We start from the raw sequence: 454210 nt of genomic DNA on the forward strand, positions 1-454210 counted from the left end.
GGCTGGCACCGGGCCTGGGTGGCCATGTCCATGCCGTGGCCTGCTGGCACTTCCCGGAAATGTATGCCGGATACATCCCCCCGGATTTCGAGGCGTTCGAGGCCTTGACCGCCAAGATCCTGGCCCAGTCCATCGAGAAGGCATTCGGACCGGACGTCCCGGAGACCCTGACCAGTGAGCTGGTGCGGGGGCCAGCCCCGGCCACGCTGGTGGAGGCGGCCGCCGGAGCGGCGTTGCTGGTGGTGGGGCGCAGGGGCCACGGCGGATTCATGGGCCTGCACCTCGGCTCGGTGAGCACCGCCTGCGTTGCGCACGCCGACTGCCCGGTCCTGGTGGTGCACAGCAAGGATGACCACGAGCGCACCCGCCATTTCCGCAGGGGCGCCGCATCGAAGGACGCACACAGGGACGTATCCGTGGACGCAGCGAAGCGCTGACCATCCCGCGTAACGCAACACACCTGCAACCCCGTGCCGGCGCGTCATCGCCTATGCTCGGCTGAGCAGCTCAGAACTGGCTCAACGTCGAACCACGGGAGACAACCTCATGACCAACTGGCGGATCAGGGACTTCCACTCCGCGGACCTGGACGGCATCCTGCACCTTTGGGAGTCGTTGAAGGCCACCAACGTCGAGCCCGTCTACGCGCTTTCCGAGGTGCTGGCGTCCTGCGAGAAGGATCATGCCGTGGTGGCAGTCCTCGGCGATCAGGTGGTGGGCGCCGCCGTCGGACGTGCCGCGCACGACCAGGGCTGGATCGTCTTCCTGGCCACGCTGCCCGAATTCCGCGGCCGCGGCATCGGCACCTCCCTGCTGGCCGCCGTCGAAAACCGGATGGCGCCCCACGGACTGAATAAGCTCTCAGCCCTGATGCCCGAGTCGGAGACCCGGGTGGAGGCCTTCCTGAGCCGCGGCTTCGTGCTCAAGAAAAACCTGCGCTACTTCGAGCGCACCATCCCCGTGCAGCGGCAGGAACTCGAGCCCCTGGGCCTGCTGGGCGGACGCATCCTGGCCCGGGACCTGTGGGAGAACGTGGCCGGCATGCGCCGGGAGAAAGAGCTCCTGGAGCGCCGCCTGGTCCTGCCGCTGGCCGAGGCGGACCTCGCCGACGAATTCGGCGTGGTGCCGCCGCGGGCAGTGGTGCTGTTCGGGCCCCCCGGGACCGGCAAGACCACCTTCGCCAAGGCCATCGCCTCCCGGCTGGAGTGGCCCTTTGTTGAAGTCTTTCCCTCCCGGCTGGCCTCCGACCCCAAGGGCCTGGCCGGCGCTCTGCGGGAGACGTTCCTGGAGATCTCGGAACTGGAGCACGCCGTCGTGTTCATCGACGAGGTGGAGGAGATCGCCTCCCAGCGCGCCGGGGACCCGCCGTCTCCGCTGCAGGGCGTCACCAACGAACTGCTCAAGATCATCCCGGCCTTCCGCGAACAGCCCGGCCGCATCCTGGTCTGCGCCACCAACTTTATCCGCGCCCTCGACTCCGCCTTCCTGCGGCACGGCCGGTTCGACTACGTGATCCCCATCGGCCTGCCGGACCGGCAGGCCCGCGAAGCCATGTGGCAGCGCTTCATCCCCGCCGCCGTCGTGGACGACGTGGACGTGGAGCAGCTCGTGGACCGGACCAAGGGCTTCTCCCCCGCGGACATCGAGTACGCCGCCCGAAGCGCCTCCCAGCGTGCGCTGGAAAAGGCGGTGTACGACGACGGCGGACTGGCTTCCGGGGGCGGCGTGGCCGTCCGCGAGGCGGTCCGGAAGGGTCCCGCCACCCAGGACTACCTCGACGCCATCGCGGACACCCGCACCACCGTCAGCGATGAGGTGCACCAGGAGTTCCTGGAGGACATCGACGCCCTCGGCCGCGTGTAGCGCCGTTTAGACGCTTCCCCGCCGAATCGACGGGGGCGAACGTCAAGCGTGCAGGGAACGTCGAAATGGCCACTGGGAGAGGAGAGGCGTGATCCTGTTTCTCACGATCGTCAGCGGAGTGGCCTGGACCGTCGTCTATGTCGGGGCGATCAGGCTGGGCTTCCGGCAGCGCACCTACGCCATCCCGGCGGCGGCCCTGGCGCTCAACTTCGCCTGGGAAGCCATCTACGCCGCGCGGTCCGTGGCCACGGGAATATCGGCGCAGGGTGTCTTCAACATCGTGTGGGGCCTGGCAGACGTCCTCATCCTCTACACCTTCCTCAGGTTCGGGCGGGGTGAGCTGCCGCCGTGGGTCACGCGGCCGCTCTTCCTGGCCTGGGCCGTTCTGCTGGGCATCACGTCGTTCGCAGTGCAGCTGCTCTTCGTGGCTGAATTCGGCTGGGACGACGCCACCAAGTACGCCGCGTTCCTGCAGAACCTGCTGATGTCCGGTTTGTTCATCGCGATGTTCGTCTCGCGCGGCAGCGGCCGGGGCCAGTCGCTCGTCATCGCCTTGGCCAAGTGGATCGGCACGCTTGCTCCCACCATTGTTTACGGCGGGTACGGAAACTCGCCCCTGATCCTTGGGCTCGGAGCGCTGTGCAGCGTTTTCGACCTGGCGTACATCGCCCTACTCTGGCGGGCACGTGGACGCGCTACTGTTTGATTCATGCCCTCTAATCCGCTTCGGCACGCCGTGGCCCGCATGGGCGGCCGGGATCCGCACCAGCCGCACCGGACAGCCACCCCTCTGGAGCTCTTCTTCGACCTGACCTTCGTGATCGCCTTCGGAGTGGCCGGCAGCCAGTTCGCCCACGAGATCGCGGAGGGACACTTCGGCGCCGGGCTGCTCGGCTTTTCCTTCGCGATGTTTGCCGTGATCTGGGCGTGGATCAATTTCACGTGGTTCGCCAGCGCCTACGACACCGACGACTGGGTGTTCCGGGTGGTCACCATGGTTCAGCTGCTCGGCGTCCTGATCCTGGCGATGGGCATCGAACCCATGTTCCACTCCCTGGTGGAGGGGAAGCACGTGGAGAACACGGCCATCGTCGGCGGCTACGTCATCATGCGGCTGGCCCTGGTCTCCCAGTGGCTGCGCGCTGCCCGGCAGGACCCTGCCCGCCGGCAGACGTGCCTGCGCTACGCGGGATACCTGGCGGTGGTCCAGCTTGGGTGGATCGCGGTGCTGTTCATCCAGGCGGACGTGGCCACCACCTTCCTGATGATTGCTCCGCTGTACGTGCTGGAGCTGGCCACCCCGTACGCCGCCGAGCGGAACGCCACCACGCCCTGGCACGCGCACCACATCGCCGAACGCTACGGCTTGCTGGCCATCATCGCGCTCGGCGAATGCCTGATCGGCGCCGTCGAGACGCTCCGGGCCATCGTAGCCAACCATGGCTGGTCGGTTGATGCCGCCTTGGTGGGTTTCGGCGGCACCGCGCTGGCCTTCAGCATGTGGTGGATCTACTTCATCCTGCCCGCCGGCCGGGCCCTGCACCTGCAGCGGCACCGTTCCTACTTCTTCGGCTACGGCCACATCCCTGTCTTCGCCGCGATCGCCGCCACGGGAGCTGGCCTGCATGTCGCCGCCTACTACATCGACGATGCCGCCCACATCAGCGCCGCCGTCGCAGTCGCCAGCATCGCCGTGCCCGTGGCGCTGTTCAAGGTCTCGCTCACGGCACTCTTCAGCCTCATGACGTGCCTCGACCGCACCCTCATCGCCGTCACCACCGGAGTAGTATGCGTACTCGCCGGAACCGTGGTCCTGGCGGCGGTGGGCATGTCCGTTCCCGTCTGCCTGCTCATCATCGTTGCCGCGCTCGGGGCCTCGATCATTATCGATGAACGCCGGAGCACGGACCTGCTCCACGCTGCGCTGGAGAAGCTGGAGCAGCGGTCCAAGACCGCCTGACGCGCTCCGCTACGCCCCCGGCCAGACCCATGGCTCACGAGGGAGGCTGGCAGGCGAAAAGCGCTCGAGGGCGGTCTGGAGCGATGCACCAGGCAAACCAAGTGACTCCAGGATCTTGCGCTGCACAGCTTCCGCGGGGATTCCGACGGCGGCCAGGTCACCCAGGGTGACCGCGCCGTCTCGTTTGGCCAGCCGGACGCCATCGGCGTTCACCACCAGCGGCACATGGGCATATTCCGGAATGGGCATATTCAAGAGCGACGCGAGATATGCCTGCCGGGGCGTGGACGGCAGAAGGTCATCGCCGCGGACCACCTGGTCGATGCCCTGCTCGGCATCATCCACGACGACGGCCAGGTTGTAGGCAGTCACGCCGTCGTTTCGGCGCAAGACAAGGTCGTCCACCATGCCCGTGAACGTCCCGTGCAGCACGTCCTCCACCGTCCACTCGGGCACAGAGGAACGCAGACGGATCGCGGCCGGACGGGTGGACCGCTTGAACTCGAGCTCGGCCGCCGGCAGTCTTCTGCATGTGCCGGGGTAGGCTCCCTGCGGCGCGTGCGGCGCGGAGGGTGCCTCCTGGATCTCGCGGCGCGTGCAGAAGCATTCGTATGTCAGGCCGGCCGCGGCCAGCCGTCCGATGGCCGCCGTGTACAGCGGTCGGCGGTCCGTCTGGCGCACCACTGCACCGTCCCAGGTCACTCCGACGGCCGCCAGGTCCCGCAATTGCACCGCTTCAGCCCCTGCCCGCGCGCGGTCGAGGTCCTCGACGCGCAGCAGAAACCGACGGCCGGTGGAACGGGCAAAGAGCCAGGCGAGGATTGCCGTCCGGAGGTTTCCCACATGCAGCTCACCGGACGGGCTGGGGGCGAAGCGGCCAGCGCGAGTCATGCCCTCCACCCTATGCCGAACACCACAAGAGCCCCTCAGCTACCGCGCGCTCCGGGCGTTGGCCGGGAATCGGTGGCTCAGGGGCTCTTGCCGCGCCTGTCCCTGACGGAACTCCGTTCCGGAAATCGAGGCACTTCCTGCGGAGAGACGAATGCGTGAACAAGTGTCAATCAGCGGCTGCCTCCTTGCGGGAAGCGAGATCCAGGGGGCCGGGTGGTGTGCCGGGAGCCTGTAGCCTGCTGGCTGCGGGGGTAACCGTCGCCTGCGTTGCCACTATCTGAGCAGAAGACTTACAGTAGGCGCAACGGGCACCGCACCGGATGGTCAATCTGACCAGTTGCGCGCCACAAAGCAGGACAGGAAATGATCAGATTGCAGCAGCTCGACGCCACCGACCGGAGGATCCTTTCCGCCCTGGACGAGGATCCGCGGCTGCCCATCATGGTCCTGTCCCAGCGGCTGGGCCTGGCCCGCGGTACTGTACAGTCGCGCCTGGAGCGGATGACGGCGTCGGGCGCCCTCCGGCCCAACAGCAGCCGTGTACTGCCTGCAGCGCTGGGCCGCGGCGTTGCCGCCGCGGTCAGCGCCGAACTGGACCAGAGCCACCTCAACGAGGCCATCGCTGCGCTGCGCGAAATCCCGGAAGTACTGGAGTGCCACGCCCCAGCCGGCGACACGGACCTGCTGATCCGGGTGGTGGCCACCAGTCCTGATGACCTGTACCGGGTTTCTGAGGAGATCCGGCTGTGCCCGGGAATTGTGCGGACGTCCACGAGCATGTTCCTGCGCGAGGTGATTCCCTACCGCACCACGGGCCTCTTAGAGCACTGACTTGGGTCCGTCGGAGGGCCGCTCCGATACTGCGCAAATCATTGGGGGAAACTGCGGATATTCTGGCGGCTGTCCTGCGGTGGCGACTGTAACCTGATTCAGCATCTGCAGCAGCACTGGGCACGCAGCGGGTGCATTGTTCACTCAGGGTCTCCGCCGGGGGTCGGTCTCAATAAGGAACTCAATGCGCTCTTTTTCCCGTTCAATCGCGTCGGTCACCGGCTTGCTGGTTCTCGCCGCGGGCCTCGTCTCGCTTCCCGCCACCGCAATGGCAGCCACGGATCCTGCCTTGAACGGCACGTCGCTGCCGGTGCAGTCCCCGACGGAACAGGAGCACCACGGATACGAATCCGCGCCGGGCGTGCCGATGGACGGGCCGCCAGGGGGGCTGGCCCTGGAGACTGAGGCCGGGGTGACCGCTCCCGTTCCAATCACGGTCAAACTAGTCGTGGCCACCCTCGTCGATAACAAGACCGTCGTTCCGATGGCCCAGGCCGAAACGGCCGTGACGGCCTCCAGCAACTACTGGAAGGCGATGTCCGCCGGCCGCATCTCCATGACCGTGACCGAGCGGGCCAATTGGGCCTCCACGACGGCGAGGTCGACGGACTCGTACTACGACATGATCAACAAGATCACGAGCGAGCTGAAGTGGACCTACGCGGCCAACAAAGCGCTGGTGATCTTCGTGCCCAGTGCCACGCTCTCCGGCGGCGCCCTGGGTGCCGGCTACAGCAGCAACGGCAACAGCGGGCGGGTGCTGATGCCGAAGATCAGCGGCTTCACCAGCAGCGTGATCGCGCACGAGTTCGGGCACGTCTTGGGTTCGATGCACGCCGACGCCCTGCAGTGCAGCAGCGGAATCTCGGATGTCGGCGTCACCAGCACCGGGCAGTTCAGCGACTCCTCCTGCTATATCCGGGAATATGGCGACAGCACCGACCTGATGGGACTGTCCAGCTACAGCATGCCCGTGATTAGCGCGCCGTTCTGGGAAGCCAGGGGCCTGGGCAATGGCACTGACATCCGCGACCTCGGCGTGGCTTCCAGCGTGAAGAGCTACACGCTGAAACCCTGGGGCGACACGAAGCTCTCCTACCGCGCGGTGAAGTTCACCGATCCGGCCAGCAAGGAGGTCTACTACCTGGAGCTCCGGCAGCCTGCCGGCTACGACACGTACCTGGCTAGCGGGCCGGCGGGTAACCGGGGCGTGAAGGTGGTCCAGCGGGGCGGCGCCACCCCCTCGTCCTCGCTGGCGCTGATGCCGTCCACCGTTCCGTTCAGCGGGTACTACGCCACCAATCACACCTGGCAGGCCGGCAGCACGTTCATCACGCATGCGGGAACCAGGGTCACCATCAATGCCGTCACCGCCACCTCGGCCACCGTCACCATCGACGCCGACCTCGCCCTGCACACCAAGATCCAGTTCTCGGCCGGCGACTTCAACGGGGACGGACGGGCCGATGTCATGTCCCGCGAAACCGACGGTTCGCTTCTGCTGCTGCCCGGCCTGGCCGGAAACAAGATCGGCCCGGCAGCAAGGCTGGGCGGCGGCTGGAACATCTTCAACACTGTAATCGGGGACGCTGACTACACAGGAGACGGACACGCGGACGTACTCGGGCGCACCTCCGAAGGTGTCCTGTGGCTATACCCAGGCAACGGACAGCGTGGCTTCCTTCCCCGCATCCGGATTGGTGCTGGCTGGCAGATATTTGAGCGCATCGTGGCACCCGGGGACCTGACGGGCGATGGGAAAAGCGACCTGACGGGCATCAAGCCTGACGGCACGCTCTGGCTGTACCCCGGCACGGGAGCTGGCGGCTTTCCCACAACAAAGCAGGCGGGATCCGGTTGGAACACCTTCACGGCAGTGGCATCAGCCAGTGGATTTGGCGGCAAACGGGGAGGGCTGATGGCCCGCACCAAGGACGGGACGCTTTACTTCTATCCCGGCAACGCAATCGGAGGATTCCTCGCGCCCACGCGGCTCGGGGGCGGATGGGCCTCATTCAAGGACTTCATCGGAGGCCACGACTTCAACGGGGACGCGAAGACGGACTTTCTGGTTACGACTTCAGCGGGCTCCATGACCGTGTATCCGGGCAATGAAACCGGCCGTTTTGCCACCCGAATTTCTGTGGGTACCGGCTGGGATAGGTTCCGGCAGGTGTGGGAGGCCGGCGACGCCACTGGTGACGGCATTCCCGATGTCTTCGCCCTGACAACGCAAGGCACCTTGTGGCTTCACCCCGGCAACGGTTCCGGGAGCTTCCAGCCGGCCAGGCAGCTGAATTCCGGGTGGCAGACTTACGACCAGATTTTTACTGCCGGAAACTTTGACGGAGCAGGCGGTCCTGACCTGATTGCCAGGGCGGCCGACGGGGTGCTCTGGACCTACCCCACCGATGGGAAAGGCAAACTCTTTCCGAGAAAACTACTGGCGACGTCCTTGAAGGGATTCACCCGGTTTCTTTCGCCCGGTGATTTCACCGGCGACGGCCGGAGCGATTTGCTCGCGCAGTCGGCCGACGGCAAGCTTTGGCTCTACCCGGGCAACGGGGTTGGAGGCCTCCAGGCTGCCCGGTCACTCGGGTTAGGGTGGAACGCCTTCAACCAGATCGCTGCCGCCGGCGACTTCACCGGGGATGGGAAGAACGACATCATGGCCCGAACCACTGACGGCGTCCTGTGGCTCTATCCAGGTAATGGCACCGGCGGATTCGTTCCGCGCACGCAGCTCGGCAGTGCCTGGAACATGTACAAAGCGATAGCTAATGTTGGCGGCCTGGCAGGAACCAGCAGCCCCGGCATGATTGCCGTTGCACCGGACGGACTTCTGTGGCTTTACTCGGGCAACAACCGGGGGAACTTCCAGGCATCCATACTGAATCCCCGCTGAGCACGGGAGACAGTTAGGCGCGAACGGACACTTGGGGCCCCTGATCCACTCGGATTCGGGGCCTCAAGTGTTCGTTCGCGCTAGTGAATGTTCGCGCTCGGGGACGACGGCGGGCGGGGCCTCCTCAGACGGGCGGGCCTACGTTGGATTTCAGGTTCTTCATCACCAGGGTTGAGGTCATCCGCTCCACCCCCGGCAGCACCGTCAGCTCGCTGTCGTAGAAGCGCTGGTAAGAGGGCAGGTCTGCCGCGATAACCTTCAGCAGGTAGTCCGGGGAGCCGAACAGCCGCTGCGCCTCCACGATGTTCGGGTTCTCAGCCACCCGGTTCTCGAAGATCTCCATAGTGGGGCGGTCCACCTGCCGGAGCGTCACGAACACAATTGCCTCAAAGCCAAGCCCGACGGCGGCCGGGTCAATGTCCGCTTTGTAGCCGCGGATCACGCCGGACTGCTCGAGGTCCCGGAGCCGGCGATGGCACGGGGCAACGGTGAGCCCCACCTTCGCGGCCAGCGCCGTGGCAGTCATTCTGCCGTCCTCTTTGAGGTGGCGCAAAATGCTTCTGTCGATATGGTCAATCACGCAAAAATCTTACTTGAAGGGCCGCGATCCGGGCGAAATTGGAAAGCACTTCTGGCCGCGTTTTGCCTAGGCTTTTCTTACAGCCCAACACGCAGGAGCCCGTCATGAATCCCCAGCTTTTCCTCGCCTTTATCGTGGTCGCAGCGGCCCTCGCCTGCACCCCCGGGGTGGACTGGGCCTACTCCATCACTGCAGGCCTGGGCCGCCGCAGTTTCGTGCCCGCCGTGGCGGGGCTGTGCAGCGGGTACGTGCTGCACACCGTCCTCATGGTGGCCGGGCTCGCCGCAGTACTGGCCAGCATGCCGGGCCTGCTGGGGTGGATCACGGTGGCCGGTGCCGTCTACCTGCTGTGGCTGGGGACCGTCACCATCAGGTCATGGCGCGGTGCGAGCTTCACGGCAGCGGCCGCCGTCGGGAATCCGGGGCAGAACCAGCTCCGGTCCTTCCTCCAGGGCATGGGGACCAGCGGCATCAATCCCAAGGGCCTGTTGTTCTTCCTGGCCCTCGTGCCGCAGTTCGTCAGCGCCGACGCGCCGCTGCCCGTGCCGGTACAGTCCGGCCTGCTGGGGCTGACCTTCGTGCTGCTCGCGGCCCTCGTGTACACCTGCGTGGCACTGCTGTCGCGGAAACTGCTGCAGTCCCGGCCGAACGCGGCCCGCCGCGTGACGCTGAGCAGCGGCATCATCATGGTGCTCCTGGGCACCGCGCTGCTCTCGGAGCAGCTGCTTCCGGCCCTGTGCAGGTTCGTATAGTGGCAGGTTCGTCCGGAAGCCCGTCCGTCGCGAGACCGGGCCATCGGCAGGCTCAGACCTTTTGCTCCATGAACCACTCCGTGAAGCCCGAGGCACGCCCGTCGGCATCGAGCCGAATTACCCACAGGTTCTCGTAGTTCGGGCGGTCATCAAGGTACGAGGTGCGGCCCTGCACGAACGCGAGGTCACCGTCGGACCCCAGCAGCGACCATTCGAACGTCCAGTCCTCCGGCTGGTCCGCCGACGCGATCCAGCGCTCCACGATCTGTTCGCGGCCGCGCCACGGGTCGGGGTCGTAGGGCCGCGTGGCGTACACGGCCTCCTCCGTGAAGAGCGCCCCTATATCCGCGGGGTCGTTCGTGGTCCACGCCGCGATGTACTTGTCCATCCACTGCCTGATTGCGTCAGTCATGGGTCCGTTGTATCGCGGCCCTGTACTACCCACAAGAGCCCGCCTCAGTCCCCGCCGAACTGCTTCCACTTCTGTTCCCACGCCCGGCGCGCCTCAATGTCCTTCCGAATGACCTCGAAGGTTTCGAGCTCCGCCTGCTTGCCGCGCTGCCAGTCCCGCGGATTGAGGGACTTCCGCCCGTTGTCCAGCAGTATTAGGGCACGGTCGGTCAGGGCGTCATTGCGCAGAGACATGCTGGTCTTCTGCCGGCGCAAAACTTCCTTGAGTGCCTGCTGCGCATAACTGTGGGCGCCGAGCCGGCGGAGGGAGCGCGCCCGCACCAGGAGCAGGGCCGCGGAGAGGTCGTCGGCGTTCATCAGGCCATCGGTCCAGACCACCACCTCCTGGTCCCGGCCCAGGGCTGCGGCGAGTGCGCATCTCGCTAGCGCCGTGGGCAACGATGGCGGCAGCCTGACCAGCGTTTCAAGGGCCGCCTCGGTCTGTCCCGTTTCCCGGAGAGAATGGGAGAGCGCCAAAAATACCGACTCCTCGCTGAACAGCACCGGCACCACGACGCGTTCGGCGACTTCCACCCGGGTGACCACGCGCGTGAGGTAACTGGCGGCGAACTGGTTGGCTTCGTCGTCGTTCCTGATCGAAAGCCCGCGCTGCAGGAGCTCCGCTGCCCGCAGGTAGCCGCCCTGCTTGTAGGCGAGGAGGCCGGCCATCACGCAGCAGAGCCCGGCCCAGCCGGGATAGGCGCGGCCGGCGGCGATAAGCCTGTTGGGGTCGGTGTTGGAAAAAATGGCGTCGTACACGGTCCTGGCAGCTTTGCCGGGCAGCAGCTTGAGCCGCGGCACGCTGCCGTCCACGCTGATCCGGGAGTCCCCTCCCCCGAGGACGCCGTGGATCAGCCCGCCCATGCCCTCAGCTATTTCGCGGACCGGCGTGCGGACCTTGCCGCAGCCGAAGGGGGTGAGGTCGCGCGTGTCGCGGTAGATCGGTCCTGGAAATTGCCCCGCGCTCATTCCTCCATGCTAGTGGCCGGCCCGAACTAGGCCGAAGCTGCGCCCACCCACACGCCCACCACCCAGGTGCTGGCGGCGAGGCAGGCCAGGCCGAACTCCGCAAGCATGCCCAGCCCGGTCGCTTTCAGGGCAGCCCAGCTGGAGGTCAGCGCCGCCCGCAAGTTCCGCGTGCGCAGGACTTCGCTGAGCAGCAGCCCGGCGGCAAAGCCCACGAACAGGCCCACCACGGGAATGACGAACATGCCGGCAATGCCCAGCACAACCCCGACGGCGACGCTCCGGTTGGGAATCTTGTGCTCCTTCAGTTTGCGGCCGGCAAGGACGGCGCTGGCCGCCATACCGGCCAGCACAAACACCATGCCCACGGCGAAAACCACCCAGCCGGTCACGCCCTCGCCGCCCCAGATTGCCCACGCCAACAGGCTCAGGCCGATCAGGAAACTGCCGGGCAAAACAGGGATGACGGTGCCGGCAACACCAACCAGGATGGCCAGGCCGCACAGGACGGTCACGAGGGTTTGGGCGTTCATGCCCCCAGTCTAGGGCGGGGCAGCCTGGGGTCGGGCCAGTACGGCAGCACGCCGCGGCGCGCGGACTTTGCCGGGAACGACGACGGCGGTGCCTCCCCACACGGGAGGCACCGCCGTCGGATCTTCAGTAAAGCTTAGTTGGCTTCGGCTTCGACTGCCGCAGCTACCGCGGCCGTGACGGCCGGCGCAACGCGCGGGTCCAGCGGGCTGGGCACGATGTACGACGCGGAAAGCTCGTCATCGGCCAGTTCTGCAATGGCGCGGGCCGCGGCAACCTTCATTGCCGGCGTGATGCGGCGCGCGCCGGCGTCCAGCGCGCCGCGGAAGATGCCGGGGAACGCCAGGACGTTGTTGATCTGGTTGGGGAAGTCGCTCCGGCCTGTGGCCACCACCGCGGCGTACTTGGACGCGACCTCGGGCAGGACTTCGGGGTCCGGGTTGGACAGTGCGAACACGATGGAGCTGTGGTTCATCAGTTTCAGGTGCTCCTCGTCCAGCTTGGAGGAGGAAACGCCGACGAAGACGTCCGCGCCCAGCAGGGCTTCCCCGGGGCCGCCTGAGATGCCACGCGGATTGCTGCGCTGCGCTATCTGGGCCTTCTTGCTGGCGGGGTCGGCGGCGATGTCGGCACGCTCGGAGTTGATCAGGCCCTGGGAATCCAGCAGCACCACGTCGTCGATGCCCGCGGTGAGCAGGATTTCGGCGATGGCGATGCCTGCGGCGCCGGCACCGGAGATCACCACGCGGAGTTCCTCGAGCCCGCGGCCGGTGACCTTGGCGGCACCGGCCAGCGCCGCGAGGACCACGACGGCGGTGCCGTGCTGGTCATCGTGCATGACGGGGCAATCCAGGGCTTCGATGAGCTTTTCTTCCAGCTCGAAGCAGCGCGGAGCGGCGATGTCCTCGAGGTTGACGGCACCGAAGCTTGGGCGCAGCCGGACGAGGGTTTCCACGATCTCGTCCACATCGGTGGTGTTGAGGACCAGCGGGATGGAGTCCAGCTCGCCGAAGGCCTTGAAGAGGGCAGACTTGCCTTCCATGACGGGCAGCGAGGCGCTGGGGCCGATGTTTCCCAGGCCGAGGACGGCCGTGCCATCGCTGACAACGGCCACGAGGCGCTGGGCCCAAGTGTGGCTCTTGGCGAGTTCCGGGTCAGCGTGGATGGCGCGGCTGACCTGGGCGACGCCCGGCGTGTAGGCGATGGAGAGGTCGCGCTTGTTGCTGAGGGGGACGGTGCTCGCGATGGAAAGCTTGCCGCCCTCGTGGGCAGCGAAAATCTCCTGGTCAGTCAGCTCTGCGGCTGCGCTGGTGTCATTGGTAGCGATAGTTTCAGTGGACACGTCGTTGTCTCCTGTGGCTAGCCGTGGGCGCACGGCACAGTATGGTTCAAGCCATCGAGGCTCAAGATGGTCAGATACGCGCTTCCGCTGACGGGCCCAGGATGGCGGGTCCCGTCAGAAAGCCAGTGGAGCTGGGGTGCTGGCCACTCCGGTACTGCCATGTTAGACAGGACAAAGGCCCACTTTTGCCATTTCGGACCTATTGGACCGAACGGGACGCATTTAAAGCTGATTTGTGGCTCATTTCACGGCTTTTCGCACCTTTTATGACCCGGTGGTCTAGACCGGTTACGCGGAATTCCGCGCTAGCCGGGGTGCCGGCATCAGCAGGGTGCACGCCTTCTTCAGGTCTTCCTCCGCCTCAAAGAGGGATAGCCTACGGCAGCGCACCGACTGGACTAGACCGGTGAGCGTTAGCAGCAGGACCCGGGCGACAGCAGGGTCGCCACACACGGTGGCGACGGCGCGCTCCGCCAGGGAATCGATCTCGCGCAGCAGACCGGTGGTGTCCCGGTCCTTGAGGTACACGCCTTGGCTGAGGCATTGTTCGACGGCGGGCTGCATGACGCGCATGTGGAAGATTTCCATGGCCACACCGGAGAGCGCATGGATGCGGACAGCGCCCGGCCCGGTCCCCGTCTTGAGCTCGCCGAGCTGATGCCGGTACAAGGCCAGCATCAGGTGGGTGGCGGAGGGGAAGTAGCGGTACAGGGTGCCGAGGGGGACGTTGGCCTGGGCGGCAACCTCGGACAGGGTCACGGACTGGAGGCCCTTACGCGCGAACCCGGCGGCCACCTCCAGAATCCGGTTATAGCGGCGCTGCTGCCGGGGAAGGGAGGGCGGGGCGGCCATGGGCGGAAGATCAGGCATAGAGTCAAGCATCATCAGTCCGGAGGTTGAGATTCCTGGTGCAGTCAGGGAGAGCCCCATTCCCGGTCCTGCCGCGATTCGCACACCACTATACGGCACAGGCCTCCGCGCTCCCTCGGAGCCGGACACGTCGCCGACGCTAGGCAACTCCCTTAATCTTCACCACGAACACGGCACCCAGCAGACCGATGACGGCGGCGGCTACATAGAGGGATACGTAGCCGCCCCACAGGGTGACGAACGGCCACGCAAGTGCCGGAGCGATGACCTGAGGCAGGGAATTGGCGATATTGATGACGCCAAGGTCCTTGCCGCGCTCGGCAGCATTGGGGAGCACCTGGGTGATCAGCGCGAAGTCCACGGCGAGGTAGGCGCCGAACCCGATCCCCAGAACGCTGGCACCCACGATGCCGCCCACCCACGTGGGGGCGAAGGCCAGGATCAGTGATGCCAGCGCAATGATTACGGACGATGCGATCACCAGCGGCTTGCGCTTGCCCATCCTGTCACTGAGCCTGCCGCCTACCACACTGGTGATGATCACGAATACGGCGTACAGCCCGGTCAGCACCAGCACGCCGAAGGCTGGTTCGAGCCCCGTGGTCTCCTTCAGGTGCACGGCGTCCGCCAGGAAGAACAGCAGGTAGAGGGTGACCATGTGGTTGCCGATGTTGACCAGCAGCCGGGTGATCCAGGCCCAGGCGAAGTCGGGGTGCCCCAAGGGCCGGATGAACCCAAGCAGGAAGCCGCCCCAGGCTATTGGCTGGCCAGCCCCTGCCGGGAGCGGGGCGTCGTCGCTCTTGACCAGGTACATCACGACGCCCACCACGAGGGCCGCCGCACAGACGATGTAGCCGAGCACGAAGTTTCCGCTGACCACGGCGGCAATCACCGCGCCGACGAGGATCCCGGCCGTCTGCCCCATCGCCGACAGGCCGCCAACGGTAGCGCGTTGCGGCACGGGGACACGGTCGGGAACGGCGGCGGTGATTGCGGCGTAAGCGCCGTTGCAGCCCGCCTGCACCAGGCACCAGAGCAACGTCATCACCGCCACGTTCGGCGCCCCGGCCAGCCCCACCAGCGCAGCCGCGCCAAGGACAGCGCCGGCCAGGACCCACGGCACGCGCCGGCCGAACCGGGACACCGTGCGGTCGCTGAAGGCACCAAAGAGCGGGTTGGCCACCAGCGACACCGCTGCCCCGGCACCTGTCACCAGCGCGAGGATGGCTTCCTTCTGCCCGGGATCGAAATGTTCCGCCTGCTGTCCGAGGAGTACCTGGATGGGGCCGAAAAATGCCGCGTTGATGCCGAGGTTGACCAGCACCACGCCCGTGATCCACAGGGACCTGACCCGCTCCGTCGGTTCAGCGAGCGCGGCGGATTGCCGCGTGCCCACCAGGCCGGGGTCGGGTACCGCGCCGGGTATGTCGGACAGGCTCATGGCGGTCTCCCCCTGGAACATCGTGATGATGTAATCAGACTATCCGCAGGACGTTTAGATCAGCGTTCTTTGCGGCGATAGAATGCGGTGCCTGCACACCTCCTGCCACCGGGGTACCGCCCGCAGAGACACCAATTGCTCATTCCATGGGGGAACGCAACTTGTCATCACACATCCCCGGCCATCGCGCCCTACTCAAATCCGCCGCTGTTGCGATCGCCGCCGCTCTGGCGCTCACGGCTTGTACTACCAACAGCTCCCAACAGGCCTCCAGCTCCAGCCAGAGCCCTGTAAATGACGAGGCCACAGTCAGCCGCGTCATCGACGGAGACACCTTCGTGGCAACGACCCGTGAAGGCGAGAAGACCATTCGCTTGCTCAACGTCGATACGCCGGAAACCAAGGATCCGAACGCTCCCGTAGAGTGCCTCGGCCCCGAAGCTACTACCGCGCTGGAGCAGCTCCTTCCAGTCGGGTCGGTGGTCCGTCTGGAGCTCGATGTAGAGCCAACCGACAAGTACGGACGCACACTCGCCGGCGTTTTTGATTCGTCAGGAACCCTTATCAACGCGGAGGTCGCGCGCCAAGGCTTGGGTGTTCCGATGCTTATAGAGCCGAACCGCAAGTTTTACCCGGCGGTTGAGGAAGCCTTCGAAAAGGCCCGGACCCGGGCTGTGGGACTCAACTCTACGGATCTCGCGTGTCTGCCTGCGCAGCAGGTTGAGAAGGCGGTCGCAGCGGTTGAGACGATCACGGCTGTTCCGCTCTCAGAATCGACGTCAGCACTCGACAAATCAAATGCGGGGCTTGTAACCGCCCTGGCGACCATCGCAGCGCTGAAGGCGGCCTCGGAAGCTAAGGGCAAGGTCCATTGGGCTGCCTACCAGCCAGCCAAGCTGGCTCAGCTCGTTTCACGACTGGACACTTCAGCCTCAGTGGCGACGGCACGGCAGGCAGCAATCAAGGGTAAGAAGAAAAGCCTCGCCGATGCGGCAGCAGCAGCGAAGGTGGCCCGGGTGAAGGCTGAAGCCGCAGCAAAGGCGGCAGCTGCGAAAGTGGCGGCTGCGGCGGCCGCAGCAGCCAAGGCCAGGGCTGCAGCTGAGGCCGCCGCCGAGGCCGAACGCATGAGAAACCTTCCTCCTGCCTATGTTCCGCCGGCCCCCCCTGTCTACGTTCCGCCCGTATATGAACCGCCGGCAGCTCCGGCACCAGTCACCGACCCATACCCGGGCTACACCGGGCCGCGCTGCTACGCACCCGGCGGTAAGACGTGGAGGCCCTGCGGATAGCTAGGCTTTGATAGCTGCACCACGATCCCGAGGAGAACCAATGACCGCTTCGCCTGCCAATGCCGCCATCAACACCGCCGACCTCTATGACGAACGGGGCGAGGAACTCGCTTCCATAGCGCTCCAGTTCCAGTCGGTGGGCGGGCTGTCCCACTTCAGCGGCCCCGTCCGGACTGTCCGCTGCCTTGAGGACAATGGCCTGGTCAAGAGCACCCTGGCAACTTCGGGCAACGGCGCCGTGCTGGTGGTGGACGGCGCAGGTTCGCTGCGGACCGCTCTAATGGGGGACCTGATCGCGGCGAGCGCCGTGGCGAACGGCTGGGCCGGCGTCGTAATCAACGGTGCCATCCGCGACCGCGAGGCCATCGCGGAACTGCCCCTCGGAGTCAAGGCCCTGGGCAGCAATCCGCGTAAGAGTGCCAAGGCCGGGGCGGGAGAGACTGACGTGGACCTGCTGATCGACGGCGTGACCATCCGAACCGGCGCCACGATCTGGTGCGACCCGGACGGCATTCTCATCGAACGCTGAGACACGTAGAGCAGACCGCGGGAAATTCCCTGGCTCCGGGGAACAAAGCAGCAAGTAACATAGTTACTGAAAGCAACTATCAAATGCGATCCCCCTTTCTCTTGACCCTGGAGCAGCCATGTCCAAATCCACTGTCGGACCCGCGCCCGGAGAGGCCCTGACGCAGCGGCAGACCATCACCGTCATGGTGGGGCTGATGCTCGGCATGTTCCTGTCCTCGCTGGACCAGACCATCGTGTCCACCTCCATCTACACCATTGCCAACGACCTCGACGGGCTCTCCCTCCAGGCGTGGGCCACCACGGCATACCTGATCACGTCCACGGTCACCACCCCGCTGTACGGCAAGCTCAGCGACATCTTCGGCCGCCGCCCGCTCTACCTCGCGGCCATCATCATCTTCCTGGCCGGCTCGCTGTATGCCGGCTCGGTGCACTCGATGACCGAGCTGGCCATCGCCCGCGGCATCCAGGGCATGGGCGCCGGAGGCCTCCTGGCCCTGGCACTGACCATCATCGGCGACATCGTCCCGCTCAAGGACCGGGCCAAGTTCCAGGGCTACTTCATGTCCGTATTCGGCATCTCCTCAGTCCTCGGCCCCGTCGTGGGCGGCGCCTTCGCCGGTTCGGAGAGCATCCTGGGCTTCGACGGCTGGCGCTGGGTCTTTTTCATCAACCTGCCCATCGGCCTGGCCGCCCTGGCCGTGGTGTTCCTCTACCTGCACCTGCCCGCCAAGCACGTCAAACAGCGGATCGACTACTGGGGCGCCGCAGCCATCACCCTTGCCATCGTCCCGCTGCTGCTCGTCGCCGAACAGGGCCGCAGCTGGGGCTGGACCTCCGCCAATTCCTTCATCTGCTACGGCCTGGGCGTCCTCGGCATCATCACATTCCTGCTGGCCGAGCGTCGCGCCGGGGACTACGCGCTCATCCCGCTGCGCCTTTTCCGGAACGTCACTTTCGGGCTGTCCTCGCTGCTGAACTTCATCATCGGCATCGGCATGTTCGGTGCCATCGCCATGCTGCCCATGTACCTTCAGCTGGTCAAGGGCCTCACGCCCACCGAGGCCGGCCTGATGATGATCACCTTCACGATCGGCATCCTGACCGGCTCCATCACCGCCGGACGGACCATCTCGGCCTCGGGCACCTTCCGGATCTTCCCCATCCTGGGCACCGCCATCCTGACCTCCTCAGCCATCGTCATGGGCCTGTCCCTAGGCGCTGACACGCAGCTCTGGGTCCCCGGGCTGATCGCGGTCTTCTTCGGCCTGGGCCTGGGCTTCTGCATGCAGCCGCTCACCCTCGCGATGCAGGTCTCGGTGCCCGCAAAGGACATGGGCGTTGGCACCTCCACCGCCGCGTTTTTCCGCTCCATGGGCGGCGCGGTGGGCACGGCAGTGTTCATCTCCATGCTGTTCAGCCTGGCCGCGGACAAGATCGCCAGCGGCATGAAGGACGCCATGCAGAATGCCGCTTACGTGAAGGTCCTGAAGGACCCCGCTGTCGCCGCGGATCCCGCGAACGCCAAGCTCTACGACTTCTTCAAGAACGGCGCCAGCAACGACTCCCTCAACGACACCAGCTGGCTGCACTCCGCGAACCCGGTGCTCACCCGGCCCATCACCGAGGGCTTTGCCCAGTCGATCGACGCCGTCATGCTCACCGCTGCCGTCCTCACCGGCATCGCCTTCCTCATCAGCTTCGCGCTGCCGAAGAAGAAGCTCACGGACCCGAAGGCCGTCATGAAAGAACCCGCGGCGGCCCACTAGGCACCGCTCACCACTCGTTGTCGGCGGGACTTCCGCGCTGCGTTACGGCAGGCACCTTCCGGGGTGCCTGCCGTTTCGTTTTCCGCGGAAATCCGCCGGATGCGGCACCAAACGGACGACGACGGCGGGACCTCCCGCCGTCGTCGTCATTCGTCCCGGAGTGGATCAGGGCCCGGTGACGTGGCACACTGTTAGGCGCGTGTGCGCCGGCCGACAGTGCCGGTTTCCGCAGCCGACGACGTTTGCACCGCATCCACCCACCCCCGAACCAAGGGAGAACCATGTCCACCGACAAGCAGACAACCGCCAAGATCCCCAAGCGGGTGATCTGGCTGGCGCTTGCCGGCGCCGTGGGCGGCTTCCTGTTCGGCTTTGACTCCTCCGTGGTCAACGGCGCCGTGGATGCCATGAAGGACGAATTCGCGCTCAGCGAGGCCGTCACAGGTTTCGCCGTGGCCGTAGCCCTGTTGGGCTGCGCAGCCGGCGCGTACATGGCCGGCAAGGTGGCGGACCGCTACGGCCGCATCCCCGCGATGAAGCTGGGGGCACTGCTGTTCCTCATCAGCGCCATCGGCACCGGCTTCTGCTTCAGCGTCTGGGACCTCATTTTCTGGCGCCTGGTGGGCGGGCTGGGCATCGGCCTGGCCTCGGTGATCGCCCCGGCATACATCTCCGAAATTTCGCCCCGGCACGTCCGCGGCCGGCTCGCGTCGCTGCAGCAGCTGGCCATCACCACGGGTATCTTCGCCGCCCTGCTGTCCGACGCCCTGTTCGCCACGTCTGCCGGAGGTGCGCACCAGGCATTCTGGCTGGGCATCGAGGCCTGGCGCTGGATGTTCCTGGCCGCCGCTGTTCCGGCCGTGCTGTACGGCGTGGTCGCCTACACGCTCCCCGAGTCCCCGCGCTTCCTGGTGGTCCAGGGCAAGGAGGACCTGGCCCGGAAGGTCTTCGACTCCATCGCCCCGGATGAGGACACCGACCGCCACCTGCGGGAAATCCGCGAGGCGATCGAGGAGGACCAGCTCGCGGGCAGGAAGGGCTCGCTGCGCGGCAAGGCGTTCGGCCTGCAGGCCGTGGTCTGGATCGGCATCACCCTGTCCGTCCTGCAGCAGTTCGTGGGCATCAACGTGATCTTCTACTACTCCACCACGCTCTGGAAGGCCGTGGGCTTCCAGGAGAAGGACTCGCTGACCATCTCGGTGGCCACGTCCATCACCAACATCCTGGTCACGCTCGTGGCCATCGCCCTCGTGGACAGGATCGGCCGCCGCCCCATCCTGCTGGCCGGCTCCATCGGCATGGCCGTTTCCCTCGGCGCCATGGCCTTGGCCTTCGCGTCGGCCACGGGCTCCGGTTCCGACATCACGCTCCCCGGCGCTTGGGGCCCCCTTGCCCTCGTGGCCGCGAACGTGTTCGTGATCAGCTTCGGCGCATCCTGGGGACCGCTGGTCTGGGTGCTGCTGGGCGAGATCTTCCCCGCCCGGATCCGCGCCCGCGCCCTGGGCCTGGCCGCCGCCGCCCAGTGGATCGCCAACTTTGCCATCACGCTGAGCTTCCCCGTGATGGCCGCAGGCTCGCTGCCGCTGACGTACGCCATGTACGCACTCTTCGCGGCACTTTCATTCTTCTTCGTCATGTACAAGGTGCCGGAGACGAACGGCATGTCACTGGAACAGGCTGAGACCCTGTTTGTTCCGAAGGGGTCCGTCAAGGTCTGACCGGCTCTTGGCTCCTCCGGCATGAAACGGAAGACGCCCATGTTCTCTGCGGACTGTGTCCCGGGACGTGGGCGTCTTTTGCCTTTTCGGATGGTCCGAGTCAGCGAACGCCGCTCATGTGCCGCGCATTACCCGTAGGCGGGACTCCACAGCCTAGGATTCGGATCGGTTCACGATCGCGTCGGCGTGCTCGGCCACCCATGCGACCAGGGGCAGCAGCAGGGCGGCCAGTTCCTCTCCGCGGCCGGTCAGGCTGTAATCCACCCGGGGTGGGATGACCGGCTGGGCGTCGCGGCGGACGAACCCGTCGGCCTCGAGGGTCTTCAGTGTCTGGGCGAGCATCTTCTCGCTGATGCCTTGGGCACGACGTCGTAGTTCGCTCCAGCGCTGGGGACCCTCGGACAGCGCCACCAGGAGCAGAACGCCCCACTTGCTGGTGACGTGGTCCAGGACGGTCCGGCTGGGGCATCCCGCGGGGAAGATCCCGTCGGCGAAGGAAAATGCGGGCACAGCGGCTGGGGTACTTACCTTCATGACAGTACCTTACCTCAAAGTGCGTACTCTCTTTTGGGAAGTAATCGAAGTGAAGCCCGGTTGGCACCACTGACAGTCACCTCTGAAAGGAACATCATGACCATCGTGATCACCGGAGCCACCGGCCAGCTCGGCCGCCTCGTCGTCGAAGCACTGCTCGAAAACGGCCTGCCCGCGGGGCAGATCGTTGCCGCAGGCCGGACCGTGGACAGGATCGCCGACCTCGGCGAGCGCGGCGTCCAGGTCCGCAGCATCGACTACAGCCAGCCCGAGTCGCTACGGACGGCGTTCGCTGGCGCGGACAAGGTCCTGCTGATCTCCGGCAGCGAGGTGGGCCAGCGCATTGAGCAGCACCGGAACGCCATCGACGCGGCCAAGGAAGTCGGCGTCGGCCTTATTGCCTACACCAGCGTTGCCAACGCGGATACCACGGCCATGAAGCTGGCCGCCGAGCACCTGGCCACCGAAGAGATCCTGCGTGACTCCGGGGTCCCGTTCGTCCTGCTCCGCAACGGCTGGTACCTGGAGAACTACACCGGCCAGCTCCCGGTTCAGGTCCAGCACGGCGCCGTACTCGGCAGCGCCGGCGAAGGCCGCGTAAGCGCCGCCGCCCGGGCAGACTACGCGGCAGCGGCAGCGGCTGTGCTACTCCGGGAAGACCAGGGCGGCAAGGTCTACGAGCTGGGCGGCGACAACGCCTTCACCCTCAGTGAGCTGGCCGGAGAAGTCAGTGCGGCGTCCGGCAAGCCCGTGGCGTACAAGGACCTGCCTGCAGAACAGTACACCGAGGTCCTGGTGGACGCCGGACTACCGGAGCCCTACGCGGCCATCCTGGCGGACAGCGACCTCGGCATCGCCCGCGGCGACCTCCTGGTCACCAGCGGAGACCTCAGCGCCCTGCTCGGCCGACCCACCACGCCGCTGCGCGAGGCGGTAAAGGCCGCAGCCGAGAGCCTCCAGGCGAGCTAACCCTAGCCAAACGCTCGATCACATCCTGCAGGTTTCTTCAAACCCTTCCTCACATCCTGCAGGTTTCTTCAAACCCTTCCTCACGTCCTGCAGGCTTTCACTAAAGGCTCCCGCACTTGGCGCAAGCAGGGTTGGCCCGACCCGGTTTGAGGTGAGGAAGCGTCCGGAAAAAGGCGGCAGGATCTGCGGAAGCGTCGGGAGAAAAGCTGCAGGATCTGAGGAAGCGTCCTGAATGCACGTATAAATGCCCGACGCCGGAACTCACCTTGAGTTTCGGCGTCGGGCGTTTCGTTGTGTGCAGCAGAACCGTGCGGCAGGGCCGCGGCTGCGGACGGCATGGCTAGGCCGGGGCTGCCACGTCCTCCGCCTTGCGCTCCTCAACGAGTCCGCAGACCGCCGAGAAGAGCGGGTGGTCCTGCGCCAGTCCGGTAATACGCTCCGTGGCGGCGGCAGGTTCGGAGGCCGCCAGGATCTGGCCGAGCTCAACGGCCTCGGCATCGGCGGGGTCGTTGAACCGCAGGGCGGCCGCGATCGCGCCCAGCAGCGCCTCCGGCACGATGCCCCGTTCGGCCAGTTCCGCCGCCGGGCCGATGAACCGCTCGTGCCTGCTGAGCTTGCGCAGCGGCGCGCGCCCCACGCGGTGCACGGTGTCCGGCAGGTGCGGGTTGGTGAAGCGGCCCAGGATCTTCTGGACGTAGGCTTCCTGCTCGTCGTAGCTGAAGCCGTGCTTGGACACGAGCAGCTGCTTGGTCTCCTCGAGCACAGCGCGCACGTCCGCAGCAACGTCCTCGTCCGCCATGGCGTCGGAGATCTTCTCCAGCCCGGCTTCGAAGCCGAAGTAGGCCGCGGAGGCGTGCCCCGTATTCACGGTGAACAGCTTGCGCTCGATGTAGGGCCCCAGTTCGTCCACGAAGGTGGCGCCCGGAATCACCGGGGCAGCCCCGCCGAACGGCGTGCGGTCGATGACCCATTCGTAGAACGTCTCCACCGTGACGTCCAGGCCCTGCCCTGGTTCCTGGTTGGGCACGATCCGGTCCACGGCCGTGTTGGCGAACACGGCCGAGTCCTGCAGTGATCCGGCGGCCTCGTCCCAGCACTGAACGATCGACTCGCGCAGGAGGTCCGTGGCGTTGATGGCGTTCTCACACGCCATCACCTGCAGCGGGGGCAGCCCGGTGGCCCGGGCGGCAATTCCCTTGGCGATCGCGGGCGCCACGAACTTGAGGATGTGCGGGCCCACCGCGGTGGTGACAATGTCCGCCGTCGCGATTTCCTCGATGAGCTGCGCCTCCTGGGTGCCGGAGTTCACCGCCCGGAAGTTGTCCACCGTGCGCACGGCGGGGTTCTCCCCCACCTCGTGCACGCTGTAGCTGTCCGCCCCGGCGAGCTGGGTGATCAGGGCGTCCGCGACGTCAGCGAACACCACCTCGTACCCGGCCTCGTGCAGCAGCAGCCCTACGAACCCCCGGCCGATGTTGCCGGCTCCAAAATGTACTGCCTTCACTATGCGTTGACCTTTCCGAACAGCTCCAGGACTTCGTCCACGGATGTTGCGGCCTCAAGCTGCGCCACCTGCGCCTTGTTCGTGAAGACCTTCGCGATGGAGGACAGGATGTGGAGGTGTTCATTGTTGATGCCGGCCACGCCCACCACGAACTTGACCTGCTTGCCGTTCCAGTCGATGCCCTCGGGGTAGCGGACCACGGACACGGCGGACTTCATGATGTGGTCCTTGGCGGCGTTGGTACCGTGCGGGATCGCCAGGAAGCTGCCCATGTACGTGGAGACGGATTCCTCCCGCTCGTGCATGGCCAGGATGTAGTCGTTGTCCACGGCTCCGCGCGCCAGCAGCAGCTGGCCCGCCTCGTCGATCGCGGCGTCGCGGGTTGCCGCGGTGCCGGTCAGGATCACACTGTCGGCCACCAGGATGTCCGACGGCGGGGCGCCGGCTTCCGCGGTCGCCTCGGCATCGGGGGCGGCACCCGCAGCAGCGGCGGGTGCAGCGGTTGCCGCAGCACCGCCGTGGGCGGTTTCCGGCGCGTTGCTGCTCTTGACCAGTTCCACGATTTCGTCATAGCGCGGGCTGTTCATGAAGTTATCCACCGAGTAGTGGACGGCGCTGGACGTGGCCGGTGCGGCCCGCTCGGTGAGGTCCTGGTGGGTGACCACCACGTCGTAGGTGTCGGTGAGGTTGGCGATGGACGCGTTGGTGACCTTGACGTCCGGGAAGCCGGCCGCCTTGATCTTGTTTCGCAGTACGGAGGCGCCCATGGCACTGGAGCCCATGCCGGCGTCGCACGCGAACACGATGTTCTCGACGGGACGGGTCAGGACCGCGGTGCCACCGGCTCCGGCGCCAGTGAGGGCGGAAGAGACGGAACTCTTCTTGCCTTTCATGTCCTCCATACGGCTGGTGGCGGCGCTGAGGTCGCCCTCGTCGTCCCGGTTCTTGGACGTCCGCAGGATCACCGAGGCGACGAGGAAGGAAACCGTCGTTGCGAGCAGGACTGAGAGGGCCACGCCGAGGTAGCTGTCACGGGCGGTCTGGGCGAACACCGCGAAAATGGAACCAGGGGCGGCCGGCGCCACAAGGCCGGAGTTGGTGATGGCCAGGGTCGCGATGCCTGTCATGCCGCCAGCGATAGAGGCGAGAATCAGGATCGGCTTCATCAGCACATACGGGAAGTAGATTTCGTGGATGCCGCCAAAGAAGTGGATGAGGGCGGCGCCCGGCGCTGAGGCCTTGGCAGCGCCACGGCCAAAGAACATGTAGGCAAGCAGGATGCCCAGGCCCGGGCCGGGGTTGGCCTCTAGCAGGAAGAGGATGGACTTGCCCTGCTCCAGCGACTGCTGGATGCCCAGCGGGGTCAGCACGCCGTGGTTGATGGCGTTGTTCAGGAAGAGCACCTTGGCGGGCTCGATGAAGATGGAGGTCAGCGGCAGCAGTCCGTTGTTCACCAGGAACTGGACCACGTTGCCGGCTCCGGCGCTGAAGGCCTGGACCAGCGGGGCAATCCCGTAGAAGCCCAGCAGGGCCAGCAGGGCGCCCCAGATGCCGGCGGAGAAGTTGTTCACCAGCATCTCGAAGCCGGGACGGATCTTGCCGTGCCAGATCGCATCGAGCTTCTTGATGGTCCAGCCGCCCAGCGGACCCATGATCATGGCTCCAATGAACATGGGGATACCGGCGCCGACAATCACGCCCATAGTGCCGATGGCACCCACCACGCCGCCGCGGACGTCATAGACCATCCTGCCGCCGGTGTAGGCAATCAGGAGGGGAAGCAGGTACTTGATCATGGGACCGACGAGGCCCAAATTGGCGACACCCTCGGCATTGGTGCCAAATCCGCCAAGCTCGGGTACGGGGATCCAGCCCTTTTCAATGAAGAGGGCGGTGATGAGGCCCCAGGCGATGAAGGCGCCGATGTTGGGCATGATCATGCCGGACAGGAACGTCCCGAACCTCTGGACGTGCACCCGTGCGCTGGTTTTCGGTTTTGCAACTGTCTCTGTTGCCATGTGATTTCCTAACGTGGTCCCTGCTGCACCGCAGGATGGTCCGATAGTTTCGTCTAGCCGGTGGAACTGTTGGAGATCCGGTGGAGCCATTCGAGAAAGAGCTTGAGTTCCGAGCTGGACAGCTGGTCCGAGTGCGATGCCTGCAGCGCCGCGTTCAGCGCGATGGCAGCCACCACCACGGATGATTTCCCGGAATCCTCCGGTCCGGCATTCCTGCCCTGATCACTGGACACCGCGAAGATCATGGCGTCCCGCGTCATGGTGGACAGCTCGAGGTTCCGCTCGGCCACCGGTTCGGCGATCAGCATGAGCGTCACGCCCACGTTGGCTGCCAGGATGCTTCTGGCAGCCTCCCGCGGCTGGACGTTCAGCTGCCCGGCAGCGGCTGCCTTGTTCAGCATCTCCTCCATGAGAGCCTCGGCATCGGCAACGATGGCGGGACGGCTCTCGGGGCGGATGTTACCGAACATGACCAGATAAAGTTCCGGCTGATTGAGCCCGAACTGCACGTGGTTGTCCCACATCCGCCGGATGTCAACCAGCGGCTGTCCGGACGGGGCGAAGTCCCGTTCGCCGGCCACATATTCTTCAAAGCCCGCGGCGACAACTGCGTCAAACAGGCCCTCCTTGTCACCGAAGTGGTGATAGAGGGTGGGCGCCGTGACGCCCGCCAGCTGCGTGATCTGGCGGGTGGAGACAGCGGCCCCCGCGGAGTTGGCCAGCAATTCGGCTGCCGCACGCAACAGCCTCATTTTGGGCGGAAGCTGGCCATCGAAACTCATAACCGCTACCCTAGCACCTATAGCAACGCTATATGAACTGAATCACATACAATTTTTCCCAGGCACCGCAACGCAGCATCGGACGTAGCCGTTCCGAGCTTCCGGGCTCCCGCCCGAGCAAATACCGGCGGGCCTGGCTACCGGCAGAGAACGAGGACCTTCAGTGCAGAACTTCCCAGGAGTAGGCGTCAGCCCCGGCCGCATCATCGGAACGATCCGGCAGATGCCCAAGCCCATCAGCGAACCTCCGGCCGGCGAACAGCTGCCCGCCGGCACTACCCCGGAGGATGCAACCGCGGCACTGAAGGCGGCGGCTACCGCTGTCCACGATGAGCTGAAGGCGCGCGCGGACCACGCCGCCGGTGATGGCAAGGCCGTCCTGGAAGCCACGGCCCTGATGGCCAAGGACACCATGCTGATCAAGGGCGCAGCTAAGCTGATCGCCCGCGGCACCTCGCCTCAGCGGGCCATCTGGGAATCGGGCTCCTCGGTTTCGGAAATGCTGCACAACCTCGGCGGTTACATGGCGGAACGCGCCACCGACATCCTGGACGTCCGCGCCCGCATCGTGGCCGAACTCCGTGGCGTATCCGCCCCGGGCATCCCGTCGTCAAACGAACCGTTCATCCTGGTGGCCGAGGATCTGGCCCCCGCCGACACCGCCACCCTGGACCCGAACAAGGTCCTCGCACTGGTCACCGCCGGCGGCGGTCCGCAGTCCCACACCGCGATCATCGCCCGCTCACTCGGTCTGCCCGCCGTCGTGGCCGCCGTCGGCGTGGACGAGCTCCCGGACGGCACCGAGGTTTACGTCGACGGCGCCGCCGGTTCCATCACGGCCAGCCCGGACGACACACTGCGCGCAGCCGCCGAGGCCTGGGCCGCCACGGCCTCCCTGCTGGCCGAGTTCAGCGGTACGGGCTCGACGGCGGACGGCCACCTCGTGCCTCTCCTCGCCAACGTGGGCGGGGCCAAGGACGCCCAGGCCGCGGCCAAGCTCGGCGCCCAGGGCGTGGGCCTGTTCCGCACCGAGTTCTGCTTCCTCGAACGTGACACCGAGCCCACCGTCGAGGAACAGGCCGCCGCATACAAGGGCGTGTTCGACGCCTTCCCCGGCAAGAAGGTGGTGCTCCGCACCCTGGACGCAGGCGCGGACAAGCCGCTCCCGTTCCTCACGGACGCCACCGAACCCAACCCGGCCCTGGGGGTGCGCGGCTACCGCACCGACTTCACCACCCCGGGTGTCCTTGACCGGCAGCTGGAGGCGATTGCGAAGGCCGAAAAGGAGTCGGAGGCTGACGTTTGGGTCATGGCCCCAATGATTTCGACGGCGGAGGAAGCCGCCCGTTTCGCCACCATGTGCGCCGAGGCCGGCATCAAGACGCCGGGCGTGATGGTGGAGGTTCCCTCCGCCGCTCTCACGGCCGACACCATCCTGCGCGAAGTGCAGTTCGCCAGCCTGGGAACCAACGACCTCACCCAGTACGCCATGGCCGCCGACCGCCAACTCGGTCCGCTCGCCGGGCTGAACACGCCGTGGCAGCCTGCCGTGCTGCGGCTCGTGGGCCTGACCGTTGAGGGTTCCAGGGCTGAGGGACACAACAAGCCGGTGGGCGTCTGCGGCGAGGCCGCGGCGGACCCGGCCCTCGCCGTTGTGCTGACCGGGCTGGGCGTCACCACGCTCTCCATGACCGCCCGCTCGCTGGCTGCCGTGGCCGCCGTGCTGAAGACCGTCACGCTGGCGGAGGCCCAGGAGCTGGCCAAGCTGGCGCTGTCCGCGCCTAGCGCTGTGGAAGCCCGGGCATGGGTCCGGGAAAAGCTGCCCGTGTTGGAAGAGCTCGGACTGTAGCTCGACTGCAGGTCTGACGGCCCGGCAGCAGGCAAGCTCCAAGGCAGGAAAGCGACAGAAACAGGCAAACGGCCAAAGCAGGCAGGCGCCCGGAATTCCGGGCGCCTGCCTGCTTTGGCCGCTAACCCATTATGAATTTCAGGCCGTCGAGCCCTCCGCTGCCGCGGAGCCCTCGGCCGCGGTACCGGCCCAGTGCCGGATGGTCCGGGCAACCCTTTCGGTAGCGGTGTCCTGAACGACGTGCCCACGCCCGGGGACCTCGGCAAACGCGCCATCCGGGGCCTGCGCGGCGAGATATTCGCACCACGGCCTGCGGGCGATCGGATCCCTTCCGCCACGGAGGACGAGCACCGGCTGCGCCACGCCGGACACCCGGGAATCCAGCGGATACTCCATCATCACGGGCAGTTCGGTCAGGTACCATCGAACACCGGTTCGGAAGTAGTCGGTAAACACCACGACGTTCGTCAGCGGGGGCTCGCTGAAGAGGGAATCCCTCGTCAGTGCAAGCGCATGCCAGGCGGCGCTCCTGCGGGCGGGATCCACCACCGGACCCATGAGCACTATCCGGCTCACCAGCCCGGGTGCCTGGAGCGCCAATTCCACCGCGAACTGGACCCCCATGGAATGGCCCACCACGATGCAGGACTCCACGGCATACTCAGCCAGGACCGCCGCGACGAAAGCCGCGTACTCACCGACCGTCACCTGCCGGCCTGGACGCGGCGTGCCGCCGAAGCCCGGCAGGTCGAAGGAGTAGACGGCAGCACCCCGTTCGGCACCCTCCGCCTGCTGCCCCTGTCCTTCCGGGCCTTGGGCCAGTTCGACGTGCAGCCGGGCGAAGTAGCGGTGCGAGACGCCGATGCCGTGGAGCAGTACATAGGCCGGCTGCTCCGCGGCCGACGCCTCGTTCGACGTGTACAGGCGGCCCGTCAGGCCGTTCGCCGTCACTACTACTCCACCACTAAGTCTCATCCGCCGAGCATATCCAACTCACCGTTCCGCAGCGGTTAGGCTTCTGCCATGGCTCTGATTGCTCCCAGGGTGGCGCCCGCCCTTCCTGCCGAAGACGCGCTGGCGCTGCAGCGCGCGCTCGACGGCGGCACTGACATCACCGTGTTCGTGGACGGCACTGTCCACCGCCTCCCGCCCCAGGCGAGAGACGCCGTCGTCGACCTCCTGGCAAGGTTCAGCCGCGGCGAAGCGGTGACTGTAAGCAGCGTGGAGGAAATGCTCACCACCTCAAAGGCGGCCGAACTGGCCGGCATCTCCCACACCTACCTGCGGAACATGACGGACCGGGGCGAGATCCCGGTGGAATACCGCGGCACACACCGACGCATCCGGCTGGCCGCCATCATGGCATGGCTGGAGGGGCAGAAAAAGAAGCAGGCGGCAGCGGCCGGAGAAGCCTCCGACGCCGGGACTTCCGACGGCGAGAGCGGACAGTAGCGCCTCACTCGGCTCGGCGGTGACCGGAAACCTTAAACGTTAAACGTGCAAAGATTGAAGGTAATCGGAAAAGCCCCGGCGACATCGGAGCCACGACTGCGGGAGGCCTGGGAATGGGAAGTGCGGCAATTTCCACCTCGGCGCTTGACCTGCTGTTGCTGCTCCGCGGAAGCGAGCCCGAGGGGCTGGGCCGGGCCGACCAGGTTTCCTACCAGATTGAGACCGCCATCCTGATGGGCATCCTCACCGAAGGCGACAGGTTGCCCACGGAGTCCGTGCTTGCCGCGGAACTCGGCATCTCCCCGATCACCCTGCGGCAGTCCCTTGCCGCCCTGCGGACCAAGGGCCTGATCGAAACCAGCCGGGGACGCAGCGGCGGCAGTGTCATTCGCCGGCAGCTCGATTTCACAGACTCACAGTTGCAGGACAAGCTTCGGGAAACGAGCACGGAGGCGCTCAGGGACCTGGGCGACCTGGGTGCGGCCATCGCTTCAATGTCAGCGCGGCTTGCGGCCGGGCGGGCGGACCCCAAGAATGTGGAGCACCTTGAAGATCTGGCGAGGCGCCACCGGGACTCGGCCGATGACCGGGCCCGGCGCCGCATGGACAGCCGGTTCCACGTTGCCGTCAGCATTGCCGCGCAGTCCAGCAGGCTGACCTCGGCCGCCCTTCAGCTTGAAGCCGAGGTGATGACCCTGTGGTGGGGGCGCTCCGGCCAGGCCGGCAGCGACGGCAAGTCGGTGGAAGAACACGCCGCAATCGTTGATGCAATCAGGGCCCGGGACTCGGACGCGGCCGCCAGCGCGGCAGAACGACACAGCCGCAACGAGACCGAACACTTGATAGAGCAGCATCTCAGGTTGACGATGAGGCCCGAAGAAGGTGCGTGACGTGGAGACCGTAGAAGAGGCCCTTGAGCGGACGGCCGCCGTGCTCTCCTCCAGCATCAGCCGCGTTTTCGTTGACCTGGAGAAGATTGCGGGCACCGTTTCGGCGGCGGCGGCGGCAGCCGCGTCAGGCGTACCCCGCCGCAGCGAATTCCTGTTCCTGAAACAGGAACTGGCCAACTTCATCAAGCTGCACTCGGACATCATCGTCGGGGCCGGCATCGCCTACGCCCCGGGGAGCCTCCGGGAAGCAACCCACTGGCTGGAATGGTGGCGGACGCAACGGACGGGTGAACCCCGTTTCGTCACCCATGACCTCAACCCGGACTCGCTGAACTACTACGACTACACAACCCGCGACTGGTTCACTATCCCGTCCGCCAGCGGGCAGCCCGTGGCGGTTGGACCCTACGTTGATTTCGGCGGCATCAACGTCAACATCATCACGCTCTGCGTTCCGGCGCCCACCGCGCAGGGGATTCAGATCCTGGGGTGCGACCTTACCCTGGCGAACCTTGAAGGAATCTTCCTGCGGGCCCTTCAGCTCCGCGAGCCCCTGGTGGTCCTGCTTGGACCCAACGGCCGCGTCATCGCGTCCAACAACGCACGCATCGCCACAGGAACTTTGTTCCTGGAAGAGGACATGGCGCGGGCCGACATCTCAATGGACGTTTCGCCCGCCAACCCCGCGCGTCTGCCGTGGAAGCTGATCACCCTCCGGGATTAGGCTCCTTCGTGGGGCAGTAGATGTCCCGGCCTGCACGCAAAAATGACGGGGTGATAAGGATCAAGCAACGATCCCCCGCAACCAGGGTTTCCGGCTGGCGCACGGGGTTACTCTTTATTCGTGGTGAGATTCAGGGGGTTGCACATCGTGGCGGGCATCGTCGCTATGGGTGTGGCTGCTGCCTTGGGAATCATCATGGGCCTGAACAACACCGCCGTTTTTACCTCTAGCTGCGTGGTCTTCGTGGCAGTATCCCTGTGGGTCCAGAGCCGCGTCGCCAAGTTCCGCACCCAGCTCCGGGGACTCCCGCAACATCTTCCCGACGCCGTCACGCTGGAACGGACCGCAGAGCGGACCACGGAGCGTCCTGCCGAGCAGCTGCCCAGCGGTGAAGGCAACGCCGCCTAGTTGGTTCCCCTGTGCTCGGGTCCTGTTCTCAGATCCTTGGCCTGGACGCCCAGCGCCGCGCCTTCAGGGCAGCGTGCAACTCCAGCCGGACCATCCCCTTGAGCGGATCCACGCCCAGCAACTGCCGGATGCGGCCCAGCCGGTTGTAGATACTGCTGCGGTGCAGATGGAGTTTTTCGGCAACGTCCTGGACGGACCCGTCATTGTCGTAGAGCAGTTCCAGTACGGGTAGCAGCTCCCCGTTCCGGTCGTGGTCCTCGAGGGCCTGGAAATTCACCGAACCGGCGTCGCTCCAGACCCCGGCCCCGCCGCCGGCCGAGGCCAGGAGCTGATACACCCCGGCGGCCCGGCAGTCCACCAGCTCGCCGAGCCGCGGATCGACGGCGGCGGCCAGGGCGGCAACCTTGGACTGCCGGTAAGCCTCGGCCAGGTCTTTAACGCGGCTGAATCCCTCGCTGGTTCCCAGAATGATCCGCTCGACGGACCTGCCGGAGCGCTTGGCGAGCTCCAACTGGTAGTGCACCAGAACCTGAGCCTGGCTGGCGCGCCCGGTGGACTCCCGGAAGAGGACAACTGAGTGGGTCTCCGCGCCTGCACTGAACAGGACAGCATCCACGCCGATGGTGGCCTGCAGTGCCGCGGCGCGGTGGATGAGCGTGGAGGCGATGGGATCCGGACCGGCCATCCAGCCGTCCGCGTCCAGAACCGTCACCAGCTGCCAGGGTCCCCGGTCCTGCACTTCCTTCCAGCCCGCCACCGCAGCAACGGCATTGGCTTCCCCGGCACAGGCGGCCAGGAACTCGCGTTCACGGCTGCGCCGGTACTCTGATTCCGCAGTGTTGGAGTCCAGCAGCAGTCCGGACAGCAGGTCCAGCTCGTCCCGGACGTCTGGCAGCTCGGCAAGGATCGCCGTCGCGCTTTGATCTTCCAGGTCCAGCTGCACCCACAGGTAACCCACCCGGAACCCGCGGACCAGAAGCGGGACGCAGACGCGCCCCAGCATTCCCAGCTCCTCGTTGGCGGGCACCACCACGGGACGCACCGCGGTGGCGATCCCATGCGAGAGCTGCCAGTTTTTGACGTCCAGCGGCACGCGCTTGCTCAACAGGAAGTTCACCCGCACCCGGTCCGCATGCGACTGGTTGGAGCTGTAGGCGAGCAAAAGGCCGTCGAGGTCCTCGAGGGAAAGCCCGCGGCCCAGTTTGAGGGCCACGCGTTCGACGAGCTGTTCCACATCCTGCTGCATGCTGACAGACTACGTCCCGCGGGGCGCAGTGGGCGAACGGACATGAGGCGACACCTGACGCCCCGGCGGTCGACAATAGTCGACCGTGCGTCTTCTAAAACCCCGGAAACACGCGGTTTAGCTCGGGCGGTGCCGCCGTTTTCCTGTAGTGCGCCTCACAGCCGGATCTATTCTGGAATCACAACATTCCCCACACATTCCGGCCTTGCAGCCATCGAATCTGGAGCCCAAAAAATGATCATCGGTGTCCCCAAAGAGATCAAGAACAACGAATTCCGCGTCGCCATCACGGCTGCCGGTGTTCACGAATTCCGCACCCACGGCCACACGGTCCTGGTGGAGCGCGGTGCGGGCCTGGGTTCCGGCATCACTGACGAGGAGTACGCCATCGCTGGCGCAGAAATCGTCGCCGATGCCGACGAGGTCTGGTCCCGTGCGGACATGGTGATGAAGGTCAAGGAGCCCATCAAGGCCGAGTACCACCGCTTCCGCAAGGGCCTGGTCCTCTTCACCTACCTGCACCTGGCCGCCGAGCCCGAGCTGACACAGGAGCTCATCAACTCCGGCGTCACCGCCATCGCCTATGAGACCGTCCAGGAAGGCCGCACCCTGCCCCTGCTCGCACCCATGTCCGAGGTAGCCGGCCGGCTCTCCGTCCAGGTCGGCGCGACCTCCCTGATGGCGCCCGCCGGCGGCAAGGGCGTGCTGCTCGGCGGCGTCCCGGGCGTCCGCCCCGCCAAGGTCGTAGTCCTCGGCGCAGGCGTCGCGGGCACCAACGCAGCCGCCATGGCTCTGGGCCTCGGCGCCGACGTCACCATCCTGGACATCAACATCAACCGGCTACGCGAACTCGACGCCCAGTACCAGGGCAGGCTCAAGACCGTCGCCTCCAACAAGTACGAGATTGAGAAGTCCGTGGTGGACGCCGACCTCGTGATCGGCTCCGTGCTCATCCCCGGCGCGAAGGCCCCCAAGCTGGTGACCAACGAACTCGTGGCGCGCATGAAGCCCGGCTCGGTTCTCGTGGACATCGCCGTGGACCAGGGCGGCTGCTTCGAGGACACGCACCCCACCACGCACCAGGAACCCACGTACAAGGTCCACAACACGATCTTCTACTGCGTCGCCAACATGCCCGGCGCCGTCCCGAACACCTCCACCTACGCGCTGACCAACGTCACGCTCCGCTACGGCGTGGCCCTGGCAAACCTCGGCGTCAAGGCCGCCTTCGAGAAGGACCCCGCACTCGCCGCCGGCCTGAACATCGCCGCAGGCCACGTTGCGCACCACTCCGTCTCCGAGGCACACAACCTGCCCCTCGTGGCGGACTGGCACGAGCTTGTCTCCGCGTAACGCCGGGGAGACCGCCGCCAGTTGAGTCCCGCTGGTTGAGCTTGCCGAAACCCGAGGTTTCGACAAGCTCAACCAGCGGTTCTCTTTAACAGGCTCAACCAGCGGTTTCTGTTTAAGCCAGGCTCCGGGCCTGTTCGATCAGCTTGAGGACTTCGACGGGGCCGGCCGGGTCTACTGGTACTGGCAATGGCGAGGCGGTCCCGCCGTCGGAGATCTTGGCCGCGAGGATGCGGTAGAACTCCGGGTAGGCACCGCGCTCCGTGGACAGCCGGTCGAGGTGGCCGTCCCGGCCCAGCTTCCCGGCCCACTCGGGTGCTTCCACACCGTACTCTTCGTCCAGCGGTCCCCCGCCAGCCACGATGTACGGTTCCTGCGGGTCCACGCCGTGCTTGGTAAACGCGCCTTCCGAGCCGAGCACCCGGTAGCGCGGTCCCTGCTGGGCGCACAGCATATTCATCCAGAGGTGGCTAAGCACGCCGGACCCGTGCCGCAGGACCACGAAACAGTCGTCATCAGCCTTTTCCCCCGGCCGCCGGGCCTGGAGCTCGGCATGGACCACCGTTGCAGGGCCGAAGAGCTGCAGTGCCTGGTCCAGCAGATGGGTGCCGAGGTCGAACAGGACACCGCCGCCGTCGGCCGCCGTGGCCTCCGCCTTCCAGGCCTTGGCAACCTCGGGCGACCACCGTTCGAAGCGTGATTCGAACCGGGTCACCTGCCCCAGCGACCCTTCAGCCAGCAGTTCCTTGACGGTGAGGTAGTCCCCGTCCCAGCGGCGGTTCTGGAACACCGTCAGCACCCGCCCGAGCCGCTCAGCGAGCGCGATCAGCTCGTGCCCCTGGGCGCTCGTCACGGCAAAGGGCTTGTCGACGACGACGTCGAGCCCGGCCTCGAGCGCGGCCTTCGCCAGCGGGTAATGGGTGGTCGGCGGCGTTCCCAGCACCACGAGGTCAAGGTCAGCGGCCAGCGCAAGGGCCGCATCGCCGCCGGGCACTGTTTTCACACCTGGGTACTGTCCGACGGCGGCAGCCTGCCGGCCGGGGTCAGAGGTGGCGATGACGTCCAGCGAGTAGCTCGGGTCCGCCGCGACCAGCGGCGCATGGAATACCCGACCGGACAGGCCGAAGCCCACCACGGCGGTCCGGATGGGAGTGGAGGGGGTGGAGGAATCGGTGCTCATGGTGCCACGCTACCCCCTGGACCGGTCCCGGTTCAGCCGCGTTCAGCTGTGAGGCATCCGGCCTTCAGCCCTCCGCACCCCCGACGACGCGGGTGACCAACTGGCGCCAGGACTCCTCCAGCCGCTCCGGCGAAAGGTGCTGCACGCGGACTGCGTGCAGCAGCCGCTCGGGTTCGAGGGTTGCGCTGAGGGACATGGCCATAAGCCACGGGTCCGCGTCGAAGCCCGCCGAGCCCAGCAAATGCTCGATGTGGCGGTGCCACAGCACCGCAGCGGGGGCGTCAAACCTGTTGTGCAGTGACGCTTCGGCGGCCCTCGCGAGCTCGCCGTACTCCATGACATAGCGGATACGTTCGGCGCCGAAGGCGATCAGCCGTTCCAGTGGCGGCGCCCCGGGGCCAAGCGGCGGCGGCCCGAACATGAAGCGGGCCTGAAACTCGGCCTCGGCGTCGCTGAGCAGGGTCATCATCAGGCCGGCCCTGCTGCCGAAGCGACGGAACACAGTTCCCTTGCCCACGCCTGCGCGCTCCGCCAGCTTGTCCATGGTCACGCCGTCAGCGCCGCATTCCTCCACGAGCTGCCGGGCAGCGCACAGGAGCAACTCCCGGTTCCGGGCAGCATCGCTGCGTTCCGCTCCGGAGCCGGACGAGGATCCGGAACGAATTGGGATGAGGCTCACACCAAGCATTCTAGACCCGGGAATAATATCCGGACCGCAGTCCGTTTAGTCTGGATGAAGGCACCAAACGCCTTAAGAACCAATCGCCACGGAGCGTTCCGCGGCAAAACCTAAGGAGTTCACATGTCCAAGAGCACCGTACTCGCCCTGGTGGGAAGCCTGCGCGCCGACTCCCACAACCGCAAGCTTGCCGAAGCCATCCAGCTGAACGCTCCGGAAGGCGTCGAGATCGTGATCCACGAGAGCCTGGGCAACATCCCCTTCTACAACGAGGACACCGACGTCGAAGGCCAGGTCCCGGCCGCCGCTACCGCCCTGCGCGAGGCAGCCGGCCAGGCTGATGCCCTGCTGCTGGTCACCCCCGAGCACAACGGCACCATGCCCGCCTCGCTGAAGAACGCCATCGACTGGCTGTCCCGGCCGTACGGCGCCGGCGCCCTCGCCGGAAAGCCCACCGCCGTCGTCGGCACCGCCTTTGGCCAGTTCGGTGGCGTCTGGGCCCAGGACGAGGCCCGCAAGGCTGTTGGCATCGCCGGCGCCCGTGTTCTGGAGGATGCCAAGCTCGCCGTCCCCGGCTCCATGGTCCGCTTCGCGGAAACCCACCCGAAGGACGACGCCGAAGTCGTTGAGCAGATCAAGGAACTCTTCGTTGCCCTTGCCGCCGTCGAGCCCGCGGGCGCAGCCGCCTAGGCAACTCCGCCCCTTCACACGCCCCCGGCCCTCCAGCGGCCGGGGGCGTGCGCCATTCCCGGCCTCGGCGCGCTGGAAGGCGGGGGCCTGCTGCAACCAATCCGTGACTGAGCTGCGGCCAAACTGACACCCGGGCACCGTTCCCCGGCCCGCCGCCCCGCCGTAACGTTGATGTACGGGACGTGCCGGAGCAGGGAGTGCGGTGCAGTCATGAAGTCAAGCTGGGGAGTCAGACCGCTAACGACGGCGGTTGCCGCCTTCTGCCTGACCCTTCCCTTGTGGGTCGGCTCCTGCGCCCCGCTCCAGCAAAATGCTTACGACGCCGGACCCGCCCCCGCCGCGGCACCCGAACCCCGCCCGGCGCCTCCGGTGATTCCACCTGAGGAAGCCGGCGCGCCCAGCGCACCCGGCCCGGGAGCATCCGGCCAGGGCGCTACTGGTCAGGGTGCTGCCGGCCCTGGCATGGGAACAGCGGCCGGGGTTTCCGGGCCCGTTCCTGCTACCGGTTCAGCTCCTCCGTCCGCAGGCTCGAACCCCGGCGGCCAAACTGCCGGCGGATCAGGGCCGGGCCTTCCGTCCGGCGGCCTCGGCGCGGGCTTCGCCGGTCCGGACACCCAGGCACAACTGCCGGGCGGCGCCGGACAGCAGCCCGCGCCTGCTTCAGGGGTCCCTGCTTCGGGCGTCGCGGCCGGCCCCGGTTCCCCTGGCCCCACAACGGGCTCCACGGCACCGGCTTCCACGTTGCCAGGGACCGGGACCGGCGGAGCTGGCGCCGGCACTGCGGTTTACTACGTCGCACTCGACGACGGCGGCACGTCCGGCGTGCGCTTCGGCTGCAACGACAGCCTGGTGGCCGTGCACCATGCCGACTCATCCATCAGCGAGCCACTGCAGGCCGCCATGAGCAGGCTGCTGTCCGGCCCGGGCGCGCCGCCCGCAAGCGGCTTGTACAACGCATTGTCCGCTTCCTCGCTCCAGTACGTGTCCGGCTACCTCGATGGCACCACCGTGGTGGTGAACCTGACCGGCGCAGTACAACCGGGCGGCGTCTGCGATCTTCCGCGGATCGAAGCACAGCTCACCCATACAGCGGTCACGGCCGTGGGTGCCGTCCGGGCGGAAATCTACGTCAGCGGCGTGCCCCTGGCCGAAGTTCTCAGCCTCCGCTAGCCCTCGCCTTCCGGTGAGAACAGCGCGTCCATGTCACTATGGCTCGGCGAACCGGCGAGTTCTGACCAGTTGCCGTCGCCCAGGATTTCGGCGGCCACTCGGGAAACAGTCGCATAGGCCGCCTTCGCAGCATTGCCGCCGATGCTGACCCGCCGCACACCGGCGTCGTGCAGTTCGCCCACCGACGCCGATCCGACGCCGGCAAGGGCATTCAGCGGCGCCGATATCCGCCTGCTGAGCTCATGCAGAATGTGGAGGTCCGTCACGCCGGGAACGAAGATTCCGTCGGCACCCGCGGCCAGACAGCGTTCGGCCCGCTCCAGCGTTTCCTCGAACGCTGAGTCCCCAAACTGCCCGGAAAGGTACGTGTCCGTCCGGGCATTGATGAAGAGGTTCACGCCGGACTCTGCTGCGATGCTGCGGACCAGACTGATCCGGCGGCCCTGCTCGTCGGCGTCTGTGAGACGCATCCCGCCCGAGTCTTCGATGTTCACGCCCACTGCGCCGGCCTCCAGCACCGCCGTGACGGTCTTCCGGAGCAGCCCGTCATCGAAAGCGCCGTCCGCACCCGCATACCCGGCTTCGATGTCCGCCGTGACCGGGAGCCTCGTCGCCGCGGTGATCCTGCGGAGCGCGTCGAATGCCAGGCCCGGAGGCACGTGGCTGCCATCGGGGTACCCCAAGCTCCAGGAGATGGCCGAACTCGAGGTGGCAATGGCCCGTGCCCCGGCCTTCTCCACAAGCCGGGCCGACGCGGCATCCCACACGTTTACGAGCACCAGCGGAACAGCACCGCCCGCGTGCATTTGACGGAAGGCGTCGGCCTTGGCGGGCTGGGGCGATGCGTGTTGGGGCTCGAGTGACGTCATGGCTCCATTCCATGCCTTGGTCTGCCAGAGGTAAAGGCACCCCAAGGCCCCAGTTTCGAATCCTCCAGAATCAGGTCAACAGCTGTTGCCTAATCAGCAACCTATGGCTGTACTCTGGGATTGTGACCCACGAGACACTCGACGCCGCCGCAGCCGTCCTCCCCGCCGAAGCCATCGACGCCATCGAGCGGGCCGCGACATCAGCCCACCGCCACGACGGACTCTTCTCCGAGCGCGCCGCGAACATCAAGCAGTCGGCGGTGCGGGATGTTTTCGACATCTCCATGCGGCCCGGCCTGGTCTCGCTGGCCGGCGGCAGCCCCTACCTGCAGTCCCTGCCCCTCGAAAAGCTTGCCCAGACGGCCGCGCGGATCATCGCCGAGGACGGCCTCACTGCGCTTCAATACGGCGGGGGCCAGGGCACTGAGGAACTGCGCACGCAGATCTGCGAAGTCATGGCCGCCGAAGGCATCCTGGACGCCCGGCCGGAGAACGTGGTGATCACCGCGGGCTCGCAGTCCGCCCAGGACGTGGCCACCAAGGTGTTCTGCGACCCTGGCGACGTGGCCCTGGTGGAGGAACCCACCTATGTGGGGGCGCTGAACACGTTCGAGGCGTACCAGGTTCAGGTGGAGGCCGTGCCCATGGACGACGACGGCCTGGTGCCTGATCTTCTCGAGACCAGGATCGCGGCGCTCCAGACCGCCGGGAAAAACATTAAGTTCCTCTACACCATCCCCAACTTCAACAACCCGTCGGGCATCACGCTGGCGCAGGAGCGCCGGCAGCAGATCGTGGACATCTGCCGCCGCGCCAACATCCTGGTGCTGGAGGACAACCCTTACGGGCTGTTGAGGTTCGACGGCGAGCCGCTGGCCCCGCTGCGCGCAGGCAACCCCGACGACGTCATCTACATGGGATCGTTCTCGAAGATCTTTGCCCCGGGTTTGCGCATCGGCTGGGCCCTGGTACCGGCCCACCTGCAGCGCCGCTACTACCTGGCCTCCGAGGCAGTGACGCTGTGCCCGCCCACTCTGAACCAGATGCTGGTCTCGGCCTACCTCCGAGACTACGACTGGAAGGGCCAGATTGAGACGTACCGCGGGCTGTATGCCGAGCGGTGCCACGCGATGCTGGCGGCACTGGAGAAGCACATGCCCGAAGGGCTCAGCTGGACCCGGCCGCAGGGCGGATTCTTCGTCTGGGTGACGCTGCCGGAGGGCGTGGACACGTACCCCCTGCTCCATAAGGCGATTGATGCCGGCGTCGTCTTCATTCCCGGCGCAGCCTTCACGCACTCGGACGCCCCGTCGAACAAACTCCGCCTTGCTTTCAGCGCCGTTCCGCCGGAGGCCATTGCCGAGGGCGTGCGGCGCCTGGCTCCGGTGCTGCAGGAAGCCATTGACGCGCTGGCCTGAGCTGCGGGCGGCGGGGACATCAGATCATTCGGCATATTCAAAGGAGATAAGGCCATGGCGGAAACCATTGTTGTGGGTGTGGACGGAAGCGGTACCGCGCGCAAGGCAGCGGAGGTGGCGCGGGATTTGGCCGGCGCGCTGGGCGCCCGGCTCCATGTCGTGTCCGCGTTCGATACCGACCGGACCGAAGTCTTCGGCAGCGGCAGTGACCGGTGGATCGTGTCGGACGCCGGGGAAGCCGAAAAGGTGGCCCGGGAGGTGGCGGCTGCCTTGGCCGGCGGCGAACTCAAGATCACCTATTCCGCCGCACGGGGCAGGCCGGCCGAGGCCCTGGTCAGGGAGGCGGACCGCCTTGAGGCGAGGATGATCGTGGTGGGAAACCGCCGGATGCAGGGCCTCGGACGCGTGCTGGGCAGCGTGGCGAACAGCGTGGCCCACAGTGCGTCCTGCGACGTCTACATCGCAAATACCTACGGAGCGGACTAGCGCGCCGCAGGCCTGACTTGACGCGGATCACCCCGGCTGGTGGGCAGCCTCACCACGTTTTCCGGCAATCCGGCATGGCCCGAAAGATAAAATTGGAGGTGCCCCCGATGGTGCGGACAAACCCAAATCTACCTCTCAGGGGAACACTGTGCTTACACTCCAGCGGCGCCACCTCGTCGGCCACGACATCCTCCTTGCCCGCCACGGCAACCACATCAGCGCCATGCGCGTGGACCGCTCCGCGGGCCGCGTGATCGCACTCCTTGACGACGGCTCCGTGGACAGCGCTCCGAACCTTATCTCCCCCGACCTGCAGCTGCCGGACACGCTGAACAGCGTCCTCCGCGAGGACTGGAAGTTCCTCACGCTCGTGAGCTGCGGCATCGCGGCCGTGTGCGGCGTCATGCTGGCCGCCGCGGTGGGCATGGCAGGACTGTCCTCCGACCCGGCCATGGCGCAGCTGCTGGCCAACTCCTACGCCGCCTACTGAGCCAGACCCCGGCGTCAGGCCATCCGGACCAGTACCTCGCGGAGTAGCCACCACAGCCCGGCGGTGACGCCGCCGCCCACCAGGGCGCCCGCAACAACCTGCGCCACCGTATGGGCACGCAGCACCACCCTGGACCAGCCGACAGCGGGAATCAGCAGCAGCAGCGGAAGCCACTGAACGCCCAGGATCAGCACCGTGATGACCGTTGTCAGCGCGATCGCCCCGGCGTGGCCGCTGATTTTCCAGAACAGACTGATGACGGCGAGCACCACCACGCCGCCCACTATGGCCAGCACCACCACAATGACGCTGTACGGCGCATTGATGGCCAGGAGCACTGCCAGCCCCGCGAGCAGTGACACCACCGTCATGGCAAGCACTGGTGCTCGTTGCTTGCGGTCGCTGACGTGGTGGTCCGTCACTTTGCCCAGACGGACCAGAAGGACGACGGCGGCCAGGGGCAGCACGCACACAAACAGCACCGCCACGGCGCCGAACCAGACCGTGCCCGGAAAGCCGGGTTCCACTGCCGGGCTGAGGAGCAGCAGCAGAGCCACGGTGATCGGCGGCTGAAGGGCCTCCGTGATGACCCGGGCCACGCGGTTCTTCACCCGGATGCTCATGATCCCGCGATCCTCACCCATGGGAACCCCGTCCCTGCCTGTCCGGTCCTTCCCCCTTTCCCGGAGGGTACCGCGCCGGGGACCGTCAGTCGAGCAGCAGGGCAGGGTCAGTCGAGCAGCAGGGCGGGCTCTTCCAGGATGGCGGCGACGTCAGCCATGAAGCGGGCTGAAAGGTCGCCGTCCACCACTCGGTGGTCAAAGGATCCGCCGAGTGTGGTGATCCAGCGCGGAATGACCTCGCCGTCCAGTACCCACGGCTTTTGCTTGATGGTGCCAAACGCCACGATGGCCACTTCACCGGGGTTGATGATGGGGGTTCCGGTGTCGATCCCGAGGGCCCCGATGTTGGTGACTGTCAACGTACCGCCCTGCATCTGCGCCGGCTGGGTCTTGCCGGCACGCGCGGTGGTGGCGAGCTCGTTAAGGGCCAGTGCCAGTTCCTTGAGGGACAGGTCCTGGGCGTTCTTGACGTTCGGGACCATGAGCCCGCGCGGTGTGGCCGCGGCGATGCCGAGGTTCATGTAGTGCTTGATGTGGATTTCAGCGGCGTCGCTGCCGTCCGGGTTGTCCACCCAAGTGGCGTTCACGCTCGGGTTCCGCGCTGCAGCCCAGATGACAGCCTTCGCGAGGATCAGCAGCGGGGAGACCTTGATGCCCTCGAAGTCGCGCGAAGCCTTGAGCCGCTTGACGAATTCCATGGTGCGGCTGGCGTCCACGTCCACGAAGATGCTCACGTGCGGCGCGGAGAACGCCGACTCCACCATGGCCTTCGCGGTGGCCTTGCGGACGCCCTTGACCGGGATCCGTTCGATCCGCTGCTCCTGGGGACGGCCTGACGTGCCCCAAAAGGTGTCCGCCTTGTCCAGTTCCGCATCCCGCTGTGCCTGGTAGCTGACCAGGTCCTCGCGCGTCACCTCGCCGCGTGCGCCCGTGGCCACGACGTCGGCGAGGTCAATGCCCAGGTCGCGGGCGATCTTCCGCACGGGCGGCTTGGCCAGGACCCTGTTCATGAGCCCGGAAATGGCCCCGCCGAGCGTCGGCTTGTCAGTCTCGATAGCGGGCGTCCACTCAGGCCGCCTCGTCACGACAGGTCCGGCCACCGGGCCGGCGCTGGCCGGGCCGTCCAAAAGCGCATCCTCCACGGACCGCGGCTGGACAGGCTCGACTTCCGGAGCGCCATGGACTGCATCTTCCGGAATCGCCGGTTTGGTCTTGCGCGGGCGCCGCTTCACGGCGTCGGCCTTTGGGCCTGATCCCACCAGCGGACCGGCGGCCAGGCCGCCGGCGGCAGCTTCGCCGTCGGCCGGGAGCTTTCCGTACATCAGCGCAGGCTCAGTAACCTCGACGGCGGGCACCGGCGCGTCGGCCGGCGTTGGATCGCCGGACATGGTGTCTGAGACGCTGATGATGGCGGTCCCGACGTCGACCGTCGCCCCTTCCGGGACCAGCAGTTCGGTGACGGTGCCGGCGAACGGCGACGGAAGCTCAACAAGGGACTTGGCCGTCTCGATCTCGCACAGGACGTCGTTGATGGCCACCTCGTCGCCGGGCTTGACCTTCCACGAAACGATCTCTGCCTCGGTCAGGCCCTCACCGACGTCGGGGAGGTTGAACTTGTTAAGCGTCATGGGATCCTCGGGTTCGAAAGCTGGGGCGCTCCGGGAGGTGCGGAGGCGGTAGGCGAAAGAGTCAGCAGGTGCTGGTGCGCGACGGCGTCAGTACGCGTACGTGCGGTCCAGCGCCTCAAGGATGCGGTCGATGTCCGGGAGGTAGTCCTCTTCGACCTTGGCCACGGGGTACGGCATGTGGAAGCCGCCCACCCGGATGACCGGCGCCTCCAGCGAGTGGAAGGCCCGTTCGCTGATCCGCGCGGCGATTTCACCGCCGATGCCGCCGAAGGTGGGAGCCTCGTGCGCCACCACGAGCCGGCCCGTCTTCTTGACAGAGGCTTCGATGGCGTCGAAATCGATCGGCGAGATGGAACGCAGGTCGATCACTTCGATGCTGCGGCCGTCCTCCGCCGCGGCGTTGGCGGCAGCGAGGGCCACGGGGACGAGCGGGCCGTAAACCACAACCGTGGCGTCGGTCCCCTCGCGGACCACGTGGGCCTTGAACGGATCCTCAGCCGGGCCGGCCGACTCGGTGTCCACCTCGCCCTTGAGCCAGTAGCGGCGCTTCGGTTCGAAGACGATCACCGGGTCCTGGCAGGCCACGGCCTGCTGGATCATCCAGTAGGCGTCGTGAGGGTTGGACGGCGTGATGATGCGCAGCCCAGGGGTGTGCGCGAACAGTGCCTCCGGCGACTCGGAGTGGTGCTCGATGGAGCCGATGCCGCCGCCGTAGGGGATGCGGATGACCACGGGCACAGTGAGGTTGCCGTTGCTGCGCGAGTGCATTTTGGCCAGCTGGGTGGTGATCTGGTTGAAGCCGGGGAAGACGAATCCGTCGAACTGGATCTCGGCAACGGGGAGGTAGCCGCGCAGCGCCAGGCCGATCGCGGTGCCGATGATGCCGGATTCCGCGAGCGGGGTGTCCACCACGCGGTCCGCCCCGAATTCGCCGATCAGTCCGTCGGTGACGCGGTAGACGCCGCCGAGCGGGCCGATGTCCTCGCCCATGAGGAGGGACTTGGGGTTGTTGCTGAGCGTGGCGCGCAGGCCTTCATTGATGGCCTTGGCAATGGTCATGGTGGTCATCAGCGGCCTGCCCCTTCTCCCTCGTCCTCGCCGGCAAAGCCCGCGCTGTACTCTTCGAACCACGCCAGTTCCTCGGCCACGAGCGGGTGCGCCTCGACGTAGGTGTTGGCAAAGGCGGTCCTGATATCCGGTGCGTCCGATTCGTAGGTGGACTTCCGGATGTAGGCGGCGAGTTCGTCGCCGTCGGCGGCAACCTGGGCGAAGAAGGCTTCGTCGGCCATGCCTTCGGCGCGGAGGTACTTTTCCAGGCGGTCGAGCGGGTCCTTTTCGCGCCACAGGGCCTCTTCGGAGGACTCGCGGTACTTGGTGGGATCGTCGGCCGTGGTGTGGGCTCCCACGCGGTAGGTGAAGGCTTCAATCAGCACCGGGCCGTTGCCCTGGCGTGCGTGCTCGAGCGCCCATTCGGTGACGGCATGGACTGCCACGACGTCGTTGCCGTCCACGCGGATGCCCGGGAAGCCGTAGCCCTTGGCGCGGTTGGAGAGGGGGATGCGGGTCTGCACAGCGGTGGGCACGGAGATGGCCCAGTGGTTGTTCTGGCAGAAGAAGACCACCGGGGCGTTGTACGAGGACGCGAACACCATGGACTCGTGAACGTCACCCTCGGAGCTCGCGCCGTCGCCGAAGTAGACCATGACGGCGGCCTTCGGCTCGGCCGAGCCTTCCACGTCTTGAGCCTCTGCCAGCCGCTGGTCCCGCTGGATGCCCATGGCGTACCCGACGGCGTGCGGCGTCTGCGCTGCCAGCACCAGCGTGTACAGGTGGAAGTTGGTGTCTTTCGGGTTCCAGCCGCCGTTGGAGACGCCGCGGAACTGCTTCAGCAGTTCGGCCAGATCCACGTTGCGGGTCAGGGCGACGCCGTGCTCGCGGTAGGTGGGGAAGATGTAGTCCTGCGGCTGGCTGGCACGCCCGGATCCGATCTGGGCCGCTTCCTGGCCCGTCAGCGGAACCCACAGCGCCAGCTGGCCCTGCCGCTGCAGGGCCGTAGCTTCCTGGTCAAAGCGACGGATGGCCGCCATGTCCGCGTAGAAACCGCGGAGCTTTTCGGCGTCGAGACGCTCGGCATACTCGGAGAACACGGAGTCCGTGCCCATCCTGCCATCGGGGCCCAGAAGCTGGACCATTTCAGTCGGAGGCACGCCCAAGGTAGCCTCGGCCTGCGCCTCGAGCTGGTCGTCCAGTTCCGTTCCATCGAACTCGGTGGAGGGCAGATGTGTTGCGCCCATACCGTCTCCTTGCCTGCCGCATCCGGATGCGTTGCAATCTCGCTGGGATATATGCCGCACGAGGAATGCATTACCGATGAGGCATATATTTTTGGCTTACTGTTCCTTACTTTATCCGGCGTAGGTAGCGCCGGCTGTTTGTTAAGCGCTAGGAACGGCGTGGCGGTTTTGTGTAAACCTTACAGAGTTCCAGGAATCGCGTATTGGCTTCCACTTCGCCGATACTGACCCGGACACCTTCGTTTCCGAAGGCGCGGACGGACAGTGCCCGTTCCCCGGCGAGCTGGGCAAACTCCGCGCAATTATCGCCAAGATCAAGCCAGACAAAGTTCCCCTGCGCGTCCGGAACAAACCAGCCGAGGTCCCGGAGACCTGCCGTCACGCGGTCCCGCTCCGCCACCAGGCTTTGTACCCTTTCTACAACCTGGCCAAAATTCTGCAGGGACACAACGGCGGCCTGTTCGGCGATCTGCGAGACCGCGAACGGGGTGGCGGCGACGCGCAGGTGCTGGGTGAGCTGGGGCTGGGAAACGCTGTAGCCGACCCGGAGGCCGGCGAGGCCGTGCGCCTTGGAGAACGTCCTGAGCACCACCACATTGGGGTACTTGCGGTACATACGGATGCCGTCCACCGCGTCTTCTGCCCTGACGAACTCCTGGTAGGCCTCATCGATGACCACCACAACGTCCGACGGCACCGCCTTGATGAAGCGCTCAGTTTCCTTGGCGGTCAGGATGGGGCCGGTGGGGTTGTTGGGGGTGCAGAGCAGGATCACCCTGGTTCGCGCGGTCACGGCTGCGGCCATGGCGTCAAGGTCATGGCGCCCGTCAGACGTCACGGGGATCCGGACGCTCTCTGCCCCGGCCAGCCCGACGCAGATGGGGTAGGCCTCGAAGGACCGCCAGGCGTAGATCACTTCGTCGGGCTTGCCGTCGTCGTTCTGGCCGGCGAACGTGGTCAGCAGCTGGGTGAGGGCGCCGAGGCTGCCGGCACCGGTGACGATGTCCTCGGCCGGGACGTCGAGGAACCCGGCGAGCGCGGTGCGGAGCTTGGTGCTGAGCGGGTCGGGGTAGCGGTTGAAGTCCGTCTGGGCGGCAATGGCCTCCACCACGGCCGGGATGGGCGGCAGCGGGTTCTCGTTGGACGACAGTTTGTAGCTTGCAAGGCCGTCGACGGCCACCGGGGGCTTTCCGGCGGCGTAGCGGGGCAGCCGGTCAACCACGGGTCGTGGCCTCAGGCCCCCCGCCACAGTCTCTGATGAAGTCATGCCACCTAGCCTATGCCCCTGACTGCCTGCCCGGCCGTGCCGTGTGACAGCATGGGCGCATGCGGTCTTTCATCATGCGCGTGATCATTAACGGACTGGCGCTGTGGATTGCCAGCTGGCTTCTGCCCGGCCTGGATATCTCCACCACAGCCACCACGGAAGCTGTAGCGAAGACCGGGGTGAACCAGGGAACTGACGCCGCCGGCATTGTCCTCGCGTACCTGTTCATCGGGCTGATTTTCGGCGTGGTCAATGCCTTCGTGCGGCCGATCGTCAGCTTCCTCTCCCTGCCCATCACCATCCTGACGCTGGGTCTGTTCACCGTTGTGATCAACGCCGCGATGCTCTACCTCACCTCCTGGATTAGCGGCTACACGCCCGTGCACTTCACCATCGATTCGTTCTTCTGGACCGCCGTGCTGGCCGCCATCATCATCACCGTCATTTCCCTGGTGGCAGACCGGGTCCCCGGCGCCCGCCACCGCTGACACCCCCGCCGACGCTGATACCTCCGCCACCGCCGACGCCACCGCCGACGGGAAGGATTACCCTGCCCGGACCGGGGAGTGACGGTTGCAGCGCGGGCGCAGGCGGCTTTGGCGCGCGGACCAGCTGAAACCGGGTGGCCCTGGCTGTTCCCCCCGCACCCACCACCCCGGCAAGCGCAGCAGTGGACGCCACCAGTGAAGGATCCGGACTCGCCGAGACTGCCCGGGCCCCCGCCTCGTAGTTGGTGAGCCTGTGCCCGGGGCCGAGCCCGGAGTCCTCACCAGGAGGCGTTCCGACCAGACCGTTGAGCGTCACTGTCACCCTGTCCCTGGTGTCCGGATTGGGAAGGCCGTCGCCGCCCGGAACCCAGTCCTGCCGGTGCTCCAGATGCAGGCTGCTGACGCCCGGCTCCGGAGTTATCGCACCGACCGGCGAGCCCGCGGTTAGCACGTACTTGAGGTTGTACTCGGCAAGGAAGGCCTTGTCCTGGCTCAGGTTCATCGCATGGATTCCGCCCTGGCTGTAGCCCACGGCGACCACCTGGTCCCCGGCCTCTGCCCCGGCCTGGTGCAGGGCAGCCCGGATGGCTGCGGCCGTGTACTCGGACCCGTACCCCAGCGCTTCGCCGATGCCGGCCTCGTCGAAGGGGTTGGGTCCGCCGGTGTTGCCGGGTTGGGTTCCGGGAATGATGACGATGAATGCGTCCCGTCCCCCGCTGCTTGTCTGGATGACCTCGATCTGGCCCGGGCCGGCGTCTTCCATCTCCCCTGCCCGGGCAAGGAGACCTGCCGGCGAGGCGTCCAGATCAATGTCCGCGGCGCCCGCCTTCAGGGCCCTGACCGGCCGCGGCCTGAGTTCCGGCAGGACGCGGTCCAGCAGCAGCCGCGCGAGGGCCGGGATACTCGAGCCCGTCGTGCCGGAGGCGAGTGCCATCTTCACGGCGGCATCCAGAGGACTTAGCCGCACTCCGAGGAGGGCCGCAAGGATAGTGCCGGCCACCAGGGGGTCGCTCGAGGCGATCGCTTCAGTGCTGGCCGTGTTCGGGCGCCAGTCCCGCGTCAGGCCAAGGTCAACCACCTGCCGTCCCCACAACCATGATGCGTCCAGGTGGAGCTGCATCAGGAGCTGGTTTGCCGTCTCGGCGGCGCTGTATCCGAGCTGGCAGGCGCGCACCCCGCCGGCCAGGCGCTCCAGTTCCTCCCGCGCCGCCGCCACCGAACGCCGCCCCTCCCAGACGGCGGTCAGGGCCTCGGCGCCGCTGACCGGATCATCCCGCTGGAAGCTTCCCATCGCCTCCCACACCCTGTAGATGCCCAGTTCCACCGCCACCAAATCCCGGGCGAGCACATCCAACTCCCGGGCCCCCGAATCCAGTTCCTCGAGCTGGAAGGAGATCCCGCCTACTCCGCCGCGCACGGAAAGGACACCGTTGGAGGCCGGTTCGACGGGACGGAGCTGGCCGCCGCTTCCGCCCCGCGCGGCCTCGGACATCAGTAGCCCCCGGCGGCGGGAAGGGCGGACTCGGCGACATGTACGGAGTGCCGCCGCAGGGCGAGGGAGGCGGCAAGCACTCCTTCCCGGGCCCGGCAAAGGGCAATGGCCTGTACCCGGAGGCTGGACCGGTAAGCCAGCCCGGCTGGCGACTGCCAGTCCATCAGCTGGAGCTGCGCAAGCTTCGCCTGTACGGCATCGACCTGTTCCGCGCAGGCCTCCACCCGCCCGGCCAACAGCTGGACTTCAAAGCTGCGCGACGAACATGCCGCGGCGTCGGCCGCCGTGACACTGGCGCTCGTCGCCGTAACGCTGGCGCTCATTTGGATACCCCAATCTCCGGCGGGCCGGCGCTCCGGCGTCAGCCCTTTCCTCGCTTCCTGCCCACGACGGTAAGGTGCCGTCCGCCGCCGACGGAACGGCCGGCGTCGTCCATGTGGAGAAGTGCGCGAAGGCGGGGCTGTGGAGGAGAGGTCACACGGAATCCCGTGCTTCAGCCGGCACAGAACTTCATGAAAGAATCAGGTCATGCCTGAAACTGCCGCCACAGCTGACACCCGTACGCCCTCCGGACGCCTCGCCCTCGCCGCGTCAGGGGAACAGATCGCGCTCGGCCCGCTGGACGGCCGTTACAAGTCCGCCGTCGCCCCCCTCGTTGACTACCTGTCCGAGGCCGCCCTCAACCGCGACAGGGTGGCCGTCGAGGTGGAGTGGCTTATCCACCTGACCGGGGACAACGTCCTCCCCGGCGCGGGCCCCCTGACCGAAGACCAGCAGCAGCAGCTGCGGGCCATCGTCACCGAATTCGACGCCTCCTCCGTCACCGAGCTGGCCGAAATCGAAGCCGTCACCGTCCACGACGTGAAGGCCGTGGAGTACTACATCGGCCGCCGCCTGCCCGCCATCGGCATCGAGAACCTGACCGCCATGGTGCACTTCGGCTGCACCTCCGAGGACATCAACAACCTGTCCTACGCCCTGGGGGTGAAGGGTGCTGTGGAGGACGTGTGGCTGCCCGCCGCCCGGGCCCTCGTTGCCCAGATCAGCAAGATGGCCGAAGATAACCGCGCCGTTCCAATGCTGTCCCGCACGCACGGCCAGCCCGCCACGCCCACCACGCTGGGCAAGGAGCTCGCCGTCATCGCGCACCGCTTGAACCGGCAGCTGGAGCGCGTCGCCAGGACTGAATACCTCGGCAAGATCAACGGTGCCACCGGCACGTACGCCGCCCACGTGGCCTCTGTCCCCGGCGCTGACTGGCAGCAGGTCGCGAAGTCATTCGTCGAGAAGCTGGGCCTGACCTGGAACCCGCTGACCACGCAGATCGAAAGCCACGACTGGCAGGCAGAGCTGTACGCCGACGTCGCCCGCTTCAACCGGATCCTGCACAACGTCTGCACGGACATCTGGAGCTACATCTCGATCGGCTACTTCGCGCAGATCCCTGTGGCAGGCGCCACCGGCTCCTCCACCATGCCGCACAAGGTCAACCCGATCCGTTTCGAAAACGCCGAGGCCAACCTGGAGATCTCCTCCGGGCTACTGGACGTTCTGGGCTCCACCCTGGTCACTTCCCGCTGGCAGCGCGACCTCACGGACTCCTCCAGCCAGCGCAACATCGGCGTCGCATTCGGCCACTCCCTGCTGGCCATTTCCAATGTGGCCAAGGGCCTGGAGCGACTCGACGTCGCGGAGAGCGTGCTCGCCGCGGACCTTGACACCAACTGGGAAGTCCTGGGCGAGGCCATCCAGATGGTGATGCGCGCGGAGGCGATCGCCGGCGTCGAAGGGATGGAGAACCCGTACGAGCGGCTCAAGGACCTCACTCGCGGCCAGCGCGTGGACGGCGCCCGGATGCAGGAGTTCGTCCAGGGCCTGGGCCTCTCCGCGGAGGCTGAGGCACGGCTGCTCGCGCTGACGCCAGGCAAGTACACCGGCATCGCGGACCAACTGGTGGACCACCTGAAATAGGTACGACGGCGGTGCCGGGCCTTTGCTGCCCGGCCGCGCTTCCGTTTCCGGCGGCTTCCGCACGCTGCCGGTCCCGTTTTGCGGCGGTCTGTGCCGCCTACCTTCCCGACGACGACAAGGAACGGAAACCATGAGGCTGCTGCTCATCCGCCACGGTGAAACCCCCGGGAACGTGCTGGGGCAGCTGGACACCGCGCACCCTGGCCCCGGACTGACCGAGCTGGGCGAGCGCCAGGCCGAGGCCCTGCCCCGGGCGCTGGTGAACGAGCCGATCAGCGCCCTGTACGCCTCCACCCTGGTCCGCACCCAGATCACCGCCAAACCGCTGAGCCGGGAGCTCGGCCTCGATGTGACGGTCCTGGACGGGATCCACGAGATCGAGGCGGGCGCCCTGGAAAAGCTGACGGACCACGAGTCCCACCGGCGGTACATGAGCACCGTGTTCGCCTGGACTGACGGCGACTTCGACCGCCGGATGCCCGCCGGGCCCAACGGGCACGAGTTTTTCGAACGCTATGACGCCGCCATCGCCAAGGCGGCCGCGGAAGCCGCCGGCACCGGCGCCGTCGCCGTGGTGAGCCACGGCGCCGCGATCCGCGTCTGGGCAGGCCACCGGGCCGACAATATCGACATGGAATTTGCCGCCCGGCACGTGCTCGCCAACACCGGCATCGTGGCGCTGGAAGGCGGCCCCGACGCCGGCTGGAACCTGATCCACTGGGACGCCAGCCCCGTCGGCGGCCTTGCCCTGGCCGACCCCACCGCCGAGGACCCGATGGGAAAGACCACGGGCTAGGCCCGGCGCCAAGTGTTCCCACGGCGCTTACCGGCAGGAAACACCGCGGTAACGGTGCGCCTCTAGCCTTGATTCGCATAACCCTTCGGCGAATCGAGGCACAGATGCAGACCAATCCCAGGCTCAACATCCGGAAAGTCAGCTGGTCGAATCCTGTGGGAGCTGATCTGCGCGCTGCACAGCAGGCGGAACTGGACGCCCGCTTCGGGTGCCCTGACCATGAGCCGGGACCCAAGCCCTCGGAAGTGGACACGGCCGTGTTCCTCGTAGCCTATGACAAGGGGTCAGGCCAGCCGGTGGGCTGCGGGGGCTTGCGGCTGCTCGACTCCGAGACGGCGGAAATCAAACGCCTCTATGTTCTCCCCTACACCCGCGGTTCAGGCGTGGCCAGCTCCATCCTGGCCGCCCTCGAGGCCGAGGCCTTTGCCCAGGGCATCACCCGGATCACTGCGGAGGCGGGCTCGGTGCAGACTGACGGCCGCAACTTCTACGCGAACTCCGGCTTCGATCCGGTTCCCAACTTCGGCCCCTACATCGGCGTCGAGCACTCGTACTGCTTCGAAAAGAGGATCGATTGCCACAGCGCGGCGCACACCGCCATGGCTTGAGCGGGCCCACAACCGGCCGGTGCCCGGCTGAGCGGCCTTGGGCAGGGCCGGTCTAGTGGGGCAGGGCCGGTTGCGTGTGGAATCACGACGGCGGCCGTCACACTCCGGTGGAGCAGGCCGCCGTCGGCTAATCTCGCGCTATGGAAACCAAAGACATTACGTTTCGCACCCGCAAGTGGGTGCGGCCCGAGGACCTCAACGCCAACGGCACCCTGTTCGGTGGCAGCCTGCTGAAATGGATCGATGAGGAAGCCGCGATCTACGCCATCCTCCAGCTGGGCAACGGCCGCGCGGTCACCAAGTACATCTCGGAAATCAACTTCGTCAGCTCCGCGGTCCAGGGCGACCTGATTGAGATGGGCCTGACCGCCACCCGCTTTGGGCGCACGTCGCTGACCATGCGCGCGGAAGTGCGCAACATGATCACCCGGCAAAGCATCCTCACCATTGAGGAAATCGTGTTCGTGAACCTCAGCTCCACCGGCAAGCCGGAACCGCACGGCTACACGGAAATCACCTACGACCGCGACCGCATCCCTACACACCACCTCACCGAAACGCTGCAGCAGGACTAGCGCAGCGCCGTCGTCCGGGTTTGGGCGCGCCTTCGGCGTTACCGGGAAGCCAGCCTCAGCAGTCCGTCGCGCAGCGGCTGGGCCCGTTTGGTCAGGGCCACACCCGCCATGGCGGAGGAAGCCAGCCGCAGCAGCTGGGTCCGGAGGGCGCGCTGCCGGTTGTAGGCCTTGAGTGCGTCTTCCAGCGGACGGGCGTTGAGGAGTTCGGCCAGCGTGACGGCGTCCACGAGCGCCTCGCAGGCGCCGCGGCCCAGGTTGGGCGTCATGCCGTGGGCGGCGTCGCCCGCCAGGACGGCGCCCGGCCGAACGAAGCTGCCTAGGTTTGGCGTGGTCCAGATCCGCTGCGCCAGCGTGGCGTCCGGCGTGGCCTGCTCCAGCACTGTCCGGACGGCTGGCGCACTTCCGGCGAAGCGCTCCTTTGCCTGCCTCAGTGCTTCGGCTGCACCGACGCCCGCCGGCCCGAGGTTTGAGCGGAACGAGGCATACCAGTAGGTCCTGTCGCCGGACGCGGGCGTGATGCCGAACAGCTGCCCGCGTCCCCAGTATTCCCCGCCGGCGTCGGCCTGGACGGGAACGGGAAGTACGCCCCGCAAGGCCAGGTACGGCGTCAGCCTCGCCTGCGACCTGGCGCCCCAGAAGGAGCGGCGCACCACACTGTGCACGCCGTCGGCCCCCACCAGCAGGCCTGACGACAGCGGGCCGGTAACGGGGATGTCGTCCACCCTGCCCTCGATGCGCTGCACGGAGGCGGGCACGGCGGCTTCGAGGATCCGGATGAGATCCGCCCGTGAGACGCCCAGGACCCCGCGCACCTCAGGTGCCACCAGGGCTGTGCCCGTGGCGTCGCGCAGGGCCATCCCGCCGAACGCCGTGCCCGCCTCCCTGATCTGCGGCAGCACCCCCAGGACCGCCAGCGCCGCCTGCGCCTCCGGCCACATGGCCAGCGACGTCTCCACCGCCGGCACTCCGGGCCGCTGTTCGTGGACGGCGACGTCGAAGCGCCGCGGGTCCAGGCCGGCCGCGAGCGCGAGGCCGGCAATGCCGCCGCCGATGATTGTTATGGCTTCCATGGACCCGATCTTAAGCCCGACGGCGGAACGCTGGGGTGGGCGGGCCGCCCTCGCGTGACCGGCCGTCGCCCGCATGAGCGGCCGGGGCCCGGGCCGGTCATGAGGGCCAAGGCCGGTCGTGCGGCAGCGCGGAGGGAGCCGAGGAAGACTAGGCGGACGGCCAGCCGGTGTAGGCCTCGGCAAGGTAGGCCTGCCCGTGCCGCGAGGACACCACGGAGTTCAGCTCGCCCAGCTGGCGGGCCCGGGCGAAGTCGCCGGCATCGGCAGGGGTGTGCAGCATGGTGGTCATCCAGTAGGAGAACTGCTGGGCCTTCCACACGCGGTCCAGGGCGCGGTCGCTGTACGAATCCAGGAGCGCCGTGGAGCCGCTGTTGTAGTAGCTGTCGAGCCCTTCGAACAGCACCTTCACGTCGTGGATCGCGAGGTTCAGGCCCTTGGCCCCGGTCGGCGGCACGGTGTGCGCGGCGTCGCCGGCCAGGAACAGCTTGCCGTGCCGCATGGGCGTGTGCACGAAGCTGCGGAACGGCAGGACCATCTTGTCGATGACCGGGCCTTCCTTCAGCTCGAAGCCGTTGCCGTTGACCCGGCTGCGGAACTCCGCCCAGATCCGGTCGTCGTCCCAGTCAGCCACGTTTTCCTTGGGGTCGCACTGGAAGTACATGCGCTGCACGGTTTCGGTGCGCTGGCTGATGAGGGCAAAGCCGTTCTCGGAGTTGGCGTAGATCAGCTCGTCGGAACTGCGGGGCGCCTCGGCGAGGATGCCGAACCACGCGAACGGGTATTCGTGGAAGTACCACTTGCGGTGCGCCTCGGGGATCTGGAAACGGCAGTGGCTGCGTGAGCCGTCCGCCCCGGTGATGAAGTCTGCCTGGAGCTCGTATTCGACGCCGTCGGCATCGGTGAACCAGACCTTGGGCTTGTCCTCGATGTCGTGGATCGTCGTATCGGTGACGCTGTAGCGCACGTCGCCGCCGTGGGCTTCGCGGCGGGCGGCCAGGTCCATGAAGACGTCGGTCTGCGGGTAGAGCCAGACGGATTCCCCCACGAGCTCCTTGAAGTCGATGCGGTGACTTTCGCCGTTGAACCGCAGCTCGATGCCGTCGTGACGGTCTCCTTCGCGCAGCACACGGTCGGACACGCCGCCGTCGACGAGCATGTTCACCGTGCCGTGCTCCAGGATGCCGGCGCGGACTGTTTCCGAAATTTCCTGCCGGCTGCGGATTTCGATCACGGTGGATTCGATTCCGGCCTTGGCCAGCAGGTGGGACAGCATGAGTCCCGCAGGGCCTGCGCCCAGGATGGCCACCTGGGTGGTGATGATCTGTCGTGCCATGATGTTCCTCGCTCCGTTGCGTGGCCCGGCGATCCGGGCGGAAGGTGGTTGCTGGCTAACAGTGTGCTCCGGACTGTGTGGTAGGCGTTACAGCAATTCCGCTGAACGGAATCGGATGCCGACCGGAACTTAGCCGGCGCCCTCGGTCAGGCGCCGTGCGATGCCTCGCGCCGCCGTCTGAAGCGCGGGTACCAGCGCCTGCATGCGCATCTCCCGCAGGGGAACCACAACGCCGATCGCCGCCACCGCGCGCTTCTGGCCGTCCAGCACGGGGACAGCGATTCCCCACGTGTCAGGATCGATCACTCCCGCCAGTTCGGCATACCCCTGGTTTGCTGCCTCAGCCAGCAGGGCGCGCACCCCGTCACTTCCTACCTTCCCGGCGGGATCGGCAAACTGGTCCAGGTATTCGGCTTGGACAGGCTTCGGCTGGTGCGACATCAGGGCCAGGCCGGCCGACGACACGTGGACCGCCATCCGGCCGGCGATCTGCGCCCGGTTTGCCACGGAACCGCGGCGGGACAGCCGCTCCACGAACAGGGCTTCCCAACCGTCCAGCACCGCGAGGTTCACATTCTGGTTCAGGACGTGCTGGATGTCCTCCATGAAGGGCATGGCTGCCTGGCGCAAGGCCAGTGTTGGCGAATTGCGGTTCACCAGCTCCCATAGCCGCAGCCCCAGCCGCACCGAGCCGCCGGGGCTGGTTTCCAGAAGCCCGTGCGTGGCGAGCTGACGCACCAGGCGGTGCGCTGTGGTGAGGGGCAGATCCGCGCGCTCCGCCAGTTCGGACAGCTGCAGGACCGTGACGCCGGCCGGGAAGGCCGCGATGACGCGCACCACTCTGTCCACCACCGAATCCCCGGAAACTGAATTGGCCACCGCATTCCCGCTTCCATTGAATGGTTTTTGTTGTCCCAGATTACACCCGTCGGTGATACAACTCTCATGTCGAATGGAACGGCGGCAACGCGGCAGGCTCCAGCAACGGCCCCGGCAGAGCGTCCTCCGGCAGGCCTTTCCGGCGATTTGCAGCGGCGGCCCCGCATCACCTTCGATCCCATAAAAAGCTCCTACCCGGACGATGAGGTTCCCATGTCAACGCTCTCTGTTGCCCGCCGCTCCCAGTGGCCTGTCTGGCTTTGCTGGCTGGCCATGGTGCTGGACGGATTCGACCTGGTGGTGCTGGGCACCGTCATACCTACCCTGATTAAGACCCACGAGCTGGGCTTCGATGCCATCGGGGCCACCTACGCAGCCACCATCTCGCTGGTGGGCGTGGGCATCGGGGCACTTTTCATCGCACCGCTTTCCGACCGGCTGGGACGGCGCCGCCTCCTCGTGGCCTGCGTGGCGTGGTTTTCCCTCTTCACGATCGCGGTCGTCTTTGCGCCGAACGTCGCCGTTTTCGGCATCTTCCGCCTCCTCGCCGGGCTGGGCCTGGGCGCCTGCCTTCCCGCCGCACTGGCGTACATGAACGACTACGCCCCGGCCGGCACCGCCGGCAAGTCCACGACCAGGACCATGACCGGGTACCACGTGGGTGCCGTCGCCACCGCGTTCCTGGCCCTTCTGGTGGTGCCGGACTGGCGCATCATGTTCATCGTCGGCGGCGTGGCCGGTTTCGCCCTGGTCCCGCTCCTGTGGTTCCGGCTGCCGGAGACCCTCCCGCCGTCGCACGCGGCGGAGCAAGAAACAGCTGCAGCAGGAGCAGTAACCCGGAGCCGCGAGGCCCGGCCCGCCGCCACGCCGCGGGCCGAAGCACCCCAGGCCAGCATCCGCGACCTCATCCGCAAGCCCTACCCCTTCGTCGCCCTCGGCATCGCGGTGGCCTCATTCATGGGACTCCTGCTGGTCTACGGCCTGAACACCTGGCTCCCGCAGCTCATGGCCTCCGCCGGGTACACGGTGAGCGCAGGCCTCGTGCTGCTGCTGGTGCTGAATGTCGGCGCCGTCGCGGGCCTCGTGGTGGCCGGCATCCTGGCGGACAAGCACGGAACTAAGAAGATTGTCCTGTTGTGGTTCGGGCTTTCCGCCGTCTTCCTTGCCGTCCTCAGCATCAAGGTCCAAAGCGAGCTGCTGCTCAACGCGGCCGTGTTCGTGACCGGCGTCTTCGTTTTCAGCTCCCAGGTCCTGGTCTACGCCTGGGTCAGCCAGCTGTTCCCGGCCCGGCTCCGCGGCACCGCCCTCGGCTTCGCGGCCGGCGTGGGCAGGTTCGGCGCGATCATGGGGCCGGCCGTCACCGGAACGCTGGTGGCCGCCGGCATCGCGTACCCGTGGGGCTTCTACGTGTTCGCGGCCGCCGCCGTCCTTGCGGTCGTTGCACTGGTGACGGTCCCCCATGCGATCGCCGCGGCACCCGGCCGGGAGGCCGCCGTCGAACACTCATGAGCTAGCCCCTTCCGCGGACGACGGCGGCGGGTAACCTAAGGGCAGTAAGTTCACTTACGATCCTTGGAGGCTGACCCATGACCGATCGGATCGCAGACATCTGGGGCGAACGGACGCCCCACGGTAGCGGCCAGGCCTGGCCAGAGCGCGTGGACCAGGTCCTGGCCGAGGGGTTGACCGACGGCGACGTGGACCGCTGGGTGCAGTCGGCCTGCGTCCTGTGCAGCAATGGGTGCGGCTGCGACATCGCCGTCAAGGACGGGAAACTGGTGGGCATTCGCGGCCGCGCGCAGGACCGGGTGAACCGCGGCCGGCTGGGGCCCAAAGGCCTCTACGGCAGCTGGCAGGGCGAGGAGCACCCAGACCGCCTGACCCGGCCGCTGATCCGGGTGGACGGCCGGCTGGTGGAAACCGACTGGGACACCGCCATGGGCCGGATCGTGGAGCGGAGCAAGGAACTCCTGGCCAGCAAGGGCCCGCTCAGCCACGGCTTCTACACCAGCGGTCAGCTTTTCCTGGAGGAATATTACGCGCTGGGGATGCTCGGCAAGGCCGGGATCGGGACGCCGCACATGGACGGCAACACGCGGCTGTGCACCGCCACGGCCGCGGCCGCGCTGAAGGAGTCCTTCGGCGCCGACGGCCAGCCGGGAAGCTATACGGACATCGATGAATGCAGCGCCATCTTCCTCTACGGCCACAACATGGCCGAGACGCAGACGGTCCTGTGGTCGCGCGTGCTGGACCGGCTGGACGGGCCCAACCCGCCACGGCTCGTATGTATCGATCCGCGCGACACCGAGGTGGCCCGGCGTGCCGACGTGCACCTGCCGGTTCATCCGGGCACCAACCTGGCGCTGATGAATGGCTTGGTCCGCGAGCTTTTCGCCAACGGCTGGATCGATGAGGACTATATCGCCGAACACACCGCCAACGTGGACCAGCTGCGCAGCGTGGTGGAGCCGTGGACTCCGGAGAAAGTGGCGGAAACCTGCGGCGTGCAGGCTGCCGACGTGCGGCGCGCGGCGGAGATCTTCGGCACCGAAGACAGGGTGCTTTCCACGGTCCTGCAGGGCTTCTACCAGTCGGCCCACGCGACGGCGTCCGCGTGCCAGGTCGACAACCTGCACCTGCTCCGCGGCATGTTGGGCAGGCCCGGCTGCGGCCTGCTGCAGATGAACGGCCAGCCCACTGCCCAGAACAACAGGGAATGCGGGGCCGACGGCGACCTGCCGGGCTTCCGTAACTGGGAGAACCCGCAGCACGTGCAGGACCTGGCCCGGCTGTGGAACGTGGACCCGGGAATCATCCCGGACTGGGCTCCGCCGACGCACGCCCTGCAGATCTTCCGCTACGTTGAACAGGGTTCCATCGAGCTGCTGTGGATTTCCGCCACGAACCCGGCCGTGTCCATGCCGCAGCTCGAACGCATCCGGCACATCCTGGACCAGGACAGCCTATTCCTGGTGGTGCAGGACATCTACCTCACCGAAACGGCGCAGTATGCCGACGTCGTCCTCCCCTGCGCTGCCTGGGGCGAGAAGACCGGCACCTTTACCAACGCTGACCGGACCGTCCACCTGTCCGAGAAGGCCGTCGACCCGCCAGGCGAGGCCCGGAGCGACCTCGACGTGTTCCTCGAGTATGCCCGCTGGATGGGGTTCACGGACAAGGACGGGCGGCCGCTGCTGGACTGGTCCGGCCCGGAGGACGGCTTCGAGGCGTGGAAGGAATGCTCGCGCGGCCGGCCGTGCGACTACACAGGCCTTAGCTACAACAAACTCAGGGGCGGCAGCGGCATCCAGTGGCCGTGCACCGAGGGGCTGCCAGACGGCACCGAACGGCTGTACACCGACGGCGGGTTTCCCACCGCGCCGGAGTACTGCGAGTCCTTCGGCCACGACCTCCTCACCGGCGCCACCACGGGCGAAACCGAGTACAAGGCAACGGTGCAGCCCGGGAAGGCCTGGCTCAAGGCCCTCGACTACACCCCGCCGCACGAGGAACCGGACGCCGACTACCCGCTGCGCTACACCACCGGCCGGACCGCATACCACTTCCACACACGGACCAAGACCGGCCGCAGCCGCCGGCTCAACGACGCCGCGCCGGAGCCATGGATCGAGATGTCCGTCGAGGACGCCGCGCGCGCCGGCTGCCAGGAAGGGGACATCGCCCGGGTGACGTCCCGCCGCGGCAGTCTAGAAGTTCCGGTGCGTGTCGGCGACATCCGGCCCGGCACCGTCTTCGCGCCCTTCCACTACGGGTACTGGGACACGTCCGACGGCGACACGTCCGACGGCGGGCCGCACCGGGCGGCGAACGAACTCACCATCACCGAATGGGACCCGGTGTCCAAGCAGCCGCTCTTCAAGAACGCCGCCGTCCGGGTGGAAAAGCTGCGAAGCGGCGACGGCCCCTCGAAGGCCCCGGACACCACCGCATCCCGCCGCGCAACAGGAGCCCAGCGATGAAACTCCCCGTCTACATCGGCCTGCTGGACGAGGCGGAGGCCACGCTCGCGTCGTCGTTCCGTGTGGTGGCGGACGGCCACGGCGACGAACCCGACGTGCACTTCATCCTGCAGACGTTCGCCAAGAAGTGCGACGCGCACCGGGAGGCGCTGAAGCCGGTTATCGACCGGTACGGCGAGGACATCGAGGGCGAGGAGGAGCACCGGCTGACGGCCAATGGCGTAAAGGAGGTCCGTTCCGGGCCGCTGGCTTTGATGCTGGACCTGCAGGACCTGTACGTGCTGGTCAATCACATCGATGTCACGTGGATGATGGTGGGGCAGGCCGCGAAGGGGGCGCGCGACACGGAGCTCCAGGGCGTTGTGGAGCAGTGTGAGGGTGACTCCGAGCTGGAGATCAGGTGGCTGCAGACCAGGATGAAACAAGCCGCGCCCCAGGCGCTTCTGGTGGCTGAGTAAACCGTGGCCGAATTGCGCCCTACCGCGCCCGCACTTCCGCAGAGGTCCGCCGCGAAATCCGGGACCACACGGCGGGGGCCAGCACCACGGCGATTCCAACGGTGGCGCCGATCACCGTTTCCACGATCCGGTCCCGGAGCAGGATGCCGGGTGCGGCCGGGGAGACGAGCAGCGTGGAGATCAGCGCCAGCGGCGTAACGAAGACCTGGGCCAGCACGTAGTTCCGGGCGATGAAGAGCTCTGCGCCGAACTGGCAGATGGCGATCACCAGGACCGTCTGCCACGGCACGGGCTGCAGCAGCAGGATGCCCGCGAGGAGAATGAGGCCCAGCACCGTGCCGATGATCCTCTGGATGCCGCGGGCGATGCGGTGCCGCGTGGTGCGTCCCACCAGCGGAACCACGGCCGCCACCATGGCCCAGTAGTTGTGCCCGAAGCCAAGCAGCTGGCCTACGAGGGTGGCGGTGGCGCCTGCGAGCCCCGCTGCCACGAGGTAGCCCAGCGCCTCGAGCCCGGCCGCCCGCTTCTCTTCCGCGGTAAGGCGGACGGGCGAGGGCATCTCCCACGGCGTCCGGTGGCTCCGCAGCACCCGGGAGGACAGCCCGACGGCCAGGCAAAAGAGCGTGGTCAGGGCGGATACCAGCATGCACTGCCACAACGGCGGCTGGTTGGGGATGGACGCGATCGCCGCGAAGGCGAAGATGTGGAACAGCGAGCCCGCCGGCCGGTGCCGCCACCGGGCGATCACCAGTGAGCAGCCGCCGGCCACGAGGGTGGTAGCCAGCACCTGCAGCCAGATGCTCGCGGCCGGGGACAGGCCGCCGGCATGCACGGTGCGGGCCGTCAGCGTGGCCAGCAGGATCACCAGCAGCATGAGCGCACCCGCCCGGACCTGGATGAAGAACCGCTTGCGGTGCAGCTCCCCGCGGCCGTAAATGCCGGTGAATGCGCCGAAGGAGGCAAAGATCGCCAGGTCCAAGCGGCCCAGGAGCACCAGGGTGATCAGCGGCACGAAGACGCCCACGGCGCACCGCACGGCGACGTGATGATCCTTGTTCGCCGGGGCAAGGGTGAACATCTCGGCCAGCAGCTTCACGGGGGATTCGCGCCTTTCGTTGCAGTTTGGAACTGACGACGGCGGCACTGGCGTCCGCTTACCAGCTTAACGGGGGCGGCCCCCGCCTTTCCCGTGGAGGCCGCCCGCTGTCCTGTTGTGTTCGTCTCCCCAGCCGGGCCAATTGGGTGGGCCTACTTGGTGGCGTTGGTGCGTGCGTCCACGGTGACCACTTCGAAGGTCTTGGCGTTCGGCACTCCAAACTTGGCGTTGACGGCGGCGAGGGTGTCATCGAAGAGGGCGGCCGTCGTCGGGATGTTGAAGTGCGGGCTCTTGATGACTTCCCGCAGCTTGGCGGTTGATTCGTGGAAGTTCACCCGGAGCCTGCTGATCTGGTTGGACATGTTCTGCACGGCCCAGACAGTGTCGCCCGTGACCAGGATGCCGTCGACGTTGGGTACTTTCACGCCCTTGATCGCGGTGCTGGCTCCGGTCCGCGGGCTGACCGTGTACAGCGCCTGGTTGCCCGTGTGCGCCACCACCAGACGGCCGGCGTCGCGTGAGTAGGCGATGCCGTTGAGGTTGAACTGCTTGCTGGTATCCGCCGCGGGGCCCTTCAGCGTCAGCGTGCGGACGCTGCCGAGGTCACCGTCGTCGTCCACCGGAATGAAGTACAGCTCACCCCGCCGCGAGTTGGTGAACCAGGCTCCGTGGTCCGTGAGCGCCACGTCGTTGATGAAGGCTTCCTTCTTGGTCAGCTGGTAGGTCCTGACCGTCTTTCCTGTGTCGGTGTCATACACGTAGGCCTGGCCGGTGGGGCCACCGGCCACGAACAGCAGGTCGTTGTGCCGGTCCGCCTTCATGCCCACGGCCATCCTGCCCGCGGGCGCGTCGATGAACTTGGTGGCCTTGTCCTTGCGGATGTCGCCCCGGTAGATGTCCCCAGTGACGAGGTCACCAGCGAAGAATTTGGTGCTGCCGGCGGCCGCGATGCCTTCGGCACCCTTGGCCCCGTCCAGCAGGATGACCGGGGCGACGTTGTCCGATCGGGCCTCTCCGGCGGAGGCGACGGGTGCGGGGACCAGGAGCGCGGCGAGGGCGAGGAACCCTGCGGCTGCACGGCGGCTGGTACGGCCTGAACTGATGCTGATGTGCATGACGGTGCTCTCCACGAGTCGACTTTTCCGTGCGAGCAGGCCGCTGTACGGGAGCTCCGCACGCTGGTCTTTTCAGTGTAGGGACCGGGCCGGGGGCTGGCCATAGCCCGGAAATGGGGAAGCCACGCCCCAAACCAGGGCGCGAGTTTTTGTACAGATATTGGCCGCAAAAGCCCCCTCAGAGGCCATTATCTGTACACAAACTACAAGCATTCGGGGATGATTCGCGGGATCGGAACGCGGGGGCAATCCCCCTGTAACAGCGGCCGGGCAGGCTGGGAGCATGAAGCGTCCCAAACCCAACCTCGCCGCGCCGAAGCCACGTCTGCGGAACCAACGCAAGCCGAACCACCAAATGCCGGACACCCCAGCGGCGGAACTGAGCTGCGAGGTCTGCGGGCAGATGCCTGAACCCACCAAGACGCGCCTCACGGTGGCCAATGTCGCTGTCATGCTCCCGATCGAACTGCTGGTGCACGCGCTGGTGGTGCAGACGCATCTGCCTTATCTGGCCAAGGTGCTGGTCCTGACGCTGACGGCCACCGTCCTGGTCATCTGGGTGGCAGAGCCGTCCGCCGCGCGGATCCTGCGGCGGTGGCTCCACGCACCGGCGCTGCGTCACCGGCGGCGCCTGGGCACGGCACCTGCGCTGTGGCGAGCCCGGACCGTGCTACGCGACGAGCCCGGCTCCCTCAAGCGGATAACCAGGTCCCTGGCGCTGCTGGACACCAACATACTGGGCATCCACGTCCATCCGGTTCGAGGCGGCGTGATGGACGAATTCGTGATCTCCGCCCCCGGCGAGGTCAGCGAGCGCCAGCTGCTGGAGGCCCTGACGGACGGCGGCGGACGGAGCTCGCAGGTCTGGCCCACCACCGCCTTGGCCATGGCCGACGGACAGACCAGGGCCCTGAGCCTGGCCGCCCGGATCGCCGCCACTCCCGGGGAGCTGCCGCTGGCCGTGGCGGAACTGCTGTCCGCCCGAATCCTCGACCCCGGCAGCGAGTCAGCCCGCCACGCCCTAGCGAACGGCACGGAAACGAACGACGCCGGCACCATCCTGAAGATTCCCACCGCCTGGCACGGACCCATCACCTTTTTCCGTCCCGGCGAGCCGTTCACGCCAGCCGAGTCGGCCCGCGCCCACCGGCTCGCGGAGCTCGCCGAAATCCTGGCGCACCGGGAGCCCCTGCGGGTCGGTCAGAACCCGGAGGGGTTGCGGGGCGTGTAGCTCTCTTCGAGGCGCCGGATCTCCGACTCGGTCAGTGAAAGCCCGACGGCGGCAGCGGCGTCGTCGATATGGCGTTCCTTCGTCGCCCCAATGATGGGGGCGGTGACGGCGGACTTGCCCGCGCTCCAGGCCAAAGCGATTTGCGCCATTGGCACGCCACGATCGTCCGCCACAGCGGCGACTGCATCAACGATGGCCCTGTTCGCGTCCTCGTCCTGCTTGTACAGCCCCTTGCCGAACTCGTCCGTGTCCTGCCGGGTCCCGGACCCGGCAGCACCCCACGGCCGGGTCAGGTTTCCGCGCGCCAACGGGCTCCAGGGGATGACGCCCACACCCGTGACCAGGCAGAACGGGTGCATCTCGCGTTCCTCCTCCCGCTCGAGGAGGTTGTACTGGTCCTGCATGGACACGAACCTGGTCCAGCCATGCAGCTCCGCCGCATGCTGCATCCGGGCGAATTGCCAGGCCCACATGCTTGACGCTCCGATGTACCGCGCCTTTCCCGCCTTCACGACGTCGTGCAGGGCCTCCATTGTCTCCTCGACCGGGGTCACCGGGTCATAGCGGTGGATCTGATAGAGGTCGACGTAGTCGGTGCCAAGCCGGGTGAGGGACGCATCGATCTCATGCATGATCGCGGCCCGGCTGAGGCCTGCCCCGTTGCGGGCCTGGCGCATTCGGCCGTGGACCTTGGTGGCGATCTGGACCTCCTCACGGGGGGCCAGTTCCTTGAGCAGGGTGCCGGTGATTTCCTCGCTCGAGCCGGCAGAGTACACATTTGCTGTATCGAAGGTGGTGATCCCCGCCTCGTAGGCGCGCCGTACGAAGGGCCTGGCTTCATCGAGTCCCACGCTCCACCCGTGCGACCCCTTCTCCGGATCGCCGTAGCTCATCATGCCCAGGACAACGGCGCTGATTTCCAGCCCGGAGTTTCCAAGTCGGACCGTTTTCATTCGGCTCTCCCTTTCCCTGCCTCAGTCACAATTCGTTTTTTCGCGGGCCACGGCCATCTTCTCCGAAAACCCTTGACAGTGTCCCACGCCACTCCTTACCTTGAATTTGGGATCCCAAATCGGGATCCCAAATGGCAGGACCATTCCGCCGACGCAAACGCAACAGCGCCGGCCCAAAGATTCCAGCCGAACCGCGGCCGCACCGCCCACTTCATCCCCCCATTCCATGTCCGCACCCTTCCCCCAAAGGAGAAGCTGTGTCTCTCCCAGATACTGAAGCAGTGACAACCCAGGCCCAATCCCCAGAATCCCGCGACACCAACCCCGGCAAGGACGGCGTGCAACGGCGCACCAACGTCCGCTGGAAGCTGTTCCTGCTGCTGCTCGTCCTGGTCGCCGTCAACTACATCGACCGCGGCTCCATCTCCGTGGCGCTGCCCATCATTCAAAAGGAGTTCAACCTCGCCCCGGAACTCGTGGGCCTCCTGCTCTCCGCGTTCTTCTGGACCTACGCCCTGATGCAGATCCCGGTCGGTTTGCTGATCGACAAGTTCGGCCCGCGCAAGGTCATGACCGCCTCCTGCGTGGGCTGGGGCGCCGCCACCGCCGCTTCCGGCATGGCCGGCGGCTTCCTCAGCATGTTCATCGCCCGGCTGGGCATCGGCATCACTGAGGCCGGCGTCATGCCGGCAGGCGGCAAGCTGAACGCCATCTGGATGCACAAGTCGGAGCGTGGCCGCGGCGCCACCATCCTGGACGCCGGCGCTCCCCTCGGAGCCGGCCTGGGCGGCCTCCTCATCGCCGGGCTCATTGCCTCCACCGGCAGCTGGCGCACGTCGTTCGTCATCGCCGGCGCTGCCACCGTCCTGATGGGCCTGGCCGTCTGGTGGTATGTCCGCGACAATCCCCGCCAGCACCGCGGCGTCAACACGGCCGAGGCCGAGTACATCGAAGCCTCCCACGCCGCCGAGGACGCCGAAGCCGAACTCGACGGCAGCAAGGGCAAGCGCGCCCTGCTCCCATACCTGAAGTACCGCTCCTTCTGGGCCATGTGCTTCGGCTGGCTGGGCTTCAACGGCGTGTTCTACGGCCTGCTCACCTGGGGCCCGCTGTACCTCGCCCAGGCCAAGGGCTTCGATCTCAAAACCATCGGCTGGTCCACCTTCGTCATCTTCGGGGCCGGGTTCGTCGGCGAGATCCTGGGCGGCACGATTGCCGACAAGTGGCGGGCGTCCGGCGCCTCCGCCAACCGCGTCATGCGGACGCTGCTGGGCATCTCCAGCGTCGTGGTGGTGGGCGGCCTCATCGGGGTGACTGTCGTCGCGGACCCGACCACCGCCGTCGTCCTCCTCTCCGTGGTGATGTTCTTCCTCCGCTGGGTAGGCCTGTTCTGGAGCATCCCGTCCATCCTGGGCGGCCGCACCAACGCCGGTGTCCTCGGCGGGGCCATGAATTTCAGCGGCAACATCTCCGGGTTCGTCACCCCGATCGCCGTCGGCCTGATCGTTGGCGCCACCGGCTCCTACACCTGGGCGCTGCTCTACTTCGTGGGATCCGCCATCATCATGGGAATCTCCGTGCTCACGCTCAACTACAACAAGCGCCTGCCCGTCTAGGCCGCCCAAGCCAAGCCTTCAGAAGTTTTCCCGGTTTGGGATCCCAAAACCGTTGACATGAAAGTCGCCGCGACTTACCGTCGTATTTGGGATCCCAAACCGGCACTCCGAGGACTACGTCCTCACCTCAACGCCTAAACCCGGTCCTGTACCCCGTCGCATCGCCCAGGAGGGCCAAATGTCGATTAATTCCCAAACCCGAGGTTCCGTCTCCGACGCCAAGCCGAAGGGCGGCGAAAACTCAATGAAGAGGGTCGTCGCCGCGAGCTTCGTCGGCACCACGCTTGAGTACTACGACTTCTTTGCCTACAGCACAGCCGCCTCCATCGTATTCCCCATCCTGTTTTTCCCTGGTTCAGAGCCCGCCACGGGCCTCCTCCTGGCCTTGGCCACCTACGCTGTGGGCTACGTTGTCCGTCCCCTGGGCGCCGCCATCTTCGGCCACTTCGGTGACAAAATCGGCCGCAAAAACGTCCTTGTCACGACGCTGCTCCTGATGGGCCTGGCCAGCGCCGCCGTCGGGCTCCTGCCCACCTACGAAAACATCGGCGTCTGGGCTCCGGTCCTTCTGGTCAGCCTGCGCTTCCTGCAGGGCATCGGCATCGGCGGCGAGTGGGGCGGCGCGGCCCTCATGGTCACCGAGTCGGACAAGAGCGGCCGGCGCGGGCTCTTCGGCAGCCTCGTCCAAACCGCTGCCCCTACCGGCCTGCTCCTGGCCACCGGCATCTTCACGCTCATGTCTTCGGCTTTCTCCAAGGAAGCCTTCCTCGCCTGGGGCTGGCGGATCCCCTTCCTGATCAGCTTCGTTCTGGTAGCCATCGGCCTCTACATCCGGATGAAGCTCGCGGAATCGCCGATCTTCGAAGCGACGGAAAAGAAGGCCGCGGAGAAGAAGCACGAAGAGGTCAAGGCCCCGCTCCTGTACGTCTTCAAGCACTACAAGAAGCAGCTGGCCCTTGCAGTCGGTGCCCGCATCGGCAGCGACATCGCGTTCTACATCTTTGCGCTGTTCGTCCTCGTCTACGGAACCGAGCACCTGGGCCTGCCCAAGAGCCTGGCCCTGGCCGCCTCGACCATTTCCGCTGTTGCGCAGATGATCAGCATCCCGCTGTTCGGCGCGCTCTCGGACCGGGTGGGCCGCAGGCCCGTCATGATCGGCGGCGCCATCGGGGGCATCATCTACAGCTTCGTATTCATTGCGATGCTCGACTCCAGGGACCCGTTCCTGGTGCTCATCGCCCCTGCCATCGGCCTGGTGATCGTTGCAGCCATGTACGCCCCGGTCGCCTCGTTCATCCCCGAACTGTTCGCAACCAAGGTCCGGTACACCGGCTCCGCCGTCGGTTTCCAGCTCGCCGGCGTTTTCGGCGGTGGTTTCGCCCCGCTGATCGCCATCCAACTGATCGTCCTGACCAGCTCCGGATTCGCCGTGGCAGGTTACCTGTCCGCCGCGCTTCTGCTCATGGTGTTCTGCGTCTACGTCGCCAAAGAAACGTCCAAGATCACCATGAACGAGGCCGGCAAGACGGCCAGCACCACACGATAAGGATCAGGGACATGAACAACACCGCGCCGCCTTCAACGCGGGCCGCCCTCGACAGGGAACAGCTGACCCGGCTTTCCATGACCGAATGGGCAACCGCCCTGCGGGAGGGCCGCCTGACAGCGACTGAATGCCTGGAACTGCATCTCGAACGGATCGCCCAGGAAAACCCCCGCCTGAACGCCATCGTCACCCTCAATCCGATGGCAGCTGACGACGCGGCCGCCGCGGACAGGGCTGCCGCCGCCGGCGGGCCGCTGGGCCCCTTGCACGGCGTGCCGTTCACGGTGAAGGACACCTTGGCCACGAAGGGCCTGCGTACCACCGCGGGAAGCCCCCTTCTGGGGGATTACGTTCCGGAGCAGTCCGCGACGGCGGTCCGCCGCCTGCAGGAGGCAGGAGCGGTGTTGTTGGGCAAGACGAACTGTTCGGAGTTCGCGGTGGCGACACACACCAGCAACCCGCTCTTCGGAGACACCTGGAATCCGTGGGACACCGGCCTGACATCAGGCGGTTCCACCGGCGGCGACAGCGCCGCCGTGGCGTCCGGCATGAGCGCCTTCGGGCTCGGCACCGACTTTGGCGGATCCATCCGCTGGCCCGCCCACTGCACGGGCCTGGCGAGCCTGCGGCCCACCGTCGGACTGGTGCCGGAGACGGGACTCCTGCCGTACGTACCGCCGGCGGTCGGAGAAAGCCTCCCCGCGCCCAACTCGATGTCTGCCTTGCACCGGCTCGGCACCGTCGCCTGGCTGGCCCGGAGCGTGGACGATCTGGGCGTACTGCTTGGCGTTCTCGCCGGGACGGACGGCGTGGATCCTTCCACCCGTGCCGGTACCGGTGGGCGGCCCAATCGAGTCCCTGGCCGGGATCAGCTGTGCCTGGTTCGAGGACGAGGGCACCCACCCCGTCCGGGACGATCTGGTGACTGCCGTCCGGAAGGCAGCAGAAGCCCTGGATAGCCTTGGTGTTCCGACAACGCACGGCAGGCCGCCAGGCCTCGAGCGGGCAGCGGCAGCCTTTGTGGCCCTCCGCACGGCCGAGGGAATGCCCGAGGTGGTGGAGCTTGCCACAGGGCGTGAGGACTGGCTGGGCGGCAACCTCCGCGACTCCTTGCTGGGTGCAGAACCCGGCACAGTGGCGGACTACCGCAAAGCTGCCGCTGAGCGGGATGCGATCCGTGCACAGGTGCTGGGGTTCATGGAAGAGCACAATATCCTGCTGCTGCCGGTGGCCAGCGTACCGGCGTCGGATCCCCTGACCGGTTACTTCAACGTCAGCGGCAAGGACATTCCCTGGACGGAGCTGGGGTCGTGCTGCCGGGCCATCAGCATCCTCGGATTCCCGGTGGCGGTTGTGCCGTGCGGGCTTTCCAGTGAAGGACTGCCCGTCGGCCTCCAAGTGGTGGGCCGGCCGTACCGCGACCGTGAAGTACTCGCCGTCGCCGCGGCCCTTGAACGGGAGTTTGGCCGCTTCAGCCCTCCGCCCTTCATCTCCCGGCCAGATTCAGTGGAGTGAGCAGAGATGGATGACGGCGAGGACATAGAGTCACTACAAAACCATGAATGGAGCACCATGCTTGCCGCAGAAGAAACCCAGCACAAGGAGCGTCCCCTCCGCGAGACTGTCCGGGACACTCTCCGCAGCAGGATTTTCGAAGGGCATTACGCTCCCGGCACGCGGCTGGTGGAACGCGACCTGGCAGCCGAGTTCAATGTCTCCCGGCTGCCGGTCCGCGAGGCGCTGCGGATGCTGCGTCAGGAGGGCCTCCTCAGTGACCGGGGAGCCCGCGGCGCCGAGGTCAGCTCACTCAGCCCCAAGGATGTTGAGGATCTCTTCGACGTCCGCCAGTCGCTGGAGGTGCTGGCCTGCCGCCTTGCCGCCGTCCGCGCAACCACCGAGGACCTTGAGTATCTTGACGGTCTCCTGGACGAGGCCGAACGCTGCCTCGCCAAGGGCGCCGTCATGGAGGCCCACCGGGCCAACAGCGAATTCCACGACGCGATCACCCGGATCGCGGACAACGGCTTCCTCAGGTCCGCCCTGGAACCGCTGCAGGGCCGCATGCACTGGCTGTTCCGGCACGTCAGCGACCTGCCCGAACTGATCCAGGAACACCGGGAGCTCTACGGCGCCATCGCCAGCGGCGATCCCGACCTCGCCGCAGCCCAGTCGGCGTCGCACATCGGCAAATACCGCGAACAGTTCCCCGACGACTTCCAGAAAACAGAACCCGCTCTTCACCGGAAGAAAAAATGAAACTCCTTGTCATCAACCCAAACATCAGCGACGACGTCACCGCGCTGATCGAATCCGAAGCCCTGCGCTCGGCCTCGCCGGACACCGAGCTGGTGGTCCGCACTGCCGGGTACGGCGTGGAATACATCGAAACCCGCTTTGAGTCCCTGATCGCCGCGGGCGCAGTGGCCGAAATCATTGCTGAGCACACGCGGGACGACGGCGTCGGCCGTGTCGACGCCGTCGTGGTTGCGGCCTTCGGGGACCCGGGAATGCCCGCCCTGAAGGAACTTGCCGACGTGCCCGTCGTCGGCATTACTGAGGCAGCCCTCTGCGCCGCGGCGCTGCAGGGGCACCGGTTCTCCGTCATCGCCATCTCGGACCGGATCCGTCCGTGGTACCTGGACTGCGTGGAGCGGTTCGGCCTTGGCGGCCGGCTGGCCTCCATCCGCTCCATCAACGAGACCCTGAACGCCATCGGCTCGGTGCAGCAGGATTTCAGGGAAACCCTTCTGGCACTCAGCCGGCAGGCCGTCGCGGAGGACGGGGCCGACGTCGTCATCCTCGCCGGAGCGCCCTTGGCGGGGCTGGCCCGCGAACTCCGGGGGCAGATCCCCGTCCCCGTGGTGGACGGCATATCCGCCGGCATCCGGATGGCCGAGGCTCTGGCGGGGCTCCAGTGCGGCCCTCATCGCGCCGGGGCGTTCGCCCCGCCGCCGGTCAAGGCCCGCAAGGGCCTGTCCGAAAATCTCGACGCCGCCCTGGCCGCCGCCCAGACGGCGGCGAACGCCGCAGCGCCGGCCAAGTAGTCCCGCCGACTTCTGTCAACTAACCCCAGCAAACTTCCCCATCAGCTTCCCAGTCAGGAGGACGACGATGTCCCAGATTCCCGAACTCGTCATCGCCAACGGCACCGTGGTCAACAGTTTTGGCCGCCAGCACGCCCACGTCGTAGTGGTGGACGGCAAGATCAGCCAGCTCGTTGACGCCGCAGAACCAGCGCCCGGCGCGCTCCGCACCATCGATGCCACCGGCCAGTTGGTGATCCCCGGCGGCGTGGACGGGCACTGCCACGTGGCCCAGGTGACCGGCAGGTTCCGCACCCTGGACGATTACCGCACTACCTCAACCGCTGCCCTGTGGGGCGGCACCACCACCATCATCGACTTCGGCATCCCCCGCGACGCCCGCGAAACCCCGCTGGCGGCCGTGCTCAACAAGAAGGAACTGGCGCAGGAGTCCCGCTGCGACGTGGCTCTCCACGGGTCCGTGGTCAGCTGGGACGAGACCGTGCCGTGGCAGCTCGAACAGCTCGCCGCCGAGGGCGTCCGCTCCGTGAAGATGTACACCACCAACCGCGGCACCACCATGGCGGACGGGGACACCATCCTGAAGGTGATGCGCGAAATGGTGCGGCTGGACGGGCTCACCTACATCCACGCCGAGCACGACCCCATCATCGCGGACTGCACGGCGCAGCACGCCGACGACGGCAGGATCGGCATCGAACACCTGCACCGCACGCGCCCCGAGCTGGCCGAGGAAATCTCGGTCCGCGAAACCCTGGCCATGGCCCAGTACACGAAGGCCCCGGTGTACTTCGTCCACCAGTCCACGGCCGGCGCAGTCGACCTGGTCACCGAGGCCCGGGCTCACGGCCAGGAAGCCTATTCCGAGACGTGCCCGCACTACCTCACACTTGATGACACCGTATACGGCTCGGCCTTTCCGGAGTGGTACGCCTGCTGCCCGCCGATGCGCAGCCCGGAGACAGTGGCAGCCCTCAAGGAGCGTCTGGCCGGCGGCGCCATCCACACCGTGGCCTCGGACCATTCCTGCTACGACCTGACCCAGAAGCGCGAACGCACCGACGACGTCCGCGCCATGCCGCACGGCCTTCCGGGCGTGGAGACGCGCATGCCCGTCACGTTCACGGCGATGGCTGAGTCCGGCAGCGGCGTGGAGGACTTCGTGGAGGTCTTCTCCGCCGGACCGGCGCGCATCAATGCCCTGCCCGGCAAGGGCTCCATCGCCGAGGGCTTCGACGCCGACCTGGTGCTCTTCGATCCCGCAGAACAGCGGACGGTGGACGGCGGCGCGCTGCACATGGGCACCGACTTCTCGCCGTTCGACGGCCGCACTCTGGCCGGCTGGCCCGCCATCGTGGTTTCCGCCGGCCGCGTGGTGCTGGACCGGGAGGGCTTCCACGACCCCGGCGCCGTGGGCCGCTTCGTGGCCCGGAACGGGTTCCGGGAACACCTTGCCGCCGCTGCCGGCCTGTCCGCCGCGACCCTCTAGGAGCACGCCATGACTTCTTCAAACCGCCCAACCCGGATCGGCATGATCGTGCCGTCCTCCAACACCTGCCTGGAACCGCAGAGCTACCGTATCCTGGGCGACCGCACGGACGTCACCATCCACTTCACCCGGATCCCGGTCACCCGGATTGCGCTGGACAACTCATCCGACAGGCAGTTCGACCCCGCCGTCATGCGGGAGGCCGCCGGGCTGCTGGCGACCGCGGACGTGGACGTGATCGCCTGGAACGGCACCTCGGGATCGTGGCTGGGATCCGGGCACGACCGCGACCCTCGTCCTTGAAATCACCGACGCCACCGGCATCCCCGCCACGACATCCACCCTTGCGTACCTCGAGGCGTTCCGGGCCTTCGGCACCGAGCGAATCGGGCTGTTCACGCCGTACACGGAGGACGTCAACGAGGCCATCATCAGGTCCTATGAGCGGGACGGCATCAAGACCGTCAGCCACCGCTGCCTGGGCCTGAGCGACAACGAGTCCTTCGGCCGGGTCAGCGACGATGAAATGCGTCCCGGCTCTCTGGAGCTCGCGGCCGACGCTCCGGATGCGCTGATCTACCTCTGCACCAACCTGTACGGCGCCAACATAGCGGCCGGAATCGAGGGGGGCACGGGCGTTCCGGTGCTGGATTCGGTGGCCGTGACGCTGTGGCACTGCCTGAAACTTGCCGGCTCCCCCTTGCTCGCACCAAGGTGGGGCAGGCTCCTCGGGGACTGAGGGTAGCTACATCCGGATTTTGAGCGCCCCGGGATCCACCCAGATGGACAGGCGCTTGACGGTACCCACGTGGTCGCCGTCGAGCTGGAACTCCTCCTCCTGCTCGAGGGTGACCTCGATTTTCTTGCCCTGGAAGTACTCGGCGGATTCCTTCTGGTTCTTCTTGCGGCCGAAGATGCCCGCCGCGACGCCCAGCCAGCCGAAGTGCCCGCGGGGTGCCAGGATCAGCAGGTCCAGGATGCCGTCGTCGACCTTCGCTTCGGGGAAAATTTCGATGCCGCCCATGATCCTGCCGCAGTTGCCGGCCATGACACTGCGGATCCGCCGCTTGACGGGGTGCTTGCCGTCCACCTTGACTGTGGCCCTGACGGGCTTGCCCGGCAGCTTGCGGATGCCGGCTTCAACGTAAGCGAGCCAGCCCATGCGGTCCTTCAGTGCGTCCACCGTGTCCGCCATGATCGCGGCGTCGTAGCCCACGCCAGCCATGACCAGGAAGACGTTCTCGTCGTCGGACCCGTCAAAGGTGCTCCTGGCGACGTCAATCGTGCGGTCGGTGCCGTTCAGGACGTCGTACGCGGCGGAGACGGGATCGGAGATATCCACGCCCATATTGCGGGCCAGCAGGTTGCCCGTGCCCAGCGGCACCATCCCCATCGGCGTATCCGTCCCGGCCAGCGCCTCGGCCACGCACCGCACGGTACCGTCGCCGCCGGCGGCAATAACGACGTCGACCCCCGCCTCCAGCGCCTCGCGGGCCTGGCCCACTCCCGGGTCCTCAACGGTGGTTTCCAGCCACAGCGGCTCGGCCCAGCCCTGCGTGTCGCACAGCCGGACCAGCGAGGCGCGGAGGTCGGCGCCAACAGCCTTGGCGGGGTTTACGACCACGGCGGCCCGTGGCGGCGAGGAAGCATTCTGGGCTGTCATGGTGTCCTTCGGCTGCTGCGGGCGGGCCCGAAAGCCCCGGAACTCAAATCGTAGCCGCGTTCCCGGGATATGGCATGAACCTAAGTTCATCGACGCGCAGCCGGCGGCCCTCAGCGCGCGGTTTCCAGCCCGCCGGTGCTGCTGTGGCGGTCCAGGAGCGACGCCCCGGCAGCGGCCAGGATGAGTGCGGCGGCAAGGAACAGGGGAAGCTGCGGCTCCCCTGTTATGGCAACGCCGGCCGCCGCTGTTCCGGCGGACCCGGCGACGATCTTGAGGGCACCCACCCAAACAAATACCTGCCCCCGGACCTGCGGTGGGGCAAACTCACTGCGGGCGGCCAGGGTCGCCGCGAAGAAGTACGAGTTCATGGCTCCCGCGGCTGCGTACGCCGCGACGGCAGACGCAAAGTACCCGGACAAGGCGGCCACCGCGAGCGCCACGGCCACCAGTCCCGCGAGCCGCGTCACCAGACGATCCGCGTCACCCCGCAGCGGACGGCACATGACCCCGGCCGAACCGGCCAGGCCGCCCAGTCCGTAGGCAGCCGTCAGGACGCCCGCGGCGGCCGGCTGTACCTGGAACACGGCGGTGAAGGCGACGGCCGCGATGGGAAGCGCCGCTACGGAGAACGCCACGGTGCTGGTCAGGTACAGCATCCTGCGCAGGCGGTCCGTGACAGCCATCAGCCGAAGAGTCTGAACCGCCGTCGGAGCATCGGCTGCCCGCGCTGCGGGAGGCGCGTAAGGCAGCAACCGCACGACGGCGGCGGCAACGAATGTGGCCGCCGCCAGGATGAGCGCGGCTACTGTGGGTCCGGCCCAGGCAGAGACAGCGGCCACGACGCTCGGGCCGATGGTCCCGCCGATTCCGTAGGTGGCCACATCCCAGCCCTGGGCCCGGCGCTGGCTGACCTGGTCCGGGCCGGCGATTGCCGGTAGGCGGCTGCTGATGCCGCCGGTCAGCAGGGGTCCGACCAGCCCCGAAGCCACCAGCAGAACACCCGTCACCGCTGGCCAGGTCATCGCGTACAGCAGCACGGCAGCCGCCAGGGTGGCGCCATGGACCACGCACGCCCATGCAATCAGGACGCGGCCGTCGCTGCAAGAGTCCAGGCTCCGGGCCACCAGCGGCCCCAGCAGGTGCGGGGCGGTAATGCAGGCGCCGAGCAGGCCGGCAAGCCAACCCGGCGCCCCGCTGGTTGTGACCATGAGTACGATCGCGACGACGGCCCCGCCGTCCGCAGTGCGCGCCAGCGTCGCGGCCGCCACGTAGCGCGCCAATCCGCCACTTTTCCGGGCCAGGTCCGGTGCCGGCTGACCTCGCTGGGCCGTCCGCTCCCCCGGCGCTTCTTGCTCCACCAGTGATTTTTGCTCCGCCGCGCCGCGGTCCAGGCTACCCATGCCGCACCTGCTCATGCGTCCAGTCCGCTGAGGCGCAGGGCTTCCTCGACCTTGATACGGCCGTTGGTGTCCAGGCTTTGCAGTGGGCGGGGCAGGCACGGCGCCTCCACGAAGCCCAGCACCTCGGCCATGGTGGCAGCGACGCGCAGGCTCCCGTATGTGCGGAAGAGCGCCCACACGGGCTCCAGCGCGGCAGATGCCTCCAGCGCCAGGTCGCCCTGCCCGGTCTTGGCAAGGTCGACGATCACCCTGGCGGTCTTGGGAAACAGACCGGCGACGACCGAATACCAAACGTCGCACCCGGCCAGCAGTGCCTCCGCAGCGGCCCAGTCGCCGCTGACGCCTAGGGACACACCGTCCGGAACCGCTGCCCGGAGCCGTGCGATGCGGCCGGCAGCCTGCCCCGGTGCAGGGGGCGGGAACTTGATCGAAGCGATCCCCGGAAGTTCGGCGATGCGGCCGTGGAGTTCATCAGAGAAGGTGAACCCCGTGGTGGCCGGGTTGTCGTAGACGGCAATCGGCAGATCGGACGCAGACGAGACTTCGCGGTACAGGCCGTAGACCTCTTCGTCGCCTAGCCGCTGATACGAGACAGGTGCCAGCAGCAGGCCCGAGGCGCCCGCAATCTGGGCATCTTCGACGCATCCCAGCACGTCACGGGTGCGCATGGCACCGACACCTGCCACCACGGGAGTCCCCGGCGCGGCTTCGACGGCTGCCTTCACCACTTTGCGGCGTTCCTCGCGCAGCAGATAGGTGTAGATGCCTGTGGAACCCAGCACACCGATGGAGTCCACCCCGGCTTCGGCGCACCGCCTGACCAGCCGAGCCAGTGCGGCTTCGTCGGCGTTGTCCCCGGTAAGCGGCGTCAGGGGAAATGCACAAAGGCCGGTAAACACGAGGGTGTCCTCTCTTCAGTCAGCTTTGGTTACTCCCTTCATGCTCACAGCCGGATTGGTCCTAGCATAGATCCAAGAATCCACGATCCAGGAGGACCAAGATCGAAGCTGAACTGCCGCTGGTTCTGGACCACCAGAGCCGCGTTCCGCTTGCCGCCCAGTTGGTCGGCCGGCTGCGGGACGCCATCCTGGACGGGACGCTGAGGCCGGAGCACACGCTCCCGGCATCGCGGCGCCTTGCGGCCGGGCTGGGCGTCTCCCGCGGAGTGGTGGTCCGCGCCTTTGAGCAGTTGGCCGGCGAGGGGTACTTGGAAGGCCGGGGCTCGGGCGGTACCCGGGTGACGGTGCGCTCCGACGGCCGGGGCATGGCGTCGGAAGGCACCCAGGCGGCATCCGGCATGGAGCAAACCGCAACGATCGACCTCACGCCAGGACGGCCGTCGGGCGCCCCGTTCCGTGACCGCGACTGGCGGGCCGCCTGGCGGAAGGCCGTTGCCGAGCCGGTGGAGGTTGAGCTTCCGGCCGCCTTGGGTACGCCGGCCCTTCGCACTGCCGTGGCCGATCACCTCGCCGTGTCCCGCGGACTTACGGTGAGTGCTGACGACGTCGTCATTACGGCGGGCACCAGTGACGCCCTGCAACTGATCGTCGCAGCACTCCGCGGCCAGGCGGACCCGCCCCGAGTGCTGATGGAGGACCCAGGCTATCCCACGGCCAGGCGGGTGCTTTCCGCGGCGGGCGCCGCCGTGGACGTTCTCCCGGTTGCCGACGACGGGCTGGAGGCGGCCCAGCTTGCGGCCCTTGATCCCCGGCCTGACGCCGTCCTGGTCACCCCCAGCCATCAGTACCCTCTGGGCGGCCGGATGCCGGTAAAGGAAAGACTGGCCCTGCTGGCCTGGGCCGAAGCCAACCGCGTGATCATCCTCGAGGACGACTACGACAGCGAATTCCGGCACCGGCGGATGCCACTGCCTGCCCTTGCCTCCTTGCCCTCCTCCGCAGAGGTCGTCCTGGTGGGCACCTTCTCAAAGTCACTGAGCCCGTGGCTGCGGTGTGGCTATCTCGTGGTTCGCGGTGGCTCAGGGCAGCGCCTCAAGAACGCACGGCTTGACCTCGGCACGCCGGTTGCCGGAGTGATGCAGTCTGCGTTGTCCAATTACATCGCCGGCGGCGGCCTCGCACGACACATCGCCCGGGCAAGGCGCGAGTACGCGCATCGCCGCACACTGCTGCTCGACCGACTTGGCGGACGGGCAGACGTAAAGCTGGCGGCCTTGGATGGCGGTCTGCACGCCGTCATCCGGCTTCAGCCGAACGTTCCGGCCGAGCGATTGGCCAAGGAAGCACTGGGGCTGGGGGTGCGGGTTGTGACCTTGGCCAGCTACTTTGCGGAACGGACGCCGGAAAGCGGCCTGGTCATCGGGTACGGCGCCCCGACCGATCTCCAACTTGCGCGTGCGCTGGACATCATCGCCGGCCTACTCGACCGAATGGCTGGCGGCCCGCCGTAGCAACACGGCTCTAGACCGCCGGCCACACCCTTAGTGTGCCGGCGGTCATCAGTGCCCGGTCGCGAGGACGATAGCCAGGGTAAGCATGAGCACGGCGACGCCGCCGTCGAGGAAGCGCCACGACGCCGGCCGCGCGAAGAAGCCGCTGAGTCCGCGAGCGCCGTAGCCGATGAGGGGAAACCACAGGGCGCTGCCGGCGGCGGCCCCTGCCCCGAAGAGCCATTTGCACGAACCACCGTGGGTGCTGGCCAGCGAGCCCAGCAGCACAAGCGTGTCGAGGTAAACGTGGGGGTTGAGCCAGGTGATGGCGGCGGCGGTGAGTACGGCAGACCAGACGGTCCCCCTGACCGGGGAATCAGCTGCCTTGAGAATCCCGGGCCGCAGGGCGCGCCGGGCGGCGAAGACCGCGTAGGCGAGGAGGAACGCGATGCCGACCCACCGCACCACGGCCAGGAGCACCGGCGCGCCCTGGATGAGCGCGCCGATCCCGGCGACCCCGGCCAGGATCAGGACCGCGTCACTGACGAGGCATACCAGAACAACCGGCAGGACGGCCTCCCGTTTGAGGCCCTGCCGAAGGACAAACGCGTTCTGGGCTCCGATGGCGACAATGAGGCTGAGGCCGGCTCCGAGCCCGGTCAGGAAGGGAAGCATTCTTCGAAGGTACGGGCGGATAACCTTAAAGACAATTCAGTTTTTCTGTAGTTTCATTAGGATGTCTTCATGGAACTTGACCAACTCAGGGCACTTGCCGCCGTCGTCGACCACGAGACCTTCGACGCCGCGGCGGGGGAACTCAGGCTCACTCCCTCAGCCGTGAGCCAACGGATCAAGGCACTCGAGCGCTCCGTGGGTAGTGTGCTGGTGCGGCGCCTCAAGCCGGTCCGGACGACGCCGGCGGGCGAGCAGCTCCTCCGTTCAGCGCGCCAGCTGCTGCTCCTCGCCGACGAGGCGGTCCTTGGCCTGCGCGGGCCAGAACCTACGGAGAGGAACGACGGCAGGCGGCCGAGCGCCGAGCGGCTGAGGGTTCCCATCGTGGCTAATGCGGACTCGATAGCGACGTGGCTGCCGGCGGCCTACCGGGAGATCGCGCTCGGCGGCCGGGTGGCCCTTGAGCTGCTGCGCGACGACGAGCATGCCACAGCCGACCTCCTGCGGTCCGGCGACGCAGTAGGCGCGATCACCGCTGATCCCCGACCGGTGCAGGGGTGCACGATTCGCGCTCTCGGCACCATGGTGTACAGGGCCAAGGCGTCGCGCGAGTTTGCAGCGCGCTGGTTCCCCGACGGCCCCACCCCGGAAGCCCTCGCCGTCGCCCCGGTCATGCAGTACGACAGGAAGGACACCCACCAGCTCGCTGTCCTCGCGCGCATCGCGCCCGATGCCACTCCCCCACAGCACTTCATTCCCGATTCAGTCCAGTACGTCGAATCGATTCATGCCGGCCTGGGCTGGGGCATGGTGCCGGACCAGCAGGACCAGGAGAACTCACTCGTGGAACTCGACCCGGCGTGGAGCGAGGACCTACGCCTCTACTGGCAGGTGTGGACACTGGACTCGCCGGGCCTCGCGGAGGTGACGAACGCCGTCGTCCGCGCCGCCCAAGACCTGCCACCACACCAAAACTAGCCACCAAACACAGCAGCGGCGGGTGCTGATGCACCCGCCGCTGCTGTGTGTTTCGTACCGCCCTCAGGCGTTCACCCGCTGTTAGACGTTCACCCGCACGTAGGTGGAGCCGGTGAGCCAGGAGGCCGGGTGCACGATGGTTTCGTTGACGCCGTTCATGCCGCTGCTGATGGCCTGCCCGTTGCCGATGTAGACGCCGACGTGTCCGGCGCTGATCATCAGGTCACCGGGCTGCGGGGCGGAGACCGGGGTGCCGTACTGGTGGAACTGCGTGGGCGCGAGGTCACCGACCGACTTGCCGACCGAGCGCAGTGCCTGTTCCACCAAGATGGTGCAGTCCTGGGTGGCGCCGAGCTGCGCCCGGGCAGAGGCCACAATGGCTGCGCCCACGCCGCTGGCTGACTGGGTTGCAGCCGCTGTCGGAGCGGTTGCTGCTGCCGGCGTTATCGACGCGGAGGCGTTGTAGATTCCCATGCCGGCGGGCGCGGGGGCAGCCGGGGCTGCCGGAGCCGCAGGTACGGCCGGTGCTGCCGGAGCCGCGGGAGCTGCAGCTGCACCTGGTCCCGGGATGAGGATCTGGTCACCGGGGTAAATGACAGACGCCAGGGACAGGCCGTTCTCTGCGAGAAGAGTATCGAGGCTGACTCCGTGGCGTGCTGCGATGGCACCAAGGGTGTCACCGGGCACAACGGTGTGCGACGCGCCGGCAACAGCAGATCCTCCGCTTGCCGGGGCGGGGGCCGCCGGTGCGGCCGGGGCTGCCAGCGCCTGGCCAGCGGCGGACTGCACAGCAGCAGCGGCCGGGGCGGTCGCCGACTGTGCAGCGGCAGCGTCCGGCGTCTCCGGAGCGTAGGCACCAGCGTGTGCGGGTGCTCCGGCGCCGAAAAGAAGTCCGGAAGCGACGGCGGCGGCGGCCGCCGGCTTGGCAACCGAGGCCGCGTTGGACTTAAGGGAATACGACAGGCCCTGCAGGGCGATGGACGTCGTTGGGGTGGCGCGATGGCGTGCGGATATGGACTTACGTGACATGGTTGATTTGCCTCTCCCATGCCTGCGGGGTGAGCTGTCGGGTTCGGATGGGAGTCACCCGGTCCTGCCCGCCTCTAGGCGAAGCGTCTGGACTTAACCCCTAGGCCTTGGCGCGCAAGGCCGGTACTAAGGTGGTTCCCCCGTCCCTGCCTGTTGGTCATAGCGAACGGATCCCGGTCAGCGGCAGGGCTCGGCATTCTGCCCGGGAATGCCCTGAGCGGAACCAGGGCACCGGCCGAGGCTATCGCACTTGTGCACCAAAAGTCACATTTCAGTAACGAGGGTGTGTCGGAGAGCGTGTGGACAAACCCCGGATGCTGCACCCTAGAGGGCCTTCACCGCGCCCAGCACCTTCGTCAGGGACTCCTTTGCGTCGCCGAACAGCAGGGTGGTCTGCGGCTCGAACATGAGGTCGTTCTCGATCCCGGCGAACCCGGGGCGCATGGAGCGCTTAAGGAACACCACCTGCCGTGCGTCCGCCACCTCAAGGATCGGCATCCCGTAGATCGGTGAGCCGGCGGTGGTCTTGGCCGCGGGGTTCACGACGTCGTTCGCGCCCACCACCAGCGCGACGTCGGCGGTGCGGAACTCGGCGTTGATCTCACCCATTTCCTTGAGCGACTCGTAAGGCACGTTGGCCTCGGCGAGCAGCACGTTCATGTGCCCGGGCATGCGCCCCGCCACCGGGTGGATGGCGAAGTCCACGCGGGTACCCCGGGACTCCAGGGCCAGCGCCAGCTCTGCCGCGGTGTGCTGTCCCTGCGCGACGGCCAGCCCGTAACCGGGGACAATGATCACGCGCTGGGCGTAGCCCAGCAGCACGGCCACGTCCTCCGGGCTGGACGAGCGGACCGGACGGTCGCTCACGGCAGTGGATCCCGCCGTCGAACCTCCCCGGAACGCGCCGAACAGGATGCCGGCCACGCTGCGGCCCATGGCCGCGGCCATCGCCCGGGTGAGGATGGTGCCCGACGCCCCCACCAGCGTGCCGGCCACCACCAGGAGCACGTTGCCCAGCACCAGGCCCGAGGCCGCAACCGCCAGGCCGGTGAAGGCGTTGAGCAGCGAAATGACGATCGGCACGTCGGCGCCGCCCACCGGCAGCACCAGCAGCACGCCGGCCGCCAGGCCCAGCAGCAGAAGCAGCAACGCAAGAATCAGCGAGCCGCCCAGTACGACGGCCGACGCGGCACCGACGGCGGCAAGCAGCACCGCGCCCATGATCACCGGCAGGCCGGGGAACACCACGGGGCGCGTGGTCATGAGCTCCTGCAGCTTCGCGAACGTCACGGCGGAACCCGCGAAGGACACCGCCCCCACCAGCAGGGTGAAGACGACGGCGACGCGCACCCAGGCGTCCTCCGCATGCGGCAGTTCCAGCAGCGCCACGAGGGCGGCGGCGCCGCCGCCCACCCCGTTGAAGAGGGCGACGAGCTGCGGCATCTGGGTCATCTTGACGCGTCTGGCCACGGGGGCTGCCACGCCGGACCCCACCGCTATGGCGCCGAGGATCAGGGGGACGTTGTCCAGCCGAGTCGAGAAAAAGACGGTGATGACGGCGACCAGCGCACCAAAGGCGCCGATGAGGTTGCCGCGGCGGGCGGTGCGCGGGGAGTTAAGGCCCTTCAGCGCCAGGATGAAGAAGACGGCCGCCGCGAGGTAGAGCAGCGCGGTGACATTGGGATCCAGGAGGGTCAACGCTTGGCCTCCGTGCTCTCCTTGGTCTTACCTCGCGTGGCACCGGGTGGGGCCGGTTTGTCCGGCTTGCGGCCGCGGAACATCTCCAGCATGCGGTCCGTCACCACAAAGCCGCCCACCAGGTTGGCCGTGGCAAGCACCACCGCCAGCAGCGCCACCGCGAGGACCCACGGGTGCGTGGCCTGGCCGGCGACGATGATGGCACCCACCAGGATGATCCCGTGAATCGCGTTCGCACCGGACATCAGGGGCGTATGCAGCGTGCTGGAAACCTTCGACACCACTTCGAAGCCGACAAACACCGCAAGCACGGTGATGGTCAGCAGGCTGATGCCGTCCATCAGACCACCCCTTCGTTTTCTGACGCCTTCACTGGGTCATTCGCCAACTCGTCTGCGAGTTCGCTGTCCGTTTCGTCGGCGATGTCCTCTGACGCGTCCCGTGGCGCCTCGCCTGACGCGCCGTCCGGCGTGTTCTCCCCGGCGAGAGCCGCGAGAGCCTCCGCCGTTGGCGGGTGCCGCACCACGCCGTCGTGTGTCAGGCACGCACCTGATATCACGTCGTCGTCGAAATCCGGGGCCACAACCCCGTCCCTCGTCATAAGCGCCAGCAGGTTGGCCACGTTCTTCGCGTAGAGCCGGGAGGCGTCCGTGGGCATGGCCGACGGCGCGTCCTTGAGGCCGACGACGGCGACGGTCCCCATTCCGTCTGCGGTGGGGACGTGGATGTCCCGGCCCGCTACGGACCCCTCGACGTTGCCGCCGGACTCCGCGGCGAGGTCGACGACGACCGATCCGGGGCGCATGCCCTGCACCATTTCACGGGTCACCAGGAGCGGGGCGTGCCTGCCGGGAACGGCCGCCGTGGTGATCAGCACGTCGGCATCGGCAACGTGCGGTGCCAGCAGCTGGCGCTGCAGGGCACCACGGTCGGCGCTGAGCTCACGGGCGTACCCGCCGGACGCCTCTGCGGTTTCCAGGTCCAGCTTGATGAAGGTGCCGCCCATGGACGTGACCTCTTCCGCGGAGGAGGGCCGGATGTCGTTGGCGGAGACGCGTGCGCCGAGCCGCTTCGCCGTCCCGATCGCCTGCAGCCCGGCCACGCCGACGCCGAGCACCAGCACCCGCGCGGGCGGGACGGTTCCGGCGGCGGTCATGTACAGCGGGAAGAAGCGGGGCAGGCGGATGGCGGCTTCGAGGACGCAGCGGTAGCCGGCCACAAGGGCCTGCGAGGACAGGGCGTCCATGGATTGGGCCCTGGAAATGCGCGGCACGAGTTCCAGCGCGAAGGACGTGACCCCGCCTTCGGCGAGCGCCCTGACAGTGGCGAGTTCGGACGACGGCGACGCCAGACCAACCGTGACTGCACCGCGTCTCAGGGCTGTCGCCGTCGGAAGTTCCAACGGGCGGACGTGTGCCAGGATGTCCAGCCCGGCGGGATCGAGGTCGGAAACGATGTGGCCGGCCTGCTTGGCGGTATTCGTCGTCTGCATGCCCGGCGGAAACACCCGCCCGGGATTCGATCAGCACCTCCAAGCCCAGTCCGGCCAGCTGCTTTACGGTTTCCGGCGTCGCGGCCACCCGCCGTTCACCTTCCCGGCGCTCCCGCGCTATGCCCAGCTTCACCCGCCACTTCCCTTCCAACGGGTGCAGCGGCTTCTGCTCTGGTGGCTCCCGCCCGGGGCGGGATTAACGGAGCGGCGCTGCTGCACGTAGTTGGCTAGAGTCTATGGCCCAAGGGCGCGTGGCGGGAGGGTGACCCGCAACAACTACTTCCGCTCACGACCCCAACGGGAATGAACCCGCTTGTGGGTGGCGCCGGCGTTCCTTACCGCCCGCTGGAGAAGTCCGACGAAATCCGCTCTGCCGTGGCCACGATTTCCTTGCGCACGGACTCGAGGTAGGCCTCGCGATCGGGCTTGGCGGCCACGGACTGTGCCTGCAGAGATACGTTGACGGCCGCCACCACCTTCGGGCCGTGGTAAACCGGAGCGGCCACGGACATCAGCCCCAGCTCTAACTCCTGGTCCAGAAGGCACCAGCCCTGAGCCCGGACTTTGTCCAGGACGGCCAGCAGGTCCTTCACCGTGCCGACGGCGCGGGGGGTGAGCGGCTTGATCTCCGCCGCGGCCAGGTATTCCTTCAGCTGCTCCGGCGGGAGCCCGGCGAGCAGCACCCTGCCCATCGACGTCGCATAGGCGGGGAACCTGGTGCCCACGGTGATGCCGATCGTCATGATCCGGCGCGTGGTAACCCTGGCGATGTAGGCGATATCGGTCCCGTCCAGCACCGCTGCGGACGTCGACTCCCCCAACTTCAGCGACAACTCTTCAAGGTGCGGCTGGGCCAGCTGCGGCAGGGAGAGACCTGAAAGGTAGGCGTAGCCGAGCTGCAGCACCTGGGCCGTAAGCGCAAAAGTCTTGCCGTCGGTCCGGACGTAGCCAAGCTCCACCAGCGTGTGCAGGAAACGCCGGGCCGTGGCGCGCGTGAGATCCGTGCGGGCAGCCACCTCGGTGAGCGTCATGTCGGCATGCTCGGTGTCGAACGCGCGGATCACCGCGAGACCGCGCGCGAGCGACTGCACATACTGGTCACTGGCCGCCGGCGCCGCGCCGTCCTTCGGCGGGCGGCCCGCGCGAGGCGTGGTCCCTGCTGCTGCGTCGGTCATGGTTACCAATCCTAATCGGCGCGAACGGACACTTCCGGCCCCCACCAAAGCGCGAGCGGACACTTCCGGCCCCGCCCGAGCGCGGGCCAGGGGTGCCAAGTGCCCGTTCGCGCTAGCAGGCGAAAGGAAGCGAGGCGGAACGGAAGCGGGTTAGTGCTCGACGGCGGGGGCTGCCGTGAGCGGAACCGGCACCAGGGCCTGGAGTTCCTCGAGCGTGCAGCCGAAGGTTTCGCGGACGCGGACGCCGTCGGGTCCGGTGAGGAAGACTGCCTTGTCGGTGTAGACGCGGGTTACGCAGCCCACGCCGGTGAGCGGGTAGGTGCAGGTTTCCACGATCTTGGAGGCACCTTCCCTGGTCAGCAGGGTCATCATCACGAACACGTCCTTGGCGCCGGTGGCCAGGTCCATCGCACCGCCCACCGCGGGGATGGCGTCAGGTGCGCCGGTGTGCCAGTTGGCGAGGTCACCGGTCGCGGATACCTGGAACGCGCCGAGGACGCAGATGTCCAGGTGCCCGCCGCGCATGATCGCGAACGAGTCGGCGTGGTGGAAGTAGGACGCGCCCGGGAGCTCGGTGACGGGGATCTTGCCCGCGTTGATGAGGTCCCCGTCGATCTGGTCCCCGGTGGCCACCGGTCCCATGCCCAGCATGCCGTTCTCGGTGTGGAGCGTGATGTTCTGCTCCGGCTTGAGGTAGTTAGACACCAGGGTGGGCTGGCCGATCCCCAGGTTCACGAACGACCCCGGTGCGATGTCGCGGGCCACCATCCGGGCGAGGTCGTCGCGGCCCAGCGGCGTTTCGGACGTCTGGATGCTCGTTTCTACAAGGCTCATCTCAGGCCACCTGTTCTGCGGTGCCGGCGGCGGCAGCACCGCTGGAATCGATACGGACAATGCTGTTGACGTAAATGCCGGGGGTCACGATGTTCTCCGGGTCCAGCGCGCCGGTGGGCACGATCTCGGAGACCTGGACCACGGTGTGCCTGGCCGCGGCGGCCATGATCGGGCCGAAGTTCCTGGCCGTCTTGCGGTAGATCAGGTTCCCGACGCCGTCGGCCTTCAGCGCTTTGATCAGCGCGACGTCGGCGTGGATCGGGGTCTCGAAGACCTGGCCGCGGCCATCGATGATCCGGGTTTCCTTGCCCTCGGCCAGCATGGTGCCGTACCCGGTGGGCGTGAAGAACCCGCCGATGCCGGCGCCGGCGGCGCGGATGCGTTCGGCCAGGTTGCCCTGCGGGACCAGTTCCAGCTCAATCTGACCGGCCTTGTACTTCGCGTCGAAGTGCCAGGAGTCGGACTGCCGCGGGAAGGAGCAGATCATTTTCTTCACCCGGCCTTCCTTGATCAGCAGGGCCAGGCCCTGGTCGCCCTGGCCGGCGTTGTTGTTCACCACGGTCAGGTCCGTGGCGCCGCTGTCCAGCAGCGCGTCGATCAGTTCGAACGGCTGGCCCGCGTTGCCGAACCCGCCGATCATCACGGTGGAGCCGTCCTTGACGGCTGCGACGGCCTCGCCGACGGTGTCAACGAAATTCAGCATCGCCTATGCCTTTCCTGTAGAAGCGGTCACGTTTTCGAGCACGACGGCGAGGCCCTGGCCGACGCCGATGCAGATCGCCGCCACACCCCAGCGCTCACCGGAGGCCTGCAGACTCCGCGCCAGCGTGCCCAGGATGCGGGTGCCGGAGGCGCCCAGCGGGTGGCCCATCGCGATCGCCCCGCCGTGGCGGTTCACGATCGACGGGTCGATGCCCCAGGCGTTGATGCAGGCCAGGGACTGCGCGGCGAACGCCTCATTAAGTTCGACGGCGCCCACCTGGTCCCAGCCGATGCCCGCCTTCGCGAGGGCCTTGTTTGCCGCCTCCACGGGGGCGAAGCCGAAGAACTGGGGGTCGTTGCCGTGCGCGCCGCGGCCCGCGAGCCGGGCCAGCGGCTCCAGCCCAAGCAGCCCGGCGGCGTTCTCGGACCCGATCCAGGCCGCGGAAGCGCCGTCGGACAGCGGGGAGGCGTTGCCGGCGGTGACGGTGCCGTTCTCGGTGCGGAACACCGTCTTCAGGCCGGCCAGCTTCTCGGTGGAGGATCCGGCGCGGATGCCTTCGTCCCGGACCAGGTCCGTGCCGGGAACCGGGGCCACGAGGTTGTCGTAGAAACCCTCGTCCCACGCCGCGGCGGACAGGTTGTGCGAGTTGGCGGAGAATTCGTCCTGCTGTTCGCGGGTCACGCCGTACTTTTCGCGCAGCCGTTCGGTGGCCTCGCCCAGGGAGATGGTCCATTCCTTGGGCATGGCCTTGTTCACCAGGCGCCAACCCAGCGTGGTGGACGCCAGGGTCATGTCCCCGGCCGGGTAGGGCTTCTCCGTCTTGGGCAGCACCCACGGCGCCCGCGACATCGACTCGGCACCGCCCACCAACAGCAGATCCGCGTCGCCGGCGTTGATCTGCCGGGACGCGATGATCGCCGCATCCAGCGACGAGCCGCACAGCCGGTTCACCGTGGTGCCCGGGATCGAGACCGGAAGACCGGCCAGCAGCGTGCCCATGCGGGCGATGTTGCGGTTCTCCTCGCCGGCGCCGTTGGCGTTGCCGAAGACCACCTCGTCGATCCGCTCCACGTCCAAACCGGGCGCGCGCTTCACGGACTCGCCGATCACATGCGCGGCAAGGTCATCCGGACGGACCCCGGCGAGGCCGGAGCCGAACTTTCCGAACGGCGTGCGTACGGCGTCGTATACAAATGCCTGGTTCATGAAATCCTCAAATTCTCTGGCCCAACTGGGTAGCACATCAGGGCGTTCTGAGGGCTCAGAACGCCCTCTGCTGCTACCTAGTTGGGTGGGGTGGGGGTGTTGCCGAGCCCGGCGCTGTCCATTGCGGTGCTGTCCATGTCATGGAAGACCTGCTGGGCTGTCTTGAAGGCGGTGTTGGCGGAGGGAACTCCGCAGTAGATGGCGGTCTGCAGCAGGATCTCCTTGATCTCGTCCCTGCTCAATCCGTTGGTTATGGCCGCGCGGATGTGCATGGCCAGTTCTTCCCAGTGCCCGTGCGCCACCATGGCGGTGATGGTGACGGCGGAGCGCATCTGGCGGGGCAGGCCCGGGCGGGTCCAGATGCCGCCCCACGCGATGCGGGTGATCATGTCCTGGAAGTCCTCGGTGAAGGCGTCCTTCTTGGCGTTGGCCCGGTCGACGTGGGCGTCGCCGAGCACTTCGCGCCGGACCACCATACCGCCGTCGTAAATCTCCTGGCTGGTGGCGTCCGGCTGGACCACCCCGTGGCGTTCGGCGCCGCTCATTTCGCTGCTCCGCGCGTTTCGGCCCAGGAAATGAGGCTCCGCATCAGCTCGGCCACGTGGCCAGGTGCCTCGGCGGGCGCCAGGTGCGCCACGCCCTCAAGGGTGGCCGCAGAAGCGGTGCCGCCTCCGGCGGTGATTCCGGCCGCCACTTCTTCGGCCATCGCCGGCGGCGCAACGCCGTCGTGCGCGCCCGCCACAACCTGGGTGGGGACGGTGATGCTGCCGAGCTGGTCGCGGACATCGAAGGCGGCCAGGGCCTCGCAGCAGAAGGCGTAGCTGAAGCGGTCGGCGTCGCGCAGGGAGTGCAGGAGCCGGCTGCTGAGTTCGGGTTCGCGGTCCATGAACCCGGGCGCGAACCAGCGTTCGGCCGAGCCCTGGATCATCACGGCGGTGCCCTGGCTGCGTACGGTCTCGGCGCGTTCCAGCCAGCCCTCGGGGGTGCCCAGCTTGGCGCCGGAGCACTGCACGGAGAGGCTCTTGAGCCGGTCGGCGTGCTTGATGCCCAGCTGCAGGCCGGTGGCCCCGCCCAGGGACACGCCAGCGTAGTGAAACCTCTCACCGGGGGCGATCGAGTCGACAAGCTCGACGACAGCGTCCGCCAGGTCCGCGACGCTGAAGGTTTCGCTGGCGGCGGCAGAGACGCCGTGGCCGGGCAGGTCCCAGGCGACGACGTCGAAGTCGTTGCCCAGGAGTGAGCCTGCTTGGGACCACAGCACCGAGGAGGTGCCGAGCGACGGCCCGACGATCAGGAGGGGTTTGTCCCCCAGCGCACGCTGGGGGGAAAGCAGCACTGCCTTCACTGCTGGTTTAGCCACGGGAAGCTCCGTTTCCGTCTGGTTCGGTTGAAGTAAGCGCAAAATCCGGGAAAGCCGCCAGGATCCGCCGCGAGATCTCGGCTGCCTGCCCCAGGTAGCTGGCGGGGTCGAGCAGTTCCTCCAGCTGTGCGTCGGAGAGTCTGTCCGAGGGGACGGCCTCGCGCAGCAGCCGGCGGTAGGTGGCAGCCTGTTCGGGCCGCCGGCGCCTGCAGCGTTTTGTCGACGACGGCCTGCAGCTGCTGCTTCCCGTCACCGCCAGGTCCGTTAGCGCCCGGTTCGTCAGCAGAAAGTAGCGGCGCCACCGCGGCGGACACGCCTTCGCTGAGCAGCAGCGGGCCGGACAGGTCCAGATTCTTCCGCATGCCGTCGGGGAAGACCTGCAATCCCTCCGCGAGTTCCCGCATGTGGCCGGCGGCGCCGAGAGCCAGGGCGAGCAGCTGGCGCAGGGCCGGCCATTCGGTGTGCCAGGCACCGTCGGGGCGTTCGTCGTTGAAGGTGGCGGCGGCAAGGTGCAGCTGTGCAGCCAGGCCCGGGGCCTGCAGGGCGGCGCTGCGGACCAGCACGGACAGCACCGGGTTCTGCTTCTGCGGCATCGCCGAGGAAACTCCCCGGCCGGGCGCGCGGGGTTCGGCAACCTCGGCCACTTCAGGACGGCTCAGGAACAGGACATCCGCGGCGATCTTGCCGAGCGCGTCCACCACGGAGGCGATTGCGTCACCCAGCGACGTCACGGCCAGCCGGTTGGTGTGCCACGGTGCCGGCGGGGCGGCGAGGCCCAGCTGCGCGGCCAAAGCGTCAGAGAGTGCAAAGGGGTCCGTGGCTGAGCTGGAGGTAAGCACAGTGCCGGCGGCCAGCGTGCCCGCCGCGCCGCCGAACTGCACCGGCAGCTCCAGCGCCTCGAGCCGGCGCCCCGCCGCTGCCAGCCCATGGAACCACTGCGCCGCCCGAAGCCCGAACGTGAACGGCAGCGAGTGCTGGGTCAGGCTCCTGCCGACGCACAGCGTGTCCGCATGCTGCTCGGCCAAGCGGGCAAGCACCGCCGCCGTACCTTTCACGTCGGCGAGCAGCGCCGCAAGGGTGTTGCGGGCCACCAGCATCAGCGCCGTGTCCATTACGTCCTGGCTGGTCAGCGAGGTGTGCACGGCTTTTGCTGCACTGACGCCGGCTGTGTCCAGCGCCTTGACCTGGGCCCGGAGGTCGGCCAGCAGCGGGATCACTGGGTTTCCGCCGCCCTGAGCACGGCGGGAAATATCGGCAAGATCGTACCGGGAGGCGTCGGCAGCGTGGGCCACCACGCCAGCGGAACCGGCGGGAGCGAGGTCATGCTGCTCCAGCACCGCGGCCCAGCCGGCCTCGACGGCGAGAATCGCCGCGAGGACGGCCCGGTCACCGGTCAGTGCTGCCACGAGGGGCGACGCCGACACAGGACTGAGTAGCCCGACGTCGCCGTAAAGCCCGCCGCCGGTGCCCACTGCCTGGAACCCGGTCACTTTGTGGCGCCCCCGGTTCCGGTTCCCTCGAAGTCGAGGAAGACGGTTTCGCCTTCACCCTGCAGGCGGATGTCCCAGGTGAGGCCGCCGTCGGCATCGCGGCGCGCGATCAGCGTCCTGCGGCGCTCGGGATCCAGGGAGGACAGCAGCGGATCCTTGGCCAGCGCCTCCTCGTTCTCCGGCAGGTAAACGCGGGTGAAGAGGCGGTTCATCAGGCCGCGGGCAAAAATGACGACGGAGATGAAGGGTGCCGCGCCGGGTTCGGTGGGTCCCGGGTTCACCGTGGTGAACGTGTAGACGCCGCTGTTGCCCACGGAGCTGCGGCCGAAACCCGTGAAGGTGTAGCCGTCGCGTACCAGCGAGCCGGTCCGGTGAACGATGTTGCCCTCCGCATCCGGCTGCCAGATTTCGAGAATGGCGTCCGGAATCGGGTGCCCTGCGCCGTCGTACACGGTGCCCTGGAGGCGGATGGAGCCCGCGGATCCGGGGGCCAGCAGTTCGCGGTCCTTTTCATAGGGCAGGGCGTAGCCGTAGAACGGGCCCACGGTCTGGCCCGGGGTGGGAACAAGCTTGGTGGAGTTACTCATGGTCATCGCCTTCCGCGCCCAGCGCCTCGTTCTCGGTCCAGGTCCGCTTGGAACCCGTCAGGACGATGTCCCAGTTGTAGCCCAGCGCCCATTCCGGCTGGGTCAGGTCGTGGTCGTAGTTGGCCACAAGACGGTCGCGCGCATCCTGGTCCACGATCGACTGGTAGATCGGGTCCAGCGGGAAGAGCTGGTCGCCTGGGAAGTACATCTGCGTCACGATCCGCTGGGTAAATTCCTGGCCGAACAGCGAGAAGTGGATGTGCGCGGGACGCCAGGCGTTGAGGTGGTTCTTCCACGGGTAGGCGCCCGGCTTGATGGTGGTGAAGCGGTAGGAGCCGTCCGGGCCGGTGATGCACCGGCCAACACCGGTGAAGTTGGGGTCCAGCGGTGCCGGGTGCTGGTCGCGCTTGTGGATGTAGCGGCCGGAGGAGTTGGCCTGCCAGATCTCTACCAACTGGCCTGCGACCGGGCGGCCGTCGCCGTCGAGCACGCGGCCAGCGACGATAATCCGTTCGCCCTGCGGTTCGCCGTTGTGCTGGATGGTCAGGTCCGATTCCAGGGCGTGCACGTCCTGGTGGCCGAACGCCGGGGAGTACAGCTCGATCGTTTCCGGGTCCGCATGGTGCAGGCTCTTGGTGGGGTGGCGCAGGATGCTGCTGCGGTACGGCGCGAAGTCCAGGCGCGGCTGCGTTTCCGGCGCCGCGCCGTCCTTCAGCACATTGGCGTAGGCGTCTCCGAGGGCCTTGATCTCCGCGCTGAGATCCTGCTGGGTTTCCACGCGCTGCGCTGCAGCGGGGACGTCCGTCGGGGCGGCGGCCGGGGTTGCGGGTACTGCGTCCGACAGGTCCTCGGTCAGCGCGTCGGCGTTGTACGTTGCGAGATTAACGTCTTCAGGCACAGCAGCCTCCTTTCAATCTGTGGTTGGGCAATTAGTGGTTGGTTTGGGTCAGGTCATGCAGGTGGTCGTACTGGACGGCGTGGCGCACCGGCGCGTTGGGGGCTCCGTAGCCGTCGTAGTTGCCGCGGCGTTCCACCATTTCGAAGAACACGCTTCCCACCGTGGCGGTGTAGAAGTGCAGGAACTCGCCGTCGGCGTCGCGGTCGTACAGCAGGTTGAGGTCCCGGAGCGTGTCCAGGAAACCGGGGTCGAGGTCGAAGCGGGCGTCCAGGTCCTCGTAGTAATTCTCCGGAATCTGCAGGAAGGCCAGTCCCCGGTCGCGGGCGGCGCGGGCGGTTGCCACCAGGTCATCCACCGCGAAGGCGATGTGCTCCTGGTAGGTCTTCCGTGAGGCCGTTCCCGAGTCCGCGCCCTCCTGCTGGATGACGGGGGCCAGGTTCAGCACGAGGCGCACGTCCCGGTCCGAGGTCTGCATGACCTGGGAGCGGACCAGCCCGCTGGGGCTGGCGACCTCGGCATACGGCTGCGGCTCGAGCGCCAGGGCGCTCGTGTAGAAGAGGACGGCCTCATCGAAGTGCTGCCAGGGCTGCGCGAGGTTCACGTGGTCGATCACAGCGTTCCGGGCACCGGACGGGACTTCAAGACCCTGCCCGAATTCAGCAGTCCAGGCCGCGGTGCCGTCTGGGCTGCCCTGGCACAGGAAGATCTCGGTGGAGTCGGGGGCGGCGAAGCCCTGGAACACTTCCTCGTTGGCCTGGCTCTTCCGGGGAACCACGGGGGCCTTGAGCTGCTGGGCGCGGGCGGAGGCAATCACCGGGGAGTCGACGTCGAATCCCAGGGCGGCGATGGCGGGTTCGGCCGCGGCGGGGGCCTGTTCGTTGATGATCACCCGGGCGTGGCCCATGGTCCAGAGCTGGACGTCCTTGGTGCGGTGGCGTCCGTTAAACTCGAAGCCGAGCTGGCCGAGCACCTTTTCCAGCACCCCGGTGTCCGCGGCCTTGACCTCGGCGAAGTTGAAGCCGGCGGGCTCTGCCACCTGCGGGAGCGTTGCCAGTTCCATCGGATAACGACGGCGGGCAGTGCCAGCGGCGCCCGCTGCGGTTCCGTTGGCCACCGGCGCGTTCGCGTCCAGCCACTTGGCACTCTGCTCCTCCAGCCAGATCAGCGAGCGCATCGCGTCGACGGCCGTGCGTTCGACGTCGGACTGGCGGAAGACGTCGTTGAAGACCTCCAGCGACACCGGCCCGGTATAGCCGGCGCGGACCACGTGGCCCATGAACTTGGCGAGCTCGAACTGGCCCTCACCCGGGAAAACACGGTAGTGCCGGCTCCAGGAGAGCACGTCCATGGAGAGCTTGGGGGCGTCGGCCACCTGCACGAAGAAGATCTTGTCCGCGTTGATGTTTTCGATCGACGCGGTGTCCCAGTCCCGGGACAGGATGTGGAAGGAGTCCAGGCAGGTGCCGAGGTTGGGGTGGTCCACCATCTCGACGAGGCGGTGGGCGTGTTCGTAGTCGTTGACGTACTTGCCCCAGGCGAGGGCCTCGTAGGCGACCTTGACGCCGTGCTCGCCCGCGAGGTCCGCCAGGGCGGCGAGCTGTGTGGCCCGGAGGTCGTCGTCGTCGATCGTGGCGGTAGCGACGTTGGTGCAGACCAGGATGGTGTCCATGCCCAGCCGGGACATGAGCCGGAACTTGGCCTCGGCCCGGCGGAGGTTGGCTGCCAGCAGGTCCTCGGTCACGCTGTCGAAGTCCCGGAACGGCTGGTAAAGGTCCAGCGTGAGGCCCAGGTCCGCGGCCATCTTGCGGACGTCCTCGGGGCTGAGCGATGAGGTAACGAGGTCCTGCTCGAAGATTTCGATGCCGTCGAAGCCTGCGATGGCGCAGGCCTGCATCTTTTCCTTCAGCGTGCCGGAGAGGCAGACGGTGGCGATTCCGGTGCGCATCAGACGGCCACCTCTTCAGCGGCGATGAGTTCCAGGAAGTGGGCGCGCATCCGCTCGGCGTCGGGCTCGATTCCGGTGAAGATCCGGAAGGAGTCAGCTGCCTGGCCCACGGCCATGCGTCCGCCGTCCAGCACCTGGCAGCCCTTTGCCCGCGCTTCGCGGACGAGTTCCGTTTCGATGGGGCGGTAGACGATGTCCGCCACCCAGTGCCGGGGTTCCACGAGCGCCATGTCCAGCGGCGTGCCCGGGTGGGCGGCCATGCCCACGGGGGTGCAGTGCACCAGGCCGTCGGCGGCGGGCATCAGTTGCGGCAGCTCCGCCGTCGTGCGCGCGGTGACGGTGCGGTCGGGGAAGAAGCCGGCCAGTTCGGCGGCACGTTCGGCGCAGCGCGCCGGATCCATGTCCACGAGTTCCAGCGTCTGCACGCCGGCCGTGAGCAGGGCATAGGCGACGGCGGATCCGGCGCCGCCCGCCCCCAGCTGCACCACGCGGTCCAACTTGGCGTCCGGAAGTCCGGAGGCCAGGGCGGCGGCAAAGCCGGAGAAGTCTGTGTTGTGGCCGATGAACCGGCCGTCCTGGATCACCACCGTGTTGACGGCGCCCAGCCGTTCGGCATCGGGGGCAATCTCGTCGAGGTGCTCGAGGACCAGCTGCTTGCAAGGGTGCGTGATGTTCAGGCCGTTGAAGCCCATCCGGTAGGCGCTTTGCAGCAGGTCGCCGACGGCGGTGGCCGGCAGGTCGAGCTCGTGCAGGTCGATGGGCCGGTAGAGGTAGCGGACGCCCTGGACGTCGCCTTCGCGCTCGTGCATATGGGGCGAGAGCGACGGCATCACGCCATCCCCGACAAGTCCTATGAGGTAGGACTCGGTTCGATTGCTCATGCGTGCGGCTCCTTTGACAACGGCACTCGGCCGGCTTGGGCGCTTGCTGCGCCCCGTGCTGGCCGGGTGATACGGATAACAGTACAGGAAAAGTTCATATGATGCACTCATGTTCTAGATGCGAACAATGGACATTTAGCGCTGGGGCAACCGGGCGGAAAGCTCGACGGCGGCCGCCTGCAGCAGGGGAACCAGCGCCACAAGCTGCTCCATACTGAGCCGGAATACCGGCACGGCGGTGGCCAGGGAGGCGAAGGCGATGCCTTGCGAATTGAAGACCGGCACCGCCACTGCCCGCATCCCCAGCTCGTTCTCCTCATCCATCACGGCATACCCCTGGCGCCGGACCTGCTCGATCTCGGCACGGAAAGCGTCCCGGCCGGTGATGGACAGGCTGGTCAGCGGCTCCAGCGGGAGCTCCTCGAGCAGCCGTTCGCGGTCCTCGTCCTCGGCAAAGGCCACGAGCGCCTTGCCGACGGACGTTGTGTGGAGGGCGCCGAGGTGCCCGGGGTCGCTGGTCACACGGAAGGTCTGCGGGCCGTCCACCTTGTTCACGGTCAGGTGGTGGATGCCGTCGCGGACGGACAGGATGGTGGCCTCCCCCGTCTCTTCGGTGACCCGGCGCAGGATGGGCAGTGCCGTACCGGCAAAGCCGTGGTGGTTGGAGACCCGCTGGCCCAGCTGGAAGATGCGCAGGCCGAGGTGGTACCGGCGGCCGTCCGGCTCGTAGTCCACAAACCCGTCGCGGGTGAGCGAGCCCAGAAGCCGGTAGGTGGTGCTGAAGGGAAGGTCGGCGCGCCGGGAAAGCTCCGCCGCGCTGGCCCCGCGGGGCTCGTCCCCCAGCAGGACCAGCAGGCCCAGCGCCTTGCCCACCATGTCGGTGCGGGATTCGCCCTTTGCGGGTTTTATTTCTTCGGCGGGGGTATCTGCGGCCGCAGTGCCGCCTATGGCTTCGTTCACACTCATACCTCGATGTTGCCACAATGTGAGAGCTATTTCTAGATCGTGGGCAAGCTTCTTGACAGGTGACTGCCCTCACAGTCATAGTTGCTGTATCGCACAAGTAGCTCTCACCATGCGGATACTTAGTCCGGGTCTTTCCAAGGACCTCCAGCCGCCCCTTTCCCCCAACAAGGACGGCGGCTGCGATCCTCCCGATACATCCGCGACAATGTCGTCACACTGAAGGAACACCATGAGCCAGACAATCCCGTCCACGACGCCGGGCACTGTTGCCCCGGCCGGGACACCGAAGAAGGCAGCTCTTGCCAGCTTCCTCGGCAGCGCCGTCGAGTACTACGACTTCTTTATCTTCGGCTCGGCAGCCGCACTGATTTTCCCCCACGTGTTTTTCCCGAACGCTGACGCCAATGCCGCCATCATGTCCTTCGCGACGTTTGGCTTCGCTTACATCGCACGGCCCATCGGTGCCGTCATCCTGGGCCATTTCGGTGACCGGGTGGGCCGCCAGAAGGTCCTCATGTTCACCCTGGTGCTGATGGGCGCCTCCACCTTCGTCATCGGCTGCCTGCCGGACTTCAACACCGTCGGCTGGTGGGCCCCCGCGCTGCTGGTGCTGGCTCGCCTCTGCCAGGGCCTGTCCGCAGCGGGCGAGCAGGCCGGCGCCTCCTCCATGACCCTGGAACACGCACCGGACAACCAACGCTCCTTCTTTACCTCCTGGACCCTCACCGGTACCCAGGGCGGCCAGATCCTCGCCGCCCTCGCCTTCATCCCCGTGCTTGCCCTGCCTGATGAAGTCAAGTACGGCATCGGCTGGCGCATCCCGTTCTGGCTCAGCGCCGCGATTGTCGTGGTGGCATTCTTCATCCGGCGCACGCTGCACGAGCCGCCCGCATTCGCCGAAGCCCAGAAGTCCGCCCAGATCGCCAAGCTGCCTGTAGCCGATCTGCTGAAGCACCACTGGCGCGACGTCCTCCGCGTTGTCGCCTGCGCCTTCATCGCCGCCGTTTCCACTGTCTTCGGCACCCTGGCCATCAGCTACGCCAAGACCGTTGCCGGCGTGGACGGCACCACCACCCTGTGGCTCGTGGTCGGAGCGAACCTCGTGGCCCTCGGCACCCAGCCCCTGTTCGGCAGGCTGTCGGACCGGATCGGCCGCAAGCCCGTCTTCATCTACGGCGCCGTGGCCAGCGCCATCCTCACGCCGGTGTTCCTGCTGAGCCTCGAGTCCGGCAACGTCCCGCTGATGTTCCTGGCAGCCATCGGATTCTTCTCCTGCGGCTACGCGGCCTCAAACGCCGTCTGGCCTTCCTTCTACGCCGAGATGTTCAGCACCAAGGTCCGCTTCTCCGGCCTGGCCATCGGCACGCAGCTCGGCTTCCTCATGGCCGGCTTCGCCCCGGCCATCGTCGCGGCCATGGGCGGCATCAAGCCCGGCGGCTGGGTGCAGATCAGCATCTTCACCGCGATCATTTGCGGCATCGCCGCCATCTCGGCCCTGACGGCCAAGGAAACCTTCAAGGTGCCCACCAAGGAGCTCGGGCTAAAGTAGCCCAACTCAAGGAGTCCGCCTGATCAAGGTGCGTCCCGCCGTCGTGACCCCGTTTGCCCCCAAAACCGGGTCACGACCGGCGGGTCGCCGCGTTTTGGGCCGTTTTGGGTTGAAAGAAGGTCACGACGGCGGGCCGACGTCGGGGTCTTAACAGTCCCTCAGGTGGCGAGCACCTCGGCGAGGTCGAACTTCACCGGTTCCTCGAGCTGTTCAAAGTTGCAGGACTCCGGGTCCCGGTCCGGGCGCCAGCGCACGAACTGCGCCGTGTGGCGGAACCGCTCGCCTTCCATGTGGTCGTATTTCACTTCCAGCACCCGTTCGGGCCTCAAGGGCGTGAAGGACAGGTCCTTGCCAGCGCTCCACCTGCTGCCCTCGGCATTGCGGGGTGTCCGGGCACCCTCCTCCTGCTTGGCCCAGGCCCACGGGTGCTCGTCGAAACTGGTGACCAGGGGCTGGAGTTCCTCAAAAAGCTCCTTGCGCCGCTTCATCGGAAACGCCCCCACCACGCCCACGCTGGCGAGTTCGCCGTCGGGCTTGTACAGGCCCAGCAGCAGCGACCCGATCGTGTCCGGACCGCTCTTGTGCACGCGGTAGCCAGCCAGGACGCAGTCGGCGGTCCGTTCGTGCTTGATCTTGAACATCACACGCTTGTCCGGTTGGTACGGCCCGTCCAGCGGCTTGGCGATGATCCCGTCCAGGCCGGCGCCCTCGAACTGGTGGAACCACTTCCCGGCCAGCTCCGGATCCTGCGTGGCGGCGGTCAGGTGGACCGGGGCGCTGGCGGAGGCGAAGGCCTGTTCCAGGGCCGCCCGCCGCTCGGCGAACGGACGGCCGCTGAAGTCCTCGTCGCCGAGGGCCAGCAGGTCAAACGCCACGAACTTCGCCGGCGTCTGCTCGGAGAGCATCTTGACCCTGCTGGCGGCAGGGTGGATCCGCTGCTGCAGGGCGTCGAAGTCCAGCCGGTCCCCGGAGGCACCCACCAGGACGATCTCGCCATCAAGCACGCATTTGGGCGGCAGGTTGGCCTTCAGCGCCTCCACGAGCTCGGGGAAGTAGCGCGTCATCGGCTTCTCGTTGCGGCTGCCGATCTCCACGTCATCGCCGTCGCGGAAAATGATGGAGCGGAATCCGTCCCACTTCGGCTCGTAGCTCAGGCGGCCTTCGGGGATGGCACCGACCGATTTGGCCAGCATCGGGGCGACAGGGGGCATGACCGGCAGCTGCATAGGCCCCATTCTTGCCCGGCACCCGCCCGGGCGCCACCCCCCGACCGCCGCCCCAGTCCCCCCACCTCGAGTAGCCCCACCCTCGACATGGCCACCGCCCGCCGGTAGACATTAACGATGGCAGCTATCGGTTTCCACGCTTCGCACGAACAGATCAGCCCCGGCCAGCTCCTGAAGGACGTCCAACGTGCCGAGGAGGCCGGCTTCGACGCCGCCATGTGCTCGGACCACATCGAACCGTGGTCGGCGCGGCAGGGGCATTCGGGTTTCGCGTGGTCCTGGCTGGGGGCTGCCCTGGCCACGACCGGCCTGCGCTTCGGCGTGGTAACCGCGCCGGGGCAGCGGTACCACCCGGCCATCATTGCCCACGCCTCGGCCACACTGGCATCCATGTTTCCCGGCCGGTTCTGGATGGCTCCGGGCAGCGGCGAGAACATGAACGAGCACGTCACGGGTGACCCCTGGCCGCTGAAGGAAACCCGCCAGCAAAGGCTGGAGGAGTGCGTGGACGTCATCCGCCGGCTACACGCCGGCGAGGAGGTGACACACCACGGCCTGGTCACCGTGGAGCAGGCGCGGATCTGGGATGTGCCCTCGCCCCCGCCGCCCCTGATCGCGCCGGCCATCAGCGTGGAGACCGCCCGCCGTGCCGCCGGCTGGGCAGACGGCCTGGTGACGGTGAACCAGCCGGCCGAAAAGCTCACTGAAATGCTGGCGGCGTACCGGGCCGAAGGCGGCAAAGGGAAGGCCGTGCTGCAGATCCACCTGTCCTGGGCTCCCCGCGAGGAGGACGCCGTCGCCATTGCCCTGGACCAGTGGCGTTCGAATGTCTTCGCCCCGCCCATCCCCTGGGACCTGCCGACGGCGGCGCACTTCGACGGCGTCAGCGCCGACGTCGGGGAGGCCCAGATCCGGAAATCGGTGAACGTGTCCGCCAGCCTGGACCGCCACGTGCAGTGGCTGGGCGAGTATCTGGACCTCGGCTTCGACGAGCTGTACCTCCACTTCGTGGGGCAGGAGCAGGCGCCGTTCATCGACGCCTTCGCAGACAGCGTCCTGCCGCAGCTGCGCAAGGTGCCGGTGGCATGAACATCGCGGAGACATCGGACCTGTGGTGGAAAACCGCCGTCGTCTACTGCCTGGACGTGGAAACCTTCTTTGACCACGACGGCGACGGCACCGGCGATTTAAGCGGCCTGACCCAGCGCGTGGACTACCTGGCGGCGCTGGGCGTGAACTGCATCTGGCTCATGCCCTTCTACCCTTCCCCCGACCGGGACGACGGCTACGACGTCACGGACTTCTTCGACGTCGACCGCCGGCTCGGCACGCTGGGCGACTTCGTGGAGTTCATCCGCACCGCGAAGGACCGGGGCATCCGGGTGATCGCCGACTTCGTGGTCAACCACACCTCCAACCAGCACCCCTGGTTCGTCGAGGCCTGCAAGTCGGTGGACAACCCGTACAGGGACTACTACGTCTGGCGGAGCGATCCGCCGCCGGACACGTCCTCCGAAGTGGTGTTCCCGGGCGAACAGACCTCCATCTGGACGCAGGACGATGCCACCGGCGAGTGGTACCTGCACATGTTCATGGAGCACCAGCCGGACCTGAACGTCACCAACCCCAAGGTGCGCAACGAGATCGCCAAGGCCATGGGCCTCTGGCTGGAGCTCGGGCTCGACGGTTTCCGGCTGGATGCGGTGCCGTTCTTCCTGGAGACCCGCGGCGCGCCCAAGGACGAGGCGGCCAACATCGATCCGCATGATTACCTCAGCGCCCTGCGCAGCTTCGTCAACCGGCGCAACGGCGGCGCGGTGCTGCTGGGGGAGGTGAACCTTCCGTACAAGGACCAGCTGGAGTATTTCGGCGGCGCCGAAGGCAACGAGCTGAACATGCAGTTCGACTTCATGTCCATGCAGCACATTTACCTCTCGCTCGCCCGGCAGGACGCCCGGCCGCTGGCCGAGACGCTGAAGACACGCCCCCGGCTGCACCCGGACAACCACTGGGCAATGTTCGTGCGCAACCATGACGAGCTCACGCTGGACAAGCTCAGGGACGGCGAGCGGGAGGAGGTTTTCGCCGCGTTCGGACCGGACAAGAACATGCAGCTCTACGGCCGGGGTCTGCGGCGCCGGCTGCCGCCGATGCTGGACGGCGACGCCGACCGGATCCGGATGGTCTACTCCCTGATGTTCTCCCTGCCCGGCACACCGGTGCTCTTCTACGGCGAGGAGATCGGCATGGGCGAGGACCTGCGGCAGAAGGGCCGCGCCGCCGTCCGCACGCCCATGCAGTGGAACGACGAAAAGAACGGCGGCTTCTCAAGTGCCAAGGTGTCCGAGCTGGTGGTCCCGCTGCCCCGCGGGGAGTATGGCCCGGAAAAGGTCAACGCGGCCAGCGCCAAACGGGACCCCGAGTCGCTGTGGAACTTCATGGTCACGCTCATCCAGCGGTACCGCGAATCGCCGGAGCTGGGCTGGGGCGAGTTCGCCGTCCTCGAACAGCCGGAGCCGGCCGTGTTTGCGCACCGCTGCAGCTCGGCGGAGGCCACGGTGGTGCTGCTGCACAACTTCCGTGAGGCGCCGGTCAAGGTCGCCGCGAACGTCGGGTCCGGGGACAGTCCGCCGCGGGCTTTCAGGGACGCCATCCTGCTGGACCTGTTCGACGGCGGGAACGTTCCGTTGGAGGCCGACGGCGGGTTCACCGTTGAGCTGGGACGGTACGGCCACCGCTGGTTCCGGGTCCACCGGCCCGGCGACCGTCTGGCGCCCTGACCTGGGGCCGGCGGGCCCCGCGCCCCTGCTAAAGGTTCCGGCGGAAGACCTTCACCTCCCAGGGACGCAGACCCAACGGCTGCAGTTCGCCGGGGTCCGCCGGATAGTTGCCCAGCACCAGTTCCGCCGTTCCCCGGCCGCCATCAACCCGGGTGCCGTCGTCGACCTCCGCCGTCCGGCCGGTCCCCGAAAAGTTGCCCAGCACCAGCAGTTCCGCTTCCGGAAGCGAGCGTTTGAACGCGTAGACGTGTTCGTCGTCGAGAAGCAGCATGCTGAAATCCCCGTAGGCCACGACGGGGTCCGCGTGCCGGAGGGCGATCACCTTGCGGTAGAAGCTGAAGACGGAGTCGGGGTCGTCAACCTGTGCGGCGGCGTTGATCGTGTTCGCGTTCGGGTTCACGGCTATCCAGGGTGCCCCGGTGGTGAAGCCGCCATGCCGGCTGGCGTCCCACTGCACGGGTGTCCGGGCGTTGTCCCGGTTCAGCGGCGCCAGGGCAGCGAGAACCTCCGCGTCGGTGTGGCCCAGGTGCGTGGTGGCTTCGCGGTGGTGGTTGAGGACTTCGATGTCGCGGTAGTCGCTGATGGCGCCGAACGCCATGTTGGTCATGCCCAGCTCTTCACCCTGGTAGACGTACGGCGTGCCGCGGTGCAGGTGCAGGACTGCGGCGAGCATCTTCGCCGACAGCTCCCGGTGCTGGCCGTCGTCGCCGAACCGGGACACGGCACGGGCCTGGTCGTGGTTGCCCCAGTAGAGGCTGTTCCAGCCGCGCTCCGCGAGGCCTTCCTGCCAGCGGCCCAGGGACTTCTTCAGGTTGGTGAGCAGCAGCTTCTTGGGCCGCCATTTGTTGCCGCCCTCCTGGTCCAGGGCCACGTGTTCGAATTGGAAGACCATGTCCACTTCCTGGCGTCCGGGATCGGTGAAGAGGGCGGCGTCCTCCACCGTCACCCCGGGCATCTCGCCCACCGTGAGCAATTCCTTGTCCCGCCCGGCGAAGACTTCCTGGTGCATCTCCTGCAGGAACTCGTGGATGCGGGGCCCGCAGATGAAGTACCGGCCGCCGTCGCCGTACAGCATGCCTTCGGCCATTGGCCCGTCCGGCAGCGACTGCTCCTTGGAAATGAAGTTGATGACATCCATCCGGAAGCCGTCCACACCCCGGTCCAGCCACCAGTTCATCATGTCGTAGATGGCGGCCCGCACGTCCGGGTTTTCCCAGTTGAGGTCCGGCTGCTTCCTGGAGAACAGGTGTAGGTAGTACTCCCCCGTCTGCGCGTCGTACTCCCAGGCGGGGCCGGAGAAAGCAGAGCCCCAGTTGTTTGGCTCCGCACCGGGCATTCCGGGACCGGGCGCACCCGGCTCGGCGCCCTCGCGCGGCGGCCGCCACCAGTACCAGTCCCGCTTCGGGTTGTCCTTGCTGGAACGGGACTCCACGAACCACGGATGCTCGTCCGAGGTGTGGTTCACCACGAGGTCCATCACCAGCTTCATGTCCCGCGAGTGCAGGCCGTCCAGCAGTTCGTCGAGCGTTTCCAGGTCGCCGAACACGGGATCGATGTCGCGGTAGTCGCTGATGTCGTAGCCGTTGTCATCCTGCGGCGAGCGGTACACCGGGGACAGCCAGACGACGTCGACCCCCAGCTTTTTCAGGTAGTCGAGCTTGCCGATGATCCCGCGGAGGTCGCCGATGCCGTCGCCATCGGAATCCGCGAAGCTGCGTGGGTAGATCTGGTACACCACCGCGCTCTTGAACCATTCCCTGCCGGCCCGGTAGGCCGCTTCTGCCTCGGTTTCCTGGGTGGTCATCGCTGGCTCCTCCTGGTCGACGGTGGCGGGCTGCTGGCCCACTGAAAGTCTTGTTCCAGAAGAATCGGCGGTCAATGGCTTACGTCAGGGGAAGATCTGTGCCATCAACGGCGAACAGGTCCAGAAGGGCAACACCTCGGACATGGTCTTCCCGGTCCCCGAGATCATCGACGTCATCTTCACGGGCACGCCTCCCGGAGCCGGAGTCGGCCGGATACCCCAGCGTTCCTCGCCCCGGGAGACGAACTCGTCACGTACATGCGCGGTGTCGGCGAAATGCGCCACCGGATGCAGGCGTTCTCTTAGGGCTGGAGCCGCAGCATCGGCACTACAACAGGCGATCCTGCCCGCCAGTCGAGCACGGCTGACTGCGTCTGGCCCTCTCCAACGAGAACGTCCAGGGCGTTGGGGTCGCTCGTGTCCGTGTCCCTGGACGGGATGCTGCCGTCAAAGACTCCTGCTCCGCCGCCGAAGCGCCATTCCTTGATCCAGGACGGGTCGCCGGCTTCCCAGTACGCGCCGTCATACACGGGCCGCACGTTGCCGACACCCTCGCTGGCCTCCGCGTTGCCGAACATGGCGACTGACATCCGGGCCGTCGCGGGATCCAGCCCGCCGAGGGCCGCCTTGGGGACCCGGGTAACGATCTGCCGTGCCTCCGGAACAGCCAGCAGCGACACCGGTGAGGTGCGGGTGCCGTCCGGGGCGTAGACTCCGGCGCCGTCGAACCGGCCGTCGGTGACGATCACCGAATCCCAGGCGTGCTCCACATTGATGTTGGTGCCGGGCAGGCCCGGTGTTGCTCCGCCCTCGCCCGTGCCCAGGTAAATGTTGACGCGCTGGTGCGAAATGGCCTGCCCGCCCCACGGGTTGGTCACCTCGCCGGCGATGGTGGACACGAAGGCATAGTCGTCCCCAGCGTCGTAAACCTCCACACCGGTCAGGTCAAAGGCGCCCGGCACATACGCGCTGTTGGTCGGGTACTTGTAGGTGCCCGGGCCGTTGTCGTCGCCCACGGGGTCCGCAAGCGCGCCGATGCGGCTGCCGTAGTAAAGGACGGTGCGGTCCTCGACGGCGGTGCCGCCATCTTCGGCGACCGCTGCGACGACGATCTTGTTCTTGGCACCGCTGAGGGGGACCTCCAGCGAGAAGGTTCCCTTTCCGTCGGTGCCCTGGGTGACGGGGGCCTCCGTGACGGTTCCGTTCACGGAAACATGCACCTTCGCTGCGCTCGTCGTTCCGCGGACGACGGCGGCCGCCGAGTCCGCCGTCGACAGCGCCTCCGGTGCGGTGAGCGCGAGTTCGGGGTTCGAAAGCGGAACTCCGCTTGCATAGCGGGCGGCGACGTTTTGGGGTGTCTCCACGGGAGCGCCCCCCTTCACACCGGCGGCCAGCCGGACGTACTGGGCCATGGCCCAGGAGAGCGGCGACGCCGATCCGGTGCTTCGCCCCGGTTCGTGGCCGTACGAGGTGGGCTCGTCCCGGTCCCAGACCTGCTCGGGGATCATGTAGCCTGCGTTGGCCGCAGAATGCATGGTCTGCAGGTGCGGCAGCGCATCCTGTCCGTTGGCGAGGGCGTATTCGCCGCGTTCACCGCTCAGGAGGGGCCAGAGGCGGCCGATGCCGGTGCCGTCCCACGGCGAGCCGTCGGCCTTTTCGCCGTAGCCGTCATAGGTGTAACGGTGCCACATCCGCCCGCCCGGCGTTTCCTGCGAGATCGAGGCGTCGGTTTCCGCCAGGGAGTCGGCGACGTAGGGGTCGGCCGGTGCCTTCACGCCGAGCCGGACGAACTCCAGGAACCCGCCGTCCAGGACGGCATTCTCGGGGTGCACCCCGGCGCCGTTGCCCCAGTCGCGGGTGGCGCCGTCGTTGGGGTTGCCGGTGGCGCTGATGCGCAGGTAATACTTGCCGTCGCCCACCGGGCCGTTGGTGGTGAACATCCATGTCTCGGTGTTGCGCTGCCATTCGTCCGCCGTGGCGCGGTAAATGGCCGCGGAACCGGCGTCGCCGTTCTTCGCCGCGATGTCGCCCGCGGCGGCGAGCGCCGCAATCTGGGAGGCAAGGGTGGAGGTCGAGTATCCGCCGGTCTCTTCCCAGCGCTCCTGCGGCGTCCTGGGACCCGCCGCAACGAGGTAATCGGCGGCGGGCTTGAGCTCGTCGCGGTAGAACGAGGCGTCAGTACGGCCGATCTGGTTCGCCAGCAGGATGGGGAATGCCGTCTCGTCCAGCTGGATGCCGTTCTGGCCGGTCGTCCCGTCCACGCGTGAGGTCTGCGGGAAGTGCCCGTCCGGCTGCTGCTGGTACTTGAACAGCCATTCGACGCCCCGGGCAGCGGCATCCTCGTCACCGGCTGCCAGCAGAGCGGTTACGGACTGGTACATGTCCCGTGCCCAGACGGCGTGGTAGCCTTCGCGGTGGGTTTCGGCGCTGGCCGCCTGGCCCCACGGAATAGTCAGCGAGGCGATGAAGGCGCCGGGGAAGGTCTTGTCCTCGTGGGATTTCACCGTCATGAGGGATACGTCGTACTGGGTGCGGAGGTCACCCTGCAGTGAATCGGCGGGCTTGTCCAGCGACTTCAGGTACTTCTTCCACTCCCCGGTGTAGCTCTTGCTGACCTTCTTGTACCCGGCCTTGAGGCTCGCCTTGGCGGTGGCGAGTGCCTCGGACGTCCCGGCACCGAAGCCCAGGGCCATCGAAAATTCGGTTTTCCCGCCTGCCGCCAGCGGAATCTGCCCGGTCTGCGAAATGTTCCCGGGGCCTGCCGTTGCGGACGCGTTGTCCAGCCGGCCATCGGCAGCGAGGTCGGTCCAGCCGTCGCTGGTTCCCACGTAGCCGTTGGTGGCAGCACTGAATCCCACCGATGAAACGAGCGCGGTGGCCACGGGAGTGGCTGCGTCTGCGAGGTCGGAGGCCAGGAGAGCACCGTCCGACACACTGCCGGAGTCTCCCCCGGAGGTTCCCGCCAGAGACGGGTCGGAGAGAACGAACAGCTGGTAGTCACCGCCGTCGAGCACTTCGAACGTGACGCCCAGCATCACGGTGGAGCGCTGGGGGTCAGTGACATAAGTCTTGGTGAGCCGCCAGCGGCCAGCGTTGTCCGTGGTGGTCTGGCGGTAGCTGAGGGCCTTCGGATCGGCAAGGTCCACCGTGCGGGTGGTCTGTTCACTCTCGCGCTGGGCAGTGGTGCCGTCACTGACGGCGAACTGCAGCTCCCGGGTGTTGGGGGTGTCGGCCCGCGGGTAGTACACCTCGCTCATGGTGCCTTCAGTAAGCGTGTACCAGACCTTCGAGGCCGGGTTGAGGGAGGTGCCTACGCCCTCCTTGTCCCCCTTGGTCCAGGTGGCGGCGGCGCCCGGCGAGCCGGGCGCATCGCTTGCCTCCGCCATGGCGGGGATCAGGCCCAGCGACGAAACCACCACCGCGAGGGCGGTTGCGGTACAGGCGGATTTAAGGCGTTGCTTCATTGCTCTCCTCAAAAGTGGGTGCGAAAGTGTCCGCCCGGAAGGCCGTGAAGTAACCCCCAGACTGAACGCAGCAGGTTTATTAATAGCTTTAATAAACCTCTGCCAGCTAGTATGGGAGAGCATTTGTCCGGGCGTCAAGGGGTGGGGAAAATATGTCGGCGAAGCGTACAGCCGCCACCGCCCCGGTCCTGCGCCGGATCACCGCGGAGGCCGTCCTCCGAGCGTTCGTGGCCGGAGACGAGCTGACGGCCGGCGACCTCATTGCGGCAACGGGGCTCTCCCGCCCCACGGTCCACTCCGTATGCGATGAACTCATCGGCCTGGGATGGGTGCGGGAAACGGACGCCGCCTCTGCGCCGGCGGCGTCCCTGCCTGCCACTTCGGGGGGACAGCCGGCAGGCAGCGGATCCAACGCGGGAGGGCGTCCATCGCGCCGGTATTCCCTCAACGCCGCCGCCGGCTTCGTGGCGGGAATCGACCTCGGTGCCACCAAGATCTCGTGCTGCCTGGCTGACCTCCGCGGTCAGATCCTGGTGGAAGCCACCGAACCGTGGCGGGATGAACACGTGGGCGCTCCCGAGCGCGTCATGACCGCTCGCCGCATCATGCGGGCACTGCTCGATGAGGCGGGCTTGAAGGCCGGAACCGTGCTGGCGGCAGGCATGGCTGTGCCGGCTCCGGTCACTGATGACGGCCATGCCGTCGCGCTGGAGTCCTACCTTCCGGGGATGGCTTCCCTGGACCTGCGCGACGCCCTTCAGCCGGACTTTGAGTGGCCCCTGCTGGTGGACAACGACGCTAACCTTGCAGTGTTGGCGGAACGCTGGTGCGGGTCCGCCCAAGGCGTGGACAACGTCGTCGTCCTCCTGGCCGGTGAGCGTCTCGGGGCTGGCATCTGCCTCGGCGGAAGGCTGATCCGCGGCAGCGGAGCAGCGGGCGAAATGCGCTTCCTGGAGTTGGTCGAGGGCGTGGGCAACACGGATGCGGTCGGGGGCATGTGCCGGGAGCTTGGCGCCATCGCCGCTGCGGAGATCCTTGCCGGCGACCGTCCCGAGACCCCCGTCGGGAGCGTCCTTGTGGAACTCTGCGGGCACCGCCCCGAGGACGTCACGGCCGAGATGGTGGTTGAGGCCGCCCGCCGCGGCGAGCCGGCCGCCGTCGAAGTGGTGGCAGTGGTGATGGAGCGCACGGCGCGGGCGGCAGCGGTAGTGAGCACACTCCTTGACCCCGAACTGCTGGTCCTGGCGGGTGGTCCCGCCGGCAGCGGGGACGTGCTGCTTCCCGTCTTCGAGCAGAAGCTGAGCCAGCTTAACTCGGCCCGGCCCCGGCTGGCCGCCTCCACACTCGGGGAGCACTCCGCACTCGTGGGGGCCGTCCGCACGGCGCTGGACCACGCATTAGAGCGCCTCCTCGCCTAGCCGCCGGCCGTTCCGCGGCAGTTCGGGACGCCCATTTCCGACCCGAAACCGCCAGGGCGCCGGAAACTAACCGGGCGCTAACGGGCAGGAAACGCGGGCGCAACAATGTCACGCCACACTTGGTTGTGCCGGCAATTGCAGGCACCAGCTCCAGCTCAGGAGGCCACGCCATGTTGAAGGAAGCCAAACCCCACATCACCCGGGTCCGTGCCCTGGACCAGCTGCATCGCGGCGACGAGATCGAGGCCCGCCTGTCGGTGGGCCCCTGCTATGACGACGTCATCGTCCGCCGCGGCAGCGTCCAGGAGACGGCCCCGGGCATCGGTGTCGTGTGGATCATGGATCATCACTCGGGCATGCGCAAGGCCATCAATACGGACGAATGCAGCGTTTGGCGCGTCGCCTGAGCCGTCTAACCGCCAGCCACGGACTGAATAATCAGCACTTCCTGGCCGGCAGAAACTTCCGTTTCCAGACCGCGGAGACGCCGGACCTCCTCGCCGTTCACGTAAATATTCACGTAACGGCGGAGCGCACCCGTCTCGTCCCGCAGCCGCCTGGCGAGCACCGGGTACGTCCCGGTCACGGAATCCAGCAACCAACCCACACTCACCGCCCCGTCGGCGGGTGTAGTCAGTATGGACTGCCCGCCGGCGAGCGGCTGGAGGACGCCGGGAAGGACCACGCTGATCTCAGCCACCGCACATCCTCATGCGGGAGTCCCCGCTGCAACCGGGGCTCCGGCCACTACGGCAGCGCGAACGCACAGCACATCCGGAAGATGGGACGCCACTTCCGCAAAGGTTTCACCTTCGTCGGCGCTGGCATACACCGCGCCGCCGCGGGTTCCGAAGTACACCCCGGCGGGTTCTGCGGAATCCACGGAGGCCGCGTCACGGAGCACCGCGTTGAATTCTGACTGCGGCAGCCCGGAATCCAGGCGCTTCCACGTCGAACCGGCATCGTCGGTACGGTGCACGGCGAGCTTTCCGTCCGGCGGGATGCGTTCGCCGTCGGCTTTCAGGGGAACAACCCAGGCCGTGCCTGCCCGCCTGGGGTGCGTCAGCATGACGAACCCGAAATCGGCCGGCAGGCCTTCCGCTATCGATTCCCAGTTCTCGGCATTGTCGTCGGTGCGGTACACGCCGTGGTGGTTCTGCGCGTAAAGGCGGCCTTCGACGGCGGCATCCGCCGCAATCTTGTGCACGCACTGGCCGAATTCCGGGTTGGGATCGGGCATGAAGTAGGCGGAAATGCCTTTGTTCCGCGGCTCCCAGGACGTCCCGCCGTCGAGCGAGCGGTAGACGCCTCCCGTGCTCATGGCCACGTGCACGTCGTCCCCGGAGGGGTTGACCACGATCGAGTGGGCGGCCGCGCCGCCATATCCTGCGCCCCATTCGCTGCGGTGCGGGTGGTCCCACAGTCCGCGGTTCAGCTCGAAGTGCTCGCCGCCGTCGGTCGATTTCCACACCGAGATCGGCTCCGCACCGGCCCAGACCACCCCCGGGCGGGATTCGGCATCGGGGTAGATTTGCCAGATGCGTTCCACGGCGGCGTCGGTGCCTTCGGGGAACTTGATGGCGCCCTGCTCGGGCTCGGTCCAGCTGGCGCCGAGGTCATCCGAGTGGGCAACGTACGGACCCCAATGCTCAGACCGCACCCCCACCATAATGCGTGTACGGCCGTCCCCGCGTGTCGATTCCGATGCTCGGTATCTCGCTCATCAGGAAGTGCGGGCCGGAAAAGGACCATTGCTTCCGGTCCTGGCTGGTGGCCAGCCAGAGGCCTTTTTTGGTCCCGATCGCTAAAACGAAACTCTCTGAGGCATTCATGCACCCCATGCAACCACTCCGGCAGAGGGGCTGCAATGGTTTGGGCCCCCACGGATTTTCCCGGGCTCGTTGCCCGGCCGGGACCTAGGACCCGATCCTCGCACCGGCTTTGGCGGTGCCGGCTTTCGCGCCACGGCGGTTTCGCCACCAGCGGCGGATCAGGTCAGCGGCGGCCAGGATTCCGGCCAGGGGCGTGAGGACGGCGGCAGCGTAAACGAACAGCAACCATGTCAGCGTGGCGATCGGGGGCTGGCTCCGGCTCAGCAGAGACAGGCCGCCCAACAGGCCCGCCACCCAAAAGAGCACCACCAGCATGAGCACGGCCGCTGCCGGAAAGTACTCGTTCCGCACCACCCTCTTCAAGGTTTCCACCACTGATCCTCCTGTGCCTTGCATCCCCATGAGACCAGTATGCGACGCAGACCCGCTATGACAGAGACGGCACGGCCAACGTGTGATGAAGACAACCGCTGCCTGGCCGGAATACACTCTGTCAGCCCCGGGGACTACACTGAGTTATCGAACATATATTCGAAAAAGGGTGTGTTGTGGGTGTGATCATTGGACCCCGCGTGATAGAGGCGGGACTTTCCCTTCGGCTGGTGCTGATCTCGCCTGTGGCCGTGGCGGCGGGCTTCCCGTCCCCCGCCCAGGACTACTTTGACGGGCGGATCGACCTCAACGAGCACCTGATCAAGGACATCACCAGCACCTACATCGTGCGGGTATCCGGGGACTCGATGGAACAGGCCGGCATCAGCGACGGCGACGAACTGATCGTCAACCGGGCACTGGAACCTCGCGACGGGTCCGTGGTCGTCGCAGTGCTGGACGGGGAACTCACCATTAAGCGGCTGAAGATCACCGCGGCGGGTGTGGTCCTCCAGGCCGCCAACCCTCTGTATCCGGACATCAACGTCCCGGCGCTGGCCGACCTCACCATCTGGGGCGTGGCCACGAGGTGCCTCCACCATGTCTAGCACTCGGCAGCAAATAGCGCTGGTGGACGTGAACTGCTTTTATGCCAGTGCGGAGCGGGCCTTCGACCCCTCTCTGGAAGGCAAGCCGCTCGTGGTGCTCTCCAACAACGACGGCTGCGCCGTGACCCGCAGTCCGGAGGCCAAGGCCCTGGGGATCAGCACGGGCGAACCGTGGTTCAAGCTCGCCCCCCGGGCCAAGGAATGGGGCCTCATTGCCCGGTCCAGCAACTATGAACTGTACGGCGACATCAGCGCCCGCGTCATGGAGCTGCTGGGGCGCTACTCGGCCTGGCTTGAGGTGTACAGCATCGATGAGGCCTTCCTGGGCGTCAAGGGCAGCCCCGAACAGGTGGTGGGCCTCGGCCGGACCATCAAGGCCGCGGTCCAGCGCAACGTCGGGGTGCCCGTGTGCGTAGGCATCGCCGCCACCAAGACGCTCGCCAAGCTCGCCAACCGGTGGGCAAAGAACAACCCCGCGCTCGGCGGGGTGTGCCGCTGGGAGTCGATGGACCCGGAAGCACGTGAACTGCTCATGGCCCGGCTGCCGGTATCGGAGGTCTGGGGCGTGGCGGGGCGGCTGGAGAAGCGGCTGAACGCCGTGGGGATCTGCTCCATCCTGGAGCTCAGCCGGGCCGATCCGGTGATGGTGCGCGACCGCTTTTCGGTAGTGCTCATGCGCACCGTGCTGGAGATGCGTGGAACACCCTGCATACCGCTGGAGGAGGAACGCTTGGGGCGGGATCAGTTGATCTTCTCGCGCTCGTTTTCCACTCCCCTGACGTCGGTCCCCGAATTTCGCCAGGTCCTGAGCGTTTACGCGCAGCAGGCCAGTGCCCGGCTGGCCCGGCACCACCTTCAGGCCAAGGTCCTCACCGCGTTCGCCGGCACGTCCCATTACAACCCGAAGGACAAGTCGTTTCCCTCGGTGTGCGTTCCGCTGCCCATGCCCACCTCAGACCCGGTACTGCTCACCAGGGCTGCCCACGCCCTGCTTCCCGCGATCCAGGATGGCGTCAAATACGCCCGCGCCGGCATCATGGTGACCGACCTGCGGCCCTCCGACAGCCAGCAGCCCCTTGAGCCCTTCACCAACCCGCACGAGGAACGCGGGATCGGCCCGTTGCTTGAACAGATCAGCCGGAAGTACGGCAGGGGCACCATTGGACTCGGGTTCGCAGGCTTGAGGAGCGACCTGGACTGGAGCATGAAACGCGGAATGCGTTCGCCGCGCTACACGACGCACTGGGACGAGCTGCCGGTGGTGCGCGCGGCATGACCGGCAGCGGCGAACCGGTCCGCGATCAGTCAGTCCACAAATTCAGACTGCGTCTCGATGAAATCCCACTCGGCTTCGGTCAGGATTGCCTGCGGCGTGTCCGGGTGCGGACCTCCCGCCTCGGCAATCCCCTGCATCACGAACACCGGAACGTCGCCGGCCCGCAGGTTCTCGCGAAGCCACTCCTTGCTTTTCAAGTCCAGATCAAGCCACCACATGTAAATCTGCATGGGACGCCGCCTTTCTACGTCTCCACGCTAGGCTCGCCGCGGCCGGGATTCAAGGGAAGATCAGCACTCTTCTCCACGGGGCAGCAGCCGTACCGCAGGGCTGAAAACCGCCGCTGAGCTGGGGCGCAGGCGGCAGGGGCTCTGGTCTTTCCTGATGCTGCAGGCACACAATTGATTATGGATGCAGAGCATTTCAGCGGCCCGCCTCCCCTCCTAGTGGGTATGGTTCCCGGCCAGCATCCGGAGGTCCTCAAGACCGCCGTCACCCTGGCCCAAAAGCTGTCCGCCCCGCTGCTGTGCGCCTACGTGGACGAGGCAAGCTACCTGGTTGAGTGGGATCCCGCGCGCTCTGCGCACCGGCTTTCCCTGCATCCCGACAGGGACGACGACGACATCCGTTCAGTAACGACGGATCTGAAGTCGGCCATCGGCTCGGCCATGCAGGACGGAGGGCCGGCGTGGACCTTGCGCACGCTGGCCGGGGATCCCGCCCGGGCCCTCGGCAGGCTGGCATCGGAAGTCGATGCTCCGATGATCATCGTGGGCACGCCGGAGCGCGGCTTCGGGCACCGGATCACGGAACTCCTGAACGGCTCCGTGGCTGCCTGGCTCACCCACCATCAAAGCCGTCCCGTGCTGGTGGTCCCGTTCCGGATGGCCGCACACCAGGACCGGGCCGAATAGTCAGTCGCGCCACAAGGCAGCCGCAGAAAAGTAAAGCGAAAGTAGTTATTCGAGGTGGTGGCCAACTTGGCTACCCGGCAAGTAAGCTGATCAGGCAGGCCGATGAGGCCCGCCCAAAGACTGCTCCGGAGTGCGTATCCCCCAATAACGCGCTCCGGAGCTTTTTTGTTGCCCGAAAACCTCCGGCACCGGACCATTCCTTTCCGCACCATCACCTTTCGCATCCACTTCGGCTTGCCCCCATCCTTGACTAATACCCCCTAGGGGTATAACTTGAGGTCATGGAAACTTCCGAAGGACGGACGCCGACGGCGCCTAACGAAGAAGCGATTGCTGAAGCCCCGCAGCACGGCTACACGGCCGACAAGGATGCGTACCTGCGCCGTCTCCGACGGATCGAGGGACAGGTCCGTGGAATTGCCCGGATGGTTGAGGAAGACAAGTACTGCATCGACATCCTGACGCAGGTGGCGGCCGTGACCAAGGCCCTGCACGCCGTCAGCTTGGGCCTTGTGGAAGAACACATTGGCCATTGCGTTGTCGGGGCGGCCTCCGAACCTGATCCTGACCTGCGGGCTGAAGCCATCGACCTCAAGGTCAAGGAGGCGGCGGGTGCCATCGGACGCCTGCTGCGCTAGCCGCAAACCACCAACCACCAGCCGACCACCCCGTCGTCGCACCAACAAGGAGTCAGCAATGAGCACCATCTCCACCAAAGTCCACGTCTCCGGCATGACCTGCGGGCACTGCGTATCGGCCGTCAGCGAGGAGCTCGAGGCGCTGGCCGGCGTCGAGGAGATCGACATCGACCTCAATGCCGGCGGCGTTTCGACTGTCACCATCACCTCCACGCAGAAACTCTCCCCCTCCGAAATCGGCGAGGCTGTGGCCGAGGCGGGCTACCTGGTGGTGGCCAACGAGGCCTGACCCGCCTCCCATTCGCACCGAGCACGACCAAAAGCGGGCACGACCAAGAAGGACCAGTCATGGGCACCGAACATCTTTCCGCAGGCCCCGCCAGCCGGGTGATCGAACTCGACGTCGAGGGCATGACCTGCGCGTCGTGCGTGAACCGTGTGGAAAAGAAGCTGGCCAAGCTCGAAGGCGTCCAGGCCACCGTCAACCTCCCCTTGGAAACAGCCCACGTGACCGTCCCGGCCGGCATCACGGACCAACAGATCACAGACCAGGTAGCCTCAGCCGGTTACAAGGCAAGGATCAAACGACCTGCGCACGGAAGCCAAGAAGAAGAGAGCGCCCGGCACGAGGCCATAGCGACTTCGGCGGAGGTCGACCCGCACCACGAAGACCACATGTCGCACGGCGGCAAGGCATCAGAGCTGAAGCCGCGCCTGCTCGTCGCTGCGGGTCTGGCCGTGCCGGTGTTCCTCATCTCGATGTTCCCGGCTTTCCAGTTCTCCAACTGGGGCTGGGTGGTGGGCGCGCTGGCACTGCCGGTGGTCAGCTGGGCGGCGTGGCCGTTCCACAAGGCGGCGGCCGTCAACGCCCGCCACTTCGCGTCCACCATGGACACCCTGGTATCGCTCGGTGTCATCGCCGCCTACCTGTTCTCCGCCTGGCAGCTCCTCGCCGACCCCCGCCTCACCGAACACCCCGGCATGGAGCAGATGGGCGCTGGCTCGGGCGGCCTGTACTTCGAGGTGGCCAGCGTGGTCACCACGTTCCTTCTGCTGGGCCGGTTCCTGGAGGCGAACGCCAAGTCGAAGGCCGGTGACGCCCTGCGCGCCCTCCTGGACCTGGGCGCCAAGGACGCTACCATCCTGCAAGACGGCGCCGAGGTAAAGATCCCGGCAAGCCGGCTGGCGGTCGGGGACCTGATCGTGGTCCGCCCGGGCGAAAAGATCGCCACCGACGGCGTGGTGGTGGACGGCGCCTCGGCGGTGGACGCCTCGCTGGTCACCGGCGAATCCGTTCCCGTGGACGTCGGTCCGGGCAGCCTTGTCACCGGTGCCACCATCAACGCGTCCGGCCGGATGCTGGTCCGGGCCACGCGCGTCGGCGCGGAAACCACCTTGGCCCAGATGGGGCGGCTCGTTTCCCAGGCGCAGACAGGAAAGGCGCCCATCGCCCGGCTTGCTGACCGCATCAGCGCAACATTCGTGCCGGTGGTCCTGGCCATTGCCCTTCTCACGTTCGCCGGCTGGCTGCTGGCAGCTGGGCCTGACATCACCGGCCCGGAGCTCCGCTCGGCCTTCACGGCCGCAGTGGCCGTGCTGGTCATCGCCTGCCCCTGCGCCCTTGGCCTGGCTACCCCCGTGGGTCTCCTGACCGGCACCGGCCGCGGCGCGCAACTGGGCATCCTCATCAAGGGCCCGCAGGTCCTGGAGGACACCCGCACGGTGGACACCATCCTGCTGGACAAGACCGGAACCGTCACCAGCGGCCAGCTCTCCGTCGAGGCCACCGTGGCATTCGCTTCGTTCAGCGAGGCGGAAGTCCTGCGGCTGGCCGGTGCGGTCGAGTCGGCGTCGGAGCATCCGATCGCCGCCGCGATCGCCGCCGCCGCACGGTCAGCCGTGCCCGCCACGGGCCAGCGGTCGCACACCAGCCGCAGCGGCAGTGAAGCGGACGACGGCGCCGCCCTGCCCGCCGTCGTCGGCTTCCATTCCGCGCCGGGCGGCGGAGTGGTGGGAACCGTGGAAGGCCGGCTCGTGATTGCCGGGCGCAGCGGGTGGCTGCGGGACAACGGCGTGGAGCCCCCGCCGGCACAGGATCAGGCGCTCCGCGCCGCGGAACAGTCCGGTGCCACGGCCATCTGGGTGGCAGTCGACGGCGAGACGGCCGGCATCGTCGAGTTGCGGGACACGGTCAAAGCGGGCTCGCAGGCCGCTGTCGCACGGCTTAAGGCCCTCGGGCTGCGGCCCATGCTGCTCACGGGCGACAACGCCGCGGTCGCAGCCCAGGTGGCCGCCGCCGTCGGTATTGCCGCGGAGGATGTTTTCGCTGGCGTCCTGCCCGAGGGCAAGGTGGAAGCGGTCCGTCGGCTGCAGGCTGGCGGCGCGACCGTGGCCATGGCAGGAGACGGCGTGAACGACGCCGCGGCCCTGGCGCAGGCCGATCTGGGCATCGCGATGGGCTCCGGCACGGACGTGGCGATCGAAGCCGCCGACCTGACCGTGATGGGCAACGACCTGGGGCAGGTGGCCACCGCGATCGAACTGTCCCGCCGCACCCTGGCCACCATCAAGACCAACCTTTTCTGGGCCTTCTTCTACAACGCGATGGGCATTCCACTGGCGGCCCTCGGCCTGCTCAATCCGATGATCGCAGGCGTGGCCATGGCAGCGAGCTCGGTGCTGGTGGTGGCTAACTCGCTGAGGCTCCGCCGCTTCGGCAGATAGCACCCAACTGAGTAGCAGCTGAGGGCGTTCCCAGCGCTGGGAACGCCCTCAGCTGCGACTTACTTGGGTGGCGGGGCCACGTAGGCGGCGGACTGTCAGGCAGTACCGAAGCGGACGGCCGAGCGGGCCTTCGCCTTGGCCGCCTCCTCGTCGCGGTCCTTGGCGGGAGCGTGGCTAACGAGGGAGTCGAGCAGGTGCTGGGTCACGTGTGCTATCTCGTGCACGGCGTGCTCGAACGCCTCCTCATTCGCCTTCGACGGCTTGGTACTGCCGCTCACTTTGCGTACGTACTGCAGCGCTGCGGCGTGTATCTCCTCGGACGTAGCGTGCGGTTCGTAGTTGTGGAGGGTACGGATATTCCGGCACATACCCCCATGCTAGGCTCTGGAGCGCCGAGGATCGACCCTTTCGCGCCACTCGGGAGGGCACCGCCCATGGGGAGGACTGCATGGGGAGCGCTGCCCATCGACACCGTTTCGGGCCAAAGGATAGTTTTGAGGCAATGGATCTTCCGGACGAGCCGGAGGCCGCTGGGGATGCCGACTGGATCGGGTCCGTTTAATTAGAGGAGATAGCTGATGGCAACTTGGGGTGCAGATGTTGAACAGCTGAGGAACTTGAGCAGGCAGCTCAATGCTGGTTCGACTGAAATCCAGAGGCAGAAGAACGTGCTGTCAAACTTGCTCACGAACACGGAATGGACGGGCCCGGACGCGGTGCAGTTCCGCGGCAAGTGGGAGAGCGAGCACGTTCCAGCCCTCGCCAGGGTGGCACAGGCACTGGAAGAGGCGGGCCAGCAGGCAACCCGCAACGCCCAGCAGCAGTACGACGCTTCCCAGGGCTAGACCGGGAACGCAGCGGAGGGCCGGACGCAGCCTGCGTCCGGCCCTCCGGCATTTAAGCGGTGCAATATTGAAGACTCAGGGGACGGGTTCGACGTCGTTCGCGAGGTCAAGCGGTCCAGTCACCGCTGCCTGGTCTTCCGCTTTGGCTCCCCGGAGCTCATCCAGCCGGACGAACAGTACCCCGCCTACAATCAGCACGCCGCCGAGGAGCTGGATGGGGCCGGGCAGTTCGCCAAGCAACAGCCAGGCCCAGATCACGGCGAACAGGACCTCAGTGAGGGATACGAACGAGGCCACCTTGGAGCCGAGTGCGCGTGCAGCCATGATCCCCGAGACGTAGGCCAGAACGGTGGCCAGCAGCACGAGGCCGCCCAGCGGAACCCACCATGGGGTGGTCCACGGGCCGAGTTTGGTGTCGGCCGTGCTGATGGCCATGGGGAGGAGTCCGGTGGCTGCCGTCAGCCACATCACCGCGGCACCTACCAGAAGCCCGCCCGACGCGAGAACGATGGGCGGCAGGGTGTCATTCTGCTTGGCCGTGATGAAGAAGTACATGGCCAAGCAGACGGCAGCGGCGAGACCCCAGAACACACCGACGGCGTCGATTTTCACTGCACCGGTGAGGTCCAGGACGAGGACGAGACCGCCCAGGGACAGCAGCGTCCCCGCTACTGTCAGGGGGCGGGGCCGCTTCCGGCTGGCCACCCAGAGCCACAGGACGATCAACACCGGGGCGAGGTATTCGAGCAGGAGCGCCACACCAACGGATAGCCGGTCCACGGCGTTGAAGTAGAACAGCTGGCATGCAGCCACACCGATCAGGCCAAACAGCACGATCGTGACCCAGTTGGACCGCAGCTGGGTCCAGCGCCCGCGAAGCGCCGGAACAGCGGGAATGGCGAGGATGAGTGCGGCCGCTGTCAGCCGGGCAGTCACGGCGGCCCCGGGTGTCCAGCCGGTCTCCAGCAGTGACTTGGCAAAGGAGCCGGAAAGCCCGAAGACGGCAGACGAAAAGAGGGCGATGCCCAGTCCTGACGCAACGAAGCCGGAGGCCTTTGCCGAGGCCGGGGCCGTGACGGCTGCCGGAGTGCCTGCCATCGCTGCAGCGTGCATCCCGGAGCCGGCGTTGCGCGTTGAAGCCGACCGGAGGGAGGACGTCTGCGTCATGTGGGCGCGGTTGTTCAATGCGGGCACGGATGCCTCCCGTCAGGAGTAAAGTGGGGTATTGGTCCTGACACTACGCCCCGGCACTGTAAGGAGTCAAGGTGGTTTTTGCCCCTGACACGGAACTCTCACTGCGCTTCGTGGTGAACCTCATCAACTCTGCCGCTAATGGCGAGGAAAGCCTGGCTACGGTGGAGGACCTCGACGCGTTCCTGCGGCAGGAGGGCTTCACCGGCTCCCGCACCCACGACGCCGCCGAACTGGCCAGCATCCACGCACTGCGCGCAGAACTGGCAACACTGTGGACCGCCAACGAGGATGCGGCCGTGGCCACTGTGAACCGCCTCCTGCGGGAAGCCCGCGCACTCCCCCAACTCCTCAAGCACGACCAGTGGGACTGGCACCTGCACGCCACCACGCACGATGCCCCGCTGGTGGACAGGATGGGCACCGAAGCCGCCATGGCGCTGGTGGACGTGATCCGCAGCAAGGAGATGGACCGCATGCTGGTGTGCGCGGCCGATGACTGCAACGCGGCGGTCCTCGACCTCAGCCGCAACCGGTCCAAGCGGTACTGCGACACCGGAAACTGCGCCAACCGCGCGCATGTCGCGGCCTACCGTGCGCGCCGCGCCAGCGGGGAGTAAGCGGCGCCAGCGGCGAGTTGGCATGCGGCGCGCATAAAAACGCCCGCTGCGACTGGCTGTCGGGCGTTAGGAAGCTCCGCCGTCGGGCCCGGACTCACCGGTTCCAGCCGTACCCGGGGCATCCGGACGGCGCTGGGTTCCCTTATTTTGGGTTCCCTGAGTCCCGTGGCCGCCGTGCCCTTGCGAGGACTTCTTGGCCGAGCTCAGGTTCACGCCGGAGCCTTTACCCAGGTGGGAGGCGTTGTCCTTGTAGCTCATGGACAGCATCGCGGCGATGACGAGGGTGACTATGAAGGCGATGCCGGCGGCGGTGAAGGCCAGGTCGAACCGCGGCGAACGGGCACTTCCGCCGGAGGCGAAGATCAGCACCGCGAAGAACGCCACGACAGCCCAGAAGGCGGAGAACATCAGGGGTCCCTTGACCGAGGTCCGCAGATTGCGCGGTTCTCCTGGTTTCTGGTGTGCCAAGGTGATTCCTCCCGTGCGGGCGGCGCGATGCGGCGTGCCCGCTGTGCTGTGTGCTGGTCCTGAAGGGTGCTGGCAGCCAAAGGCTGTTCTACAAGGAGTAGAACCCTTGGTACTAGTTTACGGCCTTTGACGCGCCGGCCCGCGCATCGTGCCGGAGCGAGAGGCCTGCCAGGATCCAGAGCACGCCCGAAATGATGGCGCCGCCGCCGGCAACGCCCAATAGCGCATGCGGGCCAAGCCCCACGAAGAACGGCAGGGTGCCGGCCGTGCCCAGCCCGATGATTCCGGAGGCCAGCCAGTCGCGGGCCAGGACATGCCGCCCGCGGAACCTGATGCCCAGATACAGCTCGGCGGCCGACGCCACGGCCAGCCCCACAGCGCCAATCACTGTGAATACCAGGCTGCCCTGGAGGAACAGCAGGGCCACGCCGGCACCGGTCAGGGCAGCTCCCGCGGCGGAAAGAATGCGGCCGGCAGGCGCCTCGCGGCGGAAACCGGTCTGCGGAATGCCCCAGAGCAGGATCAGGCCGGTGGCCAGCAGGTACACCCCGCCCGCCAGCGACATTCCGGTCACGGAAGGAGCCGCCCAGAACACGGTCAAGGCACCGAAGACCAGTGCGGCGGCGGCCCGCAGCAGGGCGGGCTTCCACAGCTCCCCCGAGGGGGCAGGCACGTCAGATTCAGCAGGGTTAGCGGGGGAAGTCACCGCTCCAGTTTAGTGCGCCAGGCTGTGCCGGCGAATCCAGGCCGCAAGCTATGAGCCGAGCACCATCCAGCGGTCTGTCCTGGCCCGCAGCCCCAGCGTCAGGCCGCGGGCGCACATGTAGCCCAGCGAAAAGGCCACCCACACCCACACCAGCGCCGCCGCGCCGTCGGCCCCGGCCAGCGGCACCGCAAGCAGCAGCGGAAGGTACACCGCAAGATTCACGACGCCGGCAATCGCCAGATACTTCGCGTCGCCGGCCCCGATCAGCACCCCGTCCAGGACGAACACGTACCCGGCCAGGGGCTGGCCCGCGGCCAGTACCCACAGTGCCGCGGTCAGGACCGACTGGACGCCGGCGTCGGGCGTGAAGAGGGCCCCTGCGAACGGGGCCGCCACGGCGAGCAGCACGCCGGTGGCCACACCAAAGCCGGTACCCCAGCGGGTCATGGTCCGGGTCAGGGTCCGCGCCTTGGCGGGGTTGGAGGCTCCCAGCTCCTTGCCGATCAGCGCCTGCGCGGCGATGGCCAGGGCGTCCAGTGCGAAGGCGAGGAAGGTGAAGACTGTCATGGCCAGCTGGTGCGCAGCCAGGTTCACGGCACCCTGGGCCGTGACCACGAGCACGGTGGCGAGGATGGCGATGCGGAGGCTCAGGGTGCGCAGCATGAGCCAGGAGCCCACCTTGGTCATGGCCCGGATCCCATGCCAGTCGGGCAGCAGGCTGACGCCGTGGTGCCGGGCGTTGCGCTGCACCATTACCAGATACACCGCGGCCATGGCCCACTGCGCGATGCTGGTTCCCACAGCAGACCCGACGACGGACAGTCCGAGTCCGTAAACCAGCACCAGGTTCAGCACGATGTTCAGCGTGAATCCCGCCGTGGCCACCACCAATGGTGTCCGGGTGTCCTGCAGCCCCCTCAGCACGCCCGTGCCGGCGAAGATCAGCAGCATCGCGACCAGCCCGGGCATGGACCAGCGCAGGTAGTCCACGGCGAAGGTGCGGATCTCCGGGCTCGGGCCCATGAGCCCGATCAGCGGCTCCGCGGCGAGGAAGCCAGCCAGCGCCAGAGCAGTCCCGAGCAACAAGGCAAGCCAGACGCCGTCGCGCCCGGCAGCAAGTGCCCTTCCGATTTGGCCATCCCCCACCGCGCGCGCCACGGCAGGGGTGGTGGAGTACGCCAGGAAAACCATCAGCCCCACCGCGGTGTGCAGCACCGCCGAGGCCAGCCCCACACCGGCCAACTGGGCAACGCCCAGATGTCCCACAATGGCCGAGTCGGCCAGCAGAAAGAGCGGTTCCGCGATCAGCGCGCCGAAGGCGGGAACGGCAAGCCGGAGGATTTCACGGCCGTGACTGTCGGGCTTGGGAGTGGAAACGGCGGCGGAAGGCGATGGGGGCACGGAGTCAGCCTAGCCGCCGCCGAAAAGATAACCACGACACATTAGTTGACACTTCAACGAAAGTTCGGGACAGTGGAAGGGAAGCTTCACCCAACGCGCTCCGGACCGCGTGCCCAAAAGAGACAACCCCAATCGAACCGAACGGTGAGAATCTCCATGAACCAGTCCACCCAGACCACCACAGCCCTGACGATCCTGCGAGTGATCGCGGGATTCCTCTTCGCCGCGCACGGCTGGCAGAAGTTCAGCGAATTCACCATCGCCGGGACGCAGGCATCCTTCGCCAAGATGGGGGTTCCGGCCGCTGAGGTCGCCGCCCCAGTCGTCGCCACCCTGGAGTTGGTGGGCGGCATTGCCCTCATCCTCGGCGTGCTGACCCGCGTCTTCGCCGCCCTGCTCGCCCTGGACATGCTTGGCGCCCTCTTCCTGGTCCATGCCTCGGCCGGAGTCTTCGTCGCCACCGGCGGCTACGAGCTGGTTCTCCTGCTTGCAGCCGGGGCAGCGGCCATCGCCCTTGCCGGAGCCGGCCGCTTCTCGGCTGACGCAGCTCTGTTCGGCCGCAGCAACTCGAAGCTCAAGGTTCTCGCGTAACCTTCCCAGGCTGCAGCACTGCTCCAGAGCGGTGACTGTCCAGGATACGACGACGACGGCGGCTGCTCGCCCGGCACTTCAGTGCCCGGTGGGCGGCCGCCGTCGTTTTGTTTTATTGTTTTTGGCCGGTTGTTGTTCGTTCAGCCGGTCAGTTAATCAGCCGGTGACACCCGTCAGCTCATCCGGCGTGTGAACCAGCATTGCCGTGCGGACGGTCTTGCCCGTCTTCAGGTCAACGGCGTGGAGTTCCCGCGTTGCCGGCTCGGTTACATAGGCGGTAGATCCCTGGACGTACAGGGTTGGCCGGGGGTCCTGCCACGCCTCAGGCTCCTGCCAGGCGGCAATGACGGGGATCGTAGACACGGTGGCGCCTGTCACCGGGTTGAGGACGTGCAGCGCGCCGTCCGTACCGAGGACCAGCGCTTCCCCGGCCGGCCCGCGCCCCAGCGACCGGAACGAATAGCTCGTACCGAGTTCCACCAGCTTCAGGGCCTTCGTATCCGTGTTCACCAGCGAAATCCTGGTAGGCCGCTCCAGGACCGCGTCTTTGTCCACCTTGTAGTCCCCGAGCACCACGGGCGACGCCGGTGAACCGGCCTGGTTGCCCATCCGGCCGTAGGCATCAGGACTGGACACCTTGGAGAACTTGCCGTCCCTGAACACCAGCATCCCGTCCTCACATCCGAAAATCACGGTGTTTTCGCCAGCCACTGCCTCGCCATGGACCCCGGGGCAGTTCTGGCTGCGGACGATCTCCTTGCGGTCCCAGCCCGTCTCCCCGGACGAACCCGCACTCCCGGAAGAACCCGTGGCCGGCCCCAGGAGGGCCACGGCGTTGCGGGCCTCCTCGTCCCCCACCGTCACCAGCAGCTTGCCGTCCTCCAGCTCCACCGCCACGCCGTGGTGGGCCTCGGGCGCCGTGTAGGTCGTCGTCTCCGGAAGGCCGTCCCCCGACAGCTCTCCGAGGGCTGCCGACTCAAAGGACTCCACCTTGCCGGACCCGTCGCTGAACAGGACGGTCCTTCCGGCGTGCCGTACCACGTGGCCAGGCTTGCTCGCCTCGAATGCTTGATCCGTCAGTGTGGGCCGGGCAGCGTAGGAGTGGCCGTGGTCGCCGTGCCGCTCGGTCCAGACGCCGGCGTCGAGGACGCGGAACGAGTCGCCCGCCGCCACCAGGACGTGACGGCCGTCCCCTGCAGGGCTGATGCGGTTGTAGCCCTCCAGCTCAACGCCCGCCGCTACGGGCTCAAGGGTTGCGGCGTCCAGCACTCCGACGCCGCCAGCGTAGGTGTAGACCAGGCGCGGCTTAGGGGCGCGAAGCTCCGTGGGTTCTGCGTTCGCGACGTTCTGGGAAGTGCTGGCAGAACTTTCGGCCGTCTCCTGTCCCGGGCTTCCTGCGCAGCCGGACAGGAGGAGAGCAGCTCCGCAGGCTGCCACCACCCGGACTGCGTGCGGCCTTGTGAACGGTTGAGTGAAGGGCCCGGTGACAGGCGCGCTGGTGCGGCCGCGCCAGCGCGTCGTAGGTCGGGCAGCAAGAAGTCGGGCAGGAATGACTGGTCGTCTTGATAACATGACACTAATGATAATCATTATTAATAGTGGCCGCGCCACTTCTTCCCGTTCATGACGCCGGATGCAGAGACCACCCGGGCTTGTGGCGCGCGGGAGCGCGTTTGTGAAGGCCCGGATCTGCCTGCAGGACAGCGGTCAGTAAACTGCGACCATGAGCGAGACTGCCGCCAACTCCGTAACCCTCCGCTTCCTTGCCGCCCCCATGGACGTGGGCCACAGCGGATCCGTTGACGCGGGAACGGTGCTCGAGTGGGTGGACAAGGCGGCATATGCGGCCGCAGTGGGCTGGGCCAAGTCCTACTGCGTCACCGCCTACGTGGGAAACATCCACTTCGCAGACCCGGTGAACATCGGCGACATGGTGGAGGTGACGGCCACCATCGTCTATACGGGCCGCTCCTCCATGCATATCCGTACAGTGGTCTCGTCCGGGGACCCCAAGGGTGGGCCGGCCACCATGCGGAGCCAGTGCATGGTGATCTTTGTGGCGGTTGGCGAGGACGGGAAACCCATCCCGGTAAAGCAGTTCGAGCCGATAACGGCGGAAGAACTGGAACAGCGGGACCACGCCCTGGCACGGATCGGTATCCGTGAGCAGATCGTCGAAGCCATGAGCGGCCAGGAATATACCGACGCCGGCACCGCCGAGCGCGTCGTCCTGCGGTTCATGGCGGCGCCCACCGACGTGAACTGGGGCGGAAAAGTCCACGGCGGCATCGTGATGAAGTGGATCGATGAGGCGGCATATGTCTGCGCCTCTCGCTACTGCGGCCGGGATACGGTTGCTGTCTTCTCCGGTGGAGTCCGCTTTTACCGGCCGCTGCTGATTGGCCACGTGGTGGAGGTGGAGGCCCGGCTGGTCTATACGGGCACCAAGGGCATGCACGTTGCCGTACATGTCCGCTCCGGGGACCCCAAGGGCCGTGAACTGAACCTAACCACTTACTGCCTCACCGTGATGGTTGCCCGCGACGCCGAGGGCACCTCGATCCCCATCCCTGCATGGACCCCCGTGTCCGAGGAGGACAAGCGGCTCCACGCCCATGCGCGGGAGCTCCTGGAGATCAGGGCAGCAGCCCCGGGGAACAGGCTGCCCAACCACCTGCTGCAGTCGCAACCGCACTAGCAGCGGCGGCCTGCGCTGTTTCTCAAGGAAGCCGTTCCTCACGGAAACCTGTTCCCACGGAACGCCGGGCCGGAACCAGCGCAGCCTAGAAGCCGCCACCGCCTCCGGCATCCCCCGCCATGTTGGCGAACCGCGAGTAGTGGCCCTGGAAGGCCACAACAATGTCCTTGGTGGGGCCGTTACGGTGCTTGGCGATGAGGATGTCCGCCTCGCCGGCACGCGGCGACTCTTTGTCATAGACGTCTTCACGGTGCAGCAGGATCACCATGTCGGCGTCCTGCTCGATGGACCCCGATTCACGCAGGTCGGAGACCATGGGGCGCTTGTCCTGGCGCTGCTCAGAACCACGGTTCAGCTGCGACAGAGCAATGACGGGGACCTGAAGTTCCTTGGCCAGCAGCTTCAGCGCACGGGAGAACTCGGAGACTTCCTGCTGGCGGGATTCCACCTTCTTGCCCGAGCTCATGAGCTGCAGGTAGTCGAGGATCACGAGCTTGAGATCGTGCTGCTGCTTGAGTCGGCGGCACTTGGCCCGGATCTCCATGAGGGACATGTTGGGGCTGTCGTCAATGAACAGCGGGGCATCATTCATGCGCCCCATGGTGGTGGCGATCTTGGACCACTGCTCATCCTTGATGGTGCCCTTGCGGAGGTCCTGCAGGCCTATGGTGGCCTCGGCCGAGAGGAGGCGCATGGCGATCTCGTTGCGCCCCATTTCGAGGGAAAACATCACGGTGGCGAGGTTGTTCTTGATCGCGGCCGAGCGGGCAAAGTCCAGCACAAAGGTTGACTTACCCACGGCCGGCCGGGCGGCAATGACGATCATCTGGCCAGGATGCAGCCCGTGCGTCAGTTCGTCCAGCTCGTAGAAACCGGTGGGAACGCCCACCATGCCCTCGCCCCGGTGGCCGGAGGCCTCGATCTCATCCACCGTGGACTCCATGACATCCTTCAGGACGACGTAGTCCTCGGCTGTCCGGCGTTCGGCGACAGCGTAGACCTCCGCCTGGGCCTGGTTCACCAGGTCTTCCACTTCGCCGTCCTGGCCGTAGCCGAGCTGCACGATCTTGGTGCCGGCGTTGACCAGCCGCCGAAGCACGGCACGCTCGGCCACGATCTCGGCATAGTAGCCGGCGTTCGCGGCCGTGGGTACCGTCTGAATGAGTTCATGGAGGTAGGCCGGACCGCCGATCCGGTTGATCTCGCCGCGCTTCGTCAGCTCGTCGGACACCGTGACGGCATCCGCGGGTTCTCCGCGGCCGTAGAGGTCGATGACGGCCTCATAGATGGTTTCGTGGGCCGGGGGCGGTAGAAGTCCTGGCCGCGCAGGATCTCCACCACGTCCGCAATGGCGTCCTTGGAGAGCATCATGCCGCCCAGGACTGACTGTTCGGCGGGGATGTCCTGGGGAGGTTTACGGCTGCCTTCGGATCCGCGGGTACCTTCGATTGAGTCCAGGTGCGTAACTGACAAAGCTGCCGTCCTCCATTGTGTCCGCAGTCCGTGCAGGAGAACTGCGGCGCATGTGCCGTGTGCCGTGTGTGGGCCGCACAGCAAAGTCTGCTGCCCGGGCTAATGCAACTACACCAGCAGGCCCTGACATTTTTTGGTCCGGGCCATTGAACCCCAGCGACGCCTCATCCACAGGTTTTCCACAGGGCAGCACAAATCTTTCGGAGTCCAGCTGTCCGCCGGCTCCGGTGTTCAGGCCGGAAGGGAAAACTCACCCGAATGGGGTGTCTCCGCTACGTTAGCGCCCGGCTGCCCACTCACAAAGCCGACGGTTTCGCACCTCTGTGGATAACGTGTGCACAAGACACGGCTGCTTGTGCACAGCCTGTGGGCGAAGCTGTGGATAGAAATTTTCTTTTGGGCATATACGCGGTCTGACCTGCGGAAACGTCTGAATGCTCCTGTGGATGAAACTTATTTTTCTGCCAACCTTCATCCACAGCCTTAACCGTCCGCTGGGGATACCGGCCGGTAATTACAGCGCCGGAGGGCGTTTTCGCCCCCTGTATTCCCATCTTGTGATACGGATCACCGGCATATGTCTGGGACCGTCCCCGTATGCATGCCGCACGGACGAATCGTTGCGCTCAGGGTCATGGCCGGCATAACGGGCGAACCGCACCATGCGCAGCCGCGCATATGCTGTGGATAACGCGGATCTGGCGTTAAGCTCTAGGTATGGGCGACGTTCTGACAGTCTTGATTCCTGCCCTTATCCTCGCCGCAGCCCTCTGGGCCCTCGCTACGGCACTGAAGCCGCGTGATGGGGGCATGTCCGACGCGGACCGCTACCAGCTGGATCTGGCAAGGCGTTCCCAAGCCCACTACGCAGCCCAGGTTCAGGCAGCTATGGCGGCCCGGGCACGCATGGAGGCGGCAACCCTGCCAAGCCAGAACCGGCAACAGCAGATCCAGCAGCATGACCATCGCCAGGCACTTCCGCCTGGCCACCCCGGCCACGATCCGGGCCACCGTGCTGACTACCCGCTCGGCTCGTACCCTGCGGCACTTGCGGCCGGGACCACATTGGACCCGCAGCTTGCGCTGCAGCTGCAGACATTGGTGCGCAACGGGCAGAAGCTCCAGGCCATAAGGCTTCTGCGCCAGGCCACCCATTCCAACCTCTTGACCGCCAAGCAATATGTAGATCGGCTGTAACCATGGAATCGCTCCTGATCCCTGTCCTGATCCTCGTGGCCGTGGCTGTGGCCGTGGCCCTCACAGCACGCGCGTTGGGCCGCCGCCGGCGCACGGTCAGGGAGCCGGCCAAACCGCCGACGGAGTCCGCAGAGCTGGCAAGGGAAGCCGCAGCCAAGCTGTCCGAGGATGAACACCGGCGGCTGTACGCGCTCATCGCCCAAGGCCAGGCCATGGCCGCGATCAAGCTGTACTACGAGGCGTCAGGGCAGGGCTTGCGCGCGTCGCGGGACGCAGTTGCCGCGCTGGCAGCCCACCCGCAGCCTTTCCGCCCACCGGCCCAGGAAGCCAGCGAACCCGAGGACGACGACGAGCCCCCGCAGCGGTTTCCGTACCGGTACCGGGCCATTGCCAGCAAAGGCGATGTTACCCGGGAGGTCAGCAGCAACATGCTCAATGACGAGATCTACGGCCGCATCCGCACACTCGCTAAGAGCGGCAACATCGAAGCCGCCGCCACCGCGCTGACCCGGCACTCGGACATCACCATGAAACAGGCCCGCGAATTCATCGCCCTGCTGGACGACTAATACCGTCGGCTGCCCGGAGCAACTCAGAAGTCGAACAGATCCCCCAGCCAGCCTTCCTTCTTCTTGGGGCGGCGGCGGTCATAGTCGCGGTCGTATCCCTTGCCGTAGTTCCGGTCGTCGTAGCGCTGCTGTTCACGCCGCGGTTCGTCACCCCGCGGTTCGAAGTTGCGGTACAGCGGCGGAGGTGCGCTGCCAGGCGCGGGTAACGCCGGAGCAGGGGGAACGGGCGCCGCAGGTGCCGCCGGCGCCCCGGCGTCGACGCGGTCGATGATTTTGTCCAGTTCGCCGCGGTCCAGCCACACACCCCGGCACTGGGGGCAGTAGTCGATTTCCACGCCGCTGCGTTCGCTCATGACCAGGTCTGAAGAATCAATGGGACATTTCATGCCCGGCACAACGAGCGGGTGCTGCGATTAGTTCGCGTTACCGCCCACCTGAGATCCCGGCCAGCAGCTGTTCGAAGGGCAGTGACTCTAGCAGGGCCGGTTTGCGGCCCGGCTGGCCCCCTTCCAAAAGCTGGCCGAACTCGGCCGCCGCCCGTTCGATCCGTACCGAAAGGGGGGTTCCGCCGTCGTCCGTGTTTCCCCAGTCCTGGGGGCCGGCGAAGACGGCCGTGGCGGCGGTCCGCGTGCGGAGGTAGCTGAAGAGCGGGCGCATGGCGTGGTCGAGCACCATCTGGTGACGGTCCGTGCCGCCGGTGGCTCCCAGGAGGGCCGCTTTGCCGTCCAGGGACTTGGGGTCGAGGACGTCAATGAAGGACTTGAACAACCCGCTGTACGACGCGCTGAACACCGGTGAAACCGCAATGATGCCGTCAGAGGCCTCGACGCCGGCGATCACCTCTGCCAGCCGGGGCGGGGCAAAACCCGTGACGAAGTTGTTGGCGATGTCCACGGCCAGGTCGCGGAGCTCCACGACGTCGGTGGTCACCTCGTAGCCGGCGGCAGCCAGCTCCCGCGCGGCGGCGGCGGCCAGCTGATCGGCCAGCAGGCGGGTCGACGACGGCACTCCCAGTCCGGCGGACAGAACGGTAATGCGGCGGGTCTCCATGACGGTCTCCTCTGATTGGCCCTGTATATGCATTTGCATCTAACCGGTCAACCGGGCAGGTCCGCCCTTTATTCCGCCACCCCGTAAACCGCCCAGTACACTGCGTCCATGGCGGATAACAAGACACAGGGGACAGGGCTTTCGGCGCACGACTTCATCGCGGCTGTTGAGCACCCGGTCCGCCGGCAGGACGCCCTGCGCCTACGTACCCTCATGGCGGAACTGACGGGCCAGGAACCTGCGATGTGGGGTCCCACCATCGTCGGATTGGGCAGGGTGCACTACAAATACACCACCGGGCGCGAAGGGGACACTGCAGCGGTGGGGTATTCTCCCCGCAAAGCCAGTCTCTCGCTGTACGGCCAGACGAATGCGCCGGAGTCGGCCGCGCTCCTCGACCTTCTGGGAAAGCGCAAGACCGGCGCCAGCTGCCTCTACATCGACAAGCTGGCCGACGTCGAGGAAGCCGTGCTCGCCGAGCTGATCGGCTACCGCTACTTCACCACGGTCCTGAACAGCCGGTAGGCGGCCGGCCGCAAACCGCCGTAACAACGACGAAGCCCCCGCCGTCGGCTTCCCGGAGGAGTCCGACGGCGGGGGCCGTCAGCAGTTCAGGACTGCAGAGTGATCCGGCGAACGCCGGGATCTACTACTTGCCTGCGACTACGTCGAGTTCGATCACAGCGGCAACGTCGTCGTGCAGACGGACGTTGGCCTGGTAGGAACCAACCGACTTGATGTGAGCCGGCAGTTCAACCTTGCGCTTGTCGATTTTGCCGAGGCCAGCGGCCTCAACAGCGTCGGCGACGTCGGCCTGCTTGACGGTGCCGAACAGGCGTCCGCTTTCGCCAGCCTTGACGACCAGCTTGACCGGCTTGGCGGAGAGTGCAGCGGCCTGCTTCTGAGCATCTTCCAGGGAAGCGTGCGCGCGGGCGGCACGGGCAGTCTTGATGGACTCAACCTGCTTCTCGCCACCCTTCGACCAGGTCAGGGCGAAACCGCGGGGCAGCAGGAAGTTACGTGCGTAACCGTCCTTGACCTCGACAACGTCGCCAGCAGCACCGAGACCGGTTACTTCGTGGGTCAGAATGAGCTTTGCCATGTTAGTTAATCCCTTTCCTTAGCCCCGGCCAGCGCCGGAGTAGGGCAGCAGGGCAACTTCGCGGGCGTTCTTGATTGCCTGGGCGATCTTGCGCTGCTCCTGCACCGTAACGCCGGTGACGCGACGGGCGCGGATCTTTCCGCGGTCGGAGATGAACTTGCGCAGCAATGCTACGTCCTTGTAGTCGATGACAGTGATGTCAGCGGCCTTCAAGGGGTTGGACTTTGGTTTGGGCTTACGGAGTTCAGCCTTAGCCATCGTGGAGCTCCTATTCTAGGGAGCCCGTGAATCATGATCCACGGGATGGTGGTGGTCCGATCGCGGCGTGCACAGAACGTGCCAGATGGCACGCTTTGGCGCATGCTGCGCCGGACCTTTGTTTTGTTGTTTAGAAGGGAGGTTCGGAATCCGGGCCGTTGCCCCAGCCGCCGCCCGCATTGCTGACTCCGGGCGTGGCCCAGGGGTCTTCCTGCGCTGCGGGCTGGTTGCCGCCCCAGTTTCCTCCGGTGTTGCCGCCCTGGTTTCCACCCTGGCCGCCACCGAATCCACCGCCACCGAAACCGCCGCTGTTGCCGCCGCCAAAACCGCCCTGGCCGCCGGAGCGCTGGGTGCGGTTGACTTTGGCGTTGGCGTAACGCAGGCTCGGGCCGATTTCGTCGACTTCGAGCTCGATAACGGTGCGCTTCTCGCCCTCTTTTGTTTCGTAGGAACGGCTCTTCAGGCGGCCGGAAACAATCACGCGGGTGCCCTTGGTGAGGGACTCGGCGACGTTCTCTGCTGCCTCGCGCCAGACCGAAGCGCGGAGGAACAGGGTTTCCCCGTCCTTCCACTCATTGGACTGGCGGTCGAAGGTGCGAGGCGTGGACGCGATGGTGAAGTTCGCTACTGCCGAACCTGACGGTGTGAACCTCAGTTCGGGGTCATTGGTGAGATTACCGATGACCGTAATAGTGGTTTCGCCTGCCATCTACTGCCTCCTTGTTCGTTCCTGCGGGGTAAAGAATGAAAGTTGCGAGCTGAAATTACTCAGCAACAACTTTCTGCTCTTCGGGGCGGATGATCTTGGTGCGCATGATGGTCTCGTTGAGACCCAGCTGGCGGTCAAGTTCCTTGGCGGTAGCCGGCGTCGCGGTGAAGTTCACCACGGCGTAGATACCCTCGGACTTCTTCTTGATGTCGTAAGCCAGACGGCGACGGCCCCAGATGTCAACCTTTTCGATGGTTCCACCATCGTTGGTGATGACGTTCAGGAACTTCTGAAGCGACGGCTCTACGGTACGCTCTTCGACCTCGGGGTCGATGATTACCATCAATTCGTAAGGACGCATATGTGAACCCACCTCCTTTGGGCTAAGCGGCTACGGTATTTCCGTAACAGGAGGTTCATTTGCGATGCCGTGCACGCCTTTTTCCAAAAAATGGATCAGGGCGCAGCACAGACTTCACTATCTTAGTGCATCGGGGAGGAATACCGCGATTCGGACAACCTCCACGCTACTGGCCCCTGATGGCGCGCCGGAAGTGGCAGCCCGGCTATGTGGAAAACCGTGGCGTCAGAAGCGCGAAAGGCTTGGGGTTCGTCTTGCTGAAAGAGGCATTCGCTGTGGACAACTCCCGGCGCGGAATACTGGAGCAATGACGATGCTGAAATCCGTACTCCTTTTCACCCTGGCTGCCGTAGCGGAGATCGGCGGAGCCTGGCTGATCTGGCAGGCCGTGCGGGAGGACAAGGCGTGGTGGTGGGCCGGACTCGGAATCGTGGCGCTGGGGCTCTACGGCTTTGTTGCCGCCTTCCAGCCGGATGCCCATTTCGGCCGGGTCCTGGCAGCGTACGGCGGGGTCTTCATCGTCGGCTCCCTGGTATGGGGCATGCTTCTGGACGGCTTCCGGCCCGACCGCTGGGACCTCATCGGTGCTGCCGTCTGCCTCGTTGGCGTTGCCGTCATCATGTTCGCCCCCAGGCAGGGCTGACCCCCAAACAAAGACACCCGCCCGGTCAGGCCGTACACGGCCAACCGGGCGGATGGTTCTCTTCTGAGTGCGCAGGGTGTGGAGGCGTGATTACGACGCCGGGCCGGACCCCACGCCCGCGTCCGCGGTTTCGGGGGACGTTTCGGAGGCTGCCGGCACCCCGGCCCGGCCCGGACCGCCCTTGCGGTAGCGCCAGACGCCGATGCCGACCACCACGCCGGCCAGGGCCACGGAGAGCAGCAGGGACTCGCGGGTGGAATCCAGGATCACCATGCCGATGATCAGCGCCACGATGCTGCCGATCGCCAGCCAAGTGAGGTAGGGGAAGAACCACATCTTCAGCGACAGGTCCTTGGCCGCGGCCCCCATCCGGCGGCGCAGCACCAGCTGGGACGCGGCAATGACCAGCCAGACAAACAGCGCGATGGCGCCGGAGGTGTTCACCAGGAACAGGAAGACCGTGTCCGGGGCGATGTAGTTCAGTCCCACCGTGATGAAGCCGACCACGGTGGAGGCCAGCACCGCTGCGGCGGGCACGCCGCGCTTGGAGATGCGGGTCCAGGACTTCGGGGCATCGCCGCGCTGCGAGAGCGAGAACAGCATGCGGCTGGCCGTGTAGAGGCCCGAGTTCAGGCAGGACAGCACCGAGGTCAGCACCACGACGTCCATGATGGTTCCCGCGCCGGGGATGCCGAACAGCTCGATGACGGCGACATATGGGCTCTTGGCCACGTTGGCGGAGTTCCAGGGGAGCAGCGTGACAACAATCGCGATGGAGCCGATGTAGAAGACAAGGATGCGCCAGACGGTGGACTTCACGGCCTTCTTGACCGCTTCAACCGGGTTTTCGGATTCACCGGCGGCGATGGTGGCGATCTCCGCCCCGAAGAACGCGAAGACCACCACGAGGATTCCGGCCAGGACGGCTCCCGGGCCGTTAGGCAGGAAACCTCCGTTGCCCGTGAGGTTGCTCAGGCCGGGCGCCGGAACGCCCGGAACCAGGCCGAGGATTGCCGCCACGCCGAAAAGGAGGAACAGGATGATGGCCGTGACCTTGATGGAGGCGAACCAGAACTCGAACTCCCCGTAGGACTTCACCGAGCCCAGGTTGGTCAGCGTGAGCAGGATCATTAGCGCCAGGGCCCAGACCCACTGGTCGATGCCGGGTACCCAGCGGTGCATGATCGCGGCACCGGCTGTGGCTTCGATGCCCAGCACGATGATCCAGAACCACGCGTAGAGCCAGCCGATGCTGAAGCCAGCCCAGCGGCCGAGTGCCTTGTCGGCGTACGTGGAGAAGGATCCGGTTTCAGGGTTCGCGGCCGCCATCTCGCCAAGCATCCGCATGACGAGGATGACCACGATGCCTGCGGCCATGTAGGCCAGCAGGATGCCGGGACCGGCCTGCTGGATGGCCGCGCCGGAGCCGACGAACAGGCCGGCGCCAATGACGCCCGCAATGGCGATCATGGACAGGTGCCGGGGCTTTAGGGATTTCGACAGTTGTTGGTCAGCGTGCATGGCTGCGCCATCCTCGTTTTGATTGCAGGTTTTGGGTGGTGGCCGGGCGGCAAAGGCTGGAGACTGTGCCGGGGACCACACTGTGCGTTTCACACTAAGGGAGCCGGGGGCTGGTCCGGGCTGTGCAAAGGTACAGTTTACGGCCACCGAAAACAGGCACCTTTCCAACCGCGCACCCAATAGGGCGACAAGGGTTGCCTAGGAGGCACTTCTGTAACCGCGCGGAAACTTGTCACGTTCGCACTAGCCGTGCGCAGCGGCTCCGAAGAACAGCTCAGTTACCCGGGCAAGGCGGTGTGGATCCTCGACGCCGCAGAGCTCCCTGGCCGAGTGCATCGACAGCAGGGGAACACCCACGTCCACGGTCCTGATCCCCAGCCGGGTAGCCGTCAGCGGGCCAATGGTGGAGCCGCACGGCATCACGTTGTTGGAGACAAACTCCTGGAACGGAACCCCGGCCTCGCCGCACAGCCGTGCCCAGACTGCAGCCCCGGCGGCGTCGGTGGCGTACCGCTGGTTGGCGTTGATCTTAAGCAGCGGCCCGCCGTTGAGGACAGGGCGGTTGACGGGGTCGTGCCGTTCGGCATAGTTGGGGTGGACGGCGTGGCCGGCATCCGCGGATACGCAGAACGACGCCGCGAAGGCCTGCCGCCGTTGGCTCGCCGAGGCGCCCAGCCCGTCCGAGATCCGGACCAGAATGTCTTCAAGCACCGGCCCGCAGGCACCGGACCGGGACGCCGAACCGATTTCCTCGTGGTCGAAGGCGGCGAGCACCGCAATCGGTGCGGTTTGGCCGGGAGCGTCCGGGCCGCGGTCGGAAGCGTCAGCGTGCGCGATCAGCGCCGTGATCCCTGCGTGCGTCGCGGAGAGGTTGTCCAGGCGTCCTGACGCGAAGAACTCACTCCTGACCCCGAAAACCGAAGGCGGCTGCGTGTCCGCGATGACGACGTCGTACCCGCCGATCTGGGCCGGATCGACCGGCGAGCCCTCGCCGGACACCCGCCCGGCCAGTACCGCCAGCAGGTCCTCTCCGCCAGGATCGCCGAGCCCGAACACCGGGTTCATGTGCTGCTGCTTGTCGAGGGTGAGGCCTTCATTCACGGCCCGGTCCAGGTGGATGGCCAGCTGGGGAAAGCGCAGCAGCGGGCCGGTGGCGGTCAGGTGCTGCGTGCCGTCGAGCATCACGAGGCGCCCGGCCAGCTGCAGTTCCCGGTCCAGCCACGAGTTCAGCAGCGGTCCCCCGTAGACTTCGACGCCGGCCTGGAGCCAGCCGAAGCGGCCAGTGGTCGGCTTGGGCTTGAGCTTGAACGACGGCGAATCCGTATGGGCGCCCAGGATGTTGAAGCCGGTGGTGGGCCCGGCATCCCCGGGCGTGACCCAGGCGATGAGCGCACCGTCCCGGATGACGTAGAACTTCCCTGCCGTGGCATCCCAGGGCAGCAGCTCGTCCAGGCCGGTGAAGCCCGCCTCCGCCAGGCGCCGGGCGCCTTCGTGCGCGGCATGAAAGCTCGACGGCGAGGCGCTGACGTAGTCGCCCAGGTCCCGGATGTGCTCTGCGGCGGAGGAATGGAGAGGCATGGCTCCGAGTCTAGCGTTGCCCTAGATGGTGACGGTGAGCCCTGCCGTGTAGCCGCCGGAGACGGCACCGGACATGGTAGCCAGCTGGTAGATGCCGCCGTCCCCGCCGAACACGTTGTCCGACTGCAGCGTGGTGTTGGGGAAATTTCGGGCGCTGGTTTGGTAGCCCGCGGAGGCGTAGACCTCCCGGCAGGCGGCGTCGGTCAGGGCGATCTGCGAGACAGCAAGCACCTGCCCGGCTGATGTGGCGTTGTTCATGGACTCGAACACCTCGAAGTGGATGTGCGGCCAGCGGCCGTTGTAGGCGCCGGGATAGATGGTCTTGAAGGTGACCTGGCCGTTGGCGTCCGCCTCCTGCACGCCTCGCAGGAAGTTCTCGTTCTCCAGAGCCGAATCGTAGAGCGAGTACCGCCCCTCCTTGTCGCAGTGCCAGGCATAAACGGCGGCACCGGCCAGCGGGACGCAGCCGTTGGCGTTGTCGAGCAGGGTCAGGGTGACGGTCAGCGGCACGCCGTCCGCTTTCGTGGTGGACGTTCCGAAGCTTGAGGTGATGTCCTGCCGCACCACACCGGAGGCTTCCAGGACGTTCGGTCCGTTGGATCCGTCGCCTGGGTACGGCCCGGCCGTCTCCGGCGGGATCTCCACGCCGCACTCGGCGATCGCCCGGGTCACGGTGGGGGAAGCCGAAGCCGAGGCGGTAGCGGAAGCTGCCGGCGCCGTCGTCGTTGTGGTGGCGGAAGCGGTGGCAGTTGCGCTGGCGGAAGCCGACGCCGGCGATCCCGACGGCCCGCCGGGCGTGCAGGCGGCCAGCGCGGCCGCCGTGCCGGCGCCGAGGAATATGCCCAGCGAACGTCGCGACATCAAGGTGGAAAGATCGAATTCGAGCCCGCGGTCATGGTTGGGATGCGGCTCGTGCTGTGGCTGCTGTCCGCCGGGGATGCGGGGTGCGGTTGTCATGGCACCATCCAACTCCAGCGGGCTATGGCCTGCATAGGGGCTCCCTGTGCGGAAGCTGTGCCTGTTTCCCGGATAGCCAGTTCAGTAGTCGGGGTTGCTCGGGGTCACCAGGCCTGTTTCGTACGCGTACACCACGGCCTGGACGCGGTCGCGGAGGTGCAGCTTGTTCAGGATCCGCCGCACGTGGGTCTTCACGGTGGCCTCGGACAGGAAATAGCGGTGCGCGATCTCCGCATTGGACAGCCCCTCGGACATCGCTTCCAGCATCTCGGTTTCCCGGGGCGTCAGGTCCTCCAGCAGCGGGTCGCGCGGAGCAGATGCGGCGGCCGGCGGTGCCGCCATTCCCGGACCATCCGACGCGGCGGCGGGGCCGGCCCCGCGGACATAGGTTTCAAGTAGCCGCTGCGTGACCCGGGGCGCCACGACGGCGTCCCCGCTGGCCACCACCCGCACGGCCTGGACGAGTTCGGCGGGTGCCACATCCTTGAGCAGAAAGGCCGAGGCGCCGGCCTGGAGACCGGCGAAGGCGTACTCGTCCAGGTCGAAGGTGGTCAGGATGATGATCCTGGCACGCGAGCCGGAACCGGTGATGGCGCGGGTGGCCTCGATCCCGTCGAGCGTGGGCATCCGGACGTCCATGAGCACGACGTCGGGATCGAGGTGGCCCACCTGGCGGACGGCGTCGGCCCCGTCGGAGGCCTCGCCCACCACCTCGAGGCCATCCTCACCCTCCAGGATGAGCCGGAAACCCATCCGCAGCAGCGGCTGGTCGTCCGCCAGCAGGACCCGGAGGTGTCCGGACTCGTTCATTTGTTCCCCCATTTGCAGTTCTCCAAGTTGCCGTCCCGCATCCTGCCGGTCAGCGTCCTGCCGGCGTGGTACGGGTCCGCATATTGCCGTTCAGCGTGCCGCCGTTTAGTGCCAGGACAGCCCGCACGCGCCAGCCGCCGCCGGCGGCCGGGCCTGCCTCCACCGTACCGCCGTAGATTCCGGCGCGTTCTTTCATCCCCGTCAGGCCCTGTCCCGTTCCGAGCGGCGCGGCAGCAAGGGCGCCGCCGGGGCTGCCCCCGCCGAGCGGGCCGGCGTCAACGGTGCCCCGGCCGTCGTCGAGCACTTCAATAGTGACCGTGGAATCCTCGCGCGCCACCAGCACGTCCACCCGGCTCAGCGCCCGGCCATAGCGCAGCACGTTGGTCAGCGATTCCTGCACGATCCGGTACACGGTCAGCTGCAAGGCCACGTCCTCCGGCAGCGCCGGGCCAGCGTGCGAGTACTGGACCGGAAGTCCCGCGGTCCGGAAGCCGTCCAGCAGCTTCCCAAGGCTGGCGCCGTCCGCGAGCGGCTCACGGGGCGCCTGTCCGGCGGACGCGTCATCCCGCAGGACCACCGAGCACCCGGCGCATGTCCGCCAGGGCGGTGCGGCCGGTCCGGGACAGCTCCGCCAGGACCTCCGCTGCGCGTTCCGGATCCCTGCGAACCACGACGGCCGCACCATCGGACAGGGCCACCATGACAGTCAGCGAGTGGGCCACGACGTCGTGCATCTCCCGGGCAATCCTGTTGCGTTCGTTGACCGACCCCAGGCGCGCGGCCTGGGCCGCCCACGCTGCAGTTTCCTGCTCGTGCTCACGCCGCTGCCGGACGGAAATGCCGATTCCGGTGGCGATGATGTTGGAGAATGCGATGCTGGTGCCCGCCGCAATGCTGGTCACGAGCCGGAACTCCTCGGGTGAGGCGGGAGTTCTGGGCAGTTCCCGCTCGAGCGGGCCCACCGCGGCGAGGAAGTACAACAATGCCAGCGGCGCTGAGGCCACGGCCATCGTGACGAGGGCAAAACGGCGGGTGTGCACTACGGCCACGGCGTACAGCGAGAACCACAGCCCTGCCGACACGTTGGATCCCCACGGATGAAGCAGGGTCACGCCAACCTCGGCCGCCGCAATGAACACCACCACGGCCACCGGGCGCCGGCGGCGCAGGAACAGGGACAGCGCAACGGTGGCAAGCAGCCCGACCGCGGCCCACCTGCCCGCATTCACGGCGTCGATCACCGTGGGCACCACCAGCACCGCATAGCAGGCGACCACCACGGCATCCATGACCCGCGGATGCCGGTACAGGTAGCGCCGGACCCGGCCCCGCCGTCGGGCAGCAAGCTCGGCGAAGGACGCGTCAGCCGGGGTGGCTGGCGCGTCCTTTCCGGAAACAGCATCAATCATGGGCAGAACCTGGGTGCGGCTAGACGTCCCGTTTCTTCAGCAGGATCATGGCCAGGACCATCGGCACCACCACCCAGGCGCCCAGCACGAGGGCCGCGTGCCAGACCTCGAGCGTGTCCGGGACGTGCTCCACGGCGGTCAGCGGGGTGATCGTGTTTCCGGGGAGGTACTTTCGGGCCTCCTCGAAGAAGTCGCCCGGAATGAGCTGGAACGCGATCGGTGCTACGAAGAACAGGCCCACGAGGGCCATGATGCCGCCGGCAGAATTCCGCAGCAGCGTGCCGAGTGCCATGCCGATTGCGGCCACCGCGGCCACATAGGCGCTGGTGACGAGCAGCAGCTTGACCGACTGCGGGCTTGCAAGATCCAGCTTGAGACCGAAGTTGTGCAGGATCGGCACCGACACCAGGCCGGCAATGTAGGTGGACACCGCCGTCAGGACAAAGGCGCTGACCACGACCACCACAAGCTTCGCGATGAACGCAGGGAGCCGCTTGGGCACCGCCGCGAAGGTCGAGCGGGCCATGCCGGTGGTGAACTCCGAGCTCATGAGCAGGACGCCCAGTGAGCCCAGGATCAGCTGCGCGAATGCCGCGCCGGAGGTGGGGACCGTGACGGCGAGGTCGCCGCCCTGTGCCGCAATGGCTTCTGCTGCCCCGGGGTCGGAGCTGGCCTGGTCCGCGAACTGTCCTGTTCCCCAGGCAGACAGGGCACCGAAACCAACCATGACGACGGCCGTCGAGGCGAGCAGGATCACCGTGGACAGGAGCGTACGGAACTTGATGAATTCCGAATTGAGGACCCGGAAGAAGCTTGGGCCAGGCCCCGGGCTTGCTGCATTGCGGGTGGCGGCGCGGCCAGGACCGGCGGCAGGCTGAATGGAAGTGGATGTGCTCATGGCGTCAGTTGCCTCCGGACTGGGCGGAAACCGGGGCTCCCGTGGTGATGAGCGAGTGGTATTCGACCTCGTCCTTGGTCAGCTCCATGTAGGCCTCTTCGAGGCTCGCCTGGAGCGGGGTGAGTTCGTAGATCAGAACCTGGTTATCCAGGGCGCTGCGGGCGATCTGGCGGGGATCAAGGCCTGTGACCTCAAGGAGTTCGTGGTCCTGCAGCTCCACTGAGACGCCTGTTCCGGCGAGTACGTGCATGAGCCGGTCCGGCTGGTCCGAGCGCACACGCGTCCGGCTCTGCCCCTTGCCCGTGATGATGTCCTTGATAGGTGCGTCCGCAATAATCTTTCCGCGGCCGATCACGATCAGGTGGTCGGCGGTCAGGGCCATCTCGCTCATAAGGTGGCTGGACAGGAACACCGTGCGCCCCTCGGAGGCCAGGAACTTCACAAGGTTCCGCACCCAGACCACGCCTTCCGGATCGAGACCGTTGACGGGTTCGTCCAAAATGATGGTCTGCGGGTCGCCCAGGAGGGCGGCGGCGATACCCAGCCGCTGGCCCATGCCAAGGGAGAAGCCCTTAACCTTTTTCCGGGCCACGTCCGCGAGGCCTGTCATATCAATGACCTCGTGCACCCGCTTCCGCGGGATGCTGTGCGTGGCGGCCATGGCCAGCAGGTGGTTGTACGCTGAGCGGCTGGTGTGGACCGCCTTGGCGTCGAGCAGCGCCCCGATTTCCCGCAGCGGTGCCGCGTGCCGGGCGAACGGGACACCGTTGACGGTGACCGTTCCCGCCGTCGGGGTGTCCAGGCCCATGATCATGCGCATGGTGGTTGACTTGCCGGCCCCATTGGGTCCCAGGAAGCCGGTGACCTGGCCGGCTTGAACGGTGAAACTGACGCCGCCGACGGCGGTTTTATCGCCGTAGACCTTTGTCAGGCCTTCTGCCTCAATCATGGAAGCTTTCCTTTGCATAGCTGCTGGCGTGCTGTCTGGTGTGCACGTTCCACGCTACCTACGCCGCCTGCCGAATTCGCCGGTCTCAGGGATGATTCAGGGGCTAATCAGGGTTTCCGGGCGTCATCCGGTGGGATGAGGCCCTCAACTGTCTTCCCTGGGTGAGTAGTAGCGCAGGGCCGCCCGCTTCAGGCTGAACTCGACGGCCCGGACGCCGGGCATGGCTTCGCCGTCCACCGCAAGCACCATGGGGGCCGTGCCGCACTCCACGCGCACACGGGTGGCTTCGGCGAGGTGGGTAATCCGGGACGTCGCCACCGTGCCGGTCAGCACGGACCACAGCATGCGCAGCCGCGCAAACGACTCGTCGGCGGTCATCATCCTGATGTCAAGCACGCCGTCGTCCAGCACCGGCCGGACGAGCGGGGCGTGGTCCCTCGGGTAGTAGCGGCCGCGGCCCAGGTACATGATCCAGAGCCGGTGCCGGACGCCATTGACGATCAGCGTGATCGGTTTCTCCACGGCGAAGGTGCGGAACATCGCCACGACGCCGGCGAGCGGCTTTCCCAGGGTGGGCTGCAGCTGTTCACGGCGCCGCACCAGGTTCGGGTACAGTCCGATGCTCGCGGTGTTGAGCATGATGAGCTCCACCTTTTCCGGATCGTCCGCGAGCCCGCGTTCAACAGCGACGGCGCCCACGTCGGCCAGCGCCGCCTCGCCGCTTTCGGCTGCGGCTGCCGCCTCCACCAGGGAGGGCGTGCCGACGTCCCGGGCGAAGTGGTTGAGGGTTCCGCCGGCCAGTACCAGCAACGGAAGTTCATGCTCGACGGCGGCTGCGGCGGCAGTGCCCACAGTTCCGTCTCCGCCCCACACCCCGAGTGCGCGGATGCCCGGAATGGTGGCTGCCTCCGCCATCCGCTGGGCTACATCGTCCTCGGGTGCCATGAGTGTTATGTGCGCAAGCGGGAATACTTCCTTCAGGGCTGCTGCAGTTTCCTCGGTAAAGGAGCCGCCCAGGGTGTTCACGGCGATACTCAGGCCCTCGCCTTGAGGAACTTTGGCCGCTTCCACTCGCCGCCTGGAGGTAGCCGGCATGGGTGGCCGGACAGGCCACCACGTTCTCGTCACGAGGGCCGCGCCGGCCCCGATCGCGGAACCGAACAGCACATCCGAGGGCCAGTGGGCGCCTGTATGCACTCTGGAGTATGCAACGGCCGCGGCCACGGGGGCCACGATTGCTCCCAGTGCCGGCTGCACCATTCCGGTGCCCAAGGCGAATGCCACTGCTGAGGCCGAGTGGCCCGACGGCATGGACGAACTGGTGGGCTGGGGATGGACGAAGCGGAAGACCGGCAGATGCTCAGGCAGTGGCCGGGCGCGGGGAAGCAGGGTTTTGAAAACGAGGTTCGTCACGGCGGAGGCCACACCCTGTGCCAGCAACCCATGGACCGCGGCGCGCCTGGTGCGTCCCGGAATGGCAGCAGCCACGGCCGCTACGCCAAACCACAGCTTTCCTTTGTTGGCCGAAGCCGAGAGCCGCCGGAAGAATGTGTCATGGTGTCCGCCCGGAAAGCCTGAGACGGCCCGCATCAGCGTGCGGTCGAGGGCGGCGACCCAGCCGGGTCCGCGGCGCAGCATTCGTCGCATTTCCCCACCCTACCGCCCGGTACAAGGGTGTGTTCGCGCCACGGCAGATTTCTTCCCGGAAGATCATTCCCTGACGGGAAGGGGTTTGGCGGCGCCGGCGAGCAGCAGGGCAACCAGGATGGGCACACCAATGGCCAGCAGTGCCAGGTGGATTCCGGTCAGGTCCCCCAGGTAGCCCAGCAGCGGGGGACCGGCCAGGAAGGCGATGTAGCCGATGGTAGAAACCACCGACACCCTGGCCGCCGCGTGCCGCGGATCATCCGCCGCTGCCGACATTCCCATCGGAAACGCCAAGGCAGCCCCCACTCCCCACAGCGCTGCGCCAACAGCAGCCAGCCAGAGATTCCCGGCGAACACGAACAGGCTCAGGCCGGCCGCGGCGGCGGCCATGCTTCCCCGGAGCACTGCCACCCGGCCGTACTTGTCGATGACGGTGCCGCCGAAGAAGCGCATGGCGGTCATGGCCAGCACGAAGAGTGCGAAAAGGAGGGCGCCGGCCGACTCGGAGGTGCCCAGACCGTCCACGGCCGCCTTCGCGATCCAGTCGTTGCCCGCACCCTCGGTCAGGGTGGCACCGAGGACTACCACGCCTATCAGCAGGGTGCGGCCGTCCCGCCACGCCGAGGGTCCGCGGGCCGCCTTGGCTTCGCCGTCGGCGGGTTGTTCGGGAGCGGTGTGGGGGAGGAAGTAGCGGGGCACCACGAACGTCAGCACCGCCACCGAGGCGGCGATGACCAGCAGGTGCTGGGGAAGGCCAACACCCAGACCGGACAGGCCTGCCCCGATCAGGGCGCCCACGAAGGCGCCGCCGCTGAAGGCCGCATGGAACTTGGGCATCACGGTCTTGCGGAGCCGGTGTTCGACGTCGGCCCCCTCAACGTTCTGGGACACATCCCACAGCCCGATCCCGATGCCGAAGAAGAAGAGCGAGGCGGCGGTGCCGGGCACCGACTCGGCGAGCAGCGACGCAGCGATTCCCACCCCCGCCAGCGCGGCAAGGAAGCCGCTGGCCCGGACGGTGTTGGCGGTGCCGATGCGGGTGATGACGTGTCCGGCGGTGGGAAGCGCGATCAGCGAGCCGACGGCGGTGCACAGCAACAGCGTTCCCATCTGCCCGGACGAGATACCCAGGATCTCCGTGACAGCCGGAATGCGGGCTGCCCAGCTCGCAAAGACCAGGCCGTTTGCACCGAAAATTATGAACGTGGCCAAGGCGGCGGCGGAGACCTGCCGGCCGGCGAGTTGCTGGGTTGAGGTCATTCGACAACTCTAATGCCGCCGCCGGATAGGCCCTGCCCCGCCGGATTCGCCCTCCCCGCTGGTTGTGCCCTCCCCGCCGGTTGAGCTTGTCGAAACCACTGATCTCGACAAGCTCGATCAGCGACCAGCTCAATCAGCGGGCGCGCTCCACCCGCTTCTCGTCCCAGACGGGTTCGGCGGACTCGTACACCTTGCCGTCGGAGCCGAAGACCAGGAAGCGGTCAAACGTCCGTGCGAACCAGCGGTCGTGGGTGACGGCCAGGACTGTGCCCTCGAAGTGGTCGATGGCCCGCTCCAGCGCCTCGGCCGAGTGCAGGTCGAGGTTGTCGGTGGGCTCATCCAGCAGGAGCAGCGTGGCACCGGAAAGCTGCAGCAGCAGGATCTGGAACCGTGCCTGCTGACCGCCGGAGAGCGACTCGTACTTTTGCTCCGACTGTCCCGCAAGGCCATAGCCGTCCAGGGCGCCGGCAGCGGCTTCGCGGCCGAGCCCGGAGCGGTGCTCGTCCCCGCGGTGCAGGATCTCCAGCAGGGTCTTGCCCAGAAGGTCGGGCCGGACGTGGGTCTGTGCGAAGAACCCGGGGCGGATGCGGGCGCCGAGTTTCACGGTGCCTTCGTGGGGCACTTCGGCGATTTCGACGTCGGACACCGGGAGGTGTTCCCGTTCCGGGTCGGTGCCGCCGGTGGCGAGCAGCCGCAGGAAGTGCGACTTGCCGGAGCCGTTGGAGCCCAGCACGCCCACCCTGTCTCCGAACCAGACCTCGGTAGAGAAGGCCTTCATGAGGCCGGTCAGCTCCAGCTTTTCGGCCACGATGGCGCGCTTGGCGGTGCGGCCGCCCTTGAGCCTCATCTGGACGTTCTGCTCGATCGGCAGGGCTTCCGGCGGCCCTGCCTCAAGGAACTTGGCCAGGCGGGTCTGGGCTGCGTGGTAGCGGTTGGCCATGTCCGAGCGGAAGGCCGCCTTGTTCTTGTACATGTTGACGAGTTCCTTGAGCTTTGCGTGCTCCTCGTCCCAGCGCTTGCGCAGCTCCTCAAAGCGCGCGTTACGGTCCGCCCGCGCCTCGACGTAAGACCCGAAGCCGCCGCCGTGGATCCACGCTCCGGCCCCGTTGATGCCCGGCTCGAGCGTGATGATGCGGCCGGCGGCATTGTTCAGCAGCTCCCGGTCGTGGCTGATGAAGAAGACGGTTTTCTTCGATTCGTTGAGCTTGTCCTCGAGCCAGCGCTTGCCCGGGACGTCGAGGTAGTTGTCCGGTTCGTCGAGGAGCAGGAGTTCGTCGGGACCGGCGAAGAGTGCCTCCAGCACCAGCCGCTTCTGCTCGCCGCCGGACAGCGTGGAAGCGCGGCGGTGCTGGGCGCGGTCAAAGGGAAGGCCCAGAGCGGCCATGCACACCTCGTCCCAGACCGTCTCGACGTCGTACCCGCCGGCGTCTCCCCAGTCCACGATCGCCTGGGCGTACCGCATCTGGGTGGGCTCGTCGTCGTGCTCCAGCATGGCGAGCTCGGCCTCATCCACGGCGCGGGCCGCGTCCGCCAGCGCCGGAGGTGCGGCAGATACGAGGAGGTCGCGGACCGTGGAGTCGTCCCGGACCTGCCCCACGAACTGCCGCATGATGCCCATGTTTCCGGAGCGGCCGATCACGCCTTCGTCCGGGGTCAGGTCACCGGCGATGATGCGGAACAGGGTGGTTTTGCCCGTTCCGTTGGGTCCGATGAGCGCCGTCTTGGTGCCGTCCGGGACCTTGAAGGTCACCCCGTTGAGCAGCTGGGTGCCGTCGGAGAGGAAGTAGTCAATGCCGGAAACGTCAATATGGGCCACCGGGCAATTCTCCCACGCCATGCCCGCCGGAGTTTTTGTACAGCGAAGCGTTAGCCGGCGGCCGTCAGGAACTTCTTCAGCAGCGGGCCGGAGGTGGTGGCGCCGAGCCCGCCGTCCTCAACGAACACGGCAACGGCCAGGTCCCCGTGCACGGCGATGATCCAGGCGTGTGTCTTGGGCGGGTTGGCGTTGCCGAACTCGGCGGTTCCCGTTTTGGCACCCACGGGTTCGCCGGGCACGTCGGCCAGGAATCCGGCGTGGCCGGACGTCACCACTGCACGCATCATGTCTGAGAGGGCCGCGGCCTCCGCTTTGGTGACGGGTGTCTGGGCCGTCTTGGCTGGGGCTTCCGCTGTGACGGTCGACGACGGGGCGGAACCTTCCGCGGTCGGCGCCGGGCTGGCCGGTGACGTTGCGGGAGCCGTCTCCTCCACCAGGATCGGGGACACGGGCGAGCCTTTCGCCACCGAGCCTGCCATCACGGCTGCTGACAGCGGGGACATCAGCACCCGGCCCTGGCCGATCATGGCTGCCGCATGTTCAGTCCCTTCGGCCTCCCCGGGAACGGAGCCAAGGAACGCCTCGGCGCCCAGCTTCGGCGCCTCCACTGCCACCCCGAGGGAGGTGGCGGCCGACTCCAGCTGGGCCTGGGTGACCTTGTCCCGGGCGGCAATGAAGGCGGTGTTGCAGGAGTGGGCAAAGGCGTCACGCAGGGTCACGGATCCGAGGAAGTCCTTGGGATAACCCTCGGCGTTCTTGAATTTCCTGCCGTCGACGGTGAGCGTGGGCGTGCATTCGACAGTGGAATCGGGGGTGGCTCCGTTTCGCATCATGGCGAGGGAGTCCACCACCTTAAAGGTGGATCCCGGCGCGTACTGGCCGAGCATGGCGGTGTTGTAGCCGTTGCTTCCGGGTCCGGACGCGGCGGCCAGAACCGCTCCACTGGACGGCCGGAGCGCCACGATGGCGGACGCCGGCTTGATGTCGGCAAGGGTGTCCTCGGCGAGCTGCTGCAGCTTCGTGTCGAGGGTTGTGTGCAACGGCGTGCCGGGAACACCCTGCACCTCAAAGACGGTGCGCCGCGGGTCCGTGGGGGCGGCCTGGATTTCTTCCCGGGTCAGATCGGCGCGCTGCACACGGACGACAGTGCCGTCCGTGCCGCGGAGCTGGGCATCGTACTGCTGCTGGAGTCCGCCGGTGCCGATGACGTCACCGGCGGTCAGGGTGCCGTTGGACTTTTCAATCTGCTCTGCGCTGGCTTCGCCCACTGTGCCAAGGACAGCCCGGGCGAAGTTCCGCGTCGGTGCCAGCGGCAGTTCGTCCGGGATGGCCCGGCCACCGGGGATGGCCTCGATCTCGGCGTCGGTCACGGCGCGGTCGCTGGTGTTGCGCAGGGTGATGGCGGGAACGAACGCTTCCGCACCGGATGCCGCCACCTGCTGCACGTAGCCCCCGGGATCCACGCCCACCAGCCTGGCGAGCTTGGTGGCTGAATCTGCGGCATCGGCGCCGCCCAGCTGGGGCTTGTCGATGCCAACTTTAATCACAGGGCGCAACGTAACGAGCTTCTGGTTGCCGGCACCGAGAATGTCGGCGCGCGGGGACGATTGGGTGGCCTTGCTGAGAATCTCCCCTTCGGCCAGGTTCGGGACCAGTAGCCCGGGCGACCAGACAGTAAGCCACTTGTCGCCGGATTTCCGCAGGTTGGCCGAGACGGTGTACTTCCACTCGCCGGTGGAAATCTTCCAGCTGTAGTTCAGCGGGATCCGGGCGGTGTCCCCGTCGAGCGTCGGCTCGCCCGCTTCGACGGAGGGCTTGGCCGGCGCCAGCGCCTTGAAGACCTGGTTGAGCTGGTCGTTGGCCACTGCCGAGTCGCGGCCGTCGAAGGCCACCGGGCGGAGGTCGAGGCCGGCGACGGCGGAGGCCAGTTGCTTCGCCGCGGCTTCCGCGCCGCCGCGGCCGTCGTCGCAGGCCACCAGTGAGCCGCTGAGTATGAGACCGGCTAGGACAAGTGAAAGTTTTTTAGTGTTCCCCACTGCGTTATTATCCCCCGGCGGCTGCCCCGCGCCAGCCACGCCACAGCTGCGCCGCAACCCCGCCCCGCTTCAGCGCACGAACACGGTCACTTTCGGCCCCGTGCGCCCGCTGTCAGCGGGGCTCAAGTCTCCCTTCGCGATCGTGGGAGGAGCGCCGGCTACACGCCGAGGACCGGGACGTCCAATCCAAATATGTCCTTGAGAGCGTGTTTCGCCGCGTGGAACCCGGACATGCCGGTGACGCCGGGTCCGGGCGGCGTCGAGGAGGAGCACAGATATACACCGCGCGCGGGAGTTCGCCATGGAACGGGCGAGACGACCGGCCGCTGGATCAGGCCGCGGGGGTCCAGGAGGCCGGCGCTGAAGTCGCCGCCGACGTAGTTCTCGTTGTAGGCGGCCAGTTCGGCCGCCGTCGTGACCTTGTGCCGCACCACCAGGTCACGGAACCCGGGTGCGAAGCGCTCCAGCTGGTCCATGACTGCCTGGCCCATGTCCACTGTGGACCCCGCTGGCACATGGCAGTAGGTCCAGAGGATGTGCCTGCCCTCCGGCGCGCGGCCGGAGTCAACCACGGATGGCTGCGAGACCAGGACGTAGGGCCGCTCCGGGTGCCGGCCGTGGGACACGGCGTTCTCCGCTTCGGTCATCTCCGCCCGTGTGCCGCCCACGTGCACCGTTCCGGCCCCTGCCAGTCCTGCAGCTGTCCACGGCACGGGCCCGGACAGGATGAAGTCCACCTTGCACGCGCCGTTGCCGAACCGGAAGGACCCCAGCGCGCGCCGATAGGCAGGGGGCAGGCGGCTGCCCGCGATGCGTGAGAGGGCGGGAGGCGCAACGTCCAGCAGCACCGCCTTCGCCGGCTCGAGCTCCGCCAGCGACGTGACGCGGAAATCCGTCTGCAGCACGCCGCCATGGGCTTCGACGTCCGTGGCCATCGCATCGGCGATCGCAGACGATCCGCCCACCGGAATGGGCCAGCCCCCGCTGTGCGCCAAAGCGTTCAGCAATAGGCCGGCCCCCGCCCCGGACAGTGACGGCAGGCGCCCCACGACGTGGGCGGCCACGCCACTGACCAGGGCAGGTGCCCTATCCTCCCGGAACCGTAAATTCCACGTCGGCGATCCCTGTTCAAGGGTCCGCAGTCCCAGGACGGCGGCGGCCAGTGGGTGGCCGGGAACCCTCAGCAACTGGTCAGACGTGGTTTGCACAATGCCGTCGATGTGCCGTACCAGCGGAGCGATGAGCCTGCGGTAGGCGCGGCCGTCCCGGCCCAGTTCGTCGGCGGTCCGGTCGAGCGACCGGTACGCCAGGGCCGACCGGCCACCGTCCAGCGGGGACCCGAACTGCACCGGCGGAAGCTGCAGGTCCACCCGCCGCGCCAGTTCGAAGGCCCGGAAAAAGGGCGAGGCCAGCGCCATGGGGTGAACGGCCGAGCAGACATCGTGCCAGTGCCCTTCCTCTATGACTTGGGACGTCCGGGATCCCCCGCCGAGCTGGTCCGCGGCCTCATAGACGTGCACCTTGAGTCCCGCCCGCGCCATGACGACGGCGGCCGCGAGTCCGTTAGGTCCGGAACCAACGACGGCGACGTCAAGCATCTCGGGCGACCGTCCGCCACGGGACCAGGGACGCTGAGGGCCGGAACAGGTCGATCCGCAGCCTGTCCGGAGCGTTGTCGAAGGGACCGCCGTGTGGGTCGTCCATTGCGTGCCGCCGGATGGGGTCGTAGCGGGGGTCCCAGATGTCCCAGGCGACCCGGAGCATGAGATATGCAGTTGCAAGCATATGAGCGGCGACGGCCAGTACGTAGTACGGCATGTCGATGTTGTGCTGTGAGACGCCGCCGCTGGTCACTTGGCCAAGATACATCCAGATGGCCGCCCAGTGCAGCCCCTCGATGCCTTGCCAGATCAGGAAATCACGCCACTTCGGCCGGGCGAGGGCCAGCAGCGGCACCAGCCAAAGGACGAACTGGGGCGAGTAGACCTTGTTGGTGAGGATGAATGCCGCCACGATCAGGAAGGTCAGCTGCGCAAGCCGTGGCCGCTGCGGGGCGGTGAGCGCCAGGACCGCGATGAGGACGCAAGCCAGCACGAACACGTTGAGGGCCAGCGAGTTGATGGCCTCCGGAGTGAGGAGTGTCCAGCGCACCCGCCCGGCGACCAGGTTGTACGCAAACCAAGGGGAGCTGTAGCCGGCGGGACGGTCCTGCGTGAACTCGAAGAAGTACTTCCAGCCGGCGGGGTCCCGCGCGGCAATGGGCAGGTTGACCGCGAGCCAGGCCGCGGCGGCGGATGCTGCCGGGACCAGGAAGGAACGCATCTTGCCTGTGCGCAAGGCCAGCAGGAAGATGGCGCCGAAAACCAGAACAGGATAGAGCTTGGTGGCAGTCCCCAGGCCGATCAGAAGGCCGGCCAGGACCAGCTTCTCCCGGGATAGGAAGTACATGCCGAGGGCCAGCATGGCCACGGCCCACATGTCCCAGTTGATCACTCCGGCCAGGACGATGCCCGGTGCGAGGGCCACCATGGCTGCGTCCCAGGGCCGTCGGCGGGCCATGCGGGGCCGTGGCCAGCACGGTGACCATCCAGACGGCGGCAATCAGGGTCGCGTTGACATCGAAGTAACCGAGAATCCGGGAGTCGGTGGCTCCTTCGCCCGGCACCAGGCGGGCCGTGATGCCGGCAATCAGGCCCATCAGGACCGGATACTCAAAAAGGACATCCGGAGTGAAAAACGGAAAGGCCCCGTCGCCCAGGCCTCGGTTGCGGAACAGCTCCGGGAAGTCGGAATAGCAGGTCGCGTAGAACTGCGACGGCGTCTCCCAGCCGTTCACCCGGCAGTAGTCCTTGACGGCGATGGCAGCGAGGGCTGCGAGCACGGTCAGGATGATCAGCACGCGTTCCACTGTGAAGAAGCCGGGCGCGATCACCCCCGGAGCAGACCGCTGGCCCAGGGGCCCGCCGATTAGCTCGGTGAAATTGCGCAGGAGCCGGTCGCTGCGGCTCGGCACCACCAGGCGCGCGAGCTTTCGATCGGGCGGCGGCTGTGTCTCCTGCATGGTCTCGAGCTTACCCACGTTAAAAGGCGAGAGCCCGCGCGTAGCCGCGCGGGCTCCCTGCGGAAACTGCTGACCGATGTGGCCCACTGGATCCTCCTCATTGAATGGAAGGCGCGGATCGAGAACTGCGAAGGGCCTGCGGTTCAGCGCATGCCGCTCATCTGCTGATGCATGAGCACGTAGACGTCCTCGCGTTTCTGGTCCAGCAGCTGGCCGTCGAACTGTGACTGCTGGACCATTGTGGCCTCGGGGCCAAAAAGGCCGGCATCACCGCTGGAATCACGGTCGGAGAAAACCTCCTGGAGCTTGCGGAGCATGGTTTTTTCACCTCCCTTCACAAAGCGATGAAAAGAATCCGGGCGCGGCAATTAGAGCCATTCGAGGATGCAAAGAAATGGCCGTAAAAGGCAAAAAATGCCCGGTAAGGAAATGGAATCCGAAAAAGCGGCGATTGGCCCACGAAACGGCAGCGCGGCAAGCCCAACAGGAAGCATGGTTCCGAACTATGGGGGAGCTGCGCAACCGCGTGGTTCCGCTACGGCGGACCACCGGGGTCAGAGTTTCTGAGAAAGCGGCAGAATGGTCTGCCACTGGCCCGCCTGCACTCCCATCACATGTGGGAGACGGGCAGGGCCGTCAGAATTACGCTCGGGCGAGTCCGTGAAGAGGGCGCGGGTCAGCAACGAAGGCCGGGAACGCGGTGATGGTCATCTTCCATCCGCTAGTCAAAGTAATCATTTTCCCAACCTCCTTTTCTGCTCTGCCGGTGCCGGCTGACTGGCCGGACGCCGTGCGCCATGACCCTGGCAGATCGCTCTGGGGTCAGGAATAAAAGTACACCAAGAATGATCTGGTTGACTACTTATTTTCCGGAAATTCGAAAAATAGATTCAAAGGTATTTTTTACAGGCCCCAGCGGACAATGGCAGGCGTCCTTTTGTCCCAGCCCAGGGTGCAGACTTTTGCTGTCCCCAGAATGAAGTGCCGGCCCTCTTCAGGCTCCAGTTCCAGCCAGCGGGCGGTGAGGATGCGGGAAAAGTGGCCGTGGGCCACAATCAGGACATTGTCCAGCCCTGACTCCAGGACCCGGGCCACGATCTTGTCGGCCCGGGCAGCCACGTCATGCAGCTTTTCGCCGTTGGGAACCCCGTGCGTCCAGATCAGGTAGTCGGGGTTGTCCTTGCGGATCAGGTCCGAGCTGATGCCCTCATAGTCGCCGTAGTCCCATTCCACGGCCAGCGGTTCGTGGACGGCATCCGGAAAACCGGCCAGTTCCGCGGTGCGCCGGGCGCGGCGCAACGGAGAGGTCAGGACCAGGTCGAAATCAACGCTGTCCAGAATCCTGCGCGCCTCGACCGCCTGCTGCTCGCCCTCCACCGTCAGGGGCAGGTCCGTCAGCCCGGTGTATTGGCCGCTCTTGGACCACTCGGTTTCGCCGTGCCGCAGGATCCAGAGCTGGGGTCGGGCGATGTTGGCGGCGTTCACTTGGACTCCTCGGTTAGGGAAGATTCGACGTCGGCGGGAGAGCCGGGAGGCACAGAAGTAGCGGGATCGTCGGGAGACTCAGATGTAGCAGGAGCATCGGCTTCGGGCTGCTGACCCCACCAGGCCCTGAGCCGGGACTCGGCGTCGGCCGGGTCGAGCGGGCCGTTTTCCATCCGTTCCTCCAGTAGGAACTTGTACGCCCTGCCCACGACGGGCCCGGGCTTGAGGTCCAACAGGGCCATGATCTCGGCGCCGTTCAGGTCCGGACGGACCGCGTCCAGGGACTCCTGCTCGCGGAGGGCCGCAATCCGGGATTCAAGGTCATCGTAGGCAAAGGACAGCCGCTCGGCTTTCCGCTGGTTGCGCGTGGTGACGTCGGAGCGGGTGAGGCGGTGCAGGCGCTCCAGCAGGGGCCCGGCGTCGGTCACGTAGCGGCGCACAGCCGAGTCGGTCCAGCCGGCGTCGCCGTAGCCGTAGAAGCGCATGTGCAGTTCCACGAGGCGGGCCACCGCCTTGATGGTGTCGTTGTCGAAGCGCAGCGTCTTCATCCGCTTCGTCGTCAGTTTGGATCCCACCATGTCGTGGTGGCGGAAGCTGACCGCGCCGCCCGGTTCGAACCGGCGCGTAGCCGGCTTCCCGACGTCGTGCATCAGTGCCGCAAACCGCAGGACAAAGTCCGGGCCGGGGACCGCGCCGTCGGAATCAGTTTCCAAGGCGGCCGCCTGCTCCAGGACCTGGAGGGAGTGCTGGTAGACGTCCTTGTGGCGGTGGTGTTCGTCTGCTTCGAGCCGGAGCGCGGACACCTCGGGCAGCACGAACTCGGCGAGGCCGGTATCGACCAGCAGGTCGATGCCCACGCGCGGGTGGCGCCCGCAGACGAGTTTGACCAGCTCATCGCGGACGCGCTCGGCCGAGATAATGCTTATGCGCTCGGCCATCCGGGTCATGGCAACGCGGACGTCGTCCCGCACGGACACTCCGAGCTGGGAGGCAAACCGCGCGGCCCGCATCATCCGCAGGGGATCGTCGGAGAAGGATGCCTCGGGAGCGCCCGGGGTGGCCAGCACGGAGGCGTGCAGGTCGCGGACTCCGCCGAAGGGATCGACCAGTTCCAGCACGGGCAGCCGCAGGGCCATGGCGTTGATGGTGAAGTCACGGCGCAGCAGGTCGTCCGTGAGGGAAGAACCGAAAGCCACCACCGGCTTCCGGGACTCGGGGTCGTAGGCCTCGGCGCGGTAGGTGGTGATTTCGATCTGGAAGCCGGCCTTGCGCATACCGATCGTTCCGAAGGCGCGGCCGATCTCCCAGAAGTTGTCCGCCCACTTCTTTATCAGCGCCACGGTCTGGTCCGGCGTCGCATCCGTCGTGAAATCGAGGTCGGGGGAGGTGCGGCCCAGGAAGAGGTCCCGGACGGGGCCACCGACGAGCGACAGCTCATGACCGGCGTCCACGAACCGCTGACCCAGCTCCAGGACCACCGGGTCCACCTGGAAGTCAACGGTGTGAAGATCAGTCTTTTGATGTGCGTGCGCCATAGTTACTTAAGCTTGTCAGAAAACCAAGCCCCACCGCACCAAATCCCGTCATTGTGCGACGGCGCCGGCAAAGCCCGTCACATGCAGTCCACCTGGAAGCCATGTCCCGGTCATCACGGCGGGGCAAGAGTCGTTAGAGTGGACTTCATGGCCCATCCAGTACCGAGCGCTCCCGGCAGGAGGACGAACCCACCGTTGCCGTCGGCAATTGGTGCCCATGTCGCGCCTGCACCGCACTCGGCCCCGGCCTCGCTCCCCACCGTTGAGGAGGTCTCCGCCGGAGGCGTCGTGGTGGACACGTCCGACGACGAACTGAGGGTAGCGATTATTGCCCGCCTTAACAGGGGCGGACGGCTGGAGTGGTGCCTGCCCAAGGGCCACCCCGAGGGCCGGGAAAACAATGAGGAAGCCGCGGTCCGTGAGATTGCCGAGGAAACCGGCATCGACGGTCATATTCTGGCCCCGCTGGGCAGCATCGATTACTGGTTCACCGTCAGCGGGCACCGCGTGCATAAGACAGTGCACCACTACCTGCTGCGCGCCACCGGCGGCGAACTCACCATCGAAAACGATCCTGACAAGGAAGCGGTTGATGTTGCTTGGGTTCCCATCCACGAACTTGCCCGCAAGCTTTCGTTCCCCAATGAACGCCGCATCGCCGACCTGGCACGCGAAGTCCTTCCCGAGCACCTCTGACCGTCCGGCAATGCCTGCCGGGTATCCCCGTGCGTGCCGCAATATCAGCGCCCGGGTGAGACGATGAAGACGATGTCAGCAGCCAATCCGTCCTCCGATCAGCCCACGCAGCCGGGCGAAACACCGCCCGGTGTAGCCCCCGCCAGTGAGGCAGCCTCCAGTGCCGCGCAGCCCGGCGAGGCGCGTTCCAGCGCCATCATGGCTGCCGGGACGCTGGTGTCCCGTGTGCTGGGATTCGGCAAGACCTGGATGCTGGGCGCGGCGCTGGGCCTGGGCTCGACTGTTAATGACACGTTCATCAACGCCAACAACCTGCCCAACCTGATTTTCCTGCTCGTGGCCGGGGGCGTGTTCAATGCCGTGCTGGTCCCGCAGATCATCAAAGCCAGCAAGGCTCCGGACAGGGGAGCGGACTACATCAGCAGGCTGCTCACGCTGGCAGTTCTCGTGCTTCTGTCCCTGACGCTGCTGGTCACGCTGCTTGCGCCTGCCGTAATCGAACTCACCACGCAGGGCTACTCGCCGCAGCAAAAGGCACTGGCTGTTACCTTCGCCTTCTGGTGCCTGCCGCAGATCTTCTTCTATGGCCTCTACGCGCTGCTGACGCAGGTCCTCAATGCCAACGGGGCCTTCGGCCCGGCTATGTGGGCACCCATCCTAAACAACATCGTGGCCATTGCCGGCCTTGGCATGTTCATCTGGATCTTCGGTGCCAACAATGTCAACCCGCATTCCCTGGACAACTGGGGTGCGTCCCAGACGTTCTTCGTCGCCGGGTTCTCCACCATCGGCGTCCTCTCCCAGACTGCCATCCTCCTGATCCCGGTATTCCGGCTGAAGCTGGGGCTGCGCCCGCGCTTTGGCTGGCGCGGAGTGGGGCTGGGCCATGCCGCGAGACTGAGCGTTTGGACGCTCCTGACCGCAGCTGCCGGGCAGCTCGCGTTCCTGTACGTCATGCGCATCGCAACCATCCCCGGAGCCGAGCGGCTCCGGCTGCAGGAGGCCGGCGACCCCGCCGGTGACATGCTTCCGGGTAATGCGGTCCTGGAAGTGGCCAGCCAGCTGTACCTGCTCCCGCACTCGATCATCGCGCTCTCCCTGGCCACGGTGCTGTTCAACCGGATGACCCGCGCCTCGCAGGACGGCAACCGTGCGGAGCTCCGTGAAGCCCTGTCGCAGGGGCTGCGGACCATGGCGGTGGCAACGGTGTTCGGTGCGCTGGCGCTGTTCGCCCTCGCCGGGCCGCTGGGCATGTTCTTCTCCGGCGGTGCCCGCACGGACGGCGTGATGCTGGCGCAGACGCTCACCATCCTGGCGCTGAGCACCCCGTTCATGAGCGCCAACTTCATGATGTCCCGGGTCTTTTACGCCAACGAGGACGCCCGCACGCCCTTCTACATCCAGCTGGTGCTGGCCCTGGTGAATGTGGTGGCCGCGTTCTTCATTCAGTTCCTGCCGTTCGACCAGATCATTTTCGCCATCGCCGTCCTTTACACCGCAGGGAACATCCTCTCGGTAATCGTCTCCGCCATCTTCCTGCGCCGCCTGCTGGGGCACCTGGACGGTCCGCGGATCATCAACTCATACATTCGCATGGGCTATGCCGCCCTCGGCTCGGCCATTGCCGGTGTGGGCGCGCTGTGGCTTATGGGCAGCTACAGCCCGGTGGGCTTCGCCTGGAGCAGCCGGCCCGCCGCACTGGCGACAATCGTCGTCGTCGGGCCTGTCATGCTGGCCGTGTACCTGCTGCTGCTGAAGCTGTTCCGGGTCACCGAGCTGCGCGACCTGCTGCGGCCGCTGGTGGGGCGGCTGGGCCGTCGTTCTGGCGGCGGTTCCGACGCACCCGCTGCAGCTCCCGCTGGCGCGGCTACCGCCGGGGTTTCGGCTGCCGGAGCGTCCACTGGCACTGCTGCACGGCGGCGTCCGACGCCGGAACGCGCCACGTTCTCTTCGGACACCGGCCTGATTCCCCGGATTTCCGGCGAGTTCGATTCGGCCTCCTTCCGCGCCGGGCCCGCGCCCCAGCGGGAACCGGAAGATTACGACGCAGCGACTTACCTGCCTGAGGAGGACGTCCCCGGGACGGCCCGTGGGAACGCCCTGCGCGGGGAGATCCCGCTTCCGGGCCGCCGGACCTACCAGGGAAGCCCCGGCCAGAACCCCCACTTCCCGTCACGGCGGAGGAAGAAAAAGTAACCCGGGAGGGAGTCGGCCAGCCCCGTCTTCCGCGTCCGTTGCACAGCATCGGCTAGGATCGAGGGGAACTCAGGTAGTTGCAGACCACGGGTCCGCCGGCGCGCCGGAGGCCTTTCACGGCGATGCATCGCCAGGGCCAGAAGCATTTCCCGGACAGGCTAGGAGGAACACGTGTCCCACCCGATCGATGTCGGATCAGTACTTGGCGGCCGCTACAAGGTCACGGCCACAGTGCTGAGCTCGCATGACCAGGATCTGGTGCTGGACGGTGTGGACCAGGTGCTGAACCGTTCGGTCAGCATCCTGGTGGCCGGCCCGTACAACGCCGACCAGGTGGCCCAGAGTGCCCGCGAAGTGGCCACGGGGGAGCGCCCCGGGAACGTGCAGATTTTGGACCTTGGTGTCAGCGACGCCACGACCTACCTGATCACCAACCACACCTCCGCCGCTGACCTGCTGGACCTAGTGGTTGCTTCGAACCCGCCCTACGTGGAGCCCTTCTTTACGGACACCCTGGGCAGTGAGATCTTCGGGCAGGCGCGCTCCTACGAACCCGAAACCTACGACGAAGACGACGAGGTCGAAGCCGGGTACATCAACTACAGCGAAGGCCAGTCAAAGCCGGACGGGCATTATCCTGTCACCGCCCCGGCCCCTGCCGCCGGCCGGTCCACCCACGGGGCAGCGGCTCCGCAGGGACTGGGCCAGCACCCTCCTGCGCAGCAGGCACCCACAGCGCCGGTCCGGAAGGCTCCCGTCGTGCCGCCGCTTCCGGCAGCCCGTCCCGTCGCGGGTCCGGCAGCAGGTGCCGCAAGTGCAGCCGCAGGTGCGGCTGGTTCGCGGGGAAACCGGCGGGAGGTCCCGGAAACCACTGCACCGCACCCGATTCAGCCGGATAAGGGCTATGAGCAGGACGCCGTCCAGGAGTCCGTCCAGCGCGACAATGTTGAGCAGGCACTCCTGCAGCGCGAGAACAACCGCCCCCGAAACGCCGCACGTGGGGCCGCGGGTGCAGGTGCGGCAGCCGCAGCTTCCGCGGGGGCTTCCGGTGACGGCCGCAGCCCATCCAAGGTGTCGCTGTGGTCCGAGAAACGACTATGACTACGTCCCCGAAGACGAGTATGACGACGAGGGCAGCGAAGCGCACGAGCCGGACCGCCGTGCAGGCAATTTCCCTCCGGTCGCCCGCACCGGCGCTGCTCCCGCAGCCGACTATTACGATCATGAAGACGACGAGCCACAGAAGGAGCCGCGTTCCATGCGTTGGCTCGTTGGTGGCCTTCTCGCGGCCGTCCTGATCGTCGGACTCATCTTTGCCGTGACCAACCTCGGCAGCCTCTTCAAGAGTGCACCGCAAACGGAAGCAACCCCCGGAGCCACCGCACCGCCGTCGGCGGCTGCCCAGCCGAGTACCGGTACGCCGACCCAAAGCACCGCTCCGGCGGCAGGGCCGCCGGCCATCGAGGGGATCACCCGCCAGGGTAACTTTGATTTCGCTTCGACGTACGACGGCGACCTCGGCAAGGCGTCCGACGGAAACGCGGCGAGCTACTGGTCAGACATGGAATTTGCCACCGAGGACTGGGGCGGCCTTGCTCCCGAGGGTGTCCCGCTGGTGGTCAAGCTCAAGAGCCCTTCCAAGGTCTCCTCGATCACCCTGAACCAGTTGGGTGCGTCCGGCGGAAGCATCACGGTCTACACCAACGACCGCCCCTCGCTGGACGGTGCAAAGCAGGTGGGCACCAATAGCTTCACCTCGCCTGACCTCACCATGCCACTGGCCGAACCGGTGACTGCCCAGTACGTCATCGTCTCGATCAAGAACCTGCCCAAGCTCGCAGCCCCTAAGACCCGCTTTGGCTACGGCCTGCGGCTCGCGGAGATCAAGGTCCAGTAGGGGACCCTGCCCACCCAATAGGCGACACTGCCTTTCAACGGTGACGTTCCTCCGGACGTAACCGGCATGCCCTGGGTGGCCGGAGGCGGTACCCTTGTGGAAAGTCCCGTGGCGGTGTCTCGTGCAGACACGGGCGTTTCCGCCTGCCTCCACACACGTTTGGAATATTCCACACTGCCAATCAGTTGTGCCATGTGGCCGGCCGGAAGGCAGGCGCATCGACAAAGGAAGAGGTTCACCGTTCAGTGAGCACCGCAGAAAACAGCGCGTCAGAAGTACGTGATGTCATCATCGTCGGCTCCGGCCCCGCAGGCTACACAGCCGCGGTGTATACGGCCCGCGCCAACCTGAGGCCGCTGCTTCTGGCTGGCTCCGTCACCGCGGGCGGTGAGCTCATGAACACCACCGACGTCGAGAACTACCCTGGCTTCCCCGAGGGCATCATGGGACCGGATCTCATGGAAAACTTTGAAAAGCAGGCCGCGCGCTTCGGCACCGAAATCCAGTTCGAGGACGTCACCGCCTTGGATCTCGACGGTGACATCAAGACTGTCACCATCGCCACAGGGGAGATCTTCCGCGCCCGCGCCATCATTCTGTCCACCGGCTCGGCGTACCGCGAGCTAGGCCTCGCCAATGAAAAGCGGCTCTCCGGCCACGGTGTGAGCTGGTGTGCAACCTGCGACGGTTTCTTCTTCAAGAACCAGGACATCGCAGTGATCGGCGGCGGCGACTCGGCCATGGAAGAAGCGCTCTTCCTCACCAAGTTCGCCAAGTCCGTAACAGTGGTCCACCGCCGCGACACCCTGAAGGCCTCCAAGATCATGGGTGACCGCGCACAGGCCCACGAGAAGATCAATTTCGTGTGGAACACCGCCGTCGAGGACGTCCTCGGCGAAGACAAGGTCACCGGCCTGAAGCTGAAGAACCTGGTCGACGGCACCGAGTCCGAACTTGCCGTGACCGGCGTCTTCGTCGCTATCGGCAACGATCCGCGCACCGAGCTCGTCAAGGAAAGCCTGCAGATCACGGACGCCGGGACAATTGCCGTGGAGGGCCGCAGCTCCCGCACCAGCATCAAGGGCGTCTTCGCCGCCGGCGACGTCGTGGACCCAACCTACCGCCAGGCGATCACCGCGTCCGGCTCCGGCTGTGTCGCAGCGATCGACGTCGAGCACTACCTCGCAGACCTTCACGCCTGACCGGCGCTGAAAAGCATCGAAGAGAGAGACAAGGGTTATGAGCAACGCAAAAGACGTAACAGACGCAAGTTTCAGCAGTGACGTACTCGCCGCTGACAAGCCGGTAATCGTTGACTTCTGGGCCGAATGGTGCGGTCCGTGCCGGAAGCTGGGTCCCATCCTGGATGAGATCTCGGTGGAGTACGGCGAGAAGGTCAACGTCGTCAAGGTGAATGTTGATGACAACCCTGCCATCGCCGCCGAATACGGCATCACCTCCATTCCTGCCGTGTACCTGTTCCAGGGCGGCGAAGTGAAGAGCACGGTCATCGGTGCCAAGCCGAAGCAGTTCTTCGAGAAGGAATTCGCGGACGTTCTGTCCTAGTCCCGACATGCCTGGACGGGAATCCTGACAGGCAAAGCCGGCAACAGGCGCCCAAAAGGTGGTCATCACTCCTAGGGGAGTGGCGGCCACCTTTTGTTTTGCAGGTGAACCTCAGCGACCACGGGTCGCCGGTTCGGGTCTTCTCCATCTACCGAACACAGCGCCCCATCGTTCGGTCGGCCCCTGCGATCCTCTCGTGGCAAGAACTTCACAGCCCGGACGACATCCGCTGGGTCCGATGCACACAGGCTCGATGTGGGCGAGCGGCAGCTGGGATGAACCGTGACTCAAATACTGCGCGGAATGCCAAATCGTCCTTCATCTCTGTCATTTCAGTGTTTCTCCACCTGGCCCCATACCCACGCACCAAACCCGAGGCGCCCCCTGTCTCGAAGGAAACTAGATTAGGATGCACATGGTCGGTCTGCTCTCCCAGAATCGTCCAGTCTCACACTGATGGGTGGCGTGGGGCCTAATGCTCCGAGCACCAGCGGCAAGCGTGACGCATCGCGGCCTTGGGCCTTCGGATTGAGGACACGCAGGTTGCCCGGGGCATGACTTGGGAAATCTGGCCCGGACTCATTTGGCTGCGCTTAGGAAGCTGTGGACCGTAGACAAGGATGTTTCACGTGAAACAATCAATGGACCGCGGCCATCGGGCAACGCGGCACCAAGTTCGGAAGCTGGTGAACATGGCTCTGCGCCAGTCGCACCCTAGCGCTTGGACGAGCGGGGCATTGCTATTCCGCCTTAGTGCACCATCAGCTACGGACTCTGGGCCGACTCGCCACCACGCGCAACATCGTGTGCCAATTGGCAACCAGCGGGAAAGTAGCGGACCCACCGATCAAGCGGGAACTGCCACTTTCGCCCACATGGTGATGTGTGCCTGCAACCCCATCTGGCCACGCAGTCTCCGCAGCGCCAAGTTCAATCCTCAAGGTCATACTCGATCGCTCACCTGGTCGCTGCGTGTTGTCCGCGCCAGGAAAGTACTGTACAACGTCGTGTAGTTCCCTCAAGCGCGCAGCTCCTTAGGCAGCGAATTCGAGTGCCCATTATTCCCATGGGTTGGTGGTCGCCCGTACAGGAATAGTCGAGGGGACCGATATATCAAGTGGAACAAGGAGTCCGCTGGTATGCCATTGGACACATCCGCAAAACCGGCGCCTGCGGGCAGGGCGGAATGGGGGGCGCCGAGCCGGATACGTTTCACGTGAAACATGAACGACCCCAAATCTGTCGAGGCCCCTTGCACGCCCCGAACCGAGGGCATCGACAAACAAGATAGCTTGCGACGGCAACTTTCTCCCTCAACTAGCTCAATCGCGGCACCAACGGCCATCCCGATCCACGGCTCACGCGCCGTCAGGCGTTAGCGCTGCAGCAGCCCACGGCGACCTGCTGGCCGAGTCGGCCGCCGGCCCTACACCACAACCTCGCACAATTGATACAAGCACCCTCTAGAGCTCCGGCGAGCCAGCCATGTGCACACCGAGATCACAACCTCACTAGCTTTGCGCAGCAACATTCGCAGTAGCCTAAAGAGTACTGTTTCAGTTGCAAGCCTGCTTCCCTCCGACCATTCAGATTTGCCAGTCAACCCCGAATCCGCACACCAGCTCTAAGGTTCCCGCGAACGGACTCAACGCGGGGGCGGCCGCCGGTCGGTCGCCGGTCGCCGACACCTACGCCGGGCAAGCACCGCCCCACACTGAAGATGAGAAGGTTGGTCTTGTCGATTCAAGCAGCAAAGGGCTAAAACCTAGTTCAGAGGTATTTGGTCGGAGTTTTCCGTGTTCTCATCCACTGCGGAACAGATGGGAATCCACATCACAAGCCGGGTTCCCTGCTGGTGGCCAGGCGCGGCCCCCGTAGCCGCAGGACTTCGTTAGAAACGGAAAGGATCGGCTCGGGACCCCATCGGAGGAGTCGCCTCCGTGGGGGGATAAGCCCACGGTCTCGAGAATCCCCGCCGTCAGTTCCATCACCACGTTGCTCTACATCAGCGCCCGAAGTAGCTGATGGACGCCTTCCGCCTGCCCCGTGTATGGCGCAGTGCCATAGGAGGTCGCGCGAACAAGGCGTCAGCCAGCGACTGAAGCCACTGTTTCACGTGAAACGAAGCGTGGTAGCGCCAGCCCCGGCAGGTGAGCAGCCGTCAAAGTTTCATGTGAAACACGGCCACGCTAGGTCAGGCTGACCAAGGGAAACGCCACTGCCCGGCAACAATCTTTGACTAGGGTGACGCATCATGGTCCATTGGTCCGATTGAGCCGGGGGGATTGCCGGCACCCGGATCGCGAGACGACAAAAGGGGCCCGCTTCGAGTACCGACCACATGACAGGAAGTCTGACGCCCCGTAACGTGAGTCGCCTTAGGCACGTCACGGACGGCCGCTCCGACGAAGCCACGACAGCCAGTCCGAGTGCCAGAACGCCAATGCTGCGGGCCACGGGCGCCAGGGGCTTCATGCGACCAAGGCTCCGCCGCGCCACATTAGGGCATAGTCCAAGCCCGGCTACCAAGATACCGCCAGGCACAGGCCGCTCCTCGGAGTAGACCCAACGCAAGACGGGACCGCGCCTTTGTCCCAACGGCCTTCGTTTACTGATCAGTGGGGGAATAGAGGGGACGACCAGTGCGGAATACGTCACTAGACTGGGCGGTGTCTCTATACGAGACGAGGCTTTCTCGGGTACGCCGCTCGAGCTAGTCGCTTCGGTACCCTCCCGATCTCGTCGCAACTTCCGTTGCCGCTTCTGGTCCACTGCTGCTGGTCGACCGACAACTGCCTCGCGAACCCTGGGTAATCCTCAGTTCCTTCCGGTCCTCGGCCTTCCCCCTAAAAAGGGAAACGCAGTAACGGAGTGGACGCTGTGCTCAGCCCGACGTAGGTCGAAGGTTGAAACGTCGGGTCATTACCCGCTGACGAAACACCTTAAGAAGCGGACAAATACGGCCCACAACCCCGCAGAAATGTAAGGTCCGCACCAGCTTCCCACGCGGTCGAAGGGATTCAGCCGCGCGGCACCAGCTTCGCCGAGGGCCCGTCTCATGATCCGGCCCTATCCATCATCACGACAAACCGGCCCGCCTAGAACCACAAAACCCTCGGCGGGGCACGCAGCACCACCGTCCACGGAGTGCGAACAAAACCTGCAGGCGCGGTCTCCGTGGAGACGCGCATTGAACGCCGCCGCAATCACGCGCTGGTCCTCTCGGCATCACGTGCTGTATGGACCTCCATGCGTCGAGCGCCTCAGGCCACCATCTGGCGCGCGCAGATCGAGACGCGTCAGTTATGAGGGCCAATTCCTCCTCTCTGATTCGGGAGTGACTTTTCGTTCGTTCCCTCCCAAGTGATGGGTCAGGTCTGACGCACCCTGGTGTCAGCCGGGCACAGTCGCGGGCCCAGGGTCGCCCACTCGAGCCGTTGCCCAACTTCTCTGTCCATTCGGATCCCTGTCCCGATAAGGGAGACTGACCCGCGGCGAAGGGATCCGGGGTCCGTCATGTGTGGATTTACTGGGCATCAGGGTGACTTTATTCACAGTCTTATCCACAGGTGAATCCACATGCTTATCCACAGGCATCGCCGTCGCCCTGTGGGCAAGCGGCCAGCTCCGTGATTGATTTCACACCTTACCCTGGAGGCCCCCAGCGGGCGGGCCGGCGTTGCCTCGCCCGCGCGACGTGATGCGAGCTTCAAAATTCCCTAGTGCTTGTGCCGAGAATCACCTTTCAGGAAACCTTTTTAATGTTCCAAGGCACGCCGTTTCTGCGGCGCTTGGTCGAATCGTGACAGCCGGCGTCTGGCAGTGCAGTGTTTCACGTGAAACACAAATGGTAGGCCTGACCGCTCAGTAGACTCACCCCATCACTGGGCCGCAGAACGGGTGGTCACTCGCCACTTCCACACCCCTATATCCCCAGCGTTACCCACAGAGTTATCCACAGGGTTATCCACCGCCCTATCAACACCCCGCACACAGGATGTGCAGCGCCAATACTGCGTCTTCGGTCGGTCGTCGTGCCCGGTTCGCGTGTGGACGTGGACCAGCTGATTGCTTGTTTGTGGCGCCCGGCTTCGTCTTGCCTGCTGCATAAGAGGCCGCGGCGCCTGCGCGCGTTGCATGCCGGATCATCCCCTGCGTGATCTCGCGGAGTTCTACCGAGTGGAGTGTGACGTCCCGTGCAGCGCAGCCGTCCTCTGAGCTTGGAGATCGCGGCGAGGACGCCCGGACCAACCGCACCGGTGCCACTTCGGCACCAGCATAGTTTCCGCCCGGGCAGCTCGTAATGCGGCTTTCGGAAGGACCATCGGCACGTTGAAATGAGTTCCTACACTTGAACCCGGGGCAAGAAGCGTTGGACCACCTCACACCGAGTTCAGAAGGGGTCATGTTTCACGTGAAACGCCGCCATCGCTGAGCATGCCCAACACCAGGGTTCGAGGTACCACCGTGCGCCATGGCCCCGAGAGCCTCGCTCTTCCAGCATCAAGGCCGTCGGGAGCGCAACTTGACCGTACGTTGACCGTACGGCCCCGTCTACATTCGGACTCAGTGAACCAGTCCGGACGTGCCACCGCACGCCAATCCCAGCCATGGGGAGTCAGAACCGACCATATCGGACTGTCCAACCGTTGGGCCGCGACGTGATCGCTCGTGCCTGCGGTGCCCCTACCGTCACCTGCGCCTTGGTCCCGAGATCATAGGATGACGGTCCACGCTGGTAGAGGCTTGCTCGCACCCAGCCCGTGGCCCCGCCACTTTCTTGCATCTAGTCCTCCGCGCACCATACGGCCATGAATACGTGGCCTCCATGCATACGTGGGCTCGACATAGTTCGCTCGCTTGCTCCTACCTCGCACATGCCTGACTCGGCCATAAGAGCGCGCGTCAGCGCCAGCGGAAAGCATGCGGTGGTGTCATTCTGAGGTGAAGACGGAGGCCTACCGGGTGCTTACCCTGGCGTGCAGTGCCTACGCTTCCGCCGCAGTAAGAGACCGCACCAGAGCAGAAGGCGGTAGAACGTCCGGACTTTGGATGGAGCAACCGCCAGCTTCGCTACAGCGCAGGCGACAGAGCGAATCATTCGCGTCCAACATCTTCTCACGTGAGATAAGACCGGCCAGCGCTAGGTTTCACGTGAAACGTACGGAAGTCCAAGCTGCTGACAGCCTCAAGTCACGTGCCTTGGGGGACTTCATTCTATGCAGGTCGTCAAGAATTGTACGCCGAAGAGCATGCTGCTGACGGCCGGATCTGCCCACTGGTCAGAACACCGCCGGTGCAACCTGCCGCCTAGGCTGCGGCGAATCGGCGGTAGCAGTTACCGTTCCGCCGAACGAAGCGCGAGACGAGGAAACAAAAGAACGCCAGCCAACTTGGCCTTCTTTGTGGGCGTCGCGGGAAGCACCACAGTATGGAGGAAGACAACAGCATCTTGCCGGTTTCACGTGAAACAGTCCAAGATCTCGAGGCGACGCTGGTCCGATCGCGGCCGTGATGGTCCCGAGCTTGGGCTCAGCCATGGCGGGTCGGGGGCGCACGCGATCTGCACGTCTACTTACGCGCTGCAGGTCTACATACGTGAGGCATCAAAAACGTCCGTCGCTGCCGGGAAGGGCCGCTGACTGTCGAACCAGCTTCAGTTGCCCTGGCATGGCCCGCGTCGGTCCACCGGCTAGGGGAGACCCTGGGGTCAGCTGCCAGGAAAGACTTCGCTACTTCAGTCCGTGTTGCTGCCCAAGGACAAAACTCACCTAAGCTGCTCAAGATTTCCCAGGATGGAGCGAAGGGCCATACGGAGTCAAAAGTATCCAATCAAGTACGGCTTGCAGCGTCCTCAGTAGCGCCCGCGCCGTGCTTACCAGCGATCCTTACTGTGCACTCATCACAGCAACTGCATGACCCACTTCGAAGCCGTAAACGACTGTCGGCATCCATCGCGCGCAGGAACAGAAAAGGGCCCGTTCATGAGAACGGGCCCTGATCGTTGACTGATTCTTTAGCTTTCGGCACCCGGCGCGAGGACATCCATGATGCGGTTCAGGTCCTCAACGCTCGCAAACTCGATACTCACACGTCCCTTACGAGCGCCGAGCGAGATCTTCACGTTGGTGTCGAGCCTGTCCGAGAGCGAGGAGGCCAAGTAATCCAGCCGCTCGTGACGTGCGCCCGGGCGAGGGATGTTGTTCTTGGCTGGCGTCGCGGGTTCACGGTGCAGCGTGACTGCTTCCTCGGTGGCGCGGACCGACATGCCCTCAGCCACAATCTTCTGCGCAAGGCGTTCCATGGACGCTGCGTCGGGAAGCGAGAGGAGAGCCCTTGCGTGGCCGGCTGAGAGCACATTAGCTGCGACACGACGCTGAACCAGCGGCGGAAGCTTCAGGAGCCGCAGGGTGTTGGAGACCTGAGGGCGTGACCGACCGATACGGTCAGCCAGCTGCTCGTGTGTCGTGCCAAAGTCTTCGAGCAGCTGCTGGTACGCGGCAGCTTCTTCGAGCGGATTGAGCTGGCTGCGGTGCAGGTTCTCCAGCAGTGCGTCACGGAGCAGGTCATCATCCGTCGTGTCCCGGACAATCGCGGGGATCGTGGAGAGACCGGCAGCCTGTACGGCACGCCACCGACGTTCACCCATCACCAGCTCGTACGGTTCTCCACCCTTTTCGGTTGAAGTACGCACCACAATTGGCTGGAGGACGCCTATTTCACGAACTGAATGAACGAGCTCCGCCATGTCGTCCTCATCGAAGACGGAACGGGGCTGTTTGCGGTTTGGATGGATGTCCGTGACAGGAATCTCGGCAAAACGCACGCCTGGAACCTCAAGGAGGTCAACGCCGTTGTCCGCGACAGTAGCGGATTCTGCCTTGCCCCCGCCAGCGGCAGCCTGGGCAGAAGCGGAACCGTTCTTCGACTCATCCGCCACGGACGTGTCCTGGCGATCGGCTTCGGACTTCCCAGCACTTTTGGCGGAACCCGTGCCGGCTTCCGAAGCACCCTCGGTGCTGGCGGCAGTATCCGCTTCAGCCGAAGAGTCTGCCGAGGCCTTCGGACCGGAGCGGCGTGCAGGCGTTTCGTCGAGGTCAGACTTGTCCGGCTCAACGGCGGGGACGGTTTCAGCCGTCTTGCGCGCCTCCGGGAAGAAGAGATCCACAGGGCGCGACGGAGCTGCTCCGTTACCCGAAGCGCTTGCGGACGCGGAACTTGGAATGAGTGCGCCAAGACCGCGACCGAGCCCGCGTCGCTTATCGCTCATGGATGATTCCCTCCATCGGAAGAGCCCGGCTATGCCGGGCTCCGGCTGTTGCTGTGTTTGAAAAATTCTAACGCTCAGCGATTTCCGCTGCGGCTTCCAGGTAGGACAACGCGCCGCTGGAGGATGGATCGTAGGTCATGACGGTCTGCTGGTAACTCGGCGCTTCGGAGATCCGCACAGAGCGCGGAACGACGGCGCCAAGGACCTGCTCCGGAAAGTGCTGCCTGACTTCAGCTGCCACTTGGGCGGCCAGGTTGGTGCGCCCGTCGTACATGGTGAGGAGAATCGTGGAAACTTCCAGTTCTGCATTCAGGTGCTTCTGGATCATCTCGATGTTCTTCAGCAGCTGGCTCAGTCCCTCGAGCGCGTAGTATTCGCACTGGATGGGGATGAGCACCTCGCCGGCCGCACAGAAGGCATTGACCGTCAGCAGGCCCAGGCTGGGCGGGCAGTCGATGAAGATGTAGTCGAGCCGCTGCTCGCCCTTCTTTTGCCGGGACTTGGCATAGACGTCGATGGCGCGGCGGAGGCGCTGCTCCCGTGCCACGAGGGAAACGAGTTCGATCTCGGCGCCGGCCAAGTGGATAGTGGCCGGGGCGCAGATGAGGTTGCTGATGTCCGGGCACTGTGCGACTACGTCTTCGAGGGGCAGATCATTGATCAGGACATCGTAGATGCTGTCGACGTCGGCATGGTGCTCAATGCCCAGTGCCGTGGACGCGTTGCCCTGCGGGTCGATGTCGATGACCAGGACGTTCAAGCCCGCAGCCGCCAGCGCTGCAGCGATGTTGACAGTGGTTGTGGTCTTTCCCACTCCACCCTTTTGGTTTGAAACCGTGAAGATCCGTGTCTTTTCCGGCTTCGGCAGGTTGCGGCCGAGGAGGCGTTCCCGCCTCCTGTTCTCGTGGGCGAGTTCCCGGGCGATGGGGCTCGAATCATCCAGCGTGTCCAAGACGTTGCCCCGGGCTGCAGTTTCACGTGAAACCTTGGCCGCGCTCGTGCCTGCAACCGGATTGGACTGATTTACTGTCGTAGCGACCGGTGATACGCCAAAGGCACGCGCCGACCCCAGAGACACGAACGGGGGAATCCGCTGCGTGGAGGTTTCGCTACTGGTCACTGGGACACACTCACTCTCGTTCGGCTTTCACTGCCGTTCTCTAGCCTAACCGCTACACCCTAAGGACCCGCGGCACCTTGCGGGGCTAGGCCCTCTTTTGGGTCTTCTTAACTACGATGCGCACCACCGTGGTGGGCTCCTCGAGCAGGTCTTGGCCTACAGTGACCACAGACGTCTCCACGCCACCAAGCTTACGGATGGCCTTAGCCGCCTTGTCGATCTCATCGGCGGCGCTGCGACCCTTTATGGCCACGACTTCACCCTCGCCGCCGAGCAGCGGAATGGTGAGGCCTGCAAGATTGCTCAGTGCGGACACTGCCCGGGCGGTCACGACGTCGGCCGTCACCATCCCAACGGCCAGTTCGGCACGCGTGCGCATGACGGTGACATTACTCAAGCCGAGGTCGTCTACCACTTCCTGAAGCCAGATCACCCGGCGCTCCAGGGGTTCGATGAGGGTCAGTTCGAGGTCAGGGCGGGCGATAGCCAGGCAAAGGCCCGGGAGTCCAGCGCCACTCCCGACGTCGGCCACGTGGCTGCCCCGGGGAATTTCACTCTCGATCACTGCGCAGTTCAGGACGTGCCGTCCCCAGAGCCGCGGGATTTCCCGCGGTCCGATAAGACCGCGCTCGGTGCCTGACGTCGCCAGATGTTCGACATACCGTTCAGCCAAGCCGAAGCGGTCGCCAAAGATTTTCTCCGCCGCCTGGCGCTCGGCTGCCGTAATTTCAACCATCAGTAAGTCAGCCAACGATTCAGTCGGCGGAAACGACGATGTGCCGGCCTGCACCCTCGCCCTCGGACTCGCTGATGAATCCAAGGTCGGCGACGGCGTCGTGGACGATCTTCCGCTCGTAGGCGCTCATGGGCTCCAGCGCTACGGACTCGCCTGTCTCCTTGACGCTGGCAACGGCGTCCTCAGCAATCTTCTGCAGGTGACCCGCGCGTTCCTTCCGGTAGCCGTTGATGTCAAGCACCAGGCGTGAGCGGTTTTCCGTCGCAGAAAGAACGGACAGACGGGTCAGTTCCTGAAGGGCTTCCAGGACCTCGCCGTCCTGACCAACGAGGCTTTCCAGCCCGGCGGACTCTTCCTCGGCCACGATCGAGATGTAGGTGCGTCCGTTGCGGACCTCGATGTCAATGTCGCCGTCGATGTCGGCGATGTCGAGCAGTTCTTCAAGGTAGTCGGCGGCTACATCACCCTCTTCTTCCAGGCGGCTTGCCGTCGTGCCCTTGCCCGCGTTTACGGTAGAGGCAACGGAGTCCTGGTCTTCGCCGGATTCAGCGGAAAGTGCGTGTTCAGAGCTCTCAACAGACATTACTTCTTCTTCCTGTTCTTACGTTGTGGCTGAATGCGCTGCGCCCGGGCCTGCGCAACCGCGGCGGCGGCAGCTGCTTCACCCTCGGCGTCGGCCTTCTTGCCGCCCAGGATGGGAAGGGCCGGAAGGCCCTTGGCGGCACGGCGCTCGGCGAGAGCCTTGGCGGCCGGGGATCCCGGCGTCGGCATGCGGCGGATGACAAAGAACTGCTGGCCCATCGTCCACAGGTTGGTGGTGGTCCAGTAGATGAGGACACCGATGGGGAAGTTGATGCCGCCCACACCGAACACGATCGGCAGGATGTAGAGCATCATTTTCTGCTGGCGCATGAACGGGCTGGCCATGGCCTCTTCGGACATGTTCTTAGCCATGATCTGCTTCTGCGTGATGAACTGCGAGGCCGTCATGGCCAGGATCATGATGATCGAGAGGATCCACACAGCGACCTCGTTGCCGCCCGGGGGCGTGCCGTGGAGCAGGGTCGCGGACAGCGGAGCGCCGAAGATGCTGGACTTGTCGAACTGCTGGACCTGGTTCGCGCTCATGGCGCCAATGCCCTGGCCGCTGGAGCTGGCGTTCGCGACGCCGGACAGCACCTGGAACAGCGCGAAGAAGAACGGCATCTGGATCAGCATGGGGAGGCAGGCCGAGAACGGGTTGGTGCCGTGCTTCTTGTACATGGCCATCTGCTCCTGCGCCATGGCCTGGCGGGAGAGCTGGTCGGTCTTGCCCTTGTACTTTTCCTGCAGCTTCTTCAGGTCCGGCTGCAGCAGCTGCATGCCGCGCTGAGCCTTGATCTGCTTCACGAACACGGGAATCAGTGCGGCACGGATCACCAGCACCAGCCCGATGATGGACAGTGTCCAGGTCCAGCCGGAGGCCGCAGGCAGCCCGATAGCAGTCAGGCCCTCGTGGAAGCCCCACCATGATGATGGACACAAGCCACTTGAACGGAAACATGATTGTTTCAAAGAAGTCCATACGATATCCCTATTCGTCAGGCCGCAGCGCGGCCTTCTTCATCAGTCTGAGCAGCCAGGTACTTGTCCGGGTTATTCAGCACAACAATTGTGGGGGTCTGGTTTTCAGGCCATTCCCGGTGGCCGGCGGGGACATGGTCCACGCCACCGGCGTTCCACGGGTGGCAGCGTGCCAGACGCCTGGCCCCGAGCCAACTGCCCTTGACGGCACCGTGGACGGTGACTGCTTCGAGCGCATAAGCCGAGCAGGAGGGAAAAAAGCGGCAAACCTGGCCGTACAAGGGAGAAATCACCTTGCGGTAGGCCAGGAGCAGAAGAATGAGGATATTGCGGGGCAGGTTCCAGATGAAGCTGCCCGCAGCCGCTACTGCGGACTTGGGGGAACGGACGACGGCGGCACTCGGGTCAAGCACGCTGTGTCCCCTCCTGTGTTGTTCCGTCCGGTCGCGTTCCGGCCGGCCTCGTTCCGGTCACCCCCGGGTGGCGGCCAGCCAGCCGCCTCATGGTGTTAGCCAAGGCAGCGTTGTAATCCGCCAGGAGTTCATCCCAGCTGGCTGTTGCGGAGGCGGGCAAAGCACGCACCACAATAGCGAAACCGGTGCCGTACTCGTGCAGCGAGACAGCGCCGGCTTCTCTAAGTCTCCTCTTAACGAGGTTCCTGGCAACAGCGTTCCCGACAGCCTTGGAAACGATGAAGCCGATGCGGCTTGGTTCGTCGGCTCCAATAGTTGCCGTATATAACACTACGTTCCGGCGTCCATTGCGGACGCCGGAACGTACAGTTGTTGAAAAATCGGTTGAAGTCCTCAGGCGGTTCCTGGTGGCAAGCACCGCTAATCTCGCAGAAGGAAGAAGACCGACAAGTCAGTATTTAGGCCGACAGTTCGGTGCGGCCCTTGCCACGGCGGGCGGCCAGAATGGCACGGCCGGCACGGGTGCGCATACGAAGGCGGAAGCCGTGCTTCTTGGCCCGACGGCGGTTATTCGGCTGAAAAGTCCGCTTGCTCACGTTAGTTACTCCAGTGGATCAAAGGTGCGCCCACCCGATCAGTAAGGGGAAGAACTGGCCGACGCTAAGTTTTGTATGTGTCTGCTTCCCCTGGATTTCCCGCAACACGCGAAGCGTCCGGAAGTCCAAAATGGGGTCAGAAAGCAGGCACAAAGGACTCCACAACGTTAGGTCAAAGCGCCGCCGAGAGTCAAACCAGCGGGCCATCCAGCGTGTTTCCCCAGCTGTGGCTAACAGTGTGCCGAACCTGTGGATGAAGCAGCCCACAATCGCCATTTTCGAACCACAACGGTGTAATTATCCACAAGGCACTTCCCAGCTATCTTCTAGGCTTTTCATCCCCTAGAGTGTCCCAGTAGCCGATTATCCACGGACTGTGCATAACCCTGTGGATTAAGCCGGGCCAGCACCCTGGCTTCGGGCTTGCGGCTGCATGTAATGCAGACAGCAAGCTTTGAGGAACCAAATTTGATGACAGTAGACGAAGCCAACCACGCCAACACTGTCGGAAGTTCCTGGCGGCGCGTGGTGAATCTTCTCGAACAGGACGACCGCGTCTCGCCCCGGCAACGCGGCTTTGTCATCCTCGCGCAGGCCCAGGGCCTCATCGGTTCCACTCTTCTCGTTGCCGTGCCCAACGAGCTGACCAGGGAAGTGCTCCAGACCCAGGTCAAGGACGCCCTCGATGACGCGCTCCGCAACGTCTTCTCTGACGACATCCGCTGCGCGATCGATGTCGACACCGATCTGGTGCCCATCCACAAGGAGCCCGAACCCGCCGTCGAGCTTTCCCTCGCAAACGATCCCTCGGTGGAGCAGAAGCCGCAGCCCATGCTGCCGAGCACTTCACACGAGTTCGGCCGGCTCAACCCCAAGTACGTTTTCGACACCTTCGTCATCGGTTCCTCCAACAGGTTTGCCCATGCTGCGGCCGTCGCCGTGGCCGAAGCCCCGGCCAAGGCATACAACCCGCTGTTCATCTACGGCGACTCGGGCCTGGGCAAGACCCACCTGCTGCATGCCATCGGCCACTACGCCCGGCGCCTCTACAGCGGCATCCGCGTCCGGTACGTCAACTCCGAGGAATTCACCAACGACTTCATCAACTCGATCCGTGACGACGAAGGCGCCAGCTTCAAGACGACGTACCGCAATGTCGACGTCCTGTTGATCGACGACATCCAGTTCCTGGCCGGCAAGGACCGGACGCTGGAGGAGTTCTTCCACACGTTCAACTCGCTGCACAACAACAACAAGCAGGTGGTCATCACCTCGGACCAGCCACCCAAGCTGCTTGCAGGCTTCGAGGACCGGATGAAGTCCCGCTTCGAGTGGGGCTTGCTGACGGACATCCAGCCGCCCGAACTGGAAACCCGCATCGCCATCCTCCGGAAGAAGGCCCTCAGCGAAGGCCTTTCCGCCCCGGACGACGCCCTGGAGTACATCGCTTCGAAGATCGCCAGCAACATCCGCGAACTCGAAGGAGCCCTCATCCGTGTGACGGCATTCGCCAGCCTCAACCGCCAGCCGGTGGACGTGGCTCTCGCGGAGATGGTGCTCAAGGACCTCATCACCGACGACGGCGCCCAGGAAATCACGTCGGGCCAGATCCTGCAGCAGACGGCTGACTACTTCAAGCTCAGCATGGAGGAGCTCTGCAGCAAGTCGCGGACCCGGACCCTGGTGACCGCACGCCAGATCGCCATGTACCTGTGCCGCGAGCTGACTGACATGTCGCTGCCCAAGATCGGCCAAGAGCTCGGCGGCCGGGACCACACCACCGTGATCCACGCAGACCGCAAAATCCGTGAACTCATGGCCGAGCGGCGTGTGATTTACAACCAGGTCACCGAGCTCACCAACCGGATCAAGCAGCAGCAGCGCGACTCCTGATCCGAGGTTCTTAACCTTATTAACAGGGGCGTGTGGATAACCCTGTGGACAGTTAAGGGGACAACCACGGTTAATGGGCTTAAAACCCTTAAGGCGCCTGTGGATCACCGCAACAGGCGAAAAATGTTGTCCCCATCCACACCCTGTTTAAAACGTGCTGAACCCACAGTCCATGAACAGGGCTTAACCGCGGATCCGCACCGCGAAACCGGGTTATCCACAGTTTCCACAGCAGTTATTAACACTACTAATCCCAAAAAATTGAAATCCCTCAAATAACAATCTCGTTCCGGGACCTCCACCGCATCGGGCAAGGCATCGGCCACTGGCAGCCGGCTGAGCCGGCATCACTGGCAGGGATGGGGAAATCCCTGTTATTCCGGCTAAGCTGTCTGCAGCGCTCCCATCCCTGGGTCTGTCTGCGGTCGGCCATGCGCGGACCATGCAGGTTCGGGGACTTTGGGGGCAATGGTCTTGTGGGCTCCTTGCGAGTTCCCGTTCAGAAAATGGCAGCAGCAATGAAAGGCGGCACCCTTCCGTGAAGTTCAGAGTCGAACGGGACGTCCTGGCAGAAGCCGTCACATGGACAGCCCGGTCGTTGTCTCCGCGGCCGCCAGTACCCGTGCTCTCCGGCCTCCTGCTCAAGGCTGAATCCGGGACCGTCAGCCTGTCGAGCTTCGATTATGAGACCTCAGCCAGGCTTGAGATTCCTGCCGACATCAGGGACGAAGGCACCATCCTGGTTTCCGGGCGCCTACTCGCGGACATCTGCCGCAGCCTTCCGTCGGCACCGGTAGACATCGAAACCGACGGCAACAAAGTCACACTTACCTGCCGGCGAAGCAGCTTCCATCTGGCCACCATGCCCGAGGCCGAATACCCGCCACTGCCTGCGCTACCCACCATCACCGGCACTGTTGCCGGTGACGCCTTCGCCCAGGCTGTGTCCCAGGTGATCATCGCGGCCAGCAAGGACGACACTCTTCCCATCCTCACCGGCGTGCGGATGGAGATCGAGGACGACCTCATCACTCTTTTGGCCACGGACCGCTACCGGCTCGCCATGCGCGAGGTTCCCTGGAAACCCGTCACACCTGGCATCTCCACCAGCGCCTTGGTCAAGGCCAAGACCCTGAACGAGGTTGCCAAGACTTTGGGTGGCAGCGGTGACATCAACCTGGCCATCGCCGAGGACGACAGCCGGCTAATCGGTTTTGAAAGCGGCGGGCGCACCACCACGTCCCTGCTGGTCGACGGCGATTACCCCAAAATCCGCTCGCTGTTCCCTGATTCCACGCCGATTCACGCCACCGTGCAGACACAGGAGCTTGTGGAGGCCGTCCGCCGCGTCTCCCTCGTCGCGGAACGCAACACTCCGGTCCGGCTCGCGTTTACGCAGGGCCAACTGCACCTCGACGCCGGCACCGGCGAGGACGCGCAGGCATCCGAAGAGCTTGAAGCACAGCTGTCCGGCGAGGACATCACGGTGGCGTTCAACCCGCACTACCTGGTTGAAGGCCTCAGCGTGATCGAAACCAAGTTTGTGCGCTTTTCCTTCACCACGGCGCCGAAGCCTGCCATGATCACCGCGCAGAACGACATCGACGGTGAGGACCAGGACGACTACCGCTACCTCGTGATGCCGGTGCGCCTGCCCAACTAGCCGTCTGCCCAACTAGGTAGCAGCTGAGCGGCTTCTGCGCCCTCAGAACGCCCCGAGCTGCTACCTAGTTGGGTGATCCTGAACCCCTACCCATCCGCGCAGAAAAGAGTTCACACGGTGCATATCGGACTGATCGGCCTTGGAAAAATGGGTTTCAACATGCGCGAACGGCTGCGCAAAGGCGGGATCGATGTCACTGGCTTCGACCGCAACCCCGAGGTTACCGATGTGGCCTCCACGGACGAGCTCATCGCCGCACTTCCTGCGCCGCGCCTGATCTGGGTCATGGTTCCGGCCGGTGAAATCACGGATGCTGTCATCACCGAGCTCGGTGCGAAGCTGCAGCCCGGCGACATGGTGATCGACGGCGGCAACTCCCGCTTCACCGAGGACCAGAAGCACGCCGCGGCCCTGGCCGAAAAGGGAATCCGCTTCGCCGACTGCGGCGTCTCCGGCGGAGTCTGGGGCCTGCAGAACGGTTACGGGCTTATGGTGGGCGGCGACGCCGAGGACATCGAACGTGCCCTTCCCGTCTTTGACGCGCTCCGCCCGGAAGGCGACCGCGCGGACAGCTTTGTCCATGTGGGCGGCGTCGGCGCGGGCCACTACGCGAAGATGGTGCACAACGGCATCGAATACGGCCTGATGCAGGCCTACGCCGAAGGCTATGAACTCCTCGCGGCCAAGGACATCGTCACTGATCTACCCGGAACGTTCCGCGCGTGGCAAAAGGGAACGGTGGTCCGGTCCTGGCTGCTGGACCTCATGGTGAAGGCGCTGGACGAGGATCCCGGACTCACCTCCATCGACGACTACGTCGAGGACTCCGGTGAGGGCCGTTGGACCGTGGAAGAGGCCATTGCCAATGCGGTTCCGGCCCCCGCCATTACCGCCGCGCTGTTTGCCCGCTTCGCCTCGCGCGAGGACAACTCGCCGGCCATGAAGATGGTGTCCGCGCTGCGCCACCAGTTCGGCGGGCATGCCACCCGTCCGGCCAAGTAACTCCGTGTCCGGGATCCGTTCGGCTTCCGGACCGACGGTTCCCGAGAATTTGAAGATCGCGTGTACCTAGAACACCTGTCCCTGACCGATTTCCGCAGTTACGCCCAAGTGGATCTACGGTTTGACCCGGGCGTCACGGTCCTTGTCGGCTCCAACGGAATCGGCAAGACCAACCTGATGGAGGCCATCGGCTACCTGGCCACCCTCAGTTCGCACCGGGTCAGTGCCGACGGCCCCTTACTCCGTTTCGGAACCGACCGCGCCCTGATCCGAGCCAAGCTGGTACGGGGGGAACAGTCCACCGTCCTTGAGCTGGAAATCAACGGCGGTCGGGCCAACCGGGGACGCATCAACCGCAGCAACCCCGTCCGTGCGCGCGACCTGCTGGGCATCTGCCAGACCGTCCTGTTCGCTCCGGAGGACCTGGCGCTCGTGAAGGGCGACCCGTCGAACCGGCGCCGCTTCCTCGACGAGCTCCTCGTGAGCCTGATCCCACGGCACGCCGCCACCCGCAGCGATTACGACCGCGTGCTCAAACAGCGCAACGCACTGCTGAAGTCGGCACGGGCCGGAAAATTCACAGCCGGCCACGAAGCCACCCTCGATGTCTGGGACCAGCACATGGCACGCGCCGGGGCGGAACTGCTCCACGCCAGGCTGGAACTCGTCGAGCGGCTCCGGCCCCACCTTAACAGCGCCTACGCCCAGCTCACCGACGGTTCCAAGGCCGCGGATGCGGTCTACCGCTCGACACTCCAGACCATGATGGACGACGACGGCGAACCGGCCAGCGCTTCGACGGCACCACCCGGGCCGGGAAACCCGGCCGAGGACCTGCGCATGCTGTCCGTGGATGAGCTTGAGGAACGCTACGTGCAGGCCTTCGCGGCCTCCCGCCGCAAAGAACGCGAACGGGGCATCTCACTGGTGGGTCCGCACCGGGACGAGCTGGAACTCGTGCTCGGGCAGGCCCCCGCCAAGGGTTACGCCTCACACGGTGAAACATGGTCCATGTGCCTTTCCCTGCGGCTGGCGTCCTACTACGTCATGCTCGACGACGCCCGCACCGGGGGCTCGGCGCCGATCCTCATCCTGGACGACGTCTTCGCCGAACTTGATGTCCAGCGGCGGCGTAAACTGGCCGCAATAGTTGCCGGCGCCGAGCAGGTGCTGGTGACCGCCGCCGTCGACGCCGATATTCCAGACGAGCTTGCGGGCCGGCGGGTGAAGGTAATCCCGGGAGGAATCGATGAACAGGGATAAGGACGGCGGCCTGCAGCCCGGCCGCGATCCCGATGAAATCGATGCCGCCCAGGCGGCGCTGAACAGGATGCGTGAGGCAGCGGCCGCACGGGGCGAGGTCCGCAGGAAGGCGCCGCGGGCCGGCGCCAGTCAAAAACCGCGAACCGCGCCGGGGGGAACGCGGGGCTTCAGCCAGTTCCACTCCACCGGACGCGATCCCCTGGGGCTGGGAAAAGTCGTGGGCCGGCTGGTCGCCGAGCGCGGCTGGACCTCGCCGGTAGCCGTGGGCTCGGTCATGGCCGAGTGGCCGACGCTTGTGGGCCCGGAAATCGCTGCCCACTGCACCCCGGAAAGCTTCACAGACACCACCCTCCATGTCCGATGCGACTCCACGGCCTGGGCGACGCAGCTCCGGCTGCTGAGCATGAGCCTGCTCGAAAAGTTCCGCACCGAACTCGGCGACGGCGTTGTCACCAGCATCCAGGTGCTGGGCCCGGCGGCACCGAGCTGGCGCAAGGGCGGACGTACCGTCAACGGCCGCGGACCGCGGGACACCTACGGGTAGCCGGGAGGCCAAACCAGCCGGGGCGGCAACGGACAGCACTGGGCGAACCGGCGGGTGCAGCTCCCGCCGATTGTGCCTTCCGTGAACAAACCGAAAATGGCGTACAGGGCGCTCAAACCGCCGTCCGCCGTATAGGAGCCCAAAACGTGGCCTGCTGGAGCCTTGCAGGCGGAGCCAATGGCCAGCGAGGGGCACATTGGGCCGGGTCCGCGCCCCGCCAATGCGGGAAACAGCGGCGTTTCACGATAGAATTCCCCTAGATAACTGGGCGCGGGTGAAACGTTGACTGAGTCCGTTTTCCCGCGCTTTTCCATGAGCGGGAGCGGTTCCGCAGGTCGACCAAGTAGCTGGCGCTACAGTGACGTGCCTTTTGGCGGCCGCCCTTTGCTTCGGCGGACGGCGGAGGCCGGCCATCATCGAACGTAGAGGAGTCGAAAGCGCCTGTGGCTAACGACAATGCAGATATCGAGGCAGTGGAGCCCGTGACGGAGGATGCCCCAACCACCGGTGACCCGGCTGAGACCGCCACACCGCGGGAGTACGGCGCCAGCGACATCACCGTTCTTGAGGGCCTCGAGGCCGTACGCAAACGGCCTGGCATGTACATCGGCTCCACCGGTCTGCGCGGCCTGCACCACCTGGTGTACGAAGTGGTGGACAACTCGGTGGATGAGGCCCTCGCAGGTTACTGCACGCACATCGAGATTGTTCTGCAGGCGGACGGCGGCGTCAAGGTAACCGACGACGGCCGCGGCATCCCGGTGGACATTCACCCGACCGAGGGCAAACCCACCGTTGAGGTGGTCATGACCATCCTGCACGCCGGCGGAAAGTTCGGCGGCGGCGGCTACGCTGTGTCCGGCGGCCTGCATGGTGTGGGTATCTCCGTGGTGAATGCCCTCTCCTCCCGCGTTCTCACCGAGGTCCGCCGGCAGGGCCACGTCTGGCGGATGGCCTTTGCCGACGGTGGGAAGCCCCAGGGCGCCCTGGTCAAGGGCGAGGAGACCAACGAGACCGGAACCACCCAGACCTTCTACCCGGATTCGGGCATTTTTGAATCCGTGGAATTCGACTTCGAAACACTCCGCGCCCGGTTCCAGCAGATGGCTTTCCTCAACAAGGGGCTGCGCATCACGCTCACGGATGAGCGCCAGGCAGCAACCGGCACGGACGAAGCCGGAGACCTGGACCTGGACGGCGTCCTCACCGAGGGTGAGGTCCTCGCCGAGCACCGCACGGTGGTTTACCAGTACAACGACGGTCTCCTTGACTACGTTAAGCACCTGAACTCGAGCAAGAAGGTGGATGTTGTCCACGAGGACGTCATTGCCTTCGAGACCGAGGACGGCGAGCGGCACATCGCCGTCGAAATGGCGATGCAGTGGACCACTGCGTACTCGGAAAGCGTGCACACGTACGCCAACACCATCAACACGCATGAAGGCGGTACCCACGAAGAAGGGTTCCGCGCCGCGATGACTTCACTTATCAACCGCTACGCGCGGGAGAAGAGCATCATCAAGGAAAAAGAAGAAAACCTCACCGGCGACGACATCCGCGAAGGCCTGACGGCCGTCATCTCCGTGAAGCTGTCCGAGCCCCAGTTCGAGGGCCAGACCAAAACCAAGCTGGGCAACTCCGAGGTCAAGGGCTTTGTACAGCGCGTGGTCACCGATCAGCTCGGCGACTGGCTGGAGCGCAACCCCGGCCCGGCGCGCGACGTGATCCGCAAGGCCATTTCCGCGGCGCAAGCCCGCATGGCTGCGCGCAAAGCCCGCGACAATGCGCGCCGGAAGAGCCCGCTGGAGTCCTTCGGCATGCCGGGTAAGCTCTCCGACTGCTCCTCGAAGGATCCATCGAAGTGCGAGGTCTATCTCGTGGAGGGTGACTCGGCTGGAGGTTCGGCCAAGCGCGGGCGCAACCCCGAAACACAGGCCATCCTTCCGCTGCGCGGCAAGATCCTGAACGTGGAACGGGCACGCCTGGACAAGGCGCTGGGCAACAACGAGGTCCAGTCCATGATTACCGCGTTCGGCACGGGCATCGGTGAGGACTTCGACCTGAGCAAGCTGCGCTACCACAAGATCGTGCTGATGGCTGATGCCGACGTTGACGGCCAGCACATCACTACGCTGCTGATGACCCTTCTGTTCCGCTATATGCGGCCGCTGATCGAGAACGGCTACGTCTACCTCGCGCAGCCGCCGCTATATCGGATTAAGTGGTCGAATGCTCCGCACGACTACGTCTACAGCGACCGTGAGCGCGACGCCGTCCTGGTCTCCGGCCAAGCCGCAGGCCGCCGCATTCCGAAGGAAAACGGCATCCAGCGCTACAAGGGTCTGGGCGAGATGGACTACACCGAACTCTGGGATACCACCATGGACCCGGACCGGCGCACCCTCCTGCAGGTGACCATGGAGGACGCAGCTGCCGCCGACCAGATTTTCGCCGTGCTGATGGGCGAGGACGTAGAGTCCCGCCGTAATTTCATCCAGCAGAACGCCAAGGACGTCAGGTTCCTCGATATCTAGCGGCTGCTCCGCCTGATATTTCAGAACCGACATATACCTGAAACGGAAAATACAGACTATGAGTGACGAAACACCTGAGGTCCCGGCCGAGTCTCCGGACGCCACGGAGCCGGTGCTGGAGGGCGACGTGCTGGTCGACCGCGTGGAGCAGGTGGACCTCCAGACGGAGATGCAGCGCTCCTACCTCGACTACGCCATGGCCGTCATCGTCGGCCGCGCTCTGCCCGATGTGCGGGACGGCCTGAAGCCCGTTCACCGCCGCGTGCTGTACGCGATGTTCGACGGCGGGTACCGCCCGGACCGTGCTTTCAACAAGTGTGCCCGTGTGGTGGGCGAGGTTATGGGCCAGTACCACCCCCACGGCGACACGGCGATTTACGATGCCCTGGTGCGCCTGATCCAGGACTGGACCATGCGCTACCCGCTGGCGCTGGGCCAGGGCAACTTCGGCTCACCCGGCAACGACGGCGCCGCGGCCCCGCGGTACACGGAAACGAAGATGGCGCCGCTCGCCATGGAGATGGTCCGTGACATCGACGAGGAGACCGTCGACTTCCAGGACAACTACGACGGCAAGAACCAGGAACCCACCATCCTCCCGGCGCGGTTCCCCAACCTGCTGGTCAACGGGTCCTCGGGCATCGCCGTCGGCATGGCCACGAACATCCCGCCGCACAACCTCCGCGAGGTGGCCGACGGCGTCCAGTGGTACCTGGCCAACCCGACCGCCAGCCGCGAGCAGCTGCTGGAAGAACTGCTGAAGCGGATCAAGGGACCGGATTTCCCCACTGGCGCCACCATCCTGGGCCACAAGGGCATCGAGGACGCCTACCGCACCGGCCGCGGCTCCATCACCATGCGTGCTGTGGTCAACGTTGAGGAGCTGCAGGGGCGGACCTGCCTCGTCGTCACCGAGCTGCCCTATCAGGCCAACCCGGACAACCTGGCCATCAAGATCGCGGAACTGGTCAAGGACGGCAAGGTCCAGGGCATCGCCGACCTCCGCGACGAGACGTCCGGCCGCACCGGTCAGCGCCTGGTCATCGTGCTGAAGCGCGACGCCGTCGCCAAGGTGGTGCTGAACAACCTCTACAAGCACACCCAGCTGCAGGAAAACTTCGGCGCGAACATGCTGGCCATCGTGGACGGGGTGCCGCGCACTCTCAGCCTCGATGCCTTCATCCGCCACTGGGTCACCCACCAGTTGGATGTCATCGCCCGGCGCACGCGCTACCGCCTGCGCAAGGCTGAGGAAGAAGCACACATCCTGCGTGCCCTCCTCAAGGCATTGGACATGCTGGATGAGGTCATCGCCCTGATCCGCGCGTCCAGCACCACGGAAGCAGCGCGCGACGGACTGATGCAGCTGCTGGACATCGACGAGGTCCAGGCCCGCGCCATCCTCGACATGCAGCTCCGCCGGCTCGCTGCCCTGGAACGCCAGAAGATCCAGGACCGCCACACCGAACTCGAAGCAATGATCACCGAATTCAACGCGATTCTCGCCTCCGAGGAACGCCAGCGCTCGATCATCAGCGAGGAACTCGCCGAGATCGTGGCCAAGCACGGCGACGACCGCCGCACCCAGATCCTGATGGGCTACGACGGCGACATGTCCATGGAAGACCTCATTCCCGAAGAGGAAGTGGTGGTCACCATCACCCGCGGCGGCTACGTCAAGCGCACGCGGAGCGACAACTACCGTTCACAGCAGCGCGGCGGCAAGGGCATCAAGGGTGCCCAGCTGCGCGGCGATGACGTGGTGGAACACTTCTTCGTCACCACGACCCACCACTGGCTGCTCTTCTTCACGAACTTCGGCCGTGTCTACCGGGCCAAGGCCTACGAACTTGCCGAGGGCGGCCGCGATACCAAGGGCCAGCACGTGGCGAACCTGCTGGCCTTTCAGCCGGACGAGCACATCGCCCAGGTGCTGGACCTGAAGGACTACCAGCACGCGCCGTACCTGGTGCTCGCCACCAAGCGCGGCCTGGTCAAGAAGACCCGGCTGGAGGACTACGACACCAACCGGTCCGCCGGTGTCATCGCCATCAACCTCCGGGATGAGGACGAACTGGTCTCCGCGCAGCTGGTCTCCGAGACGGACGACCTCATGCTGGTCTCGCGGAAGGGCCAGTCCATCCGCTTCACGGCGACCGATGACGCACTCCGCCCCATGGGCCGTGCCACCTCCGGCGTGACAGGCATGAAGTTCCGGGAGGACGACGAACTGCTCGCTATGAACGTGGTGGCTGAGGGCTCCTACGTTTTCGTGGTGACCGAAGGCGGCTACGCCAAGCGCACCGCCGTCGAGGAATACCGCCTGCAGGGCCGCGGCGGCCTCGGCATCAAGGTGGCCAAGCTCGCCGAAGAACGCGGGGATCTGGTGGGCGCCCTGGTGGTCCAGGAGGAAGACGAGGTTCTCGTGGTCATGGGCGGCGGCAAGGTTGTCCGTTCATCCGTGACCGGCGTCCCCGCAAAGGGCCGCGACACGATGGGCGTCATCTTCGCAAAGCCGGACAAGAACGACCGCATCATCGAGGTGGCCCGCAACACCGAACGCGGCCTCGAAGCGGAAGTTGAAGCCAGCGCGGAGCGGGAGTCCGAAGCCGACCACACAGATGAACCGAGTGCGTCAGAAATCTTGGCTATCGCCGCTGATGACGTAACGTTGGCTGAAGATGCCGGCCCAGACGAGGAATCCGCAGAGGCGGGCTCAGCCCTGGCCGATGAAGCAGAAGGAACGTCCGGCGATGCTGAGGCGAACGAAGATAACACCGGAGGTAACGAGTGAGCAATTCCGACTCATTTCCCAAGCCGAGCAGTAATGGTCCCGGCGGGATGCGTCAGCCGGCGTCCGCTCCCCGAGTGAATGCCCCAGTGCGTCCCCAGCAGAGCCCGGCCACGCCGTCGGGTCTTCCGGGGCAGCGTCCTGCAGGTGCGGGACAGCGCCCGGCACCCGCAGGACAGGGCCAGAGGCCGGCCGCGCCGGCTCAGCGCCCGGCAGCCCCAGGACAGCGGCCGCAGGCCCCGCAGGGCGCACCCGGACTGGTGAAGCCGGCCCCGAAGGCCAAGGCTCGCCGCGCCCGGCTGCTGGTCAGCAAGGTTGACCCCTGGTCCGTCCTGAAAATGGCGTTCCTGCTGTCCGTCGCCCTCGGCATCGTCACAGTCGTGGCCGCCATCGTGCTGTGGACCGTGCTGGACCTGACCGGCATCTTCGACCAGGTGGACAGCCTGCTGGGAACCCTCGCCGGTTCCGAGGGCGGCGGCTTCGAACTGAAGAAGGTCGCGTCGCTCGGCCAAGTGGCGTCCTTCGCGACGATCATCGCCGTCGTGAATGTGGTGCTGCTGACCGCTCTGTCCATGCTGTCGGCTGTGTTGTACAACATCTCGGCAACGCTTGTCGGCGGCATCGGTGTGACCCTCACCGACGACTGAAAAACCCCGTATTTCCGCGGAAAAACCCCGCAGGAATGCCTCGATTTGAGATCGGGCCGGGATGTGCTGTAGAGTCATGTCTCGGCCCGATGAGGCATCGGGGCGTATAGCTCAGGCGGTTAGAGCGCTTCGCTGATAACGAAGAGGTCCCAGGTTCAAGTCCTGGTACGCCCACGGAACCTGCACAGGTTCAAGTCGAGGTTTAGGCCGGATTCCATAGGAATCAAGCCGGAACGGGGTGCACGTGAAGAAGTTGCTGGTCATTGCAGCTGCAGTCGCAGGCGCCCTCCTCTACAAGAAAAAGGTGCAGGAATCTGAAGCCCGGAAAACAGTCTGGAGCGAATCAACCGACAAGGTTGAATAGCCCGGATCCCGGTGCGGAGGCTGGTCAGCCAGGCTCCGGAACTAGGGTATGATTGACGGGTTGCTTCTTATGGGGGCATGGCGCAATTGGTAGCGCACCTGCTTTGCAAGCAGGGGGTTCGGGGTTCGAGTCCCCGTGCCTCCACCATAAGAAAAGGTCCCGGTCGGAAACGGCCGGGACCTTTTGCTTTGCCCGGCTAGAGGTCTGTCCCGGGTTTCGACGGGCTCAACCAGCGGGGCCACTACTGTGGAACAGTGAATCTTTTCCTTGCGGCCTTGGGCGTCCTGGGCGTGGCTTCGTCAGGTCCGCTAATCGCCGCCACGCTCGGCGCCACCACCGTCACGGCCCTGGCCATCGCCTTCTGGCGCAACGCCATCGCGGCAGCCGTCATGGCCGCTCCTACGCTGGTCCGGGAACCGCGCCAGTTCGGCCGCATCGCGGGACATGAGTTCCGCTGGTCGCTCCTTGCGGCGGTGGCCCTGGCCCTGCACTTCGCCTGCTTCATTACGTCCCTGCAGCTGACCTCGGTGGCTGCCGCTACGGCGCTCGTCTGCCTGCAGTCCGCCTGGATAGCCATCATTCAGCTTTTCCGCGGCGTGCGGCACCGCTGGCAGGTCCTGGTTGGCCTGGGCATCTCCTTCGGCGGCGTAGTGGCCATCACCGGTTTCGACATGGGTACCTCCCCCGACGCCCTGCTGGGCGACCTCCTGGCCATGGCCGGCGGACTCCTCGCAGGAATCTACACGCTAGCCGGAGGCCGGGCACGCCAGAGCATGACGACCGGAACGTACACAGCCCTCTGCTACGGCATGTGCGCAGTGCTGGTGGCGGTGCTGGCGATCTTCACCAACCAGCCCCTCTCCGGGTTCGACGCCGGCGGCTGGCTGGGCATTTTGGCGATCACGGTGTGTGCCCAGCTGGTGGGGCATACGGCATTCAACCACCTGCTGGCCACCATGAGCCCGCTCCTGGTGTCCATGATCATCCTGCTTGAAATACCGGGCGCGGCCCTGCTGGCCGCTGTGTTCCTGGATGAGACGCTGCCAGCGGGAACCTATGCCGGACTGGCGCTCATCCTTGTGGGCCTCGCCGTCGTGGTGGCCGGACAGTGGAACGGGAAAGGCGGGTGCGGCAAACCGCCGGAGGGACGGCCGCTGGCCCAACTAGGGGCTGACTAAGGACGGCCCTTCCCGGCTGGTTTTCAGCGGCCCTACTGCCCCCCGCGGCGGACAGGCTGGCTGGTGTTGACGGTGTGGATGGCGCGCAGGAGCTTTGCGGGGAAATACACCGAGAAGAACACCACCATGGGCGCCTTGAGGGCCATCTTCTTCACGTTATGGGCCTTGTAGGTGCGGTCGAAGCGCGTCACGTAATACCGGTAGTCGCGGGGTGAATCCTCGAGCCGGCGGGCCGACATCCCGGAGACCATCTGCGGCCAGTACTGGACCTTGAGATCGTGGTCAGCCAGATGCAGGGACAGGTCGATGTCCTCGTGCATCTCGTCCCTTTCGTCCCGGCAAGCTTCGTCGCGGATGGTCTCCCACGCAGAACGGCGGAGGGCCATGTTGGACCCGAACAGGAAGTGGTACTGGTGCTTGGCCAGCTTCAGCATTAGCTGGCGCATCTTGTCATCGGCCTTGAGGCCGAAGCGGCGCATCGGCATGTCGTAGTAGACCACGGGTCCGGTGGCGGCCGATGTGGACAGGTCCTCGAAGGCCTTCTGCACCTGCTCCACCCAGTCAGGCTCCACCACCGAGTCGGCGTCGATCCGGCCCAAGATGTCACCGGTGGCGTTGTCCAGCCCGAAATTGCGGGTAGGGATAAGTCCCTGCTCCCTGTCCTGGCGGAGCAGGATGATGGGACTCTCCGGGTACTCCTGCTGCATCTGCGTGACGATCGACGCCGTGCGGTCCTTGGACATGTTGTCCACCACAATGATCTCGTGCGCCGGAACCGACTGGTATACCGCCGCGATGAGGCACTGCCGGATGACACTTTCCTCGTTGTAGGCCGGGATAACAATCGATACGCGCGGCTCAGTGTCGGTCAAGGCATCCTCTGCGGATCTATCGGGTGACATCCCCTCCAACTTAGCACCGATGCTTTCCATCACAGCGGCACCTGTCTTTTAGGCACGACGAGGCGGACACATAATCCCGCAGACGGCAGGAGGGGCCCCGCGGCTGCGGAACCCCTCCTGTCACTGCCCTCTTAGGGGCAATGGCTAAGCCTTCTTGTCTGCACCGTTCTCGATGTTGGATGCGATGTTCTTCACCGCGGCCTTGGCATCGGTGGCAACGTCACCGGCGTCGGAATCCGCGTCCTCGGCAACGTGCTTTGCCTTGTCAGCAGAAGCGTCGGCTTCGTCCTCGGCGGCCAGTGCAAAGGCAGCATCGAGCGGTGTATCGGCGGGCGCTGAAGCAGAGCTGCCAGCCGGGGCGGCCGGAACCGGTGCCGGCGTCTCCGCGGCCGAGCCAACACCGGCAGCCGATCCAACACCGGTGGCGGACGCCGCGGGGGTGGTGACCTCTGAGGTCGACGATGCGGGCGTTACGGGCGCGGGGGTCTTCCACGGGTCCTCGACCGGCTTCGAAGCCTTCCACGCCGCAACGCCGGCGGCCACGGCCGCGGCGATTACACCTACAATCAGGAGGCCGCGCTTCTTCGGCTTCTCCGGCTCCACCACCAGCGCCTTGCCGGTCACCGCCCGGCCTGCCTCGGAGGCGGCCGACTTCAGGTGCCCGCCAGCCAGATTCGCCTGTTCCTGGATGGTGTGGATGATGCCGACGTCGCCGAGTCGCTGGGCCACCGCATCGATGCGTGCCGGCGTGCCCTCAAGGGTCCGGTGGACGGCCTCGGAGGCGGTTCCGATCTGATCGGAGAACCGGGGAAGGTATTCCACCACCACGCGGTCGCGGGCCTGGGTGATGACGGGCGTTGCCCGGTCCAGGGCCTCGTGCATGCGCGGCGTGGCACCCTCCACGACGTCGTGGATCTTGGGTGCAAGTGTCGCCAGGCCGTCCTGGATGCGGGGCGTCACCGTGGCGACGCCGTCGGCAAGGTTGTGGGCCGCCACCTTGAGCCCCTCCTGGATCTTGGGGGAAGCGGTATCGAGGCCTTGCTGCAAGCGGGGAACTGCCCAGTCCACCGCTGCCTCCACGCGGTCCTTGGCGTTCTCAACTGCAGAACTGACCGACAACTCCAGTTCGCGGGCAATACGATCCGATTTCTTCACAACTACCTCCCGATTAATGTGACGGTTCTGTTGTTAGCCTACGTGCACGAATAGCCGGGCTGCTATCGTTCCGGCGGATTCACGGTGGATTTCACCCAGCGCGGAACTGTCTTTTCCGCCCGCGTTCGCGTTGACCCGCCGTCATAGAATGACCCTATGACTGCCTCAGCAACTGCAAAAGCAACCATCCACACCAGCCTCGGCGACATCGTTGTGAACCTCTTCGGCAACCACGCGCCCAAGACCGTTAAGAACTTCGTTGGACTGGCCACCGGCGAACAGGCCTGGACCCACCCTGAGACCGGCGAGGACAAGACCGGCACGCCGCTCTACAACGGCACCATCTTCCACCGCATTATTAAGGACTTCATGATCCAGGCCGGCGACCCGCTGGGCCGCGGCACCGGTGGACCGGGCTACCGCTTCGACGACGAGATCCACCCCGAGCTGAGCTTCAGCGCACCGTACAAGCTGGCCATGGCCAACGCCGGCATCCAGATGGGCCAGGGAACCAACGGTTCACAGTTCTTCATCACCACCATCCCCACCGACTGGCTGCAGGGCAAGCACAGCATCTTCGGCGAAGTTGCCGATGAGGAATCCAAGAAGGTTGTGGACGCCATTGAAGGTGTCCGCACCGGCATGGGCGACCGCCCGGTTGAAGATGTGACCATCAACAGCATCGACATCGAGCAGCTCTAGCCACATGAGCTACGGAACTCCGGCGGCGGAGCCGTCAGCGCAGGCACCGGTGTGCCCCCGGCACCCGGACCGCCCCTCGTATGTCAGCTGCCAGCGTTGCGGGCGGCCGGCATGCCCCGAGTGCCAGCGCGCGGCCGCCGTCGGATTCCAATGCGTTGACTGCGTCAACGAAGCAAAGCGTACGACGCCGACAGCACGGACCGTCTACGGCGGCGCCGTTGCGTCCGGCAAGCCTGTAGTGACGTTCGCGATCATCGCGGCGTGCGCCCTCCTGTTTGTACTGCAGTGGGTGCTTCCCGAAAACGCGGTGTTCCGGACCCTCGCCTACGCGTCGGTCTACGCAACGCCTGAGTACGGGGTGTTCCAACCATGGCGCATGCTCACCTCCGCTTTTCTGCACTCCCAGGGCTTCCTGCTCCACATCGTCCTGAACATGTACACGCTGTGGATTTTCGGCCAGGCGCTGGAACCGCTGCTGGGGCGCATCCGCTTTCTTGCTGTGTACCTGCTGTCCGCCATCGGCGGGTCGGTCGGATACCTGCTTATGACACCGATCCTGCCCGAGGGTGGGCCCGTGGGCCTGGTTGGTGCTTCCGGCGCGATCTTCGGGTTGTTCGGCGCCATGCTCGTGGTGCAGCGCCATCGGGGCGGTGAGACGAGACAGCTTTGGATACTCATCGCCATCAACGGCGTTATCGGCTTCATGGTGCCGCAGATCGCCTGGCAGGCCCATCTGGGCGGCTTTATCACCGGCGCCCTGTGCGCAGCCGCCATTGCCTACGCCCCCCGCGGCCCGCGGCGCAACATCCTGCAGGCCGGAGGGCTGGCGCTCGTTCTGGTCCTGCTGGCCGTGGCTTCCTGGTACCGCGTGCTCGTGGTGTCCTGACGGCTTCTAACGGCCTCCTGATACGGCCCCTCCCCGCAATGCCCCTGCTTTCCGAAGCGGGGGCATTTTTGTGTCCACTGGCCGCGGCTTGGTACATGCACAGCCGGTGAGTTTTCCACAGGGGTTATCCACACTGTTAATAACTTACACAGATGTAAGTCATCGGCCTGCCCCCGAGATCCGGGCCTTCCGGCCCGTTTCTGGTCCGCGTGTACGTTTCCTTCCACAGTTGTGGATAACTATGACGCCTACTGCTGTGGTTAAGTGGACAACTTCACCGAAATCTCGCCGCAGTGGGGCCTCCTGGGCATAAGCAGGTACCTGAACGTCCGTGAAGGGAAATAACAAACGTCCTATCAACAGGGTTATTCACACTGTTAATAACGCGCAGAGGTGTAACTGAAGGGTTCAGAAGCTCCAAAACGCCTACATGCTGGCGATCCCGCCGACGATGCCCACAGTTTTCCCCAACTGTGGATAACTTGTGGGTAGTCGCCTGTTGCTATGTGGATAACCTTCCGCCTGCCCGCAGCACGCCACGTGTAATCTCTGACTGACAGCCACGGGGTGAACCCGTCCGACCCCAAGGAGCACTGACTTGAGTACCCACAGCCACATCTTTCTGGACAAGCACCACCCCGCGGCGTGGCGGGCGCTTAACGGCTTGGGGCTAAAGGCCAAGGAAGCAATGCTGGAAGCTGGCCTGAACTCGAAGCTCATCGAACTGCTCAACGTCCGCATATCGCAGATCAACGGCTGCGCGTATTGCCTCGACATGCACGTCGCTGATGCCGTCAAGGGAGGTGAATCCACGCAGCGCCTGGCCGTCTTGCCAGCCTGGCCGGACACCGGGGTGTTTGAGGACCACGAGCGTGCGGCGCTGGCCCTGGCCGAGAGCATCACCGTTCTCCCGGACGCCCGCACGCGCGAGCTGAAGGACGCCTACGCGCGGGAGCACCTCACCGACGAGCAGTACTCAGCCGTGAGCTGGCTGGCCATCGCGATGAACGCCTTCAACCGCGTGTCTATCACCAGCCAGCATCCTGTCCGGCCTCAAAAGGGCTGAGGGCCAGGGTTTTCCACAGTCATTTCCACAACTGTTAATAACTTGGAAAATGCAAGTTTGGCCATCCGGCGCCGCCAGCCCGGCGCGCAGTGCCTTTTCCGCGGCCTGCGATCTACGAAGTTATCAACACTGTGGATATCTTTACCAACATGTGTGGACCGGCGGCTGCACGGCGACGGTGCGGCGCCCCGCAGCGGTCCTGAGCCGGCAGCGGTCAGACCCAGACGCCGGAGGTTCCCCTGCGGTGGCTGTTCACCAGGTGCGTGTCCACCATGCCGATGGCTTCCATCAGGGCGAACATGGTGGTGGGTCCCACGAAGGCGAAGCCCTTCTTCCGCAGCGCCTTGGAGAGGGCAATGGACTCGGGGGACGTGGTGGGCACATCGGCGTATGTGGCGGGGGCAGGGGTCGAAGTTGGCTGGAACGTCCAGACAAAGTCAACGAGGCCGCCTTCGTCCCGCAGTGCGATGGTGGCCCGGGCATTGGTGATCGCGGCACGGATCTTGAGACGGTTGCGCACGATGCCGGGGTCCTGAAGGAGGCGCTCGACGTCGGCCTCGGTGAAGGCGGCCACGGTTTCGGGATGGAAGTTGTCGAAGGCCGCACGGAAGGCGGGGCGTTTGCGCAGGATCGTGGCCCAGGACAGGCCCGCCTGGAAAGCTTCGAGGCTGATGCGCTCGTAAAGGCCCTGCTCGTCCCGGACGGGCAGGCCCCACTCAGTGTCGTAATACTCGCGCAGAAGTGGATCCGTGGAGGCCCACAGCGGACGTGCCAGGCCATCCTCGCCGATGATGATGCCTTCTGCGGTCATGGTCGTCGGTTCAGGAGCGCCAGCGCGTGGTCATCAGGAAGCCGACGATCGCAATGCCGAACCCGGCCAGGATGTTCCAGGACTCCCATGCCTGCACCGGCAGCTGGCCCTCGCTGATGTAGAAGGTGATGATCCAGAGCAGCCCGATGATCATCAGGCCGAACATGACCGGCTTGAACCAGACGGGGTTCGGCTTGTAGGCCGCGGTGGAAACGGGCTCGGCCGGGCGGGCAGTCTTCTTACGTGGCTTTGACTCGGGCACATGTCCTCCTTGGCGGCTGAATCAAGAGGAGGGACCGGGGCTTGATATCCTGCTGGAAGGGGATTGCCCGCGGTCTGCACACTCTTGGTCAGGTCTGAAGTCTTACTAGCAGCCAATTCTAGCTGTAGTTCAGTCCGCGCCGGTGCCCCGCAACCGCCTTGGAGGAGATCACGTGGTATTGCAGGAGAAGGTGACGGCAACCGCCAAGCCGGCAACCGGCGTCGTAATCCTGCGGAAGGCCGTCCAGATCTTCGGCGAGCTGCTCATCACCGCCGGCATAGTGCTGCTCCTGTTTGTCGCGTGGCAGCTTTGGTGGACCAACGTGGAGTCCGATGCCAAGCAAACCGCTGCGGTCAATGACTTTGCTAGGGACCTGGGTGGTCCGGTGGCCCCCGCGCCCACACCGGCCGCGACGGGCGGCACGGCAGCTTCCGGCCCGAAGGACTACGGAGCGCCAGTGGTGGGAGACGCCCCCGGGCACGGCGGAACCATCGGCATTATGTACATCCCCCGATTTGGGGAGAACTACACCCGGCCCATTGTCGAGGGCACCAGCGCCGACGTCCTGGACACCCTGGGCCTGGGCCACTACGGCAACACCTCCATGCCCGGCGCCGTGGGTAACTTCGCCGTGGCAGGCCACCGGCAGACGCACGGCGCCGTGCTGGACAATATCCACACGCTGGTTCCGGGGGACAAGATCTATGTCCAGACGCGGGACGGTTACTACGTCTATGTCTTCCGCAACAACCGCATTGTTCTGCCGAGCGAAGCCGATGTCCTCCTCCCGGTGCCCAACCAGCCCGGAGTGCGCCCCACCGAAAGGCTTCTCACCATGACAAGCTGCAATCCTCGTTTCGGCTCCGAGGAACGGATCATCGCTTACTCGGTGCTGGACCGCTGGCAGCCGGCGTCGGCGGGGCCGCCGGCCGAGATCGCAGCCCAGGTGGCACGCGCACGGGGGGGAAACTAGGCATGTACGGCTGGATTTTCCGTCATCTCCCCGGCCCGCTCTGGCTCCGCGTCCTCACGTCGGTGCTGCTGGCTGCCGGTGCCGTGTTCCTGATGGTCGAATTCCTTTTCCCCTGGATGTCCCAGTTCACCCAATTCACCGACTCAACGATTGGTGCGCCAAGAAACCCATGAGCACAGCAAAGATTCTCGTCGTGGACAACTACGACAGCTTCGTCTACACCCTGGTGGGCTACCTTCAGGAGCTGGGCGCCGAGACAACCGTGGTCCGCAATGATGATGTGACCCTCGCCGAGGCGATCGAAATGGCGGAAACGCGCGACGGCATACTCATCTCTCCCGGCCCGGGCTCGCCGTCCGAAGCGGGGGTCTGCATCGAGCTGATCCGTTGGTGCGGGGAGAAAACGAAGCCGATGTTCGGCGTCTGCCTCGGGCACCAGGCCCTTGCAGAGGCGTACGGCGGAACGGTGACCCATGCCCCGGAGCTCATGCACGGCAAGACCTCCCTGGTCCAGCACGGCGGGGCCAGTGTTTTTGCTGGCCTGCCGTCCCCCGTGACGGCCACGCGCTACCACTCCCTGGCCGCCGTCCGGGACACGATTCCGGAAATCCTGGAGATCACGGCGGAAACCGCCAGCGGCGTCATCATGGGGCTGCAGCACCGCACCGCGCCGCTGTGCGGTGTCCAGTTCCACCCGGAGTCCGTGCTGACCGAGGGCGGCTACCAGATGCTGGGCAACTGGCTCGAGTCGCTTGGCATGAAGGGTGCGGCCGAACGGGCAGCCAAGCTCAGCCCCCTTATCCAGCACTAGCCGGGGTCGGCGCCAGGCCAGCACCAGAGCAAAGTAAAGGACCAGACAGCTTGCGGCTGTCTGGTCCTTTTCTGATTCACTCGGAGGGCTCTACTTGCCCTTGGTGGGGCTCGGCGTCGGCGTCGGCGTCGGCGTCGGGGTGGGCGCGGGCGCCGGAGCCGGGGCCCTGGCCACCGTCACGGTGATGGCCTTGCCCTGCTCCACGAGCGAGTTGATCGGATCGCTCTGGCCGGTCACCTTGCCCGGCTGGACCTGAGAGTTCTCCGCCTCACTGATGACGGCAACCAGGCCGAGCTCCTTGAGCGCTGCCTCGGCCTCGGCACGGGTCATGCCGCGAAGCTCCGGCATGACCACCTTGCCTGTGGACACCAGGATCTCAACGGTGCTCCCCACCGCCACCTGCTGGCCAGGGGCCGGTTTGGTGGTGATCACCAGGCCCGCCGGAACCGTGGCGCTGTTGGCCATGGTGGTGGACGGCGCGCCCACCAGTCCCGCCTGACGCAGGATGTCCCGGGCTGCCGCTTCCGTCCGTCCCGGCAGCGTCTCCGGGATCTGGACGGCACTGGGGCCTGACGAGATGTTCAGGACTATTTCCGAGTCCGGTTCCAGCGACGATCCCGCCGGCGGCGCGGTGCCAATGGCGGTGCCCTTGGCGATCGCGTCGTGCTGCACCCGCTTGATCTGTGGCCGCAGCTTCGCGTCGTAGAGCGCCTGCAGTGCCTCTGATTCGGAAAGCTTCTCGACCGAGGGAATCGCGACGCGTGCCGGTTCGGCAGGCGGCTGGTTGAGGAAGTTGTAGAACCACAGGCCGCCGCCGGCCAGCACCAGGAGCGTGAAGAGCACGAATGTCGTGATCCAGGCCCGACGGCGGGACTTCTGTAAGCCCGATCGCTCCCGTTCGCGGGGCAGGCCCAGCGGAAGTTGATCGTGCTCGGCCGTCTCGTAGACCGCCGCGGCATCGGCCGGCAGCACGGACGCATCATCGTCCATGTCCCGGGTGCGGCGCAGGCGGCCCACGGGAGCGTCGTCGAGGAAGCTGGCTCCCGTCATGGAAAACGCTTCGGTGGGCGGCGTGCGGTGCGGCTCAGGAATGTCATTAGGGTCCGTCGGCGCTTCGCTTGGCGACAATGCCGGAACAGCGATCCCGTTGTTGGCGGCCCGCAGCGCACGGCGGAAGGCCGCCGCGTCCTGGAAACGGTCCGCACGGTTCTTCTGCAGCGCCTTTTCCAGCACGCTGTCCAGTGCTCCGGAGATCTCATGATTGAAGTTGCTGGGTGGTTCCGGCTTCTCGCGGACATGCTGGTACGCCACAGATACGGGGCTTTCACCCACGAAGGGCGGGCGGCCGGTCAGAGTTTCGTACAGCAGGCAGCCTGCCGAATACAGGTCGCTGCGGGCGTCCACTGCTTCGCCGCGCGCTTGCTCCGGCGACAGGTACTGGGCGGTGCCCACCACCGCCTGGGTCTGGGTCATGGTCGCGGAGGAATCGGCCACCGCGCGGGCAATGCCGAAGTCCATGACCTTGACCATGTCCGAGTTCGCGCAGTACATCACATTCGCCGGTTTAATGTCCCGGTGCACGATTCCGGCCTTGTGGCTGTATTCCAGTGCAGACAGGACACCCAGGGTGTACTCCACGGCTTGGTCAATGGTGATGTCACCGGCCCTGATCAGGTCCCGGAGGGTCTTGCCCGCCACGAACTCCATGACGATATAGGGAACGCGGACCTGGTCATGCGCGTCGCCCGGCACGGTGTGTTCGCCCGTGTCGTAGATGGCCACGATCGACGGATGGTTCAGGGCTGCGACGGCCTGGGCCTCGCGCTTGAACCTGGCCTGGAACTGGGGGTCCCGGGCCAGGTCCGGGCGGAGCAGCTTGATGGCGACCGTCCGGCCCAGACGGGTGTCCAGGCCACGGTGCACATCGGCCATGCCCCCGCGGCCGATGAGTTCCCCGAGTTCATAGCGTCCGTTCAGGACGCGCTGACTGGTCACCGGGATGTTGTCTTCCCGGTGTGACGGAGTTCGCGGCGTGGTCACGGCTTAGGGTCCGGTCGGCGAGCCGCTTGGAGTCGGCGTGGACGAGGGGGTGGGGATCAGCGCCTCGGACAGGTGGTAAGTCACGACAGTGCCGGCGTCGACCTCCCGGCCGCTTTGGGGCTCGGAACGGACGAAGGTTCCGGCATCCTGGCCGGGATCGCCGGGTTCGTCGGCACCCTTTTGCCAGCGCAGACCGGCTTTCTCGATGGCTGACTGGACTTCGGACTCGCTGCTGCCTGTGCTGATGTCGGGGACGGCGATCTGCTTCGGCCCCTTGGAATAGGTGACCTTTACGGTGTCGCCGGCCTGCAGGGGGCCGGACGGGTTGAGGTCCGTCACCGTGCCGGGTGTGGCGGCGTTGAAGACTTCATCGCCGTTGACCTTGAGCCCGAGCGCGATCAGTTCGGCGCGGACATCGCTGTACTGCTTGCCGAGGTACGCGTCCGGAATGACGTTGATGGCCGCGGGAGTGGACTGCGTCGGTGTGGGCGTCGGTGTGGGCGTCGGCGTCGGAGTCTCCGACGTCTGGGTAGGCGTGGGCGTGGAACTGGTGCTCACGCTGCGGCTGGGTGTGCTCGACGTGGTGGCGGCAGGGCTCTGGCCCGGGAACAGGAAGCCGCCCTGGCTCAGAAGGATACCGGCGACGGCGAACAGCACCAGCAGGATCAGGGCGATCAGCGGCCAGGTCCACGGGCTGCGCTTCCGCCGCTCGGGCTCATCGGCGGGTTCGCCGTCGTACGGGGCCGCGTACTGGTCCTCTTCTTGGTCCCAACTGCGCTCGGCGGCCAGGGCATCGGCACGCGACAGCGTGCTCCCCGCCCGCGTGGGGGCGGCATCGGCGGGGTTCCCGGCGGCCGCAGCCGCGGCTCCGCCAGCTGCAGCTCCCGCGGCTGCCGCGCCGAGCACGGGCAGCGCGGAGGTAGCCGCCGTCGGGCTCTTTTCCGACCCGATCACGCCGGTTGGTGCCGTGGCGATATTCACCGGGGCCGTCATGGCGCCGGTGCCCCCTTCGTACAGGAGCATGCCGGGAACGGCGGCGTGGGCTGCCGAGATGTCACCGTTGCGGATGGCCTCGGCTGCCTCGGCCAGTTTGATGGCGTTGGCCGGGCGGTTCTTCGGATCCTTGGCCAGCATAGACATGAGGAGCGCCCGGACCGGCTTGGGCAGCGACTCCGGCAGGGGTGGCGGCGCATCGTTGACCTGGGCCAGGGCGATGGCAATCTGGGATTCGCCGGAGAACGGCCGGTGCCCGCTGAGGCACTCGTAGCCGATGACGCCGAGCGAGTAGATGTCCGAGGCGCCGGTGGCGGTCTGACCGGTGGCCTGTTCGGGGGCGAGGTACTGGGCGGTGCCCATGACCTGGCCGGTCTGGGTCAGCGGCACCTGGTCCGCCAGGCGCGCGATGCCGAAGTCGGTGACCTTGACCCGCCCGTCCGGGGTGATGAGCAGGTTTCCGGGCTTGATGTCACGGTGCACCAGGCCCTGGGCGTGGGCCACGGACAGTGCCCGCGCCGTCTGCGCCATGATGGACAGCGTCCGGTCCGGTGAGAGCACCTGCTCGTGCTCGATGATGCTGCTCAGCGGCTGGCCGGGGACCAGCTCCATCACCAGGTAGGCGGAGCCTTCCTCCTCGCCGTAGTCGAAGACGTTGGCGATGCCAACGTGGTTGAGGAGCGCGGTGTGGCGGGCTTCGGCGCGGAACCGCTGGAGGAATCCGGGGTCGCCCGTGTACTCCTCTTTGAGCACCTTGATGGCCACGATCCGGCCCAGGATCTGGTCCTTGGCCTTCCAGACTTCACCCATGCCGCCGATCGCAATACGCGTGGTCAACTGGAATCTGCCGCCGAGGGTGATTCCCGATGTAGGCCTCACTTATTCAACACCGCCTCAAAAATCTTCTTTGCGTTCGGACTGGTTAACTGTGCTCCGGTGGTGATGTCCACACCCTGCATGACGACGGTGACGGACACTTGCGGATCGTTAGCCGGGGCGAACCCCGTAAACCAAGAGTTGTTCAGGCCGTTCCCGAGCTCGGCGGTGCCGGTCTTGCCGGCGACCTCGACGCCGGGGACGGCGGCGCCGGAGCCGATGCCCTCGCTGACCACGCTGGTCATCCAGTCGGTGATCTGTCCGGCGATCTCCGGCGTCGTCGAGGTTCGCAAAGCCGCCGGCTTCGGTTCGTCGATGACACGGAGGTCCGGGGAACGTACGGCCTTGATCAGGTTCGGAGCCATCTGCACTCCGCTGTTGGCAATGGCCGACGTCATCAGCGCGATCTGGAGCGGCGTCGCACGGACGTCGCGCTGGCCGATGGCGGACTGTGCCAGTCCGGCGGCGTCGAGGTCCGAGGGGAAAATGCTCTTGGCGTAGTCCAGCTTGAGCTGGTCGCCAAGCTCCTGGCCGAAGCCGAACTTGCTGGCCTGCTGGGCTATCGCGTTTTCCCCGAGATCGCGGGCAATACTGGCGAAGGGCGTGTTGCAGGACTGCTGCAGCGCGAACGCGAAGCTCGCTGTGTTCCGCGTGTAGCAGTTGCCGCCGGCGTAGTTGGGCAGCTGGTACTGGATGCCCGGGAAGCTCATCTGGGCCGGGTTGGGCAGCACGCTGTCGGCGTTGTACTTGCCGGAGTTCAGGGCTGCTGCCGTGTCCACCAGCTTGAAAACCGAGCCCGGTGCCAGCAGGGCGCCCGTGGGGCCGCTGACCGAGGGGTTCAGATTGACGCCCGGGACCTTGATGGCCTCGTTGTAAGCAGCCTGCTCCTTGGCGACGTCCTGGGTGGCGATGAGGTTGGGATCGTAGGACGGTTTGCTGACCATGGCCAGGACGTTGCCCGTTTTGGGATCGGTCACGACGATCGACCCCCGCTGGCCGTCCGGGATGAGGTCGTACGCCAGCTTCTGGATCTTGGGGTCAATGGTCAGCTCAACGGACGCGCCCTTGGGCTGGTTGCCCAGGAAGAGCTGCCCGATCCGGTCAAAGAACAGCTGGTCCGAACTTCCGGCCAGCTGGGCATCCATGGCGCCTTCGAGGCCGGTGACCCCGTAGCTCCGGGAGAAGTATCCCGTCAGCCCCGCATACAGTTCAGGCTGGTTGTACCGGCGCTGGAACTTGCAGGATTCATTGCCCGGGACGGATTCGGCGATGGCGGAGCCACCCACGAGGATCGCCCCCCGGTCATTGCAGTAGTTCTGCAGTATGGCTCGCCTGTTCCACGGATTGGCCTTGAGCTCGTCCGCGCCCACCACCTGGACGTAGCTGATCGCACCGAAGATCAGGGCGAACATGGCGATCGCGGCGATCCATGAATGTCGAATGGCCTGGTTCACAGGTGTTTCACCGCCTCGGTGGGAGCGTCTGGGAGAGTCTGTGTGGTGTTCCGGTCCTGCCGGCTTCCTGCGGCTGTCACCGGCGCCGGCTTCTGCGCCTCAGGTGTGCGGCCGGGCTGCATCGGTGAGGTGTCCACCGGGCCGCGGGCCGTGTGCGAGATCATCAGCAGCAGGCCAACGATGATCCAGTTGGCCAGCAACGAGGAGCCACCAGCGGCCAAGAACGGCGTGGTGAGGCCGGTCAGCGGAATCAGCCGCGTGACGCCGCCGATCACCACGAAGCACTGCAGGGCCACCGCGAAGGACAGGCCGCAGGCGAGGAGCTTGCCGAAGGCGTCGCGGGTGCCGAGGGCCGCGCGGAAACCGCGGGTGAAGAGCAGCAGGTACATCATCACGATGGCGAAGAGGCCGATCAGGCCCAGCTCCTCGCCGAAGGAGGCGATGATCATGTCGCTGTTGGCGAACGGCACCAGATTAGGCCGGCCCTGTCCGAGGCCGGTGCCCACGAGTCCGCCGCTGGCCATGCCGAACAGGCCTTCCACAATCTGGCCGCTGCCGCCGGGGGAACGGCCGAAAACTTCCTCCGTGAAGGCATTGAGCCAGCTGTCGATGCGCAGGCCAACGTGTGAGAAGACCTTGGACGCCACGAAGCCGCCGCCGAGGATCAGGGTGAGGCCGATGACCACCCAGCTGATGCGGCTGGTGGCCACGTAGATCATCACGATGAACAGGCCGAAGAACAGCACGGACGATCCGAGGTCGCGCTGGAAGATCAGCACGCCGATGCTCACGAGCCAGGCCGTGATCATGGGTCCCATGTCCTTGAACCGGGGGAACTGCATGGGGCCGATCTTGCGGCCGGCCAGCATGATGAGGTCGCGGTTCGAGGAAAGATACCCGGCAAAGAATATGGCGAGGGTGATCTTGGCGACCTCACCAGGCTGGAATGTCATCGAACCGAGGCGAATCCAGACCCGGGCGCCGAGGATTTCGCCGGCGGAGATCCCGGGGACCAGCGGAAGTATCAGGAGCAGGGCGCTGACGGCCAGGGAAATGTAGGTGAAGCGGCGCAGGACACGGTGGTCCTTGAGGAACCAGATCACGGCGATGGCAACGGCCATGGCGATGACGGTCCAGCGCAGCTGATTGTTGCCGGTATCCTCCCCCGGAGCGTCGAGCCGGTGGATCATCGCCAAGCCGAGGCCGTTCAGGGCAACGACCAGCGGAAGTATTACCGGATCGGCATACTTAGCCCGGAGCCGGAGGACCACATGGAACACCAAGGACGCGACAGCGAGCAGGCTGGACTGGAACCAGAAGTCCGTGTCCAGTGAGATCTGTTCGTCGATGCTGATCAGTGCATTGGCGCCGATGCTGACCGACAGGGCGAGCACGAGCAACAGCAGTTCCACGTTGCGCCGGGGTTTGGGCATGGTGTCGGCGTGGCTCATTGGCCCCCCTCACAGGTTGCGGTTGGGGTGGGTACGGCCGAGGCTCCGGCTGTTGCAGTTGGCGAGGCCGTCGGCTTGGCGGTTGTGCTCGCCTTCGGGGGCGTGGCTGTCGGCTTCGGGGTGGCGGAGGCCTTGGCCGTGGCTGAGGCCGTAGGCTTCGGCGAGGGGCGGAGGCGCTGGCAGTCGGAGATGGAGTCAGGCACTCGTCTGTTGGTGCGGTGCTTCCCGTGCGCTCAAGGTTCTTGACGATCCGCTGGGCATCGTACAGGTCCCGTGCAGGGACCGTCTGGCGGACCCGCTGCTGTGAGAACTGGGGCAGCGAATCCATCCGGATGTCCGTGACCGCTTCCAGGTTAGAGAGCTGGATGGGGCCGAGGCGCTGGGACACGCCGTTGAAGATGGCCACCCGCTGGTCGAACTCACCGATGTAGTAGCGCGTCTGGGTCCAGGCGTAACCGAGCCAGAGCCCGACGGCGAGGACCAGGAGTGCGGCGCCCGCAATTCCCAGGGTGAGCCAGCGGCGCGGACGCCGCATGGGCATGAATTCCTCGGCCTCTTCGCGGGCATGGTCTGACTTGTGCGTCAGGACGGTTGCCGCGCGGCGCGCGACGGTGCGGCCGGCAATGGTGGGGATGGAACCGGTCTCGGCAGCAGCGACGGCTGCGCCGACGAGGATGTGGGGCCGGGAGGACAACTCCTCGCGCAGCACTTCTGCGGACAGGTGTTCACCCAGGTGGGGATCGGTGCTGGTGGACGGTTCGTTCGACGGCGGGTTGCCGGCGCCGTCGCCCGTGGCGTCGGGCTTGGGTGTGCGCTCAGGCCCGGAGCTGGCGGACGCGGGATGTGCGGCAGGATCTGCGGCCGGCGGGGCGGGTGGAAGTGTGGATCCAGGCTTCGCATCAGTTGGCAACGAATCGGCGGGTACGGAACCCGGGGCAGCGGATGGCTCAGCTGGGGTCGCAGCCTTCGTCCCGGTAATCGCTTCCGGTTGTCCGGCGTCAGGGACGATTTCGACGGCGGCCGTGCTGACGTCGTCGGGCGTTTCCTCCACAATTTCCACCATGACAACGGTGACGTTGTCCGGCGCGCCCGCCTCGAGGGTGAGGTCAACGAGCGTCTCGACGCATTCGCTCAGATCCGGCGTTTCCCGCACGGTGCGCTCCACGACGTGGCCCGCGACGTAATTCAAACCGTCGGAGCAGAGCAGCCAGCGCTCTCCGGGCTGCACATCGATGGTGGCGAGGTCCAGTTCGGGGCTCGCATCGACGTCACCGAGGACGCGCATCAGGACGTTCTTGTGCGGATGGGTTTCCGCTTCTTCGGGCCGCAGCCGACCCTCGTCGATGAGTCGCTGGACGAACGTGTGGTCGATGCTGATCTGTTCGAACTCGCCGTCGCGCAGGCGGTAGGCGCGGGAATCGCCGATGTGGGCGAAATGGAGCTTGCCCTCGGCCAGCAGCAGGGCAGTCACGGTGGTGCCCATGCCCGCCAGCTTGGGATTGATGTGAACGAGTTCAGAGAGCAGCGAGTTGGCGGTCTGGATCTCGTCGGCCAGCACGGTGCCGGCGTCGTCATCGTAGTCGTCGGTGTCCAGATGGAGCATGTCCAGGACAGTGGCGGCGGAAGCAACATCGCCGCCGGCGTGGCCGCCCATGCCGTCCGCCACGACGGCCAGGTGCCGTCCCACGTAGGCGGAGTCGTCGTTCTTCGCGCGGATGCGGCCGACGTCAGAACGCGCCGCATAGCGCAGGATAAGGGGCCGAGGCGAGGCTGGCACCTCGCCGGCGGGCATGTCCGGAGCGGCCATGGCTACGGCCTCAATTCAATGACCGTCTTGCCGATTCTCACGGGTACACCAAGGTCCACGGGCAGGGCCCTGGTGAGCTGCTGGTCGGCCAGATAGGTGCCGTTGGTGGAGCCGAGGTCCTCGATGAACCAGCGGCTTCCCTGTGGAAAGAGCCGGGCGTGCCTGCCGGAAGCGTAGTCATCCTCGAGTACCAGTGTGGCCTCCTGCGCGCGTCCCAGCAGGATGGGGCTGGCAGCCAGCGGGACCGTGCGGCCCTTGAGCGGACCTTCGGTGACGAGCAACTGGCGGGCCTGCTGCTTGGGCGGAGCCGCTGCCGGTTCGGCGAGTTCCGGGTTCTTCCGCACCTGCCGGGCCGTGGGGGCCCCGGTGGCGGCCTTGCGGCCGATCATGAGGTCGCGCCGCATAGCGGAAACGATGCTGAAGATGAGGACCCAGAGAAGAAGCAGGAATCCGAAGCGCAGGGCTGTGATGGTCAGTTCGCTCATTGGCGGCCGCCAGCGTTGGCAGGCAGGAGGCGGAAGATGATTTTGGTCCGTCCCATCGTGATGGTGGAGCCGTCGGTGAGCTCCATGCTGCCGGCCACTTTATGTCCGTTGACGTAGCTGCCGTTGGTGGAGCCCAGGTCGACGGCGGTGGTGGTGCCGCCGTGGGTCTGGATTTCCAGATGCCGGCGGGAGACTCCGGTGTCGTCCACCAGGATGTCAGCCTCTGATGAACGGCCCAAAACGACTGAGGGCGCATTGAGTGAATAGCGCTGTCCGTCGATGTCCAGGACAGGCTGCAGGCGGACTGGCTGGCGGCTTGGCGCTGCCGGCACGTTAGCCCGCGGAGCAGCCGGCGCTGAACCGGAGGACTTCTCGGTTTTGGAGGTTATCTCGAAGTCGCCGGCCCGGTGGGATTCGTCGCGGCGGAAAGAAATGCGGACAGGCCCCTGGAGGATGTAGCCCTGGCTGCGGACATGGTTGATCACAACGTCGCAGAGTTCCTCGGCCAGGGGAGTTCCCCATTCCTGGGCGCGCAGAAAATCCTCGTCACTCAAGAGAACGTCGAAGACATTGGGCACCAGGGTGCGTCCGGCGGCGATGGTGATGGCCTTGTGGTCCACTTCGCGGCGGAGGCGGCTCGCGATTTCCACGGGCTCAACCTGGGCTTTGGAACCGGTGGAGAAGACACCGCGGACGGCCTTTTCAATGCCGCGTTCGACCTTGTCCAGCAAACCCATGGTCCTCTCCTTTCCTTGCTGCTGAGGGACAGCACGTCCCGTGGAAGTCATTGTGGCGATGAGGTCACAACAAAACATCGTGCCCGCCGGAAGCGGGCCCCTATGTATCCGATACTACTTGCCACGTCTGCGAAAGACCTTAATCCACAACGCGCCGGGAGCCCGATTCGTTCACGTTTCCCCAGCGGATGTGGGAGCGATCACAGGCTGGAACCTTGCCTCCGTGGTGGCGTTGGGGGCCTTCGCAACCGTGGCACTGCCGGGGAAAATCCTCCTGCAAGGTGGCCGCGATGGCCCGATTAGGAATTTGCCGGGAATGTCCGTTATGCTTGATCTCGCTGCTTTCACGAGGTGCAAAACCGGATTCCGGTTGGGCTGAGTGGAAGAAGTTGCGCGCGAGTGGCGGAACGGCAGACGCGCTGGCTTCAGGTGCCAGTGTCCGAAAGGGCGTGGGGGTTCAAATCCCCCCTCGCGCACGCATCAGAACCCCGGGAAATCAGTGATTTCCCGGGGTTCTTTCTTGTTTCAGCGGCTGTTAACCGGCAGCCAGCGCGGCGTTGACGAGCTTGGCGAGTTCCAACGTGCCTTTAACACCCGTAACGGTGAGCGCGGCTTGCCTCTGGCCGGTGGCGCGTCTTCGAGTGCAGCTTCCTCTTAATACGCCTCGGGGCGGGTGCCGGACACCCGCCCCGAGGGCTCAGGACATTGACTGTTAACGCAGGACGGCCTACTTCGCTGTTGACGGCTCCAGCCCTGCTGCGCCCGGCGCCGATGCCTTCTCAGCAACGTCTGAGGCTGGTTTCCGCTCCTTGAGGAAGTACACCAGAATTGCTGCCACCGTCGATGCCGCCGCCAGGGCGAACAGGCCAGGCACAACGCTTCCGGTCTGCTCCTTGATGATGCCGAACCCAAACGGTGCCACGAACCCGCCGAGGTTGCCCAGGGAGTTGATGATGGCAATGGCGGGGGCCAGGACCAGCGGGTGCAGGGTCGACTGTGGGATGGTCCAGAACAGCGGTGATGCGCTCTTGAAGCCCATGGCTGCGACGGCGAGGAACACCAGGGCGAGGACCGGGGAGGCGACCGCTGCTGCGAGCGTGCCGACGGCGGCCACGAGGAGTGCGGCGACCAGCAGCGGGCGCTTGGATTTTGCCTTGTCCTGCAACTTGGCCGCGAAGTACATGGCGAAGACGGCGCACACCCAGGGGATGGAGGAGAGGAAGCCGACGCTCAGGTCCGTGGTGCCGGGGATCTGCTTGACGATGGTCGGCAGCCAGAACGTGTTCGCGTAGATGGAAAGCTGCACCGAGAAGTAGATGCCGCACAGCAGGAGAATCTGCGGGTTCAGGAACATCTTCCAGCGGTTGACCTTGCCGCCGTCGGCCTTGGCGTGCTGGGCGTCCTCCTGGACGATCGTTGCGGTCAGAGCCGACTTCTCGCCGGCCGTGAGCCACTTGGCGTCCTGGATCTTTGCGTCGAGGAAGAAGAACACGGCGATGCCGACGACGACGGAGAGCACTCCCTCGAACCCGAACAGCCACTGCCAGCCGCGCAGGCCCAGGACGTCGTGCAGGCTCAGGAGAAGACCGGCGATGGGGCCGGACAAGGCAGCTGCCACCGAGGATCCGGCGATGAAGACGGCGGTCGCCTTGCCGCGTTGGCCGGCGGGGACCCAGCGGGCGAAGTAGAAGATGACGGCCGGGAAGAAGCCGGCTTCCGCAGCACCCAGCAGGAACCGCAGAACGTAGAACATTGTCTCGTTCTGAACGAACGCCATCAGGAAGGACACAATGCCCCAGCTGATCATGATCCGGGTCAGCCAGATCTTGGCACCGTACTTCTCCATCATCACGTTGCTCGGAAGCTCGAAAATGGCATAGGCGATGAAGAACAGCCCGGCGCCGAAGCCGTAGGCCGCGGCACCGATGCCGACGTCAGCCTGCAGATGGTCCTGGGCGTAGCCGATGTTGGACCTGTTCAGCTGGTTGCACACGAGCATGACCAGCATGATGGGCAGCACGCGCCGGAAAAACTTCTTCATGGCCGAAGCCAGATCCGTGACAGCGGTGTCTGCAGACTGCATGGGGGAATCCTCTTTGATAGAGCAGCAAGATCACGCTGTGGGGACTACGGGGCAGGCCGTTGTGGTCCTCGCCACAGCACGTATTAACTGTAAGCAGTAGGGTTCATGCCCGTCCAACACACATATTGCATGGCGCGATACCCGCAGGGAACTACTGCCTGAGCTTTTCCACCGGGAGCGGCGCCGGACCCCGATCACAATCGGCTCGATGTCGGCGCTGCCCGAAGGCAGTTCTCTGCTGGGCAACATGACGGGGCGCAACGGTGAGCCGCTGCCGCTTGGATACTTGGACAGGCTGCCGCTGCTCATGTACTCCACCAAGGAGGCCCCCTACTTCCACGACCTTGTGCTCCGGCTGGTCGAGCGCGGGCGCGCACGCCAACGTTATTCGCGTCCGGCCCGGAGCCTGCGCCGCGAGTTGGCCAGGTGATTGCGCATCGCTGCGGAGGCCCCTGCTCCGTCGCTGTCCGCTATGGCGGCAAAGATGGACCCGTGTTCATGCACAACCTGTTCGAAGTGGTCCCGTGCGTAATGCTCGACGCCGGTCATCAGCCGCGTGCGCGGCATGGCGATCATGGTCTGGCCCAAGGAGGCAAGACAGTCCGTATAGAAGGGGTTTCCCGACGCTGCAGCAACGGCCTTGTGAAACTCAAAGTCGGCCTTCATCGCGTGGGCAGGGTGCTCGCCGCTGTCCGTGAACTCGGACAGTGCCTGCCGCATGGCGTTCAGCTGCCGCTCTGTGCGGTTTCCGGCCGCTAGCGCAGCCGCTTCGGTTTCGACCCCGATTCGGAATTCCAGCAGGTGCAGCCGGTCCTCGGCGGTGACCACAGCCCTGGCGGGCTGGCCCGACGTCGGACCCGCCGGGGGCGGGGTCAGCGCAAAGCTGCCCCGCCCACGTTCGGTTTCCACGAGACCCTCTGCCTGCAGCCGCGTGAGCGCGGACCGGACGACGGTCCGGCTGACGCCGAACTCGCCGATGAGGGTGTTCTCGCTCGGAAGCTTTTCACCGGGCTGGATGACGCCGTCGACAATGCGGGTGCGAAGATCGGCGGCGAGGTCCGCGGTCAGGTTCCGGCTCATGGATTCTAGGTTACGCGCCGAATTCCACGGTCTCGGTGGTCCACGCGCGGGCCTGATCGCTGAGGCTGACGCCGAGGCCTGGGCGGTCCGGAACGATCATGCGGCCGTCCTTCGTTTCGAGGCGCTCGTTGAACAGCGGGTCCAGCCAGTCGAAGTGCTCCACCCACGGTTCGCGCGGGTAGGCGGCGGCCAGGTGCAGGTGGATTTCCATCGCGAAGTGCGGTGCCAGGCCCAGGCCGCGTTCGTCCGCGAGGGCTGCCAGGCGGAGGAACTGGGTGATGCCGCCGACGCGCGGGGCGTCGGGCTGGATGATGTCGCAGCCGTTGGCGGCGATGAGGCCCTTGTGCTCGGCCACGGAGGCGAGCATTTCCCCGGTGGCGATGGGGGTGTCCAGGACCTGGGCGAGGTGGGCGTGGCCCTCGAAGTCGTAGGCGTCCAGCGGCTCTTCGATCCAGATGAGGTTGAATTCTTCGAGCTGGCGGCCTATACGGAGTGCGGTGGCGCGGTCCCACTGCTGGTTGGCGTCAACCATAAGGGGCACGTCCCAGCCGATGTGTTCGCGGATGCCTGCAACGCGGCGCAGGTCTTCCTTGGCGTCCGGAAGTCCGACCTTGATCTTGATGCCGCCGATGCCCTCTTCGACGGACTGCGTGGCGCGGGCCTTCACCTCGTCCAGGGTGGCGTTCAGGAAGCCGCCGGAGGTGTTGTAGGTCTGGACGGAGTCGCGGTAGGAGCCAAGAAGCTTGGCCAGGGGCAGGCCGGCGCGCTTGGCCTTGAGGTCGTACAGGGCGATGTCGATGGCGGCGAGGGCCTGGGTGGCGACACCTGAGCGGCCCACGGAGGCACCCGCCCAGAGCAGCTTGGTGTAGAGCTTGCCGATGTCGTTGGGGTCCTCGCCGATGATCCCTTCGGCAACTTCCTTCGCGTGGGCGTACTGGGCGGGGCCGCCGGCTCGCTTGGAATAGCTGAAGCCGAGGCCAGAGTGGCCCTGTTCCGTGGTGATCTCAGCGAACAGGAAAACGACCTCAGTCATGGGCTTCTGACGGCCCGTGAACACCTTGGCATCGCTGATCGGGACGGCCAGCGGAAGGCGTGCAGTAGACAGTTTGACGTGCCGGATGAGATCGACGGTACTCATAAGTTCTCCTTGGGAAATGGGGCAACATCGCCCGCACATTCAGGATACAAGTAGTGTACTTGTATTACAAGTAGTGGCCTTCCATGAGCCTCAGAAAAGGTCTTGGGACGGCGTCCACCTGCCTTCGTAGCACATGGAAATACGGCGCACTGTACGGCCGCCGGCCGTAGTCTGTTTACATGCCTCGTTTTGCGCTCGATATAGACTCCGTCCCCCGCCCCGTTCGCTCCCAATCGCTTCTGGATGCAGTGAACCAGCGGGTCGTCATTGCCGATGGGGCGATGGGCACCATGCTGCAGGACCGGGAACTGTCGCTCGACGTCGATTTCCAAGGGCTGGAAGGCTGTAACGAGATTCTCAACGTCACGCGTCCGGACGTCATCGCGGACATTCATGACGCGTACTATGCGGTGGGAATCGATGCCGTCGAAACCAACACCTTCGGTGCGAACTGGTCAAATCTCTCCGACTACGGCATCGACGACCGCATTGAAGAGCTCGCCCGGAAGGGCGCAGAGATCGCCCGCGAGCGTGCGGAGGCCGCGGAAGCCGCAGACGGACGGATGCGGTGGGTCCTGGGCTCGATGGGGCCTGGCACCAAGCTCCCCAGCCTCGGGCACACCAGCTACGACTACCTCAAACAGACCTTCGCCCTGCAGGCCGAGGGCCTCATCGCCGGCGGAGCGGACGCATTCCTCATCGAGACGAGCCAGGACCTCCTGCAGACCAAAGCCGCGGTCAACGGTTGCAAGCAGGCGATCGTGGCCCGCGGCGTCCGGCTTCCCATCTTCGTCGAGGTGACTGTCGAGACCACCGGAACCATGCTGATGGGATCCGAGATCGGCGCGGCGCTCACCGCGCTTGAGCCGCTCGGCGTCGACGCCATCGGCCTGAACTGTGCCACCGGGCCGGATGAGATGAGCGAGCACCTGCGCCACCTGTCCAAGCAGTCCTCCGTGGCGATCGCCTGCATGCCCAATGCAGGCCTGCCGGTCCTCACCGCCGACGGTGCGCACTATCCGCTGTCGCCTTCCGAACTCGCCACCTCGCACGAGCAGTTTGTGCGGGAATTCGGCCTGGGCCTCGTGGGCGGATGTTGCGGTACGACGCCGGAACACATGGCCGCCGTCGTCGAACGCCTTGCGCCCTTCCGCAGCAGTGCCGCCGTCACCAGCGGCGGGCGTGGAAAAGACGGTGGCCGCGTTCCCACCGAGCGGGAAGCCGGCATCGCCTCCCTCTACCAGCACGTGAATTTCGACCAGGAATCCTCGTACCTCGCCATCGGTGAGCGCACCAACGCCAACGGTTCCAAGGCCTTCCGCCAGGCGATGCTCGAAGAGCGCTGGGATGACTGTGTCGATATTGCCCGTGAGCAAATCCGTGTTGGCGCGCACCTGCTCGATGTGTGCATTGACTACGTGGGGCGTGACGGCGTCGCGGACATCAAGGAGGTCGTCTCACGTTTCGCTTCGGCCTCCACGCTCCCGCTCGTCATCGACTCTACCGAACCGCCCGTGCTGCAGGCCGGGCTCGAACACATCGGCGGGCGCCCGGTCATCAACTCCGTCAACTATGAGGACGGCGACGGCCCCGAGAGCCGTTTCGCGCGCATCATGCCGCTCGTGAAGGAGCACGGTACCGCCGTGATCGCCCTGACCATCGACGAGCACGGCCAGGCACGCACCACCGAGGGCAAGGTGGCGATTGCCTCGCGCCTCGTCGAAGCCCTGGTGGGTGAATGGGGGATGCGGGTAGAAGACATCATCGTCGACTGCCTGACCTTCCCCATCGCCACCGGCCAGGAAGAGACCCGCCGGGACGGCATCGAAACGATCGAGGCCATCCGCCAGATCACCACTAAGTACCCCGGCATCCACACCACGCTCGGCGTCTCGAACGTGTCCTTTGGCCTGAACCCGGCAGCGCGCATCGCCCTGAACTCGGTGTTCCTGCACGAGGCCGTGCAGGCAGGCCTGTCCAGCGGCATCATCGACGCCGCCAAGATCGTGCCGCTCGCGTCACTGCCCGAAGAGCAGCGCCAGGTGGCGCTGGACCTCGTCTGGGATCGCCGCGAATACGACGCCGACGGCAATGTCACGTACGACCCGCTGGCGAGCATGCTGGACATGTTCGCCGGCGTCGACACCGCGGCGCTGCGAGACCAGCGCGCGGCGGAACTCGCGGCGCTGCCCACCGGGGAACGCCTGCAGCGGCGCATCATCGACGGCGAGGGCAAGGGCCTCGAAGAGGACCTCGACCTTGCCCGCAGCGAAGGCATGACCCCGCTCGGCATCATCAACGACTATCTGCTCGAGGGCATGAAGGTTGTCGGCGAACGCTTCGGGGCCGGCGAGATGCAGCTGCCGTTCGTGCTGCAGTCCGCCGAGGTGATGAAAAACGCCGTCGCGCTGCTCGAGCCGCACATGGAGAAGTCGGATGCTTCGGGCAAGGGCACCATGGTGATCGCCACCGTGCGCGGCGATGTTCACGACATCGGCAAGAACCTGGTGGACATCATCCTCACCAACAACGGCTACAAGGTGATCAACCTCGGCATCAAGCAGCCGATCGCCGACATCATCGCCGCGGCGGAGGAACACGACGCCGATGTGATCGGCATGTCGGGCCTGCTTGTGAAGTCCACGGTCGTGATGAAGGAGAACCTTGCGGAGCTGCAGTCCCGGGGCCTTGGGAAGAAGTGGCCGGTGATCCTCGGTGGCGCAGCCCTGACCCGCGCCTACGTCGAGCAGGACCTGGCGGGCCAGTTCGACGGCGAGGTCCGGTACGCGAAGGACGCCTTCGAGGGCCTTTCGCTGATGGAGCCGCTGGTGCGCGTTGCGCGCGGCGAGGCGCCGGACGCCGTCGGACTCCCCGCTTTGAAGAAGCGCCTCCACCGGACGGGTGCGAAGGTCACATTGACCGAGCCGGAGGCCATGCCCGGCCGTTCCGACGTCGCCGCCGACAATCACGTGCCTTCGCCGCCGTTCTGGGGCACGCGCATCGTGCGCGGCGTGGCACTCCACGACTTCGCGGCTTTCCTCGATGAGCGCGCCACCTTCATGGGGCAGTGGGGGCTCAAGCCCGGCCGCGGCGAGGACGGCGCCTCCTATGAGGAACTGGTGGAACGCGAGGGCCGGCCGCGCCTGCGGTACTGGATGGACCGCATCCTCGCCGAGGGAATGCTCGACGCGTCCGTCGCGTATGGCTATTTCCCGGCGGTCTCCGAGGGGGAACAGGTGGTGGTGCTGCACCACGGAGAGGATCGCGACGGCGTCCTCGGCACCGCGGGGCTGCTCGCCCCAGATGGCGGCTCAGGCGGTCCGCTCGGCACCGAGCGGCTGCGTTTCGACTTCCCGCGCCAGCGCCGCGACCGGCACCTGTGCCTCGCCGACTTCGTGCGCTCGCGCGAGGCGGGGCAGGTGGACGTGCTGCCAGTGCAGCTGGTCACCGCCGGCGGCAATGTCGATGAGGTGACCGCGGAGCTGTTCAAGGGCAATCACTACCGTGATTACTACGAGCTCAACGGTTTGGTCATGCAGCTCACCGAGGCGCTTGCGGAGTTCTGGCATGCGCGAATCCGCTCGGAGCTCGGTTTCGCAGCCGAGGAGCCGAAGGACAAGGCTGGCCTGTTCAAGCTCGACTACCGCGGTGCGCGGTTCTCGCTCGGATACCCCGCGTGCCCGGACATGGAGGACCGCCGCAAGGTGGTGGAACTGCTGCACCCCGAGCGGATGGGCGTGATCCTGAGCGATGAGCTGATGTTGCACCCCGAACAGTCCACCGACGCGTTCGTGTTCCACCACCCAGAGGCGAAGTACTTCAAGGTGTGAGTTGACGCCGGTCCCTGGCCCGGGAGGATCGAGTGCGCGCGGCTTGACCGCCCGCGCTTCCGCCCGGGCTGGAGACCGGCTTCACCCGCCGGAGCGCGGCGAGGATGGCCCGCCCCACCACAGTGATTCCGACGATCGTGGTGACGGCACGCAGGGTGTCCCAGCCCGCCGTCGACGTCAAAAGCGAGTAGAGCAGGAAGCTGCTCAGGTTGGTGGCCAGCGGTGCTCCGGGCACATAGGAGATGCCGGTGCCGGCCCCTACCGCAAAGGGCCAGAACCACAGATTGGTCAGCAGGCCGAACACGTAGGACGCCACGACGCCGTAGCCGCACAGCATCCATAATTCAGCCCGCCCGCGCACCCGGCGGGGGAGCAGGCCTGCCCCGGCCCCCACCCACGCACAGGCGAAAATTTGGAACGGTGACCACGGGCCGATGCCACTCCACAGGGCGCTTGAGACAGCGATGGTGGCTGCGCCGAGGAGCATGCCGAAACGCGCACCAAAGGCCCGGCCGGCCAGGATCAGCAGGATAAAGACTGCCTCCACACCCCCGACGCCGGTGCTGGCCACCCGCACCGCCGAGCCGACGGCTGCCAGGACGCCGAGCAACGCCACCGTATGTGCGGAGCGGACCGAGCCGTCCAGGGACACGATGATGGCAACGACGGCTAGGGGTGCAATGGCCAGCGCCGCGTAGGGAACGGCCGCGGCGGCATCCTCCGGGAGGGCTGCGGCAAGCAAGGGCCAGCAGAATGCGGCGAGGGCGAGAAGGTTTGCAGCTCCGAGAACTGTGAGCTCCGCAGCCCGTGGCATCCGGACGCGGCGGGCCTTCTCGGCAGCTGGCATGTCCGGCCGCCGGTCCATGAACGGTGGGGCTTTAGCAGGTAGCGCTGTTTCGATGGGCTGCGCTGCGGGGGCAGTGGCAGGGGCGGCGGCTTCTGTCCCCGTATAGGGCGCGACACCGTCGCGCATCGGGAGGATCCGGGTGCCGAGGCCATGCGCAAAGTCCAGGTCGTGGGTGGCAAACAGGACAGCGGCGCCGTCGTCCGCCGCAGCCTGCAGCGCCGCTGCGACTGCCGTGCGCGCCGCCGGATCGAGTCCGCGGGTGGGCTCATCGATGAGGAGTACCTGAGGGTGGTCCATTGTCTGCAGCGCTATGGCAAGGATCCTGCGCTCCCCTGCAGAGAGGTCCCGGGGGTGTTCGTGTCCAATGGGAATCCGGGCGTCGCCCCGCAAACGGGCAAGGCGTGAAACCGCGGGCACTGAATCCGCAGCTCGTGAGTCAGTGCGACGCCGCGCGCGCCGATCGGCCGCGCGGAGTTCTGCCGCGACGGTATCCCTGGTGAAAAGATCGTCCGAGGCGTCCGGCACAAGGGCCACACGGCCGCCGTCGACAGTACTTTCACCGAGTATGCCTTCACCGAGGGCGAGTGCCACAAGGAGGGAGGACTTCCCGGCACCGTTCGGGCCCACCAGGGCGACCACTTCACCGCGGTGCAGGGTCAGGGACGCGCTGCGCACGAGCGGCTTGCCCTCGCGGCGCACCGCGAGCTTTGTCGCAGTCAGCACGGGCACGTGCTCCGCCGGCTGTGGCGGCGTCGGGCGGGCAACGACCGGGCGCGAAGGCGCGGATGGCGCAACACCCGGCACCAGGGCGCCGTCGTCGATGGTCCACCACGAGTCGGCAACGGGTACGAGCGATTCCGCCCGGTGCTCTGCCACGATGACGCAGACACCCGCTTCGCGGGCGAGGGCGTTGAGCACGGCGATGACGCGTCCGCGTGCTGCGGTGTCGAGGTCGGCAAGCGGCTCGTCAACCAGGAGCAGGGCCGGATGCTCCACCACTGCGGCGGCGATGGCTACGAGCGTTGCCTCACCCGCCGAGAGGGTGCTGAGATTCCGGTCCAGCAGCGCCGACACCCCGATACGCTCGGCAACCTCCAGCACCCAGGCCTTGGCGGTACCGGCCGCCATGCCGCGCAGCTCAAGTGCGAGGGAGATTTCGTCCCGGACCCGGCTGGTGGCAAATGCGGCGCGGGGATTCTGCAATACGACGCCGATGAGGCGGGCGGTATCGCGCGGCGGCGTGGTGGCACGGTCGGCTCCGGCAACGCGCAGCGTGCCGGAAACTTCTCCACCGTCAATGTGTGAGAGGAGGCCCGCGATACCTCGCAGGATCGTGGACTTTCCGGAGCCCGTGGGCCCGGTAATGACCGTAATTGACCCACTCGTCGGTGCGAACCCGGCGACGCGCACCTGGGCGTCACCAATGCGGAATTGCGCGTCCCGGACCAGAACCGGTGCTTCGATACCGCGGCCGCGCTGGTGTGCTGCCCGGCTCCCGAATCCGCGCAGCTCCAGGGCCGCGGCAACCCGGCCGGCGTGCTCGAGAGTGCGCTCAAGCACGGGAACAAGGGCACGGGGTCCGAAGCGTTCGCCCCGCAGTCGAAAAGCCAGGCGCACGGAGTTCACGGCGTCCGAGAGCGCCGGGAGCGCCGCCCAAGCCACCACAAGCATCCGGGCAATGCCCTGCATGGGGCCGCCGCGGGCCAGGCGCACGAAGACGCGGGCCACATCCACCCAGGCGTTGAGCATGCCGAAACCGAGGATCATCCCGGCAATCGGCAGGGCAGACAGGACCGCCTCCCACAGGCCAAGTGCCGTTACCGGACCGAGGAGGACCACGTGGGCGTACGGAGCAGGCAGCAGCACCGGCGGCATGTTGAGCAGGACCGGGCCACCGGTGCCCGCCCCGTTGAAAAGGATGCGGTAGATGACCCGCGCCGCGATGAATACGACGGCGAGAGCCGCCGCTGCGCGTAACGGCGCGGGTCGAAAGGTCACGCCGCGGGTGTGGCCGGTGCGCCGTCGACCGTGTAGAGCAGTTCCAGGCTCTGGCCCGGGCTCACCTTCAGGGTGGCGAGGCCTTCCTGCGCGTATGCCCAGGCGCCGGTGGCCGGCTTAACCCAGAGCGACCAGTAGGCAAAGGCGGCGGGCATCTTCTTGCATTCTTCCCGGTACGTGCCGCCCTTGTGCGCAATGTCGAAGTCTGCGGCGGGCACACCGTTCACACGGCACACCAGTTCCTTGGGATAAGCGTCAGTGCCCTCGGTTTTCACCTGTGCCTCGTCGAGCACCTTGGAAGCGAGAGTCGGCCCATCCACAGGGACGCAAACGGAAGCATCAGCGGCAGCCTGCTTCAGGGCGCCCGAATCGACGACGACCTTCACACCGGCGCAGGGCTCGGAGGCGGCGCTGGATGAAGCCGTTGCCGGGGAAGCCGGCGCAGAGGTGGATGGCTGGGTGGCGGCCGGTGTGGAACAGGCGGCGAGAGCAAACAGGAGGCCTGCGGCGGCGAGGGAGCTCGCGGCGGCGGTGCGGATCTTAGTCAAAGTCACCAGTCAAGGGTAGGTCGTTGCTTATCCGGATCCGGATGCCGCCGCGTTGTGTGACGTTAGATGGGGGCAAATAAGAATGCCACTCCCTACCCGGCGGCCCAGGCAACAACCAGCAGCGCCCCCATGCACAGGATGGTGGTGCAGAGAATCACGTCGCGGGCCACAGTCATGCCCCGGCCATAGGGTGAGGCGAAGAGGAAGACGTTCTGCGCCGTGGGCAGTGCCGCCATGATCACGCTGGCCAGCAGATGCTGCCCCTCCAGGCCAAAGACAAAACGCCCCAACAGCCAGACGATCGCGGGCATGCCGGCGATCTTTAGGAACGTTGCCACGAGGGTCTCTGTCCGGCCGTCGTCCTTCTGCAGGGGCGCCCTTCCGGCCAGCGACAGGCCGAAGGCAAGAAGCACCATGGGGACGGCCCCGCCCGCCAGCATGTCGATGGGTTTCTGCAGCAGGTCCGGTTCCTGCCAGCCCGTGAGCGCAACCGCGGCGCCGAGCGCCGAGGCAATGATCATGGGGTTGGACAGCGGCTGGAGCAGCATTTTCTTCCACGAAATCCGGGCACCGGAGAAGAGTCCCAGGAGTGTGAGGTAGAACGGGGCTAAAACCAGGAGCTGCACCAGCAGCACCGGTGCCACATGCTGGGCTGTGCCGACGGCGTACAGCGAGACCGGAATGCCGATGTTGTTGGCGTTCGCGTAACTGCTGGCCATTGCGCCGACGGCGGTCTCCGCAGCGGGGCGGCGGAAGAACAGGAAGCTGAGCAGCCAGTAAAGAAGCCCCACTGCCGCTGCCGAAAGCAGCGCCAGCGGGGCATCAGTGCCGAGGGCGGCCCGGATGTCCGAGCCGGCCACCACGTTGTAAAGCAGGGCGGGGTTTGTGATGTAGAAGGCTGTGCGGGTCAGCGTACCCTGGACCTCGGGACCCAGAATGCGGAACCTTGCTGCGAGGTAACCGACGGCGATGACTGCCGAAACGATGAGTATTCCGGAGACAACGCCGCCCACTCTTGACCCTTCTATTTATCTGTATGTGCGGAAATCTACTAGCGTTGCCGGAAGGCAGCCGGAAACGGCCTACCGGACCAGGCAGGGACGCTTCGGGTCGAAGGACCAGCCGTCGATGTAGTACTGCATGCCGATGCTGTCGTCACGGGCGTCCAGGCCGTGCTGCAGGTACAGCTGGTGCGCCTTGTCCAGTGCCTCACGGTCCAGTTCGATGCCGAGCCCGGGTGCGGCCGGAACCTCGATGGCGCCGCCCTTGATCTGCAGCGGGTTCTTGGTGAGGCCCTGCCCGTCCTGCCAGATCCAGTGCGTGTCCAGCGCGGTGATCTCGCCGGGCGCGGCTGCGCCGGTCTGCGTGAACAAGGCCAGTGAGATGTCGAAGTGGTTGTTCGAGTGTGAGCCCCAGGTCAGGCCGAACTCGTTGCACAGCTGCGCCACCCGGACAGAACCGTGCATGGTCCAGAAGTGCGGGTCCGCCAGCGGGATATCCACGGCGTTGCTGCGGATGGCGTGCGCCATTTCGCGCCAGTCCGTGGCGATCATGTTGGTGGCCGTCTTCAGGCCGGTGGCACGGCGGAACTCGGCCATGACCTCGCGCCCGGAGAAGCGGCCCTCGGCGCCGCAGGGGTCCTCGGCGTAGGCCACGACGCCCTGCATCCGCTTGCCCAGCCGGATGGCTTCCTCGAGCAGCCACCCGCCGTTCGGGTCCAGCGTGACGCGGGCATCGGGGAAGCGCTTGGCCAGTGCGGTGACCACGTCCACTTCGTCGTCGCCGGACAGCACGCCGCCCTTGAGCTTGAAGTCGCTGAAGCCGTAGCGCTCCTGCGCGGCCTCGGCCAGGGCAACAACGGCCTCGGGGGTCATTGCCTCCTGACGGCGCAGTTCCTCCCAGTGGTCCGACGGCGCGTCCTCCACGAGGTACGGAAGATTCGTCCGCTTGTGGTCACCGACGAAGAACAGGTAGCCGAGCATCGGCACGGACGCGCGCTGCTGGCCGTCGCCCAGCAGTTCGGCCACCGGGACGCCAAGGAACTGGCCGTGCAGGTCCAGCAGTGCGGACTCGACGGCGGTGACAGCGTGGACAGTGGTGCGCAGGTCGAAGGTCTGCAGGCCGCGGCCGCCGGCGTCGCGGTCCGCGAACTCCGCGGCGATCTCGCGCAGCAGCGAGCGGTAGCGGGCCACTGGCCTGCCGGCGATCAGCGCACCGGCTTCCTCGATGGTGGTGCGGATCTTTTCGCCGCCCGGGACCTCGCCGAGGCCGGTTCGGCCGTCGGAGTCGGTCACGATGACCACGTTCCGGGTGAAGAACGGCCCGTGGGCGCCGCTGAGATTCATCAGCATGCTGTCGTAGCCCGCAACCGGGACTACCTCCACGCGGGCAATTGTCGGCTGGGCGGTCATGCGTTGACCCCCTCTTTCTCTGTTTGAGCGGCCTCGGCAGCGATAACTGTGCCGTCGATCCGGCGGTTGAGGTGCCACGGGTTGGCGTCCTGCAGCGGTGCGGGCAGCAGTTCCTGGGGCAGGTTCTGGTAGGCGACCGGCCGAAGGAACCGGTTAATGGCCAGCGTACCCACCGAGGTGGTGCGCGCATCAGAGGTGGCGGGGAAGGGTCCGCCGTGGACCATGGCGTGCCCAACTTCGACGCCGGTGGGCCAGCCGTTCACAATGATGCGGCCCACCTTCTGTTCCAGTGCGGGGATCAGGCGCGCCGCCGTCGGGTAGTCCTCTTCGGTGAGCTGCAGGGAAGCGGTGAGCTGCCCCTCGATCCCGTTGGTGGCCTCCACCAGTTCCTCGGCGGAGGAGTAGCGGATCACCAGGCTGGCTGCGCCGAAGATTTCCGCGTGCAGCACCTCGTTGCTGATGAAGTCGCGGATTTCCGTGCCGTAGATGGCCGGTGCCGGCGCGTTCTCGGTGGGGCCGGGGGTTCCGGTCCCCACGACCGTCACGTTCTCGGCGGCGCCCAGCGCCTCCGTGCCGGAGTTCCAGGAGCCGGCGATGCCTGCCGTGAGCATCGTCTGGCCGGCGCACGCGGAGACAGCGCGTCCGACGGCGGCAGCCAGTTTGTCGCCCGCCTCACCGGCGGGGGCGAACAGCAGGCCGGGGGAGGTGCAGAGCTGGCCGGAGCTGCCGGTGACGGCGGTGACGTACTGCTGCGCCAGGGCGCCAATCTGTTCGGCCGAGCCGCTCAGGGCGCCAGGGAAGACGAAAACCGGGTTCAGGGAGGACATCTCCGCGTACACGGGGATGGGCTCAGGGCGCGCGGCGGCGGTGCGCATCAGGGCGATGCCGGCGCTCTGCGACCCGGTGAAGCCCACGGCCTTGATGGCCGGGTCCGCCACGAGGGCCTGACCGATGCTGCTGCCCGGGCCGTAGATCAAGGAGAAGACGCCCGGGTGGAGACCGAGGTCAGCAACGGCCTTGGCGATGGCCTGGCCCACCAGTTCGCTGGTGCCGGGGTGGGCGTTGTGTGCCTTGAAGACGACGGGGCAGCCTGCGGCGAGGGCTGAGGCGGTGTCGCCGCCCGCCGTCGAGAAGGCCAACGGGAAGTTGCTGGCGCCGAAGACGGCGACAGGACCGAGCGGGATCTGGCGCTGGCGGATGTCGGCGCGGGGCAGCGGCGTCCGGTCCGGGAGGGCCGGATCGATGCGCACGCCGCGGAAGTCACCCTGGCGGACCACGTTGGCGAAGAGCCGCAGCTGTCCGGTGGTGCGGGCGCGTTCGCCCTGCAGACGCGCGGCCGGAAGGCCGGTCTCCTGGCCGGCACGGACGATCAGTTCGTCGCCGATGGCTTCGATGTTGTCGGCGATGGCTTCCAGGAAGCCGGCGTGCGTCTCGGGGTCGAGCGTGCTGAAGGACGCGTAGGCATCAGCTGCGGCGGCGGTGGCTGCCTTCAACTGCTCTTCGGTGAGCAGGGTGTAGGTGGGCTCAAGCTGTTCGTTCGTTGCGGGGTTGAATCCGAAGGCGGTCTTGCCTTCGCCTGTGACTGCCTGCCCTGCGATCAGGGAATGTCCGGTGAGGGTCACGGTGGTTACTCCTAGGAGAGGGTGGATCAGGAGACGGTGGCGATGAGTGCTTTGAGGTCTGCGAGGTCCTGCGGCGCAAGGTTCTGCAGCGGCGGACGGACCCCGCCGGCCGAGCGGCCGATGGCGTCCAGGCCGCCCTTGACGATGGACACGGAGTAGCCCTTGACCCGGTCGCGGATGTCCAGGTACGGGATCACGAAGTCGTTGAGCTTCTGGTTGACGGCGACGCGGTCCTGGTTGCGCACGTCCTGGTAGAAGTCCAGGGCGAACTGCGGAACGAAGTTGTACATGGCGCTGGAGTAGGTGCTCATGCCCAGCTGCAGGAGCGGCAGCGCGAAGGTCTCTGCCGTGGGGAGGCCGCCCAGGTAGAACAGGCGGTCGCCGAGCTTGGCGTAGACGCGCGCATCGTGCTCGAGATCCCCCACGCCGTCTTTGAACCCGATGAGGTTCTCGTGGCGGTCGGCCAGGGTGGCCACGGTGGTGTCCTTGTAGATGGCGTTGGCGCGGTTGTAGATGATGACGCCGAGGGACGTGGAGCTGCAGACCGCGCTGACGTGCTCGATCAGGCCGCCCTGGTCCGCTTCGGTCAGGTAAGGCGGCAGCAGCAGGATGCCCTCGGCTCCGGCGGCCTCGGCGGCCTGGGCGTTTTCGATGGCCTGGGCGGTGGAACCGCCGGCGGAAGCAAGAACGGGGACGGTGCTGCCGACTTCCTCGACGGCGGCGCGGACCACGCGGGCCGACTCGGCCGGGGTGAGGGAGAAGCCCTCACCCGTGCCACCGGCAGCAAACAGGCCGGCAACGGGGTAGCTGGCCTGCCATGCCAGGTGCTTGCGGTAGTTTTCCTCATCGAACTGCAGCTCTGCATCGAAGGAGGTCACGGGGAAGGACAGCAGCCCGTCCTTGAGGGTGTTAGCGAGTTCCTGGGGTGAAAGTTTAGCCACGGGATTGTCCTTGAGTCGGCGCCGGGGACGGCGGGGTGGTGTGGTTCCTTTTCAGATTAGAAGGCCATTCGATGCCTGTCTAAGCTTATTTATGTATCAGCTGATTCCTTTTGGGAATGGCTGGGCGTCCGCGGCGAGACGGACGGTCTGCGCAGTTTCACCGCCGAGGGGACCGGCGTTTTCAGCGATCCCTATCCCTCATATGCGTGACGGTGCGGCTTATGCACGAAGCCGCACCGTCAGCTCAAGGCGTCGGCGGAAAGCGGTGCCGGACAGTCGAAGTGAGCCCGTCAATCACCACCGCGGGGTTATCAGTTCGTAGTCGGGCTGGACGCTCTGCATGTAGCCGGTGTCGTCGCGGTTGAGCATGCCGGACTGCAGGTACTGCTCGTGGAGGCGGGCCAGGGCTTCGCGGTTCAGTTCCACGCCCAGTCCGGGGGTGGTTGGAACACCGACAGCACCGTTTCGGAAAACGAGGGGGCCGGGAACGATGACGTCTTCCTCGGGGTCTTTCCAGGGCCAGTGGGTGTCGCAGGCGTAGTCCAGGTTCGGCGTGGCGGCGGCCAGGTGAACCATGGCTGCCAGGCTGATGCCCAGATGGGAGTTGGAGTGCATGGACAGCCCAAGGCCGAAGGTTTCCGAGATGCCGGCCAGGGTCTGCGACCGCCGGAGGCCGCCCCAGAAGTGATGGTCTGAGAGGACGACGTCCACTGAGCCGGCCTCGACAGAGGGAGGCACGTCGCCGAAGCTGACCACGCACATGTTGGTGGCGAGGGGCATGGACACGTTGCGGCGCACCTCAGCCATGCCGGCCAGGCCCGGGGTGGGGTCCTCAAGATATTCCAGGACCCCGTCGAGTTCCTTGCCCACCCGGATGGACGTGTCGACGGTCCAGGCGGCATTGGGGTCGATGCGCAGTGGCAGGTCCGGAAATTCGGCCCGGAGGGCCTTGATTGCTGCCACTTCTTCCTCGGGAGGGAAGACGCCTGCCTTGAGCTTCAGGGCGGTGAATCCATACTCATCCACCATGCGCCGCGCCTGCCGGACGATTCCTTCCGGATCCATTGCCGCCCCCCAGGAGTCCTCCTCGTGGCCAGGGTGCCCTGCCCACTTGTAGAAGAGGTAGCCACTGAAGGCGATTTCGTCCCGGACAGCGCCTCCCAGTAAGTCGCTCACAGGGCGTCCCAGGACCCTTCCCTGGATATCCAGGGAAGCCACATCGAAAGGGGACAGCACTCGATCCGGCGTGCTGGAGCCGGTCACCATTCCAGACATACCGTGGCCACCGACGGTGGAATCTGCCGTGAGGGCCCGGGTGACCCGCTGGCGTATCTCGTTGATGTTGAAAACATCGGTCCCAGCCAGGGCCTCCGCGGCGAGCTTTAGCCGGCTCAGGTGCGGGGCATCCCCATAGGTCTCTCCGAGGCCCGAGAAGCCTGTGTCGGTGGTGATCTCCACGATGGCCCGCAGCGCAAACGGCTCGTGCACGCCCACCGCGTTAAGGAGAGGCGGATCCTTGAATGCCACCGGGGTGATGGCGATGTCCTTGATGCGGTGTGGTCCGGTCGGGCTGAGAGGGTGGTTCACGGCTCTGGTAACTCCTGGCTTCGAGCCCGGTGGATGAGGTTCGCTGCCGGGCGTGGACTGCAATGGGATGGGGTTAGGATTTTTCCCGGACTTTGACGGCCAGCACTGGCCGGTCGGCCTGCAACAGGATCCGCTGGGAGTGGCTCCCGAGGATGAACTTTCCTACCTGAGACCTCCTGCGCAGGCCAATGACAATCAGGGAAGCGTCGATTTCGTCGGCGATGTCAATAAACTCGTCGGTCAGGTCGTCGGTGTGGCCCGGCTGCCGGATTGTGGCCTCGACGCCGGCCACTCCGGCGCGCCGCAGCAGCTCGGCGACTTGCTCCACGGAGGCGAGGGCAGGGTCCACGGGCGCTCCCTTGCGCGGTGAGTTGAGGATGACGATGCTCTCGCGTCGTAGCTGGCCTTCGGCGATGCCTGCCTCAAGGGCCGCCTCGCCTTCGGGCGTGGGCAAGTAGCCGATCAGAATGGTCATACTTTTTCCTTTTCATCGTGTGTGGCCTCGACGGCGGGTGCGGGGGTCCGGGTCCTCTTGAGGGCCTTCTGCAGCAGAGGCAAGAGCATCACCACGACGAACACGAGCAGCAGAATTCCGGAGATTGGCCGGCTAACGAATCCGGCGGCGTCGCCTCCAAAGACGAGGAGGGAGCGCCTGAGGTTTTCCTCAAGGAGGGAACCGAGGACGAAGGCCAGCACCAACGGGCCGGGCTCGAAACCGAACTTCTTCATGAGGTAGCCGAGAATGCCGAAGGCAATGACCAGCCAAATATCAAAGATGCTGTTGTTGATGGTGTAGACACCGATCAGCGTGATGAGCACGGTGATCGGGGCGAGGATGGCAGCCCGGACGCGCAGGATCTTCACGAAGACGCCGACCAGGGGGATGCTCATGATCAGCAACAGGATGTTGCCTATGTACATCGAGTTGACCACGCCCCAGAAGAGTTCCGGATCGTTCTGGACGAGCTGCGGTCCCGGGGTGACGCCTTGGATCAGCAGGGCGCCGAAGATGATGGCCATGGTGGCGTTTGCGGGAATGCCCAGGGTGAGCAGCGGAATGAAGGAGGACGTTGCTGCGGCGTTGTTGGCGCTTTCCGGCGCAGCGACGCCTTCCACGGCGCCACGGCCAAAGCGTTCGGGGTTCTTGGCCCGCTTCTTTTCCATGGCGTAGGCAGCGAGTGAGGCAATAGTTGCACCGCCACCGGGCAGGATCCCGAGGAAGAAGCCCAGCAGGGAGCCCCTGCCGATTGCCCCGGATGATTCCTTCAGGTCCTTGCGGGAAGGCCAGACATTCGCCACTTTGGCCGGCGCTTGGACCTTATTGTGGCGCTCCTCCAGGTTGTACAGGATTTCGCCCAGACCGAAGATGCCCATGGCGATGGGCACGAAGTCGAGGCCGTCGGCGAGGGAAAGGTTGTCGAACGTGAAGCGTGCCTCGCCGGTGAAGGTGTCACGGCCTACTGTTGCCAGCAGCAGCCCGAGGGATGCAGCGATAATGGATTTGAGCTTGCTGCCGTTGCTGACTGTTGCCACCAGCAGGATGCCCAACATGGCCAAGGCGGTGTACTCGGGAGGCCCGAAGTCAAGGGCGAAGCCGGCGACGATGGGCGCCAAAAGGGTGAGTCCAATGATCGCGACCGTGCCGCCGAAGAAGGATCCGATGGCCGCGATGCCGAGGGCCGTGCCGGCCCGTCCCTGGCGGGCAAGGGCGAAGCCGTCAAAGACGGTGACTACGGAGGATGCTTCGCCGGGCAGTCGGAGAAGCACGGACGTGATGGTTCCGCCGTATTGGGCGCCGTAGAAGATGCCGGAGAGCATGATGATGGCTGTCACGGGCTCGACGCCGTACGTAAGCGGAAGGAGTATGGCGATGGTGGCTGCCGGGCCAAGGCCAGGCAGGACGCCGATGAGCATTCCGATGACGACGCCGATGAGGCAGTAGAGGAGGTTCATCGGTTCCAGCACGACGCCGAAACCATTGATGACCGGTGCAAGAAAGTCCATGAGATTCCCTAGAACAGGTGTGGGATGGGCACGCTAAGCGCCACGACGAAAATCAGGTAGAAGGCCGCTGTGACGGCGAAGCTGAGCACGATGGACATCCTCCAGGTTTCCTTGCCCAGGAATCTCAACCAGACGAAGGTCAGCAGCAGGGTGGGGATTTCAAAGCCGGCCACTCCGACCACTAGGACGAACCCGACCAGGGTCGCCACTCCGGCGGCAACCTGCCAGCTTGATGAAGAGAACGCCTCGGCGTCCAGCTTCTTCCGTCCGAAAACGAGGAGGGATACGGACATGGCGATCATGACGATGCTGATAATGAACGGCCACAGCCCTGGTTCGGGCTTTTCGGGGCTGCCGAGCCCCATACCCACTGACATTGCCAGGCCTGCGGCGCCAAGCGTGGCTCCGGCGACGGCTGCGGCCACGTTGGCAAGCGGACCGGCGCGCGGGGGGCGTTCCTCGTCCCACTCCGCGGCCAGCTGTTCGGGTGTCAGCGGCTCGACGAGCTCTTCGAGGGCTTCGGGGGAAGTGCCGTTCCCGGCGGCAGCGTGGTGAACGCTGCCGCCGGGGACTGCTTCATGTGATGCGGAAATCACTTGCCGCCGCCAAGATCGACGTCGTACTTCACGGTCAGTTCCTTGTACTTGGCTGCGTTGTCTGACCAGTCTTTGGCGACCTGATCGCCGTCGATCTCTGCCGCGGTGAAGAGGTTCTGCTTGTTGAATGCCTTGTAGGCGTCGGATTCGAACGCCTTCTTGAAGGACTCACGCAGCTTCGTTACGACAGCTTCCGGGGTCCCCTTGGGTGCTGCTACCGCGCGGAACTGGGACACCGGGACGTCATAGCCGGCCTCGACGGCCGTGGGCGTGTCCGGCAGGTACTGGTTGCGTTCCTTCGAGAAGACCACGATCGGGTTAAGCTTGCCGGCCTTGATCTGCGGCATGGCCTCGGCGAGCTGGATGGTGGCGAGGTCAACCTGGTTGCCAAGGACCGCCGTCATGGCGGGGGAACCGCCATCGAAAGGAACATCAGTACCATCGATCTTGGCCTGCTTGAACAGCAGGGCCTGTGCCAGCTGGCTTCCTGTTCCAACGCCGGTTGTGGCGAAGTTGAACTTCTTGCCTGCCTTCGTCAGGTCGTCCATGGTCTTCATGCCCGAGCTGGCATTGGAGACCAGGACATAGTCGTCCTGGGAAATCCCGGTGATGACCTCATAGTCCTCGATCTTCACCGTCTCGCCCGCGGAGACAGCCAGCGGGGTGATGGCGAAGAGGGAGGCGTTCAGGATAACTAGAGTTTGCCCGTCAGCCTTTGCTGCGCCGACTTCCTTCGTGGCCAAGGCGCCATTCGCACCCGGCTTGTTGACGACGGGGATGGGAGCCCCGAGGGGACCGCTGGCATTCTCAGCCAGTGCGCGGCCAATCAGGTCCGTGCTTCCGCCGGGATCGGCGCCGATGGTGAGGGTGACCGGGCCCGAAGGGAACTTGCTGGCGTCCGCCGCCGAACTGGTACCCGCAACGTTGCCGCCGCACGCTGTCAATGCCAGCGCCAGGGCAAGGCCTGACCCCGTGGCCAGGATGGACCTACGGGTGAATGCCGACTTGATCATGAATTCTCCTTTGAATATTCGCCGCTGCTTGAGCGGAAATCGTTGGCCCGTGAGCTCCGTCACTTCATGGGCCGCTTATGCAGACTAGAGTCGTCGAGTTATGCATGTCCAAGTGCATCTCTGCATTGCGTGATACCCTGCAGGTATTATGTATTCGTTGGACCAGTTGCGGGGCTTCGTGGCCGTCGCGGAAGAATTGCACTTCGGCCGCGCCGCGGCCCGCCTGAACATGACGCAGCCGCCCTTGAGCCGGCAGATCCAGAAACTGGAAAAGGCCATCGGGGTGCAGCTGTTTGACCGCGACAACCGCGGGGTAGCGCTGACCACCGCCGGCACGGCCTTCCTGGCGGACGCGCTCAAGTTGCTCGAGCTCGCGGAGGCCGCCCCCAGCCTGGCACGTCGGATATCCGCCGGCTCCGCAGGCGCCGTTCGCATCGGATTCACCGCCGCCTCCACTTTCGGCCTGCTCGGAGCCCTCCTGAATGAAATTTCCGGGGCGCTGCCCGATGTGGAGATTGATCTTAAGGAGATGGTGACCAAGGACCAGACGGCAGCGCTCATCAACGGTGACATCGACCTTGGGCTGGCACGTCCGCCGTTTGACGACGAGCTGTTCGATTCCCGCTTGCTGTTTCGCGAACCGATCATGGTGGCAGTTCCGGCAGGTCACCACCTGACGGAACTTCACAGGCAGTTGACTGCTGAAGACCTGCATGGTGAGGACCTCATCATGCACTCACCCACGCAAGCGCGGTATTTCTACGATCTCGTGGTCAGCGTCGTGTCCTCGCACCGTACGTTCGTTCACACTGTCAGTCAGATTCTGACCATGATATTCCTCGTCGCCGCCGGTCGCGGGGTGGCGCTGGTACCCCAATCGGCAACGGTCCTGGGCATTGAAGGCGTTGAATACCTCGAGCTGGGGGGCTTCGATGTTGATCCGGTGGAGTTGCACGCCATCTGGGTGCGCAACTCCCGCAATCCCGCTCTGCACCGCGTTCTGGAAGCTATCAGCGATGCGGCGGACTAGCGGCTAGCCGGCAGACCGGTCCGTGAAGTACAGCACCGCAGACCGCTGCGGCTAGCTTCCGATTGGCAATATCAGGTCTGCATCATGCAATGCAAAAGGGATCTTGGACGCGCATCGCGGCGCCATATAAACGTCCCACCTGGCCCCGGCCTGCCGATCAGGCTGGCGCCGGGCGTGACGTCGGACTCTTTAACCGACCTCAAGGAATAGCCGCGACCGAAAAGACCTTCCTTTAAGCGGGCTCCGACAATCGGCTGCCTCGTGAAAGGACATCTTTGCCTACTGCCTTCATCCCGTTCACCATGTGCGCCACGGTCCGCGACGACCACAGTCGCTCCTTCCGCACCGACTTGGAGCGCCTCACTTCCACTCACCGTGGCTGGGCGCCGTTGGACATGGTCAAGTCGACCAATTCCAAGGCTCTCCTCCGCGGTGCGATCCCGCAGAGCGCTCATACTGCCACCGACGCGAGTCTTGCCCACTACCTCCAGACCCGGCTTGCCGCCGACACGGACATCCACCTGGACCTCACGGTGAGCATCCAGCGGTAAGGGACTTTCGCGCAGCCCCGGACCTTTGGGTCCGGGGCTTTTCTGTGCAGCGACACGAACGTTCCGGCAGGCATAAGCTAATACCAGAAGGTCGCTTCCAGCACCGGGGAGCTCATCGTGGACACTGAAACCGCCGACGTGATCGGTCATGACGTCACCACCATCACCTGCGTGTGCGGCAACACCGTCAGCAAGGACGGACTGATACAGGCCAACTCACAAGGCGTTCCCGTTTACGTCGGAGGAAACACCTCCATACCCGTGGGATTGGCGCAATGGCCCGTTGATGAGGATCTTTACACGCTCTGTCCCTCATGCGGCCGCGTGTACCGTGACACGACAATCGAAGAGACAGGGACCGCGCCCGTTGCTTTCCGGGTGGACGTCACCGTTAGTCCGATTGCAGAGGCAATCCGAGCCCACTGGGACCTCAGCACCTAGGCCCGACTGGCCCTGCTCAAAGAACCGCTGACGGCAATAGTCGATATTCCTGCGGCCGTCGGCATAGGGTGGGCGAAGCGGACAAGCGTGAATACTCTCGAAATGCCGGGGTACGGAAATACTTGAGAACACCCCGGGGGTGCCACGCAGCAACCACCGATAAAGGAGCAGTCTGTGCGGGAAGCAAGCTTCAACCAGAGCGTTTCAGCAGCCGACGAGTTTGACGGCGAGAGCATCGGATTCGGACCCGAGGCAGGAGCGGTCCCAGCCGACGAAGCGGCTCCGGCTGACTCAGCAGCCGAGGCGGCCGAAGCGCCGGAATTGGCCGAGGCGGCCGAAGCGCTGGAGGTCACCGAGGCGGCCGACATCACCTATGACGAGCAGTTCTATCCCGCCCGTCCCAAGGCGCTGAGGCCGATTGCCCGCCGCCGGCAGTTCTTCGCCGACCGCCCCTCGCTGGAATTCGATGGGCGCAACGCGGCCTATGTTGAGTGGCTGCGCAACCAGGCGATGCTGGGCGACGCGAACGTCATGGCGCGGCAGCTCTCAGGGCAGGCCAGCATGTGGCAGAACTCGTATGCCCATCCCAACCCGCGGGCGGCCGTGGAACGCGCCCCCGTCTGGTTTACCGCCTACCCCCTGTCCTTCATCACCCGTCCGGGCCAGTCCTTCCTCTCGGCTTTGGGAGATCCTGAGTTGTGGGATGCTTTCCGCGAGATCGGGATCAGGGGCCTGCACACCGGTCCGGTCAAGCTCGCCGGCGGCATCAGCGGCTGGTCCCAGACGCCGAGCGTAGACGGGCACTTCGACCGCATCAGCATGGCGATCGACCCGGTATTCGGCACCGAGGACGAATTCCGCAAGATGTGCGAGGTCGCGGCCGACCATGACGGCACGGTGATCGATGACATCGTTCCCGGCCACACGGGCAAGGGGGCCGACTTCCGCCTGGCCGAGATGAACTTCCGGGACTACCCCGGCATTTACCACATGATCGACATTCCGGAAGAGGACTGGCACCTGCTGCCGGACGTTCCCGAAGGCGAAGACTCGGTCAACATCAGCCCCGATGCGGAGCAGGCACTGCAGAAGGCCGGGTACATCATCGGCCGGCTGCAGCGCGTGATCTTCTATGAGCCCGGGGTCAAGGAGACCAACTGGAGCGCCACCCGCCCGATCGTGGACACGGCAGGGAAAACCAGGCGCTGGGTCTACCTCCACTACTTCAAGGCCGGCCAGCCGTCCATCAACTGGCTGGACCCGACCTTCGCAGGCATGCGCCTCGTGGTCGGTGACGCGCTGCACTCGCTGCTCGATCTGGGCACGGGTGCGCTGCGGCTGGACGCGAACGGGTTCCTGGGCGTGGAGAAGAGCGCAGAGGAGCAGCCGGGCTGGTCCGAGGGGCACCCGCTGTCCGAGGCGGCAAACCAGCTGATCGGGTCCATGATCCGCAAGGTGGGCGGGTTCTCCTTCCAGGAACTCAACCTGACCATCGACGACATCAAAGCCACCTCGGAGGCGGGCCCCGACCTTTCCTACGACTTCGTCACCAGGCCGGCCTACCACTACGCGCTGGTGACTGCCGATACGGAATTCCTGCGCCTGACCCTGCGGCTCGCCATGGAAATCGGCGTGGACCAGGCATCACTGGTCCATGCCCTGCAGAACCACGACGAACTGACCTACGAACTGGTCCATTTTGCCGCCGGCCACAGGGATGACGTCTTCGAACTTAACGGCCAGGAGCTCACCGGCGCCGAACTGGCAGAGCACGTCCAGCAAACCCTCCGGGAACGGCTGACTGGCCCGAACGCTCCGTATAATGCGTTGTTCACCACCAACGGCATCGCCTGCACGACGGCAAGCGTCATCATGGCCGCCCTGGGCATCCAGGACCCGGAAAACCTCACCGACGAACAACGGGCCCAGATCCTTGACGTCCACATCCTGCTGTCCATGTACAACGCGCTGCAGCCTGGCGTCTTTGCCCTGTCCGGCTGGGACCTCACCGGCATAGTCACCCTTGACCGTCAGAAAGTGCGGGAGCTTACCGCGCAGGGAGACACCCGCTGGATTAACCGGGGCGCACACGACATCATGGGCACCAGCCCCGAGGCGGAGGCCTCCTCCGCCGGGATGCCGCGTGCCCGCAGCCTCTACGGCCCGGTGCCCGAACAGCTCAAGGATCCGGCTTCCTTCGCCCGGCGCCTGCAGAAGATCCTCGCCGTGCGGGAACAGGCCGGAATTTCCACCAGCACCCTGCTGGATGTGCCGGAAGTTTCCCACCGCGGGCTGCTTGTTCTGGTCAACCGGCTGGGGGGCGGGGACCTGCAGGCCACCGTGCTCAACTTCTCCGGCCAGGACATCGCGGGCAGCATCCAGTCCACCCACCTTGTCCCCGGCAGCAGCGTCCACGACCTCTTCAGCGGCGAGGCCGTGGGGCAGGTCGATGACCTGCATAGCTTTTTCCTGGAATTGCCTGCTTATCAGGGCACCGCACTGGTCCTGAAGGAAGGCGAGAAGGACGACGACGCCGAGTGAGCCGGCTCTGAGCCCGGAAGCGGACCCACCGAGCCCCGGCGGACCAGGGTCGCACTGAACTCCGGCGCCGGGACCAGAGGCGGGCGTCCCTCGATCTGCCTGATCAGGGCGCTCGCCGCCGCGGCCCCCATGTCGTAGACGGGTTGCGCCACCACCGTCAGGGGTGGTGTGGTCAGGCGGGTCCAGGCGAAGTCGTCGTACATCAGGAACGACACGTCGTCCGGGATTCGTAGTCCCAACTCCTGGATGGCTTCCACCACGCTGAGGGCAATCAGGCCGTCGGAAGCCACGACGGCGGTGGCCGGGTCAGCACCCAGCAGCACCTCGCGAGTGAGGTTACGGACGGAGCCGGCATCGCCGGCGTTGAGCCGCACGAGGTCCTCCGGGAACTTGGACCCCGCGTCAGCAAAGGCCCGCCGCATCCCTTCCAGGCGGTCCGAGATCTGCGATGAATCCAGCCGCATTTCCGGCGAATACCCGGCGCCGGTGCGCAGCGTCGAGATGAAGGCGACCCTCCGGTGCCCGGCATCGAGAAGATAGCGGGTGGATTCGTACGAGATGGCAGCCATGTCGACCGCGACCGTCTCCACCGCCAGGCCGTCAGCCGAGCGGTCCAGCAGCACCAGCGGGCGGCCTGATTCCTGTACGCGCCGCAGGTGCTGCGTTTCCACCGACGACGCCGGCGCGACGATCAGGCCGTCAACCCGCTTGTCGAGCAGCACGCCTACAGCATCCACTTCGGCCGCGGTGTTCTCGTCCGTATTGACCAGGATGACGTTGAACCCGCACTTCTTGGCGGTGTCCGTGATGCCCCTGGTGGCCAGGCCGAAATGCGGGTTCTCGATGTCGCCCACCACCACGCCGATGGTGTGGGATTTCCCCGTGTTCATGCTGCGGGCCAGCTCGTTGGGCCGGTACTCCAGCTCTTCCGCCGCGGCGAGAACCCGCTCACGGACGTCGTCGCTGACGGCCCCATAGTTGCCCAAGGCACGGGCGGCCTGGGCCTTGGACACTTGGGCAGCTTTTGCGACGTCGGCAACTGTTACGTCCCGCCGTCTTGCTCCGTCACTGCTCATGTTCACCTTTCAGAGGGGCTGTTGACGCGGCCTGTGAGTTCCGCTACATTTCTAGCAATCGATGTGAGTCCGGTCTCAATCGTAGGGACTGAGACCGGACTCAGCAAGAGCTTCATCGACCAAATCCTTTGGCGGCCCCTGACAGCACCGCTTTCCCTCCCACGATTGGACAACGCTGTGATCAAACTGAACTTCCGCCCGGCAGCGGTGGCTGCGGCAACCCTGGCGGCCCTCCTTGCCCTTTCGGGCTGCGGCGGGTCATCCTCCGCAACCTCCAGCCCGGCCGAGAATCCGTACGGACTGATTGAACCGGGCACCATCCGGGTGGCAAGCCTGGGTGACTCAAAGCCGTACACCTTCACCGACGCGCAGGGTAACTTCACCGGCTTCGACGTCGAACTGTTCAAGGACGTGGCACACCGCGCCGGCGTAGACAAAGTGGTCTTCACCGGTCAGGACTTCTCCGGTCTGCTCTCCGCCGTGGCCAACGGCCAGTTCGACGTCGGCGTCGCCGCGATCGGCATCACGGACAAGCGCAAGGAAACCGTGGACTTCTCCAGCGGCTACCTCGCGGGCTACCTGACCGTTATCACCACCAAGAACTCGGGCATCAAGGACGTCGACGGCCTCAACGGAAAGCGCCTGGGCGTGGTCCAGGGAACGCTGCAGGAAGCGTACGCCGTCAAGAACTTCACCTCGGCCAACCTGGTGCGCTTCCCGGACAACAACACCGCCATCGCTGCCGTCAACAGCGGTTCCGTGGACGCCCACTTCCTCGACTACGAGGCTGCCAAGGCCTACCAGGAGCAGTACGGCCTGATCAGCGCGGCTGACATCCCGTCCTTCGACGCCCCCGCAGGCTTCGCCATCGCCAAGGACAAGCCGGCCTTCAAGGAAGCGTTGGACAAGGGCCTCGCCGCAGCGATGGAAGACGGCACCTGGAAGAAGCTGTACCAGAAGTGGTTCCCGGGCTCCCCGATGCCGGAGCAGTACCTGCCCAAGGCCGAGCAGGCCGCCACCCCGGCGCCGACCGCAAGCAAGTAAGCGGCAGCCGGACCGGCACAGCGCCGTTCCCGCCGGGCGGGCTGCTCCCGCAGCCCGCCCGGCACCCGAATCAAACAACTAACGTCTGAGAGCAATCAATGGACTGGCTCAACATCATCGGCCGTACCTTCTTCGACTTTGAAGCAATGCTCGAGGTGCTGCCCCAACTCCTCGGGGTTGGCCTTCTGAACACGCTGATCATCTCTGTCGCCGCGACCATCCTCGGCGTGGTGCTGGGCATGGTGGTGGCGGTCATGGGCATCTCGCGGTCCCGCTGGCTGCGCATTCCTGCCCGGATCTACACCGACCTCTTCCGCGGCCTGCCGGCCATCCTCACTATCCTGCTGATCGGCCAGGGCTTCGCCCGGTTCAGCCAGTCGATCTTCGGCCCCTCGCCGTACCCGCTGGGAATCATCGCGCTGAGCCTCATCGCCAGCGCCTACATCGGCGAAATCTTCCGCGCCGGCATCCTCAGCGTGGACAAGGGCCAGGGCGAGGCGTGCCGCGCGCTGGGCATGAGCTACGCCAAGTCGATGGCCCTGGTGGTGGTCCCGCAGGGCGTCCGCCGCGTTCTGCCGGCCCTGGTGAACCAGTTCATCGCCATCGTCAAGGATTCCTCCCTGGTCTACTTCCTTGGCCTGCTGGTCAGCGAACGCGAACTGTTCCGCGTGGGCCAGGACGCCGCCGTGCTCTCCGGTAACCTCTCACCCCTGGTCATGGCCGGCATCTTCTACCTGGTGATTACCGTGCCCCTGACCCACCTGGTCAACTACTTCGACAACAGGTTCCGCACCGGCCGCCGCCGGCCCGCCCCGCCCACGTCCGGCCTGAAGGAAGTCACCGAACTCGACGCGGCCTCGCCGCTCACCACCGGGAGCAACACATGAACCTCACAAGCGCCAACACCAGCACCAGCGCCGGCAAGGCCGCCCCGGACATCGAGACGTTCCACGGCTCCAGCCTGGAGCTGCGAAACCTGACCATGGCCTACGGCGACATCGAGGTGCTCCGCAACGTCAGCCTCAGTGTCGCACCAGGCACCACCACCTGCATCATCGGGCCCTCGGGCTCGGGCAAGTCCACGCTGCTGCGCGGCGTCAACCGGCTGCACGAACCCAAGAGCGGCGACGTGCTGCTGGCCGGTGAAAGCGCCCTGCAGGTCAAGCCGGACACCCTCCGCCGCCGGATCGGCATGGTGTTCCAGCACTTCAACCTCTTTCCGGACCACACCGCACTGGAAAATGTGGCGCTGGCCCTCTGGAGCGTCAAGGGCATGCCCAAGGCCGACGCCATGGAGCGCGCACGCCGCCGGCTGGCTGAGGTGGGCCTGGCCGAGCGGGCCGACCACCGGCCCCGCGACCTGTCCGGCGGCCAGCAGCAGCGCGTGGCCATCGCCCGTGCGCTGGCCATGGAACCCGAGGTAATGCTGTTCGACGAAGCCACCAGCGCCCTGGACCCGGAACTGGTCAAAGGCGTCCTGAACCTGATGGCCGGGCTCGGCCGGCGCGGCATGACCATGCTGGTAGTCACCCACGAGATGGGCTTCGCCCGCAAGGTCGCTGACCAGGTGGTCTTCATGGACGAAGGCGAAGTCGTGGAAGCCGGAACCCCGGCCGAACTGTTCGACAACCCGCGCAGCGAACGCCTGCAGCGTTTCCTCTCGGAGGTGCTGTGATGGGGAACGGTACAGCGGCACCCGTCCGGACCGCCGTCGTCGGTTTTGGAATCTCCGGCAAGGTTTTCCACGCCCCGCTGCTCGCGGCGGATCCGCATTACTCGCTGGACGTGATCGTGACGGCGGATCCGGCGCGTGCCGCCGAGGCGGCCCGGCTTTACCCGCAGGCGCGGATCGTTCCGACGCCGGAGGCGATGTTCGCCCAGGCCGGCGACCTGGATCTGGTGGTCCTGGGCACTCCACCGCACACCCATTTCGACCTGGCGGCCACAGCCATTGCCCACGGCCTCCACGTGGTGGTGGACAAGCCCTTCGTGCCCACCTCCGCTCAGGGGGTGGAACTGATCGCCTTGGCGTCCGACGGCGGGGTGCAGCTCACGGTGTTCCAGAACCGACGGTGGGACGCCGACTTCCTGACCCTGCAGAAGCTGCTTCGATCGGGGGCTGTGGGCGAGGTGCGCACCTTCGAATCACGGTTCGAATGGTGGCGGCCGGAGGGCTTTGGAAACTGGCGCGACAGCGTCTCGCTTGCCCAGGGCGGCGGAATCCTCCACGACCTCGGCGCGCACCTGATCGACCAGGCCATCCAGCTGTTCGGGCCGGTTGAAAAGAGCTACGGCGAGACTGCCAGCCGCGGATCCGATCCAGGAGCCGCCGACACGGAAGCGTTTGTCTCCCTGCTTCACGGATCCGGCGTCCGCACCAGGCTGTGGATGAACGGGATGGCAGCACAGGTGGGCCCGCGCTTCCACGTCCTCGGCTCCGAAGCCGGCTACACGAAGTGGGGCCTGGACGGCCAGGAGCCAGCGCTCGCGGCCGGCGTGACGCCGTCGGATCCCGCCTACGGCATCGATCCCCAGGAGTCTTGGGGACTTTTGGGCGTGGATGGTGCCGCCGATCCCGTTCCCTCAGAGCGGGGCGCGTACCCCGAGTTCTACGTTCAGCTCGCCGCCGCCCTCCAAGGGGAGGGGCCGGTGCCCGTCAATCCGTCAGAGCCGCTCGAAGTCCTCAAAGTTATCGAGGGCATCCACGCGCTGGCCTGAGCCTTAGCGCCAGCCATCACTCCTGCCGTGACTCGCCGCCCCATCCTTTCCGGACGCGGCTTCGCGTCCCTATCAACCGTGTCCAAAATGCATAGAAAGGGAGAACTCATGTCCTCCACCGCCACCAAGCACGTCGCCATCATCGGCGGCGGCATCCTGGGCGTCTCCACGGCTGTCCACCTGCTCCGGGAAGGCGCATCCGTGACGCTGCTGACCGAGCGCGGCCTGGCCAGCGAAGCCACCGGCCGTTCGCTCTCCTGGCTCAACTCCGCCGGTGAACGGTCCACGCCCTACCACCAGCTCCGCCTCGCCGGCGTGGACCGGTACCGCACGCTCTTCGCTTCCGATCCCAGCCGGGAGTGGCTGCAGTTCGGCGGCGGGCTGATGTGGAACGCCGCCGGGCAGCGGGAGATCACCGAGGCCCGGCACGCCTACGAGAAATCCATCGGCTACGACTCGAAGCTGCTGGCGCCGGAAGGCATTGCGGCGTTCACGCCCGGCATCGATGCGGGTGCTGTTCCTGAAAACGCCATCTTCAACCCGGGTGAGGGCTGGGTCAGCCTGCCGGACCTGGTGGACTTCCTGATGGAGGAGTTCCACGAGCGCGGCGGCCGGCTGGTGTTGAACGCCGGCAGGTCCTCCGTGGTGGTCGACGGCGGCCGGGCCGTGGGCGTTGAAACAGCGCCTGGCGAGACGTACGACGCCGACGCGGTACTGGTGGCGTGCGGTGCGGCGACACCCGCCGTCGTCGCGCCCCTCGGCGTTGACATCCCCAATGGTTCCCCGGTGTCCATGCTGGTGCTGACCAAGCCGGTGGAGCACGACGTGCGGGCCGTGATGAACACGCTGCGGGCGGCCGTGCGCCCCAACCCGGGCGGCACCTTTGCCTTGGACCACGACTGGTACGAGGAACACATCACGGAGCACGGGGACGGTTCGTTCAGCATCCCGGACGACGTGGTCCAGGAACTCGCCGACGAGGCCTCCAGGCTCATTGCCGGCAACCCTGAGCTGAAGCCCGCGAGCTGGAAGATCGGCTACAAGCCCATTCCGGGCGACGGCGAGCCGGTGCTGGGCGAACTTGGCCAGGTGCCCGGCTGCTTCGTGGCGTTCACCCACTCCGGAGCCACCTTGGGGCTCGTTGTGGGCGAACTCCTTGCCGGCGAAATCCTGAGCGGCGGCAGGCACCCCATGTTGTCCACGTTCCGTCCGGCCCGGTTTTCCTGACAGGCCTGTTTCCCTGAAATGGGGAAGCGGAAGCCCCGCACCGTCCGTGAAAGGGCGGTGCGGGGCTTCTTTGGCGAATCCCCCGGGTATCTGGGGTCCCGGGGTGCTTCCCTAAAGCTACCGGCCGGTAACCAGAAGTCAAGAGGCGGTCACAATCACGAGACGGCTACCGGATGAACCCTGCCCGTGCCGTACGATACGAGTCACATGCGGTTGCTTTGTACACGCTGGGGGGCGGATGAAAACAGGCGTGATTCCAAACGGCCATCCACTGGGCCACGGGAAGGGTACGCGGCGCACCCTGTTGTGGCTCATGTGGGTGTTGCTGGGCCTGTATCTGGGTGGCTTGCTGCTGGACCGCGACGGGTTCAGCCCGCTTGTGAACGTCTGGATCGGCGTGCCAGCGGCGTGGGCGCCCGCGGCTGTGGCCTGGCTGGCGGCCTACCGCGCCAAGGACCACTGGGCACTCGCCCTGGTAGCGATGGCGTTGTCTGCGTTTGCGGCGGGGAGCACCTACTACGTGGCCGCGCTCGCGGGGGCCAGATCGCTGCCCTTCCCGTCGCCTGCGGATACTGGCTACCTGCTGTTCTACCCGCTCGCCCTTGGCGGATTGTTCGTCTATTTGCTCCCGCTGCGCCAGCGGCTGGCGCGCTCCGTGCTGCTGGACGCCGTCGTCGGCTCACTCGGCGCCGCCTCCGTCCTGGTGGTTCTGCTCAGCCCGCTGCTGTCGGCCGCCGGCGGGTTTTCCTCACTGGCTACGGCCGTGGCGGTGGCCTACCCTCTCCTGGATCTCATCGTTCTGGCCGTGACCGCCGGAATGGCGGCAGTACCGGGCCTTGCCACGGGCCGTAGCGGGGCAACTCTGATGCTGGGGCTCATGGTGTTCGCCGCCGCTGACGTTGTCTACGCCTCCAGGCTGGCCACCGACACCTACGTCCTCGGCACGCCCCTGGATGCCGGCTGGACAGCGGGTTTGTGTCTAATTGCAGCCTGGGCGGACGGGTTCGGCCGGCAGGAGGAAAAAGCCCAGGGTGCCAGTGAAGGCTCATGGACCCCGGCCGTTCCGATGGTTGCCACCGCCGCCGGGATCGGCGTCCTGATCGTGGGCACCGGGATCCCGGTGCCGGAACTCGCCGTGGGGCTTGCTGCGGCCACCTTGGTGTCAGCGGGCATCCGGACCCAGTTGGCCTTCCGCCAGCTGGTTACCCTCGCCGAGGTGCGCCGGCAGTCCAGGACGGATGAACTAACGGGGCTGCCGAACCGGCGGGCGCTGTACACCGACGCTCCTGCCGTGCTCGAGGCGCGGCAGGGTGCACCGTGCGCCTTCCTCTTGCTGGACGCGGACAGATTCAAGGAAATCAACGACAGCCTGGGCCACGACGTCGGGGACCGGCTGCTGGTCCAGGTCAGCGAACGGCTCCGCCGGTGCCTGGGCCCCGATGACCTGATAGCCCGGCTGGGCGGGGACGAATTCGCCATCCTCCTCCTTGATGCCGGCGAGCATGAGGCCCTGCAGCTCGCCGACCGGCTACGGGCTGCCCTGAGTGAGCCCCTCACGCTGAGGGGCATTGCCCTTCAGGTCGGTGTCAGCGTCGGCATCGCCCTGTTCCCGGAACAGGGGGAGGACCTGAAGACGCTGCTGCGCAAGGCGGACACGGCCATGTACCGGGCCAAAACCTCGCGCAGCGGCAGGCACGTGTACGCCAGCGAGGACCACAGTCCGGGGGAAGAGCGGCTGAGGATGCTCCAGGAGCTTCGCGCCGCTCTCATCGAGGACCAGCTCGTGCTGCATTACCAGCCCAAGGTGGACGCGCTCACCGGGGAACCTAAGGGCGTGGAGGCACTGGTCCGCTGGAACCATCCCCGGCACGGACTGCTGGCCCCCGGTTCGTTTCTTCTGCTGGCGGAGGAGGGCGGACTCATGAACGCCCTGAATGACCGCGTGCTCACCCTGGCCCTGGACCAGGCAGTCATCTGGCATTCGCAGGGCAGGCCAATGACCGTGGCTGCAAACCTCTCGGCCAGCTCACTCATCGACGCAGAGCTGCCGAACCGGATTGCCGCCATGATCAAGGAGCGGGGCCTCGCGGAGTCGGCGCTGATGGTCGAGATCACCGAGGATTTCATGATGCCAGACCGGGCCCGCGCCAGGGATATCCTGTCCGGATTGCAGTCCCGCGGCATACGGGTGGCCATTGACGACTTCGGCACGGGCTACAGCTCACTGGCCTACCTCCGGGACCTGCCCATCAATGAGCTGAAGCTTGACCGCTCCTTCATCGTTTCGATGACCGAGGACCCGCGGGCTGCGGCCCTGGTGGCCTCAACCATCAACCTCGCGCACAGCCTTGGCCTGACGGTGGTCGCCGAAGGTGTGGAGGACGGAGGTGCATTGGACCAGCTGGGCAGTTACGGCTGCGACCAGGCGCAGGGGTTCCATATCCTTCGCCCGGTACCTGCCGCCGAGCTGGACGACTGGTTCACCGTGTCCGCGCTGAACAGCGGGCTGCCCGCGGCGTGACGCGCTCAGCCGCCCGTTGGCGGGTGCGGTGGTGGGCGCGCCGCAGCACGTGTTGTCAGGCCAGGATTCTCTTATGGAAGAACACGAGGTAGTCGCCCGCGGCGTCCTCGAACCCGAAGTCCTTCCAGTACGCCCGCAGCGCCGCTTTGGCCTCCTCGTATTCCGGGGAGTCCGCCGGCGGGGACCCCTCGCCGTGCGCCGGCGCGGCATGGACCACCACCAGGTTCACGGACCGGCCCACGGTTTCGACGATGGCGTTCAGCACCGAGTAGCCGGTCCTCCCACCGCGATACTCCGGGAAGATCTCGAGCGAGGAGACGATCATCAGGTCCCCGCCGTCCTGCAGGTACTCCCTGATCAGGTCCGGACGGTCCGTGGTGAGCATTTCAGCGGCCTTGGCCATCTCCTGGTCCGCTTTGCCGGTGGTGAGGAAGAGGTTGATCATGCCGGCTTTGGGAACAACTTGGACGACGGCGCTCCCGAGCTGCCGCTTCTCGTCACCGGCGGGCGTGGGCAGCGGGCAGCTCACCGCGACTTCCCAGCGCAGCGGATAGTCCGAGGGTTCATGCTCCAGCCCGGGCGTGCCGCGGTACCGGAGCTTGTACTCAAAGAACAGCGATTCCGGGTCGATTACGGTCATGGCGCCGTCCTTGAGCTCGCAACGTTGCGTATTAAGGAATTTTAGTCGCCTTGGACGGTGTGAGAAATGGGATCAGCCCCGCAGGGCGCCCAGCCCGCCGATCAGTGCCTCGAGGCCAAGGCTGAAGGCGACGTCGGCCGTCCGTTCATGCCCCTGCTCGGCCAGGCTCCGGACGGCACCCGTGAAGCTGGGTGTCGCCTCCGCCATGGTTCCGGGATCAAAGATGTCCGCCGGCGCCGTGACGTCGTAGGCCGATCCGAAAATGAAGGATTCCAGCGCGACGATGGAGGATACGATCCGCTCCTCGGGAAAACCTGCATCGCGGAAGCCGGCGCTGACCGTTTCATACATGGCCAGGGTCTGCGGTGCGTCGGTCACGGGCAGTACGGCAATGACCGGTATCAGCGGGGTGTGCTGGGAGAACACGTCGCGGTAGCTCCAGGCCCACGTCCGGACGGCATCCTCCCATGGGCCGGCACCGAAGGCCGAGACGTCCACGAGGGAGGCGAGATGGTCCTCCAGCAGCAGGAGCACGTCCCGCTTGGATTTCACATGGTTGTAAAGGGCCGACGGCGCGACGTTCAGCGAGCGGGCCAGTGCGGCCATGGTCAGGCCGTCGTAACCCTTCTTCTCGATCAGCCGCAGCGCGGCTTCCGTGATGCCCGCCTTGTCCAGCACGCCTCCCACAGGGCGTCCGGCGCGGCGCCGGCTGCCCTGCCCGGCTGCCGCTGAACCGGCTGGTGCTACGGCTGGTGATGCCGGCATGGCTGACCTTTCTGCGGGTGAACGTCCTTCGCATTATTCCATCAGCCTCTTCCGCTCCCTCGCCAAAGGCTCTATAGTTCTTATAAATGAATGGGATTCATTTAGTGGTTCGCATCACTTACGCGGCCACCGAGAAAGGACATCATGCTGAATCTTGACCGCGATGTAGTGATCGTAGGCGCCGGCCCCTCCGGCCTCACCGCCGCCCGCGAATTGAAAAAGGCGGGCCTGACCGTCGCCGTGCTGGAAGCCCGTGACCGCGTGGGTGGCCGGACCTGGACCGACACCGTGGACGGAGCCATGCTTGAGATCGGCGGCCAGTGGGTATCGCCGGACCAGACCGCACTGCTGGCCCTGCTGGACGAACTCGGCCTGAAAACGTACTCCCGCTACCGGGAAGGGGAGTCCGTCTACATCGGGGCGGACGGCACGCCGGTCCGGTACGCCGGCGACATGTTCCCGGTCAGCGCCACCACGGCTGCCGAGATGGACAAGCTCATCGCACTGCTGGACGAGCTGGCGGCCGAGATCGGCCCCACCGAACCCTGGGCGCACCCCAAGGCGCGGGAGCTGGACACCATCTCCTTCCACCACTGGCTCCGCCTGAACTCCCCGGACGAGGAAGCCTGCAACAACATCGGGCTCTTCATCGCCGGCGGCATGCTCACCAAGCCGGCCCACTCCTTCTCCGCCCTGCAGGCCGTACTGATGGCCGCCTCTGCGGGCTCCTTCACCCACCTCACGGATGAGGACTTCATCCTGGACAAGCGGGTTATCGGCGGGATGCAGCAGGTCTCCCTGCTGCAGGCAGCGGAACTGGGGGCCGACGTCGTCCTTAACAGCCCGGTGCGCGCCATCCGTTGGGAGGCCGACGGCGGCAGCGGCCACAGCGTCACTGTTGTGTCAGACCGGGCCGCGGTGAACGCGCGCTTCGTGATCATGGCCGTGCCGCCCAACCTCTACTCCCGCGTCTCCTTCAACCCGCCGCTGCCCCGCCGCCAGCACCAGATGCACCAGCACCAGTCGCTGGGCCTGGTCATCAAGGTGCACGCCGTCTACAGCACGCCCTTCTGGCGCGAGGACGGGCTCTCCGGCACCGGGTTCGGCGCAGGCTCGCTGGTCCAGGAGGTCTACGACAACACCAACCACGGCGACACCCGCGGAACGCTCGTAGGCTTCATCTCCGACGAGAAGGCCGACGCCGTCTTCGAGTTGAGTGCCGACGAGCGCCGCCGCGCCGTCCTGGAGTCGATCGCCGGCTTCCTGGGGGACAAGGCCCTCGAGCCTGAGGTGTACTACGAATCCGACTGGGGCTCGGAGGAGTGGACGCGCGGCGCCTACGCCTCCAGCTACGACCTCGGCGGGCTGCACCGCTACGGCAAGGACCAGCACGCAGCCGTTGGCCCCATCTACTGGTGCTCCTCTGACCTCGCCGCCGAAGGCTACCAGCACGTGGACGGGGCGGTCCGCATGGGCCAGTCCACCGCAGCCCGAATCGCACAGGCTGCACGCCCAGCCGAAGCACAAAGCCACCCTGAACTGGCCGGTGCACCTGAACTTGCGAACGCAACGGCCGCCGTCGGCTGACCGGCACAGCGGTTCCCATCCCCATTCGACGATGAATGACAAGAGGCAATTACATGAGTACAGAAGCCGCCGTTAGCCAGGGCACGCAGAAAAGCCTGAGTGAAAAGGGCCTGAAGGCCGGATCCGTCGGGCTGATCGGGGCCGTGGTGATCGGAGTGTCCTGCATCGCGCCGGCGTACACACTCACCGCGGCCCTCGGCCCCACTGTGTCCGAGGTGGGCGTGCACCTGCCGGCGGTCTTCCTGGTGGGATTCATTCCCATGCTGCTGGTGGCGCTGGGCTACCGGGAGCTGAACAACGCAATGCCCGACGCCGGAACCTCCTTCACGTGGGCAACGCGCGCCTTTGGCCCGTGGATCGGCTGGATGGGAGGGTGGGGGCTGATCGCCGCCACCATCATCGTGCTGTCCAACCTGGCGGCGGTCGCCGTCGACTTCTTCTACCTGATGCTCGCCCAGCTGCTCGGCAATCCCGGGATCGCTGAGCTGACCACGGACCTGCCGCTGAACATCGCCACCACCCTGGTGTTCATCGCGGCGGCGTGCTGGATCTCCTACCGCGGCATGGAAGCCACCAAGGGCGTCCAGTACGTCCTGGTGGGGTTCCAGCTGCTGGTGCTGGGGTGGTTCGCCGTCTCCGCGTTCGTGCACGTGGCCAACGGAACCGCCTTCGACGCGACGGCCATCTCGCCGGACTGGTTCAACCCCTTTGCCGTGGACTCCTTCTCCGCCTTCGCGGCCGGGGTGTCACTGTCGATCTTCATCTACTGGGGCTGGGACGTGACCCTGACCATGAACGAGGAGACGCGGAACCCGGAGAAGACCCCCGGGCGGGCGGCGACCGTGACCGTCGTCGTGATCATGGCCATCTACATGACGGCCGCGCTGGCCACCCTGTCCTTCGCGGGCGTGGGGGAGACGGGCCTGGGCACCGGCAATCCGGACAACCAGTCCAGTATCTTTGCGGTCCTGTCCGGGCCGGTCATGGGGCCGTTCGCCATCCTGATGTCTTTGGCCATCCTGAGCAGTTCCGCGGCGTCGCTGCAGTCCACGTTCGTCTCCCCGGCCCGGACGCTGCTGGCCATGGGCCACTACAAAGCCCTGCCCGGGAAGTTCGGCAAGGTCAGCCCCACCTTCAAGTCACCGAGCTACGCCACGATTGCGGCGGCTGTTGCCGCGGCGGCGTTCTACGTCATCACCCGGACCACGTCCGAGAATGCCCTGTGGGACACCATCACGGCGCTGGGCATGATGATCTGCTTCTACTACGGGATCACGGCGCTCGCGTGTGTCTGGTTTTTTCCGGGCCGTGGCGTTCAGCAGCGCCCGGGCATTCCTCTTCAAGTTCCTGGCTCCCCTGCTGGGCGGGGTGATCCTGCTGGTGATGTTCGTCAAGACGGCGTACGACTCCATGGACCCGGAGTACGGTTCCGGTTCGTCGGTGGGCGGCGTGGGCATGGTGTTCATCCTGGGCATGGGCGTCATCCTGCTCGGCGTGGTCACGATGCTGGTGATGGCCCGCATCCGGCCGGAGTTCTTCAAGGGCAAGGTGCTGGCGCAGGGGGCTCTGACTGGAAACTAAGTACGCTTACCAATAGGGTGGCTGTTAGGGCATGGACCCGGTCTAAGAGAACGTACTCGAGCAGAACGAGGTGACAGCATGACGGGCACGGAAAGCATCAGCAAGGTCACGGACATCATCAACGATTCCCACATCGGAATGTTCACCACCATCAATGAAGAAGGCGCCCTGGTCAGCCGGCCGCTGGCCGTCCAGGATGTGAAGGACGACGGCGACATGTGGTTCTTCACCGGGGAGGGAACCTCCCAGGTGGCCCACGTGACTGCCGATGCCAGGGTCAACGTGTCCTTCGGCAAGCGGACCGAGTGGGTGTCGGTGGCGGGCACCGCTGAAGTGGTGCGCGATCGGGCCAAGATCCGCGAGCTGTGGAACCAGTCCGTTGAGGCCTGGTTCCCGGACGGGCCGGACACCCCTGAGGTGGTCCTGCTGCGCGTGGACTCCGACTCCGCTGAGTACTGGACCAGCCCCGGCGGCACCGCGGCGACGGTCCTGCAGTGGGTCAAGTCGAGGGTCACCCACAGCCGCATGAGCGTGGGCGAGAGCGGAACCGTGGAACTGTAGATGACGGTGGAGCTGTAGTTCCCGCTGTTTCCGGGCTGCTCGGTCGGCGGGCACTGGAGCAGTTGCGGGTGGCCGGGGTCCAGATGTAGCCGGACGGGTCAAGGGGTTGTCCAGCTGACGGGCAGCTCCTTGACTCCGTAAACGATCGTGCTGTCCATCCGTTCGAGGTGGGTTCCCGGCGTGAGGGCAAGTCCGGGAAGCCGGTCCAGAACGGCCCGCAGCGCAATCCTGGCCTCAAGTCTGGCTAGCCGGGCACCGAGGCAGAAGTGAATGCCGTGGCCGAAGGCGAGATGCCGGTTCGGTCCGCGGTCAATGTCGAACTGTTCGGGATCACGGAACTGCCGCTCGTCGCGGTTGGCCGAACCGATCCACGCCACCAGCGGGGCGGCGGCCGGGACCTGGACGTCGCCCAACCTGGTGCCACCGGCTGTCACCCGGTACATCGACTGGACGGGAGAGCGGTAGCGCAGCACTTCTTCTATTGCCTGGGGGAGCAGGGACAGCTCGGCGCGGAGCCGTTCCGTCGTTCCCGGCGCTTCGGTGAAACAAAGGACCGCGTTGCCAATGAGGTTGGTGGTTGTCTCATTTCCGGCCACGAGCAGCAGACTGCAGAAGCCAAGCAGCTCGGGCACGCTCAGCTTCTGTCCTTCGATCTCGGCCACGAGCAGGTTGCTGATCAGATCACTTCCGGGCTCGCGTCTGCGGCGTTCGATGAGGGCCAGGAAGTACTCTGTCATTTCCCGGTTGGTGGAGCTGTGGTCGGCAGTCTGCGCTCCGGTCTGCGTCTGGCTGACGATCACATCGGACCAGTGCTTGAAGCGGTCGCGGTCCTCGGCGGGGATGCCCATGAGCTCCGCGATCACGATCACCGGCAGCGGGTAGGCCAGCTCGTTGATGAGGTCGGCCGAACCCTTTGGAGCAATCCCGTCCAGCAGTTCCTCCGTCAGTGCCGAGATGCGCGGTGCAAGCCCGTCCACAGCCTTCGGGGTAAACGCCTGGGTCACCAGGGAGCGCAATTGACGGTGCCGGGGAGGATCTGCGGTGATCAAGCTCGCCGCGAACAGCTGGCCCGTCTCTGATGGATCATCGCCTCCCATCCTTGAGGAAAAGGTCCCGTGTTCAGACAGAACCCGCTGGACGTCGTCGTACCGGAAGACATGCCAGCTCCCGGACTGCTCGTCGTGGAAGACGGGAGCGGATTCCCGCATCCGTTCGTACTGCGGGAAGGGATCCAGCGGAGGCCCATCACTGTTCACGAAGTCCATGGCAGAGTTTATTCCGGGAAGGCATCCGCCGTCAGTAGTGTGGCAGGGCTCAACCAAACAGCCAGGCAGCCCCCAGCAGCAGTGGGACTGCCAAGGCCGATGTAATCACCGCGGTGGATTGCGCAAGGTTCCGGCCCACGCCGTACCGGACTGCGTAGAGGACCACGTTCTGGCCGGTGGGAAGGATCGCGCAGGCCGTGACAACGAAGGTGCTGAAGGTATCGAGGTGGAACACAAACACGGCCAGCAGCCAGGCGAGGGCCGGCTGGACGGCCGACTTGAGAATGACGGCGAACAGCGTGGGGACGCGGTCAACTGTGCCTTGGCGCGGTGAGAGGCCGTGGAGCGACATGCCGAAGATGATCAGCATTAGGGGAACCGTCAGCTGGGCCACTAGCTTCAGAGGATCCAGCACCAGGGCAGGAAGTTCAATTCCGGCAGCGCTGACGATGACGCCGAGGATGGCTGCCACCGTGACGGGGTTGCGCAGGGGAGTGGACAGGATGCTCCAAACGGATGTCCTTTTCCCCTCAGGATCGGTCAGGTCCAGGATGGTCAGTGCTACCGGGGTCACGAGTGCCAATTGAAACAGCATGATCGGAGTGACGAACGTGGCACTGCCGAGAATGTACAGGGATAGCGGAACGCCGAGGTTTGTGGAATTGACGATTCCGGTGGCCAGCGCGCCGACTGTGGTGCGCCGGACACCCCACCGGCCGATCGCCCCGCTGAGCGCGAACAGCGCCATGCAGCAAAGTGCCGTGACGACGGAGATGAGGCCTGTCTGGCTGAGGACTTCGGAGATATGCCGCGAAGCGATCGTGGAGAACATCAGGCTTGGCAGCCCGACCATGAAGGTCAGGGTGGACAGCACCTTCGTCCCGTGCGGTCCAAGGGCGTTTGTCCTGGCCAAAATGTAGCCGACGAGCAGGACCATGCCCACCACAAAGAATCCCTTTAAAACTCCGTCCAAGCCGCTGTCCTCAATCTGTTTTCGCCATCACGACGCCAGGCGGAAACCGACTGTTCGGCACGCTGTCTAAGACTATATTTCTTGCGGCAGATCGCCGGACAAGCGTGCGTTATCGGGCCTGACAGAGAAGACGGGCCTCGCCTAAGCGGGAACCCCTCTTCTCTTTTTTGCGGTCAGGACAGATGCCGTCCAGCTACAGCCCGAGGCCCCCAAGCTTGTCGCCCAACCCGCCGGGAAGCTTACCCAGCAGGTCTGCAGGATTGATGCCGAACTGGGAGAGCAGCCCGGCGTGCTGGTCGGTGTCTACCTGGTCCGGCAGCTCATTTTCGGCCTGTGCGGCCTTGTCGTTGTCGCCTCGGGACCTCAGGAATTCGAGGATCTGGGACTTGTCGATCTGCATGGTGTCTCCTTTGCGATTTCCGGAACTGCTAAGGGTGCTTACTACCTTTCCGGAAAAAGGCCCTTCGAACAAGTGCCGGGCAAGAACCCGTGGCCGAGGAACCGCAGACTAAGCCTGCCGGCTCCCGACGACGGAAGCCAGCGACGCCAGGCCCTTCTCGAAGTCGCCTCCCACCATCTTGTCCATGTTCATGAACAGCGCAAAAAGTTTGCCGATGCCCTTGTGCTCACCGACCATGGTCCAGGTGACGCGGGTGCCTCCACCCTCCGGAACGAAAGTAAAGGCAGTGGGGTTGACCGCGCGGAAAGGCTTAGTGAACTCAAGCCGGATCCGAACGACGTCAGCATCCTTCGATTCGACGATCTCCATGGTGCCGGCACCTGCCTTGCGGTTGCCGCTCCAGGCATACTTGGCGCCGACGCCGGATTCCGCGCCGGAGTAGGTCCTCTTCATGTCCGGGTCCACGGACTCCCAAGGCGACCACTTGGGCCACTCGCGAAAGCTGTTGACCAGCGGAAACACGTCCTTGGCCGAGGCGGGGATGACAGTGCTGCGCGTGACTGAGTACGTTGACATGGCCCCATCCTACGGCCGGCTCCTCCAACCGGCCCGCTGCAACCCGAGGGATGCAGCGGGCCTTTGGCCGGGAAAATAGTCCGATTCGGGTGTGTGATGCGGCTTCACCGCCGCCGCATTGTGCCTGTGAAAGGTGCCGGCCGCAGGCTGGCCGGGACTCCCGCTGCGGTTTCCGCGCGGTCCAGCGCCTGGCCGAGGCGATCCACGGCATGCGGATACCCGGAATCCCAGCCAGTTTTCAGCGTCTCCGCCTCCCTCAAGGCCTTCACAAAAGCAGCGGTCTCAGGCCGACCGACGTCCGCAAGGTCCGGATAGCTGACGGCGAGCCCGGGGTCGAGTTCGTAGCGCGCCCAGCGTCCCAGGATCTCTTCATGCACGACGGCGGCCGCCCGGCACAGCGGACCGTCCACCCGCCGGCGCCGTCGGGTTTCGTACCAGGTGAGCAGCGCAGGGCTGCTGCGGTAGGCGGCCATGCCGCTCACCCCCGCCACGGCGGCCAGCGCCAGGCCAGCCAGCGGTGAGGCCACCGCGGGAATGAGCAGGGCCGGTGTGATCACCACCGCTCCGCCGAAAAGGTCCCAGAACAGCAGGTCTGCACTGTCGCCGTTGGACGTCTTTAAGTGGTGGCGCACGACGATAACCGTGCAGGCGACGGCGGCCGCGAGCACTGCGCTCCAGAGGACCAGTTGCAGCAGCCCCAACGGGGCGGCTTCGGAAACTGCGGGCACCACTGCACCTCCCAAGGACGGGCGCTGCCCGGCGATTCGGGCCGCACTTAAATTGCAGCCCCTATCGCGGCGCTGGTCAACGGCTGGTTTGCAGCGACGGCCCTGCGGCGTAGCGTAGGCGCCATGCGACTCAAAATGTGCAGCATCCACGTCCAGGACCCTGCCGCGGCGCACTCCTTCTACACGGAGACCCTCGGCTTCGAGACGCTCATGGCCATGCCCGAGCACAACCTCTTCATCGTCAAGGACCCCGGAGCGGCCTCCGGTGCTGGCCTGCTGCTGGAGCCCAGCGACAACCCCATCGCCTCGGCCTACCGCAATGGACTGTACGACGCCGGGATCCCCGCCATCGTCTTTGGCTCACCGGACGTCCAGGCCGAGTACGAGCGGCTGTCCGCCGCCGGCGTCCAGTTCCGGGGCGAGCCTGCCGAGGACCCCTCCGGAATCTCCGCAGTGTTCGACGACGGCTGCGGCAACTACATCCAGCTGCACCAGGACTAGTACTGAATGGACGCCGCTGACGCCCTCAACGAGATCGCCTTCTGGCTCGAGCGCTCCGCCGCGCCGACGTTCAAGGTCCAGGCCTTCCGGAAGGCGGCCGGAGTCATCAGCGCCCTGACTCCGGACGAGGTGGCGGAGCGCGCCCGTGACGGCAGGCTCAAGCGGACGAAGGGGATCGGGGACACCACCTTCAACGTCATCCGGCAGGCGGTGGACGGCGATGTGCCCGACTATCTGGACAAGCTGCGGCAGGGCGGCGCCAAGCCTCTCGCGGCCGGGGGAGACGGGCTGCGCCCGCTGCTCCGCGGCGACCTGCACAGCCACAGTGACTGGTCCGACGGCGGTTCCCCGCCGGAGCTGATGGCCGACGCCGCCCGGCATTTGGGCCGGGAATACCTTGCCCTGACGGACCACTCGCCGAACCTCAAGATTGCGAACGGGCTGAGTGCCGAGCGGCTCAGCGAGCAGCTGGACGTGGTGGCCGGGCTGAACGGCGAGGCCGACGGCGGCTTCCGGCTGCTGTCCGGCATCGAGGTGGACATCCTGGAAAACGGCGAGCTGGACCAGACGCCGGAGATGCTGGACCGGCTGGACGTGGTGGTGGCCAGCGTGCACTCCAAGCTCCGCTCGGACCGGCGCACCATGACGGAGCGAATGCTCGGTGGCATCGGCGATCCGCACACCAACGTACTGGGCCACTGCACCGGCCGCCTGCTGCAGGGGTCCCGCGGGACCCGTCCCGAGTCCGAATTCGATGCCGAGCGGGTCTTTGCGGCCTGCGCGGAAGCCAATGTCGCCGTCGAAATCAACTCCCGGCCGGAACGGCAGGACCCGCCGGACAACCTGATGCAGCTGGCACTCGAGGCCGGCTGCCTGTTCAGCATCGACAGCGACGCCCACGCGCCGGGGCAGCTCGACTTCCTGCAGTACGGCGCCGAGCGGGCCGAACGCAACAAGGTTCCGGCTGAACGCATCATCACCACGTGGCCGCTGGACCGGCTGCTGGAGTGGCTGAGCAGCAGGAATTAGCGGCGGTCATTAGAGGGGGTGCGCTCGCTCAAGAATTTAGTAAGCATAATGACTATCCGTGGACGGAGTGGTACACCTTAATTGTTCCGTCGAGGAACCGGCGGACCCGTCTCTTCCTGCGAGGTGCACCATGACCGCTATGAATCCGGCGAACCATCTGGGCGAACTGGGCCACCGAACCCTTAGAAAGGTGCGCGGCCGCCTCATGCCGCTCATCGTGCTGCTTTACTTCGTGGCGTACCTGGACCGGAACAACGTGGGTTTTGCCAAGCTGACCATGAGCGAGGACATTGGCCTCAGTGCTGCAGCCTACGGCCTCGGTGCGGGCATGTTCTTCATCGGCTACGCACTGCTGGAAATCCCCAGCAACGCCGGCATGTACCGGTTCGGCGCCCGGAAGTGGATCGCCCGCATCCTGATCTCGTGGGGCATCTTCGCCACGGCCATGGCGCTGGTGAACGGGGAGACCACCTTCTACGTCATCCGCTTCCTGCTCGGCGCGGCCGAGGCCGGCTTCTTCCCGGCCATCCTCTTCTACCTGACGCTGTGGTTCCCCGCCGCGCAGCGCGTGCTCGTGCTGGGCATCTTCATCCTCGCCCAGCCCGTCTCCAACGCGCTCGGTGCCCCGGTGTCCGGCCTTCTGCTCCAGATGGAAGGCGTCGCCGGCCTGCACGGGTGGCAGTGGCTGTACATCATCGAAGGCATCCCGGCCATCCTCCTCGGCCTGCTCACTCCGCTCCTCATGACGGACAAGCCAAGCCACGCCCACTGGCTCGCCGCGGACGAACGGGAATGGCTCACCCGGACTATGGACGAGGAGCTCGCTCACAAGCAAAAAGGCCAGCCGCACCATTTCCTCGCCGGCCTGAAGGATTCCCGGACCATCGCCTACTCCGCTCTGTACTTCGGCCTGGTCTGCGGCATCTACGGCCTGGGCCTGTGGATGCCCACGATCGTCGCCGCGCTCGGCAAGTTCAACACCACGGAGGTGGGCTTCATCGTCGCCATCCCGTACACGATCGCCGCGGTGTTCGTTTACTACTGGGGCAGGCGGTCCGACCGCACCGGCAACCGCGTGCTGCACGCCAGCATCAGCATGGTGATGGCCGCCGTCGGCCTGGTGGCTGCTGGCAGCCTGGTCCAGGTCAACGCCATCCTGGCCCTGATCGCCCTGACCCTCGCGGCCATGGGCATCTACTCCGCCATCGCCCCGTTCCTGGCGATGCCGTCGACCGCGCTGGTGGGAGCGGCGGCCGCCGCCGGCCTCGCCATGGTCAACTCGCTCGGCAACCTGGGTGGCTTCGTGGCTCCGTACATCGTGGGCTTGCTCAATGATGCCACCGGGAACAACCGTTCCGGCCTGATGTTCCTGGCCGCCTGCCTCGCTGTTACCGCCGTCGCCACCTTCCTGTACGCCCGCAAACGTCCCGAAGGGCACGTGAAGCCGGGCACGCACGCTGCTGTCGGTGAAGAGGCGGTGGCCGCCGACGAGTTCGACGACACCAAGTACTGACACCGCAGCAACGACGAGGGGATCACAGACATGACGCACCACGACACGTTCCCGGCCGAACGCACCGCGGTGCTGACCGGGGCCGCTTCCGCACGGGGCATTGGGCGGGCAACGGCGGAAATGCTCGCCAGCCAGGGCTGGTCCGTGGCCATCCTCGATATCGACGGTGACGCTGCACGGCGCGCGGCGGAGGACATCTCCTCGGTGTACGGCGTGGCGGCCAGGGGCGTTGGCGCCGACGTCTCCGACCAGGCCACCGTGAACGCCGCCATCGACGAGGTGGAGGCCAACATGCCGCACATCGTGGCGCTCGCGAACCTCGCCGGCATCAGCTCGCCCACGGAGTTTATGGACGAGACGCTCGAGACCTGGGAGCGGGTGTTCCGGATCAACATGACCGGCACATTCCTGGTCACGCAGCGCGTGCTCCGCGGCATGATCGAACGCAGGCTTGGCCGCGTTGTCAGCGTGTCCTCCATCTCCGCCCAGCGCGGTGGCGGCACCTATTCCAAGGTGGCGTACAGCTCGTCGAAGGCAGCCATCATCGGGTTCACCCGGGCGCTCGCACGGGAGATGGGCCAGCACAACATCACCGTCAACTGCATCGCTCCCGGCCCCGTGGACACTGACATCATGGGCGGCACCCTGACCGACGAACGCAAGGCGGACATGTCCAGGGACATCCTTGTGGGCAGGGTGGGCACGGTCCGCGACATCGCCGCCCTCATGGCGTTCCTGATGGGGGAGGACGCCGGCTACATCACCGCCGCGACCTACGACATCAACGGCGGCCTGCAGATTTCCTAATGCTCAGGCGGCTGCTGGGCTGGGCGACATCTCCCGCCGCCTGGCGCAGCGCCTCGATCATGCTGCGCACGTCCACGATGTCCTTGCCCGCAATGTCGAAGGCCGTGCCGTGGTCAACGGACGTGCGGATGACGGGCAGGCCCACCGTGATGTTGACGCCTGGTCCCGCGGATGCCCGACGGCGGCCGGGTGCTGCTGATCGGGAGCCGGACCTCCACGGGCGCGGCGGGCAAGAGCCAGTACGCGGCCACCAAGGCGGCACTGATGGGCATGGGCCGGACGTGGGCCCAGGAGCTTGCCCCGCGCGGCATCACGGTGAATGTGCTCTCGCCGGGGCCCACGGACACGCCCATGCTGGCCGACCCCGGCCGGGCGGCCACCCCGCCGAAGCTGCCGGCACTCGGCCAGCTGGTGGATCCCGAGGACGTTGCGGCGCTCGCCGGCTTCCTGCTCGGGCCGCACGGAAAGTCCATCACCGAACAGAACTACGTGATCTGCGGTGGCGCCTCGCTGTGAGGCGTGTGCTGTGAGGCGCGTGTTTTGAGGCGCGCAGCCGCCGGACCCCTACGATGGTGACAGCAAAGGAGAGCGACAGATGACCACCGCCAAAACCAGGCGCGAAGAGATCTACCACCTTGCCGTCACCACGGGGCTGGCGTCTGTGGAGGAACTGTCACGGCATTTCCGGGTTACCGCCTCCACCATCCGACGGGACCTGGCGCACCTGAACGAGCAGGGGAAGCTGGCCCGGACCTACGGCGGGGCGGTGGCGCTGGGCGCACACCCCGAACCGTCCCTGCGGCAGCGGACCGGCGAGGCGTACGAGCAGAAGCACGCCATCGCGGCCTGGGCGGCCGCCGAGGTGAAGGACGGCGAGAGCGTCCTACTCGACGGCGGCTCCACTGTCGGTGCCCTGGCGCACGCCCTGCGCGGCCGGGAGAACCTGTCCGTCACCACGCCGGGCATCAACACGCTGCAGGAGCTTGCCGACTCGCCGGGCATCCAGGTGGACTGCCTTGGCGGCCGGTTGCGGGGCGTGAGCCAGACGTTCGTGGGTCCCCTCGCCGAGGCTGCCTTGGAGCGCATGAGCTTTGACCGGGTGTTCCTCGGTGCGGACGCTGTCACCGCCGACGACGGGCTCTGCGAGGCGGACCATGCGCAGACCAGGCTCAAGGAACTCATGGCCCGGCGGGGCGAGGCGGTTTATGTCCTGGCCGACTCCGGCAAGCTGGGGAAGCGCCCATTTCACGCTTGGGCAAAGCTCGCCCTGCCGTGGACCCTGGTGACGGACTCCGGCGCCGATCCGGGCCAGGTGGAGCTGTTCCGGGAGGCCGGCGTGCAGGTGCAGCTGGTGCAGACAAGCCAGCAGGCGTCGGCTTAAGGGAACACCCGCGTGCGGGAATTTGTTATTAACAGTGACCCAAAATGAGCACTGCACATACCGCCTTGATAGTCCCGCCCCGCCTGGGCGAACCCCTCCGGGTCGTACCCGTGGAAGGTCCGGACAGCCTGAAGGACCTGCTCGGGGGAGATTTCGAGTCCGTCGCGCGGGGCGACTGGCACCTTTACCTCAACGCCGAGGGCACCACGGGCGATCTGCCGGCCAATCTCCGCGCAGCGCAACTGATGCATGATTGCGGCCTTGACCTGGCAGGCGCTGCCCGCGGTCCGGCAGTCATCCTCGGCCGCGACGCCAAAGGCAAAGACACCAACATCCCGGAGCACCTGCTCCGCCGAGCAGAAGAACTCTTCGGAACGCCACAGGCAGCCTGAGATCACGGGTACATATTGGCCGATTGGCGTCTAGCATTGTGGAATGACGGAAGCGCACGAAGACACAGCCGTACTTCAGCTGCAGGACATCCTCATCGGGGCCGGTAATGTTGACGGCTTCCTCGACGGGTTGGCTGGCTTCGCCGCATCCACCCTCAGCGGGATGGCGGGAACGGGCGTTGAATGTGCCATCACCTTGAAGCGGCGCAGGCACACTTCCACCGTTGCCGGCAGCAGTGCCCGAGCCATAGAGCTGGACCAGATCGAGCAGCGCGTCGGTGACGGGCCCTGCATCCGGGCGCTCCGAACCATGGCCCCGGAACTGCTTAATGATGTCCAAGCGGATGACCGCTGGCCTGAATACCAGAAGCGGCTCGCAGAGAACGGCGTGTACTCCACGGTGGGTGTTCCCTTGGACATCGGGGAGGGTGCCAGTGCGGCGCTGAACTTCTTCGGCCCCGCGCCGGGTCTTTTCACGGCGGAGCTCTTCGGCAGGGCCGTTGAGTTCGGTGAGATGGCCAGCCGCACGCTCCATCTGTCGGTCAGGATCGGGGCCGCCCAGGCGCGGGCGCAGAACCTTGAGGCTGCCATGCAGAGCCGGACTGCGATCGACGTCGCCTGCGGAGTAATCATGGCCCAGAACAGGTGCTCGCAGAAGGAAGCCATGGACATCCTGGCCAAAGTCTCCAGCAACCGGAACCAGAAGCTGCGCGACGTGGCCGCGGAACTGCTGGGAAGGCTCTCGGGATCAGGTGTGGAGACGCACTTCGAGTAGGTACTTTTCAGCGCGCATCGCGGCGCTACTTGGCCCCTGTGCCGATCATCGACGCCGGGGGCTTGGGGAACGGTTTGGCCGGATACATTTTGGCCACCTTCAGCATATAGTTGGCCCACTGCGGTCCCGCGATCATGTAGCCGTCAATCCGGTCGTAGTGCTTGCCGTTGATGGTGATGTTCCTGCCTGGCCGTTTCTGGCCGTTCAGGGCGTCTCCGAAGAAGGATGCGGTGGTAAGGCCGCTGGTGTAGCCCAGTACCCAGGTGGCACCGTTGCTGTTGTTGGTGCCGGTCTTGGCCGCCACGGGGACCTTGCTCTGGACCTTCGGGTTGATGTAGACGCCTGAACCCTTCTTGAGCACGTCCTGCAGGACCGAGTTCACGCCGCGGGCAATCTGCGGCTCGACGGCGGCGCGGCAAGCCGGCTGCTGGCTGGCCAGCGCCCGACCGGTGAAGTCGGTGACGCGTTGGATGGCAATCGGCGCGCAGTAGCGGCCGTCGGCAGCGAAGGTGGCGAAGGCGGTGGCCATGCTGAGCGGTGACACGGCAGTGCCGCCGAGAATATTGCCCAGCTGATGCATGTTAATCTCTGAGCCGTCCAGCCCGCTTCGCAGGCCCACAGCAGCAACCATTTTATCGATGCCACAGATGTCCAGCTGTGCCACCTCGGCAAACGTGGCCGTGTTGATGGAGTTGTACAGCCCGTAGTTCGCTGGCATTCTGCGGTAGTAGCCCGCTGAAGCGTTCTGCAGATCGTCGGCTGTTTCAAGGCCTGCCGCACGCTGCCTGCTGCTGTAGCCGCCCACCACCTTGGCGCACGAATCCCGCCAGCCGAACCCCAGTGGGTACTCCCGCCGTGTGGCGTCCACCTCCTCGGTGATCTTTCGCCCCTGATGCAGCCACTCGGCAAACGTGAACGGTTTCATGGTGGATCCTGGCTGGAACCCGCCCGCACCGTTAAGGTCATTGCCGTTGCCATCCTTGGCGTCCACGTTGAAGTTCAGCTGGGTATCGAACTTGCCGGGCTGCGGGAGGAACTCCGTGTTCTGCGCCATCGCCAGGATTTTGCCGGTGCCCGGCTGGACCGTCAGCAGGGAAGCTCCCCACTTGCCCGGGTTGGCTCCAGCGGTGGAGTTCACCTGTGACTGCGCCGCCGTCTGCAGCCGGCTGTCCAGCGTGGTGGTGATGGTCAGCCCGCCCCTGAACAGCTTCTGCTCCCGGGCTTCCGTGTCTGCCCCGTAGGCCCGGTTGTTGAGGATCAGGTGGGATACATAGTCGCAGAAATAGGGAGCAATGGCGGCTGCGGCGCAGCCTTGCTTCGAGCTACGGATTTTCAAATCCACGCCCGTGGCCGCGGCGGTGTCATGCTGCTTCTTGTTGATCTTGCCTTGCGCCAGCATGGCGTCCAGGACCAGGTTGCGCCGCTTGAGCGAGTTCTCCGGGTTGCTGACCGGGTCGTAGAGGCTGGGGCTGTTGACGAGCCCTGCCAGCATTGCAGCCTGGGCGAGGCTGAGCTTGCTGGCCGAAACGCTGTAAAATTGCTGCGCGGCCGCCTCGATGCCGTAGGCGCTGCGGTTGAAGAACACGATGTTGAGGTAGCCCTCGAGGATCTGGTCCTTGGTGAATCTCTTTTCCAGCTCGATGGCGAGCTTCATTTCCCGGACCTTGTCGCCAACGGTCTTCTCCCCGCTGAGGACCACCTCGTCCTCACGGCCGGAGGTAATTTTTGCTTCATTGGCTACGTTGGTGACGTACTGCTGGGTGAGGGTGGATGCCCCCTGCCGGTCCCCGCCGGAGACGTTGCTCACCAGGGCCCGCAGGACACCCACGGGGTCGACGCCGCTGTGCTCATAGAACCGGCTGTCCTCGATCGCCACCACGGCGTCCTTGACGTACGGCGACATCTGCTTCAGCGGAACCCGTACCCGGTTTTCCTCGTAGAACGAGGCAATCAGTTTCCCGTCCGACGTCAGGATTCTTGTGGTTTGCGCCGGCGGAAGCACCGCAAGCTCGGAGGGGAGGCCGTTGTAGAAGTTCATCGAGCTGCTAACGGCCGCGCCGGCTGCAGCAATCTGGGGAACGAAGTAGGCGGCAACAAGGGCGCCACAGATGCAACTGAGGACCACGAACCCGAGCAACCTTCCCAAGGCCGTGTGGGATCGCGAAACCAGGCTTTTGCGTACCATCATTGCGGTTCACACCCCAAAAAAGCGTGTCTCCAGAATACGCTTCAGGTGCCGGCCGATCCAGAGCACGACCGAGCCGAAAAGAACGGCCGGCTCGCGTAAAGCGGGCCGGCCGTCGTCGTACTTGGACTCTTTAGAGCGTTATCGCCGTTACGTGTTTTGGACGTGGTCCCTGGCGTCTGTGGCGGTTGCTTTGACGTCGGAGGCGCCGGTTTGGCCTTCTTCCTTGACATGCTGGGCAGCGTCGGTGGCGGTGGCCTTGACGTTTTCCATGGCGTCCTGGGCGGGTTCCTTCCAGCCTTCGGCCATGTCCTTGGCCGCTTCGGTCAGCTGGCTGGTCATCGGTTCGGCCGCGGTCTTGAGGGCGTCGGCGGCTTCGCGTTCCTTCTGGCTGGGCGGGATCAGCGAGGAGACCAGCAGCCCGGCGCCGAAGGCGATCAGCCCGGCGGCGAGGGGGTTGCCCTGGGTTTTGGCGGCGACCTGGTGGGGTGCGTCGGCGATTGCTTCGCCGGCGGTGCTGATGGCGTTCCCGGCGGCGTCGGTGGCCTGGTGGACCCCGCCGCTGGTCGTGTGTGCGGCGTGGTGGAGGCTGCGGGAGGTGCTGTGGGTGGCGTGTTCGGCGGTGCCCATGACTTTTTCCTTTACTCCGAAGACGGCGTCCTTCACCTTGTCCGTTTGGCGGTGGACGATGTTGGAGGGGGTGACCTTGTCGGCGACGGCGTCCACGTTGGTGCCGAGGCGGGTGCGGGTTGCTTCGATGTCGGCGCGGATGGCGTCCGGGTTCTCACTCATCGGTGGTCTCCGTTTGGTTTGAGGGTGGGCGGGATTTCCTTGGCTGTCTCCCTGGTCTGGGGCATGCCCTTGATGGCTTTGAGTTCCTTGCGTCCGATGGAGGCGAGGATCGCGGCGATGATGCCCCAGATGACGGCGACGACGACGGCGGACCAGCCCAGGCCCATCAGCTCGCCGAGGGCGTACCAGAGGGCGATGGAGAGGAACAGGAGCGCGAAGTGCCCGGCGACGCCGGCGCCGGCGACCATGCCGCCGCCCTTGCCCGCGCGGGTGCCGGACTGTTTGAGTTCGGCTTTGGCGAGTTCGATTTCCTGCCCGATAAGGGTGGACAGGTCCCGGGTGACCTCACCGAGGAGGTCACCGAGGGAGGTGGTGTCGGCCTTGGCGTGGGCTTGGGTGGGAGTTGTATCGGGTATCTGGCTGCTCACAGGGGACGACCTCCACCCTCAACATAGGGATCGTCAATGTCCCGCAGCGCTCCTGCCGAGGAACCAGTGGGGAGCGACTGCGTGGAAGCGGGTCCCGTTCCCGAGATGCTCGGCTCGCCAAAGGCGGGTTCGCCGAGGCTGGCCTGGTCGTAGAAGGGCTCGCCCACGCCAGCCGTGATGGTGTTCTCCGTTGCGGCGAGCCGGGCCGGTCGTGGCGAAGCAGTGCCGGTTGCGGTCGGGGTGTCCGGGGCGCCGGCCTGCAGGCTGCGGCCCAGGCGACCGGCAAGGAGGCCCGCGCCGGCCGCGAAGAGCAGGAAGGTGCCGGGGCGCTGGCGGGCAAAGGACTTCACTTCGCCCAGCAGTGAGCCCGGGTCCCGGTTGTCCAGCCAGGAGGCGACCGACTCGGAGCGGTCGGCGGCCTGCCGGATCAGGTCCGAGGCCACACCCTGCTGGTCCGGCGCGTCGGCCATGGTGCGCAGCTGCGAGGAGATGGTGCGGATGCCTTCGGCGGCCTTGGTCTGCTGGGTGCCGGCCTGGCTGGTGAGATCCGATTTTGCCTGGTGCAGCAGATCCTTGGCGCTGTTCTTCGCCTCGTAGGCGACGTTCTTCGCCTCGGACGCGGCCGTCCCCGCCACGTTCTGGGCAGCGCCGGCAGCCTGGCCCGCAACATTCTCGGCCTCATCCTTGGCCACGTCCTTCTTCGAGGTGTCATCGCCCCGGTAGCCGGTGGCGCCTGTGTAGTCGGTGGTGCCCGCGCCGGTGGTGCCCAGGCCGGGAGCGGGCACGCCGGTGCCGTCTGCGTTCTCGGTCATCGTTGCTCTCTTTCCTTGAGGATGAAGAACCAGCGGTGCTGGATCGGCAGCAATCCTGATTACCCGGAAATAGTAAGCACACTTGGTATTTCTTCCGCAAGGGCCGGGAGTCATAATGCAGAAAATTAGTAAGCATGCTTGGCAACAGGTTGCTAAGCATGCTTATCGTGTTCGTGTGCAGCGTCCTGCAGGAGGCGCTGCGAACCTCAAGCACCTGAGATCTAAGAAGACGACGCCATGCTCACTCCGAAAACATTGATGACCTGCTGCAGCGCAACGGAAACGTCTTTCTGAAGACGGAGACAAGATCGGGCCAGTCGGCCAGGTCTACGCCGACGACGACGATGGCCACACGACCTGAGTGACGGTCAAGACCGGACTGTTCGGCACCTCCGAATCCTTTGTCCCGCTCGCGAGCCCATCACAGAACGTTGCTTCCTTACGGCAGGTCGATATTCGTGAGTTCTGACCGCTTGCCGCTTGGTTCCTCGACCAGGACCAGCGAGCTCACCTCGGGGCAGTAGTACTTGTGCTCCCGCGAGTTGAACTCCAGCGGCGTCCAGTCGTCCACCTTCACACAGTCCGTGTAGGTGCCCATGCTCGTTGTAACGGTCTGGCCTGTGGCGATGGTGTCCCGCATATCTTCCGCATGCCCCAGGTAGTACTCCTGCCGGTAGGTGTCGCCCACGCGCTGTTCGGCCTTCATCCATATGCCGGCCTTTGCCCCATCCTGCCCGTGGATAAAGCTGCCGGAATGATCCTGCAGTTTGCCGTCCTTGTAGTTATCAACGTCCTCGCCGAAATACCACACATCGCCGTTCTTGTGCTGTGCCAAGTAGTCCTTGGTCTCCTCGACGAGCTGCCCGTTCTTGAATTCCCTGTCCAGGTAGATGATCGTTTCGACGCCCTCAATGACCCGCTTCTCCGGCACGATCTCAATTTCGATCCTGTCGCCGCCGGTCCCATAGGTCATTTTCTTGCCGACCGGAAGGGCGAAGTACTTATTGGTTATTTTCGTCGTGAAATCCGCCGGCGTGATCTGCGGATTGTAGTCGGCAGCCCTGCTTCTCAAATTATTGAAGTACAAAAATGCCGCCCCGCCAGCGACCAGCAGCAGCACGATGATCCCTAGAATTATGGTTCGTGGCTTCATATCCGGCCCCACTCCTCGTTGAGTAGAAACTCCTTGCCGGTCCGGAGAGCCTGTGCTTGCCCGGGCCATAGGAAAAAGGTAGTCCTGTCGGGCCCCCGGGGACAGAGACAGCAGCAATTTTCCTAGCTGCGGGCGGCCTCCACTACCCGTTCGCCGTTGAAGTATTCGAGCTCCCAGCCGTCGACGGCGTGGTGGTGGGCAAGGTTGAGCACGGCGTTGTCGATGCTTGCGAGGGTGCTGCCGATGGCACGGCCCAGGGACAGGCGGAGGAGCGTGCCGTGGGCGACGACCAAAACGCGCCGTCCGCGGAACTCCTCGGCCAGCGCCTCCAGGGCGGCCAGGCCCCGGGAGCCCGCTTCGTCGTCGCTTTCCGCCCCGCGGAAGCCGCCGGGGATGCGCAGTGCCTCCAGTTCCGGGCCAGCCTGCAGGCCCTCCGCGGGCCCGAAACTGCGCTCGGTGAGCTCCGGCACATGCCGGGCCACTGTGAGTCCGAGGCCGGCGGCGATCAGGTCTGCGGTTTCCGCCGCACGGCTCAGCGGCGAGGATACGACCGTGTCCCACGCCTGCCCGGACAAGACGGCGACGGCGTCGCGCGCCTGGCCGCGGCCGACGTCGTTCAGCGGAATATCGCTGGATCCCTGCAGCCGGCGCTGCGCATTCCAGTCTGTCTGGCCATGGCGGATGAGGGCGAAAGTCGTGAGGGTCATGCCTTCCATTGTGCCCGAGAGGCTCAGGACCTTTCTTCCCGGCGACGCGTTGCCGGCGCGGAGCGCTTCGGCGATGACCTGGCCCGGCACCTGTAGGGAATTGCGAAGAGGGCTCTGGCCGCGCCACCCGATCATGGTCAAATAGGAGGGTTAGACCGGCTGCCCGAGTCCGACCGCGGCCTCGGCCATATGGAAGGAAGCACATGACCGATCGCCAGGACCATCCTCCGGTTCCCACGCCGGGAAGTGCCCAGGGTCTGGACAGCAAGGTTGAGGGCGGCTGCCCGGTTGCCCATGACAGCGCGACCTCGCACGGCAGCGAGAGCGAGAACCCGGCGATCGACTCGCCGCAGCCGAAGGCGCACCGGCCCCGGACGAACGCGGACTGGTGGCCGAACCAACTTGATCTCTCGGTGCTCCATGCGAACCACCCGGCAGGCAACCCGCTCGCCCCCGGCTTCAGTTACCGGGAGGAGTTCCAGAAACTCGATGTCGAGGCGCTGAAGCAGGACATCATTCAGGTCCTGACCACCTCGCAGGACTGGTGGCCGGCGGATTTCGGCCACTACGGCGGCCTGATGATCAGGCTGAGCTGGCACGCTGCCGGCACCTACCGGGTCCACGATGGCCGCGGCGGTGCGGGTGAGGGCAGCCAGCGCTTCGCTCCGCTGAACAGCTGGCCGGATAACGCGAACCTGGACAAGGCCCGGCGGCTGCTGTGGCCCGTGAAGCAGAAGCATGGCCAGAAGATCTCATGGGCCGACCTGCTGGTCCTTGCGGGCAACGTCGCCTTGGAGTCAATGGGCTTCAAGACCTTCGGGTTCGCCTTCGGCCGCGAGGACGTGTGGGAACCCGAGCAGATCTTCTGGGGACCCGAGGACGCCTGGCTGGGCGACGAGCGCTACATCGGCGAAGGTGCCATGGCGGAGGAGGTAGGTTCCACGGAGATGGGCCTGATCTACGTCAACCCCGAGGGCCCGATGGGCAACCCGGATCCCAAGCTCGCTGCGGCGTTTATCCGCGAGACCTTCAAACGGATGGCGATGAACGACGAGGAGACCTTCGCACTGATCGCCGGCGGGCACACGTTCGGCAAGACCCACGGCGCCGGTGATGCCGACGCGCACGTGGGCCCCGAGCCGGAGGCCGCGAACCTGGAGGAACAGGGTCTGGGCTGGATCAGCACGCACGGCAGCGGCAGGGGAGGCGACACGATCACCTCCGGGCTCGAGGTCACCTGGACCGACCGGCCGACGGAGTGGAGCAACCGCTTCCTGGAGATCCTGTTCGAATACGAGTGGGAACTCACCAAGAGCCCGGCCGGCGCCCACCAGTGGGTTGCCAAAGATGCCCCGCAGATCATTCCGGACGCGCACAATCCCGAGAAGAAGCACCGGCCGACCATGCTGACCACGGACCTGTCACTGCGCTTCGACCCGGCCTACGAGGAAATCGGGCGGCGCTTCCTGGGAAACCCGGACGAGTTCGCGCTGGCGTTCGCCAAGGCCTGGTACAAACTGCTGCACCGCGACATGGGTCCGGTGGGCCCGCACCTGCTCGGACCCTGGGTCCCGGAGCCGCAGCTCTGGCAGGACCCGATCCCGGCGGCGGACCACGAGCTGATCAGCGAACAGGACATCGCGTCCCTCAAGGCCCAGCTCTTGGACTCGGGCCTCTCCGTTTCCCAGCTCGTCACCACGGCGTGGGCCGCGGCGTCCACCTACCGCAAGACCGACAAGCGCGGCGGCGTCAACGGCGCCCGCATCCGCCTGGAGCCCCAGCGCGGCTGGGAGGTCAACCAGCCCGGGCAGCTGGAGGCCGCGCTGCAGGCGATCGAGGCCGTGCAGCAGCAGTTCAACAGCGGCCAGAGCGGTGGCAGGAAGGTCTCGCTGGCGGACCTGATCGTCCTCGGCGGCTGCGCGGCCGTGGAGAAAGCCTCGAGCGACGCGGGCTTCAACATTACTGTGCCGTTCCGGCCAGGCCGGACGGACGCCTCCCAGGACCAGACCGACGTCGAGTCATTCCAGTACCTGCAGCCGCGGGCGGACGGGTTCCGCAACTACGTGCGCCCCGGTGAGAAGCTTCCCCCGGAAACCCTCCTGCTCGATAAGGCTTACCTGCTGGATCTCTCCGCACCGGAGATGACCGCGCTCATCGGTGGCATGCGTGCCCTCGGCGGCAACGTGGGCGGCTCCGCGCATGGTGTGCTTACCGACCGGCCCCAGGTCCTGACGAACGACTTCTTCGTCAACCTGCTCGCACCGGGCACCCGGTGGAAGGCTTCGGAGGCGGAGGAGAACGTCTACGAGATCAGCGATGTGGCTACGGGCGAGCTGAAGTGGACCGCTACACCGGTCGACCTGGTCTTCGGCTCCAACTCCCAGCTTCGGGCGGTGGCCGAGGTCTACGCGAGCGACGACGCCAGGGAGAAGTTCGTCAACGACTTCGTCGCGGCGTGGGTGAAGGTCATGGAGCTCGACCGCTTCGACCTGCGCTGACGCAGTCATCCGGGGCCGGCCGCGGATGCGGCCGGCCCTGAAGATCTACAACCAGGCGCTAACCGCCGTCGCTGGTTGTTGATCCTGAGGTAAAACTATGCCGGCAAATGTTTGGGCCGGTGGTCGGCAATTAGTCCGCTGGCCATATGCCGGGCGCGGCGGGCGGACAGCTTGTCACCTTCGGCGGCGGCAATGATCGAGCCCTTCATGAGGATGTGCCAGGAGAGGGCGAATGCCTCGGAGTCATCCAGGCCCGCTTCCTCGGCCAGGAGCCGCACCTGTTGGCGGATCCTGCCCAGGTACCCGATGCTCGCCTGCCCCAGGGGATGCTCGGGCCCCATCTCCAGCAGCACTTTTACGAAGGAACACGCTTCGAAGTCATCGTCCTGGAACCACTGGTCGTAAACGTCGAAGATGGCCAGCAACTGGTCCTCAGGGTTATCGGCCCTGCTCCGGGCTTCCGGTACCACCGATCCGAGCATCCACAGCTCGTCGCGGCGCTTCAGAAAGGCCAGCGCCACATCGTCCTTCGACGGGAAATGCCGGTAGAACGTCGCCTTGGCGACGCCCGAGGCGCGGATCAGCTCGTCGACCCCGACGTCGCGGATCCCGCGGTGGGCAAACAGTCTGTAGGCGGTGACCACAATACGGGTGCGGACGTCATCAGGATTTTCAAGGTTATCTGCGACTGTCCTCATGCCAACAAATTCTACCTTTCGGAGGCAATTTTCTTCCGGGCACCGCCGTCGGACTCTGACTGAGAGATTTTTTATACAGGTACCGCAGGTTTGGTCCCGTGCGCGTGGCGATCATCTGGTCCGCTCTGACCGCGGCCGCCGTCTACTCCTTTGGGGCACACCTGCCGCTGATCGCCACGTACGTTCTGGTCTTCGCTGCCGGTGTGTTCCTCGTCAGCGCGCAGACCATGGTGTACGCCGCCGTCGCCCACGTGTATCCCACGGCGAGCCGGGCCACAGCTATCGGCCGGACCACGGGCATCGGCCGGTTCGGCGCGGTTTTCGGCCCGCGGATGGGCGGCCAGCTGCTCCGGCAACCAGAGTTGGGGTTTCGGCATCTTTGCCGTGGCCGCGCTGGTGGCCACCGCGACGCCGCTGGTGTTGAAGCTGGTCCTGGCGCGCACCGCGCCGCCGGTGCAGGCGAAGGACGACGACGGTGCGAGCCGGCTGGACGTCGTCGACGCCGGCTAAGTGTGGATTATTGAGCAACGCCGACTAGCCGGAGCCACCTTACGGCGGCGTCCGACCGGCGTCGTCAAAAGGGACCGGGCAGGTGGGGTGACCCATCTGCCCCGTCATTCACAACGGCTTGTTCACGTCGCTTTCCGCCTCCGGGTCCTCGGCCTCCCCGTAGTGGGTGGCAGCAGCGAGCCCGGCCACTTGCTGGTCCGCGTTGGTCTGGCCCGGAGGCAGCCTCTTCCCCTCGCCGTCTTGTGCCTGCTGGTCAGCGCCGGGCACTACGTCTTCCCTCAGGTGTGGATCGCGGGGCAAGTCGGAGCTGTCTTCCTTGTCCATCATGGACTCAGGGAAGCAGGTACGTCGCGCTGCCACAGGGCAGGGCTGGGCCGTGGACCCAGTCCTAACGATCCGGCACCAGGCGCCATTCCCCTAAAAGGGCGGAGGTTCTGGTGCGGTGGCGTGATCCGGTGGTTTCAGTGTTGGTTCCGGTGGCTCGACTGGGTGGCCGCGCATGCCGAAAGGTGCTGGTTCGGTAACGTAGGCCCGTCCCAGCGGTGAATGCCAGCTGAGGTTGCCCGCGCCGGCGTGCGTGTAGGTCCAAGCGCCGATGGACTTCAGTGCATGGTGTCTTCGGCAGAGCATTGCCAGGTTGCCGGCGTCGGTGGTGCCACCGTCCTGCCATTCGATGGTGTGGTCAGGTTCGCAGGCGGTGGCCCGGCGGGTGCATCCCGGGAAGCGGCAGGTCCCGTCCCGGCAGTTCAGGTACCGGCGAAGCGCCTGCGGTGGACGGTAGGCCGTGCGGCCCACGCCCAGGGCCTGGCCGGTGGTGCAGTCTGTGAAGAGCCGCTGCCATGTGGGCGCCAAGACAGCCATGCGCCGGGCCGTGGCAGCATCGATTGGGCCGTAGCCCTGGAGCTCAGCCAGTTCGAGCTCAGCTGTTCCAAGTGACCCTGCTTGGAGCCCAGCCGTTTCCAGTTCACCTGTGGAGAGCGCCTCGGACCAATGGACGCCGTCACCGAGGACCTGTCCGACGGGAATGGTCACCACAACCTCGGCACGGAATGCCCCGGACTCTGGTTCATCAGATGCGCCCAGAAAACGGTAGGTGAATGCATCAGCGCGCAACTCGGACAGCGTGTGGTGGTCGGGAGCAGTGCCGGCCCCAGGAACGTCTCTGGGGTCTGCAGCCCGTGTGCTGGCCTGCCGTGCATCGTGGTCGAGCCCATTGAAAAGCGCCAGCCCGATTTCCGCTGTCAGGCGTGCGGTGAGGGTGCACATGCCGTCGGGTTCGGCCGAGAACCAGACGCCGCGCTCACGCTGGGCAGACTCTCTGCGGGCCTCGAGGCTTTCGGGGTGAAGGCGCTCGCGCAGCCGCCGCAGGCATGTCCGCAATTCGGCTGGGGTGCGGAGGCGGCCTTGCCGGGTCCGTGTGCGTCGCAGGGCAAGCCGCGAGAATTTTTCGGCCTGTTCGGCGGGGAGGGATCGGGCCTGGTCGAGGATGATCCGGGCGTGCGCCTCGGAGATTTCCCCGTCTTGGACCGCCTCGAGGACCTCCCATTGGGACGCCGTCAGGTCCGCGGCATCGTTCAGCCAGCGTGCGGCGGTGCTTTCCGAGAGGGCAGAGGCGGTGGACACTTCACTGACGGCCAGCGCATGGGCTTCCTCCCCGCCGAACCGTACCGGCTGGTTTTCTTGGCGCCGGGGAGATTCTTCGCCGATCGCTTCTTCGACCCGTGCAAGGGCGCTCAATTTCATGGCTGTTGCCCACGCGATGAGCCGGTCGGACGACCCCACCAGACCGAGGGCCTCGTCGGCTGTGAGGAACGACGGCAGCGGAACGCTCAGGGTGCCGGCTAGCAGTGAATCCTCCAGGTCCGTGAAGGCGACAGCTGGAACCCACGTCTCGTCATCGGTGACGAACGCCTGGACCTCCATGCCGCGCCTCCTTCCGGAAATCCTTGCCCTCTGAACTCTTTGCCCGGCATCCCCTAACCCGACACTCCCAGACTAGGCGGAGGGTGCGACATTTTGAGGAGGCCATGGTCCGGGGCCGCAAGTGCCCGTTCGCGCCGAGGCAGTTTCGCGCTTGGCGGCGGTAACTAGGCCGTTGCTTCGTCTTCCACGTTGGGGTCAGCCTGGAGCGTGTGATCGATCTGCGCGGATTCGATGAGCTGCGTCATGGCAACGTGGATGTCCTCCGCCTGGGCACGGGTGAGGCCTAGTTTGGCGAGCATGGTGCCGGGCACGCCCATTGCTTTGTCGCGGAGCGCGGCTCCTTCGGGGGTCAGGCCGACGGCAAGGGAACGTTCATCGCCGGGAACGCGGCGGCGGGTGACATATCCCAAGGCTTCGAGCCGCTTGAGCAAGGGGGACAGGGTGGCCGGGACCAGGAGGAGTGCGTCGCTGATTTCCTTGACGGAACGCGGACTCTTCTCCCACAGTGCGAGCATCACCAGGTACTGCGGGTGGGTCAGGTTCAGCTCCTGCAGCACGGGCCGGTAGGCGCCGATGACGGTGCGCGAGGCGACAGCCAGAGCGAAGCAGAGCTGCCGCTCGAGCAGGAGGTCTTCGTCGCTTCCTGAAGGGGAAGTCATGAAGCCATGATATCGAAGTGCCTACGGGAACTGGCGAGGAAGAGGAACGCCGCGAACAGGACCAGGTGGATGGCTCCCTGCAGTCGGGTGGCGCGGCCCTGCACAACGGTGATTCGTCAGGCCGATGCTGTGTAGGTGGCCTTTTTGGTGGGCGTGGGGCCATGCAGGTCGTCCTCGCCGTCCCTTGGCGACAGGACAGGAAGGAAAAAGTGGCGGTGGCGGACAGTGGGTCAACACAAACACGCCGTAAAGCGACAACGAAGCCACGGCCGCGAAGCCCAGCTGAAGGGGAGAAAACTCAGGTCCGGGCCGCGACGACGTGAAGGTCGGCAGGACCAGCGTCAGGGTAGCCAGCGTGGTGACCACGGCCAGGGCGGCACCCGCTCCCTCCGGGTTGAACCGTGGGATGCCATACCTGCGGGCGCCCACGAGCAGGGCAATCCCGACGATGCCGTTGGCCGTGATCATGACGGCGGCGAAGACGGTGTCCCGCGCCAGCGAATGGCTCCCCTCGCCACCGGATGCGATCAAGGTGACAATGAGGGCCACCTCGATGACGGTAACGGCAACCGCAAGCACGAGCGAACCGAAGGGCTCGCCGATGCGCTCGGCCACCACTTCGGCGTGATGCACCGCCGCCAGGACGGCTCCCACTAGAACCGCCCCGCGATGGCGCCAGCCAACACCGGCCCGGGAGAAACTCCCCACGTCACGGCCAGCACGATCAGGCCGACGACGGGAACAACGGCGGTCCAGGACGATCGGAGCCGGGCCAGCACAGCGATATCTTCTCAGTGCTGGCCCTGTAGGACTAGCCCTCCAGTACTAGCCCTCACACTCCGAGCAGTATTTCTTGCCGTCCTTTTCCCGCGCGAGCTGGCTGCGGTGGTGGACCAGGAAGCAGGACATACAGGTGAACTCGTCCTCCTGCACCGGAACAACCTGGATCAGCAGCTCTTCGTGCGACAGGTCGGCACCGGGAAGGTCGATGCCTTCGGCGGTGTCGGCCTCTTCGACATCAAGCAGGGCAGTTTGGGATCCGCCCTGCCGGGACTGGATGGCCTCCAGGGATTCGTTGGCCGGCTGGTCCTCTTGGGCCACGCGAGGGGCGTCGTAGTCAGTTGCCATGGTTTTTACTCCTTCGGCTGAGCGCCGGTCGGCGCACATTCGCAGGGGTCAACGAGCGGGCGCCGTCAGGTATTCCCGGATACCGGGGACGGTTAAGGTCCCCACAGTTTAGAGGATGATTTCGCGGGTCGTGCCGAACGGAACCTGGTCGGAAAGCGTGGCGGTGTAGCTTCCGGGCCTGTTGCGCGTGACGATGATGCCGTGGGTCCCGGTGAGCATGGCCTCTTCCTGCAGGTTCTTGACGGCGGCATCGAGCCTCTCGTCCAGGATCTGGCGGTCATTTACATGGATATCGATGGTCTTGGTGGTGCTGGGCATAGTCGTCCTTTGGGCTGTTCAAAGTTCCGGGATGTTCAGATTCTTGGACCGCTCACTAGGCGGCAGGGCGCTCCGGGATCTCTGCGCACGCAGTGCCTGCCGGATGCCATATATGCGGGCCTGTAGGCCGCTGGTGCACCGCCCCCACGGGCTCTGATGGAAGCCTGTCCACGCGTACGGTGTCGCGTGCATCATGTTCGGTGCTCTGCGTAAAAGTAGACCGCGAGGCCAAAAGTTTGTCAATACATTTGTGCAGCGCAAGCGTGCTGTTGGAGTCTTCCAGGAGAGTCATTAGTCCTGCACTCAGTATCAGCGCAACAGGCGTGTGACGCCGTTGTGTGCCGGGTGGGCAAATCGCGGGCGTCCGCCGGGTTAGGCTGTTCCGTGCTTCGTCTGAAACGCCTCGCGGTCCTCAGCCTTTTCGCGTTCTGCGCCATCACCGCGGGCGCCTTCTGGCTCCTGGGCAACGGAACGCCTGCGGCCCAACCGGCTCCGCCGCAGGCGGCGGGGAAGTTCGTGCCGCTGGCAAGTGGCAGTAAGCATGCCGTGAACATCACGAGGACCGTTGAGCCGGGCTGGTTGGCCCGGACCGCTGCGCAGACTGGAATTCCTGCACGGGCTCTTCGGGCGTACGTTGCCGCGGCCGGCATGGCGAATGCCGACGCGCCGGCGTGCGGGATCGGCTGGAACACGCTAGCCGCCGTCGGGTTTGTCGAATCCGCGCACGGCGCCCTCGGCGGAGGCCGCCTCACGGCTTCGGGAGACGTGAGCGGTCCGATCGTCGGCCCCGGCCTCAACGGCGACGGCTTCGCCGCCATTGCCGACACGGACGCCGGCGCGCTCGACGGCGACACCCGCTGGGACCGCGCCGTCGGACCCATGCAGTTCATTCCGTCCACGTGGAAGTTGGCGGGGCGGGACGCCAACGGCGACGGGGTGGCCGATCCGCACAATATCGACGACGCCGCCCTGAGTGCGGCGGGCTACCTGTGCGCCGGCGGCCGGGACCTCACCACCGATCAGGGCTGGACCGATGCCATCTGGTCCTACAACCAGTCCGAGGCCTACCTGGGGCAAGTGGGCGGGCAGGCTGCTGAGTACGCGGAGCAGGCGGGGTAGCCCGGCACGGAGCCGGCGCACACGGAGGGCCTGACACTGTCCGTGCCAGACCCTGCGTGGGCGTTGGACCCGGTACTTCTCAGACCCGCTGCGGGGAGCCGAGTTCCACGGGTTCCTCATCCATCAGGTAGGCGGATTCGGAGTGAGCTGCAATGTCGATGCCGCGGAGTTCGGCTGCTTCGTCAACGCGAAGTAGGTTCCCTCGGTCAGGCCTCCTCGAGCTGCAGATGTGGCGTTGGGCGGCGGAACCCGCGGGTGAGGCAGGCCAGGTAGACGAGACCCAGTGCTGCCCACGAGAGGCCAAGCGAGAACGAGAGCCCGCTTAGGCTGGTCCAGAGCCACAGTGTCAGCACGAAGCCGACTCCCGGGAGCAGGAGGTTGTGCAGCAGGCCCTTGGCTCCGCGGTTCTTCTGGTCGATGAAGTAGTGCTTGATGACGGACAGGTTGACCACCGAGAAGGCGACGAGGGCCCCGAAACTGATCAGCGAGGACACGGTCGTCAGGTCGAGGATCAGGGCGCCAGTAGCGATATTCCCGACGTGACGATGATCGGAACCACAGGCGTGCCCCACCGCGGATGAAGGCGGCCGAAGACCGCGGGCAGTACGCGGCCGCGGCCCATCGAGTAGATGATTCGCGAAACCGAGGCCTGCGAAGTCAGCGCCGACCCGAGGCTTCCGGCAATGTACGCGGCGGTGAAAAACGCGACCAGGATGTTACCGCCGGCGGCGCCTACCACTTCGATAGCCGCGGCGTCCGTGTTGGCAAAGGTGCCGACGGGAAGCAGGTGGTGACTGATATAGGCCAGCCCCAGGAAGATGAGCCCCGCGAGGACGGTGGTCAGCATGATGGCCCGCGGAATGCTCCGCCGCGGGTTCTTTGCCTCCTCCGCAAACGTTGAGACGGCATCAAATCCCAGGTAGGACAGGCACAGGACGGCGGACCCCGCCAAGATCGGTGAGAAGCCTTCGGCGCCGTCGACTCCGGCGAAGGGGGCAAGGAGGTCCAGCTTTCCCGCTCCCGAGACGGAGGCCCAGGCGAGTCCGACGAACAGCACAATGAAGAGAGCCTGGAGCCCCACCACCACGAAGTTTGCCCTGGCCACCGCCGTGATACCGAGGATGTTCAGTGCGGTCACGGCTGCGATGGATATGACCATGAACAGCCATGCCGGGACGGCCGGGAAGGCGGCATTGAGGTAGATGCCGATGAGCAGGTAGTTGATCATCGGCAGGAGCAGATAGTCCAGCAGCAGGGACCAGCCGGACATGAAGCCCAGACCGGCGCCGAATGACCTTGTGGCGTAGGTGTAGGCGGATCCTGCGAACGGAAAGGCCTGGGCCATCCGGCCGTAGGACCGGGCGGTGAAGAGCATGACCACCAGGGCGGCGGCGTAGGCCGCGGAGAGGCGCCCGCCCGTCAGTTCGACGACGATGCCGTAGGTGCTGAATATGGTGAGGGGCACCATGTAGACCAGGCCCAGTAGAACCAGGGAGGGCACGCCAAGCACCCGGCGTCAGCCGTTGCCCGTCCTTCCGGTCTCGCTGGCCGGCCGGCTCCCGTCGGTGGGGGTCTGCGTGTCAGAGGCTGAGCTCATGGGATTCCTAAGCGTTGAGGCCGCCGGCACCGGCGGCGGGAATGGCATGAGAACAAGCAGAAGCCCGCTCATGGACACCACAGGTGCAGGGAAGCGGTGGCAACGCCGTCAGTGCCACACCCCCGCCCGGGACGTCGGGGCTTACCCAATCCCGGTCCGTGGTGCCGGATATAAATGAATGAAGTTCATTTAGTAAAGCAGTGACGGGAATCACGGTCAAGGGGTGTGGGTGGATTAGGCCCGGCTGGCCGCCCTTGCCGTTTCCGCGATTCGCTCGGTCGCGGCCCACGACGCGAGCAGCCGGAGTGCTTCGTCGGACGGGCTGCCGGGGACTGCGGGGTAGACCGTGAGCGTGTGGCCGGGGTCGTCTTCGAGTTCCATGGCCGCGTACGTCAGTTCCAGGAGGCCGACGACGGGGTGGCGGAAGGTCTTGGTTCCGGAGTAGTGGCGGCGGACGTTGTGGGCTGCCCAGCGCGTGCGGAATTCGTTGCTGCGCATGGAGAGTTCACCCACGAGTTCGGCGATGCGCTTGTCATGCGGGTTGCGGCCGGCCTCGCGGCGGAGGATCGCGACGTTGACGTTCGCTGCCCGGTCCCAGTCGGGGTAGAAATTGTGGGAGAGCGGGTCCAGGAAGATGAATCTCGAGTGGTTCGCGGGGCGCGCTGTGCCGCGGTACATGTCGGAGTACATGGCGTAACCAAGGTCATTCGCGGCCACGATGTCCATCCGGTTGTTGGCGATGAACGCCGGGGCTCCGGTTATCGCATCGAGCAGGTACTGCATTGCTGGCTGCACGGTGGCGGGGGTGCTCTTGGTCCGGCTCCGGGATGTGGTGTTCGCTGCGCGGGCGAGGTCGTAGAGGTGGTCGTGCTCGGCCCGGTCCAGCTGCAGGGCCTGCGATATCGCGTCAAGGATGCTGTCGGAGGCGCCGCTGAGATTTCCGCGTTCGAGGCGGGTGTAGTACTCAACGCTGACGCCGGCGAGGCGTGCCACTTCTTCCCGGCGAAGGCCGGGAACACGCCGTCGGCCGCCAATCGGTTCCAGTCCTGCCTGCTCCGGAGTGATCCGGGAACGGCGGGAGACCAGGAACTCGCGTGCCTCGGTTCGGTTGTCCATCCTGTCAGGCTACGTCCATTCCAAAAGTGGAGGGAGGTCCGGCCATAACCCGTCTTGGCAGGGTACTCGGGGCCGACGATCTGAGTGAACCGGCTGCCATGGGCCACGTTAGGCCTCGCCGCGCCGGCTCACCATCTCATTGATCCAGATCGGCGCGAAAGGCGAGGTGCAGTTCGGCGGGGTCGGGTAATCCTTCACGACTTCCAGCCGTTCACCGATGTCAATGGCCCGGGCCCGGTGGTGTCCGTGCTCGATGCCGATCTGCGCCAGGGTGTGGTTCATGGCCCACTGCAACCGGTCCGGGGCGTCTTTCATTTCCGCCTCGATGGTGTCCAGCAGCCCTGGCAGGTCCAGGCCCTCGGGCTTCTTCGCGACCCGCTCCGTGGTCAGGGCCCAGCCAGCACTCGCGACCACCTGGTCCGGGTCGTCAGTCCAGGCGACGCGCAGATCTTCGGCATGCGGGCTTTTCTTCACCACGTAGTTCACCAGCCAGTCATGCACCTTGGGTGCGCGGGCCTGGCGCAGCATGGCGTCCAGTTCTTCAAGGTCGAAGGCCTTAGGCCGGCAGATCAGCAGCGCCAGCAACCGGGCGGCGGTGTCATCCGTGGCCCACAAGTCACGGGCCAGCTCGTGCTGCGTCTTCAGCCGCTTCGCGACCGCGCGCAACGCAGACAGGTTCACACCGTGGTCGTCGCCGCGCCTCTGGTTCGCCTCGCGCATTTTTGGATCGTCGAGCGCGGCCAGTTCGGTCATCACCGCGTCAATTGTTGCCTCGGCCATCATGCTCCTGCTCGCTGTGCCTTCGCTCGTATTGTACGGGCCATCGCGATAGCGCCCCGATCTGTTGGCGAAGGGTACTGAGCTGCGAAAGCGAGGGCTGGAATCACGCGGCGCACCGGCGTAGCGTCATTGAACGAGGGCCGGCCGTCGCAGCCGAGAGATTCCACGCGCGGGCAGCCCTCGGAGGTGGCGTTCAGGTCAATTCTGAAGGAGCCCGGATGGCTGGATGGAATGCTGACACTGCTGCAGGGTCGCCGGGGCCGGGCTCGGTCACTCTTGTGGAGGGCTCATCATTTTGCATCTCTGCGGCAAACGGCGATATCCACACCGAGTATCCCCACGGCGTTTTTGTCGAGGACACCCGAATACTGTCCTGCTGGCTGGTACTCATTAATGGCGCCCCACTGGAGCCGCTGGGGGCGAAGACGAAGGAACCCTACCGTGCCCTGTTTGTCGGCCGTGTCCCGCGCCCGGACGGACACGCGGACAGCCCATTGATCGTCGAACGCCTCCGTGAGGTGGGCGCCGGCATCCTGGAGCGGATCACTGTCCAAAATTACTCGGCGGCCATTGCCGAGTGCGTCCTTACCCTCCGGGTCGAGGTGGACTTCGCGGACCTCTTCGAGGTGAAAGAGGCCCGCATCCAGCGCCGCTGGAAAGAGTCCCGTGAAGCGCAAGACGACTCGCTAACCATCCGGGCCGCCTGGCAGGACGTCCGGAAAGGTGTAGTGGTAACGGCCGAGGGCGCAGACGTCGCCCCCGAGGGGTTGGCCTACCACTTCGCTATCCCACCGCACGCACAGTGGAGTACCACCATCAGCGTCGTCCCTTTCGACGGCGGAAGCGGCTCCGCCGCACGTTTCGTCCGGCCGAATGAAGGCGAGATATCGCCTCGCGACAGGCGCCACCAGGAGTGGGTGGCCAAGATTCCCGTGCTGAAAATGGGCAACCCTTCGATCGAGCGGACCCTCCGGCGCAGCTACGACGACCTTGGTGCGCTTCGGATTGAGGACCCCGACCATCCGGACCGGATCGTGGTGGCGGCTGGTGCCCCATGGTTCATGGCTTTGTTTGGCCGGGATTCGCTGTGGGCGTCCCTCATGGCTCTGCCTGTTGACCCGTCCCTGGCTTTCGGCACCATTCAGACTCTGGCGGATCGTCAGGGGCAGGTGGTGGATGTAATGAGCGAGGAGGAGCCGGGGAAGATCCTCCACGAGGTCAGGTTCGATCTCTCCAGCGGGCTGGCCTTGGGCGGAAAACAAGCCTACTTCGGCAGCGTCGATGCCACCCCGTTGTTTGTGGCCTTGTTCGGCGAAGTTAGCCGCTGGGGATTCGCCGCAGAAACCATCTCCAACCTGCTGCCCCATGTTGACCGGGCGCTGGACTGGATCCGCCACTATGGGGACAAGGACGGCGACGGGTTTGTCGAGTATGAGCGGCTCAACGACCAAGGGCTGATCAACCAAGGCTGGAAGGACTCCTGGGACGGCATCAATTTTGCCGATGGCAGGATGGCCGAGCCACCAATCGCTTTGTGCGAGGTGCAGGCCTACGTCTACAGCGCGTATATGGCGCGGTCGTGGTTAGCCCACGACGCCGGCGACTTGGCCTTGGCGGCTGAGTACCGGGAGCTGGGGGCGCAATTGAAGAAACAGTTCAACGAACGGTTCTGGCTGCCGGACCGCGGTTACTACGCCGTCGCCTTGGACGGCGACAAGCGCCCGGTCGACGCGTGCGCATCCAATATGGGGCAATGCCTCTTGTTTGGCATCGTTGACAAGGACAAGGCTGCATCGGTGGCCGACCGGCTGATGTCCCCTGAGATGTTCAGCGGTTGGGGCGTGCGGACGTTGGCCAGCGACATGGGCGCCTACAACCCAGCCAGCTACCACAATGGATCTGTTTGGCCCCACGACAACGCGATCATCGCGGCCGGGCTCCTCCGTTACGGCCTCGTCGAGCAGGCGCAGCGCATCTCCACCGCTCTGTTTGAGGCCGCGGAGTACTCCGAGGGTCGGTTGCCCGAGTTGTTCTGCGGATTCAGCCGGGAGCAATTCGACGAACCCATCCCCTACCCCACGGCATGCTCCCCGCAAGCATGGGCCGCAACCACCCCCATTCAACTGGTGAAAAGCCTGATGGGCTACTATGCCGACGTTGCCCGCGGCGGCCTGTGGCTGGATCCCGTGCTCCCAAAATCCTTTGGCGACCTGCATATCATCAACGCCCCCATGGCAAACTCCAAGATCACCATAGACATCTCCGATTCCATTGTGAGCGTTCAGGGATTACCCGAGGGCATGCTGTTCCACCACGGCATCCGGCCATGGGCTGCCGACCTGGCGCAACAGGCCAGAACCAATGGAAAGCTCTAGCCTCGCACTCGACCTGGGAAAGGAGCGAGCACAACTTCCGGGTTGCCCTTGTACCCGGGCGTGATTAGATCCCTACTTGTTGGAGGAGGCCACGCCACTTGGGAGCAGGAGCCAGCCGTGACGAGCAGTCTCCGTCGCGCCGAATCGGGGTAACAAGATGTTCGCAAGAGTCAGCACGTACCGTCCTGGGCCGGAAAGTACCGGTGCGCCCACCGACGACACCATCAGGCAGGTGCTTGATCTGCCGGGATGCCGCGGCCTCTATTATCTGTACGGGGCCGATAGCAAGTCACTATCCATCTCGCTTTGGGACGACGAGAAGGTCCTCGCGGACAGCCGGCAGGTAGCAGACAGGATCCGCTCTGAGACGAGCGCCGAACAGCATCTGCAGGTCCTTGGGGTCGAGGAGTTCGAAGTGCTTACGAGCGAGTTCAAGGATTAATGCCCGGCTTTTCGTCAGAGCAGCAGGAACACACCCGCCGCAACCAGCCACAGTGACCACGCCATGTAGGTAGCCGGCGTCAACGCCGCGGCCTCAGCAGCCCGCCGATCATGGACTATGGTCGAAGCAACACATCCCAGAAAGGCGGTCCCTGCCGGTCCATGAGTGCGCCCGGATACCTTGCGGCTTCGATACCCCCGAGAATGGCCATGGCCGGTTCCGCCGTGGCGATCCCCATCCTCGCTGTGCAGCAGATGAACGATGTGGGGATCGGGGGTGCGCTGGTGGCCGTGTCCCTCGGCCCGAGCGTCTTCGCTGCGCCGCTCGTCGGCGCCGCCCTCGACCGCGCCCGGCGCCCCGCCCTGCTCGTGGCCGCTTCCGGGGCGGCCTCGCCCTTCTACATGGGCGGGCTTTCCAGCTTCGTCGCCGACGTGATCCCCGACTGAAGTCGCATTCAGCACCCAGGATTTCACCGTGGCAGGCGGTCGCGGCCGGGCTGCACCGGATCTTCAGCCACCGCCCATTGGCCGTAGTCACCGCCGCCTCCACGCTGAGCCAGCTTGGCCAGGGCTGGCTGGCGATCGCCGCCATCGCCCTCTCGATTGGATGGATCGGATCACCCAGCGACGGCGCACTCGTGGTGACCTCCTTCGCCGTCGGCAGCCTGCTGGGTGCGCTGTGCGAGACAGTCCGTCCCACGCGTGCGCGGCCGTACGCCGTCATGATGGCCGGCTTCTTCGCACCGGCCTGCTGACAGTCGGCGCCGCCGTCGACATAGGAACGGCCTGGACGGTCGTCGCCATTGGCCTGTCCGGCGTCTTCACGGCGTCCACCGCCGCCGCGATGCTCTTTCTGCGCAACCATCTGAGCCCGCCGCACCTCAGGTCCCAAGTCTTTACCGTGGTCGGGATTGTCTGGTTCCCGTCCGCCGCGCTGATGGCCGCTTACCCCAGAAGCATCCAGGCGGCAGCGTAAGCGTCCCCGCCGGACGGGAAAGCGGTCGAAACAGGCCGCCAAGAAACACCCGATATAGTAGGGGGCACTATGGACGACCCTCCTTCACATATGCCCTGGCCCCTCACCCATTTGATCGGCACGCCGGTCAGCACGGGAGAGGGGCGCCCCCAATGAATGAATGGATCATGATCGGGATCGGCCTGATCCTGACAGTCGGCACCGGATTCTTCGTCGCATCCGAGTTTGCCCTGGTCAATCTTGACCGCAACGACCTGGAAGCGCGCCAGGCCCGGGGTGAGAAACGCCTCGCCCCCACCATCAAGGCCCTGAAGATCACCTCGACGCACCTTTCCGGTGCGCAGCTGGGCATCACCCTCACCACCCTCCTGACCGGATACACCTTTGAACCTGCCATCAGCAAGCTGCTGAGCGGTCCGCTGACTGCGGCCGGGTTCCTGGAAGGTCTCGTGCCCGGGGTGGGCGCCGTCGTCGCGATTTTCATCGCCACCATCTTCTCGATGGTGATCGGCGAGCTGGTTCCCAAGAACTTTGCCCTGGCCCTGCCGCTTGCCACCGCCAGGGTGGTGGTCCCGTTTCAAACCCTGTTCACCACGGTGTTCAAGCCCGTCATCCTGCTGTTCAACAACACGGCGAACGCCATCATCAGGTCCTTTGGCATCGAGCCCAAAGAGGAATTGTCCGGTGCCCGCAGCGCCGAGGAACTGAGTTCGCTAGTCCGCCGCTCCGCGCTCGAAGGTGTCCTTGACCTGGACCACGCCGCCCTGCTGCACCGGACGCTGCGCTTCTCCGAGCACAGTGCGGCGGATGTCATGACCCCGCGCGTGCGGATGACCGCCGTGAACACCGATGACACGGCCGAGCAGATTATCGCGCTGGCCACCGCCACCGGCTATTCGCGGTTCCCGGTCATCGGCCGGGACCGCGACGACGTGCTCGGCGTGCTCCACGTCAAGCAGGCCTTTGCCGTGCCCCTCGAGGAGCGCGCCCGCGTCCTCGCGGCGGATCTCATGATCGAACCGCTCATGGTCCCCGAGTCCATGGGCGTCGACTCCCTCCTGGTGCTGCTTCGCAAGCAGGGCCTCCAGGTGGCCATTGTCTCCGACGAGCACGGCGGAACGGCCGGCATCGTCACCCTGGAGGACCTGGTGGAGGAGATCGTCGGCGAGCTGGAGGATGAGCACGACCGTGCCCGCGTGGGCGTGGTCCGGACCGGACGGTCCATCACCTTCGATGCCTCGCTGCGCCCCGATGAGCTCCTGGACCGGACCGGCATTGCCGTGCCCGACGGCGAGGATTACGACACGGTGGCCGGTTACGTCGCGGACCGGCTCGACCGCATCCCGGAACTCGGCGACGAGGTGGCCATCGACGGCGGCATGCTCCGCGTGGAGCGGGTGGCCGGCACCCACGTTGGGCGCCTGAAATTCACGCCGGAGGAATGGGCAGAGCCACCCAAGAGCGCGCATGACAGGATTATCGACAGCCTCACACAGGAGCTGACCCATGAGTGAGTACCTTCCGGGCATCATCTGGCTCGCCGTCCTGCTGGTGGTCAACGGCTTCTTTGTCGGCGCCGAGTTCGCCGTCATCTCCGCCCGCCGGTCACAGATCGAGCCGATGGCGGAGGCGGGCAGCAAGGCCGCGAGAACCACCCTGTGGGCGATGGAGCATGCCACGCTCATGCTGGCCACCAGCCAGCTGGGCATCACGGTCTGCTCGCTGGTGATCCTGAACGTCTCCGAGCCGGCGATCCACCACCTGCTGGAGATCCCGCTGGGCTTGACCTCCCTGTCCGGGGAAGCGATCGGAGTCATCGCCTTCGTGGCGGCGCTGCTGCTGGTGACCTTTCTGCACGTGGTCCTCGGCGAGATGGTCCCCAAGAACATCTCGTTCTCGGTCCCCACCCGCGCAGCGCTGATCCTGGCCCCGCCGCTGGTGATGGTGGCACGCCTGTTCAAGCCGGTGATCTGGACCCTGAACGGCATCGCCAACTCCATCCTCCGCCTGTTCCGGGTGGAGCCCAAGGACGAGGCCACCAGCGCCTACACCCTGGACGAGGTGGCAAACATCGTGGAGCAGTCCACCAGGGAAGGCGTCCTGACCGATAACACCGGTGCCCTCACTGCGGCCTTCGAGTTCACCGAAAAGACCGTGGCCGACGTCGAGGTGCCCATCGCCGAGATGGTGCTGCTGCCGGCGTCTGCGACACCGGCAGACATCCAGCGGGCGGTGGCCGAGCACGGTTACTCCCGGTACATCCTGACCGACCACGACGGCGACCCCTCCGGTTACCTGCACCTGAAGGACGTCATGGACCTCACCACTGCGGAGAAGTTCAGCCGGCCCGTCCCGGAGAAGCGGATCCGCCGGCTGGCCTCGACCTTCCGCGGCAGTGACCTGGAGGATGCCCTGGCAACCATGCGCCGCACCGGCGCCCACGTGGCCAGGGTCTTCGACGAGCGGGGGAACACCACCGGTGTGCTGTTCCTCGAGGACATCATCGAGGAACTGGTGGGCGAGGTGCAGGACGCCACCAGCAGCTCCTAGGCCACACGGAAAACAAGCGAACCCCGAACACAACGAAGACCGAACACAACGAAGACCGGTGGCTGGCGGCTGATGCCGCCGGCCACCGGACTTCGGTGGTTTAGGACTTACTTGCTGGTTACCGCCTTCGGGCCTGCCGTGCCGCCGAGGGTTGATTCAACCCACACGGTGCCCGGGTTGGTGGTGCCGGCTGCTGCGTTGCGGAGCCGCAGGCTGTAGACGCCGCCCGTTTCCGGTGCCGCTGCCGCGGTGACGGCTGCCTGGCCCAGGAGCCTGCCCGTCGGCCCGCCGACCCGGAGGGTGATGGTTCCGCCGACCACCGAGCTGGTGCCGTCAATCCTGAGGTCGCCTGTCCTCCACTGGGCGACGCCGACGGTTACCCGGTCCGTCACGGGCACTACCTTGACGTCATCCGTCCGGGTGGTCGTGCCGACCTTGACCGTGAGCCGGAACGTGAGCGCGTTGTTCGTCATCGGGGTCCTGAAGACCGGGAGGCTGAACGTCGGCTTGAGCGTGGTGGCACCGGTGAGCGTGACCTTGTCCGGATCGGTTGGCCCGGTCAGGACCTGTGCCCACTGGTAGGTGGCGCCGGCGGTGGTGGAGCCTGTGCCGTCCAGGGTGACCGTGGTGGCCGTGGTGCGCCGGACAACGTTCTGGTCCGGTCCGGCGACCGCCACGACGGCGCCCTGCGCGGTGGCGGCGGCGGTCTTGGCTGATTCCGGTCCGGTGCCGTTGGCGTTGCTGGCCCTGATCGTGAACTGGTAAGCCGTGTCGCCCGCGAGTCCGTCATAGACGAGGGACGTTGCGGTGCCGGCTGCCGTCTTCGGAGCGCCGAACGCTGCGCCGTCAGCGGTGTAGGCCTGGAGGGTGTAGCCGGTGATCGTCAGGCCGGCAGCGCCCGGGTCCGGGGCCGTCCATGTCAGTGTTGCCGTGCCCTGGCCCACCACGGGTGCCCCTGAGAAGGTTGGAGCGGCGGGTACAGGATCGTTGGTGATCGTGAAGAGGGCCTCGCCGGGAGCCGAGACATTGCCGGAGGGGTCGAACGCCACGAACTTCAGGGTGGCCGTGGACGCAATCTCCATCGGAGCGGTGTACCGGATCGCTTTGTTAGAAAGCACGCCTCCAGCCAAAAGGGGGTCGGAACCATCGGTGGTGTAGTAGATGTCGCTGCCCGTCTCGCTGGCGGTCAGTGTGACCGTCTTGGCCACAGGCGAGGTAGCGCCGTTGGGGGTAGCGGAGACCGTTGGGGGTGTGGTGTCCGTCAGCGGGATGGCGTGCGCCGCGGGGAAAGACTCTCCGACGCCGCTGATGCCGACCACATAGACGTCGTATTCCTCGCTGGCCGAAAGGCCGGTGATGGTGGTGCCGGTTGCCGCCTGTCCGGAGAGGCGCTTGCCGATCTCCACCTGCTCGTTCGTGGTCACGGTTTTGCCGACTGCGACGGCGCGGTAGCCGGTGATGGCGGGGGTGCCGGGAATGGCTTCGGCCGGGGTCCAGTTCAGCTTCAGTCCGCCGGAAACCTTGGCGGCCGTGATGCCGGACGGAGCTGGAGGACCGGACTGCAGCGGGCCGTTGGGGCAGCCGCCCATGCCGGGGCCGCCCGGCTCGCCGTACTCGGCGATGGTCAGGCCCTGCCTATTGGCGTCGGCGTCTTCGAACTCCCAAGCCATGGCGCGTTCGCCGAGCCCGGCGTTCGCAGCAATTTCGGCGTTGGCGGCGTCGTCGAAGTTGTAGGTGGCGGTGAAGGTATCGCCGGTCACCACCAGGCTCGAGGAGTACCCGCCCTTGGGGGCCGGTGTGAGCGGGCCGGGGACGGCGCGGATGTCACGGCGTGCCACCGTGGTGTCCCGCAGCGCCGGCTCAATGATGCGCTGTTCCAGCTGGGCGGGGTTGACGCCCGCTCCGATGTGTCCCTTGACGGTGACGGTACTGCCGCTGAGTTCGGCGTCGCCCGTTGCATAGGTGTCCTGGACCGTCGTTTCGCCGCCGGCGGTTGCGCCGAACCTCATGGAGACGACGTCGCCGGGACGGATATCGGGGGTGACGGCAAGGCCGGTGCCGGCGCCCCAGCAGACACCGCCGGGGTGGTTGACCTCAAAGGCGACGCCACCGGCATCGACCGTTGACTCGGCGGAGCCAATGATCTTCCCGGCGCGCTTGACCTCGAGGGTGGCAGTCTCGCCGGCATGCCCCTCGTAGCCCTCAATGGAGACGAAGTCGCGGTCGGGGAAGACAACGATGTTGTCCGGGAAAGCAGGTACGGCCGCATTGGCGGCGGGAATGGCGAACATGGAGGTTGAGCAGATAACGGCCGAGACGGTGGCGAAGACTCCGGCCCTGCGGGCACCGGGAAGGCGAGAAGTGTGCGCTCCCGGCTCGCTGTGTGCTGATTTCATGATGACCTCATCGATCCGAGGTGCGCGACCTTCACGCACAATCACAGAATCAATAAGTCCCCTTGGGGAAACGCTGTGTGTTTTGGCTTGTCTAGACGGCCTGCGGCACCAGCCTGGCCGCACCTTTTGGGCCCCCACATGGAGGGGCGCGTGAGGGGAAGCGGGTGATTTGCCCGTGTCAGGGCTGGCATTCCCGGCGTCCAGCCATTTACGGGATGTGTACCCCGCAGAGGGGTGGAGACCCCCACCTGCCCCCACAGCAGGGGGCTCAGAATTCCGGTTTTCCCCAAGCGTGCGGCCGGAAATCTGGCCCCAGGCGGCGTTGGCAGGGGGACAGGGCAGGCAGGTTCAGCCCTGGCGGGCCTTCTTTGCTGCCTTGTTGGCGGCCTCTTCCTTGACCCGCTGCGCCTCGGTGCGGACGGCGGCCTGTGTGGCGCGCTCGGCGACCAGCCACGCGGGGGGAGCCTGCAGCAATGCGGTGATTTCCGCCGTCGTCAGCGCCTCTTCAACGCCGCCGCGGGCAAGGCCGCTGATGGAGATGTTGAGTTTCTGTGCGACCACCGGACGGGGGTGCGGGCCGTTGCGGCGCAGTTCGGCCAGCCACTCCGGCGGGTTGGAATGCAGCTCGGCGAACTCCGCGCGCGTGATGGTTGAATCCTGGAACTCCTGGGGCGTCGCAGGCAGGTAGATGCCAAGCTTCTTGGCAGCAGTGGCCGGCTTCATGGACTGGGAGTTAGCGGAGGTCATGTATTAAGGGTATCCGGCTGCGCCGCCTCCCCTGACCAAGAATGCCTGCAGTCAAGGATGTCCGCAGTACTGTGAAGGTGTGCCCGCTGAAGATGAACCCACACCTGACCAGGCCCTGCCTGAGTCCCCGCCGCGCGAGCTCCGCTTTGCCTACGTCGCCGGCGTGACGCCGGGGAAGTGGATCCGGCGCTGGGAGGAACGGATGCCGCACGTTCCCTTGCGTTCGTTCATGTCCGACGGCGGATCGCAGGTTTCGGTACTGAGCGACGGTTCGGCGGACCTGAGTTTTGTCCGCCTCCCGGTGGACCGCGAAGGCCTGAACGTCATCCCGCTGTACGAGGAACAGCCCGTGGTGGTGGCACCCAAGGGCCACGAAATCACCGTGTTCGAGGACGTGGCACTCGAGGATCTGGTGGAGGAAACCTTTCTCGACGCCGACGAACTGGGCGGGCCGGAAATGGCCCTCCAGGTGGTGGCTTCCGGCGCTGGCCTGCTGATTCTTCCCATGTCCGTGGCGCGGCATTTCAACACCAAGGACACCGTGGCCCGCCGCCTTACGGGGGCGCCGGGGACACAGATCGCGCTGGCCTGGCCCAGCGATGCCACGGACGAGGTCATTGAGGAGTTCATCGGAATTGTCCGCGGCCGCACCGCCCAGAGCTCCCGGCAGCCGTCCGCCCGGCAGGAGGAACCCAAAAAGGCACCCAAGCCGGACCGCCGTGGCACAGGAGCCGGCGCCAAGAAGCCGAAAGTCGCCCAGCGTTACGCACCCAACCCGGACAAGGGGCGGGGCCGCGGCTCGCGGAAAAAGGGCAAGAGGTAACTGCTGTTGCCAGCCGCTTGAACTGCGGCGTTCCTGCTGCCGTGCGTGTTCACCGTGATCCTTGATCAGCTCCCGTGCCCGGTCGCCTGCAGTCACGGAGGTGTGCCAGCAGGGCCCGTTCCGGGCTTCCGGGATTCTCGCCAAGATGCCGCAGCAGCGCCATACGGACGTCCATGTCCGTGCCCTCGTCACTGAGGACGTGGCTGATCACGCCCATGATCTGGCGCCGAAGACCTTCCTCCTGCATGGGACCACGCTCCTTTACTTCTGGTGGCAGTCTGCCGCCGGGCCGTTGGAAATAGCCGGGGGCCGGCCGGAGCTGCGGCGCCTGCGGCGGCCATACTTAGGGGGTCCCGCCCCCGCGGTTGGCTGCGGGAACCGATTTGAGGGTGGGGCCACCGGGTAGCCCGTGCTTTCCACAGGGACCCCTTGGCAAAGTGATGGGGTACCGACGGCGGCCCTCCCACCAATTCAGGTGGGACAGAACCCCGCGGACGCTGCTTCCCAAGGTTTTCTGGAGTCCCGCGGCGCACCATGACTGTGTTTCCACATGTGGCCAGCGCCAACGCCGTCGCTGAGGCCATCACAACCAGCTGGGAGGACGTCATGGCAACAACACGGAGGGACGTGTTGAAATTAAGCCTGTTGGGCGGCGCTGTCGCCGTCACTGCATCAACCGGAGGCCCGGCCCTCGCAGGTGTTCCGGGAAGTGTCTCCGGCCGCCGAGGTGCAGACGACAATGAGACAACGGTTGTCACGCCAAGCAAGCTCGCCCCGGCGAACATGCCGGTCCCGTTCACCACCGTCTTCCGGCGGCCGCCGGAACTGCTTCCCTACGCCACGGGCCGGGACCGCGACGGCACGCCGTTTGCGAAATATGCCCTGAATCAAAAACTGGGCAAGGCCCAGATCGCACGGGGGCTCAGCACTACCCTTGCGGGGTATAACGGCATTTTCCCGGGCCCCACCATCCGGGTGCAGCAGGGCACCCGGACGGAGCTGAGGATCAGCAACCGTCTGCCCGCGACGGGCCTGCTATATTCGAACACCTTCAACACGGTCACCCACCTGCATGGCTCGGCATCGCTGCCCCAGTACGACGGGTACGCGAATGACCGCACCGCGCCGGGCAGGGTGAAGAACTACCAATATCCAAACTGGCAGGCGGCGCGGACACTCTGGTACCACGACCACAACCACATGCTGACGGCGCAGGGCGTGTACTCGGGGCTCGCTTCCACCTACGCCATCACCAACGCGCTTGAGCGGGCGCAGTTGCCGCAGGGCGAGTTCGACGTGCCCATCCTGGTCTCGGACGTGATGCTGAACGCCGACGGGTCCCTTGGCTACAACGACAACGGCCACTCCGGGCTGTGGGGCGACATCATCATGGTCAACGGGGTGCCGTGGCCCACCATGAAGGTTAAGCCGCGGATTTACCGGTTCCGGTTCCTGGTTGGCTCGATCACCCGCTCCTACCGCTTTGCCCTGTCCAACGGCGACCCGTTCCACGTAGTTGGCACCGACGCCGGGATGACCCCGAAAGTGCAGGCGGTGTCGTCCTGGCGGCAGGGGACTGCCGAACGCTACGAGGTGCTGATCGACTTCCGGAAGTACAAGCCAGGCCAGTCAGTGGAGCTGCGGAACCTGAGCAACAAGAACAACGTGAACTTCGCCAACACCGGCAAGGTCATGAAGTTCCAGGTGGTGGCCGATTCCCCCGCCCAGCCCGGGTCCCGCACGATCAGCTCAATCCCCACCACGCTGGATCCCGGCCCGCACCCCACCAAGGCCCTCGGCGGCCTCGACACCATGGCACTGACCCCGGACATGGCCGTCGCCAAGAGGATCCTCCGGGTCCAGCGGAAGGGCGGGGAATGGACCATCAACGGTGAAACCTGGGACGACGTGGAAAAATCCAACTTCACCCGGTGCTTCGCCAACCCGCAGCGCAACCAGGTGGAGCAGTGGACCATCGTCAACGAGTCGGGCGGCTGGTTCCATCCCGTCCACATCCATTTGATCGACGGCAAGATCATTGGCCGCAACACCAACGGCGGCAAGCCGTTCGCCTGGGAAGGCGGGCCGAAGGACGTCTTCTACGCGGGCGAGAGCGAGTCGGTCACTGTCCTCATGCAGTTCGACACCGGCAAGCACCTTGGCGGCCGGTACATGGTCCACTGCCACAACCTCGTCCATGAGGACCACGACATGATGGTCCAGTTCTCCGTGGGCGACCTGCGGAACAACGACCCCATCAACGCCGACAAGCCCGTGCTGGAAACCCGGCCTGAGGGGTACTACGCCTCGAAGTACCAGCTGGCCTACCCGGCAGGGACGTGACATGAAACGGACGCTACTGATCGCACCCGCGGTGCTGCTGGCCTTCTCCCTGGCCGGCTGCACCGGCGGTGTCCAGGTGAGTCCGGCGGCCAGCCCCGCCGCCAACCCGGCACCCGCCCCGCCCGCAAGCAGCCCCGACGCCGCCGCGAATACCGCGGACCGGGTCCTCGCGCAGGCGGAGGAAGGGCAGGACCTGGGCAACGGGCGGCCCATCGTCAGCTACGACGGCCTCATGGTCCGGCGCAGGGTGGTGATCGCTGTGCATACTGGGCTGGACGCCGACGTCGCCGGCATCCGCAAGCGGCTGGACACGGCCGCCGCAGCACGGGGGACCGCCCTCTCCGCCATTTCGCCCGATGTGCTTGAACCGACTGTGCTGCAGCAGATGGTCCCCGAGGTCATCGTGGCTCTTCCGTCAACTGCCACTCCCGACGACGGACGCACCATTGTGCGGGCAGTTACCGAGGAGGACACCGGCAAACTTGGTGTGAAGAACTTCTATGTCCTGCCGGTCCTGGTGCATGACCTGCGCTTCAGCGTTGCCGCGGCGGACCCCGCCGCAACGTCGGCCGCTGTGGACCGGGAGGGCATCGTGTCCGACGCGCTTGGTAACTACAGCACCGTAGCGAGGGGCGGGCAGCTCAGCATCAGCTACACAGGCCCGCTCCTCGGCGATGACATCGTCGGGAGCGTCCGCGCGGGCATCAGCAGGCAGGCGCACGTTCCCACCGCCGACGTGGGCGTCGGACCCAGGTCCGCGTCCGGAACCGGCGTCAACATGGCCACCGAACCGCCCTGGGAGGCGGAACAGCTCGAAGGCCAGGCAATACATCCACACACGGAGTGATGCGCCACTTCCAAACCAGAAACTGCGCGGCGAGGAACGATAGGAGAAACAGTGAGGAGCATGTCCAGCCCCACCATCCGGGACGTCGCCGAACGGGCCGGGGTCTCACTGACGACGGTGTCCTACGTGCTGTCCGGCAGGAGCGGAGGCACCACCCGGATCAGCCCATCCACGCAGGAACGCGTGATGGCCGCCGCCGATGACCTTGGCTACGTACCCAACCAGGCGGCGCGGGGAATGCGCCGCGGCAGGACGGATCTGGTGGCCATCGCCATTGAGGACCTGGAATGGCCGGCGGACCGGGCGCTCGCCACGGCCGCCGCCGCAATACTTCCGCGTCACGGCTACCAGCCGGTGATCCTGCTCGGCCAGTCGTGGCGCAAGTTCATGCTGGCCGGCGGGGCCGACGGCGTCATCGTGGGCGTCCTCCCCACCTCTGAGGAGGAGCACCACGCCATCGCCGAGCTGGCCAGGCGGGGCATCGCGCAGGTGGTCATCGACGAATCGGTGCACGCCGAGCAGGCCGTCGCGCTGCTCATGGACCGAATGGCCGGGTACGCCCAGGCCGCCGGGCAAACGGCACCGTGGAAGCGTCTCAGCGCAAATGCCCTGTTTGGTGGCGGTGCTCTGCACCTGCTGAACGAGGTGATGTCCGCCGCCGGTGTTTTTGCGGAACAGATTCCGATCTTCTAGGAACCAAGTGAACCAGAACCGGGTGCCGGCAGCCGCGTAACAATCGAGCCTGGCCCCTGCCGTGTTCCGCGCAGCTCCTTGCAGCCGATGGACGGCGCCCGCACGTCATGGTCCGTAGCCCAGCCGCAACATCAGCCGCCGCCGCGGTCCGTTTCTGCAGCCATGCGTCATCCGATGTCCCCAGAAGACGCCCGCCATTACGGCCTGTTACCCCTCGAGTCGCTGCGCGTCCCGGAGCCGCCATCGGCGGCCCCGGCCGGCAGGTTACGCCCCGTTTCCCCTCGTGACCGTGCCCTTCAGGCGGTGGTCCATCTCTGCTCTCATGGTGGACACCGAACGCCTTGGACGACCTGCTGAAGGGAAGCACACCATGACCTCCGGAACCGGGCCGATACCGAAAATCAGCCTTCAAAACATCACCAAGAAGTTCACGGTGCGGCCCAGCAAGGACAATCCGGAAGGAGCGGTCCTGACCGCCCTGGACGGCATCTCCCTTGACGTCTCCGCAGGCGAATTCATCACCCTGGTGGGCCCCAGCGGCTCCGGCAAGACCACCCTGCTGGACCTCCTGGCCGGCCTAACCAAGCCGGACACCGGCCAGGTGCTGGTGGACGGCCGGGAAGTGGCGGGACCGGGCCGGGACCGCGCCGTCGTTTTCCAGCAGTATGCGCTGTTCCCCTGGCGCACGGCCGCTGCCAACGTGTCCTTCGGACTGGAAGGCGTGGGCAGCGACGGGAAGCGCTATAGCCGCAAGGAACGGGCCGAGAAGGCGCGCGAATACCTTGAGCTCGTAGGCCTCGGCGGCTTTGAAGACCGTTACCCCCACGAGCTGTCCGGCGGCATGAAGCAGCGGGTGGCCATCGCCCGCAGCCTCGCGTACGAGCCGGACATCCTGCTGATGGACGAACCGTTCGCCGCATTGGACGCCCAAACGCGCGAGCAGCTTCAGACCGAACTGCTCCGCATCTGGGCCACCACGGGCAAGACCATCATCTTCATCACCCACGGCATCGACGAGGCCGTGTACCTCGGCCAGCGCGTGGCCGTGCTCAGCTCCCGGCCGGGACGGCTGAAGGAAATCGTGGACATCGACCTCGGAGACCGCTCCGGTGACGAGGACGTCCGCTCCAGCCCGGCCTTCGTGGAACACCGGCACAAGGTTTGGTCGCTGCTGCATGACGAGGTACGCCGTGCCCAGGAAGCCGGCCACGCGAAGATCCAGCCCGACGGAACGGCGCCGGACGAAACCAGGACCATCACCACGGGAAAGGCAGCCTGATGAGCACGCCAACACTGACCAAGGAAACGGAACGGCAGACCGGTCCCGCGGCGGCCCGGGAGGCAACGACGGAGCGAAATCCGGCGCTGCGTCCGGGTCCCGGCACGCCACCGGCGGCCAGGCTGCGCCGGTACGCCGTGCAGGGCGGCAAAGCTGTGTGGGGCGCCGGTGCCATCATCCTGTTCCTGTTGCTCTGGGAACTGGGACCCACCTACCTTGCTCCGGCATCGACGAGAGTTTTCCTTCCACCCCTTCACGAAGTGCTCGAGGCGCTGGGCACACTCATCGGAAACGGCCAGCTGCAAAACCACCTCGCAGCCAGCCTGAGCCGGTCCGCCAGCGGCTTCGGCATCGCCGTCGTGACGGCCGTGGCCCTAGGCCTGCTCGTGGCCTGGTACGGCGCCCTTGACCGCTTCCTCAATCCGCTGCTGGAAGTCTTCAGGAACACGGCCGCGCTGGCCCTGCTCCCCGTGTTCACGCTGCTGCTCGGCATCGGGGAGACCTCAAAGATCAGCATCGTGGCCTACGCGGCATTCTTCCCGGTGCTGCTGAACACCATCGCCGGCGTCCGGACCGTTGACCCGCTGCTGATCCGGGCAGCCCGCTCACTGGGACTGTCCAACTTCCAGCTGTTCCAAAAAGTGATCCTTCCGTCCGCCGTGCCCACCATCTTCACGGGCATCCGGATGGCCGGCACGTCCTCCATCCTCGTCCTGATCGCCGCCGAGATGGTCGGTGCCAAGGCCGGACTGGGCTACCTGATCGTCAATTCCCAGATGAGCTTCCTCATCCCGGACATGTACGCGGGCATCCTGACCGTGTCCCTGCTCGGCCTGCTGGTCAACTACCTCCTGGTTGCCGTCGAACGCCACTTCTCCCGCTGGCGGACCGGCGTCGGATCCCGGACCGCCTGAACCGCCCGCTCCCAACCCAAGGAACCAGATCATGCCTGAACGCACCACTGCCAAAGCCGGCGGCGCACGCCAGCTCCACCTGAATGCCTTCCTGATGAGCACCGGACACCACGAGGCGTCCTGGCGGCTGCCCGAAAGCGACAGCTTCGCCGGAACGCAGGTGGCACACTTCCAGCAGCTCGCCCGTACCGCCGAACGCGGCACCTTCGACTCGATCTTCTTCGCCGACTCGCCCGTGCTGCACGGCGACGTGCGCCAGCGCCCCTATGGGACGCTCGAGCCCACGGTCCTGCTCAGTGCCATCGCTGCCGTGACCAAACGGATCGGGCTGATCGGCACCGCCTCCACCACCTACAACGATCCCTACAACCTGGCACGCAGGTTCGCCTCGCTGGACCACATCAGCGGCGGCCGGGCCGGCTGGAACGTGGTGACAACGGCCGGCGAGGCCGCGGCGCGGAACTTCTCGCTGGAGGACCAGCCCGCACACTGGCGCCGTTACGAGCGCGCCGCCGAGTTCCTGGACGCCGCCAGGAAGCTCTGGGACAGCTGGGAAGACGACGCCGCGGTGGGGGACAAGGCGGCCGGGGTCTGGGGGGACAGCTCACGCGTCCACGCCGTCAACCACACCGGCCGCTACTTCCGGATCCAGGGTCCCCTGGACGTGCCGCGTTCACCCCAGGGCCACCCGGTGATCGTGCAGGCCGGCTCTTCCGAAGACGGTAAGGACTTCGCCGCCCGCTACGCCGAGGCGGTGTTCACCGCGCAGCAGACACTGGCCGAGGCACAGCGCTTCTATGCCGAACTGAAGCGGAAGACGGCCGCCGTGGGCCGCAACCCGGAACACATCAAGATCCTGCCCGGCATTGTTCCGGTTATCGGCTCCACCGAGCACGAGGCGCGGCGGCTGGAGAAGCAGCTTGATGAGCTCATCCATCCTGAGCACGCACGGAAGCAGCTGGCCGGAGTCCTCCGGGTCTCGCCCGAATCCCTACCGCTTGATGCGCAACTGCCCGAGGACCTCCCCTCGGAGGATGCGATCGAAGGGGCCAAGAGCCGGTACACCTTGATCGTGGAGCTCGCCCGGCGCGAGCGGCTCACCGTCCGGCAGCTCATCGGCAGGCTCGGGGGCGGCCGCGGGCACCGCACCTTCTCCGGAACGCCCGAGCAGGTGGCGGATGCCATTCAGGAGTGGTTCGAGAAGGGCGCGGCCGACGGCTTCAACATCATGCCGCCGGTGCTGCCTTCGGGCCTGGACGCCTTCGTGGACCACGTCATCCCGATCTTGCGGTCCCGCGGACTGTTCCGCCAGCAGTACACGGGGCGCACGCTGCGTGAGCACTACGGGCTGCCGCGGCCCGCGAGCGGTTTTGCCCCTGCAGAGTCCGCTGAGCCGGCTGCTTAGGCTTCCCGCTGCTCCTGGAGGGGCTTCTGCTCCTGAAGCGGCCTCCGGGCCAGCCAGGCAGCGACGATTGCGCCTGAGATGTTGTGCCAGAGGGAAAACACGGCGGACGGCAGCGCGGCCAGCGGGGTGAAGTGGGCCGTGGCCAGCGTTGCCGCCAGGCCGGAGTTCTGCATGCCGACCTCGAACGCGAGTGCCCTGCGAGCCTTGTCGTCCAGGCGGCCGAGCTTGCCGGCCAGGTAGCCGAGCCCCAGGCCGAAGCCGTTGTGCAGCACCACGGCCAGGAACACAATGCCGCCTGCGGCCACGATCTTGCTGGCGCTTCCCGCCACTACGACCGCCACGATGAGGGAAATCACGACGGCGGAGGCCCAGGGGAGTGCCGGCAGCGCCTTCGCGACGAGCTTCTTGAGGAACAGCCGGGCCAGCAGGCCAGCGATCACCGGCAGCAGCACGGTCTTGACGATGTCCAGCACCATGGCGCCGGCATCGATGGTCAGGAAGGAACCGGCCAGGAACAACACCAGGACGGGCGTGACCACCGGGGCGATGAGCGTGGATACGCTGGCGACGGCGACGGAAAGGGCCACATCGCCCTTGGCCAGGAACGCCATCACGTTGGAGGCGGTGCCGGAGGGCGCGCAGCCCACGAGGATCAGACCAACTGCCAGCGAGGGCTCCAGATGTAGGAGGGTGGCGATCGCCCAGCCGGCCCCGGGCATGATCACGTAGTGGGCCACGATGCCCAGCACCACGGCCCAGGGCCTGCGGGCCACGGCCGCGAAGTCGGGCGGCGTCAGCGTCAGCCCCATGCAGAACATGATGATTCCCAGCAAGTACGGGACCGCCGGGCCGAGGGGTTTGAAGGCGCCGGGAAGCAGGAATCCGGCAACGCCGGCCGCGAGCACCAGGAGCGGGAAGACGGTCACTGCGACGCGGGCAATCCTGGCTTCCGCGGCGAGGGCCGGGTTCAGGGGTGCAGCGTCGGCCTCCGTGGCCGAGGGAGGGGTTACGGGGTCTTTTGTTGCCTCAAGCATTCAATAATGCTGGCACCGCCGGGGAGCGGTGGCCAGTTCGTGAACTGATGTCTGACAAATGTGTCGCGCCTCAGAAAGTTCCTCAGCGAAAGACCCGGTCCGGCTCGCCGTCGATGCGATACTGGATTGCACCGGATCGGGACTCAAGGGGACGGAATGATCCTAGACACGGCAACACTGCGGATCGCCTTTGCCGCGATGGCCCTGGTCCTGGCCCTGCTGTTCTACTTTTCCACGTTCCGCAGTACCCGCTCGCCGTACAGCGCGTGGTGGTGTGCCGCCCTGCTCCTGTTTCTCTCGGGATCGGCGTCGTTACTTCTCAACGGCACGCCCCAGCAGATCTGGGCCAACCCGCTGGGCAACGTCCTGCTGGTGTGCGGCGCGGCGAGCGTCTGGGCAGGGGCGCGCTCGCTGCGGAACCTGAAGCACAACTTGTGGCTCTCGGTTGCGCTGCCGGTCATTGCCGGCGCCGCCGCGGCACTGGACGCGCCGGCGTCCAACGTCTGGGCCGGGGGCGCGGTGTTCCTGGCGTCCATGGCCGTGCTGATTGGCTTGGCTTCGCACGAGCTGTGGCGGCTGGAGCCTGGCTATTCCCGGGTCCGGATCCCCATGGCCATAGCAGCGGGCGGGGTGGCGGTTTTCTATTTCTGCCGGCTGGTTGTATTCCTCATTCAGGGGCAGGATGGTCCCGTTTTTGTCACATATTTTGGATCGGCCGTGACCACCATGGTCACCATGGTGCTGCTGGTGGTGGTTTCCTTCAGCATGGCGGGGCTGAGCACCGAGCAGCAAACGCGGGCGCTGCGCACGGTCGCCACCCAGGACGGGCTCACTGGCCTGCTTAACCGCGGCGCCTTCCTGGAGGCGGCAGCCGAAGAACTGGAACGCAGCAAGGCCGCCAGCAGCGGCGGCTCGCTGATCCTCGCAGACCTGGACCACTTCAAGTCAGTAAACGACACCTTCGGCCACGCGGCGGGCGACCTTGCACTGCGGGCCTTTGCCCAGGCGTGCAGCGCGTCGGTTCGGTCCACGGACGTTGCCGGGCGCTACGGCGGCGAGGAGTTCATCCTCCTGCTTCCCGGTGCGGGCCCAAAGAGCGCGGAAATCATTGCGGGTGAAATCAGCAGGAGGCTGGCAGAGCAGCACATCCCTGAAGTGTTGCGGATGCCGACCGTCAGCTACGGCATTTCCACCTACAACGCGAAAACCGCTGACCTCGACGAGGTGATCGCGGCTGCCGACGTCGCTCTTTATGAAGCCAAATCACAGGGGCGGAACCGCACGGTCAGGGGCTGAAGCGGAGATGCGCGGAGCTTCTGCCTCTTAAGGCAGGCACCGGATCCGGAATGCATGGGGGACAATCCGGACCCGGCGATCCTGACTCGCAGCCGGAGTCTGCGGTCTTTCATCAGGCATAGCCAGTGTGTTCCCCCCTCCTTGTAGAAAAGTGGGAGCACCTTGGGGGTGGCCGTGTTCCGCCGCCCCCAAGGCAGCGGAACACGGCGGTTTCTCAGCTCTGTTAGGCCGCGCGCACGAATGTGACAGGACCAGTGGCCGTGAGCCAGGACAGCGGGTGGGCCATGGTGGCGTTGATGCCGTTCATGCCGCCGCTGATCACCTTGCCGCCGCCGGCGTAGATGGCCACGTGGCCGGACTGCACAATCATGTCACCGGGCTGCGGGGTGGAGACGACCCTGCCGTGGCTCAGGAACTGCATCGGCGCGAGGTCACCCACGCGGATGCCGGCGGCGCCGAGGGCCTTCTCCACCATGGCGGTGCAGTCCTGCGTGATGCCGATCTGGGCATAGGCGGACGCCAGCATCGTGGCATTGACGCCTGCAGCGGCCTTGACGGGCGCCTTAGGTGCGGGAGCCGCAGCCTTGATGGTGACCTTCGGTGCGGGTGCGGCTGGCGCGGCTGCAGCCTTGGCGGGCGCAGCAGCCGGGGCGGCAGTGACGGAGGCGGCAGGTGCCGTAGCCGTCTTGACCGCAGGCTTCGCGGCCGGCTTTTCGACGACGACGGGGGCCGCCACCACGGGAGCCGGGGCCGACTTGACGGCGGGGCGTTCAAACTCGATCTTGACGCTGGAAGCGGCACTGAGGGGAGTCTGAGTCTGGCCAGCCGTCGCGGGGGCGGCGGCGGGAGCCTGGGCCTGCTGGGCCGGAGCGTTAGCGGCATTGGCCGCGACGCTGCCGGTGAAGGCCAGGCCGGATGCTGCAAGGATGGCCGCAGCACGGCGGCCAGAAATAAAGCGGAACGACATGAAGAAGCCTCTCCCGATGCCTGCGAGGTGAGCTGTCGGATTCGGATGGGAGGCACCCGGCCGCGGTCCTGAGCGTGGTCAGGAACTGCGCGGCTTCACCCCAAGGCCCGCTTCAAGCAGGCCGAAAGTGGTTTCCCCGTCTCTGCCGGACATGGGTTTTCGATTGGTTCCTCGGGCTGCGGCAGAGTTAGGCAATCAGCGCGGGAGTGCCTCATCGGTGAAAAAGGCACGTTTTCCACCGTACGGGAGGCCTTCCTCAATGTCACATTAAGGTAACGGGGCCGTGTCGTTTATTTCCACTTGCCCCGCTTGAGGTAGGGGGCCGAGGGCTGATTAGTGTGTTGAAAGTCACTCGGTTGCGTTGAGTTTCCCGGCGAGCCGTTCCCGCATCTGGATGCTGGCCGAGTTAAGGCCGATCAATTCCACCTCACGGCCGTGCCGGCGGTACTTCTCGGTGACCGCGTCCAGCACGGCGATGGTGGAGGCATCCCACAGGTGCGAGGCGTGCAGGTCGATCACTACGCCGTGGATGTCCGGCTCGGCGTCGCGGGCGTAGTCGAACTGCGTGTAGAGATCGTTGGAAGAGGCGAAGAACAGTTCGCCGTCCACCGTGTAGGTGGCCATCGTCAGGCCGTTGAGCTCCACTTCCGTCCGCTCCACGGTGGCGAAATGGGCCACCCGGCGCGCGAACATCGCCATCGCCGCCAGCACCCCGACGCCGACGCCGATCGCCAGGTTGTGAGTGACCACCACCGTGCCCACGGTGATCAGCATGACGGCGGTTTCCGACTTGGGCATCCGCTTTAGGGTGGCGGGTGCAATCGAGTGCCAGTCAAAGGTGATGGCCGAGATGAAGATCATCACGGCCACGAGGGCGGCCATGGGGATGAGGCCCACGATGTCGCCCAAGGTGACTACCAGCACCAGCAGGAAGACGCCCGCGAGGAATGTGGAAACCCGGCTCCGGGCGCCGGAGCCCTTGACGTTGATCATTGTCTGCCCGATCACCGCGCAGCCGCCCATGCCGCCCAGGAACCCGGTGACGATGTTGGCCACGCCTTGGCCCCAGGATTCGCGGGTCTTGTTGGAGCGGGTATCGGTGATGTCGTCCACCAGCTTGGCAGTCATCAGGGATTCCAGCAGCCCCACGAGCGCCATGGACAGCGAGAACGGTGCGATGGTTTGGAAGGTTTCCCACGTCACAGGCACATTCGGGATGAACAGCGTGGGCAGGCTTTCCGGCAGTTGGCCCTTGTCCTGGACGGTGGGGACGTCGATCCCGGCGACCACGGCGAGGACCGTCAGGAGGACGATGGCCACCAAAGGTGACGGCACCGCCGTCGTAATCCGGCGGAAGCCGATGACGATCAGCAGGCCCACGGCGGCCAGTGGATAGACGGGCCAGGGAACCCCGATCAGTTCCGGCAGTTGGGCCATGAACACGAGGATGGCCAGCGCGTTCACGAAGCCCACCATCACCGAGCGCGGGATGAATCGCATGAGCCGTGTGACGCCCAGGACTGCGAGCAGGATCTGGAAGACCCCGGCGAGGATTACCGCGGCGATCAGGTGGTCCAGTCCGTGGCTGCGCATCAGCGGCGCGATCACCAGCGCGACGGCGCCGGTTGCGGCCGAGATCATGGCGGGCCTGCCGCCCATAAAGGAGATGGTCACCGCCATGGTGAAGGAGGCGAACAGCCCAATTCTCGGGTCCACTCCGGCGATCACGGAGAATGCGATGGCTTCCGGAATGAGGGCGAGGGCCACCACCAGTCCGGCGAGGGCCTCGGTCTTGAGGCGCCGCGGGGAACGGAGTGTGGCCCGGACGGACTGGAGCTGTTCGGGCTTCATAAACTCTATTTCTTGGTCTGGCGGTAGCGCTCGATCTGCTTCAGCCGCCGCAGGAGGCTGTCGCGCCGCGGGTGGGGGACGGCGTCGGGCGCCTCGGCGGTGAGGTCGATGTGTTTGGTGCCGTACTGCCACAGCAGGAGGTCATCCAGCAGGCGGTCCGGGCCGGGGGAGTAGCGGTGGTCCAGGGCCCTGCGGACCTCGGTGATCCGGTTGGCGCTGAGCAGTCCGGCAAGCTGGACGGTCTGCTTGAGTCCGTGGGCCGCCAGGAGTTCGGCTGCCCATCCCCAGTCGTCATCTACTTTACGGTCTACGTGGGGGAGCAGGGTGCGCCAGACGTCGCGGATGCGGTTGGGGGTGAGCTGCGCCGCGCCCTCTCCGTCTACGTCCCAGTAGCTGCGGACCTCCTCGTAGCGTTCATGCAGGTCGGCGAAGGCGGTCTCCACTGTCTCCAGCATTGCAGCGGTGGCGGTGAACTGGCGGTCGAAGTGCGGCGTCCAGGCCCGCGGGTCCTCGGCCTTGAACCGGATGTCGTGCTCGATCTCGCTCCACGCGTGCGCGAACACGGTGCGGATCTGGCATTCGAAGAAGTAGCTGCCGTTGGGCTGGACTTCGGGGTTGAAGACCTGCTGGTAGTTCTTGACGACGTCGTTTTGGATGGTGCGCAGGATCAGGTGCCGGCTGGAGTAGCCGTACGTTCCGGACTCGATCGAGCCAATGTCCTTTTCGCGGTCGCCGCGGCAGTCGAAGAGGTGCCGCTGGCGCTTGATCAGGTTGGCCACCAGTGCGTTCTCCGCCGGCAGCTTGGTGATGACGCGCACGCCCACCATGTCGTTGAGGGTGCGGAACGGGTCCGGGAACTTCAGGAGCCTTGGGCCGCCGGGCTCCAGCGGCTCCTCGGTGCGGGAGATCTTCTCGCGGAAGGAATCGACTGACTTGGTCCGGCCGGTGACGAAGAGCGGCGTGACCTCGGTGTCCTTGAGCATGGTCCGCAGTATCTGCAGGACTTCCCGGGTGACAAGCTTTAGGGCAGGCCGGACGCGCTCATAGAGCTCCACGTTTTCCTGCACGGAGTCGCGCTGAGTGACGTCCAGGCGATCCCAGTTGCTTGCCATGGTTCCAAACTATCAAGGCGGTGCGACAGCGGGGCCGGTGACACCCTTGCCACTGCAGCCCCTTCCGCCCCACGGAAGCGGCGTCCATGTAGGCTCGGAGCATGGCTGTTGTGCGCCGCTGTGCCCTCAACCCCGGACCCCGGGCGCGCGGGAGCCGGCAAGGAGGGGCCCGGCGCCCCGTTCGAAGGATCCTAGGAGGATGCAGTGAAGCGGCAGAAGTACCACTACGGTGACCACCCCAGCCAGTGGGGTGAGCTCTTCCTGCCGGAAACACCTGCGTCACGCAACGGCAAGCCGCCATCGCCGCGCGGCATCGTTGTGGTGATCCACGGCGGCTACTGGCGCTCGCAGTACGGGGCTGAACTGGGCGAACCGCTGGCGAAGGACCTCGCGGCGCACGGCATCGTGGCCTGGAACCTGGAGTACCGCCGGGCGGGCAACGGCGGCGGGTGGCCGCGGACGTTCGAGGATGTCCTCGCCGGGATCGACAAGCTCCGTGAGGTGGCCGGCGAGCACGACCTCGACCTGAATCGCGTGGTGGCGCTGGGGCACTCCGCCGGCGGGCACCTGGCCGTCTGGGCGGCCGGCCGGGACCGGCTTGCAGGACTCGGCGCGCCCGACGCCGACCGGCAGGTCGCCAGGAACCTCAACGGCGAGGCCGTCCACCTGACCGGCGTCGTCAGCCAGTCCGGGCTGCTCAATCTCGCGCAGGCGGAGTGGCACGACCTCAGCAACGGTGCCGTCAGTAACTTTCTGGGCGGGTCCGCCGAGAGGTACCCCAAGCGCCACAAGTACGCCGATCCGATGAGCGCCGTGCCGCTCACCATCCCGGTCTATGCGGTCCACGGGCTTGAGGACGACACCGTGCCGGTGAGCCAGTCCGAGGCCTACGCCACGGCCGCCCGCGCAGCCGGAGCCCCAGTCCAGGTGGTCAGGGTTCCGGGCGACCACTTCGCGCTGATCGACCCGAAGGCCCCGTCGTACCGAAAGTGCCGCGAGCTGGTGCAGGAGCTGCTGCTGCTTTAGAGGCGGGAACTACACTGACGTCCGTTCGTTGCATTGACGTGGGCTCAGGAAGTGAATGCATTCCGGCGGTAAGTATGCTTATCATCTATCGCAAAAGCCCGCACACGTCACAACGGAGGAATATTGAACATGGCCCGCAACGCGCCACGCCTGTCCCGCGTGGTCCAGCGCCCCGCGATGCGGACGCCGGTTGCTAGTGGCACCGGCATGGGGGACTCTTGTAGTTGGGGGAAAATCAGCATATTTCGATCATGGGTTTCACTAGGAGATACACATGGGTGAGCCCGGCAGGAAGCGGACAGCATGATCCGGCTCCGCAAATTGGCGCGCGCGGCGTCTGTCCTGACAACTCCTCTAGCCCCGGAGGACATCCTCGCGCTCTTTGATCCGGTGTTCTCCGCCCGGCAGCTGCGCGGCGTGGTCACCAAGGTTGTGCCCGAAACGGCGGATTCAGCCACCATCCATTTCCGGCCCGGCCGCGGCTGGAAGGCCCATAAAGCAGGCCAGTGGGCGCGGATCGGCGTGGAGCTCGACGGCGTCCGGCACTGGCGCTCCTATTCGCTCAGCGCCCCGGCGGGCGAGGATCCCGCCATCACTGTGAGTGACATGGGCGCAGTGTCCGGTGTCCTGGTCCGGAACACACGGCCAGGGGACATCCTGTTCCTGGCGCCCCCGCAGGGCGACTTCGTTCTCCCCGAACATCCGCGGCCGCTCCTGATGCTCACCGCGGGCAGCGGCATCACCCCCGTGATGTCCATGGTGCGCACGCTGGTGCCGCACCGCCCCGACGCCGATGTGGTCCTGGTCCATTCCGCCCGCAGGCCGGAGGATAGTATTTTCCGTGAGGAACTGTCCGAGCTCGCGGACCAGTTCCCCAACTTCCGCGTCACCCACTGGTTTACCGGGGAGCGTGGCCGGATGGACTTCGGCTCGGCCGCCGGACTCGACAGCCTGTGCCCCGACTGGCGCCGCCGCGCTGCCTACGCCTGCGGCCCGGAAGGGTTCCTCGATGACGCAGAAGCCCTGTGGGCCGCCGAAGCGGCCGCCCATCCCAAGGACTCCAAGTCCGCCCGCGCAGAAGGGGCCACCGGCCCGTTCGCGGCGGACCCCGTCAACCTCATTATCGAGCGCTTCAACACCAGCCTGCTCGGCGGCGAAGGGCATGACGGCGGACTGGTCACCTTTGAGGCCTCCGACCGTGAGGTGGAGGCCGACGGCGACACCCCCCTGCTCGACGTCGGCGAAGACGCCGGCGTCCTCATGCCCAGCGGCTGCCGCATGGGCATCTGCCACAGCTGCCTGCTGCCCCTGCGTGCAGGGCAGGTCCGGGACCTCCGCACCGGCGAAGTCCACGGTGAACCGGGCCAACTAATCCAGACGTGCGTTTCGGCAGCTGCCGGGCCCGTTAACCTCGAGATCTGAGGAGCATCACAAGCATGACTGCAATATCCGATCGCACAGCCGCGAGCACGAAGTCCACCGACAGCGTCTCCACGGACAAGCCGGTTACGAAGCCGAGGCCGGGGGCACTGGCCGCCTCCGGCCGGCCCACCGTGCGCCCGCCCGCCGCGGCGCACCTGTCCGACGAGCAGGTGGCAGAGCTCGGCCGCGAACTGGACGCCATCAAGGATGACATCCTCGCCAAGCGCGGAGCCTCCGACGCCGCCTACATCCGGCGGGTGATCAAGATCCAGCGCGGGTTGGAGATCGCGGGACGCGCCGCGCTGCTGGGCAGCCGGAACAAGGCCGCATGGGTCACGGGAACCAGCCTGCTCAGCCTCGCCAAGATCCTGGAAAACATGGAGATCGGCCACAACATCCTCCACGGCCAGTGGGACTGGATGCGCGATCCGGACATCCACTCCACCACGTGGGAATGGGACTTCGTGACCCCGGCGCGTTCGTGGCAGCACACCCACAACGACCTGCACCACCGCTGGACCAACGTGGTGGGCAAGGACAACGACGTCGGATACAACCTGCTGCGCATGGACGAGGACCAGCCCTGGACCCCCCGGGCCCTGGGCAACCCGCTCTACAACGCGATCCTGGCCCCAATTTTCGAATGGGGCATCGCGGTCTACGACCTGGAGCTCGTCGACTACAAGGAGGGCAGGAAGAGCAAGGAGGCCATGACCCGCGACCTCAAGGCCCTCGGCGTCAAGGCCCTAAAGCAGTTCACCAAGGACTACGCCGCCACCCCGGCCGTGGCCATGCTGACCGGCTCCGGCAAGCAGGCCCTGTTGGGAACACTCACGGCCAATGCGGTCCGCAATGTGTGGGCGCACGCGGTGATCTTCTGCGGCCACTTCCCCGAAGGGACGGACACGTTCACCGAGGAAATGGTCGAGGGCGAGACCCGTGGCGACTGGTACGTCCGGCAGATGATCGGCTCGGCCAACATCTCCGGCTCCAAGTTCATGCACATCATGACCGGGAACCTGTCCCACCAGATCGAACACCACCTGTTCCCGGACCTGCCGTCCAACCGGTACGGGGAAGTGGCCCCGAAGGTGCAGGAAATCTGCCGGCGCTACGGCCTGCCGTACACCACCGGGCCGCTGCTGAAGCAGGTGGGATCCTCGTGGGCGAAGGTCTTCAAGCTCGCCCTGCCGGGGAAGAAGGCCTAGCAGCCTTCTTCGGACAACTTCCTGTGGAAGGACCCGGGCGCCGGGCGGCGTTCTCTGGCAGAGTATGACCATGCTCACTGTTATCGGCGAGGGCCTCGTTGACGTGGTCCAGCGCAGCTCCGGAATCGAAGCCCATGTGGGCGGCAGCCCGCTCAACGTCGCCGTCGGGCTCGCCCGCCTGGGGCACCCGGTGCAGTTCGTTGGCCGGTACGGCCGGGACGCCTACGGTGAGTCGGTGGCCGCCCATCTGAGGGCGAGTTCCGTCATGCTCCCGCAGGCCCCGGACGGGCTGCCCACCAGCGTGGCCACCGCGCTGGTGGACGACGACGGCGCCGCCACCTACACGTTCGACCTCGCCTGGGAGCTCCCCGGCCTGGCGGAACGGCTGCCGTTCATGCTGCAGGGGACCACCCTGCTGCACACCGGCTCCATCGCCACCATGCTGGCGCCGGGCGCCGCGGAGGTGCTGGCTGCCGTCGAACATGCCCACCCGGCGTCGACGATCAGTTTTGACCCCAACTGCCGCCCCAGCATCATCACCGACGCGGATTACGCCCGCCGGCAGGCGGAAAAGTTCGTGACCCTCGCGGACATCGTCAAGGCCTCCGACGAGGACCTCGCCTGGCTCTACCCCGGCGTGGACCCGCTGGAGTCCGCACGCCGCTGGCTGCAGCTGGGCGGCTCTCAGGGGCCGGCCGTGGTGGTGGTGACGCGCGGCGCTGCCGGGCCGTGGGGGATCACCGCCGCGGGCGAGGCCGAGTTTGCCGCACCCCGCGTGGCGGTGGCGGACACCGTTGGCGCAGGGGATTCCTTCATGGCCGCGCTGCTTTCCTGGGTGGTGGACCGCGGTCTGGACGGCGCCCAGAACCGGGCTGACCTGCGGGCGCTCCCGGCCGAGGGGCTCACCGCCCTCCTGGCCCACGCCTCCCGCGCGGCAGCAGTGACCGTGTCCCGTGCCGGTGCCAACCCACCCACACGGGCGGAGCTCAACCACATTGAAGCAGCAGCAGAGGAAGCCGAAGTTCCCACCACCTGAGAGGCAGCCATGACATCGTCGGGCCCGTTTTCGAACCTGCCGGACGTCCCCGCGTTCGGGCTCACCAGCCGGTCCTTTGAGGATGGCGGGATCCTGCCGCCGCCGCAGCGCAGCGGCAGGATGCATGCCGGCGGCGCCGACGAGTCCCCGCAGCTGAGCTGGAGCGGGGCGCCTGACGGGGCCAGGAGCTACGCGGTGACCGTGTTTGATCCGGATGCCCCGGGTGCTGGCGGGTTCTGGCACTGGGCGGTTCTCAACATCCCGGCAGATGTCACATCGTTGGCGGAGGGCGCCGGGGCTGAGGGCGGCCCGCAGCTCCCGCCGGGCGCGGTGCAGCTGAAGAACGACGCCGGCTTCCGCGGCTATCTGGGGGCGGCCCCGCCGCCCGGGCACGGCCGGCACCGTTACATCGTCACCGTCTACGCGCTGGATGTCGAGGAGTTGCCGGGCGGGGCCGGGACGAAGCCTGCGGGCCTGGGTTCCGAACTCGCCCGTCACCTGCTGGGTTCGGCCACGCTCACCGGGGTTTACCAGCGGTAAGGGCGGTAGCCGGCTGCCGGCAACGGCCCGCGGCTAATAGAACTATTGACAGGACAAAAGTCTGCTCCTATTCTCGATTTGTGGAGCGCTCCAAGTGCGCTGGATCACATCCCGCTTCTCCGGCCGGGAAAACACGATCGAAGGAGATCACCAGTGAAGAAGTTTGTTTGGCGCCGTGCAGCGGTAGCCGCGGTTGCAATCCCGATGCTGGCCCTGACGGCCTGCTCCAGCCAGGGCGGACGGGCGCCGGAAGCCAACAGCGGGGGCGGCGGGGGGCAGGCTGCCTCGACTCCGCGCATGAAGATTGCCCTGATCACGCACGCTCCGGCGGGCGACACCTTCTGGGACACCGTCCGGAAGGGCGCCGAGGAGGCTGCGGACAAGGACAACATCGAGCTTCTCTACACGAACGATCCCGAAGCGGGCCGGCAGGCGCAGCTGATCCAGCAGGCAGTGGACCAGAAGGTAGGCGGTATCGCCGTCACCCTGGCCACGCCCGGTGCGCTGAAGGATTCCCTCAAGAAGGCCTCTGATGCCGGCATCCCCATCGTGAGCCTGAACGCCGGTGAGGACGTCTCCAAGGAGCTCGGGGCCTTCACGCACTTCGGCTCCAACGAGCAACTCGCTGGCCAGGCCGTGGGCGAGAAGCTGGCGCAGCAGAACTTCAAGCACCCCATCTGCGTGATCCAGGCGCAGGGGCATGTGGGCTTGGAAGCGCGCTGCGAAGGCGTGAAGTCCAAGGTTCCGGGAACCGAGATCCTGTACGTGAACGGCGCCGACATGACGTCCGTCGAATCAACGGCAACGGCCAAGCTGCAGGCAGCCAAGGACGCGGATGTCATCATCGGCCTGGGCGCCCCCATCACGCTGACCCTGCTGAAGTCCGTGGCCAGCGCGGGCAGCTCTGCAAAGGTCGCCTCCTTTGATCTGAACAAGGAGCTCGCCCAGAAGATCGCCGACGGTTCCGTGCTGTTCACGGTGGACCAGCAGCCCTGGCTCCAGGGCTACGGTTCCGTGGACGCCCTGTGGCAGGTCAAGCGGGGCGGCTTCAAGCTCGGCGGCGGGCAGCCGGTGCTCACCGGGCCCACCGTCGTCGACAAGTCCAACGCGGCGGACGTCGTAAAGTTCTCCGACCAGGGCATCCGCTAGCCCCCGCTGGTTGAGCGTGGTCACCGCCGGTTGAGCTGGCCGGCCCGGTTTGAGCCTGGCCGTCGCTGGTTGAGCTTGTCGAAACCCCGGCCTGCTCAACCGGCGGACCGGACGATCAGTTGCCGCGACGAGGTGCCACGGGGGAGCGGCGAGGCACGCCACCGGCACGGAAACTGACGAGGGGCCGCTTCGCGGGCCCTCGAAGCGCATGCCGGGCGCGAACCCGGGCACTGTTGGAAGCCACTACCTTGCCGGTTTCCGTGATCAGGGCGACGTGTTCGTCCCGGCGCCCCAGGTTGAGCAGGAAGGTGCGCTCGATGAACTCCATCGAGAGGTCCGCCCCGGCCACGGCCACGGTGCGCTGTTCGTGCAGCACCGGCCGCGACGCGGTGACGATTTTCATGTCGGCACCGCCGAAATCTATGTACGGGCCGATGAGTTCAGGCTGGCCGGACGCGAGGGGCCGTTCATACCAGGTCATTTCCGTGTAGTCGTAGTAGTTGATCGACGCGGGGTTGAGATTGTGGGGAATGAAGACCAGTTTCCCCCCCGACGAGGCTCCACCACTGGTGCCACGCGTCAGCGGCGCTGAACAGGCCCCGGGCAACGGAGACGCCGGCGCTGTCGACGAGGCCGCCCTGCTTGAGTACGATGTCTTCGACGAGGGCTTCAAGGATTCGAGTTTGGTTCTGGACGTGCCCGGCCCCCCTAGGATTTGCGCGGTTGCCTCGGCCAGGCGTTCAAGGTCGGCGAAAACGCTCGAGAGGCTCTGGCCCAAGGCCTGGGCTGTCGACTGCAGGACCTCGTTGATGGGATTCACTGCTGGTCCGCCAGGTCCGAGGTGAGGATGGCCAGGCGCTGGTTGATGATGAGGGCACCTTCCCGTTCGAAGTGTGCGATGGCGATGTTCTCTGCTTCGTGTGCCCGTCCGCCCACGCCTTGCCCCACGCAGCGGGGACAGCTCGGCATGGATCTGGATCAGCAGGGCGGTAAGGCGGCGGGGCTGGGCCGCCACCCCCAACCCAATGTGCAGGCGGGCATCCGCCTGGCGCAGCATGTGCGGTTCCGAGCTTGCGGCGAAGCGCTGGGCGAGCTTCCGGAGGCGTCGCACGTCCTGCTCGTCGGAGCGTTTGGATGCCAGGCGGGCCGCTGAGCCGGCCGTGGCGGCCGCCAAGTCGATGAGGTCGCGCAGGTCGTCGCTCTTATGCCGGCGGAGTTGCTGGGCGATTTCCGCTTCCCGCACCGGGAGCACCCCCGCAACATAGCTTCCGCCCCCGCGCCCGCGGCGGGTGCCAAGGAGTCCTTTGCTCCGCAGCACGGCCAGCGACTGGCGAAGGGTGAGCGGAGAGACGCCCAGATGTTCGGCCATGACCGATTCCGGCGGGAGCCGCTCGCCGGGGTTGAGCAGGCCCATTCCTATGGCGCTCTCGAGCTGAAGGGTCACCTGCTCGGCGCGGCCGGAGACGTCCTGTCCCTGGGTCCGGACCTGGGCTGCCATTTCCAGGGCGCGGAGGGACACGGAACCGCCATCATCCCGCAGTTCTTTCGGCATGTGTCTGGCCCGCTCCTCGTCGTGCGAATTCAACAGATAACAACAAGTTTTAGATTATCTACTTCTGGCCGCAGCCTCGACCGGCCTCCGCCTGCCGGGAAAACGAAGGCGTGCCGCCCAGTCGAGAACTCACACTGAACTCACACTGAACGGCACGCCTGTGTTGCGGTCATCGCCCCTTCGCATGAAGCGTGGCGGTGGCGGCTAGTTAGCGCCGGCTATTTTGCTTGCAGCGCCGCGCAACAGCGGCAACAAGCATGGTGGGACCGATCCCCCAGTATGCGAGGCCGAACGGCAGCGCGAATGTTCCCAGAGCCGCTCCAATGCGCTCACAGCGGTGGTGATGGCCGCAGCGCTGGCCCATTCCAGGATGCTGGGCCCGCCGGAGACTGGCTCCGGACAATAAAGGAAGCCTGCCGGCTGATTGCCGGCAGGCTTCCTGTCTGTGCGGGTCGCGCAGGGGCTAGGGGCTGACCAGCGAGGCAGCCAGGGCTGCGTCCGCATCCTTCAGGACCGTGGCGGCGACTTCGAGGCCTTCGATGCGGCCCAGTTCGACGTCTTCGTGTTCGATGTTGACGAGCATGTCGGGGTCCACTTCGTGGAGGGCACGCAGGAACTCCGTCCAGTAGGCGGTGTCATGGCCCTTGCCGAGGGCGACGAAGTCCCATGCTGCGGGCTTGGGCCATTCGTTGGCCCATTCGTCGCCGCCCAGGTTGGTGCGGTTCTCCTCGGGGGACAGCCGGCGGAAGCGGTTGTCCAGGACGCCGTAGACGGCGGCGGTGTCCTTGTTGACGCGCACGTCCTTGGCGGCCGCGTGGAAGACCAGCGGGCCGAGTTCGCGGACCACTGCCACCGGGTCCATCTGCTGCCAGAACAGGTGGGAAGCGTCGAGTTCCACGCCCACGTGGGTGGCGCCCGTCAGTTCCACCAGCTTGTACATGTCCGCGGGGTTGAAGACGAGGTTCTGCGGGTGCAGTTCCAAGGCGACCTTGACGTCGAGATCGGCGGCGAGCCGGTCAGTTTCCTTCCAGAACGTGGCGGCGACGCCCCACTGGTAGTCCAGGACGTCCAGTGCCGCGGAGTTCCAGGCATTGACGATCCAGTTCGGCACGGTGGCGCCTGGTTCCCCGCCGGGGAGTCCGGACATCGTGACCACGCGGTTCTGTCCGAGGCGGCGGGCAAGTCGGATGGAGCGGCGGATGTCCTCGGCGTGCTTGTCGCCGATCACGCGGTTGGGATGCAGCGGGTTGCCGTTGCAGTTCAGCCCCGCGATGGAGACGCCGGTGTCTTCGAAGATCGCCAGGTAATCGTCGCGGGCCGCGTCGCTTTCGAGGATGTCATCGAACGTGGGGACGTGCACGGCCGGCAGGAACCCGCCCGAGTTAATTTCGATGCCCGTCAGGCCAAGGTCGGCGACGACCTTCAGGGCTTCGGGAAGGGGACGGTCGTGCAGGATTGCGTTGTAGACGCCGAGCTTCATAGCGTGATCTTCTTTCCGTTGTTCAACGCGGATTCGGTGACTGCGGCGAGCAGTTCCATGTTGCGCACGCCTTCATCGAAGGTGGCGCAGCGCGGCAGTGATTCCTCCTCGCTGAGGCCTGCGACCTCCTCGAGGAAGGCGCGCGACTGGTAGGCGAAGGCGTCGTTCTGGCCGAAGCCGACCTCGGGGGCGTCCATGGCAAGGCCGCCGGCGATGTAGGGGTGGCCGGGGCCGAGGATGACCTGGCGGTAGCCGTTCTCGTGGCCGGAGCCGTCGTTGAGGAACAGCTGGATCTCCGCGGGTCGGCGCTGATTGAACTTTGCGGAGCCGTTCTCGCAGAAGACCTCGAAGTTGAGGCTGTTCGCGTGTCCGGCTGCGACGCGGGAGACTTCGAAGCTGCCGGCGCCGTTTTCGAACTCGGCGGAGAAGGCTGCGTAGTCATCGTTCTCCACAGCCTCGAAGGTGTCGCTGACGGCAGCGTGGTCGTGTCCGATGACGGCGCCCAGCGGCAGGGGCCGCTTGTCGATTGCCGTGCTGAGGTGGCCGCCACTGATGGACTTGATGTCGCCGCAGAGGAACTCGGAAACATAGGCCAGGTGGCTTCCGACGTCGGCCAGCGCGCCGGAACCGGGGCCGCCCTTGTAGCGCCAGCTCATGGGGGCCTCCGGGCTGAAGCCGTAGTCCGTCCAGTAGCGGCCGCTGAAGTGGAGCACCTTGCCCAGGGTCCCGTTCCGGATGAGGTCGCGGATGTATGCGATGCCCGGGGTGCGGCGGAAGGTGAATCCAATGCGGGCGATCGAGGAGGCGTTACGGGCGGCGTCGGCCATGGCCCGCGCGTCTTCCAGGGTGTCGCTCAGCGGCTTCTCGCAGAGCACGTGCTTGCCGGCGGCCAGGAGGCCCTCCACCACTTCCCGGTGCAGCGAGTTGGCGATGACTACGCTGACGACGTCGATGTCATCGGCCTCGGCGATTGCCCGCCACGAGGTGTCGTTGCGCTCGTAGCCGAAGCGCCGTGCGGCGAGGGAGCCGAACTCCGGGTTCACGTCGCCGATGGAAACCAGCCGGATCGGCGGCAGGACCGGGTTGTACAGGGCGGAGGCGGTGCGGAAGGCGGCGGCGTGAGCCTTGCCGGCCATGCCCGCCCCGATGACGGCTATGCCGAGATCTTTGGGCATTGGTTTTCTCCTTTGAAACGAGGCTTTGCGGGAATCAGCCGCTGTGACGTGGGACCTAAAATGGAGCGCTCCACAAACACGATAGGGGTGGAACTTTGTCCTGTCAATATCCCAAAAAGGTCGGCGCATGGGCGACAATGGCAGAGTGACCCAGGAGACCGGAAAACGCCCGAACATTTACGACGTTGCCTCCGCGGCCGGGGTATCGAAATCCCTGGTCTCGTTGGTCCTGCGCGGCGCACCCGGCGTCTCCGCCGCCCGCCGTGCCGCCGTCGAGGAAGCCATCAAGCGGTTGAACTACCGGCCCAGCCGGGCGGCAGCGACCCTGGCCGGTAACCGGTCCCGGACCATCGGCGTCGTCCTGGACGACTACCGGAATCTCTGGTTCGTCAGCCTGCTGGGCGGGCTGCACGATGAACTCGCACCCCTCGGCTTCCGCGTGGCCGTCGCTGACCCATCATTCAACGCCCACCTGGACCGCACGCCGGTGGACGGCCTCATGTCATTGCGGGTGGACGGCATCGTGATCGCGACCGAGCCCACGGAGGAGATGTTCTCCGCCGTCGACGTTCCTGCGGTGGTGGCGGGCAACCGGGACGTCGTGGTCCCGGGGGCGGATATTGTGGCCAACGACGACGAGGCCGGCGGCCGCCTGGCCACCGGGCACCTGATCGGGCTCGGGCACAGGGAAATCGGACATGTGACAGGCGGGGGCGGCGCCGCCCGTCTGCGGGCGCGGGGGTTTGAGGCCGCGATGCGCGAACACGGGCTGCAGCCGTACACCGTGCAGGGTCACGGGCAGACGATGGAGCCGGACGGCTACGACGGTGCGCTGAAGCTGCTAGACCAGAACCCCGCGATCACGGCGATTTTCGCGGCCAATGACGTGATGGCTATGGGTGTGGCGGCCGCGGCACGGGACCGGGGGCGGCGGATTCCGGAGGATCTTTCCCTGATCGGCTATGACAATTCGCCCCTCGCGTCGGCGAATCTGCTGCGCCTGACCACCATCGACGGGCGCAACGGCGAGGTGGGAGCGGGAGCTGCGAAGGCGCTGCTGGACCGCATGAAGGATCCGGAACTGCCGGTCCAAACGATGCTCGTGGACCCGGAACTGGTGGTCAGGGGCTCGACGGCGTCCCCCGCCTGAATACACGGGGCGGGGGCGCCGTCGTTCTTCAGGTCAGAGTGCGCCCTGCGCGCTGGTGCCAGCGGGGATCGCGGCCAGCCGGGTGACCTCCACTGGTTCCTCCAGGAGCCCCTCAAGCGAAGCGTTGAGGCGCTTCACGGCGTCGCCGGCGCCGTGGGCATCGAGGAGCTCGGCGCTTTCCCACTTTTCGATCATGACGATCTGGCCGTTTGGGGCTTCGTGGATGGCGTACAGTTCGCAGCCCGGCTCCTCGTGGACCTCCGCGATGGCGGGGGAGAGGGCGGCCACGACGTCGTCGAAGGCCCCTTCCTTGGGCGTGAACATGGCGGTGACAACTACGGTCATGGGGTTTCCTTTTCCTTATCTGGTTGCGGACTTGCTGGTGGCGGAGCGGGCCGGTGCAGCGCAGCTGCTGCGCGGCACAAAATCCGCCATGACCTCGATGGTCCTGGCGCCGGCGGGAAGCCGGCCCTGCATTCGTCCGAGGACGAGTTCAAGGGAGTGTAGCGCGAGCATGCCGATTGGCTGTCGGATCGCGCTGAGCGGGGGACTTGTCAGTTCGGTCCACGGGTTGTCGTCAAAGACGATAACCGACAGGTCGTCGGGTATCCGGACGCCCATCTGAACGAGGCGCCGGACCGAGCTTTGCACCTGGGCGGTGTTTGCCACGATCAGTCCGGTGGGGGCGTTCGGGGACCCAAGGAGGGACCCGACGGCGTCGCCCCCGCCGTCTCCGCGGAAGGGAACGTGCCGGACCAGCATGGGATCGAGGCTTATCGAAGCGCTTTCGAGGGCGGCCCGGTAACCGCCGATCCGCGAACGCCCGGTGGACGTGCTTGCGGGGCCGGTGATGAGGGCGATCCGCTCGTGGCCTAGGGCGATGAGGTGATCAGTTGCGCGCCGGGCCGAGTCGGAGTTTTCGATGCTGACGACGTCGACGTCGACGAGTTCCGCAATGGCGCGGTCCACGAAAACCACGTTCACGCCGAGGTCCCGCAGGCGGTCCCATTTCTCGACATTTCCGCCAGTTGGCGTGGCGATGACGCCACCCACCGAACGGTCCAGGAGCGTGTCCAGGGATTCGGCCTCAAGGTGCGGGTCCTCCTGCGTGGTCATCACCACCACCTGCACGCCGTGGCTGCGGGCCTCCCACACCACGCGGTCCGCCAGTTGGGCGAAGAACGGGTTGGCGAGGTCCGTGACCACCAGGCCGACGGTGAGGGCGTGGCCCGCGCTGAGTTCACGTGCCGCGGCGCGGGGGCGGTACCCGAGTTCACTGATGACATTCAGGACCTGTTCGCGCTTGGCCGGCGCGACCGGGCCGGAGTCCGGGTTCAGCACGCGCGACACCACGGACACCGAGACTCCCGCCGCTGCCGCCACGTCGCGGATAGTGGGCGCCTTCTTCAATGCTCCTCCTTGCGGCCGGCGCATTTCACCGACATCTGTTGACACAGCTTAACACTGACTGGTACAAAAGTGGAACCGGTTCCACTCGGTAACCCAGATCACAGCAGCAACGACGACGAGGTGCTCCACCGCCCCCGCGGTGGAGGTTGTTCCCTCTTCGGTCAGACATCAATCAGAGAGATCCCCATGAACCTTCACAAGCTTCTTAGCGACCGCGAGAACCAGGGCCGTCCCATTCGTGTGGGCCTCATCGGTGCCGGACGGTACGGAACCATGTACCTTGCCCAGGCAAACAACATCCCGGGCATCCACGTTGTGGCCATCGCTGACATCAATGTGAAGCGGGCTGAGGGCGCCTTCGAGCTGGTCGGCTGGCCCCAGAGCCAGATCGCCCCGGACATCGCCACCGCGCTGGAGAACCGCTCCACCGCCATCGTGGCAAACGCCGATGAGCTGTTCGACGTCGACATCGACGTCATCGTTGAAGCCACCGGAAACCCGATCGTCGGCGTAAAGCACGCGCTGCGGGCGATCGAAACCAAGAAGCACATCATCATGGTCACCGTCGAGGCCGACGCGCTGGCCGGTCCGGCCCTCGCCAAGCGCGCGGAGGAGGCCGGCGTCGTCTATTCCATGGCGTACGGCGACCAGCCCGCCCTCATCATGGAACTGGTTGACTGGGCCCGGACCAGCGGCTTCGACGTGGTCTGTGCGGGCAAGGGCGCCAAGTACCTCGAGCACTACCACGAGATGAACCCGGACAACGTCTGGGAAAACTGGGAGTTCTCGAAGGAGCTCACCGACTCCGGGCAGCTCAATCCGTACATGCACACCTCCTTCCGTGACGGCACCAAGGCATCCATCGAGATGGCCGCCGTCGCCAACGGCGCCGGCCTCACCCCTTCTGACAACGGCCTGAGCTTCACGCCGGGCGACGTGGAGGAGATCGCCACGATCTGCCGCCCGGCCGACGTCGGGGGTGCCCTGGCGCACGAGGGAAGCGTGGACGTCATGTCCAGCGTCAACCGGGACGGCAGCTGGATCAGCCACAACACCCAGGAAGGCGTCTTCGTCGTCGTCAAGGCAACGAACGGCTACGTCTCCGGCTGCTTCAACGAATACCCGTGGCACCCGGACCCCACCGGCCAGTACGCAGCCCTGTACCGCCCGTACCACTACGTGGGTCTCGAATTGAACATGTCCATCGCCAATGCAGCCCTCCGCGGCATTGCAACCGGCTCGCCGATCGGCTTCTTCGGTGACGTCGTTGCCACCGCCAAGAAGGACCTGAAGGCAGGCGAATTCCTCGACGGCGAGGGCGGCTTCACGGTCTGGGGCAAACTCGTCTCGGCCAAGCACTCTGTCGAAATCGGCGCCCTGCCGGTAGCCCTGGCGCACCACGTCGAGCTGCGCGCCGACGTCGCCAAGGGTGCCACCGTCCGCTGGGAAGACGTCATCATGGACGAGTCGCTCTCGCAGGCCCTCGAGCTGCGCCGCGAAACTGAGGCGCTGGTCGCCGAAGCCGCACTGACCTCCTAACTCATCCCGCGACTCACAAGACTCCTTCCAACGAAGAAAGGCATCACATGAAATCGAAGACCCGCGCCCTCACTGGAGTGCTGGCATGCACCCTCGCCGCCTCCGTCCTCGCCGGCTGCGCCTCCGGAGCCCCCGGTAGCGGCGCGCCGGTGGCCAAGGTCCAGCTGTCCATCCCGGACCCGCTGACCTCCTCGGTGGGTGTCTCCGCCCAGCACTTCGCCGACCAGGTGAAGAAGACCTCCAACGGCTCGGTGGTTGTCACGGTGGTGCCGAACGGTACGAGCTTCAGCGGCGACCAGAACGCCGCCGTCACGAGGCTGCAGGGCGGGTCGCTGGACGCGCTGATCCTGTCGACATCGGTGTACGCGTCGGTGGTGCCCGAAATGAACGCGATCAGTATTCCCTACCTTTTCGATGACACGAAGGAAGAGGCTGCGTTCCTGGCGGGCAAGCCGGGCGAGGTCCTCAAGGAAAAGCTCAAGGAGAAGAACACCGTCGCCCTGTCCTTCCTCACCCGGACCGGACGCCAGATCACCAACTCCGAGCGTCCCATCGAAAAGCCGGCGGACCTGAAGGGCCTGAAGATCCGTGTACCGGGCAACCCGCTGTGGACGGACTTCTTCGGCAAGCTGGGCGCAAGCCCCACCACCATGGCGTTCTCCGAAGTTTTCACCGGCCTGCAGACCGGCACGATCGATGGCCAGGAAAACCCGATCGAGGTGCCCTGGACCAACAAGTTCTCGGAAGTCCAGAAATACGTCTCGATGACGCACCACATCAATGACGCCTGGGTCCTGGCCCTGTCCTCCAAGAAGTGGGACTCGCTGAATGAGGACCAGAAGAAGATCCTGACGGACGCCTCGGTTGAGACCGCCACCTTCAAGACCGAATACGACACGGAGCAGTCGGAGAAGCAGTTGGCCGAGCTCACCGCCAAGGGCATGAAGGCCAACGAGCCCACCGCCGCCGGCCTCGAGCAGTTCAAGGCCGTTTCCAAGAGCCTCTACCCGGACTTCTCGAAGCTGATCGGCAAGGAATTCTTCGACCAGGCAATCGCCGCCGCCAAGTAACTCCTTTCGAGGGCCGGAGCGCCGTCAGGCGCCCCGGCCCTCGAACAACATCCCCGCACTCAGCATCCCGCTTTCAACGATGACAGTCTGGAAAAACATGGAACATACACTCGCCCCCAAGGAACTCGAAGAGGTCCTTCCGTCCGATGCGGAAGAGATCCTTCACCACGGGCACTTCGCGCCGCGCTGGAGCGGAGCGGTCTGGCTGGACAAGACCTTGGAATGGACCGTAGGCGCGGCCATCCTCGCCGAGCTCGTGGTTATCCTGCTGAACATCATGGTCCGGGTGGTTACGGGTGATTCCGTGCTGTGGACGCAGGAAGTCTCCGAGATTGCACTGCTCACCATCGCCTTCATCGGCGGTGCCATCGCCTACCCCAAGGGCGCCCACATGTCCGTCCAGGCACTGGTCATGCGCCTGCCGGCGAGCTGGAAGCCGTACCTCGCCGCGCTCGTCGACTGCCTGGTCTTCGTCATGAGCGCCGGCTCCCTCGCCCTGTTCATTCCCACCCTGGTCCAGCAGCTCGAGGAAAAGACGCCGATCCTCCAGCTGCCGGTCTTCTGGGTCTCGCTGCCCTTCGCGCTGGGCATGGTGCTCATCGCCTGGTTCGCCGTCCTCAAGCTCTGGCGGCAGCCACGCCGCGCGGTCCTGATCGCCACCGGCATCACGGCGGTTATGGCCGCGGCGGTTCTCTTCGCCCAGCCGCTCTTCTACTACGCCTCGCCCAACCTGATCCTCGGCGTCGTTCTCGTTGGCCTGTTCGCCCTGCTGTTCCTCGGCCTGCCGATCGCCTTCGTGCTGGCACTGGCCTCGGGCATCTACCTCTACCTGGGCGGCATTTCGGAGGTCAGCGCCATCCCGATCGGCATGGCATCAGGCGCCAAGGGCTTCGTGCTGCTGGCCATCCCGTTCTTCATCCTCGCCGGAACCGTCATGAACTCCGCCGGCCTGACGCTGCCGCTCGCCAAGCTGGTGGACGCGCTCATCGGGCACCTGCGGGGGGGCCTGCTCCAGGTGGTCGTCGTGACGATGTACATCTTCTCCGGCATTTCCGGCTCCAAGGTTGCGGACGTCGCCGCCGTGGGCACCACCATGCGCGGCATGCTCGAGGAACGCAAATACCCGCGCGGCGAGGTGGTGGCGGTGCTGTCCGCCTCGGCCATCATGGGTGAAACCATCCCGCCGAGCATCGTCCTGCTCATCCTCGGCTCCATCACCACCATCTCCACCACCACGCTGTTCCTGGCAGGATTCGTTCCCGCCGCCTTCCTGGCGCTCGTGGTCATGGCCATGGTCTTCCTCCGCGCCCGCAAGCAGGGCGGCGTGTCCAGCCCGAAGGCCACCTGGCGTGCACGCGGCTCCGCCACCTTCTTCGCCATCCCGACGCTCCTGCTTCCTGTCGGCATGGTGGTGGGCATCCTCAGCGGCTTCGCCACCCCCACCGAGGTGTCCTCGGTCGCCGTCGCCTACGCCTTCGTGCTGGCCGCCGCCTACCGGCGCGGCAGCAAGAAGCTGCTGGGCGATACCCTCCGGGAAACCACGACGACGGCGGGCATGGTCCTGTTCATCATCGCGGCAGCCTCACCGCTCGCCCAGACGCTTGCACTCGCCGGGGTGTCCCAGCAGATCCACGACCTCATGTCGGGCCTGGGCGACTCGCCAGTGCTCTTCATGCTGTTCACCGTCGTGCTGCTGATCATCATGGGCCAGCTCCTGGAAGGCCTGCCCGCCGTGCTGATCTTCGCACCCCTGCTGCTGCCGATCGCCACGGATTTCGGCGTGAACCCGGTGCAGTACGCCATGGTCCTGATCATCGCCATGGGCATCGGTTCATTCGCCCCGCCAGCCGGCGTTGGCTTCTACGTGGCCTGCGCAACGGGCCACGAAACCGTGGAAAAAAGCCTCAAGCACTTCTGGCCGTACCTCATCGCCGTGTTCATCGGGCTGCTGGTGCTTGCCGCAGTTCCGTGGTTCAGCACCTTCCTGCCCGCCATGGCCGGCCTGATCCCCTTCTAACGACGTGAGCACAGTGACCGACACGCAGAATGAGTTGAAGTCCGGGACTCCAATGTCCGTCGCCCTGCTGGGCACCGGCCCGATGGGTGCCCCGATTGCCCGAAATATCCTGGCCGCCGGTGTTTCCCTCACGCTCTGGAACCGCACCGCGGAAAAGGCGAGGGCCATCGGCGGGGGACAGGTGGCCGGCACACCGGCGGAGGCTGCGGCCGACGTCGTCCTGACCGTCCTGCCGGACCTGCCTCAGGTCGCCGACCTTCTGCCCGGCAGGGACGGACTGCTGGCCGGGTGGAAGGCAGCCGGCATCGAGGAACCTGTCCTGGTCATTCACGGAACAGTGTCCCCGGTGGCCGTGGCCCGGTTCGCCGAGGACTGCCGGAGCCGGCACGGGGTGACGGTGGTGGACGCGCCGCTCAGCGGCGGAACCATCGGAGCCGAGGAGGGCCGGCTGAGCACCATGGCCGGCGGGCCGCGCGACACCGTGCAGCGCCTCCTGCCGCTCTTCGAGCTCTACAGTTCCACGGTCGTCTGGTTCGGTGAAGCGGGTGCGGGGTCCACGGTCAAGGCGTGCAACCAAATCGTCGTGTCCGCCACTGTCACGGCGCTGGCCGAGGCAATGGCCGTGGCGACCGCCACCGGGCTGGACCTTGAGAAGGTGCAGTCCATTCTGGCCGGCGGGCTGGCCAATTCGGAGGTACTCCGGCAGAAGGGGCAGCGCTGGATCGACGGGGATTTCGACGGCGGCGGCTCCGCGAAAAACCAGCTGAAGGACCTGAACTTCATCGCCGAGATCGCCAAGGACAGCAGGCTGAAACTCCCGCTCTCCGCCAGCGTCCGCGGCGCCTTTGAGCGCATGGTGGACGCAGGCGAGGGCGACCTGGACCACACCGGGATCTACCGGACAGTCCTGGGCCAGCCGGGATAGGCCGGCCGGGTTAGCGGCAGGCTAGTCGCCGGCGAGGCGCCGTGCGTGCTCGGCCTCGGAAGGGTCGAGTTCGCCCGGGCCGCCGCCCAGGAACGCCCAATAACTGGCGCGGCCATCCGGGCCGGTGAGGCTTCGGCGGAGGGCACCGTCGATGCGGCTGCGGACCAGGGCCTCATTCGCCGGTTCGGTGGCGAAGATGATCCGCAGCGTGACGGTGTCTCCGTTTTGCTCAGGCCGGGTATGGTGCGGCGCGAGCGGGCAAGGCGGCGGGTGGTCCCAGCTTCCGCACAGCTCGCGCGTAACCGCGGCGCCGGGCGCTGCAAGATCAGGCGCCTGCACGTCCCCGGCGGATTCCATTGCGACCGTGGCCAGATGCAGGTATGCCGATCGCATCGGCGTCATGCCCCGACGTGCTCGAGCAGCGCGTCGAGGATTGGCAGTTGGCCCTTGACGAGCTTGATGCGGGCTTCGGATTCACCGATCCACTCGGCGTGGTCGATCTCGGGGAAGTGCTGGACCGTTCCTGAGCCCTTGGGCCACTCCAGCGGAAACGTGTTGCTCAGGATTTTCTCGGGCTTGAACGCGGATTCGGCCGTGAATGCCGTAATGAGCTTGCCTGAGGGCTGCCGGAAGGTGCCGAGCAGCACGTAGTCCGCGGACGGCGCCGGGACTCCCATTTCCTCGGCGAACTCACGCTGTGCGGCCGCCAGCGGATCCTCCTCTTCGAGGTACTCGCCCTTGGGAATCGACCAGGCGCGGGCATCCTTGCGCTCCCAGAAGGGGCCGCCCATGTGGGCGATCCACACTTCCACTTCCGACCCGCTGTTCTGCCGATACAGCAGAAGGCCCGCACTCCTGACAGCCATGTTGCCCTCCTGCCCCAAGGCTACCCCGGGGATGCCGGCAAAGAGCGGCGCCTGCCACGTCCGGCGAGCAGAATGGCCGCCACGTTGGTGGCGACGATGACCACCATGCCCAGCCACTCGTGCAGTACCAGGAACTGGCCCAGCATGATGGTCCCGGAGAGGGCCGCCAGCAGCGGGTTGATGCTCATATATACGCCGAAGAAACCGGGCTGGACGTGCCGCAGCGCGATGAGGTCCGCGGCATAGGGGATGACCGAGCACAGCACGCCGGCGATGACCGAGTAGCCCAGCGCAGGACCGGCCAGCGAACCCTGGGCCAGCAGATACGCCGCCACCGGCAGGTAGAAGACGAGGGAAACCGCTGTGGCGGCCGCGGGCGCCTGCAGGCCCGGCAGCCGCTGCCCTGCAATCCTGTTCAGGACGATGTAGGCCGCCCAGCAGACGGCCGCGGCCATGGCGATGCCGATGCCGATGAAATCGCTGCTGGGACCGGGCAGCACCAGGACATAGACCCCGCAGCCGGCACAGGCGGCGCACAGCAAGTCCAGCCGGGATCTCGGTCGCATCAGGGCAATGGCCAGCGGGCCAAGAAACTCCAGCGTCACGGCCAGGCCCAGTCCGATCCGCTGGATGGCGACGTACAGGCAAATGTTCATCAGGGCGATGGCAGCGCCCAGCAGGAGCGTCGGCCACCACTGGCGCCAGGTGAAACGGTGCAGGGGAGGCCGGGCCACGGGCAGAAGCACGGCGGCGGCCACGAGCTGCCGAACGGCGACCACTCCGGCGGGGCCGACTGCCGCAAACGCGTGTGCGCCGATGCCGGCCCCCACCTGGTTGCTGATTCCACTGGCGGTCATGGTCAGGACGCCGCCCAGGATCCGGCCCTGGGCTGGGGCTGACTGAGTGCGGCCCCGGCCGGTGCCGGGCTCTGTGAACGTCTCCATAGACAGAAGTGTGTGGGCAGACCGGCAAACCTATAAATGTCCCCGCTGCCGGTTCTATACGATAGCCGTATGAATCTTGAGCTGCGCCATCTCCGGGCACTCGTGGCTGTTGCCGAGCTTCAGACGTTCACCGACGCGGCCATCGCGCTGGGGACTTCGCAGGCCAGCGTCTCGCGGTCCGTTGCTGCGCTGGAGCGTGCCCTCGGTGTGCGCGTCTTCCAGCGGACGACGCGCAGCGTCACGCCCACAGCGACGGGCAAACGCATCATTGAGCACGCCCGGCGGGTCCTGGACGAAGCCAGGCTGCTGGAAGACGCAGCCCGCGATGCTTCCGGTGAATTCAGGGTCGGATACGCGTGGTCCGCGGTGGGCAGCCGGACCCTCGCCGTGCAGCGGCGCTGGGAGGATGCGAACCCTGTTGTCCCGCTGGTCTGGGTGCAATCCGGTTCGCCGGCTGCCGGTCTGGCCAACGGAACTGTTGATGTCGCCGTCGTCCGCAAGCAGCTTAACGACCCCCGCTTCGCCGAGATGCTGATTGGAACGGAACGGCGCTACGCCGCGGTAGCCGCCACGGACCCGCTGGCCCGCCGGCGCTTCCTGCGCATGGCCGACTTTGCCGGGCGGGCGCTCGCCGTGGACAGCCGGACGGGAACCACCTCGGTGGACCTGTGGAGCCCGGAGGCGCAGCCCGCATCCTTCCGCCCGGTCCAGGGAGTTGACGACTGGCTGACGCTGATCTCCACCGGACAGGCGATGGGGATGTCCTCTGAGGCGACAGCCGCGCAGTACCCGCGGCCCGGCGTGGCCTACAAGGTTGTCCGGGACGCGCCGCCCATATTTGTGTTCCTCGCGTGCTGGAAGGACGATCCGTCGGTTCTCATCGCAGACTTTGCCCGCCTGGCACGGCAGGCATACGGCGGCGGCTAAAGAACGCTCCTTGTCCGGTTCCCTTCGCAGGGGGACACTGGAGAAAACGATGTGAAAGGAGTCTGCCGTGCGCAAGAGAACAGCATGGATCATCGGAGCAGCGGTCGCTGCGGCGGCTTTGGGAGGCGCGTCGGTGGCTGCGGCTTCCGTGAACCCCTTCGATGATGACACAACGGGCAACGGGGGCACCCAGCAGCCGCTGAACCAGAGCGACCGCGACAAAGCCGTCGACGCCGCAATGGCCAAAGTGGGCCCCGGACAGGTCACCGAGGTCGAACGGGGCGACGACGCCGGTTCCTCCTACGAGGTAGAGATCCGCAAGAGCGACGGGTCTGAAGTAGAAGTTAATATCGGCTCCAACTTCCAGGTGCTGAACCAGAGCCAGGACGACAGCGACTAACGCCGCTCAACCAGCGAGCCATTCGCCTGCCTTCATCACGGCGGCCACCTCAAGATCCGGCGTGAGGACCACCAGGTCCGCCTTCCGTCCGGCTTCGATGCGTCCGACGTCGGACAGCCCCAGCATGTCCGCCGGGTTCTGGCTCGCCGCGCGGACGGCATCGGCGAGCGGGATGCCGGCGTCGTGGACAGCGTGCCGTACCGCCGCATCCAGCGTGAGGATGCTGCCGGCGATGGTGCCGTCACTGACCAGGCGGGCTTCGCCGCCGGACACCCGGACGTCCAGCCCGCCCAGCCGGTACCTGCCCTCCTGCGCGCAGGCCGCCGCCATGGCGTCGGTGACGAAGACGGCACGCGCCGGACTGGCGGCAATGAAGCGGACCAGCGACGGGTGGAGGTGGACTCCGTCGGCTATCACTTCGGCAAACACCGCAGGGTCTTCCAGCAGCGCCAGCGCGGGGCCGGGTTCCCGGTGGTGGAGCGGCCGCATCGCGTTGAAGACGTGCGTCCCGGCAGTGGCTCCGGCCGCGATCGCCTGACGGGCCAGGTCGTAGCCCGCGCCCGTGTGGCCGATGGCCGCGACAGCGCCGTAGCCGGTGACCTGCCGGATGGCGGCCAGGCCCCCGTCCAGTTCAGGCGCGATCGTGACCATCCGGACGGTGCCCCGCCCGGCCAGCATCAGCCGGTCGATGTCGGCCGGTTCCGGGGCGAGCAGAAGGTCCTCAGCGTGGGCGCCCCGGTGGTCGGGGCTGAGCCAAGGGCCCTCCAGATGGATCCCGGCCAGAACGCCTTCCTCCACCAGGGCGGCCAGCGCGGCCACCGCCTTCTCAAGCTGCGTGAGCGGGGCGGTAACCAGGCTGGCCATCAGCGTGGTGGTCCCGTGCGAGCGGTGCACCTCGGCGATCCGGACCGCGGCGGCGGCAGGGTCGGCGTCGTTGAAGCTGGAGCCGCCGCCGCCGTGGATGTGGGCGTCCACAAAGCCCGGCGACAGCGTGGCGTCCGGAAAATCGGCGTCGGGCTCCCGGACGGGCCGCCCGGGACCAGCCGCGGTGATCCGGCCGCCGTCGGTCTCCACCCAGCCGGGCTCCAGCACGGCGTCCGGCAGGATGACCCGCGAAGCAGAAATGAGCGTCGGACTCACCAGGTTTCCGTGATCTTGCGCAGGCCGCGGGGAGCGTCTGGGTCCAGGTGGCGGGCTGACGCCATCGCATGTGCCAGCCGCTGCAGGGGCATGATCTCGAGAATGGGTGAGAGCTGCTCGTGGACTGCCGGCAGCGGCACCACGTGGTTCAGCGGGCGGGCGGCTCCTGCGTCGCCCACCAGGCAGACGTCCGCGCCGCGTTCGGCCAGGCGGTCCAGAACGGGATGCAGGGCGCGGCCGCCGGCGCCGGGCGAGGCGATGGCAATGACGGGCCGGTCGGCGTCGATCATTGCGAACGGTCCGTGCAGCAGGTCCGCGCCGGAGAAGGCGTGCGCGGCCAGGTAGGACGTTTCCATCAGTTTCAGTGCCGCCTCCCGTGCGGTGGGATAGGAGAAACCGCGTCCCGTGGTGACGATGTGGTTCACAAAGCGGTAGCGGTCTGCAACCTCCAGTATCTCCGGCCGGACCAGGACATCGGCAGCGAGACGCGGCAGGTCCGCCGCTTCCGCGCCGTTCCCTCCGGCCCACGCGTCAATCAGCTGCCACAGCGCCAGCAGCTGCGACGTGTAGCTCTTTGTTGCGGCCACGGCGCGCTCCGGCCCCGCCAGGATGTCCAGGTGGTGCCGGGCGGCAGCCGCCAGCGGTGAGGAGGGGGCGTTCGTGACGGCCACGGTGAGGGCGCCGGCCCGAGCGGCAGCGGCGGTGGAGTCCACCAGGTCAGGTGAGCCGCCGGACTGGCTGACCGCCAGCCACAGCACCCCGTCCATTTTCGGTTCGGCGCCGTACACCGTAAGGCTCGACGGCGACGCCAGCCCGGCCGGCAGCCCCAGCACCGTCTCGATGAGGTACTTCGCGTACAGGGCAGCGTGGTCGCTGGTGCCGCGCGCGGCCAGGAGCACGTACTTGACGTCTGCGTCCCGGAGGATGGCAGCCAGCCGGGTGATAGCGGGGCGCCCGTCCTCAAGCTGCCGGGCCAGCGCCTCCGGCTGTTCCAGGATTTCGGCGGCCATCAGGGACCCGGGGAGTGGGGGCGCGGCGACGGCGGTTGGGGCGGTGTTGTTCGCGATCGTGGTGTGCGGGGCGGTCATGGGTCTCCTTGGGGGTGGGTTCAGCGGGTTAGGGATGAAGGGATGGTGCTGGGGACGATCAGGCGGGAATTTTGGTGGCTGGCCGGTGCGGTTCGCGGGCAAGCTGGCAGGCCAGCTCCACGGCGCCCCAGACGGGGGAGCGGTCCAGCACTCGGACGTCGGTGAGGCCGTTGGCTGCCAGCAGCCCGCGCACGGTGCCGGCCAGCGACGGCTGGTTGACCAGCATTCCGCCGGCCAGCAGGACCGGCGCATCTTCCGGAATGGTGCCCAGCCTCCGGTTCACTGTCAGGGCCAGACCGGCGAGCTGCCGTGCGGCGTCGTCGGCTATGGCTGCGCTCGCAGCGTCCGAGGCGGCGAGGCCGAACACGGTGCCGGCCAGCCCGGCCCAGTACCGGCGCTCAGGCCGGCGGTAGAACAGATCCAGCAGCTCAGCGGATTCCGCGGCTCCTGTCTGCGCCAGCAGCTTGGCAGTCAATGGCCCGGCCGGCAGGCCGTGGTCGGATTCCTGCAGGGCGTTGCGGACCGCGCTGCGGGCCACGGCGTAGCCGCTGCCTTCGTCGCCGAGCAGGTAACCCCAGCCGCCGGCCCGGGCTTCCCGGCCGTCGCCGGCCTTCGCCCACGCGGCGGAGCCGGTGCCGGAGATAAGAACGGTGCCTGCTGTGAAGCCGCCGGCCGCGAGGATGATGCGGGTGTCGTGATCCACGTGGATCCGGGCTCCGGGGAACCGGCGGGAGAGCAGGCCGGTCAGCCGTTCCCGGGCTGCGGGCGTGTCCGCTCCCGCGGCGCCGGCAAACACGGCGTTTATTCCGTGGCCTGCAGGATCGCCGATACCGAGCTGCGCGGCGAGGTCGTCCAGCGCCGCGGCGGCTTCGTCCGGCCCGACGGAGGCTATGTTCGCGCTGCCCACCGTGCACTCAGCGACGCTATGAGCGAGCGGTGCGCCGCCGTCGTCGTCCGCCAGAATGGCGTGCGTCTTGGAGCCGCCGATGTCCAGGCCGAGGACGTGCCGCATCACTTGGCCGCCGGCGTGCTGCTGCTGTCATTATTGCCGGTAGCTTCCGGCCAGCGGGCGCCGTTTTCCCAGTAATGGCGGATCTCCTCGAGGTTCCGGCCCTTGGTTTCGGGGGCCAGCCGGTGGACGAAGACGAATCCGGCGACGGCCAGCGCACCGAACACCGCGAACGTGCCGGCACCGCCGAGCCGCTGCAGCATGGTGAGGAAGAACGCCGCTACGATCACGTTGGCCACGAGGTCCGAGGTGAGCATGGCGCTGGCACCCAGGGAGCGCAGCCGGGCAGGGAACGACTCGCCGGCGTAAACCCAGACCAGGGCGCCGAAGCCGAATGTGAAGCCCACGGTGAACAGCAGCACCCCGAGGAAGCCGACCACGGTCAGGATTCCGCCGAAGTCGCGTCCGGCCATGAAGACAGCCACCAGGATGGCGTTGGCCACGATCATCATGCCGATGCCGCCGAGCAGGATGGGGCGCCGGCCCACCCGGTCCACCAGGGACAGCGAGACGAACACGGCCACCAGCGAAGCGGCCTGAACCAGCGCGGGCAGCAGCAGGAGGGCGGCGTTGCCCGTGAAACCCATGGCCTCGAAGATCCGGGGGCTGTAATAGACCACGGCGTTGATGCCGGTGATCTGGATGAAGAAGCCTAGCCCGACGACGAACACGGTCGCCTTCAGGTATGGCGAGCGGAGCATCTCGCGCAGGCCGCCGCCGCGTTCTTCGCTGATTGCCTGGCGCATGTCCGCCAGTTCGGCGTCCACGTCGGCGTCCGGCTCGATCGAGCTGAGCGTGCGGCGGGCCTCTTCGGTGCGTCCGCGCATCATGTACCAGCGGGCGGTGTCCGGGAGGCGCAGGGTGACGGCAAGGACCGCGAGTGCCGGGATGGCGGCGAGGCCTAGCATCAGCCGCCAGTTTTCGCTGGCGGACAGGAAGTAGGCGGCAATGTAGCCGATGATTATGCCGATGACGGTGGCCACCTGGTAGGCGACGAGCAGGGCGCCGCGCACCTTCGGCGGCGCTGACTCGGCCACGAAGACGGGCACCACCACCACGGAAATGCCGATGGTCAGGCCCAGGAGCAGCCGCGCAACGAGCAGCATGGGCACGTCAGCCGCGAGGGCGCTGAGCACCGCGAACGCGGCATACGCTCCGGCCACGCCCACCATGCAGACCTTGCGGCCCAGTTTATTCGCGAGCCAGCCGCCGAGGACGGCGCCGAGGACTTCACCGACGACGACGGCAGTGGTCACCAGCTCCTGTTGGCTGGTGGAAAGCTGAAACTCCTTGGTGATGAACAGCAGGGCACCGGCGATATTCGAGAGATCGTAGCCGTAGATTATGCCGATGGTGGCGGCGGTGCCGCCGATCAGAAGGCCGAGGCGGGGCGTCTGGCGCAGGTCTTGCAGGAACGACATCTTTGGGTCCTTGGAAGTGGGATGGGATTTCTGGTGGTCTGGAACTGAGGCAAACCGCAATTGGTGTAAACCAATTTCCATCATTTTGGCCTAGACCAATTTCCGTGTCAATAGGTACCATCAGATTCATGGAATCCTCCGCGGCCGCTGCCCTGCCCAAGTACTACGTACTCAAGGAGCAGATCCTCACCCTGATCGAGGACGCAGCGCCCGGAACGCTGATCCCGACCGAGCGGGCGCTTGCGGAGCAGTACGGAACGTCCCGCACCACCGTCCGGCAGGCCATCGGCGAGCTGGTGTCCGAGGGCCGTCTCGACCGGACACAGGGGAGGGGGACGTATGTGGCGCCCCCGAAAGTGACCCACGTCCGCCAGCTCACGTCCTTTACCGACGACGCCGCAAGCCAGGGCCTCACGGCTGCGGCCCGGATCGTGGACGTGAGCGTGCTCCCGGCCGACCCGGCCACGGCACGTCGCCTGGCGGTGGAGCCGGGAACGGACATTCACCGGGTGGAGCGCATCAGGCTGGTTGACGGCGAGCCGCTTGCGCATGAGGTTGCGTTCCTTGCGGGGCCGCTGCCGGATCTGGCGCGGACCGTGGCGGAGCGCGGCTCCCTATACGCTGCCCTGCGCGAGGACTACGGAATCCGCATCGCCGAGGTGGAGGACACCGTGGAGACGAAGCTGGCCGGACCGGCCGAGGTGCAGCTCCTCGACGTCGAAATGGGCGCCCCCATGCTGCTGGTCCACCGGCACGGCTTCACCCCGGACGGGCAGCCCGTGGAGTGGACCGAGTCGGTGTTCCGGGGGGACAGGTTCCGCTTCGTAGCGCGGATGCACGTCTAACGAGGGCACGTCCCCTGCGTGCAGCGCTTCTCTTCATTACGCCCAACTGCGGAAGATGAAGCACTGTTGCGTTGCGCGACGGCGGGTGTCGCCAGGCGTTGTGAAGCAAGTTACCCGGTGGTTGTGTAAGTCCATAATCAGCGACGGGGCGGCGCAACGCCCTCCCTGAATCGAGGGGGACATGACCACAGCTTTGGTTCACAGGATCAGGACGCAGTGCAGCGGGGAACTGAACACCTTCCGCAGCCAGATGCACGCACTGGCGCGGCAGGACATCGGTTCCGGCCTGGACGCGGCAGCCACCACCATGGCCCGCCGGCCGTGCCTTGCCACCCCCGGGGTTTCCTTGGATATCGTCGGCTTCACCTGCCCCCGCTCCGACGGAGGCGGGCCTTCGGTGCGGGTTGCCGTGTCGCTGAGCCTGCAGCCTGGCCGGATGGCCTCCGCCGTCCACTGGGAGGAGGCCCATGCCTGGGCCGGAGCGGTGGCCGGCGGGGAGTGGGCTGCCGCCGAATATGTCGGAAGCCAGGAAAGTCCGGCCGGGATGGTCTTTCACTACGCCCTGAAAAATGCGGATGACCCTAACGCCGTGCCCGAGTATTCGGCGGTGCCCGAGTATTCGGCGTACTATTCGGCTGTGCTGTAAGCACTGATTTAAACCACAAAGGATCCGGCGGGAATGCTCCCGCCGGATCCTTTTTGTCCGTCTTGCCGGATTACTCCTTGCCCAGCCCCGCCGTCGAGGTCTTTTCACCGGTGACCTCGTTCAGCTTGGTCAGGTCGAAGATGCCGTTGATGTCCGCCTGCTTGGTGGTGCCGGCGTCCACGCCGTCCTGGAGCAGCTTCTTGAACGCTCCGGCCAGCGGGTCCACCGTGAAGACGATGTTCTTCAGGGACCGGTCAATGACTTCCTGCGGGAGTGCCTTGCCAGCAGCTTCCTTCAGGGCGGCGTTCACTTCCGTGGACTTCTCGGCCGCCGGGGTGTCGTTGAGCCACTTCACGGCGTCGACGTGGCCCTTGAGCAGGGCTTCCACCGTCTGCGGGTGCTCAGCAGCGAACTTCTTGTTGACGATCAGGATGGTGGTGGGGAACTCGCCGGGCTTGCCGGTCAGCGACCCGTCCCAGAGGTCCTTCTCGTCCACCAGGACCTTTGCTCCGGCCTGGAGCACCAGACGGGAGGCCCACGGTTCGGGCAGCCACGCGCCGTCGAGCTTGCCGTTCTGGAATAGCTTCAGCGTCTGGGCGTTCTCCGTCGGGTTGATCGCAACGTCCCCGCCGCCGTCGGTGTTGGTCTTGTAGCCCTGCTTGCCCAGCCAGGCGCGTAGCGCCACGTCCTGGGTGCCACCGAGCTGCGGGGAGGCCAGGGTCTTGCCCTTGAGGTCCGCGGCGGTCTTGATTTCCGGCTTGACCACCAGCTGTGCGCCGCCGGAGGCTGCCCCGGCGATGATGTTGATGGACTCGCCCTTGCTCTTGACGAACGAGTTGATGGCGGGGTTCGGGCCGATGTACGTGGCGTCGATCGCGCCGGCGTTGAGCGCCTCGATAGCGGCCGGGCCGGCATTGAACACCTGCGTGCTCAGCTTGGTGTCGCCCAGCTCCTTCGCGATGAAACCCTTCTGGACGCCAATCAGCGCGGTGGCGTGGGTGATGTTCCCGAAGTAGCCCAGCTTCAGCTCAGTGGCGGGGCTGGTGGCGGCGGCCGCGTTGACGGAATCCGGGGCGGAGCTGTTGGCGGCCGTGGTGGCGACGGCGACGCCGGCACCCAGGACGGCAAGGATGCCGGCGGCGATGCCGATCTTGAGCCCGCTGGGGCGTTTCCGGCTGGCGGGCTGGCCCGCGGCGATCCGGGTGGAGCCCGGGAACTCGTTCGAAGAAGACATGATGTTTTCCTTTTGGATGATGGAGCGGAGGGGATGGGGCTGAGCGTTGGATTGAGATTACGGAGGCCCCTCCGGCGGCCACAATGGCAGTCGACGCAGGCGTTCACCCGGCGTCGTAATGGTTCATCCTGGCAGTCGTATGGCTTCACCGGGAGTCGCGGAACGTCAAAATCGGGGGGGGGCTTACAGCTCGTCCGGGGCGGACTTCATGGTTTCCAGGACGGCGGGCAAAAGGTGCTGCTGCCGGCCCCAGACAGGGTCGAGTAGTTCCACGTACCAGGAGTCGGCCAGCAGGAGGGCCAGGGTTTCGTTGCTCTCGCGAGCCCAGTCCTGGATCTGCTCCGATTCGACCGGATTTTCGCTGCTTCCCAAAACAGTGACCACTTCGCCGTCGTGCTGTGTGACGGGAACGGAGGACTGGCTGACCTCCCCCGGGGCGTGGACGATGGCAATGAGTTCCGTCTCGGTGGACAGCCGCAGCAGGAGGGCGGCCGACTCCGCGGAGCAGAAGCCGGTGACGTACTCGCGCTGGGCGTGCCCGGCGTCGGGGCCGAGGCCGGGCTGGGATTCCTTGGTGAACAGTCCGCTGCGGTTGAGCTCTGCCAGCTGGCCGGCGATGGGAAGGGTCTCGTCGTCGAAGCGCGGGGCGAGGGTTCCGGGCTGGTATTCGCTGGTGCCCTCAAGCCACCGGGCGGTCAGCTCTCCGGCGGCGGCGAGGGTGCCCGCCTGCCGCCACACTTCGCGGTCTGCCAGAAGCCTGCCGTAGCTGTCACGTTCGGTGGTGAATTGATCGCTCATACTCGATGCTAGGCGCCGCTCGGCGCTGTTGGGCAGGCCGAATGACGCCTTCGTACGCCATATTAATCGTGGTTACGCCGTGTATCTTCCGGTTTCCCGAAGATCGGCTTCGCCAGCTACGGGACGACAAGCCTGCTATGGCGCGGGTAGCGAGCCCGCGGGCCATGTCCCGGTTCCGATGATGGTGATGTCAGCCATCCTGTTCTTCCTCCCAAGGGGTCAGGAAAATTCATCTCTAGGTGGCCGACGTTCTTTAATCTCCAACAAAATCAATAGGTCGCGCGGCCGCGTCCGTAACGTCCCTGGCGAGCAGTTCTGCGGTCCGCGCGATCGATGCGCGCCTGCGTGCCCTGTCCTGCGTGCCGGCAATGACGGCGCTGACGTTAGGGCTCGAAGCCCAGGCGTGGCAGAGTGTAACGATCGTCAGGAGCAGCTCTTCGGCATCCCGGCGGCCCACCCCCGGGAGTGCGCGCCGGAGTTCATTGACTTTGTCTGCCGCGCGCAGGGCGCGCCGCTCGGCGTCGACCGGGGTGCCGCGCTCCAGCCCCTCCCAGAATGTCAGCCGCGCAAGAGCGGGCTGGTTATCGGAGACGTCGAAGTACCGGCCCGCGAAGTCCGCAACGGCCTCAGGCCCGGACCCGAGTACCGGGAGCTCCTCGAGCGAGGCGGCCAGCTGCCGGGTGAGTGCTGCTTCGAAAAGCTGGGCCTTGCCGCCGAAGTAAAAGTAGATCCGTTCCCGGTTGGTTCCCGAGGTCTTGGAGATCTGGTTGATCCGGGCCCCCGAAAAGCCGCGTTCGGAAAACTCCCTGATGGCGGCGTCGAGTAGTCGTTCACGCGTTGCCTCTGTGTCCCATGCCATGGACCGATGCTATCTCCAACCGTTCGTTTGCTTTTGCGTGCAGCCGCTGGCTAGCATCAACTCCAAACAAAGAGTTGGAGATTTAGTGGAACACAACGGAAGGGCCTTCGCCGCGGACGAAACGGACGGCCACCACCATCGGACGGCCGGCCTCGTGTCTGTCCACGTGCGGGCCGCCATCACGTGGCTGGCGATCTTTCCGCTGGCCGCGATCGGCATGAACTTGATCGCGGCGTTCGCGCCGGGCTGGCCTCCGGTGCTCCGGGCCTTCGTCCTGACGCTCATCGTGGTGCCGATTGCTGTGTACTTCGCAGTGCCGAGGCTGCTCCTGCTGCAGGGCCTGATCAGGGGCTGGGTGCGAGGCCGGGCGGGCCGGCACGGCTAGCGAACGGTCCTTACTTCACTGCCGCCTCGGCGAGTCGGGTGCTGCCGCGAACGATCAAGTCGCATGGAAAATTCACCCTGCGCGGCGGCTCCCCGGGCGCATGTATGCGCTCCAGCAGCATCCGAGCTCCCACGCGTGCCATTTCGCGGCTGGGCTGGCGCACGGTGGTGAGGCTGAACGAATCCCAAGCCGCCATGTCGACGTCGTCGTAGCCGATGATCCAGCAATCCTGCGCCGGGATCCGGTTGGCCCGCAGCGCGTCGAGCGCGCCGAAGGCCATCAGATCGTTGGCGCAGAAGACGGCCTGGGGCCCGTCGGCGCGGGCAAGCAGGCGGTTCATGACCTGCGCGCTGACGTCGTGGGAGAACCCGCCATGGAAGCGGAAGTGTTCCGGAACGCCGTGGCCCCGCTCGGCCATTCTGTCGAGGAAGCCCTTCGCGCGCTCACGTGACGTGCTGGCGTTTTCGGCACCCCCGATGAAGGCCACCCGGGTCCTGCCGTTGTCCAGGAGGAAGTCGGCGACGGCGGCGCCCCCCTCGGTGTTGCTGCTGGTGACCTGGTCACAATGCAGACCCTCCACCACGCGGTTGATGAGAACGATCGGGCTCTTCTTCTCAATGGCGGCCTGCAGCTCGACGGAGTCTTCCGTCGCCGTCGTGAAGATGACGCCGTCGACCGCGTGTTCCCGGATGGCTTTCAGCGCGTCGTGGTGGCTGCCGCCGCCGGCGTTCCAGATCACGACGCGGAAACCCGCGGTGTCCAGCTCCCGGCTAAGTTCATCGAGAACCTCCGGGTAGAACGGGTTGGTCAGGTCAGCGACCACCACACCGATGGTGTTGGTCCGTCTCGTTTTCATGGCCTGCGCGCCGGCGTGGGGCACATAACCCAGCGTTTCCATGGCCGCCTGGACACGGGCGCGGGTGGCAGGAGACAGCTTTGCGGGGGAGGACATCACCCGGGATACCGTGGCCTGCGATACGCCCGCCAGTTCTGCCACGTCGCGGCTTGTGACCATCGGGCGTTCTCCTTGCTATCTGGTGCGCCTGGCGCCGGCGTGTTGCTGATGCTGCAGTTTTCTTGTTTCAGACTAGCCAATCTTCCAAGCCTGCACCGCCGGTCCCTGCGGAATGCAGGTGACCGGCGGCACGGTGGAAGAGGAGGCTACCGGCCTGTTGTGGGATCGTGCTCGGCGCTCAGGCCGCGGCGAAGCCGGACGCGCGGGGCGGTCTCGGGTGACCACAGCGCTCCCACGATTGTGATGACCGAGGTGAACACCATGTATAGGGCCACGAGCCAGTACCGGTCGAATTCCGGGCCGATGAGCGCCGTGGCGATCAGGGGAGCGAAGCCGCCGGCGAAGACTGCGGCTACCTGCGGGCCCACCGATGCACCGGAATAGCGCAGCTTGGGCTCGAAAAGTTCTGTGAAGTAGGCCGGTTCCACGGAGTAGCACAGGTCGCGGCCCACATTGCAGGTCAGCACCAGCACCAGCAGCACCATCAGGAAGTCGCCCGTCTGGACGCCCCAGAAGAAGGGGAAGGCCATCAGGAGCATGGTGCCTGCACCGGCGATCACGGTGTATCGGCGGCCCCAACGGTCCGAAACCCAGCCCCAGAACGGGATCGAGAAGATGCCGAGGCCGGCCATGATCATGGTTGCGATCAGAATGCTGTTCTTTTCCAGCAGGATTGCAGGACCGTAAGCGAGCAGGAAGGTCGTGTAGATGTAGTAGTTGGCGTTCTCCGCGAACCGCATCATGATGACCTTGAGGATGGTCAGCGGGCGGGTTTTGATGACCTTGACCACCGGCAGCTTCTCGATTTCGCCTTTGCGCTTGATCTCCTCGAAGGCCGGGGACTCGTCCACGTTGCGGCGGATGTAGAAGGACAGCACCACCAGCAGGATGGAAATCAGGAACGGGATGCGCCAGCCCCAGGCCATGAAGTCCTCGGGGGAGATCAGGCCGCCCATGATGAAGAACGCGCCGTTGGCCAGCAGGGTGCCTGCCGGAACGCCGATCTGCGGCCAGGAGCCGAAGAATCCGCGGCGCTTGGCGGGGGCATATTCGGTGGCCATGAGGGCAGCCCCGCCCCATTCACCGCCGACGCCGATGCCCTGGATGATCCGCAGCAGGACCAGGAGGATGGGCGCCGCGACGCCGATGGTGGCGAAGTTTGGCAGGCAGCCAATCAGGAAGGTGCCGGCACCCATCAGGCCGAGGGTCATCATGAGCATCTTCTTCCGGCCGAGGCGGTCGCCGAAGTGGGCGAAGATGATGCCACCGATCGGACGGGCCGCGAAGCCGATGGCATATGTGCTGAAGGAGAGCAGGATACCGGCGAACGGGCTCACCTGCGGAAAGAACTGGGTGTTGAGGATGATGGCCGCCGCAACGCCGTATACGTAGAAGTCGTACCACTCGATGCAGCTGCCGAGTACTGAGGAGATAAGCGCCTTGCGGCGCATCTTGGGATCTATTGCGGGGGGAGTGGATATTGTCGCGGGGGCGCTCATTCAGAGACTCCTTTGTCTTCGTCCGGGACAGTGAGCCCAGCCACACTGACTGGTTCGTGTTTAGGAGTGTATACGTATGCAAAACCTAAAAACAAGGTCTTGCGGCAAAAAATGTATACGTATACACTCGGTTTCCAAGCCGGCCTGCGGGCCTGGCTCAGGGCGTTCCAGAGGTCGCCCATCAACGAAGATGGAAAGGTAATCCTGATGACCGTTACAACTGCAGTCAGCTCCGCCGTGAACTCCACCGTGCTCAAGGAGCCCGCCCGCAACAGCGTGGCCCGCGGCAGCACCCCCGAAGTCCGCACCACGGTGGAAACCGTCATAGCGGACATCCGCGAACGCGGCGACGAGGCCGTCCGCGAATACTCACAGAAGTTCGACAAGTACGCCCCGGAATCTTTCCTGCTCAGCCAGGAGCAGCTGGACGAGATCATGGCCCGCGTACCTGAGCAGGTCATTGAGGACATCAAGTTCGTCCAGGAGCAGGTCCGCACCATGGCGCAGAAGCAGCTTGAATCACTGTCGGACTTTGAAATCGAAACTATGCCAGGGGTCTTCCTGGGACAGAAGAACGTTCCGGTCCAGGCCGCCGGCGCCTACATCCCCGGCGGAAAGTACCCGCTCCTGGCCAGCGCCCACATGACCATTGTGACCGCGAAGGTTGCGGGCGTGGAGCGCGTGGCGGCCTGCACCCCACTCATCCAGGGCGAGGTTCCGGACGCCACCGTCGCAGCCATGTATCTGGCAGGCGCCGATGAGATCTACCTCCTCGGCGGCATCCAGGCGGTGGCCGCCCTCGCCATCGGCACCGAGACCATCAAGCCCGTCAACATGCTGGCCGGCCCCGGCAACGCCTTCGTTGCAGAGGCGAAGCGCCAGCTCTTCGGCGAGGTCGGCATCGACCTCTTCGCCGGGCCCACCGAAGTCCTCATTGTGGCCGACGAGCACGCTGACCCGTTCATCGTCGCCGTCGACCTCCTCTCCCAGGCGGAGCACGGCCCTGATTCACCCGCCGTCCTGATCACTACCAGCGAGGAGCTGGGCCGCAAGGTCATCGAACACATTGACACGATCCTCGTGGACATGCCGACCCGCGATTATGCCGGTGCCGCCTGGCGCGACTGGGGTGCCGTTCACGTGGTTGATACCCTGGACGACGCCTACGCCCTGGCCGATGAATACGCTTACGAGCATGTACAGATCCTGACGCAGAACCCGCGTGAGGCACTCGACAAGATGCACGACTACGGCGCCCTTTTCCTGGGTGAGGGAACCTGTGTCTCCTACGGCGACAAGGTCATCGGCACCAACCACGTCCTGCCCACCCGTGGCGCGGCGCGCTACACCGGCGGCCTCTGGGTGGGCAAGTACCTTCGCACCGTCACCTACCAGGAGGTGACCAACACCGAATCCAGTGCCTTCTTCGGTGAACTCTGCGGCCGCGCGTCGAGGGTGGAGCGGTTTGAGGGCCACGCACGGTCCGGAGATGTGCGCGCAGCGAAGTACCGCGGCACGTCATTGCCCTGGTCAGACCACACCTTCGACAGCTAAGAGGTCCGGAACGTGCCGAACTTCCGCCTCGACGGCAAGAAAGCACTGGTCACCGGGGCGGGCCGGGGACTCGGCAAGGCCATCGCAGATGACCTTGCCGAGTCCGGTGCCACCGTCTACGGAACCAGCCGCGACGCCGCAACCGCCCAGCAGATCAGTGAACGGTACGGGACACCGCCCCTGGCCGTGGACCTGAGCAGCACGGGCAACATCAGCGGGTTCGCCGAATCACTCCAGCAGGCCAGCGGCGGCATTGACCTGCTCGTCAACAATGCCGGCGTCAACGTGCCCAAGCCTGCCTTGGAGCTCACGGAGGACGACTGGGACACGGTCTTCGACACAAACCTCAAGGGCACCTTCTTCCTGACCACGGCCCTGGCCCGGCACTGGGTAGCCACCGGTACCCCTGGTGCCATCGTCAACATCGCCTCCCAGGCGGGGATCGTTGCAATTGAGGAACGGGCGGCCTACGGCACCAGCAAGGCCGGAATGATCCACCTCACCAAGATCCTGGCCCTGGAATGGGCTGCCGCGCGGATCCGGGTCAACGCCATTGCCCCGACCTTCGTGCGGACGGAACTAACGGCATCGACCCTCAGCAGGCCGGACTGGGCAGCAGAACTGCTGTCCCGCATCCCGATTGGCCGCTTCGGCGAACCCGATGACATCGCCGGGGCGGTGACGTTCCTGCTTAGCGACGCGGCGTCGCTCATCACCGGCCACACGCTCGCCGTCGACGGCGGCTACACCATCCGCTGAACGGTCCCATTCGTCTTAAGCGGCCCATTTCTAGGAGCAGCAACATGAAAATCACGCAGACCATCTCGAAGACGGCAGTGGTCGGCGCCGGCTATATGGGCGGCGGCATAGCCCAGGTGCTGGCGCTGCACGGCTACCGGGTGGCGCTCGGCGATGTCGACGGCCGAATCGCCGAGCGTGCCCGCGTCCGCCTCGTAGACCAGGCCAAGGCCTTCGAGGCCCAGGGGTTGCTGCCTGCCGGCGCAGCGGACACCATCGCGGACAACCTCACCGCTGCCGCCAGCATCGAGGATGCTGTTGCGACGTCGGACTATGTCGCCGAGGCGGTCCCGGAGGACCCTGTGATTAAGGCGGACATCCTCCGCCGCATTTCTGCAGCCGCCCCGGCGGATGCAGTCATCGGCACGAACACCTCGGCCATACCCATCGGGGAGTTGGCCGCGTCCGTCACCGGCCCCGAGCGGTTCCTCGGCGTCCACTGGATGAACCCGGCGCCCTTCATCCCGGGCGTCGAACTCATCCCGGGGCGGGAGACCTTGCCTTCCGTCGTGGACCTTGCCGAGGAGCTCATCCGGGCCCTTGGCAAGACGCCCGCGAGGGTTGCTGACACACCGGGATTCGTCGCCAACAGGCTACAGTTTGCGCTGTACAAGGAGGCTGCCCGGATCGTTGAAGAGGGCGTGGCAAACCCCGCCCAGATCGACGACGTCGTCAGCAACACCTTCGGGTTCCGCCTTGCGCTGTTCGGCCCGTTCGCCATCGGAGACATGGCTGGCCTGGATGTCTACGAGTCGTCGTTCCGGACTCTGGAAAAGGCTTACGGTGAACGGTTCGCCCCGCCCGCCGCGCTGACGGGCACGGTGGAGGAGGGCAACCTGGGCCTGAAATCTGGCCACGGGTTCTTGGACGTGGACCCCGCCAGCAGGGAAAGCCTTGTTGCCTACCGGGACAGGGCCTACGCCCGGCTCTCCCAGCTACGCGCCGAGCTGGGCCGGGCCCCGGGACTGTAGCCCGCTAACCCAAGGCACTGGCCGCCTTACGGCAGCCGGCTCGGCCGCAGCACGCTAGGAATGCCCGCCTGTCCGGGCTCAAGTAGCACCGGGCTGACCAGCACAGCAGGCCCGCGGTGCAGCACGCCGTCGGACAGCGCCCGGCAGCGAATCCCGCCGCGCCCGCGCATGGCGGCATGCGCGCCGGGCGCGAGCATCCGGTCCATCCACGCGCAGGGGTGGGCGGGCCGCCCGCCTTTGAACCGCACCACGTCCCTTTGGGATTCCAGCGCGAAGTCCTGGCCCAGGAGCGGGGCAAGATGCGCACCCCTGAGGATTACGTTGCGCCGGGTCAGCAGCGGGTCGAAGGGGCCGGCGTCCAACTCCGCGGCCATGGCCTCGAGGGCCTCAACCGCGAACAGAGTGACGGCGGCGTCCATGTGGGCCGCCTTGCCGAAGAACCTGTCCCCGACGATGCCTTTACCTGCCACGATCTCCACCCGGTCGGCATCCGCCGTCGGCACGTCAGCTGCCCCGTCGCGCGCGCGGCCGAAGTAGGCGTGCGCCGGCGAGACGAGCAGATGCAGGACGTCCACGTCGTACCGGTAGGTTGCCGTCATGCAATAACGCTATACCCGGGTCAGGACCCCGGTCAGGCCGGCCTCGCGAGCAGGGAGCTGGCTTCCTGGCGCGTGGATCCGGAGGACTCGATGTGGGCGAGTTCGGCGGGGATTTCCCAGCCCTTTTTGCGCATGGCGGTGGCCCAGAGCCGGCCGGCGCGGTAGGAGGAGCGGACCAGGGGGCCGGACATGACGCCGAGGAACCCGATCTCCTCGGCTTCCTGCTGCAGGTCGACGAATTCCTGCGGCTTGACCCAGCGGTCCACGGGGAGGTGGCGTTCGGAGGGGCGCAGGTACTGGGTGATGGTGATCAGGTCGCAGCCGGCCTGGTGGAGGTCGCGGAGGGCCTCGGAGATTTCCTCGCGGGTTTCGCCCATGCCCAGGATCAGGTTGGACTTGGTGACCATGCCCAGGTTCCGGCCCTGGCTGATGACGTCCAGGGAGCGGTCATAGCGGAACGCTGGCCGGATGCGCTTGAAGATCCGCGGCACGGTTTCGACGTTGTGGGCGAACACCTCGGGTTTGGAGTCGCAGATCGCGGCGATGTGCTCGGGTTTGCCGGAGAAGTCCGGGATGAGCAGTTCGACGCCGGTGCCGGGGTTCAGTTCGTGGATCTTGCGGACCGTTTCGGCGTAGAGCCAGACGCCTTCGTCCTCGAGGTCGTCCCGGGCGACGCCGGTGACGGTGGCGTAGCGCAGGGCCATGGCCTGGACGGAGCGGGCCACCTTGGTGGGTTCGAACCTGTCCACGGGGGAGGGTTTGCCGGTGTCGATCTGGCAGAAGTCGCAGCGGCGGGTGCATTCAGAGCCGCCGATCAGGAAGGTGGCTTCCTTGTCTTCCCAGCATTCGAAGATGTTGGGGCAGCCGGCCTCTTCACAGACGGTGTGCAGGCCTTCCTTCTTGACCAGGTTCTTGAGCTGGACGAATTCCGGGCCCATCTGGACCTTGGCCTTGATCCAGTCCGGTTTGCGTTCCACCGGGGTGGCCGCATTGCGCTGCTCGATCCGCAGCATTTTCCGGCCTTCTGGTGCCAGTGTCATTGTTCTCTTTTCCTAGTGCTAAATCAGCAGGCCACGACGTTGACGGCGAGGCCGCCCATCGCGGTTTCCTTGTATTTGGAGCTCATGTCCTTGCCGGTCTCGCGCATGGTGATGATGACCTCGTCGAGCGAGACCCGGTGCGAGCCGTCGCCCCAGAGGGCCATCTTGGCTGCGTTGATGGCCTTCGCGGCGGCGATGGCGTTGCGTTCGATGCACGGCACCTGGACCAGCCCGCCGATCGGATCGCACGTGAGCCCAAGGTTGTGTTCCATCGCGATTTCGGCGGCGTTCTCCACCTGCGCGGGCGTGCCGCCCATGACCTCGGCGAGCCCGGCGGCGGCCATCGACGACGCCGATCCCACCTCGCCCTGGCAGCCCACCTCGGCCCCGGAAATCGAGGCCTGTTCCTTGTACAGCACCCCGACGGCACCGGCGGCGAGCAGGAAACGCATCACCACGTCGTCGCGGTCTTCCTGCGTCGCCTGGTCCATCCCGGGAGCGAAGTGCAGGGCGTAGTAAAGCACGGCCGGGATGATGCCGGCGGCGCCGTTCGTCGGCGCGGTCACCACGCGCCCGCCGGAGGCGTTCTCCTCGTTCACCGCGAGGGCGATCAGGTTCACCCACTCCTGCCAGTACTTGGGGTCCCGGTCCTTGTCCTCCTTCAGGAGGCGTTCGTGCCAGTCGGGAGCACGACGGCGGACCTTCAGTCCGCCAGGCAGCAGCCCCTCACGCTTGAGGCTGACCTCGACGCAGCCTTCCATCACGGAATAGATGTGGAGCAGGCCGGCCCGGATGTCCTCCTCAGACCGGGACGCGCGCTCGTTGACCAGCATGACGTCCCCGATGGACAGGCCCTGGGAGCGGCAGTGCGCCAGCAGCTCCGCGGCAGTCCGGAACGGCAACGGCAGCTCCTTCTTGGACTCGGCGAGCTCCTTCAGGGCCGCATCCTCCTCGCCCTCGCGGACAATGAACCCGCCGCCGACGGAGAAGAACGTCGCTTTGTGCAGGATCCCGCCCTCGGCGTCCGAGACGGTGAAGGTCATGCCGTTGGTGTGCCGCGGCAGGATCGTCAGCGGCCGCAGCACCATGTCTTTGACCCCGTACGGCAACGGAACGGCCCCGGCCAGCCGCAGCGTGCCCGTTTCGGCGATAGCCGTCAGCCTGTCCTCGACCTCATCGGGCAGGATCAGGTCCGGGTGGTAGCCCTCCAGGCCCAGCAGGATCGCCGTCATGGTTCCATGCCCATGCCCGGTGGCCGCGAGCGAGCCGTACAGGTCCACCCGCAGCGACGCCACCTGCTCCAGGACGCCGGAGGACGTCAGCTCCTCGGCAAACACCGCCGCGGCCCGCATGGGGCCCACGGTGTGCGAGGACGAAGGGCCAATGCCGATCGAGAAGAGGTCAAAGACGCCAACAGCCATGGTCGGTTCCTAACTGAATAGTGTGGTCGGTTCGGGCTGGGGAGGTGGACTTGCTAGTGGCGGAGTTTTTGTACAGATGATGGGCGCAAACGGGCCTCGAACTCGTGACATCTGTACAAAAACTCCAACCTCGGGGGAGCTAGAGTTCGCCGCCGTTTGCTGTGGCGTACTCTTCGGCCGACATCAGCGGGCCCTCGTCGGTGACGGCCACCTTGAACAGCCAGCCCGCGCCGTAGGGGTCGCTGTTGATCAGTGCCGGATCTGCGACGACGCCGTCGTTGATCTCGGTCACTTCGCCGGTCACCGGCGCGTACAGGTCGGAGACGGACTTGGTGGATTCCACCTCGCCGCAGGTTTCTCCGGCCGTGACCGTGGAGCCGACCTCGGGCAGGTCCACATACACGATGTCACCCAGGGCGTCGGCCGCGACAGCCGAAATCCCGATCCCCACAGGGCCGGCCCCGTCAGCAGCAACCCATTCGTGCTCAGCCGAGTACTTCAGTTCAGAAACAACTTTGCTCATGTCATTTTCCTTTACGTTTGAAAGTCTGTTGGTGCTTGGTTTCGACAGGCTCAACCAGCGGTCCGGGCCTAACGTGCCCGCTTGTAGAACGGCAGTGCGACGACTTCGAAGGGCTCGGCCTTGCCGCGCAGGTCGACGTCCAGAACCGTACCGACTTCGGAATGCTCGACGTCGACGTACGCCATCGCGACCGGGTAGCCGAGAGTGGGGGAGGGCTGGCCGGAGGTGACCTCGCCGATCAGCATGCCGTCCTTGAGGACGGGGTAGTGGCCGCGGGCGGCGCGCCGGCCCAGGCCTTTGAGGCCCACGAGCTTTTGGCCAATGGTGGAACCGACACCGGCTGCCTTGATCGCGGCCAGCGCCTCCTTGCCCACGAAGTCGCTTTCCTTGGCCAGCGACACAACCGGGCCCAGTCCCGCCGCGTAGGCATTGACCTGGCGCGAGAGCTCGTTGCCGTAGAGCGGCATGCCGGCTTCCAGCCGCAGCGAGTCTCGGCAGGCCAGGCCTGCCGGGACGAGCCCGTGCACGGCGCCCGCGTTCAGAAGCGCCCCCCACAACCCGGCGGCGTCGTCGTTGGGCACGTAGATTTCGAAGCCGTCCTCGCCGGTGTAGCCGGTGCGCGCAAGAAGGAGGTCCTGAACGGTGCCGTTGACGTCAATCCCTACCTCAACAGCCGCATAGTACTTCAGCTCGGTCACCAGGGAGTGCTGTCCGGCCGGGACGAGCTGGAGCAGGATGGCTTCCGCGTTGGGCCCCTGCACCGCGATCAGCGAGATCTCCGCTGAGACGTCCTCGACGGCGACGTCGAATTTCGCAGCGCGCTCGGCGAGGGCAGCGGCGACCTTCGTTGCATTGCCGGCGTTCGGTACTACGAGGTACTTCTCCTCGCCGCGGCGGTAGGAGATCAGGTCGTCGATGATGCCGCCGTCGCGATCGCAAATCAGTGAATACTTTGCTTTGCCGACGGCGATTGCGGACAGCTTGCCGGCCAGGGCGTAGTCCAGGAAGGCGCCGGCGTCCGGGCCGGTCACCCAGACTTCACCCATGTGGGAGAGGTCGAACAGGCCGGCCGTGTTGCGCACGGCATGGTGCTCGGCCAGCTCGGAGGTGTACTTCAGCGGCATCTGCCAGCCACCGAAATCGGTGAAGGAGGCACCGGCCGTTTTGTGCTGGTCGTAGAGGGCGGTGTAGTTCTCGGTCATGCGAATCAGCCTTCCAGTCCGGTGATTGAGCTTGTCGAAATCTCGAAATCTTCGATGGGAGGGCAGGAGCAGACCAGGTTCCGATCGCCTGCTGCGCCGTCGATGCGGCCCACCGGCGGGAAGTACTTGTCCTGCCTGAGGGTGGGCACGGGGAAGGCGGCCTGCTCGCGGGGATAGGAGCGGTCCCAGTTGGAACTGACGACGGCGGCTGCCGTGTGGGGTGCATTGCGCAGCGGGGAGTTCTCCACGGTGAAGTCGCCGTTGGCAACCTGCTCGATCTCGGCGTGGATGCTGATCATCGCGTCGATGAACCGGTCAATCTCGGCCAGGTCCTCGGACTCGGTGGGCTCCACCATCAGCGTGCCGGCCACCGGGAACGCCAGCGTGGGGGCGTGGAAGCCGTAGTCGATCAGGCGCTTGGCCACATCTTCGGCGGTGACGCCGGTCCGGGCGGTGAGTTCACGCAGGTCCAGGATGCACTCGTGGGCCACCAGCCCGCCTTCGCCTGTGTAAAGGACCGGGAAGAACTCATTCAGCCGCGACGCAACGTAATTGGCCGCCAGCAGCGCGGACTTGGTTGCTTCGGTCAGGCCCTGTCCGCCCATGAGTTTCACATAGGCCCACGAAATCGGGAGCACACCCGCGGAGCCGTAGCGGGATGCAGAAATTGCAACGCCGTGCCCCGCCTCATGCGCGGACTTGTTCGCATCTCCCGGCATGAACGGGGCCAGGTGCGCCTTCGCCGCAACAGGGCCGACGCCCGGTCCGCCGCCACCGTGCGGGATGCAGAACGTCTTGTGCAGGTTCAGGTGGGACACGTCGCCGCCGAACTTGCCCGGCTGTGCAAGCCCAACGAGGGCGTTGAGGTTGGCGCCGTCCACGTAGACCTGGCCGCCGGCCGCGTGGATGGCGTCGCAGACCTCGCTGACGTCGGCGTCGTACACACCGTGCGTGGACGGGTAAGTGATCATGATCGCCGAGAGGACGTCCTTGTGCGCCTCAATTTTCGCGTACAAATCGGTGTGGTCGATCGTGCCGTCGGCAGCGGTGGCCACCACCACCACCTTCATGCCGGCCAGCACGGCCGAGGCCGCGTTGGTGCCGTGCGCCGAGGCCGGAATGAGGCAGATGTTGCGCTGGTCGTCGCCGCGGGACAGGTGGTAGCCGCGGATCGCCAGCAGCCCGGCGAGCTCGCCCTGGGAGCCGGCATTGGGCTGGATGGACACCTGGTCGTAGCCGGTGATCTCGGCGAGGTCGGATTCCAAACCATCGATGAGTTCGCGCCAGCCCTCGGTCTGGGAATCCGGGGCGAACGGGTGGATGGAGGCGAACTCCGGCCAGGAAATTGCTTCCATCTCCGCCGTGGCGTTCAGCTTCATGGTGCACGAACCCAGCGGGATCATGGTGCGGTCCAGCGCCAGGTCACGGTCGGAGAGCTTGCGGATGTAGCGCAGCAGCTGGGTTTCGGAACGGTGCGTGTTGAACACCGGGTGCTGCAGGTAGTCCGACGTGCGCAGCACGGCTTCGGGGAGTTCAAAGCCCGCTGCGTCCCCTACGGGACCGGCGCCGAAGGCGACGGCTACAGCGGAAAGCGTTGCCGCCGTCGTCGTCTCATCGATGGAAACGCCCACGGTGTCCGCGTCGATGTGGCGCAGGTTGATCCCGCGGGCTTCCGCTGCCGTGATGACCTTGCTGGCCTTGCCGGGCACGCGCACGGTGAGGGTGTCGAAGAAGGAGTCGCCGACCAGTTCGCGGCCCGCCGCCTTGAGCGCGGTGGCGAGGATGCGGGCGCTGTTTTGGACCGTCTCGGCGATTGCCTTCAGGCCGTCGGGGCCGTGGTAGACCGCGTAAAAGGACGACACGATGGCCAGCAGTGCCTGGGCGGTGCAGATGTTGGACGTGGCCTTCTCGCGGCGGATGTGCTGCTCGCGGGTCTGCAGCGCCAGGCGGTAGGCGGGCGCGCCGGCGTTGTCCTTGGAGACGCCGACGATGCGGCCGGGGAGTGTGCGCTCCATGCCGGTGCGCACGGCCATGTACGCCGCGTGCGGACCGCCGAAGAACAGCGGCACTCCGAAGCGCTGGGCAGTTCCGACGGCGATGTCGGCGCCCTGCTCGCCCGGGGGCGTGATCAGGGTCAGGGCGAGCAGGTCAGCGGCCACCGTCACCAGCGCGCCGCGTTCCTTGGCGGCGGCGATGACGCCGGACTGGTCCCACACCCGGCCGGAAACGCCCGGCTGCTGGAAGACGACGCCGTTGATGTCGCCGTCGGGCAGTCCCTGGGAAAGATCCGCCACCTCGACCTCGAAGCCGAGGGCCTCGGCGCGGCCCTTGACGACCGCGATGGTCTGGGGGAGGCAGTCGGCGTCCAGGACCGTCTTGCCATCCTTGGACTGCTTGTTCTTGTTCGCCCGGCGCATCAGCAGCACAGCCTCAGCGACGGCGGTCGACTCGTCCAGCAATGAAGCGTTGGCGACCGGCAGTGCGGTCAGGTCCTGGACCATGGTCTGGAAGTTCAGCAGCGCCTCCAGCCGGCCCTGCGAGATCTCCGGCTGGTACGGCGTGTACGCGGTGTACCATGCCGGGGCTTCAAGGACGTTGCGGCGGATCACCGGCGGGGTCACGGTGTCGTAGTAACCCTGGCCGATCATCTGGACGGCGGTCTTATTCTTGGCGGCCAGGCGGCGAAGCTCGGCCAGGACCTCAACTTCGCTCAGCGCAGCGGTGAGCAGCAGGGGGTTCTCTTGCCGGATGGACGCCGGAACGGCGGTATCAACGAGGCCATCGACCGAGTCATAACCGACGTTCTTGAGCATGGTGTCGATGTCGGCCTGGCGCCGGGCGCCGATATGCCGGTCGGCGAAGGTTGATGGAAGAGATTGAATCGTCATGAGGAACTCCAGGTTTGGCCGGCCAGGTGTGGCACGGCATGGTTTGGGTTCCTCCCCGCTCTGTATTGGACCTGAGAGATTCCGCGGACATGGTTCTCCGCTTGCACCGTCGGTGAGCCAAAAAGGTTTTGGCTGCTTTCCAGAGTTGCCTAGCCGCGGCGGTACGGGGGCCTGAGAGATTCCTGGGGAGGATTTGCTCCTACGGCGCCTGCCCGGTGAATGACTGGGAGGACTCTCCCGCCACGGTTCGAAAGGCTATGAAGATATGGGGTGATTCGGCTCACAAGTTACCGGACAATTCCGTGCAGCACAAATCGGAGGTCCTCGTTTGACAATTCTTCGTGACCGAGACCACACTGAACCCGGCGACCAGCGGGTCCGGCCGGAAAGACGGCCGCCGCCGGCACGCATAATTTTCTTACATAATTGAAAAAGCTTACGATCTGCGGCGGGAGAGTCCTGCCGGTACGTTCAGCAGGCGCCGTAGGAGCAAACCCTCCCCAGGAAACTCTCAGGCCCACGTACCGCCGCGGCGAGGCAACTCTGGAAAGCAGGCAGGCACGTCCTGTCTCACCGACGGTGCAAGCGGAAGACCATGTCCGCGGAATCTCTCAGGTCCAAGACAGAGCGGGGAGGAACCGAATCAGTGTGGCTGTTCGCCACTTGAACGATGGAGTTCCTTATGACGATTCATCCGCCCGCCTCCCCACCCAGTTCCTCAGCCGGTGAGGCTCCCCGCCTGGAGCGGCAGCTGAGCAACCGGCACATTCAGCTGATCGCCATCGGCGGCGCCATTGGCACGGGCCTGTTCATGGGCTCGGGCAAGACCATTTCAGCGGCCGGACCGTCCGTGATCTTCGTGTACATGATCATCGGTTTCATGCTCTTTTTCGTCATGCGGGCCATGGGCGAGCTGCTGCTGAGCAACCTGAACTACAAGTCCTTTAGCGATTTCGCCGCTGACCTGCTGGGACCGTGGGCGGGGTTCTTCACTGGATGGACCTACTGGTTCTGCTGGGTGATTACCGGAATCGCGGACGTCATCGCCATCGCAGGTTACTCCCGTGAGCTCTGGCCGGGATTGCCTCTCTGGATCCCGGGCCTGGCCACCGTCGCCATCCTGCTGCTGCTGAACCTCACCACAGTCAAGGCGTTCGGTGAGACCGAATTCTGGTTCGCCCTCATTAAAATCATCGCCATCGCGGCCCTGATCATCGTGGGCATGTTCATGATCTTCAGTGGATTCAAGAGCGACGCCGGACAGGCAAGCTTCACCAACCTGTGGAGCCATGGCGGCTTCTTCCCCAACGAATTCATGGGCTTTGTGGCCGGTTTCCAGATCGCCGTGTTCGCTTTTGTGGGCATTGAACTGGTGGGCACCACGGCTGCGGAGGCCAAGAACCCGGAGAGGAACCTTCCCAAGGCCATCAACTCCATCCCGGTCCGCGTGCTGCTCTTCTACGTGGGCGCCCTCATCATCCTGATGTCCGTCACGCCGTGGACCCAGTTCGCCGCCGGCCACAGCCCGTTCATTGCGATGTTCTCGCTGGCCGGACTCGGAGCCGCCGCCACGGTGGTCAACCTCGTGGTGCTGACCTCGGCGATGTCCTCGGCCAACTCCGGGATCTACTCCACCTCGCGCATGGTCTACGGACTGGCCCAGGAAGGCGACGCGCCGTCCGTCTTCAGCAGCCTGTCCCGACGCAAGGTACCCAGCAACGCCCTGTTCCTGTCCTGCGTGCTGCTGCTCTCCGGAGTGGTGCTCATGTACGCCGGCCAGGACGTCGGCAAGGCGTTCGACATGGTCACCACCGTTTCCGCCGTCTGCTTCGTCTTCGTCTGGTCGATCATCCTCGCCAGCTACATCGCATTCCGGCGCCGCCGCCCGCACCTGCACAATGCGTCCAAGTTCAAGATGCCCGGCGGCATTCCCATGGTGTGGGTGGTCTTCGCGTTCTTCGCCTTCGTGCTATGGACCTTGACCACCCAGCCCGACACCCTGACCGCGCTGCTGGTCACCCCCGTCTGGTTCGTCCTGCTCGGTGCGGCCTGGCTGGTTCTGCGCCGCCGGCCTGCGCACCTGGCCCGCTACGCGGCCTTCCAGGATGAACTGCAGGCTGAGGAGAGCGCCGCCCGCGAGCATGCGAGCCGGCGTCTCGAAGAGAAGGAAAGCGTCAAGGGATGATCAGTACAGAGGAGAAGCCATCAACTGTTGCCCGTGCGGCGGACCCGACGGCGGAGCGCCAGGCGGAGGACCCGACGACGGCGGCGGGTCAGGCCCGCGGGGCCGGCGGGGAGTTTGTGCTCACCTTCCATTGCCCGGATTCCCTTGGAATTGTCCAGGCGGTTGCGGATTTCCTGCTCAAGCAGGCGTGCTACATCGTTGACCTCAAGCAGTTCGGCGACCGGAACGCGGGGCACTTCTTCATGAGGGTCCACTTCGCCTCAACGGGTGACACCGCCGCCGTCGAACAGCTCCGGGACAGCTTCGCGCCGCTGGCAGGTCAATGGAGCATGGATTGGCGCTTGGAGCGCCACGACCGCAAGCAGCGGATCCTGGTGATGGTGTCCAAGTACGATCACTGCCTCAACGACCTGCTGGTCCGCGCCCGCAGCGGCGAACTGCCGGTCGAGATCGCGGCGGTGGTGTCCAACCACCCGGACCTCGAAGGGCTCGCGGCCTGGCACGGGGTCCCGTTCCACCACATCCCCGTGACGCGGGAGACCAAAGCGGAAACGGAGGCCAAGCTCCTGGAACTGGTGGACGAGTATGACGTTGAACTCGTGGTCCTGGCCCGCTACATGCAGGTCCTCAGCGACTCGGCCACCGCCCGGCTCGCCGGCAAGGCCATCAACATCCATCATTCATTCCTACCCAGCTTCAAGGGCGCAAAGCCGTATCACCAGGCCTATGAACGAGGCGTGAAGACGGTCGGCGCCACGGCCCACTACGTCAACTCAGAGCTTGATGAGGGCCCGATCATCGCGCAGCAGGTGATTGAGGTGGACCACACCTACGCACCCGCGGACCTGGTGTCCGTGGGCAAGGACGCGGAGTGCAAGGCCCTGACGAATGCTGTTCGCTGGCACGCCGAAGGAAGAATCATCCTGTCCGGGAACCGCACGGTCATCCTCCGCTGACAAGCCCATCGAACCAGACCTGGAGTTGCTCATGACGAACCAATTGCCTGTGCGCCTGGAGATTATTCCCACGGACGGCATTATTGCCAAAGTCCAGACGCACGTTCCTGCGGGATCAACCCTGACCGTGACATGCCTCCCGCACCACGGGGTCGAGACCACCGTGCGGGCCTCGGTTCAACTTGGCCAACTGGGCTACAAGGTGATTCCGCATCTTGCCGCGCGAAGCCTTGAAAGCCGTGCCCAGCTTGCCGCCATGCTTCGTGACTGCGAGGCTGCGGGAATCACGGAAGTCTTCGCGATCGGAGGGGACGCTCCGGAGGCTGCCGGGCCCTACGGCAACAGCGGCCGGCTCATGGAAGACATTGCCGACCTGACCGGCGGGAACATGGCCATCGGCGTGGCCGGATACCCGGAAGGCCATCCGAAGTTCAACGAGCTGCAGATGCTCGATGCGCTGCTGGAGAAGCAGCATCTGGCCTCGAACGTGGTGACGCAGATGTGCTTTTCGGCGCCCAAAATCGGCTGGTACGCCGAACTGCTGCGCCGCGAGGGTATGGTTCTTCCGATCTGGGCGGGCGTGGCCGGGGCCGTCCCGCGGGCCAAGCTCATCTCGCTGGCCACCAAGATCGGTGTGGGTCCTTCGTTGAAGTTCCTGAACCGCAAGGGGCCGCTCGCGCGCAGGCTCCTGAATGCCGGCAGCTATTCATCCCGGTCCCTGGTTTCCGAACTGGACGCCGTGGAACCTGCGCTTGCGGGCATTCACCTCTACACGTTCAACAACGTCGAAACCCAGCCCGTGGTGAACTGGAGCGGCGTGGCAGGCGCGAGGGCTTCCTGAACCGGGAGCGCTGAGCGTTCACAAGACAAGACGGATAACCAGCGCAGAAGACGCCCGGCCACAAGGCCGGGCGTCTTCTGTATTTAAAGTTGTCCCGCAACATCTTGCATTGTGAGCTGAAACCCATAATATGGGAACAGCGAATGTGTCGCTCCTCACGACCGACCCCTGCTCCCAAGCCTTCAGTGCGGAAGGCCCAACGATCGGATTCCCCTCATGTCAGACATCTCTGTCCTGATCAACACAGCCGTCGCGGTGCTCGCCGCCGTGCTGCTCATTGTCCGTTTCAGAGTCAACCCAGTCATCGCCCTGGTGGTCAGCTCCGTTTACCTCGGCCTCGCCGTCGGCCTCGGCGTCGAAAAGACCGTCAAGACCATCACCGCCGGATTCGGCGACATTATGGTGGACGTTGGCCTGCTCATCGCCTTCGGCGTCCTGATGGGCTCCATCCTCAACCAGAGCGGTGCCATCCGGCGCCTCGTGGAGCACCTGCTGAACACGTTCGGGCCCAAGCGCCTCCCGTACACCATGGGCCTGGCCATCGGTACGCTGCTGCAATCCATCTTCCTGGACGTCCTGCTCGTCATCTCAGCCCCGCTGGCCCGCAAGCTGGCACCCAAAATCGGCGAACTCGGCACGGCACGCATGGCCACCGCCATGGCCATCGCCCTCGAATGCGGCATTGTCTTCACGGTCCCAGGCGTCGCATCCCTTGCCCTGGCAGGCCTCCTCAACGTGCCGCTCGGCAAAATGCTGCTGTTCGGCCTGCTGCTGGTCATCCCGACCATCATCATCTCCATCGCCATCATGACCTTCCTCTTCCGCCGCGGCTTCTGGAACGAGGCCAAGGATGAGGACCACACCTTCGTCGCCGAGGAGGACCGGGAGGGTGAAGAGGAAGAGTACGACGGCGGTGCTGGCCGCACCGTTAGTGCCGGCGCCGCCGGCGGCGGGCCGGGCTCCAACGGGACTGCTGCCTCCAATGGAACCAAGGCACAGGTCGCCGGTAGCGTCGCCGTGGCCGAACGCGAACCCAAGCAGTTCCCGCTGATCGTCCTGTTCGCACCGCTGCTGACGTCGCTGCTCCTCATCGGGGCAGGAGCCATCCTGCAGATCCTCAAGATCGACCTGCCCTGGCTGCAGCTTCTCGGTGAACCCGTCATCGCCCTGCTGATCGGCCTGATCGGCACCTGCCTCGTCACCCGCTCCGCCATAGGGCAGAAGCGCGTCGAGGAGGCCATCGCCGTCGGCTTCAAGGAGAGCGGCCAGATCCTGATCCTCACCGGCGTGGGCGGTTCGCTCGCCGCGACCGTTGCCGCGGCCGGCCTTGGCCACATCCTCGGCGGCTTCTTCTCCGCGAGCACCGTCGCCCCGCTCCTGGTGGTCTGGGCCATCGCGGCCGTACTGCACATCGCCGTCGGCTCCGTCACCCTGTCCGCCATCACCGCCGCAGGCCTGCTGGCCCCCATCGCACCGGTCATCGGCCTGGACCCTGTGTTGCTGGCACTGTCGGCCGGCGCCGGATCACTGTTCATGGTCCACGTCACCAGTAACACCTTTTGGCTCCTGCAGTCGCTCCTGGGCCAGAGCGTACGGGGTGCCCTGAAATCGGTGACAGTCGGGGTCTCGGTGGCCTCCGTCGTCGCAATCCTGCTGATCCTGCCCATGAGCCTGCTGTTCTAGTCGAACCTGAATACCCCACGCGTTTCCGGCGTACGCCCACGAAAGAAGAAGACACCATGACACCACCACGCATCGCGCCCCTGGAGGGCATCCGCGTCCTGGAACTCGGAAACTACATCGCCGCTCCCACGGCTGGGCGGCTGCTCGCTGACTTCGGCGCCGAGGTCATCAAAGTCGAGCGGCCCGGCACCGGCGACGAGCTGCGTAACTGGCGGCTGCACAAGGGCGACACCTCCATGTTGTACCGGACCATCAACCGCAACAAGAAGTCCGTCGTCCTGGATCTGCGGACCGAGGCCGGCAAGGAGGCGGTCCTGAAGCTCGCCGCCAAGTCGGACATCCTGCTGGAAAACTTCCGCCCGGGCACCCTGGAGAAGTGGGGTCTGGGCCCGGAGGTGCTGAACGCGGCCAACCCGGAGCTCATCATCACGCGCATCTCCGCCTTCGGACAGACCGGCCCGCTGTCCGAACGGCCGGGCTTTGCCGCCGTGGCCGAGGCGTACGGCGGGTTCCGGAACCTCGTTGGCGATCCCGACCGTCCGCCCGTACGGGTCGGCGTCTCCATTGGGGATTCCATCGCCGGACTGTACGCCGCGTTTGGCTCCATGATGAGCCTCTACCAGCGGGAAGCCCGACGCCGGGACTCGTCCGGCACCGTGCCGCTCACCGAGCGCATCATTGATGTGGCGCTCAACGAGGCCATGTTCTCCATGATGGAATCCCTGATTCCCGATTACCAGGCGTACGGAGTGGACCGGCAGCGCGTGGGCGGCAGGATGGAAGGGATAGCGCCTTCAAACGCCTACATCTGCAGGGATGGGGCCAGCATTGTGGTCGCCGGCAACGGGGACTCCATCTACCAGCGGTACATGCAGACCATCGGCCGCCCTGACCTTGCCGAAGACCCCGCCCTGCAGAGCAACGCCGGCCGGTGGGACCGGCGCGAGGAACTCGACCAGGCCATCGGCGCCTGGACCGCGGAACTGGATGCCGCAGATGCGCTGGCCGCCCTCGACGCAGCCGGCGTTCCGGCCGGACCCATCTACACGGCGGCGGACATCAGCACCGACAGCCAGTACGCTGCCCGCAACATGGTCCAGAAATTCGACGTCTCCACCGGCCAGGAGGTCCTGCCCGGCGTCGGCTTCCCGGGTATTGTTCCGGTGATCGGCAGCGAATCGCTCCCCATCCGGAACCTCGGCCCGGACCTGGGCGAAAACACGGCAGAAATCCTCTCCGGGCTCCTCGGCATGGACCGGGCAGAGATCAATGCGGCGACCGGCCGCGAGGAGGCACTCCGGGCATGAACCAGCACCACGACTCGGCCATCCTGCGGGACGTCACCCTGCGGGACGGGCTGCAGCTCACCGGGAAAGTCCTGTCCACCGAACGGAAGCTGGAGACGGTCCGGGAACTGCTCCGCCTCGGCGTGCCGGCCATCGAGCTGGGCTCCATGGCCCGCCCGGACCTCGTCCCCACCATGGCCAACACGCTCGAGGTGGTCCAGAACCTGACTCCCGAGGAGCTGGAAAGGTGCTGGATCTGGGTGGCCACCCCCCGCCACGTGACCAAGGCCGCGGCCGCCGGCGCGCGCAACTTCCAGTACTGCCTCTCGGCGTCGGACTCGCACAACAAGGCGAACATCGGGCGCACCACGGAGGAGAGCCTCGCCGCGCTGCCCCAGGCTGTGGAGTACGCACAGGCGGTCAACGGGCAGATCCAGCTGTGCATCGCGACGTCCTTTACCTGCCCGTTCGAGGGGACCGTGCCCGAGGAGCGGATCCTGGCGATCGCCAACGACCCCCGTGCGGAAGGAACCACGGACATCGTCCTCTGCGACACCCTGGGCCAGGCCATCCCCGCCCAGGTGACCGGCCTCATCCAGCGCGTCCTGGCGGAATCCCCGGCGCGCCGGATCGTGTACCACGGGCACGATACCTGGGGCCTGGGCGTGGCCAACACCCTCGCCGCGATCCAGGCCGGTGCCGCCATGGTGGACGGTGCGCTCGGCGGACTGGGCGGCTGCCCGTTCGCCCCGGGTGCCAGCGGGAACACCTCCAGCGAGGACATCCTGTTCGCCAGCCGGCCCGGCTGGGTGACTCCCGAAACCTTCGCGGACCTCGTAGTCCTGTCCGAGAAGCTGCTCGCCGAACTGGGCGAGCCCAACCGTTCCAAGGCGGCGCAGGGCGCCAGGTCCAAGGCCCCGGCGTTCGAATGGGTCATCCCGTCGGACAGTGCTGCTTCCGCGGCGCCGTGCACGACGAGAGGGCCGTGCACGACGAGAGGCGAGTAGGAATGGGCAGCAGTTTCCTGGTCACCACGGCGATTCCGGACCCCGGGCTGCAGCTGCTTTCCGACGCCGGCACGGTCACCGTGCTGCCGTCGCCTCCCGACTATGAGAGGCTGGCGGCGCTGTGCGCCTCGGGCGAGTACGACCTCGTCCTCACCCAGCTGCGCGACGTCATCGACGCCCCACTGCTGGCCGGCGCGCAGGTGAAGGGCGTGTCCAACTTCGCGGTCGGGTACAACAACATCGACGTGGACGCCGCCACGCGGCACGGCATCCTGGTGGGCAACACCCCCCGGGGTGCTGACGGACGCGACTGCGGATATCGCAATGCTGCTCGTCCTCGGCACTGCCCGCCGTGTGGTGTAAGCGGACCGGCTGGTCCGCGACGGCAAGTTCCACGGTTGGGAACCGGAGCTGCTGTTGGGCCGGGACGTCTCCGGTGCGGTGCTGGGCCTGGCCGGGTTCGGCCGGATTGCCCGCGCCACCGCCCGCCGTGCCCTGGGTTTCGGGATGGAGGTGCTCTTCGCGCCGCAGCCCCCGGGTCACCGGCAGGTCGGCGACGAGGAGCTGGGCGAGTTCGCGGGGAAGGTACGGCAGGTTTCCTGGGATGAGCTGGTGGGACGCAGCGACTTCCTGTCCCTGCACGTGCCCCTCAACGACCAGACCCGGCACCTGGTGGACCGGGCGGTGCTGGAGCGGATGAAGTCCGATGCCATCCTGATCAACACGGCCCGCGGTCCGGTGGTGGACGAGGCCGCCCTGGTCGGGGCGCTCCGGGAGGGGCTCATTGCCGGCGCAGGGCATGGTGGCAGCGGGCGGCTCCGCCGCCACCGACGGAGGGGCCGGCGCCGTCCAGGCCATCAACGACGGCGGTGGCCTCAGGGGTGCCCGGCTCACCGTGCTCTCCGCTGTCACTTCGACCTTCCTGGATGCGCCGCGGATTCTTGGGCCGCAGAAGGGCGCCGGCCACGCCGAGATCGAACTGCTGGAACAGCGGCTCGGGCAACTGGCGGAGTCGTATCCCCGCAACCCCGTTGGCGTGCCGCGCACCGGGGCGGCGGGTGGCCTGTCCGGCGGGCTGTGGGCGCACTTCGGCGCCGAACTCGTCTCCGGAGCGGACGCTGTCCTGGATGCCGCCAGTTCGACCGGCATCTGGAAGCTGCGGACGCCGTCGTGGTGGGTGAGGGGCGGCTTGATTCGCAGACCGGGGAGGGCAAGATCATTTCCGCGATCCTGGAACGGGTGCGCCGATCGGGTATTTCCGCTTCGCGACCCTGATGTTTCCCGGCGGGGCTTCCCTGCGGGGCGCTAAGCCTCGCCGGGAAACCGGCCGCCGATCAGTCGTGTCATGTGCTCGGCCGTTGCAAGCAGCGGCTCAACCCAGCCCTCACAGGTCTCCAGGGGCATCCGCAACGTGGGTCCGCTGACGGTCACCGCGCCCACCAGTCCGGCCGCGGAGTCGAAAACCGGGGCGGAAAGCCCGGATGCCCCGTGTTCACGCTCACCCACCGTAATGGCGAACCCGTCCGTCCGGGTTTGCTTCACCACGCCCTCGAGATCTTCGGAACTGGTGATCGTGGACTCGGTGATCGGCTCCAACGGATCCTTGAGCACGGCGTCCATGAGATCGGGATCCCACGCCAGCAGGACCCGGCCCGCCGAGCCGGCGTAGAGCGGAAGCACCTTGCCCAGGTGCATCTCCCGGCGCAGCGCATGGCGGGTCTCGGCCATGGCGACACACACCCGGTAATGCTGCTCGGCCTTGAAGAAGCAGGCTGTCTCGCCTGTGGTGTCCCGCAGGGTCTTGAGCAAGGGGCTGATGACGTCGATGACTTCCATCCCCCGCGTGGCAGGGGCAGCCCAGTACGCCATCCGCATTCCGATGCGGTAGGCGTCCTCCTCCCGGTCCAGAAAGCCCTGGGAGGTGAGGTTGGTGACCAGGCGCTGGACCGTGGAAGTGGGCATCCCGGTGTACTCCCGGATGTCACTCAGCGACAGCACCGGCCGGGAGAGCGAGAAGGCGTCCAGGATCGACGTGATTTTCCCCAGGACAAGCAGGGGGTTGCTGCTGGATTTCGCTGAAGCATCGGCTGCCGACATAGGACTCACGCTAGACGGTGGCTTCACCCCGGTCCAATCCTTCGGCTCAACCCCGGACCCTGGAGTTTTTGTACAGATAACGGCCGCAAACGCCCCTGCAGCCCGCGATATCTGTACAAAAACTCCATCCGCTGCTCCGTAAGTGCCGTTTCCTGTTCTCCTTGAAGATGACCAGGGTCAGGACCGGGGCGAGGAGCCGAGGTTCACGGGGTCTTCGTCGGTCAGGTAGGCGAACTCGGAGTGGGCGGCGAGGTCGATGCCGCGGAGTTCGTCCTCTTCATGGATGCGCAGGCCCATGGCCATGTCCACCACCTTGGCGATCACCCAGGTCAGGCCGAAGGAGTAGGCCAGCACGGCAACGGTGGCGAGCGTCTGGATGCCCAGCTGTGTTGGCCCGCCGCCGTACAGCAGGCCGCTGACTCCGTTGGGCGCGCTGTCCGTGGCGAAGATGCCAATGAGCAGCGTGCCGATGATGCCGCCCACGAGGTGCACGCCCACCACGTCCAGTGAGTCGTCGAAGCCGAGGCGGAACTTCCATTCGATCGCCAGCGAGCAGACGGCGCCGGCGATCGCGCCGATGGCCACCGCGCCCAGCGGGCTGACAGCTCCGCAGGCCGGGGTGATGGCCACGAGGGCGGAAACCAGGCCCGAGGCGGCACCCATGCTGGTGGTGGCGCCGTGCCGGATACGTTCCACCAGCGCCCAGGCGAGGAGCCCGGCAGCGGCTGCCACGGCCGTGTTGAGGAACACCACCGACGCCGAGTGCCCGGCGGTCAGCGCAGATCCGGCGTTGAATCCGAACCAGCCGACCCAGAGCAGGCCCGCGCCCACCAGCACCAGGGGACGGCTGTGGGGCTTGGAATGTTCCATCTTGGGCCAGCCGGAGCTGCGGCCCAGGACCAGTGCCAGGGCGAGGGCGGCGGCACCGGCGTTCATGTGCACGGCCGTTCCGCCGGCGAAGTCAATGGCCTTAATGCCGTTGGCGATCCAGCCGCCGGTCACCGAGCCGTCCGCGGAACTGAACGCGAAGACCCAGTGCGCGATGGGGAAGTAGACCAGCGTGGCCCACACCCCGGCGAACACCATCCAGGCGCCAAACTTCATCCGCCCGGCGGCCGCGCCGGCAACCAGCGCGGTGGTGACGCAGGCGAAAAACAGTTGGAAGGCTGTGAAAAGCGCCGCCGGCAGGGCGGCGTCGGGGTTGTCCGTCAGCATCGGCTCGAGGCCTGCGTACTGCGTGATATCCCCGATCAGACCCAGGCCGTTCACGGAATTGCCAAAGGCCATCGAGTATCCGAACAGTGCCCACAGCACGGCCACCAGGCTGGCCCCGCCGAAGCACATCATCATCATGTTCAGGATCCGGCGCGATCCCACCATGCCTCCGTAGAAGAGGGCCAGGGCGGGAATCATCATGCACACCAGTGCAGAACTTGCGAGGATCCAGGCAACATCTCCAGCGTTCATGGGAACTCCACTCAAGAAATCGGTGTGGTGGCATTTTGCTGAGACCGGACGAATGCCGTTTGTCCCCACAACATAGAGCGCCGGAATCCGCGGTGGGTTTCAGGAAAGTAAATTGCTTGTCACCATGGTTGGGTGTCACGTGGTTTTGTCACGACGACGACGGCGGCTGGCCCCCCATTTAGCCCGCCGCCGTCGTGTCTGTGCTGAGTTAGCCTGTGTTGAAAGCGCTCCTAATGCGTGACACTGTGGGTGGTGTCCCCCGAGCTCGGAAGCTCGCCCAGCCAGCCGGGCACGGCTCCGGCCACGCCCAAAGATCCAATAGCGATTGCCCCCACCACAGCCAGTGCACGGAAATGGGCCGACGCCGTGGTCCGTTCGTCCGGCTCGCCGGACCCCCTGCGTTTGGCGCCGAGCAGGACGACGGCGATCACCAGCGTTCCCAGCTCGAGGAGGCTAGCGGCCGAATCGGCCAGGCCCACAGGCTCGGGCACGTTGGCATCAGGGCCGAAGGGGAGCCCCGACGTGCGGGACCACACCCACAGAACCAGCGGCACGGCCGAGGCAGCCGCAATAGCAACGAGGACATCCAGGCCGGGCCGTCGCAGCAACAGGACGCCGCCGGCCACCTCTGCCAGCGCCAGGGCAAGGAAGAAGGCGCTGGCGACCACCCAGTGACTGAAGTGGTCCGGGATGACAGCGAGATGGATGGCGGCGGAACCGAACAGTGCCACCGCCGCCAGCGTCCGCCGAAGGTCCGTCGTGCCCGTCCGGGCTCGACCGGTCACGGCACGGCGCGGGGTTCGCCGCGGCGTCGCCTTCTGCTGCCGGCTGACGTCCAGCCGCCCGCCCCGAATCGCCACCGTCCACCCGGTCACCACGAGGTTGGTGACCAGGAGCAGGCCGACGCCATAGCCAAAGGCAGCCAGCTGTAGTCCCAAGGATGCTTGATCCAGCTGTTCCACGGACTGGACGGACGACGCGTGGTGGAGGGAGCCCATGAGGTCGTGCTGCAGGGCGTAGTCCCAGGCTTCACTGGCGGCCAGTATGACGGTCCCGGCGACTGTGCCGGCGGCAGCAACCAGCAGGGCGGTAGTCAGGAAGGCCTTCTTGCCGGCCAGCAACGGCCCGAACCACCGCAGCGCCAGCGTCACGGCCGCAATGACGGCCAGGACAAACGCCGGGAGCAGCACGGTTGACTCCCGAAGCCAGCTCGCAAACGGCTCCTGCGTGCGCTCGATGGCCCCCACGGCGCCCCTGAGCGACACCATCCAGAAGCCATCGGCGTAGGCCATCATCGCCGCCAGCGGGATGATCGTCAGCCAGGGGACGGCGGGGCGGGCCGGCGCCGGGGCGCCGGTCCCGCTGCTGCTCCAGTTCGCAGTGCCCGCGGGTACCGCTGTCATGGCGTGATCTCCCAGCCGAACATCATGGCGTGGTCCTCGTGCGCCAGGTTGTGGCAGTGCGCCACATACGGCCCCACGAAGTCCCGGAAGCCGCGGTAGATGATCACCGACTCGCCGGGATCCAGGGCCACCAGATCCTCACGTGAGACATCGTCAGGATGGGACTTGTCGCCGCCGCGGGTCACGTCCCTGCCATTCCGCATGACCGTCCGGTGTTCCTCCATATGCAGGTGGAAGGGGTGGACCCAGCCGCCGCCGCCGTTGCGGATCTCCCAGAGGTTGTAGCTGCCCTTCTTCTGCTGGGCCAGCGGGGACCGTCCCGCGCGGTTCTTGAGGCTGGTGGCAACGGTGTCCGGCACGAACGGCTTGCCGTTGATGAGCCACTCTGTTTCGCCTCCGCCCGAGCCGCGTTCCACCTCGAAGATCAGCCGGTTGTCCAGCATGGTCTGCCAGTTGCTCGGCAGTGGCGGCAGGTCGCGCATCTTCACGGGGATCTGGCTGTCATCGGGAGCGTCGTCGCCGATCACGATTTTGATCATCGGCACCTTGTAAGCGGCGTCAGGGGAGAACCGGGACGAGTTGCTCCACATCCGCCCGTTGGGCATCTTCATGACGTTGGTCAGGTAGATGACGTCGCCCTTGGTGGTGGGGCGTACCGTCCTGGTACCGGCTGAAGTCCACCACCACTTCACGCCGCTTGGCCGGCCACAGCTCAAAGGAATCGCGCTTGATCGGGAACGGCAGCAGCCCGCCGTCGGATGCGATCTGGGTGAACTGCATGCATTGCTGGCCGTCCGGGATCCGGTACTGGCCCTCGAGTTCGTCGCCCTTATAGCCGAGCGACACGGAGCTCTTAGGGCCTTTCGTGGAGCTCATCAGCTTGAACTCGTAGATCCGGGCGATGGACGCATCGAGGAACCGGAAGCGGTACTTGCGCCGCTTAACCTCCATCACCGGGTTGGCGGTGCCATTCACGGTGAAGATGTCTCCCACGAAGCCGTGGTTTGGGAAGTGCTTGTAGAACGTCTTGCCCCACCATTCGGGGTGCTTGGCGGGGTTCTTGGCGGCCGGGAACTCCTTCTGCACGTCGTGGATGTCCTTGTGCATGGTGACGCCGTCATCCAGCCGGCAGTCGTAGAAGGCCAGCGGAATGTCGTAGTCGACGTCGAAGGACCCGTCCGGGTTGTCCTTGCGGACGCCCGGAAGCCGCAGGCCCTGGCGCTCGTCGCCCATGTCCATGCCGTTCTTGGGGTCATAGATGGGGTAGAGGCCCACCATGCCCTTGTAGACGTTGGAGCCGGTGTGGTCCATCCGGTGGTCGTGGAACCAGAAGAAGCTCTGCTTTTCGCGGTCATCGTTGCCCGCCGGCCAGTTGAGGTAGAGGTTGTCGCAGAAGGTCTGCGGCATGTAGCCCTCGTACTTGGGCCCGCTCACCATGGTGTAGTGCGGGTTGCCGTCGCTCTCGGGTGCGGTGTGCCCGTTGTGCAGGTGGGTCAGGAAGGACCAGTCCGGCGAGCCGAAGTCCTGCCGATCCAGGTTAAGCGGGTTCTCGTCGAGGTGGTTCTCGAACCGGACCAGCGCGGGCTTGCCGTATTCGGCGTTGATCATCGGGCCGGGGAACTGGCCGTTGAACCCGTAGATGGTGCTCAGCGGCAGCGTGCGCTTGGTCCCGGCCGGGTACGTCTTGCGCTTCTCGTCGAAGGAGATCGTGGGCCGGCCGTTCGCGTCGATGGGAAGTACCTGCGATGTAGTGAAGGCGTGCTGCCGCAGGAGCAGGTCGATCTTGTACACCAGGGGATCGGGGGAGCCGATCGTGTTCGGCCAGATCTGGTGCCGCTCATTCTTGAAGGAACTCTGCTGGCCCTGGCCGGGACCGGGCGGGTCGCTCCACTCGGTGTAGCCCTTCGTGAAGCCGTCGCCCACGGCTGGCGTGGGGGCCAGGGCCTTGGGAATAGGCAGCTGGTCCTGGAACGGCGTCAGGATCAGCGGGCTGGTTGGGAACGCCTCGATGTAGAACAGCAGATCCCCGAGGGCGGTGGAGGAGGCAGCGAACGCGCCGTCGGGCGAAAGGAGCCCTTTCTGCGCGAGCAGGGGGCCCGCCCAGCCCTGGGCGGCGACAACGGCCGCGCCGGCACCTCCGGCCGCGCCCAGCCGCAGGAGATTGCGGCGGGACACATTGTTTGTGGTTGCGGATTCTTCTGACATGGAAACGCGCCTCCTTAAACGGGGCAAAAAAGAATGGCCTGCCGGCCCCGGTAGTGTTTAGCTCTCAGGGCTTTCCCGGCGGTTTCAGCACCGGAAATCCTGGCCTTGCGGAAGCTGGCTGCGCTTGTCGTTGCCCCGCGCAACCACTGTGCGGGCCGGGGCTTGGGAAAACATTGGACGATTGCAGTGCATACCCCCTCAATGAGATGGGTAGAAGGGGGTGGCCTTTCCAAGGCCGGGCCCAGGCTCCCGCCGCGCTAGAACAGCGGGGCGAGCCCGTTCCACCCGGCGCTGACACGCACCCGGGAGGCGAACTGACCTGTGCCGAGCCCGGGGTAGAGCCACAGGACGCCGGCGGCATCGCGTGCCAGCAGGTCCGGGTTGCGGTCGCCGTTGAAGTCGCCGGGACTTACGACGGCGGTCATGACGTTCCAGCCGGCGCCCACCCTGACGCGGGGGAGCCAGCCGCCGGTGCCGCTGCCGCGGTACAGCCACAGGACGCCGGTGGCGCGCTCGCGTGCCAGGACGTCGACGGTGCCGTCGCCGTTCATGTCGCCTGGGCCTGCCAATGCATTGATGGCGTTCCAGCCGGCGCCCACTTTGACCCGGGGCAGGAACCCGCCCGTGCCGTTGCCGCGGTACAGCCAGAGGAAACCGGTGGCAGACTCTCGGGCAAGGATGTCCACGCGCTGGTCACCGTTGAAATCACCGGGACCGATGATCGCGCTGAAGGCGTTCCAGCCGGCGCCGATCCTAATCCGCGGAAGGAACCCCCCGGTGCCGTTGCCGCGGTACAGCCAGAGGATGCCGGTGGCGTCCTCTCGGGCGAGGACGTCCAGCGGGCCATCGCCATTGAAGTCGCCAGGCGTCTCAAGGGCGCTGTAGCCCCGCCAGCCATTACCGATCCGCACACCGGGGAGCGGACTGCCGCGGCCGTTCCCCCGGTACAGCCGCAGTTCGGCGGTAGCAGTCACCCGGGCCAGGATGTCCGTGTTCCAGTCCCCGTTGAAGTCGGCCGTCGAGCGGGACAGGGTTGACGCCGGAACGGGCAGGGGAGTGAAGGCGTAGGGGTCGCAGGTCAGGTCGTAGTCCCGGACGTCGTCGTACCACTGTGAAAGGTATACGCGGCCGCCGGAGAAGCTGGGCGAGCGGCAGAGGTTCAAGGCTTCGGCGGGGAAATCCAGCCGGCCGGCGGTGGCCCACACCGGTACGCCGGAGAGCCGCCAGGAACCGGTGATGCTTGCCCAGCCCGAGGCAAACGAGTACAGCCCATAGGAATAGCCGGAATCCCGCAGGCCACGCATAAGGCCCTCGACGATATACCGGTTTTCGCGCTGCTGCGCGGCGCTGGCGGTGGGCCACGGCTGGGCCGGGCGGGGTTCGACGTCGATCCACACCACCCGCGGCGCGAACCGGACGCGCGCCAGGCTTGCAATCGCAAACCGCGCTTCCGCGTAGCCGACGTTGGAAAGCTGCCCCGCCCGGGTGGCTGCGGACCACGGTCCCGAGGACCGGTGGGTGGTGAGCTGGGTGGCCGTGGGGAAAGCGGCCATGGTGTAGGCCTGGGCCGGCTTGCGGTTGCTGGACGCCCAGGCAACTTGGCTGGCCAGGCACGGATTCTCCGTGAAGGGCAGTCCCTTCGTCAGGCCGATCACCACGAACTGGGACGTCGCCGGCGGGAGGGGCAGGCCGAAGCCGCCCATCGACGTCGGGCACTGGGGCCAGGAGATGTCATGGCCATTGAGTGATACTGCCCGTGCGGGAGTGGCGCCGGGCAGGTATCCAAGGAGGAGGGCAAGCAGGAGCAAAAGGCCCGTCAGCATGTGCCGTGCGGAAAATCCGCCCCCCGAATGATGAACTTTGCCGTCCATCGCCAGTGCTCCTTTGCTCCCATCAGTTTACGTCCCGCGGCGTCCATTCGTGCTTCCGGCTTAGGTCGCGCACAATTACCCCATGGCAAAAACCAGTGCCCGGATGCCCCGGCTTGAGGATGTGGCGGAGCGCGCGGGAGTCTCGCACCAGACCGTGTCCCGGGTGATCAACAACCACCCCAATGTCAGCAAGGCCACCCGTGAGCGGGTGGAGGCAGCGATTGCCGAACTGGGGTACAGGCGCAACACCGCGGCGCGGAGCCTGGTCACCCGGAAGTCGCAGACCATCGGCGTGCTCGGCAGCGAGCTGTCCCAGTACGGTCCCGCCAACACGTTGCTGGGCGTTGAGCATGCCGCGCGCGATGCCGGTTACTTCGTCAGCATCGCGGCCCTGCGGGCGGTGAGCCGCGAGGCGATCTTCGATGCCATCCGGCACTTCCTGGATCAGTCGGTGGACGGCATTGTGGTGATCGTGCCGCATTCCGAGACGCTCCTTGCCCTCGAGGAACTGAAGCCCGGGGTGCCCGTGGTGGCCGTGGGATCACTGGGCAGCGAGTCGGTAAGCGGCGCCATGGTGGACCAGAAGCGGGGGGCCGAGCTCGCCGTCGGGCATTTGATTGAGCAGGGCCACCGCCGGATTGGCCACATTGCCGGCCCGCAGGACTGGATCGACGCCGTGGCGCGCGCGGAGGGCTGGAGCGCGGCCCTGCGGGCAGCCGGCCTGGATGACAACCTTGTGGTCGAGGGGGACTGGAGCGCCGGAAGCGGCTACGAGATCGGGCGGAGGCTGGCTGCGGAGCGGACCGCAACGGCGCTGTTCGTGGGCAATGACCAGATGTCGCTCGGCTTGCTCCGCGCCTTCAATGAGGCCGGCGTCCGCGTGCCGGAGGACGTCTCCGTGGTGGGCTTCGACGACCAGCCGGAGTCGGGCTATTTCACGCCGCCCCTCACCACCGTGCGGCAGGACTTCGAGGAGCTCGGCCGGCGCTGCATGGATCTGATGCTGAGCGCCATCGAGAAAGGGGACACGGTGAGCACCACGGTGGTGGAGCCCGAACTCGTGGTTCGCGGGAGTACCTCCGCCCCTGCCTGATCCTGCGTTCTCCAGAAATCAAGGTAGGTACTTGACGGAGTAAGTTGTTAGCGCTCACAATAGTTTCAGCCCGGAAAGCAACGGGCCTTTATCTGGAGGATTCATGGACGTCACAGCAGACGGCAGCGAAAACTATGTCATCGGGGTGGACTATGGCACCCTGTCCGGCCGGGCCGTGGTTGTGCGGGTCCGGGACGGCAAGGAACTCGGCAGCGGCGTGTTCGATTACCCGCACGCGGTAGTCACCGACGTGCTCCCGGCGGACGTGGCTGTCGTTGCCGATGAAACAGCCGCCCGCCTTCCCGGGGAATGGGCGCTGCAGGTGCCCAACGACTACCGGGACGTGCTGCGGCACGCTGTTCCCGAAGCGATCGCGGACGCCGGGATCGACCCGGCCGCCGTCGTCGGCATCGCCACGGACTTCACCGCCTGCACCATGGTGCCAGTCAAGGGAGACGGCACCCCGCTGAACGAACTGCCGGGTTACGCAAACCGGCCCCATGCGTACGTCAAGCTTTGGCGCCACCACGCCGCGCAGGGCCAGGCGGACCGCATCAACGCGCTGGCCGCGGAACTCGGCGAATCCTGGCTGCCGCGGTACGGCGGGCTGATCTCGTCCGAGTGGGAGTTTGCCAAAGGGCTGCAGTTGCTGGAGGAGGATCCCGAGGCCTACGCCGAAATGGACCACTGGGTGGAAGCCGCCGACTGGATCGTCTGGCAGCTCTGCGGCAACTACGTCCGCAACGCCTGCACCGCCGGCTACAAGGGCATCTACCAGGACGGGCACTACCCGTCCGATGACTTCCTCGCCGCCCTGAACCCGCAGTTCAAGGACTTCGTGAGCGCCAAGCTGGACCATGCCATCGGCCGCCTGGGCGACGCCGCGGGTTACCTGACCGCCGAGGCCGCCGCCTGGACCGGACTGCCGGAGGGGATCGCCGTGGCCGTCGGCAACGTGGACGCCCACGTCACCGCCCCGGCCGCGAAGGCAGTGGAGCCGGGCCAGCTCGTGGCCATCATGGGCACCTCCACCTGCCACGTCATGAACGGCGCCGAGCTCCATGAGGTGCCCGGCATGTGCGGCGTGGTGGACGGCGGCATCGTCGACGGGCTCTGGGGCTACGAGGCCGGACAGTCCGGTGTGGGTGACATCTTCGGCTGGTTCACCAAGTACGGTGTCCCGCCCGAATACCACCAGGCCGCAGCCGAGGCCGGGCAGGGCATCCACGAATACCTGACGGACCTGGCCTCCGGGCAGGCGATCGGCCAGCACGGCCTAATCGCCCTCGACTGGCACTCGGGCAACCGCTCCGTGCTGGTGGACCACGAGCTTTCCGGCGTGGTTGTCGGCCAGACCCTCGCCACCCGGCCGGAGGACATCTACCGGGCGCTGCTCGAGGCCACCGCCTTCGGCACCCGCACCATCGTGGACGCCTTCAGGGATTCCGGCGTTCCGGTGAAGGAATTCATCGTGGCCGGCGGCCTGCTGAAAAACCAGCTCCTCATGCAGATCTACTCCGACGTGACCGGCCTGCAGCTCTCCACCATCGGCTCCACGCAGGGCCCGGCCCTGGGCTCGGCCATCCACGCGGCCGTTGCCGCCGGGAAGTATGCCGATGTCAGGGCCGCCTCCGAGGCGATGGGTGCTGCCCCGGGCGCGGTCTACACGCCCATCCCGGAGAACGTCGCGGCGTACGACGAACTGTTCCGGGAGTACCGGACCCTCCACGACTACTTCGGCAGGGGAACCAACGAGGTCATGCACAGGCTCAAGGCCATCCAGCGCAACGCTGTCCAATCACCGAACGCCCAGTCCCTGCACGCTGAAACCCTGACCGCTGAGGAGGTTTCGGCGTGAGCGCACTGCTGGAAACCATCGCCCGTATCCGCCGCGAGGTCTGCGAATTGCACGCCGAGCTGACCCGGTACGACCTCGTGGTCTGGACGGCAGGGAACGTCTCCGGCCGGATCCCCGGCTACGACCTCATGGTCATTAAGCCGTCGGGCGTCTCATATGACGATCTGACCCCGGAACTCATGGTGGTCACCGACCTCTACGGCACCCCGGTAAGCAGCCTGAGCGCAGACGCCGAAGGCGTTCCGGCCCAGTGGGAGAACCCGGACCTCACGCCGTCGTCGGACACCGCGGCCCACGCCTACGTCTACCGGAACATGCCCGACGTCGGCGGCGTGGTCCACACGCACTCCACCTACGCCACGGCCTGGGCAGCGCGCGGCGAGGAGATCCCGTGCGTGCTGACCATGATGGGCGACGAGTTCGGTGGCCCCATCCCGGTGGGTCCGTTCGCCCTGATCGGCGACGATTCGATCGGCCGCGGCATCGTGGAAACACTGCGCGGATCCAATTCCCCGGCGGTGCTCATGCAGAACCACGGCCCGTTCACCATCGGCAAGGACGCCCGTTCCGCAGTCAAGGCCGCCGTGATGTGCGAGGAAGTAGCCCGCACGGTCCACGTCTCCCGGCAACTCGGCGAACCGCTGGTCATCGACCCGGCCCAGATCGAGTCGCTCTACGACCGCTACCAGAACGTGTACGGCCGCTAGTTCCGGCCCCCCGCACACCCAAGACTTTCAAAGGAGACACCAATGTCCAGCGCCAACAACACCTCCCTCGAGCACTACGAGGTCTGGTTCCTCACGGGCAGCCAGCACCTCTATGGCGAGGACGTGCTGAAGCAGGTGGCGGCCCAGTCCCAGGAGATCGCGGCCGCCTTGAACGCGTCCTCGGAGGTCCCGGTCAAGCTCGTCTGGAAGCCCGTGCTGACGGATTCTGACGCGATCCGCCGGACCGCGCTGGAAGCCAACTCGGACGATTCGGTGATCGGCGTGACGGCGTGGATGCACACGTTTTCCCCGGCCAAGATGTGGATCCAGGGCCTGGACCTGCTCCGCAAGCCGCTGCTGCACCTGCACACCCAGGCCAACGTGGAGCTGCCCTGGGCGGACATCGACTTCGACTTCATGAACCTGAACCAGGCCGCGCACGGCGACCGCGAGTTCGGCTATATCCAGTCCCGGCTGGGCGTGCCGCGCAAGACCGTCGTGGGCCACGTGTCCAACCCGGAGGTGGCCCGCCAGGTGGGAGTCTGGCAGCGCGCCTCCGCCGGCTGGGCAGCCGTCCGGAACCTGAAGCTGACCCGCTTCGGGGACAACATGCGCAACGTTGCCGTCACCGAGGGTGACAAGACCGAGGCGGAACTGCGCTTCGGCGTCTCGGTCAACACCTGGTCCGTCAACGAACTCGCCTACGCCGTGCACGGCGCCGCGGAGTCCGACGTCGACGCCCTGGTGGCCGAGTACGAGCGGCTTTACGACGTGGCGCCGGAGCTCCGCTCCGACGGAGCCCGCCATGAATCCCTCCGCTACAGCGCCCAGATCGAACTCGGGCTGCGCAGTTTCCTCGAAGCCAACGGCTCCGCCGCCTTCACCACGTCCTTCGAGGACCTCGGCGAACTGCGGCAGCTGCCGGGCATGGCCGTCCAGCGGCTCATGGCCGACGGCTACGGCTTCGGTGCCGAGGGCGACTGGAAGACGGCCATCCTGATCCGCGCGGCCAAGGTCATGGGCGCCGGGCTGCCCGGCGGTGCCTCGCTCATGGAGGACTACACCTACCACCTGGTGCCCGGCCAGGAAAAGATCCTCGGCGCGCACATGCTCGAGGTCTGCCCCTCCCTGACCACCGCCAAGCCGCGCGTCGAAGTCCACCCGCTGGGCATCGGCGGCAAGGAGGACCCGGTCCGCATGGTCTTCGACACCGACGCCGGCCCCGGTGTGGTCGTCGCCCTGTCCGACATGCGCGACCGGTTCCGCCTCGTGGCGAACGCCGTCGACGTCGTCGACCTCGACGAGCCGCTGCCCAACCTCCCGGTGGCCCGGGCCCTCTGGGAGCCGAAGCCCGACTTCGCCACCTCCGCCGCCGCCTGGCTGACCGCCGGAGCCGCGCACCACACCGTCCTCTCCACCCAGGTGGGCGTGGACGTGTTCGAGGACTTCGCCGAGATCGCGCAGACCGAGCTGCTCACCATCGACGAAGGCACCACCCTCAAGCAATTCAAGAAAGAACTCGCCTGGAACGCCGCCTACTACAGGCTGGCCGGCAGGCTGTGACGGAGTCCCGGGCTGCGACCGAGTACAAAATCCGGGCGGGGGATTACACCGCTGCCGTCACGGCACAGGCCGGTGCGCTGCGGGAGCTGCGCCACCGGGGACGGAACCTGATTGTTCCGTTCCCGGAGGGCGGGTCCATCCCCGACTACCGGGGCATCGTCGCGGCGCCCTGGCCTAACAGGATCGCCGACGGACGGTACACGTTCGACGGTGCCGAGTACGAGGTTCCCGTCAACGAATCCGACCGCGGCTGCGCCCTGCACGGGCTGGCGTTTCCCCTGGACTGGGTCATGGAATCGCATGACGAGTCGTCTGTGACGCTGTCCTGCACGCCGCAGCCGACGGGGGGATACCCGCACTCGGTACGCATCGTCGTCGAATACCGGCTCACGGAGGACGGCCTGCACAGCCAGGTCACGGCGTCGAACCTTGGCGCTTCTGTGGCGCCGTACGGCGTCTGCCCGCACCCCTACCTGGTGGCTGGGCCCGCACCGCTCGATGAGTGGACCCTTCAGATCCCCGCCGGGCAGTTCCTCGAGGTCACCCCGGACCGGCTGCTGCCGAAGGAAACGCGCACCGTGGAGGGCCATGAGTTCGACTTCCGCGCGCAGCGCGCCATCGGCGCCACGGAGATCGACCACGCGTTCACTGGCATAGCGTTCGACGGCGGTACGTCCGACGGCGGCCGGCTGGCCCGCGTGCTGGTCCGGGACCCGGGCGGGACCGGCGTCGGAATGGCCTGGGACCGCACCTGCCAGTGGCTGCAGATCCACACCGCCGACAAGCAGTCCCCGGCCCCCAACCGGCTGGGGCTCGCCGTGGAACCCATGACCTGCCCTCCTGATGCCTTCAACAGCGGCGTGGACCTGATCCGGCTGGAACCGGGCGCCACGCACGAGGCATCCTGGAGCATCTTCGCCACATGAGCGACCAGGCCACGCCACGTCCTCCCGTCATGGAGGACGTGGCGCGCCTCGCGGGCGTATCCCACCAGACCGTGTCGCGGGTACTCAACACCCATCCGAATGTCAGCGCCCAGACCCGCAGGCGTGTGGAACGCGCCATCGCCGAGCTGGGATACCGCCGCAACACCGCTGCGCGCAGCCTGGTTACCCGGCGTTCGCAGGCCATCGGGGTCCTGGGCGCCGGCACGGCGCACTACGGCCCGGCCAACACGCTGCTGGGCGTCCAGCAGGCAGCCCGGAATGAGGGTTATTCCGTCAGCATGGCCAGCCTCAGCGAGGTGACCACCGCCGGCATCCACGATGCCCTCGAACACTTCCTGCTGCAGTCCGTGGACGGGATCGTAGTGATCGTTCCGCACGAGACGATGCTGAAATCGCTGCACACCATCGCACTGTCCGTCCCGCTGGTTGCCGTGGGGTTCGGCGCGGATGCGCGCCTGACGGTCGCGGCCGTGAACCAGCGCGTTGGTGCAGGCCTTGCCGTGCAGCACCTGGTGAACCTCGGGCACACCGCGATTGCCCACGTTTCGGGACCGCAAGACTGGATTGACGCCGCGGCCCGGACCGAGGGCTGGCGGCGCACACTGGAGCAGGCCGGATTGCCGGAGGGCGTGCTGATTCCGGGCGACTGGAGCGCCGAAAGCGGCTACCGCGCCGGACTGGAGCTGGCAGCGGCAGGCAACGTCACCGCCCTGTTCGCGGCGAACGACCAGATGGCCCTGGGGGCACTGCGCGCGTTCAACGAGGCAGGCCTGCGCGTGCCGGAGGACATCAGCGTGGTGGGGTTCGACGATCAGCCGGAGGCCGCTTACTTCGTCCCGCCGCTGACCACGGTGAACCAGGGGTTTAAGGAACTCGGCGCGCGCTGCATCCGGATGCTGTTGTCCGACATGGCCCATGGCCCCTCGGCAGCGGCTTCGGTGCTCAACCCCAAGCTCGTGGTGCGGAGCTCCACGGCACCGCCGGCCGGCTAACGGATAGGGCGGGCTGAGGGGTCCCGTCAGGGCCTCCCACGTGCGACAGGTCGTTGCCGACCGCAACAGGAAGACCGGGACGGCATTTTCGGTGACCGGGTGGCGGGACTGCAGGCCGACGTCGTCATTGATCCGGTCTGCTTTACGTTCGAGTCTGCTACCTCTCTGGTCAACCCGCTCCGCGGCGAGATCGGGTACCTGTCGGGCCCGGCTGGCATCCCACCGCCGCCTGGTTCGATCAGACGGCGAGGCTGGAAACGGCACTTGGGAACAGTTCCGCGAATCGACCACGCCGGAGTACGCCGAGTCCAGTTGGGGCCACCTCTACCGCAGCCGTTGCTTCACCATCGAGAAGGCCAAGGCCCTCACTGCCTTAAACGCGGAGCCCCTCCCGCGGGTCGTTACCGGGGGAGGGGCTCCAGCTCTGCTGGTCAGTAACGCGTCAACGAATGGCTTCGCGGGTCATTCCGAACGGGACCTGGTCAGAAAGCGCGGCCGTGTAATTTCCGGGCCTGTGGCGCGTGACCAGGATTCCGTGCGTGCCCGTGAGCATCGCGAGTTCCTGGAGGTTCTTCACTGCTGCTTCGAGGTGCTCGTCCAAGGCGTGCCGGTTGGTGACGTGGATGTCGATGGAATCGAGGAGGCCGGTCATGGCGTGTCCTTTCCGCTGGCTGTGGGTTGGTTGGTTATGCGGTTTTCAGGCGTTGCCCGGATCGCGGCTGCCCGCTGCCACGGGCGTGGCGGCCTCGGCCGGTGCGTTTGTTGGTGCCGGTGCCTTCGTTTGTTCTGTGGCGGGCGGCGTGGTTTTGAGCCTGAAGCGCTTGGCGATGGAGGATCCGCCGCCGGCGCGGTTCTTGTTGAAGATGTCGAAGCCGACGGCAATCAGGAGCACCAGGCCCTTGATCAGCTGCTGGTAGTCGGTGCCGAGGCCGAGGATCGACATGCCGTTGTTGAGGACGCCCATGATGAGGCCGCCGATCATGGCTCCGGCCACGGTTCCGATGCCTCCCGTGACTGCTGCTCCGCCGATGAAGGCGGCGGCGATGGAGTCGAGCTCGAAGCCTGTACCGCCAGCGGGCTGGGCCGAGTTCAGGCGGGCCGTGAAGATCAGGCCGGCCAGGGCGGCGAGGACGCCCATGTTCACGAAGAGCCGGAAGGTCACAGCCTTCGTCTTGATGCCGGAGAGCTCGGCGGCGTGCAGGTTCCCGCCGATGGCGTAGGTGTGCCGGCCGAAGATGCTGTTGTTCATCAGCGCGGAGTAGGCGATGACCAGGCCCGCGAGGACGATCAGTACGATCGGGGTGCCGCGGTAGCTGGCGAGGAGGAACGTGATGACGAGCATCAGCAGGGCAATGAATGCCGTCTTGGTGGCGAACCATGCCATCGGTTCGTTTTCCAGGTTGAACCTGCGGCGGACGCGCCGTTCCTTGATGGACTGGAACAGCAGGGCTGCGGTACCGCCGACGCCGAGGATCACGGTGAGCCATTCGAGCACTGAGGTGCCGCCCGAGATGTCCGGCAGGAATCCGCCGCCCAGGGCACGGAGCTCGTCCGGGAACGGGGTGATCTGCTGGTTCTTGAGGGTGATCAGGGTAAGGCCGCGGAAGATGAGCATGCCGGCGAGGGTGACGATGAAGGCGGGGATGCCGACGTACGCGATCCAGTACCCCTGCCAGGCGCCTACGAGGGCGCCGACGAGGAGGCACGCTGGGATGGCCGCCCACCAGGGCCAGCCCCAGTGGACGATCATGACGCCGGCGACGGCACCGATGAACCCGGCGATCGAGCCGACGGAGAGGTCGATGTGGCCGGCAATGATGACCATGACCATGCCGATGGCCAGGATGAGGATGTAGCTGTTCTGGACAACGAGGTTGCTGACGTTCTGCGGCTGGAGCAGGATCCCGTCGGTGAGGACCTGGAACAGCAGGACGATCAGGATCAGGGCGACGAAGATGCCGACCTGGCGGAGGCGGCTTGCCAGGAAGCCGAGGGATTCTCGTAGGGCGGACATGTCCGTTATTCCTTCTCTTTTGTCATGTAGTGCATAAGGGTTTCCTGGGACGCCTCGGCGATGGGGACTTCACCCGTGACGTGGCCGGCAGACAGGGTGTAGATCCGGTCGCAGATGCCAAGGAGCTCCGGGAGTTCGGAGGAGATCACAATGACGGCTTTGCCCTGGGCGGCGAGCTCGGCGATGATCGTGTAGATCTCGTACTTGGCTCCGACGTCGATGCCGCGGGTGGGCTCGTCCAGGATCAGCACGTCGGGGTCGGAAAACATCCATTTGCTGAGGACCACTTTTTGCTGGTTGCCGCCGGAGAGCTTGCCGGTGATGGCCGCAACCGACGGTGCCTTGATGTTCATGCTCTTCCGGTAGCTGTTAGCCACCGTGGTTTCCTTGTTCGCGTCCACCCAGCCGCGTTTGGCGAGCTTGGGCAGGGCAGCCATGGAGATGTTGCGCTTGATGTCCTCGATCAGGTTCAGGCCGTAGTGCTTGCGGTCCTCGGTGGCGTAGGCGATGCCGTGGCGGATGGCGTCGGGGACAGTGGAGGTGTTGATTTCCTTGCCGTGCTTGAACACCTTTCCGGAGACGGCACGTCCGTACGTCCGGCCGAAGACGCTCATGGCCAGTTCGGTGCGGCCGGCCCCCATGAGGCCGGCGAGTCCCACCACTTCACCCTTGCGGACGTTCAGGCTGGCGTTGTGGACCACGGTGCGGGTGTGGTCCTGCGGGTGCTGGACCGTCCAGTCTTCGATGCGCAGGACTTCCTCGCCGATCTGCGGTTCACGCTCCGGGTAGAGGCTGTCCAGGTCGCGGCCCACCATGCCGCGGATGATGCGTTCCTGGGTGATCTGGCCCTGGTCCACGCGCAGGGTCTCGATGGATTTGCCGTCCCGGATGATGGTGACGGCGTCCGCGACCTTGCGGATTTCGTTGAGTTTGTGGCTGATGATGATGCTGGTGACGCCCTGGCCCTTCAAATGCAGGATCAGGTCCAGCAGGTGGTCGGAGTCCTCATCGTTCAGGGCCGCGGTGGGCTCGTCCAGGATCAGCAGCTTCACTTCCTTGGACAGTGCCTTGGCGATTTCGACAAGCTGCTGCTTGCCCACGCTGATGTGCTGGATGGGGGTGACCGGGTTTTCGCTCAGGCCGACCCGGGCCAGCAGCTTGGTTGCTTCCAGGTTGGTCTTGCGCCAGTCGACCCAGCCGCGGGAGGCCAGTTCGTTGCCGAGGAAGATGTTCTCCGCGATGGACAGGTACGGGCTCAGGGCCAGCTCCTGGTGGATGATCACGATGCCGCGCTTCTCGCTGTCGCTGATGGACGCGAAGTCGCACGGTTCGTTCTCGAAGAGGATGTCCCCCTCGAAGGTGTTGTGGGCGTATACGCCCGAGAGCACCTTCATCAGGGTGGACTTGCCGGCCCCGTTTTCGCCGCAGATCGCATGGACCTCGCCGCGGTTCACATCCAGGGTGACATCCTGGAGAGCCTTGACGCCGGGGAAGGTCTTCGTGATCCCGCGCATCTGAAGAATGGGTACATTCATTGGTTATTTCCCGCTGATCTGTTCGATGAGCTGATCTGTTCGAGGGGGGTGTGGGGGCGCCTGCGGCTGCAGGCGCCCCCACCATGCTGCTACTTGATGTCGGCGTCCGTGTAGTAACCGGAGTCGATGAGTTCCTGCTTGTAGTTGTCCTTGGTGACGATCACGGACTTCAGCAGGAAGGCCGGGACAACCTTGACCTTGTTGTTGTAGGTCTCGGTGTCATTGGTCTCGGGCTGCTGGCCCTTCAGGACGGCGTCCACCATCTTCACGGCCTGCTCGCCGAGCTTGCGGGTGTCCTTGAAGATCGTGGAGTACTGCTCGCCGGCGACGATGGACTTCACCGAGCCCTTTTCCGCGTCCTGGCCGGTCACCACCGGGAGGCTGCCCTTGGAGTAGCCGCCGGTGCTGGTCAGTGCCGAGATGATGCCGATGGAGAGGCCGTCATAGGGCGACAACACGCCGTCGAGCTTCTTGCCTGAACCGTAAGCGGCGGTGAGGATGTCTTCCATCCGCTTCTGGGCGGTTGCCGCCTGCCAGCGCAGGATGGCGGCCTGTTCAAACTTGGTCTGGCCGCTGGGGACCTTGAGGGTGCCGGCATCCAGGTAAGGCTTCAGGGTGTCCATGGCGCCGGTCCAGAAGAAGTTGGCGTTGTTGTCGTCCGGGCTGCCCGCGAACAGCTCCACGTTGAACGGGCCCTTGCCCTCGACCTTCTTGCCGGATGCATCCACCAGGCCCAGGCCGGTCAGCAGGGAGGTTGCCTGCTGGACGCCTACCTCGTAGTTGTCGAAGGTGGTGTAGTAGTCGACGTTCGGGGTTCCGTTGATCAGCCGGTCATAGGCGATGACCTTGACGTTCTGCTCCTTGGCCTTCGCCAGGACATCCGTCAGGGTGGTGCCGTCGATGGCGGCGACAATCAGAGACTTCGCGCCCTTGGTCAGCATGTTTTCAATCTGCGAGACCTGGGTGGGAATGTCGTCGTTGGCGTACTGGAGGTCCGTCTTGTAGCCGAGCTTGGCCAGGGAATCCGAGACATTCTTGCCGTCCGCGATCCAGCGCTCCGACGTCTGCGTCGGCATGGAGATTCCTACCAGGGCTCCGGCAGCGTCGGCGCTGCTGGTTCCGGTAGTGGTGCCGGGACGGCTGCCGCAGCCGGTCGCCCCCACCGTCACGGCCAGGACGACGGCAACGGCGCCCAGCAGTTTCTTAATTCTCACGTTATTCTCCTTCCGTGGCCTGGTTGGGCCACGAATCGGTGCTTGAGCGGAAAGCGTATGTACTTTCCGCCAGTGCCGGCCACTCGTGTCCGGCGTACCGAGGCCGTTCCGCAGGACCGGCACCGGAGGGCTGTCATCACCGGAGCGGGGACTCCGGCTGCTCCAACATTTCTGTTAGCGCTAACAATCTTGGACAATATTATCCCCGCATGGGCTGTGAAGCAAGACACAAGTTGATGACGGCGGCCCATCCCGCCGTCGCGCTTTCCTCCCCTCCTTGGGGCGAAAGAGTCAGACGATAGGTAGACTGGTCTACCTACCAGTTCTAACTGTCGGAGGTATACCCGTGGCTTCATCCGAAGGCCAGCCTGCAAAGAAGCGGCCAGCGCGTTCATTGCTGCTCGAGGCTGCGGCCAGCCTCTTCTACTCCGAGGGCGTGGTGGCCACGGGCATCGACGCCATCACGGCGGCGGCCGGCGTGGCTAAGAAAAGTCTCTACAACAACTTCGCTTCCAAGGCGGAGCTGGTGGCGGCCTACCTCGCCGCCCGCCACGAGGAATGGCTCGGCCTGTACCGGGCCCGGGTTACGGCGGCGGCCACTCCGCGGGAACGTGTCCTGGCAGTGTTCGACGCCTACATTGACCATGCGAACTTTGCCTATGAACGCGGATTCAGGGGGTGCGGCCTGCTGAATGCGGCCGCGGAACTGCCTGCGGGCGCTCCCGGAAGACTGGCCGTGCGGCAGCACAAGGAAGAGGTCGAGGGCCTACTGCTCAAGCACGTCGCCGAACTGCTGCCGCAGCAGGACGAGGCGGCCGCCGGGGTGGCCCGGCATCTGGCGTTCCTGCTCGAGGGCTCCATGGCCAGGGCCGGCCTTGAAGGCGAAGACGGTTGCCTGCAGGAAGCCCGGATGATCGCTGCTCAAATGCTGGAGGGGCTGTGAAGGCGGCGCTTGGCCGTATGAACGGGCCCCTTCTAGGCGCCATTTTTGTTGTGGGTGCGTCGGTGCTTTGGGGTACGACGGGCACGGCTGCCACGTTCGCGCCGTCGGTGAGTCCGCTTGCCATCGGTGCGGTGGCAATGGGTGTGGGCGGGTTGCTCCAGGCGCTGTGCGCGGTGCAGCCGATAGCGAGCCACTGGGTCAGCCTCCGCGGCCGGTGGCTGCTCGTCATAATGGGGGCGGCCGCCGTCGCGGTCTACCCTCTTGCCTTTTACAGTTCCATGCGCCTTGCTGGCGTGGCGCTCGGAACGGTGGTCTCGATCGGCTCGGCCCCGCTGGCGTCGGCGGTAATCGAACGGTTGGCGGAGCGGAAGGTGCTGACCCGTCGCTGGATGCTCGGCGCGTTGCTCGGAGTGGCAGGCGCCGGACTCCTGAGTTTCGCCGGTGGCAGTGCGGAACGGCCGGGCGCCCTTGCCGGATCCTGGGCCGTGCCGGCGGGTACCGTTTTGGGGCTGGTGGCGGGCGTCACCTACGCGCTGTACTCGTGGGCGGCTCACCGCCTGATCAGCGGGGGAGTGCCGTCCCGGGCCGCCATGGGTGCGGTGTTCGGGCTGGGCGGATTGCTGCTGATGCCCGTGCTCGCCATGACCGGCCGGCCGCTCCTTGAGTCCTGGACCAATTTCACGGTGGGGGCCTACATGGCACTTGTCCCGATGTTCGCAGGGTATGTCCTGTTTGGGTGGGGCTTGGCTCGAGTCCGCCCGAGCACCGCAACGGGCCTTTCCCTCATGGAAACCGTCGTCGCCGCCGTGCTGGCTGTTGTGGTGGTCGGTGAACGGCTGCCCGCAGCGGGATGGCTCGGCGTCGTTATGGTGCTGGCGAGTTTGTTCGTCCTGACTCCGCGCGAGCCTGTCCGGCCCGGGCAGGGCATCCGGTGAATCTGCAAATACATCGCATTACGCGTTCTTCCGGATGAGTGCACTTGAGGCACCTTTACCGGGCTTTTTTGCAGGCGGGGCATATGCGAATCGAAGGTGCGGGTAGTTTCGGGCAAATCCGGCTTGGGCGTGCGGCCTCAACGTGTCGCGCCGAAGGACCGTCATAGGCGACTGACTGTCAGGTGGAGATCTGGGACCTTCGCGTGAGCGCATCAGACAAACAGGAAACGGTCCCTATTCTGACGTCTTTCGAGCAGGGCAGCTGACGACAGGATTTGGTTGCCCCGTCGGCCGATCTCGCGCCTCAGAAACACGATTAGTTCGATATCGAATATGCACTTTTACCAGTAAGCACGCAGCCGTTGAACCTTAGCTACCCGCTATACGCGCGTCACTGGCAAACCTTCAGGGGTCAGAAGCTGTAGCCCGATGTTGGAGGCGTGGATGCCTGCCCGGTCCGTGGCTGCTGCTGACGAACGGGAAGAGCATCAATTTTGACCAGGGCGCGGTGTACCGCAACGAGAATCAGGATGTAGCCGGCCACCGCGAGGAGCACACCAACGCCCGCGAGGATCGCACCGATCATTAGTCCGCCTCGATTTGAGTTCCCGGTATACAGCGCAGCGATGTTTGGGGCGGCGATAGCTGCTCCAAGTGCACCAAAGATTGGGCCGCCAATGGCCATCAGGATTCCGGCTTTGAAGATCCCTGCTGAACGTTGGAATCGCATATTTCCCCCATCTGATCGCCGTGGCTAGGGGACAGACTACAGCTGGACAGGGACAGGGACAGGGAACCGTATCCGGGACCGTGAGGCAGTGCCGCCCAAGACAGGGCAGCGCCGATAGAACCTCTGCGTCGTATCGGAAGCAGGACACCGCGCCGGCCGCCCATAGGTCATCCGGCCAGGTTCAAGCCGCGCATCGGATCATGACTCGCCGAATAGTTTCGAATCGAATGATGCGTGTCAGCGGCCAGCATGGCGTCGATCTGGGCCGTCTGGTGCGCCCGAAAGGCCTTGTCGGCGTTGGCGTTCGTGCTGGCGAGGGACGGTATATCGAGGCCGGCATTGCATCCTCTGCAGCGAATCTCATCGGTGCCCACCCAGCTGTATGCCCGGTGCAGTTTCCGTACTTGTTGCATTGCTGCGGTGGCAGCTTCGGTGTGGGCTGCAAAGTGCGCTTCGTCCTCTTGACTGAGGATGAGCCCTATGTCGATGGTCATGGTGCCTCTTACGTCGTTCCCGATGGTGTCATTGACAGTAATGGGTGCTGCTTCACCGAGGAACGCCCCGAGGGTCACGGTTGCCTAACCCTTTCTGGGCTACTCGTGGGCGCGACGCAAACAGGAACGGATTGACGGCCTTTGACTGGCAGCGTTTCGGGCCGCCGATACCCCAACACGCGGTTTTCATTGAGAGATGGGCCAACAAAACTGGAACCAGACAAATGAGGGCTTGCAGGTCACTCCCCCAACCAACTTGAACGGCCGATAACGGATTATGTCGATCTAAATGGGTTGATATTGCATCTGATGCATCCACCCGAGGCCGACGTGCCGGTCAGCCGGGAACGTTCCTGAGTCGTCGCCGTGACTGTTCTTCTCGGCAATCTTGCCGTCCTGGTTCTTGATGACGTGCTCCACCTTGTCGGCCTGGGCAGCGTCCCGACCTGCAGCTTCTGCCTCATCCTTGGGCCGTAGTCAGCACCGAAAGCACGGCCAGTGCCCGCATTATCCAATGGAGACTGCCTGTACCGCGTGAACACTGCGACCAAAAGGGAGCTGATAGTGGTGAGGCCAACCCCGCCCCGATAGGGAATCGAGTACTACAGTGGATGCATGGCTGCCAGCCGCAATCCGCTCGACGACCTCCGCGAAACCATCGGCCATCTGGCCGATCAGCTCAAGCTGCCCGGTTCGGAGCGCGTCGACGACCTGGTCGGCGATCTCATCGGTGCGAGGCCCGGGCCGGCCCGGCCGCTGTCCGAGGTGCAGGCCGAGCTTGACGCGCTGGTCGGACTGGAGACCGTGAAGGAACAGGTGCGGGCCCTCGTCGCACTGCTCCAGGTCCAGGCCCGCCGTAAGACGCACGGCCTGCCGGAGGTGGCCACATCACAGCATCTGGTGTTCCTCGGAAACCCGGGCACGGGCAAGACCACCGTGGCGCGGCTCCTGGCCGAGATGTACCGCGCGGTCGGTCTGCTGCAGAAAGGCCACCTGGTGGAGGTCGACCGTTCGGGCCTGGTGGGGCAGTACGTCGGCGCGACCGCCATCAAGACGGACCGGGTGATCCGGCGTGCGCTGGACGGCGTCCTGTTCATCGACGAGGCCTACGCGCTGGCCCCGGAGGACGGCCGGACGGACTTCGGCCCCGAGGCGATCGAGGTCCTGCTCAAGCGGATGGAGGACCACCGCCACCGCCTGGTCGTGATCGTGGCCGGGTACCCGCGGCTGATGGAGTCCTTCCTGCTCTCGAACCCCGGACTGCGCTCCCGGTTCGCCCGCGAGATCACGTTCCCCGACTACTCCGTCGACGCACTCCAGGCGATCTTCCATCAGATGCTGGCCCAGCACGAGTACACGCTGGAGCCGGGTGCGGACCAGATGCTGCGCCGCATCTTCACAGGGCTCCACGCGGGTGAGGACTCCGGCAATGCACGGTTCGCCCGCACGCTGTTCGAGCAGGCGCTCAACCGCCAGGCGCTGCGGCTGTCGCTCGACGAGGAACAAAGTCTCGACGCGCTCGATCGTGAGGCCGTCATGACGCTCACCTCGGACGACATCGTCGAGGCCGCGCTGGCCTTGGGCGAGGAGCCGGAGCCGGAGCCGGAACCGACGCCGGAACCGGAGCGGTCACGCTGGTGGCGCTGGCTGGTCTGACCGGATCTGCGGCGGCTGTCAGGCGAATGCCCGTCCCGCCCCCGAGCGGGAAAAAGCACAACTATTCCACAAGTATGGACTCCAAAATGCCTCGAATAAGCGGCTCAAGGGACTGGTTTGCACTGGGCCATCGGACGCTTCCGCCGGCTCTATGGGGGAGAGCCAGTTTCATCACATGCAATAGTAAGCCTCCTTACTTGACGAAAGGTCAAATATCGGCGTTCCAGAGCCGGTCGAAGGGGCCGGTGGTGCTCCGATGACTTCGACGGGGTGCAGAACGGCAGAAGACCCAGCGCGGGCTTAGCGCAACGGTCAGCCCGCCGGTTCCAGCGGCGTGGTGCCTATTTGTATTCCAGGCTGAGCAGGAGGGCTCTGAGCTGGCGGAACTTCCCGGTAGCCATCCACGCTTTGGCCGCGTCGGGGGTTGCGAAGGCGGGCTTCTTCTCGTCGTCGAAGACCACGGAGGCAGACATGACCCCGTTGGCCAGGAGAACCTGGTTGGTTCCGGAAGAGTCCTGGGACGGCAGAAACTCGTGGGCGAGCCTGACGTCCATGAAATAGTGCGGGCTGCTGGCGATGACGTCGTAACCGAAGCCGAACTCGGTGGGGTTCCCCGCCTTATCAGTGATCCCGGGCACGGGCGCGTGTTCCAAGACGGTCCGCTTGGCGGGGCCGGCGGCGCCATCGCCGTACATGCCGCTGAGGATGCGGGCCACTTCGGACCCAGAGCTGTCCGCCACGACGGCGACCACGGAACCGGCCTTGTCCTTCTCAGTCAAGTACGGGCCCTGCTCGGTCCTGACTTTCCAGTCGGCTGGGTAAGCGAACGAGATGTGCCCGTCAGGGAAGGTGAAACTTTGCGTTTGCTGGGGCGTCTCCGCGCTCGGAGCAGTTGCGGACGTGGTTGTTGCCGGCGCCGGTTCAGCCGTGGACGTTGGGGTAACCACTGTGGTTGTGACGGTCTGCTGCGGACTGCCCTGCTGGGCGGTACAGGCAGTGCTGGAGAGCACCATGCCTGCCAGGGTGGCTGCCGCCAACGAATGGTGCAAGCTGCGTGTCTTCAATTTGTCTCCAAAGGAAGTGCGCGGACAGGGCGTACAGAGAATACCGCTCCCACTCGCTCCTGAACATGCCCCGATCGTTAGCGCTACAAGGCAAGGACTGCATGGTTCTTAAACCGAATGCAGGGCCGGCGGAGAACCGCCGGCCCTGCACTTTTGCAACCACCACATCACCAGTGATTTGCACTCACCCGCACGCCACGCGTGCCGGAGTCTTTAGCAGCGAAGCCTCTAGGACCGCAGGAAGAACGTGGCCGCAGCCCGCTCGTTCTTGCCCACCTTCGCCAAAACGAGGGCACCGTTCCGGAGCACCAGGTAGGAACCCGGCACGTCGACCGACTCGAAGGACGCCCCGGCAGCATCCGAGAGGCCGCCCCGCTGAAGGAAGGCCGACGACGAACCCTCCGTAGTCGCGATGGCGACCGATGATCCCTGCACCCGGAGATAGCGGCCCTTGGTCAGAACAGGCTCGATGACCACTGAGTTCTTCTTGGCGTATCCCGGGGCGAGCCGGAACTGGGACGCTCCCAGCGCGGGGGAGGAAGCGGCGGTGACGGTGACGCCGTCGTGCGCGAGGAAAGTACCGGAAGCAGAGGCGGGTTCCAGGCGGACCGGCAGTTCGCCGTCGCCCACCGGTACACCGAAGTTCGGCGTGCCGTCCGCGTTCCAGTACAGCCGCTGGACCCGGGCGTGCCGGTTGGGGTCGTACAGCGGATCGCCCACGATGTTGCGGTAAGACCGGGCGTGGTACACGAGCACGTCGTTGCCGGCCTCGTCAACGGTGAAGGAGTTGTGGCCGGGGCCGTACTGCTTCGATCCCTCGTTGGTGGTGAACACCGGAGTGGGTGTCTTGGTCCAGGATGCCGCGTTGAGCAGGTCGGCGCCGGCGTCGGCCGTCAGGAGGCCCATGCAGTAGTTGGCGTCCGTGGCGCTCGCCGAGAAGGTGACGAAGATGCGGCCGTTCCGCTTGATCACCGCGGCGCCTTCGTTGACCTTGTAGCCGCGGGTCTCCCAGTCCAGCGTCGGAACGGCAATGCGGACCGGGGTACTGGAGAGCGTCGACGGCGACGACATGGAGGCGATGTACAGGCTGGAGTTCACGCCGGTGTCGCTCTGCGCCCAGAGCAGATACCGTGTGCCGGCGTGCTCGAAGGTGGTGGCATCCAGCGAGAACGTGTCGGCGTGCGTGTGCACCCGGACCGGTGCACCCCAGACGGCGTTGGCAGGGTCCGCCGCGTCGGTGGAAATCACGTAGATCCGCACCCGGAACACATCGTTGCTGTCCCCGGCGGCGAAGTAGATGTGCCACTGGCCGTCGAAGTGGTGCAGCTCGGGTGCCCAGATGTGGCCGCCCATGGTTCCGGACGCGGGCCGGGTCCACACCACGGCCTCCGTGGCACTGCCCAGTCCGGCAATGGTGGGGGAGGAGCGCACGATGATGCGGTTGTACTCGGGCACGGAGCCGGTGAAGTAGTACTTTCCGTCCGTGTGCTTCAGGAGCCACGGGTCCGCCCGCTGCGGAACCACCGGGTTGATCACCGGACCGGAGCTGACGGCGGCAGCGGCGGCGGGGGCAGCCACAAGGGCTCCGCCTCCGGCGCCCGCGACAGCGAAGGCTGCGGCTACGGCGGTTCCGGAACCCAGGAAGGTGCGGCGGGAGAACTGGCGGTTGACGGGAACATTCATGCTGAAAAACGTCCTTTCGACGTGCGGGAAGTGAAGGAACGGGCGAAGCGGAGCAGTCAGCGTGCCTTCCGTGCGAAGAGCCGCTGCAGCAGGATGAAAACGAGGAGCAGGCCGCCGATGACGATCTTCGTCCACCAGGAACTGAGGGTTCCGTCGTAGGCGATGAAGGTCTGGACGATCCCCAGCACCAGCACGCCGACGACGGATCCCAGGACGTAGCCGGTGCCGCCGGTCAGCAGGGTGCCGCCGATGACCACGGCCGCGATGGCGTCGAGCTCCATGCCCTGGGCCGCGAGGCTGTAGCCGGAGAGGCTGTAGAAGGAGAACAGGATGCCGGCAATTGCGGAGCAGAGACCGCTCAGGGCATAGACCAGGATTTTGGTGGCCTTCACGGGCAGGCCCATCAGCATCGCGGAGTGTTCGTTGCCGCCGATCGCGTAGACCGTCCGGCCGAAGCGCGTGTGGTGCAGGACGAAGAAGGCTACGGCCACGATCCCCAGCGCCAGGAGGACGCCCGGCGAGACGAACAGGTCCCCGGGCAGCGGGATCTGCGCCTGCGCCATGCCGGTGAAGAACGCCTCGTTGACCGGGATCGAATCGAGGCTGATGACGTAGCAGAGGCCGCGGGCCAGGAACATGCCTGCCAGCGTGACGATGAAGGGCTGGATGTCGAAGTACTGGATGATCAGCCCCATCAGGAGGCCCAGCCCGCCGCCGATGAGCAGCACCAGGACGATGACGGCGCCCGGGTTCCAGCCCTGCTGCAGGAGCGTGGCGCTCACCATCATGGACAGGGCGACGACGGCCCCCACCGAAAGGTCGATGCCGCCGGTGAGGATCACGAAGGTCATGCCGACGGCGAGCACGATGAGGAAGGTGTTGTCGATGAAGAGGTTCAGGAAGACCTGGCCGGAGAGGAAGCTGGGGTACATCCCCGCCCCCACGGCGAACATGGCGATGAACAGGCCCACCGTCGCAAGCGTCGGCGCGTAGCGCGCGCCCCCACGGAGGCGGTTGCGCGCCGGCGAAGGCTTCTTGACGGTCAGGGGCGTAAGCGTGGACAGCGGGGACATTAGATGGCGACCTTTTCCTTTGCGGCTTCCTTGGCGGCGGGCTTGGGGGCTGCCTTGAAACGGCTGAGCAGGTTCCGCGCCTTCGGAGCCTGCAGGAGGCAAACGGTGATGACCACCAGGGCCTTGAACACCAGGGTCACTTCCGGCGGGATGCCGAGGGTGTAGACGGTGGTGGTCAGCGTCTGGATGATGAAGGCCCCGACGACGGTTCCCACCAGCGTGTACCGCCCGCCTGCCAGCGAGGTTCCGCCGATCACCACGGCCAGGATGGCGTCCATTTCGATGTAGAGGCCGGCGTTGTTGGCGTCGGCCGCCGTGACGTTGGAACTGATCATCAGGCCGGCGATCGCGGCACACACGGCGCTGAAGACGTAGACAATCCAGATGATGTTCCGCGCGCGGAGCCCGGCCAGGCGGCTGGCGACCGGGTTGATGCCGACGGCCTCGATCAGGGTTCCCAGTGCGGTGCGCCGGGTGAGGACGGCCGCCAGGGCAAAAACCGCCGCGGTGATCAGGATGGAGATCGGAAGGGTGAACAGGTACCCGGCGCCTATCGACTTGTAGGAGTCGTTGGACACAGAGACGATCTGCCCGCCCGTGATGAGCTGGGCCACGCCGCGGCCCGCCGTCATCAGCACCAGGGTGGCGATGATCGGCTGGACGCCGATGGTGGACACCAGGAAGCCGTTCCACACACCCAGGGCAAGGCCGGCGACGACGGCGATGAGGACCGCCGTCGCAGCCGTTACCGGGGACCCGGGTTCGGGTGATGCGGCGATGTAGGCGCATGAGGCCGCGCCGGCGATCGCCACAACTGCCCCCACCGAAAGGTCGATGCCGCGGGTGGCAATGACCAGGGTCATGCCCAGGGCAATGAGGATGGTGGGTGCGCCGTTGCGCATGATGTCGACCAGGCTGCCGTAGAGGTGCCCGTCCTGCATCCGAAGGCTCATGAAGTCAGGCCTGAAGACCTGGTTCAGCAGCAGCAGCGCTGCGAGGGCAATCACCGGCCACGCAAGGCGGTGTTTTAGAAGGGATTTCACTGGGTGCCTCCGGCGATGACCGTCATGACGTCTTCCACGGAGACGCCGTCGTTGTTAATTTCGGCGACCATTGCCCTGTCCTTGATGACGGCGATGCGGTCGCTCACGCGCAGCACTTCCTCGAGCTCGGAGGAGATAAAGAGGATGGACATTCCGTCGGCGGCGAGTTTGTTGACGAGTTTCTGGATCTGGGTCTTGGCGCCGATGTCGATGCCGCGGGTGGGCTCGTCGAGGATCAGGAGTTCGGGATGGGTCACCAGCCAGCGGGCCAGGAGCACCTTCTGCTGGTTTCCGCCGCTGAGGTTGCGGATGAGGGCGTCGGGGTTGGCCGGTCGGATGTCGAGGGCCTCGATGTATTCGGCCACCAGTTCGTCCTGGACCCGGCGGGGGATGCGGCGCGCCCAGCCCTTGCTGGCCTGCATGGCCAGCACCAGGTTGTCCCGCACGGTGAGGTCTCCGATGAGGCCTTCCTCTTTGCGGTCCTCCGAGCAGAATCCGATGCGCTTGTCGATCGCGGTACGCGGGGAACGGATCTTCTGGCTGGCGCCCTTGACCTTGATGGTGCCTTCGTCGGCCTTGTCTGCGCCGAAAAAGAGCCGGGCAATCTCTGTCCGCCCGGCACCGAGCAGGCCGGCCAGGCCCACCACCTCGCCCGGATAGATGGAGAGGTCCACGTTGGATACCGATCCCTTCCGGCCGAGGCCCTGGGCCTCGATGAACGGCGTGACGCCGGCGCCGTTGCTGGCCCGCGTCCGGGCGGGGGCCTGGTCCAGTTCGGCGAGGGCTTCCATGTCCTTGCCGATCATCTTGGAGATGAGGCTCATCCGGGACAGATCGCGGGTCAGATATTCGCCCACGAGTTTGCCGTTGCGGAGGACGGTCATGCGGTCCGAGATCTCGTAGACCTGCTCCAGGAAGTGGGAGACAAACAGGATGGCGACGCCGCGGTCGCGCAGGTCCCGGATGACGCGGAAAAGCTGGTTGACCTCGTCGGCGTCCAGGCTCGACGTCGGCTCGTCCAGGATGAGGACCTTGGCGTTGATCTCCACCGAGCGGGCGATGGCGATCAGCTGCTGGACGGCGATGGAATGGGCGGACAGCAGCGATCCTGGATCGATGTGGTCCAGCTGCAGTTCGGCGAGGACCTCCCGGGTCCGGGACCGCACGCCTTTCCAGTCGATGGAACCCCGACGGCGGGGCTCACGGCCCAGCAGGACGTTTTCCTCAACGGTGAGGTTGGGGCAGAGGTTGACTTCCTGGTAAACGGTGCTGATGCCGGCCGCCTGGGATTCGCCCGGAGTCGAGAACCGCTTCGGTTCGCCGAGTACCGTGATGGTGCCGGAATCAATGGTGTAGACGCCGGTCAGGGCCTTGATCAGCGTGGACTTGCCGGCGCCGTTCTCTCCCATCAGGGCGTGGACTTCACCTTGGAAGAGGCGGAAGTCAACGCCGTCGAGCGCCTTAACTCCTGGGAATCCAATAGCTATGTCGGTCATCTCGACGACCGGAACGATTTCGTTCATCCTCGTGTCTTTTCTGTGCTGGGTCTGCCATGCAACTGGCTGCCGGGCTGTGCTTGGTGTGCCGTGCGGCGGCGGTGATCCGCCGCCGCACGGACGAACAGGTGCGCCGCGGCTTAGTAGGGGCGGCTGGCAAGAACCTGCTTGGCCTGCTCCTGCGTGAAGGTGGTCTCCTCGGTGACCACGCGCTCGGGCACACTCTCGCCGGCAATGACCTTCTTGGCCAGATCCATGAGCTGGTCGCCGAGCATGGGGCTGCACTCGACGATGTAGTTGATCTTGCCGTTGCTCAGCGCGGTCATGCCGTCCTTCACGGCGTCGATCGTGATGATCTTGATGTCCTTGCCGGGAACCTTGCCGGCGGCTTCGATTGCCTCGATGGCGCCCAGGCCCTCGTCGTCATTGTGGGCGAACACCACGTCGATGTCAGCGTTGTTCTTCAGGAAGGCCTCCATGACCTGCTTGCCGCCGCTGCGGGTGAAGTCGCCGCTCTGCGAGGCGACGATCTTCAGCTTCGGGTCAGCCTTGATGGCCTCGGCGAAGCCTTCCTTGCGGTCGTTCGCCGGTGCGGATCCGGTGGTGCCCTGGATTTCCACGATGTTGACGGTATCCGTGGCGGCCTTGGAGTCCTTGACCAGCCAGTCCCCGGCCTTCTTGCCTTCCTCGACGAAGTCAGAGCCCAGGAAGGTCTTGTACAGCGTCTTGTCGGACGAGTCCACGGCGCGGTCCGTCAGGATGACCGGAATCTTTGCGGTCTTGGCTTCCTTCAGCACCGTGTCCCAGCCCGACTCCACCACGGGGGAGAAGGCAATGACATCGACCTTCTGCTGGATGTAGGAGCGGATTGCCTTGATCTGGTTCTCCTGCTTCTGCTGGGCGTCGGAGAACTTCAGGTCCACTCCGGCAGTCTTCGCCGAATCCTGGACCGACTTGGTGTTGGCGGTTCGCCAGCCGCTCTCGGCGCCGACCTGGGCGAAGCCCATGGTGATCTTGTCATCGCCGGAGTTGCCGGCAGCACTGCCGGCTCCCGCGGTTCCGCCGCAGGCAGTGAGGGTAAGCATTGATGCGGCGGCCACCGCAAGCAGGGATTTCTTAAACACAACATCCTCCCGGAAGCGTTAGTTTCATGCAGGCGGGAGACTTCAAACACCGCCATTGCTGAAGTGAGCTGATGCTCTGTGCATCATTGTGAACGCTAACAATCTGGCCCGTCAAGTAGCTTCGGTCACAATTTCGAAGCACCCCCCGGAATGGCTGTCGATTTTGAGAATGCCCTTTACAAGAGCCGAAAGATGTCGAATACTCGACTCCGGTCGGCGATTTGTTAGCGTTCACAAATTAGGTTGCTGCGCACCGCAGCCTAGTCAAACCAGTGCCGGCGAACCGTTCAATGGAGAAAGGCCTTCCCTTCCATGCCATCAAAACCACCAAGTCCCGCCAGGCGTGCCTGCACCATGGTGCTTGCCGGATCCCTCTCGGCTGCGCTGCTGTCCCTCGCGCCGGCCCTGGGCGCCAACGCCGAGTCGGGCGAGAACCGGACCATCAGCATCAACGCCGCCGGTTCCGGGCCTTCGATTGATTCGACCATGTACGGGGCCTTCTACGAGGACATCAACCAGGGCGCCGACGGCGGCATCTATGCGGAACTTGTCCAGAACCGGTCCTTCGAATTCAACTCCGGGGACAACCGCACCTACACGCCGATGACCGCCTGGGAAACCCTGAAGCGGGGCAGTGACGGAACAGTCGCCGTCGTCAATGACAACAACCGGCTGAACGAAAACAACCGGAACTACCTGCAGATCGATGCCACGACGGCCGGCGCGGGAACCGGCGCCGGAGTGGGTGTGCGCAACAGCGGCTGGAACGCCGGCCAGAAGCTCGAAGCGCACAAGAAGTACAACTACTCGGTGTGGGCGCGGACCTCCAACCCCGCCGGGTCAACCCTTGCCGTGACGCTGGAGACCCCGGAGGGCACCCGGCTGGACATCGCCACCGTCAAGATCAAGGGTGACAGCTGGGCCAAATACGAGGTGACCCTGTCGCCCAAGTCCTCCACGGGCGCCGGCCGGCTCGCCACGCTTGTCCAGGGAACGGGCACCGTCCGGCTCGACATGGTTTCGCTGTTCCCCAAGGACACCTGGAACGGCAGGGAAAACGGGCTCCGCAAGGACCTCGCCGAGAAGATCAACGACCTGCACCCCGGGTTCCTGCGCTTCCCCGGCGGCTGCATCGTCAACACCGGAAGCTACGACACCTACTCGGCTCCCAACTACACCCGGGCCCGCACCTACCAGTGGAAAGACACCATCGGGCCGGTGGAGCAGCGTCCGGCCAACCGCAACTTTTGGGGCTACAACCAGACCTACGGCCTGGGCTACATGGAGTACTTCCAGTGGGCCGAGGACATGGGGGCTGCCCCCGTGCCGGTGGTCCCGGTGGGCGTGACCGGCTGCGGCGACACCAACCAGGCCCCGGACCAGGCGACGCTTGACCGGTACATCCAGGACACGCTGGACCTGATCGAGTTCGCCAACGGCGACGCCAGCACCGAGTGGGGCGCCAAGCGCATCGCCTACGGCCACCCGGCACCCTACAACCTGGACCGCATCAGCCTGGGCAACGAGGAGTATAAGCCTGCATTCAAGCAGTACTTCACCCAGTTCTACAACGCCGTCCGCAAGGCCCACCCCGAGATCAAGATCATCGGTAACACGGGGCCGTTCAGCCAGGGTCCCGAGTTCGACGACCTCGCCAACTTCAACGCCACCACGGGCGTGGACCTCGTTGACGAGCACTACTACAACACGCCCTCATGGTTCCTGAACAACAACCACCGCTACGACTCCTACGACCGCAACAGCTACAAGGTCTTCCTCGGCGAGTACGCGTCGCAGGGGAACAAGCCGGAGAACGCACTGGCGGAAGCCTCCTACATGACCGGCCTGGAGCGGAACGCGGACGTGGTCAAGATGGCGTCCTACGCGCCGCTGATCGCAAACGAGGCCAACACGCAGTGGAGCCCGGACATGATGTTCTTCAACGGCACGTCCGTGCGGACCACCCCCAACTACGAGGTCCAGAAGCTGTTCATGAACAACGTGGGCACCCAGGTGGTTCCGAGCACGCAGGACAACCCGGCCTCCACCGTGGTGCCGATTTCCGGCAAGATCGGCCTCTCCACGTGGGCCACCTCCGCCCGCTACGACGACGTCAAGGTCACCGGGGCGGACGGCGCCACGCTGTTCAGCGACGACTTCTCCGGAACGGCGGCTGCCTGGACCGGCAACGGCACCGGATCCTGGTCCATCAAGGACGGCGGCTACGTCCAGTCCAGCACCACCGCCCAGAACACGATGGTGACCGCCGGAAGCGCGGACTGGAGCAACTACACGCTCAGCACCAAGGCAACCAAGCTGGCCGGTTCTGAAGGCTTCCTCGTCTCCTTCGGCGTCAAGGACACCGGAAACTACTTCTGGTGGAACCTCGGCGGCTGGAATAACTCGAAGTCCGTCGTCGAAAAGGCCGTCAACGGTGGCAAGACGAACGTCATCGAAAAGAACACGGTGATCCAGACCGGGCATGAATACGACATCCGGGTCGAGGTCTCCGGGCGAACGGCCAAGTTGTACCTGGACAACGTCCTGTGGGGCACGGTGGACGACACGCAGGCCGATCCCGTCTACTCCGTCGTCACGAAGGATGCCAAGTCCGGCGACACCATCGTCAAGGTGGTCAACACGAAGGCTGAAAAGACGCCGGTGGACATCGAGGTGGCAGGCGCCTCGGGCATCAGCTCCACGGCGGCGGTGACCACCCTGACCCAGACCGCCGACGGGCAGAACCTTGCCCCGGCGCCGAGCACCTTCAACGGAGCAGGCGAGGCATTCACCTACGAGTTCGAGCCCAACTCGGTGACCTTCATCCGGCTCGCCGCAGCCCGCAAGTAGGCAGCACACCAAAGCCACGGCTTTGACCGGGAAGGCCCGGCTGGATTGCACAGCCGGGCCTTCCCCTTTACGCGGACCATTTCCCTAGGAGATCCAATGACGAATCACGTGTCCAGGCGCAACATCCTTCGGCTTGGGGCGGCCGCGGCCGCCCTGCCCTGGCTGCCATCGCTCGCCTCGGCAGCCGCAACGGCCGCGGAGGGCCCCATGACCACTGCACTTGCCGCAGCGGCGGCGGCCGTCCGTCCCTTCAAGCTCTCCGATGTCAGCCTGGGCCCGGGCGTGTTCGCCCGGAAGCGCGAGCTGATCCTGAACTTCGCCCGCGGGTACGACGAGCGGCGCTACCTCAACGTCTTCCGTGCCAACGCCGGCCTGCGGCCGCTTGACGGGGTGGTTCCGCTCCCGGCGGGAGGCTGGGAAGGGCTCGACGGCGAGGCGAACGGCAACCTGCGCGGCCACTTCACCGGCCATCACATGTCCATGCTCGCCCAGGCCTATGCGGGCACGGGGGAGGAGGCCTTCGGAACGAAGCTGCGGAATCTGGTGACGTCCCTGCACGAATGCCGGCAGGCGCTCTCCCAGGAACCCTCCATCCAGGCCGTTGCCGGACGTTTGGCCGGGACCGCCGTCGACATAGCTAGGGGTTCCTACGTCTACGGCCACCTGCCCGCAGGGTCCGTCGACGGGCTGACGGGCATGACCTTCGCTGCGTGGGTGCGCCCCGCGGCGGCGGCAAACTGGGCCCGGATCTTCGACTTCGGCAACGACACCAAAACGTACGCCTTCCTCGCCCAGCGCGACGGCGCCGGGCTGCCGCGGTTCGCCATCACCCGGAACTTTGCCGGGGGTGAGCAGACAATCGTGGGCTCCGCCCCGCTGCCGGTCAACGAGTGGAGCCACGTTGCGGTCACCCTGGACGGCCGCACCGGAGCGCTCTACGTCAACGGCCGGCAGGCCGGCCAGAACACCGCCATGACCCTGACGCCCGCACAGCTCGGAAGCCTGGCAAACGTGTGGCTCGGCCGGTCGCAGTACAACGACCCCACCTTTGCCGGTGCCTACCAGGACGTGAACATCTGGTCCGCCGCGCTGACCGCAGGGCAGATCGCAGAGCTGGCGGCAGCCCGCGCGTCGGGCACCTCGGCCGGGAACGGCGACGTCGCCTCCCTGGCCTGCGGCGAAACCGGCGGCTCCGTGCTGGCCGATTCCTCCGGCAAGGGCCGGCACGCCACGGTCCGGCGCACGTGGGGCCTGCCCAGCCACCCCGGCTTCCTTGCAGCGTACCCGGAGACCCAGTTCATCGAACTGGAGAGCAGGACCACGCCGGACTACTTCCGCGTCTGGGCCCCCTACTACACGGCGCACAAGATCCTGAAGGGCCTCCTTGACGCCTACACGGCAACGGGGGAGCCGAAGGCGCTGGATCTGGCAACGGGGCTCTGCGACTGGATGCACTCCCGGCTGAGCAAACTCAGCCCGGCAGTACGCCAGCGCATGTGGGGAATCTTCTCCAGCGGCGAATACGGCGGCGTCGTGGAGGCCATCCTGGAGACCTATGGGCACTCGGGCAAGCCGGAGCACCTGGAGCTCGCCAAGTACTTCGACCTCGACTCCCTCATCGATGCGTGCGCCCAGAACAAGGACATCCTCGCGGGCCTGCACGCCAACCAGCACATCCCGATCTTCACCGGGCTGGTCCTGATGTACAACGCCACCGGCGAGGAGCGGTACCTCACCGCGGCCCGCAATTTCTGGACCCTGGTGGTGCCAACCCGCATGTTCAGCATCGGCGGGACCAGCCAGGGCGAGTTTTGGAAGGAGCGCGAGAAGATCGCGGCCACCCTGAACGCGACCGACGCCGAGAGCTGCTGCGCCTACAACATGCTCAAGCTGTCCCGCGAACTGTTCTTCAAGGACCAGAATCCCGCGTACATGGACTACTACGAGCGGGCGCTCTTCAACCAGGTCCTCGGCTCCAAGCAGGACCAGGAAAACGCCGAAATGCCGCTGGCCACCTACTTCATCGGCCTGCAGCCGGGCGCCGTCCGCGACTTCACTCCCAAGCAGGGCACCACGTGCTGCGAGGGCACCGGCCTCGAATCGGCAACGAAGTACCAGAATTCCGTCTACTTCACCGCCGACGACGGCAGCGCGCTCTACGTCAACCTTTACATTCCGTCGACGCTCCGCTGGGCCGCGAAGAACGTCACGGTCACGCAGAGGACCTCCTACCCCTTCGAACAGCGGACAACGCTGCAGATTGCGGGATCCGGGCAGTTCGAGCTCCGGCTGCGCGTTCCGGCGTGGGCGACGGCCGGCTTCACGGTCCGGGTCAACGGTGCGCCTGTTGATGCGGCGGCCACGCCCGGCACCTACCTGGGCATTGACAGGGCATGGAAGAGCGGGGACAGCGTGGACGTGGAGATGCCGTTCGTCCTCCGTGCAGAGCGGGCCCTGGACGATCCCACGGTCCAGACCCTCATGTACGGTCCGGTGCACCTCGTGGCCCGCGACGCCCGGACCACCCTGCTGCCGTTCAGCCTCTACGGAGCAGCCCGACTCAGCGGTGATCTGGCCCCGGCTCTCCAGCCGGTGGCGGGCAAGCCCCTGCACTTCACCCTGGGAGGAGTGGAGCTTGCCCCGTTCCTCGAAGGAACCGAGGACGCCTTCCACTCGTACTTCCGGCGCGCCGAGGCCTCCGTGGTGTTCGGTGGCGTGGAGTCCGGTGTGGCCAACCCGGAGCGAGCAGACAAGACCACGCTCCTGGACGACGTCTGGCAGTCGGCACCGTTCGCCAACAAGCCGGAGCTTCTCCGGCGCGTCACCCAGGTGACGGACGCCTGGGTTGCCGAGGGCTCCCTCACCCGCCCCGACGCGGACCGCATCTCCAAGGCGGCCCAGCAGGCGGCCTACGGCACTCCGGAGGGCGAGATCGACGACCTTCAGGAGATTGCAGATGCCGCGCTGGCAGCCGGCAGGATCACGGCTGAAACCTCCGACATGCTCGGCGCCCGGTTGAAATCGGCCAACAAGGCGCTCGCCCAGAAGACCACGGCCAAGGCCGTGCACTATCTCGAGCAGTACATTGACGGCGCCACCCGCAGCGTTCCTGACCAGGCCCTGCAAAGCCTCCTGGTCAGCGGCGGTCAGGCGCTGGTGGTCCGGCTGACCGCCTAAGCCGGCCAGTCCGACGTCGTCCCTTCCCGATTGCTTCATTCCCGCCATTCCAAGCAGCGGCTTCGGCCGCCCGAACGAAAGTGCCTCAATGTTTCCTACCTCCTCACGGGCCCGCACGGGCCCGGCGCTGATTGCCGCGGCTGCGCTGGCGCTCGGCGGGCTGGCCGCCGCAGCACCGGCCCATGCCGCCGTCGACGACGGCCTGGTCCTCAAATACAACCTGACGGAAACCGCCGGGACCGTGGCGGAAGACAGCTCCGGCAACGGCCGCAACGGCGTGATCAGCGGTGACGCCACCACGCTGGGCAGCGAAGGGCTGCAGCTCGGCGGGACAAACGGCCACGTCCGCCTGCCCAACGACGTCATGCGCGGGCTCAACTCCATCACCGTCTCCACGGACGTGAAGCTCGCGGCCGACCAGGGCGCCCCCTACTTCATCTGGGGGATGGGCAACACCACCAACGGCACCGGCAACGGCTACCTCTTCACCACCGGCAACGCGTACCGGACGTCCATCGCCAGCGGCAACTGGTCAACTGAGCAGACCCTCAGCGCCAACCGGGACCTGGCGCGCGGGGCCTGGAAGACCATCACCTACACGCTCAGCGGCGGTACCGCCGTGCTCTACGAGGACGGCACCGAGGTCGCCCGGAAGACCGGCGTCACCATCACCCCCGGGAGCATTGGGGGAGGAACGACGGCGGCGAACTACCTCGGGCGGTCCGTCTACAGCGGCGACAAGTACCTCAAAGGCCAGGTCCGCGACTTCCGCATCTACAACCGCGCCCTCTCGGCCGACGAGGTGCGGGAGCTCGGTTATGTTTCCCCCGAGCAGCGGGTTGCCCTCGACCTGCAGGGCCTGTCGCTGGGGGACACCTCCGCGGTGACCACTAATTTGAAGCTGCCCACAACCGGGCCCAACGGCTCGGCCTACGCCTGGTCCTCCTCGGATCCGGCCACCGTGTCCGCACAGGGAGCCGTGACCCGGCCGGCCCACGGAACCGGAGATGCGACGGTGACGCTGACCGCCACTGCTACCTCAGGGGAGGCATCGGCGTCGAAATCCTTTACCGTCACGGTGCCGGAGGACATCAGCGACGAGCAGAAGGTCGCTGAGGCAGCCGCAGCCCTGAATGTGTGGGACGCGGATGCGGTCCGCGGGAACATCACCCTGCCGACCGCGGGGCTGTACGGCACCAAGGTGGCATGGGAGTCGAGCGATACCGCGGCGATCGCGGCCACGGGTGAGGTTACGCGGCCGGCCTACGGCACTGCTCCGGCGAAGCTCAACCTGCACGCCACTGTGTCCCTTGGCAAGACCAAGGACAGGAAGAAGTTCCGCGTCACGGTGCTGCCGCTGCCCAAGGCCGAGGCCAAGGAAGGCTACGCGTTCGCGTACTTCACGGGCAACGACCTTGCCGGCGAGAACATCTACATGGCCGCCAGCCGCGGCAACGACGCGCTCAAGTGGGACGAATTGAACGGCGGGAAGCCGGTCCTCAAGTCCGGCCTGGGCACCAAGGGCCTGCGCGATCCGTTCATCATCCGTTCCCCGGAGGGCGACAAGTTCTACATGATCGCCACCGACCTCTCCATCGGCAGCGGCACCAGCTGGGACTCCTCCCAGCGCCAGGGCAGCCAGTACATCGAGGTCTGGGAATCGACCGACCTGGTGAACTGGTCCGGGCAGCGGCACGTGAAGGTTTCGCCGGACACCGCGGGGAACACCTGGGCTCCGGAAGCGCACTACGACGAGAAGATCGGCGCCTACGTTGTTTACTGGGCCTCCAAGATCTACGCCGACGACGACCCCAACCACACCGGCGGCACCTACAACAAGATGATGTACTCCACCACCCGGGACTTCCGGACCTTCACCGAAGCCAAGGTGTGGAACGACCCCGGCAACTCGGTGATCGACTCCACCGTCATCAAGGAGGGCGACACGTACTACCGGTTCACCAAGGACGAGGGCCAGGTCTCCGGCTGCCTGGACATCATGCAGGAAAAGTCGAGCGACCTGCTGGCCATCGACCTGCCCGCCACGAACCCGCGCAACTGGACGCTGATGGGCAACTGCATCGGCAAAAAGGCCGGAACCGGCGGCGTGGAAGGGCCCACCATCTTCAAGTCGAACACAGAGGAGAAGTACTACCTGTTCGTCGACGAGTTCGGCGGCCGCGGCTATATCCCGCTGGAAAGCACCAGCCTCGAAAACCCGAACTGGAAGCTCTCCACCAACTACGAACTGCCGCGGGCTCCGCGCCACGGCACGGTCCTGCCCGTCACCAAGACGGAGCTGGAGCGGCTGCACACGCAGCTGTGATGTAGTTCTGGTTCGCTAAAGCCAGGGGGCTCCGCCGGTACCGGCGGAGCCCCCTGGTCTTTACGTTTTTATCTCTTGCCGTACTTCTTGTGAATGCTGGCGTCTGCCGGGTCATCAACCGGTTGACCAGTCGGGAATAATGGGTGGGGACTGGGCTGGGGCCCACCATCCCCCAAAATTGTTGAGATCGTTCTGGAGAAATACATGGATAGCACCGGCATGATGGCCCTGTTCCTGGCCGGGTCTGACAGCCTGGCCACAAGCGCCCTGCCCCAGGCTCCGACTGTTGCCGAGAACTCGACGCCCCGATCGGCTGCCTGGAACACGTTCCGGGGCCGGACCGCCAGCGTCCTGCACCGCCTTGCTTGGGCCGTTGAGCCGAAGGCGCCCGGTAGCCGCTGACTTCGGGGTACGCGTCGAACCGGAGTTGGGCCAAGCCTAGAATCCTTCTAGTGATTCCTGCCCGCTCGCACACATCGGAGTTTCAATGATCCGCAAGGCCCTTCCCGGTGACGCTGCTGCCCTGGCTGACTTGGCGGCGGCCACTTTCCCGCTCGCTTGCCCGCCGGGCTCCTCGCCGGAGGACATCCAGCTCCACCTCAGGCGGACGCTCAGCGAGGACAGGTTCAGGGAATACCTCGCGGACAGCAACATAGCCATCCTGGTGCTTGAGCAGGGCGGCCGGCTTGACGGGTACACCCTGCTCGTCGACCGGCAGTCAACGGACCCCGACGTGCTCCGCGCCCTGGACGCGCAGCGGTCCGTCGAACTGAGCAAGTGCTACGTGCACCCGGACCACCACGGACGGGGCGCAGCCACCACCCTGATGCGGGCCTCTTTGGACTGGGCAGCAGAGCAGGGAGCGGCCACCGTCTGGCTGGGAGTCAACAGTCAGAACGCCAGGGCCATCCGCTTCTACGAGAAATCAGGCTTCGCCAAGGTGGGGACCAAGTCATTCACCTTGGGCGACTCGGTGGAGAATGACTTCATCCTGGAGTACGCCCTCCCGGGGAAGGGCTGACGACGGCGCTCCCCGGTTGCGTCCGCCTCCTCGGGAAGGAGGCCAAAAGTTGCTGCCGCAAGGTCAGACGGCTGCTGCGGACCACCACAATCACTGCGAGCAATCCGGTCAGCAGGACGACGGCGCCGCCTACCGCCACTGACCAGCGGGCGCCGAAGGTGCTGCCGAGCCAGCCCATGAGCGGGGCCCCCAAGGCAGTCCCGCCCTGCAGGGTTGCCAGATAAAGGGCAAGCACTCGTCCCCGGAATGGTGGCTCCACTGAGAGCTGGATGCTCGTATTGCAACTGTTCAGGAAGGTAATCGATGCGAGGCCCACCGGGACCAGAATGGCGGCGTACAGCCAGAACGACGGCGAGACGCTGCCCACCAACGTAAAGAAGCCGAGGCCCAGCGCTCCGCCAAGCAGGAAACGCAGCCGCGGGCGCGACCTGCGGGCGGCCAGCAGCGCGCCCGCCAGTGTCCCTACGGCCATGATGGAGCCCAGGAGTCCGAATTCACCGGGGCCCATTCCGAATTCCGCCGTGGCCATCAGGGCGTTGGTGATGGGGAAGTTCATGCCGAAGGCCCCCAGGATGCCCACCAGGACGAGGATCAGCACCAGATCAGGACGCCGGCGCACATAGCCCAGTCCTTCGGCAACCTGGTGTTTGCTGCGGATAGCCGGTGCGGCCGGGACTAGCTCCGATGCGCGGATCCGGGCCAGCGAGATCAGGACGGCGGCAAAGCTGGCGGCGTTGAGCAGGAAAACGGGGCCGGTGCCAACCCAGGCAATGAGCACGCCTGCGATCGCTGGTCCTGTGAGCCGGGCGGTGTTGAAGGAGGCGGAGTTGAGGGACACTGCATTGGCGATATGGTCCTGTCCCACGAGTTCGGAGACGAAGGACTGCCGCGCCGGCCCGTCGATGGCGCTTGCCAGCCCAAGGCAGAGGGCGGCTGCGTACACCTGCCACAGTTGCGCCGCGCCGGTCACCACCAGGAGCCCGACGACCAGCCCGCACAGGCCCATTGCCGTCTGCGTCCACAGCAGGATCACGCGTTTCCGGTGCCGGTCAGCGAGCACTCCTGCATAGGGGCCAAGCAGCAGCATGGGCAGGAACTGCAGGGCCGTGGTGATTCCGACCGCCGTTCCGGAATGGTCCGTGAGCACGGTCAGGACCAGCCAGTCCTGCGCGACCCTCTGCATCCAGGTGCCGATGTTGGACACCAGGGCACCGCCGGCCCACAACCGGTAGTTGGGGTTCTGCAATGCCCGGAAGGTGGCGCTCATCGGGCGCTCATCTCCTGCATGATCTGCGCGGCGCGGCTCAGGGTCAGCCGGTCCTCCGGGCTCAGGCCGGCCACCCGTTGGGCCAGCCAGGCGGTGCGCTGTTCCCGCGCCTCTTCCAGGACGTCCACACCGGCAGGGGTGATAGCTACCTGAATCTGGCGGCCGTCCTCCGGATGCGCTGACCGGGACACAAACCTTTGCTCCGCAAGGGCGTTCACGATCCGGGTCATCGAAGGCGCCTGCACGTGCTCCCGTGCCGCCAATTCCCGGGGTGTGCGCGGGCCGTCACTGTGGAGCTGGGCCAGCACCGTGTACTGGCCGGGGGTGATGACCTCGCCGGTTGCTTCGACCCGGAGCCGGCGGGAAGTCCGCATCACGGCGGTCCGAAGGTCGATTGCCAGCATGTCCGGCCGGATGGATTGCGGGGTTTCTTGGTGTGCCGCTTCGGTCGCAGGCATTGAGGAAGTGCGCCTCCTGATAGTTAGCAACGCTAATTAGCTTCTCTAACCATCATCCCCCGAGTGTCCCCGCGAGGCAACCGATACCCAGGCGAATGTGACCTATTTCCCCTTCGGCGCCGCGGTGCTCTGGCGAATTACGAGTTCAGTGGGCACCAGGGTGACGCCGGGTTCGGTCGTGTTGGTGCGGATCTGTTGCAGGACGTTGTCCACACACTGGTTGCCGACGTCGGCGAAGTTCTGGTGGACCGTTGTCAGTGGGGGAGCGTAGGAGGAGGCCTCGGGGACGTCATCGAACCCGACGAGGCTGACGTCCTCGGGGACGGATTTTCCCTTCTCGCGGAAGGCGCGGAGGAGGCCGAGGGCCATGTGGTCGTTGGCGGCGAAGACGGCGGTGCAGCCGGGTTCGTCGGCGAGCCGGAGGCCGGCGGTGTAGCCGGAGTCCGCTGACCAGTCGCCGCGGAGCACCGGCGGCACTGGTTTGCCTGCGGCGGTGAGGGTGGTGCGCCAGGCGGCGGCGCGGCGTTCGCTGGCGAAGGATTCTTCAGGGCCGGCGACATGCCAAACGGTTTCGTGGCCCAAATCCAAAAGGTGGCTGACGGCTTTCTGGGCGCCGTCGGCCTGGTCGGTGTCCACCACGCTGTACTGCTCGCCGGCGTCGGAATCGACGACGACCACCTTCACCCCCGGGGGCAGCGTAACTGTCGCTGCGTCCAGGAGGTGGACCTCCATGATGGCGATCACGGCGTCGACGGCGAGTTCGCCCATGCGGGAGAACGCGCCCTGGATCCCTGCCTGGGTTGGGGCTGTGACCGGGATCAGCGTGATGGCGAAGTCCTGCCGGGCGGCGTGCAGCGCGATGGCCTCCAGAGTGCGCATGTTCCCGAGCGAGGACAGCGAGAAGGTGATCACGCCGATGGTCCGGAAGCTGCCGCGCTTGAGCGCCCGGGCCGCGCTGTTCGGCCGGTATCCCAGCTCGTTCATCGCCGCAATGACCTGGCGCCGCGTGCTTTCGATGACGTCCGGGCTCCCGTTGGACACGCGGGAAACAGTTTGGGAGGAGACTCCAGCGAGCTTGGCGACGTCGGCCATGGACACTTGCGGCTTGCGCCGCAGCGCCGCGCCTGCGGCGCCCTGTGCAGCGGACAGATTGTGGACCGGGGGTTGACCGGGTTCGTGCTCCATGTCACCATCGTACCAATCATGTTTGCGCAAACACTAACAAAACCTCACATTGATGTTTACGCAAACAGAACATCTTCCGTCACCCGTCACGTGACGCAGCCCTACAGAGGACCTTTCATGACAATGACGTCCCCGCAAGTCACGGTGCCTGCCGGAGCGGCAGCCCCGGCCGGCCGCACGAGCCGCCGTGCCAGCCGCCGTTCCTGGGCCGGTTGGCTGTTCATCGGCCCCTTCATGGCGGTGTTCGCCCTGGTTTTCCTGGCCCCGATCGCCTATTCCATCTACCTGAGCGTATTCCGCAACCAGCTCATCGGCGGCACCGCGTTCGTGGGCCTGGACAACTACGCCCGGGCCTTGGGAGACGCGCAGTTCTGGTCAGCGCTGGGGCGGGTTTCGCTGTTCCTGGCAGTCCAGGTTCCGGTCATGCTGTTCATCGCCCTCGTTGTGGCCCTCGCCCTGGACAGCGGCCGGCTCTACGGAAGGTCGTTCTTCCGGATCTCGATCTTCCTGCCCTATGCGGTGCCGGCAGTCGTCGCCACCCTCATGTGGGGCTTCATGTACGGCACCCGGTTCGGCCTGGTGGGAAACATCAACCAAGCCTTCGGCCTCAACCTGCCCAGCCCGCTCTCCTCGGAACTGGTGCTCGCCTCCATCGGAAACATCGTCACGTGGGAGTTCATCGGCTACAACATGCTGATCTTCTACTCCGCGCTGACCGTCATCCCCAAGTCGCTCTATGAGGCTTCCGAGATCGACGGCGCCGGCCAGTTGAGGGTCATAACCGCCATCAAACTGCCCGCAATCCGCGGCGCCATTGTGGTGGCCAGCATCTTCTCCGTGATCGGCAGCTTCCAGCTCTTCAACGAGCCCAGCATCCTCAAGAGCCTCTCACCCAACACCATTTCGACCTACTTCACGCCCAACCTGTACGCCTTCTCCCTGTCGTTCTCCGGGCAGCAGTACAACTACTCCGCCACGGTGGCGATCATCATGGGGCTGATCACCATGGCCATTGCCTATGCCGTCCAGGTCCGCGGCATGCGAAAGGAGCGCTGACCATGAGCGTTCAGACAGCTTCCCGTCCCCGCAGCGCCGGCACAGGCACGTCGTCTCCGACCCGCTTACGCACCACACGTCTGCGGTCGCCGCGCACAGCACGGCGTTCGCGCCGCAGCGTGGCTCTGACTCTCCTGATGGGGCTTGTCCTGCTGTACAGTCTGGCCCCGCTGTTCTGGCTGCTGGTTAACGCCACCAAAACCCAGGACGGCCTCCTCAACTCCTTCGGCCTGTGGTTCGGCGGCGATTTTGCCCTCTGGGACAACATCGCCCGGACAGCAACTTACGACGGCGGGATCTTCCTTCGCTGGTTCGCCAACACGGTCCTCTACGTCGTTCTCGGCGCCGGCGGTGCCACGTTCCTGGCCGTCCTCGGCGGCTACGCGCTGGCGAAGTTCGACTTCCCGGGCCGGAAGGCCGTGTTCGCCGTCGTCATCGGCGCGGTGGCCATCCCCGGCACTGCCCTCGCCGTTCCCACCTTCCTCATGTTCAGCCAGATGGGCCTCACCAACACCCCCTGGGCCGTGATCATCCCTTCGCTCATCTCGCCCTTCGGCCTGTACCTCATGTGGACCTTCGCCTCCGAGGCCATTCCCACCGAGATCATGGAGTCCGCCCGGATCGACGGCGCCAGCGAGGCACGCACGTTCTTCCAGGTCTGCCTGCCGCTGCTGACTCCGGGCATCGTCACCGTGCTGCTCTTCACCATGGTGGCCACCTGGAACAACTACTTCCTGCCACTGATCATGCTGAAGAACCCGGACTGGTACCCCCTCACCCTGGGCCTGAATGCCTGGAACGCGCAGGCCGCCACCGCTGGCGGGGAAGCCATCTTCAACCTCGTCATCACAGGCTCCCTGCTCACCATCCTGCCGCTGATCGCAGCGTTCCTGCTGCTCCAGAGCTACTGGCAGTCCGGCCTGTCCGCCGGAAGCGTCAAAGAATAATCCCCGTCCCGTCCCACCCTCACCAACAACGCAGTTAGAAGGAAGACATGATCAAGACCCTGACCCGCCGCGGCCTGCTGCAAAGCTCCGCTGTCGCCGCCGCACTCGCCCTGGGGCTCACCGCCTGCGGAGGCGGCGGCAACGCGGCGCCGCAGCAGACGGTCAACAGCGACGCAGTCGAAGCGGCCCTCCAGAAGGGCGGCAAGCTGACGGTGTGGGCCTGGGACCAGTCGTTGAAGAAGGTCGCCGAGGGCTTCGAGGCCAAGTATCCGAATGTGGACGTCAACCTTGTCAATGCGGGTACTGGCAACGACCAGTACACCGCGCTCCAGAACGCGGTCTCCGCCGGCTCCGGTGTGCCCGACGTCGCACAGATCGAGTACTACGCACTCCCGCAGTTTGCCCTCAGCAAGTCACTGGCAGACCTTGGCCAGTTCGGTGCTGCTGACCTCGACGGCACCTTCACGGCCGGCCCGTGGTCCTCGGTGCAGGCACAAGGCGGCGTGTACGGCCTTCCCATGGACTCCGGCCCCATGGCCCTGTTCTACAACAAAGAACTGTTCGACAAGCACGGCATCGCGGTGCCCACCACCTGGGATGAGTTCCTCGAGGCCGGACGCGCGCTGAAAAAGGCTGACCCCAAGGCCTACATCGCCAACGACACCGGCGATGCGGGGTTCACCACCAGCATGATCTGGCAGGCCGGCGGCAAGCCCTACCAGGTGGACGGCACCAACGTCGGCGTGAACTTCTCCGACGAAGGGTCCACCAAGTTCGCCGAGACCTGGCAAAAGCTCATCGATGAGGACCTCCTGGCCCCCATCAGCTCCTGGAGCGACGAGTGGTACAAGGGCCTCGGCAACGGAACCATCGCCACCCTGTCCACCGGCGCCTGGATGCCGGGCAACCTCGTCTCCGGCGTCGGCGACGGCGCTGGCAAATGGCGGGTCGCCCCTCTGCCGCAGTGGGAAAAGGGTGCCACCAGCAGCTCCGAAAACGGCGGCAGCTCCCTGGCCATCCCCGCCGCCAGCAGCCAGGCCGCGCTGGCGTACGGCTTCCTGAAGTACTCCAACGTGGAGGAAGGCGTCCAGGCCCGGATCGACGGCGGGGCGTTCCCGGCCACCTCAAAGGACCTCGCGTCGGAGAAATTCCAGAACACCCAGTTCAAGTACTTCGGCGGCCAGAAAGCCAACCAGATCTTCGCCGAGTCAGCGAAGAACGTTCCCGCCGGCTGGTCCTACCTGCCCTTCCAGGTCTACGCCAACAGCATCTTCAACGACACCGCCGGCCAGGCCTACGTCTCCGGCACCAAGCTCAAGGACGGCCTGACCGCTTGGCAGAAAGCCTCGGTCAAGTACGGCACCGAGCAGGGCTTCACGGTCAAGGAATAACAGGCCGTAAGTAACCCGGCCCCTCCTCCGCGGACGCGCCAACCCGGCGCGTCCGCGGCCACCTAATCACACGGCCCCCCAGCTTCGCGGCCACCCAAACTTCGCGGCCGCTCAGGCGCGCCCTACCCCAACGCACCCAAAATAGGAGATCCATGTCCCTCGCCACCAACCACCGCTGGCTGCGCTGGCCGTCCCCGGACACCAGGCGACTGGCCTTCGGCGCCGACTACAACCCGGAGCAGTGGCCCCGCGAGGTCTGGGCCGAGGATGTCCGCCTCATGCAGGAGGCCGGAGTCAACATCGTCTCTTTGGCGATCTTCTCCTGGGCCCGGCTCCAGCCAACGCGGGACACCTGGGACTTTTCCTGGCTCGACGACATCATGGACCTGCTGCACGCCAACGGCATCGCCGTGGACCTCGCCACCGCCACCGCCTCCCCGCCGCCGTGGCTGGCAGCCGAACACCCGGAAATCCTGCCGGTCACCCAGAACGGCGAAACCCTCTGGCCCGGCGGCCGGCAGCACTGGCGGCCCACGTCGCTGGTGTTCCGCGAGCACGCGCTGGCGCTCGTGCGCACCATGGCCGAGCGGTACAAGGACCACCCCGCCGTCTGCGCCTGGCACGTTTCCAACGAACTCGGCTGCCACAACATCTACGACTATTCCGACGACGCAGCGGCCGCGTTCCGCCGCTGGCTGCAGGGCCGCTACGGCACGCTTGAGGAGCTGAACACCGCCTGGGGGACCGACTTCTGGTCCCAGCGCTACGCGGACTGGAACCACATCTTCCCGCCGCGCAAGGCAGCGTCTTACCCGAACCCCACGCAGCAGTTGGACTTCAAGCGCTTCTCCTCGGACTCGCTGCGGGACTACCTCCGCGCCGAACGCGACATCCTCAACAGCATCACCCCAGACATCCCGGTCACCACCAATTTCATGGTGATGGGGGAGACCAAGGGAATGGACTACGCCGCGTGGGCAGCCGACGTCGACTTCGTCTCCAACGACCACTACGTGGTCCCGGGCCCGCAGGACCATGACGAGCTGTCCTTCTCCGCGAACCTGACCGGCAATATCGCCGGCGGCAACCCCTGGTTCCTCATGGAGCACTCCACCAGCGCCGTCAACTGGCAGCCCGTGAACACACCCAAGAAGCCCGGGGCTCTCGCCCGGGACTCGCTTACCCATGTGGCGCACGGGGCAGATGCGGTCTGCTTCTTCCAATGGCGGCAGTCCCGCGCCGGAGCGGAAAAATACCACTCCGCGATGGTTTCGCACGCCGGCAGCAACAGCAGGCTCTTCCGCGACGTCACCGCCCTGGGCCGGACGTTGGGCGAACTCTCGGCGATCACAGGCAGCCGCCGTGAGCCCGCAAAGGCTGCAATCCTCTTCGACTGGGACTCCTGGTGGGCCAGCGAGCTGGACTCCCATCCGAGCGACCGGCTCCGCTACCGGCAGGAGGCGCTCGACTGGTACTCGGCGTTCCTGGCCAGCGGCATCCGCGCCGACGTCCTCCCAGTGGCGGCTTCGGTGGACGGCTACCAACTGGTCATCGCGCCGGTCCTGCACGTGGTGCCGGCGGAGCTGCGTTCACGCCTGAATAGCTTCGTCGAGGCAGGCGGGCACCTCGTGACCACGTACTTCTCGGGCATCGTGGACCAGCACGACCACGTGTGGCTCGGCGGGTATCCCGGCGCCCTCAGCGATCTGCTGGGTATCCGGGTGGAAGAGTTCGGGCCGCTGGCCCCCGGAGAAGAGGCCACGCTCGACGACAGGTCAACCGGCACTTTGTGGGCGGACTCGGTGGCCCCTACCTCCGGGGACACGAAGGTCCTGCGCCGGTTCACCTCCGGTGACCGGGCAGGCGAACCCGCCGTGACCCGGCGCAGCGTAGGCAACGGATCCGCCGGCTACGTGGCGACGCGACTCGGACCCGACGGCCTGGTCCCGGTCCTGCGGGAATTCGCCGGCCTGGCCGGCGTCGAGTCTGAACTGCCCGCGGAACTCCGTGGCGCCGTCGAACTCGCCGTCCGCACGGGGGAGGACGGGCGCTTCCTTTTCCTGATCAACCGCACTGACCAGGCCGTGGACATCTCGGCGGTCCCCGGAGCTGTCCTCGCGGACACGAGCCCGGCCGAACGTGCCGCCAAACTGGCCGCCCGCGGCGTGGCCGTTCTCAAAACCCCCAAATAAGAAACAGCTCAGCTAAAGCAGCAGTCCCCAGAGATCAGCAGCATCACCGCACCGAAGGGAATTCAATGACGAACAGATCCAGACGGCCCTGGGCCGTGACCGCCGCCGGCGTCACCGCGGCGGTTCTCTCCGCAGGGCTCGTGGCCGGACCCGCGCTCGCAGCACCGGCACCGGTCAAGGCAGCCGATGAAACCGTGCCGGCAGGCGCCGTGACCGTGCGGCCGGACCCGTCCTACCAGGGCGAGTCCTTCGAAGGGTGGGGCACCAGCCTGGTCTGGTTTGCCAATGCCACCGGTGACTATCCGGACGAAGTCCGCAACAAGCTCGCGGACATGGTCTTCGGCGACGACGGGCTGAACCTCAACATCGCGCGGTACAACGTCGGCGGCGGCAACGCCCCCGACGTGAAGAACTACCTCCGGGCCGGCGGCGCCGTCGAGGGCTGGTGGAATGCCCCCACGGGCACCACGCGGGCGGACAAGGACTGGTGGGATTCGGCGAATCCGGAGCACTGGAATCTCGACGCCGACCAGACGCAGCGCTGGTGGGTGGACCGGATCAAGAACGACATCACGCACTGGGAAGCCTTTAGCAACTCCCCGCCGTGGTTCCAGACGGTCAGCGGCTACGTTTCGGGCGGCTTCAACTCCTCGCAGGACCAGCTGCGGACCGAGAGCGTTGACGATTTCTCCTCCTATCTGGTGGGCGTCGTCAAGCAGCTTGAAAAGGCCCACGGCATCAAGATCGACACGATCGATCCCATGAACGAACCAAACACGCCGTACTGGGGAACCAGCCTGAACTCGGCGGGCCAGCCCGTCGGTGGCCGCCAGGAAGGCGCCCACATGGGCCCCGAACTGCAGCAGAAGGTGGTCCAGTCGCTGGCCAAGGCCCTGGCCAGTGCGGACACCGGCGCCGTCATCAGCGCCATGGACGAGACCAACCCCTCGACGTTCGCCAACAACTGGAACAGCTATTCCGCCGAAGCCAAGGCGAACGTGGCCCAGCTCAACGTCCACACCTACGGGACCGGACAGCGGACAGCCGTCAGGGACATCGCCAAGGGCGAGGACAAGCCCCTCTGGATGAGCGAAACCGGCGGCTCGTGGATGGACGGTCAGAACTTCACGAGCATGCAGCCCGGCCTTGGCTTGGCCCAGCACATGGTCAACGACCTCCGCGAGCTGGAGCCCGAGGCCTGGGTGTTCTGGCAGCCCGTTGAGGACTACAACAACATGAAGCCGGGCGGCGAAAGCGCAATCGGCTCCAACTGGGGCGAGATCCAGCTGCCCTTCGACTGCGCCGCCGGGGACACCCTCGAAAGCTGCCCGATCTACACGAACACCAAGTTCAACACTGCGCGGAACTTCACACACTTCATCAAGCCCGGGGACCGCCTGGTCAAGGTGGATGACCTGAACAGCGCGGCCGCAGTCTCGGACTCCGGCGCCACCGTGGTGCATGTCAACGACAGCAAGCAGCAGCGCCCCGTGGCACTGGACCTCTCCGGATTCGGAGCCGTCCAAGGAAACGCCACCGTGACCCCGGTGACTTCCGACGCGTCCGGCGCGCTCGTGGAGGGTGAGCCGGTCGCCGTCGGAAAGGACCGCAAGGCGGTCCTCACGGTACCGGCCGAGTCCGTCACGACGTTCCTCGTCGACGGTGTGCACGGTGTGGCCAAGGACGCCGCCCTCGTGCAGGCGGACCACGTCTACAGCCTCAAGGGCGTCGAAAGCGGCAAGTCCTTTGCGCAGGGAACCGGCAGCACTGCCGTTATCCGTTCCGGCGCCGGCGCTGACAAGCTGTGGAACATCCGCCGCCTCAGCGGTGAGAACAGCAGCCGTGCCCGCTACGCGATTGAAACGGCCGACGGCGGGCGGCAGCTCGCCGTCGTCGACAGAACGCCCCAGCTGGTGCCGGTGGAGGCTACGCCAGCTGACGCCTCGCAGTGGACGATGTCCACCACCGGCGACGGCACGTACACGTTCGTCAACGCGGCAACCGGCCGGCTTCTCGAGGTGGGCGGGCATGCCACAGCGGACGGGTCGCCGGTGACGTTGTGGACCGCCAACTCCGGTGAGAACCAGCGCTGGCGGGTTATCGATGAGACCGTCCAGGGGTTCCAGAATGTCGCGGCCTTTACTGTGCCCGGGACTGCTCCGCAGCTGCCCGCCACGGTGGTGCCCGTCTACCGCGACAGCGCCCGTGGCGAACTGCCGGTGACCTGGACGATGCCGCCCGAGAGCCGGTGGAGCAAGCCGGGAACCGTTGACGTGCGCGGAACGGCGACGGACGTCCTGGGTGCTGCCCATCCGGTGACGGCCAAAGTCACCGTCGACACGCTCGTGTCGACGCTACCGGCGCGTGCCAAGACCTACGTTGGCGGAACGCCCGCGCTGCCTGCCACGGTGACCGCGGTGACTGCCGGCGGCAGCAAGGTGGAGCGGCCGGTGGTCTGGGACGCGGCTCCCGCGTTCGCCGAAACCGGCGTGGCCACGGTTGCGGGCACGGCCGACGCCGCCGACGGCCGGACGCTGCCGGCCACCGTGCGCGTGCAGGTCACGGCGGGAACGGCCGACAACGTGGCCGACGACGGCGGTGCCACGTTCAGCGCCTCGTTCACGGAGCCGGGCTACGGCACGGCCGGACTGGGCAACGGCAACCTGACGGACAAGGCCTGGTCCAACTGGAAATCGGGCACCAAGAACACCACGGATACCCTGTCTGTCTCCCTGGCACAGCAGAAGACGGTGACCGGCGTGAAGGTTCACTTCTACCGCGACGGATCCACGGACAGCTACGCCCAGAGCCTGCAGGTGCAGACCAAGGCGGCCGACGGCACGTGGAAGAACGCCGGTGCTGCGGCGCAGGTCCCCGGCGGCAGCCCTGCTCCGGTGGTGACGGTTCCGGTGGCCAACGTGGACACCAAGGATGTGCGCGTGGTGCTCACTGCCCGCATGAACACCCACATGACGATCAGTGAGGTCCAGGTTCTGGCCTCGGCTCCGGGCCAGTCCTCCGACGCCGCCGCGGCCGGGATCTCCGTCAACGGCCAGCCGCTGGCCGGCTTCGACCCGGACGTCACCTTTTATCGGGCGGCTTCGCAGGGGCCGCACCAGGAGGTCACGGCCACTGCCGCTGACCCGTACGCGACGGTCACAGTGCAACCGGCTGACAAGCAGACGGGAACCGCCGTGGTCACCGTTCGGAGCGAAGACGGAAGCCAGACCCGGAACTACGAGGTCACCTTCGGTCGCTAGGTTCTGGCTTGCAGCATTGCACCGGATGCGTCCCACGGGCGCACCCGGTGCCATCTGCCGTTAAGCCGGCCTGCCCGTAAACCGGCTTGCCCGTAAACCGGCTTGCCCGTAAACCGGCCTATGCCGTGAGGGCCGCCCCAAAGCCGGTGGGGTCCGCGAGGAACCGGGCGAATCCCAGTTCGGCCGCGCCGATCATCATGAGGTTGGACCCCAGCGCCGCGGGGTGCACCTTGACCTGGGCGGCCGGGCCGTCCATGGCCTGGGACAGCAGCAGGTCATCGAGGGTGGCCGGCGAGATGGCGTAGAGCACCCCCAGGAAACCGTCGAGGATGATCACCTCCGGGTTAAAGGTATTGACGGCATTCCGCAACGCGATGGCCAGGAAGCCGAGCTGCCGGGATACTTCCTCTGCCACGGCAGGGCTGCTTGACGCGCGGAGGGCCTGTTCCAGCTGGGCCGTGTCTCCGCCGCTGAGGCCCAGCAGTTCGAAGAGCCGTCCCTGGGACACCTCGGTCTCCAGGCAGCCGGTGGCGCCGCAATGGCACTGTTCGCCGGACGTACGGACGAAGGTGTGGCCAAGTTCCCCGGCATAGCCGGACGCTCCGCGGAGCAGCATGCCGTTGGAAATGATCCCGCCGCCGACGCCGCTGGCCCCGCCGTTGAGGTAGATGAGGTTGTCCCGCCCGGCGCCGGCCCCGAAGATCAGCTCCGCCTCGGCGGCGAGTGAGGCGTCGTTGGCGGCCTGGCAGGCGTAGCCTGTGGCCTCGCCCAGCATCCGGGCCACTGGCTCATCCCGCCAGCCGAGGTGCGGCGCATGGCGGACCGTTCCGTCGTCGGGGTTTACCAGGCCGGGCACCGCCACACCGATGCCGGTGATCCGGTAGGAGTGCTCCAGCTCTGTGCGCATTCCCTCGATCACGGCGGCGGCGATATTGACCGCTTCCCGTGCACTGGGAATCCGTTCGGTGGCGAACCGGATCTTCTTCTGGACAATGCCGCCGAGGTTGACCAGCCCGATGGTGACCGCGTCGATCTCCGGGTAGACCGCGAGCGCCGCGATGGAAGGGCTCGGGCGCACCTCGGGGCTCGGCCGGCCCACCTGGGCCCCGCCCGTTGGCGCGGTCTCGTAGACCAGACCGAGCGCAACTAATTGGCCGATCAGGGTTCCGACCGTTGACCTGTTGAGCCCGGTCCTTTTCGTCAGCTGCGCACGGCTGAGGACACGGTGGTGGTGGACCAGGGACGTGATCAGGGCCAGGTTGTTCCGCCGGGAGGGGTCCAGCTCGCTGGGCGGGGCGGTCGGGGCGGCCCGTTGGCGAGGGGCAGGCATCATCGGAACAGTATCAGCTGCCGAAAACCTTGGTGTCGAGGAAGTCGTTGCGGAACTTTCCCTCCGGATCGAGGCGGTCCGCGAGGGCCTTGAAGTCTGCGAAGCGGGGGTAGAGCGGCGCAAGCCGGGAGGCTCCGCCGTCGAACAGCTTGCCCCAGTGCGGACGGGCGCCCAACGGCGCCAGCTCCGCCTCGATCACCGGAAGTACTGCCTCGACGGCGGGCTGGTCCTGCCGCCAGGTGAGGTGCAGGCCAATGCTGTCGGTTCCGTAGTTGGGGCTCAGCCAGAGGCTGTCCGCGGCCATGGTGCGGATTTCCGAGACCAGCAGCAGCGGAGTCACCAGGTGGGACAGCTTGCGCATGGCTTGGATGGCGTCCACGGCGTGCTCGCGGGGGACCAGGTACTCGCTCTGCAGCTCGTCGCCCTTGCTCGGAGTGAATTCCATTCGGAAGTGGGCCAGCCTGTCCGACCACGGGCCGGGGACGCCCAACTGCTGCGTGCAGGTGGTTCCGGGCACTCCGGCGATGGGATGCCTCGGTTCTTTGGCGGGGGTGCCGCCGAAGAAGCCGTTCCGCAGCGGCGGTGCTGATTCATCCTCCGTCCGGGACTTCAGCCAGGCCTGGCCGATCCGGCCGCCGCTCCAGTCGGTGAACAGGCTGACGCTGTACGCGGAGGAGGTGACGTCGTCGAAATTCTCCAGCACCTGGTCCCACTCAAGGTCCTCGAACACCGTCTGTGAGAGCCGGAACGTCGGTTCGATGTCCAGCGTCAGGCTGCTGACGATGCCCAGGGCGCCGAGTCCCACCACCATGCCGTCAAAGTCGGGTTCCCCGCGGCGAGAGGTGAGGATCCCGCCGTCGGCGGTCACCAGCTCAAGACCGGCGACGGCGGTGGCCAGGTTGCCGTTGCGGTCGCCGGAGCCGTGGGTTGCGGTGGCGACGGCCCCGGCCACGGAGATGTGGGGAAGGGAAGCCAAATTGTGCAGCGCATAGCCCTGGCGCTGTAGCTCGGCTGCCAGGGTCCCGTAACGGGTGCCGCCGCTCACGGTCACCGTCATCTTGGCTGGGTCTACCTGGATGGCCGGCTCGAGGTGCTCGAGCGAGACCAGAGTGCCGGTGGTGTCGGCGATGCGGTTGAAGGAATGCCGCGAACCGAGCGCACGAAGTTTCTGGGCGCCGGCCACCAGGCCCTGAAGTTCCGCCACCGTCGCCGGTTCCTGCACCTCGGCGGCGGCGTACCTGAGGTTGCCGGCCCAGTTGTGCCCCACGGTGTGCAGCTCAGTTCCTGCTTCGCTAACCATTGCCTGCCCTTCGTTTGGTGTTTCAGAGAACATAACACCCTGCGCGTAATGGAAGGTAGGCTGTTGGCGCTACATTGCCGAACATGAAGGAGGCAGAAAAGGGTTGACATGACGGCCTAACCGAATATGTTTGTTTGTGAAACATATTCCGGATCTTCCCGCGGGCAGGTCCTTCCAAACCAAACGGGAGCATTTCAATGGCGATTCAGCCCACGCGTGATGACAAGTTTTCCTTCGGTCTCTGGACGGTTGGCTGGGAGGCGCAGGACCAGTTCGGTTCGGCGACCCGCCCGCCGCTGGACACGGTGGAGGCCGTCAACCGGCTCAGTGACCTGGGTGCGTACGGCATCACTTTCCACGACAACGACCTGTTCCCGTTCGGCTGCTCTGCGGCTGAACGGCAGCGGGAGATCGATCGGCTGACCGGTGCGCTGAAGGCCACCGGTATGGTGGTGCCGATGGTGACCACCAACCTGTTCAGCCACCCGGTCTTCAAGGACGGCGGCTTCACCAGCAACGACCGCGGTGTGCGCCGCTTTGCCCTGCGCAAGGTCCTGGAGAACATCGACCTCGCCGCGGAGCTGGGTGCCGAGACGTTTGTGATGTGGGGCGGCCGCGAAGGCAGCGAGTACGACGCCGCCAAGGACATCCGCGGTGCCCTCGAGCGCTACCGCGAGGCGGTGAACCTGCTGGGCGACTACGTGACGGACAAGGGCTACAACATCCGTTTCGCGATCGAGCCCAAGCCCAACGAACCGCGCGGGGACATCCTGCTGCCCACGCTGGGCCACGCCATGGCGTTCATCGAGACCCTTGAGCGGCCGGAGCTTGTCGGCATCAACCCGGAGACCGGCCACGAGCAGATGGCCGGGCTGAACTTCACCCACGGCATCGCCCAGGCGCTGTACCAGGGCAAGCTCTTCCACATCGACCTCAACGGCCAGCGCAGCATCAAGTTCGACCAGGACCTGGTGTTCGGCCACGGTGACCTGCAGAACGCCTTCTCCCTGGTTGACCTGCTGGAGAACGGCGGTCCGCAGGGCGGGCCGGCCTACGACGGCCCGCGCCACTTCGACTACAAGCCCAGCCGGACCGAGGACATCAAGGGTGTCTGGGATTCCGCGGCGGCCAACATGCAGACCTACCTGCTGCTCAAGGAGCGTGCCAAGGCCTTCCGTGCAGATCCCGAGGTGCAGGCTGCCCTGGAAGCATCGCGGGTTTCCGAGATCAACGTCCCCACGCTGAACCCGGGCGAAGGCTACGAGCAGCTGCTCGCGGACAGGTCCGCGTACGAGGAGTTCGACGCCGACGCCTACTTCGGCGGCAAGGGCTTCGGTTTCGTGAAGCTCCAGCAGCTCTTCATCGAGCACCTGCTCGGCGCGCGCTGATACTGAGGGCTGCTGCTATGTCACTCGTTGCCGGGGTCGATTCCTCGACCCAAAGCTCCGGTCCGCCCGCTCGCGTGATACGGCCATCCCGGGTGCCGGCCTCGGGCTGCCGATCAGCAAGACCATCGTCGAGGGCCAGGGCGGTTCCATCAGCCTCCGCAGTGCGCCGGGAAAGGGAACCACGGTGACGGTGAGCCTCCCCGTTTCCTGAGGCCCCCTTCTCTTGATGCCCCGTATCGTGAGCCCGCGCCAGCTGCCGCGGGGAGCATCCGGCCCGCCCACGTAAACTGGCAGCATGCGGTTGGTAGCGAGTGACATAGACGGAACGATCCTTGGGCACGACGGAAGAATCAGTGACCGCACCGTCCGCGCCTTCCACGCCTGCCGGAGGGCCGGCGTCGAACTCGTCTTTGTCACCGGCCGCCCGCCGCGCTGGCTGCATCCGCTCGAGGAGCAGTTGGGCCATACAGGCACGGTGATCTGTTCGAACGGCGCCGTGGTGTGGGACCTCGAGGCGGACAAAGTTGTCTCGGCGCAGACGATGGCCATCGACGACATCTTCGAAATCCGGCGGATCATCAAGGAAGTGCGCCCCACCGCCCTCTTCGCCGCCGAGACCCTCACTGGCTTCCACCTCGAGCCCGGCTTCATCGAAAATGGCTCAAGCGAGCTGCTCTCGGAATTCACCCCAGCTCCGCTGGCCTCGACGCTCACCGCGGAAGACGCCGTCGTCAAGTTCCTGGCAATCGTCCGTGAAGGCACGGCCGACGATTTCCTCGCGGAGGTGAGCCCCGCCGTCGGGAACCTCGCCTCGGTGACGCACTCGGCGCCCACCGTCGCCATGCTGGAGCTTGCCGTGCCGGGAATCAACAAGGCCGTCACCCTGGCCGACTACGCCGCCTCCCTGGGCATCGACGCCGCGGACGTTGTGGCGTTCGGCGACATGCCCAACGACATTGAGATGCTCCGCTGGGCCGGCCACGGCTACGCCATGGCCAGCGGGCACCCGGAAGCGATCCGAGCGGCCGGCCAGCAGGCGCCGCATTTTGACGACGACGGCGTGGCCCAGATTCTCGAGGAAAGGCTCGCCGCGCTGGGACTCCAGCTGCCGTAAGCCGGCCGTCGCCCGCCTGCCACCGAACTCCCCGCTGGCGGTCAACTTGCGTTCATGTCCGCCCCATAGGGTGTGCCCTGTTGGGTGAGTGACCGATAGGGGACATCGTGGCCAGGAAAAAGACCAAAAATGCTGCCGAGGCACCGGGATTCGATACCGGCAGCCCCGTAGAGCCGTCCGCTCACTGGTCGGCGCTTCGCGAGGGGGACCGGGTCAGCGTGCGGCTTGCGCCGGGGTTTGAAACCGGTGGCCGCGTTTCGGCCGTCACGCCGGACCGCACCGTGGTGTGGGTGGATCTCGACGGCGGCCGCGGCCGCACGCTGCTGCACTGCAGCGACGGTGTGGAAATCCTGCCCGCCTGAGGCTGGTCTAAGCTTCGGGGATGACGGGAACCCTGCCTTACTTCTCCGCTCCCGGCCCTGGACCAGGCCCTCACCCCGGGCCTGCTGCCGGGCCCGGGTTGGGTGGGCCGGGCTCGGCCAGGCCGGTGGCCATGGCCCACCGCGGATTTTCGCTGGCGGGGCTGGAAAACTCGCTGGCGGCGTTCCGCGCCGCCGTCGAGCTTGGCTATTCCCACCTGGAGACGGATGTCCACACCACGTCCGACGGCGAGCTGCTCCTCTTCCACGACAGCACCCTGGACCGGGTCACGGACGGCCACGGCAACATCCATGAACTCACCGCGGCAGAAGTGCGGCGGGCGCGGATCGGCGGGACGGAGCCCGTGCCCACGTTCGATGAACTTGTGGCGGCGTTTCCGGACGCGCGCTTGAATCTGGATGTCAAGGACTGGCACTCCGTGCCCAGCGTGGTGGCCGCGATCGAGCGCCACCAGGTCCACGACCGGGTGCTGATCGCCAGTTTCTCCGACCGCCGGCGCCGCGCGGTCCTGCAGCAGCTCAGCCGCAGGACCGCATCGTCGGCGGGGACCCGGGCGAACGCCCTCTTCCTGGTGCTGGGGCCACTGCTGTCCGTTCGCGCGCTGGCGTCCCCGGTGCGAGCGGTGCTGCGCTGGGCGCTCCGCGACGTCGATGCCCTGCAGGTGCCGGTCCGCTACCGGGCCGTTCCCGTCGTCACTCCGGGATTTGTCCGCCGGGCGCATGAGCTCGGGCTGTACGTCCACGTCTGGACCATCAACGACCCCGCCGAGATGCACCGGCTGCTAGACCTCGGCGTGGACGGGATCGTCTCCGACCGCGCCGACCTGCTGAAGGAAGTCCTGCAGGCGCGCGGGCAGTGGGGCTAGCCGCGTCCCAGGCCGGTGCCCGGGTCCTGGTCCCCCTCGGAAGGATCTGCCCGCAGTTCCTCCGGGTCCGGATCGGGAAGTCCCGCCGGGCCGGGGACGCCGCGCGCTGCTTCGGGGGCGTCCGTGGTGCCCGCCGCGCCGATGCCGCCGGACGTCGCCGTCCCGGCTGACTCGTCCGCTGCGCCGGCCTCGCCCGTGCCGGACGCGCCTGCCGTGCCCTGGCCCCCGCTGGCCTCGGTTCCCGGGCCCTGCGGCGTGTAGGTGGTATGCACACCTGACCGCGGGCCGTCGTCGCCATCCCTGGCGTTGGAGCCCTCGCTGATGGAGGAGTGCACCTGGATGTCCTCGTCGGACGCTCCGGGCTCGGGCGCGTGGGCGTCGTCGGTCGGGTCGGACATCTGCGCCAGGTCCTCCATCGCGTTTTCCGCTGCTTTGCCAATGCTGTCGCCGATTCCCATCAGTTTGCTCCTTCGAAACGTTCCGGCCGGGCCGGACTGTGCGGCATCTGACTGTTCCAGAATTATCAGCATGCTTACAATTAGTCCAGTGTTGCCGGATCCGGCGGCATGAGTCCGATACCGAAGTCCGTCGCCACGCCGGCGCACCTGTTCCAAGGAGGACCGCAGAACCATGAGCAGCTACCATCCCGAAAATGACCCGGCCAACCCGGACCGCGACGCCGCCAGGACAGGCGAAGCCGGAACAGACGACGACGCCCGCGGGGACTCGGCCGCCACGCCCAACCCCGACCCCTTGAACGGCAGCATTACGGGCCTCGAGCCCGGCGGGGGAGTGCCGCCCGGCGAGACGCCGCCCGCCGAAGACCAGATGAGCGGCGACCAAGGCCACGACGAATAATCAGAAGGAGTGTGCGATGGCTGACCGGCTGGTTGCCGACGTAATGGTGGAGCGCCTCAAAGCCTGGGGCGTCAACAGGGTCTTCGGCTACAGCGGGGACGGCATCAACGGCTTCATGGGCGCGCTGCGCCGTAGCGGCGCCGGCGGCGACGACAGTGGCGACCCGGGAGCCGGCGTCGAATTCGTCCAGGCGCGGCACGAGGAAACGGCGGCGTTCATGGCCGTCGGGCACGCAAAGTACACCGGCCGGGTGGGTGTGGTGACGTCCACCCAGGGGCCGGGCGCGGTGCACCTCCTCAACGGGCTCTATGACGCCAAGCTGGATGGCGTCCCCGTGGTGGCCATCATCGGCCAGCAGAGCCGCAGCGTGCTGGGGTCGGCCTACATGCAGGAAATCGACCTGCTCACACTCTTCAAGGACGTGGCCGCGCAGTTCGCGCAAATGGTCAGCACACCGGAGCAGCTTCCCATGGTGCTGGACCGCGCCTTCCGCACAGCCCTCGAAACCCGCACCCCGTGCGTTGTGATTGTCCCGCACGACATCCAGAAGGCTCCGGCCCCCGAGCTCGACCAGGAGCACGGAATCATCGTCACCGCGCCCGAATGGCAGCCTGCACGGGTGCTGCCCCGCGATGACGACCTGGCCAGGGCCGCCGAGGTGCTGGGAGCCGGCAGTAAGGTGGCGTTCCTAGTGGGGCAGGGCGCCAAGAACGCCCAGGCCGAGGTGGTCGCCCTGGCGCAGCAACTGGACGCCGGCATCACCACCAGCCTCCTGGGCAAGCCGTACATGGATGAGACGCTGCCGTTTGCGGCGGGCACCATGGGGCACCTCGGTTCCACCGCCAGCGCCCATCTGATGGGGAACTGCGACACCCTCCTGATTATCGGCTCCAACGACCCGTGGACCGAGTTCTATCCGAAACCCGGGGCTGCCCGGGCCGTCCAGGTGGACATCGACGGGCGGAAGGTCGGCAACCGGTACCCCGTCGAAGTTGGTCTTGTGGGCGATGCGGCCGAAACCCTTGCCAGGCTGGCGGAGCTGCTGAACGGCGCCGGCGGGCAAAAAGAGGCCCGCAAGCAGTGGCGGGCGGACGTGGAGGATCAGGTCCGCAGTTGGCGCGCCCTCGCCGAGGAGCGCTCCCGAGTTCCGGCCAGCCCCGTCAACCCGGAGCTCGTGGTCCGCGAGCTCAGCGGCAGGCTGCCGCACAACGCCCAGGTGAGTGTCGACGTCGGGAGCTGCGTCTACTGGTATGCGCGCCAGCTGACCCTGCCGGCCGGAGTTCCGGCGCACCTTTCGGGGACGCTGGCCAGCATGGGCTGCTCGGTTCCGTACGGGATCGCGGCCAAGCTGGCCCGGCCGGACCGGCCCGTCGTGGCTCTGGCCGGCGACGGCGCCATGCAGATGGCAGGCATCGCCGAGCTGGTAACCGTGGCCCACCGCTGGCGGCAGTGGCCGGACCCGCGCTTCGTGGTTTGCGTGTTCAATAACAGGGATCTGGCCGAGGTCACCTGGGAGCAGCGCGAGACCGAATCCGAGCCGCGGTTCCCGGACAGCCAGGAAATCCCTGACTTCCCCTATGCCGGATACGCGGAGCTGCTGGGGCTTACCGGCATCCGCGTTGAATCGCCGGAGCAGCTCGCCGGCGCCTGGGACCGGGCCCTTGCCGCGGAACGCCCGGTGGTGATCGAGGTCCTGACGGCCCCGGACGTGCCGCTGCTGCCGCCATTCCCCGCGGGGGCGGAAAAGCTGGACGGCATGCGCTCCGCGCTCGCCGCCGAGGGCGAATCCGGTGAGGGTGCGGCGGCGTTGCTGGACACCTACGAGGGTCAGGAGTCCCGCGGCTGACCGTATGACGGACGGGTAAGCGCATTCCACGGCGGGGGTGGCAGGATAGGGGGATGCGTATCCTCATCGCCCCGGACAAGTTCAAGGGATCACTCACCGCCGTCGAAGCCGCCGCCGCCATCGCCGAGGGCGCACTCCGCGTCTACCCGGACGCCGTGACCACCCAGTTTCCGGTGGCCGACGGCGGCGAGGGAACTTTGGAAGCAGCCGTAGCCGCTGGCTACGAGGAGCGGGTCAACGCCGTCGTTGGTCCCATCCTGGCCCCGATCGGAGCCGCCTGGGCCCTCCGGAAGGACGGGTCCGGCACCACCACTGCGGTCATTGAGACCGCGCAGGCGTCCGGCCTGGCCCACATGGAGCCGACCCCGGAGAACTCCCTGCGGGCACACAGCTACGGCTGCGGGCAGCTCATCGCCGCCGCCCTCGACGCCGGCGCCACCGAAATCGTGCTGGGCGTCGGTGGCTCGGCCATGACCGACGGCGGCAGTGGCGCCCTGCGCGCGCTGGGCCTCAAGCCGCTCGACGCGGCAGGGAACGTGGTACCGCTGGGCGGCGGCTCACTGGCCGACGCCGTTTCCCTGGATGTCGCCGGGCTGGATCCGCGGCTGTCCGCCGTCAAGTTCCGGATCGCCGTCGATGTCCAGAGCCCGCTTTACGGCACCACCGGTGCCGCGCACGTCTTCGGCCGCCAGAAGGGCGCCGACGACGACGCCATTGAGAAGCTCGACGCCGGCCTGCGCAACTGGGCGTCCCTCCTCCGGGAGGCGACGGGCCGGGACGTCAACGTCCCGGGCGCCGGCGCGGCCGGCGGCTTTCCGGCGTCGTTCCTTGCCTTCACCCAGGCCACACTGGAAGGCGGCTTCGCCTTGGTGGCCGCGCTCACGGGGCTGGCCGAACGGCTGGCCGACGCCGACCTGGTGATCACGGGCGAGGGTTCCATGGACTCCCAGTCGCTTACCGGCAAGGCGCCGATCGCACTCGCGGAGGCCGCCCGGGATCGCGGCATTCCCGTGGTGGCGGTGGCGGGGCGCATTCTGGTCACGCCGGAGGAACTGGCCGAGCACGGTGTGGTGGCTGCGGCGCAACTGCTGGACGTTGCGCCCAGCCCGCAGGACGCCATGGCCGACGCCGGCAAATACCTCGCGTGGGCCACCCGCCAGGTGCTGGAAGGGGCCTAGCCGCCCTCTTTCTTGGCCCTCCGATGCAGGTGCACGGGGACGTAGGCCAGGAGAATGGCCAGCACAGCGAGAAGCACGCCGCCGGCGATAAGGCCGACGGTGCGGCCTGCCGTAACGTCGAACACCAGCGCGGCGGTTCCCACGCTGAGGGCAGCCACTCCGCCGAGCGCGATCTTGGTGATGTTGTCGGCGCTGGCCACAAGGGTTGCCTTGAGCCGCTTCCGGAACAGCCGGCGGTGGACGCTGACCGGCAGGAGGATGAACGCTGTGGTCAGTGCGGCGAGGCCCACGTTCACGAGGTAGAGCGTGACCTGGAAATCATCGAGGGTCTCAAAGCGCTGCTGGAAAGGCAGTGTCAGCAGGAATCCGGCAAGGATCTGGACGCCCGTCTGCAGGACTCGCAGCTCCTGGATCAGTTCCATCCAGTTCCGGTCCAGCTGCTCCTCGCGGGTCTCGTTCCGGCCGCTGCCAGCCGGGGCGTCCGGATCGGTCATGAACCCTCCTCTGTCTGGCCCGCAGCGGGCGCGCTTGCTCCAAACCTAGGCTCAAGTCTGCCCCAATTCAACAAATGCTAAGTTTACTGACTAGTTTTGCGTCAGGTGGTGGACTTGCCGCTCAAACCTGCGTTAGGTTCGAACAACTGGCACCCCGACAATGTGAGCAGGTGGATAATGAGCGACCCAGCCAAGCAGTCTGACCAGCCCGGTGATCCCCGGGGAACGTACCACGCAGGGCCCTTTCCCAAGCAGGAGCAGAAGCAGCCGGGCCTGACCGCACCCATGGATCCGCAGCCGGACCATGGCGAGCTGAGCTACGAGGGAAGCGGGGCGCTGGAGGGCAAGGCGGCGCTCATCACGGGCGGCGACTCCGGCATCGGCAAGGCGGTGGCCATCGCCTTCGCACGCGAGGGGGCCGACGTCGCCATTTCCTATCTCCCCGAGGAAGAGGACGACGCACAGGACACCGCCGAATGGATCCGCAAGGCCGGCCGGCGGGCACTGCTCCTCGCAGGGGAGGGCAGGAACGAGGACTTCAGCACCGCGATCGTGGAAGACACTGTCAGCGAATTCGGCCGGCTTGATGTAGTGGTGCTCAACGCCGCCTACCAGAAGAACCGCGACAGCCTTGAGTCGCTGCCCACCGAGGAGTTCGACCGCGTCTTCAAGACCAACCTGTACTCGCTGCTGTGGACTGCCCGGGCAGCGGTGCCGCACCTGAAGGCGGGTGCCTCGATCATCACGACCGCCTCCATTCAGGCCTTCAACCCGTCTCCGGGGCTCATCGACTACGCCATGACCAAGGCGGCCCAGGTGGCCTTCACCAAAGCCCTCGCCCAGGAACTGGGGCCCAAGGGGATCCGCGTTAATGCCGTGGCGCCCGGACCGATCTGGACACCCCTTATCCCCGCCACGGAATGGCCGGACAAGCTGCCCAAGTTCGGCCAGGACACCCCGCTGCAGCGCGCCGGACAGCCCGCCGAGCTCGCCCCCGCCTACGTTCTGCTGGCGTCCGCCGCCGGTTCGTACATGTCCGGGGCGGTGGTCCCCGTCACCGGCGGCAAGGGCCTTTGAGTGTCCAGTACTTCCCAGCCAAGCAATTCCCCACCAAGCAGGAGGAACAGATGAGCCAGGACAACCAGCACGGAGCCCCTGAAGAGGAAGCGGGAGGCTACGGCACGCCCACCGCGGAGCAGGAAGCCGGCGGCCAACAGTTTGCCCAGCCCCGCGAGGAGGAAGACTTCGACGCTGCGGGCCTGAACCAGAACAGCCCCGAGGGAGAGACCTTCCAGACCGGCACGCCGAACCTCAGCCACTTCGCCGAGGAGGACCAGGACAGCTCGGGCGAACCCGGGGCAGGACGCTTCGGCGGAACCGACGACCAGCTCCACGCCGAGAGTGAAAGCGGCGTGGCAGGCTTTGACCCGGTCCCCGGCGAGTCACCGCTGCCGCGCGATCCGGACGCCTCACCCGGGGCCGGCGCGGAGGACGGGGGCACGGCCGTGCCCTCGGCGGACGCCGAGATCGACGAAGGCAACGCTGACGAATCCGGCGCCGGGCAGTTTTCCTCGGAGCCCGGGCAGGAGGCGGCGGGCATTCCGGACGGCAGCGGCAACGACCTGCCGAAGGAAAAGTCACCCAACGACGACGACGAAACTTTCGACGCCGGGTAAGCCCGCGGTCTTTCAGTAGGAGTGCGCGCGCATTATTGCACCACTTCGGCGATGGCAAGGCCCTGGCGCCCTGGAATTCCGGGGCGCCAGGGCCTTTTGCCCGCCCAAGTGGAGCAGAAATGCGCCGGGTTGGGGCCGGCGGGAGCGCTAACGCTTCTTGGGCTGCCTCCTTGCTGCTGCGTTGATGGCTGCCTTGGCGGCTGGCGGCAGGCCCTGCTGCTCGGTCTCGGGCTCGGCGGCGGTGCCGCGGGCCTTCGCGATGGCCTTCATGCCGTGGTAAATCACGAGGGCCGCGGCGGACCCGAGCGCGATGCCCGTGAACTTCAGGTCCCCCACGGTCCAGGTGTAGTCCGCGATGCCGATGATGAGGGAAACTGCGGCCGTGGTCAGGTTGACCGGATTCGAAAAATTGACCTTATTCTGTACCCAGATCTTCACGCCGAGGATGCCGATCATGCCGTACAGCATGGTTGCGGCACCGCCCAGCACGCCCGGCGGTACAGTGGCGATCAGTTCGCCGAACTTCGGCGAGAAGCTCAGCAGGATGGCGAAGATGCCGGCCACCCAGTAGGCGGCAGTGGAGTAGACCTTGGTGGCCGCCATGACGCCGATGTTTTCCGCATACGTCGTTGTGCCCGAACCGCCGCCGAAGCCGGCGAGCACAGTGGCGGCACCGTCGGCCAACAGGGCGCGGCCGGAAACCCCGTCCAGGTTCTGGCCGGTCATGGCGGACACCGACTTCACGTGGCCGATGTTCTCGGCCACCAGCACCAGGACCACCGGCACGAACAGGCCCAGCACGCCGATGTGGAACTCGGGCGTCTGGAACTGCGGCAGGCCCACCCAGGCGGCGGCGTCCATCTTGTCGTAGCTCACCTCGCCGCGGAGCATGGCCACCAGGTAGCCCACCAGCACGCCCACCAGGATGCTGAGGCGGCCGATGATCCCGCGGAACAGGACGCTCACCACGATGATGGACGCCAGCGTGATCAGTGCCGTCACGGGGGCGGCGTCGAAGTTGTTCTTGGCGGCAGGAGCCAGGTTGAGCCCGATCAGGGCCACGATGGCGCCCGTGACAATCGGCGGCATCAGCCGGTTGATCCAGCCGGCGCCGAACTTCTGCACGATTGCGCCGATCACGGCGAGGCCGGCGCCGGCCAGCACCACGCCGCCCAATGCCCCGGGCACACCGAACTGCTGCTGGGACGCCGTGATAGGTGCGATGAACGCAAAGCTCGAGCCAAGGTAGCTGGGAACGCGGCCCTGGGTAATCACGAGGAACAGGAGCGTGCCGATGCCGGAGAAGAAGAGCGTGGTAGCCGGCGGCATTCCGGTGATGATCGGCACCAGGAAGGTGGCGCCGAACATGGCCACAACGTGCTGCATGCCCACGCCGATCGTAATGGGCCACGCGAGCCGTTCGCCCGGAGCCACCACCTCGCCAGGACGTACGGCCTTGCCGTTGCCGTGCAGCTTCCATTTGGTTCCGAGCATGCTCATTGGCGGGGCCTTCTCATTGGCGGGGCCTTTCGGAGGGGGAGTTTGCCCGCTCGCCGGGCTGGATCTTCAGGAGCAAGAATACCCCGCCGGACGCGGGCGCGAGAGGGCTTCCGGCCAACAGTCGGGGCAGCCCGGATTGGACGCGGGGTGTGTGAAACGTCACGGCGCCTATTTGGCCGTTCCGGGAAGAGCACGCCTCTGGATCCGGTTGAACCCAACGAAAGTAAGCATGACTGCCCGACGCCGCCCGCAGGGTGTCGTCCTAGCGAAAGGGGCGCGAATGACAATCGCCCATGAAGAAGCAGTGATCGATTCCGCGGCCGTGGATGCCATCTTTGCCGAAGCCCGCACCGCCAACGCGTTCACCGGCGAGGTCAGCGAGCAGCAGGCCCGCGCCATCTACGAACTGACCAAGTTCGGCCCCACGGCCTTCAACTCCCAGCCGCTGCGCGTCACCTTCGTGCGCTCGGACGAGGCCCGCGCCAAGCTCGTGGCTACCCTGTCCTCGGGGAACCGGGCCAAGACTGCCTCCGCACCCCTGGTGGCGATCCTCAGCTACGACACGGCCTGGCAGGAGCAGTGGGACAACTTCCTCCCCGGCTACAGCGCCCCCAAGGCCATGTACGACGCCGCACCGGACCTGGCCACCTCCACGGGCAACAACAACGCCCACCTGCAGGCCGGTTACTTCATCCTGGCCGTCCGCTCGCTCGGCTTCGCCGCCGGCCCGATGACCGGCGCGGACTTCCCCGCCATCGACGCCGAGTTCTTCCCGGCAGGAGACCAGAAGAGCTTCCTGGTGGTGAACATCGGCCAGCCCGGCCCTGAGGCTTGGGGGGACGCGAAGCCCAAGTTCGCCTACGAGGACGTCGTCCGCACGGTCTAGTCGTTTCGGGACCTGCGCGTCTCGCGTACTGCGCCGCAGAATGCCTCCTGACACGGAATGCCTCCGGCAATATGGGGGACATTCCGGAGGCATTCGGGACAGTATTTTTGCAGTTCAGAACTGCAAGGCATGCATCCGGGCCCATTCCAATATTAGTCCTGTTTGGACCTCTTGAGGCGCTCCATCAGGCCTCAACATGCGCCTGGACAGCAGCAAGAAAGCGCCGGATGGCTGATGCCATCCGGCGCTTTCTGGTTCCTGGCGAACCCCGTAAATTCTTTGGCGAACCTAGGAAATAACCCCGTCCACCAGCGCCTTGGCTTCGGCCTGGACCTGCTTGAGGTGGTCGGCGCCCCTGAAGGACTCCGCGTAGATCTTGTAGACGTCCTCGGTGCCGGAGGGGCGGGCCGCGAACCACGCGTTCTCGGTGACCACCTTCAGGCCGCCGATGGACGCGCCGTTGCCCGGCGCCTCTGTCAGCTTCGCCGTGATTGCTTCGCCTGCCAGTTCTGTCGCAGTGACGTCCGACGACGACAGCTTGCCCAGCGCCGCCTTCTGGTCCCGCGTCGCTGCGGCGTCGATCCGTGCATAGACCGGCGCACCGAACTGGTCCGTGAGGCCTTTGTAGAGCTGCGACGGCGACTTGCCGGTGACAGCGGTGATCTCCGAGGCCAGCAGCGCCAGCAGGATGCCGTCCTTGTCCGTGGTCCAGACGCTGCCGTCGCGCTTGTTGAACGAGGCGCCGGCGGATTCCTCGCCGCCGAATGCACCCTCGCCGGAGAGCAGGCCGGGAACGAACCACTTGAAGCCCACGGGCACCTCCACGAGCTTGCGGCCCAGGCCGCCCGCCACGCGGTCGATGATCGAGGAGGACACCAGGGTCTTACCCACAACGGAATTCGGGTTCCAGCCGCTGCGGTTGCGGTACAGGTAGTCGATGGCCACCGCGAGGTAGTGGTTTGGGGTTCATCAGGCCGCCGTCAGGGGTAACGATGCCGTGCCGGTCGGCGTCGGCGTCATTCCCGGTGGCGACATCGAACGAGGCGCCTTCGGACATCCGGTTGATGAGCGAGGCCATGGCCGACGGCGAAGAGCAGTCCATCCGGATCTTCTCGTCCCAGTCCAGGGTCATGAAGGCCCACTGCGGGTCCACCGTGGGGTTGACCACCGTGAGGTTCAGCTGGTGGCGTTCGCCGATCTCACCCCAGTAATCCACGGACGCGCCGCCCATGGGGTCGGCCCCGATCCGGACGCCGGCGTCGCGGATGGCGTCCAGGTCCAGGACCGAGGGCAGATCGTCCACATAGCTGCTTAGGAAATCGAACTTTGCGGTGGTTTCGGCCTCGAGGGCCTGGGCCAGCGGAATCCGCTTCACGCCACGGAGCCCGTTCTCCAACAGTTCGTTGGCGCGGTTGGCGATCCAGCCCGTGGCGTCGGTGTCGGCCGGGCCGCCGTGCGGAGGGTTGTACTTGAAGCCGCCGTCGCCCGGGGGGTTGTGGCTAGGGGTGACAACAATGCCGTCAGCCTGCGGTGCTCCGGCGGGGGCGTTGCGGTTGTACGTAAGGATGGCGTGGCTCAGCGCCGGGGTGGGGGTGTAGCCGTGCCGCGCGTCGATGAGGACGTTCACGCCGTTCGCGGCCAGCACCTCAAGGGCGGAGTTCTGCGCCGGTTCGCTCAGTCCGTGGGTGTCCTTGGCCAGGAACAGCGGGCCGGTGATGCCCTGTCCGGCGCGGTACTCCACGATCGCCTGCGTGATCGCCACGATGTGACCCTCGTTGAAGGACGCCTTCAGGCTTGAGCCGCGATGCCCGGAGGTTCCGAATGCCACGCGCTGGCCGGGATCCCCCAGGTCAGGCTTGACGTCGTAGTACGCGTCCAGCAGTGCGGTCAGGTCAACAAGGTCTTGGGGTTGGGCAACTGTGCCCGCTCGGCTAGCCATGGCACCAGCATGCCAGACGACAGCGAAGGGAAACACGGAGTGTCCGGGATCCGGCCCCTGTGACGCAGAATGTCACGAATTTTCCGGGCTACTTGCATTTATCCGGAACAAAAAACTGAGTAGTGCGTGAAAAGTACTTATATACCCGCCCCTGAGGGGGCTGTTACGTTCAAACGGCAGGACCACCCGGTGTCATGTACGACGACGGGCGGCCGGACCAGCGGAAACGTCCCGGAAGCCTGTGGCTGAATTTCAGCCGTGCCATCCGCGGGAGGGTAATTCCGCCCGTTGGGGCCGCCAATTTCTCCGGCTTTGGGGCCGGGAAAATATACGGCCGGGTGATTTGGTTAGGTTGAATTGGGCCGGTCATTTGGAAGACGAGCGAGCAATGCAGAGGTGAACAATGGGGGCTGGAGATGCAGCATTCGAACGGACGAGGCTCGCCTCCGAACGGATCGCGCGGCTGAAGCGCGACCTCGCCCCCAGCGGCGGGGGCTCGGTTGAGGGCGCGGGAGTCGGTTCCGCCGGCCAGTTTGGAGCGGTCCCGGTTGGTGCCGGCTCTCTTGGTGCGGGCGCTGTGGGTGCGGAGCAAAGCAGCCACCTGGTGGCCGAAAGGCTTGCCCAGCTGGGGCCTTACGGCTGGTTCCTCCTGCACGACGTTCATTGGCCCGGCCGGCCGCTCGCCCGGCTGGAGCACGTCCTGGTGGGGCCCGGCGGTGTGGTGGTGGTCAGCGCCAAGACCTGGTCCGGGCACGTCGACGTCGTGGATGGCGCGCTCCGGCAGAACGGTCATGACCGGTTCCCGGCGGTGGAGACGGCGCTGGCGCAGGCAGCCGCGGTGGCCGCGGTCCTGCCGGCGCCGTGGCGGAGACTGGTCCGCTCGCTGATCTGCCTGACAGCCCAGCCGGAACTGCGGGGCGCCACCGGTTCGGGCATCGAGGTGCGGGGGATCGACTGCATGGCGGCCGCCGTAACCGGCCTGCCGGACGTGCTGGATGCACCTTCTGTCCTGAAGCTCTACGCACAACTCGGGCAACTCCTCACCCGTCCGCAGGTGCCGGAGGCCGGCACCGTTCGGAACCCTGCGTTCCGCCCAGCCACGGGCAGCCCCGGCACCCAGGGAACGGATGACCCGAACACGTCCAGGGCAGCGCTTGGGCGCCCGGCCCACAAGCGTCCGGCCCACAAGCGTCCGGCCCCACCGCACTACCGGTATGGCATGGATCGCCGGCCGGTTACCGTGCTGCGGGTGGTGGGAAGGTCGCTCGTCGCGGGTCTCGTGTCAGCGGCACTGCTGGCGCCGCCCCTGTGGCTGTTGTGGGAGCTGCTGCCCAAGTAAGGCCAGCCAGTGCCCGGGATCAGAAATCCCCGGCATAAATGTCCGGGGACGGCGGTAATGTTCTGTTGAGGACAGAATGAGGGGATTTCCATGACAGAGCAGCGTCCCGGAATCGGCGACGAGCCGAAACCGGACACCCACCAGCAACCGCCGTACGGTCAACAGCAGGGTTCGGACATTCCGGCCCCGCCGTTGTACAACCCGCCGCTGAATACCCCGCCTGGCCAGCAGTTTGGCGGGCAGCACAGTGACGCGGGCGCCGGTGGTGCCTACGGCCAGCCAGTGAGCCCCTACAGCCAGCAGTACGGGCAACAATATGGCCAGCAATACAATCAGCAGTATTCCAGCCCGTACGGCCAGCCGTCGTACTACGGTGCAGCGCCCCAGCCGAAGGGCCTCAGCATTGCCAGCCTGTGCTGTGGCATCGCCGTTTACCTGGGCTTCGGGGTCTTCATACTGCCGCAGTTGGCCGCCGTGATCCTGGGCCACATGGCGCTGCGGCGTGAACCGTCAGGCCGCGGCTTCGCCATTGCCGGCCTGGTGATGGGGTATCTCGGCCTGGCCCTGACGGTCCTCGCGATTGTGGGGCTGGCCATCCTGGCGAGCGTCGCGAGCACGTCCAGCACTATCTGAACGAAGGCTAGCGCGATCTGACCGTAGGCTAGCGCGATCAAGGGGAGCCCGAGGATGCGCTCAGAATCCCAGCTGGGCTGCCACCTGCAGGAGCAGCGACTCCGAACCGGACCGGCCAATCAGCTGGATGCCCATCGGCAGCCCCTCTCCCGGAATGCCCCCGGTCCAGTGCACGGGGATACTGACGGCCGGAAGGCCGCACACGTTAACCATGGATGACCATGGCGCGAACTCGCACTGCCTGCGGTAGTCGCCGTCGGCGTCGCCCGCCCATTCCGGGGAGGGCCACCGGCCGTCCCCGTGGCCCGACCCGGTGAACCAGCCCACCGGGCGTGGTGTCTGGGCCAGTGCAGGAGTCAGGATCAGGTCCCAGGCTGAGTACTGCGCCAGAGTGTCGCGCTCGAATTGCCGCAGGAACGCGAGGCATTCGTTGAGTTTGGCGGCGCTCCGCTGCTGCGCGCGCCGCCGGAATGTGCGCGTCAGCGGCGTTAGCAGCGCCTCGCGGTGCGGCGCGATCCGGGCCGCACCCACTCCTGCCGTCCAGGCGGTGGTGAACGCGTCGGGGTAACGGTTGTCGTACCGGATCTCAGCCTCGGCGACGTCGTGCCCGGCACCGGTGAGCAGCCGGACGCCGGCGTCCAGCGCGTCCCGTGCCTCCGGATCCGGAGTGAACGGGAAGATCCCGCCCCATGGGCTGTCCAAGCTGACGCCGATCCGCAGCGAAGCAGGCGCACGGTCCACGGCATCAAGGTAATTGGTGTCGTTGGGGGCCAAGACATCCAGCAGCAGCGCGGCATCGGCCGCAGAGCGCGCCAGCGGTCCGGCCACAACCAGCCGGGCGGGATCCCCGCTGCTTTCACCCGCGCGAACAACGCCCCGGCCGGGCTTCAGGCCCAGCAGGCCGCATGCCGCCGCCGGAATCCGGATAGACCCGCCGCCGTCGGTCCCGGGCGCGAACGGCACCATCCCCGCCGCCACGGCAGCGGCGCTGCCGCCGGACGAACCTCCCGAGCTCCTGCTCAGGGCGTACGGATTGCGCGACGGCGGTGCAATCCGGTTTTCGCTGTAGGCCGTCAGCCCGAATTCAGGAACCTGCGTCTTGCCGAGGGAGATGGCACCTGCGCCCCTGAGAGCCACCGCGAGGGCGCCGTCGGCCGGTGCCGGACGACGGTCCAGCGCTGCGCTGCCGTGGGTGGTGACCACGCCGGCAACATCGGTGAGGTCCTTGAATGCGACCGGCATCCCATGCAGCGGCGGCAGCGGCTGGTCCGGGTGACGCCGGGCGAACAGTGCATCAGCGGCGGCGGCCTCGGCCATCGCCCTCGGCCCGGTCACGGTGATGAAGGCGCCCAGTCTCGGGTTCGATTCCTCGATCCGCGCCAGGAAATGGGCCGTGACTTCGCGGGCGGAGAGCTCTCCGGAACGCAGCGCTGCCCTCAGCTGCACTGCAGGCAGGTGGTGGATGTCAGCCAGGCGGTATGGGGCGGACACAGTGCTCCTTTGCGGGGGCTCGCGGGCTTCGGACCAGCGTAACCTGTGCCGGCCGAAGGGTACGGGGTGCTGCGCTGGCGATACGCTGGAGCTGAGAGCTTGAGGCCAAGGAGAGGACTCCCATGAGCGACTTCGATACCGTCACCGTGAAGGACGTCCCCGCGGACGCCACCATTTTGGACGTGCGGGAGGACTACGAATGGGCAGCCGGGCACGCTGAAGGCGCCCTGCACATCCCACTGGACCAACTGCCCGGACGGCTGGACGCCCTCGACCCGGACGAGGACCTGTATGTCATCTGCCGGACGGGCGGGCGTTCCTTCCGCGCAGCCCAATGGCTGGTGGGCCAGGGCTACACGGCGGTCAACGTGGCCGGCGGAATGGACCAATGGCTGGAATCCGGCAAGCCGCTGGTGTCCGACAACGGCCTCAAGCCCGTGGTTCTGTAGGCCGGTCCGCCGGCCCGCCGTCGCTCTGCCCTTCCCGTACCCGCAAAGGAATACCCATGCCCGCCGCCCGCCGCACCTACACCTTCCTCGGCCCCGAGGGCACGTTCACGGAGGCGGCGCTCCTGCAGGTTCCAGATGCGGCCGAAGCCGTGCGCATCCCGTCCTCCAATGTCAACGCGGCGCTGGACCGGGTGCGTGACGGATCGGCCGATGCTGCGATGGTACCCATCGAGAACTCGGTGGAGGGCGGCGTCACGGCCACCCTGGACGCTATTGCCACCGGACAGGAACTGCGGATCATCAGGGAGGCCCTCGTGCCTATCAGCTTCGTGCTGGTGGCGAGGCCCGGCGTCGAGCTTTCCCACATCCGCCGGATCTCCACTCACGGACACGCCTGGGCACAGTGCCGGCTTTGGGTGGACGAGCATATTCCCGGCGCTGAATACATTCCCGGTTCCTCCACGGCCGCTGCTGCGATGGGGCTGCTGGAGGGCGACGCGCACTACGACGCCGCCATCTGCGCGCCCATAGTCGCGACGGAGCAGCCGGGCCTGCACGTGCTGGCCGAGAACATCGGTGACAATCCCGGCGCCGTGACCCGGTTCATCCTGGTCAGCCGTCCGGGCGTCCTGCCGGCCCGGACCGGCGCGGACAAGACAACGGTCGTAGTGCCCCTTCCCGAGGACCGGCCCGGCGCCCTGATGGAAATCCTGGACCAGTTCGCCACCCGCGGCGTCAACCTGAGCCGCATCGAGTCCCGGCCCACCGGGCAGTACCTGGGGCACTACTTCTTCAGCATCGACGCCGACGGCCACGTGGGCGATGCGAGGGTGGCCGACGCCCTCGCCGGCCTGCACCGCGTCAGTCCCGCCACGCGGTTCCTCGGTTCCTACGGCCGTGCCGATGCGCAGGCGCCTGTGGTGCCGGAGCATACGTCCGACGAGGCATTCCTGGCAGCGCATGCATGGGTCAAAGGGATACTCGGCAACGGACCCCTGGGCTCGGAGTTGCCGGTGGCAGCTTCGCCGTCAGCGTAGATAAATGCCCCTCGGGGCACTTCCCTGCCCCTGTCGCTGTGCGTATGCTTGCCTGATCAACAAAGGGATGGCCCCAACGAAAGGAGCGGGTCATGTCGGACAAGAATGACAATGACGGCCAGGGAATGATCGTCAATCCCAAGCCCACAGCTGAGAACCAGGACTGGGACGGGGACGAGGCCGACCGTGCGGACCGCCTGCGCTTCGAAGAGGAGCAGGCCATGATCCGCGAACAGTCCGAGGCCCGGGCAGCCGCTAAGGCCGCTGCCGAGGCCGCCAAGCACGCCGGCTCCGCGCAGTCAGCCTAGGGGCGCAGCCAGCCTAGGGGCGCAGTCAGCCTAGCCGGGCGTTCCCAGGCGCGCCGTTCCTTCCCTGACCCGCACCAGCAGAGATCCCGGCTCCACCTGGACCGTCACCTTCGTGGCGTTCCCCGACGTGTCGCCGTCGAGCTGCGTGGGCATGGGTTCCGGGCACCTGATGACCACCTTGCCGGAGCGGTACACGCTCATGACGGGCAGATGCCGCTTGTGCTTGAACAGGATCTTGGCGTACATCGCCAGCCAGCCCACGGCGCTGCGGGGGCTCATGACCACCACGTCCAGCATCCCGTCGTCGATCATGGCCTGCGGGATAAGATCGATGCCGCCCGGCACCAGGCCGCAATTGGCAAACAGGACGCTGCGGATCTTCCTCGACTGGTCAGGCTGGTCATCCAGGGAGATGGCAACCTTCTTCCTGCGCCCGGGAAGATGGCGGACTCCCGCTTCCGTGTAGGCAAGCCAGCCGACGGCGCGCTTGAGGCCATCGTTCGTGTCACCCACAACCTCGGCGTCCATGCCGATGCCGGCCATGACGAGGAACGAGTGGCTTGAGGAGTGGCCGGTGATCGAGTTCTCGATTTCCATCCGCGCCGTGTCGATGAACCGCTGGTGGCCGAAGAGCGCTGTCTGGACGTTGCCATACAGGTCGTAGACGTTCAGGTCCACGTTCCGGGCCAGCAGGTTGCCGGTGCCGAGGGGGATCAGGCCCATGGCCACCCCGGTGTGCGCGAGGGCCTCAGCCGCCACGCGCACGGTACCGTCGCCGCCGCCCACAAGAACGACGTCGGCTCCGTACTCCAGCGCCGCCCGGACCTGCGAGTGGCCCGGGTCCTCTGCCGTCGTTTCGAAGAAGCGGGGCTCCTCCCAGCCGGCAGTCAGGCAGGCGCGCTGGATGGTGGCGCGGGCTTCATCGGCCTTGGCCTTGATGGGGTTGAGGATGACGGCGACGCGCTGGCGTTCCAGGCCGTGTTCGTGGGCCATTTCCCGCACGGCGCTGCGGACATGCAAGGCCTTCAGCTTGCGCACGCCCCACCAGCTGGAGACGGCGAAGGCCAGGGCTGCAGCGATCAGGACGTAAAGAAGCAGGTCGCTCATGGTGCTCCAACACTATCCCGCCCGGAGTGTCCCGCAGATTCGATACCCTTGTCTGGTGATCGACGTAAAAGACCTCAGCGAAAATCCGGACAAGTTCCGCGCCAGCCAGCGCGCCCGCGGTGCGGACGAAACCCTGGTGGACGCGATCATCGACGCAGACGCCGCGCGCCGCACAGCATTGATCAGCTTCGAGAACCTCCGCGCCGAACAGAACGTGTTCGGCAAGAAGGTGGCGCAGGCCAAGGGCGAGGAAAAGCAGGCGCTGCTCGCCGAGGTCCGCGAACTTGCGGGTGCGGTGAAGGCTGCCTCGGCCGAGGCCGACGCAGCGCAGGCCAAGCAGGAAGAACTGCTGCGCAGCATCCCCAACCTCATTGAAGACGGCGTGCCGGCAGGGGGCGAGGACGACTACGTTGTGGTCAAGACCGTGGGCACGCCGCGCGAATTCCCTGACTTTGAGCCCCGCGACCACCTCGAAATCGGCGAGCTGATCGGCGCGATAGACATGGAGCGCGGCGCGAAGGTCTCCGGGGCACGCTTCTACTTCCTTCGCGGCGTGGGCGCCCGGCTGGAAATGGCCCTGCTGCAGATGGCAATGGAACAGGCCATCGAGGCCGGTTTCATTCCCATGATCACCCCCACGCTCGTCCGCCCCGAGACAATGCAGGGCACCGGGTTCGACGTAAAGCACGACGCCGAGATCTACCGCCTCGCCGAGGACGACCTTTACCTGGTGGGCACCTCGGAGGTGCCCCTCGCCGGGTACCACGCGGACGAGATCCTGGACCTCTCCACCGGCCCCATCCGCTTCGCCGGCCAAAGCTCCTGCTACCGCCGCGAGGCCGGCTCGCACGGCAAGGACACCCGCGGGATCATCCGCGTCCACCAGTTCAACAAGGTGGAGATGTTCATCTACACCACGGCGGAAGACGCTGCGGCGGAGCATGAACGCCTGCTGGCCTGGGAAGAGCAGATGCTGGCCAAGTGCGAGCTGCCCTACCGTGTAATCGACACCGCCGCCGGCGACCTCGGCATGTCCGCGGCCCGCAAGTTCGACTGCGAAGCCTGGGTCCCCACCCAGGGCGCTTACCGGGAGCTGACGTCCACATCCAACTGCACCACCTTCCAGGCGCGCCGCCTCAACATCCGTGAGCGCGTGTTCACCGAGGACGGCAGCCCCAAGGGCACCCGTGCTGTGGCCACACTCAACGGCACGCTGGCAACCACGCGCTGGATCGTCGCTCTCCTGGAACACCACCAGAACGCCGACGGCTCCGTCAACGTGCCCGCGGCCCTGCAGAAGTACCTCGGCGGACTCCAGGTTTTCCCGGTTCTCTAGCCTGAACTCCGCCCAGCGGGTAAATACTCACACGGGGGATAACCTGTGGGTATTTACCCGCTGTTCATACGCTGCTGTGGCCTGCGTCCTAGCTGGTGTCAGGGGCGTCTGGTCTACTAGGAAGCATGACTACACTGACTGAATCCTCAGCCGCCGGCACCGATGACCGGCGAGAACCGCGACAGAAACTGATGATCGCCCTGGACGTGGACGGCACTCTCGTGGACCACGACGGCCACATGTCCGCTCCAGTCCGCGACGCCGCACAGGCGGTGGTCGCGGCCGGCCACGAGGTACTGATCGCCACCGGACGATCGCTCAACGCCACCCTCCCCATCATCGAACAGATCGGCCTGGACCGCGGTTACGCCGTCTGCTGCAACGGCGGCGTGACACTGCGCCTGGACCCAGGGCTGCCCAACGGCTACGACATCATCCACAAGGCCACCTTTGATCCCGGCCCGGCGCTCCGCGCCCTCCGCAAGCGCCTGCCGGCAGCGAAATATGCGCTGGAGGACGAGGACGGGAACTTCCTTTCCACCGAGCGCTTCCAGGACGCGAGCTTCGGTGTCGAAGCCATAGGCGTGGACTTCCAGACCATGCTCGAGGCCACGGCCGTTCGCGTCGTCGTCTTCAGCGCGGAGAACACGCCGGAGGAGTTCAATGAAGCCATCGAACACATCGGCCTTGCCGGCGTGACCTATTCCGTCGGCTGGACCGCGTGGCTGGATATCGCCGCGGCCGGCGTCACCAAGGCCAGCGCACTGGAGAACCTCCGCAGCCGCCTAGGCGTCGATTCCGCTGCCACGGTTGCCATCGGCGACGGCCGCAACGACATCGAGATGCTCACCTGGGCGGGCCGTGGGGTGGCCATGGGACAGTCTCCGGAGGAAGTGGTCGCCGCCGCGGACGAGGTCACCAAGTCCGTATACGACGACGGCGCCGCCCACGTGCTGCGCGGCCTTTTGTAAGGGGCGGTTTCCTGTGTAACGGCCGGCCCCTGTCGGGGCTGGTTTTACCGTACTGCGCCGGTTTTACCGCACTGCGCCGGTTTTACCGCAGTGGGCCGGTTTCACCGCACGTCGAGGATCATCGAGAGAAGCCTGGCCGCTGCCGGCCGGGCTGCGTGCTCCTCGTTCCACTGCGACCTCGCCACAGCCTTGCTGACAGCCTGGGACGTAATGCCGAGTTCGGCGGCCACGGTCTTCTGCTGGCCGCGCACCCCCGGGGTCATCAGGTCAAGCACGCGCCACTCGGCCTCGCTCCTGTCCCGGACTATGTGGCCGAGCAGGCGAAGGACCGACTCGGACTCGGCCGCGACCTCCGTCATGGGACCCTCCACGGCCACAGGGATGCGCTCTTTGCTGTTGCGGATGCGGTCCACGGCACGGCGGGCGTAGATGAGGCCGTGCCCGCTGGCGTCCTTGATCTGATTCGGCAGTGGCTCGTTTACCGGGCCCACGCCGATCCCCACATACCAGCTCCCGCAGCGGAGCGCGATCAGGGCGGCATCCACCGCCTGATGCGGGCAATCCACGATGCCCTGCACCTCGTCCTCCACAGAGCGGTCAAAGTCCAGTCGCGCCGGGATATGCCGTAGGTCCTTGAGGAGATGCGGGACCCGGTCGCCGTCGCGCCGGCTGTCTGTTTGATTGATAGTCAGCGTGAACATGGTGGACCTCAGACTACCGGGTGGCCAGCCCGAGGCAAGCTGGGAGCCTACGGGACGTTACGGATCTCACGGTCGGGCGAACAGCAGAAAACAACGACGGCTGGGCCCCCGCCGCCAGGAAACCTTGGCGGCGGGGCCCAGCCGTCGGGCTAGACGAATTAGTGTGCTGCGGGCACGTAACGCTTGATGGAAGCCTCGAGTTCAGCTTCGGCAGCCGCGCGGTCGGCCCAGCCTTCGGCCTTGACCCACTTGCCGGGCTCTAGGTCCTTGTAGCGGGTGAAGAAGTGCTCGATTTCCTTGATCAGGAACTCGTTGACATCGCTGACTTCCTGGATGTGGTCGAACCGCGGGTCGGCCGGAACGCAGAGGACCTTGGCATCCCCGCCGCCGTCGTCCGTCATGTTGAAGACGCCGATCGGACGGGCTTCGACGATGACGCCCGGGTGCAGATCGAAGTCCTGCAGGAGCACCAGCGCGTCCAGAGGGTCGCCGTCTTCACCGAGGGTGTTCTCGAAGAAGCCGTAATGGGTGGGGTACTGCATGGAAGTGAAGAGGACACGGTCCAGGCGGACTCGGCCGGTCTCGTGGTCGACTTCGTACTTGACGCGCGATCCCTTGGGGATCTCGATGGTCACGTCATGCTTCATGGAATGCTCCTCGACGATTGCTTGGTGTACGCGGCACACGCGATGATCAACCAAAAATGGACTGTCGGTGCCGCCGACTACTATTGAGGATATAGCGAGAGGCCCAGGTTTCAGGAACTAATGGGGTAATTTCAGGACTTTGAGGACCAGCAGCATGAGCAGCACCAGGGGCACGGCGAGCGGCCGCGGCAGGCTTTCCACAATGGTCCGCAGCTGGCCCACCCTCCTGATCACGGTACTCCTCCTGGCGCTGGCCCTTCCCGCGGGGCTGCTCATTTCGGCCGCGCTGACCGGCCCGGCCCGGTCCACGGCCCGGCCTGCCCAGACCCCCGCCTGGCAGCTGGTCCCGGAACGCCTGTCCGTGCCGCAGGGCATCGATCCGCTCAGCAACGCGGCGCCGGTGCCGGTTCCCGCCGACGTGGCGGCCCAGCTGGACCCCGTCCTCAAGACCGACGGCGGCGGCTCCTTCACGGCCGTGGTCCAGGACGCCGCCACCGGCCAGGTCCTCTATGACCGGGAAGGCGCCGCCACTAGGATCCCCGCCTCCAACATGAAGCTCCTCACCGCCGTGGCCGCTTTGCGGGGGATCGGCCCCGAGGAACGGTTCAGCACCAAGGTGGTCGACGGCCCCGCTGCAGGGGCAACACCGGGTGCTGCTGCCACCACGAGGTCCGTGGTGCTGGTGGGTGGCGGCGACGTCCTGCTCGGCGCCGGCGAATCTGCCGGGGACAAAGTCCTGGGCCATGCCGGGCTCGGCACGCTGGCCAAACTGACTGCGGACTCACTGCGGAAGGGCGGTTTTAAGGGGCAGGTCCAGGTGCTTGTGGATGATTCCCTCTTCACCGGGCCGGCGCTGAACCCGGCCTGGAGCCCGGATGACGTTGCCGCCGGCGAGACGGCCCCGCTGTTTCCGCTCGCCCTGAATTCGGCACGGTTTGATCCTGCAGACACCACGGCACCCCGGCCCCAGGACTCCGCCATCGCCGCGGGGGAGGCGTTCGCTGCCGGCCTTAAAGCGGCCGGTGCGGCCGCGGGCCTCACGGTGGCACCCGCCGTCGTACGTCTTGACGGAAAGCCGACGGCGGACGCCAAAGTCCTCGCCGAAGTGCAGTCCGCGACGGTCAGCCAGCAGGTGGACCTCATGCTCCAGACCTCGGACAACTACCTCGCCGAAACCCTTGGCCGCATGACAGCTGTGGCGGGCGGCCAGCCGGCGACCAATGACTCTGCCAGGGCCGCCGTTCTGGGGCAGCTCTCCGGCCTGGGCATTCCCACGGAAGGGATGGTCGCGGCCGACGTTTCCGGCCTGGCGCTTGCCAACCAGGTATCCGCCCGCCAATTCTCGGAGGTGGTGCGCGCCATCACCCACGGCAAGGACGCCCGGCTCAGGGCCGCACTGGCGGGGTTCCCGGTGGCGGGGCTGACGGGCACGCTCGGGGACAGATATATCGACGAGTCCACGGCCGAGGGCGCCGGCCTGGTGCGGGCCAAAACGGGAACCCTGAACACGGTCATCGCGCTGAGCGGGTACGTGGTGGACGCCGACGGCCGGCTTCTGGTGTTCTCCTTCATCGGCAACGGCCTGACGCCAGGAGCCGAGGGCAACAAGCCGGCCCTGGACACGGCGGCCACGGCGCTGGCCGGCTGCGGCTGCAGCTAGGGCTGCCTCCGGCTTCCGCGGCAGCCCCGTGCCGGTTCGCCGGTCAGCGAACTTAAGGCGCGCTGACAGGCGTGTATGTTCTGATGGACCGTATGGAGTCCACTGCAAGCCAGTCATCCGCCCCTGCCCAGGCCCTCATCAACTGGGACCTTGCCGCGTCCGCCGCAGCACGGCTGGCTCCGCCGGGTCCGTCGCTGACTGCCGCCGAGATCGGGGACGCAGTCTCCCAGCTGCGCGAGCTGGCGGATGCCTCCGTTGCGCACGTTCACAAGATCACCGGGCTGGAAGCTGCACGCGACCTCCGTGACTCATCGGTCCTGGTGGTGGACCGTGCCTCCTGGGCGAAGGCCAACACGCAGAGCTTCGCGGTGATGCTGAAGCCCGCCATCGAAAAGATGCTGGAGAGCCGCCGCGGCACCATCAGCCCCGGAGCCGCCGCCGTCAGCGGCGCCATCACCGGCGGCCAGCTCGGCGCCGTCCTGGCATTCCTCTCCAGCAAGGTCCTGGGCCAATACGATCCTTTCGCCGCCCTCGCCGAAGGATCGCAGGCGCCGTCGGGCGGCCGCCTGCTGCTCGTCGCGCCCAACATCATCGCCGTCGAGCGTGAGCTTAATGTGAATCCCACGGATTTCCGGCTCTGGGTGTGCCTGCATGAGCAGACGCACCGGGTGCAGTTCGCCGCCGCACCCTGGCTCCGGCACCACATGCTGAACGAGATCGACAACCTCAGCGGCCACCTGCTGGGCAACGTGGACTCCCTGATGGAACGCGCTTCAGCAGCCGCACGCTCGCTCAAGGACCGCGCCGCCAGCGGTTCCACTCCGGGCCGCGGCGCCATCCTCGATCTCCTGCAGGACCCTGAGGAAAAGGCCTCGCTGTCCCGCCTCACGGCGGTCATGAGCCTGCTCGAAGGCCACGCCAACGTGGTGATGGACGCCGTGGACGCCAGCATCGTCCCGTCCGTGAAGACCATCCGGCAGCGGTTCAACGCCCGCGGCAAGGACCGGGGAGTCATCGAAAAATTTATCCGCAGCCTGCTGGGACTCGACGCCAAGATGAAGCAGTACAGCGACGGCGCCAAGTTTGTCCGCGCCGTGGTGGACGTGGCCGGGATGGACGGCTTCAACCGGGTCTGGGAGGCTCCGGCGAACCTGCCCACCGAGGAGGAAATCCACAACGCCAGGATCTGGCTCGACAGGATGGGTTTCTAGGTTTCCGTGCAGAACCTCCCCAACACTGCAGGCGGCCGTGTTCCCAGCGAACCTGTTCCCAGCGGCAGGAGGCGGCCGGGCCGGCTGGCTCCGGTTCTCGGCACGGCACGGAAAATGCTGCAGGCTGCCCTGGCTGAAGCGGGTTACCCAGAACGGGTCCTGGTGGCCTGCAGCGGGGGCCCCGACTCCCTGGCCCTGGCCGCTGTGGCCGCCTACTTCGCCCGGCGCGGCCACGTTGACGGCCGGCCGGTGGCCGTCGGCGCGGTGGTCGTGGACCACCAGTTGCAGGCCGGTTCCTCCGACGTTGCCGCTAGAACCGCTGAGACCCTGCGGGAGCTCGGCCTGGACCCGGTGCAGATCCGCACGGTCGATGTCGCCTCCACAGGTTTCGGACCGGAAGCCGCAGCCCGCGATGCCCGCCACGCCGCACTCGACGCGGCGGCGGGGGAGTGGGGAGCCGGTGCCGTCCTCCTGGGGCACACGCTCGACGACCAGGCGGAGCAGGTGCTGCTGGGCCTGGCCCGCGGCTCGGGCACACGGTCCCTGGCCGGGATGCGGCCTGCGCGGGGGAAGCTGCTCCGGCCGTTCCTCGGCCTGCGCAGGGCGGACACCCTGGACATTTGCCGTGCAGAGGAGCTGGACGCATGGCACGACCCCAGCAACGCCGACCCCGCCTTCGCCCGCTCGCGGACCAGGGTGGAGGTCATGCCGGTGCTGGAGGAAAAACTCGGCCCGGGGGTGGCCGAATCCCTGGCACGTTCGGCCGCCATCCTGCAGCTGGATGCCGACTATCTGGAGGACGTGGCCAACAGCACTTACACCTCGCTCGTTGAGCACGACGGCCCGGACGCCAGCCTCCCGGAGGCTGCCCTGACTGAACTGGCCCCGGCCATCAGGTTCCGGGTGATCGCAAAGGCGGCTGCCGCCGTCGGCGGCCAACAGCCCAGTTATCAGCGCCTTTTGGCGGCGGAAGCACTGCTGCGGCGGAAGGGCTCGGCCGGTCCGGTGGAACTGCCCGGCGGGGTTAGCGTGTACCGTCTTTCGCTTGCCGAGCTGCAGGACCGGGAGCGTGCCCACGGGCAGGGCGGGGCGGAAGGCGTTCCCCGCGAGGCCGCCCGCTGTGGGAAGCTTGTATTCCGGCTTCATAAACCGTCCCGCAAATAGTCGCACCCGCATCTACACAGGAGCAATTGGTGGATTCATCCGACGTCCAGGCAGACCTCAAGCACGTTCTCTACACCAAGGAACAGATCCAGCAGCGCATCACCGAGCTCGCGGCCCAGATCGACAAGGACTACGAAGGGCGCGACCTGCTCATCGTCGGTGTGCTGAAGGGCGCTGTCATGGTGATGGCTGACCTCGCGCGGGCACTTCACAGCCATGTTTCCATGGACTGGATGGCTGTTTCCTCCTATGGCTCCGGCACGCAGTCCTCCGGTGTGGTGCGTATCCTCAAGGACCTCGACACGGACCTGATGGGCAAGGACGTGCTCATCGTTGAGGACATCATCGACTCCGGCCTCACGCTGTCCTGGCTGAAGACCAACCTCGAATCACGCGGCACCGCGTCGGTGGAAATCTGCACGGCCTTCCGCAAGCCCACCGCCGCCAAGGTGGAGATCGACGTCAAGTACGTCGGCTACGACATCCCCAACGAGTTCGTGGTGGGCTACGGCCTGGACTACGCCGAAAAGTACCGCAATCTGGACTTCGTGGGCACCCTCGCCCCGCACGTCTACGAGTAGCGCCTGCCGCGCAAGCCAGCCCCGCATTTTTGCACCCGCTTTCGCTGGCCGCGCCGCCGTCGAGCCCTGGAACCACGGGCTCGACGGCGGCGTGAGCCGCTTAAACGCGAGCCGCTTAAAGAGGCGCAGAAAAGTCCGCCGGGGCCGGATCAGCAGGGCGTCCGCGGGGGCGTGGCGAGGGTCAGCCGGATCTGCGCCAGCATCTCCTCCGGCTGGTGCAGCCCATCCTCGTAGAGGTAGCGCCAACACCCTGTAGCCGGAGGCTGCCCCAACGCTGTTCCGCCGGATGTCGTTCAGCATCACCCCGGAGTTCAGCGCCTGGCCAACCTGGCCTCGGGTAAACCCCGCCCGCCGCAGGTGGGCTAGCCTGGCCACGCCACCGTGCCGTGTGAGGAAGTCCGTGGGCTGCATGCCGCGGGACCCTGTGGATGGCCGGTCGCAGTCAACTGGCAGGGCATTTCTGCGCCACTTTCGCGGCACGCTCCGTGGGCCCGGCCCGGCGATGCCGCGGGGCCGTTTTCCGGGGTGCCCGGAAAGCGGTGCAGAAATGAAGGTGGCCGGCCCAGCAACGACGGGACCCCGGCCCGACCAGCCACTACGCCCAGAGGGAACTTTTGTATTACACCGTGCGTGAATTACTCCTGACGGTGTATAGCTAGAAGCGACGCAGCACCACACGCGCGCAGTCCTCGCGCCGTGCAGCACTACCAGGAGGGACGGGGCCAGCCCCCGAACAGATGAAAGCTAAGAGTTTCTTCAAGGGCCCGGGCATTTGGATCATTGTGGTGGTCGGCATGCTCCTGCTGGCCTTTGCAACGTTGGCTCCGGGCGGCTCGACGCGCATCGACACGCAGCCGGGCCTCGAGCTCCTCGCCCAGAGCGGCAAGGTGGAACAGGCCAAGATCTTCGACGGCGAAAACCGCGTCGACCTGGTGCTGAAAGACAACCTCGTCATCGACGGCCAGGACAAGGGCAAGAACGTCCAGTTCTTCTTCGTCAATGACCGCGGCCCGGACGTCGTCAAGGCAGTGACTGCTGCCAGCCCCTCCAAGGGCTACACGGACCAGCCGATCGAGAGTAACTGGCTCTCGGGGCTCTTCTCGCTGCTGGTGCCTGTGCTGCTGCTCGGCGTCCTGTTCTGGTTCCTGCTCTCCCGCATGCAGGGCGGCGGCTCCAAGGTGATGCAGTTCGGTAAGTCCAAGGCCAAGATGGTGAGCAAGGACATGCCGCAGGTAACCTTCGCGGACGTCGCTGGCGCTGACGAAGCCGTCGAGGAGCTCCAGGAGATCAAGGAATTCCTTGCAGAGCCGGCAAAGTTCCAGGCCGTAGGCGCCAAGATCCCCAAGGGGGTGCTGCTCTACGGCCCTCCGGGCACCGGCAAAACCCTTCTGGCGCGCGCCGTCGCAGGCGAGGCCGGCGTCCCGTTCTTCTCCATCTCCGGATCCGACTTCGTGGAAATGTTCGTCGGTGTGGGTGCTTCCCGCGTCCGCGACCTGTTCGAGCAGGCCAAGTCCAACGCACCCGCCATCATCTTCGTCGACGAAATCGATGCCGTCGGCCGCCACCGTGGTGCCGGCATCGGCGGCGGCAACGATGAACGCGAGCAGACCCTCAACCAGCTCCTGGTCGAGATGGACGGCTTCGACGTCAAGACCAACGTCATCCTGATCGCGGCTACCAACCGGCCCGACGTGCTGGACCCGGCGCTGCTGCGCCCAGGGCGCTTCGACCGCCAGGTTTCCGTGGAAGCCCCGGACCTGATCGGGCGCGACCAGATCCTCCAGGTCCACGCCAAGGGCAAGCCGATCGCGCAGGGCGTGGACCTCAAGGCCGTGGCCAAGAAGACCCCCGGCTACACCGGCGCTGACCTGGCCAACGTGCTGAACGAAGCTGCGCTGCTGACAGCCCGCTCCAACGCCAACCTGATCGACGACCGCGCACTGGATGAAGCTATTGACCGCGTCATGGCCGGCCCGCAGAAGCGCAGCCGCGTCATGAAGGAGCACGAGCGCAAGATCACGGCCTACCACGAAGGCGGGCACGCCCTGGTTGCCGCGGCGCTGCGTAACTCCGCCCCGGTCACCAAGATCACCATCCTGCCCCGCGGCCGCGCACTGGGCTACACAATGGTGGTCCCGGAGAACGACAAGTACTCCATCACCCGCAACGAGCTCCTGGACCAGATGGCGTACGCCATGGGCGGCCGCGTGGCCGAGGAAATCGTCTTCCACGATCCGTCCACGGGTGCCTCCAACGACATCGAAAAGGCCACCTCCACGGCCCGCCAGATGGTCACGCAGTACGGCATGAGCGAGCGCGTGGGCGCCGTGCGCCTGGGCCAGGGCGGCGGCGAGCCGTTCCTTGGCCGGGATGCCAGCCACGAGCGGAACTACTCCGACCAGATCGCCTACATCGTGGATGAGGAGGTCCGCCGCCTGATCGACCAGGCCCACGACGAGGCCTACGCCATCCTCACCGAAAACCGGGACGTCCTGGACCGGTTGGCTCTGGAACTCCTGGAACGGGAAACGCTGAATCAGTCGGAGATCGCCGACATCTTCCGCGACATCCGCAAGCGCGACTTCCGCGAGGTCTGGCTGTCCAAGGAAACCCGTCCGGTGCAGGCTGCCGGTCCTGTGGAGTCCCGTCAGGAACGTGCCGAACGCGAGGCCCAGGAAGAAGCCAAGGAAGCCCGCCTCGAGGAACCGCTGGACGCGATTCCGCCGCACCCCCAGGGAGTTCCGGAGGATGCCTCCTTCCAGGGCGGAGTAACGGAAGCGGGATCAGACGGCCACCGCGGCTAAGCTCTTTGGTGTGACTCACTTCGACGACGACGACCTCACTGCCCCCGCCGACCATTCGGCGGTGGGCGGATCCGGCCACCACCACCACAAGGTGGACAGGCCCCGGATTGAAGCAGCCGTGCGGGAAATCCTGCTGGCCATAGGCGAGGACCCGGACCGCGGCGGGCTGCTGGACACGCCCAAGCGCGTGGCCAAGGCGTATGCCGAGGTGTTTGCCGGCCTGCACCAGGATCCGGGCAGCGTGCTCGGCACCACGTTCGAGCTCGACCACGAGGAACTCGTGCTGGTGAAGGACATCCCGTTCTACTCCACCTGCGAGCACCATCTGGTGCCGTTCCACGGCGTCGCGCATGTGGGGTACATCCCCTCGCATGACGGCAGGGTGACGGGCCTGAGCAAGCTGGCACGCCTGGTGGACATCTACGCCCGCCGCCCGCAGGTGCAGGAGCGACTCACAACCCAGATCGTTGAAGCGCTGGTCACATTCCTCAAGCCGCGCGGAGCCATCGTGGTGGTGGAATGCGAACACATGTGCATGTCCATGCGCGGCATCCGCAAGCCCGGAGCCAAAACCGTCACAAGCGCGGTTCGCGGGCAACTTCATGACCCGGCCACCCGTGCCGAGGCCATGAGCCTCATACTCGGAAGGTAAAAAACAGACTATGGATTCCCTAGCTGCAGCACCTGGAACCGGACCCGCAACATCACCCCTGCCCATCCTGCGCAAACCGCGGCCGGCAGCCAAGTTCGACGACCTGCCCACCGACCGCACGCTCGTCATGGGCATCCTCAACGTCACCCCCGATTCGTTTAGCGACGGCGGCAAGCACGCGACGGCAGACACCGCCATCGCCGCGGGCCTCCGGATGTTCTACGCGGGAGCCGACATCATCGACGTCGGCGGCGAATCCACCCGCCCCGGCGCCGAGGAAGTCAGCCCGGAGGAAGAACAGCGCCGGGTGGTGCCTGTCATCGCAGCCCTCGTGAAAGCCGGCGCGCTGGTCAGCATCGACACCACCCACGTCTCCACCGCCGAGGCCGCTCTGAATGCCGGCGCGGCGATCATCAATGACATCTCCGGCCTAACCATCGAACCCGGCATGGCCGAGCTCGTGGCGAAGACCAAGGTGCCGTATGTCTTGACCCACCGCCGCGGCGATGCCAAGACCATGACTTCCCTGACGGAGTATGAGGACGTCGCGAACGACGTCGTCTCCGAGCTGAACGGCGTCCGCGACAAGCTGTATGCGGCCGGCGTCCTGCCCGAGCAGATCATCGTGGACCCGGGCATCGGGTTCTCGAAAACTGACGTGCAGAACTGGGAACTGCTACGGAACCTGGACCGGCTCGACGCCATGGGCCACAAGGTGCTGGTGGGCGCGTCCCGCAAGCGCTTCCTGGGCACGCTCCTGACGGTCGCCGGCAAGGCGGCGCTCCCGGAAGAGCGGGACGGCGCCACGGCCGCTATCACTGCCATCAGCGCCGCCCGCGGCGCCTGGGCCGTGCGCGTGCATGACGTCGGACCCAGCCTTGACGCCGTCAAGGTGGCCGCCCGCATGGCGGCGCCGGATCACGGCCGCTGACCAAGAAAGGCCGAGCAGAACCGCCATGGACAGGATCTCGCTGACCGGTGTCACCGCCACCGGCTACCACGGGGTGTTCGATTTTGAGCGCCGCGAAGGCCAGCCGTTTGTTGTGGACGCCGTGCTGCACCTGGATTTCAGCCGGGCTGCGGAGTCGGACGACGTCCGCGACACCGCCCACTACGGTGAGGTGGCCGGACGGATCACCGACTGGATCACCGGCGAGCCCCTGAACCTGATAGAAGGACTGGCGGTGCGGATGGCCGAGGGCCTGCTCAAGGAATTCAAAATCCAGGCCGTGGAGATCACGGTGCACAAGCCGAAAGCTCCCATCGAGGTTCCCTTCGGCGACGTCGCCGTCAGCGTCTACCGGGAGCGGACATGAATCCGGCGCCCGCACTGCATGAGAAACCGGTCCACGAGAAGCCGGCACCGGCGAAGACCAGCTATTCGCGCGCGGTACTGGCCCTGGGCAGCAACCTCGGGGCGCGGAACGAGACGCTGTCCGAGGCCGTGGCGGACCTTGTGGACCGCTCGGAGGTGCGGCTCCTGGCCGTCTCGCCGATAGTGCAGACCAAGGCCGTCGGCGGCCCCGCCGGGCAGCCGGACTTCCTCAACATGGTGATTTCGGTCGAAACATCGCTGGAACCGCTCGAACTGCTCCGGCACTGCCAGTCGGTGGAGAACAAGCACCACCGAGTTCGTGAGATCCACTGGGGTCCGCGCACGCTCGACGTCGATGTGATCGTCTACGGGGACATCGAAAGTTCCGATCCTGTGCTGACCTTGCCTCACCCGTTGGCCGCAGCGCGGGCCTTCGTGCTCTATCCCTGGTCCCAGATGGACCCCTCGGCCACCCTGAACGGGCAGCCGGTGGGGGAGCTGGCCGCCAAGGCCGCCGACTTCCCGGATCTGAAGCCGTTCGACGGCTTCGGGGACTTCGACGGCGTGCCCGACGGCGGGGCGGTGGAGCAGCCGTGAAACCCGTGAGCCCGCTGCTGCTCGCAGTCGTGGGCCTTGCCCTGGCCATCGCTGGCTGGTCCGCTGCCGTCCTGACCGTCCGCTACGGCATGGCCACGCCGGTCCTGCCGGCCACGGCGCTAGTAAGCATGGGCGTGATCGTCGCCCTGACCTTGGTGCTGGGCATCCGCGTGCTGCGCTGGCGGAACGGCAAAAAGAAGAAAATGCTGAACCCCATCCTGGCGGCGTGGACCCTGGTCCTCGCCCAGGCCTGTGCCTACACCGGCGCAATGCTGCTGGGCTGGCACGCCGGGATCTTCCTGGACCAGCTGCGGTTTTGGAGCATTCGCAGCGGGCTGGACGTCACCTGGCTCGCCCTCGGCATGGCCGGCGGCGGGCTGGTCATGATCGTGGTGGGGCTCGTCGTCGAACGCTTCTGCAAGATCCCGCCGGAGGACGGCGAGACGGACGCTGCAGAGGGCTTGCCGGGCCATGGCCGGGGCAAGGCCAAGGGGGAAGGCGAGTATGCCTACCGCGGCGATTGATCCCCCCGGGATCACCTGGCTGCGCGTGTCCCCGAAGTACGTCACGGTCCGGCTCGTGGAGTGGGCCCTCGGCAACCTGGTGATGGTGACCGTGCTCAGCCTGCCGCTGGTGTTTGTCCGGCTCGGCTGGTGGCGGTGGCCGCCGCTCTGGCTGGCCATCGGCCTTCCGGCTTTCATGCTGTTGCTGGCGCTGTGGCGCCTGGTCCTGATCCCCCGGCAGGTGCGGGCCATCGGCTACGCCGAGCGCGAGGACGACCTCCTCATCCGCGGCGGCATCTTCTTCCAGCGCGTCATGGTGGTGCCGTACGGCCGCATGCAGTACGTGGACATCAGCGCCGGCCCGGTGGAACGCGGGCTGGGCCTGTGCTCCCTGAAGCTGCATACGGCATCGGCCGGCACCAACGCCGGCATTCCCGGCCTTCCCGCCGAGGAAGGCGCCCGGCTCAGGGAACAGCTCTCGGCGCGCGGCGAAGCCAGGCTGGCCGGGCTGTGAGCGCCGGCGGCCTCGCTTCCGGAAAGCCCGACGGCGAGTGGCTGCGCGTGCACCCGGCGACACCGTTTGTTCGGGGCTGGGTTGCGCTGGCCGCCATCGGCTACTTCTTCGGGCGTGACAGTTTCGAACGGATGCTGCAGGGCCAGCCGCTGATCGATGACCGCTTCGCGGGGCGCGCCCCGTGGCTCCTGGGCGCCGGGGCATTAATGCTGGTGCTGGCGGTCCTAAGCTTCATCCTGTCCTGGTATTTCACCCGGTACCAGGTGGCGGAGGGCTACGTCCGTGTCAACACCGGCTTCCTGTTCAAGCAGCAGCGGCAGGCGAGGCTGGACCGGGTCCAGGCCATCGACATAGTCCAGCCTCTGCTCGCCAGGATCTTCGGCCTCGCGGAACTGAAGTTCGAAGTTGCCGACGCCGGCGAGTCGGCCGTCCGCCTGGCCTACCTGCGCATTGGCGATGCCCGCCAGCTGCGCGCCACCATCCTCGCCCGCGCATCGGGCGTCCGGCTGGATCCCGCGCAGCCCGCAGCCGCCGCTCCCGAGGCGCCGGAGCAGCAGGTCCTGCAGGTCCCGCCGTCGCGCCTGTTTGGCTCGCTCCTGCTCAGCGAGCAGACAGTGTTCATTGTCCTGGGTGCCGCGGCGTCCGTGGTGCTGTCCGCGCTCACCGAAAACAGGGCTTTCTTCCTTTATCTGATTCCGGCTGCGCTTGGTTTCGTCGCCGCATACTGGAGCTCGTTCAACAAGGGCTATAACTTCACGGCGGCCATCTCCCCGGACGGCATCCGGCTCCGGTACGGGCTTCTCGACACGCAGGCGCAGACACTGCCGCCGGGCCGGATCCAGGCGCTGAAGGTGGCGCAGCCGCCCCTGTGGCGCCTCTTCGGCTGGTACCGGATGCAGGTCAACGCCGCCGGTTACGGGGCCGGGGCGAATAACGGCGAGGGGGGCTCCCGCACCACGCTGCTGCCGGTGGGAAAGATGGATGACGTCCTGAACATGATGGCGCTCGTGCTGCCGGATCCGGGAACGGCTGATCCGCTGGGCGTTTTCCAGCAGGGTGTGAATGGACTGGATTCCGACGGCGGCTTTGTCACCACGCCGCGCCGGGCGTGGCTGCTTGCGCCGCTGGGCTGGCGGCGCAACGCCTTCGCGGCCACAGACACCGCACTGCTCATGCGGTCGGGCCGCTGGTGGAGGCAGCTTGTGATGGTCCCGCACCAGCGGACGCAGTCTATCGCGCTGCAGCAGGGACCCCTGGCGCGCCGGTTAGGGCTGGCCGACCTCGTGCTGCACACCACTGCAGGGCCGGTCGCTCCACGGGTGATCCAGGCGGACATCCGGGAGGCGCAAGCGCTCTTCGACGCGCAGGCAGCCCGCGCGAGGGCGGCCCGGCGGCGGCAGACGAGCGAACAGTGGCTTGCCCAAGTGGTGCCGGTCTCAACTCCGCTGGTTGAGCGGCCGGGGAGCGAAACCGAGCCCGCCCCACAGGTTGAGCCTCCCCACCAGCCCCCTAAGCTCGCAAGCTCGCCTAGGGAACCCGGCTGGCGTGGCCCCACCCCCAATCCCACCCCCACAGCACCCCAGCAGGAAGGCCAGCAACGTGGCTAAGCCAGGACGCCTCGGCGTCGGAATCATCGGTGCCGGCAAAGTGGGTGCTGTCCTCGGTGCGGCGCTCCGCGCAGCCGAGCACGCCGTCGTCGGGGTTTCCGCCGTCTCCGACGCGAGCAGGGAACGGGCCGAAACCCTGCTGCCCGGCGTTCCCGTCCTGGAAATCCAGGACATAGTGGAACGCTCGGAACTGGTGCTCCTGGCAGTTCCGGATGATGCCCTCGGCGGGCTGGTGGAGGGGCTCGCCAAGCTCGGTGCGTGGCAGCCCGGCCAGCTCGTGGCGCACACGTCGGGCCGGTTCGGTGTCGGCGTGCTGCATCCGGTCCGGGCGGCCGGTGCCGTGCCGCTGGCGCTGCACCCGGCCATGACCTTCACCGGCATGAGCCTCGACCTGACCCGGCTGCTGGACTGCACGTTCGGTGTCACGGCGGACGCCGCCATGCTTCCCATCGCCCAGGCGCTCGTCGTCGAGATGGGGGCCGAACCCGTGGTGATCGCCGAGGGCGACCGCACCATCTACCACGCGGCTCTGGCCCACGGTTCGAACCACATGGTCACGCTCGTGGCGCAGGCGTCGCAGCTGCTGGCCGAGGTGGGCGTCGAGGCGCCGGACCGCATGCTCGGGCCGCTGCTGCGGGCGACCCTGGAGAACGCGCTCGCCTCCGGCGAGTCGGCCCTGACGGGTCCGGTGGCGCGGGGGGACGCCGGAACGGTGAAGGCGCACGCCCGCGCGCTGCGGGAGCACGACGGCGGGACCGGCGGCGACGTCCTCGCGGCGTACCTCGCCATGGCTCAGGCCACCGCCAGGCGCGCCGAAGGGCGGGGCCTGCTGAAGCCGGATCAGGCGGACCATATTCGCACCGCACTTGAGGGCACAGACGACGACGGCCAAGATGACGGCCGTGCATGAAACCGGCCACGGGGCCCAAGGGAGGACACTGACATGGCAATCCGACTCGTAACGACGGCGGACTCCCTCCGTGCGCAAAGCCGACTGCTGCTGACGCAAAAGAACGGCTCCTCCCTGGGCCTCGTGCCCACCATGGGCGCCCTGCATGCGGGCCACGGGCGGCTGGCGCGAACCGCCGCCGAACAGAACGACGTAGTGGTGGCCTCTATCTTCGTGAACCCGCTGCAGTTCGGCGAGGCGCAGGACCTGGACCGGTATCCGCGGACCCTCGAGGCGGACATGGCGCTGCTTGAGGAGCAGGGCGTGGATCTGGTCTTCGCGCCGTCGGTCGAGGAGATGTACCCCGACGGGCAGCCGATGGTCAGAATCACTTCCGGCCCGCTCGGGGACAAATGGGAGGGCGCATCCCGGCCCGGCCACTTCGACGGCGCGCTAACCGTCGTGGCCAAGCTGCTGCACCTGGGCATCCCCGGGACCGGCCTTCCCGGCGCACGCGCCTTCGTTGCCGGCTCCGGCGGCGGGCTGCCGGCGTACCGCGCCTACTTCGGGCAGAAGGACGCCCAGCAACTGGCCCTGGTTCGCCGCATGGTGGCCGACCTGAACTTCCCCGTGGAGATCGTTGCCGTGCCAACCGCCCGCGACACCGACGGGCTGGCGCTGTCCAGCCGGAACCGCTTCCTTTCCGACGAGGAGCGCGAGGCAGCGCTGGTCCTGTCCCGCGCGTTGCGCCTCATTGAGGAGCGGGCGAACGCGAACGAGCCGCTTGATGTCGGTTCGGCCAGGGCCCTGATCGAGTCCCAGCCCCTGGTCCGGCTCGACTACCTCGACGTCGTCGATCCCGTCGCGCTGGAGCCGCTCGCCGAGAACTGCCACGAGACACCCTTCCGCGGTGAAGGGCTTGCACTGGTTGCCGCGAAGGTAGGCGCCGTGCGGCTGATCGACAACGTGCCGCTCAACTCCTGACAGATATAGTGCCGGCGCTCAATTCCCGGGTGACTTGAATCTCGGCTGGCTAAAACCCGTGTACTGGAATGGGTCCGGCCATTACACTGTTGGAGTCTGCAGCGGCGCTGACCGCCAGCCACCAATTCCAACACCCTGAGGGCCTCGCCATGTCTACCAAAGTCACGTCCAATTCGTCTGGCGAACCTGCCCAGGAGCCGGCCGCTCCCGTTGCATCCCCGGCCGCAGCACCGGCGCCGGCCGCAGCACGGCCCTCGGACAGGATGTCCCGCGAGTCCGTGACGGTGATCGTCACGCTGCTGGTGGCCACCTTCGTGGTGATCCTGAACGAAACCATCATGAATGTTGCCCTGCAGCGGCTCATGGTGGACCTGCGCGTGGATGCCCCCACCGTCCAGTGGCTCTCCACCGGGTTCATGCTGACCATGGCGGTGGTGATTCCGACTACTGGGTTCATCCTCCAGCGGCTGTCAACGCGCGCCGTCTTCCTCCTGGCGATGGGCCTGTTCGCTGGCGGTACCGCGCTGGCCGCAGCGGCGCCCGGCTATGAGATCCTCCTGCTGGCAAGGATCATCCAGGCCGGCGGCACCGCCATCATGCTTCCGCTGCTGATGACCACCATCCTCACACTGGTGCCGCTGGCCCGCCGCGGTGCAGTGATGGGCAACGTCAGCATCGCCATCTCCGTTGCACCGGCCATGGGGCCCACCGTCTCCGGGTTCATACTGCAGCACTTCTCCTGGCGCTTCATGTTCATCTTCGTGCTGCCCATCGCACTGGCAGCGCTGGCCATCGGCGCAAAGTTCCTGACCAACGTCGGCGAGACCGAGAAATCCAGGCTCGACTTCCTCTCCGTGGTGCTGACCGTCCCTGCCTTCGGCGGCCTTGTCTACGGCCTCAGCCAAATCGGCGGCGGCCACGGAGGCAGCAGCGGCCCGAACACGCTTGCCGTGGTGGCGCTGGTTCTTGGCGTCGCCGGCCTTGCCGCGTTCACGTTCCGCCAGCTCCGGCTGCAGAAGTCCGAGGCCCCGCTGCTGGACCTGCGGGCCTTCAACTTCCGAATGTTCACGGTCTCCGTGCTACTGATGGTGGTGGCCATGGTGGCCCTGTTCGGCGCCGTGATCCTGCTGCCGCTGTACCTCCAGGAAATCCGCGGCCTGCAGTCCCTCGAGACCGGCCTGGTCCTGCTGCCCGGCGGCCTGGCCATGGGCCTGCTCGGCCCGGTGATCGGCCGCCTGTTCGACAAGGTGGGGCCGCTGCCGCTCACTGTCACCGGATCCTCGCTGATGGTCCTGACCCTGTGGCAGTTCGCGATGCTCGACGCCGGCACTCCGGTTTGGTGGATCGTCACCCTACACGTCGGGCTCAGCTTCGGGCTGGCGCTGCTCTTTACGCCCGCGTTCACCACGGGCCTGAACCCGCTGCCGCCGCACCTGTACTCGCACGGCTCGGCCATCATGAGTACCCTGCAGCAGGTGGCCGGCGCGGCCGGCACGGCGCTGCTCGTGTCCATCTTCGCCCTCGTTTCGGCGGGCTCCGGCCTCGTTGCGGGCATGAACGCAGCGTTCCTGACGGCGACCGTCATCGCCGTTGCCGCCGTCGTCCTCTCCACGATGATGCGCAAGACAGCAGGCGCCGAAGCACCCCAGGGCGCCCCCACCCACTAAGCGCGCAGGGCGGAGGCGGGGCTGAGGGGAGCCCGGGGCGGGCTTTAGCCGGCGAAGAAGTCGCTGAGCTCGGTGATGAGCCTGTCCGGGGCGCGGTTGACGCCGTCGTGCCCGAAGCCGGGCAGGATGGTGTAGCTGGAGCCGGAGAGGACGTCGTGGATCTGGCCGCAGGCCACGCCAAAGTAGGCCGGGCTTTTCTCGCCGACGATTATTAGCGTCTCCAACGGCAGCGCCAGGAACGGTTCGGCCGGCATGTCCGCGGCAATGATTGCCTTGATCTCCCGGACGCCGGTGCGCATCATTTCGCGCATCTGCTTGCCCACCGTGGTTCCCGCCGTGAGCTTGTTGGCGAGGGTCATCATGGACAGCGGCATGCGGGAGGAGAAGGCGCTCTCGGCCTCTAGCCCACGGAGCAGGACGGCGAGGGCGCGGTCGTCGTCTCCGGTCGCCGTCGCCCGTTCGTATTCGGTGGTCCAGCCCGCCGTGACGCTGTGGTTGACGGAGACCGCGGGGTCGTACACGGCGAGCCGCTCCACTGGCAGGGTCCTGGCCGCGTGCAGGGCCACGGCCCCGCCAAAGCTGTGGCCGAAGACGTCGGTGCTGTCCGTGTGCTTCATGACCGTATCGAGGTCGCGGATGTCGACGTCCAGGGTGTAGTCGCCTGCTTGTTCAGAGGAGGCGCCCCGGCCGCGGCGGTTGAACGTGTGCACCGGCCGGCCGAGGGAGGCGCTGAGCTTCTGCGCGAAGCGGGTGTAGTCCGCCGCCGTCACCATGGAGGCCGTAACCACAACCACGCCGGAGCCGGCAGGGGCCAGCTCCTCGCCCGTGCTGAACAGCTCGAGCTTGCCGCCGTCGGGTGTGCTGATGATCTCGCGAGTCATGCTCCGAGCCTATCGGAGGCCGGCGTGTGCCGACAGCCGGCCATTGCGGGCAGCCGGCGGCTACCCGCGCCGGCGCTTCCTGCCCTGGGGAGTGATGGTCCCGTCGGTGCCGTTCAGGAAGCGGGCAATCCGAATGGCCAGGCGTTTGCCCGGCCGGATCGGCCCCTCGTGCAGCTGGCCCGGAACCACCGCGAAGTCGATCGCGGGCACGGCCGACGCAAGCTGCCGCCCGGTGTCGGCGAAGTATCCGGGGCTCCAGCCGCCGCTGAGCATGAGGGTGGGGGTGGCCAGTTCGGTGAAATCCGCGAGCTCCGCGTCGGCGTCGAGCACGGCCCGCATTTCCTTGACGGCCGTGGGCAGCAGCTCCCGCATTTCCGCACCGACGTTGGTCCGGGCTGACATGATGCTGAGCATCCGCAGCGCGCCGAGGGGCAGGTACGACAGCGGGCCTGCCGTGGCCAGCCCCTGCACCAGATGCGCCCAGGCATGGTTGAGCTGCCCGTCCGTCACGGCCTGCTCCAGTTCCGGCCGCCAACGGTGGTGCAGGTTGCCGGAGAGGGACACCGCGGCGTCGTACGTGACGAGCCTGCGCAAAGGCATGTCGCGTGCCGCCTGAAGTGCCACGAAGCCGCCGAAGCTGTGCGCCACCACATCCTCCGAGCCCGTTGCTTTCATCACGGCGGCCAGGTCCCGGATCTCGGTCTTGACCGAATAATCGTCCGGCTGCGGCGCGGAACCGGCGCGGCCTCGGCGGTTGTAGCAGTGCACCGGCCGGCTCAGCAGGAGGCTCAGGTTCCGGGCGAACGGCCGGTACAGCGCGTCGGTCACCAATGTTCCGTGGATGACAACGACGCCGGGCGCCGTCACCGGGGGCGTGTCACCATCGGGGGAGGTGCTGCCACCAATGGTGCCGCCGTCGGCGCGGGTGAGGGTAGCGGGCCTGAACGAGTGCACCTCAAGCCGGCTGCCCTCGTCGTCCGTCTCAACTGTCCAGGTCTCCACAGCCCGAGTCTATGCCCCGCCTCTCCGGAGTTTTTGTACAGATACCGCGCCTAAATGGCCCCTAAGTCCGAATATCGGGGCAAAAACTCCAAGGTGGGAAGTCCCGAACTCCGAGGCGGGAAGTCCCGGTAAACTTGATGACTGTGACTTCCCAAAACACCCCCGCCCCCAAGAACGCCCCAGAACCGCTCGACGCCAGCGAACAGATGCGCATCCGCATGGACAAGCGCGCCAAGCTGATCGAACGCGGGTCGGAGGCGTACCCGGTGGGTGTTGAGCGCACGCACTCGCTCAGCGAGGTCCGCGAAAAGTACGCCCACCTGCAGGCCGACGAGACCACCGGCGACGTCGTCGGCGTCACCGGCCGCGTGGTGTTTGTCCGGAACACCGGCAAGCTGTGCTTCGCCACGCTGCAGGAAGGCGGCACGGACGGCAAGGGCACCCGGCTGCAGGCCATGCTCAGCCTGGCGAACGTGGGCGAAGAGGCCCTCGCCGACTGGAAGGCCCTGGTTGACCTGGGCGACCACGTTTTCATCAGGGGCGAGGTCATCTCCTCCCGCCGCGGTGAACTCTCCGTCATGGCCGAATCGTGGTCCATGGCTTCCAAGGCGCTCCGCCCGCTGCCGGTGCTGCACGCCGAACTCAACGAGGAAACCCGCGTCCGCCAGCGCTACGTGGACTTGATGGTCCGCGACGAAGCGCGCGAGATGGTCTACACCCGCGCCGCCATCACCCGCTCCATCCGCGAGACCCTGTTCCGCCACACCTACGTCGAGGTGGAAACGCCCATCCTGCAGCTGGTCCACGGCGGCGCCCTGGCCCGGCCGTTCGAGACGCACATGAACGCGTTCGACCAGAAGATGACGCTGCGCATCGCCACCGAGCTGTACCTCAAGCGCGCAGTCGTGGGCGGCATCGACCGCGTCTACGACATGGGCCGCGTGTTCCGGAACGAGGGCGTGGACTCGACCCACAGCCCGGAGTTCACCACGCTTGAGTGCTACGAAGCCTGGGCGGACCAGTTCGTCATGGCGGAGCGCATCAAGGAGATCATCCTGGACGCCGCGGACGCCGTGGGTGTGGGACGCGTGCTCCAGACCGAAGCCGGGGAGATCAACCTCGACGGCGACTGGGCCTGGGTGGCCGTGTACCCGGGGCTTTCCGAGGCAGTGGGCCAGGAGATCACCCCGGACACCACGGTCGAGGAGCTGCGCGCCGTGGCCGAGAAGCACGATGTCAAGGTCGATCCCAAGTGGGACGCCGAGAAGCTGGCCGTGGAACTCTTCGGCGAAATCGTGGAACCCACCCTGCTGAACCCCACGTTTGTCTACGACTACCCGCCGTCCGCCCAGCCGCTGGCCCGCCCGCACCGGGAAGACGGCCGCCTGATCGAGGCCTGGGACCTGATCATCGGCGGCATGGAACGCGGCACCGCGTTCTCCGAGCTCATTGACCCGGTCATCCAGCGCGAACGCCTCACCGAGCAGTCCATGCACGCAGCAGCCGGCGACGTCGAGGCCATGCAGCTGGACGAGGACTTCCTGCGCGCCCTGGAATACGGTGCGCCGCCCATGGGCGGCATTGGCCTGGGCATCGACCGCCTGGTCATGCTGTTTACCGGTGCCGGTATCCGCGAAACGATTCTCTTCCCCCTCCTCAAGCCCGAAGGCCACTGATGATGGACTACGTCGCCGTGCTGCTGCCCTCGCTGGTGGTTGGCCTGCTCTTTTGGTTTGCCATGAAGTCGATCTTTAACGCGGACAAGGCCGAACGCCAGGCCGAAGCCCGCGCACAGGCTGAAGCCGACGCGCAGGCGGCAGCCGGAGATGATTCCTCCGAGCCGCCAACTAAATCAGACAAATAACAGGCCACTTTTAACATCACTCGGTTATCCCCAAGGAACCATTGCGCGTTTTGACGCGTTGCCTTATTGGGGGAGATACTTCAGGTGGAAACATCCTGCTTTTCTGATTACACGTCCTTTCCAAAAGAGAGATTCTTGATGGCACAGAAAGTCAATATCGTCCTCGTGGACGATCTGGATGGGGGATCTGCGGACGAAACCGTTCGCTTCGGCCTGGATGGCGTCGGTTATGAAATTGACCTGTCCTCGGCCAATGCTTCAGAACTGCGGTCGTCACTGGAACGCTTTGTTTCAGCCGGCCGCAAAACGTCCGGCGGCCGGCCTGCCCGTGCCAAGGCATCGGGTGGACGCAACCAGGACTCTGCCCAGATACGCCAGTGGGCGCGGGATCACGGTTACACCGTAAACGCGCGCGGCCGTATTCAGGCAGAAATCCAGGAAGCTTACCAAAAGGCCAATTCTTAGCCCGGTGCCCTGACAACCAGTTGAGGCAAAAAACGTTCTGAACATATGTGTGGCGCCCCCGGTTGACGGGGGCGCTGCGCTTTAACGGCCCGTGCCACCCCCATTTATAAGAGCCGCCGCTAATCGGAACCGCCGGCTATGCGGGCAATCGAGTCCGCCGGTCAGCGGAATCTGACAATGCTCTCCCGCGGGGAATCGTGCCCCTCGGCAATCCGGCCGCTTTTACGTCAGCGGCGTGCAAGCTAATCGGGGCTCTTTGGAGCATTCCGCACCGGGTGATTTCCAACACCCTGTCAAGGGAAACAGTAAATGGTGCACTGGTGGCACCCGGATACTATTTAGGCCCTCTCCGGCATCGCGCCGCAAGGCTGATACGGCAGCTGCGTGGACCTTCACAAGGCCCCCGGTTTCCCCTGTGGCGAACAAGCTCCCCAAGTCAGGCTTCCCCCACGTAGCATCAAAGTACGTCGTAGCTAGGAGTGTGGCGAAATGTTTGAGCGATTTACGGACCGTGCCCGTCGCGTAGTTGTGCTTGCCCAAGAAGAGGCACGCATGCTGAACCACAATTACATTGGTACCGAACACATCCTCTTGGGTCTGATCCATGAGGGTGAGGGTGTTGCCGCCAAAGCTCTTGAGTCCTTGAGCATTTCGCTCGACGGCGTCCGCGAGCAGGTGCAGGAGATCATCGGCCAGGGCCAGCAGGCTCCCTCCGGCCATATCCCCTTCACGCCGCGTGCAAAGAAGGTGCTTGAGCTCTCGCTGCGCGAAGCCCTGCAGCTCGGCCACAACTACATCGGCACGGAGCACATCCTGCTGGGACTCATCCGGGAGGGTGAGGGCGTGGCAGCCCAGGTGCTGGTGAAGCTCGGTGCCGACCTGAACCGGGTCCGACAGCAGGTCATCCAGCTGCTGTCCGGCTACCAGGGCAAAGAGACCACCGGTGCCGGCGTCGGCCAGAGCCAGGCAGAGGGTACCCCCGCCGGCTCTGTCGTGCTGGACCAGTTCGGCCGGAACCTGACGCAGGCTGCCCGCGAGAACAAGCTGGACCCTGTGATCGGACGCGAGCAGGAAATGGAACGCGTCATGCAGGTCCTTTCCCGCCGCACCAAGAACAACCCCGTGCTGATCGGCGAGCCCGGCGTCGGAAAAACCGCCGTCGTGGAGGGCCTGGCCCAGGCGATCGTGCGCGGCGACGTGCCGGAGACCATCAAGGACAAGCAGCTCTACACGCTGGACCTTGGCTCCCTCGTGGCCGGCTCCCGCTACCGTGGTGACTTCGAAGAGCGCCTGAAGAAGGTCCTCAAGGAAATCCGCACCCGCGGTGACATCATCCTCTTCATTGACGAGATCCACACCCTCGTGGGTGCCGGTGCCGCCGAAGGCGCCATCGACGCGGCCTCGATCCTGAAGCCGATGCTGGCCCGCGGCGAGCTGCAGACCATTGGTGCCACCACGCTGGACGAGTACCGCAAGCACATCGAGAAGGATGCCGCCCTCGAGCGCCGCTTCCAGCCCATCCAGGTCAAGGAGCCCTCGGTTGCGCACGCGATCGAGATCCTCAAGGGCCTGCGGGACCGCTACGAGGCGCACCACCGCGTCACCATCACCGACGGTGCCCTCGCCTCGGCCGCGAACCTCTCCGAGCGCTACATCTCGGACCGGTTCCTGCCGGACAAGGCGATCGACCTCATCGACGAAGCCGGCGCCCGGCTCCGCATCCGCCGCATGACCGCTCCGCCGGAGCTCAAGGAGATGGACGAACGCATCTCCGAGCTAAAGATGGAGAAGGAGTCTGCGATTGATGCGCAGGACTTCGAAGGTGCTGCCGCGCTGCGCGACAAGGAGCAGAAGCTGATCACCGAGCGCTCCGAGAAGGAACGCCACTGGAAGACCGGCGGCATGGACGACATCTCCGAGGTGGACGAGGACCTGATCGCCGAAGTCCTCGCGAACTCCACGGGTATTCCGGTCTTCAAGCTGACCGAGGAAGAATCCTCGCGCCTGCTGAAGATGGAAGACGAGCTGCACAAGCGGGTCGTCGGCCAGAACGAGGCCATCAAGGCGCTGTCCCAGGCCATCCGCCGCACCCGTGCAGGGCTGAAGGACCCGAAGCGCCCGGGCGGCTCGTTCATCTTCGCCGGCCCCACCGGCGTCGGCAAGACCGAGCTCGCCAAGGCCCTCGCGGAGTTCCTGTTCGGTGAAGAGGACGCCCTCATCACCCTGGACATGTCCGAGTACTCCGAGAAGCACACCGTGTCGCGTCTCTTCGGTGCCCCTCCCGGCTACGTCGGCTACGAAGAGGGCGGGCAGCTGACCGAGAAGGTCCGCCGCCGTCCGTTCTCCGTGGTCCTGTTCGACGAAGTTGAAAAGGCCCACGCGGACCTCTTCAACTCGCTGCTGCAGATCCTGGAAGACGGCCGCCTGACCGACTCCCAAGGCCGCGTGGTGGACTTCAAGAACACCGTGATCATCATGACCACGAACCTCGGAACCCGGGACATCTCCAAGAGCGTCGCCACCGGCTTCCAGTCCGGCACGGACACCCAGACCGGCTACAACCGGATGCGCGCCCGGGTCACGGAGGAGCTCAAGCAGCACTTCCGCCCCGAGTTCCTCAACCGTGTTGACGACGTCGTGGTGTTCCCGCAGCTGACGCAGGACGAGATCATCGAGATCGTGGACCTGTTCGTGATCCGCCTGGAGAAGCGCCTCAAGGACAAGGACATGGGCATCGAGTTGACCAAGGCAGCCAAGGTGCTCCTGGCCACCCGCGGCTACGATCCCGCCATGGGCGCCCGGCCGCTGCGCCGCACCATCCAGCGCGAGATCGAGGACCAGCTTTCCGAGAAGATCCTCTTCGGCGAACTGCACCCCGGCGACATCGTGGTGGTGGATGTGGACGGCGAAGGCGACGACGCGAAGTTCACCTTCGCCGGCAACGCCAAGCCGCGCATCCCGGAAATCGCCCCGAGCGCCTAGCTCTGGGCGCCTCACCGCCAGCCGCACTCCAGCGCCAAGAGGCCCCGCCAGCTCCCGAAAGGGAGCAGGCGGGGCCTCTTGCTTGCGCTCCCGCTGGGAAAAGAGGCGTGGAACGTACTGGTTCACCAATAGTGAACCCTTCTGTGATCCAGGGCACAGGGGGTGTTGAATCGTCACATGTCTTCTGATGATGCAGCGATCCTGCGTGAGCAACCGGCGACCCCTTTCCACGACCTCGACCACTACCTGGCGATCCCGCGTGTCAGTGGCCTGGCCCTCAGCCCAGACGGCCAGCGGCTGGTAACCACGGTCGCCACGCTCAACAGCAAGGGCACCGATTACGGCACGGCGCTGTGGGAGCTGGACCCGGCGGGCGAGAAGCAGGCCCGTAGGATCACCCGCAGCGCCAAGGGCGAAGCCGGCGCTGCGTTCGCGGCCAACGGAGACGTCTACTTCACGTCCGCCCGGCCGGATCCGGATAGGGAGGCCGACGGGGATCCCGTCAGTGCGCTTTGGGTGCTCCCCGCTGATGGCGGCGAGGCCCGCGTGGTGCTGTCGCGGGCTGGCGGCGTGGACAAGGTCATGGCGGCCAGGGACGCAAACGCGGCCTTCGTCACCGCGTCCGTTCTTGCCGGCTCCAGCGACGAGGAGGCCGACGCCGAGCGCCGCAAGAGCCGCAAGGACAACAAGGTGGCGGCCATCCTGCACAGCGAGTATCCGGTGCGGTACTGGGACGCGGACCTAGGCCCTGCCCAGCCGCGGCTCTTCGCAGTGGAACTGGGGCCCGAGCCGGAACCCGGCAGGCCCGCCACCGTGGACAGCGCCGCGCCCCTCACCCTGCGCAACCTCACCCCCGAGGCGGGCTCCCGCCTCCGGGAAGCCGTATCGGTGGTCAGCCCGGACGGAAAGACCATCTACACGAGCCTGGTGAAGCCGCTGCCGAAGGCGGACCTGCGCTCGGTCCTCGTGGCCGTTGACGTCGCCACCGGCACTCAGCGGGTCCTCCTCGACGAGGAAGGCCTCAACTTCTTTCCCGGCCCGGTCAGCCCCGACGGCGGCCTGCTCGCCGTGGTCAGTGAAAGCGATACAAAGCCGCAGCAGGCGCCGCAGGTCAGGCTGCACCTC

398 protein-coding genes, 3 tRNA genes, 19 pseudogenes and 4 riboswitches (2 of these 424 cut by a window edge) are annotated in these 454210 nt (G+C 66.2%); of the genes and pseudogenes, 211 read left to right on the forward strand and 209 right to left on the reverse strand.

The annotated features are described in order from the left end of the window. The 4 genes from QFZ33_RS00280 to QFZ33_RS00295 all read left to right on the forward strand — a co-directional run. On the forward strand, window positions 1–437 hold the 3' portion of the coding sequence (locus tag QFZ33_RS00280) for a universal stress protein (protein ID WP_307023780.1). The gene continues 76 nt to the left of window position 1, outside the view; the window shows 437 of its 513 coding nt (coding positions 77–513); its start codon lies off the left edge, out of view; it ends in the stop codon at window positions 435–437. Window positions 438–546: 109 nt separating this feature from the next. Further along, window positions 547–1863, forward strand: coding sequence for an ATP-binding protein (locus QFZ33_RS00285; RefSeq protein ID WP_307023782.1), 1317 nt, complete (start codon window positions 547–549; stop codon window positions 1861–1863). An 88-nt stretch (window positions 1864–1951) separates the two neighbouring features. Continuing rightward, window positions 1952–2569, forward strand: coding sequence for a transmembrane-type terpene cyclase (locus tag QFZ33_RS00290; RefSeq protein ID WP_307023784.1), 618 nt, complete (start codon window positions 1952–1954; stop codon window positions 2567–2569). A gap of 3 nt (window positions 2570–2572) precedes the next feature. Then, window positions 2573–3823 carry a low temperature requirement protein A gene (locus QFZ33_RS00295; RefSeq protein ID WP_307023786.1) on the forward strand — a complete coding sequence of 417 codons (1251 nt, stop codon included), beginning with the start codon at window positions 2573–2575 and terminating at the stop codon, window positions 3821–3823. A gap of 9 nt (window positions 3824–3832) precedes the next feature. On the opposite strand, the gene gluQRS is transcribed toward QFZ33_RS00295, so the two are convergent. Next, complete coding sequence (gene gluQRS / locus QFZ33_RS00300; RefSeq protein ID WP_307023788.1) at window positions 3833–4714, reverse strand: tRNA glutamyl-Q(34) synthetase GluQRS; 882 nt, start codon at window positions 4712–4714, stop codon at window positions 3833–3835. 363 nt (window positions 4715–5077) lie between these two features. Here gluQRS and QFZ33_RS00305 point away from each other — a divergent pair, with 363 nt between their 5' ends. Both QFZ33_RS00305 and QFZ33_RS00310 read left to right on the forward strand, forming a co-directional pair. Beyond that, the gene (locus tag QFZ33_RS00305; protein WP_102972436.1) at window positions 5078–5545 is read left to right on the forward strand and encodes an Lrp/AsnC family transcriptional regulator; all 468 of its coding nucleotides are present in this window, start codon (window positions 5078–5080) and stop codon (window positions 5543–5545) included. Window positions 5546–5729: 184 nt separating this feature from the next. Next, on the forward strand, window positions 5730–8450 hold the full coding sequence (locus QFZ33_RS00310) for an FG-GAP-like repeat-containing protein (RefSeq protein WP_307023791.1): 2721 nt from the start codon (window positions 5730–5732) through the stop codon (window positions 8448–8450). 124 nt (window positions 8451–8574) lie between these two features. On the opposite strand, the gene QFZ33_RS00315 is transcribed toward QFZ33_RS00310, so the two are convergent. Beyond that, window positions 8575–9030: an Lrp/AsnC family transcriptional regulator gene (locus QFZ33_RS00315; RefSeq protein WP_214852117.1), complete on the reverse strand. Its 456-nt coding sequence runs from the start codon at window positions 9028–9030 to the stop codon at window positions 8575–8577. 104 nt (window positions 9031–9134) lie between these two features. Here QFZ33_RS00315 and QFZ33_RS00320 point away from each other — a divergent pair, with 104 nt between their 5' ends. Continuing rightward, a complete protein-coding gene (locus QFZ33_RS00320) occupies window positions 9135–9782 on the forward strand; it encodes a LysE family translocator (protein WP_307023794.1) in 648 nt (215 codons plus the stop codon). A gap of 52 nt (window positions 9783–9834) precedes the next feature. On the opposite strand, the gene QFZ33_RS00325 is transcribed toward QFZ33_RS00320, so the two are convergent. The 6 genes from QFZ33_RS00325 to QFZ33_RS00350 form a co-directional block, all read right to left on the reverse strand. Next, a complete protein-coding gene (locus QFZ33_RS00325) occupies window positions 9835–10194 on the reverse strand; it encodes a YybH family protein (RefSeq protein ID WP_307023796.1) in 360 nt (119 codons plus the stop codon). 44 nt (window positions 10195–10238) lie between these two features. Next, entirely contained in the window at window positions 10239–11201 is a 963-nt protein-coding gene (locus QFZ33_RS00330; protein ID WP_307023798.1) for a hypothetical protein, read from the reverse strand. A 26-nt stretch (window positions 11202–11227) separates the two neighbouring features. After that, window positions 11228–11731, reverse strand: a complete 504-nt coding sequence (locus QFZ33_RS00335; protein WP_307023800.1) for a DUF456 domain-containing protein — start codon at window positions 11729–11731, stop codon at window positions 11228–11230. A gap of 134 nt (window positions 11732–11865) precedes the next feature. Then, a complete protein-coding gene (locus tag QFZ33_RS00340; protein WP_307023801.1) occupies window positions 11866–13071 on the reverse strand; it encodes an NAD(P)-dependent malic enzyme in 1206 nt (401 codons plus the stop codon). Between the two features lie 288 nt (window positions 13072–13359). Beyond that, window positions 13360–13941, reverse strand: a complete 582-nt coding sequence (locus QFZ33_RS00345) for a TetR/AcrR family transcriptional regulator (protein ID WP_307023803.1) — start codon at window positions 13939–13941, stop codon at window positions 13360–13362. Window positions 13942–14080: 139 nt separating this feature from the next. Next, window positions 14081–15382, reverse strand: a complete 1302-nt coding sequence (locus QFZ33_RS00350; protein WP_307023805.1) for an MFS transporter — start codon at window positions 15380–15382, stop codon at window positions 14081–14083. A gap of 338 nt (window positions 15383–15720) precedes the next feature. Here QFZ33_RS00350 and QFZ33_RS00355 point away from each other — a divergent pair, with 338 nt between their 5' ends. The 4 genes from QFZ33_RS00355 to QFZ33_RS00370 all read left to right on the forward strand — a co-directional run bounded on the left by QFZ33_RS00355 (window position 15721) and on the right by QFZ33_RS00370 (window position 20689). Beyond that, window positions 15721–16671 (forward strand): thermonuclease family protein, encoded by a 951-nt coding sequence (locus tag QFZ33_RS00355; protein ID WP_307023807.1) that lies wholly within the window; start codon window positions 15721–15723, stop codon window positions 16669–16671. Between the two features lie 40 nt (window positions 16672–16711). Further along, entirely contained in the window at window positions 16712–17200 is a 489-nt protein-coding gene (rraA, locus tag QFZ33_RS00360; protein WP_307023809.1) for a ribonuclease E activity regulator RraA, read from the forward strand. A 118-nt stretch (window positions 17201–17318) separates the two neighbouring features. Beyond that, window positions 17319–18971, forward strand: coding sequence for an MDR family MFS transporter (locus tag QFZ33_RS00365; protein WP_307023811.1), 1653 nt, complete (start codon window positions 17319–17321; stop codon window positions 18969–18971). Window positions 18972–19252: 281 nt separating this feature from the next. Then, window positions 19253–20689: a sugar porter family MFS transporter gene (locus QFZ33_RS00370; protein WP_307023813.1), complete on the forward strand. Its 1437-nt coding sequence runs from the start codon at window positions 19253–19255 to the stop codon at window positions 20687–20689. A 153-nt stretch (window positions 20690–20842) separates the two neighbouring features. Here QFZ33_RS00370 and QFZ33_RS00375 read toward each other — a convergent pair whose 3' ends face one another. Then, complete coding sequence (locus QFZ33_RS00375; RefSeq protein WP_307023815.1) at window positions 20843–21223, reverse strand: winged helix-turn-helix transcriptional regulator; 381 nt, start codon at window positions 21221–21223, stop codon at window positions 20843–20845. A gap of 96 nt (window positions 21224–21319) precedes the next feature. Between QFZ33_RS00375 and QFZ33_RS00380 the strand changes: the two genes are divergently transcribed. Further along, window positions 21320–22192: an SDR family oxidoreductase gene (locus QFZ33_RS00380; RefSeq protein WP_307023817.1), complete on the forward strand. Its 873-nt coding sequence runs from the start codon at window positions 21320–21322 to the stop codon at window positions 22190–22192. A gap of 340 nt (window positions 22193–22532) precedes the next feature. On the opposite strand, the gene QFZ33_RS00385 is transcribed toward QFZ33_RS00380, so the two are convergent. Genes QFZ33_RS00385 through QFZ33_RS00395 form a run of 3 tightly spaced genes read right to left on the reverse strand, consistent with a single transcriptional unit; the run spans window position 22533 to window position 26496 of the window. Then, window positions 22533–23696 (reverse strand): mannitol-1-phosphate 5-dehydrogenase, encoded by a 1164-nt coding sequence (locus tag QFZ33_RS00385; RefSeq protein ID WP_307023819.1) that lies wholly within the window; start codon window positions 23694–23696, stop codon window positions 22533–22535. Beyond that, on the reverse strand, window positions 23696–25714 hold the full coding sequence (locus QFZ33_RS00390; protein ID WP_307023821.1) for a PTS mannitol transporter subunit IICBA: 2019 nt from the start codon (window positions 25712–25714) through the stop codon (window positions 23696–23698). The genes QFZ33_RS00385 and QFZ33_RS00390 overlap by 1 nt, the downstream gene beginning before the upstream one ends. Window positions 25715–25767: 53 nt before the next feature. Further along, window positions 25768–26496, reverse strand: coding sequence for a TetR/AcrR family transcriptional regulator (locus QFZ33_RS00395; protein ID WP_307023823.1), 729 nt, complete (start codon window positions 26494–26496; stop codon window positions 25768–25770). A 163-nt stretch (window positions 26497–26659) separates the two neighbouring features. On the opposite strand from QFZ33_RS00395, the gene ptsP reads away from it, so the two are divergent. Beyond that, window positions 26660–28345, forward strand: coding sequence for a phosphoenolpyruvate--protein phosphotransferase (gene ptsP / locus QFZ33_RS00400; protein WP_307023825.1), 1686 nt, complete (start codon window positions 26660–26662; stop codon window positions 28343–28345). Window positions 28346–28483: 138 nt separating this feature from the next. Here the strand turns inward: ptsP and QFZ33_RS00405 are convergent, their stop codons facing one another. Further along, window positions 28484–29320 (reverse strand): alpha/beta fold hydrolase, encoded by an 837-nt coding sequence (locus QFZ33_RS00405; protein WP_307023827.1) that lies wholly within the window; start codon window positions 29318–29320, stop codon window positions 28484–28486. A gap of 48 nt (window positions 29321–29368) precedes the next feature. Between QFZ33_RS00405 and QFZ33_RS00410 the strand changes: the two genes are divergently transcribed. The 4 genes from QFZ33_RS00410 (at window position 29369) to QFZ33_RS00425 (ending at window position 31819) form a co-directional block, all read left to right on the forward strand. Beyond that, window positions 29369–29797: a helix-turn-helix domain-containing protein gene (locus QFZ33_RS00410; RefSeq protein WP_307023829.1), complete on the forward strand. Its 429-nt coding sequence runs from the start codon at window positions 29369–29371 to the stop codon at window positions 29795–29797. A gap of 113 nt (window positions 29798–29910) precedes the next feature. Further along, window positions 29911–30687, forward strand: a complete 777-nt coding sequence (locus QFZ33_RS00415; RefSeq protein ID WP_307023832.1) for a FadR/GntR family transcriptional regulator — start codon at window positions 29911–29913, stop codon at window positions 30685–30687. Between the two features lies 1 nt (window position 30688). Then, complete coding sequence (locus QFZ33_RS00420) at window positions 30689–31411, forward strand: cache domain-containing protein (protein ID WP_307023834.1); 723 nt, start codon at window positions 30689–30691, stop codon at window positions 31409–31411. 120 nt (window positions 31412–31531) lie between these two features. After that, the gene (locus QFZ33_RS00425) at window positions 31532–31819 is read left to right on the forward strand and encodes a hypothetical protein (RefSeq protein WP_307023836.1); all 288 of its coding nucleotides are present in this window, start codon (window positions 31532–31534) and stop codon (window positions 31817–31819) included. A gap of 28 nt (window positions 31820–31847) precedes the next feature. Here QFZ33_RS00425 and QFZ33_RS00430 read toward each other — a convergent pair whose 3' ends face one another. Then, on the reverse strand, window positions 31848–33065 hold the full coding sequence (locus tag QFZ33_RS00430) for a PucR family transcriptional regulator (protein ID WP_307023838.1): 1218 nt from the start codon (window positions 33063–33065) through the stop codon (window positions 31848–31850). Window positions 33066–33299: 234 nt separating this feature from the next. Between QFZ33_RS00430 and ald the strand changes: the two genes are divergently transcribed. After that, the gene (gene ald, locus QFZ33_RS00435) at window positions 33300–34418 is read left to right on the forward strand and encodes an alanine dehydrogenase (protein ID WP_307023840.1); all 1119 of its coding nucleotides are present in this window, start codon (window positions 33300–33302) and stop codon (window positions 34416–34418) included. A 112-nt stretch (window positions 34419–34530) separates the two neighbouring features. On the opposite strand, the gene QFZ33_RS00440 is transcribed toward ald, so the two are convergent. Both QFZ33_RS00440 and QFZ33_RS00445 read right to left on the reverse strand, forming a co-directional pair. Beyond that, complete coding sequence (locus QFZ33_RS00440) at window positions 34531–35595, reverse strand: Gfo/Idh/MocA family protein (protein WP_307023841.1); 1065 nt, start codon at window positions 35593–35595, stop codon at window positions 34531–34533. Between the two features lie 64 nt (window positions 35596–35659). Next, a complete protein-coding gene (locus QFZ33_RS00445) occupies window positions 35660–36274 on the reverse strand; it encodes a TetR/AcrR family transcriptional regulator (RefSeq protein ID WP_307023843.1) in 615 nt (204 codons plus the stop codon). Window positions 36275–36397: 123 nt separating this feature from the next. On the opposite strand from QFZ33_RS00445, the gene QFZ33_RS00450 reads away from it, so the two are divergent. Continuing rightward, on the forward strand, window positions 36398–36964 hold the full coding sequence (locus QFZ33_RS00450) for an NAD(P)H-dependent oxidoreductase (protein WP_307023845.1): 567 nt from the start codon (window positions 36398–36400) through the stop codon (window positions 36962–36964). A gap of 210 nt (window positions 36965–37174) precedes the next feature. Continuing rightward, window positions 37175–38134: a GerMN domain-containing protein gene (locus tag QFZ33_RS00455; RefSeq protein WP_307023846.1), complete on the forward strand. Its 960-nt coding sequence runs from the start codon at window positions 37175–37177 to the stop codon at window positions 38132–38134. On the opposite strand, the gene QFZ33_RS00460 is transcribed toward QFZ33_RS00455, so the two are convergent. After that, window positions 38131–39003, reverse strand: coding sequence for an isocitrate lyase/PEP mutase family protein (locus tag QFZ33_RS00460; protein ID WP_307023847.1), 873 nt, complete (start codon window positions 39001–39003; stop codon window positions 38131–38133). The genes QFZ33_RS00455 and QFZ33_RS00460 overlap by 4 nt on opposite strands. Window positions 39004–39125: 122 nt before the next feature. On the opposite strand from QFZ33_RS00460, the gene QFZ33_RS00465 reads away from it, so the two are divergent. From QFZ33_RS00465 to QFZ33_RS00475, 3 genes are all read left to right on the forward strand, one after another. Further along, window positions 39126–40421: an aminotransferase-like domain-containing protein gene (locus QFZ33_RS00465; protein ID WP_307023849.1), complete on the forward strand. Its 1296-nt coding sequence runs from the start codon at window positions 39126–39128 to the stop codon at window positions 40419–40421. Window positions 40422–40475: 54 nt separating this feature from the next. Continuing rightward, window positions 40476–40907, forward strand: coding sequence for a universal stress protein (locus tag QFZ33_RS00470; protein ID WP_307023851.1), 432 nt, complete (start codon window positions 40476–40478; stop codon window positions 40905–40907). 148 nt (window positions 40908–41055) lie between these two features. Next, window positions 41056–41397 (forward strand): hypothetical protein, encoded by a 342-nt coding sequence (locus tag QFZ33_RS00475; RefSeq protein WP_307023853.1) that lies wholly within the window; start codon window positions 41056–41058, stop codon window positions 41395–41397. A 14-nt stretch (window positions 41398–41411) separates the two neighbouring features. Here the strand turns inward: QFZ33_RS00475 and QFZ33_RS00480 are convergent, their stop codons facing one another. The 5 genes from QFZ33_RS00480 to QFZ33_RS00500 form a co-directional block, all read right to left on the reverse strand. Next, on the reverse strand, window positions 41412–42020 hold the full coding sequence (locus QFZ33_RS00480; protein ID WP_307023855.1) for a phosphatase PAP2 family protein: 609 nt from the start codon (window positions 42018–42020) through the stop codon (window positions 41412–41414). Between the two features lie 107 nt (window positions 42021–42127). After that, window positions 42128–43648 (reverse strand): dihydrolipoamide acetyltransferase family protein, encoded by a 1521-nt coding sequence (locus tag QFZ33_RS00485; protein WP_307023857.1) that lies wholly within the window; start codon window positions 43646–43648, stop codon window positions 42128–42130. Window positions 43649–43735: 87 nt separating this feature from the next. Beyond that, complete coding sequence (locus QFZ33_RS00490) at window positions 43736–44716, reverse strand: alpha-ketoacid dehydrogenase subunit beta (protein ID WP_307023859.1); 981 nt, start codon at window positions 44714–44716, stop codon at window positions 43736–43738. Continuing rightward, entirely contained in the window at window positions 44716–45942 is a 1227-nt protein-coding gene (gene pdhA, locus QFZ33_RS00495) for a pyruvate dehydrogenase (acetyl-transferring) E1 component subunit alpha (RefSeq protein ID WP_307023870.1), read from the reverse strand. Before pdhA ends, QFZ33_RS00490 begins: the two co-directional genes overlap by 1 nt. Before the next feature lie 148 nt (window positions 45943–46090). Further along, the gene (locus QFZ33_RS00500; RefSeq protein WP_307023872.1) at window positions 46091–47209 is read right to left on the reverse strand and encodes a histidinol-phosphate transaminase; all 1119 of its coding nucleotides are present in this window, start codon (window positions 47207–47209) and stop codon (window positions 46091–46093) included. Window positions 47210–47268: 59 nt separating this feature from the next. On the opposite strand from QFZ33_RS00500, the gene QFZ33_RS00505 reads away from it, so the two are divergent. After that, entirely contained in the window at window positions 47269–47697 is a 429-nt protein-coding gene (locus QFZ33_RS00505; protein ID WP_307023873.1) for a phage holin family protein, read from the forward strand. Here QFZ33_RS00505 and QFZ33_RS00510 read toward each other — a convergent pair. After that, window positions 47651–49189 carry a hypothetical protein gene (locus tag QFZ33_RS00510; protein ID WP_307023875.1) on the reverse strand — a complete coding sequence of 513 codons (1539 nt, stop codon included), beginning with the start codon at window positions 49187–49189 and terminating at the stop codon, window positions 47651–47653. The genes QFZ33_RS00505 and QFZ33_RS00510 overlap by 47 nt on opposite strands. After that, on the reverse strand, window positions 49189–49512 hold the full coding sequence (locus QFZ33_RS00515) for a hypothetical protein (RefSeq protein WP_307023878.1): 324 nt from the start codon (window positions 49510–49512) through the stop codon (window positions 49189–49191). The genes QFZ33_RS00510 and QFZ33_RS00515 overlap by 1 nt, the downstream gene beginning before the upstream one ends. Window positions 49513–49717: 205 nt before the next feature. On the opposite strand from QFZ33_RS00515, the gene purB reads away from it, so the two are divergent. The 4 genes from purB to QFZ33_RS00535 all read left to right on the forward strand — a co-directional run bounded on the left by purB (window position 49718) and on the right by QFZ33_RS00535 (window position 53139). Continuing rightward, complete coding sequence (gene purB / locus QFZ33_RS00520) at window positions 49718–51160, forward strand: adenylosuccinate lyase (protein WP_307023880.1); 1443 nt, start codon at window positions 49718–49720, stop codon at window positions 51158–51160. Between the two features lie 130 nt (window positions 51161–51290). Continuing rightward, window positions 51291–51956: a histidine phosphatase family protein gene (locus QFZ33_RS00525; RefSeq protein ID WP_307023882.1), complete on the forward strand. Its 666-nt coding sequence runs from the start codon at window positions 51291–51293 to the stop codon at window positions 51954–51956. 104 nt (window positions 51957–52060) lie between these two features. Next, entirely contained in the window at window positions 52061–52564 is a 504-nt protein-coding gene (locus QFZ33_RS00530) for a GNAT family N-acetyltransferase (RefSeq protein ID WP_214852016.1), read from the forward strand. 140 nt (window positions 52565–52704) lie between these two features. Then, window positions 52705–53139, forward strand: coding sequence for an acyl-CoA thioesterase (locus tag QFZ33_RS00535; protein ID WP_214852015.1), 435 nt, complete (start codon window positions 52705–52707; stop codon window positions 53137–53139). Window positions 53140–53177: 38 nt separating this feature from the next. On the opposite strand, the gene QFZ33_RS00540 is transcribed toward QFZ33_RS00535, so the two are convergent. The 3 genes from QFZ33_RS00540 to QFZ33_RS00550 all read right to left on the reverse strand — a co-directional run bounded on the left by QFZ33_RS00540 (window position 53178) and on the right by QFZ33_RS00550 (window position 56421). Further along, on the reverse strand, window positions 53178–54209 hold the full coding sequence (locus QFZ33_RS00540) for an FAD-dependent monooxygenase (protein ID WP_307023888.1): 1032 nt from the start codon (window positions 54207–54209) through the stop codon (window positions 53178–53180). Between the two features lie 148 nt (window positions 54210–54357). Continuing rightward, a complete protein-coding gene (locus tag QFZ33_RS00545) occupies window positions 54358–55542 on the reverse strand; it encodes a 4-hydroxybenzoate 3-monooxygenase (RefSeq protein ID WP_307023890.1) in 1185 nt (394 codons plus the stop codon). A 129-nt stretch (window positions 55543–55671) separates the two neighbouring features. Continuing rightward, window positions 55672–56421 carry an IclR family transcriptional regulator gene (locus tag QFZ33_RS00550; protein ID WP_307023892.1) on the reverse strand — a complete coding sequence of 250 codons (750 nt, stop codon included), beginning with the start codon at window positions 56419–56421 and terminating at the stop codon, window positions 55672–55674. A gap of 213 nt (window positions 56422–56634) precedes the next feature. Here QFZ33_RS00550 and QFZ33_RS00555 point away from each other — a divergent pair, with 213 nt between their 5' ends. The 3 genes from QFZ33_RS00555 to QFZ33_RS00565 all read left to right on the forward strand — a co-directional run bounded on the left by QFZ33_RS00555 (window position 56635) and on the right by QFZ33_RS00565 (window position 60862). After that, a complete protein-coding gene (locus QFZ33_RS00555) occupies window positions 56635–57930 on the forward strand; it encodes an MFS transporter (protein WP_307023894.1) in 1296 nt (431 codons plus the stop codon). A 77-nt stretch (window positions 57931–58007) separates the two neighbouring features. Beyond that, window positions 58008–60404 (forward strand): molybdopterin oxidoreductase family protein, encoded by a 2397-nt coding sequence (locus QFZ33_RS00560; protein WP_307023896.1) that lies wholly within the window; start codon window positions 58008–58010, stop codon window positions 60402–60404. Next, entirely contained in the window at window positions 60401–60862 is a 462-nt protein-coding gene (locus tag QFZ33_RS00565) for a hypothetical protein (RefSeq protein ID WP_307023898.1), read from the forward strand. The genes QFZ33_RS00560 and QFZ33_RS00565 overlap by 4 nt, the downstream gene beginning before the upstream one ends. 19 nt (window positions 60863–60881) lie before the next feature. Here the strand turns inward: QFZ33_RS00565 and QFZ33_RS00570 are convergent, their stop codons facing one another. Next, window positions 60882–61958: an FUSC family protein gene (locus QFZ33_RS00570; protein WP_307023900.1), complete on the reverse strand. Its 1077-nt coding sequence runs from the start codon at window positions 61956–61958 to the stop codon at window positions 60882–60884. 152 nt (window positions 61959–62110) lie between these two features. Continuing rightward, on the reverse strand, window positions 62111–63088 hold the full coding sequence (locus QFZ33_RS00575; RefSeq protein WP_307023902.1) for a hypothetical protein: 978 nt from the start codon (window positions 63086–63088) through the stop codon (window positions 62111–62113). Between the two features lie 340 nt (window positions 63089–63428). On the opposite strand from QFZ33_RS00575, the gene QFZ33_RS00580 reads away from it, so the two are divergent. Beyond that, window positions 63429–64304 carry an amino acid-binding protein gene (locus tag QFZ33_RS00580; RefSeq protein ID WP_307031593.1) on the forward strand — a complete coding sequence of 292 codons (876 nt, stop codon included), beginning with the start codon at window positions 63429–63431 and terminating at the stop codon, window positions 64302–64304. Here QFZ33_RS00580 and QFZ33_RS00585 read toward each other — a convergent pair. Continuing rightward, window positions 64274–65257 carry an aldo/keto reductase gene (locus QFZ33_RS00585; protein WP_307023903.1) on the reverse strand — a complete coding sequence of 328 codons (984 nt, stop codon included), beginning with the start codon at window positions 65255–65257 and terminating at the stop codon, window positions 64274–64276. The two genes, QFZ33_RS00580 and QFZ33_RS00585, sit on opposite strands and share 31 nt — an antisense overlap. A gap of 257 nt (window positions 65258–65514) precedes the next feature. Between QFZ33_RS00585 and QFZ33_RS00590 the strand changes: the two genes are divergently transcribed. The 9 genes from QFZ33_RS00590 (at window position 65515) to QFZ33_RS00630 (ending at window position 73691) form a co-directional block, all read left to right on the forward strand. Further along, window positions 65515–66873: an MFS transporter gene (locus QFZ33_RS00590; RefSeq protein ID WP_307023904.1), complete on the forward strand. Its 1359-nt coding sequence runs from the start codon at window positions 65515–65517 to the stop codon at window positions 66871–66873. A gap of 178 nt (window positions 66874–67051) precedes the next feature. Beyond that, entirely contained in the window at window positions 67052–68419 is a 1368-nt protein-coding gene (locus QFZ33_RS00595; protein ID WP_307023906.1) for an MFS transporter, read from the forward strand. Between the two features lie 11 nt (window positions 68420–68430). Then, window positions 68431–69378 carry an amidase gene (locus QFZ33_RS00600; RefSeq protein WP_307023909.1) on the forward strand — a complete coding sequence of 316 codons (948 nt, stop codon included), beginning with the start codon at window positions 68431–68433 and terminating at the stop codon, window positions 69376–69378. Next, window positions 69341–69934 (forward strand): amidase family protein, encoded by a 594-nt coding sequence (locus QFZ33_RS00605; protein ID WP_307023911.1) that lies wholly within the window; start codon window positions 69341–69343, stop codon window positions 69932–69934. The genes QFZ33_RS00600 and QFZ33_RS00605 overlap by 38 nt, the downstream gene beginning before the upstream one ends. A 57-nt stretch (window positions 69935–69991) precedes the next feature. Next, window positions 69992–70675: a GntR family transcriptional regulator gene (locus tag QFZ33_RS00610; RefSeq protein ID WP_307023912.1), complete on the forward strand. Its 684-nt coding sequence runs from the start codon at window positions 69992–69994 to the stop codon at window positions 70673–70675. Beyond that, on the forward strand, window positions 70672–71463 hold the full coding sequence (locus QFZ33_RS00615; RefSeq protein ID WP_307023915.1) for an aspartate/glutamate racemase family protein: 792 nt from the start codon (window positions 70672–70674) through the stop codon (window positions 71461–71463). Before QFZ33_RS00610 ends, QFZ33_RS00615 begins: the two co-directional genes overlap by 4 nt. Window positions 71464–71530: 67 nt before the next feature. Further along, entirely contained in the window at window positions 71531–72952 is a 1422-nt protein-coding gene (locus QFZ33_RS00620) for an amidohydrolase family protein (protein WP_307023917.1), read from the forward strand. Window positions 72953–72961: 9 nt separating this feature from the next. Then, the gene (locus QFZ33_RS00625) at window positions 72962–73255 is read left to right on the forward strand and encodes a hypothetical protein (protein ID WP_307023919.1); all 294 of its coding nucleotides are present in this window, start codon (window positions 72962–72964) and stop codon (window positions 73253–73255) included. 19 nt (window positions 73256–73274) lie between these two features. Beyond that, window positions 73275–73691, forward strand: a complete 417-nt coding sequence (locus QFZ33_RS00630; protein ID WP_307031595.1) for a maleate cis-trans isomerase family protein — start codon at window positions 73275–73277, stop codon at window positions 73689–73691. A gap of 6 nt (window positions 73692–73697) precedes the next feature. Here QFZ33_RS00630 and QFZ33_RS00635 read toward each other — a convergent pair whose 3' ends face one another. The 3 genes from QFZ33_RS00635 to QFZ33_RS00645 all read right to left on the reverse strand — a co-directional run bounded on the left by QFZ33_RS00635 (window position 73698) and on the right by QFZ33_RS00645 (window position 76914). Continuing rightward, on the reverse strand, window positions 73698–74615 hold the full coding sequence (locus QFZ33_RS00635; protein WP_307023921.1) for a diacylglycerol/lipid kinase family protein: 918 nt from the start codon (window positions 74613–74615) through the stop codon (window positions 73698–73700). A 110-nt stretch (window positions 74616–74725) separates the two neighbouring features. Beyond that, window positions 74726–76015: an MFS transporter gene (locus QFZ33_RS00640; RefSeq protein ID WP_307023923.1), complete on the reverse strand. Its 1290-nt coding sequence runs from the start codon at window positions 76013–76015 to the stop codon at window positions 74726–74728. Window positions 76016–76026: 11 nt separating this feature from the next. After that, entirely contained in the window at window positions 76027–76914 is an 888-nt protein-coding gene (locus QFZ33_RS00645; RefSeq protein WP_307023926.1) for a dihydrodipicolinate synthase family protein, read from the reverse strand. A gap of 125 nt (window positions 76915–77039) precedes the next feature. Between QFZ33_RS00645 and pdxR the strand changes: the two genes are divergently transcribed. Then, window positions 77040–78425 (forward strand): MocR-like pyridoxine biosynthesis transcription factor PdxR, encoded by a 1386-nt coding sequence (gene pdxR, locus QFZ33_RS00650; protein WP_444861224.1) that lies wholly within the window; start codon window positions 77040–77042, stop codon window positions 78423–78425. A gap of 48 nt (window positions 78426–78473) precedes the next feature. On the opposite strand, the gene QFZ33_RS00655 is transcribed toward pdxR, so the two are convergent. Next, window positions 78474–79079: a LysE/ArgO family amino acid transporter gene (locus QFZ33_RS00655; protein ID WP_307023930.1), complete on the reverse strand. Its 606-nt coding sequence runs from the start codon at window positions 79077–79079 to the stop codon at window positions 78474–78476. A gap of 69 nt (window positions 79080–79148) precedes the next feature. Between QFZ33_RS00655 and QFZ33_RS00660 the strand changes: the two genes are divergently transcribed. Then, window positions 79149–80054: an ArgP/LysG family DNA-binding transcriptional regulator gene (locus tag QFZ33_RS00660; RefSeq protein WP_307023931.1), complete on the forward strand. Its 906-nt coding sequence runs from the start codon at window positions 79149–79151 to the stop codon at window positions 80052–80054. An 81-nt stretch (window positions 80055–80135) separates the two neighbouring features. Here the strand turns inward: QFZ33_RS00660 and QFZ33_RS00665 are convergent, their stop codons facing one another. From QFZ33_RS00665 to QFZ33_RS00740, 16 genes and pseudogenes are all read right to left on the reverse strand, one after another. Beyond that, complete coding sequence (locus QFZ33_RS00665; RefSeq protein ID WP_307023933.1) at window positions 80136–81083, reverse strand: C40 family peptidase; 948 nt, start codon at window positions 81081–81083, stop codon at window positions 80136–80138. 4 nt (window positions 81084–81087) lie between these two features. Next, a riboswitch (cyclic di-AMP (ydaO/yuaA leader) is annotated at window positions 81088–81258 on the reverse strand. 149 nt (window positions 81259–81407) lie between these two features. Then, window positions 81408–82781, reverse strand: a complete 1374-nt coding sequence (locus QFZ33_RS00670) for an NAD(P)(+) transhydrogenase (Re/Si-specific) subunit beta (protein WP_307023936.1) — start codon at window positions 82779–82781, stop codon at window positions 81408–81410. Further along, complete coding sequence (locus QFZ33_RS00675; protein ID WP_307023937.1) at window positions 82778–83122, reverse strand: NAD(P) transhydrogenase subunit alpha; 345 nt, start codon at window positions 83120–83122, stop codon at window positions 82778–82780. Before QFZ33_RS00675 ends, QFZ33_RS00670 begins: the two co-directional genes overlap by 4 nt. Continuing rightward, window positions 83122–84406 (reverse strand): annotated as a pseudogene (locus QFZ33_RS00680) (Re/Si-specific NAD(P)(+) transhydrogenase subunit alpha). The gene QFZ33_RS00675 and the pseudogene QFZ33_RS00680 overlap by 1 nt, the downstream one beginning before the upstream one ends. Before the next feature lie 202 nt (window positions 84407–84608). Continuing rightward, entirely contained in the window at window positions 84609–85448 is an 840-nt protein-coding gene (locus QFZ33_RS00685) for an IclR family transcriptional regulator domain-containing protein (RefSeq protein ID WP_307023939.1), read from the reverse strand. A 150-nt stretch (window positions 85449–85598) separates the two neighbouring features. Continuing rightward, window positions 85599–86282, reverse strand: coding sequence for a 3-oxoacid CoA-transferase subunit B (locus tag QFZ33_RS00690; protein ID WP_307023940.1), 684 nt, complete (start codon window positions 86280–86282; stop codon window positions 85599–85601). Between the two features lies 1 nt (window position 86283). After that, window positions 86284–86985, reverse strand: a complete 702-nt coding sequence (locus tag QFZ33_RS00695) for a 3-oxoacid CoA-transferase subunit A (protein WP_307023943.1) — start codon at window positions 86983–86985, stop codon at window positions 86284–86286. 3 nt (window positions 86986–86988) lie between these two features. Beyond that, a complete protein-coding gene (locus QFZ33_RS00700) occupies window positions 86989–88191 on the reverse strand; it encodes a thiolase family protein (protein WP_307023946.1) in 1203 nt (400 codons plus the stop codon). Between the two features lie 77 nt (window positions 88192–88268). Then, window positions 88269–88736, reverse strand: coding sequence for a 4-carboxymuconolactone decarboxylase (pcaC, locus tag QFZ33_RS00705; protein WP_307023948.1), 468 nt, complete (start codon window positions 88734–88736; stop codon window positions 88269–88271). Further along, window positions 88733–89551: an alpha/beta fold hydrolase gene (locus QFZ33_RS00710; RefSeq protein ID WP_307023950.1), complete on the reverse strand. Its 819-nt coding sequence runs from the start codon at window positions 89549–89551 to the stop codon at window positions 88733–88735. The genes pcaC and QFZ33_RS00710 overlap by 4 nt, the downstream gene beginning before the upstream one ends. Next, window positions 89544–91041 (reverse strand): annotated as a pseudogene (locus QFZ33_RS00715) (lyase family protein). The gene QFZ33_RS00710 and the pseudogene QFZ33_RS00715 overlap by 8 nt, the downstream one beginning before the upstream one ends. Then, window positions 91038–91628: a protocatechuate 3,4-dioxygenase subunit alpha gene (pcaG, locus tag QFZ33_RS00720; RefSeq protein ID WP_307023952.1), complete on the reverse strand. Its 591-nt coding sequence runs from the start codon at window positions 91626–91628 to the stop codon at window positions 91038–91040. The pseudogene QFZ33_RS00715 and the gene pcaG overlap by 4 nt, the downstream one beginning before the upstream one ends. Further along, window positions 91621–92526: a protocatechuate 3,4-dioxygenase subunit beta gene (pcaH, locus tag QFZ33_RS00725; RefSeq protein WP_373427223.1), complete on the reverse strand. Its 906-nt coding sequence runs from the start codon at window positions 92524–92526 to the stop codon at window positions 91621–91623. Before pcaH ends, pcaG begins: the two co-directional genes overlap by 8 nt. Before the next feature lie 31 nt (window positions 92527–92557). Continuing rightward, window positions 92558–94471 carry a bifunctional sugar phosphate isomerase/epimerase/4-hydroxyphenylpyruvate dioxygenase family protein gene (locus QFZ33_RS00730; protein ID WP_307023954.1) on the reverse strand — a complete coding sequence of 638 codons (1914 nt, stop codon included), beginning with the start codon at window positions 94469–94471 and terminating at the stop codon, window positions 92558–92560. Further along, the gene (locus tag QFZ33_RS00735) at window positions 94471–95352 is read right to left on the reverse strand and encodes a shikimate dehydrogenase (RefSeq protein WP_307023955.1); all 882 of its coding nucleotides are present in this window, start codon (window positions 95350–95352) and stop codon (window positions 94471–94473) included. The genes QFZ33_RS00730 and QFZ33_RS00735 overlap by 1 nt, the downstream gene beginning before the upstream one ends. Window positions 95353–95487: 135 nt before the next feature. After that, window positions 95488–96318, reverse strand: a complete 831-nt coding sequence (locus QFZ33_RS00740) for an IclR family transcriptional regulator (RefSeq protein ID WP_307023956.1) — start codon at window positions 96316–96318, stop codon at window positions 95488–95490. A 229-nt stretch (window positions 96319–96547) separates the two neighbouring features. Here QFZ33_RS00740 and QFZ33_RS00745 point away from each other — a divergent pair, with 229 nt between their 5' ends. Further along, the gene (locus QFZ33_RS00745) at window positions 96548–97867 is read left to right on the forward strand and encodes an MFS transporter (protein ID WP_214851973.1); all 1320 of its coding nucleotides are present in this window, start codon (window positions 96548–96550) and stop codon (window positions 97865–97867) included. A 158-nt stretch (window positions 97868–98025) separates the two neighbouring features. On the opposite strand, the gene QFZ33_RS00750 is transcribed toward QFZ33_RS00745, so the two are convergent. Further along, the gene (locus tag QFZ33_RS00750; protein ID WP_307023958.1) at window positions 98026–99093 is read right to left on the reverse strand and encodes an ATP-dependent DNA ligase; all 1068 of its coding nucleotides are present in this window, start codon (window positions 99091–99093) and stop codon (window positions 98026–98028) included. 117 nt (window positions 99094–99210) lie between these two features. On the opposite strand from QFZ33_RS00750, the gene QFZ33_RS00755 reads away from it, so the two are divergent. Beyond that, the gene (locus QFZ33_RS00755; RefSeq protein ID WP_307023960.1) at window positions 99211–100182 is read left to right on the forward strand and encodes a TIGR03885 family FMN-dependent LLM class oxidoreductase; all 972 of its coding nucleotides are present in this window, start codon (window positions 99211–99213) and stop codon (window positions 100180–100182) included. Further along, window positions 100179–101873 (forward strand): alpha-amylase family protein, encoded by a 1695-nt coding sequence (locus QFZ33_RS00760; RefSeq protein ID WP_307023961.1) that lies wholly within the window; start codon window positions 100179–100181, stop codon window positions 101871–101873. Before QFZ33_RS00755 ends, QFZ33_RS00760 begins: the two co-directional genes overlap by 4 nt. A 28-nt stretch (window positions 101874–101901) precedes the next feature. On the opposite strand, the gene QFZ33_RS00765 is transcribed toward QFZ33_RS00760, so the two are convergent. Next, the gene (locus tag QFZ33_RS00765) at window positions 101902–103677 is read right to left on the reverse strand and encodes a glycoside hydrolase family 13 protein (protein ID WP_307023963.1); all 1776 of its coding nucleotides are present in this window, start codon (window positions 103675–103677) and stop codon (window positions 101902–101904) included. A 22-nt stretch (window positions 103678–103699) separates the two neighbouring features. Here QFZ33_RS00765 and QFZ33_RS23815 point away from each other — a divergent pair. Beyond that, window positions 103700–103843, forward strand: a pseudogene (locus QFZ33_RS23815) (hypothetical protein); the annotation flags it as partial. A 136-nt stretch (window positions 103844–103979) separates the two neighbouring features. Here the strand turns inward: QFZ33_RS23815 and QFZ33_RS00770 are convergent. Further along, entirely contained in the window at window positions 103980–107141 is a 3162-nt protein-coding gene (locus QFZ33_RS00770) for a glucan 1,4-alpha-glucosidase (protein WP_307023965.1), read from the reverse strand. Between the two features lie 152 nt (window positions 107142–107293). On the opposite strand from QFZ33_RS00770, the gene QFZ33_RS00775 reads away from it, so the two are divergent. Both QFZ33_RS00775 and QFZ33_RS00780 read left to right on the forward strand, forming a co-directional pair. Beyond that, window positions 107294–108559, forward strand: coding sequence for an ROK family transcriptional regulator (locus QFZ33_RS00775; RefSeq protein ID WP_307023968.1), 1266 nt, complete (start codon window positions 107294–107296; stop codon window positions 108557–108559). A gap of 170 nt (window positions 108560–108729) precedes the next feature. Next, complete coding sequence (locus tag QFZ33_RS00780) at window positions 108730–108966, forward strand: hypothetical protein (RefSeq protein WP_307023970.1); 237 nt, start codon at window positions 108730–108732, stop codon at window positions 108964–108966. Window positions 108967–108971: 5 nt separating this feature from the next. On the opposite strand, the gene QFZ33_RS00785 is transcribed toward QFZ33_RS00780, so the two are convergent. The 3 genes and pseudogenes from QFZ33_RS00785 to QFZ33_RS00795 form a co-directional block, all read right to left on the reverse strand. Continuing rightward, the gene (locus QFZ33_RS00785) at window positions 108972–109259 is read right to left on the reverse strand and encodes a MoaD/ThiS family protein (protein ID WP_307023972.1); all 288 of its coding nucleotides are present in this window, start codon (window positions 109257–109259) and stop codon (window positions 108972–108974) included. Between the two features lie 9 nt (window positions 109260–109268). Further along, window positions 109269–110400: pseudogene (locus tag QFZ33_RS00790) on the reverse strand (WD40/YVTN/BNR-like repeat-containing protein). 75 nt (window positions 110401–110475) lie between these two features. Then, entirely contained in the window at window positions 110476–110763 is a 288-nt protein-coding gene (locus QFZ33_RS00795) for a hypothetical protein (RefSeq protein WP_307023974.1), read from the reverse strand. Between the two features lie 176 nt (window positions 110764–110939). Here QFZ33_RS00795 and QFZ33_RS00800 point away from each other — a divergent pair, with 176 nt between their 5' ends. Next, on the forward strand, window positions 110940–111371 hold the full coding sequence (locus QFZ33_RS00800; RefSeq protein WP_307023976.1) for a LexA family protein: 432 nt from the start codon (window positions 110940–110942) through the stop codon (window positions 111369–111371). Beyond that, on the forward strand, window positions 111364–112647 hold the full coding sequence (locus QFZ33_RS00805; RefSeq protein ID WP_307023978.1) for a Y-family DNA polymerase: 1284 nt from the start codon (window positions 111364–111366) through the stop codon (window positions 112645–112647). The genes QFZ33_RS00800 and QFZ33_RS00805 overlap by 8 nt, the downstream gene beginning before the upstream one ends. Before the next feature lie 29 nt (window positions 112648–112676). Here the strand turns inward: QFZ33_RS00805 and QFZ33_RS00810 are convergent, their stop codons facing one another. Beyond that, the gene (locus QFZ33_RS00810; protein ID WP_307023980.1) at window positions 112677–112877 is read right to left on the reverse strand and encodes a hypothetical protein; all 201 of its coding nucleotides are present in this window, start codon (window positions 112875–112877) and stop codon (window positions 112677–112679) included. A 177-nt stretch (window positions 112878–113054) separates the two neighbouring features. Between QFZ33_RS00810 and QFZ33_RS00815 the strand changes: the two genes are divergently transcribed. The 4 genes from QFZ33_RS00815 (at window position 113055) to QFZ33_RS00830 (ending at window position 116923) form a co-directional block, all read left to right on the forward strand. Next, complete coding sequence (locus QFZ33_RS00815; protein WP_307023982.1) at window positions 113055–113561, forward strand: universal stress protein; 507 nt, start codon at window positions 113055–113057, stop codon at window positions 113559–113561. A gap of 281 nt (window positions 113562–113842) precedes the next feature. Beyond that, a complete protein-coding gene (locus QFZ33_RS00820; protein ID WP_307023984.1) occupies window positions 113843–114199 on the forward strand; it encodes a metal-sensitive transcriptional regulator in 357 nt (118 codons plus the stop codon). Window positions 114200–114257: 58 nt separating this feature from the next. Then, entirely contained in the window at window positions 114258–114488 is a 231-nt protein-coding gene (locus tag QFZ33_RS00825; protein ID WP_003799993.1) for a heavy-metal-associated domain-containing protein, read from the forward strand. A gap of 59 nt (window positions 114489–114547) precedes the next feature. Further along, window positions 114548–116923: a heavy metal translocating P-type ATPase gene (locus tag QFZ33_RS00830; protein WP_307023986.1), complete on the forward strand. Its 2376-nt coding sequence runs from the start codon at window positions 114548–114550 to the stop codon at window positions 116921–116923. 95 nt (window positions 116924–117018) lie between these two features. On the opposite strand, the gene QFZ33_RS00835 is transcribed toward QFZ33_RS00830, so the two are convergent. Beyond that, entirely contained in the window at window positions 117019–117291 is a 273-nt protein-coding gene (locus QFZ33_RS00835; RefSeq protein WP_307023988.1) for a DUF2277 domain-containing protein, read from the reverse strand. A gap of 210 nt (window positions 117292–117501) precedes the next feature. Here QFZ33_RS00835 and QFZ33_RS00840 point away from each other — a divergent pair, with 210 nt between their 5' ends. Continuing rightward, the gene (locus QFZ33_RS00840) at window positions 117502–117768 is read left to right on the forward strand and encodes a hypothetical protein (RefSeq protein ID WP_307023990.1); all 267 of its coding nucleotides are present in this window, start codon (window positions 117502–117504) and stop codon (window positions 117766–117768) included. Between the two features lie 75 nt (window positions 117769–117843). Here QFZ33_RS00840 and QFZ33_RS00845 read toward each other — a convergent pair whose 3' ends face one another. Beyond that, entirely contained in the window at window positions 117844–118866 is a 1023-nt protein-coding gene (locus QFZ33_RS00845) for an EamA family transporter (protein WP_307031598.1), read from the reverse strand. A 167-nt stretch (window positions 118867–119033) separates the two neighbouring features. On the opposite strand from QFZ33_RS00845, the gene QFZ33_RS00850 reads away from it, so the two are divergent. After that, window positions 119034–119579, forward strand: a complete 546-nt coding sequence (locus tag QFZ33_RS00850; RefSeq protein WP_307023992.1) for a CGNR zinc finger domain-containing protein — start codon at window positions 119034–119036, stop codon at window positions 119577–119579. A 66-nt stretch (window positions 119580–119645) separates the two neighbouring features. Here QFZ33_RS00850 and QFZ33_RS00855 read toward each other — a convergent pair whose 3' ends face one another. The 3 genes from QFZ33_RS00855 to QFZ33_RS00865 all read right to left on the reverse strand — a co-directional run bounded on the left by QFZ33_RS00855 (window position 119646) and on the right by QFZ33_RS00865 (window position 122154). After that, complete coding sequence (locus QFZ33_RS00855) at window positions 119646–120047, reverse strand: hypothetical protein (RefSeq protein WP_307023994.1); 402 nt, start codon at window positions 120045–120047, stop codon at window positions 119646–119648. 112 nt (window positions 120048–120159) lie between these two features. Continuing rightward, a complete protein-coding gene (locus QFZ33_RS00860) occupies window positions 120160–120753 on the reverse strand; it encodes a hypothetical protein (protein ID WP_307023996.1) in 594 nt (197 codons plus the stop codon). 48 nt (window positions 120754–120801) lie between these two features. After that, window positions 120802–122154, reverse strand: a complete 1353-nt coding sequence (locus QFZ33_RS00865) for an MATE family efflux transporter (RefSeq protein ID WP_307023997.1) — start codon at window positions 122152–122154, stop codon at window positions 120802–120804. A 156-nt stretch (window positions 122155–122310) separates the two neighbouring features. Between QFZ33_RS00865 and QFZ33_RS00870 the strand changes: the two genes are divergently transcribed. After that, window positions 122311–122745, forward strand: a complete 435-nt coding sequence (locus tag QFZ33_RS00870) for a DoxX family protein (RefSeq protein ID WP_307024000.1) — start codon at window positions 122311–122313, stop codon at window positions 122743–122745. Window positions 122746–122901: 156 nt separating this feature from the next. Here QFZ33_RS00870 and aztD read toward each other — a convergent pair whose 3' ends face one another. Then, window positions 122902–124185: a zinc metallochaperone AztD gene (gene aztD / locus QFZ33_RS00875; protein ID WP_307024001.1), complete on the reverse strand. Its 1284-nt coding sequence runs from the start codon at window positions 124183–124185 to the stop codon at window positions 122902–122904. A 283-nt stretch (window positions 124186–124468) separates the two neighbouring features. On the opposite strand from aztD, the gene QFZ33_RS00880 reads away from it, so the two are divergent. Then, on the forward strand, window positions 124469–125443 hold the full coding sequence (locus QFZ33_RS00880) for an acyl-CoA thioesterase (RefSeq protein ID WP_307024002.1): 975 nt from the start codon (window positions 124469–124471) through the stop codon (window positions 125441–125443). An 85-nt stretch (window positions 125444–125528) separates the two neighbouring features. Here the strand turns inward: QFZ33_RS00880 and dnaB are convergent. Further along, window positions 125529–126916, reverse strand: a pseudogene (gene dnaB, locus QFZ33_RS00885) (replicative DNA helicase). A 717-nt stretch (window positions 126917–127633) separates the two neighbouring features. Between dnaB and QFZ33_RS00890 the strand changes: the two are divergent. Together QFZ33_RS00890 and QFZ33_RS00895 are read left to right on the forward strand one after the other, a co-directional pair. Beyond that, a complete protein-coding gene (locus QFZ33_RS00890; RefSeq protein ID WP_307024005.1) occupies window positions 127634–128113 on the forward strand; it encodes a hypothetical protein in 480 nt (159 codons plus the stop codon). 2 nt (window positions 128114–128115) lie between these two features. Then, window positions 128116–128682, forward strand: a complete 567-nt coding sequence (locus tag QFZ33_RS00895) for a hypothetical protein (RefSeq protein WP_307024007.1) — start codon at window positions 128116–128118, stop codon at window positions 128680–128682. Window positions 128683–128705: 23 nt separating this feature from the next. On the opposite strand, the gene QFZ33_RS00900 is transcribed toward QFZ33_RS00895, so the two are convergent. Together QFZ33_RS00900 and QFZ33_RS00905 are read right to left on the reverse strand one after the other, a co-directional pair. Then, window positions 128706–129068, reverse strand: a complete 363-nt coding sequence (locus QFZ33_RS00900) for a TFIIB-type zinc ribbon-containing protein (protein ID WP_307024009.1) — start codon at window positions 129066–129068, stop codon at window positions 128706–128708. 37 nt (window positions 129069–129105) lie between these two features. Beyond that, window positions 129106–129732 (reverse strand): FMN reductase, encoded by a 627-nt coding sequence (locus tag QFZ33_RS00905; protein ID WP_307024010.1) that lies wholly within the window; start codon window positions 129730–129732, stop codon window positions 129106–129108. 108 nt (window positions 129733–129840) lie between these two features. Between QFZ33_RS00905 and QFZ33_RS00910 the strand changes: the two genes are divergently transcribed. Then, a complete protein-coding gene (locus QFZ33_RS00910; RefSeq protein ID WP_307024011.1) occupies window positions 129841–130257 on the forward strand; it encodes a DUF1801 domain-containing protein in 417 nt (138 codons plus the stop codon). 124 nt (window positions 130258–130381) lie between these two features. On the opposite strand, the gene rplI is transcribed toward QFZ33_RS00910, so the two are convergent. The 4 genes from rplI to rpsF form a co-directional block, all read right to left on the reverse strand. Continuing rightward, the gene (gene rplI, locus QFZ33_RS00915; protein WP_307024012.1) at window positions 130382–130834 is read right to left on the reverse strand and encodes a 50S ribosomal protein L9; all 453 of its coding nucleotides are present in this window, start codon (window positions 130832–130834) and stop codon (window positions 130382–130384) included. 18 nt (window positions 130835–130852) lie between these two features. After that, entirely contained in the window at window positions 130853–131092 is a 240-nt protein-coding gene (gene rpsR / locus QFZ33_RS00920; RefSeq protein ID WP_003800144.1) for a 30S ribosomal protein S18, read from the reverse strand. Window positions 131093–131222: 130 nt separating this feature from the next. Next, window positions 131223–131801, reverse strand: coding sequence for a single-stranded DNA-binding protein (locus QFZ33_RS00925; protein WP_307024014.1), 579 nt, complete (start codon window positions 131799–131801; stop codon window positions 131223–131225). A gap of 55 nt (window positions 131802–131856) precedes the next feature. Continuing rightward, window positions 131857–132162, reverse strand: a complete 306-nt coding sequence (rpsF, locus tag QFZ33_RS00930; protein ID WP_003800148.1) for a 30S ribosomal protein S6 — start codon at window positions 132160–132162, stop codon at window positions 131857–131859. Window positions 132163–132469: 307 nt separating this feature from the next. Between rpsF and QFZ33_RS00935 the strand changes: the two genes are divergently transcribed. Continuing rightward, window positions 132470–132805, forward strand: a complete 336-nt coding sequence (locus QFZ33_RS00935) for a YnfA family protein (RefSeq protein ID WP_307024015.1) — start codon at window positions 132470–132472, stop codon at window positions 132803–132805. A 90-nt stretch (window positions 132806–132895) separates the two neighbouring features. On the opposite strand, the gene QFZ33_RS00940 is transcribed toward QFZ33_RS00935, so the two are convergent. The 16 genes and pseudogenes from QFZ33_RS00940 to QFZ33_RS01015 form a co-directional block, all read right to left on the reverse strand. Continuing rightward, window positions 132896–134326: an amino acid permease gene (locus QFZ33_RS00940; protein WP_307024017.1), complete on the reverse strand. Its 1431-nt coding sequence runs from the start codon at window positions 134324–134326 to the stop codon at window positions 132896–132898. Between the two features lie 243 nt (window positions 134327–134569). Continuing rightward, window positions 134570–135904, reverse strand: coding sequence for a M18 family aminopeptidase (locus QFZ33_RS00945; protein WP_307024019.1), 1335 nt, complete (start codon window positions 135902–135904; stop codon window positions 134570–134572). Between the two features lie 21 nt (window positions 135905–135925). Continuing rightward, window positions 135926–136861: an intradiol ring-cleavage dioxygenase gene (locus QFZ33_RS00950; RefSeq protein WP_307024021.1), complete on the reverse strand. Its 936-nt coding sequence runs from the start codon at window positions 136859–136861 to the stop codon at window positions 135926–135928. 81 nt (window positions 136862–136942) lie between these two features. Then, a complete protein-coding gene (locus tag QFZ33_RS00955; RefSeq protein WP_307024023.1) occupies window positions 136943–137671 on the reverse strand; it encodes a response regulator in 729 nt (242 codons plus the stop codon). 49 nt (window positions 137672–137720) lie between these two features. Continuing rightward, a pseudogene (locus tag QFZ33_RS00960) lies at window positions 137721–139080 on the reverse strand (sensor histidine kinase). A 19-nt stretch (window positions 139081–139099) separates the two neighbouring features. Further along, window positions 139100–139978 (reverse strand): ABC transporter permease, encoded by an 879-nt coding sequence (locus QFZ33_RS00965; RefSeq protein WP_307024025.1) that lies wholly within the window; start codon window positions 139976–139978, stop codon window positions 139100–139102. Between the two features lie 4 nt (window positions 139979–139982). Next, the gene (locus QFZ33_RS00970) at window positions 139983–140927 is read right to left on the reverse strand and encodes an ABC transporter ATP-binding protein (RefSeq protein WP_307024027.1); all 945 of its coding nucleotides are present in this window, start codon (window positions 140925–140927) and stop codon (window positions 139983–139985) included. A 144-nt stretch (window positions 140928–141071) separates the two neighbouring features. Then, window positions 141072–142574 carry a bifunctional phosphatase PAP2/diacylglycerol kinase family protein gene (locus tag QFZ33_RS00975; RefSeq protein WP_307024030.1) on the reverse strand — a complete coding sequence of 501 codons (1503 nt, stop codon included), beginning with the start codon at window positions 142572–142574 and terminating at the stop codon, window positions 141072–141074. 63 nt (window positions 142575–142637) lie between these two features. Continuing rightward, window positions 142638–143834 (reverse strand): MFS transporter, encoded by a 1197-nt coding sequence (locus tag QFZ33_RS00980; protein WP_307024032.1) that lies wholly within the window; start codon window positions 143832–143834, stop codon window positions 142638–142640. Between the two features lie 133 nt (window positions 143835–143967). Continuing rightward, on the reverse strand, window positions 143968–145650 hold the full coding sequence (locus tag QFZ33_RS00985) for an ABC-F family ATP-binding cassette domain-containing protein (protein WP_307024034.1): 1683 nt from the start codon (window positions 145648–145650) through the stop codon (window positions 143968–143970). Between the two features lie 50 nt (window positions 145651–145700). Then, entirely contained in the window at window positions 145701–147686 is a 1986-nt protein-coding gene (locus tag QFZ33_RS00990; RefSeq protein ID WP_307024036.1) for a penicillin-binding transpeptidase domain-containing protein, read from the reverse strand. 158 nt (window positions 147687–147844) lie between these two features. Then, on the reverse strand, window positions 147845–149284 hold the full coding sequence (locus QFZ33_RS00995; protein WP_307024038.1) for a phytoene desaturase family protein: 1440 nt from the start codon (window positions 149282–149284) through the stop codon (window positions 147845–147847). Then, window positions 149277–150747 (reverse strand): annotated as a pseudogene (locus QFZ33_RS01000) (glycosyltransferase family 87 protein). The gene QFZ33_RS00995 and the pseudogene QFZ33_RS01000 overlap by 8 nt, the downstream one beginning before the upstream one ends. Window positions 150748–150890: 143 nt before the next feature. Beyond that, window positions 150891–151064, reverse strand: a complete 174-nt coding sequence (locus QFZ33_RS01005) for a hypothetical protein (RefSeq protein ID WP_307024040.1) — start codon at window positions 151062–151064, stop codon at window positions 150891–150893. Window positions 151065–151650: 586 nt separating this feature from the next. Beyond that, window positions 151651–152232, reverse strand: a complete 582-nt coding sequence (locus tag QFZ33_RS01010; protein WP_102972578.1) for a histidine phosphatase family protein — start codon at window positions 152230–152232, stop codon at window positions 151651–151653. After that, a complete protein-coding gene (locus QFZ33_RS01015) occupies window positions 152229–153767 on the reverse strand; it encodes a CCA tRNA nucleotidyltransferase (RefSeq protein ID WP_307024043.1) in 1539 nt (512 codons plus the stop codon). The genes QFZ33_RS01010 and QFZ33_RS01015 overlap by 4 nt, the downstream gene beginning before the upstream one ends. Window positions 153768–153962: 195 nt before the next feature. On the opposite strand from QFZ33_RS01015, the gene QFZ33_RS01020 reads away from it, so the two are divergent. The 5 genes and pseudogenes from QFZ33_RS01020 (at window position 153963) to trxA (ending at window position 160122) form a co-directional block, all read left to right on the forward strand. Then, on the forward strand, window positions 153963–154463 hold the full coding sequence (locus QFZ33_RS01020; RefSeq protein ID WP_307031599.1) for an NUDIX hydrolase: 501 nt from the start codon (window positions 153963–153965) through the stop codon (window positions 154461–154463). 72 nt (window positions 154464–154535) lie between these two features. After that, window positions 154536–156659: a murein biosynthesis integral membrane protein MurJ gene (gene murJ / locus QFZ33_RS01025; RefSeq protein ID WP_307024045.1), complete on the forward strand. Its 2124-nt coding sequence runs from the start codon at window positions 154536–154538 to the stop codon at window positions 156657–156659. Between the two features lie 171 nt (window positions 156660–156830). Continuing rightward, a pseudogene (locus tag QFZ33_RS01030) lies at window positions 156831–158556 on the forward strand (ABC transporter substrate-binding protein). A 245-nt stretch (window positions 158557–158801) separates the two neighbouring features. Beyond that, window positions 158802–159758, forward strand: a complete 957-nt coding sequence (gene trxB / locus QFZ33_RS01035) for a thioredoxin-disulfide reductase (protein WP_307024047.1) — start codon at window positions 158802–158804, stop codon at window positions 159756–159758. Between the two features lie 37 nt (window positions 159759–159795). Beyond that, on the forward strand, window positions 159796–160122 hold the full coding sequence (gene trxA / locus QFZ33_RS01040; protein WP_111903149.1) for a thioredoxin: 327 nt from the start codon (window positions 159796–159798) through the stop codon (window positions 160120–160122). 6016 nt (window positions 160123–166138) lie between these two features. Here trxA and QFZ33_RS01045 read toward each other — a convergent pair. The 8 genes and pseudogenes from QFZ33_RS01045 to rpmH form a co-directional block, all read right to left on the reverse strand. Next, on the reverse strand, window positions 166139–167392 hold the full coding sequence (locus tag QFZ33_RS01045) for a ParB/RepB/Spo0J family partition protein (protein ID WP_307024053.1): 1254 nt from the start codon (window positions 167390–167392) through the stop codon (window positions 166139–166141). A 67-nt stretch (window positions 167393–167459) separates the two neighbouring features. Next, the gene (locus tag QFZ33_RS01050; protein WP_307024054.1) at window positions 167460–168512 is read right to left on the reverse strand and encodes a ParA family protein; all 1053 of its coding nucleotides are present in this window, start codon (window positions 168510–168512) and stop codon (window positions 167460–167462) included. Window positions 168513–168597: 85 nt separating this feature from the next. Continuing rightward, a complete protein-coding gene (gene rsmG, locus QFZ33_RS01055) occupies window positions 168598–169248 on the reverse strand; it encodes a 16S rRNA (guanine(527)-N(7))-methyltransferase RsmG (protein WP_307024056.1) in 651 nt (216 codons plus the stop codon). A 19-nt stretch (window positions 169249–169267) separates the two neighbouring features. Then, the gene (locus QFZ33_RS01060) at window positions 169268–169831 is read right to left on the reverse strand and encodes a Jag family protein (protein ID WP_307024059.1); all 564 of its coding nucleotides are present in this window, start codon (window positions 169829–169831) and stop codon (window positions 169268–169270) included. Next, a pseudogene (gene yidC, locus QFZ33_RS01065) lies at window positions 169831–170812 on the reverse strand (membrane protein insertase YidC). The gene QFZ33_RS01060 and the pseudogene yidC overlap by 1 nt, the downstream one beginning before the upstream one ends. Before the next feature lie 16 nt (window positions 170813–170828). Then, window positions 170829–171224 carry a membrane protein insertion efficiency factor YidD gene (yidD, locus tag QFZ33_RS01070; protein WP_307024060.1) on the reverse strand — a complete coding sequence of 132 codons (396 nt, stop codon included), beginning with the start codon at window positions 171222–171224 and terminating at the stop codon, window positions 170829–170831. Then, the gene (gene rnpA / locus QFZ33_RS01075; RefSeq protein ID WP_214849453.1) at window positions 171217–171642 is read right to left on the reverse strand and encodes a ribonuclease P protein component; all 426 of its coding nucleotides are present in this window, start codon (window positions 171640–171642) and stop codon (window positions 171217–171219) included. The genes yidD and rnpA overlap by 8 nt, the downstream gene beginning before the upstream one ends. 40 nt (window positions 171643–171682) lie before the next feature. Further along, window positions 171683–171820, reverse strand: a complete 138-nt coding sequence (gene rpmH / locus QFZ33_RS01080) for a 50S ribosomal protein L34 (RefSeq protein WP_003800212.1) — start codon at window positions 171818–171820, stop codon at window positions 171683–171685. A gap of 471 nt (window positions 171821–172291) precedes the next feature. Between rpmH and dnaA the strand changes: the two genes are divergently transcribed. From dnaA to QFZ33_RS01140, 12 genes are all read left to right on the forward strand, one after another. Further along, a complete protein-coding gene (dnaA, locus tag QFZ33_RS01085; protein WP_307024061.1) occupies window positions 172292–173713 on the forward strand; it encodes a chromosomal replication initiator protein DnaA in 1422 nt (473 codons plus the stop codon). A 538-nt stretch (window positions 173714–174251) separates the two neighbouring features. After that, window positions 174252–175376, forward strand: coding sequence for a DNA polymerase III subunit beta (gene dnaN, locus QFZ33_RS01090; protein WP_190606294.1), 1125 nt, complete (start codon window positions 174252–174254; stop codon window positions 175374–175376). A 78-nt stretch (window positions 175377–175454) separates the two neighbouring features. Then, a complete protein-coding gene (gene gnd / locus QFZ33_RS01095) occupies window positions 175455–176378 on the forward strand; it encodes a phosphogluconate dehydrogenase (NAD(+)-dependent, decarboxylating) (protein ID WP_373427323.1) in 924 nt (307 codons plus the stop codon). A 60-nt stretch (window positions 176379–176438) separates the two neighbouring features. Continuing rightward, entirely contained in the window at window positions 176439–177641 is a 1203-nt protein-coding gene (gene recF, locus QFZ33_RS01100; RefSeq protein WP_307024066.1) for a DNA replication/repair protein RecF, read from the forward strand. Then, entirely contained in the window at window positions 177628–178185 is a 558-nt protein-coding gene (locus QFZ33_RS01105; protein ID WP_307024068.1) for a DUF721 domain-containing protein, read from the forward strand. Before recF ends, QFZ33_RS01105 begins: the two co-directional genes overlap by 14 nt. 443 nt (window positions 178186–178628) lie before the next feature. Further along, window positions 178629–180719, forward strand: a complete 2091-nt coding sequence (gene gyrB / locus QFZ33_RS01110) for a DNA topoisomerase (ATP-hydrolyzing) subunit B (protein WP_307024070.1) — start codon at window positions 178629–178631, stop codon at window positions 180717–180719. 58 nt (window positions 180720–180777) lie between these two features. Then, window positions 180778–183513, forward strand: coding sequence for a DNA gyrase subunit A (gyrA, locus tag QFZ33_RS01115; RefSeq protein WP_307024072.1), 2736 nt, complete (start codon window positions 180778–180780; stop codon window positions 183511–183513). Beyond that, window positions 183510–184157, forward strand: a complete 648-nt coding sequence (locus tag QFZ33_RS01120; protein ID WP_307024074.1) for a DUF3566 domain-containing protein — start codon at window positions 183510–183512, stop codon at window positions 184155–184157. Before gyrA ends, QFZ33_RS01120 begins: the two co-directional genes overlap by 4 nt. Before the next feature lie 100 nt (window positions 184158–184257). After that, window positions 184258–184331, forward strand: a tRNA-Ile gene (locus tag QFZ33_RS01125). Between the two features lie 70 nt (window positions 184332–184401). Beyond that, on the forward strand, window positions 184402–184521 hold the full coding sequence (locus QFZ33_RS01130) for a DLW-39 family protein (protein ID WP_223256960.1): 120 nt from the start codon (window positions 184402–184404) through the stop codon (window positions 184519–184521). 71 nt (window positions 184522–184592) lie between these two features. Further along, window positions 184593–184668 (forward strand) — tRNA-Ala (locus tag QFZ33_RS01135). A gap of 107 nt (window positions 184669–184775) precedes the next feature. Further along, entirely contained in the window at window positions 184776–185699 is a 924-nt protein-coding gene (locus QFZ33_RS01140; RefSeq protein WP_307024078.1) for a DMT family transporter, read from the forward strand. Window positions 185700–185731: 32 nt separating this feature from the next. On the opposite strand, the gene QFZ33_RS01145 is transcribed toward QFZ33_RS01140, so the two are convergent. Continuing rightward, the gene (locus tag QFZ33_RS01145; RefSeq protein WP_214849420.1) at window positions 185732–186601 is read right to left on the reverse strand and encodes a glycosyltransferase; all 870 of its coding nucleotides are present in this window, start codon (window positions 186599–186601) and stop codon (window positions 185732–185734) included. Window positions 186602–186745: 144 nt separating this feature from the next. After that, on the reverse strand, window positions 186746–187756 hold the full coding sequence (locus QFZ33_RS01150; protein WP_307024081.1) for a hypothetical protein: 1011 nt from the start codon (window positions 187754–187756) through the stop codon (window positions 186746–186748). 156 nt (window positions 187757–187912) lie between these two features. On the opposite strand from QFZ33_RS01150, the gene QFZ33_RS01155 reads away from it, so the two are divergent. From QFZ33_RS01155 to QFZ33_RS01165, 3 genes are all read left to right on the forward strand, one after another. Further along, window positions 187913–188458, forward strand: coding sequence for a peptidylprolyl isomerase (locus QFZ33_RS01155; protein ID WP_307024083.1), 546 nt, complete (start codon window positions 187913–187915; stop codon window positions 188456–188458). Window positions 188459–188462: 4 nt separating this feature from the next. Continuing rightward, window positions 188463–189344 carry a rhomboid family intramembrane serine protease gene (locus tag QFZ33_RS01160; RefSeq protein WP_307024085.1) on the forward strand — a complete coding sequence of 294 codons (882 nt, stop codon included), beginning with the start codon at window positions 188463–188465 and terminating at the stop codon, window positions 189342–189344. A gap of 598 nt (window positions 189345–189942) precedes the next feature. Continuing rightward, window positions 189943–190410: a carboxymuconolactone decarboxylase family protein gene (locus QFZ33_RS01165; RefSeq protein WP_307024086.1), complete on the forward strand. Its 468-nt coding sequence runs from the start codon at window positions 189943–189945 to the stop codon at window positions 190408–190410. Between the two features lie 214 nt (window positions 190411–190624). Here QFZ33_RS01165 and QFZ33_RS01170 read toward each other — a convergent pair whose 3' ends face one another. Together QFZ33_RS01170 and QFZ33_RS01175 are read right to left on the reverse strand one after the other, a co-directional pair. After that, complete coding sequence (locus QFZ33_RS01170) at window positions 190625–191221, reverse strand: DNA-3-methyladenine glycosylase I (protein WP_307024088.1); 597 nt, start codon at window positions 191219–191221, stop codon at window positions 190625–190627. Window positions 191222–191231: 10 nt separating this feature from the next. After that, window positions 191232–191483: a cell division protein CrgA gene (locus QFZ33_RS01175; protein ID WP_307024090.1), complete on the reverse strand. Its 252-nt coding sequence runs from the start codon at window positions 191481–191483 to the stop codon at window positions 191232–191234. Window positions 191484–191655: 172 nt separating this feature from the next. On the opposite strand from QFZ33_RS01175, the gene QFZ33_RS01180 reads away from it, so the two are divergent. From QFZ33_RS01180 to QFZ33_RS01190, 3 genes are read left to right on the forward strand one after another with little or no spacing between them, the layout of a single operon-like run. Continuing rightward, entirely contained in the window at window positions 191656–192456 is an 801-nt protein-coding gene (locus tag QFZ33_RS01180) for a class E sortase (RefSeq protein ID WP_307024092.1), read from the forward strand. Between the two features lie 2 nt (window positions 192457–192458). After that, a complete protein-coding gene (locus tag QFZ33_RS01185) occupies window positions 192459–192629 on the forward strand; it encodes a hypothetical protein (protein ID WP_214849382.1) in 171 nt (56 codons plus the stop codon). Continuing rightward, window positions 192626–193267, forward strand: a complete 642-nt coding sequence (locus tag QFZ33_RS01190; RefSeq protein ID WP_307024095.1) for an aminodeoxychorismate/anthranilate synthase component II — start codon at window positions 192626–192628, stop codon at window positions 193265–193267. Before QFZ33_RS01185 ends, QFZ33_RS01190 begins: the two co-directional genes overlap by 4 nt. Window positions 193268–193357: 90 nt before the next feature. On the opposite strand, the gene pknB is transcribed toward QFZ33_RS01190, so the two are convergent. The 7 genes and pseudogenes from pknB to QFZ33_RS01225 form a co-directional block, all read right to left on the reverse strand. Then, window positions 193358–195262, reverse strand: a complete 1905-nt coding sequence (pknB, locus tag QFZ33_RS01195) for a Stk1 family PASTA domain-containing Ser/Thr kinase (RefSeq protein ID WP_373427224.1) — start codon at window positions 195260–195262, stop codon at window positions 193358–193360. A gap of 48 nt (window positions 195263–195310) precedes the next feature. After that, on the reverse strand, window positions 195311–197179 hold the full coding sequence (locus tag QFZ33_RS01200; protein ID WP_307024099.1) for a protein kinase domain-containing protein: 1869 nt from the start codon (window positions 197177–197179) through the stop codon (window positions 195311–195313). Then, window positions 197176–198630, reverse strand: a complete 1455-nt coding sequence (locus QFZ33_RS01205) for a peptidoglycan D,D-transpeptidase FtsI family protein (RefSeq protein WP_307024100.1) — start codon at window positions 198628–198630, stop codon at window positions 197176–197178. The genes QFZ33_RS01200 and QFZ33_RS01205 overlap by 4 nt, the downstream gene beginning before the upstream one ends. After that, a complete protein-coding gene (locus tag QFZ33_RS01210; protein WP_307024103.1) occupies window positions 198627–200081 on the reverse strand; it encodes an FtsW/RodA/SpoVE family cell cycle protein in 1455 nt (484 codons plus the stop codon). The genes QFZ33_RS01205 and QFZ33_RS01210 overlap by 4 nt, the downstream gene beginning before the upstream one ends. Beyond that, window positions 200078–201888: pseudogene (locus QFZ33_RS01215) on the reverse strand (protein phosphatase 2C domain-containing protein). The gene QFZ33_RS01210 and the pseudogene QFZ33_RS01215 overlap by 4 nt, the downstream one beginning before the upstream one ends. Before the next feature lie 2 nt (window positions 201889–201890). After that, the gene (locus tag QFZ33_RS01220; RefSeq protein ID WP_307024107.1) at window positions 201891–202373 is read right to left on the reverse strand and encodes an FHA domain-containing protein FhaB/FipA; all 483 of its coding nucleotides are present in this window, start codon (window positions 202371–202373) and stop codon (window positions 201891–201893) included. Continuing rightward, a complete protein-coding gene (locus QFZ33_RS01225) occupies window positions 202370–203110 on the reverse strand; it encodes an FhaA domain-containing protein (protein WP_307024109.1) in 741 nt (246 codons plus the stop codon). Before QFZ33_RS01225 ends, QFZ33_RS01220 begins: the two co-directional genes overlap by 4 nt. Before the next feature lie 393 nt (window positions 203111–203503). On the opposite strand from QFZ33_RS01225, the gene QFZ33_RS01230 reads away from it, so the two are divergent. Further along, a tRNA-Leu gene (locus tag QFZ33_RS01230) sits at window positions 203504–203586 on the forward strand. Between the two features lie 251 nt (window positions 203587–203837). Here QFZ33_RS01230 and QFZ33_RS01235 read toward each other — a convergent pair. Then, entirely contained in the window at window positions 203838–205193 is a 1356-nt protein-coding gene (locus tag QFZ33_RS01235) for an MFS transporter (RefSeq protein WP_307024110.1), read from the reverse strand. Window positions 205194–205401: 208 nt separating this feature from the next. Here QFZ33_RS01235 and QFZ33_RS01240 point away from each other — a divergent pair, with 208 nt between their 5' ends. Beyond that, a complete protein-coding gene (locus QFZ33_RS01240) occupies window positions 205402–205623 on the forward strand; it encodes a hypothetical protein (RefSeq protein ID WP_307024111.1) in 222 nt (73 codons plus the stop codon). Here QFZ33_RS01240 and QFZ33_RS01245 read toward each other — a convergent pair. Both QFZ33_RS01245 and QFZ33_RS01250 read right to left on the reverse strand, forming a co-directional pair. Continuing rightward, window positions 205578–206273, reverse strand: coding sequence for a FadR/GntR family transcriptional regulator (locus QFZ33_RS01245; RefSeq protein ID WP_307024114.1), 696 nt, complete (start codon window positions 206271–206273; stop codon window positions 205578–205580). The genes QFZ33_RS01240 and QFZ33_RS01245 overlap by 46 nt on opposite strands. A 10-nt stretch (window positions 206274–206283) precedes the next feature. Continuing rightward, the gene (locus QFZ33_RS01250; protein ID WP_307024116.1) at window positions 206284–207411 is read right to left on the reverse strand and encodes an L-talarate/galactarate dehydratase; all 1128 of its coding nucleotides are present in this window, start codon (window positions 207409–207411) and stop codon (window positions 206284–206286) included. Window positions 207412–207590: 179 nt separating this feature from the next. On the opposite strand from QFZ33_RS01250, the gene metH reads away from it, so the two are divergent. Continuing rightward, entirely contained in the window at window positions 207591–211241 is a 3651-nt protein-coding gene (gene metH, locus QFZ33_RS01255; RefSeq protein ID WP_307024118.1) for a methionine synthase, read from the forward strand. Here the strand turns inward: metH and QFZ33_RS01260 are convergent. The 11 genes from QFZ33_RS01260 to QFZ33_RS01310 all read right to left on the reverse strand — a co-directional run bounded on the left by QFZ33_RS01260 (window position 211231) and on the right by QFZ33_RS01310 (window position 224805). After that, on the reverse strand, window positions 211231–214086 hold the full coding sequence (locus QFZ33_RS01260; RefSeq protein WP_307024121.1) for an ATP-binding cassette domain-containing protein: 2856 nt from the start codon (window positions 214084–214086) through the stop codon (window positions 211231–211233). The genes metH and QFZ33_RS01260 overlap by 11 nt on opposite strands. After that, complete coding sequence (locus QFZ33_RS01265; protein ID WP_307024124.1) at window positions 214083–214640, reverse strand: hypothetical protein; 558 nt, start codon at window positions 214638–214640, stop codon at window positions 214083–214085. Before QFZ33_RS01265 ends, QFZ33_RS01260 begins: the two co-directional genes overlap by 4 nt. Before the next feature lie 86 nt (window positions 214641–214726). Further along, entirely contained in the window at window positions 214727–215647 is a 921-nt protein-coding gene (locus QFZ33_RS01270; protein ID WP_307024126.1) for an AEC family transporter, read from the reverse strand. Between the two features lie 69 nt (window positions 215648–215716). Next, window positions 215717–217045, reverse strand: coding sequence for an enolase C-terminal domain-like protein (locus QFZ33_RS01275; protein WP_307024127.1), 1329 nt, complete (start codon window positions 217043–217045; stop codon window positions 215717–215719). Then, the gene (locus tag QFZ33_RS01280; RefSeq protein ID WP_307024129.1) at window positions 217042–218667 is read right to left on the reverse strand and encodes an aldehyde dehydrogenase (NADP(+)); all 1626 of its coding nucleotides are present in this window, start codon (window positions 218665–218667) and stop codon (window positions 217042–217044) included. The genes QFZ33_RS01275 and QFZ33_RS01280 overlap by 4 nt, the downstream gene beginning before the upstream one ends. Window positions 218668–218693: 26 nt before the next feature. Then, window positions 218694–219608, reverse strand: a complete 915-nt coding sequence (gene kdgD, locus QFZ33_RS01285; protein ID WP_307024131.1) for a 5-dehydro-4-deoxyglucarate dehydratase — start codon at window positions 219606–219608, stop codon at window positions 218694–218696. Between the two features lie 294 nt (window positions 219609–219902). Further along, window positions 219903–221195 carry a glucarate dehydratase family protein gene (locus QFZ33_RS01290; protein WP_307024133.1) on the reverse strand — a complete coding sequence of 431 codons (1293 nt, stop codon included), beginning with the start codon at window positions 221193–221195 and terminating at the stop codon, window positions 219903–219905. A 73-nt stretch (window positions 221196–221268) separates the two neighbouring features. Beyond that, window positions 221269–221670: a universal stress protein gene (locus QFZ33_RS01295; protein ID WP_307024135.1), complete on the reverse strand. Its 402-nt coding sequence runs from the start codon at window positions 221668–221670 to the stop codon at window positions 221269–221271. Further along, window positions 221667–223199, reverse strand: a complete 1533-nt coding sequence (locus QFZ33_RS01300) for a tripartite tricarboxylate transporter permease (protein WP_307024137.1) — start codon at window positions 223197–223199, stop codon at window positions 221667–221669. The genes QFZ33_RS01295 and QFZ33_RS01300 overlap by 4 nt, the downstream gene beginning before the upstream one ends. Before the next feature lie 8 nt (window positions 223200–223207). Then, window positions 223208–223795 (reverse strand): tripartite tricarboxylate transporter TctB family protein, encoded by a 588-nt coding sequence (locus QFZ33_RS01305; RefSeq protein ID WP_307024139.1) that lies wholly within the window; start codon window positions 223793–223795, stop codon window positions 223208–223210. Next, the gene (locus QFZ33_RS01310; RefSeq protein WP_373427324.1) at window positions 223792–224805 is read right to left on the reverse strand and encodes a tripartite tricarboxylate transporter substrate binding protein; all 1014 of its coding nucleotides are present in this window, start codon (window positions 224803–224805) and stop codon (window positions 223792–223794) included. The genes QFZ33_RS01305 and QFZ33_RS01310 overlap by 4 nt, the downstream gene beginning before the upstream one ends. A gap of 151 nt (window positions 224806–224956) precedes the next feature. Between QFZ33_RS01310 and QFZ33_RS01315 the strand changes: the two genes are divergently transcribed. The 4 genes from QFZ33_RS01315 (at window position 224957) to treS (ending at window position 229371) form a co-directional block, all read left to right on the forward strand. Beyond that, window positions 224957–225838 carry a LysR family transcriptional regulator gene (locus QFZ33_RS01315; protein ID WP_307024144.1) on the forward strand — a complete coding sequence of 294 codons (882 nt, stop codon included), beginning with the start codon at window positions 224957–224959 and terminating at the stop codon, window positions 225836–225838. A 275-nt stretch (window positions 225839–226113) separates the two neighbouring features. Then, the gene (locus QFZ33_RS01320; protein WP_307024145.1) at window positions 226114–226389 is read left to right on the forward strand and encodes a hypothetical protein; all 276 of its coding nucleotides are present in this window, start codon (window positions 226114–226116) and stop codon (window positions 226387–226389) included. A gap of 117 nt (window positions 226390–226506) precedes the next feature. Then, entirely contained in the window at window positions 226507–226830 is a 324-nt protein-coding gene (locus QFZ33_RS01325; RefSeq protein ID WP_307024147.1) for a hypothetical protein, read from the forward strand. A gap of 174 nt (window positions 226831–227004) precedes the next feature. Next, window positions 227005–229371 carry a maltose alpha-D-glucosyltransferase gene (gene treS / locus QFZ33_RS01330; protein WP_373427225.1) on the forward strand — a complete coding sequence of 789 codons (2367 nt, stop codon included), beginning with the start codon at window positions 227005–227007 and terminating at the stop codon, window positions 229369–229371. Here the strand turns inward: treS and QFZ33_RS01335 are convergent. Then, the gene (locus QFZ33_RS01335; RefSeq protein WP_307024150.1) at window positions 229317–230447 is read right to left on the reverse strand and encodes a LacI family DNA-binding transcriptional regulator; all 1131 of its coding nucleotides are present in this window, start codon (window positions 230445–230447) and stop codon (window positions 229317–229319) included. The genes treS and QFZ33_RS01335 overlap by 55 nt on opposite strands. Before the next feature lie 177 nt (window positions 230448–230624). Between QFZ33_RS01335 and QFZ33_RS01340 the strand changes: the two genes are divergently transcribed. The 6 genes from QFZ33_RS01340 to QFZ33_RS01365 all read left to right on the forward strand — a co-directional run bounded on the left by QFZ33_RS01340 (window position 230625) and on the right by QFZ33_RS01365 (window position 237957). Further along, a complete protein-coding gene (locus QFZ33_RS01340) occupies window positions 230625–231491 on the forward strand; it encodes an ABC transporter substrate-binding protein (RefSeq protein ID WP_307024152.1) in 867 nt (288 codons plus the stop codon). A 98-nt stretch (window positions 231492–231589) separates the two neighbouring features. Next, window positions 231590–232378, forward strand: a complete 789-nt coding sequence (locus QFZ33_RS01345; protein WP_307024154.1) for an amino acid ABC transporter permease — start codon at window positions 231590–231592, stop codon at window positions 232376–232378. Continuing rightward, window positions 232375–233166, forward strand: a complete 792-nt coding sequence (locus QFZ33_RS01350; RefSeq protein WP_307024156.1) for an amino acid ABC transporter ATP-binding protein — start codon at window positions 232375–232377, stop codon at window positions 233164–233166. The genes QFZ33_RS01345 and QFZ33_RS01350 overlap by 4 nt, the downstream gene beginning before the upstream one ends. Further along, window positions 233166–234209 (forward strand): Gfo/Idh/MocA family protein, encoded by a 1044-nt coding sequence (locus QFZ33_RS01355; protein WP_307024158.1) that lies wholly within the window; start codon window positions 233166–233168, stop codon window positions 234207–234209. The genes QFZ33_RS01350 and QFZ33_RS01355 overlap by 1 nt, the downstream gene beginning before the upstream one ends. A 108-nt stretch (window positions 234210–234317) precedes the next feature. Beyond that, the gene (locus tag QFZ33_RS01360; RefSeq protein ID WP_307024160.1) at window positions 234318–235436 is read left to right on the forward strand and encodes an NAD(P)/FAD-dependent oxidoreductase; all 1119 of its coding nucleotides are present in this window, start codon (window positions 234318–234320) and stop codon (window positions 235434–235436) included. Between the two features lie 250 nt (window positions 235437–235686). After that, window positions 235687–237957 (forward strand): putative bifunctional diguanylate cyclase/phosphodiesterase, encoded by a 2271-nt coding sequence (locus QFZ33_RS01365; protein WP_307024162.1) that lies wholly within the window; start codon window positions 235687–235689, stop codon window positions 237955–237957. A gap of 55 nt (window positions 237958–238012) precedes the next feature. Here QFZ33_RS01365 and QFZ33_RS01370 read toward each other — a convergent pair whose 3' ends face one another. Continuing rightward, on the reverse strand, window positions 238013–238597 hold the full coding sequence (locus QFZ33_RS01370; protein ID WP_307024164.1) for a hypothetical protein: 585 nt from the start codon (window positions 238595–238597) through the stop codon (window positions 238013–238015). 72 nt (window positions 238598–238669) lie between these two features. Beyond that, complete coding sequence (locus QFZ33_RS01375; RefSeq protein ID WP_307024166.1) at window positions 238670–239362, reverse strand: TetR/AcrR family transcriptional regulator; 693 nt, start codon at window positions 239360–239362, stop codon at window positions 238670–238672. 144 nt (window positions 239363–239506) lie between these two features. Between QFZ33_RS01375 and QFZ33_RS01380 the strand changes: the two genes are divergently transcribed. The 3 genes and pseudogenes from QFZ33_RS01380 to QFZ33_RS01390 all read left to right on the forward strand — a co-directional run bounded on the left by QFZ33_RS01380 (window position 239507) and on the right by QFZ33_RS01390 (window position 243091). Next, window positions 239507–240949: a flavin monoamine oxidase family protein gene (locus QFZ33_RS01380; protein WP_307024168.1), complete on the forward strand. Its 1443-nt coding sequence runs from the start codon at window positions 239507–239509 to the stop codon at window positions 240947–240949. Window positions 240950–241002: 53 nt separating this feature from the next. Continuing rightward, a pseudogene (locus QFZ33_RS01385) lies at window positions 241003–242530 on the forward strand (APC family permease). A 78-nt stretch (window positions 242531–242608) separates the two neighbouring features. After that, window positions 242609–243091, forward strand: a complete 483-nt coding sequence (locus tag QFZ33_RS01390; protein WP_307024169.1) for a pyridoxamine 5'-phosphate oxidase family protein — start codon at window positions 242609–242611, stop codon at window positions 243089–243091. A 98-nt stretch (window positions 243092–243189) separates the two neighbouring features. Here QFZ33_RS01390 and QFZ33_RS01395 read toward each other — a convergent pair whose 3' ends face one another. The 5 genes from QFZ33_RS01395 to QFZ33_RS01415 all read right to left on the reverse strand — a co-directional run bounded on the left by QFZ33_RS01395 (window position 243190) and on the right by QFZ33_RS01415 (window position 247033). After that, a complete protein-coding gene (locus QFZ33_RS01395; RefSeq protein ID WP_307024170.1) occupies window positions 243190–244356 on the reverse strand; it encodes a cytochrome P450 in 1167 nt (388 codons plus the stop codon). Between the two features lie 49 nt (window positions 244357–244405). After that, window positions 244406–245329, reverse strand: coding sequence for an AEC family transporter (locus tag QFZ33_RS01400; protein WP_307024171.1), 924 nt, complete (start codon window positions 245327–245329; stop codon window positions 244406–244408). Window positions 245330–245522: 193 nt separating this feature from the next. After that, complete coding sequence (locus tag QFZ33_RS01405) at window positions 245523–245729, reverse strand: hypothetical protein (RefSeq protein WP_307024172.1); 207 nt, start codon at window positions 245727–245729, stop codon at window positions 245523–245525. Between the two features lie 108 nt (window positions 245730–245837). Then, complete coding sequence (locus QFZ33_RS01410) at window positions 245838–246305, reverse strand: SRPBCC family protein (RefSeq protein WP_307024173.1); 468 nt, start codon at window positions 246303–246305, stop codon at window positions 245838–245840. 104 nt (window positions 246306–246409) lie between these two features. Further along, the gene (locus tag QFZ33_RS01415; protein ID WP_307024174.1) at window positions 246410–247033 is read right to left on the reverse strand and encodes a hypothetical protein; all 624 of its coding nucleotides are present in this window, start codon (window positions 247031–247033) and stop codon (window positions 246410–246412) included. 123 nt (window positions 247034–247156) lie between these two features. Here QFZ33_RS01415 and QFZ33_RS01420 point away from each other — a divergent pair, with 123 nt between their 5' ends. The 4 genes from QFZ33_RS01420 (at window position 247157) to QFZ33_RS01435 (ending at window position 250883) form a co-directional block, all read left to right on the forward strand. Then, window positions 247157–247534: a VOC family protein gene (locus QFZ33_RS01420; protein ID WP_307024175.1), complete on the forward strand. Its 378-nt coding sequence runs from the start codon at window positions 247157–247159 to the stop codon at window positions 247532–247534. Window positions 247535–247540: 6 nt separating this feature from the next. Beyond that, window positions 247541–248563, forward strand: a complete 1023-nt coding sequence (locus QFZ33_RS01425) for a PHP domain-containing protein (protein WP_307024176.1) — start codon at window positions 247541–247543, stop codon at window positions 248561–248563. 130 nt (window positions 248564–248693) lie between these two features. Continuing rightward, window positions 248694–250076: an MFS transporter gene (locus QFZ33_RS01430; protein WP_307024177.1), complete on the forward strand. Its 1383-nt coding sequence runs from the start codon at window positions 248694–248696 to the stop codon at window positions 250074–250076. Between the two features lie 30 nt (window positions 250077–250106). Beyond that, on the forward strand, window positions 250107–250883 hold the full coding sequence (locus tag QFZ33_RS01435) for an SDR family NAD(P)-dependent oxidoreductase (protein WP_307024178.1): 777 nt from the start codon (window positions 250107–250109) through the stop codon (window positions 250881–250883). Here QFZ33_RS01435 and QFZ33_RS01440 read toward each other — a convergent pair. After that, window positions 250858–251028, reverse strand: a complete 171-nt coding sequence (locus QFZ33_RS01440; protein WP_307024179.1) for a 4-hydroxythreonine-4-phosphate dehydrogenase PdxA — start codon at window positions 251026–251028, stop codon at window positions 250858–250860. The genes QFZ33_RS01435 and QFZ33_RS01440 overlap by 26 nt on opposite strands. A gap of 14 nt (window positions 251029–251042) precedes the next feature. On the opposite strand from QFZ33_RS01440, the pseudogene QFZ33_RS01445 reads away from it, so the two are divergent. From QFZ33_RS01445 to QFZ33_RS01460, 4 genes and pseudogenes are all read left to right on the forward strand, one after another. Then, window positions 251043–251399 (forward strand): annotated as a pseudogene (locus QFZ33_RS01445) (SDR family NAD(P)-dependent oxidoreductase); the annotation flags it as partial. 79 nt (window positions 251400–251478) lie between these two features. Next, on the forward strand, window positions 251479–252264 hold the full coding sequence (locus tag QFZ33_RS01450) for a DeoR/GlpR family DNA-binding transcription regulator (RefSeq protein ID WP_307024181.1): 786 nt from the start codon (window positions 251479–251481) through the stop codon (window positions 252262–252264). Between the two features lie 44 nt (window positions 252265–252308). Beyond that, window positions 252309–252656 carry a DUF3846 domain-containing protein gene (locus tag QFZ33_RS01455; protein ID WP_307024183.1) on the forward strand — a complete coding sequence of 116 codons (348 nt, stop codon included), beginning with the start codon at window positions 252309–252311 and terminating at the stop codon, window positions 252654–252656. A gap of 43 nt (window positions 252657–252699) precedes the next feature. Then, complete coding sequence (locus QFZ33_RS01460; RefSeq protein WP_307024185.1) at window positions 252700–253431, forward strand: GAF and ANTAR domain-containing protein; 732 nt, start codon at window positions 252700–252702, stop codon at window positions 253429–253431. A gap of 25 nt (window positions 253432–253456) precedes the next feature. On the opposite strand, the gene QFZ33_RS01465 is transcribed toward QFZ33_RS01460, so the two are convergent. The 6 genes from QFZ33_RS01465 to QFZ33_RS01490 all read right to left on the reverse strand — a co-directional run bounded on the left by QFZ33_RS01465 (window position 253457) and on the right by QFZ33_RS01490 (window position 259517). Further along, window positions 253457–255616 (reverse strand): transglycosylase domain-containing protein, encoded by a 2160-nt coding sequence (locus QFZ33_RS01465; RefSeq protein WP_307031603.1) that lies wholly within the window; start codon window positions 255614–255616, stop codon window positions 253457–253459. A 150-nt stretch (window positions 255617–255766) separates the two neighbouring features. After that, window positions 255767–256408, reverse strand: a complete 642-nt coding sequence (locus tag QFZ33_RS01470; RefSeq protein WP_307024189.1) for a DUF3618 domain-containing protein — start codon at window positions 256406–256408, stop codon at window positions 255767–255769. Further along, complete coding sequence (locus QFZ33_RS01475; protein ID WP_307024190.1) at window positions 256405–256836, reverse strand: phage holin family protein; 432 nt, start codon at window positions 256834–256836, stop codon at window positions 256405–256407. The genes QFZ33_RS01470 and QFZ33_RS01475 overlap by 4 nt, the downstream gene beginning before the upstream one ends. Continuing rightward, the gene (locus QFZ33_RS01480) at window positions 256833–257648 is read right to left on the reverse strand and encodes a hypothetical protein (protein WP_307024192.1); all 816 of its coding nucleotides are present in this window, start codon (window positions 257646–257648) and stop codon (window positions 256833–256835) included. The genes QFZ33_RS01475 and QFZ33_RS01480 overlap by 4 nt, the downstream gene beginning before the upstream one ends. 439 nt (window positions 257649–258087) lie before the next feature. After that, entirely contained in the window at window positions 258088–258801 is a 714-nt protein-coding gene (locus QFZ33_RS01485; protein ID WP_307024195.1) for a hypothetical protein, read from the reverse strand. Between the two features lie 122 nt (window positions 258802–258923). After that, the gene (locus tag QFZ33_RS01490) at window positions 258924–259517 is read right to left on the reverse strand and encodes a histidine phosphatase family protein (protein ID WP_307031605.1); all 594 of its coding nucleotides are present in this window, start codon (window positions 259515–259517) and stop codon (window positions 258924–258926) included. Window positions 259518–259711: 194 nt separating this feature from the next. On the opposite strand from QFZ33_RS01490, the gene katG reads away from it, so the two are divergent. After that, complete coding sequence (katG, locus tag QFZ33_RS01495) at window positions 259712–262006, forward strand: catalase/peroxidase HPI (protein ID WP_307024197.1); 2295 nt, start codon at window positions 259712–259714, stop codon at window positions 262004–262006. A gap of 95 nt (window positions 262007–262101) precedes the next feature. On the opposite strand, the gene QFZ33_RS01500 is transcribed toward katG, so the two are convergent. Beyond that, on the reverse strand, window positions 262102–262704 hold the full coding sequence (locus QFZ33_RS01500; protein ID WP_307024199.1) for a TetR/AcrR family transcriptional regulator: 603 nt from the start codon (window positions 262702–262704) through the stop codon (window positions 262102–262104). A 98-nt stretch (window positions 262705–262802) separates the two neighbouring features. Here QFZ33_RS01500 and QFZ33_RS01505 point away from each other — a divergent pair, with 98 nt between their 5' ends. Then, window positions 262803–263228 (forward strand): hypothetical protein, encoded by a 426-nt coding sequence (locus QFZ33_RS01505; RefSeq protein ID WP_307024201.1) that lies wholly within the window; start codon window positions 262803–262805, stop codon window positions 263226–263228. A 94-nt stretch (window positions 263229–263322) separates the two neighbouring features. Here the strand turns inward: QFZ33_RS01505 and QFZ33_RS01510 are convergent, their stop codons facing one another. From QFZ33_RS01510 to QFZ33_RS01535, 6 genes are all read right to left on the reverse strand, one after another. Next, window positions 263323–263541, reverse strand: a complete 219-nt coding sequence (locus QFZ33_RS01510; RefSeq protein WP_307024203.1) for a hypothetical protein — start codon at window positions 263539–263541, stop codon at window positions 263323–263325. Window positions 263542–263631: 90 nt separating this feature from the next. Beyond that, window positions 263632–265137, reverse strand: a complete 1506-nt coding sequence (locus QFZ33_RS01515; protein ID WP_307024206.1) for an HNH endonuclease — start codon at window positions 265135–265137, stop codon at window positions 263632–263634. Between the two features lie 164 nt (window positions 265138–265301). Continuing rightward, window positions 265302–265796: a MarR family winged helix-turn-helix transcriptional regulator gene (locus QFZ33_RS01520; RefSeq protein WP_307024209.1), complete on the reverse strand. Its 495-nt coding sequence runs from the start codon at window positions 265794–265796 to the stop codon at window positions 265302–265304. 21 nt (window positions 265797–265817) lie between these two features. Next, complete coding sequence (locus QFZ33_RS01525; protein WP_307024211.1) at window positions 265818–266450, reverse strand: hypothetical protein; 633 nt, start codon at window positions 266448–266450, stop codon at window positions 265818–265820. 171 nt (window positions 266451–266621) lie between these two features. Beyond that, complete coding sequence (locus QFZ33_RS01530) at window positions 266622–266924, reverse strand: DUF4193 domain-containing protein (RefSeq protein ID WP_003802821.1); 303 nt, start codon at window positions 266922–266924, stop codon at window positions 266622–266624. A 108-nt stretch (window positions 266925–267032) separates the two neighbouring features. Then, window positions 267033–267242, reverse strand: coding sequence for a hypothetical protein (locus QFZ33_RS01535; RefSeq protein WP_214847561.1), 210 nt, complete (start codon window positions 267240–267242; stop codon window positions 267033–267035). Between the two features lie 384 nt (window positions 267243–267626). On the opposite strand from QFZ33_RS01535, the gene QFZ33_RS01540 reads away from it, so the two are divergent. Next, window positions 267627–268361 carry a lytic transglycosylase domain-containing protein gene (locus tag QFZ33_RS01540; protein ID WP_307024214.1) on the forward strand — a complete coding sequence of 245 codons (735 nt, stop codon included), beginning with the start codon at window positions 267627–267629 and terminating at the stop codon, window positions 268359–268361. A 206-nt stretch (window positions 268362–268567) separates the two neighbouring features. Here the strand turns inward: QFZ33_RS01540 and QFZ33_RS01550 are convergent. From QFZ33_RS01550 to QFZ33_RS01560, 3 genes and pseudogenes are all read right to left on the reverse strand, one after another. Beyond that, a pseudogene (locus tag QFZ33_RS01550) lies at window positions 268568–269871 on the reverse strand (APC family permease). A gap of 321 nt (window positions 269872–270192) precedes the next feature. Then, complete coding sequence (locus tag QFZ33_RS01555) at window positions 270193–271074, reverse strand: helix-turn-helix transcriptional regulator (protein WP_307024222.1); 882 nt, start codon at window positions 271072–271074, stop codon at window positions 270193–270195. A 108-nt stretch (window positions 271075–271182) separates the two neighbouring features. Continuing rightward, window positions 271183–271854 carry a DNA alkylation repair protein gene (locus QFZ33_RS01560; RefSeq protein ID WP_307024224.1) on the reverse strand — a complete coding sequence of 224 codons (672 nt, stop codon included), beginning with the start codon at window positions 271852–271854 and terminating at the stop codon, window positions 271183–271185. Between the two features lie 218 nt (window positions 271855–272072). Between QFZ33_RS01560 and QFZ33_RS01565 the strand changes: the two genes are divergently transcribed. The 6 genes from QFZ33_RS01565 (at window position 272073) to QFZ33_RS01590 (ending at window position 278196) form a co-directional block, all read left to right on the forward strand. Beyond that, complete coding sequence (locus QFZ33_RS01565; RefSeq protein WP_307024226.1) at window positions 272073–274229, forward strand: amylo-alpha-1,6-glucosidase; 2157 nt, start codon at window positions 272073–272075, stop codon at window positions 274227–274229. A 157-nt stretch (window positions 274230–274386) separates the two neighbouring features. Further along, the gene (locus QFZ33_RS01570; RefSeq protein ID WP_214847520.1) at window positions 274387–274671 is read left to right on the forward strand and encodes a hypothetical protein; all 285 of its coding nucleotides are present in this window, start codon (window positions 274387–274389) and stop codon (window positions 274669–274671) included. A 161-nt stretch (window positions 274672–274832) separates the two neighbouring features. Beyond that, window positions 274833–275117 (forward strand): hypothetical protein, encoded by a 285-nt coding sequence (locus tag QFZ33_RS01575; RefSeq protein WP_307024230.1) that lies wholly within the window; start codon window positions 274833–274835, stop codon window positions 275115–275117. A 77-nt stretch (window positions 275118–275194) separates the two neighbouring features. Further along, complete coding sequence (locus QFZ33_RS01580; RefSeq protein ID WP_307024232.1) at window positions 275195–275425, forward strand: hypothetical protein; 231 nt, start codon at window positions 275195–275197, stop codon at window positions 275423–275425. 373 nt (window positions 275426–275798) lie between these two features. Next, the gene (locus QFZ33_RS01585) at window positions 275799–277160 is read left to right on the forward strand and encodes a hemolysin family protein (protein WP_307024234.1); all 1362 of its coding nucleotides are present in this window, start codon (window positions 275799–275801) and stop codon (window positions 277158–277160) included. Continuing rightward, entirely contained in the window at window positions 277153–278196 is a 1044-nt protein-coding gene (locus QFZ33_RS01590; RefSeq protein WP_307024236.1) for a hemolysin family protein, read from the forward strand. The genes QFZ33_RS01585 and QFZ33_RS01590 overlap by 8 nt, the downstream gene beginning before the upstream one ends. Window positions 278197–278303: 107 nt before the next feature. On the opposite strand, the gene QFZ33_RS01595 is transcribed toward QFZ33_RS01590, so the two are convergent. Together QFZ33_RS01595 and QFZ33_RS01600 are read right to left on the reverse strand one after the other, a co-directional pair. Next, on the reverse strand, window positions 278304–280592 hold the full coding sequence (locus QFZ33_RS01595) for a fibronectin type III domain-containing protein (protein WP_307024238.1): 2289 nt from the start codon (window positions 280590–280592) through the stop codon (window positions 278304–278306). A gap of 348 nt (window positions 280593–280940) precedes the next feature. Next, a complete protein-coding gene (locus tag QFZ33_RS01600; RefSeq protein ID WP_307024240.1) occupies window positions 280941–281339 on the reverse strand; it encodes a DUF5997 family protein in 399 nt (132 codons plus the stop codon). A 79-nt stretch (window positions 281340–281418) separates the two neighbouring features. On the opposite strand from QFZ33_RS01600, the gene QFZ33_RS01605 reads away from it, so the two are divergent. After that, window positions 281419–282162 carry a LysR family transcriptional regulator substrate-binding protein gene (locus QFZ33_RS01605; protein WP_307024242.1) on the forward strand — a complete coding sequence of 248 codons (744 nt, stop codon included), beginning with the start codon at window positions 281419–281421 and terminating at the stop codon, window positions 282160–282162. A gap of 49 nt (window positions 282163–282211) precedes the next feature. Here QFZ33_RS01605 and QFZ33_RS01610 read toward each other — a convergent pair whose 3' ends face one another. Next, window positions 282212–282409 carry a hypothetical protein gene (locus QFZ33_RS01610; RefSeq protein WP_307024244.1) on the reverse strand — a complete coding sequence of 66 codons (198 nt, stop codon included), beginning with the start codon at window positions 282407–282409 and terminating at the stop codon, window positions 282212–282214. Between the two features lie 287 nt (window positions 282410–282696). On the opposite strand from QFZ33_RS01610, the gene QFZ33_RS01615 reads away from it, so the two are divergent. The 6 genes from QFZ33_RS01615 (at window position 282697) to QFZ33_RS01640 (ending at window position 289643) form a co-directional block, all read left to right on the forward strand. Beyond that, the gene (locus tag QFZ33_RS01615; RefSeq protein WP_307024246.1) at window positions 282697–284505 is read left to right on the forward strand and encodes a multicopper oxidase family protein; all 1809 of its coding nucleotides are present in this window, start codon (window positions 282697–282699) and stop codon (window positions 284503–284505) included. A 1-nt stretch (window position 284506) separates the two neighbouring features. Then, window positions 284507–285352, forward strand: coding sequence for a hypothetical protein (locus QFZ33_RS01620; protein WP_307024249.1), 846 nt, complete (start codon window positions 284507–284509; stop codon window positions 285350–285352). Window positions 285353–285412: 60 nt separating this feature from the next. Further along, complete coding sequence (locus QFZ33_RS01625) at window positions 285413–286045, forward strand: LacI family DNA-binding transcriptional regulator (RefSeq protein WP_307024252.1); 633 nt, start codon at window positions 285413–285415, stop codon at window positions 286043–286045. A 370-nt stretch (window positions 286046–286415) separates the two neighbouring features. After that, window positions 286416–287324 (forward strand): ABC transporter ATP-binding protein, encoded by a 909-nt coding sequence (locus QFZ33_RS01630; RefSeq protein ID WP_307024253.1) that lies wholly within the window; start codon window positions 286416–286418, stop codon window positions 287322–287324. Then, window positions 287324–288238, forward strand: a complete 915-nt coding sequence (locus tag QFZ33_RS01635) for an ABC transporter permease (RefSeq protein ID WP_307024255.1) — start codon at window positions 287324–287326, stop codon at window positions 288236–288238. The genes QFZ33_RS01630 and QFZ33_RS01635 overlap by 1 nt, the downstream gene beginning before the upstream one ends. 31 nt (window positions 288239–288269) lie before the next feature. Next, window positions 288270–289643: an LLM class flavin-dependent oxidoreductase gene (locus QFZ33_RS01640; protein WP_307024256.1), complete on the forward strand. Its 1374-nt coding sequence runs from the start codon at window positions 288270–288272 to the stop codon at window positions 289641–289643. Here the strand turns inward: QFZ33_RS01640 and QFZ33_RS01645 are convergent. Then, window positions 289640–290677, reverse strand: coding sequence for a bile acid:sodium symporter family protein (locus tag QFZ33_RS01645; protein WP_307024259.1), 1038 nt, complete (start codon window positions 290675–290677; stop codon window positions 289640–289642). The genes QFZ33_RS01640 and QFZ33_RS01645 overlap by 4 nt on opposite strands. Before the next feature lie 156 nt (window positions 290678–290833). Between QFZ33_RS01645 and QFZ33_RS01650 the strand changes: the two genes are divergently transcribed. Further along, a complete protein-coding gene (locus QFZ33_RS01650) occupies window positions 290834–291973 on the forward strand; it encodes a GGDEF domain-containing protein (RefSeq protein ID WP_307024261.1) in 1140 nt (379 codons plus the stop codon). 223 nt (window positions 291974–292196) lie between these two features. Here QFZ33_RS01650 and QFZ33_RS01655 read toward each other — a convergent pair whose 3' ends face one another. From QFZ33_RS01655 to QFZ33_RS01665, 3 genes are all read right to left on the reverse strand, one after another. Beyond that, window positions 292197–292940: an NlpC/P60 family protein gene (locus QFZ33_RS01655; protein ID WP_307024263.1), complete on the reverse strand. Its 744-nt coding sequence runs from the start codon at window positions 292938–292940 to the stop codon at window positions 292197–292199. Between the two features lie 3 nt (window positions 292941–292943). Beyond that, window positions 292944–293108: riboswitch (cyclic di-AMP (ydaO/yuaA leader) on the reverse strand. Window positions 293109–293288: 180 nt separating this feature from the next. Then, complete coding sequence (locus QFZ33_RS01660; protein WP_307024265.1) at window positions 293289–294791, reverse strand: SulP family inorganic anion transporter; 1503 nt, start codon at window positions 294789–294791, stop codon at window positions 293289–293291. A 5-nt stretch (window positions 294792–294796) separates the two neighbouring features. Then, window positions 294797–295903, reverse strand: coding sequence for a GTP pyrophosphokinase (locus QFZ33_RS01665; RefSeq protein WP_306920263.1), 1107 nt, complete (start codon window positions 295901–295903; stop codon window positions 294797–294799). 204 nt (window positions 295904–296107) lie between these two features. On the opposite strand from QFZ33_RS01665, the gene QFZ33_RS01670 reads away from it, so the two are divergent. The 6 genes from QFZ33_RS01670 (at window position 296108) to QFZ33_RS01695 (ending at window position 302284) form a co-directional block, all read left to right on the forward strand. After that, a complete protein-coding gene (locus QFZ33_RS01670; RefSeq protein ID WP_307024266.1) occupies window positions 296108–296929 on the forward strand; it encodes an alpha/beta hydrolase in 822 nt (273 codons plus the stop codon). A gap of 303 nt (window positions 296930–297232) precedes the next feature. Continuing rightward, window positions 297233–298351, forward strand: a complete 1119-nt coding sequence (locus tag QFZ33_RS01675) for a ferredoxin reductase (protein WP_307024268.1) — start codon at window positions 297233–297235, stop codon at window positions 298349–298351. Between the two features lie 14 nt (window positions 298352–298365). After that, window positions 298366–299559: a fatty acid desaturase family protein gene (locus QFZ33_RS01680; protein ID WP_307024270.1), complete on the forward strand. Its 1194-nt coding sequence runs from the start codon at window positions 298366–298368 to the stop codon at window positions 299557–299559. A gap of 70 nt (window positions 299560–299629) precedes the next feature. Beyond that, window positions 299630–300595 (forward strand): carbohydrate kinase family protein, encoded by a 966-nt coding sequence (locus tag QFZ33_RS01685; protein ID WP_307024272.1) that lies wholly within the window; start codon window positions 299630–299632, stop codon window positions 300593–300595. A gap of 9 nt (window positions 300596–300604) precedes the next feature. Further along, the gene (locus tag QFZ33_RS01690; protein ID WP_307024274.1) at window positions 300605–301135 is read left to right on the forward strand and encodes a YbhB/YbcL family Raf kinase inhibitor-like protein; all 531 of its coding nucleotides are present in this window, start codon (window positions 300605–300607) and stop codon (window positions 301133–301135) included. Between the two features lie 153 nt (window positions 301136–301288). After that, complete coding sequence (locus tag QFZ33_RS01695) at window positions 301289–302284, forward strand: substrate-binding domain-containing protein (RefSeq protein WP_307024277.1); 996 nt, start codon at window positions 301289–301291, stop codon at window positions 302282–302284. Window positions 302285–302399: 115 nt separating this feature from the next. Here QFZ33_RS01695 and QFZ33_RS01700 read toward each other — a convergent pair whose 3' ends face one another. From QFZ33_RS01700 to QFZ33_RS01710, 3 genes are all read right to left on the reverse strand, one after another. Then, entirely contained in the window at window positions 302400–303836 is a 1437-nt protein-coding gene (locus QFZ33_RS01700) for a cache domain-containing protein (protein WP_307024279.1), read from the reverse strand. A 463-nt stretch (window positions 303837–304299) separates the two neighbouring features. Further along, entirely contained in the window at window positions 304300–305316 is a 1017-nt protein-coding gene (locus QFZ33_RS01705; protein WP_307024281.1) for a sugar phosphate isomerase/epimerase family protein, read from the reverse strand. Continuing rightward, the gene (locus QFZ33_RS01710) at window positions 305313–306491 is read right to left on the reverse strand and encodes a Gfo/Idh/MocA family protein (protein WP_307024283.1); all 1179 of its coding nucleotides are present in this window, start codon (window positions 306489–306491) and stop codon (window positions 305313–305315) included. The genes QFZ33_RS01705 and QFZ33_RS01710 overlap by 4 nt, the downstream gene beginning before the upstream one ends. Before the next feature lie 145 nt (window positions 306492–306636). On the opposite strand from QFZ33_RS01710, the gene QFZ33_RS01715 reads away from it, so the two are divergent. Next, complete coding sequence (locus tag QFZ33_RS01715; RefSeq protein WP_307024284.1) at window positions 306637–307641, forward strand: LacI family DNA-binding transcriptional regulator; 1005 nt, start codon at window positions 306637–306639, stop codon at window positions 307639–307641. 33 nt (window positions 307642–307674) lie between these two features. Here QFZ33_RS01715 and QFZ33_RS01720 read toward each other — a convergent pair whose 3' ends face one another. Then, window positions 307675–307986 carry a putative quinol monooxygenase gene (locus tag QFZ33_RS01720; protein WP_214847464.1) on the reverse strand — a complete coding sequence of 104 codons (312 nt, stop codon included), beginning with the start codon at window positions 307984–307986 and terminating at the stop codon, window positions 307675–307677. A gap of 15 nt (window positions 307987–308001) precedes the next feature. Beyond that, a complete protein-coding gene (locus QFZ33_RS01725) occupies window positions 308002–309051 on the reverse strand; it encodes a LacI family DNA-binding transcriptional regulator (RefSeq protein WP_307024286.1) in 1050 nt (349 codons plus the stop codon). A 186-nt stretch (window positions 309052–309237) separates the two neighbouring features. On the opposite strand from QFZ33_RS01725, the gene QFZ33_RS01730 reads away from it, so the two are divergent. The 4 genes from QFZ33_RS01730 to QFZ33_RS01745 all read left to right on the forward strand — a co-directional run bounded on the left by QFZ33_RS01730 (window position 309238) and on the right by QFZ33_RS01745 (window position 314602). Beyond that, a complete protein-coding gene (locus QFZ33_RS01730; protein ID WP_307024288.1) occupies window positions 309238–310590 on the forward strand; it encodes an NAD(P)H-dependent oxidoreductase in 1353 nt (450 codons plus the stop codon). Between the two features lie 47 nt (window positions 310591–310637). Further along, window positions 310638–311660: a DctP family TRAP transporter solute-binding subunit gene (locus QFZ33_RS01735; protein ID WP_307024290.1), complete on the forward strand. Its 1023-nt coding sequence runs from the start codon at window positions 310638–310640 to the stop codon at window positions 311658–311660. Between the two features lie 97 nt (window positions 311661–311757). Continuing rightward, on the forward strand, window positions 311758–313677 hold the full coding sequence (locus QFZ33_RS01740) for a TRAP transporter large permease (RefSeq protein ID WP_307024292.1): 1920 nt from the start codon (window positions 311758–311760) through the stop codon (window positions 313675–313677). Window positions 313678–313681: 4 nt separating this feature from the next. After that, window positions 313682–314602, forward strand: coding sequence for an NAD(P)-dependent oxidoreductase (locus QFZ33_RS01745; RefSeq protein ID WP_307024294.1), 921 nt, complete (start codon window positions 313682–313684; stop codon window positions 314600–314602). Window positions 314603–314623: 21 nt separating this feature from the next. Here QFZ33_RS01745 and QFZ33_RS01750 read toward each other — a convergent pair whose 3' ends face one another. From QFZ33_RS01750 to QFZ33_RS01760, 3 genes are read right to left on the reverse strand one after another with little or no spacing between them, the layout of a single operon-like run. Further along, complete coding sequence (locus QFZ33_RS01750) at window positions 314624–315004, reverse strand: hypothetical protein (protein ID WP_307024296.1); 381 nt, start codon at window positions 315002–315004, stop codon at window positions 314624–314626. Continuing rightward, window positions 315001–315468 (reverse strand): NUDIX domain-containing protein, encoded by a 468-nt coding sequence (locus tag QFZ33_RS01755; protein ID WP_307024298.1) that lies wholly within the window; start codon window positions 315466–315468, stop codon window positions 315001–315003. Before QFZ33_RS01755 ends, QFZ33_RS01750 begins: the two co-directional genes overlap by 4 nt. 20 nt (window positions 315469–315488) lie before the next feature. Next, window positions 315489–316412, reverse strand: a complete 924-nt coding sequence (locus QFZ33_RS01760) for an EamA family transporter (protein WP_307024300.1) — start codon at window positions 316410–316412, stop codon at window positions 315489–315491. Between the two features lie 69 nt (window positions 316413–316481). Between QFZ33_RS01760 and QFZ33_RS01765 the strand changes: the two genes are divergently transcribed. Then, the gene (locus QFZ33_RS01765) at window positions 316482–317339 is read left to right on the forward strand and encodes a LysR family transcriptional regulator (protein ID WP_307024302.1); all 858 of its coding nucleotides are present in this window, start codon (window positions 316482–316484) and stop codon (window positions 317337–317339) included. Between the two features lie 67 nt (window positions 317340–317406). Then, window positions 317407–317739, forward strand: coding sequence for a PepSY domain-containing protein (locus tag QFZ33_RS01770; RefSeq protein ID WP_307024304.1), 333 nt, complete (start codon window positions 317407–317409; stop codon window positions 317737–317739). A 6-nt stretch (window positions 317740–317745) separates the two neighbouring features. On the opposite strand, the gene nagA is transcribed toward QFZ33_RS01770, so the two are convergent. The 4 genes from nagA to QFZ33_RS01790 are packed head-to-tail and all read right to left on the reverse strand — an operon-like array spanning window position 317746 to window position 322397. Next, complete coding sequence (gene nagA / locus QFZ33_RS01775; RefSeq protein WP_307024306.1) at window positions 317746–318879, reverse strand: N-acetylglucosamine-6-phosphate deacetylase; 1134 nt, start codon at window positions 318877–318879, stop codon at window positions 317746–317748. Next, the gene (locus QFZ33_RS01780) at window positions 318876–319967 is read right to left on the reverse strand and encodes an SIS domain-containing protein (protein WP_307024308.1); all 1092 of its coding nucleotides are present in this window, start codon (window positions 319965–319967) and stop codon (window positions 318876–318878) included. Before QFZ33_RS01780 ends, nagA begins: the two co-directional genes overlap by 4 nt. A 58-nt stretch (window positions 319968–320025) precedes the next feature. Then, window positions 320026–320979: an N-acetylglucosamine kinase gene (locus QFZ33_RS01785; RefSeq protein WP_307031607.1), complete on the reverse strand. Its 954-nt coding sequence runs from the start codon at window positions 320977–320979 to the stop codon at window positions 320026–320028. After that, window positions 320979–322397, reverse strand: a complete 1419-nt coding sequence (locus QFZ33_RS01790; RefSeq protein ID WP_307024310.1) for a sugar porter family MFS transporter — start codon at window positions 322395–322397, stop codon at window positions 320979–320981. Before QFZ33_RS01790 ends, QFZ33_RS01785 begins: the two co-directional genes overlap by 1 nt. Window positions 322398–322525: 128 nt before the next feature. On the opposite strand from QFZ33_RS01790, the gene QFZ33_RS01795 reads away from it, so the two are divergent. Together QFZ33_RS01795 and QFZ33_RS01800 are read left to right on the forward strand one after the other, a co-directional pair. Beyond that, the gene (locus tag QFZ33_RS01795; protein ID WP_307024312.1) at window positions 322526–323242 is read left to right on the forward strand and encodes a GntR family transcriptional regulator; all 717 of its coding nucleotides are present in this window, start codon (window positions 322526–322528) and stop codon (window positions 323240–323242) included. A 181-nt stretch (window positions 323243–323423) separates the two neighbouring features. Beyond that, a complete protein-coding gene (locus QFZ33_RS01800; RefSeq protein WP_307024313.1) occupies window positions 323424–323888 on the forward strand; it encodes a hypothetical protein in 465 nt (154 codons plus the stop codon). A gap of 70 nt (window positions 323889–323958) precedes the next feature. Here the strand turns inward: QFZ33_RS01800 and QFZ33_RS01805 are convergent, their stop codons facing one another. From QFZ33_RS01805 to QFZ33_RS01815, 3 genes are all read right to left on the reverse strand, one after another. After that, the gene (locus QFZ33_RS01805; protein WP_307024315.1) at window positions 323959–325122 is read right to left on the reverse strand and encodes an ABC transporter substrate-binding protein; all 1164 of its coding nucleotides are present in this window, start codon (window positions 325120–325122) and stop codon (window positions 323959–323961) included. A 183-nt stretch (window positions 325123–325305) separates the two neighbouring features. Then, complete coding sequence (locus tag QFZ33_RS01810) at window positions 325306–325920, reverse strand: DUF6919 domain-containing protein (protein ID WP_307024318.1); 615 nt, start codon at window positions 325918–325920, stop codon at window positions 325306–325308. 253 nt (window positions 325921–326173) lie between these two features. Beyond that, window positions 326174–326779: a TetR/AcrR family transcriptional regulator gene (locus tag QFZ33_RS01815; protein ID WP_307024320.1), complete on the reverse strand. Its 606-nt coding sequence runs from the start codon at window positions 326777–326779 to the stop codon at window positions 326174–326176. 85 nt (window positions 326780–326864) lie between these two features. On the opposite strand from QFZ33_RS01815, the gene QFZ33_RS01820 reads away from it, so the two are divergent. Further along, window positions 326865–327164, forward strand: a complete 300-nt coding sequence (locus tag QFZ33_RS01820) for a hypothetical protein (RefSeq protein ID WP_307024322.1) — start codon at window positions 326865–326867, stop codon at window positions 327162–327164. 10 nt (window positions 327165–327174) lie between these two features. On the opposite strand, the gene QFZ33_RS01825 is transcribed toward QFZ33_RS01820, so the two are convergent. Together QFZ33_RS01825 and QFZ33_RS01830 are read right to left on the reverse strand one after the other, a co-directional pair. Continuing rightward, window positions 327175–328179, reverse strand: coding sequence for a LacI family DNA-binding transcriptional regulator (locus tag QFZ33_RS01825; RefSeq protein ID WP_307024324.1), 1005 nt, complete (start codon window positions 328177–328179; stop codon window positions 327175–327177). Between the two features lie 146 nt (window positions 328180–328325). Next, window positions 328326–329678 carry an MFS transporter gene (locus tag QFZ33_RS01830; RefSeq protein ID WP_307024326.1) on the reverse strand — a complete coding sequence of 451 codons (1353 nt, stop codon included), beginning with the start codon at window positions 329676–329678 and terminating at the stop codon, window positions 328326–328328. Window positions 329679–329885: 207 nt separating this feature from the next. Between QFZ33_RS01830 and hisD the strand changes: the two genes are divergently transcribed. Genes hisD through QFZ33_RS01845 form a run of 3 tightly spaced genes read left to right on the forward strand, consistent with a single transcriptional unit; the run spans window position 329886 to window position 333001 of the window. Beyond that, entirely contained in the window at window positions 329886–331232 is a 1347-nt protein-coding gene (gene hisD / locus QFZ33_RS01835) for a histidinol dehydrogenase (protein ID WP_214847410.1), read from the forward strand. Window positions 331233–331244: 12 nt separating this feature from the next. Further along, a complete protein-coding gene (locus tag QFZ33_RS01840; protein WP_307024329.1) occupies window positions 331245–331991 on the forward strand; it encodes an SDR family NAD(P)-dependent oxidoreductase in 747 nt (248 codons plus the stop codon). Window positions 331992–332035: 44 nt separating this feature from the next. Next, window positions 332036–333001: a 3-hydroxyacyl-CoA dehydrogenase family protein gene (locus QFZ33_RS01845; RefSeq protein ID WP_307024331.1), complete on the forward strand. Its 966-nt coding sequence runs from the start codon at window positions 332036–332038 to the stop codon at window positions 332999–333001. Between the two features lie 26 nt (window positions 333002–333027). Here QFZ33_RS01845 and QFZ33_RS01850 read toward each other — a convergent pair whose 3' ends face one another. The 6 genes from QFZ33_RS01850 to gcvP form a co-directional block, all read right to left on the reverse strand. Beyond that, window positions 333028–333600, reverse strand: a complete 573-nt coding sequence (locus QFZ33_RS01850; protein WP_307024333.1) for an MOSC domain-containing protein — start codon at window positions 333598–333600, stop codon at window positions 333028–333030. Window positions 333601–333632: 32 nt separating this feature from the next. Then, window positions 333633–334640, reverse strand: a complete 1008-nt coding sequence (gene lipA / locus QFZ33_RS01855) for a lipoyl synthase (protein ID WP_307024335.1) — start codon at window positions 334638–334640, stop codon at window positions 333633–333635. Window positions 334641–334663: 23 nt separating this feature from the next. After that, on the reverse strand, window positions 334664–336061 hold the full coding sequence (locus tag QFZ33_RS01860; protein ID WP_307024337.1) for an L-serine ammonia-lyase: 1398 nt from the start codon (window positions 336059–336061) through the stop codon (window positions 334664–334666). Between the two features lie 139 nt (window positions 336062–336200). Next, window positions 336201–336584 (reverse strand): glycine cleavage system protein GcvH, encoded by a 384-nt coding sequence (gcvH, locus tag QFZ33_RS01865; protein WP_307024339.1) that lies wholly within the window; start codon window positions 336582–336584, stop codon window positions 336201–336203. 68 nt (window positions 336585–336652) lie between these two features. Next, the gene (gcvT, locus tag QFZ33_RS01870) at window positions 336653–337786 is read right to left on the reverse strand and encodes a glycine cleavage system aminomethyltransferase GcvT (protein ID WP_307024340.1); all 1134 of its coding nucleotides are present in this window, start codon (window positions 337784–337786) and stop codon (window positions 336653–336655) included. Between the two features lie 5 nt (window positions 337787–337791). Beyond that, a complete protein-coding gene (gcvP, locus tag QFZ33_RS01875) occupies window positions 337792–340674 on the reverse strand; it encodes an aminomethyl-transferring glycine dehydrogenase (protein ID WP_307024342.1) in 2883 nt (960 codons plus the stop codon). Window positions 340675–340823: 149 nt separating this feature from the next. Beyond that, window positions 340824–340924, reverse strand: a riboswitch (glycine riboswitch). 189 nt (window positions 340925–341113) lie between these two features. Then, a riboswitch (glycine riboswitch) is annotated at window positions 341114–341211 on the forward strand. Window positions 341212–341356: 145 nt separating this feature from the next. Between gcvP and cycA the strand changes: the two genes are divergently transcribed. From cycA to QFZ33_RS01915, 8 genes and pseudogenes are all read left to right on the forward strand, one after another. Then, window positions 341357–342859 carry a D-serine/D-alanine/glycine transporter gene (gene cycA / locus QFZ33_RS01880; protein WP_307024344.1) on the forward strand — a complete coding sequence of 501 codons (1503 nt, stop codon included), beginning with the start codon at window positions 341357–341359 and terminating at the stop codon, window positions 342857–342859. After that, window positions 342856–343815: a formyltetrahydrofolate deformylase gene (purU, locus tag QFZ33_RS01885; protein ID WP_307024346.1), complete on the forward strand. Its 960-nt coding sequence runs from the start codon at window positions 342856–342858 to the stop codon at window positions 343813–343815. Before cycA ends, purU begins: the two co-directional genes overlap by 4 nt. A gap of 31 nt (window positions 343816–343846) precedes the next feature. Further along, window positions 343847–344656, forward strand: coding sequence for a methylenetetrahydrofolate reductase (locus QFZ33_RS01890; protein WP_307024348.1), 810 nt, complete (start codon window positions 343847–343849; stop codon window positions 344654–344656). A gap of 216 nt (window positions 344657–344872) precedes the next feature. Then, the gene (locus tag QFZ33_RS01895) at window positions 344873–346339 is read left to right on the forward strand and encodes a GntP family permease (RefSeq protein ID WP_307024350.1); all 1467 of its coding nucleotides are present in this window, start codon (window positions 344873–344875) and stop codon (window positions 346337–346339) included. Between the two features lie 56 nt (window positions 346340–346395). Next, window positions 346396–347646 (forward strand): CaiB/BaiF CoA transferase family protein, encoded by a 1251-nt coding sequence (locus tag QFZ33_RS01900; protein ID WP_307024352.1) that lies wholly within the window; start codon window positions 346396–346398, stop codon window positions 347644–347646. Then, window positions 347643–348632, forward strand: a complete 990-nt coding sequence (locus QFZ33_RS01905; RefSeq protein WP_307024354.1) for a hydroxymethylglutaryl-CoA lyase — start codon at window positions 347643–347645, stop codon at window positions 348630–348632. Before QFZ33_RS01900 ends, QFZ33_RS01905 begins: the two co-directional genes overlap by 4 nt. A gap of 2 nt (window positions 348633–348634) precedes the next feature. After that, window positions 348635–349430: pseudogene (locus QFZ33_RS01910) on the forward strand (NAD(P)-dependent oxidoreductase); the annotation flags it as partial. Window position 349431: 1 nt separating this feature from the next. Then, window positions 349432–349907 (forward strand): annotated as a pseudogene (locus tag QFZ33_RS01915) (glycerate kinase). Window positions 349908–349937: 30 nt separating this feature from the next. Here QFZ33_RS01915 and QFZ33_RS01920 read toward each other — a convergent pair. From QFZ33_RS01920 to QFZ33_RS01945, 6 genes are all read right to left on the reverse strand, one after another. Beyond that, the gene (locus QFZ33_RS01920) at window positions 349938–350729 is read right to left on the reverse strand and encodes an IclR family transcriptional regulator (RefSeq protein WP_307024356.1); all 792 of its coding nucleotides are present in this window, start codon (window positions 350727–350729) and stop codon (window positions 349938–349940) included. Between the two features lie 177 nt (window positions 350730–350906). Continuing rightward, window positions 350907–352196 carry an ammonium transporter gene (locus tag QFZ33_RS01925; RefSeq protein WP_307024358.1) on the reverse strand — a complete coding sequence of 430 codons (1290 nt, stop codon included), beginning with the start codon at window positions 352194–352196 and terminating at the stop codon, window positions 350907–350909. 230 nt (window positions 352197–352426) lie between these two features. Beyond that, window positions 352427–353599 (reverse strand): hypothetical protein, encoded by a 1173-nt coding sequence (locus tag QFZ33_RS01930; RefSeq protein WP_307024359.1) that lies wholly within the window; start codon window positions 353597–353599, stop codon window positions 352427–352429. Next, window positions 353596–354138 (reverse strand): multicopper oxidase domain-containing protein, encoded by a 543-nt coding sequence (locus tag QFZ33_RS01935; protein WP_307024361.1) that lies wholly within the window; start codon window positions 354136–354138, stop codon window positions 353596–353598. The genes QFZ33_RS01930 and QFZ33_RS01935 overlap by 4 nt, the downstream gene beginning before the upstream one ends. A gap of 19 nt (window positions 354139–354157) precedes the next feature. Then, window positions 354158–355804: a multicopper oxidase family protein gene (locus QFZ33_RS01940; protein ID WP_307024363.1), complete on the reverse strand. Its 1647-nt coding sequence runs from the start codon at window positions 355802–355804 to the stop codon at window positions 354158–354160. Between the two features lie 257 nt (window positions 355805–356061). Beyond that, complete coding sequence (locus tag QFZ33_RS01945) at window positions 356062–357675, reverse strand: FG-GAP-like repeat-containing protein (RefSeq protein WP_307024365.1); 1614 nt, start codon at window positions 357673–357675, stop codon at window positions 356062–356064. Between the two features lie 82 nt (window positions 357676–357757). Between QFZ33_RS01945 and QFZ33_RS01950 the strand changes: the two genes are divergently transcribed. The 6 genes from QFZ33_RS01950 to QFZ33_RS01975 all read left to right on the forward strand — a co-directional run bounded on the left by QFZ33_RS01950 (window position 357758) and on the right by QFZ33_RS01975 (window position 364835). Then, window positions 357758–358768 carry a LacI family DNA-binding transcriptional regulator gene (locus tag QFZ33_RS01950; protein ID WP_307024367.1) on the forward strand — a complete coding sequence of 337 codons (1011 nt, stop codon included), beginning with the start codon at window positions 357758–357760 and terminating at the stop codon, window positions 358766–358768. Between the two features lie 103 nt (window positions 358769–358871). Then, entirely contained in the window at window positions 358872–360626 is a 1755-nt protein-coding gene (gene araB / locus QFZ33_RS01955) for a ribulokinase (protein WP_307024369.1), read from the forward strand. Beyond that, complete coding sequence (locus QFZ33_RS01960) at window positions 360623–361333, forward strand: L-ribulose-5-phosphate 4-epimerase (RefSeq protein WP_307024371.1); 711 nt, start codon at window positions 360623–360625, stop codon at window positions 361331–361333. The genes araB and QFZ33_RS01960 overlap by 4 nt, the downstream gene beginning before the upstream one ends. 42 nt (window positions 361334–361375) lie before the next feature. Then, entirely contained in the window at window positions 361376–362896 is a 1521-nt protein-coding gene (araA, locus tag QFZ33_RS01965; RefSeq protein ID WP_307024373.1) for an L-arabinose isomerase, read from the forward strand. Beyond that, window positions 362893–363822 (forward strand): aldose 1-epimerase family protein, encoded by a 930-nt coding sequence (locus QFZ33_RS01970; protein ID WP_307024374.1) that lies wholly within the window; start codon window positions 362893–362895, stop codon window positions 363820–363822. Before araA ends, QFZ33_RS01970 begins: the two co-directional genes overlap by 4 nt. Beyond that, complete coding sequence (locus tag QFZ33_RS01975; protein WP_307024376.1) at window positions 363819–364835, forward strand: LacI family DNA-binding transcriptional regulator; 1017 nt, start codon at window positions 363819–363821, stop codon at window positions 364833–364835. The genes QFZ33_RS01970 and QFZ33_RS01975 overlap by 4 nt, the downstream gene beginning before the upstream one ends. Before the next feature lie 442 nt (window positions 364836–365277). Here QFZ33_RS01975 and QFZ33_RS01980 read toward each other — a convergent pair whose 3' ends face one another. The 4 genes from QFZ33_RS01980 to chvE all read right to left on the reverse strand — a co-directional run bounded on the left by QFZ33_RS01980 (window position 365278) and on the right by chvE (window position 369598). After that, window positions 365278–365487, reverse strand: coding sequence for a hypothetical protein (locus QFZ33_RS01980; protein WP_307024378.1), 210 nt, complete (start codon window positions 365485–365487; stop codon window positions 365278–365280). Window positions 365488–365532: 45 nt separating this feature from the next. Further along, on the reverse strand, window positions 365533–366849 hold the full coding sequence (gene mmsB / locus QFZ33_RS01985) for a multiple monosaccharide ABC transporter permease (RefSeq protein WP_307024381.1): 1317 nt from the start codon (window positions 366847–366849) through the stop codon (window positions 365533–365535). A gap of 5 nt (window positions 366850–366854) precedes the next feature. Then, complete coding sequence (gene mmsA, locus QFZ33_RS01990; protein ID WP_307024383.1) at window positions 366855–368384, reverse strand: multiple monosaccharide ABC transporter ATP-binding protein; 1530 nt, start codon at window positions 368382–368384, stop codon at window positions 366855–366857. An 89-nt stretch (window positions 368385–368473) separates the two neighbouring features. After that, window positions 368474–369598, reverse strand: coding sequence for a multiple monosaccharide ABC transporter substrate-binding protein (chvE, locus tag QFZ33_RS01995; protein ID WP_214851724.1), 1125 nt, complete (start codon window positions 369596–369598; stop codon window positions 368474–368476). Between the two features lie 346 nt (window positions 369599–369944). Here chvE and QFZ33_RS02000 point away from each other — a divergent pair, with 346 nt between their 5' ends. Both QFZ33_RS02000 and QFZ33_RS02005 read left to right on the forward strand, forming a co-directional pair. Next, window positions 369945–370541 carry a TetR/AcrR family transcriptional regulator gene (locus QFZ33_RS02000; protein WP_307024385.1) on the forward strand — a complete coding sequence of 199 codons (597 nt, stop codon included), beginning with the start codon at window positions 369945–369947 and terminating at the stop codon, window positions 370539–370541. A gap of 17 nt (window positions 370542–370558) precedes the next feature. Continuing rightward, on the forward strand, window positions 370559–371476 hold the full coding sequence (locus QFZ33_RS02005; RefSeq protein ID WP_307024388.1) for a DMT family transporter: 918 nt from the start codon (window positions 370559–370561) through the stop codon (window positions 371474–371476). A gap of 412 nt (window positions 371477–371888) precedes the next feature. Here QFZ33_RS02005 and QFZ33_RS02010 read toward each other — a convergent pair whose 3' ends face one another. From QFZ33_RS02010 to QFZ33_RS02020, 3 genes are all read right to left on the reverse strand, one after another. After that, window positions 371889–372062, reverse strand: a complete 174-nt coding sequence (locus tag QFZ33_RS02010) for a hypothetical protein (RefSeq protein ID WP_307024390.1) — start codon at window positions 372060–372062, stop codon at window positions 371889–371891. Window positions 372063–372373: 311 nt separating this feature from the next. Beyond that, a complete protein-coding gene (locus tag QFZ33_RS02015; RefSeq protein WP_307024392.1) occupies window positions 372374–372700 on the reverse strand; it encodes a hypothetical protein in 327 nt (108 codons plus the stop codon). 285 nt (window positions 372701–372985) lie between these two features. After that, window positions 372986–373120, reverse strand: coding sequence for a hypothetical protein (locus tag QFZ33_RS02020; RefSeq protein WP_307024394.1), 135 nt, complete (start codon window positions 373118–373120; stop codon window positions 372986–372988). 195 nt (window positions 373121–373315) lie between these two features. Here QFZ33_RS02020 and QFZ33_RS02025 point away from each other — a divergent pair, with 195 nt between their 5' ends. Then, entirely contained in the window at window positions 373316–374356 is a 1041-nt protein-coding gene (locus QFZ33_RS02025) for an AAA family ATPase (RefSeq protein ID WP_307024396.1), read from the forward strand. 341 nt (window positions 374357–374697) lie between these two features. On the opposite strand, the gene QFZ33_RS02030 is transcribed toward QFZ33_RS02025, so the two are convergent. From QFZ33_RS02030 to QFZ33_RS02055, 6 genes are all read right to left on the reverse strand, one after another. After that, the gene (locus QFZ33_RS02030) at window positions 374698–375405 is read right to left on the reverse strand and encodes a hypothetical protein (protein WP_307024398.1); all 708 of its coding nucleotides are present in this window, start codon (window positions 375403–375405) and stop codon (window positions 374698–374700) included. Between the two features lie 243 nt (window positions 375406–375648). Then, window positions 375649–377103 carry a family 43 glycosylhydrolase gene (locus QFZ33_RS02035; protein WP_307024400.1) on the reverse strand — a complete coding sequence of 485 codons (1455 nt, stop codon included), beginning with the start codon at window positions 377101–377103 and terminating at the stop codon, window positions 375649–375651. 56 nt (window positions 377104–377159) lie between these two features. Next, window positions 377160–378176, reverse strand: coding sequence for a galactofuranose ABC transporter, permease protein YjfF (gene yjfF / locus QFZ33_RS02040; protein WP_307024402.1), 1017 nt, complete (start codon window positions 378174–378176; stop codon window positions 377160–377162). Then, entirely contained in the window at window positions 378176–379219 is a 1044-nt protein-coding gene (locus tag QFZ33_RS02045) for an ABC transporter permease (protein WP_307024404.1), read from the reverse strand. The genes yjfF and QFZ33_RS02045 overlap by 1 nt, the downstream gene beginning before the upstream one ends. After that, window positions 379216–380742: a sugar ABC transporter ATP-binding protein gene (locus tag QFZ33_RS02050; protein ID WP_307024406.1), complete on the reverse strand. Its 1527-nt coding sequence runs from the start codon at window positions 380740–380742 to the stop codon at window positions 379216–379218. Before QFZ33_RS02050 ends, QFZ33_RS02045 begins: the two co-directional genes overlap by 4 nt. 113 nt (window positions 380743–380855) lie before the next feature. Then, window positions 380856–381839 carry an ABC transporter substrate-binding protein gene (locus tag QFZ33_RS02055; protein ID WP_214847925.1) on the reverse strand — a complete coding sequence of 328 codons (984 nt, stop codon included), beginning with the start codon at window positions 381837–381839 and terminating at the stop codon, window positions 380856–380858. Between the two features lie 354 nt (window positions 381840–382193). Between QFZ33_RS02055 and QFZ33_RS02060 the strand changes: the two genes are divergently transcribed. The 5 genes from QFZ33_RS02060 to QFZ33_RS02080 all read left to right on the forward strand — a co-directional run bounded on the left by QFZ33_RS02060 (window position 382194) and on the right by QFZ33_RS02080 (window position 391213). Then, window positions 382194–384689: an alpha-L-arabinofuranosidase C-terminal domain-containing protein gene (locus QFZ33_RS02060; protein ID WP_307024408.1), complete on the forward strand. Its 2496-nt coding sequence runs from the start codon at window positions 382194–382196 to the stop codon at window positions 384687–384689. A gap of 96 nt (window positions 384690–384785) precedes the next feature. Then, window positions 384786–387866: a beta-L-arabinofuranosidase domain-containing protein gene (locus tag QFZ33_RS02065; protein WP_307024410.1), complete on the forward strand. Its 3081-nt coding sequence runs from the start codon at window positions 384786–384788 to the stop codon at window positions 387864–387866. Window positions 387867–387954: 88 nt separating this feature from the next. Beyond that, on the forward strand, window positions 387955–390192 hold the full coding sequence (locus QFZ33_RS02070; protein ID WP_307024412.1) for an immunoglobulin-like domain-containing protein: 2238 nt from the start codon (window positions 387955–387957) through the stop codon (window positions 390190–390192). Window positions 390193–390396: 204 nt separating this feature from the next. Next, window positions 390397–390594, forward strand: a complete 198-nt coding sequence (locus QFZ33_RS02075; protein WP_307024414.1) for a hypothetical protein — start codon at window positions 390397–390399, stop codon at window positions 390592–390594. Window positions 390595–390679: 85 nt separating this feature from the next. Further along, window positions 390680–391213 carry a GNAT family N-acetyltransferase gene (locus QFZ33_RS02080; RefSeq protein WP_307024417.1) on the forward strand — a complete coding sequence of 178 codons (534 nt, stop codon included), beginning with the start codon at window positions 390680–390682 and terminating at the stop codon, window positions 391211–391213. Here the strand turns inward: QFZ33_RS02080 and QFZ33_RS02085 are convergent. The 3 genes from QFZ33_RS02085 to QFZ33_RS02095 all read right to left on the reverse strand — a co-directional run bounded on the left by QFZ33_RS02085 (window position 391179) and on the right by QFZ33_RS02095 (window position 394123). Continuing rightward, on the reverse strand, window positions 391179–392480 hold the full coding sequence (locus tag QFZ33_RS02085; RefSeq protein WP_307024419.1) for an MFS transporter: 1302 nt from the start codon (window positions 392478–392480) through the stop codon (window positions 391179–391181). The genes QFZ33_RS02080 and QFZ33_RS02085 overlap by 35 nt on opposite strands. Then, window positions 392477–392938 (reverse strand): MarR family winged helix-turn-helix transcriptional regulator, encoded by a 462-nt coding sequence (locus QFZ33_RS02090; RefSeq protein ID WP_307024421.1) that lies wholly within the window; start codon window positions 392936–392938, stop codon window positions 392477–392479. Before QFZ33_RS02090 ends, QFZ33_RS02085 begins: the two co-directional genes overlap by 4 nt. 102 nt (window positions 392939–393040) lie before the next feature. Beyond that, on the reverse strand, window positions 393041–394123 hold the full coding sequence (locus tag QFZ33_RS02095; RefSeq protein ID WP_307024423.1) for a LacI family DNA-binding transcriptional regulator: 1083 nt from the start codon (window positions 394121–394123) through the stop codon (window positions 393041–393043). 123 nt (window positions 394124–394246) lie between these two features. Here QFZ33_RS02095 and QFZ33_RS02100 point away from each other — a divergent pair, with 123 nt between their 5' ends. The 5 genes from QFZ33_RS02100 (at window position 394247) to QFZ33_RS02120 (ending at window position 402969) form a co-directional block, all read left to right on the forward strand. Continuing rightward, a complete protein-coding gene (locus QFZ33_RS02100) occupies window positions 394247–395179 on the forward strand; it encodes a carbohydrate ABC transporter permease (RefSeq protein ID WP_307031609.1) in 933 nt (310 codons plus the stop codon). Window positions 395180–395181: 2 nt separating this feature from the next. Further along, window positions 395182–396126: a carbohydrate ABC transporter permease gene (locus QFZ33_RS02105; RefSeq protein WP_373427226.1), complete on the forward strand. Its 945-nt coding sequence runs from the start codon at window positions 395182–395184 to the stop codon at window positions 396124–396126. A gap of 47 nt (window positions 396127–396173) precedes the next feature. After that, window positions 396174–397517 carry an ABC transporter substrate-binding protein gene (locus QFZ33_RS02110; RefSeq protein ID WP_307024426.1) on the forward strand — a complete coding sequence of 448 codons (1344 nt, stop codon included), beginning with the start codon at window positions 396174–396176 and terminating at the stop codon, window positions 397515–397517. Between the two features lie 152 nt (window positions 397518–397669). Next, window positions 397670–399709 (forward strand): beta-galactosidase, encoded by a 2040-nt coding sequence (locus QFZ33_RS02115; RefSeq protein ID WP_307024428.1) that lies wholly within the window; start codon window positions 397670–397672, stop codon window positions 399707–399709. A gap of 65 nt (window positions 399710–399774) precedes the next feature. After that, the gene (locus tag QFZ33_RS02120; RefSeq protein WP_307024430.1) at window positions 399775–402969 is read left to right on the forward strand and encodes an Ig-like domain-containing protein; all 3195 of its coding nucleotides are present in this window, start codon (window positions 399775–399777) and stop codon (window positions 402967–402969) included. A gap of 118 nt (window positions 402970–403087) precedes the next feature. Here QFZ33_RS02120 and QFZ33_RS02125 read toward each other — a convergent pair whose 3' ends face one another. Together QFZ33_RS02125 and QFZ33_RS02130 are read right to left on the reverse strand one after the other, a co-directional pair. Next, window positions 403088–404302, reverse strand: a complete 1215-nt coding sequence (locus tag QFZ33_RS02125) for an ROK family transcriptional regulator (protein ID WP_307024432.1) — start codon at window positions 404300–404302, stop codon at window positions 403088–403090. Between the two features lie 10 nt (window positions 404303–404312). Further along, complete coding sequence (locus QFZ33_RS02130; protein ID WP_307024435.1) at window positions 404313–405599, reverse strand: FAD-binding protein; 1287 nt, start codon at window positions 405597–405599, stop codon at window positions 404313–404315. 197 nt (window positions 405600–405796) lie between these two features. Here QFZ33_RS02130 and xylA point away from each other — a divergent pair, with 197 nt between their 5' ends. The 5 genes and pseudogenes from xylA to QFZ33_RS02155 all read left to right on the forward strand — a co-directional run bounded on the left by xylA (window position 405797) and on the right by QFZ33_RS02155 (window position 409347). Further along, window positions 405797–406987 (forward strand): xylose isomerase, encoded by a 1191-nt coding sequence (gene xylA, locus QFZ33_RS02135; RefSeq protein WP_307024437.1) that lies wholly within the window; start codon window positions 405797–405799, stop codon window positions 406985–406987. 58 nt (window positions 406988–407045) lie between these two features. Then, window positions 407046–407198, forward strand: a pseudogene (locus tag QFZ33_RS02140) (ATP-binding protein); the annotation flags it as partial. 84 nt (window positions 407199–407282) lie between these two features. Next, window positions 407283–408101 carry an HAD family hydrolase gene (locus tag QFZ33_RS02145; RefSeq protein ID WP_307024440.1) on the forward strand — a complete coding sequence of 273 codons (819 nt, stop codon included), beginning with the start codon at window positions 407283–407285 and terminating at the stop codon, window positions 408099–408101. Window positions 408102–408208: 107 nt separating this feature from the next. Next, window positions 408209–408463: a hypothetical protein gene (locus tag QFZ33_RS02150; protein WP_307024442.1), complete on the forward strand. Its 255-nt coding sequence runs from the start codon at window positions 408209–408211 to the stop codon at window positions 408461–408463. A 20-nt stretch (window positions 408464–408483) separates the two neighbouring features. Then, complete coding sequence (locus QFZ33_RS02155) at window positions 408484–409347, forward strand: glycerophosphodiester phosphodiesterase (RefSeq protein WP_307024444.1); 864 nt, start codon at window positions 408484–408486, stop codon at window positions 409345–409347. Here the strand turns inward: QFZ33_RS02155 and QFZ33_RS02160 are convergent. After that, window positions 409344–409805 (reverse strand): hypothetical protein, encoded by a 462-nt coding sequence (locus QFZ33_RS02160; protein ID WP_307024446.1) that lies wholly within the window; start codon window positions 409803–409805, stop codon window positions 409344–409346. The genes QFZ33_RS02155 and QFZ33_RS02160 overlap by 4 nt on opposite strands. A gap of 172 nt (window positions 409806–409977) precedes the next feature. Here QFZ33_RS02160 and QFZ33_RS02165 point away from each other — a divergent pair, with 172 nt between their 5' ends. The 3 genes from QFZ33_RS02165 to QFZ33_RS02175 are packed head-to-tail and all read left to right on the forward strand — an operon-like array spanning window position 409978 to window position 413229. Further along, window positions 409978–410205: a DUF6480 family protein gene (locus QFZ33_RS02165; protein WP_307024449.1), complete on the forward strand. Its 228-nt coding sequence runs from the start codon at window positions 409978–409980 to the stop codon at window positions 410203–410205. A gap of 16 nt (window positions 410206–410221) precedes the next feature. Continuing rightward, window positions 410222–412051, forward strand: coding sequence for a thiamine pyrophosphate-requiring protein (locus tag QFZ33_RS02170; protein ID WP_307024451.1), 1830 nt, complete (start codon window positions 410222–410224; stop codon window positions 412049–412051). A gap of 53 nt (window positions 412052–412104) precedes the next feature. After that, window positions 412105–413229: a glycerate kinase gene (locus QFZ33_RS02175; RefSeq protein WP_307024453.1), complete on the forward strand. Its 1125-nt coding sequence runs from the start codon at window positions 412105–412107 to the stop codon at window positions 413227–413229. On the opposite strand, the gene QFZ33_RS02180 is transcribed toward QFZ33_RS02175, so the two are convergent. Beyond that, on the reverse strand, window positions 413226–413723 hold the full coding sequence (locus QFZ33_RS02180; RefSeq protein ID WP_307024455.1) for a DUF6328 family protein: 498 nt from the start codon (window positions 413721–413723) through the stop codon (window positions 413226–413228). The two genes, QFZ33_RS02175 and QFZ33_RS02180, sit on opposite strands and share 4 nt — an antisense overlap. Before the next feature lie 177 nt (window positions 413724–413900). Here QFZ33_RS02180 and QFZ33_RS02185 point away from each other — a divergent pair, with 177 nt between their 5' ends. Beyond that, complete coding sequence (locus QFZ33_RS02185; protein ID WP_307024457.1) at window positions 413901–414800, forward strand: SDR family oxidoreductase; 900 nt, start codon at window positions 413901–413903, stop codon at window positions 414798–414800. 50 nt (window positions 414801–414850) lie between these two features. Continuing rightward, complete coding sequence (locus tag QFZ33_RS02190; RefSeq protein WP_307024459.1) at window positions 414851–415399, forward strand: hypothetical protein; 549 nt, start codon at window positions 414851–414853, stop codon at window positions 415397–415399. A gap of 147 nt (window positions 415400–415546) precedes the next feature. Here QFZ33_RS02190 and QFZ33_RS02195 read toward each other — a convergent pair whose 3' ends face one another. Beyond that, complete coding sequence (locus tag QFZ33_RS02195; RefSeq protein WP_307024461.1) at window positions 415547–416899, reverse strand: uracil-xanthine permease family protein; 1353 nt, start codon at window positions 416897–416899, stop codon at window positions 415547–415549. A 280-nt stretch (window positions 416900–417179) separates the two neighbouring features. On the opposite strand from QFZ33_RS02195, the gene QFZ33_RS02200 reads away from it, so the two are divergent. Beyond that, window positions 417180–417785, forward strand: a complete 606-nt coding sequence (locus QFZ33_RS02200; protein WP_307024463.1) for a malonic semialdehyde reductase — start codon at window positions 417180–417182, stop codon at window positions 417783–417785. Window positions 417786–418073: 288 nt separating this feature from the next. Here QFZ33_RS02200 and pgm read toward each other — a convergent pair. Continuing rightward, window positions 418074–419724, reverse strand: a pseudogene (gene pgm / locus QFZ33_RS02205) (phosphoglucomutase (alpha-D-glucose-1,6-bisphosphate-dependent)). 403 nt (window positions 419725–420127) lie between these two features. Between pgm and QFZ33_RS02210 the strand changes: the two are divergent. Together QFZ33_RS02210 and QFZ33_RS02215 are read left to right on the forward strand one after the other, a co-directional pair. Then, window positions 420128–421063 carry an NERD domain-containing protein gene (locus QFZ33_RS02210; protein ID WP_307024465.1) on the forward strand — a complete coding sequence of 312 codons (936 nt, stop codon included), beginning with the start codon at window positions 420128–420130 and terminating at the stop codon, window positions 421061–421063. 90 nt (window positions 421064–421153) lie between these two features. Continuing rightward, entirely contained in the window at window positions 421154–421696 is a 543-nt protein-coding gene (locus QFZ33_RS02215; RefSeq protein ID WP_307024467.1) for a DUF4190 domain-containing protein, read from the forward strand. Between the two features lie 60 nt (window positions 421697–421756). Here QFZ33_RS02215 and QFZ33_RS02220 read toward each other — a convergent pair whose 3' ends face one another. After that, window positions 421757–423169 (reverse strand): amidase, encoded by a 1413-nt coding sequence (locus QFZ33_RS02220; protein WP_307031613.1) that lies wholly within the window; start codon window positions 423167–423169, stop codon window positions 421757–421759. Between the two features lie 140 nt (window positions 423170–423309). Here QFZ33_RS02220 and QFZ33_RS02225 point away from each other — a divergent pair, with 140 nt between their 5' ends. The 3 genes from QFZ33_RS02225 to QFZ33_RS02235 all read left to right on the forward strand — a co-directional run bounded on the left by QFZ33_RS02225 (window position 423310) and on the right by QFZ33_RS02235 (window position 424981). Further along, on the forward strand, window positions 423310–423636 hold the full coding sequence (locus QFZ33_RS02225; protein WP_307024469.1) for a rhodanese-like domain-containing protein: 327 nt from the start codon (window positions 423310–423312) through the stop codon (window positions 423634–423636). Window positions 423637–423692: 56 nt separating this feature from the next. Beyond that, complete coding sequence (gene pheA, locus QFZ33_RS02230) at window positions 423693–424673, forward strand: prephenate dehydratase (RefSeq protein ID WP_307024471.1); 981 nt, start codon at window positions 423693–423695, stop codon at window positions 424671–424673. Between the two features lie 92 nt (window positions 424674–424765). Then, entirely contained in the window at window positions 424766–424981 is a 216-nt protein-coding gene (locus QFZ33_RS02235) for a hypothetical protein (RefSeq protein WP_214857733.1), read from the forward strand. On the opposite strand, the pseudogene QFZ33_RS23820 reads toward QFZ33_RS02235, so the two are convergent. Both QFZ33_RS23820 and QFZ33_RS02240 read right to left on the reverse strand, forming a co-directional pair. After that, window positions 424978–425058: pseudogene (locus tag QFZ33_RS23820) on the reverse strand (hypothetical protein); the annotation flags it as partial. The gene QFZ33_RS02235 and the pseudogene QFZ33_RS23820 overlap by 4 nt on opposite strands. Beyond that, window positions 425045–426088, reverse strand: a pseudogene (locus QFZ33_RS02240) (diacylglycerol/lipid kinase family protein); the annotation flags it as partial. The pseudogenes QFZ33_RS02240 and QFZ33_RS23820, both read right to left, overlap by 14 nt. Window positions 426089–426143: 55 nt before the next feature. Between QFZ33_RS02240 and serS the strand changes: the two are divergent. Both serS and QFZ33_RS02250 read left to right on the forward strand, forming a co-directional pair. After that, window positions 426144–427424: a serine--tRNA ligase gene (gene serS, locus QFZ33_RS02245; RefSeq protein ID WP_307024475.1), complete on the forward strand. Its 1281-nt coding sequence runs from the start codon at window positions 426144–426146 to the stop codon at window positions 427422–427424. Window positions 427425–427549: 125 nt separating this feature from the next. Beyond that, entirely contained in the window at window positions 427550–428395 is an 846-nt protein-coding gene (locus QFZ33_RS02250; protein ID WP_307024477.1) for an HAD family hydrolase, read from the forward strand. 101 nt (window positions 428396–428496) lie between these two features. On the opposite strand, the gene QFZ33_RS02255 is transcribed toward QFZ33_RS02250, so the two are convergent. Both QFZ33_RS02255 and QFZ33_RS02260 read right to left on the reverse strand, forming a co-directional pair. Then, complete coding sequence (locus QFZ33_RS02255) at window positions 428497–429096, reverse strand: hypothetical protein (protein WP_307024479.1); 600 nt, start codon at window positions 429094–429096, stop codon at window positions 428497–428499. A 158-nt stretch (window positions 429097–429254) separates the two neighbouring features. After that, a complete protein-coding gene (locus tag QFZ33_RS02260) occupies window positions 429255–429743 on the reverse strand; it encodes an inorganic diphosphatase (protein ID WP_003799714.1) in 489 nt (162 codons plus the stop codon). A 154-nt stretch (window positions 429744–429897) separates the two neighbouring features. On the opposite strand from QFZ33_RS02260, the gene dacB reads away from it, so the two are divergent. From dacB to QFZ33_RS02335, 15 genes are all read left to right on the forward strand, one after another. After that, the gene (gene dacB, locus QFZ33_RS02265) at window positions 429898–431403 is read left to right on the forward strand and encodes a D-alanyl-D-alanine carboxypeptidase/D-alanyl-D-alanine endopeptidase (protein ID WP_307024483.1); all 1506 of its coding nucleotides are present in this window, start codon (window positions 429898–429900) and stop codon (window positions 431401–431403) included. 92 nt (window positions 431404–431495) lie between these two features. Continuing rightward, on the forward strand, window positions 431496–432614 hold the full coding sequence (locus QFZ33_RS02270; protein WP_307024485.1) for a zinc-dependent metalloprotease: 1119 nt from the start codon (window positions 431496–431498) through the stop codon (window positions 432612–432614). 114 nt (window positions 432615–432728) lie between these two features. Continuing rightward, window positions 432729–433778, forward strand: a complete 1050-nt coding sequence (gene tilS / locus QFZ33_RS02275) for a tRNA lysidine(34) synthetase TilS (RefSeq protein WP_307031615.1) — start codon at window positions 432729–432731, stop codon at window positions 433776–433778. A 29-nt stretch (window positions 433779–433807) separates the two neighbouring features. Next, a complete protein-coding gene (gene hpt, locus QFZ33_RS02280) occupies window positions 433808–434359 on the forward strand; it encodes a hypoxanthine phosphoribosyltransferase (protein ID WP_111903204.1) in 552 nt (183 codons plus the stop codon). Between the two features lie 737 nt (window positions 434360–435096). Next, window positions 435097–437163, forward strand: a complete 2067-nt coding sequence (gene ftsH / locus QFZ33_RS02285) for an ATP-dependent zinc metalloprotease FtsH (RefSeq protein WP_307024487.1) — start codon at window positions 435097–435099, stop codon at window positions 437161–437163. A gap of 10 nt (window positions 437164–437173) precedes the next feature. Beyond that, a complete protein-coding gene (folE, locus tag QFZ33_RS02290; RefSeq protein WP_307024489.1) occupies window positions 437174–437815 on the forward strand; it encodes a GTP cyclohydrolase I FolE in 642 nt (213 codons plus the stop codon). Between the two features lie 10 nt (window positions 437816–437825). Continuing rightward, a complete protein-coding gene (folP, locus tag QFZ33_RS02295; RefSeq protein WP_307024491.1) occupies window positions 437826–438746 on the forward strand; it encodes a dihydropteroate synthase in 921 nt (306 codons plus the stop codon). Window positions 438747–438771: 25 nt separating this feature from the next. Beyond that, complete coding sequence (gene folB / locus QFZ33_RS02300) at window positions 438772–439131, forward strand: dihydroneopterin aldolase (RefSeq protein WP_307024493.1); 360 nt, start codon at window positions 438772–438774, stop codon at window positions 439129–439131. Further along, window positions 439128–439727 carry a 2-amino-4-hydroxy-6-hydroxymethyldihydropteridine diphosphokinase gene (gene folK / locus QFZ33_RS02305; RefSeq protein WP_307024495.1) on the forward strand — a complete coding sequence of 200 codons (600 nt, stop codon included), beginning with the start codon at window positions 439128–439130 and terminating at the stop codon, window positions 439725–439727. Before folB ends, folK begins: the two co-directional genes overlap by 4 nt. Then, a complete protein-coding gene (locus QFZ33_RS02310; RefSeq protein ID WP_307024497.1) occupies window positions 439724–440251 on the forward strand; it encodes a DUF3180 domain-containing protein in 528 nt (175 codons plus the stop codon). Before folK ends, QFZ33_RS02310 begins: the two co-directional genes overlap by 4 nt. Next, window positions 440232–440744: a PH domain-containing protein gene (locus QFZ33_RS02315; protein WP_307024499.1), complete on the forward strand. Its 513-nt coding sequence runs from the start codon at window positions 440232–440234 to the stop codon at window positions 440742–440744. The genes QFZ33_RS02310 and QFZ33_RS02315 overlap by 20 nt, the downstream gene beginning before the upstream one ends. Continuing rightward, a complete protein-coding gene (locus QFZ33_RS02320) occupies window positions 440741–442351 on the forward strand; it encodes a PH domain-containing protein (RefSeq protein WP_307024501.1) in 1611 nt (536 codons plus the stop codon). Before QFZ33_RS02315 ends, QFZ33_RS02320 begins: the two co-directional genes overlap by 4 nt. Beyond that, the gene (locus QFZ33_RS02325; protein WP_307024503.1) at window positions 442344–443261 is read left to right on the forward strand and encodes a Rossmann-like and DUF2520 domain-containing protein; all 918 of its coding nucleotides are present in this window, start codon (window positions 442344–442346) and stop codon (window positions 443259–443261) included. The genes QFZ33_RS02320 and QFZ33_RS02325 overlap by 8 nt, the downstream gene beginning before the upstream one ends. 33 nt (window positions 443262–443294) lie before the next feature. Further along, window positions 443295–444224: a 4-phosphopantoate--beta-alanine ligase gene (locus QFZ33_RS02330; protein ID WP_307024505.1), complete on the forward strand. Its 930-nt coding sequence runs from the start codon at window positions 443295–443297 to the stop codon at window positions 444222–444224. A gap of 149 nt (window positions 444225–444373) precedes the next feature. Then, window positions 444374–445891: a DHA2 family efflux MFS transporter permease subunit gene (locus QFZ33_RS02335; protein WP_307024507.1), complete on the forward strand. Its 1518-nt coding sequence runs from the start codon at window positions 444374–444376 to the stop codon at window positions 445889–445891. 44 nt (window positions 445892–445935) lie between these two features. Here QFZ33_RS02335 and QFZ33_RS02340 read toward each other — a convergent pair whose 3' ends face one another. Beyond that, a complete protein-coding gene (locus QFZ33_RS02340) occupies window positions 445936–446772 on the reverse strand; it encodes an alpha/beta fold hydrolase (RefSeq protein ID WP_307024510.1) in 837 nt (278 codons plus the stop codon). A gap of 60 nt (window positions 446773–446832) precedes the next feature. Beyond that, on the reverse strand, window positions 446833–447774 hold the full coding sequence (locus QFZ33_RS02345; protein WP_307024512.1) for an alpha/beta fold hydrolase: 942 nt from the start codon (window positions 447772–447774) through the stop codon (window positions 446833–446835). A 137-nt stretch (window positions 447775–447911) separates the two neighbouring features. Between QFZ33_RS02345 and lysS the strand changes: the two genes are divergently transcribed. The 5 genes from lysS to QFZ33_RS02370 form a co-directional block, all read left to right on the forward strand. Continuing rightward, window positions 447912–449450, forward strand: a complete 1539-nt coding sequence (gene lysS, locus QFZ33_RS02350) for a lysine--tRNA ligase (protein ID WP_307024514.1) — start codon at window positions 447912–447914, stop codon at window positions 449448–449450. A gap of 2 nt (window positions 449451–449452) precedes the next feature. Then, complete coding sequence (locus QFZ33_RS02355; protein WP_214857686.1) at window positions 449453–449638, forward strand: hypothetical protein; 186 nt, start codon at window positions 449453–449455, stop codon at window positions 449636–449638. 138 nt (window positions 449639–449776) lie between these two features. After that, window positions 449777–450103, forward strand: a complete 327-nt coding sequence (locus QFZ33_RS02360; protein ID WP_214857685.1) for a histone-like nucleoid-structuring protein Lsr2 — start codon at window positions 449777–449779, stop codon at window positions 450101–450103. 489 nt (window positions 450104–450592) lie between these two features. After that, window positions 450593–453085, forward strand: a complete 2493-nt coding sequence (locus tag QFZ33_RS02365; protein WP_307024519.1) for an ATP-dependent Clp protease ATP-binding subunit — start codon at window positions 450593–450595, stop codon at window positions 453083–453085. 177 nt (window positions 453086–453262) lie between these two features. After that, on the forward strand, window positions 453263–454210 hold the 5' end (the start) of the coding sequence (locus tag QFZ33_RS02370) for a S9 family peptidase (protein ID WP_307024522.1). It continues 1173 nt past the right edge of the window; only the first 948 of its 2121 coding nucleotides appear in the window; it begins with the start codon at window positions 453263–453265; its stop codon lies off the right edge, out of view.

Source organism: Arthrobacter globiformis (assembly GCF_030815865.1).
Lineage (GTDB): Bacteria > Actinomycetota > Actinomycetes > Actinomycetales > Micrococcaceae > Arthrobacter > Arthrobacter globiformis_B.

Excerpts from the sequence above, each read along its gene's own strand:
- pdhA (WP_307023870.1), bottom strand. The coding sequence starts at position 45,942 with ATGGGCGCAACACATCTGCCCTCCACCGAGTTCGATGGAACGGAACTG.
- QFZ33_RS01845 (WP_307024331.1), top strand. The coding sequence starts at position 332,036 with ATGAAAATCACGCAGACCATCTCGAAGACGGCAGTGGTCGGCGCCGGC.
- QFZ33_RS00405 (WP_307023827.1), bottom strand. The coding sequence starts at position 29,320 with ATGAGACTTAGTGGTGGAGTAGTAGTGACGGCGAACGGCCTGACGGGC.
- dnaA (WP_307024061.1), top strand. The coding sequence starts at position 172,292 with ATGACAGTAGACGAAGCCAACCACGCCAACACTGTCGGAAGTTCCTGG.
- QFZ33_RS00870 (WP_307024000.1), top strand. The coding sequence starts at position 122,311 with ATGAACCAGTCCACCCAGACCACCACAGCCCTGACGATCCTGCGAGTG.
- metH (WP_307024118.1), top strand. The coding sequence starts at position 207,591 with ATGCCTCGTTTTGCGCTCGATATAGACTCCGTCCCCCGCCCCGTTCGC.
- gluQRS (WP_307023788.1), bottom strand. The coding sequence starts at position 4,714 with ATGACTCGCGCTGGCCGCTTCGCCCCCAGCCCGTCCGGTGAGCTGCAT.
- QFZ33_RS01555 (WP_307024222.1), bottom strand. The coding sequence starts at position 271,074 with ATGGACAACCGAACCGAGGCACGCGAGTTCCTGGTCTCCCGCCGTTCC.
- QFZ33_RS00430 (WP_307023838.1), bottom strand. The coding sequence starts at position 33,065 with ATGCAGCAGGATGTGGAACAGCTCGTCGAACGCGTGGCCCTCAAACTG.
- QFZ33_RS01235 (WP_307024110.1), bottom strand. The coding sequence starts at position 205,193 with ATGCAGTCTGCAGACACCGCTGTCACGGATCTGGCTTCGGCCATGAAG.
- QFZ33_RS01005 (WP_307024040.1), bottom strand. The coding sequence starts at position 151,064 with ATGCTCCGCAAGCTCCAGGAGGTTTTCTCCGACCGTGATTCCAGCGGT.
- QFZ33_RS01460 (WP_307024185.1), top strand. The coding sequence starts at position 252,700 with ATGACGGAAGCGCACGAAGACACAGCCGTACTTCAGCTGCAGGACATC.
- QFZ33_RS01765 (WP_307024302.1), top strand. The coding sequence starts at position 316,482 with ATGAATCTTGAGCTGCGCCATCTCCGGGCACTCGTGGCTGTTGCCGAG.
- QFZ33_RS01680 (WP_307024270.1), top strand. The coding sequence starts at position 298,366 with ATGACTGCAATATCCGATCGCACAGCCGCGAGCACGAAGTCCACCGAC.
- gyrA (WP_307024072.1), top strand. The coding sequence starts at position 180,778 with ATGAGTGACGAAACACCTGAGGTCCCGGCCGAGTCTCCGGACGCCACG.
- ald (WP_307023840.1), top strand. The coding sequence starts at position 33,300 with ATGATCATCGGTGTCCCCAAAGAGATCAAGAACAACGAATTCCGCGTC.
- QFZ33_RS00390 (WP_307023821.1), bottom strand. The coding sequence starts at position 25,714 with ATGGCAACAGAGACAGTTGCAAAACCGAAAACCAGCGCACGGGTGCAC.
- QFZ33_RS01930 (WP_307024359.1), bottom strand. The coding sequence starts at position 353,599 with ATGACAGCGGTACCCGCGGGCACTGCGAACTGGAGCAGCAGCGGGACC.
- QFZ33_RS00965 (WP_307024025.1), bottom strand. The coding sequence starts at position 139,978 with ATGAGCACATCCACTTCCATTCAGCCTGCCGCCGGTCCTGGCCGCGCC.
- QFZ33_RS02080 (WP_307024417.1), top strand. The coding sequence starts at position 390,680 with ATGATCCGCAAGGCCCTTCCCGGTGACGCTGCTGCCCTGGCTGACTTG.
- QFZ33_RS00845 (WP_307031598.1), bottom strand. The coding sequence starts at position 118,866 with ATGGCAGGCACTCCGGCAGCCGTCACGGCCCCGGCCTCGGCAAAGGCC.
- QFZ33_RS00580 (WP_307031593.1), top strand. The coding sequence starts at position 63,429 with ATGCCGGACACCCCAGCGGCGGAACTGAGCTGCGAGGTCTGCGGGCAG.
- QFZ33_RS00560 (WP_307023896.1), top strand. The coding sequence starts at position 58,008 with ATGACCGATCGGATCGCAGACATCTGGGGCGAACGGACGCCCCACGGT.
- QFZ33_RS00545 (WP_307023890.1), bottom strand. The coding sequence starts at position 55,542 with ATGGCACGACAGATCATCACCACCCAGGTGGCCATCCTGGGCGCAGGC.
- QFZ33_RS02060 (WP_307024408.1), top strand. The coding sequence starts at position 382,194 with ATGGTGCTTGCCGGATCCCTCTCGGCTGCGCTGCTGTCCCTCGCGCCG.
- QFZ33_RS01610 (WP_307024244.1), bottom strand. The coding sequence starts at position 282,409 with ATGCAGGAGGAAGGTCTTCGGCGCCAGATCATGGGCGTGATCAGCCAC.
- QFZ33_RS01905 (WP_307024354.1), top strand. The coding sequence starts at position 347,643 with ATGAACCAGCACCACGACTCGGCCATCCTGCGGGACGTCACCCTGCGG.
- QFZ33_RS02340 (WP_307024510.1), bottom strand. The coding sequence starts at position 446,772 with ATGACTCGCGAGATCATCAGCACACCCGACGGCGGCAAGCTCGAGCTG.
- QFZ33_RS01980 (WP_307024378.1), bottom strand. The coding sequence starts at position 365,487 with ATGACCGGCCTCCTCGATTCCATCGACATCCACGTCACCAACCGGCAC.
- QFZ33_RS00750 (WP_307023958.1), bottom strand. The coding sequence starts at position 99,093 with ATGCAGCTGCCGGTCATGCCCCCTGTCGCCCCGATGCTGGCCAAATCG.
- QFZ33_RS01805 (WP_307024315.1), bottom strand. The coding sequence starts at position 325,122 with ATGTCTTCTTCGAACGAGTTCCCGGGCTCCACCCGGATCGCCGCGGGC.
- QFZ33_RS00740 (WP_307023956.1), bottom strand. The coding sequence starts at position 96,318 with ATGAGTGTGAACGAAGCCATAGGCGGCACTGCGGCCGCAGATACCCCC.
- ftsH (WP_307024487.1), top strand. The coding sequence starts at position 435,097 with ATGAAAGCTAAGAGTTTCTTCAAGGGCCCGGGCATTTGGATCATTGTG.
- QFZ33_RS01705 (WP_307024281.1), bottom strand. The coding sequence starts at position 305,316 with ATGAAGCTCGGCGTCTACAACGCAATCCTGCACGACCGTCCCCTTCCC.
- QFZ33_RS02315 (WP_307024499.1), top strand. The coding sequence starts at position 440,232 with ATGCCTACCGCGGCGATTGATCCCCCCGGGATCACCTGGCTGCGCGTG.
- QFZ33_RS02170 (WP_307024451.1), top strand. The coding sequence starts at position 410,222 with ATGGCTGACCGGCTGGTTGCCGACGTAATGGTGGAGCGCCTCAAAGCC.
- QFZ33_RS01810 (WP_307024318.1), bottom strand. The coding sequence starts at position 325,920 with ATGAGCGATCAATTCACCACCGAACGTGACAGCTACGGCAGGCTTCTG.
- QFZ33_RS01665 (WP_306920263.1), bottom strand. The coding sequence starts at position 295,903 with ATGGCAAGCAACTGGGATCGCCTGGACGTCACTCAGCGCGACTCCGTG.
- QFZ33_RS01815 (WP_307024320.1), bottom strand. The coding sequence starts at position 326,779 with ATGGCATGGGACACAGAGGCAACGCGTGAACGACTACTCGACGCCGCC.
- QFZ33_RS01925 (WP_307024358.1), bottom strand. The coding sequence starts at position 352,196 with ATGAACGCTGGAGATGTTGCCTGGATCCTCGCAAGTTCTGCACTGGTG.
- QFZ33_RS02200 (WP_307024463.1), top strand. The coding sequence starts at position 417,180 with ATGACAATCGCCCATGAAGAAGCAGTGATCGATTCCGCGGCCGTGGAT.
- QFZ33_RS00880 (WP_307024002.1), top strand. The coding sequence starts at position 124,469 with ATGAGCGAGACTGCCGCCAACTCCGTAACCCTCCGCTTCCTTGCCGCC.
- QFZ33_RS02365 (WP_307024519.1), top strand. The coding sequence starts at position 450,593 with ATGTTTGAGCGATTTACGGACCGTGCCCGTCGCGTAGTTGTGCTTGCC.
- QFZ33_RS01945 (WP_307024365.1), bottom strand. The coding sequence starts at position 357,675 with ATGGACGGCAAAGTTCATCATTCGGGGGGCGGATTTTCCGCACGGCAC.
- QFZ33_RS00480 (WP_307023855.1), bottom strand. The coding sequence starts at position 42,020 with ATGAGCATCCGGGTGAAGAACCGCGTGGCCCGGGTCATCACGGAGGCC.
- QFZ33_RS00410 (WP_307023829.1), top strand. The coding sequence starts at position 29,369 with ATGGCTCTGATTGCTCCCAGGGTGGCGCCCGCCCTTCCTGCCGAAGAC.
- QFZ33_RS01500 (WP_307024199.1), bottom strand. The coding sequence starts at position 262,704 with ATGAGGACAGTCGCAGATAACCTTGAAAATCCTGATGACGTCCGCACC.
- QFZ33_RS00975 (WP_307024030.1), bottom strand. The coding sequence starts at position 142,574 with ATGCGACGAATGCTGCGCCGCGGACCCGGCTGGGTCGCCGCCCTCGAC.
- QFZ33_RS01790 (WP_307024310.1), bottom strand. The coding sequence starts at position 322,397 with ATGTCGTTCCTGCAAGACCTGCGCCAGACGCCCCGCCTCGGCCTTCTG.
- QFZ33_RS01355 (WP_307024158.1), top strand. The coding sequence starts at position 233,166 with ATGGGGAACGGTACAGCGGCACCCGTCCGGACCGCCGTCGTCGGTTTT.
- QFZ33_RS02175 (WP_307024453.1), top strand. The coding sequence starts at position 412,105 with ATGCGTATCCTCATCGCCCCGGACAAGTTCAAGGGATCACTCACCGCC.
- gcvH (WP_307024339.1), bottom strand. The coding sequence starts at position 336,584 with ATGAGCAAAGTTGTTTCTGAACTGAAGTACTCGGCTGAGCACGAATGG.
- QFZ33_RS00310 (WP_307023791.1), top strand. The coding sequence starts at position 5,730 with ATGCGCTCTTTTTCCCGTTCAATCGCGTCGGTCACCGGCTTGCTGGTT.
- QFZ33_RS00380 (WP_307023817.1), top strand. The coding sequence starts at position 21,320 with ATGACCATCGTGATCACCGGAGCCACCGGCCAGCTCGGCCGCCTCGTC.
- murJ (WP_307024045.1), top strand. The coding sequence starts at position 154,536 with ATGTCAGCAGCCAATCCGTCCTCCGATCAGCCCACGCAGCCGGGCGAA.
- QFZ33_RS00625 (WP_307023919.1), top strand. The coding sequence starts at position 72,962 with ATGACTTCTTCAAACCGCCCAACCCGGATCGGCATGATCGTGCCGTCC.
- QFZ33_RS01250 (WP_307024116.1), bottom strand. The coding sequence starts at position 207,411 with ATGAGTACCGTCGATCTCATCCGGCACGTCAAACTGTCTACTGCACGC.
- QFZ33_RS00555 (WP_307023894.1), top strand. The coding sequence starts at position 56,635 with ATGTCAACGCTCTCTGTTGCCCGCCGCTCCCAGTGGCCTGTCTGGCTT.
- QFZ33_RS01060 (WP_307024059.1), bottom strand. The coding sequence starts at position 169,831 with ATGTCTGTTGAGAGCTCTGAACACGCACTTTCCGCTGAATCCGGCGAA.
- QFZ33_RS01640 (WP_307024256.1), top strand. The coding sequence starts at position 288,270 with ATGCCTGAACGCACCACTGCCAAAGCCGGCGGCGCACGCCAGCTCCAC.
- QFZ33_RS01860 (WP_307024337.1), bottom strand. The coding sequence starts at position 336,061 with ATGGCTGTTGGCGTCTTTGACCTCTTCTCGATCGGCATTGGCCCTTCG.
- QFZ33_RS00700 (WP_307023946.1), bottom strand. The coding sequence starts at position 88,191 with ATGAACCAGGCATTTGTATACGACGCCGTACGCACGCCGTTCGGAAAG.
- QFZ33_RS00685 (WP_307023939.1), bottom strand. The coding sequence starts at position 85,448 with ATGACCGACGCAGCAGCAGGGACCACGCCTCGCGCGGGCCGCCCGCCG.
- QFZ33_RS00450 (WP_307023845.1), top strand. The coding sequence starts at position 36,398 with ATGTCCAAGAGCACCGTACTCGCCCTGGTGGGAAGCCTGCGCGCCGAC.
- QFZ33_RS02225 (WP_307024469.1), top strand. The coding sequence starts at position 423,310 with ATGAGCGACTTCGATACCGTCACCGTGAAGGACGTCCCCGCGGACGCC.
- QFZ33_RS02015 (WP_307024392.1), bottom strand. The coding sequence starts at position 372,700 with ATGACCATCGACATAGGGCTCATCCTCAGTCAAGAGGACGAAGCGCAC.
- QFZ33_RS00825 (WP_003799993.1), top strand. The coding sequence starts at position 114,258 with ATGAGCACCATCTCCACCAAAGTCCACGTCTCCGGCATGACCTGCGGG.
- QFZ33_RS01975 (WP_307024376.1), top strand. The coding sequence starts at position 363,819 with ATGAGCGACCAGGCCACGCCACGTCCTCCCGTCATGGAGGACGTGGCG.
- QFZ33_RS01470 (WP_307024189.1), bottom strand. The coding sequence starts at position 256,408 with ATGAGTGAGAACCCGGACGCCATCCGCGCCGACATCGAAGCAACCCGC.
- QFZ33_RS02270 (WP_307024485.1), top strand. The coding sequence starts at position 431,496 with ATGGAGTCCACTGCAAGCCAGTCATCCGCCCCTGCCCAGGCCCTCATC.
- rraA (WP_307023809.1), top strand. The coding sequence starts at position 16,712 with ATGACCGCTTCGCCTGCCAATGCCGCCATCAACACCGCCGACCTCTAT.
- QFZ33_RS00535 (WP_214852015.1), top strand. The coding sequence starts at position 52,705 with ATGGAAACCAAAGACATTACGTTTCGCACCCGCAAGTGGGTGCGGCCC.
- QFZ33_RS01590 (WP_307024236.1), top strand. The coding sequence starts at position 277,153 with ATGAGTGAGTACCTTCCGGGCATCATCTGGCTCGCCGTCCTGCTGGTG.
- QFZ33_RS00595 (WP_307023906.1), top strand. The coding sequence starts at position 67,052 with ATGTCGATTAATTCCCAAACCCGAGGTTCCGTCTCCGACGCCAAGCCG.
- rplI (WP_307024012.1), bottom strand. The coding sequence starts at position 130,834 with ATGGCAAAGCTCATTCTGACCCACGAAGTAACCGGTCTCGGTGCTGCT.
- QFZ33_RS02190 (WP_307024459.1), top strand. The coding sequence starts at position 414,851 with ATGAGCCAGGACAACCAGCACGGAGCCCCTGAAGAGGAAGCGGGAGGC.
- QFZ33_RS00345 (WP_307023803.1), bottom strand. The coding sequence starts at position 13,941 with ATGCCTGATCTTCCGCCCATGGCCGCCCCGCCCTCCCTTCCCCGGCAG.
- QFZ33_RS01585 (WP_307024234.1), top strand. The coding sequence starts at position 275,799 with ATGAATGAATGGATCATGATCGGGATCGGCCTGATCCTGACAGTCGGC.
- QFZ33_RS01450 (WP_307024181.1), top strand. The coding sequence starts at position 251,479 with ATGACCACCGCCAAAACCAGGCGCGAAGAGATCTACCACCTTGCCGTC.
- QFZ33_RS01015 (WP_307024043.1), bottom strand. The coding sequence starts at position 153,767 with ATGGCGCACGCACATCAAAAGACTGATCTTCACACCGTTGACTTCCAG.
- mmsB (WP_307024381.1), bottom strand. The coding sequence starts at position 366,849 with ATGTCCGCCCTACGAGAATCCCTCGGCTTCCTGGCAAGCCGCCTCCGC.
- QFZ33_RS00820 (WP_307023984.1), top strand. The coding sequence starts at position 113,843 with ATGGAAACTTCCGAAGGACGGACGCCGACGGCGCCTAACGAAGAAGCG.
- gcvP (WP_307024342.1), bottom strand. The coding sequence starts at position 340,674 with ATGACGATTCAATCTCTTCCATCAACCTTCGCCGACCGGCATATCGGC.
- QFZ33_RS01490 (WP_307031605.1), bottom strand. The coding sequence starts at position 259,517 with ATGGAAGGCATGACCCTCACGACTTTCGCCCTCATCCGCCATGGCCAG.
- QFZ33_RS00900 (WP_307024009.1), bottom strand. The coding sequence starts at position 129,068 with ATGAAATGTCCCATTGATTCTTCAGACCTGGTCATGAGCGAACGCAGC.
- QFZ33_RS02185 (WP_307024457.1), top strand. The coding sequence starts at position 413,901 with ATGAGCGACCCAGCCAAGCAGTCTGACCAGCCCGGTGATCCCCGGGGA.
- QFZ33_RS01245 (WP_307024114.1), bottom strand. The coding sequence starts at position 206,273 with ATGAGCCGGAACCTGACCGCGGACCTCGCCGCCGATCTTCGCACCCGC.
- QFZ33_RS02180 (WP_307024455.1), bottom strand. The coding sequence starts at position 413,723 with ATGACCGATCCGGACGCCCCGGCTGGCAGCGGCCGGAACGAGACCCGC.
- QFZ33_RS00490 (WP_307023859.1), bottom strand. The coding sequence starts at position 44,716 with ATGACCACCATGACCATTGCCAAGGCCATCAATGAAGGCCTGCGCGCC.
- QFZ33_RS01160 (WP_307024085.1), top strand. The coding sequence starts at position 188,463 with ATGAGCTACGGAACTCCGGCGGCGGAGCCGTCAGCGCAGGCACCGGTG.
- QFZ33_RS01660 (WP_307024265.1), bottom strand. The coding sequence starts at position 294,791 with ATGAAGCCCGAACAGCTCCAGTCCGTCCGGGCCACACTCCGTTCCCCG.
- QFZ33_RS00285 (WP_307023782.1), top strand. The coding sequence starts at position 547 with ATGACCAACTGGCGGATCAGGGACTTCCACTCCGCGGACCTGGACGGC.
- QFZ33_RS00745 (WP_214851973.1), top strand. The coding sequence starts at position 96,548 with ATGAGCCAGACAATCCCGTCCACGACGCCGGGCACTGTTGCCCCGGCC.
- QFZ33_RS00905 (WP_307024010.1), bottom strand. The coding sequence starts at position 129,732 with ATGGAGACCCGCCGCATTACCGTTCTGTCCGCCGGACTGGGAGTGCCG.
- QFZ33_RS01435 (WP_307024178.1), top strand. The coding sequence starts at position 250,107 with ATGACGCACCACGACACGTTCCCGGCCGAACGCACCGCGGTGCTGACC.
- QFZ33_RS00640 (WP_307023923.1), bottom strand. The coding sequence starts at position 76,015 with ATGGGTAGCCTGGACCGCGGCGCGGCGGAGCAAAAATCACTGGTGGAG.
- QFZ33_RS00775 (WP_307023968.1), top strand. The coding sequence starts at position 107,294 with ATGTCGGCGAAGCGTACAGCCGCCACCGCCCCGGTCCTGCGCCGGATC.
- QFZ33_RS00950 (WP_307024021.1), bottom strand. The coding sequence starts at position 136,861 with ATGACAACCGCACCCCGCATCCCCGGCGGACAGCAGCCACAGCACGAG.
- QFZ33_RS00635 (WP_307023921.1), bottom strand. The coding sequence starts at position 74,615 with ATGACAGCCCAGAATGCTTCCTCGCCGCCACGGGCCGCCGTGGTCGTA.
- QFZ33_RS00415 (WP_307023832.1), top strand. The coding sequence starts at position 29,911 with ATGGGAAGTGCGGCAATTTCCACCTCGGCGCTTGACCTGCTGTTGCTG.
- QFZ33_RS01900 (WP_307024352.1), top strand. The coding sequence starts at position 346,396 with ATGACACCACCACGCATCGCGCCCCTGGAGGGCATCCGCGTCCTGGAA.
- QFZ33_RS01535 (WP_214847561.1), bottom strand. The coding sequence starts at position 267,242 with ATGCCCAGCACCACCAAGACCATCGATATCCATGTAAATGACCGCCAG.
- QFZ33_RS00955 (WP_307024023.1), bottom strand. The coding sequence starts at position 137,671 with ATGAACGAGTCCGGACACCTCCGGGTCCTGCTGGCGGACGACCAGCCG.
- QFZ33_RS01315 (WP_307024144.1), top strand. The coding sequence starts at position 224,957 with ATGTATTCGTTGGACCAGTTGCGGGGCTTCGTGGCCGTCGCGGAAGAA.
- QFZ33_RS01105 (WP_307024068.1), top strand. The coding sequence starts at position 177,628 with ATGAACAGGGATAAGGACGGCGGCCTGCAGCCCGGCCGCGATCCCGAT.
- QFZ33_RS00780 (WP_307023970.1), top strand. The coding sequence starts at position 108,730 with ATGTTGAAGGAAGCCAAACCCCACATCACCCGGGTCCGTGCCCTGGAC.
- QFZ33_RS02145 (WP_307024440.1), top strand. The coding sequence starts at position 407,283 with ATGCGGTTGGTAGCGAGTGACATAGACGGAACGATCCTTGGGCACGAC.
- QFZ33_RS01275 (WP_307024127.1), bottom strand. The coding sequence starts at position 217,045 with ATGACCGCCCAGCCGACAATTGCCCGCGTGGAGGTAGTCCCGGTTGCG.
- QFZ33_RS00530 (WP_214852016.1), top strand. The coding sequence starts at position 52,061 with ATGCAGACCAATCCCAGGCTCAACATCCGGAAAGTCAGCTGGTCGAAT.
- QFZ33_RS01795 (WP_307024312.1), top strand. The coding sequence starts at position 322,526 with ATGGAATCCTCCGCGGCCGCTGCCCTGCCCAAGTACTACGTACTCAAG.
- araB (WP_307024369.1), top strand. The coding sequence starts at position 358,872 with ATGGACGTCACAGCAGACGGCAGCGAAAACTATGTCATCGGGGTGGAC.
- QFZ33_RS00325 (WP_307023796.1), bottom strand. The coding sequence starts at position 10,194 with ATGACTGACGCAATCAGGCAGTGGATGGACAAGTACATCGCGGCGTGG.
- QFZ33_RS02100 (WP_307031609.1), top strand. The coding sequence starts at position 394,247 with ATGACGTCCCCGCAAGTCACGGTGCCTGCCGGAGCGGCAGCCCCGGCC.
- QFZ33_RS01710 (WP_307024283.1), bottom strand. The coding sequence starts at position 306,491 with ATGCCCAAAGATCTCGGCATAGCCGTCATCGGGGCGGGCATGGCCGGC.
- QFZ33_RS01825 (WP_307024324.1), bottom strand. The coding sequence starts at position 328,179 with ATGGTCACAAGCCGCGACGTGGCAGAACTGGCGGGCGTATCGCAGGCC.
- xylA (WP_307024437.1), top strand. The coding sequence starts at position 405,797 with ATGGCGATTCAGCCCACGCGTGATGACAAGTTTTCCTTCGGTCTCTGG.
- katG (WP_307024197.1), top strand. The coding sequence starts at position 259,712 with ATGACCGATCGCCAGGACCATCCTCCGGTTCCCACGCCGGGAAGTGCC.
- dacB (WP_307024483.1), top strand. The coding sequence starts at position 429,898 with ATGAGCAGCACCAGGGGCACGGCGAGCGGCCGCGGCAGGCTTTCCACA.
- QFZ33_RS00600 (WP_307023909.1), top strand. The coding sequence starts at position 68,431 with ATGAACAACACCGCGCCGCCTTCAACGCGGGCCGCCCTCGACAGGGAA.
- QFZ33_RS00735 (WP_307023955.1), bottom strand. The coding sequence starts at position 95,352 with ATGAGCAATCGAACCGAGTCCTACCTCATAGGACTTGTCGGGGATGGC.
- QFZ33_RS02130 (WP_307024435.1), bottom strand. The coding sequence starts at position 405,599 with ATGGTTAGCGAAGCAGGAACTGAGCTGCACACCGTGGGGCACAACTGG.
- rsmG (WP_307024056.1), bottom strand. The coding sequence starts at position 169,248 with ATGGTTGAAATTACGGCAGCCGAGCGCCAGGCGGCGGAGAAAATCTTT.
- QFZ33_RS01700 (WP_307024279.1), bottom strand. The coding sequence starts at position 303,836 with ATGCCGAAAGAACTGCGGGATGATGGCGGTTCCGTGTCCCTCCGCGCC.
- QFZ33_RS00760 (WP_307023961.1), top strand. The coding sequence starts at position 100,179 with ATGAACATCGCGGAGACATCGGACCTGTGGTGGAAAACCGCCGTCGTC.
- QFZ33_RS01800 (WP_307024313.1), top strand. The coding sequence starts at position 323,424 with ATGACCACAGCTTTGGTTCACAGGATCAGGACGCAGTGCAGCGGGGAA.
- QFZ33_RS01360 (WP_307024160.1), top strand. The coding sequence starts at position 234,318 with ATGTCCTCCACCGCCACCAAGCACGTCGCCATCATCGGCGGCGGCATC.
- QFZ33_RS01595 (WP_307024238.1), bottom strand. The coding sequence starts at position 280,592 with ATGAAATCAGCACACAGCGAGCCGGGAGCGCACACTTCTCGCCTTCCC.
- QFZ33_RS02355 (WP_214857686.1), top strand. The coding sequence starts at position 449,453 with ATGGACTACGTCGCCGTGCTGCTGCCCTCGCTGGTGGTTGGCCTGCTC.
- cycA (WP_307024344.1), top strand. The coding sequence starts at position 341,357 with ATGACGATTCATCCGCCCGCCTCCCCACCCAGTTCCTCAGCCGGTGAG.
- QFZ33_RS01575 (WP_307024230.1), top strand. The coding sequence starts at position 274,833 with ATGAGTGCGCCCGGATACCTTGCGGCTTCGATACCCCCGAGAATGGCC.
- trxA (WP_111903149.1), top strand. The coding sequence starts at position 159,796 with ATGAGCAACGCAAAAGACGTAACAGACGCAAGTTTCAGCAGTGACGTA.
- QFZ33_RS02085 (WP_307024419.1), bottom strand. The coding sequence starts at position 392,480 with ATGAGCGCCACCTTCCGGGCATTGCAGAACCCCAACTACCGGTTGTGG.
- QFZ33_RS02235 (WP_214857733.1), top strand. The coding sequence starts at position 424,766 with ATGTCGGACAAGAATGACAATGACGGCCAGGGAATGATCGTCAATCCC.
- QFZ33_RS02090 (WP_307024421.1), bottom strand. The coding sequence starts at position 392,938 with ATGCCTGCGACCGAAGCGGCACACCAAGAAACCCCGCAATCCATCCGG.
- QFZ33_RS00485 (WP_307023857.1), bottom strand. The coding sequence starts at position 43,648 with ATGACGCTTAACAAGTTCAACCTCCCCGACGTCGGTGAGGGCCTGACC.
- QFZ33_RS00980 (WP_307024032.1), bottom strand. The coding sequence starts at position 143,834 with ATGACCTCAACCCAGCAACTCGCCGGCCGGCAGGTCTCCGCCGCCGCC.
- QFZ33_RS02160 (WP_307024446.1), bottom strand. The coding sequence starts at position 409,805 with ATGGGAATCGGCGACAGCATTGGCAAAGCAGCGGAAAACGCGATGGAG.
- QFZ33_RS01755 (WP_307024298.1), bottom strand. The coding sequence starts at position 315,468 with ATGGCTGTCAGGAGTGCGGGCCTTCTGCTGTATCGGCAGAACAGCGGG.
- QFZ33_RS01185 (WP_214849382.1), top strand. The coding sequence starts at position 192,459 with ATGTACGGCTGGATTTTCCGTCATCTCCCCGGCCCGCTCTGGCTCCGC.
- QFZ33_RS01345 (WP_307024154.1), top strand. The coding sequence starts at position 231,590 with ATGGACTGGCTCAACATCATCGGCCGTACCTTCTTCGACTTTGAAGCA.
- QFZ33_RS01410 (WP_307024173.1), bottom strand. The coding sequence starts at position 246,305 with ATGTCAACGTACTCAGTCACGCGCAGCACTGTCATCCCCGCCTCGGCC.
- lipA (WP_307024335.1), bottom strand. The coding sequence starts at position 334,640 with ATGACACTGGCACCAGAAGGCCGGAAAATGCTGCGGATCGAGCAGCGC.
- QFZ33_RS00350 (WP_307023805.1), bottom strand. The coding sequence starts at position 15,382 with ATGAGCCTGTCCGACATACCCGGCGCGGTACCCGACCCCGGCCTGGTG.
- QFZ33_RS02115 (WP_307024428.1), top strand. The coding sequence starts at position 397,670 with ATGTCCCTCGCCACCAACCACCGCTGGCTGCGCTGGCCGTCCCCGGAC.
- QFZ33_RS01950 (WP_307024367.1), top strand. The coding sequence starts at position 357,758 with ATGGCAAAAACCAGTGCCCGGATGCCCCGGCTTGAGGATGTGGCGGAG.
- QFZ33_RS01630 (WP_307024253.1), top strand. The coding sequence starts at position 286,416 with ATGACCTCCGGAACCGGGCCGATACCGAAAATCAGCCTTCAAAACATC.
- QFZ33_RS01515 (WP_307024206.1), bottom strand. The coding sequence starts at position 265,137 with ATGGAGGTCCAGGCGTTCGTCACCGATGACGAGACGTGGGTTCCAGCT.
- QFZ33_RS01690 (WP_307024274.1), top strand. The coding sequence starts at position 300,605 with ATGACATCGTCGGGCCCGTTTTCGAACCTGCCGGACGTCCCCGCGTTC.
- QFZ33_RS00970 (WP_307024027.1), bottom strand. The coding sequence starts at position 140,927 with ATGATTGAGGCAGAAGGCCTGACAAAGGTCTACGGCGATAAAACCGCC.
- QFZ33_RS00330 (WP_307023798.1), bottom strand. The coding sequence starts at position 11,201 with ATGAGCGCGGGGCAATTTCCAGGACCGATCTACCGCGACACGCGCGAC.
- QFZ33_RS00455 (WP_307023846.1), top strand. The coding sequence starts at position 37,175 with ATGAAGTCAAGCTGGGGAGTCAGACCGCTAACGACGGCGGTTGCCGCC.
- QFZ33_RS01220 (WP_307024107.1), bottom strand. The coding sequence starts at position 202,373 with ATGAGCGAACTGACCATCACAGCCCTGCGCTTCGGATTCCTGCTTCTT.
- QFZ33_RS01625 (WP_307024252.1), top strand. The coding sequence starts at position 285,413 with ATGTCCAGCCCCACCATCCGGGACGTCGCCGAACGGGCCGGGGTCTCA.
- QFZ33_RS02005 (WP_307024388.1), top strand. The coding sequence starts at position 370,559 with ATGAACGGGCCCCTTCTAGGCGCCATTTTTGTTGTGGGTGCGTCGGTG.
- tilS (WP_307031615.1), top strand. The coding sequence starts at position 432,729 with ATGCTGCAGGCTGCCCTGGCTGAAGCGGGTTACCCAGAACGGGTCCTG.
- QFZ33_RS01455 (WP_307024183.1), top strand. The coding sequence starts at position 252,309 with ATGAGCACTGCACATACCGCCTTGATAGTCCCGCCCCGCCTGGGCGAA.
- QFZ33_RS01405 (WP_307024172.1), bottom strand. The coding sequence starts at position 245,729 with ATGCAGATCGACAAGTCCCAGATCCTCGAATTCCTGAGGTCCCGAGGC.
- QFZ33_RS01780 (WP_307024308.1), bottom strand. The coding sequence starts at position 319,967 with ATGACCGCCCCGCACACCACGATCGCGAACAACACCGCCCCAACCGCC.
- QFZ33_RS00805 (WP_307023978.1), top strand. The coding sequence starts at position 111,364 with ATGTCTAGCACTCGGCAGCAAATAGCGCTGGTGGACGTGAACTGCTTT.
- QFZ33_RS01730 (WP_307024288.1), top strand. The coding sequence starts at position 309,238 with ATGAACCTTCACAAGCTTCTTAGCGACCGCGAGAACCAGGGCCGTCCC.
- QFZ33_RS01735 (WP_307024290.1), top strand. The coding sequence starts at position 310,638 with ATGAAATCGAAGACCCGCGCCCTCACTGGAGTGCTGGCATGCACCCTC.
- QFZ33_RS02125 (WP_307024432.1), bottom strand. The coding sequence starts at position 404,302 with ATGATGCCTGCCCCTCGCCAACGGGCCGCCCCGACCGCCCCGCCCAGC.
- QFZ33_RS01635 (WP_307024255.1), top strand. The coding sequence starts at position 287,324 with ATGAGCACGCCAACACTGACCAAGGAAACGGAACGGCAGACCGGTCCC.
- pheA (WP_307024471.1), top strand. The coding sequence starts at position 423,693 with ATGCCCGCCGCCCGCCGCACCTACACCTTCCTCGGCCCCGAGGGCACG.
- QFZ33_RS00615 (WP_307023915.1), top strand. The coding sequence starts at position 70,672 with ATGAAACTCCTTGTCATCAACCCAAACATCAGCGACGACGTCACCGCG.
- QFZ33_RS01190 (WP_307024095.1), top strand. The coding sequence starts at position 192,626 with ATGAGCACAGCAAAGATTCTCGTCGTGGACAACTACGACAGCTTCGTC.
- QFZ33_RS00610 (WP_307023912.1), top strand. The coding sequence starts at position 69,992 with ATGCTTGCCGCAGAAGAAACCCAGCACAAGGAGCGTCCCCTCCGCGAG.
- QFZ33_RS01225 (WP_307024109.1), bottom strand. The coding sequence starts at position 203,110 with ATGGGTTTGCTGGACAAGGTCGAACGCGGCATTGAAAAGGCCGTCCGC.
- QFZ33_RS02255 (WP_307024479.1), bottom strand. The coding sequence starts at position 429,096 with ATGTTCACGCTGACTATCAATCAAACAGACAGCCGGCGCGACGGCGAC.
- QFZ33_RS01335 (WP_307024150.1), bottom strand. The coding sequence starts at position 230,447 with ATGAGCAGTGACGGAGCAAGACGGCGGGACGTAACAGTTGCCGACGTC.
- QFZ33_RS00375 (WP_307023815.1), bottom strand. The coding sequence starts at position 21,223 with ATGAAGGTAAGTACCCCAGCCGCTGTGCCCGCATTTTCCTTCGCCGAC.
- QFZ33_RS01480 (WP_307024192.1), bottom strand. The coding sequence starts at position 257,648 with ATGACCGAGAACGCAGACGGCACCGGCGTGCCCGCTCCCGGCCTGGGC.
- QFZ33_RS01530 (WP_003802821.1), bottom strand. The coding sequence starts at position 266,924 with ATGGCAACTGACTACGACGCCCCTCGCGTGGCCCAAGAGGACCAGCCG.
- QFZ33_RS01650 (WP_307024261.1), top strand. The coding sequence starts at position 290,834 with ATGATCCTAGACACGGCAACACTGCGGATCGCCTTTGCCGCGATGGCC.
- QFZ33_RS00470 (WP_307023851.1), top strand. The coding sequence starts at position 40,476 with ATGGCGGAAACCATTGTTGTGGGTGTGGACGGAAGCGGTACCGCGCGC.
- QFZ33_RS01600 (WP_307024240.1), bottom strand. The coding sequence starts at position 281,339 with ATGACCTCCGCTAACTCCCAGTCCATGAAGCCGGCCACTGCTGCCAAG.
- QFZ33_RS02155 (WP_307024444.1), top strand. The coding sequence starts at position 408,484 with ATGACGGGAACCCTGCCTTACTTCTCCGCTCCCGGCCCTGGACCAGGC.
- QFZ33_RS00770 (WP_307023965.1), bottom strand. The coding sequence starts at position 107,141 with ATGAAGCAACGCCTTAAATCCGCCTGTACCGCAACCGCCCTCGCGGTG.
- QFZ33_RS01565 (WP_307024226.1), top strand. The coding sequence starts at position 272,073 with ATGGCTGGATGGAATGCTGACACTGCTGCAGGGTCGCCGGGGCCGGGC.
- QFZ33_RS01850 (WP_307024333.1), bottom strand. The coding sequence starts at position 333,600 with ATGACGGCAACCTACCGGTACGACGTGGACGTCCTGCATCTGCTCGTC.
- QFZ33_RS00365 (WP_307023811.1), top strand. The coding sequence starts at position 17,319 with ATGTCCAAATCCACTGTCGGACCCGCGCCCGGAGAGGCCCTGACGCAG.
- QFZ33_RS01510 (WP_307024203.1), bottom strand. The coding sequence starts at position 263,541 with ATGATGGACAAGGAAGACAGCTCCGACTTGCCCCGCGATCCACACCTG.
- QFZ33_RS01395 (WP_307024170.1), bottom strand. The coding sequence starts at position 244,356 with ATGGACTTCGTGAACAGTGATGGGCCTCCGCTGGATCCCTTCCCGCAG.
- QFZ33_RS01940 (WP_307024363.1), bottom strand. The coding sequence starts at position 355,804 with ATGTCAGAAGAATCCGCAACCACAAACAATGTGTCCCGCCGCAATCTC.
- QFZ33_RS00835 (WP_307023988.1), bottom strand. The coding sequence starts at position 117,291 with ATGTGCCGGAATATCCGTACCCTCCACAACTACGAACCGCACGCTACG.
- QFZ33_RS02105 (WP_373427226.1), top strand. The coding sequence starts at position 395,182 with ATGAGCGTTCAGACAGCTTCCCGTCCCCGCAGCGCCGGCACAGGCACG.
- QFZ33_RS01645 (WP_307024259.1), bottom strand. The coding sequence starts at position 290,677 with ATGCTTGAGGCAACAAAAGACCCCGTAACCCCTCCCTCGGCCACGGAG.
- QFZ33_RS00830 (WP_307023986.1), top strand. The coding sequence starts at position 114,548 with ATGGGCACCGAACATCTTTCCGCAGGCCCCGCCAGCCGGGTGATCGAA.
- QFZ33_RS00525 (WP_307023882.1), top strand. The coding sequence starts at position 51,291 with ATGAGGCTGCTGCTCATCCGCCACGGTGAAACCCCCGGGAACGTGCTG.
- QFZ33_RS00585 (WP_307023903.1), bottom strand. The coding sequence starts at position 65,257 with ATGAAAACGGTCCGACTTGGAAACTCCGGGCTGGAAATCAGCGCCGTT.
- QFZ33_RS01520 (WP_307024209.1), bottom strand. The coding sequence starts at position 265,796 with ATGACTTCCCCTTCAGGAAGCGACGAAGACCTCCTGCTCGAGCGGCAG.
- pcaC (WP_307023948.1), bottom strand. The coding sequence starts at position 88,736 with ATGAGCGGCGCCGAACGCCACGGGGTGGTCCAGCCGGACGCCACCAGC.
- QFZ33_RS01350 (WP_307024156.1), top strand. The coding sequence starts at position 232,375 with ATGAACCTCACAAGCGCCAACACCAGCACCAGCGCCGGCAAGGCCGCC.
- QFZ33_RS00510 (WP_307023875.1), bottom strand. The coding sequence starts at position 49,189 with ATGTCCGAGGCCGCGCGGGGCGGAAGCGGCGGCCAGCTCCGTCCCGTC.
- QFZ33_RS01155 (WP_307024083.1), top strand. The coding sequence starts at position 187,913 with ATGACTGCCTCAGCAACTGCAAAAGCAACCATCCACACCAGCCTCGGC.
- folP (WP_307024491.1), top strand. The coding sequence starts at position 437,826 with ATGGATTCCCTAGCTGCAGCACCTGGAACCGGACCCGCAACATCACCC.
- QFZ33_RS00440 (WP_307023841.1), bottom strand. The coding sequence starts at position 35,595 with ATGAGCACCGATTCCTCCACCCCCTCCACTCCCATCCGGACCGCCGTG.
- QFZ33_RS01720 (WP_214847464.1), bottom strand. The coding sequence starts at position 307,986 with ATGACCGTAGTTGTCACCGCCATGTTCACGCCCAAGGAAGGGGCCTTC.
- QFZ33_RS00675 (WP_307023937.1), bottom strand. The coding sequence starts at position 83,122 with ATGGACGGCATCAGCCTGCTGACCATCACCGTGCTTGCGGTGTTTGTC.
- QFZ33_RS01760 (WP_307024300.1), bottom strand. The coding sequence starts at position 316,412 with ATGGAGACGTTCACAGAGCCCGGCACCGGCCGGGGCCGCACTCAGTCA.
- QFZ33_RS01420 (WP_307024175.1), top strand. The coding sequence starts at position 247,157 with ATGCGACTCAAAATGTGCAGCATCCACGTCCAGGACCCTGCCGCGGCG.
- QFZ33_RS00655 (WP_307023930.1), bottom strand. The coding sequence starts at position 79,079 with ATGCTTCCCTTCCTGACCGGGCTCGGAGCCGGCCTCAGCCTCATTGTC.
- QFZ33_RS02165 (WP_307024449.1), top strand. The coding sequence starts at position 409,978 with ATGAGCAGCTACCATCCCGAAAATGACCCGGCCAACCCGGACCGCGAC.
- QFZ33_RS02070 (WP_307024412.1), top strand. The coding sequence starts at position 387,955 with ATGTTTCCTACCTCCTCACGGGCCCGCACGGGCCCGGCGCTGATTGCC.
- QFZ33_RS01430 (WP_307024177.1), top strand. The coding sequence starts at position 248,694 with ATGACCGCTATGAATCCGGCGAACCATCTGGGCGAACTGGGCCACCGA.
- QFZ33_RS02195 (WP_307024461.1), bottom strand. The coding sequence starts at position 416,899 with ATGAGCATGCTCGGAACCAAATGGAAGCTGCACGGCAACGGCAAGGCC.
- QFZ33_RS00815 (WP_307023982.1), top strand. The coding sequence starts at position 113,055 with ATGGATGCAGAGCATTTCAGCGGCCCGCCTCCCCTCCTAGTGGGTATG.
- QFZ33_RS01145 (WP_214849420.1), bottom strand. The coding sequence starts at position 186,601 with ATGTCACCCGATAGATCCGCAGAGGATGCCTTGACCGACACTGAGCCG.
- QFZ33_RS01920 (WP_307024356.1), bottom strand. The coding sequence starts at position 350,729 with ATGTCGGCAGCCGATGCTTCAGCGAAATCCAGCAGCAACCCCCTGCTT.
- QFZ33_RS02360 (WP_214857685.1), top strand. The coding sequence starts at position 449,777 with ATGGCACAGAAAGTCAATATCGTCCTCGTGGACGATCTGGATGGGGGA.
- QFZ33_RS01295 (WP_307024135.1), bottom strand. The coding sequence starts at position 221,670 with ATGACCATTCTGATCGGCTACTTGCCCACGCCCGAAGGCGAGGCGGCC.
- folK (WP_307024495.1), top strand. The coding sequence starts at position 439,128 with ATGAATCCGGCGCCCGCACTGCATGAGAAACCGGTCCACGAGAAGCCG.
- QFZ33_RS01685 (WP_307024272.1), top strand. The coding sequence starts at position 299,630 with ATGCTCACTGTTATCGGCGAGGGCCTCGTTGACGTGGTCCAGCGCAGC.
- purU (WP_307024346.1), top strand. The coding sequence starts at position 342,856 with ATGATCAGTACAGAGGAGAAGCCATCAACTGTTGCCCGTGCGGCGGAC.
- QFZ33_RS00940 (WP_307024017.1), bottom strand. The coding sequence starts at position 134,326 with ATGCACGCTGACCAACAACTGTCGAAATCCCTAAAGCCCCGGCACCTG.
- QFZ33_RS00840 (WP_307023990.1), top strand. The coding sequence starts at position 117,502 with ATGGCAACTTGGGGTGCAGATGTTGAACAGCTGAGGAACTTGAGCAGG.
- rpsF (WP_003800148.1), bottom strand. The coding sequence starts at position 132,162 with ATGCGTCCTTACGAATTGATGGTAATCATCGACCCCGAGGTCGAAGAG.
- QFZ33_RS01935 (WP_307024361.1), bottom strand. The coding sequence starts at position 354,138 with ATGATCAAAATCGTGATCGGCGACGACGCTCCCGATGACAGCCAGATC.
- QFZ33_RS01370 (WP_307024164.1), bottom strand. The coding sequence starts at position 238,597 with ATGACCGTAATCGACCCGGAATCGCTGTTCTTTGAGTACAAGCTCCGG.
- pcaG (WP_307023952.1), bottom strand. The coding sequence starts at position 91,628 with ATGAGTAACTCCACCAAGCTTGTTCCCACCCCGGGCCAGACCGTGGGC.
- yjfF (WP_307024402.1), bottom strand. The coding sequence starts at position 378,176 with ATGTCCCCGCTGTCCACGCTTACGCCCCTGACCGTCAAGAAGCCTTCG.
- folB (WP_307024493.1), top strand. The coding sequence starts at position 438,772 with ATGGACAGGATCTCGCTGACCGGTGTCACCGCCACCGGCTACCACGGG.
- QFZ33_RS00505 (WP_307023873.1), top strand. The coding sequence starts at position 47,269 with ATGCGGTCTTTCATCATGCGCGTGATCATTAACGGACTGGCGCTGTGG.
- QFZ33_RS00395 (WP_307023823.1), bottom strand. The coding sequence starts at position 26,496 with ATGAGTTTCGATGGCCAGCTTCCGCCCAAAATGAGGCTGTTGCGTGCG.
- QFZ33_RS00945 (WP_307024019.1), bottom strand. The coding sequence starts at position 135,904 with ATGCCTCTCCATTCCTCCGCCGCAGAGCACATCCGGGACCTGGGCGAC.
- purB (WP_307023880.1), top strand. The coding sequence starts at position 49,718 with ATGCCTGAAACTGCCGCCACAGCTGACACCCGTACGCCCTCCGGACGC.
- QFZ33_RS00295 (WP_307023786.1), top strand. The coding sequence starts at position 2,573 with ATGCCCTCTAATCCGCTTCGGCACGCCGTGGCCCGCATGGGCGGCCGG.
- QFZ33_RS01045 (WP_307024053.1), bottom strand. The coding sequence starts at position 167,392 with ATGAGCGATAAGCGACGCGGGCTCGGTCGCGGTCTTGGCGCACTCATT.
- QFZ33_RS00755 (WP_307023960.1), top strand. The coding sequence starts at position 99,211 with ATGGCAGCTATCGGTTTCCACGCTTCGCACGAACAGATCAGCCCCGGC.
- QFZ33_RS02215 (WP_307024467.1), top strand. The coding sequence starts at position 421,154 with ATGACAGAGCAGCGTCCCGGAATCGGCGACGAGCCGAAACCGGACACC.
- QFZ33_RS01655 (WP_307024263.1), bottom strand. The coding sequence starts at position 292,940 with ATGTCGTTCCGCTTTATTTCTGGCCGCCGTGCTGCGGCCATCCTTGCA.
- QFZ33_RS02250 (WP_307024477.1), top strand. The coding sequence starts at position 427,550 with ATGACTACACTGACTGAATCCTCAGCCGCCGGCACCGATGACCGGCGA.
- QFZ33_RS00890 (WP_307024005.1), top strand. The coding sequence starts at position 127,634 with ATGGGCGACGTTCTGACAGTCTTGATTCCTGCCCTTATCCTCGCCGCA.
- QFZ33_RS02065 (WP_307024410.1), top strand. The coding sequence starts at position 384,786 with ATGACGAATCACGTGTCCAGGCGCAACATCCTTCGGCTTGGGGCGGCC.
- QFZ33_RS01895 (WP_307024350.1), top strand. The coding sequence starts at position 344,873 with ATGTCAGACATCTCTGTCCTGATCAACACAGCCGTCGCGGTGCTCGCC.
- QFZ33_RS00810 (WP_307023980.1), bottom strand. The coding sequence starts at position 112,877 with ATGCAGATTTACATGTGGTGGCTTGATCTGGACTTGAAAAGCAAGGAG.
- QFZ33_RS02095 (WP_307024423.1), bottom strand. The coding sequence starts at position 394,123 with ATGGAGCACGAACCCGGTCAACCCCCGGTCCACAATCTGTCCGCTGCA.
- QFZ33_RS01425 (WP_307024176.1), top strand. The coding sequence starts at position 247,541 with ATGGACGCCGCTGACGCCCTCAACGAGATCGCCTTCTGGCTCGAGCGC.
- QFZ33_RS00335 (WP_307023800.1), bottom strand. The coding sequence starts at position 11,731 with ATGAACGCCCAAACCCTCGTGACCGTCCTGTGCGGCCTGGCCATCCTG.
- QFZ33_RS00540 (WP_307023888.1), bottom strand. The coding sequence starts at position 54,209 with ATGGAAGCCATAACAATCATCGGCGGCGGCATTGCCGGCCTCGCGCTC.
- QFZ33_RS00320 (WP_307023794.1), top strand. The coding sequence starts at position 9,135 with ATGAATCCCCAGCTTTTCCTCGCCTTTATCGTGGTCGCAGCGGCCCTC.
- QFZ33_RS00765 (WP_307023963.1), bottom strand. The coding sequence starts at position 103,677 with ATGACCACCCAGGAAACCGAGGCAGAAGCGGCCTACCGGGCCGGCAGG.
- QFZ33_RS00460 (WP_307023847.1), bottom strand. The coding sequence starts at position 39,003 with ATGACGTCACTCGAGCCCCAACACGCATCGCCCCAGCCCGCCAAGGCC.
- QFZ33_RS01380 (WP_307024168.1), top strand. The coding sequence starts at position 239,507 with ATGCTGAATCTTGACCGCGATGTAGTGATCGTAGGCGCCGGCCCCTCC.
- QFZ33_RS02050 (WP_307024406.1), bottom strand. The coding sequence starts at position 380,742 with ATGAACGAAATCGTTCCGGTCGTCGAGATGACCGACATAGCTATTGGA.
- QFZ33_RS01170 (WP_307024088.1), bottom strand. The coding sequence starts at position 191,221 with ATGACCGCAGAAGGCATCATCATCGGCGAGGATGGCCTGGCACGTCCG.
- QFZ33_RS00665 (WP_307023933.1), bottom strand. The coding sequence starts at position 81,083 with ATGTCACGTAAGTCCATATCCGCACGCCATCGCGCCACCCCAACGACG.
- QFZ33_RS01240 (WP_307024111.1), top strand. The coding sequence starts at position 205,402 with ATGTCGGCGCTGCCCGAAGGCAGTTCTCTGCTGGGCAACATGACGGGG.
- QFZ33_RS01485 (WP_307024195.1), bottom strand. The coding sequence starts at position 258,801 with ATGAAGCCACGAACCATAATTCTAGGGATCATCGTGCTGCTGCTGGTC.
- QFZ33_RS00620 (WP_307023917.1), top strand. The coding sequence starts at position 71,531 with ATGTCCCAGATTCCCGAACTCGTCATCGCCAACGGCACCGTGGTCAAC.
- mmsA (WP_307024383.1), bottom strand. The coding sequence starts at position 368,384 with ATGAATGTACCCATTCTTCAGATGCGCGGGATCACGAAGACCTTCCCC.
- QFZ33_RS02075 (WP_307024414.1), top strand. The coding sequence starts at position 390,397 with ATGGATAGCACCGGCATGATGGCCCTGTTCCTGGCCGGGTCTGACAGC.
- QFZ33_RS00995 (WP_307024038.1), bottom strand. The coding sequence starts at position 149,284 with ATGCTTGACGTCGCCGTCGTTGGTTCCGGACCTAACGGACTCGCGGCC.
- QFZ33_RS02120 (WP_307024430.1), top strand. The coding sequence starts at position 399,775 with ATGACGAACAGATCCAGACGGCCCTGGGCCGTGACCGCCGCCGGCGTC.
- QFZ33_RS02010 (WP_307024390.1), bottom strand. The coding sequence starts at position 372,062 with ATGATCGGTGCGATCCTCGCGGGCGTTGGTGTGCTCCTCGCGGTGGCC.
- QFZ33_RS02330 (WP_307024505.1), top strand. The coding sequence starts at position 443,295 with ATGGCAATCCGACTCGTAACGACGGCGGACTCCCTCCGTGCGCAAAGC.
- QFZ33_RS00895 (WP_307024007.1), top strand. The coding sequence starts at position 128,116 with ATGGAATCGCTCCTGATCCCTGTCCTGATCCTCGTGGCCGTGGCTGTG.
- QFZ33_RS00305 (WP_102972436.1), top strand. The coding sequence starts at position 5,078 with ATGATCAGATTGCAGCAGCTCGACGCCACCGACCGGAGGATCCTTTCC.
- QFZ33_RS02035 (WP_307024400.1), bottom strand. The coding sequence starts at position 377,103 with ATGAATGTTCCCGTCAACCGCCAGTTCTCCCGCCGCACCTTCCTGGGT.
- QFZ33_RS01890 (WP_307024348.1), top strand. The coding sequence starts at position 343,847 with ATGACGAACCAATTGCCTGTGCGCCTGGAGATTATTCCCACGGACGGC.
- gcvT (WP_307024340.1), bottom strand. The coding sequence starts at position 337,786 with ATGACCGAGAACTACACCGCCCTCTACGACCAGCACAAAACGGCCGGT.
- QFZ33_RS00910 (WP_307024011.1), top strand. The coding sequence starts at position 129,841 with ATGGCGGATAACAAGACACAGGGGACAGGGCTTTCGGCGCACGACTTC.
- QFZ33_RS01620 (WP_307024249.1), top strand. The coding sequence starts at position 284,507 with ATGAAACGGACGCTACTGATCGCACCCGCGGTGCTGCTGGCCTTCTCC.
- QFZ33_RS01830 (WP_307024326.1), bottom strand. The coding sequence starts at position 329,678 with ATGAGCGCCCCCGCGACAATATCCACTCCCCCCGCAATAGATCCCAAG.
- QFZ33_RS01740 (WP_307024292.1), top strand. The coding sequence starts at position 311,758 with ATGGAACATACACTCGCCCCCAAGGAACTCGAAGAGGTCCTTCCGTCC.
- QFZ33_RS02260 (WP_003799714.1), bottom strand. The coding sequence starts at position 429,743 with ATGAAGCATGACGTGACCATCGAGATCCCCAAGGGATCGCGCGTCAAG.
- QFZ33_RS01465 (WP_307031603.1), bottom strand. The coding sequence starts at position 255,616 with ATGGTACGCAAAAGCCTGGTTTCGCGATCCCACACGGCCTTGGGAAGG.
- QFZ33_RS00370 (WP_307023813.1), top strand. The coding sequence starts at position 19,253 with ATGTCCACCGACAAGCAGACAACCGCCAAGATCCCCAAGCGGGTGATC.
- QFZ33_RS00935 (WP_307024015.1), top strand. The coding sequence starts at position 132,470 with ATGACGATGCTGAAATCCGTACTCCTTTTCACCCTGGCTGCCGTAGCG.
- QFZ33_RS00730 (WP_307023954.1), bottom strand. The coding sequence starts at position 94,471 with ATGCGCACCGGAATCGCCACCGTCTGCCTCTCCGGCACGCTGAAGGAA.
- lysS (WP_307024514.1), top strand. The coding sequence starts at position 447,912 with ATGACTGTGACTTCCCAAAACACCCCCGCCCCCAAGAACGCCCCAGAA.
- rpsR (WP_003800144.1), bottom strand. The coding sequence starts at position 131,092 with ATGGCTAAGGCTGAACTCCGTAAGCCCAAACCAAAGTCCAACCCCTTG.
- QFZ33_RS02025 (WP_307024396.1), top strand. The coding sequence starts at position 373,316 with ATGGCTGCCAGCCGCAATCCGCTCGACGACCTCCGCGAAACCATCGGC.
- QFZ33_RS00515 (WP_307023878.1), bottom strand. The coding sequence starts at position 49,512 with ATGAGCGCCAGCGTTACGGCGACGAGCGCCAGTGTCACGGCGGCCGAC.
- QFZ33_RS00695 (WP_307023943.1), bottom strand. The coding sequence starts at position 86,985 with ATGCTGAATTTCGTTGACACCGTCGGCGAGGCCGTCGCAGCCGTCAAG.
- QFZ33_RS00500 (WP_307023872.1), bottom strand. The coding sequence starts at position 47,209 with ATGACTTCATCAGAGACTGTGGCGGGGGGCCTGAGGCCACGACCCGTG.
- QFZ33_RS02210 (WP_307024465.1), top strand. The coding sequence starts at position 420,128 with ATGGGGGCTGGAGATGCAGCATTCGAACGGACGAGGCTCGCCTCCGAA.
- QFZ33_RS01390 (WP_307024169.1), top strand. The coding sequence starts at position 242,609 with ATGACGGGCACGGAAAGCATCAGCAAGGTCACGGACATCATCAACGAT.
- QFZ33_RS00925 (WP_307024014.1), bottom strand. The coding sequence starts at position 131,801 with ATGGCAGGCGAAACCACTATTACGGTCATCGGTAATCTCACCAATGAC.
- QFZ33_RS01300 (WP_307024137.1), bottom strand. The coding sequence starts at position 223,199 with ATGGACTTTCTTGCACCGGTCATCAATGGTTTCGGCGTCGTGCTGGAA.
- QFZ33_RS01560 (WP_307024224.1), bottom strand. The coding sequence starts at position 271,854 with ATGGCCGAGGCAACAATTGACGCGGTGATGACCGAACTGGCCGCGCTC.
- QFZ33_RS01570 (WP_214847520.1), top strand. The coding sequence starts at position 274,387 with ATGTTCGCAAGAGTCAGCACGTACCGTCCTGGGCCGGAAAGTACCGGT.
- QFZ33_RS00660 (WP_307023931.1), top strand. The coding sequence starts at position 79,149 with ATGGAACTTGACCAACTCAGGGCACTTGCCGCCGTCGTCGACCACGAG.
- QFZ33_RS01210 (WP_307024103.1), bottom strand. The coding sequence starts at position 200,081 with ATGAGCCACGCCGACACCATGCCCAAACCCCGGCGCAACGTGGAACTG.
- QFZ33_RS02335 (WP_307024507.1), top strand. The coding sequence starts at position 444,374 with ATGTCTACCAAAGTCACGTCCAATTCGTCTGGCGAACCTGCCCAGGAG.
- QFZ33_RS01675 (WP_307024268.1), top strand. The coding sequence starts at position 297,233 with ATGATCCGGCTCCGCAAATTGGCGCGCGCGGCGTCTGTCCTGACAACT.
- QFZ33_RS00690 (WP_307023940.1), bottom strand. The coding sequence starts at position 86,282 with ATGAGCCTTGTAGAAACGAGCATCCAGACGTCCGAAACGCCGCTGGGC.
- QFZ33_RS01750 (WP_307024296.1), bottom strand. The coding sequence starts at position 315,004 with ATGACGCCGATGCGATCGGCATACCTGCATCTGGCCACGGTCGCAATG.
- araA (WP_307024373.1), top strand. The coding sequence starts at position 361,376 with ATGTCCAGCGCCAACAACACCTCCCTCGAGCACTACGAGGTCTGGTTC.
- QFZ33_RS01785 (WP_307031607.1), bottom strand. The coding sequence starts at position 320,979 with ATGCGGCACGTCCTCGGCCTGGACATCGGCGGCTCCAAGACGCACGCC.
- QFZ33_RS01375 (WP_307024166.1), bottom strand. The coding sequence starts at position 239,362 with ATGCCGGCATCACCAGCCGTAGCACCAGCCGGTTCAGCGGCAGCCGGG.
- QFZ33_RS00565 (WP_307023898.1), top strand. The coding sequence starts at position 60,401 with ATGAAACTCCCCGTCTACATCGGCCTGCTGGACGAGGCGGAGGCCACG.
- QFZ33_RS01615 (WP_307024246.1), top strand. The coding sequence starts at position 282,697 with ATGACTGTGTTTCCACATGTGGCCAGCGCCAACGCCGTCGCTGAGGCC.
- QFZ33_RS02110 (WP_307024426.1), top strand. The coding sequence starts at position 396,174 with ATGATCAAGACCCTGACCCGCCGCGGCCTGCTGCAAAGCTCCGCTGTC.
- hisD (WP_214847410.1), top strand. The coding sequence starts at position 329,886 with ATGACCGTTACAACTGCAGTCAGCTCCGCCGTGAACTCCACCGTGCTC.